Below are 342,635 nucleotides of genomic sequence, written 5' to 3'. Positions count from 1 at the left end.
TCTACAAGGTAGATTGTATACGCGTTACGCACCCGTGCGCCGGTCGTCGGCGGTGCAAGCACCCCGTTACCCCTCGACTTGCATGTGTTAAGCCTGCCGCTAGCGTTCATCCTGAGCCAGGATCAAACTCTTCATCGTTAATTTTTAAATATTGTAACAATTACAAGGTCTGTTTCAAGTATCAAATCTTACGATCCAATACCTACTCAAAATATTCTTCTAGTCTTAATTCTTATCTTTTGGTTTCTTCTGCCGTTCTTGCGAACAACATTGAAACGCGCTGTCAATTCAATATATCAATGAACATATCCCATCTGCTCTTTCGAGCCGTCTTCCCAAAGGGAAGAATTAAATGGACTTATTGTGGAAATAAAAGGAGTTGAACCTCTTTCTTAACTACCCAACCTCGGGATCTCTTTTCAATAACTAATCGTGAACTTTACTACCGCTCAAAGCGGCTGCAAATATACAATGCTTTTTCTTTATCTTCCAAAACTATTTGAAGTTTTTTTTAGATAAATTTTTTAAGAACTTCGTCTCTTAAAACGTACATCATATTCTCACTAATCAAGGAACTTTTTGTGCCGCTAAACGCGGCTGCAAATATACCAACTTTAAATTCATTCCGGCAAACTTATTCTAAACTTTTTTTAAGTTAATTTCTAACCCTAAAAACGCTTGAATCTACCAGTATACAATGAACTTAGCCTCCAAATCAACTACTCGCTGATCGCTTAGCGGGTGCAAATATACAGTTCTTTTATGTTCCCCCGCAAGTTTTAAAAATAAAATATCAATTTATTTTCAACCTCTTCTCAAAAAAGCGGGGAACTAAAATACAATAATTTTCTAATCAATTCCAAATCAGATCGATATAAATTTTTAGTCATTTTAAATAAAGAAAAGTTTTTTAAATGTTAACTTAAAAATATTGAAAGTGATCCCACTTTCCTATAGTTACCACTATTCCGTTTTAACTTAACCTCTCCTCCTATTATAATAAAATAGCGAAAAACACTCATTATGCTCTCTCTATATAATAGAGCAATAAAACAATCCTTACCTCTTATAATATATAATGACAAACTCTTCTCCAAACTCTTGTATTGTGTTAGGGATAGCAACAACATCCTTTTGGCGGTATGGAATATATGTTTCTCTATATAATAGTAGATGATCTATTAGTCTAAATATAAATAAGACATTAGTGAATAGACAAAAGATAGCGTGAATAGCCCGACCCCGATTTTTTAAATCGGGGGAACACCCAAATAATATTCATGAATATATAGACCTTGTATATTGTGCAACCACATTTAACCTATTATCTTTGCCCACTTAAGATAGGAATATGATAAAAATAAGTTTGCCTGATGGCACTATTAAGGAATTTGAAAGTGGTGCTACCCCAATGGATGTAGCTAAAAGTATAAGTGAGGGATTTGCACGGAATGTGGTTTCTGCAAAATTTAATGATACTGTGGTAGAAGCTTCCACTCCACTTAATACAGATGGTAGTCTTATATTATATACGTGGAAAGATAAGGAAGGGAAAAAAGCATTTTGGCATTCTACTTCTCACGTTATGGCGCAGGCCATTGAGCAGTTATATCCAGGATCCAAATTAACCATTGGACCAGCTATTGAAAATGGCTTTTATTATGATGTAGATTTTGGGGAACAAAAGATTTCTGAAAACGATTTTAAGGAGATAGAGGATAAAATGCTAGAAATAGCTCGTGAAAAACATGAATTTAGCATGAGGTCTTCTACCAAGGCTGAAGCCTTATCTTATTATAAAGAACAAAACAATCTTTTTAAAGTTGAGCTTATTGAAAATCTGGAAGATGGAACTATCACTTTTTGCGACCATGACACCTTTACAGATCTATGCCGTGGCGGACATATTCCGAATACCGGAATTATTAAAGCCGTAAAATTAATGAGTGTTGCCGGAGCTTACTGGAGAGGAGACGAAAAAAACCCTCAACTTACAAGAGTTTATGGAGTTTCATTTCCAAAACAAAAAGACCTTAAGGAATATTTAGAATTATTAGAGGAAGCAAAAAAACGTGATCATAGAAAACTAGGAAAAGAATTGCAACTTTTCACGTTTTCTCAAAAAGTGGGACAAGGTTTGCCATTATGGCTTCCTAAAGGTGCAGCCTTAAGAGAGCGTTTGGAGAATTTTTTGAAAGCAGCTCAGAAAAAAGCTGGTTACGAAATGGTGATCACTCCACATATTGGTCAAAAAGAACTTTATGTGACCTCTGGTCATTATGAAAAATATGGTGCAGATAGTTTTCAGCCTATCCTGACTCCTAATGAAGGAGAAGAATTTTTATTGAAACCTATGAACTGCCCACATCACTGTGAAATTTATAATTCGGCTCCATGGAGTTACAAAGACCTTCCGAAACGATTTGCTGAATTTGGAACGGTTTATAGATATGAACAAAGTGGTGAATTACATGGTTTAACTCGTGTTAGAGGTTTTACTCAAGATGATGCACATATCTTTTGTACTCCAAATCAATTAGATTCTGAATTTAAAAAAGTAATAGACCTTACCTTATATGTTTTCGAATCTTTAGGTTTCGACGAATTTACAGCTCAGGTTTCTTTAAGAGATCCTGAAAACAAGGAAAAATATATTGGGAATGATGATGTATGGGAAAAGGCTGAAAATGCTATTCTTTCAGCAGCAAAAGAAAAGGGTCTTAATTATGTAGTTGAAACTGGAGAAGCAGCATTTTATGGTCCAAAATTAGACTTTATGGTGAAGGACGCTTTAGGCAGAAGCTGGCAACTTGGCACAATTCAAGTAGATTATAATCTGCCAGAACGTTTTGAACTGACATACAAAGGAAGCGACAATGAAATGCATAGACCAGTAATGATCCATAGAGCGCCATTTGGTAGCATGGAACGCTTTGTTGCTGTGCTTTTAGAAAACACTGGAGGAAATTTCCCTCTTTGGTTAACACCGGAACAAGCTATTGTACTCTCTCTCAGCGAGAAATATGAAAAATACTCACAAAAAGTTTTAGATTTGCTTGAAAATGACGAAATTCGCGCAGTGTCCGACGACCGAAGCGAGACCATTGGCAAGAAAATAAGGGATGCTGAAATGAGTAAAGTACCTTATATGCTGATTATTGGAGAGCAAGAAGAGAAGGATGGTACAGTTTCTGTACGTAGACATGGGGAAGGCGATATTGGCACAATGCTAATTGAAGACTTTACCAAATTAGTAAATAACGAAATCAAAAAAACGCATAAAGCGTTTGAAGTATAATTAAAATTAGACAGCCATAGCAATACGTAGAAAAAGATCGAAGCGACCGCTAAGAGAAATTAAAGAAGACCAACACCGCATTAACGGAAAAATCCGGGCAGAAGAGTTACGACTTGTTGGCGACAACATCGAAATGGGAGTATATCCCACTACAAAAGCAATGGAATTTGCTGAAGAGCAAGGTCTAGATCTTGTGGAAATTTCTCCTAATGCGAAACCACCAGTTGCAAAGGTGATGGACTATAAGAAGTTTCTTTATGAGCAAAAGAAACGAGAAAAAGTCTTAAAGGCGAAAGCAAGTAAAGTAGTGGTTAAAGAAATTCGATTTGGTCCACAAACCGATGACCATGATTATGAATTCAAAAAGCGTAATGCTGAGAAATTCCTAAAAGATGGAGCCAAGCTTAAGGCTTTTGTATTCTTTAAAGGAAGGTCTATTGTTTTTAAAGATCAGGGTCAGATATTACTTCTTCGTCTTGCAACAGATTTAGAAGAAGTAGGTAAAGTGGAACAAATGCCTAAACTGGAAGGAAAACGTATGACAATGTTTCTCTCTCCTAGAAAAACGAAATAAGAACGTTAATTATAAAATTACACGAGCATGCCTAAAATGAAAACTAAATCCAGTGCCAAAAAGCGTTTTAAGCTTACAGGTACAGGTAAAATTAAAAGAAAGCACGCGTTTAAAAGTCACATCTTAACAAAGAAGTCTAAAAAACGTAAGCTTGCTCTAACGCACAGTACTTTAGTACATAGTGCAGATGAGAAAAATATCAAAACTCAACTACGTTTAAAGTAGATTGAAGTTTTTGATGGTTTAAACTATTTAAAAACCCTGGAGTAGTGCAATGAAAGTATTCAGAATTAATAATTTATGAATCGCCTTCTTCAAAAACAATTAAAATTATGCCAAGATCAGTAAATTCAGTTGCCAAGAGAGCCAGAAGAAAAAAGGTTCTTAAGCAAGCAAAAGGTTACTTTGGACGTCGTAAAAACGTTTGGACAGTAGCAAAAAACGCGGTTGACAAAGCAATGTTATATGCTTATAGAGACCGTAAAAACAACAAAAGAAATTTCCGTTCTCTTTGGATTGTGCGTATTAACGCGGGAGCTAGAATACACGGGATGTCTTATTCTCAGTTTATGGGAGGTTTAAAATCTGCAAAAATCGATTTAAACCGTAAGGTTTTAGCCGATCTAGCAATGAACCATCCAGAAGCGTTTGGAGCTATAGTTAACAAAGTAAAATAATATTTTTCACGATTAACGTTCTTATATTTAAAAACCCACTCTAGTAGAGTGGGTTTTTTTGTTTGTAGTATTTTTAGAGCTTCGGAAAATTCATGTTGTCTGGTTTTAGAACCTGAAACAATTTTGAAAGTTATAGAAGGAGAGAGAGAGAGAGAGAGTGACATCTAACTTTATTTTTAAGTCAAAAAGAGGATTTGACAAGCTACCTTGACGTATTTTCAAAGTTACTCCCAATAAGAGACCCTGAAACTAGTTCAGGGTGACGATACTGTTTTAACTGCCGTCATGCTGAACTCGTTTCAGCATCTTTCATACGTCAATTTCCTACGCTAGATAAATTTTATTATCACAGGTCTCAGCCTGACATTCGGATTATTTTAAGTTTTCATTCGAATGAAATGAGGAATCTCTGCTAAGATGTATTTAGATACTTTCAGATCGTAGCTATGTTAAGAATCACATCGGTTTAAGTTTTTTGTTTCTTTTTCTTTGCGGCTGGAAACAATACATTATTTAAAATTAATCTATAACCTGGAGAAGTTGGATGTAATTCCAATTCGGTTTTAGGATCTCCTACCCTGTGTTGATAATCTTCTGGATCATGGCCCCCATAAAAAGTAAAAAAACCACGACCTTTTATACCGTGAATATAGCGAGCTTCTTCATTCAATTTACTTTCAGCTAGAACCAGTATATTAGATTTTAGCGTCGCTCTATTAAATGCAGTTGTCTGCCCCATAAAGCCCTTAACTAACATAGTATGATTTTGGTTTAACATGGTAGGAATAGGATCCCATTTTGCAGAAAACTCCATTAAAGTGAAATAATCTGTATTTGTAGCTATTTGTCTCTTATCTGTCATGTCTATAGAGGAGAATTCGTAGATCATCGGGTTTCGTTCTAAAATGAAATCTTTAAATGCAAAAGTATTTTCAAAATCTATTTTACCTTGATAGCCTGGATCGCTAGGATCTCCATCGAACATAGGCTCAGCTATGTCTATTCCTGCAGCGGCAAGCGCAATATCAAAACTATCGGTAGCGCTGCACATTGCAAACATAAACCCACCACCTATAACATAATCTCTAATCTTTAAGGCTACAGCCAATTTTTCTTCAGAAACTTTTGAATATCCTAATTTAGTAGCTAATGCTTCAGCATCTGCTTTTTCTTTTATATACCAAGGAGTGGTTCTATAATTTCTATAAAACTTACCATACTGTCCTGTAAAATCTTCATGATGCAAATGAAGCCAATCATATAATAAAAGAGCATCTCCCAGTACCGCTTCATCATAAATAGTTTCGTAGGGAATTTCGGCATAAGTTAACACCATCGTTACGGCATCGTCCCAAGGTTTATTCCCTGTTGGGGCATAAACTGCTATTTTAGGAGCTTTTTCTAAAATAACTGCTTCCATATTTCTGGAAGGACTCTGAATTTCTTCCAGTATTGATTGTGACTTTTCATCACTCAAAACTTCAAAAGAAACACCTCGAATTTTACATTCCCTTCTTAAAGCTTCAGTATCTGAAATAAGAAAAGAACCTCCTCTATAGTTAAGCAACCACTGTACATTTAAATTATTCTGAAGAGCAAAATATGTAATCCCGTATGCTTTTAAATGATTCTCTTGGGTTTGAGCATCCATAGGAATCAATATCTGAGAGGCTTGTATTTGAAAAGAAATAAAAAATAAACCCAGTACAAAAATTAAATTTTTTATACCGGGTGGTAATTGGCAACTATATTGGTTGGAATAGAATACACTATCAACACAACATGTAGGTTTGTTTTCACTATAAGATTTGGGAACTACTTTAAAGTAGTTATAAAATAAATTTTTAAAACGGCACGTCGTTATCATCATCATTAAAATCATCGTTCATCGAGCTTCCGAAGGCTTCATCTGCCGAAGGACTAGGCAATTTACTACCACCAAAAGGATCTTCGCTTTCACCCTCATTCATTTTAGAATGAAACTCTCCAAATGGAGAATCAAAGTCATCTAAGTTATCAAATTTACCAAGATGCCCAACAAATTTCAAGCGGACACTCTCCAGACCACCATTACGGTGTTTAGCAACAATGAATTCACCCTGCCCAGCTGTTGGAGAGCGTTCTTCATCATCCCATTCATCAATTTTATAATACTCTGGGCGGTAAATAAATGAAACAATATCGGCATCCTGCTCTATCGCTCCAGATTCCCTCAAATCACTTAATAAAGGTCTTTTACTTCCTCCACGAGTTTCTACAGCACGAGATAGTTGAGAGAGCGCAATAACAGGTATTGCTAATTCCTTAGCTAAGGCTTTTAAGTTTCTAGAGATTGTAGATATTTCCTGTTCCCTATTCCCTCCTTTAACTGAGCTCCCAGCCGTCATTAACTGCAAGTAATCTACCATTATCATTTTTATACCATGCTGTGATGCCAATCTCCTAGCTTTTGCTCTAAGATCAAAAATGGATAATGATGGAGTATCATCTATAAATAACGGAGCCTTCTCCAGATCTTTTACCTTAACATTTAATTGCTCCCACTCATGGGTTTCTAAATTCCCAGTTCTAAGTTTTTCTGAAGATAATCCTGTTTCCGAAGATATTAGTCGAGTGATCAATTGTACCGCAGACATCTCCAAGGAGAAGAATGCAACAGGAATATTATGTCCCACGGCAATATTTCGAGCCATGGATAATGTTAATGCCGTTTTACCCATACCCGGACGAGCAGCGATAATAATTAAATCACTAGGCTGCCAACCAGAAGTAAGCTTATCTAATTTATCAAAGCCTGATGGCACTCCACTTAATCCATCTTTATTGGAAATTTCCTGAATTCTGTTTTTTGCCTGAATAACCAAACTATGTGCCGTCTCTGAAGAACGTTTAATGTTCCCCTGAGTAACTTCATACAATTTGGATTCCGCAGTATCTAAAAGATCAAAAACGTCGGTTGCTTCATCGTAAGACTGTTCAATAATTTCGTTAGAAATTTTAATTAGACTTCGCTGAATATATTTTTGAAGAATGATCCGGGCATGAAATTCAATATGCGCAGAAGAGGATACTTTTTGGGTTAGTTGGATCAAATACCATTCGCCACCTACTTTATCTAAATTTCCATCCTTACGCAATTGATTAGAAACGGTTAATAAGTCAATCGCCTCTGTGTTCTCAAAGAGTTTATAGATAGCCTCATAGATCAATTTATGCCCAGTTTTATAAAACACATCGGAGTGTAAAATATCTATAATTTCATCTACTCCTTTTTTATCGATCATCATGGCTCCAAGCACAACCTCTTCTAAATCAACAGCTTGTGGGGGGATTTTGCCTTTCTCAAGACTTACAACATTGCCTTGGCCATAGTTTAGTTTTTGTGGGATTGTAACTTTTTCCATATTACGAATGTAAATAATTTGTTAAGATATCCTTAATTAAAAGGATACAACTTAGTTCACAGGTAATAAACAATTTCCCTGTTGATAACTTAATATTTTTGTTGATAAGGCCAAAAAAATCCGAAGAAAATCTTCGGATTTTTTTGAATGTATGACTAAGAAAGAACTAATCTTTAAAGACACCCATATTAGAATACTTATCCATTCTTTTATTTACCAATTCCTTTGGTGATAAGTTTCGGAACTCATTATAAGAAGACAAAATTGAATTTTTTACCGTATCAAAAGTTTCCTCTCTATTAGTATGAGCACCTCCAAGTGGTTCTTTTACGATTTCGTCTATTAACTTTTGCTTTTTCATGTCTATAGCAGTAAGTTTTAAGGCATCTGCTGCTATTTCTTTATATTCCCAACTTCTCCATAAAATAGAAGAACAAGATTCCGGAGAAATCACAGAGTACCAAGTGTTTTCCAACATAAGAACTTTATCTCCTACTCCAATTCCTAAGGCACCACCACTAGCTCCTTCCCCTATAATCACCACTATAATTGGCACTTTTAGGCGAGTCATTTCTAATATGTTTCTAGCAATAGCCTCTCCCTGTCCTCTTTCTTCTGCTTCCAATCCTGGATATGCTCCTGGAGTATCTACAAAGGTCACAACCGGAACTCCAAACTTCTCTGCAGATTTCATTAAGCGTAATGCTTTACGATATCCTTCGGGGTTTGCCATTCCAAAATTACGATACTGTCTTGTTTTGGTATTAAATCCTTTTTGTTGACCCACAAACATAAAGCTCTGGTCTCCAATTTTCCCAAGACCACCAATCATTGCTTTATCATCTTTTACATTTCTATCCCCATGAAGTTCAAGAAAAGTATCACCGCAAATTGCTTTTATATAATCTAGGGTGTAAGGTCTATTAGGATGTCTTGAAAGTTGAACACGTTGCCAAGCTGTAAGATTCTTATAGATCCCTTTTTTGGTCTCTATTAATTTCTTCTCGATCTGTTTACAGGTAGCAGTAACATCTACTTCACTTTCTGCCCCTATATTACAAGCCTTTTGGTATTGTTCCTCTAACTCTTTAATGGGTAATTCAAAATCTAAATATTCCATGTTAAGTTATTGTGTTTTTTAATTAGCCTACAAATATAACAAACTTTGAAAGGAAGAATTCCTAAGATATCTTATTAATTTTTCGTTTTGTTTTAAGAAAGCCATTCAGGATAACAGTAGACAGAATTAGCAAGGCTCCATAATAGAATTGGGGATTCATTTGCTCTTTACTACCAAATATTAAAAATGCCAAAAATATTCCATATATAGGCTCCAAGTTGATTGTGAGCATTATAGTATACGGGCTTAGATGTTTCATTACAGCAACTGCTGCAATAAAGGCGTAAGCTGTACATATAGAGGAGAGAATTAATAAATACCACCAATCTTCAGAAGAAATAGTAAAAAAAGAAAGATTAAATCCCTCATCTCCACCACTACTGAAGGACATTATAGCTAAATAAATACTTATTGCGACTACCCCAGTTAAAAGCTCATAGAATGAAATCACTGAAGGAGCAGTGTCTCTTATCAATTTACCATTCATTAAAGTGAAAATAGCAGACAAGAAAGCTGAAATTAATCCTAAAATTATCCCCAGAGTATATTTTGTTTCTACCTGAAAAATAATATACAAGCCTATAATTACTAACAACCCAAACAGGATTTAAGACCGTTGCAAGGAATAAATTGTTGAAAATCGGAGTATAAAAACAATTTAATCAATTGATATTTAATTGGTTAAGTCTTATTTTTAATGTATGAAATTACAGAAACAACCCACATTGGCAGACACAGTTTGCGATTTGAGAGCAAGAAAGATAAAAACAACATTTTTTAATCAAATAAATGCGCTGATCGATTGGGACACAATCGAAAAACTAATAGATGCCGATTATTCCAAAGGAAAAAGTGCTGTAGGCAAACCTTCCTATAACGGCCTGTTGTTATTTAAAATGTGTCTTTTGCAAAGTTGGTACGGATTGAGCGATTATGAAGTAGAAGATCGATTGAACGATAGTATCTCATTCAGTTATTTTTGTGGAATGCACATAGATGAAGTTGCACCCGACCATAGTACCTTAAGCAGATTTAGAACCGCACTAACCAAAACCAAGACCTTTGAGAAGCTCTTCGGTTCGATCAATGACCAGCTTGAGGCTCACAAGATCATTGTCAAAAAAGGAATTATAGTGGATGCCAGTGTCATAGACACGCCACTTCGACCAAAAGGAAAGACCAATCACAAGGTAACCGAAGATCGCTCGGACCAAGAGGTAGCAGTACAAAAAGAGTATGCCGAGAGTGTAGATAAAGATGGTACCTGGCTAAAGAAAAGAGGGAAATATCATTTTGGGTTTAAAAAACATCACGTTACAGATCAAGAAGGACTTGTCTTGGGAGTATTGACCACCACGGCAAGTAAAAACGAGATAGCCAATTTAGAAGAAGTGCTGGAAACAGTGAACGTAGATTTGCCAAAAGATATTCCATTAAAAGCCGACAAAGGCTATCAATCGAAGAAAAACATGGAGCTGTTGAAAAAAAGGAATCTGAAAAATCATATTCTAAAAAAGGCAAAAAAGAATAAACCATTGACCTATTGGGAGAAGAAGTTCAATAAATTGATCGGTAAAACAAGGTTCAAGGTAGAGCGGACATTTGGCGGGATAAAAAGATGGTTCAGCGGAGGATTGGCAAGATACCGGGGAATGGAAAAAATGCATACCCAAAACCTGATGGAGGCCATGTGCTATAATTTGTATCGAAGTCCAGGGATAATTGCGTCCAATTGTAAAAACTAAGAGAAAAACAGTAAGAAAATGAATTCTAAAGACAAAAAAACGAAGTAAAAACCACAGTTCTTGATAAAAAACAATCGGAAATCCATCTAAAAAATGGATTGCAGTAATTTATTGAATTTTGCAACAGTCTTGATTTCATAACCCACAAACTTTCGTTTATAAAAAATAGGCTCTAGGATAGAAGTAAAAAAAGCTCCTGTAGAAAGTAAAGCTAATGTAATAGAGACATTAGATACTTTTATTGCAGCAAAAAATGTTAGCCAATGCAACGCGATCACAATGCCGGCAATTATTAGAACCCCTAATTTTCTTTTTGTAAGCTTTAGATTTCGTTTTCTCAATTTGATGTACAAGAAAACAAAACCACTAGCAAGCAACATTCTGTACCAAACTAAGGGAACTGCATCTAAAGATATTAATGCCCCTAAAACTGCGGTAAATCCCCAAATAAAAACAATTACGTGAAAATGGAGGTAGCTTCTAAGTTTATCGTTTGGCATTGAACAAAAGATAGATAGCTAAAATCCCAAAAGACACATTAGGAAACCACACTGCAATTAGCGGTGAAAAAGTAGATTGCTCTGCCAATGTCCCAAAAACCTTGTCGAAGAATATAAAAATAAAAGCCAAGGAGATCCCTAAAGCTAAATTTACTCCCATTCCTCCTCTTCGTTTTATTGAAGAAACGGCAACGGCAATAATAGTAAGTATAAAAGCTGAAACAGGTAAACTCCATCTTTTGTAAGCTACCACCAGATACCTATTCATATTTCCAGAACCTCGCCTAGCTTCTTGATCTATAAAATCATTAAGTTCATTATAATTGAGGGTTTCGGCGATATAGGTAACAGGTGTTAATTCGTCAAATTCAAATGGTAGGATAGTATCTAAAGTTCGTTCATGAAAAATTTGATCCCCTTCTTCCCCTATAATTCTCTTATCAAAATTGCTTAAAGTGTAGGTGCTGTCTGCTTCGTTATACTGTAATCTTGAAGCGCTTAATTTGAATGTCAATTTATTCCCTTCAAAATGTTCTAAAGTAAAATTTCTAGCAGATTTCGATTTCGGCTGAAAGTTACTTGCGTAGATATATTCATCGTCATTTATCTGCCTATAAACATCACTGGTTTCCTTGACCTCTGCCCCCTTTTTGAGATATTGGTATTTAAACTCATTAAAACCTTTACTAGCATTTGGAGCCAAATACATACTCATTACCAAGGCGCCGATACAAACTATGGTTGCCCCAATCATGTAAGGTCTTAAAAATCGCCAAAACGAGACCCCACTACTTAAAAAAGCAATGATCTCTGTATTATTTGCAAGTTTTGAAGTGAACCAAATAACCGATAGAAATAAGAATAAAGGAAAAAGCAGATTTGCAAAGTAAATAGTAAAATCTAAATAATAAGCAGCAACTTCTATAAAAGGAACCTCATTTTCCAAGATCTTATCGATCTTTTCAGCAAGATTTACAATAATACCAATAGGAACAAACAGCAGTAGCATTAGGATAAAAGTCCCCAAATAGCGTTTTAATATGTACCAATCTAATATCTTCAATTTACAGGCGCTTATTCATTTGTTGTACCATTCTATTTTTCCAGCTGGCAAAATCTCCCGCTAAGATATGTTTTCTAGCCTCACGCGTTAACCAAAGGTAGAAACCTAGATTATGAATTGTAGCAATTTGCTTGCCCAATAATTCATTTACTGTAAAAAGATGTCTTAGATATGCTTTAGAGTAATCGGTATCAACAAATGTTATGGCCATATCATCTATTGGAGAGAAATCGTCATGCCATTTTTTATTCTTTATATTAATGGTTCCATGTGCCGTAAATAACATCCCATTTCTTGCATTTCTGGTAGGCATCACACAATCAAACATATCTATTCCCAGTGCAATGTTTTCCAAAATATTAATTGGAGTTCCTACTCCCATCAGGTACCTTGGTTTATCTTCAGGCAATACTTCTGTAACAACTTCCGTCATCGCATACATTTCTTCTGCAGGTTCCCCTACAGATAATCCCCCAATTGCATTTCCCTCTGCTCCTACAGATGCGATATATTCTGCAGATTGTTTTCTAAGATCTTTATAAGTACTTCCTTGAACAATTGGAAAAAATGCTTGACTGTAATCATACTCAAATGGAGTTTTCTCCAAATGGCTAATGCATCTATCCAACCATCTATGCGTCATGTGCATTGAACGTTTTGCATATTTATAATCGCAAGGATATGGTGTACATTCATCAAAAGCCATAATAATGTCGGCTCCAATGACACGCTGAATTTCCATTACATTTTCTGGAGTGAAAACATGATAAGAACCATCTATATGAGATTTGAATTTTACTCCATTCTCTTTAATTTTTCTTCTTTCTGAAAGCGAGTAAACCTGGTACCCACCACTATCTGTAAGTATACTTCTATCCCAATTCATAAATTTATGAAGCCCACCAGCTTTTTTTAAGATCTCGGTTTGAGGCCTTAGGTACAAGTGGTAAGTATTCCCTAAAATTATATCTGGATTAATATCTTCTTTTAATTCTCGTTGATGCACTCCTTTTACTGAACCAACGGTTCCTACGGGCATAAAAATCGGGGTTTCAATAACGCCGTGATCTGTTGTGATTTCTCCCGCACGTGCGTTGCTCTGGGGATCTTTAGCTAAAAGGTCAAACTTCATAGTATATTTTAAATAGCTGCAAAGATACTTAAGTAAAACTCATATAAAAGACCCATGATTTTAAAAATTGTTAGCTATTACACACAAATCGTTGATAACTGGCAACTTCTAACTTTGTGATACGTATTTAAAAACTTATTTTTGCAGCATTCATAAAAAACAACACAACACACAATGCCACACACTAAAGAATTAGAAAATTTTGTTACCCAGGTTCGCCGGGACATTTTAAGGCAAGTTCATAAAGTAAATTCAGGTCACCCTGGAGGATCTTTAGGCTGCGCCGAGTTTTTCACAGCTCTATATCAAGAGGTGATGGATTATAAAAGTGATTTTGATATGAACGGAATAGGAGAAGATCTTTTCTTTTTATCTAACGGTCATATATCTCCAGTTTTTTATAGCGTTTTAGCTAGAAGCGGTTTTTTCCCAGTGGAAGAACTAAATACTTTCAGATTAATAAATTCAAGATTGCAAGGACATCCTACAACGCATGAAGGATTACCTGGAATTCGGATTGCATCTGGTTCTTTAGGTCAAGGTTTATCTGTAGCAATTGGTACTGCGGAAGCAAAAAAACTGAATAAAGATTCTCATATAGTGTATACTTTACATGGAGATGGAGAATTACAAGAAGGCCAGAATTGGGAAGCTATTATGTATGCTGCTGGTAATAAAATAGACAACCTAATTTCTACTGTAGATGTTAACGGACAGCAGATCGATGGAGCTACAGAGCAGGTTTTACCAATGGGGAATCTTAAAGCTAAATTTGAAGCTTTTGGGTGGGATGTTCTAGAGGTGAAAGAAGGAAATGATATTTCTAAAGTTATTGAAGGATTAAATGAAGCGAAAAGCAGAACCGGAAAAGGAAAACCGGTATGTATTCTATTGACTACGGTAATGGGTCATGGGGTAGACTTTATGATGCATACTCATAAGTGGCATGGAGTAGCTCCTAATGATGAACAATTAGAGAATGCATTGGCTCAAAACCCTGAAACTCTTGGAGACTATTAATTTTAATTGCTATTTCTTTTAGAAATATTATTCAGACAAAATGAAAAAATACACAAATACAGGAAATAAAGATACAAGATCTGGTTTTGGTGCAGGTTTAGCTGAGCTTGGTAAAAACAACGAAAATGTTGTTGCCCTTTGCGCAGATCTAACTGGTTCATTAAAAATGGATGAGTTTAAAAAGAATCATCCAGAACGATTCTTTCAAATAGGAATTGCTGAAGCCAATATGATTGGTATTGCAGCTGGTATGACCATTGGAGGAAAAATACCGTTTACAGGTACATTTGCTAATTTTTCTACAGGAAGAGTTTACGACCAGATAAGACAAAGTGTAGCTTATTCTAATAAGAATGTGAAGATATGTGCATCTCACGCCGGTGTAACTCTAGGTGAAGATGGAGCTACCCATCAAATTTTGGAAGATATTGGCTTAATGAAAATGCTTCCTGGAATGACGGTTATTAATACATGTGATTTTAACCAGACCAAAGCTGCTACTTTAGCAATTGCAGAATTTGAAGGCCCGGTATATTTAAGGTTCGGACGTCCGAAAGTAGCAAACTTCACTCCTGAAAACGGAAAATTCGAGATTGGGAAAGCGGTGAATTTAATTGAAGGAACCGATGTAACGATTATCGCAACCGGACACTTAGTTTGGGAAGCTTTACAAGCTGCTGAACAATTGATCGAAAAAGGAATAAGTGCTGAAGTAATAAACATTCATACTATTAAACCTTTAGATGAGGAAGCTATTTTAGCTTCAGTAAAAAAGACTGGATGTGTTGTTACTGCTGAAGAACATAACTTCTTAGGAGGTTTAGGAGAAAGTGTTTCCAGAACATTGGTAGAAAATTTCCCTGCGCCACAAGAATTTGTTGCAACTAAAGATACCTTTGGTGAAAGTGGAACTCCAGAACAGTTAATGGAAAAATACGGATTGAATGCCGAAGCAATTGTAAAAGCTTCAGAAAAAGTATTAAAACGTAAATAGAAATTGATTACTTTATAGTTTAAACCCTTCAAACCTAGCGTTTGAGGGGTTTAATCTTTTTAGTAGAAAATAAACGGCATATTTTCTGCGTTATCTATAATCAAATTATAAAACTCAACTTATGAAAAAATTAATGGTACTTACGCTTATTTTAATTGGCGGGACTGCTATGGCTCAGGCCACTTATGGCCTTAAAGGAGGACTTAATTATGGTGCAACAGGAGATTACGAAAATTATTCTCAGGTGATTGAAGATGCCTCCACTGTAGTAGAAGGAAAAGAAAAAACAGGATATCATTTAGGAGGTTTTGCAAAATTCGAATTCCTTGGAATATTCCTACAGCCAGAATTGGTATATACCAGGCTAAATACTGAATATGATGAATTCGATTATAATATTGACAAGATTGACGCTCCTGTCTTAGTAGGTATAAACGTCTTAGGTCCCTTGAACATAAAAGCTGGACCTTCTTTTCAATATATTTTGAATAATGAGTTAGACAACGCCAATATTAAAATTTCTGATGTAGAAAATGAGATTAGTGTTGGTTATCAAATTGGAGTGGGAGTAACATTAGGAAACTTAGGTTTCGATGCTCGCTATGAAGGTGCTTTTGAAGAAAACAATGCCTATGGTGAAGCCGCTTTGGATCAAAATTTTAAAATAGACTCCAGACCTTCCCAGTGGATCTTAAGTGTTTCTTACACTCTAAATTAAGCGTAAAATTTAATACAATAAAAAAAGCCGCGAAGTGATTCGCGGCTTTTTTTGTTAAATCTCATTTACGTTTTCAAACTCTTCCGGATCAAGGTAGTTTGGAATTCCGTTCCCATTCTTATCAGGAAACACTATTGATCCATCTGCATTAATAATTATTTCATCCTTTGTTAAAGTTCCATCACCATCATCGTCTGCATCCAAATAGTTTGGTAATCTATTTTCATCGGAATCATCATTAGCAACGATCCTGTCATTATCCAAATCTTCTAAATAAGAAGGAATTCCATCTTGATCGTGATCTGCCTGGTTAACTTTGTATAATTGAAAGCTAAAGATCAATGGACTATAAGCAGGGATACTACCTTGCGAACCACTAAAATATCCCAAACCAGATGGCAAGAAGACTGCTCCTACTCCAAAGTCATCGGTAAACTGAACTGTATTATCATCATTAACACTAAAATTTGAAGCTCCTCCAAATTCCACAAGTGTTTCTGTTAAAGCCACAACTGCGATTCCAGGATTCCCTTGTGTTCTTGTTCCAGGATGATCGAACCAAACAGGGTTTGCTGTATTATCAAAAGAAATTTGATTCAATAACTCTCCCTTATAATTTTGAAAAGTGGAATCTGCAAAAGTAGGATGCTCTCCAAATCCTTCTCTAATTTTTAGAATATAGATATTATAATCTACCTCATTACGAGTTACAACCTTTGTTGCTAATAAATCTGAATCTATAAGCGGTGTTTTATCTATATTTGATCCAGCAATAGAATCAAATTTTATTCTATAATCGAACCCTTCCGCAGGGTTCTGAAAATCTTCTTCATTATAAAAATGTGTTTGCAAATAGGATATTAATGCTTCATCATCTTCTATGGCTTGTTCTCCCAGATCTCTAATAGGAACTGGTTCTGGCTCATTATCATCGTCTTTTTTACAGGATATTATAGAAATGCTTGTAAGCACCATTAGAATAAACAACTTTGTCAATCTCATCATTAGGTAAATTTAAGGCGGCAAGATACAATAATCTTGTATTTTTGCTTAAGAATTAGACAGTTTTAAGAAGCTAATATGAGAGTTGATAAGTTTTTATGGTGCGTGCGATATTTCAAAACAAGAAGTTTAGCTACTAACGCATGCAAAACGGGGAAAGTAAAAATTAAAGGAGCTAATGTTAAACCGTCCAGAGAGGTGTTTCCGCAAGATAAAATTACCATAAGAAAGAATCAGATTAACTATGAAATAGAGATTCTCGATGTTCCTACAAGTAGACTAGGGGCAAAATTAATAGGGCTTTATATTAATGATGTTACTCCTAAGGAAGCTTTTGAAAAAATGGAACTGCTAAAATACTCCAAAGACTATTATAGAAAAAAAGGGCTTGGAAGACCAACTAAAAAAGACAGAAGAGATATAGATGATTGGTTTGAAGAGAAAGGGGAGGAAAAGGATACAAAAGTAGAGAATAAAGAGGAAGATCTAAAAGAATGATTCTAGACGAGAATTACTGGGCGAAACGCTACAAGGAAAATAAAATAAAATGGGATATTGGAAAGGTCTCCACCCCTATCAAGGAATATATAAATCAGTTGGAAGATAAATCCCTGAAAATATTAATTCCCGGTTCAGGAAATTCTTATGAAGCGGAATATTTATATCACCAAGGTTTTAAAAATGTCTTTGTTGTAGACATTTTTAAAGAGCCTCTGGAGAACTTAAAAAATAGAATACATAGCTTTCCAGAAGAACATTTGTTACAAAAAGATTTTTTCGATTTAAATCTGCAATTCGATCTAATTTTAGAGCAAACTTTCTTTTGCGCTTTAAATATTGATCTTCGGCCGAAATATGCAGAAAAAATGAAAGAGCTATTAAAAACCAATGGCAAATTGGTAGGCTTATTTTTCAATTTTGAGCTTACTAAATCTGGTCCTCCATTTGGAGGTAGTCAAGAAGAATATAAAGATTTATTTCAGCCATATTTTGAAATACTAAAACTAGAAAATTGTTATAATTCCATTACTCCAAGATCTGGGAATGAATTGTTTTTTATCTTTAAAAAAAATAAATAATCTATGCCAACCTCAAACAAGATTCTCAACAACGAGCAAATTCAGCATAAAATTAAACGCATCGCCTATCAGATATACGAGAGTAATTTAGACGAAACAGAGCTTATTTTAGCTGGAATTGCAAATAGCGGATTCGTTTTTGCAAAAAGGCTTAAAACTGTTTTGGAGGGAATTTCAGACTTAAATGTCATCTTATGTGAGGTGAAATTAGATAAGAAAAATCCTTTAAGTGGCGTAAAAACCTCCTTAGCTTCAACTGAGTACCAAAATAAATCCATCGTCTTAATAGATGATGTACTTAACTCCGGAACTACATTGATCTATGGAATCAAGCATTTCCTAGAAGTGCCCTTAAAGCAGTTTAAAACAGCTGTCCTTGTAGATAGAAGCCATAAAAAATATCCTGTAAAAGCAGATTTCAAAGGAATTTCTCTTTCTACTTCATTGAATGAAACCGTAAAAGTGACTTTTTCCGAAGGAAGAGATAAAGTAGAATTATTTTAGCTTATCAGCTATTTCATTAGCTATTTCATTAGGAGTTCGGTTTTCTACATTAACCACTAGATCTGATTGGTTATAGTAATAACCACGCTCAAATAAATGCTTTCTAACAAAATCTTCAAGATCGTCTTCTGTCTCCAAATGACTAATCATTGGTCTTTGTGCTTTTTCTTTATACAATCGTTTTACCAAAAATTCTACCGAAGCTTTTAGATATACCATTTTAGACTCTGGGAAGTTCTTAATAAGATCTAAGTTGGTACCATAACAAGGTGTTCCGCCACCTAAAGCCACTGTAAGGTTATTGGGGTCTTCTAGTACATCTTCCAGTATCCTGGTCTCCATTTTTCTAAAATATAATTCCCCTTTTAATTTAAAAATTTCGGGAATCGTCAATTCTTCAATTAAAGAAATTTGGTCGTCTATATCTATTAGAGGATAAGCTAATTTTGTGGACAATTTTTGTGAAACAACAGATTTACCGGAACCCATATATCCTGAAAGAAATATTTTCATACTGAAAAAGAGGTGTTTAGAAATTAATTTAAAACATTTACAAATTTATATTAAATTCCTCTTGAAAAATAAATTAATGATAGTATATTTGCACCCGCAATTGCAAAACAACGCATACAATGATTTGGTAGCTCAGTTGGTAGAGCATCTCCCTTTTAAGGAGAGGGTCCTGGGTTCGAGCCCCAGCCAGATCACTTAATTTTTTGGATTAATTTCCACAATGTTCTTTACAATTTAGATTTGGTAGCTCAGTTGGTAGAGCATCTCCCTTTTAAGGAGAGGGTCCTGGGTTCGAGCCCCAGCCAGATCACTAGATTTTAGTTCTAACTAAAATTATTTCCACGGCCCTTTAGAAATTTAATTTCGAAGTGCGTATTTTGCCCGGGTGCTGGAATTGGTAGACAGGCATGGTTGAGGGCCATGTGTCCATTAGGGCGTGCGGGTTCAAGTCCCGCTCCGGGTACTATTTAAATTCCATTCCCAGTTATCACCAACTTTTAATTTTTCCTATTCTTTTTCTTCAATATGATTTTCTACAACAAAGGTTTCTGTAACTTTATCATATAGATTCTGATTCTCTTTATCCCACAACAACCACACCACAGGAATTATTAAAAATCCACCTAAGTATTTTAATAATTCACGAATAGCCCCATCTGAAGCATAATTATAATCTTTACCAGACTTAGAAGAAATAACTTTTAGCCCCAACAATTTATGTCCTAAGTTTCCAGAAAATATTGGATAAAAAATAAATCCGGTAACAATTGAAGCTAATGCTGAATAAAGCATGTTTGCCACCGAAACTTCCCTGTTCAAGTAATCATCTACCGAATTTCCAAGTATATTATAATATATTAAGGCAATTATGAGATATATAATTCCTTCTAACAAATGTGCTAAAAGTCGCTTTCCTTTAGATGCTATTTTATATTGATATTCGGGAGTTTGCTCCATGATTGCTAAATTATAATTTAAGCTAAATTGAGTGCGAAAATATCATTTATAAACCAATACCCCTATTTAAATTTAAACAGCTGTTAAATTCAATATTCTGATCCCAAAAAAACAGTCTTAATATCTCATTAATTCTTTTGTTTAATTATTTAACGCAATAGTTAAACATTTTAACATTACTTCAAAATTATCACTCAAAATTTTATGTAGATTTGCTATTATTATTTCAAGCTACCCCATGGAACAGGTTAAACAGAATTTCAGCATAAAAGATTTAGAACACCTTAGTGGTATTAAAGCCCATACTATTAGGATTTGGGAAAAGAGATACAACATTCTTACTCCCAATAGAACTGAAACTAATATTAGAACTTACGATCTGGAAGGTCTACAGAAGATTTTAAATGTGACTTTCCTGAATGACCATGGTTACAAAATTTCCCGAATCGCAAAATTAACTGATCCCGAAATTGGAAAGATGGTAAAGGAAGTGGCCTCTACTGCAAGCGAAGAAAATAGAGCCATTAATTCTTTTAAGATCTCTATGGTTAATTTTGATTCTAATTTATTCCATAAAACTTATCTCAATCTCCTAGAATCTAAGAGTTTTAGAGAAATATTTTTACAGATCTTTATACCTCTATTAAATGAAATAGGTCTTTTATGGCAAACAGATACTATTAATCCTGTTCATGAACACTTTTTAGTGGGTTTAATAAAGCAAAAACTATATTTAAATATCGCTCAACTAGAAACATCTGGAGACTATAATGGCGAGGAACTTTATGTTCTTTTTTTACCAGAAAATGAGATTCATGATCTAGGAATATTATATTTAAATTATGAGCTTAATTTTCATCATAAAAAGACCATTTATCTTGGACCAAGTATGCCTTTAAAAGATATGAGATATCTTTTAGAAATTCATCCAAACCCAACTTTTATAAGTTATCTTACCACTGAGCCTCGAGAACTTTCTGATTTCATAAAGGAGTTTGATGTTTTTTTAGGTAAAGACAAAAAAATGGAACTCAATCTTTTTGGAAGTAAGATACAATCTGTAGATCCCAATAGTCTATCACCAAATATCAAAATATACAAATCTATTCCTGAGTTTGCTAATCAATTTTCAAGTTAATGAGTAAAACGGTAAGTATAATAGGTTCTGGTTTCGCATCTCTTGCTGCGGCTTCTTACTTAGCAAAAGATGGATACGATGTCTCTATTTACGAGAAAAATACGGACTTAGGAGGACGAGCAAGACAATTCGAAAAGGATGGATTTACTTTTGATATGGGACCTTCTTGGTATTGGATGCCAGATGTGTTCGAGCGTTTTTTTGCCGATTTCGGTAAAACGCCATCAGATTATTACACATTAAACAAATTGGATCCAGCTTATAAAGTTTTTTTTGAAGGTGGAAAGAGCATCACTATAGAAGATACTCTAGAAAAAATTTATGTGGCTTTTGAAAAAGAGGAAAAAGGAAGTTCTAAAAAACTTAAAAAATTTATAAATCAGGCGCAGAGCAATTATAATATTGCCATTAAAGATCTTGTCTATAGACCAGGCGTATCACCATTAGAGCTTATTACTCCAGCCACAATTAAAAAGCTTGGACAATTTTTTGGAACTATTGCTGCAGATGTACGTAGTGAGTTTAAAAATAAGAACCTTATTCAGATATTAGAATTTCCAGTCTTATTTCTAGGCGCTAAACCTAGCGATACCCCATCTTTCTATAGCTTTATGAATTATGCCGACTTTGGTCTAGGTACATGGCATCCTAAAGGAGGAATGAATTTAGTAATCCAAGGCATGATCTCTTTAGCAGAATCTTTAGGAGTTAAGTTCCACACTAATGCTTCAGCAGAAAAAATAAATGTTTCTGAAGGAAAAGCAAAAAGTATTACTATAGATGGAAAAGAAATAGCATCAGATATTATTTTAACAGGTGCAGATTATCATCACAGTGAAACTTTATTGGAATCTAAATACCGTCAATATTCTGAAAAGTACTGGGAGAAAAAGACCTTCGCTCCTTCCTCTTTACTTTTCTATGTTGGTTTCAGTAAAAAACTAAAAAATATCGAGCATCATAACTTGTTCTTCGATGTAGATTTTGAAGCTCACGCGAAAGACATTTACGATGTTCCTAAATGGCCGAAAGATCCACTTTTTTATGCAAATTTCACCTCTGTAACAGATGCTAACACTGCGCCAGAAAATTGTGAAAATGGCTTTTTTCTTATTCCATTAGCTCCAGGCATAGAAGATACTGCAGAATTGAGAGAAGAATATTTTGAAAAGATTATTACTAGATTCGAAAAACTCTCAAACCAAAAGGTAAAAAAATTCGTTATATTTAAAGAATCGTTTTGCGTAAATGACTTTATTAAAGAGTACAATAGTTATAAGGGAAATGCATACGGAATGGCAAATACCCTTTTACAAACTGCCTTTTTGAGACCCAAATTAATGAGCAGCAAAGTAAAAGGTTTGTTTTTTACCGGACAACTTACCGTTCCTGGTCCAGGAGTTCCTCCTGCACTTATTTCAGGAAAATTAGTATCTGGTCTCATTCAAAAAGAATTTACAATATGAAATCGATTTTCGACACAGTTTCTCGCGCTTGTAGCCAGACAGTAACTAATTCGTATAGCACTTCGTTCTCGATGGCTACAAAAATGCTAGCTCCTTCAATTAGGCAGGATATTTACAATATTTATGGATTTGTAAGGTTTGCAGATGAAATTGTAGATTCCTTCCATGACTACAATAAAGAACAATTACTAGAAGATTTCACTCAGGATCTTTATAAAGCAATAGACCGTAAAATAAGTCTGAACCCTATTTTAAATTCTTTCCAGGAAACGGTACACAAGTATAAAATAGAACCTGAGCTTTATAATGCATTTTTAAAAAGCATGAAATTAGATTTACATAAATCTACCTATCTAACTCAAGAAGATTACAAAGAATATATTTATGGTAGTGCAGATGTTGTTGGCTTAATGTGTTTAAAAATTTTTGTGAAGGGGGATAATAAAAAGTATGAAGAATTAAAAGATTCTGCAATGAGTTTGGGATCGGCCTTTCAAAAAGTTAATTTTCTGAGAGATCTAAAAGCAGATTTTGAAGATCTAAGCAGAAGTTATTTTCCAGGCACAAATTTGGCCGCACTAGACGAAGTTAGCAAACAAAAGATTATTTTTGAAATTGAAGAAGATTTTAGCGCAGGATTAAAAGGCATTGTTAAATTACCTGTAGAAGCAAAATTTGGAGTTTATACGGCCTATATTTATTACAGCAAACTACTACATAAATTAAAAAAAGTACCATCTCTGGAAATTAAGAATAAACGCATAAGCGTTCCTAATTACCAGAAAGCTGGATTGCTTGCAAAATCTTATATCTCATATAGGTTAAATTTAATATAATGGAACTCATACTTTGGATCGTAATTTTTATCGCTACCTTTTTAATGATGGAAGGTATGGCATGGTTCACTCATAAATATATAATGCATGGTTTTTTGTGGAAATTGCATCAAGATCATCATAAAAAAGACCACAGCCACTGGTGGGAAAGAAACGATCTCTTTTTCGTTTTCTACGCCATAGTTAGTATCACATTTATTCTTTTATGGAGACTCGAAGGTCTCTGGATAGGTTTACCAATTGGATTAGGGATCCTCGCCTACGGAATTGCATATTTTATGGTGCATGATATTTTCATACACCAACGATTTAAAATATTTAGAAACGCTAATAATAAATATGCAAAGGGAGTTAGGAGAGCACACAAAATGCATCATAAACATCTAGGTAAAGATGAAGGAGAGTGTTTTGGAATGCTTTGGGTACCTTTCAAATATTTCAATAAATAAATTCGTATACAAACACCCATTAATTAGTGCCACAAAAATTCGATTATATTATTATTGGAAGTGGCTTAGCAGGACTTCAGTTAGCGTATGCATTTGGTCAAGATCCTTTCTTCAAGAAATCAAAAATTGCGATCATAGACCCTTCTAAAAAAGAAACCAACGATAAAACATGGTGTTATTGGGAAAAGGGTGCTGGGAAATGGGATGAAATTATTACAAGGTCCTGGAAACAAGGTAAATTTATTTCTAAAGAAGCTAATTTAAACCTAAATCTAGATCCCTATTCTTATAAAATGCTGAGATCTTTAGATTTCTATAAATTTGTAAAAGCGGCATTAAAAGACAAATACAACTTTCATTTTATTTTAGACGAGATCGAGGTGATCGATGAAAAAAATACTATCGCATTAGGCAAAAAAGAAAACTATACTGCAACCCACTTTTTTGATAGTCGAATTAATTCGGGCTATTTAGAGGATTCAAGTAGCACCAAAATTTTTCAGCATTTTAAAGGCTTGCACATCAAAACAAATACTCCTGTTTTTGATACATCAACTTTTACAATGATGGATTTCAGATTAAAATTCCCGGATAGTACGAGTTTTACATACGTTTTACCTTTAAATGATTGTGAAGCACTATTAGAATATACGTTTTTTACCCCTTTCCTTACCGAGGAATCTATTTATGACACCTACCTAAAAACCTATATTAAGGATATTCTTAATGTTGAAGAATATGAAATTATTGGAACCGAAAAAGGAGTAATTCCTATGACCGATTATGATTTTCATGAAGCTAGTAGTCCAAAAGTGACCAAAATAGGAACTGCTGGATCTTGGGTAAAAGGATCTACTGGCTATTCATTTAAACATACCGAAAAAAAAATAGCTCTATTAATTCAAAACATCAAAACTGGGAAAGATCCTAAGAACGGCCTAACGAATGCTCGGTCTAGATGGTATGATGCTATTTTTCTAGATGTTTTAAACAGAAATAATGAGCTTGGGGAACAACTTTTCACTAAATTCTATTCAAAAAATACTCCTCAAGAAATATTCAAATACCTAGATGAAGAAACAAATATAGTAGAAGAGCTAAAAATAATGTTTAGTCTTTATGATTCTCAGTTTGTTCGTTCATTTTTCAGAAAACTATTCTAGTAGAAGTTTATCTATTGTTTTTCTAAGACTTTCACTGTTCCAATCTGCTGCGCCAATCTTTTTAATAACAATAGCGCCATCTTTATTTATTAAAAATGTTGTTGGCAGTGTATTCCCATTTAAAGGATCTGGAGCCTCACTTAAGGGTCTATAAGCCGGGAATGAATAGTTCTTTCGGTTTAAAAAACCTCTAACGGTTTCATGATCTTCAGAAGAAACAAATAAGAATTCCACTTTATCCTTATAATCTCGATATAGCAACTCAAAACTTGGCATTTCGGCGATACAAGGAGGACACCAGGTAGCCCAAAAATTAACAAGAACAACTTTGTTCTTTAAATCTACAAACTCTAATCTATCCTTATTGTTTTTTTCCAGAACCCACTTATAGTCTACAAGAGACTCTCTTTCCTCCTCTGACGTTACAGAAGGACTAAAAGCCAATAATTTATTTACAAAGATTTGTATGGGTTTACGGGTACCGGGAATGATCATCGCAAGAATTATTACAGCAATAATTATGTTAGACCATTGATTTTTAAAAAGCTTCATCTTCAAATATTCTTGTAACTATTGGACTCAAAAATTAGTCCCAAAGTTACTATCTATTTATCTAGATTGATTAATTTTTTGTTCAATTTACACAATTCCTTTTTCAAAAAATCTATTGCTTCCTCCATATTCTGAATCTTCCCCTTAGAAGCTATCTGGTGGTGAGGTAGCATTACGCTGCTAATTTTACCTCGCACAACCATTGCTTGGTATATCTCAGATTTACGTATTTTCTTTAGTTGTTCTGTTTCGAGTTCGTTATCGCTTTCTAAAAGAAGATAATCTGTGTTGTTATCAAGTCTAATACGTTTAATTAAAATACCGCTTTCGGTTACTAATAAAATCAAAGACCCATCTAAAATATTATCTATTTTAGGTTGATCTTGACAAATTAAAACGTCTCCGGAAAGAAGGGTGGGTGTCATGCTATCACCAGATACTTCAAATAATTTTTGTTCAAAAGCTGGATTAAACCCAGGAATTCGATACCAATCTGCAACTTCAAAACTATTCTCTTCATGAAAATTTTTAATAAAACCTGCATGCGCGGATGCTTTTATAAGCGGTATAAATCCGTTTGTTGGATCTATCCTAATCAAAAACTTTTCTCCTTTTAAAATAAAATCTGTCGTTACTTTATAGAGTTTGCTTAAATTAATAATATGGTCTACTGCTATCCCGTTTTGAGAGTTTTCAATTAAAGAATATGCAGCTTGGGAAATGTATAATTTTTCAGCCACTAGAGATTGAGAAAAACCATTTTGCCTACGTAAAGTTTTGAGTCTTTCACCAATAGATAATCTCTTATTCATCATAAATTTTCTTTTCTAATAAGTGAGGTTAATTGTTGGTGGTTTAGGACGAAGGTCGACTAATAAAACGTAGGGGATTATGTTTATAATGAATAATAATATAATGCTCTGAGAGTAGGACTTGCCGCGTTAATTTTTTGTTAAAAAATGTCTCAAATAAGAAAGATTATCGATTTATTTTAAATTTAAATCAACACTATTTAATGATTTGTTATTTAAATACCCGTAAATAATTACATATCAGTCAATTAAGTTGTACATTAGAATAATGCTAAAATATACTTAGATTCTTAATGAACTGTTAATTTTATTTTAGAATTTAATGCTTTAATTTACAATATTTTTTAAAGCTGATTTTTAAAAACTGTAGAATTCATTTAAGAAAATTGATTGAGCGATTGTAGGGTGTTGCTCGATTAGTATAAGAAGCTCGGAGAAATTTTTCCGAGTTTTTTATTTGTTTGATTATCAATATGATATCCAAATATATAATTAGTTGTGATTACTTTAAATATTTACCGATTATTGTAGCTTGCACTACCTATATGTTAATTGTTTGTTAAAGCCCAGCATGGCTCTTTGATAGCTTATTAAATCCCTAAATTTATTTTTTATTTGCACAGCGATTTTAACGGATTTTTCAACCCCTACCTTCTAAAATCGGTTTATTTCGAATTAAACACTATTCGAGATTAAACATAATTATATTATTTTATATATTGGTGTATACAAAGTAATTCGTGTATACAATTTTTTGTGTGTTTAATATAATTGATACGCAGCTTTTCTGACATTGATAATTGGTTGGTTAGTTAATAGTAGGGTATTGACTTTCATAACTAAAGAACCCCGGAAAATTAATTTTCCGGGGTTCGCTTTTTATAAAATGTAAGAGTATTACTTACTATTTATGCATTGTTCTGGATCTTTATCAAGTTCAATGCAGAACCTCGTTTAAACCACTCTATTTGAGAGTCGTTATACGTATGGTTTGCTTTAAAAGTATCCTTACTCCCATCTGCATGAACAACCTCTATAGACAAAGGTTTATCTGGTGCAAATTGAGCTAGATCTACTAAGTTGAAAGTATCATCTTCTTGAATAAGATCGTAATCCTTTTCATTTACAAAAGTGATTCCTAACATTCCTTGCTTTTTAAGGTTCGTCTCGTGAATTCTGGCAAAAGACTTCACTAATACAACCATAACCCCAAGATGTCTAGGCTCCATGGCTGCATGCTCTCTAGAAGACCCTTCTCCATAGTTGTGATCTCCCACTACTATAGTTGAAATTCCGGCAGCTTTGTATTTTCTAGCCACTGCAGGTACCCCATCGTACTCACCAGTAATCTGGCTTTTTACGAAGTTTGTCTTTTTATTAAAAGCGTTTATTGCTCCAATAAGCATGTTATTAGAAATATTATCTAAATGCCCTCTAAATCTTAACCATGGTCCAGCCATAGAAATATGATCTGTAGTACATTTTCCAAAGGCTTTAATAAGTAATTTTACTCCTGTAAGATTCTTACCATCCCAAGCTTCAAAAGGCTCCAATAATTGCAAGCGCTCACTATCTTCAGCAATCTTAATCACTACAGCACTTCCATCATCTGATGGCGCAACATATCCAGGATCTTTAACATCAAATCCTTTTGGAGGAAGTTCTATTCCAGTTGGTTCATCCAACATCACTTCTTCCCCATCTTCATTTAATAATTTATCTCTGGTTGGATCAAAATCCAATCTTCCAGAAATTGCTATCGCAGCAACCATTTCTGGAGAACCCACAAATGCATGGGTATTTGGATTCCCATCTGCTCTCTTAGAAAAGTTTCGGTTAAAAGAATGAACAATGGTATTTCTTTCATCTCCTTTTCTATCACTTCTATCCCATTGTCCTATACAAGGACCACAAGCATTCGTGAAAATGGTAGCATCCAAATCCTCAAAGATCTGAAGCAATCCATCTCTCTCTGCCGTAAATCGAATAGTTTCTGAACCTGGGTTGATACCGAAATCTGATTTTGCTTTTATTTTTTTATCTACGGCTTGCTTGGCTATTGATGCTGCTCTTGTAAGATCTTCATAAGATGAATTTGTACAAGAACCAATAAGACCCCAATCCACCTTTAAAGGCCAGTCATTCTCTTTAGCTTTCGCTCTCATTTCAGAAATAGGAGTTGCAAGATCTGGTGTAAATGGACCGTTCAAGTGAGGTTTTAATTCAGATAAATTAATTTCGATCACTTCATCAAAATATTGTTCTGGATTTGCATAAACCTCATCATCCCCAGTTAAATGCTCTCTAATTTCATTAGCTGCAGCAGCAACATCTTCTCTATTCGTAGCATTTAAATAACGTTCCATAGAATCGTCATAGCCAAATGTAGAAGTTGTAGCTCCTACTTCAGCACCCATGTTACAAATAGTTCCTTTTCCTGTACAAGACATAGATCGAGCACCTTCACCAAAATATTCAATAATTGCACCAGTACCACCTTTAACCGTTAGAATACCAGCTACTTTCAAAATAACATCTTTAGCAGAGGTCCATCCAGAAAGCTTACCAGTTAACTTAACTCCAATCAATTTTGGGAATTTTAGCTCCCATGCCATACCTGCCATAACATCTACAGCATCTGCACCACCAACTCCAATGGCAACCATTCCTAATCCACCTGCATTTACTGTATGTGAATCTGTTCCAATCATCATTCCTCCAGGAAAAGCATAATTTTCTAGCACTACTTGATGTATGATTCCCGCACCAGGTTTCCAAAATCCAATTCCATATTTGTTGGAAACAGATTCTAAAAATTCAAAAACTTCATGACTCGATTTATTTGCTGAAACTAAATCTATTGCTGCCCCCATTTTCGCTTGGATCAAGTGATCACAGTGAACAGTTGTAGGTACTGCAACATTCTTTTTTCCAGCTTGCATAAACTGAAGCAAAGCCATTTGTGCAGTAGCATCCTGACAGGCAATTCTATCTGGAGCAAAATCTACATAATCTTTACCACGTTTGAACGCTTGGTTAGAATCTGCATCCCATAAATGAGAATAAAGTATTTTTTCTGAAAGTGTTAAAGGTTTTCCAACAACTTCTCGCGCTTTATTTACACGATCTGCCATTTGGCTATAAACCTTTTTGATCATATCTATATCGTATGCCATATTTTATTTGATTTTATGTTCTAAAAAGTCTTGCAAATTTACGAAATCCAATCGAATTTTAAAAATTAGAACTAAATTTGAAGTATTATTGCGCATTACATAATTAACCAACCATTTAAGAATAGAAATTTATTAAATTGGCAATTTTGAATGATTAAATTGTTAAATCAACAATTAACGATTGCTGTTTAATTCGAAAATGATGGTTTTAACATTCTCTTGAATAAATAAACAGTAGGTGCAAAAGCGATGAGAAAAAACATAGACAAGATCCAAAATGTTTTATCCAAAATTGGTTTTTGAATCATGTCTGCCAATATAACGGCCCAAAAGAAAACCAAGAGAAATAATCCAAGCCAAAATAAAGACTCAGCATTTGTAGCATGTTGGTAATAGTAAATTGCGCAGAAAAAATATATCACATAAAAAAACTATGCTTACAACAATTCTATTTTTTTATTAAAAACTGAATCAAGTTAAAATAAAGATTTAATAATTTGATCTTCTGTGATCCCTTCTGCTTCAGCTTTATAATTTCTTATAATTCTATGCCTAAGAATTCCAGATGCAACTGCTTGTATATTTTCTATATCGGGAGAGAATTTTCCATTCAAAATAGCATGTGCTTTTGCTGCAAGCACCAAATTTTGTGATGCTCTAGGTCCGGCTCCCCAATCTACATAATTCTTTATAATCTCTGGGGTAGCTTCGCCATTTGGTCTACTCTTACCTACCATTCTTACCGCATATTCAATTACATTATCTGGCACCGGCACTCTTCTAACCAATTGCTGAATCTCTGTAATTTCTGAAGCTGAAAATAAAGGATTTACAACCTGCTCTATATTAGAAGTAGTTGCTTTTACTACATCTACTTCTTCTTGAAAAGAGGGGTAATCTAAATTAATAGCAAACATAAATCTATCCAATTGAGCTTCTGGTAATGGATAGGTTCCCTCCTGCTCTATTGGGTTTTGTGTTGCCAGAACAAAATAAGGGAAACTAAGTTTGTAATGATTCCCTGCAACAGTCACAGAACGTTCCTGCATAGCCTCCAACAAAGCTGCCTGAGTTTTAGGCGGTGTTCTATTTATCTCATCGGCAAGAATAATGTTAGAAAAAATAGGACCCTTAATAAATTTAAAATGCCTGTTCTCATCTAAGATTTCCGAGCCTAAAATATCACTTGGCATAAGATCTGGAGTAAACTGGATTCTTTTAAAATCCAGCCCCAAAGCCTTAGCTATGGTATTTACCATAAGAGTTTTTGCCAAGCCGGGAACTCCTATTAATAATGCATGACCTCCGGAAAAAATTGATAAGAGGATTTGATCTATAACTTCCTCTTGACCAACGATTACCTTCGCTATTTCTTTTTTAAGAAGTTGATGTTTATCAACTAAATTTTCTACAGCGGTGACATCAGACATTTTTGTGTTTTATTTTTTTAACCAATCACGATCAAAAGTACAATTACGGAATTCACCATTAATCTTAATATAGGTATTAGCTATTTTTTCGTTTTGCCATTCCCCTATTGCATCAAGTTGTTTATCTTGAAGCGCCAATCCCTTGATCTTCATATAATCTTGCACAAAATCTGCATCATGCGCCTTATACCTTTTGTTAACGGTGATAATTTTATAGAAAATCTTTCCTGTACGTTCTTGGTCTCTCAAAACTAATGAAACATCACCTTCATTTAAATTCACGACTTGCTCGTAAAGTTCTGGATCTATTTTGGTAAGTTCAAATCTAGTATCCCCGTTTGTCGGGTTTATTAACTTCCCGTTATTTGCCGCGGTTTGCTCTTCATCTGAAAATTGTTTTGCAGCAGCTCCAAAGGTGATCTCTTTATTTAAGATTTTAGCTCTTAAACTATCTACTTCAGCCTTCGCACTTTCTACAGTTGCGTTGGTAACATCTGGAATCAACAATATATGTCTGATCTCAAGATTTTGTCCAATCACTTTTTCAACTTTAATAATATGGTATCCAAATTGTGAAGCAAATGGCTCACTAACTTCCCCTTCTTGTAAACTAAAAGCAGTGTCTTTAAAATCTTTATCAAGACCATCCTTTCGAGTAATCACCATTCTACCACCATCGCTACTAGAACCTGGATCCTGTGAGTAAAGCACAGCTTTAGTTCCAAAACTTGCTCCATTATCTACGATATCCTCTCTAAATTGCTTCAGTCTATCTATTACCTTTTGCTTTTCAGTTTCAGGAACTTCAGGCTTAATAATAATTTGAGCGATTTCTACTTCATCCCCGAAATATGGTCTTTCTTCCGCTGCCATATTATCAAAAAATGAGCGAATTTCTTCAGGAGTAATTTCCACTTTCTCTATAATACTCTGTTGCATTCTTTTAGAAAGTTCCTGCTGCTTGTTAAGCTCAAATAATTCATTTCTAAAATCATCTTCAGAATCTCTTTTGTAGAAATTCAACACCTTTTGCATAGAACCAACTTGTCCCACCATTTGGGTAATTTGTTGATCTACATAATTTCTAACTTCAGCATCAGAAACCAAAATACTATCCTGAATTGCGTGGTGAGCATATAATTTATTTTCTAATAAACTCCCTGCTAACTGGCAATCTGTAATATCTTCAGTAGAAACACCTTGACTTTTAAGGTCTTTGTACATTAGGTCTACATCGCTCTCTAAAACCACATAGGCTCCAACAACCGCTGCAATACCATCAACTTTATATCGCTGAAATTCTGCCGACACCTCCTCAACTTCTACTACTTCTGTTGCAGGTTGAATCGCGGTGCTATCTGTTACAATTACTTCCTGTGCTTTAACGTTGCTATTAAACCCTATTAAGAGGGTTCCTATAGCTATACCTTTAATTATAAATTTCAAATTGTTTGTTTTCAATCGCATCTCTTGTTATATCTTTTTCTAATTCTTTTACCAAATTGGCTTTCCGCTTATTAAGCAGAATCTGTTTTATTGTGGAAACCGCATATTCTAGCGGGGCTTGGTCGTTCCTTAATAACACGTCATTTACATACACCAAATATACCTCTAATGAATCTTCAAGCTGAAGAAAATTTGACTTTTTTAAAAGTTGAGACTTATTGCCATCATTTAAAGGAACTATTCTATTATATACAGATTTAGTACTTACCCAAACCGAATCATTAAAGGAGTAGGATTTAAACTGAAGGGAAATCTTATCCAGCTCAGCTCTGTCCTCTTCATTAAACCTAATGAACTTCCTTTTCACATCATCGAAATCTAGATTAGTATTCAGATTAATAAATCTCAATTTCACAAGATCTTCATTCAGTCTAAAATTCTCCAGATGCTCATTGTAATATTCTTCAATTTCGTTCTGATTGAAAGTGGTGTCCAGTCTCTTGGAAACCATAGCATCTGCATAGGCTTTACTGTAAAGTTCGTTTTTATAGTTACTTACCAATTCATCAAATTCCTTTTGTTGCTCAATACTTAAATTAAATTTTGCCTTATCTATTAGTAATTGCTGAGTGGCCCATCTTTTAATAAAATCATTGACCATCAAAGTACTGTCTTCTTTAGAAACCCCTTCCCCAACCAAGGATTGAATGTCTTCTATATACAAATAGTTCTCATTAACCCGAGCCACTACTTCTTGTTCTTCTGCAGTTTGAAAATAATTACAACTTTGCAATAGGATTACGCAACCAAGGGATACTATAAATTTCGAAATATGATTCTCCATTGTAGGCAAATAACTTTAATAATAAAATGCATTTTCAATTAAAGCAGTATGACCTGAGTATTATAAAAATACAGCCGCAAAAATAATAATTCCTTAAGCTTATACAAGCTATAATGTGTAAACGATTCAAAATACGGGAAATTATGCCCTTCAAAATTAATTTTTCTGAAGTATCTTAGAAACTAAGCTAAAATGATACCAATATGAAATATTCAAAAGAAATTATCATCGATCTACCTAGGGAAGAAGTAATTGCCAAAATGGAAAATCCTGAAAATTTTAAGCATTGGCAAAAAGGCTTTATTTCCTACAAACATCTTAGCGGAAATCCAGGCCATGTAGATGCCCGTTCTAAATTGAAATATAAGATGGGAAAACGTGATATAGAAATGGTAGAGACTATAGAAAAAAATAACCTGCCTAAAAAGCTGTTTATGTCTTACGATGCAAAGGGAGTATGTAACAAACAGAAGAATTATTTTGAAGAAGTTGGAAACAATTCGACCAAATGGATATCAGATAATGAGTTTGAATGTTCGGGTTTCATGAAAATAATTGCAATTTTGACGCCGGGGTCTTTCAAAAAACAAACCTATATGTATATGAAAGATTTTAAAGCCTTTGCCGAAAATGGTAAAAGTGTCCTAAATCAATAAAAATAATGGAGAGACAAATTAAACTTATCTGGGATTTTAGAGGTCCCGAAGCACTACATATAGCTAAACACCATGAGATCCATTTAAAGGATTTTATTAAAGCTGAAAAAATTACTGATCGAGATCTAACAGGATATGAAGAAGTAAATGATTTACATGCTATTGCATATTGGGTTATTATGGAGTCTGAGATCAAAAAATATCGGGATGTATTAAAACCCAATAGAGCAACAGTTTATGAAAAGTGATCTTTTTAGGATTAAACTTATAATTATTTGATTGTCTCTATTATATTTGAAAAAATAAAAAAATCATGAAAAACGTTTTACTGGCCCTAGCCATTTTTATTACAAGCATTAGTCTTCAAGCGCAAACTAAAGTAGGAACTATAGATGCAGAATATATTCTTTCACAAATGCCTGAGGTTGCAGCGGTTGATGAAGGCTTAAAAGCCTATAACACCAAACTTCAGGAAGACGTGCAGGCAAACATTGTGAAATACGAAGAATTAGTAGCAAGTTATCAAACTAATAATTCCACATTTACTGAGGAAGAAAAGTCAACCAAAGAGTCTGAAATTATTTCAATTGAAAATGATATCAAAAATTTTAGACAGAAAGCTACCGTCCTTATGCAAGTAAGACGCAACGAATTAACACAACCTCTTTATTTGAAAATTGACGAGGCTATGAAAGTTATTATTACAAATGAAAAATACACTCAAATCTTCAATACAAGTGTGAATGGCTTGGCCTATTCAGACGAAAAGTATGATATTACCGATGCGGTGATGAGAAAGTTAGGTATAGAAGCTCCAAAAGAATAGTTTTAATTGGATTCAATAAAAAAGAGTGCTCCAAATAGAGCACTCTTTTTTATTGAAATAGTCTCAGTTTGAACGTATAGAAACCAAATTTATATTTCGACAAGCTCAATATGACAAAAATCTATCTACTGTAATTTGGAGATTCATTAGTGATTGCAACATCATGAGGATGACTTTCATTAATTCCAGAAGAAGTGATCTTTACAAACCTACCGGTCTCTTTTAAAGTTTCAATATCTTTTGCTCCGCAGTAACCCATTCCTGCTCTTATACCTCCAACAAATTGATGGATGCTTTCCTCCAGCTCTCCTTTGTAAGGCACTCTACCAACAATTCCTTCAGGAACTAATTTCTTAATATCGTCTTCTACATCTTGGAAATACCGGTCTTTGGAACCTTGTTTCATAGCTTCAACAGAACCCATTCCTCTGTAAGACTTAAATTTTCTACCTTCATAAATAATAGTCTCTCCAGGAGATTCCTTAGTTCCTGCAAGTAAAGATCCTAACATTACACAATCTGCTCCAGCTGCAATTGCTTTAGGAATATCTCCCGTATAGCGTATTCCACCATCTGCAATAACAGGAATTCCAGTTCCTTTAAGTGCGGCTGCAACTTCCAATACTGCAGAGAATTGAGGGAATCCTACTCCCGCTACAACTCTTGTGGTACAAATGGATCCAGGTCCAATTCCAACTTTTACAGCATCGGCACCAGCATCAACTAAATATTTAGCAGCTTCAGCAGTTGCAATATTTCCCACAACTACCTCTAAATCAGGAAATTTTGCCTTTATATTTTTTAATACCTCTACTACTCCTTTGGTATGTCCATGAGCAGTATCTATTATAATTGCATCTACCCCTGCTTTTACCAACGCGCTAGCACGTTCTACAGAATCTGCAGTAACACCAATAGCTGCTGCAACGCGAAGTCTTCCGTAGCTATCTTTATTTGCATTTGGTTTTAGGGTAAGTTTTGTAATATCACGAAAAGTAATAAGTCCAATCAATTTATCCTGATCGTTTACAACTGGTAACTTTTCAATTTTATTTTTTTGTAAGATCACCTCAGCTTCTTCTAGCGAAGTCCCTTCAGAAACAGTTACTAAATTTTCTGAAGTCATTACCTCAGCAATTGGCCTGTTATTGTTTTTTTCGAATCTTAGATCTCTGTTAGTTACAATACCTAGCAACTTTCCGTCTTTATCAATAATTGGAATTCCTCCAATACTGTGCTCCCTCATGTTGTTCTTGGCATCGATAACCTTAGCAGATAGAGGTAAGGTAACCGGATCTATGATCATTCCACTCTCCGCACGCTTCACCTTACGAACCTTCAAAGCTTGCTCCTCTATGCTCATGTTCTTATGTAAAACACCTATACCGCCTTCTCGAGCCATGGCAATAGCCATTTTACTCTCTGTAACCGTATCCATGGCAGCGGATATTATTGGCACATTAATAGTGATGTTTTTTGTGAATTTTGAGCGAATACTTACGTCTCTTGGTAGGATTTCGGAATATGCAGGAACCAATAATACGTCATCGTATGTAAGGCCTTCCCCAATGATTTTGGAATTGTGTGCAGTCATAGCAATTAAAGATTTAATTGCGTGCAAATGTACAATTTTTAATGTAAATATGAAAGTTACTTTTTAATTAATCTAATTAGCTATTAAACTCCAAAACATCCTTTGAATTAAAACCTATCTTAATTAAATCGGCTACATGCCTGTCCTTTGTAAGTACTGAAATTTTTTGCCCGCTGTCCAACCGCAACAATAATTGAGTGTCATGGCCTAAAAATGTTCTCCTTATTACCTGGGCATGGGTAACATGTTCACATTCTTCATTAATGGCAAAATTCTCGTTTCGTATGGCATGAGAACATTCAGGATTAAGCGGACATTGAAATGCTGACTGAAGTTCATTACTCAACTGAATTGTATTTCCGAACAACGAAGCCACATAGATCGATTTTGGTTTTGTATATAAATTTGCCGCCTCATCCTTCTGAATTAATTGACCATGCTGGAGGATTAAAATCTCATCTGCAACTGCCAATGCATCCTGGGTGTCATGAGTGACAAAAATAGCAGTAACCCCCGTTGCTTTAACAATCTCAAAGATCTCATTCCGAAGCTGCATCCTTAACATCGCATCCAAATTACTAAAAGGTTCGTCCAATATAAGTAAAGAGGGATTTGGGGCCAGCGCTCTTGCCAATGCAACTCTTTGCTGTTGCCCTCCGGAAAGCTGATGCGGATAGCGATCCTCCATTCCTCCCAAACCGACAAGATTTAAGACTTCGGTGGCCCTTTGGTTTTTATTTTTATCTTTTGAAATCCCGTAAAGGACATTTTTAAACAACGTCATATGAGGAAAGAGCGCATAATCCTGAAATACAAGACCTACTTTGCGCTTTTCTGGAGACACGAAGTTATTCAGGGAAGAGACCACTTTCCCATTAAGCCAAATACCTCCCTCATCTGGTGTCTCCAAACCTGCAATAAGCCGAACCAAGGTGGTTTTACCGCTACCGCTTTCTCCAACCAAAGCACAAACGTCTCCTTTCTTAAGATGAAAAGAAACATTCTTCAGGGCGAAACTTTTTCCTTTGTCAAAGCTTTTTGAAAGCGATTCGATCTCAAGCATAACCAATTATTATTTTATAAGTAATCTGTTCAAAAATATTACAGGAAGCATCACGGTAACTATAATGAATAAGGATGGGATAGCAGCTTCCATAACCATTTCGTCGCTGGCGTACTCATATGCTTTCACCGCAAGCGTATTCACATGAAAAGGTTTAAGTATTAATGTTAAAGGTAATTCTTTTAAAACATCGATAAAAACTAAAATAAAAGCACTTGCAATTCCCGTTCTTATAAGCGGAAATTCTATTCTAAAAAAAGTGCGAAGATTTCCTACTCCCAACATATTGGAGGAATCGGGAATGGCATTGCTCACCTTAAGCGCTGTGGATTCTATTGGGTTGTAAGCCACCGCAAGAAACCGCACAACATACGCGTAGATCAAGGTAACAAGCGTACCAGTAAGGATGAGCCCCAAATCTACATTAAATAGATAATCCATTACATCAATAAGCCATCTATCTAAAAAAATAGTTGGGATCATTATTCCAATTGCAACCACAGCTCCTGGAATGGCATATCCCAGAACCCCCAGTTTGGCTATATTTTTAATGAAACCTAATCGGCTCCATTTGGAGAAAAATATCAAAATCACAGCAATTATAACAGATACAATTGCGGTTATAAGGGCAATCCCAAAACTTTGAACCGATATCCTGAGAAAAGAAAGATTAAACACATTTTCATAGGTAAGGGTTGTCCAGTAGATCAATTGGGCAACGGGAAGTAAAAATCCCAGTACAACTGGCAGAAGAACCACAAAAAAAATGATAACTTGATTTTTTGGACTTATCTTTTTCCTGTTAATACGCATATTGTTATTCCCATTGCTGTTAAAGCGCAATTTTCTGCGCTGAAATTTTTCCAGAAGGATCAAACTAAAAACTATCACTATTAAAAGCGCTGAGAGATAAACGGCGGCTTCTGGTTCTTCGAGTGAAAACCAAGATCTAAAAATCCCAGTGGTGAAAGTATTTACCCCAAAATATTTTGCAGCACCATAATCATTCAAAACTTCCATCAATACTAAAATGAGCCCTGCTACAATTGCGGGTCTAGCCATTGGGAGCATTAATTTGAAGAATGTTTTTATCGGCCCAACGCCAAGCATTTCTGATGCTTCCATAAGACTGTTGGCTTGGTTTAAAAAGAAAGCTCTAGAACTAACATATACATAAGGAAAAAGGGATATCCCAAGGACAAAGGCCAAACCGCTTTTATTCATAATGTCAAACCGCACAAATTCCAATCCCGCAGCTTCCAGAATCAACTGAAGTGTCCCACCATAATCAAAGATACCGGCATAAGCATAGGCCACAATATATCCAGGAATAGCAAGCGGCAAAATAAGCAACCACTCCATTTGTTTTCTTAAAGGAAACTCATATCTAGCCACAAGCCAAGCTGTGGAAACTCCAAATAGCAAGACAATTGCCCCACAGGCAAAAATAAGAAACAGAGTATTTCCCAGATAATCCAGAAGTAGGTTGTCCACGATATGGTTCCAGGTCTCTCCAGGACCCGAGAAAAGTTTAACGCCTATGGAAACTATAGGCAAAACAATTAAAAACAGAATAAGTAAAGTGAAGATTGCCCACTTATTACTATCCCGTTTTAATCGTTTTAATCTATATTTAAAAGAAAAAATATTTTTACTTCCAGCCTGCTTCATCAAAAATCAATACCGCTTTTTTGTTGAACTCCCCAAGCTTGGAAAGCGTTAAAGAATCTGCTTTAAAATCACCCCATTGCTGCAAAAGCGGTGCAGGTTGAACACTAGAATTTATAGAATATTCATAATTTGAATTGGCAAACACCTCTTGTGCTTCCTTGGAAATAAGAAATTCTATAAATTTAACAGCATTTTCTTTATGCGGTGCATAACGTGCAACTCCCGCTCCGCTCACATTGATATGGGCCCCTCGACCGTCCTGATTTGGGAAAAATATTCCAACAGCTTCTGCGGCTTTAACTTCTTCGGGATTATCTGAATTTAGCATATTGCCTATATAGTAAGTATTTACTATGGCAATATCTCCTTCCCCTCCCACTAAGGCTTTTATCTGATCACGATCGTTTCCTTTTGGTCTTCGAGCCATATTTTTAACCATCGCCTCTGTCCATTTCCTAGCCTTATCCTCACCGTTATGAACGATAAGCGAAGCCAGTAGAGATTGATTGTAAATATTTTCTGAAGAACGAATAAGTATCTTTCCTTTCCATTTATCGTTTGCAAGATCCTCATAGGTTGTAAGATCGGTACTGTCTACCCTATCCTTTGAATATGCTATTACTCGCGCTCTTTTCGTTAAGCCAAACCAATAATTTTCGGAATCTTTTAGGTGCGGTGCAATTGTTCGGTTTAAAACATCGGACTCAATAGGTTGCAATAAATCTTGATCCTTTGCCCGGGTCAACCTGCCTGCGTCAACAGTTATTAATACATCTGCAGGGGATTGAGGTCCTTCAATAGACATTTTTTGAATCAACTCATCTGCACTTGCATTAATCACATTAACCTTTATACCTGTTGTTTCCTCAAATTGCTTGAATAAAAGCTGATCTGCAGCATAATGCCTGTGGGTATATACATTCACAACGTTTTCTGAAGATGATCCGTCTTTATTTGTGTCATTTTTACATGCACTAAATGTTACAAGTGCAATTAAAAATATAAACTTCTTCATTTTCTTGATATTTTAGGAAGGCAAATGTAACTATTTAGAATCGGTTTAAATAAAAAACACCAAATAATGAGGGATAAACTTTAATATATACCGGGCTTATTTAAATGTGAGATATAAAAGGAATAGGATACCTTAATTCAAATAACACTCAATTAGACGTAAATTCCAGCTGTAAAAAAATCAAAAACCTCGGGGTCAGTCCAAAAGATATTGCCTGAGATTTCGAGAGGAAAATACTTTCAAAAATTCAAAGCATCCCGAATCTATCAGGACGGGGAATTAAACCTTCAATTAATGATTAAATGAAGCCCAATACAAATATAACTCACTAATCTCTGTCAAGTCTCAAGAAGCAGCTACGGGAATTTTATACAATCAATGGGCTCAGCAAATTTCAGCCTAAACTATAACTTTATTTGTAATGTGGCATAGCAAGTTATAGGCTGAGCCGGAATAATTCCAGGACCAGGATAACCTGTAGCTCTTCGAGCAAAATAAGAATTATCCAATAGGTTGTTTATTCCTGTCTCCAATTTAAATTTACCTAAACTATAAGATGCTGAAAGATCCATTATTCCATAAGCAGGTACTGCTCCTTCTATCCCTCGATTATTTTCTGATTTTACCTGCGGAGCATTCGTAGCATCTGTAAACTGACTAGATAAATAGGTGTACTGTAAACCTGCAAGGAAATTTTTATACCCAAAGTTTAAACCTGTTTTCAAATTAACTTTTGGAATGAATTCAACTTCATTGCCTTTCACGTTGATCTCCTCAGAACTGCTATACTCAGAATTTGTAAATGCTGCATTTACAAAAGCACTCAACTGATAATTTTCTGCCGATTGAAAAAAGCTATTTCTTATATTCCATTCGGCAAATGTTTCAAGACCATAAATAAATGCGTCCCCTATATTTCCTCTAAACCTAACAAGTCTGCCGGTCTCCGCAAGTTCCCCTTGGGCGTTAACTCGCTCTTCAGGTCTGAGTACTTCCCCAATCCTGCCATTATATTTCAATGCGAAAACACTCGCATCATAGGATAAGAAGTCTTTTAACTGCCCGCGAATTCCAATATCTGAAGTAAATCCTTCTTCATCATTAATGTTTTCATCTACCTGTAAGCTTGGATTTACAACTCTAATATCACTAAATGTAACCGACCTGTAGTTTTGTGAAAAATTAGCGTAAAGCTCATTTGAAGCATTTAAATTATAGCTGCTTCCAACTCCAAGCAGAATAAAATTTCGTTCAAATTTTCGATCATCTTCAATAGTCTCATTCAACAAAGTATTTTCTGCGTTATCCTTTATTATGTTTTTATAAAAACCATCGGACTCGGTATTGATATACTCAAATCTGAAACCTGGAGTTACTGAAAAATTATTTGTGATATTAAAAATATTCTCACCAAAAAACGCAAGGTTTCTATTTGGAAATTCAAATACTGATTGTCTTTCGTAGTCTGGATATTCTGCTGTTGCAAAATCAAAATCTGGCCCTGCTGTAGCACTACCTGCTCCTTGCTGCTGTTGGTTGGAAGCCTGATAATATTTACTTCCCAATAAGAGGACTGATTCATCTTCAAACAAATCATATCTGGTCAACACTCTGGCTTCAGCTCCCCAGTTGGAAAAATCATCTACCAACAACTCCCTCGGCTCTTCAGGATCATCAGCCTGTGCTACTCTGTTTTGTCTAAATCCTAAAGCCTTACGTGTGGCATCGAGACCAAAAACGTTCAAACTAAAATCTGTCTTCTCAGAAAATTTGTGTTCCAGCTTCAGTGCAAAAAGATTCCAGTTTACATCAAACCAATTGCGGGAACGATTGCTGAAATCAGGATCATTATAAAATTGAGAGTCTGTTAATCCTCCTGGTTGCTGAGCTAAATAGTCTAAGTAGGTATATTCAAAGCTAATGTTGGTATTTTCATTAAATTTCCAGCCTAAATGTGCGAAGGCATTATGAGATTCATATTCTGAATTTGGCCTGAAACCTTTACCGCCCTTATAATTATAATAAGTATAATAGCTAAACTTTCCTACCGTTCCGCTAAGGCTGTTAAAGCTGGTTAAAAGATCATAAGAGCCTACAGATTGACGGGAAATGAGCTCTATCTCTTTATCTGGCACAGGGTCTTTAAATCTGAAATTTATTAGACCCCCAAACTGAGTACCATATTGTAAAGAGGCTGCACCACGTACCACCTGTATTTCTTTCAAAGCTTCTGGCGGCGGAGTATAATAACTTTCAGGATACCCCAACACATCAGCAGAAATGTCATAGCCATTTTGACGGGTATTAAAATTCTGCGTTCTATTGGGATCCAATCCCCTACCACCAATATTCAATTGTAAACCGGCATCTCCGTTATCGTAAATATTCAATCCCACAACCTGGCTATAGATCTGTCTTGCATTATTTGCCGCCAGATTTGCAGATACTTTATCCATTACCACCACCTCACTTTTCTTTCCCGCATAGATAGCAGTACCCTCTACTTTTCGCAATTTTCTTAAAGCGAATATCTGCTCTCTTCTATTGGTGATCATTACTTCATTAAGACTTTCTGCCAGTGGAGAAAGTTCAAAATTGATTTTAGTATTCCCAGTTATAGATAACTCCCGTTCTATGATCTCATATTCGTAACTAAATACCGCAAATACATAAGTTCCCTCTTTTATGGAATTAAATTCAAATTCTCCATTTTCATTAGCTACAGTTGGTTTTCCGGTGGTCTTATTCCAAATTTCGGCATTTGGAACAGGCTGACCGGTTTCTGAAGAAGTCACTTTTCCACTTAATGAATATTGAGCATTCATAAACAGGCTAAAAAAGAAAAATATACTAAAGACCTTTAATTTCATCATAAAATGGTAAAATGAATGTTTTGTGTTTAAAAGAGTCGGCAAAATTAAGCAAATTAACATCGGCACCTATAAAGGGCTTACTTTTTCTACCGTTAAGACCTACATAACTTTCTACATAGACTTCAATATTGCTATGACCCTCTTTTCTGAAATGATCTGCAAGAAAATGAGCGTATTGTAAAATAAAATCGGGTTGAAAAGACATCTGCTTTTCTTGAAATGGAGTTAGAAAATCTGAATTATTCACATAGAATCTTTTGCCGGAATCTGCATCTACAACTTTAAATTCGGCATATCCCGCTTTCTCCATTAGCATTACTCGCCATGAGAATCTAAAGCCTTCTTCTGTCCAGAATAGTTCGTTGGGATACAGTAAATATCGCCAAGGAAATAATAATTGAACAAGGAAAAATATAGCAACAACCGAAATTTTAAATTTTCTATTTCCTGGTTTACTAAAGAGTAACTTATTATTATCAAATTTCACTTTACTTATATTCAACCATGAAGAAATTTTATTCAAAATTTGGTGATGTACCTGTGGGCTGAAGAATATTAGTGCACTAATTATCATGATGTAAGGAAACATCCCAATAGGAAATAAAACCCGTGTGATTACGTGAAAAACGATCACTGCCAAAAATGCAACAAATCGCGTTCTTTTGTATAATAGTAAAAAAGGTATTAAAAGATCATAGAGCATACCGCTCCAACTGAATACATAAGGAACCCATTCCTGTTGCATAAGATCTCCAAAAAAAGGCAGATCATATTTTGAAGGGAGCCAGATCTTTAATGGCATAGCATTAATTAACCAATCTGAATTAAGTTTAGCGAGACCGGCATAAAAATAGACCATTGCAAGCAAAAGCTTAATTGAATCTATGCACCAGCGTGGAATTTTTTGAAAAGCTTTTCCTGAATTCTTCCACGCATCTAAAGAGAAGTAGGAACTCGCCGGTAAAAAAATTAGTAAGAAGCTAAGAATACTTATAAAATAATAATGGTTTAAATAAGTGGTCTTGTCCATTAGTTCGATATAGGTGAAACTAAGGAAAAAAGTGATGATAGCAATTCTATATTTATAACCTATCGCAACAAAAAAGGCTGCGGCTCCACATACTATAAAAAGCAAATAGGTGAAATCGCCAAGCGGTTTCACCCATTCAAATCCATAATAACTAAAATGAAATTTTGGAGTTATATAAAGTTTTTCAATCCATCCATTCAGATAAAAACGTATAATACTGGCCAACATCATTATTCCAAAACCTATGCGAAAAACTGCTAATGGAGCGGCATCGGTATAAGAATTAAGATATTTTGTTATGGACCGCCTCATCTGCTACCTACTAATCTCCGTCTGAGTCTACGTAGTTTATGCTGATTGAAAGCGCCTGAACCATATCTAATTTTAATAGAACCACCCCTTTCTGAAGTTCATCAAACGCAACCAGCATCAATGTATTATTTGTTTGTACCTGACTTTTAAAACTAGTATCGAGATTATTAGCCTGAGAATTGATTGTGCCAAACTGGCTAAGAATATCATTTGCGAGATCACCTCTGTCCAGAAATTCTAAATACTGCTTATAGCTCTTACCGGTCTGACTGGCATTGTAATGTTTTCCGTTGAAAAAATTCTGAGTAGTTTTTAAAGCTTGCAGATAAAGTTTTTTAGAAAGATCTGCTGAATAGTATGCCTCCACATTAATTGGAGAAGGTGTTCCAGTAAATGCACCCGCTGGATAACCTATCTTCCCTGATCGAAGAAAAGTCTCATAATACATGATGAATTTATTGGTAAACTTATCTACAGAACCAGTACTTGAAGAACTTGTACTACTAACAAATGTATCTCTATAATCACCTTGCCAAGAAGAATTCACTTCTGTAGTTAGTGAGTTTATTCTTTTAGATACATCTAAAAGATAGTTTCTATAGTTTTCAGAAGAATATTTGGCAACTATTTCTGCATCTACCGCACCTATCCCATTCAAAAGATAATCCAGTGCAGGAAAACCCTGCTTTGTAAAGCTGGAAGGCAATTCTAAATTATGCGAACCACTAGCTATCTTACTTTCAACTTCTGAAGTCGACAGTGGATAAGTATTTAGAAACCTTCTGTAACTTAGCTCCTCTGCTCTACCAATATCAAACATTGCAACTGTTTGAAAATCGAGGTAAGAACTTTCGAATTGACTTCTTAAGGCAACTAGGTTTTCTTCAGAAGGGTTTGAAGTAAAAGCAATTGTAAGATCTTCTAATTGCTGAGTTGAACTTTTGAAATTATCAAAAGACGGAACAATTATATTATCGGCCCAATTCTCCAACATCGCTCCGCGATCAAAAGTATTGACCTCATTGTTTCCACTACCTTCATCTTCTGAAGAGCATGCAGTAAAAATCAAAGACGCAAAAATTAAAATTCTAGAAAATTTTTTCATAATTAAAAATATTAAAAACTGGAGCTTATAAAAATAATGCTCCGGCTAATTGTTTTATTCTGCTGCATCAGCAACACTAAATCCAAAGGCCCCTGCGATCTCTTCAGAGATGCTATCCAATGTTTCTGGAGTTACATCCCAAAAACCATTTCCTTCTAATAATTGCTCCTTGTACATAGCTACCTTTTCCTTTGATATGTATGGCATGTCAGTACCTGGATTATTAGTAAATCTAAGACTGTATATGAAACCGAAGCCTTCTGAAAGCTCATGAAAAGCAGCTCCTTTATTATCCTCAGCTAAAGCAGATTTACCTCCTTGAAGATAATGTACCGCTCTTACTGCGATCACCGTTGAAATATTCTCTTGAATAATAGCAACTTGCTCATCACGGGTTTGATAATCTCCTGCTACAATTGCCGCTCGACCTGTTTTAAAAGCTTCAAAAGTACTTTCCGCTAATCCGGCAAAGTTCTCATTAGCATCAACCTGACCTAAATAATTGAAAAGTAAACGATCGTCACTTTCATTTAATTTCGAATTAGGATTAGCAGTTGGGATAGAAGGGTCACCATAAAGGTATCCATAAGCCTCATCCCATTTATGCTCCATGGTAGTATAAAGCTCTCCTTCTTCTAGAACCTTTGCATCGTTATTTGAACGGTTATCTGCTTCATCCAATACAAGTTTAGACAGATAATTATTAAGGATCTGATCTGCAAGGAATCCACCTATTAAACCTTTAGCAAATGCCTGATTCAACTCAAGTCCTTTCTCATTAACGTAACGTACACTTGAACCCTGAGCAATTTGCCCGGAAACACCGGCTTCCGCCAAAACATCTTTATTTTCCTTTACAGTAGTGAACTGCCCAGAAATATAAGAATCAAAATCATTTTTAATCTCTGAACTTTCTACAGTATTTGCAGAAAAATATAGACTTGAAGCAGCTACTTTAGATTTTACACTTTTTGAAGATTCATTTAGGCTAGCATTTTCAAACGGAGAGTTTTCATTGGAAAACATGTTCAATAATAATTCTTCTGAAGCATTATCAAAGTCTGTAAAGTTAGAGAATAACTCCGCGGACATTTGTAATCTTGTAGTCTGACCATTATAGTCTACTGTAGAACTATTATCTCTTTCGAAGGTGTAATTTACAGGAGTTTCAATATTATTATCTCCGGGCTTAGGGGTATCATCAGATGTACATGAAAGCAATGTTAGGCTTCCTATGATTGCTGATAAAAATATTTTTCTCATCTTCTTTTATTTAGACTGATTTAAAATAGTGATTAATTTCGAGTGCAAATATATACACGAAATCCAATTTCACAAAACTTATTTAGATTAATTTTAAATAATATTTAGCAATAATAGTCAGGAGAAGTATCGATAATATTAATGGTAAGCAGAGAATATTTTAGTTGCCTCATTATATGAAGATTCGAAGCTGGTCATTTTAATATTGGAATCTGCTTTCTTAGCATTGAAGTAGGAAAGCATTTTTTCTGTAGGCATATTCCCTGTTAAATCGTCTTTTGCCATAGGACAGCCGCCAAAACCTTGGATGGCCCCATCAAACCTTCTGCAACCAGCAGTATAAGCTGCATCTATCTTTTCGTGCCACTTACTTGGAGTAGTATGTAAATGTGCACCAAATTCAATATGTGGATATCTTGGAATTAAATTAGAAAACAAATAAGAAATTATTTCTGGGGTGCTACTTCCAATAGTATCCGATAATGAAAGTATACTTACTCCCATCTTAGATAATTTTTCTGTCCACTCTCCCACTATTTCCAAATTCCATGGATCACCATAAGGATTTCCAAATCCCATAGATAAATAAGCAACCACTTCCTTATCTGAAGCATTCGCAATTTCCAAGATCTGTTTTAATGTCTCTACAGACTCATCGATGGTCTTATGGGTATTACGCATCTGAAAGTTTTCAGAAATAGAGAACGGGTAACCAAGATATTTGATCTCGGGATGTTTAGAGGCATCTTGAGCGCCTCGGACATTTGCGATAATCGCAAGTAATTTACTTTGAGTTGCGGAGAGATCTAATTTAGATAAGACCTCAGCAGTATCTATCATCTGTGGAATAGCCTTTGGCGAAACAAAACTGCCAAAATCTATAGTATCAAAACCACACCGAAGAAGCGACTGGATATATTGAACTTTCTCTTTTGTAGGGATAAAAGATTTAATGCCTTGCATTGCATCCCTGGGACATTCAATGAGTTTAATTTTATCCATGCTCAAAGATACTATTTTAGCAATTATATAAAAATAAAGAAGAAATATGTCAATAATGGAAATCCAAAGGGAATTAAGTCCTGAAAATTAAGATATTGCAATTAATTTGAGATCTATAACAGGATTAATATTCCAATTCCAACAAAAACCACCACCTGGATCCATTTCAAAAACACACCCGATCTTCTGTGCTGCATTAAATATTCAGAAATTTTACCGGCAAGCAATGCTACTGCTCCAAAAATCAATAAAGCCTGCAAAAGGAATAGGAAACCTAGTATATAAAATTGAAGAATAGTATTACCCTCAGGTTCCCATAGAAATCCTGGAAAAAAGGCTAGAAAGAAAATAGTAACCTTAGGATTTAAGACATTCATTATAAATCCTTGACTAAATAAATTTTTAGAGCTTTTTTGAGGCACCCCATCAATCGCAATAGAACTATCACTCTTAAGCACCTTATAGGCTAGATAAAACAAGTACAAAGCACCAAATATCTTTATTAAGCTAAATAAAATTGGACTAGCTTTTATAACTGCAGAAGCTCCGAATGCTACAAGACTGGTATGGATAAGAATTCCAGAAACAAGACCTAATGTGGTTGCAATCCCAGCCTTTTTCCCATTAGAAATACTTTGTACCAATACATAAATTATATCTGGCCCCGGAGATAAGGTTAGCAAAATGGAAGCTATTAAAAATGGAATAAGTTGTAGTAGCACTAAAAAATGGGTTTGCTAGGTTTTGTTAGAAGCCGATAATATAGCTTTATTGATCTCTTTAATTAATCCCGGACCTTCATAAATAAACCCTGTATAAAGCTGAATTAAACTAGCTCCAGCTTCTAGTTTTTCCAGCGCATCTTCGGCAGAATGAATTCCTCCAACTCCTATAATAGGGAATGCTTTATTGCTTTTCTCTGAAAGAAATCGGATCACTTCTGTAGATCTATGTTTTAATGGTTTCCCACTTAAACCACCCATTTCAATTTTATTCTTAGACTGAAGCTTATCTCTGGAAATAGTAGTGTTAGTAGCAATTACTCCTTCAATCCCGGTAACTGAAACAATTTCTATAATATCCAGAAGCTGATCATCTGTAAGGTCTGGAGCAATCTTTAAAAGAATAGGTTTTGGTTTGGGTTTCGCTAAATTTAATTGCTGAAGTGTATTTAATAACGCTGTTAAAGGTTCTTTATCCTGAAGAGCTCTTAGATTTGGTGTGTTAGGAGAACTTACATTTACCACAAAATAATCTACGTAGTCAAATAAAGCTTCAAAACAAATGGTATAATCTGTTACAGCCTCTTCATTTGGAGTGATCTTGTTCTTCCCTATATTGCCACCAATTAGAACATTCTTATTGGTTTTCAATCGTTTCACTGCTGCCTCTACTCCTTCATTGTTAAATCCCATTCTATTAATAATAGCCGAATCTTCCTTGAGCCTGAACAATCTTGTCTTATCATTTCCCGGTTGTCTTTTTGGAGTAACAGTTCCTATCTCCACAAATCCAAAACCTAACTGTTCTAATTCCTTGTATAGAACTGCATTTTTATCGAAACCTGCAGCCAATCCAACCGGATTTTTAAAGGTTAATCCAAACACCTTTCTCTCCAATCTTGGATCATTCATCTGAAACTTGTTTTTCAACAACATTGAAACCCCTGGTACCTTAAAAAGGAACTTAAGTGCATCAAAGGTGAAATAATGAACCTTTTCAGGGTCAAAATTGAATAAAAGAGGCCTTATCAGGGATTTATACATAGCTGGACAGTTTGTGCAAAAATAGCTTATTTGGTAAAATTGAAGCTATTATATTGAAGGACTTTGAAATACTTGCCAAATGAACTTCTAAAAAATATGAATAAAAAAAGCAGCCCGAAGACTGCTTTACTAATTTAAACATTTGTTTTTATTTCAGTGTAAAGGCTACTCTGGCAAATAAAAATCTACCACCAATCCCAAATTGTTGAGCTCTCCTAGACCAGTCGAAACGTCCATCACTTCGGTTATTAAACTCGGCTTTTGCTCTATCTGGATACACATCTAATAAATTATTTGCTCCAATTGTTAGAGTCAATGCTTCAGAAGCTTTATAACCAAGAGATAGATCTGTCACTATCTTGGAACTAAACACTTGTTGGTTAGCTACGGTTGTAGATGCTTCTGTAACCTCCCCAAAGAAAACATTCCTTAAGAATACATTAAATTTTCCAGCAGTTAAGCTATTGGTAAGGTTCACTTTTGTTCTTGGAACTGCTTCTTCTAAATATACTCTACTATCTTCCGGGAAATATGTTCCTACAAGACCAGCTCTTTCCAATTGTGGAGAGGCATTAATATCTCCAACTTGCTTTGTTTTGGAAAGTGTCGCAGCAAGATCAGATTTTAGTTTAAATCCATTATTAAAAGTTGCATCATGGGTTAATACTAGATCCACACCTTTAGATTCGGTATCTATTGCATTTGCAAAGAAAGACGCAGCAGTTGCATTTGCTTGAGCAAGTAAATTATCTAATTCGGTTCCAGTTCCCGGTCCAGCAAACTGCCCCGTATAAACCACTCGATCATCTATTGCTACAAAATAACCATCTACAGTTAAAGATAAATTAGCATCTGGAATTTGTGCGGTAAATCCAACACTTAAACTTTGTGAAGTTTCTTCTTTTAGCTGAGGGATCCCTAATAATTTGGCTGCGCGACTATCGTTTGTAAATGTTCCTACTTCTTGTGGGTTTCCGTCATTATCAAAAATTGTGGAAGTCGAATTAAAATTTAACTGATGTAAAGAGGGGGCTCTAAAACCAGTATTTACAGCACCTCTCATATTAATGTTATCTGTTAATTTATATCTTGACGATACTTTAAAATTAATAGTTGAACCAAAATCTGAATAGTCTTCAAATCGGGTTGCAAAGGTTAACAAGAATTGTTCTGTAAGATCTGCTTCAATATCAAAATATCCCGCAATACTGCTTCGCTCACGAGACAATTCATTTTTGGGACTGAATCCTGGAAAAACTTGAGATCCGCCCGGTCTTGGATTTCCAAAAAAATCTGTGCCAGGAGATTGTGAGGCTAGCGTTATAGGAGCCCCATTCTCGGTATACTGTTCATAAGATCCTCTTTCCCCTGAAACTATCTCATAATTCTCCAATCTATACTCTGCTCCAAAGGCCACATTCACACCTGAAAAGAAATCTTCATAAAAATTGGAAATATCTAAGTTGGTTGTGTTTTGAGCAAAAGAGAATCCTCCAGCATCGAAAGTAGTTGGACTCGATTGCTTTAAAGATGCATTAGAAGTGTTAGATATCAAATATAAAAACTCATTTCTACCCCAAGTGTTACTGAAATCTACTTCCCAATCTCCAATTTTTCCACGAATTCCGGCAGCAATAGATTTATCATTGATCTTAGAGTTAATCTCTGGTAAGAATCCATTGATATATATGGGTGTATAAGTTCTACTCTGGTTTGGCAATCTATAGAAACCGGCAGAATTCCCTCTTCGAGAACTTATTCCAGCAAAGGAATATAATTCGGTTCCTTCATCATCTAATGGCAAAGAGAAGTTGGCAAAAAATCTACCACCTCTAAGAGCAGATTGTCCTACTCTCATGTTATAATCACTTCTTTCTTGTCCACGACTATTCAATTCGTCTTCAGTAACATCAAAATCTAATAGGTCTTGAAGAGTTTCTCTATCTGGAGCTGCATTAATATCGTCTTTCAATTGCTGGCTGAAATAGGAGACTCCTTGTGCAAATTGCTGGATTTGCCCATTAGTTAAATTGGTAATATCTGCTCCAGAACTAAATGCAACATTCTCTATAGCATTGTATCCCTTAAAGATTTTGCCTTCCCATTCTTTCATTCTGCTGTAGTCCTCACGATAGTCGAAATCTCCAGAGAATGTTATGTAACCGCCATTCTCCCCTAAACCTATTCCATAACTAGCAGCAACATTAACTGTTTCACCATCTACGCCACCGGTTTGATCGTTTGCATTTTCAGTAAAATTAGCACCTGTAGTTACAGAAAGATCCAGTTCGTTTATGCTTTTATTCAATACAATATTTATCACTCCTGCAATAGCATCAGATCCATATTGAGCTGAAGCACCATCCCTTAAAACCTCTATTCTTTGGATAGCTACAGCTGGAATTGCATTTAGATCTGTTCCCACACTTCCTCTACCAAAGGTTCCGTTTACGTTTATTAAAGATGAGTTATGTCTTCGTTTCCCGTTTATTAACACCAAGACCTGGTCTGGTCCTAAACCTCTCAGAGAGGCAGGATCTATATGATCTGTTCCATCTGATATTGTTTGGGTATTGGAAGTAAATGAAGGTGCTACATAATTAAGCATCTGATTTAAATTAACCTGTGGCACTGCTGAAGATAATTCTTTGATGTTCAAAACATCTATTGGTACTGTTGATTCAACAACAGTTCTATTTGGATTACGAGACCCTACCAGCATTACTTCGCCTAGAGCAAGTCCCGATACCATGGTTACATTTATTACATCAGATTGGATTTCTACTTTTTTAGTATCAAAACCCACAAAAGAAAAAACCAAAGTTTCTCCCATGGCTGCTTCAATATTATATTTTCCGTCAAAATCTGTGATAGTACCTCTATTAGTACCTTCTATCGCGACCGAAACCCCACCTAATGGCTGTTTCTGATCGTCTACTATTGTTCCTGAAATTTCCTGTGCTTGAGCTTGAGCTACCCAACCGACAAAAAACAAACAAAACATTACGTAAAAATTCTTCATAAGTTTATATTTTTGGTTTAATTAAAGATAGATAAAATTTAGCTTCATATTTATGATACTATCATTATCAGGTGCTAACTTATCACATGTTTATTAACATTACTACATATAAATTATCAAACATTTAAAATGATTTCAAAAAATAATATTATCAATAGGTTCATCAGCTATGTAACTATAGACACCCAAAGTGATTCGGACAGCAATAAAACTCCGAGCACAGAAAAGCAATGGGATCTCGCTAATAAACTTGCCGTAGAGCTTAAAAAAATTGGAATGGAAGAAGTTGAAATTGATGAAAACGCCTATATCATGGCAACTTTATCAGCAAATGTTTCACATGAGGTTCCTGTAATTGGCTTTGTCTCTCATTTTGATACTTCTCCAGATTTCACTGGAACAAATGTAAAACCTCAAATAATAGAAAACTATGATGGGAAAGACATCATATTAAATAAGGAGCAGGATATCATTCTATCTCCAGATTATTTTGATGATCTTTTACAGTATAAAGGTCAAACTTTGATCACAACAGATGGAACCACGCTATTAGGCGCAGATGATAAAGCAGGAATTACCGAAATAGTAACTGCTATGGAATATTTAATTAATAACCCTCAAATTCTTCATGGGAAGATCCGGGTAGGATTTACTCCAGATGAAGAAATTGGGAGAGGTGCTCATAAATTTGATGTTAAGAAATTTGGCGCGGCTTGGGCCTATACTATGGATGGTAGCCAAATTGGCGAATTAGAATATGAGAATTTTAACGCTGCAGAAGCTGTTGTTAAAATTAAAGGGAAGATCGTGCATCCTGGATATGCCAAGGATAAGCTTATAAATAGTATGTATATCGCTCAGGATTTTATTAATTCATTACCAAGATTAGAAACTCCAGAACATACCGAAGACAGACAAGGTTTTTTCCATTTAACTGATATAAAAGGAGATGTAGAAGAAACCATTTTAAAATATATAATTCGGGATCATGATAAGAATCATTTTGAAGCTAGGAAAGAAATGATAAGCAATCTCGCGCAGGAAATAAATTCTCAGCATGAAAGAGAAGTTATTAATATCGAAATCAAAGATCAATATTTCAATATGCGGGAAAAAATAGAGCCTGTAATGCATATTGTAGATATTGCCGAGGAAGCTATGAAACAGCTTAATATCACTCCGCATATAAAACCAATTAGAGGAGGAACAGATGGGTCGCAGTTAAGTTTCATGGGCTTACCTTGCCCAAATATCTTCGCCGGAGGGCACAATTTTCATGGAAGATATGAATATGTCCCTGTAGAAAGTATGCAAAGAGCAACAGAAGTAATCATTAAAATCGCAGAATTGACTTCAGAAAAACATAAATAATTTCTGGAATGGCTAAGCTGAAATTTAAACAGAGTCAAAACAAAAATTGAAAAATAACTCAGAGCTAAACAAAGCATTCAATTTACTTAGCCCAAGGAAACAGAAAGAATACTCATTCTACATTACTGAAGTAAAAGTGAAGCAGCAAAGTAGAGAAGAACTAAAAAATAGTGACAATGATCTTAGTTGGAGTTGGCTTAAATATTAAATGGAAAATTATCAAACAATATAAAAAGGAGCAAATTTAATTTGCTCCTTTTTATATTGTTTGATAATTTTATCCTTAGAAATAGCAGCTTCCACCTTTTCTGCGTCTACTTTTATTTTCTGAATCCCATAGTTTTAAAGTAAGGCTAACTATAATTTGATTTAAGCGAAGATCATTTAATATGGCTCTATTTACTGTAGGAATAACAAAATCTGCATTGTCTGATTGAAAATCAACATCATAAGGATCAGCAGAGGACAAAGAATAATCATATCTAACATCTAATCCAAAACTACCGAATTCAACCTTCACACCTATTTGAGCAGAAAATGGAGTGTTCTGTATTACCACTTGAGGCGGATCATTGGTAGGTTCGATTCTCTCTATAGTTGATGAAATTATATTTTTGTAAGCTACTCCAGCATAAATATCTAATGGACCATAAATATTATACCCAATTAAAAGAGGAACGCTGAATTCTTCTACTTCAAATAAGGTAGGCCCCTGAGGAAAATCAAATCTCGATTCTAATTTAGAATATACAACTTCGGGACGTATGAAAAATTTACCAAAATTAACCTGCACCCAACCACCACCATGATAACCAATCTCTCCATCGGCTTCAAAAGTATCACTTGTATAATCTGCAGGTACACCAGAATTTATACCTGTAATTTCTCCACCATATGTTTTATTGATTCCTCCTTTCAATCCTACCTTAAATTGTTGAGCATTCATTTGTGAAAAAGAAAAGCTAGTTAAGCTTATTAGGAGGGCGATAACTAATTTATTCATAGGAAAGAGGTTAGTCTAAAAGGTGTCTATTGTTGGTAAATATATTGCTTTAATAGCTATTACAAAGTTGTTTCTTTTGATTAACGTTTCAAAAATAAAAAAATTATATAAATCTTAAAGTTATGTAAAAATAAAAAGGTTGTTTCAAATATCGAAAACTATTTTCAATATTTAAAACAACCTTTTTAAAAGAACTATTTTTTTTCTAGTGAACTATAATTGCATCTGGATTTCCATCAGGATCATTTGCAACTGTGCCATCTGTACTTGCAGCACCTAAAAGAAGTACTCCTGCAGCGTGAGGAGAAGCCATAGAGGTTCCACTTATTGTATTATATCCACCATCTTTCCAAGTAGATTTAACAGCTACACCTGGTGCAGCAAAATCTACTGGAGGGTTTCCGAAGTTAGAAAAACTAGCCCATCTATCGTTTACATCCATGGCAGAAATAGTTACAATATTTGCTCCATTAACTCTAGCCGGTGAGCTATTATTAGCATCACTACTTTCATTACCTGCAGCCAAAGCGAATTTGATTCCGTTTTGAGAGGCAGCCAAAATTGCATCATCTAAAGCTTGTGAAACTGGCCCACCTAAACTTAGGTTTGCAACATCTCCGCTCTGTCCATTTGCGCCTACATAGTCTACACCTGCAATAACACCAGAGTAAGATCCACTACCACGACTATCTAAAACTTTCACTGGAATTATGGTAGCTCCAGGAGCTACACCTACAACTCCAAAACCATTGTTTAAAGCTGCAATAGTTCCAGCTACGTGTGTTCCATGACCATTCCCATCATCTGCAGATTTACCATCTTTTCCAGAAGTAAAAGCATTAAATGCTCGAGAAGCATCAACGTTTAGATCTGGGTGATCTAAGTCTACTCCAGAATCCACTACAAAAGCAACATTAGTTCCTGTATAGCCGGTAACTCCATTTACTCTTAAGATACCATAAGGCGTTTCTTGTGTACCTCCTCCAGTTCCTGGATCTGGTTCTCCACAAGGACCTCCGTTTGGTGATCCACATGGTGGTGCAAATGTTACGATTCTATCTTGTTCTATATATTTAACACCTTTTTTATTTTTTAAAACTTCTAATTGAGCTTTGTCTAATTTTAAAGTTGCTCCGCTAATCGCGTTACTATAAACATTTACAATTTCTGCAGAAACAGAAGCTTCAGATAAGAATTTTTTAGTTTCTGAAAACATAGCTTCCTGTGCTTTCTTGTAGTTGTTTGGATATTTTGAACTAACATTCTCTACAGCTCCATTCTGAAAAACAACAATATACTGTCCTTCAATATTTAGAGCGTCGAAATCAGCATCTATCTCAGTAAAAGCTTCAGAGTCGGTTGAGGTGTTTTGATCCTGAGTACAGGAATAAAAAAGAGCAGAAGCAGCTAATACAGCTACCCCTATTTTAAGTTTAGATTTTAACATTTTTTAATTATTTTTGGTTAAAAATTAGTTAATAATTGATTCAAATCTAGACTTTTAAATCGTTAAACAAAAAAAATCTCTAGCTGATACTAGAGATTCATATTGTTATTTAAAGAAATAAAATCAAAAACTTAGGATTAATAGTACGCGTCGGAAATATGTTAAATTTTATTTTTTCCTAATTAGACATTCCATTTTTAGACTTCCACTTTGTAATTCCACCATCTAAAATATAAATTTGTTGAAATCCAAAGTTTTCTAGAATTAAGGCAGCTTCATCAGATTTATCTTCAGAAGTATAATATATGGCAATAGGAGAATTCTTATCCAGCTTATTTAAATCTTCTCTTAAGCCCTCATTATCAATAATATTCTCTGCATTTACCAAATGTGATTTTTTGAAATCTTCTTTGGATTGAATCTCACTTTCCTCCACAGGATTATACCGGATATGAGTATTTACTTCGTCCCCGGTAACTACTTGTATTTCCTTCCCTTTAGACTTTACACAGCCTTGCGAAAAAATAACAATAATCAATAAGCTAAAAAAAACTTTGATCATAAGTAGAATATTATTTTTCTATCTCGCCATCCCAATCGGTAATACCACCCATCAAGTTGTAAGCACTATCAAAACCTTGTTGTTTCATTAAAGCACAAGCCTGCGCACTTCTAGCTCCAGATCTGCAATACACATAATAATTCTTAGATTTATCCAATTTCTCGATCTCATCTAAAAATCCTTGTCCTTTGTAAATATCTATATTAGTTGCAGTTGGAATGTAGCCTTCAATAAATTCTTCTTCCGTACGCACATCTAGAATTACGGCATTTTCATCTTCGCCAACTTCTTTGGACCACTGATCTTGTGTAAGGTTTTTCATATTTATGGTTTTTATGCTTATCTAAAAGTAAATTGAAATGTAAATATAATGTAAAGGAAATTATTTAGTATTTCAGAATTGAAAAAATAAAAAAAACTGTATGTCCGTAAACATTCCTAATTAGTGGAAATATTCCTATATTTGATTGAATTTAAATTGATTGGATATGGATATATTTTCTTTCGGAGTTCATTTTACCGATGAGGAGTGCTGCCGCCTACATTTCAAAGAGCAACGTGATAAGGAAGGAGTTGTCTGTCATAGCTGTGGATCAATAGATCATTATTGGCTCAAAAACAAATGGAGTTACCAGTGCAAATCCTGTAAGGCGAGGATGTCCTTGCGAAGTGGAACAATTATGGAAAGCTCCAAATTATCTTTTATGAGTTGGTATAAGACCATCTTTCTTTTGAGCACGACAAAGAAAGGTTTTTCCAGCAAGGAAATACAGCGGCAGCTGGGCCTAAAGCGCTATGAGCCGGTTTGGGCAATGGTGCACAAACTACGCAAAGCCATGGGGCAGCGAGATGACCGCTATACGTTGGAGGGAATGATCGAGATGGATGAAGGTTATTTCACCATTGAGGCGAGCCAAAACGATCACCAAACCCAAAAGGCCGGTCGTGGCAGCAAGACCAAATCCAACGTTATGGTTCTGGCCGAGAGCACTGTCTTGGAAGATATAAAAACAGGGAAAGTGGAGCGTCATTGCAGGTATTTTAAGGCAAAAGTCCTTGTTAACCACGAGGCCGATGAAATCAACAATACTCTAAAAAGCGCAATTGGTGATGAACACATTATCATCTTTTCCGACCAAAGCACATCCTACGTTGATATAGCAGATTACGTAGAGCTACATATTACTGAAAAATCAAGTGAAAAGACCACCAAAGAAACCCTAAAATGGGTACATATAGCTATAAGCAATGCCAAAAGGAATTTTGTGGGCACCTATCATAAGATTAAGAAAAAATATCTGCAATTATACCTCAATGAGTTTGTATACAAGCTTAATCGGAGGTATTTTGGAGATAAGTTGTTCGATAGGTTAGTAATAGCAAGCATTACAGCGAGTGGACATTAAACGGATATACAGTTAAAAAAATATCATCTCTTATTTAAACGTGCAGTTTTAAAGTTTATTGGTTTAAATAATTCATAGCCTGTTTTAGAGAAATAAATTTTTAACAAAAGTTACAGTAGGCAGTAAGATATGATTTACATTTGTACATACAAATATTGTATAGACAAATGAAAATAGAAGATCTTCTTAAAACAGAACAGGCACTTCCACCATCCCGGAAGCTACTTCTTAGCGTTTTATATACTACCAATTTGATAAATGATAAGATTTCTGAGGCCTTAAAACCTTTTGATATTAGCATTTCACAATTTAATGTTCTTAGAATTTTAAGAGGACAGAAAGGGACACCTGCTAATTTATCTACCATACAGGAGAGAATGATAAGTAAAATGAGCAATACAACGAGAATAGTAGATAAGCTTATTGTGAAAGAATATGTAGAAAGAGTTACTTGTGAGAAAAACAGAAGAAAAGTAGAGATCTCAATAACGCCAGAAGGCCTTCAATTTCTAAAAACTATAGACCCAATAATAGATTCTACTGAAGCAAAGATTACAGAAAATCTAAGCGCGTCAGAAATAGAAACGCTCACACATAATTTACAAAAATTATTAAAATAAAAACTATGAGTACTTATATAGATGATTTAAACTGGCGATATGCCACCAAGAAATTTGATGCGAACAGAGAAGTTTCTTCAAAAGATATTGAAACTTTATTAGAAGCTATTCAGCTTACGGCATCTTCTTACGGATTGCAACCTTATGAGATAATCGTTCTAAAAGACGCAGCTTTAAGAGAAAAATTAAAGGCACATTCTTGGAATCAAACCCAGATCACAGATTCTTCTGAAGTGATTGTTTTTGCTAACAAGACCAATATCACAAGTAGTTATGTAGATTCTTATTTACAAGATATTGCACAAACTAGAGGCCTTAAGATTGAAGATTTACAAGGTTTAAAAGGAATGGTGGAATCTACCATCATGAAACTTAATACAGAAGACCAGAGCACTTGGGCAGCAAAACAAGCTTATATCGCGTTAGGTAATTTGTTATCTGCTGCAGCAAATTTGAGAATAGACACTTGCCCAATGGAAGGCTTTGATGTTGCTAAATATGATGAACTTTTAAACTTAAAAGAAAAGGGTCTTACTACTGCTGTAATTGTTACTGTTGGATACAGAAGTGAAGACGATCAAACACAATTTGCAGCTAAGGTTAGAAAAAGTAAAGAAGACTTAATAAATAAATTATAAACCAATAAAGAGAATTGTTATGAAAAAGAACTTATTAAAAGGAGCTGCGGCTACAGTAATTGTTTTAACAACATTAGCATTTACAACTTTAAAAAAAGAGATAAATATAAAAGAAAGCAGCGTAACCTGGATAGGTAAAAAAGTTACAGGATCGCATACAGGAACTATCCAATTAAAAAGTGGATTCTTCAATATGGAAGATGAGAAATTGGTTGGTGGTGAATTTGTAATGGATATGACGAGTATTTCTACTACAGATCTTTCCGGAGAGAATAAGCAAAAACTGGAAGGGCATTTAAAATCTGAAGATTTCTTTGGTGTAGAAAAGCATCCAACCGCAAAATTAGTGATCACAAGTGTTGCTTCAAAAGGAAATGGTTCTTATGGAGTTGTTGGTAACTTAACTATCAAAAACATCACAAAACCTGTAACTTTCGATCTTGAGATTAATGATAAAGTTGCCAACGCAAAATTATCTATAGATAGAACTAAGTATGATGTAAGATATGGTTCAGGTAGCTTTTTTGACAATTTAGGAGACAAAACTATCTACGATAATTTTGATCTTGAAGTAAATTTAAAGTTCTAAGCATTAATTAATTTCAACTGAAGCATCATTTTAGAAAAAACCTTTGTTAATTCAACTATGATACTTATATTTGAACAATGAAAAATAATACAGTACATACTTGGTGGTGGAGTAGCTTACGTCAAAACGTCGTGAAGTAACACTGCTATAGTATTTTTATATACAAGGCTTGTCTCACGACAAGCCTTTTTTTGTTTAATTTTTTTTGAAACAATAATATGTATAAATTAAAGACCACTTTTAAAAAACTTCTTGCAGATACCCTTACTCCGGTGAGTGTGTATCTCAAAATTCGGGATAAATACCCCAACAGCTTACTTTTGGAGAGTAGTGATTATCATGCAAACGATAATAGTTTTTCATATATATGTTGCAATCCAATAGCTTCCATAAGGGTAAAAAACGGACAGATCCAAGAACTCTATCCAGATGGCTCTAAAAAACTAACGGAGATAACTCCTGAAATTAAGGTTTCAGAGGCAATACAAAATTTCTCCTCTTTATTTCAAACAGAAAATTCAAATTTCAAGTTCATCAATAACGGACTGTTTGGATATACTGGATATGATGGGGTACAATATTTTGAAAATATTAAGATCGAGAAAAAGAAAGGAGATCTTGAAATTCCTGAAGTTTATTATGCCGTTTATCAGAACATCATTGCCATCAACCATTTCAACAATGAGGCTTACATTTTCGATCATAACTTTAACTCAGAAAGCAAATTAGAGGAAATTGCTCAACTCATAAAAGTGAAGAATTTTGCGAGTTATAATTTCCGAAGAGACCTTGCTCCTATCTCGAATCTTACCGATGCAGAGTTTAAAGAAAATGTGAAATTAGGAAAGAAACACTGCCAAAGAGGAGATGTTTTTCAGTTGGTGCTTTCACGTAGATTTACTCAAAACTTTAAGGGAGATGAATTCAATGTATACAGAGCCTTAAGAAGTATTAACCCTTCTCCTTATTTATTCTACTTCGATTATGGTGATTTTAAGATCTTCGGAAGTTCTCCAGAAGCCCAATTAGTTGTTTCTAATGGAAAAGCGGAGATACATCCTATCGCCGGAACTTTTAAAAGGACTGGAAATGATGAGCAGGATGCCGCTTTAGCTAAAGAATTGTCTGAAGATGATAAAGAAAATGCTGAGCATGTGATGTTAGTAGATCTCGCCAGAAATGACCTTAGCCGACATAGCACTAATGTAAAAGTGGAGAAATATAGAGAGGTTCAATTCTTCTCCCATGTTATTCATTTAGTAAGTAAAGTAACTGGAACAAAAAACAAAGATGTTAGTACCATGCAAATTGTGGCCGATACTTTTCCTGCAGGAACGCTTAGTGGAGCACCAAAACATAGCGCGATGACCTTAATTGAAAAATATGAGAATGTAAATAGAAGTGCTTATGGCGGTGCAATTGGTTTCATGGATTTCAATGGAAATTATAATCAAGCCATTATCATTAGGTCCTTTGTAAGTAAGAATCATCAATTACATTATCAGGCAGGAGCCGGAATTGTTTCTGAATCTAATGAAGAAAATGAATTGCAAGAAGTGTTTAACAAGCTAGGCGCATTAACTCAGGCAATGGAAATTGCTGAAGAAATTTAAAATGAAAGTGAACGAAAATAAGAAAATAGACGCAAAGATCGAGTTTCAAACTAGCAAGAGAACCTCTGTTTTAGTTATAGATAACTACGATTCTTTTGTATACAATTTGGTGCATTATCTGGAAGAACTGGATTGTGATGTAACTGTAATTAGAAACAATGAAGTTGATCTGGACATGATCGCTAAATACGATAAGATCTTGCTTTCTCCCGGCCCCGGTATACCAGATGAAGCTGGTTTACTAAAGGAGGTCCTCATTAAATATGCTCCAACAAAAAGCATTTTAGGAGTTTGTTTAGGTCAACAAGCAATTGGAGAAGTTTTCGGAGGAAAATTGATCAATTTAGATTCGGTTTTTCACGGTGTTTCTTCAAAGATTAATATTACAGTAGATGACGAAAGCTTATTTTATCATTTAGACAAAGAACTTATAGTAGGGCGCTATCATTCCTGGGTAGTAGATCCAAATTTACCCGGATCATTGGAAGCAACATCTTTCGATGAGAATGGGCAGGTAATGTCCCTGCGTCATAGAGAATATGATGTTAAAGGGGTTCAGTTTCACCCGGAATCGGTTTTAACTCCTATGGGAAAACAAATTATGAAGAATTGGATAATAGAAAGCGGAAAATAGACAGATGAAACATATACTCAACAGATTAATAAATCACGAAACCATTTCGAAACAAGAAGCCAGAGAAGTTCTGGTGAATATTTCGAAAGGAGAATATAATGAGAGTCAGATCGCTGCATTTCTTACGGTGTACATGATGCGAAGCATTACCATTGATGAGTTGGAAGGATTTCGAGACGGGCTTTTGGAACTGTGCCTTTCTGTAGACCTCAGTGCTTATAATGCAATTGACCTTTGTGGAACCGGAGGAGATGGAAAAGACACTTTTAATATTTCTACGCTATCCTCTTTTGTAACAGCCGGAGCAGGAATAAAAGTTTCCAAGCATGGTAATTATGGAGTTTCTTCCGTAAGTGGAAGTTCAAATGTAATGGAAGCTTTGGGTGTTAAATTCACCAATAAAGTCGATTTTTTAGAACGTTGTATAGATAAGGCTGGGATATGTGTACTGCATGCGCCTCTTTTTCATCCAGCTATGAAACATGTTGCTCCTATAAGAAAATCACTTGCTGTAAAAACCTTTTTCAATATGTTGGGACCTATGGTAAATCCTGCATTTCCAAAAAACCAGTTGGTTGGCGTTTTTAGTTTGGAATTGGCCAGAATGTATGGTTATCTTTATCAGAACACCGATAAGAATTTCACTATTTTACATGCTTTAGATGGTTATGATGAGATCTCTTTAACTGGAGCTACAAAAACAATTTCCAATGCTACCGAAGGAATTTTAGAACCCTCAGATTTTGGAGTAGAAACTTTAAATGCTTCTGAAATTTCTGGTGGAGATTCAATTGAGAGTTCAGCCGAAATATTTTTAAGCATCTTGAACGGAAAGGGATCTACAGCCCAAAACAATGTAGTTTGCGCAAATGCCGGAATGGCAATTGCCACTTCCACAGGATGTTCTCCTAAGCAAGGATTTACCAAAGCTCAAGAATCGTTGAATTCTGGAATGGCGCTGAAATCCTTGAAGAAATTACAAGAACTTAGTGCTGTATAATTATATTGAAATTTATAAAATGAATATTCTAGATAAAATTATTGCCGATAAAAGAAATGAGGTTGCTCTTAAAAAACAGTTGATATCTGCTGAAAACTTAGAACATTATCCGCTTTTCGTTCATATAACCAATTCGCTGGCAACAGCATTAAAAAACAGTTCTAGCGGAATTATTGCGGAACATAAACGTAGATCGCCATCTAAATCTGTGATCAATCAGGATTTAAATGTGCAAGATGTGGCCTTAGGATACGAAAATGCAGGTGTTTGCGGCATGTCGGTACTAACAGACGGAAAATACTTTGGTGGCGCCTTAGACGATCTTATTTTAGCCAGAGCATCGGTAAAAATGCCGTTATTAAGAAAAGAATTTATTATAGATGAATATCAGATTATTGAAGCTAAGGCTCACGGAGCCGATGTAATTCTACTAATTGCTGCGGTATTGACCAGAGATGAAATAAAAACATTTTCTAAGTTAGCTAAAAGTTTAAACTTAGAGGTGCTTCTGGAGGTTCATAACTTGGAGGAATTAGAGAAATCTATCATGCCTAGCTTGGATATGTTAGGTGTGAACAATAGGAATTTAAAGACCTTTGAAGTCAGCACAGATATTAGTAAGCAACTTTCAGAAAAGATCCCAAGTGATTTTGTAAAAGTTTCTGAAAGTGGGATTAGCAGTGTGGAAGCTATCAAGGATCTAAAAAATTACGGATATCAAGGATTTTTAATTGGTGAGAATTTTATGAAAACCGATGATCCTGGAAAAAGTGCATCACAATTTATTCAAGAATTAACAAGCAATTAAAATGAGCGCTCTCAAATTGAAAATTTGCGGAATGAAGCAATCAGAAAATATTCTGGATGTTGCTGCTTTAAAACCTGATTATCTTGGATTCATCTTTTATGAAAGATCTCCTAGAAATTTTTCAGGAGAAATCCCTGATATAGATCCAACCATCAAAAAAACTGGCGTTTTTGTAGATGAAGAGATCGATTTTGTTTTAGAGAAAGTTATAAAACACAAGTTCAGAGCTATTCAACTTCACGGAAAGGAATCAGCTGAATACTGTAAAAAATTAAGATCAGAATTGAGCAACAAGAGTTCAGTAGAATTAATAAAAGTGTTTTCTGTAAAGGAAACCTTCAATTTTGAAGAATTTAAAGCTTATGAAGGCATTGTAGATTTTTTCTTATTCGATACTCAAGGGAAAAATAAAGGTGGAAATGGAATTACATTCAATTGGGATCTATTAAAAGCTTATCCCTCGGCTACTCCATTCTTTCTTAGTGGAGGAATTGGGGAAGATGAACTTCAAAAAATAGCGGAACTTTATACTTATTTCGAAAAAAGCAACAAGTCGCATTTGCTTTATGGAGTAGATGTGAATAGTAAATTTGAATTGGAAGCAGGCTTAAAAGACGCGAATACATTAAAAATATTTAAAGATAAATTAGGTTTAGAAACCCATATATAAAATATAAATTATGACCTATCAGGCAGACGAAAAAGGCTATTATGGCGAATTTGGCGGAGCTTATATCCCGGAAATGCTATACCCTAATGTAGAAGAATTAAGGCAGCAATATATACAGATCATGCAGGAGGAATCTTTTCAGAAAGAGTTTAAAGATCTTCTGAAAGATTATGTAGGTAGACCTACTCCATTGTATTTTGCTTCCAGATTAAGTGAGAAGTACAATACCAAGATCTATTTAAAACGTGAAGATCTTTGCCATACAGGAGCTCATAAAGTGAACAATACAATTGGGCAGATCTTAATGGCTAAACGCTTAGGCAAGAACAGAATCATTGCAGAGACCGGTGCAGGACAACATGGAGTTGCTACAGCTACGGTTTGTGCCTTGATGGGAATTGAGTGTATTGTGTATATGGGCGAAATAGACATTGACCGCCAAGCTCCAAATGTTGCCAGAATGAAACTGTTGGGTGCTACTGTAATTCCAGCAAAATCTGGAAGTAGAACCTTAAAAGACGCAACCAACGAGGCCATTCGAGATTGGATTAACCATCCGGTAGATACACATTATATTATTGGATCTGTAGTAGGACCTCATCCTTATCCAGATATGGTAGCACGCTTTCAGAGTGTAATTTCCGAGGAAATTAAATCTCAACTTCTTGAAAAGGAAGGCAGAGAAGATCCAGACTATGTGGTTGCCTGCGTGGGCGGTGGAAGCAATGCTGCTGGAATTTATTATCATTATTTAGACAATCCTAAAGTAGGAATCATCGCGGTAGAAGCTGCAGGAAAAGGAGTTCTTTCTGGGGAAAGTGCTGCAACTTCCGCATTAGGAAAAGAAGGAATAATTCACGGAAGCAAAACCCTGCTAATGCAAACTCCAGATGGACAGATCACCGAGCCATATTCAATTTCGGCAGGTTTAGATTATCCAGGGATCGGGCCGATGCACGCCAATCTTTATAGAACTGGAAGAGCTGAATTTATATCAATTACAGATGAAGATGCAATGAAAGCCGGACAAGAATTAGCCAGATTAGAAGGTATTATTCCGGCTATTGAAACGTCCCATGCTTTAGCGATTTTTGAAGACCGAAAATTTAAAAAAGATGATATTGTTGTGCTTAATCTTTCTGGACGTGGTGATAAAGATCTTAGTACATATATCGATTATTTTAATTTATAATTTAATAAACTAGATCATTTTGTTGGCATAGTAATAAGGACATTTCAGAAACTATTTTACTAGATACTGAAATAATTCCGATAGCTATCGGAACAGCGTGAAGATAGAAAAATATAAAAATTGAAAAATGAATAGAATTCAAGAAAAATTACAAGAAGACAAAAAGCTTCTTTCTATATATTTTACAGCGGGTTATCCCAAATTTAATGATACCGTCACTATTATTGAAGATCTTGAAAAGAACGGTGTGGATATGATAGAAATCGGATTGCCCTTTAGTGATCCTTTAGCAGATGGCCCGACTATTCAAGAAAGCAGCACCCTGGCTTTAAGAAATGGAATGACTTCAGAAAAATTATTTCAACAATTAAAAGATATTAGAAAAACAGTGAATATTCCCTTGATTATTATGGGATATTTTAATCCGATGCTTCAGTACGGGGTTGAAGAATTCTGTAAAAAATGTGAAGAAATCGGGATAGATGGTTTGATAATTCCAGATCTTCCTGTGGATGTATATTCAGAAAAATATCAAGCTGTTTTTGAAAAGTATAACCTCATCAATGTTTTTCTAATAACTCCGCAAACTTCAGCACAGCGAATTGGTTTTATAGATTCGGTTTCTAATGGATTTATTTATATGGTTAGTAGCGCTAGCGTAACTGGAACAACATCTAGTTTCGGGAATGACACTAAGGATTATTTCAAAAGAATTTCAGGAATGAATTTAAAGAATCCACAGATTGTAGGTTTTGGAATTAGTGATAAGCAAAGTTTTAAGGAAGCTACCGAATATTCGAGCGGAGCAATCATTGGAAGTGCTTTTATTAAGCATCTTACAAAATATGGGGTTGGTACAATTTCAGAATTTGTTAAAACCATTAAATAGCTTTAACCTTACTGTAACATGGCATTAATACTTTTTGTGATTGATTAGCTTTATATTTAAATAAATTTAAGAACAAATATCATGGAAAAAAAGTTTGAAAGAAAAACCGAACAAACAACTCCTACCAATCCTACTGGTGATAGAAATCAAAAAACCAATAAGGTTGACATAGATGAAAAGACAATTAAAAAACAGCAAAATAAAAAATAACTATGGGGAGAGGAGATAAGAAAACTAAACGTGGAAAAATAGCTCTGGGAACAAGAGGACGATTGAGACCTATAAGAGGAAAGTTTAAAATTAAACCAACCATTCTTGCAGATCAAGATAAAAAAGAGCTAAAATAACCTCTGTTAAAACCTATCTAGAAATACCCATTATATTGAAGGATCCTAAAATCAATAGTATTGAATTTAGGATCTTTTGTTTTTAGACTTTTATATAAGTCCGTACTCCCAATCGCCCTGTTGGCAGAACCTGAGGGCGCGGTTAAGGATACTGTATTAATTAATCTTCCATCCAGTAAAAATTGATGAACTCTGGGTACTTCATTGGAAATAACTTTAAGTTTAATCCCTTCTCCAAGTTCTCTCAAATGTCTTCTAAAAAAATACTCCGGGCCATTCTTAGAATTTCCTCCAGTGAAAAGCAAGGTTTTAATAAGTGGATTATTTCTAAGTATACTAATAAGATTCCTCAATTCTACATCTTTCATTCCCAGATCTGAAGCATCAATCTTACTTCTTCTGCTACTCTCCACCACATCACAAATACCAATTCCCCTCTTTAGTAAAAACTCTTTTCGCTGATCTATTGCAGCTTCGGTGTTCTCATACTTTAAATTGAGATCGAATAATCTATCTAGTATTGGCCATAAAAATCCATCCCTGCTTCCGTAGCAAAAATTCACATCATCGGGCTTTAGATCACCATGGGTGAATCTAGGTGGTGGCAGCGTACCAACTATAAGTTTGGTTGCATTTTCTGGGATAAAGGGTTTATATGGATGCGTATGATGAAACATTGTTGTTAAAGATTTACTTCATAATCACTACCAGATCATCGGCAAAAACCATTCTGCCTTCTGGCAAGATCACTTTATCTATTTCTCCATCGGAATTCGCAGTGATGGTTGTTTCCATTTTCATAGCTTCAATAATGAATAAAGGCTCGTTCTTTTTTACTTTTTGACCCGCCTTCACCAATACAGATGCAAGGGATCCTTGAAGTGGAGCTCCAATTTCATGGTCGTCGCCTTTATCTTTTTTCTGATGAACAACCTTTTCTACTTTAATAGATTTATCCAGAATTTGAACTGCTCTGGTTTGTCCATTTACTTTAAAGAATATTTGAACCATTCCATCGCTATCTGCTTCACCTATAGATAAGAGTTGAATTAAAAGAGTTTTTCCTTTATCCATCTCTACTATAATCTCTTCGTAAATTTCCATTCCGTAAAAGAAGTTCTTGGTAGGTATGTCTATTACATTTCCATGATCTTTGTGATGATTATATGCATCTGTAAAGACTTTTGGATATAATTTATAAGATAAGAAATCTGTCATGTTAAGCTCTCGGCCCATCCCATCCTTGAAGGTTTCTTTAAATTCTGCCAATTCCTTATCAAAATCTATAGGTTCCAAATGAGCATTTGGCCTTTCTGTAAAAGCCTCTTCATCTTTTAAAACGATCTTCTGAATTTTATCAGGAAAGCCACCCACAGGCTGACCGAGACTTCCTCTGAAGAAACTCTTTACAGACTCTGGAAAAGATATATTTTCTCCGTTCTCCAACACATCATCTATAGTAAGATTATTGCTTACGAGATACTGAGCCATGTCTCCAACAACCTTGGAGCTAGGAGTTACTTTCACGATATCACCAAAAAGCTCATTAACTTCAGCATACATTTGAGTGATCTCATGAAATCTATTGCTAAGTCCTAAAGATTCTGCTTGTGGTTTTAGATTGGAATATTGCCCGCCAGGAATTTCGTGCTTATAAACAGCTGCCGAACCAGATTTTAGTCCGCTTTCAAATGGATAATAATAACTGCGAACTGCTTCCCAATAATTTGAGTATTCGTTCAGTTTATCCATATCAAAATCGTTCGCCCGATTTTGAAATTTCATCATCTCTACTATAGAGTTGAAATTAGGTTGTGAAGTTAAACCTGATAATCCACCTAAGGCTACATCCACAACATCTACCCCTGCTTCTATCGCTTTTAAATAGGTTGCTGCCTGAATAGAAGAAGTGTCATGCGTATGCAAATGAATAGGAATATTAATCCTAGATTTTAATGCCGAAATTAGTTCCTCTGCAGCATAAGGCTTTAAAAGTCCTGCCATATCTTTAATTCCTAAGATATGTGCTCCGGCATCTTCCATTTGCTTTGCCAATTGCACATAATACTCCAAGGTGTATTTGGTTCTGTTAGGATCTAGAATATCTCCTGTATAACAAATAGAGGCTTCTGCAAGTCCACCGGTATTCTTTCTAACATATTTTATACAAGGTTCAATAGATTTCATCCAGTTTAAAGAATCGAATATTCTAAAAACATCTACACCATTTTCCCAAGATTCTGTAACGAATTTTTCGATTAGATTGTCAGGATAAGCCGTATATCCAACTCCATTGGAACCTCTCAATAACATTTGCAACAAAACATTTGGCATTGCTTTTCTAAGCAATTGTAAACGTTCCCAAGGATTTTCTTTTAAATACCGAAGACAAACATCGAAGGTTGCGCCTCCCCATACTTCCATTGAAAAAACATTGGAATGGTTTTTTGCAAAACCTTCGGCAACCTTCATCATGTCATAGGTTCGCATTCTGGTTGCAAGTAAACTTTGATGCGCATCGCGCATTGTAGTATCTGTAAACTGAACCTTTCCTTGATGTCTTAGCCAACGCGAGAATTTATCAGGGCCCAGTTCTGTAAGTATATCTTTAGTTCCTTTTGGATACTCTCCAAATTCATCAAACTTAGGCACTTTAGGAATTAAGAACTTAGCTGAAGGATCCTTCACTTTTACATCGGGATTCCCATTAAGGGTCATATCTCCTAAAAAGCTAACAATTTTATTCGCTCTGTTTCGTGGCTCCTTTATTATGAACAGATCTGGATTCTTATTGATGAAATTAACCGTAACATTCCCTTCTCTAAAAGTAGAATGTGCAAGGATATTATCTAAAAACGCCATGTTTGTCTTCACCCCACGAATCCTAAACTCTGCCAAAGCACGTCTCATTTTTCTACAAGCACCATCTAAGGTTCTACTACTGGCAGAAACTTTCACTAACATAGAATCGAAAAATGGAGAAATAGTAACCCCTTGATAAACACTTCCAGCATCTAAGCGTATTCCAAAACCTGCGGCACTTCTGTAAGTAGTGATCGTACCATAATCTGGCTTAAAATCGTTTTCTGGATCCTCGGTAGTAATTCTACATTGCAGAGCAAAGCCATTGATTTTCAAACTTTCCTGATTCTCAATTTTAATTTGTTCATCAGATAATTTATAATCGCCAGCAATAAATATTTGGGCTTTTACTAGATCTATACCTGTAATAATTTCGGTTACAGTATGCTCTACCTGAATTCTTGGATTTACTTCTATAAAATAGATCTCTCCATCTTCCACCAGAAACTCTACGGTTCCAATATTATTATAGTTTACCGCCTTACAAATTGCGATGGCATAGTCATATAATTTATTTTTTGTTTCTGAATTTAAACCCAAGGAGGGAGCAAATTCAATCACTTTTTGATACCTACGCTGTACAGAACAATCTCTCTCAAACAGGTGCACCATATTTCCATGGTTATCTGCTACAATCTGAATCTCGATATGCTTTGGATTCTCAACGAATTTTTCTATAAAAACCGTATCATCTCCAAATGCATTACCCGCCTCTCGCTTAGATTCTGGAAATGCCTTTTTTAATTCATCTTCTTCTCTAATTACACGCATTCCACGTCCTCCACCTCCAGAAGCAGCCTTCAGCATAATAGGATAACCAATTATTTTTGCTTCTTCCAATGCAATTTCTACAGAATTAAGTTCCTTTTCGTTACTTTTTATAATAGGCACATTATTAGCAACGGCAACTTCTTTTGCCCTTACTTTATCTCCCAAAGATTTTAATACTGAAACCTTGGGCCCTATAAAAATGATATCGTTCTCTTCGCATTGTTTTGCGAATTCAGCATTTTCAGAAAGGAATCCGTAGCCGGGATGGATAGCATCTACATTATTTTTTTTAGCAACCTGAATGATCTTCTGAATATCCAAATAAGGCTTTAATGGATCGTTATCTTCTCCTATTTGGTAAGATTCATCGGCTTTGTAACGATGTAATGAGTATCTATCCTCAAAAGTGTATATTCCCACCGTTTTTAATCCTATTTCCGTACATGCACGAAAAATACGAATGGCTATCTCTCCTCTATTCGCTACTAAAACCTTTTTGATCTTCATTTTATAATTCTGGATTAAAAATTAAATAATATCTCAGTTCTGAAAGTTATTAAATAATATAGGTTCGCTGCAAACAGATTACAGAATTACAAGGAATTCTTAACAAAAAAAGCTACCCAGGTGGTAGCTTTTTAAATATTCTGAAAAATATAGCTGTTTAACAACTCGACTTCGCTCGATCTGAAACAAATTGTCATCCTGAGACCCATGATAAAAAAAATTATCTAGCGTAGGAAATTGATGTATGAAAGATGCTGAAACGAGTTCAGCATGACGGCAGTTAAAACAGTATCGTCACCCTGTCCCGAAACTTCGGGAGTTCAGGGTCTCTTATTCGGAGTAACTTTGAAAATAAGTCAATGGTAGCATAGCGAAGGATCTCAGCTAAGCAAGATTGCTCTATAATAGGGATACCTCATTGTATTCGGGATGACATTTTAGGGTTTTCTTAGATCTGAAAAGAGAAGTAGATAGACTGTTTATGATTCACATGGATAACTAGAGAGTTCTTACCTTGTAAATACCAATTCTGTATCGTTCTTTGTTTCCGCTTCGCTGAATTTATAGCCATCATAGTCAAATCCTTTCAATTCTTCTACTGAAGCTACTTCTTTATCCACAATATATCGCACCATAGAACCTCTAGCCTTTTTAGCAAAGAAGCTTACAATTTTAAGTTTCCCCTTGCTGAAATCTTTAAACACTGGAGTGATCAATTTGCCTTTTAATTTTTTACTGTCTACCGCTTTATAATATTCGTTGCTTGCTAAATTGATGAAAAGTTCTTCTTTTTCCATCTCCTTATTTAACGAATCTGTCACTTTCTTTTGCCAAACTTCATAAAGGTTCTTTTTGGAATAAAGGCCAAGATCGGTTCCCATTTCCAGTCTGTAAGGCTGGATAAGATCTAATGGTTTTAAAACTCCATACATCCCAGAAAGTATCCTTAATCTATCCTGAATAAAATCTATTTTCTCAACAGGTAAAGAATACGCGTCTAAACCTGTGTAGACATCACCATTAAAAGCATACATGGCGGGTCTTGAATTTTCTTTAGTATGTACCTCCTGAAAATCTTTGTATCTCCCGTAATTGAGCTCTGCCAGCTTGTCGCTAATATCCATGAGTTTAGAAACTTCATCTTTAGACATGCGAGACATTTTGCGGTTGATCTTGATTGCGGTATCTAAAAACTGAGGCTGTGTACCTCTTGTGGTAGGTAATTTGGTTTCAAAATCTAGACTTTTAGCCGGGGATAGAACAATTTTCATAAAGAGTTGATTTTTTTATTTCAAAGATAATTAATTCTAAATAACACTTTTATATTTTTAACCCTAGAAGGGTTTGGAACCCTTCTAGGGTTAAAGAAGTCACTCCAACAAAAAACTGTTTATTTCCTCTAAATTTTGTTTTCTGTTATGATAATGCTTAAAATTATCACGTCCATCAAAAAGATCCAAAACCTCATCCCTGCAAATCCTGGTATTATTCAAAGAAAGTATGCTTTTATAGGAACTCCAAGGATAATCTCGGAAATCTTCCTGTACTTTATGATGTTCCGAATTGTTGTGAATATAAAAAATCAACTTCCTAAAATATTCTTCAGATTCAATCTTTTTTCTTTTCAGGTTTTTTTTCAAAAAGACTTCCTGAATGTGTATACCGTTTGTTGATAGCCTGGGCATAAGCATTAAGAAAATGTGAAAACTATAGGGAAGCAGACAATTTTTTTGATTTTTCAACTGTTTGATAACTCAAATCGGAAATATTTATTTCCCCCGGTTCTTTTAAATAAATAAGGAAATGGAAATGGTTTTGAATAAACATCAGGCATAGGTTTTAGCTATGGGATGTATATACTTATAATATAAACTTAAAAAGTAACGATAATTTTCAGGCTCATAAAATATTGCATCCCTGTTATTGCCTCGATTAAAAATATGGTAGTAAGACCCTGGCAATAACAATTTCTTTTCCATAAGTATATGTTTAATACTTTAGCCCTATCGTTTAATGGTTATTGGCGCTACATAATAAATATAGGGATATAAATCATCATTGTTGATTTTAACCCTTTAAGGGTTCTTTGAAGGGTTAAATGAAGGGTTTTTTTGCTTGAGGGATTGAGGCGTTGTTGGAGCTCTCCCGATTTTTATCGGGAAGCGACCGCCGAAAGCCCGACCCCATTTTTATGGGGGCACGCCCTAAGAATCCATATAATCCTTCTGATTTATAGAATATTTACGCCATTTCTCGATACATTCCTGTATGTCTTGTGGAACTTCTGAATCGAAACTCATCCATTCCTTAGTCTCGGGGTGAGTAAACCCAAGAGTTTTAGCATGTAATGCCTGTCGTGGAAGCACTTTAAAACAATTGTCTACAAATTGTTTGTATTTAGTAAAAGTGGTCCCTTTTAGGATCTTTTCTCCGCCATAACGCTCATCGTTGAACAAGGTGTGTCCAATATGTTTCATATGTACTCTTATCTGGTGAGTTCTTCCGGTTTCCAACTTACAGGAAACTAAAGTTACATATCCAAAACGCTCCAAAACCTTAAAGTGAGTTACCGCAGGTTTCCCTTGCTCCTCATCATCGTTCATATATACGGTATTCTGCAATCTATTTTTTGGATGTCTTCCTATATTTCCTTCAATTTTTCCTTCATCTTCCTCAACATTTCCCCAAACTAAAGCGATATATTCCCGAGAACTGGTCTTTTTAAAAAACTGTTTGGAAAGGTGGGTCATAGCAGTTTCGGTCTTAGCAATCACTAACAATCCACTGGTGTCCTTATCTATCCTATGCACCAAACCCGGCCGTTCGCTGCTGTTATTTAGTAAATTATCTATATGAAAAATAAGGGCGTTAATAAGTGTACCACTATAATTTCCATGCCCAGGATGCACTACCATTCCTGCCGGTTTATTGATCACCATTAGAGAATCATCCTCATAAACTATGTTTAGCGGAATATCCTCTGGAGTAAGTAAAAACTCATAAGGTGGATGTTCGAACATTACCTGCACCACATCTCCAGGTTTCACCTTGTAATTAGATTTTACTGGTGTAGTATTTACATATATATTACCATCTTTGGCTGCTTTCTGAATTTTACTCCTAGTAGCATTTTCAATATAGTTCATAAGGTACTTATCTACCCTAAGTGGCTGCTGCCCTTTATCTGCAGTGAATTTATGGTGTTCGTAAAGATCGTCGTCTTGAGTATCTTCCAGTTCTGGACCTATTAATTTAGAATTCGTCATTGTTTTCATTATCATTATCGATACCATCTTCATCGATGCTATCATCTTCATTTAAGTCTCCATTGTATCTACCAGAACCATCTCCTAAAACCAAATCTATTTTGGCAGTTTTCATAAGTTCGTCCCCTGCTTCCACTAGTTTTCCTTTGTGTCTCAATTCCAAAACCGCATCTGGGGCGATATCTGGTTTGTAAGTTATAGAACCAATCTCGAAGCCTAGAGATCTCAAAGTAGGCTCTACTTGCCTTCTTGTTCTTCGTATAAGATCTGGAACCATAACTTTTCCATAGCCAGAAGGGTTTAAGGTTAGGTATATTTTCCTGTTTTCTTTCACGAATCTTCCAGGTTGTGGCACTTGGTCTATCACAGAGTATTTAGGATACTCTGGATTAAAATTGGCTGAATCTAAAATTTCATATCGAAGATCCAACTCATCCAAAGTGATCTCTACCCTACCCAAAGACAGTTTTGCCAAATCTGGAACTTTAATACGTTCATCCTGATTTGTGGAATGATCTAACCATTGCATGGTTAGAAAAGCTAGCACTACAAGTGCTACAATTGCTAAACCTATTTGAATTAAAAAGGTTTTGCTGAAGATAAATTTAAGTAGGCTCATAAATTATTTATAATAGGCAAAGATATAAAAACGTAGGGGTTTTGGTAGCACCCACTATTAGTCATATTTTTGTTAACGTAAATTAAAGCTGTTTATTTAATATGAAGAAAAGAATTGCCATCGCCATGGGAGGGTATTCCAGTGAATACAGGATTTCCATTAATAGCGGAAACGTAGTTTATAAAAACTTAGACCGTTCTATTTATGAGCCTTATAGAGTTCATATCATGCAAAATGAGTGGTTTGTAGTGGCAGATGATGATACTCCATACCCAATAAACAAAAGCGATTTTACGGTAAAGATTAAAGACAAGAAAATCCAATTCGATTGTGTTTTTAACACCATTCATGGAACGCCAGGTGAAAACGGACTCTTGCAAGCTTATCTGGATCTCGTAGGAATTCCACAAACCTCCTGCGGATTTTATCAGGCAGCGCTTACATTTAATAAAAGAGATCTTATAAGTGTTTTAAAACCTTACGGAATTAAAACTGCATTGAATTATTTCCTGAATCAGGGAGACGAAGTTGAAGTTGAAGAGATCATAAACAAAGTTGGATTACCATGCTTTGTAAAAGCTAATAAGGCAGGTAGTAGTTTTGGAATCACGAAGGTAAAAGCTGCTGAAGACCTCGAACAAGCCGTTAAAATTGCGCTTAAGGAGGATGACGAAGTGATTATTGAATCGTTTTTAGATGGAACTGAAGTTTCTGTGGGTGTAATCATGTATAAAGGAAAGATTTTAGCATTGCCAGTCACCGAGATTGTTTCTGAAAATGAATTTTTCGATTATGAAGCTAAATATTTAGGTAAGTCTGAAGAGATAACCCCTGCTAGGATTTCTAAAGAACAAACTAAAAAAGTGCAAAATCTGGCTAAATTGATATACTCTAAATTAAAAATGAAAGGATTTACGCGTTCAGAATTTATCTTTCATAACGACGAACCTCATTTTATAGAGATGAATACTACACCGGGGCTCAGCGAAGCTAGTATTTTACCTCAACAAGCCGAAAAAGCGGAGATCAGTTTACCACAGCTTTTTGGAAGCGCTATAGAAGCTGCCTTAAAGGTTCATTAATTCTGAACTTAGCGTAATTAGCTATATTTGTTCTACATCACAAACAAAACTTCATGAAAAGAGCAGTTTTCCCAGGGTCTTTTGATCCCATAACTTTAGGTCATGTAGATATCTTGGAACGGTCACTACCACTTTTTGATGAAATTATTCTTGCAATTGGAACCAATTCCGATAAAAAATATATGTTCTCTTTAGAAGATAGAGTTCGGTTTTTAGAAGAAACTTTTAAAAATGAACCTAAAATAAAAGTGATGACCTATAAAGGTCTTACTGTGGATTTCTGTAAAAAGGAAAATGCGGCGTTTATTCTTAGAGGATTAAGAAACTCTATTGACCTAGAATTCGAAAAAACCATAGGTCAAACCAATTATAAAATGTCTGGGATAGAAACCGTTTTCTTGATCTCTTCTTCCGGGAAAGGGCATATTTCTTCTAGTGTAGTACGAGATGTTCGAAAGAACGGTGGTGATTTTTCTTTTATGGTGCCTGAGGTGGTTAAATAGAAAAGTCTCTAGGGTAGAACATTGTCATTCTGAAAGAAGGGAAACGGATTGAAGAGTCTATTCTATGTGATATTATTAGGTCAACATCGAAGAATCTCATTATCACGAAGACTTCTATTCTGGGTAGTTATGATAATGAGAATAGTCGCTCCCTTCCCTTAGGGAAGGGCTGGGGATGGGATGAGTTTATATGAGATTCCTCCTGCCGTCGGAATGACAAAACAGAAACCATTCATGAATTCGTGGCAATTGAGAATTCTTAAACAGAGATTCCTCCTGTCGTCGGAATGACAAATCAGAAACCATTCGTGAATTCGTGGCAATTGAGAATTCTTAAACAGAGATTCCTCCTGTCGTCGGAATGACAAATTACTGTCATCCTGAGCCTGTCGAAGGATCTCAGTTATACAATATTCATTAGAACACATAGTTCAATCCAACACCTACAAAGTAATTCCTTGGATTTCCCGGATAATAATATCGCGGAGCTGAATTTCCAAACCCGACTGCATTTGGCAATACACTAGAAGCATATTTTTCATCTAATACATTATTGATCCCAGCAGAAATATTTGATTCTAAATTTTTAAATATTTTAAAATCATACCTAGCTTTTATATCCAATACCTGATAATTTTCTGTGCTTAATGAATTTGCATCATTCAATAGTATTTCTCCGACAGCTAAAAGATTGGTGTAAAACGAAAAGTTCCTTCCATAATTTAATTCAAAGCCTGTATTTAAAGTGCTTTTTGGAACTCCAGGCAAAGTGTTTCCGCTAAAATCTATATCTCGATTCGTAAATTCTTCAAATTCAAAATAATTTAAAGCAGTATTGAAGTAAGATTGAATTCCAATTTTAGAGGACAAATCAAAATTATATCTAATAGTAGTTTCAATTCCGTTATGATTTGTCTTCCCTGCATTGATCCCTACATATTGATCTTCCGAGATTCTTTGAGCCACCAACAAATTTTCTATCTGAATAGAATACAAAGCAACTTCTGTATATAATTTATTATTAAACCAATTGCCTTTAAAACCTACTTCATAGTTTATTCCAGTCTCCGGTTTTAAATCGGTATTTATTTGTCCTTCTGGGGTTAAGGTTTCTTCAACTGTTGGAGTTGAAAACCCATGACTAATAGAAGTATATAAATTTTTTCCTTTTTCAATTTCATAAGACAAGCCTATTCTTGGTGAGAATACCGTTTTAAATCTATAATCTCCCGACTGATCTATTTCATCTTGAACAAAAAGATCTTTTAAGCTATAAATAGTAGTATTCACATTGAAACCCGTTTCCAGATTTAACTTCTTAGAAAGTTCCAAATTTAGCTGGCCAAAGAAATTAGCATAACTCCTGTCTTGCTCATTATTACTCAAAATATTTCCTAACACGCTGCCACGATCTTCAAAATCCTGATATAAATTCTCAAAGGTTTGCATATTATACCACTCTTTGTAATACTCGGCACCAAAGCTTAATTCTGAAGCTAGCTCAAAAATATCCACTTTTAGATTAAATCTGGTTCTAGCTCCGGTGGCCACTCGTTCTTCTTTTAAAATATTGAAAGGTCTCGGCTCATATGCATCTCGAAAATTCACAAAGAGGTTGGTTAGATTTGTAAGACTGTTAGATAAGTGGTGCAAATAGGAGATCCCAAGCAATCCTCTCTCATAAGACTCAAATCCTTTTGAACTTCCCCATGTAAAAGCAGCTTTTTCAGGGTCATTCAAATAATCATTTTCATTTATGGAACTCGGTATAAATGCTTTTAGTTTTGTAAAATTCCCGAGAAAGGAAAGCTTGTTTCCATTTTCAGTAAAAACGTTGGCATTAATTAATCCTGATTGTCTTTTATAAGAGCCATTTTCCCTGTAACCATCACTTTCCAGATCACTGAAACTGGCAAATAAGGAAGTATTCTCTGTTCCATGAGATGCGGAGATCGTTTTTTTATTAGTATCAAAACTACCTACTTGTGAAGAAATTCCAATTTGGGTTTTATTTATTTCAGCATTACCAGCATACATATTAATTACTCCGCCCAATCCAGCTCCATATATACTCGAGGTAGGACCTTTAATAATTTCAATCTTAGAAATAGCTTCAGCATCAAAATCATCTATTGTTAACGCTCCTTCTCCAGTAGTTAAAGGAATCCCATTAAAATAAGCCTGAATTCTATTGGTGCTATATTGCGAGCGTGCACCAATTCCCCGAATATTTAATTTGGTTGTATTCAATGCTCCTTGATTTACATAAACTCCGGGAACGGTATTGAAGACTTGAGCGAAGTTGAAATCATCTTTTTTCTGAAGATCCCCACTAGTTAAAATACTTATTGCAGCTGGCGTACTCTGTAATGTTTTTGAAATAAGAGCTCCATTTACAATTACTTCGGAAAGATTTTCTCTTGCCGGAATTAATGAAATTGTCAATACCGAATCAGACACTCCTTCATATTTAGCAGAAAGATATCCCAACGCTGAAATCTTCAACGAGATACTAATATTTTGAATTTCTATTTCAAAGTTCCCATTCGAATCAGAAAAAACAGCAACTTCAGAAACACTTTCAAAAATCTTTGCGTTTTCGATTGGTTCTGACGTTGTGGCGTCAACTATTTTACCTTTTACCACTTGTGCTGAAGCATCAGCAATACTAAATAGTAAGATTACAACAAAAATAAATTTCTTCAATAGTAGGTGTTTTATTCTGCAGAAACTTTCCAGATCACATTAGAGTCATCATCATTTACCAATAAAGAACCATCAGGCAGCGTAGTTACGCCAACAGGTCTTCCATGTACTTCTCCCGTTTCTTCATTCGCTATAAATCCTGTTAAGAAATCCTCTGGTGCTTGTGGCTGCCCGTCTACAAATGGTACAAAAACAACTTTATATCCAGATAAGGGATCGCGGTTCCATGAACCATGTTGACCTACAAAAGCTCCATTCTTAAATTTTTCAGGAAAAGCATCCTGCGTATAGAATGTAAACCCTAGAGATGCAGTATGTGGACCTACAGAAACATCTGGCATAATAGATTTTTCTACTAAATCATTATGCGGATTATCTTCCCATCGAGGATCTTTAATTTGTCCATAATAAGAATATGGCCATCCATACCATCCTCCTTTTTTTACACTTGTAATATAATCTGGCACTAAGTTGTTACCTAATTTATCTCTTTCATTAACCGCAGTCCACAGTTCTCCGGTAACTGGATTCCAATCCATCCCTACTGGATTTCTAATTCCGCTGGCATAAACCTGCTCTCCAGAACCGTCAGGATTAATTTCTAATATCCCTGCTCTTCGTAATTCTTTATCCATTCCATATTCTCCAACATTACTCGCAGAACCTACAGAGATATAAATTTTACTGCCATCTTCATTTGCTAGCAAGTTTCTTGTCCAGTGATTATTATACCCTCCAGCCGGAAGATCTACAATTTTCTCACCTTCAGATTCTAGCTTTAGATCTCCTTCTTTGTAGGGAAATCGATATAGCCCATCGGTATTGGCAATATAAAAATAGTCACCTAAAGCCAACATCCCAAAAGGCTGATTTAATCCCTCTTTAAAAGCACCGCGATGTTCAAAAATGCCATCTTCATCTTGATCTCTTAAAATAGTAACCCTATTAGCACTATTTCTTGTATTAGACTCTACAACAAAAACATCCTTATTTGGTGCTACATAAGTCCAACGTGGATGTTCAAATCCATCTGCAAATATTTCTACTTTAAAACCTTCTGGCGCTTTTGGCATTTCTCCTTCTTTCCATCCAACAACTTTACTTACTTTTTGGATAGACTTAGAATGAAATGGTGCCGGGATCTCTAACTTCCCAACGGCAGTTTCAACTATATTTGCAGGACGCTGTGACAACTCCTGTTTCTCTTCCTCATTAAATTCCTTTACTCCTACTCCTTTCGTTTGTGCACAGGAAGTTAAAGCAACCCCAGTAAGTAGCAAACTAAACGTAATATTTCTCATAGCTTTTTAATTAAAAATTAAAAATAGGCTATAATTTAAATGCATTAAAATATTATGTGAGCATTAGGTTTACTTTAACTACTTTCAAAAAAATAAGCTCCAATATATTAGTTTTGGCTACCGTTGCAGTTTTAACTAAGTTTATAGCGTAAAATGGATTATTTCTTATGAAGAAAATTTTTATAGCCTCTCTATTAGCATGTGTTTTTATTTCGTGTGATCTTTCTAAATATAAGCTAGTCAAGGAGTATGATTTTGAAACAGTTTTCGAAAAATCAGATGGAACACAAACCCCTACTTATCCAGAAATTATAAACTATTATAAGGAATTAGATGATGCCTATATATCTATCCAGTTGATGGAATTCGGAAAAACCGATAGTGGTGAACCTTTGCACTTAGCAATTTTTAACCCTTCTGAAAATTTCAATCTAGATGAAGTTAGAGAAAAATATACCATAATTCTTATCAATAATGGAATCCATCCCGGGGAGAGCGACGGCATAGATGCCACTATGATGCTATTTAGAGACCTGGCACAAGATTCTATTCCGGTACCTAAAAACACCATAATTGCAACTATTCCTGTTTATAATATTGGCGGTGCACTCAATAGAAATTCCAAAACGAGAGTAAATCAAAATGGACCTGAAGAATATGGCTTTAGAGGGAATGCCCGTAATTTCGATCTTAATCGTGACTTTATAAAAGCCGACACAAAAAATACCAGAAGTTTTTCTGAGATCTTTCATAATGTGAAACCAGATGTTTTTGTAGATACTCATGTAAGTAATGGTGCAGATTATCAATATACCCTCTCCCATCTTTTTACACAACATAATAAACTTGGCGGAGAATTAGGAGATTATCTTAATGACAAAATGATGCCTTCTTTGCAGGCCGCCTTATGGGAAAATGAATGGGATATTACGCCTTATGTAAATGTTCATAACGATGTGCCGGAAAAAGGATTTGTGCAGTTTATGGATACTCCAAGATATTCTACTGGCTACGCAGCCTTATGGAACACTCTAGGACTAATGATAGAAACTCACATGCTTAAGCCATACAAAAAGAGAGTTATGGGTACTTATAGAACCTTAAGATCTATTATAGATATTGCTGAAAGAGATAGGGAAAAAATCAAAGATCTTAGAGCCAGAGCACAGAGAAAATATTTAACAGAGCGTTTCTATCCTGTAAACTTTAAAGTTGATAGCACAAATATTAGCAAGCTTCAATTTAAAGGATACGAAGGAGAAGAAATTACCAGTGAGGTTACCGGAAGTCCTAGGTTGAAATATGATAGAACAAAGCCTTTCAAAAAAGAAATAGACTATTATAATAATTTCGTTTCTCAAGACCAGATTGAAATTCCAAGGGCATATGTTATTCCCCAAGGCTGGTGGAATGTTATAGATATTTTGAAAACCAATAATGTGGAAATGACCGCATTTAAAAAAGACACTACTATCTTGGTGGAGGTCTATAATATTGAAGATTATAAAACATCTTCAAATCCTTATGAAGGACATTATCCTCATTATGATACTAAGATAACATCCACAAAAGACAGTATTAATTTCAGAAAAGGGGATTTCTATATAAAAAGCTTTCAGCCCTCTGTTCGCTATTTACTGGAAACACTGGAGCCAACTACTCCAGATTCGTTTTTTAATTGGAACTTTTTCGATACCATTCTTGAGCAAAAAGAAGGATTTTCACCATATGTTTTCGAAGATCTCGCGAAAGAACTACTAGATAAAGACCCTGCTTTAAATGATCAATTTCAGAAAAAAAAGAGATCTGACTCGAAGTTTTCAAAAGATTCTTATGCCCAATTGGACTGGTTGCACGAAAAATCAGAGCATAAGGAAAAAGCCTATTTACGCTACCCTGTCTTTAGGGTGAGTCGTTAAATATTCTTTAGGGAATAATAATTTAATGTTTGCATAAGATTTTGTCAGTGCTTTTTGAGTCTTAGCAAAATTCTTCCATTTTGCTTTTTTGATCCCTTCAGAATGCTGGGGGACTAATACGCCAGTAAATGAAGTTTTCATCTCATACCAATGGGTCACCTTTAACCTATATTTTTCTTTACGTTTGAAAATATGATAGGTTTTTCTAATGAATCTCACAATTTCAAGATCCTGAACACCGGTTTCCTCCTCCACTTCTCTTATAGCAGATTCTTCTAAACTTTCAGATTTTTCGGTCTTCCCTTTTGGTAAGTCCCATCGCTTATTACGGTAAATAAATAAGATCTCTCTATTTTCATTAAAAACCATTCCGCCAGCAGCAGTAACAACAGGAAGTTTTTTTAGAAGATGCTTAAAAAGCTTTTCTTCATTTTTATGATAAAGATTTACATATAATAATTCTCCATCATTTATTTTCTGAATAATTTGCTTCAGCTTAACCGTTTTAATAGGAAAGGCACTGTACTTTTCACCTATTTCTTTCTTAGTTGAAAGAATAATAGGGATATCATTTACAAAAACTTTATACATTTGCATTATGATTTTAAATAAAGAGACAGCAATTAAAACAGCTGAATTGCTGTTGCAAATTAAAGCAATTAAATTAGAACCGCAACAACCTTTCACTTGGGCCAGTGGTTGGAAATCGCCAATCTATTGCGATAATAGAATAATCCTTTCCTACCCTACTATAAGGAATTACATAAGAGAACAATTTGCTAAACAGATTGAGGATCTTTATGGGAAGCCAGATGTGATAGCCGGAGTTGCTACCGGAGCCATAGGTATTGGTATGTTGGTGGCAGAGTATATGAGCCTTCCTTTTGTTTATGTAAGACCAGAAGCTAAAGGACATGGAAGAAAAAACCAAATAGAAGGACATTTGGAGAGCGGACAAAATGTAGTGGTAATTGAAGACCTAATTAGTACCGGCGGAAGCAGTATTAATGCGGTAAAAGCCTTAAAAGAAGCCAATGTGAACATAAAAGGTTTACTTGCCATCTTTACTTATGGTTTTGATATTGCTGAAGAAAATTTTAAAGAAGCAAAGGTCGATTTACATACCTTGGGGAATTACGAGCATTTAATAGAAACTGCTTTAAAAACAAATTATATCAATGCCGAAGAGGCAGAAACATTAAAAACCTGGAGACAAGATCCCAGTAAATGGAACCAATAATATGAACTTAGAAAGTCCAAAAGTTACCACAAAAAAAAGTCAGCAAGAATTATATAATTTTCTTACTGAAGTAGACAATTACAAACAATTAATGCCAGAAAGTATAGAAAAATTTGAAGTTACCAAGCCAAACACCTTCCTTTTTGGTTTGAAAGGAATGCCTGAAATAGAATTGGCCATAAAAGAAACTGTAGAACCAGAATTAGTTGTTTTAGGATCTACATCAGATAAATTCAATTTTTCATTAAATATTATTATAGAACAAAATGGAGACAATAGTGATGCACAATTATTGTTCGACGGGAAATTCAATGCAATGGTGGCAATGATGGCAAAGAGCCCACTAAAGAAATTTATCACTACACTTAGCGAAAACATATCTACTCTTTAGAAGAGCAATTTAAGCTCCTTAAGATCGAAAATACGAATTTCTTCATCTTCAACCTTTAATCTAAGAAGACCAGATGGGGTGACCCCTAAGATGATACCAACAATAAAGCTTCCATCTTTTAATTGAAAGGTGGAAGCTTTATTATTTCGGAATAAATTGACTTCATAATCTTCATGAACATTTTCAAAAAACGATTTATCGTTGGAGAGTATCATTTTTTCAAGCTGCTCTAAAATAATAGAAAGAACTTCCTCCGTAGAATAAATGGTTCCAGTAAGATTCTTTAAAGAAGCTGCTTTAGGAAGATCTGGGAAGTGAACTTGATTGATATTAAGCCCAATCCCAATAATACTAGCACCTATAACATTGTTTTGCAAAATATTCTCAATGAGTACTCCACCTATTTTGTAACTGTCTGCCATAATGTCGTTAGGCCATTTCAACTTTAAATTGTTAATTTTTAATTGCTTTAGTGCCTTAATTATTTGCAATCCAACTGCAGCACTAATCAAGAATTGGTCGTTAATCTCTACACATGGTTTTGGGTAAATAACACTAAATGTGAGGTTTTCTCCCGCATTAGAAACCCATGTTGCTCCACGCTGTCCTCGCCCAGAAGTTTGATTGTTAGCAACAATACAAATTGGGGAATTATTTTTATTGGTATTAAACCATTCTCTTGCCAAGGAATTAGTAGACTCGGTGGCATTAACTTTGATAATATGCATATATAAATGTAGTTAAGAATGGTGTTAAATGTTTATTGTAACAGACCACTTAAAAGACTAAAAAGTAATAACTTTGCGTAAAGAAATAAATTTAATGGCAAAAAAAGAAACGAACAACGATCAACTTATTGCTCATATCATAAAAGGAATAGAAGAAGTTAAAGGAAATGATATTGATATTCTTGACTTAAGGGAAATTGAAAATACTGTTTGTGATTATTTCATTATCTGTAATGGTACTTCAAATACACAGGTAAATGCCATTGTAAGCTCCGTACAAAAAACCGTAAGCAAATCTCTAAAAGATAAACCTTGGCATATAGAAGGAAGTGATAATGCCGAGTGGATCTTAATGGATTATGTGAATGTAGTAGTTCATGTATTCCAGAAACATATCAGGGAATATTATGATATTGAGAGTTTATGGGGAGATGCAAAAGTGACCTCGATCGAAACAAAGTATTAAAATCTAATTAAAGAAGAATGTCGAAGAAACAACCAAATAAAAAAATAGAACCTAAAAAACCAAAATTCAGTGCTTACTGGATTTACGGGGCTATTATCATTATATTCATTGGTATCAATATTTTTGGTGGATCAGGGTTCAATGAACCAACAAAGACCAATCCTGCAGAGTTCGAATCTTATTTGAAGGATGGGGATGTTAAAAAAATTGTAATAGTAAATAGAAATCAGGCAAAGGTTTATTTAACGGAAGATGCAAAAGCTAAGGCTATACATAAAAAATCAGAGGAAGGCGAATTATTTGCTACTGGTGATTCCCCAGATTATAGCTTTGAATTTGGAGATTTACAAAATTTCGAAAATCAAATTCAAGAAGTAAAGTCTGAGAACAACTTAAATACTTTTGTTACTTATAACACAGAATCTAATGTGTTTGGTGAGATCATTCTAACTTTGTTACCATTCGTTCTAATCATCGGGATTTGGATATTCATAATGAAAAAAATGAGCTCTGGTGGTGGAGGTGGTCCAGGAGGACAAATCTTCAACATTGGAAAATCCAAAGCAAAATTATTTGATCAGAATACCGATGTTAAAACTTCATTTAAGGATGTTGCAGGATTAGAAGGTGCAAAAGAAGAAATTCAAGAAATAGTAGACTTTTTAAAGACTCCTGAAAAATACACCTCTCTAGGTGGTAAGATTCCAAAAGGTGCTATTTTAGTAGGCCCTCCGGGAACCGGTAAAACTTTATTAGCAAAGGCGGTAGCCGGTGAGGCAAAAGTGCCGTTTTTCTCTCTATCTGGATCAGATTTTGTAGAAATGTTTGTAGGTGTAGGTGCTTCTAGAGTACGTGATCTTTTTAAACAAGCAAAGGAAAAATCTCCTTCTATTATATTTATAGATGAGATTGATGCAATTGGTAGAGCCAGAGGAAAGAGCAATATGTCTGGATCTAATGACGAACGTGAAAACACTTTAAATCAGTTACTAACTGAGATGGATGGTTTTGGAACCAATACTAATGTTATTGTTATTGCTGCAACCAACCGTGCAGATGTATTAGACAAGGCATTAATGAGAGCTGGACGTTTTGACCGCCAAATCTATGTTGATCTACCAGATGTAAGAGAACGAAGAGAAATATTTGAAGTTCACCTTCGCCCTATCAAAAAAGTAGCAGACGAGCTAGATATAGAATTTCTTGCTAAGCAAACTCCAGGATTCTCTGGGGCAGACATAGCAAACGTTTGTAACGAAGCGGCTTTAATTGCTGCTAGAAAAGGAAATAAAGCAGTAGGAAAACAAGATTTTCTTGATGCTGTAGATAGAATTGTTGGTGGTCTTGAAAAGAAAAATAAGATTATTACTCCAGATGAGAAAAAAGCAATCGCTTATCACGAAGCTGGACACGCCACTGCAAGTTGGATGTTAGAACATGCCGCACCTTTAGTAAAAGTAACCATAGTTCCAAGAGGGCAATCCTTAGGGGCAGCATGGTACTTACCAGAGGAAAGGTTAATCGTACACCCAGAGCAAATGTTAGATGAAATGTGTGCTGCTCTAGGTGGTAGAGCTGCTGAAAAAGTGATCTTCAATAGAATTTCTACAGGTGCATTAAGTGATTTAGAAAAAGTTACTAAGCAAGCTAGAGCAATGGTTACCATTTATGGATTAAATGATAAGGTAGGAAACCTTACTTTTTATGATTCTTCAGGCCAAAGTGAATATAACTTCACTAAACCTTATAGTGAGAAAACTGCTGAACTTATTGATAGAGAAGTCTCAAATTTAATTGAAACTCAGTATCAAAGAGCAATTGCATTATTAGAGGCTAATAAAGATAAACTGTCTCAATTAGCAGATATTTTGCTGGAAAAAGAAGTGATCTTTAAAGACGATCTTCAAAAGATATTTGGAAATAGACCATTCCCTGAAAAGGAAGAAATTCCATTGATCGCTAAAAAATCTGACCCCAAAGATGAAACTTCTGAAGACAGTGAAATAGAAGAAGAATCTCCAATAAATAAATAATTATATAATCCTTCGTAAAAAATCTTAATTTACCTTAGTGTTAAATTAAGATTTTTTACCTTTGGTTTAAAGGTGATATAAAACCCCGAATTCTCAATATGAGTCTATTTAGAAAATTTTTTAATCCTAAATCTAAATCAGACAAAGGTCAGGACAAGCCAGAAAATTCTGACCGTGGCAAATATATGCCAGATGTTAAATTACCAACCGATGAGCGATTCATGCTCAACTTCAAAAATAACGGTGGTAAATTCCTTTATTGTGAAAATGAAGAAGAAGTTACAGCTGCCTTTGACAATATTCTGTTGGAAAATGATTGGTACGAACAACCAACTTGCTGTTTTGACTCTAACCTAAAAAAGAGGTTCGATAAATTCAATTTAGAATTCAACAAATCAGGAGATTCAGCATTTTTTCTCTCCACTTGCGAATATTTAATCGCAAATGATGGTTCTATTTTGATTTCATCCAATCAAATAAAAGAGAAGAGATTTAATGAACTACCCCAGAATTTTATAATATTAGCCTCTACAAGTCAGTTAGTTGACAACATAGGAGAAGGCTTAAGAGGAATTAAATTTAATAACAAAGAAAGGATCCCTTCCAACATTACCACCATAAAAAGTTTTGAAACTCAAAAAGAAGGTAATTTTATGAGTTATGGAAGTAGCACAAAAAACCTATATTTGATGCTTCTGGAAGATTTATAAAATATGAGGGAAACTATTATTAGGGCAATTTCTGGATTACTATACGTATCCATTTTAGTAGCATCAATTCTATCTTCAGAATTAATCTTTATTGGCCTTTTCTTTCTTATTGGATTTGTTTGCTTATTGGAACTAGAGAAACTTTTAAGGTTAAAAAGTTATGCTTTATATGGAGTACATATCATTTTATTTTTCCTTTTCAGTTACCTGAAATTCAATTCAAACGCAACCTTACTCTTACTAGTCATCACCATCTTCGTAAATTTATTTTTAGTTAAAGATTTACTTTTTATTAGAACAATACCTGTATTTGAAAAGAAAAAATACATTATTCTCATATTCTATTTAATCTCTTCTATCATATTTCTCACCTTGATACCTACCTATTCAGGTAAATTTAACCCGGACTTAATAGTTGGCGTCTTTGTACTTATTTGGACAAATGATACTTTTGCATACCTGGTTGGTAAGAATTTTGGAAAGAATAAATTATATGAAAAGATCTCTCCTAACAAAACCATTGAAGGTTTTTTGGGTGGAATGGTATTTAATTGTGTTGCCGGATACTTCTTATTCTATTTCACCCGTTATCTCAATATTGAATTCTGGTTGGGATTAGCCATTTTATTGAGTATTTTTGGTACGCTAGGAGATCTTATTCAGTCTAAATTTAAACGTCAGGCTGGAGTAAAAGATAGTGGAAAATTAATGCCGGGTCACGGTGGATTATTTGACAGATTGGATAGTATCATATTTTCCAGTCCTTTTGTTTATGCTTATTTATTGATAATAAACTATGTTTCATAAAGAAGGTTATAAGATCATGATTTTTACTGCAATTTTATTAATTGTAGTAAACGTAATATCCTATTTAAACGTCAACGTTTACTGGGTAAAATTCTCTATACTGGCGGTTAGCATATTACTCTTTTTATTAATTTTACAGTTCTTTAGAAACCCTAAAAGACCTACTCAGTTGAATAATGCTACTGTGGTTTCACCTGTAGATGGGAAAGTTGTTGTGATAGAGGAAGTAATGGAGAATGAATATTTCAAAGAAAAACGTTTACAGGTTTCTATATTTATGTCTCCAATAAATGTTCACGTAACTAGGCACCCAATTGGTGGCTTAGTGAAATTCAGCAAATATCATCCAGGAAAATTCTTGGTTGCATGGCATCCAAAATCTAGTGAAGAAAATGAGCGAACTACGGTAGTTGTAGAAAATAACGTTGCCGGAGAAGTGCTTTACAGGCAAATTGCAGGAGCTTTAGCAAAGCGAATAGTGAATTATGCTGTGGAAGGTCAAGAAGTGATTCAAGGAAGCGACAGTGGATTTATAAAGTTTGGATCTCGCGTAGATGTATTTTTACCTATTGGAACTAAGATCAATGTAAAATTGAACGAGAAACTTAAGGGTGGAGTAAGCGTAATTGCCAATCTAGATTAATTATATTAAAATGTTAAGTTCTTCAGATCCAAAATTTTTAAAAGCTTATGAAATGGCGAGCAATACCAGTTTGAAATTTCCGCCAGATATCATGCTTCATTTTTATGCTTACTATAAGCGAGCAACAACCTTGAATGGATTTTACACTACTAAAGATGACGAGGATATAAGAAATGGCTTTAAAGCGAATGCCCTTATACAAGTAAAACAACTCTCACAATTGGAAGCCAAACAGAAATACATAGAAATGGTAGAAAAACATATTGGGCAAATATAACTACTTGCCCAATGATTATTTTTCTTTAATCCCTCATTGAGGGTTCAATTCCCCGAGGCCTGCCCGAAACATTCAGGCGGGCTTGTCTCGAATTTTTAAAAGTATTTTCCAAATCATACCTCGTAGGCTTGCCCGGAGGTTCTTAATTTCTTTCTGCCACTATTCTAATCCAGCCAAACTAGCCTTTAACATTTGGATTTTCGCTTCAGCATCTGCCTGCTTGGCTTTTTCAACCGCAACAACAGCTTCTGGAGCATTCCCTACAAAACGTTCATTTGACAGCTTCTTTTGAACAGATTTCAAAAATCCTTCAGTATATTTCAATTCTTCCTGAATTTTCCCCTTTTCAGCTTCCACATCTATAGCACCTTCAATTGGGATAAAATATTCGTTGGACTTCACTCTATAAGAAAGAGAACCTTCCACTTGCTGATCTACATATTCCAGATTAGATACATTTCCAAGCTTCGTGATCACCTCATTAAAAGTAGTAGAGGTGTTCTCATTGTTCAATATCTGAAGCGATATTTGATCCTTAAAAGATATGTTTTTAGATTTTCTGATATTTCTTATTCCCGAGATCACTTCCGAAGCAAAAGCAAATTCCGAAATAATAGTAGTATCAACTGTTAAGGCTTCAGGCCATTTAGATATAATTAATGCTTCTTCTTTAGTTCGAGTGTCTAATTGTTGCCAAATTTCTTCTGAAATAAATGGTACAAAAGGATGCAATATCTTTAAATTATCTTCCAAAATTGCAATCACTTCTTTATAGGTTTTCTCATCTATAGCCTCTCCAAAATTTGGTTTAACCATTTCCAGGAACCAAGAACAGTAATCGTCCCAAATAAGCTTATAAGTAGACATTAGGGCATCACTCATTCTATATTTAGAGAAATGATCTTCTATTTCTAATAAAGTCTGTTGAAACTTAGCCTTATACCACTCTATTGCAATCGCCGAAGATTTAGGTTGCTCTATGGCGCTATCGATCTCCCAACTTTTTAGTAATTTAAAAGAGTTCCAGATCTTATTTATAAATCCGCTTCCTTGCTTACAAAGATCTATTTCAAACATTAAATCGTTCCCAGCAGGAGAACTAAGCAACATTCCAACTCGAACTCCATCTGCACCATATTCATTTATAAGCTTTATAGGGTCTGGAGAATTACCAAGAGATTTAGACATTTTTCGTCTTTGTTTATCTCTAACGATCCCTGTTAAATAGACATTTGTAAAGGGTTTTTCACCTCTATATTCATAACCAGCTATCATCATTCTGGCAACCCAAAAGAATAAAATTTCTGGGGCAGTAACTAAATCATTTGTTGGATAATAATAATTTATTTCTTTGTTGTCTGGTTCTAGAACCCCATTAAACACACTCATTGGCCATAACCAGGAAGAGAACCAAGTATCTAAAGCATCAGAATCTTGTTTGAGATCTAGAAGTTTAAGCTCAGCATTATTTGTTTGTACTTTTGCTTTCTCTAGAGCCTCTTCAACAGTTTCTGCAATTACAAAATCATTTTTACCGCTTCCGTAATAATATGCTGGGATTTGTTGCCCCCACCATAATTGTCTTGAAATGTTCCAATCCCGCACGTTTTCCATCCAATGTCTGTATGTATTTACAAACTTATCTGGAACAAGATTGACCTCTTTATTAAGCACAGCATCTAAAGCAGGCTGTGCCAGTTCTTTCATCTTCAAAAACCACTGATCGCTTAACTTTGGCTCTATAACTGCACCAGTACGTTCGCTAGTTCCTACTTTATTGATATGAGTTTCGGTCTTGATTAAAACTCCTAAACTCTCTAATTCTTTAACAATCTCTTTTCTAGCCTCGAACCTGTCTTTCCCTTGGTAGTGTAATCCAAATTCATTTAAGGTTGCATCGTCATTAAAGATATCTATCACTTCCAGATTGTGGCGCTCTCCTATTTCTTTATCATTGATGTCATGAGCTGGAGTAACTTTTAGACATCCTGTACCAAATTCTACATCTACATAATCGTCTTCTATAATTGGAATAGCTCTATTGGCTAATGGAACTATCGCTTTTTTACCCTTAAGATGACTAAAACGATCATCGTTTGTGTTTATACAAATAGCAGTATCTCCCAAGATTGTCTCTGGGCGGGTTGTAGCTATAGTTACTGTCTCCTCACTATTTTCTATTTTATATGTTAGATAGTAAAGGTTTCCTTGCTTTTCCTGATAAACAACTTCTTCGTCGGAAAGAGTTGTTTTCGCTTCTGGATCCCAATTCACCATCCTGTAGCCTCTATAAATTAGGCCTTTTTCATACAGATCTACAAATACTTTTATAACTGAAGCAGACATATTCTCGTCCATGGTAAACTTTGTGCGTTCCCAATCGCAAGAAGCTCCTAATTTTTTTAGCTGTTCAAGGATAATTCCACCGTGTTTGTGGGTCCAATCCCAAGCATGCTCCAAAAACTCTTCTCTAGAAAGATCGTTTTTGTTTATACCCTCTTCCTTTAATTTAGCTACAACTTTTGCTTCTGTAGCGATAGATGCATGATCTGTTCCAGGCACCCAACATGCGTTAAAGCCTTTTAGTCTTGCTCGTCTTATAAGAACATCTTGGATAGTATTATTCAGCATATGGCCCATGTGCAACACCCCCGTAACATTAGGGGGAGGAATAACAATGGTATATGGAGTCCTGTCATCTACCTCAGAATGAAAATAACCTTGCTCCATCCAGTAGTTATACCATTTATCTTCTACCTTTTGGGAATCGTATTTTTGGGATGTTGACATAATTGGTCTAGTTTTTGAAAATATCTGCAAAAGTACTTATAAGTTGAAGACTATAAAAGAAGTAGTTTTGCTTATATGTTTTTAAGTTTATTCAAAACAAGTTACCTTTACTTAATTGAAAATTAGAAATTATGAAAAAAATCATTTCAATATTAATACTGATAGTAACTGGTTTTTCTACTATCAATGCCCAAAATACTGCTAAATTTGAATTCAAGTCTGAACTTATAGACTACGGAGATATAGAAAAAGGGAGTGATGGCATAAAAGTTTTTCATTTTAAAAATATAGGCTCCGAGCCCTTAATTATTGAAAACGTTTATTCCAGTTGTGGTTGTACCGTACCTACATGGACTAAGGCTGCAATTGCAGCAGGGAAATCTGGAGAAATTCAGGTAAAATATGACACTAATCGAGTTGGACCAATTAGAAGAACAATAACAATTTATTCTAATGCAGATGAGCCAACAAAAGCGGTAAAAATAAAAGGAAGAGTTCTAGATCCTGACGAAAAATCTTAATTTCAAAAAAACTCTCGAGAAATCGGGAGTTTTTTTTATAATACTCGTTTCAGTTCGAAACGGATATCTAACGACACGCCATTCCTTGTTATCTTCAATTTGATAGTTTTCCCCTCGCCAGAACTAAACATTTTACTTATTTGGGAGAGTTTATAATTGTAAGCAGCTTTCTTATTGATGGTTTCAACTAAATCTCCAACCTTTAATCCTGCCAGAGCTGCAGGCGAATTAGGCCTTACTTCAGCAATAATATATTGTGGGTCCAACTTAAATTTAACCTTAGAATAACTCTTATAAACAACCACCCCTTTAAATGCATCTTCAGATTCACTAAATACTGGAGAGTTGTTATTTTCAAAATCCTTCACAATAGTATATCCTTCATGAGCAAGCACAATACCACTCATACAGGGCAAACGCATTAAAAAAAGTTTAAGTTAATTGGGTAAAAAAGAGTGCCAATCACTTAAAAAACCAGCAGAATATTTGCTGTTTTCAGTTTAAAATATTGTATATTATACTGATAATAAATATTTTACACATTTGAAAACCGCCCAAAAACTAAAGACCATATTTGGTCAAATACCCGACTTTAGACGTTCCCACAAGCAACTTTATGATTTGGAAAGCATCCTTCTCATCGGGATCATTTCAGTAATCTGTGGGGCAGATTCATGGAACGAAATGGAAAACTATGCCAACTCAAAAGAAGAATTCCTTAGCAGCTTCCTTGATCTGCCCAATGGCATCCCTTCGCACGACACATTTAATCGCGTTTTTTCCAATATTGACAGTGATCAATTTGAAAAGTGCTTTATACAATGGGTCAGTGATCTTGCACAACTCCAGCCCAGGGAAATCATTGCCATAGATGGCAAAACAATCAGGGGTGCCAAAGCTGGCGGTAAAAAATCCCCGGTGCACATGGTCAGTGCTTGGGCAAACGACAATAATTTGGTCTTGGGACAAGTCAAGGTTTCTGAGAAGTCAAATGAGATTACTGCCATTCCAGAATTATTAAAGGCCTTGTCCATAGAAAACACCATTGTAACCATTGATGCCATGGGATGTCAGACAGAAATAGCCAAGGCCATCGTCAATAAAAATGCAGACTATATCTTGGCCGTAAAAGACAATCAACCTCAGTTGCTGGAGCATATTGAAGATGAATTTAGATTTGGGAAAACCATGGAATCAAACCTTGTCCAAGAACTGGACCATGGCAGGATAGAAACCAGGACATGCAGTGTGATCGACAACTTTCAGTTTATTGAAAAGACCAATAACTGGGAAAACCTGACAAGTGTTATAAAAATAGAAAGCAAACGTGAGTTTAAAAACTCAGAAAAGCCTGCACAACATGCAATAAGATATTATATTTCAAGTATAAAGGCCAGCTCCCAAGATTTCCAAAAGGCCATTCGTTCCCATTGGTCCATAGAAAACAAGTTGCACTGGACTTTAGATGTTGCTTTTTCAGAAGATGCTTCTAGAAAAAGAACAGGCAACTCCACTCAAAATTTCTCGATACTCAATAAAATCGCATTGAATTTGTTGAAAAATGAAAAATCATCCAAAATAGGCGTTAAAAGCAGAAGGCTCAAAGCGGGATGGGACAACCACTATCTGATAGAAGTGCTGAATCTAATGAAAGTTTAATGCGTTTGCCCTGACCACTCATATCATATTCAAACGGCTCTCTAAAATTTTTGTTAGATTTTAACCTTAATCGCTTATTCTTATAATCGAAAGTAGAAGTGAATCGTTTTAAAACCTGAGAGCCCAAGCTTCCATTACGGGACTTATATTTTGAAACCCCTCAAAATAAAAAGTGTCTGGAAAACTTGCAGTCACCCCGTCTAATTGGAATTTCCCTAGTTTTAAGTTATCAACCCTAGCTCGTTTTCCATAGACACTACCCCCCCATTCCAAATCCCAGAAAATCTTCAAAATTTTCATCAGGGATCTCAATCCCTAAATCGGGGGCTTCAAAGATCCAAAGAGCATCCCCAGATCCACTATCTATCAAAAGATCCATCGGAAGGAAACCTTTATTCTCTATACTCACCAATGCCTTTATATAGGGTTTGTTTTTATGAAACACCAAATCAAAATCATCACAACGCCTACATCTCTTATAAACATAAGAATCTATATTATAAGCTATAAGTCGTTCTTTTGTGTAAATGAATTCAACGACAAAATCCTTAAAAAATCATATCCAATAATTCCATTAATAGGCAAGCCTAGCCTATTGGAGAGGCTGATGTCATGATCATAAACTATATAAACGGTGAAATCAGAATGTGATGCACTCCCTATACGCACAGTGTTTCCCGTAGATTTAATAGCAGTGATCGCCTCTCCTTCTCCTCAGCCCCGAAGTAAAATATCGGTTGCATTTTTTACGTTCAAAGAATCTTTTTCTTCTAAGCTAAATATGATAGAAGATTCTACACCAGTATCGAGTAAAAATGTAAGTTCCACCCCATTTATTTCTAAGGGAATAACAACAAGATCGTTTACAGATTGAAATGAAAGATCAAATTTATTTTTCCCTTCATCTATTTTAAAAACACCTTGAGCTGTAGAAATATTGAAAAAACATAGAAAAACTAACAATATGTAAATAGGGCATAACATGTTTTTATTTAATTTACGAAAATATGAGCGTAAATGACAATCCCAAAAAATTGAATTCTGCATTATATTTCGCATTTTTGCAATGAAAAAATAAAAAAGTTATGCCTAAAATTTCAGTTAAAGGTAATTCTATGCCAGAATCACCAATTAGAAAATTAGTTCCCTTTGCAGAAGCAGCCATTAGAAAAGGCCGAAAGATATATCAACTAAACATTGGACAACCAGACATAAAAACCCCATCGGTAGCACTAGATGCTGTTAGAAATCACAATATAGAAGTTCTTTCTTATAGCCACTCAGCCGGTTTTGAAGGATACAGAAATAAATTAGCCAATTATTATAAGAATCATGACATTCCTGTTAATGGTGAACAAATAATAATTACCACAGGCGGTTCTGAAGCATTGCTTTTTGCAATGGGTAGTATTGCCGATATTGGGGATGAAATTATTATTCCAGAACCATTTTACGCAAATTATAATGGTTTTGCTACTGCTTCAGGAATAAATATTGTTCCTGTTGAGTCTAAAATTGAAACAAATTTTGCCCTCCCTCCTATTGCTGATTTCGAAAAATTGATCACTGCTAAGACCAAGGCGATATTAATATGTAATCCGGGGAATCCTACAGGATACTTATATACTAAAGAGGAAATAGATCAATTAGCCGAAATGGCAATTAAACACGATATCTTTTTAGTAGCAGATGAGGTTTACAGAGAATTTGCTTATGATGGTGCAAAACATCACTCAGTAATGAGTATTGACAAATTGAAAGATCACGCGATCATGATCGATTCAGTCTCTAAAAGATATAGTATGTGTGGCGCTAGAATTGGATGCTTAGTTTCTAAGAATAAAGAAGTTATTCATACTGCAATGAAGTTTGCACAAGCCAGATTAAGTCCTCCAACATTTGAGCAAATTGCTAGTGAAGCAGCATTAGAAACTCCTCAGAGCTACTTTGATGATGTTATAAAAGAATATACTTCCAGAAGAAATTTACTTATTGCAGGACTAAAATCGATTGATGGAGTAAAAGTTGCCACTCCAAAAGGAGCCTTTTATTGTATTGCAGAATTGCCAATTAAAAATGCCGATAATTTTGCGAAATGGTTATTGGAGGAATATCAATTAGATAATGAAACAATAATGGTTGCACCTGCAGCCGGGTTTTACTCTACTCCAAATACAGGTTTAAATCAAGTTAGGATTGCTTATGTTCTTAAAAAAGAAAATCTTGAAAGAGCAATTGAAATATTGAAAAATGCTTTAACAGTTTACAAAGACTAATGAGGGTTTCCCAAAATGCTTCTTTAAAATCTTATAACACTTTCGGAATAGATGTTAAGGCAAAAACCCTAATCTCTGTTGAAAGTGTAGATGAGTTGATCTCTGTACTTAAAAAAAACGATACTGAGGATCTTTTTATATTAGGAGGAGGCAGCAACATGTTGCTTACCCAAAATATAGATACCACGGTAATTCATATAGATATTAAGGGTTTTGAAGTTGTTAGGGAAACTGAAGAATTTGTTTTTGTGAAATCTTATGCTGGTGAAAACTGGCACGAATTTGTTTTGTATACTCTTGAAAATAATTGGGGCGGACTAGAAAATCTATCACTTATCCCAGGAAATGTAGGCACCTCCCCTATCCAGAATATTGGGGCTTATGGCGTAGAGCTAAAAGATCACTTTGTATCCTGTGACGCCCTTGACATTCAAACTTTAGAAGTTATAAATTTCACCGCAGAAGAATGTGAATTTGATTATAGAAATTCTATTTTCAAAAATAAGGTTAAGGGGAAATATATTATCACCAACGTGGTTTTCAAATTAACGAAAGCCAATCATAAACTGCTCACTAGCTATGGTGCAATTAATGAAGCATTAGTAGAAATGGGGGTAAATAATGTAGGAATTCGGGATATTTCTAATGCTGTAATTAAAATTAGGCAACAAAAATTACCAGATCCTAAGGAATTAGGAAACAGTGGAAGTTTTTTCAAAAATCCAGTGATAAGCAATAAAGAGTTTGAAGTATTAAAGGAACAATTCCCAGAAATACCAAGTTATAATGTGGGAGAAGACAGTATTAAAATACCTGCAGGATGGCTAATAGATAAAGCTGGGTTAAAAGGATACCGGGAAGGAAATACTGGTGTACATAAAAACCAGGCTTTAGTATTGGTCAATTACGGAGAAGCGACAGGGGAAGAAATACTGAAGTTATCACGTAAAGTTCAAGAAGAGATACTTACCAAATTCAACATTTATCTAGAACCGGAAGTAAATATTATTTAAAATAAAAAAGTCCCGCACTTGCGGGACTTTTTCTAAACTAGATTTTCTTACTAGTTATGATTTCTTCATCACAACAGCGTCAATAACATGTACAACTCCGTTAGAAGCATCAACATCTGCTTGAATTACTGTAGCGGTTTTACCGTTACCATCCTTTAGCATGATCTTATCTCCGCTCATCATTGCATTTAATTCAGCACCTTCAACAGTTTTAAATGTGTAAGTACCGTTATTGTCCTTAATAGCTTGAGCTAAATCTGCAGATGTAATTTCACCTGAAACTACATGATACTTCAAAACAGTTTGCAAATCAGACTGATTTTCTTTCATCATTAAATTATCCAAAGTAGCTTTTGGCACTTTAGCAAATGCATCGTTCGAAGGAGCAAAAACAGTAAATGGTCCTTCATCCTCGTTCATCATTGTTGCAAGTTCTGCAGATTGTAGAGCACTTACTAGAGTGCTTAAACCTGGCGTAGCCATAGCTTTTGCGGCAATACTATTAGATTGCATTTCCATTTTTTCTTGTTCCATTTTCATGTCAGCTTCTCTTGTAGCCCCTTCTTCAGCTTCCATTCTTTCCATTTCCATCTTCTCTTCCTGCTCTTTTTTCTTATTATCTTCACAAGATGTAAAAGCAAATGCCGATAAAATGGCAACTATTAATAAATGTTTAATTTTCATAATTTAGTTTTTGTGTTAATTAATTGATGCAATTTAGCTCGGATTCCACAATTATTGCACATTTAGCAATTAAAGTTTAGTTAAAATTTGCAAAGGTTATACTAATGTATTGATTGGATTTTTTTTGACCTTTTTTTATCCGTATTTTTGTATCATTAATAAACATTATGGAATTACTTCTAATTACAATAGTATTATTAGGCCTTGCTTTTGCTGGAATAGCAATAAAAATCTGGGCGAAAAAAGATGGGGAGTTTGCAGGAACTTGTGCTAGCCAAAGCCCATTTTTAAATAAAGATGGAGAAGCATGTAGTTTTTGCGGAAAACTACCAGACGAAATAAAAGATTGCTCAGATTCCAAAAATTAGGAATTTTAAGATATGGCAATATTTTTATTCGGATTATTTCTTCTGATTACCCTTATTAATATCCTATTCTTTATAGGATATTTTAGTTTTGCCTCCGCAAAAGAATCAACTTCCAATGCTACCCCTCCAGTCTCAGTAATTGTATGTGCAAAGAATGAAGCAGAAAATTTAAAAGACTTCATTCCCCTTATCCTTGAACAAAACTACCTTAATTTCGAAGTTATTCTGGTGAATGACGCCTCTGTTGATGACACTTTGGAAGTGATGGAATATTTTGAAGAATTGGATCCTCGTGTTCATTTGGTAAATGTTCAAAACAATGAAGCTTTTTGGGGTAAAAAGAAATATGCCTTAACCTTAGGGATCAAAAAAGCAAAAAACTCAACTTTATTATTTACAGATGCAGATTGTAGACCGGAATCCAATATGTGGATCTCTGAAATGGCCTCAAATTTTCAACAAAACAAAACAATTGTTCTTGGTTACGGAGGATATTTAAAAAATAAAGGGTCTTTTCTGAATAAACTTATTCGATATGAAACTTTATTAACAGCAATCCAATATTTTTCATTTGCCAAATGGGGTATTCCCTATATGGGAGTAGGAAGAAATCTCGCATATACCTCTCAGGAATTTTATGCTCAGAATGGTTTTGCAACACATTTGCACATTAGATCTGGGGACGATGATCTATTTGTAAATCAAGCAGGAACAAAAGAAAATACTGTTATTACTTTTAACAGAGCTTCTATAACTAGAAGTATTCCCAAAACAGACTTCTCTACATGGATACTTCAGAAAAGAAGACATATCTCCACAGCACAATTTTATAAAAAGAAGCATAAATTCTTATTGGTCTCTTTTTTTGTATCTCAAATTGGATTTTGGATCTTGCTAATATCCTTGTTATTATTAAAAATACATTGGCCTATTGTGCTAGGGATTCTCATATTAAGACTGCTCATACAATATATCGTTTATTACAAGTCTGCTAAAAAATTGGATGAGATGGACCTTTTATGGTTAATACCATTTTTGGAAGTATTTTTAATCTTCACACAATTAAGTATCTTTAGCATGAATGTTTTTTCAAAACCAACCAATTGGAAATAAATAGCGAAGTTCTTTTAGAAATTGAAAAAGCTAAAAAAGGAGATCAGGCAGCTTATAAATATTTGCTGGATAAATTTTGGGGGGAAGTTTATAGTTTTCAGTTAAAAAGAATAAGAAACGAAGCAGATGCAGAGGATATTACCATCCAAACCTTTTCTAAGGCTTTTGACAAACTAAATAGTTTTAATGACAATTATGTTTTTAAAACCTGGCTTATCACTATTTCCAAGAATATCCATATAGATCTTTTAAGAAAAGAGAAGGCTTCTATTAGAGCTAATACTTCAGACACCAATATGGAATATGTTCATGAAATTATGGACGAAACACCATCCATGGAAGACATTTTAATAAACGAACAACATTTAGCTCAACTATTAAGTGATATAAAAAAGTTAAAACCAACGTATCAAGAAGTTATCAACCTTAGATATTTTCAGGAAAAATCTTATAAAGAGATCGCGTCCCACCTTGAAGAACCTATGAGTAATATAAAAGTAAAACTCTTACGTGCTAAAAAATTGCTCGCTCAAATAATAGAATCGCATAAAGCTTAATTCTACTTTTAAGACTATTCTATTCAAGTTACCCAATTCATCATATTATTGTATCTTTGAACCATAGATTTTTGATATGATAACAGAAACTTTAGCTACCCCAAAACGCACTCCTAAACCAAAATGGTTACGCGTAAAACTTCCAACCGGAAAAAAATACACAGAACTTAGAGGGCTTGTAGAAAAATACGACCTGCATACTATTTGTACTTCTGGTAGTTGTCCCAATATGGGTGAATGTTGGAGTGAAGGAACTGCTACATTTATGATCTTAGGAAATGTATGTACAAGATCATGCGGATTTTGTGGAGTAAAAACAGGGAGACCAGATACTATAGACTGGGATGAACCTGAAAAAGTTGCAAGATCTATAAAGCTTATGAAAATTAAGCATGCTGTAATTACAAGTGTAGATAGAGACGATATTAAAGATATGGGGTCTATTGTTTGGGCAGAAACTGTTAAAGCAATAAGACGAATGAATCCTGAAACAACTTTGGAAACCCTTATTCCAGATTTTCAAGGAAATGAGAGAAATATAGATAGGATTATTGCTGTGAAACCTGAAGTGGTTTCCCATAACATGGAAACGGTAAAGAGACTTTCAAGAGAAGTTAGAATTCAGGCAAAATATGAACGCAGCTTACAGGTTTTAAAATATTTAAAAGATCAAGGTATTGCCAGAACCAAATCTGGGATTATGTTAGGATTAGGGGAACAAGAAGATGAAGTAATACAGACACTTAAAGATCTTAGAAGTGTAAATTTAGATATCGTAACCATCGGTCAATATTTACAGCCTAGCAAAAAACACTTACCTGTTAAGCAATTTATTACTCCAGATCAATTTAAGAAATATGAAACTATAGGTTTGGAATTAGGTTTCCGCCATGTTGAAAGTGGAGCATTAGTGAGATCTTCTTACAAAGCTCAAAAACACTTAACTTAATCTCATTTCTTAAAATAGAATGTCAGAAAAAATTAAAATTGGAATTAATGGCTTTGGCCGTATAGGTCGTAATTTATTTAGACTTTTAATTGATCACCCCAGAATTGAAGTTGTTGCAATTAATGATATTGCAGATGCTGCCACTCTAGCCCATTTACTAAAATACGATAGTATTCATGGCCGGATCAAGGCTGAAATTGAGCACGAAGATTCCAAAATTTTAATAAATAATAAGGAAATTCCTGTACTGAAGCATCTTCATCCAAAAGATATTAACTGGAGCAAATACCAAGTAAATATTGTAATTGAAGCATCAGGGAAATTCAAAAAGCAGGAAGATTTACAATTTCATTTACAAAAAGGTGTAGAAAAAGTAATTCTTTCGGTTCCGCCAGATGACGATACTATTAAGATGGTGGTATTAGGAGTAAATGAGGATATTTTAGACGGAACTGAGCAAATAATTTCCAACGCCTCATGCACTACTAATAATGCTGCTCCTATGTTAGATGTTATTCGGAAGAATTTCGGGATAGAACAAGCATATATTTCAACCATACACTCCTACACTTCAGATCAAAATTTACATGATAAGCCTCATCGCGATCTAAGAAGAGCTAGAGCTGCTACTCAGTCTATTATTCCCACAACCACTGGTGCTGCCAAAGCACTTACTAAGATATTTCCAGAACTTAAAGATGTGATTGGTGGATGCGGTATAAGAGTACCAGTACCAAATGGTTCATTAACAGACATGACCATTAATATTTCCACAAATACAACTATAGAAGAAATAAATTCTGTCTTCAAAAAAGCATCAGAAACCTATTTAAAAGGAATACTGAGCTATACTGATGAGCCTATAGTTTCTATAGATATAATTGGCGATTCACATTCATGTGTTTTTGATTCAGGAATGACCTCTGTAATTGGAGGGGGATTAATTAAATTAATTGGTTGGTACGACAATGAAATTGGGTACTCTAGCCGGTTGAAAGATTTAATTTCATTCGTCGCAAAGAAATAACTATATTTAACATCATTATGCACCAGCCATTGCCCCAATGAGGAAATTATTATTTTTAATTGTTAGCCTTTTTTGTTTTAATTCAACGTTTGCTTTTCAAGAAAAAAGTGAGTTAGAAATAGCTGAAATAAATACCAAAATTGTTGAATTATTAGGTGAAGCTGAAATCTCTGTTAATGTTCTAAATTTTGAGAAAGCTCATCAGCAATTAGACACTGCCTTAGAACTTTCTAACCAAATAGACAATAAGAAATCTATTGCACTATCCAGTAGCATACTTTCCCAACTACTATATATTCGCCATGATATTCCAAAAGCGATTACAGAACTAGAAAGAGCAATTTCTATACAATTAGAAATGGACGATAAAGAAGGCCTTGCTTATAGTTACTTAACCTATGCTAAACTTTTTAATTCTGCGAACGCACCAGAAAGAGCAATAAAATATTTGAACTTGGCTCAGGAATATTATGAGGAAAAGAATCAAATTGAATTTCTAGGTATCGTTGAACTCAATCGAGCTATGATTACTCTAGGAATTAGCCAATCCAAAGAAAACTTAAACCTAGCATTAACCTATTTGAATAATGCAAAAGTATATTTAAAGGATAGTGACAATAATTATGAACTTTCCAGATTGTACTATTATAGGGCAAGAAATTATTTATCATTAGAGGAAATCACCCAAGCTGAACTGGAAGCTTTAAAATCTATCAAAATTGCAAAGGAGAACAATTTAGGAGGAATGGTGATGTATTCTTATGATTTGTTGAGCCAGATAAAGGAAGAGCAAAGAAAATACAGCCAATCCTTAAGTTATCTTAAGCTGAGTAATAATGTAAGGGATTCTATTTTCAATATTAGCAAAGAAGCATTGGCAGTAGAGGCCAATACCAGATATGGGGTAGATGCCATGCGAACCAATATGGCAGAACTGACCGAACAAAATGCAGAGCAAGAAAAATCTTTAAAGGTAAATAAGCTAACCACTATTCTAAGTGTTGCTCTTATAACCATATTATCTTTACTCACCTTATCTCTATATAAAAACAATAACTTAAGAGCTAGAGCTAACGATCTTTTACAAAATAAAAATGATGAACTAACTCTAGCAAAGGAAAATGCAGAAAAAGCATCATTAGCAAAGGCACAATTCCTTTCAACTATTACTCACGAGTTAAGGACTCCTTTATATGCAGTTACTGGACTTACCCACTTATTATTGGAAGAAAGCCCAACCGAAAATCAGAAGGAGCATTTAAATTCTCTGAAATTTTCAGGGGAATACTTACTTTCTCTTATTAATAATATTCTCGATCTTAACAAGCTTGAAGCTAAAAAAGTAGAAGTTTTAGATACTTCTTTCAATTTAGAAAAACGAATTTCGGATGTATTGGTAGCTCTTAAAAATTCTGCTGATGAAAAGAAAACAAAACTTCACTATTATTTTGATCCTGACATTCCTAAAAAGCTAAAAGGAGACCCACTTAAAATCTCTCAGATCCTTATTAATCTAGTTGGTAACTCCATAAAGTTTACAGAGGAAGGCGATATCTGGATAAATGTAAATAGGGTAAACCAAGTAGGCCAATCAGTATTTCTACATTTTGAAATAAAGGATACTGGAGAAGGAATATCTAAGGAAAAACAATCCTCTATTTTTGAAAACTTCACGCAAGGTTCACTTCAAATAAACAGAAAATTTGGAGGAACAGGATTAGGTTTGTCTATTGTAAAGAACTTACTAAACTTAATGAATAGTGAGATCTATTTAGATAGCGAATTTGGAAAGGGTTCTACATTTAGCTTCGACTTAAAATTTGAAGCATTCGAGCAAGCAGAAGGTGTAGCGGTATCTCAATTAGCGAAAATAGCACCCTTGACCAACGATATAATGCACAATAAAAAGATCTTGATTGTTGAGGACAATAAGATCAACCAAATGATTACACGAAAAATATTAGAAAAACATAACGTTATTTGCGATTTAGCAGATAATGGTACTATTGCTGTAGAAAAAGCCTCGAACAACTATTTTGATCTTATTCTTATGGACATTCATATGCCTGGAATTAGTGGAATAGAAGCGACTGTTTTAATTCGTAAATTCGATGATAAAATTCCAATTGTAGCTTTAACAGCGGTAACCTTAGATGAAAATTTAGATGAATTTTATTTAAATGGATTTACAGATATTATTCCGAAACCTTATAAAATAGAGGAGTTTTTCTCTAAAATCAATTTTCACTTGTCCAAAAGAAATGTTACTGTATAAATCTTGGCATGTAGTTTGAATATATAGGTTTAGTAGAGGTATATAAAAGATATATAGTTTGAATTTTAGCCAAATAGAAAAAATGAGATGCATCGTGCATCTCATTTTTCATTTAGGCATTTAAAATAAAGCTTTTTATCGCTTTATTAAAGCTATCAGTATTCTGAATAAATTTCATTTTAATAGGTAAATAGAACAGTCGCTCTAACTCTACGTCCCCCTTTAATCTCATAAAATCCTTTTCTGTAGTAATAATTAGCTTGGATTGAGCAATTTTTTTTATTTCTTCTGAAGAAAAATTATGATGATCGGGAAAGTTTAAATGCTGAAAAGAAATCTCAGAAGCATTTAAATATTCACATAAAGAATCTGGATTCGCAATTCCCGTTACCAAGGTTATTTCCTTATCAATTAATTCTTGAAGCCCTATTTTCTTAGTTCCATTAAAAACATAATCATTATAACTTATAAAACTAAAAAATAACTGCTGATAGTTTCTCAGTTTTAATTGGCTTCTAATGCTCTCTTGCTTCGCTATGCTTATATTATATGGGCATTTTGTGACTATTATAATTTTTGCTCTTCCTGCACCTACAACAGGCTCTCTTAAATTACCCGTTGGTAACATAAAATCGTCTTGGTATAGATCGTCATATTTGTTAAGCAAAATATTTAAACCTGCTTTAACTTTTCTATGCTGGAATGCATCATCTAATAATATAAGATCTGGATTGTGTCCCTCCCGGAGCTTAGCAATCCCCCTTCTTCTATTCTCATCTACAGCAACAATTGCATCCCTAAATTTGTTTTTAAACTGAAGAGGCTCATCTCCAACATTAGTAGCACTGTCAGCTATAGAAACCAATTTAAAACCTTTGGTTTTTCTTCCATAGCCTCTACTTAATGTAGCCACCTCATTATCTGGAAGTAAAAGCTCTAATAAATATTCTATCATAGGAGTTTTTCCTGTTCCACCAACACTTAAATTACCCACACAAACAACAGGAAAAGAATAAGACTCAGCTTCAACTACCTTTAGATCATACAGCAAATTCCTAATCAACATGATTAGACCGTATATTAAGGCGAAGGGAAAAAGGAATTTTCTTAGGATACTCATCTTAGCGAAAGTATAATATTTATATTTGAATTAAAATAGTAGAAGATGATTATTGCAGAGGTTATAAAACACTTAGAAGATTTTGCTCCCATTGCCACCGCCGAGGATTTTGATAATGTAGGCTTATTAGTGGGAGATGCAACAACAGCTCTAAAAGGTGTATTGGTAACTCATGACACTCTAGAAGAAGTGGTAGAAGAAGCAATATCTAAGAATTGTAACTTAATAGTAAGTTTTCATCCTATAATTTTTTCCGGACTTAAAAAGCTGAATGGGAAAAACTATGTAGAACGCGCAGTTATTAAAGCAATAAAGAATGACATTGCTATCTATGCCATACATACTGCACTAGATAATCATCATTTAGGAGTAAATAAGATCATGTGCGACAAGCTTGGGCTTCAAAATACCAAAATATTAATCCCCAAAAACGGAGTTATTAAAAAACTTACCACCTATGTTCCAAAAGAGCAAGCAGATGAGTTAAGAAAGAAATTATTTGAAGCTGGTGCTGGAGCTATTGGGAATTATGACGAATGTAGCTTCAATATTTCTGGCACAGGAAGTTTTAAACCTAATTTGGACTCTAAACCCACTATTGGAAAGAAGAATGAAATTCATTTTGAAGAAGAAATCCAGATAGGAGTAATTTTTCCGAAGCATTTAGAAAGCAGGATCTTAAAAGCACTTTTCAAAAACCATCCTTATGAAGAGGTAGCTTATGAACTTATCACTTTAGATAATTCACATCAGCAAATGGGAATGGGAATGATTGGGGAACTCCCTGAGGCAATTGAAGAAGTTGAATTCCTTTCTTTAGTGAAGAAAACATTTAAAGCAGATGGGATAAGACATTCCAAATTATTAGAAAAGAAGGTAAAGAAAATAGCAGTTCTTGGCGGAAGTGGAAGTTCTGCGATAGATGCTGCAAAAAGTGCAGGTGTAGACTTCTTTATAACGGCAGATCTTAAGTATCACGACTATTACAGAGCCGAACAAAAACTAGTGGTTGCAGACATTGGTCACTATGAAAGTGAACGATACACAAAAAACCTATTACATTCGTATCTTAGTAAAAAAATTAGTAATTTTGCGATTATTTTAGCGAATACAAAAACGAATCCCATCAAGTATTATTAAATATGGCAAAGAAAACCGAGGTTACTGTAGAAGAGAAGTTAAGAGCATTGTATGATCTTCAGTTAATTGACTCTAGAATAGATGAAATTAGAAATGTACGTGGTGAACTTCCTTTAGAGGTAGAAGATTTAGAAGATGAAGTAGCCGGATTAAATACACGTATACAAAAGCATGATACAGATCTAGAGGTTATTGAGAACGATATCAAAACTAAAAAGATCCTTATTGAAGACGCAAAAGCATCTATTAAAAAATATGCTGAGCAACAGAAAAACGTTCGTAATAACCGTGAATTTAATGCACTTAGTAAGGAAGTAGAATTTCAAGAACTTGAAATAGAACTTGCAGAAAAGCACATCAAAGAATATAGAGCTTCTATAGAGCATAAAAAGGAAGTTATTGGTCAAACCAAAGAGAAGTTGGAAGATCGCGAGAAGCACCTAGTGCATAAAAAAGGAGAATTAGAGGAAATTTTAGCCGAAACTCAGAAAGAGGAAGATATGCTAACAAAAAAATCTAATGATTTCGAAACTCAAATTGAAGACAGACTTATTACTGCTTACAAACGAATTAGAAATAATGTAAAAAATGGTTTAGCTGTAGTTCCTGTAGAAAGAGGAGCTTCTGGTGGATCTTATTTTACTATTCCTCCACAAGTTATTGTTGAGATTGCAAGTAGAAGAAAGATCATTACAGATGAGCATAGTGGTAGAATCCTTGTAGACGAGGAATTGGCCAAAGAAGAACAAGAAAAAATGGTGAAAATGTTTTCTAAGTTTTAAGATAACTTTTTCTAAATAATTCTAGGGTTTAAAATAATTGCAGATTATGCGATTATTTTAAACCCATTTTTTTTGGAGTAAATTGATTAACACCAATTTCACACAAACTCCTAAATAAATAGATAACTTTATTAATAATATCAATATCCCCTATATATGAAAGTCTCCGTTATTGTCCTTTTAGGAATTACTCTATTAGTTGCTTCATGTAAAGACTCCAATACAGAATCTGTTTCTGAAGACAAAGAGAAAACAAATTCTGAAATGAAAACGGAGAAAAAGGAAAACTCTAACACGTATTCTCAAACTGAAGAAATATCTAAAGATACCGAAGCTTCAAATTCAAATAACAATTCTGAAACTTCCAAAACAACTACAAGCGAAGACAAAACTAAGCAGAATATTCAAAATTCTAATCTAAGCGGGACTTATATAAAAACGGGAGAAGAAATAGATAATTCTTGCACCTGCTACTGTGTAAATATTAATTATACGGCCAATTCTGAAATGTGTTTAACCCCATCTAAAATTTTTATTAATACAAGAATGGTAAAAGCGAGCAATAATCTAACTAACATCTTCTTAGTGGCACCTTCTTCTAAAAATACTGAAGGAAAAGATATTCCTTGGCCTAAATTCGACACAAACACACCCATAGCAAACATTACTTCTAAAGGAAATGGGGAAATAGAGTTAGATTGGTTAGGTTTCACGATGAATGGAGACTTAGCTATAGATTATGCTATTCTTGGCAAAAAAACATTAGAAGGAAACTATAAAAAGAAATAATATGAAATCTATTTTATTACTTACATTTTCACTGATTATATCATCTTGCGGAAATGGAAACACTAAATCTGCAACAACGAATTCTGAAATTGCAAATGCTGAACCTGTAGAAGTAACCACTCAAGACAATATGGCTAAAGCCTATTTCGCAAGTGGATGTTTCTGGTGTGTAGAAGCTATTTATGAAAGTGTCAAAGGGGTGAAGGAAGTAATTTCAGGATATTCGGGGGGACATACAGAAAATCCTACTTATGAAGCTAGCAATACTGGGAATACAGGTCATGCTGAAGCCGTAGAAGTTATCTATGATCCAGAAGTAGTGACTTTTGAAACACTTGTAACAGTGTATTATGGATCACAAAATGCAACTCAGGCAAATGGACAAGGCCCAGATATGGGATCTCAATATAGATCTATTCTCTTTTTCCAAAATGATGAACAAAAGGAAATAATCAATTCTGTTTCTTCTGAAGTTGCTAAAAATTACGATAAACCATTAGCTGCTGAAATTCTACCTTTTCAAAAATTTTGGATAGCAGAGGATTATCATCAAAATTATGAAAGATTGAATCCTGAAAGTTCATATATTCAGAATGTCTCTATCCCAAGATATAAAAGGTTTAAAAAGAAATTTCCTGAATTATTAAAGCCTAATGCTCATTAATATTTCAAAAAAAACTTAACCAAGAAAAAGAGGCACTAAGCCTCTTTTTCTTGGTTAAGTTTTTCATATCGTAGAATAAATATATAATAGCAGGATTAATAAACGCTTATTCTCTGTAAATCAAGAATACAAGTCTTTTATTTTTGGTCCATAAATCTTAAAACCATTATCTTTTTTTATCTGCCCTACATTTCTTTTGCTCGTCCAAAAGAAACGAAGCAAAGAAAAAGACGCCTTTTTTATAAGGATTTTTTTGGCGAAATAGCCAAAAACCATGCTGAAATTCCAGAAAGCTATCGAGACGGGCATTAAACCCTCAATGAGGCTATAAAATCAATGCTTTGTTTTTTCTAAAAGAGATTCGATAAGATTCAAGATCATTTTTTCAACTTCAGGAGATTCCCATTTTTCCTCAATATTTTCAATTTGCATCACCTCATCCATGATCTCCCTTTGCTCGTCCCCAATTGCTAGTGCATCGGCATATGGTTTGTTTGAAAAAGTAACTCTGGAATACAAAGGAATCCATTTTTCAGGATGTTTTTCAGCAAAGTACTTTTCTATTTTCTTCCTAAGTATAAATTGTGGGTTTGCAGTTTTACTGCTCATCTCCACAAAATTCCTATAACTTAATTCTGCAATAGCATCTGCATTTGGTTTTCTGCTTTTTTGATATTCTTCGAAGATCGTTTCCCAATCGTCGCCATGCTTTTCAATAAGATCATCTAAGACAGAAATATCTTCAAATCCCGCATTCATACCTTGTCCATAAAAGGGGACGATAGCATGAGCAGAATCGCCCACTAATGCAACTTTATCCCAATAAGTCCAAGGATAACATTTCATGGTTACCATTGCACTCGTTGGATTTTTAAAGAAATCTCTTGTTAAATTGGAAATATCCGATTTAATATCAGGAAAATATTTACTGAAGAATTTTTCTGCGTCTGTTTCGGTCTCAATTTTCTCAAAAGAAACTTCCCCCTCAAAAGGCATAAATAGCGTACACGTAAAACTACCGTCCAAATTAGGCATTGCTATAAGCATAAACTCGCCTCTGGGCCAAATATGAAAGGAAGCATTATCTAGCTTATGAGATCCATCTTCATTAGCAGGAATTGTTAATTCCTTATAACCAACATCTATAAAATTTTGAGAGTAGTTAAACCTACTGCTCCGCTGCATTTTATGGCGAACTCTAGAAAAAGCACCATCGGCACCAAAAACCATATCAAATTGATATTCCTGCCATTCTGCTTTTTCAGACTCTCCCGTATAAATTTTGGCTTCAACAAGGTTTACATCCCAAACTTTTTCTTCAAATCTAAATTTAGCACCTGTTTCTTCAGCAAGATCAATCATCTTCCTATTGAGAACTCCTCGGGAAATAGAAAAAATTGCTTCTCCTTCTTTTCCATATTTTTGAAAATATACCGGTTTGTCATTTACATGTAATGCCCGCTTATCTAAGGGCAAGGCGATTTCGCGTATCTCCTCTTCTATTCCCACTTTTCGCAAAGCGCTCCAACCCCTATTGGACATAGCAAGATTTATAGATCTACCAGAAAATTCTACTTTCCTAACGTCTTTCCTACGATCAAACACCGTAACCTCATGGCCTCTTTTTCTTAAATAAATGGCAAGTAAAGAACCTACTAATCCGGAGCCAATAATGGCAATATCTTTAGTTTTCTGCATTAATTCTTATAGATAGATAACCTCTATTTTTCAAAAAGTCATCTAATTTGAGATTAGAAAATTCATGATTCAAAAATACAGATTAATTCTCAATTGATTTTTTTAATACATGTTTCATTTAATATTCTTGCCAATCAAAATATTCGGACATTCACTACCTAAAACCACATTCTAGATCGAGAGTCATTAAAATAAAGTTAAAAATCACTTCAATTATAATTTGTTTAACACCTGTTAGGGAATGCAACAAGTAACTTTAATTTTTAAACATTAAACAATGAAAGAAAGTCAACCCATATTAGAAACGTATCAATTGGAAGATCTCACTCTCAAAAATAGAGTGATCATGGCACCAATGACAAGAAATAGAGCAGATAATAAAGATCATGCTCCAACAGATCTTCATGTTGAATATTACAAGCAGCGCAGTGGGGCAGGTCTTATTATCACAGAAGGTTCTCAAATTTCTGAAAGAGCTGTAGGATACATTAATACCCCAGGAATTTATACAGAAGCTCAAACTGAAGGGTGGAAAAAAGTTACAAAAGCTGTGCATGAAGAAGGTGGAAAGATCTTTATACAGTTGTGGCATTGTGGTAGCATGTCCCATCCAAAATTTCATGATGGCGATAAACCTCTAGCGCCCAGCGCTGTAAATCCGAACGAAAAATCTTACACTCCAGATGGTTTTGAAGATACAGTAGAACCAAAAGCCATGACAATTGTTGAAATCAAGGAAACGGTTCAAGAATTTAAAAAAGCAGCACAAAAAGCAAAGGAAGCAGGATTTGATGGAGTAGAGATACATTCTTCCAATGGGTATTTAATTCACCAGTTTTTCAATAAAAATTCAAATACGAGAACCGATGAATATGGAGGAAGCATTCAAAATAGAGCTAGGTTCTTTTTTGAGGTGCTAGATGCCATTAATGAGGTTTGGGATGAAACAAAAATCGGGTTAAGATTAAATCCTTCTTTACATGGAGCATTTGGAATTACTGCCACAGAGGAAACGATTCCTACATTCGATTATATTGTAGAAAAATTGAATGCCTATAAATTAGCTTATCTGCATTTATCGGAACCATTTACCGACGTTAGCGAAGTAGATTTCTTGGTTTCTGAAATCGCTAAGCACTATCGTCCAATTTATAAAGGAACTTTAATGATAAATGGAGGTTTTGACCACTATAAAGGAAACAATGTGATTAAAGATGGCCATGCCGATCTTGTTGCGTATGCCAAATTATTTATCTCTAATCCAGACTTACCAAACCGATTTAAAAAAAATGCCGAATTAGCTAAATGGAATGAAGATACTTTCTACACACCGGGAGCCAAAGGTTATACAGATTATCCAAAATTAAAAGAAGAACCCGTGAATAAATAATTAGTAACTATTAATAATCTAAAACTTCAACAATGAAACAAGAAAAAATAGATCAATTAAAAAGCATCTTAAATAAATTAGAAGACATTAAACACAGTCAGGAAAGTGTTATAGATAAAATTAACCACGTAATCACGGACCTTTTCCAACACCCCGACAAAAAATTGGAAAAGGCTATGGAGGATGCTCATCAAAAATCCTCAGATAACGTAGAGTCTGTAAATGAAGTTCTAGAAGAACTTGAGATGAGAATTAATAAAGCTGAAAACGAAAACTAAGATTTTGTATGTTTAAACCCAGTGAAACAACAATACTGGAAAAGTTAGCCTAAACTCTACTAACATTCTTTTTAATAAATCATTAAAGATTGTTTGACAGGTATTTCTCGATTATAAAAGATGAAGAAAATTTATTTTAAATTCAGAATATTTTAAGAGGTTAGTTAAACACTCGTTAAAATAGCTTAGATTAGTTAGTGCTTTTCATAAATTCGTATTGAAATCTAATCCGATTATTAATTAAGGAATGTGTTTTTTTAGATTTATCTAATTGTATTGTATTCCTTAACCATTTAATCTATAACCATTAATAAGCAGCAATTGTGTTGCACTAAAACAACTAACAATATGAGAGATTTAATTTGGCTAATCGTAGTACTACTAATAATTGGATGGTTAATAGGATATTTTGCCTTTCCAGATTTAGGTAGTATCATCCACATTTTAATCGTGATCGCAGTAATACTTATACTGTACAAACTTTTAACTGGAAGAAGTTTGTAATAAATATATACATCTTAGAAAGCCCTTTGAAATTCAAAGGGCTTTTTTTTATGGTTTATTTTTAAATACCTCAATAATACCTACTTTTAATTAAAATTTTGAATTATGAAAAAAATATTTACCCTATGTCTTCTTGCTATCTTTTTGGTTAGCTGTAAAAACGATTCTCAAAAAAAAGAGAAACTAGATGAATCCAGTTTTGAAATATCTTCTGAAGAACTTCCTATTGTCGAAAAAATTGTAAATGCCAATGGTATGGAGAAATTTAAAGAACTAGAGGAATTAAACTTCACATTCAACGTAAAAGTAAATGACACATTACGTGCTGAAAGATCTTGGAAATGGTTTCCAAAAACAAAAAAAGTGGAGCTCACAGAAAAAGGTGAAACAATTGCTTACACCCAAGGAGATAGTTTAACCGAAAAAGCATTGGCTGCAGATCAAAAATTCGTCAATGATTCTTACTGGTTACTCTTTCCATATCAATTAATGTGGAGTGATTATGAATCTACTTATAATGAAAAAGGCGTAGCACCAATAAGTAATAAGGAAATGCAAATGCTTACCGTTAATTATAAAGGTAAAGGCGGATATTCTCCAGACGATTCTTACCACCTCTTTTTTGGAGAAGATAATATGATCAAGGAATGGACCTATGTTTCTTCAACGGGTAGAGAATTAACTACTACTTGGGAAGACTACGAAACTTTTAAAGGCATTCCTATTGCAAAAATGCACAAATCTGCAGATAGAAGCTTTCAGCTGTATTTTACAGATATAAATTTGAAATAACTCAGGATTTATTAATTTTTAAGAATACCCTTCTTTAAGATCTGTCCAAAATTGTACATATCTTGAAAAGAACAGTAAAATGGTGCAGGAGCCAAACGGATAACGTTTGGCTCTCGCCAATCTGTGATCACCCCATTCTCCATTAAGAAATTAAAAAGCTCTTTTCCTTCACCGTGAAGAAAAACCGATAATTGAGTTCCTCTCTCCTCTTGCTTAGAAGGTGTTATAATTTCGAAACTTGCATCCACTTCCTTATCAATTTCATGTAAGATAAATTCAAGGTAAGCAACAATTCTGTTTCTTTTTTCAATAAGTGCAGGCATCCCTACCTCATCAAACATTTCCAGAGAGGCTAAATATGGAGCCATTGCCAAAATAGGAGCATTGCTAATTTGCCAAGCATGGGCATTAGGTTCTGGCTGAAATTCCGGTTCCATTAAAAAACGACGTTTCTTATTATGTCCCCACCAACCTTCTAATCTGGTTATATCCTTTTTATCGTGATATTTTTCATTGATAAAACAACCAGACGCATTCCCTGGACCAGAATTCATGTATTTATAACTACACCAGGCCGCAAAATCCACTCCCCAATCGTGTAATTTTAATTCAATATTTCCAGCGGCATGAGCAAGGTCCCAACCTACTTTTGCGCCAATGGAGTGTCCAGCCTTCGTTATAGTCTCCATGTCCAAGACTTGCCCAGAGTAATAATTAACCCCTCCTATAAGTACTAAAGCGCACTCGTCTCCTACTTCTTCAATTTTCGCAAGTATATCTTCCGTTCTAAAATGATGTTCATTCTCACGCTTCTCTACTTTTACTACGGCTTCATCTTCTGTATACCCATGAAATTTAACCTGAGATGCTATCATATATTGATCGCTCGGGAAGGCTTTTTCTTCACAAATGATTTTGAATCTTTTTCCTTCGGGTTTATAAAAAGTAGCCATCAATAAATGAAGATTTACCGTAAGAGTATTCATCACTGTAATTTCACTTGGCTTTCCTCCTACCACTTTTCCTAGTTTAGCTGAAAAAAGTTCATGATAATCCCACCAAGGTTTTTCCGCATAGAAGTGACCCTCAACAGCCAAACTTGCCCAATCTTCCATCACCTCATCTACATATTTTTTAGCAGATCTCGGCTGAAGTCCTAAAGAATTTCCAGTGAAATAAATCACTTCTTTTCCGTTTACTTTCGGGAAAATGAACTCATTCTTATAAGAAGCTAATTTATCTTCATTATCTAATTTCTTAGCAAAGTCTAGGGTGTTTTCAAATCTCATGGTACTAATTTAATGTAAAAATACCATTAATATTCAGCTACTAAAATTAACAATTCTTAATTCTTGAGGTTTTACGAAAGGAGATATGTTTAAATTTGCTGTAAAATATACAACCATGCATTTTCTTCCTGAAGCAATAGATGATTATACCGTTTCTCACACCCAGGCAGAGCCTGATATTTTAGCGCAATTAACCAGAGAAACGTATCAGAAAATCTTGCAGCCTCGAATGCTTAGCGGACATTACCAAGGGCGATTACTTAGCATTCTCTCTAAAATAATTAATCCAACAACCATATTGGAATTAGGAACTTATACAGGATATTCGGCAATTTGTTTAGCTGAAGGTTTAAAGGAGAATGGAGAAATTCACACTTTAGATGTCAATGAAGAGTTGCAATCTATTCAGAATAAATATTTTGAGCTTTCTGGTTATAGAGATAAAATTCATCAACATTTAGGCAAAGCTTTAGAAATTCTACCAAATTTAGATATGAAATTTGATCTTGTATTTATGGATGCAGACAAGCCTAATTATCCTGCTTATTTCGACCTTATAATAGATAAATTAAATCCTGGGGGTATTTTACTTACAGATAATGTATTGTGGAGTGGCAAGGTGGTAGAAACCTTAAAGAAAGATGACGTGTCTACGAAAGCGCTTTTAGAGTACAATAATCTGGTAGCAACAGATGCCAGATTAGAAACCGTGCTATTACCTATAAGGGATGGATTGAGCTTAAGCCGAAAGAAAGCTTAATAGAATCTTTTTCCTGCTAAAAGATATAATTCATAGAATATATAGCCAAAGATCAAACCTACCATCCCACCTACTAAAAGATCTAAAGGATAATGAACACCCACATAGACTCGGCTTAAAACAAATATAATTGGCCAGATATAAACTACATATATCCACTTATATTTTTCTCTTAGACTTAGCACCACAAAAGTAGTAACCACGAAAGAAGAGGAAGCGTGTCCTGAAAAGAAGCTATAATTAGTTGGGGTTTGTAAAATTCTAATAATATCCAATAATTTGGGATCATTATTAGGCCTGAGTCTTGCTGCAAAACCTTTCACGAAATTAGTGAACGCCAAGGTGGTAAGAAATGAGGATAATAAGAACGCAGAATTGAAAAGTGCTTTCTTCTTGTGAAAAGCAATAAAAAATAGAATAAAAAAAAGTATATATAGTGGTATCCAATGTTTGATATTGGTCGCGAAGATCCAAAAACTATCGTATTCTTCAATTCCAATACTATTTAAATAAATAAACAGTTCCCTGTCCCATTTATTTAACTGGTCTAACATTAAAACCTACGTTTTATAGATCCTGTTATTTCGTCTAAGTCCTCTTTTACTTTGCTAATTTCATTTTTAACATCGTTGGAGACATCTTTATTAATACCTTGTTTATCGGCACTTTTAGTGATTTCACTTTTAATGTCGTTAGAAGCATTTTTTAAAGTACGCATACCTTTACCTAGACCTCTAGCGATGTCTGGTATTTTATCGGCACCAAAAACCATGATTAATATAAATATTATAAAACCAATTTCGGCACCACTTATAAATAATGGAATTGTTATCATAGGAACAAAGATAATCACAATATCTATTAAAAAAAGAAGCCGACTCGTTAAAGTCGGCTTAATTTATTTTTCTGAAGAATTACTCTCCATCTTCTTTCTTAAACTGCTCAAATTTACTGTCTTTAGCTTCTTGAGGCCAGCTGTTATTATCTAGATTCACATCGGCAGTTTCCATGTTAGGATCTATTACTACTTTAGTAATCTCCTTATCACTTGCAATTGCCTTACTGACTTCAGAGTCATTCTTTCTCCAAACTTGCACTGGATAGGTTATATTTTTAGTAGTTCCATCTGCATAGGTGTATTCAACTATCAAAGGCATTACCAATCCACCCGGCTTATCGAAAGTGATCTCGTAAAAATATTTAGGAGATTTCATTTTCGCACGCTCTTCAGCAGTAAAATTATCCATTAAATATTCCTGTAATTTTGGAGCATTTTCTAGAAGGCTCTTAGATTTCATATCTGCAGAATATTCATCACTTCCTTCTTCTACTACATATACAAAATCCATACTTTCTGGATCTGTAACTCCATAACTTTCTAACATCGCTAAGCCTTCTTTGGTCGCTTTGTCTGTAACGAAATATTTCTTCACATTTTTAACTCCTATATCTACATAGTCTGTACCATAGAACCAACCTCTCCAAAACCAATCTAGATCTACGCCAGAAGCGTCTTCCATAGTTCTAAAGAAATCTTCTGGGGTTGGATGTTTAAACTTCCAACGTTGTGCATAGGTTTTAAAAGAAAAGTCAAAAAGCTCATGCCCCATTACTGTTTCTCTTAAAATATTTAATGCTGTTGCAGGCTTTCCATAAGCGTTGTTTCCTAATTGGAATACATTCTCTGGATTAGACATGATAGGTGCAATATACTTTTGATCTCCCTTCATATAAGGAACAATTTTAGCAGGCATCCCTCTTCTTGATGGATAGGCAGTTTCTGGTGAAATTGCTGCAGGATATTCTTTCGCAAAATCCTGTTCAGCTAAATATTGCATAAAAGTATCTAAACCTTCATCCATCCAACCCCACTGGCGTTCATCAGAATTTACGATCATTGGAAAAAAGTTGTGTCCAACTTCATGGATAATCACACTTATCATCCCAAATTTCACACGGTCACTATAAGTACCATCTTCTTCAGGACGCCCATAATTCCAACAGATCATTGGATATTCCATCCCTTGATTCTTTGCATGTACAGAAATTGCTTTATGATATGGATATTGAAAAGTATGCTTAGAGTAAGAAGTTAAGGTCGTAGCTACTGCTCTAGTAGAATATTCTTCCCATAAAGGATTCCCTTCTTTTGGATACATAGAAACAGCCATTACATCTTTCCCCATAACATCTACATTCATCATGTCTACCACAAATCTTCTTGAAGTAGAGAATGCAAAATCTCTCACCATAGTAGCCTTAAGCTTCCATGTTTTCTTTTTGTCTGAAAATTGTTTCTCAGCAGCTTCTGCTTCAGCCTGAGTAACAATAATTACAGGCTTGTCGTAAGATTTTTTAGCTTGCTCATACCTTTTCATCATGTCTTTGGTATAAACATCTTTTCTATTCTGAATTTCACCAGTTCCATCTAAGATATGATCTGCAGGAACAGTAATATTCACTTCATAATTACCAAATGGAAGCGCAAACTCTCCATTACCCCAAAACTGCATATTCTGCCATCCTTCTACATCATTATAAACTGCCATTCTTGGAAAGAATTGAGCGATTACATATACATTGTTCCCGTCTTCACGAAAATGTTCGTATCCAGATCTAGCTCTATCGGTAACATGATTATTTACATTGTACCACCATTTAATAGAAAATGAAGTGCTCTCACCAGCCTTTAAAGGTTGTGGCAAGTCTACACGCATCATTGTAAAATTAATACTGTGAGCAAGAGCTTTTCCATCTTTAGTAACAGACTCTATATTGAAACCACCATCGAAAGGCTCGTCCAAAAATTGATTTGCAAAAGTCCCTGGTTCATTAACTGCAGCTATACCACTACCGTTCTTCTCTAATGCAACAGAGTTTTTGGTACGGATATTCTGATCTAACTGAACCCATAAATATTCTAAATCATCTGGGGAATTATTATGATAGGTAATTGTTTCTACCCCGGTAAGCTTTTGAGTTTTATCATCTAACTCAATGTCCATTTTATAATCGGCTTGATTCTGGTAGTATGCAGAACCAGGAGCGCCAGAAGCTGCTCTGTATTGATTTGGAGTTGAAAACTCCTCATAAAGTTGTTTGAATTTGTTTTGATTGGTGTGGCCCATTTCCTTAACTTCTTCCTTTGGAGCTTCAGTTTCCTGAGCATACATTCCAGTAGAAAGAACTAAGAAAAATACCAACATGGCAGATTTAAATTTTCTCATTTGTTCTTTGTTGATTTTTTAATGTTGCTAAAAATAAGTATTAATTATAGCCTTACAATTCAATTGTTAAAATTTAACACATCTTCCTGCTTGGCTTTATTAAGGATCAAACTTTTAGTTGAACCTTTATAGTTAACGTGCACCAGATTTTTTTGCTCGCTAAACATATCTGTTAAAATTGCATTTTTAATTATTATTTTTTTGAAGGAAGTGATTTTTGGAATTTCAAGATAAACCAAAAGCATATCGTCCTCATATTCCTTTCCTAAATAATTGACTTCGGTTAACCTTCCATCTATCTTAACTTCAATTTTTTCGTTGAGATATTTTTTTAAATGGTTTGGAACAGAAGAACTTTCGTTGGTTTTCCCTAATCTGATGTTTTTGTCATATCTTGTTTGAAGCAAATCTTCCATATCATCTATAAAAACTCGGGAAATTATCTGAAGGCTTTCAGCTTTTTCGTTGTATTCAATTTCTGTAACGCTTACGTAGAATTTATGCGCTACTGAGAAAGACATTAACATTAAAACACAAATAATGGGTAAGAAAAATTTGATTTTCATAAAATATTAAAAAATTAAGGAAATATAATAAAGACACCTTATAAGTCTATAAGTAAACTAAAAGCAAAAAATGTTCCAAAAAGAGAGAATAAATTTTTAATAATTATTCAAGAAAGAATATAAGGGGTTGTAAATAAATAATTTAGCTATAAATAAAAACTAAATTTGAAGGAATCTTCAAGAACTATAAAAACTAATTAAGCCCCAATTTGCTCTTGTTATAAATTTCACTTTGCTCTATCAAAAATTCGATCAATGCAAACTGATTTTTCGGTTTCACCAAAATTACTCCCAATCCATTATCATTTGCATAATATATAAAATCATCTATAAAATCCTTTTTAATCGTCAAGGTTTCAGTAAAGAATTTCTCGTCGAAAATTTCACGTAAATGCGCTATTATATCACTATTTTTTTTGTATTTATTAAAATTCAGTTTTATCTCAGGTGGTTTCGGATCTGGAAGTATTGGGCTAAGTATTAATTCAATAATTCCTATAACATCAGCACCGGGAAGACCCGGCCGCTGGCCTAACGCTAGATTTAAAGGAGCCTTTTGAGGATCGTTTATATCCGATTCAAATCTCATGTTGTTTATATCCCCAATAGAGAAATTTACCGGCAAATCCCGAACAATTGGTATCTGAGCGATATCTGTATTAATATTTCCGGTAAGATTTATGTTACTAATATTTACTTCATCAAGCACATTTAGATCTTCTTCTAAGGAAACATCTAAAATTCTCTTTTTAATTATTTCTGAAGTAATGAGTATTGTAACATTTTTATATTGAACGGAAGAAAACAAAAGTTCATCATTTTCTCTCACCAAGATCTGGAACGATCCTGAATCTGAATTTACAGTTCCTGTTTTTTGTGTAGAATTTATAATATGAACGGAAGCTCCGTCAAGATTAGGTGCAAAGACGCTTCCGCTAAGTTGGGTGTTTTCTTGAGCTATTAGAGGAGAAATAGTTAATAATAGTAGGGCAATTACTTTTAGATAAATTTCATTTCGCATACTATTTTTTAAGATGAAGGTTAATTTTTATTTAGCTGCTTTTTATATTTTTTGCTCTGCTCCATTAAAAAATCAATAAGATCTAATTCATTTCCTTTTCTCAACATTTCTTCATCCAAACCATTTCCATCTGCATATAAGATAAAATCTGAGATGTTTTCTAAATCAATATTAAAATTATCTTTAAAGAACTGGTCGTTATATAATTGTCTTAATTCAACATCTATTTCTTCATAAGAATTAGAATATGGATTAGAAATATCATTTTTCTTGTTAGTTATTAACAAAAGTTTAAACAGATTAACAAAATTGATACCATTTACTAATCTGGTCTGATTAAAAGCCAAAGCTTGATTTTTTGGTGCTTTCCCAAAATTCGCTACATTCTCTACATTGGCAAATTCACCTTGTGGGATACCAACATCAATATTAACAGGTAACTGGATCACTTCTAATTTTTCTATGTCAACATTCAATTCTCCAGTGAGATCATATGGAGAAACCAGCACTTCGGGAAGTCTATTTACCAGCTCACTAACATAGATATTCAATTTTTTGCTTTCCAGAACACGTTTATCTATTACCACCAAAAATTCCTGAAACTGAACAGCAAAAAACTTAATACTGTCATTTTCTGCAACATTAATAACAAATTTACCTTCAGAATTAGAAATTGTTCCTTCCTTAGAATTGATATTAAAAACACTTATTCCTTGGGGGTCTTCCCCTGCAGGAACTTCAATAGAGCCACTTATATTAATTCTATCATTAGATTGTGCATAGGCAAACTGCACAAAAAAGAAGACAACAAATAGGAGGGTAAGTTTTTTCATAGAAATGATTTGTTTAAAGAAACAATTTAAGACGAAATAAATATAACAAGGTTTACTTAAACTTTGGTTAAAGCGTCACAATACTTAAATTTACAAAAATTAGTGAATGAAAAATGCCATACTAGCAAGTACTTCCACTTTGCACGGACAACAATATTTATCTTACTTATTGCCAGAAATTGCTAAGCTCTTTACGAATTGTAGCGAAATACTTTTTATTCCCTTCGCCAGACCTGGAGGAATTACACATGAGGAATATACATCTATAGCAAAAAAAGCTTTTGAAACTATTTCTATAAATGTAAAAGGCTTACACGAATTTGAAGATAAAGAGCAAGCTCTAAAAGAAGCTAAAGGCATATTTACAGGTGGAGGAAACACTTTTTTGTTGGTGGATAAATTACATCGGAATAATTTAATGATGCCTTTGCGAGAAAAAATTTTAGCGGGAACTCCTTATCTTGGCAGCAGTGCAGGAACCAATATTGGAGGTCTTACAATGCAAACCACCAATGACATGCCTATAATATACCCGCCAAGTTTTAAAACATTGGGAATTGTTCCTTTTAATATAAACCCACATTATTTAGATCCAGATCTTAATTCGAAACACAAGGGTGAAACTCGTGAAACCAGAATCAAAGAATTTCACACTATAAATACTCAACCAGTTGTTGGTATTAGAGAAGGAAGTTGGTTAGAAATTAAAGGTGAAAATATTACTCTAAGAGGCAGTCTTTCTGCAAGGATCTTTACAGTTGGCAAAGAACCATCAGAATTAGTCTCCAATAGCAATCTCTCTGAAATTATATAAAATGGATTATCAAAAGATTCTCAATACTATTCATGAAGATACAAGCTATCACAATGCTATTGGTAAAGTTGCATCATTTATTCCTGAACTGGCAAAAGTAGATCCTAAAAAATTTGGGATGCATCTCTATTGCAGAAATTCTGGTCACTATTCTTTTGGGGATAGCCAAGAAAAATTTTCTATACAGAGTATTTCCAAGGTTTTTACTTTAACTATGGCAATGCAGATCCTGGGAGAATCATTGTGGGAACGTGTAGATGTAGAACCATCTGGTGACCCTTTTAATTCCTTGACCCAATTAGAGTATGAACAAGGTGTGCCTAGAAATCCTTTTATAAATGCCGGAGCATTAGTAATAGCCGATATTTTGGTGTCTAATTTAGATGACCCCAAAAACGATCTTTTGGAATTTGTAAGGAAACTTTCGGGTAACAATGAGATAAATTATAACCTTAAGGTTGCTGAATCTGAAAAATCCACCGGTTATAGAAATTATGGTTTGGTAAATTATATGAAGGCTTTAGGAAATATTAAAAACGATGTAGAACCCATATTAGATTTCTATTTTCATCAATGCTCTTTAACAATGTCCTGTGAGGAACTGGCAAAGGCTTTTATGTTATTTGCGAACGAAGGAAAATTATTAGGGACCGAAGAAAAAATTATTTCAAAAAAAAGGGTTAAACGTATAAATGCTCTGATGCAAACCTGCGGATTTTATGATGAAGCAGGCGAGTTTAGTTTTGAAGTCGGCTTACCCGGAAAAAGTGGTGTTGGTGGTGGTATTGTCGCTATTCATCCTTCCCAGTTTTCTGTCGCTGTCTGGAGCCCGATTTTAAACCCGAAAGGCAATTCTGAATTGGGAATGGCAGCCTTAGAAAAGTTGACCACACTCACAGGTTTCTCTATTTTTTAAAATAGTTAAAAGGAGTAAAGTTAAAAGTCTTACCTCATCCCAACCCCATCCCTTCCCTAGGGGAAGGGAGCAATTTTTTTTTATAAATAGCAGAATTATTCAAGCAAAAACAAAAACCTTAGGGCAAAGTTCAAAGAAGTAAGTTGAAAGTCCTCCCTCATCCCAACCCCAGCCCTTCCCAAAGGGAAGGGAGCAAATGAGATTTAGATATTAGAATCACTCAACGTGAAATAATAGCATTTAGGGAAAAGTATAAAGGACTAGGGTTAAAAGTCCTCCCTCATCCCAACACCGACCTTTCCCAAAGGGAAGGGAGCCAAGGAATTCCAGATATCAAATCACTCAACGCGAAATAATAACTTTCAGGGAGAAGTTCAAAAAAGCAAAGTTGAAAGTCCTCACTCATCCCAACACCGGCTTTTCCCAAAGGGAAGGGAGCCAAGGAATTCCAGATATCAAATCACTCAACGCGAAATAATAACTTTTAGGGAGAAGTTCAAAAAAGCAAAGTTGAAAGTCCTTCCCTTCGGGAGGATTTAGGAGGGGATGATCACGAAAGGTTAGAGCGAAAGACCGGGTTCCCTTCGACTGCCCTCAGGACAGGCTTCTCACCCTATATATCTACTCTAAATTTAATATAGTTTTAAATAAAAAAAACCTCCCTGAATCAGGAAGGTTTTAGAGCGAAAGACCGGGTTCGAACCGGCGACATTCAGCTTGGAAGGCTGACGCTCTACCAACTGAGCTACTTTCGCAAGACAGTGCAAATATAATCCTTAAACTTTTCAACTTCCAAAAAAAATTACAGCTTTTTTAAAAAATGATAGCCCTTAATTACGTAGCCCAAATTCATATAAAATTTATGAGACTTAAAGTTCTGGACATAAGCGTTTAACTCTTGCATTTCACATCCTTTCCCTTTTGCGTAATCAAAAATATATTCAAATATTTCTTTTCCAAAACCTCTGTTTTGGAATTCCGACTTAATAAAAACGTGATCAGCTTCACAAGATTTCCCGGCATAATGGCGAGTCATGAGCCAAAGACCAAAAGTTCCTATAACTTCTCCATTTAAATAAATGGCAAAGCACTCATAATTTTGCTCGAACATTTCTTCCATTCTGGATTTCAATAATGATTCTTCTGTTTGATATTCAGACAATTCCATAATTAGTGGAACAACCAAATCCATATCTTTCTTTAAAATCTTGTTAATTGATAATTCCATCCTACCGTTTTCTGCGAAATTAGTCATAATTTTAGCTTTAATTAAAAATTAGAATCAATTACTCATGAAAAATAAACCTGGAAAAATCCAAGACCTTATAGACGAAAAATTCATAGAGCAACGAAAGGTATTTATGTGGGGGCAAGTAGATGGTAAATCTGCTAAGCACGTGATAGATAGGTTACTTTACTTAGATGCCATTTCAGATAAAGAAATACAATTTTTTATAAATAGTCCTGGAGGTTTTGTAACCGATGGATTTGCTGTTTATGATACTATGAAATCGCTTAGGAGTCCAATTTCTACAATTTGTAGTGGATTAGCAGCATCTATGGGATCTATTTTACTTTCTGGAGGAACCAAAGGAAAAAGATTCATTCAGCCATTAGCTAAAGTAATGATCCATCAACCAAGCGGAGGAGCCCGTGGACAGGCTTCTAATATCGAAATTCAGGCTGCTGAAATATTAAAAATAAAAGACATCAGTGCGAAAATCCTTTCTGAAAATTGCGGTCAGAAGATCGAAAAAGTACTTAAGGATTTCAACCGTGATTATTGGATGGATGCAGATGAATCTATTGCATACGGAATTGTAGACGGTGTCTTTAAAAATTAAATTATGAAACAGGAAATAAAACACAAAGAGAATGATACCCGTGGTATGTTCTATTTCGAAGATGATAAAGGAATAACTTCTGAACTCACCTACACAAAGCAAGAAAATGGTATTTTAGTTATAGATCATACTGAAACTAGATCTGAATTGGAAGGAAAAGGATTGGCATCTATGCTTTTAAAAAGAAGCGTAGAATATGCTAGAGAGAACAACTATAAAATTAATCCTCTTTGTCCTTTTGCTGAAGTTAAATTCGATGAACATAAAGAATACAGAGACGTCTTAGCAAGTTAATTCTTTAACATGAGCGCTACTTACACTATCCGATTAATTTCTGCTAGCGCTACCTATACAGTGAGAAATGACGTTTTGAGACCGGGAAGACCTGTTACAGAATGCTATTTCGCTGGAGATGATTCCAAAGGAACATTTCACTTAGGCCTATATAAGGATGAAAATTTAATTGGGGTTGCTAGTTTTATGAAAAACAGCAACCCTTTTTTTGATCCCATTGCCCAGTTTCAACTTAGAGGAATGGCAATTTTACCCAAGTATAAAGGACAAGGTTTAGGCAGCTTACTTTTAAAAGAAGGAGAATCTAAAATAAAACAGGAAGATCATGATCCATTTTTATGGTTCAATGCCCGAGTTAATGCCAAAGATTTCTATAAAAAACATGGCTACGAAAGTTTTGGACAAAAGTTTGAAGTACCTGGTGTTTGCGAACATGTTGTAATGTTCAAACATTTTGAAAGCAAGAATAAATAGAAGTATGAGATCACTAAAAACCCTAGATCTGGTTACTAAAAAAGTATTCCTTATAGGCGTACTACTTATGCTTGGAATCTTTAGTTGTAAAAATAAGTACGAAGACGCCAATGATCTGAACCAATCCGAAGAGCCTTCTGAGAAAACTACTCTTGGGACTAAAAATTCTATTTCAAAAATTCTATCTAGTCCTAAATCAGATGAATTATTTTTAAGTGACTCTGTAAAGAAATTCTATGAGGAAAAAGAATATCTACCCACATGGAGTAATAATGAATTACGGGAAGGTTTTATTGAAACACTAAAAAAGGCTGAAGCTGAAGGTCTTTATTTTAAAGATTATCATGGTAACGAAATTGAAGCGATAGAAGGTAGTCTGAACTCCCAGAACAATAATGAAAAGAGCAGGTATGACATTTTACTTACTGACGCTTTTTTTAAATTTAGTAGTCACTTGCTAAATGGTAAAACAAATCCACAAAAAATTCATGAGATCTTTGATCTTCCAAAAAATCAAGCGAATCTTAGCGTTCTTCTTAATGATGCGCTTGCTAAAAATGATCTAGAAATTGCGTTTAATAAGCTAAGGCCAAATAATCCTGTTTATAGTCAGCTCATAGTCTCTTTAAAAGAGTATAAAGAGAAGCTGAAAGACTCCGTTGAATTTAAGGAGATTGATGGTGGAGAAATGATAAAGCCTGGAATGCAAGATGCCCGATTACAAAAGATCAAATTCAGATTAATGTTTTTGGGTTATTTAAAAGATATAGACCCATTTACTAATGATTATTCACAACCAGTGCAAGATGCTATTAAGCAAATTCAGCTTGAAAATGGTTTGTTATCTGATGGGATCGTGGGGAACAGCACCATAAAATTACTGAATATAGATTATAAAGCCCGTTACAATCAGGTTTTGGCAAATCTGGAACGTTGGCGCTGGTATCCTAGGGATTTAGGAGAACAGTATATCCTTGTGAATATTGCCAATTATCATTTAGAGGTGTTAAAGGATAATAAGATTATAAGTAGTCATAAAATAATGGTGGGTACCGACCTTAGAAAAACACCGATTTTTTCAGATGAGATAGAATATATAGTTTTTAATCCCAATTGGACGATCCCTCCTACTATAAAAAATAAAGACGTAATTCCGGGAGTGAGAAAAGACTCGAGTTATCTTAAACGAAAAAATATTGACGTTTATAGTTCCAATGAAGAATTATTGAATCTTAATGATGTGGATTGGAATAGCAACAAAGTAAGATCCTATACATATAGGCAAAAACCGGGAAGTTCTAATCCACTAGGGAAAGTAAAAATTATATATCCCAACAAACATTTGATCTATTTACACGACACGCCTTCAAAATCACTTTTTGCACGTAACTCCAGAGCGCAAAGTTCTGGCTGTATTAGAGTAGAGAATGTAATGGAACTTGTTGAATATCTTTTAAGCGATCAGTCAAATTATAATTCAGAAAAAATTAATGAGATCCTCGAAAAAGGTAAGCTAAAACAGGTTCAGATGGATCAAAGAGTGACAGTTCATCATTTATATTGGACTGCTTGGATAGAAAATGCTAAGCCTAGATTTACAGAAGACATCTACAATTACGACGAAAAGATCATAGAAGAATTAAATAAGGTTTCTAAGCCTTGATCATTCTAGAATTCTTTAAATAAGTCTTGTCTGCGGAGTGAATATAGATAACCGACTTGTTTTTTATAACATCTATAATGTCATTATTTAGAGCGGTTGGCAAAGCAGGACAGCCATAACTTCTTCCTAGTCTTCCTAATTTACTTGCAAAAGAAGGATTTGCATAACTGGCACCGTGAACAACAACGTAGCGCTCACGAGCTTTAGAATTAAATTCCTTTTCCATTCCATCTATAAACATGGAATATCCATTTTTACCGTAATAAGTTTCTGCTGTAACGTAAAAACCTAAAGAACTCTGTAAAGAATTTACCTTATTAGAAAACTTGGTTGCAAACTCGTTACCCGTATTTTTACCATGCGCAACAACCGTGTTAAATAACACTTTATTATTAGTCATATCTAAAACCCACATTCTTTTTTTAGTAGATGAAAGTGTGAAGTCTATAATTGTAAGAATATTTTTTTCAATTGCATTTTGATCAGATAATTTATAATATCCCATCACTCCGTTCTTAAAACTATCTAAGTCTGGTACACTGCTGTTATTTTCAACAAAATCTGTGTATGCCTTATTTATTTCTTCTTCTATAGTTAAATTAACTTCGATAGGTTCCACAAATGCAATCGGCTCTTCTGCGATGTTGGTCGCCTCAAGGTTCTCGGTAGTTGTAAAAGCAAAGGAAAAAGTAAGGAAAGTAATTACGGTTAGGATTTTGTACGTCATAAAAAGATTTAGATTTAAAAGAATGTTAATTATTTTCCAAATATTATGCCAACTTACAAAAATTAAATCATACAATACCTTACATCAGATTTAATTCACCTTTTGGCGATAAAATTTTATAATATGCTTATATTCAAATAATTAAATTTTACTTTATAGAACACAACAGATATGATAACGAAATCATTTCATTTTTATTTTATAAAACTTGAAATAAAAATTAAGGAAACTTAAAGACTATACCACTAGGGGTTTTAACATTTTTAAAAATATAAGATATACTCAAGCCTCAAACAAAACCAGTACTTATTCATTAAATTGATATAGAGTTATTAGTTTTTTAGGGAGTTAAAAAAAAGCTGAGTTTTAATAAAATATTAATAAGACTATTTTAACAAGCCTAGATATAGTTTATATCTTTACTCTCTTATAGAAAATAATGAACAAAAAAGTAATTCTTATGATTTTGGATGGTTGGGGAATAACTCAAGATCCAAAAGTCTCTGCTATTTCAAAAGCAAACACTCCATTTATAGACAGTCTCTTTAAAGACTATCCTAATGCGCAACTGTTTACCCACGGAATGAATGTAGGTCTACCAGAAGGGCAAATGGGGAATAGCGAGGTTGGCCATATGAACTTAGGTGCAGGTAGAATCGTGTATCAGGATCTGGCAAAGATCAATCTGGCCGTTAAAAACAATAGCCTTATTAGTGAACCCGTTTTAGAGCAGGCCTTTGATTATGCTGTAAAGCATAATAAGCCTATTCATTTTATGGGCTTATTAAGTGATGGTGGAGTTCATTCTCATATCAATCATTTAAAAGGATTGCTAAGCGCTGCGGAAGAATTTGGGGTGAAAGAAAAATACGTCCATGCATTTACAGATGGTCGGGATGTAGACCCTAAATCTGGAGTGAATTTTATAGCTGAAATTGAGGAACATTTAGAAAAAACAAATAGCAAATTAGCTTCAGTAATTGGAAGATACTTCGCAATGGATAGAGATAAGCGCTGGGAACGGGTCAAGAAAGCGTATGATCTTATTGTATCTGGAAAAGGACACAAAACCACCAATGCAGTTGAAACAATTTCAGAAAGTTATAAAAACGGAGTTACAGACGAATTTATTGAGCCAATTGTGCTCACAAATGAATCTGGACAACCAGTTGCTACCTTAAAAAGTGACGAAGTTGTAATTTTCTTCAACTTTAGAACAGACAGAGGTCGCCAATTAACTAAGGTTTTGTCTCAAGAAGATATGCCTGAGTTTTCTATGAAAAAAATGCCTTTTTATTATGTAACTCTTACTAAATACGATGATCAATTCACCAATATAAATATTGTCTTTAAAAAAGAGAATATTAAAACCACATTAGGTGAAGTATTAGAATACATGGGAAAAACTCAAATTAGAATAGCCGAAACAGAGAAATATCCTCATGTTACTTTTTTCTTTTCTGGCGGAAGAGAAAAACCATTTAAGGGAGAAACACGCATCATGTGTAATTCTCCAAGGGTTGCTACCTACGATCTACAGCCAGAAATGAGTGCTTATGAAATTCGGGATAAAATAATTCCTGAATTAAAATCTAAAAAAACAGATTTTATATGTCTAAATTTTGCTAATCCAGATATGGTAGGTCATACCGGGATTATGGAAGCGGCAATAAAAGCTTGTGAGGTTGTAGATGAATGTGCACAAAAGGTAGTAGAAACCGCTATTGAAAATGAGTACAGTATTTTGTTAATTGCAGATCACGGGAATTGTGAAGTAATGATGAATGCAGATGGGTCGCCAAATACATCTCATACTATTAGTCCAGTGCCAGTAATATTGGTAGACGATGATATAAAATCCATAAAAAATGGTAATTTAGGTGATATAGCACCGACTATCCTAAAGTTAATGGGAATCACCAAGCCAGAGCTAATGACCCAAGAACCTTTAATTTAAAACAAACACAAGAATATGAAAATTAGTTTATACCTTTTAGCATTCGCATTTTTAGCAAGTTGTGGAAACAGTAATAAAACAACAAATACTGCTGCCACAAATACAACATCGTCATCCATAAGCAGTTCTTCGGAAATGGCTGTAGAAACTAAAACTAAATCTAATATGCAACAAGGAATGTTAGTAGGAGAATTTGATAAAGCAGATCTTGAACAAGAAGCATTTTCTAAATGGTTCAATGAAGGATATAATGAATTCAATCCATCTGCTGAAGCAATGGCTACCATTAAAAAGAACATTTCAGATTATGAAATAATTGCTTTTATGGGAACTTGGTGTCCAGATAGCAGAAGAGAAACCCCAAAAGTATTCAAGATCTTAGATGAAGCTGGTTACGATATGTCTAATCTTACTTTTTATGGAGTGAATAGACAAAAGACTACAACAGATAATATTGAAAAAGAATTTGATTTAAACAGAGTTCCAACCGTGATCTTTTTGAAAGATGGAAAAGAGGTAAATCGTTTTGTAGAATATCCAAGAGAATCTATAGAAGAAGATTTTGCTAAAATCGTTTCTGGAGAAGATTACAAGAACTCTTATGTTGACTAATAATTAAGACGAATATCCCTACAATATTGTGAATTTTATTAACGTATTTTTCTTAGTAATTTTACAGCATGCATAATAACAAAACCATTGCTGTAGATTTTGATGGAACTATAGTAGAAAACAGGTATCCTAAAATAGGCAAACCTATACTTTTTGCTTTAGAAACCTTACTCCATTTGCAGAAAGATGGGCATTTATTGATCCTTTGGACCTACAGGTCTGGTAGAGAATTACAAGAAGCCGTAGAATTCTGTAAGCAAAAAAGAATTGTTTTTTATGCTGTAAATAAAAGTTACCCCGAAGAGTTATACGATGAATCCCTGAGCAGAAAAATTCAGGCAGATATTTTTATAGACGATAGGAATATTGGTGGACTTCGTGGTTGGGGTGAAATTTATCATGATTTATCCTCCTCCCCAGAGAAAGCAAAGTTTACAAATAAAAAGAAAAAAGAAAAATCAGGGAAGCGTATCCTGAATTATATTAAATCGAAATTATGATTATATCCAAATCCAAAGAAGAAATTGAATTAATGCGAGAGAGTGCTTTGGTAGTTTCAAGGACTTTGGGAATGTTAGCTTCAGAAATAAAACCAGGGGTAACCACTTTGAAACTAGACAAACTAGCGGAAGAGTATATTAGAGAGCAAAATGCAGTTCCGGGTTTTTTAGGCTTGTATGACTTTCCAAATACATTATGTATGAGTCCAAATGCACAAGTAGTTCACGGGATCCCAAATAACAATCCATTAGTTGAAGGTGATATTATCTCTATAGATTGTGGAGCTGTAAAAAATGGATTTTATGGAGACCATGCCTACACATTTCCAATTGGAGAAGTGGCAGAGGAAACCAAAAAATTATTACAAGTAACCAAGGAATCACTTTACGTGGGCATCAATGAATTTAGAGCTGGCAAGAGAGTGGGAGATGTTGGTTATGCTATTCAAAAATATTGCGAAGATCATGGCTATGGAGTTGTTAGAGAGCTAGTAGGTCATGGTTTGGGTAAAACCATGCATGAAGATCCCGAAATGCCAAATTATGGCAAGAGAGGGCGTGGTAAAAAATTTATTGAAGGAATGGTTGTAGCTATTGAGCCTATGATCAATCTGGGAACAAAAAATATAAATCAGCTTAACGATGGCTGGACAATTCTCACTGCAGATAATAAACCTAGCGCACATTTTGAGCATAATGTAGCTTTGGTAGATGGAAAGCCAGAGTTGCTTTCTACTTTTAATTATATCTACGAGGCATTAGGAATAAGAAGTAACGAAGAAGACAAATTTAGATCTAAAGTTTATGGTTAAAAATTTCCGACAAGAGCAATGGGTAACCTATCATGATGAATCATGGCAGGAAAGGTTTGTGTATAAAATTTCCAATTATGGAAGAGTAATAAGTTTCGTTAAAAACCCAGAAGGAGAACTTATTAAAGGTGGTAGAACTGCAGGATATCTATCTTTTGTAGTGAACTTGAAAAATGGAAAAAAGAAGAATCACTATTTCCATAGAATTATCGCTGCTTGTTTTCTTGAAAAGAAAGATGACGATCTGTTTGTAATCCATAAAAATTACATAAAACAGGAAAATCATGTTTCCAATTTAGCCTGGACCAATAAAGAAGAATGGACGAAACATCAATTTGGCAATCCTAACGTTAAGGAGAACAAAATGAAGCGTAAGCTAAGACAAGTAACATCCTATTCTAAATTGAGCTATGCACAAGCAGTAGTTTTGAAAAAGAAATTATTAGATCCAAATAGAAAAACCAGAATACGAATACTAGCTAAGCAATTCGGTGTTTCAGAAATGCAGTTATACAGAATAAAATCTGGCGAAAATTGGGGTGATATTGAAGTATGATCCAAAAGGCATTTAAATTTTTTCTGAATAAAATTCCTCGTCCCCTATTAATTAGAGCTAGTTATTTAATTAGACCGGTAATAGCTTTCGGTTTAAGAGGCTCAAAATACACAGATCCAATAGACGGTAAATCCTTTCGCAAGTTTTTACCCTATGGTTATGAGCAACAACGAGAAAATGTACTTTCTCCTTCTACCCTCTCCCTAGAGCGTCATCGGTTATTATGGCTGTATTTAAAAAATGAAACCGGGCTGTTTACTGAAAAAATAAAATTGTTGCATTTTGCCCCGGAACAAGCTTTTCATAAGCGGTTTAGGAAAATGGAAAATCTGGAGTACATTACTACAGACCTAAATTCTCCTTTAGCAGATGTAAAAGCCGATATTTGCAATCTCCCTTTTAAAGATAATTCTTTCAATTTTATTCTTTGTAATCACGTTTTGGAGCATATTCCTGATGATACGAAGGCGATGCAAGAACTTTACAGAGTTTTGGCACCTGGTGGAACCGCGATTTTACAGATCCCTCAAGATCTAAACAGAGCTATTACTTTTGAAGATAATTCTATTACCTCTAGAAAAGAAAGAGCTAAGATCTTTGGGCAATATGATCACGTTCGGGTTTATGGGCGGGATTATTTTGATAAGCTAAGAAGCATTGGTTTTAAAGTCCAAGAAGTAGCTTACACTGATTCTTTAGATCCTTCAGAAATAGATAAATATCGTTTAGCAAAAGGAGAAATTATCCCTGTTTGTATTAAATAAGATTATTACTCTGGCCTCAAAACGTCCTTAAATCCAGAAGTACTAAAAACTTTCACTTCTTCATTTTCTTCCGAATAAATAAAATACACATCCACATCCTCAATTCTGGATAGCATTTCTTGAGAGCGTTCAAGCCCTAAAGCCATAAATGCAGTTGCATAACCATCAGCCAAAGTGCAGTTCTTAGCAAGAACGGACGCGCTTAATAAATTGCTTTTTTCAGACTTTCCCGTTTTAGGATTGATGGTGTGAACATACCGCTGACCGGTTAAGGAATCCAATCTGAATTTTCTGTAATTTCCTGAAGTTGCCATGCCTCTATTTTTTAAGAACAGTGTAGCTTCAAAAACACGATTCCCTTCAGTTTGTAATGGATCATCAATAGCCACTATCCATGGCTCCTCAGATTTTATATTAGTCCCTTTTGCCACAAGCTCTCCTCCTACTTCCACCAAATAGTTTTGTACTTTTTTAGAATTTAAATATTCAGCGATCACATCAACTGTATATCCTTTAGCAATAGCATTAAAATCCAAATAGATTCCCGGGATATCCTTGATAATCCTATTCTCTGCGGAAAGTTTGATCTTGTTTAAGCCCACATACTGCAACATAGAATCTATTACGCGGCTATTTAAGCTGTTATTCCTTTTTTCTGGACCAAACCCATAGGCGTTCACTAAATTTCCAACAGTTGGATCGAAAAAGCCTCTGCTCTCAGAATATATTTTTTTTGAAGCTTTTAATACTTCCCTGAAATTATCATCTACTACAATTGAAGTATCTCCGGCGTTTATTTTAGATATATCCGAGTCTGGTTGATAGGTACTCATAGATCTATTAATCACCTCAAAAATAGAGTCTAATCCCTTTTGGATTGGCAATTCGGTTTTATGAAAGAATTTCACCTGATAGGTTGTTCCCAGAGCTTGCCCAACGAATATTTGAGCCTCCTGATTTTTGGAACAGCCAGAAAGCAGGATAGCACTTATAACTGTGAGTAGTATTGTCTTCAATTTAAATCTCTTGTAATCCTTCATAATTAACGGTGTAAGCATCATCTTTTAAAACTGGTTTATCATAATCCTCGGAATTTGCAATACCGACTCCTGCATAAAAAGTTTTAGCATTGAACTTTAACGCGTGATCCTTGATGCCCTTCATAAATTGAGTATCATAATATTTAGGGTCTACAGGATATGGAATAGCCTTAACGATCACGAAATTTAATTTTTGATCTTTCAACGCAACAAATTGAGGATTTCGTTTCAATTGGCTGTTCACTCCAAGAAACTCATATCCCTCATCTTCCAATTCCTTGCCTACAATATTCATTGCAAGGTTATGAAGTTCTTGATCTGTTAATTTATCTTTCATAGTATTCAAAAATACGATATATGCGATATCTAAATAAAAATAGCTCGAAAAATTCGAGCTATTTTTATTTAGATATAATCAGAATTATTTTTTTATCAATTTCTTAATTATTGTGCCTTTGGATGTTTTTATTTCAGCAAAATACATTCCAGAATTGAAACTAGAGAGATCCATCATTGGTAATTCTTGTTCTTCACTGAATTTAAATTCTTTTATTTTTTTTCCAGTAAAATCATATACTTGAATTAAATCAACTTTTATCTCACTCAATTTTTTTACCTCAAACACTCCATAACTAGGATTTGGAAAAATGGCAACCTCTTTATTGTCCGCAAATTTCGTAACACAATTCTCAATGTCTATATAAATAAAAGAATAATCTGTAGGACATAATCCAGAAGTACTTTCAACAATATATCGATATTGACCTGCTTTATCTATAGCCGGATCAAAAACCGTAGTACCACTTACCAAGGCTGGTGAAAAAACACCTCCTGAATCTGGCGGACCTAGAATAGAAGGTTTATACAATGTTAGTAGATCTACAGGAGCAGAATTAGAACATAAAGAAGCAAAGGTAGTAGCTCCGGCGTTAGGTGCATCATTAATAGTTACGCTTAGAGCTATTCTTGAACCACATGATCCCGATGCATTATCTGCATAATATTGTTTTCCTGACTCTAACAGATGACTATTTTCTAAAGGAATTAGAGAAGAAGAGGATTCAAACCAAGCAATACCCGCACCACCATCTGAGGCAACTAGATCGGAAATCCTAGGTTTATGAAAATTATTACCCGTTCCTTCAGAGGAGCACAATGATTGTGAACTGTTTGCAACAATTGGACATGTAGCTGGAAGTGGATCCGAAACCATACTAATAGTGACCACTGCGGAGTCATTACAGGTGTTTGTAGAAAAAACTGTATAAGTATAATCACCAAATTTATCTTGTGCTGGATCGAATATTCCACTACCACTTAATAACGACGGACTCCATGTTCCACCTGAATCGAGACTACCTCCTAAAATAGTAAAAAGATCCACTTGAGAATCTGATATTGAAATTGCTGTACTAGCATCTTCACCTGCATTAGCTGCAGGTTTTATAGATACATAAATAAAAGAATAATCTGTAGGACATAGTCCAGAAGTGCTTTCAACAATATAACGATATTGACCTGCTTTATCTATAGCCGGATCAAAAACCGTAGTACCACTTACCAAGGCTGGTGAAAAAACACCTCCTGAATCTGGCGGACCTAGAATAGAAGGTTTATACAATGTTAGTAGATCTACAGGAGCAGAATTAGAACATAAAGAAGCAAAGGTAGTAGCTCCGGCGTTAGGTGCATCATTAATAGTTACGCTTAGAGCTATTCTTGAACCACATGATCCCGATGCATTATCTGCATAATATTGTTTTCCTGACTCTAACAGATGACTATTTTCTAAAGGAATTAGAGAAGAAGAGGATTCAAACCAAGCAATACCCGCACCACCATCTGAGGCAACTAGATCGGAAATCCTAGGTTTATGAAAATTATTACCCGTTCCTTCAGAGGAGCACAATGATTGTGAACTGTTTGCAACAATTGGACATGTAGCTGGAAGTGGATCCGAAACCATACTAATAGTGACCACTGCGGAGTCATTACAGGTGTTTGTAGAAAAAACTGTATAAGTATAATCACCAAAATTATCTTGTGCTGGATCGAATATTCCACTACCACTTAATAACGACGGACTCCATGTTCCGCCTGAATCGGGACTGCCTCCTAAAATAGTAAAAAGATCCACTTGAGAATCTGATATTGAAATTGCTGTACTAGCATCTTCACCTGCATTAGCTGCGGGTTTTATAGATACATAAATAAAAGAATAATCTGTAGGACATAATCCAGAAGTACTTTCAACAATATATCGATATTGACCTGCTTTATCTATAGCCGGATCAAAAACCGTAGTACCACTTACCAAGGCTGGAGAAAGAACACCACCTGAATCTGGCGGACCTAGAATAGAAGGTTTATACAATGTTAGTAGATCTACAGGAGCAGAATTAGAACATAAAGAGGCAAAGGTAGTAGATCCGGCGTTAGGTGCATCATTGATAGTTACGCTTACAGCTATTCTCGAACCACATGATCCCGATGCATTATCTGCATAATATTGTTTTCCTGACTCTAACAGATGACTATTTTCTAAAGGAATTAGAGAAGAAGAGGATTCAAACCAAGCAATACCCGCACCACCATCTGAGGCAATTAGATCGGAAATCCTAGGTTTATGAAAATTATTACCCGTTCCTTCAGAGGAGCACAATGATTGTGAACTGTTTGCAACAATTGGACAATTAAGATCAAATGAAAATGTATTAAAGGATAATACAAATAAAAAAATCGTTGAAAGTAAAGTTCTTTCCATAATGATAGATTTAGAAATTAAACATCACATTAAGTTATAAGAAAGAAATATGAGAAATCCTGCGTTCAGCAAGCTAGTGACAAAAAAGTAGGGAAATCACCTATAACATTTTAGTTAAAATTTGAATTTATACTAAGTTCCAACGAAAAAATTTTAAGGATGCAAAGTAAATTTTTAAAAAACTAGACTAGAGACTGTAAGAATTTGACCACAAAAAAATAGCCATCCGATTAAGATGACTATTTTCAATTATTGAAATTTCAGATTATGGCTTATCCACCAAAATCATCAAATCTTACATTTTCTGGAGGAACTCCAAGATCTTCGGTCATTTTTTCCACCGCCTTGTTCATTAAAGGTGGTCCACAGAAATAATACTCGACATCTTCAGGAGTTTCGTGATATTGTAAATAGTTATCTATTACCACTTGGTGAATAAATCCTATAAACCCATCTCCTTCACCATCAATTCCATCTTTTACTTTCCAGTTATCTTCTTCCATAGGTTCAGATAAAGCTAAGTAAAATTTAAAGTTTGGAAAATCTCTTTCTAAAGCTCTAAAGTGTTCTGAATAGAATAATTCTCTTTTAGAACGTCCACCATACCAGTAACTTACTTTTCTTCCTGTTTGAAGGGTTCTGAATAGATGATATAAGTGAGAACGCATTGGTGCCATACCAGCTCCACCACCTACATAAAGCATTTCTGATTCACTTTCATTTATGAAGAATTCTCCGTAAGGACCAGAAATTACTACTTTATCTCCTTCTTTTCTTGAAAAGATATAAGAAGAGGCTACTCCTGGATTTACATCCATCCAACCGTTCTTAGCTCTATCGAATGGCGGTGCTGCAACACGTACATTCAACATGATCTCACGACCTTCTGCAGGATAAGAAGCCATAGAATATGCACGCTCTACCGTTTCAGGATTTTTCATCACTAAAGGCCAAAGCTTAAACTTATCCCATTCTTCTTTAAATTTATCTGGTTCTCCAGGGTGTTCATCTGGATGGGCAGTAATATCCATATCTTCAAATTTCACCTCACATTTAGGAATCTCTATCTGAATATATCCACCTGCTTTATAACCCATATCCTCAGGGATCTCTACTACGAATTCCTTGATAAAGGATGCTACGTTATAGTTACGCATTACCGTTGCTTCCCATTTCTTAATACCAAAAATTTCTTCCGGTATCTGTATCTTCATGTCTTCTTTAACTTTTACCTGGCAACCAAGTCTCCATCCTAGAGCGATCTCTTTTCTTGTAAAATGAGGTTCTTCTGTTGGTAGAATAGATCCACCACCTTCAGTAACTATACATTTACATTGAATACATGTTCCACCTCCACCACATGCGGACGGTAAGAATAATTTTTGCTCACCAAGAGTGGATAAAAGAGTTCCACCAGATCCTACTTCTATGTCTTTCTCACCATTTACTTTAATAGTAACGGGACCAGAAGGTACTAATTTTGCTTTAGCGCCCAGTAATATGGAAACTAATAAGAGTATAAGTACTAAAAATACAATTACACTTGCTATAATAACTGTCATTGTTGTGTCTTTTTATTATAATTCAATTCCCATAAAACTCATAAACCCAATTGCCATTAACCCTGTAATAATAAAGGTAATCCCTAGTCCTTTTAAAGGAGCAGGAACATTTGAATAAGCAATTTTTTCTCTAATAGCTGCAATAGCAATGATTGCTAAGAACCATCCAATACCACTTCCTAAACCATAGGTTATAGCCTCAGATACCGCAGTAAAGCTTTTTTGCTGCATAAATAAGGATCCACCCAAAATAGCACAGTTTACTGCGATAAGTGGTAAAAAGATCCCTAAAGCACCATATAAAGCTGGAGCAAATTTTTCTACTATCATTTCCACTAATTGTACCATTGAAGCTATTACTGCAATGAACATTATGAAACTTAAGAAACTAAGATCTACACTTGCATATTCTGGATTTATCCATCTTAAAGCCCCTGGCGCAAGCAAATATTGATCCAGCAAAAAGTTAATTGGTACCGTGATGGCAAGTACAAAAATAACCGCTGTACCTAGACCAACTGCTGTTTTTACTGTTTTTGATACTGCTAAATAGGAACACATTCCTAAAAAGTAGGCAAAAATCATATTTTCTATGAAAATACTTCTAACAAATAAATTTATATAATCCATTTTATAGTGCTTTAACGCTGTTAGTTTTGTTCTATTAATTTACGGTTTCTTGCACGTTGTACCCAAATAATGATTCCCACCACGATAAGTGCCATTGGAGACAATAACATTAATCCGTTATCCTCATATCCATAAGCGTATAATCCTGTAGCTTCCGAGGCTACAGCTGCATTGTTTCCAAGAACTTCGAATCCGAATAATTTTCCAGATCCTAGAAGCTCTCTAAAAAAAGCAACAATAATCAAGATAATTCCGTATCCTGCTGCGTTACCTATGCCATCAAGAAAAGATTTATAAACTCCGTTCCCTAAAGCAAATGCTTCTAAACGTCCCATTACAATACAGTTGGTAATAATAAGCCCAACGAATACAGAAAGTTGTTTACTTACATCGTAGGCATAAGCCTTTAATATTTGATCTACCAAGATCACCAAAGAAGCAACAATTACCAATTGAACGATAATTCTAATTCTATTTGGGATCAGGTTTCTAATTAAAGAAACTATCATGTTAGAGAATGCCATTACTGCAGTAACTGCTAATGCCATTACAATTGCAGGTTCTAACTGAACCGTAATTGCCAATGCCGAACAAATACCTAAAACTTGTACAGTAATCGGGTTGTTATCATTTAAGGGGTCGCTTAATAACTTACGATTGTTCTTCGATAAGAAATGTTCTCTTTCTTCAGTATTAGAAAGAAATAAGATCATTTCTTGTTTCTTTGCCTCCTTTGCTTCAGAAGCTATTTTAGTATCTATAGACATAATTACTGAATTGCTACTTTAATATCCGTTTGCTTTTTAAAATATGGGAGATAACGTAGTAATCTTTCAGAAATCATATCTGAAACTCCATCCCCGGTAATTGTAGCTCCAGAAATAGCATCTACTTTATTATCATCTTTATTAGATGGATCAATGTTTCCTTTAACTACAGAAACTCCAATTAAATTTCCACTACCATCAAAGATCTTTTCATCCGCAAAACTCTGTTTGAACCACATTTGAGTAATTTCTCCTCCTAATCCAGGTGTTTCTCCTTTATGATCGAAAACAGCACCTTTAATAGTATTCACATCATCTTTTAGAGCTATATATCCAAAGATAGCATCCCAAAGTCCTTTTCCTCTTAACGGAATTATATAATATTTAGCTCCTTCAACATTTGCTATATATAAAGGATATACTTGCTTTGCACCTGGCTTTTTCAATTCTTTTGCAAGATCCACTGTAAAAGCATCTGTTCCTTCGGCAACGCTACCGTCTTCGTTTAAAGCAATAGTTTCAGTAATATATTCATTATATAATCCTTCTGCTTCGCTTCTTTCGGTTTCAATTCCAACCGTTGCCAGGATATTTTGCATTTTTTCCTGACGCACATTTTCATTCTGAATTGGCTGAAGTGTTGTAGCTGTAAAAGCTAACACACTTGCTACCACTACCACCATTATAATGGCAAACATAAATGTGTAGCCGTTGGTGTTCGTTTTATTTACTGGTTTTTCTTCCATAACTAAGCTGCTGTTTTAATTTGTCTTGAAACGCTTACCGCTCTTTTCTTTCGTCTATTAATGTTCGCTTCAATTACATAATGATCTATTACCGGAGCAAAAACATTCATCAATAATATGGCCAACATTATTCCTTCTGGGTACGCTGGATTGAACACACGAATCATTACCCCGAATAATCCAATTAAAAACCCGTAGATCCATTTTCCTCTTAAGGTCTGTGCTGCAGAAACAGGGTCTGTTGCCATAAACACAATTCCAAAAGATAATCCACCAATTATTAAATGCTGATACCAGGGAAAGTTTGTTAAGGCATTTCCTTCTATCCCCATATTTGGAAGTGCATTAAAGATTAAGGCCATTACAGCTGCACCTACAAATCCACTTAAAATAATTCTCCAACTTCCTACCTTGGTAAGTACCAAAATTAAAGCACCAGCAAGCACACATATTGTAGAAGTCTCTGCGATAGATCCGGGAATAACACCCGAGAACATATCCATTACACTATAAGGCACATCTGCCACTCCTTTTCCTGCTGAGGCTAGTGTTCCTAAAATAGTTTCTCCAGAAACACCGTCTACAGTTGTGGCTTCACTTACCCATACCTGATTTCCAGACATATACGTTGGATAAGCAAAAAAAGCAAAAGCACGAGCCGTTAGCGCAGGATTCAGAATATTCATTCCTGTACCTCCAAAAGCTTCTTTTCCTATTACTACTGCAAATATTACAGAAAGAGCAACCATCCATAATGGAATATCTATCGGCATAATCATAGGGATCAAAAGTCCCGTAACCAAATATCCTTCATTTACCTCGTGTCCTCTAAAGATCGCGAAAGCGAATTCTATTCCTAAACCAACTCCGTAAGAAACAGCGATCATTGGAAGAATTTTCCATGCTCCATGCATAAAAGCTTCCAAGAAAGGCACACCGTCAGCATATTCAGGTAGTTGATGTAGATATTGATATCCTCCATTCCACATGCCAAATATAAGCGCAGGAACTAAAGCGAGCACCACAGTTATCATGGTTCTCTTCAAATCTACAGCATCCCTAACATGGGCTCCTTTTTGAGTAGTATGATTTGGAGTGTATAAAAAAGTATCCAAGGCATTAATTGCGGGAGCATACTTTTCTAACTTATTACCTCTATTAAAAGGCTCTCTAAATTTATCTAATTTTTGTCTAATCCATTCCATAGTTCAACTTTTAGCCTACTTCTGTAATCATTAAATCCAAGCCAAGACGAATAATATCTTGAGCCTCTATTTTTGAGGTGTTTACATAATCTATCAATGCGAAATCTTCTGGAACTACTTCGTAAATTCCAAGATTTTCCATCTTCTCAATATCTCCTGCGATACAAGCTTTTAGCAATTGCATAGGATAAACATCCATAGGCAACACATCTTCCATTTCTCCCGTAACAACCAATGCACGTTCTTCCCCATTTAAATTGGTATTTAGATCGTACTTCTTTTTTGGAAATAACCAAGAAAGTGAAGTTCTAGAAGTGGAATGAATATTATTATACGTGAATGGCAACCATCCTAACATTCTAAATTTATTTCCTTCTGGAATTAATGTAAGGCTAGTGTTATAAAATCCGATATATTGATTGTTAGAAAGCTTAGTCCCGGTTAAAACATCTCCAGAAATAATTCTAACATCATCTGATACCTGACCAATTAGATCTGAAACATTAGCTCCAATCTTGATCTTGTAATATTTATTCTCTTTAGCTTCACTACCAGATAAAGCAATAGTTCTATCTGGATGGTATTGCCCTGTTAAGAACACATTCCCAATAATAGAAACATCCTCTGCCCCAACAGCCCAAACTCTTTCACCAATATTAATAGGATCAATTTTATGGATCTGAACACCAACATTTCCTGCTGGATGAGGCCCGGTAACTTTATGAAGCTCTACTCCTGTAATTCCTTTTAAAATTGCTTCGGAAGAAGCATCTACTGAAAGATGTACTTTTCCTGAAGTTAATTTCTGAAGTGCATTGACTCCTTCTTGAAAAGCTGCAACTTTATCTTTCAGCAAAAAACCAATATCTGCTGACAAAGGAGCTGTACTTACTGCTGAAATAAAGATCGCTTTTGGAGTGTCCTCTGGAGAAGCAACAATATCGTAAGGACGTTGATTTAAAAACGCACCACAACCGCTCTCAAACAATCGGCTTTTCACAGCTTCCGCAGTAGAACTTGTAGCATCCATTTTTCCGAAATCCTTAAAACTATCGGTAGGATCTGCATCCACGATAACTTCAATTATTCGGCGCTTCTCTGCACGTTTAATTTCTTTTAGAGTTCCACTAACTGGAGATGTAAATGTTAATTTCTCGTCGTACTTAGAAAAGAAAAGCACATCACCTGCTAAAACTGTTGCTCCTTCTTTAAGAGTTACTTTTGGTACTACAGAGTGGAAATCTGGGGGCTTAATAGCGTAAGTCTTAGACCTAGGAGCCTCAAGAACTTGTTTTTCCGCTTCCCCTTTTAAACGTAGGGTAAGCCCTCTTTTTATTCGAATGTCTTTTGACATAGGATGAAGTGTATATTAAATTTGTTTTTTAAAGTGTGCAAATTTACTAATTTTAACCCTATAATTCCCAAAGAAATTGGATAATTTTCAATGGAACACTTGTTAAAGTAATACTGCAAAATAATGGGAATAAAATTTGTATTTGCCTCTATTCTAATAACTAATCAAATGAATAATATTCTTAGCTTATTTTGTTTTCTGTGGGTAACACTTTCCATTGCCCAAGTGCAAGTAGAAGTTTTACCTCCCAATTATATAAAAAGCATTATTCTAAAAGGAAATTCAGACATATCTGGCAATCCCGTAATTCAATTAGGACAATCCTTAACTTTAGAATTCGATGATATAATTGGTGACGAAGCCGATTATTATTACACTTTGGAACATTTTAATTACGATTGGACGCCATCAGACTTAATAAAAACTGAATATTTAACTGGCTTTGACAACCTTAGGATTATCAACTATATGAATTCCTACAATACGCTTCAAGGATTTACCCATTACAATCTCACAATTCCAAATAAAGATACCAAATCTTTGAAGGTTAGCGGGAATTATATGCTTAAAATTCTTAATGTGAATGACGAGTTAGTTTTTTCTAGAAAATTTATGGTATATAGGCCAATTGCTCAAGTAAAAGTTGCTATAAAAAGATCACGTGATCTAAAGTATATTAATTCAAGGCAGGTAGTTAATTTCAGTATTATTTCTCCAGACTTTTTAATTAGGAATCCAGAGTCCACTGTAAAAGTACTCATCACTAAAAACCATAATTTAAAGTCTAGTATAGAAGTTTTAAAACCACAATATACTATTGGAAATGAGCTGATCTATAAATACGATCAGGAAACTTCTTTTCAAGCAAGCAACGAATATTTACAATTTGACAGTAAAGATATTCGCTCAACCACTTTGGATATTGGAAGAATCGAATTGAACGAACTCTATAGCCACTTTCTTTTTACCGACAGATCTAGAGCTACTGAACCATATACATACAACCCGGACATCAACGGTCAATTTGTGATTCGCACCTTACAGGGTGAAAATTCCTCTATTGAAGCTGAGTATGTTTGGACACATTTTAAACTTCAGAATTACGACCCGTTGGAAGGAGGAGAGCTACATTTATATGGAGCATTCAATAATTTTGAACTGGATGATTCTACTTTGATGAAATACAACAAGGAATCTGGATTATACGAAAATACGCTCCTTTTTAAACAAGGGTTTTATAATTACAAATATGTGCTTTTAAATAAGGACGGATTTTTAGATGAGGGATTTATTAGCGGAGATTTTGAAGTGACCGAGAATGAATATCAAGTTTTAGTGTACTTTAGAGATCTGGGAGCGAGATTCGATCAAATTATTGGTTATGGAAATGCGAGTTCCCTAAATATTTCGAACTAATCAACTCTTAATATATTTAGCTGATGAAGGGCGAACGCTCCTTAACTAAATACCGTGGTTTATGTTGCTTAAATTGCGGCCATCCACTAGACATAAGCGATAAATTTTGCTCAAACTGTGGGCAAACAAACAACACCAAAAAATTATCTTTCAAAGATTTTTTTTTAGAATTCTTCGGCGGGATCTTTTCTTATGATTCCAGAATGAACAGAACTTTAGCTACTCTGATTTTTTATCCCGGTAAGATCTCGAGAGATTATATAAATGGAATAAGAACAAAATATGCCAATCCGTTTCGATTCTTCTTAAGTATTTCAATTATATTTTTTATTATTTGGAGCTTTACTTTTCAGTCTAATAACTTCGGCGGGGTTTCAGATAACCAAACAGTTGCAGAACTAGATCAATTTTCGGAAAAGGAAAAAGAAGAATTAAAAGAAGAGCTTCAGAAAGTTCCTTTTGGAAAGGAGATAGATCTAGACACTATCTTGGGCATTAAACCCGTAGAAATAATTAAAAATTATAAGGATCGTCATCTTACACAAAGGCAACTGGACACTTTAAATTTAATAGAATCATCTTTTAAGCAAATTAGCCTTTATTCAGAGTTTTACAATCAAACAAGTATTCTAAATCCAGAAGAAGCAATAGATAGTTTAGATCATTCCAATAAATTCTGGAATAGATATTTATATAGAAAAGCAGTAGATACTGAGATCATATGGAACAACCCGAAAGTGTTTTTTGACTATCTAATTAGTAAATCACCCTTTATTATATTCTTCTTTTTACCGGTTTTTGCGCTAATTATTTGGCTTTTTTATTTCTATAAGCCAATTAATTATATGGAGCATCTAGTTTTTACTTTTCATGTACAAAGCACTTTTTTCGTGTTTGTATTAATTGGTTTAATCGTAGACCTTATTTTTAAATCGGAGGTGTTCACCACAATTGCTCTTTTAATTTTTCTGTTCTACCTTTATAAAGCCCTTCGGAATTTTTATAATGAAAGAAGATTTGTAACAATTGTTAAATTTCTGGCTCTAAATTTTATATTTCTTACATTAGCTATAATAGCGGCATTTATTTCAGCTCTTACATTTTTCGCAATTAGATAAATATGGTTCAAAAAGTTACATGTGGAATTAAAATTTCCGTAGAGACCAATTTCGAAGGCACATTTTATAAAAATTATAAGATCCACTTTGCTTTTGGATACAGAGTAACTATTGAGAACCAGAGTAAAGATTCTGTACAATTAACATCCAGATTCTGGAACATCAAAGATGCTCTCAAGGATACCGAAATTGTACAGGGAGAAGGGGTAATAGGTAAAAAACCTGTTTTAATGCCTGGTGAAACTCATACTTATAGCAGTGGATGTCTACTTTCTGCTCCATTTGGATCTATGAGTGGCTATTACAATATGGTCAATTTTACGACCTCAAAAAAATTCAAAGTTGCGATCCCCGGTTTTAAACTAAGCGCCCCCTTTGCTTTAAATTAAAGATTTAATTAGCAGTCCAGATTGCCATCGGGACACCTCTTATTTTTAAAATATTTACCTCCAGAACCAACGTTACTTAGCTCTCGGGTTTGTCGAGGAATTCTTGATTTAGAATTCTATTTCGATTATATCTCGATCCTTTAAATCCATAAATTTCATTTTTATCTCTTCTGAAGTCTTCTCAATTTGAGAGATATTTTGAGTTTTCACAAATCCTCTATCCATAATTACATCAATATTAGCATCTCCAATTCCGGCTGAAGTATGAAACTCCCATAAAGCTTCGGCACTTAAGGATTTATCATTTTGAAATTCTAGAAACCATTGCTCTCTAATTGTTTTCATTTCAGAAGAATACAAAGGAGAAGAAGACCAAATATGAGACTTCAGTTCCAGATCTTTAAAGTGCTTTATTTTACCATCCCAAACAAGTTCCAAAAAACGCAAACCGGAATTCCAATCTACTGCAACAATAGTAAAAGGTTCAATATTTTTAAAATTGTAGTTCTCTACAGCTTCATCAATAGATACTGCCGCTAAAAGATCTTTCACCACCACCCCTCTACTTAATCTATAACTAGTTTCTCTAACATGTGGCTTAAACTCTCCATTAAGTAAACAGATCAATCTTTTTTGCTCACTTAAACCAATCCAGGTTCCACCAGCCAGTTTATCTTTTGGATAAAGCATTTTTATACCATTTTCAGAATAGAAATCTGGAGGAAGCGCTTCCCTTTCTGCAGCTTCATCCCTGTTGGATGTAAGTATAAAACCGTTTTTTTTAGCTGAAATAGGAAGTAATGTAACCGTACACATAGATTAATGATATAAATGCTAATTTACAACATCTCCTCCAAATCTTCAGTTGAACTTCTCTAGTTGAAACTCAAGGTATCTCGGTTAATTTTTTTTATATTTACGACCATAAAACCGAATAAAAACATCAAAAAAATAATTATGGGAAAAGGATTTTTTCAAGTTCCAACAGCTATAAATGAGTCTATTAAGACTTATGCTCCGGGAACACCTGAAAGAGAGGAAGTGTTACTTACTTATAAAGACATGTACAACAAAAAAATGGACGTTCCATTGTATATAGGCTCTGAAGAGATACGCACTGGAGATACTATGAGTATGCATCCTCCACATAATCACAAACATGATCTTGGTAAATTTCATTTAGCTAAGAAAAAACATATAGAACAAGCAATTGAATCTTGTCTTGAAGCAAGAACTGCTTGGGCAGATTTGCCTTGGGAACAAAGAGCTGCAGTATTTTTAAAAGCTGCCGACTTAATTGCTGGACCATACAGATCAAGAATAAATGCAGCAACAATGATCGGACAATCTAAAACGATCTTTCAAGCTGAAATTGATTCTGCATGCGAATTGATAGATTTCTTGACATTCAATGTAGAATATATGGCTCAGATTTATGAAGATCAACCAGAATCTTCTCCGGGAGTTTGGAATAGATTGGAATACCGTCCATTAGAAGGATTCGTATATGCAATTACACCTTTTAACTTTACAGCTATTGCCGGAAATCTTCCTGCAAGTGCCGCTTTAATGGGGAATACAGTAGTATGGAAACCAAGTGATAGTCAGGTTTTTTCTGCACAGGTAATCATGGAAGTTTTTAAAGAAGCTGGAGTGCCAGATGGTGTTATAAATATGGTAATGGGAGACCCTGTTATGATTACAGACACTGTATTGGCTAGTCCAGATTTCGCCGGAATTCACTTTACTGGAAGTACAAGTGTTTTTAAAGGAATCTGGGGAAAAATTGGTGCTAATATAGATAAGTATAAGACCTATCCACGTATTGTTGGAGAAACTGGTGGTAAAGATTTTATCTTGGCGCACAAAACAGCAAATGCAAAACAAGTTGCAACCGCTATTGCAAGAGGAGCTTTCGAATTCCAAGGTCAGAAATGTAGTGCAGCATCCAGAGCTTATATTCCAAAAAGCCTATGGGCAGAGGTAAAAGAATTTTTAGTTGAAGATGTGAATTCATTTAAAATGGGCTCTCCGGAAGACATGAGCAATTTTATTACTGCAGTGATCCACGAAGGTTCTTTTGACAAGTTAGCGAAGTATATAGACCAAGCTAAAAAGGATAAAAATGCTGAAATAGTTGTTGGAGGAAATTATGATAAATCTGAAGGATGGTTTATTGAACCAACTGTTATCCTTACAACAGACCCTAAATACACAACTATGGAAACAGAATTGTTCGGACCGGTAGTTACTATTTATGTATATGATGATAATAAATGGGAAGAAACCTTAAAGTTGGTTGATGAAACCAGTATTTATGCATTAACTGGCGCTGTTCTTTCTGGAGATAGATATGCCGCTACGCAAGCAACACAAGCCTTGCAAAATGCAGCTGGTAACTTCTATATTAACGACAAATGTACTGGAGCCGTAGTTGGGCAACAACCATTTGGTGGAGCAAGAGCCAGTGGAACCAACGATAAAGCCGGTTCTAAACTTAATTTGTTAAGATGGATCTCTCCAAGATTGATCAAGGAAACTTTTGTTCCTGCAACAGATTACAGGTATCCGTTTATGGGAGAATAATTGATTCTCAAATAAATTTAGATAAGCCGCAAATTTTAAAATTTGCGGCTTTTTTATGCCTAAAAACCAACCACTTACATCATAATGTTTTGAGTTTTGTAGGTTAAAAGCTTCTTTTAAAACTTATTGTAAACGATAAATTGACATTTTAACGATTTAAACGTCCTTTCACCGAATAGTTATCAAAAGTTAGATGTAATAACGTAATTTAGATTGTTAACTCACTAAAGACCAAACTAATACCCACAAAACTTCCCCAAAGTTTTGTTCACTATAAAAATAATTACTCGATTACCCCCTACGTAATTTACGTTAGTTTTAAAAGTATACTACTATGGGAAAAAAATTACTCTTTCTAGTTTTTTTAACAATTGCCTACCTGTTACCTACATCAGTTTTGGCCCAATGCCCTACGTCTGTTTCTATTTCTGCAAGCCCGGGTACAACAATTTGTTCCGGAACTTCTGTAACATTTGCCGCAGCACCAGCGGGTGGAACCAATTTAAGTTATGAATGGTTTATAGGCAGTACGAGTAGTCAATCTGGTACATCATCTACATTCACTTCCACAACCTTAAACAATTCAGATAAAATAAAAGTTAAAGTAACCTCTTCTAATGAAGCTAGTTGTAGCATTACTAGCAGTGTTATTACAATGACTGTGAATCCTATTTTGACTCCATCGGTGTCAATTTCTGCATCAAAAACAACTATTTGTCCCGGAGAAAATACAACTTTTAACGCCACTCCAGTAAATGGAGGGAATAACCCATCTTATATATGGAAAGTCGATGGGACCAATTCCGGAACGGGAAATTCATTTTCAAGTACAAATCTTACCAATGGACAATCTGTAACCGTAGAATTATCTTCTAATGCCACATGCGCCTCTACAGCTCCGGTTTCTAGTACACCAATTAATATTACTGTAAAACCCGACGCACCGATAAAACCTGGATCTATTACTGGTCCAACAGATGTTTGTCCAGGAATTTCATCTCTATCCTATTCAGTAGCTGTTGTAACTAATGCAACTTCTTATGAATGGTCTTTACCTAATGGCTGGTCTGGAACGAGTACTTCCAATACGATATCTGCAACTTCAGGAGCTACAGGAAGCGGAACTATAAGCGTAAAAGCAAAAAATGATTGTGGTACAAGTACTGCAGAAACTTTTGCTGTTACTGTATTAAATGGAACTCCAAATACGCCGGGAATAATTACTGGAGATTCGCAAGTATGTCCAGTAATATCTAAAACTTATAGTATTACTGCAGTTTCTGGTGCAACAGATTATGAATGGACTCTACCTAGTGGGTGGAATGGTTCAAGCACAACCAATTCTATAGATATTACTACAGGTGCATCAGGAAGTGGAAATATAAGTGTTAGGGCGAAAAATAGTTGTGGTACAAGTGCGGCTAAAACTCTAGCCGTTACTGTAAAAGCTGGTACACCAGCAGTACCAGTTACAATATCTGGAACTACAAATATATGTCCCGGAACAACCAATACCTACTCTATTGCCGCAGTTGTAAATGCAACAAGCTATGAATGGATTTTACCTTCTGGCTGGACAGGAACAAGTACGTCTACATCTATCAATGCTACAAGCACCTCTTCTGGTGGTAATATCACCGTAAAGGCAATTAATGATTGCGGAACAAGCACAGAACAAACTTTAGCCGTTGCCATTAAATCCGGCACACCCGCAGCACCTGTTAATTTATCTGGTTCTAATACTGTGTGCCCAAATACTTCTGAAACATATACTCTTACAAATGATGCAACAGCCACAGAATATATTTGGACATTGCCAAATGGATGGACAGGGACAAGTTCCACCTCTTCTATAACAGTGAACACAGGTACTTCAGGATCGGGGAACATTACAGTAAAAGCTAAAAATGATTGCGGGACTAGCCCTGCAGCGACTATCGCAGTAAGTGTAAAAGCACCAGCTCCAGTTATGAGTGGGATTATTTCGGGTCCTGCAACGGTTTGTTCTGGTAATACAGGCCTAACATATACAATACCTGCAATAGCAAATGCAACTTCATACCAATGGAGTTTGCCAAATGGATGGAATACTCCCAGTTTAACCACAACAACTAATTCAATAATAGCAACAGCCGGGTCTAGTGGTAATATTACAGTAGTTGCTATAAATAGTTGTGAAGATAGTAGTACTTCGGCAAACTTTGCAGTTTCTGCAACTTCCGGAGCTCCTGTAACACCAGGTGTTATTACCACAAACCTTACTGCAAATGCAATATGTCCACCTGCAACGGGAATAACATTTAATATTCCTACAATAGCCGGTGCAACAAATTATATTTGGACTTTACCTTCTGGATGGGAGATAACTTCTGGAGCAGGTACAAGTGCTATAGTGATTCGAGTAAACGCCTCTGCAGCCACAACTAATAATGCTTCAGTAAGTGTGAAAGCTGAAAATATATGCGGACAAAGCGCTAACGCTAATATAAGTGGAATCGCAGTAGCCAGTCATGTTGCTGTGAATGCAGGTCCAGATCAATTAGTCTGTAAAATTTCGGGTGCCATTAATATTGCTGGAACATATTCATTTGGTTCAAGTAATGCCAATCTAAAACCAAAATGGTCGAGTAGTGGATCAGGTTCTTTCGGAAGTGATTCAAAAGAGACTACCACCTATTTACCAAGCTCGGCAGATTTGAGCTTAGGTCAAGTTACTCTTACTCTTACTACGGATGCTCCAAGTGGAGCCTGCGGCCCTGGAAAAGACGAATTAATAATAACTTTTAGACCAGATCCAACTGCCAGTATTTCAGGAACTTCGACAATATGTACAGGTAATGCCCCCGATATTACTTTTACTGCCACCCCGAATACAGTTGTTACTTATAAAAAAAATGGGGGAACAAATCAAACCATTGCAGTTGGCGCTAATGGAACTGCAATATTAAACACCGGTGCTTTAACTGCTAATACCACTTATTCTTTAGTAAGTGTAAAAAATGCGTCTGCTCCAGATTGTCCTAAAACAGCTACAGGAAGTGCCGTGGTTACTATTACCGCTAAACCCACGGCTTCTATAAGTTATGGTGCATCACCTTATAATAAATGTCTTACTGCTGGACAACCAGTAACGCTTTCTGGTACAGGCGCATATACCAATGGAGTTTATTCTGCACCCGCAGGATTAAGTATAAATTCTACTGGTGAGATTACTCCTTCCAATAGTACTGCCGGGACTTATACTGTGACATACAAAACCTTAGCTTCAGGTGGATGCGAGAAGGTTTCAACCACTACCCAAGTAGTTATTGAAGATATTCCAACAATTACTCTGAGTTATTCAGACACTCCTTTTTGTTCAGACAATACGTCTTCTCCACTTCCAACTTTAGGAGGTACAGGAGGATACCAAGGAGGAAGCTATTCTTCAGATAAATCTGGTTTGTCAATAGATGCTTCTTCAGGAGCAATAAATTTTGCCGGTAGTACTCCCGGATCTTATAATGTAACTTATTCGGTAACTCCAGCAGGTGGATGTTCTACAGTTACTCAACTTACCTCGGTAGTAATTACCGAAAAACCTCAGCCAAGCATTAGTTATTCTGCAGCAGAATTTTGTAAATCTTTAAGCACTACACAATCTGTTAGTTTAACACAAATTGGTACAGCGGTAATAACCGGAGGCACCTATTCCTCTTTACCTTCAGGCTTAAATATAAATACTACATCGGGTGCAATTAATCCGAGTTTGAGTGCTGTTGGAGATTATACCATAAAATATACTTTAGCTGCTGCAAATGGTTGTGAAGCTGTTTTTACAGAAACACCCGTAAGTATTACAGAAACTCCAAGTGCAGAGATTAGTTATGCGGGGCCATTTTGCCAATCAAATACAGATTTACAAAATGTAACTTTTATTAATACAATTGGGGCTTATGAGGATGGAGAATTTTCTGGAACTGCAGGATTATCAATAAATCCCTCCACTGGGGCAATTACACCAAGCACTAGTCAATCTGGAGAGCATACTATAACCTATTCTTTTGAAGCATCGGGAGGTTGCGAATCTTCAGATATAACTACAATGGTTGTAATTACACCTGCTCCTGATGCAATAATTAGCTATTCTGGTCCATTCTGTACTTCGGAATCATCGCCACAGGCTGTTACTTTTACCAATACTGCCGGAGATTATCAAAATGGAATCTTTTCGGCTACAAACGGACTTTCAATAGATGCAGATGGAAATATAGATCCTTCATCAAGTACTTCCGGAGAACATATAGTAACCTATAAAATTGAAGCAGCAGAAGGTTGTGAAGAAATTATAATTACAGCTGATGTTGAAATTTTTGATCAAGTACTCATAACAACACAACCTATTAATATAGGAATATGTTCTACTCAAGCAGCTTCCTTTGAAGTGATAGCTTCAGGTGATAATTTATCATACCAATGGAAGAGAACAGATGGAGCGGCAATTACCAACGCTAACGGATTAAATACTGCACAATTATCTTTTAACAACGCAACTTCAACTAACGCTGGAGAATATTTCGTAGAAGTTTCTGGAAATGCTGCATGTCCTTCTATAGCGACTTCAGAAACTGTTACCTTAAATGTGGATGAAGATATTGTAATTATCAAGCCTGCAGAAGATATAACTATTTGTGAAAATGATGTAACAGAGATTACTTTTGAATATATAGCACATGCTAATGGAGCTGATTTAACATTTGAGTGGATCAAGGATAACGTCGCTATCTCCGAGGGAGCGAAATATACCATTGTCAGAACAGGTCCTACAGGAACAACTGGAGAATATATAGGAACTATAACAATTAATAATTTAGTAGTTTCAGATAATGGGGATTATGCGGTTAAAATTAAAGGACCAGATAGCTTCACTTGTTCTGAAGCAACTTCAAAGATATTTACACTTAGCATCAATGACCAACCAGAAGCACCCGTAATTACAAATGTCACTTATTGTCAGGAAGATGTTGCTTCAGCATTAACAGCTACAGGAACAAATCTAAGATGGTATGAAACTGAAACCGGAGATGATTTAATCACAGGAACACCAACACCTCTTACAGATGCTGTAGGATTTACATCATATTGGGTGAGCCAGACTCCAAGTGAATGCGAAAGTCCTAGAGCAGAGTTAGTAGTTGAAGTGAAGACAAAACCAGCCGTACCAACTACAACGGAGACATTAAGTTTTTGCTTAAATGAGGTCGCTGCACAATTAGAAGCAGTTGGAGATTCTGGTAACACTATTAACTGGTATAACGCAGTAGATAGCACTTCTCCATTAAACGAGGCTCCAACACCAGTTACTAGTGCAGATGTAGTTACTAATTTCTGGGTAAGTCAAACTCAAGGTACATGCGAAAGTGAGCGGGTACAAATTACAATAACTATAAATCCTTTACCAATTATAACTGCAGAAGCAAGTGTTGCAACTATTTGTTCAGGATCTTCCACAACTCTTACTGCCACAGGAGCAACCACATATCTTTGGACAATAGATGGTACTGCAATAGAACCTGCTACAGAATCTACTAAATCTTCACTAACAGTGAGTCCAACAGCTACAACTACATATTTGGTTACCGGAACTAGCGATAAAGGTTGTAAAAGCACCGCAGAGGTAACAGTTAATGTAGATGAACAAAGTCTTGCAGGTCTTATCGATGCTCCGGAAAGAATCTGTATTTCAAGTGGATCAGCCACAGTTGTCCTTGAAAGTAGAACAGGAGTAATTACCAAATGGGAATATAAAAACTCAAATACCGAGGATGTTTGGACAGCAACAGCAAATGTTGATCTTAGTGATTCTCGCACATTTACAGGTTTAAACGAAACAACTTCTTACAGGGTTACTGTTAAGAATGGCGTTTGTGATGAAGTTACTTCAGAAGCTACCGTGATAGTGGATCAAATACCCGTTGGCGGTAATATGTCCTGGTCAAATAATGAGAGGGTTTACCTTACCTGCGAAGTGCAATCGAATAATTTGAACGAGATTCTAAAATTAGAAGATCAAATTGGTGAAATCATTGAATGGGAGTATCGTACCGCATCAACTCTAACCTGGTCTACCTATACTAGTCAAAACTCAACACTAACATCTTCAGATTTTGCTAGCTTATTAGGCAGTAATGTAGAAAGTACTGTTTTTAGGGCAAAAATAGCGAATGGAGCTTGTAATAATGGAATCTATTCCCGAACCGCAATCTTAAGTGTAATCCCTTCAGATATTAAACCCGCGCCGGTAGAAGTTAGTCCAGATGTACTTTGTTATGGGACTGAAATTTCTTTGAGCTCCAGCGCAGGTTATGGAGAAAGTTTTGGTCAATTTGAGGGTGGAGATTTTGACAATGCTGGTATAAAAAATCAGAATTGGCGATTCACCAATCCAAGCGGAGGATCTAATGATTTTAGCACCAAAGCTAGTAATGGTAGAGCCGATCACTGGTTGAGGATGGTTGAAAGTGGAGGAGATGATGGAAAAGTTTACACGGCTAATATTCCTAACCCAAGCTCTGGTAACACCATACCATGGGCATCAAAAACTATTAGTGAAGGAAACAAAGGATTTGCTTTAGTTACCGGCAACAATGATTCTTTCATGGAAACTCCACCATTTTCAATGGGAAGCCTAGATGAAGCTATTCTTACCTTCGATCAAGCTTATAATCTTACTGCAGGTGCAACCATTATTGTAGAAATTTCCACAAATGGTGGTTCAACCTATGAAAAGGTATTATTCTCTGTTACCGGTGACGGAACCACAAAAGTAGGAAGTAGTGGCAACTACACCAGCTTTGGGGATGGAACTCCTTTAACGAGACCAAAAAATAAAATGGTTATAGATCTTGGAGATTATTTAGGACAAACTAACCTTCGAGTTCGATTTAATTATAATGGCGCAATAGATGGGGACGTCTGGGCGGTAGATAATATCAAAGTGCCGGAAGGACCCCAGGATGTTTTATTGCAATGGTTTTATGATGAAGATGCTACTGATTCAGATAATACCTTAGAACAAATAGGCATTGATAATAAAGAGAAAGTTACTTTTATCCCAAGAAAAATTGGCTGGAACAATTTCGAGGTTAAAACTGCTTTATTATTAGATAGTAATGGAGATCCTTGCGAAGACATTAATAATTCTGAAACTATTAGGGTTTTTGTATTCGATCAATACACAACAGATGTTATAGCAGAAACTGGAGAATGTGGGAATACAAGAGTTACGCTAAGCGCGAGTACTACTGGAGCTTTCCAGGGACTTATAAGTGATTATCCAACCATTGATGGATATACAGGTTCGTGGGTGATTACCGGTACAAATGATAATTTCACTTTGACCAATCAGGATGCTTCAAGCTCCTTAGATCCTGTAAATAATCCAAATGCTATATTTGAAGGAACAGAATTAGGAGATTATTCTTTTTCATGGAAACTGACTTCAGATGCAGTTTATCCTAATGATTTTTATAATGAAAGTTTAAGAGGGCAGCCTGTTGAAAATACAAATTGTCCTCCAATTATTAACATTAACGAGGTTGAACTTCCTCAATGTACTACTTTGGATTTTGATGGTGATAATGATGTGGCAGTTATGGATAACAGTTTTTCAGGAGTCAAAGCTATTGAAGCATGGATACGCCCAGAAGTAGTAGGAGGAACTATAATATCGGGTCCTTCATTTGAAATAAACACTCCAACAGGACTAACGTACAACGATAGATGGTATCATTTAGCAGTAATATTTGAAGGTGATGATAATGGCCTTTATATTGATGGAATTCGAATTGACAATGCACCAACCGGAAACGGCGGAGGCACCAGAACATCTATAGGAGCGAAATGGACATCTGCAGATGATGAAGCTTCAAATCATTTTTCAGGCTGGATAGAAGAAGTGAGGATCTGGAAGAATTCACCTACCCTCAAAGAAATTAGATTTATGATGAACCAGAGGCTGAAGTTAGATGGAATAGTCAGTGGTTCAAAGGTTGTAAATCCATTGGAAGGTGAAATTGTACCTAACAAACCAATAGCAGGCAGTTATTATAGTGCAGATGGTTATAATTTGGACAAAGATGGTGATGCTTTTTATAATCAAACCGCCAATGATCTTTTTGCTTACTACAGGTTGATTTCTGAAGTTCCGGATCCTGATTTGGGAATTATTACCAGTACATATAAGCCTGTTAATGGAAATACACCTGATCTTTCTTTAAATAATATTCCGGGAAGATTACATAATATGACAACTCATCAGGAAAATACTTCGCCTACTCCATATTTTTCGAATGATAATAAAAACGGTCAGAACTGGGAAACCGATGATACTTGGGCGCGTATAACTGTATGGGATCCACCGAACAGCGATAATATAGAATGGAACATCGCCAGGATTAACTCTGATATTCAATCCGGCAGTAAAGATATTATAATGCTAGGACTTCTTTCAGAGACTCTAGATAAAAAGTTAAATATAGAGGCCGACCATCCTATTAGAATCTCGCATTATCTATTACTGGACGGAAATATCGACCTAATTGAGGAATCCCAATTATTACAAGACCAAGGAAGTATTTTAGCAGAAGCAAGTAAAGGCTGGTTAGAGCGTGATCAGCAAGGTAAAAAAATGAGCTTTAATTATAACTATTGGTCATCACCTGTTAGTGCGCAGGGAAGTACCCCAAATAATGCAGCTTATCTCCCAGGAGATGTAATGAGTTACAACACTGGTTCTGTAATTGAAAAATTGAAATTTACTGCAGACTCCAACCCTTATGGTGCAGATAATACAAGTATAAATACTTGTCCTTATTGGTTGTGGAAATTCCATGGAACAGCAGATAATTATGATTCTTGGGCATTTATTGGTAGAACAGGTACGTTAAAAACGGGAGAAGGACATACCATGAAAGGTACTTACTATAACGGAAATTTAGATTACACTAATACTCAAAACTACATTTACAAAGGAAAACCGCATAATGGTGATTTTACGCTACGGATAAATATTAATGAAAATTATTTAATAGGTAATCCTTACCCGTCTGCATTAGACGCTAATGAATTTCTTATGGACAATTTAGATAAAAATGTAGTCAGAGGAGCTCGAAATTCACAAAACGTATTCAATGGAGCTCTATATTTTTGGGACCATTTTAGCGGAGGAACTCATATACTAAGAGAATATGTTGGAGGGTATGGAGTATTTAACTTAATAGGTGGAGTTAGAGCTGCTTCTATAGATGAAAGAATAGACAATTCCAACCCTAATTTGACTGGAGGACAGCCGGGAGATTTTATACCTGTAGGTCAAGGGTTTTTCGTGAGTACTGTGGTAGATGTTTCCAGTTCACAATTTCCGGGTACAATTCAAGGGGATATAGTGTTTAAAAATAGCCAACGTGTATTTTCTAGAGAATCTTCTGGAAACTCTGTGTTTTTAAAACCCGAAACTGTTATTAAAACTGGAAAAGATGAAGCAAAAAGCACTACCTCTAGGATCAGAATTTCATTAAAATCACCGAAAGGTTATATAAGGCAATTGTTAGTTGGTGCAAATCCTAATACTACAAATGGCTTCGATTTGGGATATGATGCCCCTATGATAGAATATAATGTGGAGGACATGTTTTGGTTACAAGGTTCCAACTATTTGGTAATTCAAGGAGTGCCAGATTTTGGAAAAGACCAAGTTCTACCTATTGGTGTTAGGATTGAAAAAGAAGGCGAATTTAAAATTAAAATTGACGAGCTCGAAAATATGAGCGATGATCATACGATTTATTTAAAAGATAAAGTTTTAGATACCATTCATGATCTACGGTCTGGGCCTTATACTTCCACTTCAGAACCAGGTGAAATTACAGATAGATTCCAGTTGATATTTTATAAAGCACAAGCCACTCCAGATCCTATTGTGGTGGAAGAACCTATCATAGACGATTTTTCAGAGATAAGTCTTCTTCACTCTTATTCAGCTAATGAGATGATGGTATTAAATCCTAAAGAACTTGAGATTTCTGTGATTCATTTGTTCGACCTGAATGGGAAATTGATAGAAATATTTGATGAAGTACCTTCAGAAACAGAGATTAGACTTAAGGTTTCTAATTATAGTGAAGGGATTTATATTTTAAAAATGCATACTGATGAAGAGATCATAACTAGAAAAATAATTATAAAAAAATAAAAATCACATCATCATATTTAAATATATCTCATTGGTTATAGATCATTTGATAATTTAACTGAAAGCTGTTTAAAATAAAATATGAGAACTCCTTAAATAAGTAGGCCTTTAATAAAACTAATAATTTTATTAAAGGCCTACTTATAAATACAAGACTACTTCCCTATTTAAATTTAAGAAATAGAAGTTGCTGGTTTACAGAAAACATATTGCTTCTTGGATTACCTTCTGCTAAAAACAAACTTAAAATTGCCAATCGAAATTTTGTTTAGGGTTTGAAAAATCCTGAAGCATGCTTTAACGTACTCTATTTATTAGAATTTAATGGAAATAAAACTTGCAATGGGTTTAAAACTTTTCAGTCTTGGAAAAGTTTTAAAGAAAACACCAGTTCTGTTTATTTAGAGAAAGTTAAATCAGGCACTCAAAGTAAAAAACTCAAAATGAATAAAAATGTTTCTAAATAATTATAATTCAGCACTATACATTATTAAAATATTAGTTGGTTAAGCATATATATAATTGACTGAAAATTCTTAGGTTTTTTCCTACACATGAGATAAAATTATTCGTACAAAGTTAAATTTTAATGTATTACATCGATTAATAAGGTATTTCAACCCGCTTCTTCAATTATTTTAATGTAGTTTTACAAAACTTCTGTTAAAACAATTGACTTATGGGAAAAATTACTTTAATGGGAAGAACTCCATTATTTATTTTACTCTTTCTTGGTTCTTCCCTTTTTATAAATTCGAACGCATTCACTACTAGTGAGGCTATTACTATTACTGGAACTATTTCAGAATTAAATTGTAATAGTGTTAACAATGCAGCCATATCAATATCTGTAGATGGTGGAACTGCTCCCTATTCTTATTTGTGGAGTGATTCTAATACCTCTAAAAACAGAACTAATCTATCAGCTGGAACCTATACTATTAATGTTACCGATGCTCTTTCCGTAACTGCGTCTAAAACATTTGTAATAAATAGTCCTACTCCAATTACCATGAATCCTGCTTCTAAAACTAATGTCTCTTGCTTTAGCGGAAATGATGGCGTAATTACAGCAGGTTCGGTTTCGGGTGGAAATAATGTTTATGAATATTCTATTGATGGGACAAATTTTCAGAGTAGTAATATATTTTCAAATCTAGCAGCAGGGAATTACACCATTACAGTTAAAGATGGTAATAACTGTAGGACTTCTAATAGCATTTCCTTACCACAACCTACCCAATTAACAATGCAGAATTCTAGCTTTACATCTGTTAGCTGCAATGGAGAGAGTGATGGATCTATAACTGTTGGAATTGCAGCTGGTGGAAGTGGCACACACTTATATTCTATAGATGGAATTAATTTTAAATCTACAAGAACATTTAATAATCTCCCTGCAGCTAGTTATACTATAACTGTAAAAGATTCAAAGGACTGTAAAATAACAGGCAATATCACAATTTCTGAACCCTCACCATTAATAATGAATGGTTCTTCCACAACTACAGTTTCTTGTAATGGTGGAGCAGACGGAACAATTACGGCAGGAACTGTTTCTGGAGGTAATTCTGGATATGAATATTCCATTAATGGCGCTAACTTTCAAACCAACACTTCTTTCTCAGGCCAAAGTGCTGGCACGTATACTATTAGTGTTAGAGACTCCAAAGGGTGTACGGCCACAGAAACTATTACAGTCACCGAACCTTCTGCTTTAAATATGACTTCTGCTTCCCTTACTCCAACAAGTTGTAATGGAACATCGGATGGAACAATTACAGCGGGAACTGTTTCTGGAGGTAATTCTGGATATGAATATTCTATAGATGGGAGTAACTTTCAAACCAGTAAAAACTTCACTGGTTTGGCTGCTGGTAATTACATAATAACTGCTAAAGATTCAAAAGCTTGTTTAATAATAGAAAGTGTTACAATTACCCAACCTTCAGTATTGAGTATGCAAGCTGCCACCCTAACAGCTGTAACTTGTTTTGGTGAAACAGATGGAGCAATAGTAGCTGGAGCTGTTTCTGGAGGGAATAATGGATATGAATATTCTATTAATGGAACCGACTTTCAATCAAATAAAAACTTTACAGATCTAGCTGCTGGGATTTATACAATAACTGCAAGAGATTCTAAAGCTTGTACTATTACTGAAGCTGTTGAAGTAATTGAACCTATTGCACTCAGCATGCAGGCAGCGACATTTGAGGTTGTAGGTTGTGCTGGAGCAGCTGATGGTAGCATTACCGCCGGAACAGTTTCTGGAGGAAATGCTAATTATGAGTATTCTATTAATGGAACCACATTTCAAAGCAATGGCACTTTCACAGGATTAAGCGGAGGAAATTATACGCTTACAGTGAAAGATTCTAAAGGTTGTTCAATTTCTGAAGATATTGAAATAACTGAACCTTCTACCCTAATAATGGAACCTGCAGAGCTTTTCAATGTGAAATGTTACGATTCTGGAGACGGAGAAATTATTGCAGGACTTGTTAATGGTGGAAATGGTGAATATGAATATTCTCTGGACGGGATAAACTTCATTTCTAGCAATACGTTTAATGAACTTAATGTAGGTGATCATACTATTACAGTAAGAGATGCTAAAGGTTGTACTGCAACAGAAACTGTTACATTAACTGGACCTCAGATATTAGAAATGGATCCAGCAACGAAAACGGATATTAGCTGTCATGGAGCGTCTGATGCTACCGTAACCGCAGGAGCGGTTAGAGGAGGTACAACAGGTTATCAATATTCTATAGATGGTGTGAATTTTGGTTCAGAAGCTACTTTTCATGTACTATATGCAGGAACATACACACTAATGGTACGAGATCTAAACGGCTGTAAAATAGAAAGAGTCGTAGAAATATATGAACCAGACCCACTAACTTACACCCCCGCTAATTCTACTGAAGCTTCTTGTGTTGGAAATAATGATGGAACCATCACTGCAGGTACAGTATCTGGTGGAAATGGTGGATATTTATACTCAATAGACAATACTAATTTTAATGATACAGGGATTTTTACGGATGTTGCTGAAGGCTCTTATACCATTTTCATAAAAGACAGCAAAGGGTGCGCAACCCAGTCTGATGTTATAGTAGCTGCTCCTGAAGCATTAGATGCTACTATAGTTATCACCAATGTAAATTGTTTTAATGGATCTGACGGGACTTTGTCCATAAATAATGCAACTGGAGGACACGGAGCTTTTGAATATAGTATAGATGGATCCACCTGGCAAACTGATTCGATATTTACCTCCCTAATTGCAGGAACATATACTGTTAGAATTAGAGATCTTGATTATCCAACTTGTGAGGTTACTCTTAGTACAAATACAATTATTTCTCAACCAACTGCTGCAATAAGCATTCAGGTTGCAAAAACTAGAACTACTTCTTATGGTACCTCAACAGGAACGGCAACTGCAAACGCTTCCGGAGGGACTCCAGGTTTCACATATGCTTGGAGAAAACAAAATGAAACAAATGTTCTGCAAACTACAAAGACTGCTAACGGATTAGCTTCCGGTAATTATGTGGTTACTGTAACAGATCAGAAAGGATGTTCTCAAACCGCAGAACTAACTATAATAGAAGCTATAAAAGCTCCAATTATCCCAACATCTATTTGCCCAGAGGACATAGACGTGATTAGGACTTCGTATTTTGAAGTTGAAGATCGCACTGCTATTGGCGGAGTTGGACCTTATACTTATTTATGGAATTTTGGTGATGGAGCAACTCCCGCAACCTCAACTGGTCCGGGTTCTCATACTGTAAATTATTCTTCTACAGGAAACAGAACTATAACGGTAACGGTAACAGACGCTACTGGTATAAGCAAAACAGAATCTATAGTTCAATATGTTGGGGAGTGTTTCAAAGATGATTGTGGATCGAACGATTTTGGAATCAACACGTTTTACATGGCAGATGCCAATGGAAATAAAGTGACTGCGGAAACCTGTGGAGATGGGCAACCAAAATTCCTATACTTTGATTTACCTACTCAATCTGATAGATACTCCATGTACATCGAGTATATATTTTCTGTAGAACATGCCGACGGTACTTCTACTCATATAAACAAAGGTTTATGTTTCTATGAAAATCAAGCAATTCCCCAAAAAGTGCAAACAATTCAATTGGATTGGGAGTGTGGAGATCTATTAACAATTGAGAATGTATATATGACCTTCTCTAACAATATTAAATGGAAATGTGGACAAGGGCCTAACCCTAAATGTTATTCCACAAATAATAATGAGGTTGTAATTACACCACTTTATGCCAGAGCAACTCCAAATGAATTATTATGTAATGGATCTAACACTGGAATTGTTACCGTAAAAGCAAATGGTGGTTACGGCCCATATCAATACAGTATAACTAATGCTACCTCTGGATATCAAAGTAGCAATGAATTTCATAATTTAACCGCGGGAAGTCATACAGTTTGGGTTAAGGATAATGAGGGAACTGTGTTTCAAGCAGCACCTGTAACTATCAATCAGCCACTTTCACCAATTACTCTTTCAGTTAATTCAACTAATCCTATTTGTTTTGGTCAAACTGGAGAAGCTACTGTTACACCAACTGGTGGAACTCCTTTTGTTTCTGAAACAGGAGATAGTTATTATACTTACTTATGGAATGATGCAAGTGAGCAAATAACCGCTACCGCGAATAATTTAACAGCTGGTGAATATACCATTACAATTATCGATAAAAATGGATGTCAGGCTATTGAAACTGTGACCATAGTAGAACCAGCTCAAATTACACTAGCAACTGCCGGTGAAGATCAAAATTTTAGTTGCGGATTTAATGGAACCAATCTTGCAGGAAATGTTCCTTTGGAAGGAACTGGAACATGGACCATTGTTTCCGGAACTGGAGGACAAATTAATGAACCAAATAATGCTCAATCTTATTTTACAGGAACGGCTGGAATCTATACGCTAAAATGGACTATTGCGAATGAAACCAATACCTGTACAACTGGTGATGAGATGATTATTTCCTTTACTGCTGATTGTAGTACGTTAGATTTTGATGGAATAGATGATCATATTAGCATGGGAGATAATTATAACTTGGACTCAGGTAATTTTACTGTTGAAGCTTGGGTTAAATTAAATTCAGTGAATGGACAACGTACAATAGTTTCTAAAAGAGATTCTCAAAATATTTCTGCTGGAGGCTATGATCTTTCAATAAATAGTGGATCTCCAACATTTAAATGGGGAAATTCAACAGTAACATCTTCCTATAAATTAACCACTTCAAGATGGTATCATGTTGCGGTCATATTTACTGATGGCCAAGCTAAATTATATGTAGACGGAATTAAAGTAGGAAATGGAAGTGCCAGCAATCCTACAGCAACCTCTAGTCCCTTTCTTATTGGAGCTATTTTTAGAGGAAATAAACCGGAAAATCCGGTGAATTATTTTCACGGTTGGATAGAAGAAGTTAGAATATGGCAAAATGCATTACAAGAAGAACAATTAAGATTCATGATGAATCAACGTTTAGAAGTGAATGTAAGCCCAGTTAAAGGAACTGTACTTCCATTGGTTGTTCCTGGGGATCTAGCTTATGCAAATCTATCAGGTTATTATCAACTTATAGGAAATGAACTAGTGAATGGATTTACTCCAGATAAAGCTACTGCAAAAGCAGATGGACAATTAAAGAATATTGAAACTACTCAAGAAAATTCAGCTCCCCTTCCTTACATTTCTAGAGCAACTGGTCAATGGAGAAATAAAAACACTTGGAAACGCCCAGATGTATGGGATGCTCCTAATAGTTTAGGAATTAATGGAGAACCTATTAATTGGAATATTGCGCAAATAGCACATGATATTACGTCAGGAGGAAAAGATATCTACATGCTTGGCCTACTTTCTCAAATTGGTGAGCTTAATATGGCAAATCCAAATCAAAGCTTAGACGAAAAAAATTCTGGACAAGGTATTACCATCACACATTATTTAGATCTAAATGGAAGCATAAATCTTACAGGTGAATCTCAGTTGGTTCAAACGGAAGGAAGCATCTTAGAAACTACCAGTTCAGGTTTTGTTAAACGCGATCAACAAGGAACAGCGAGTAGCTACAACTATAATTATTGGTCATCACCCGTGGTAGATCAAGGCACCTTAGATACCAACTATATGATCTCCAAGGTTATGTTGGATGGAACCGATACTGATAACACTAAAAATATATTATTTGGAAATGGCGTAACCTTTGCCGACGGAAACTATTCTAATCCAAGAAAAATAAGCAATTATTGGATCTGGAAATTTAGAGGAACCGCAGATGAATACTCTGAATGGAAACATATTGGAAGCAATGGAGTTTTAAAGCAAGGAGAAGGCTATACTATGAAAGGCACCTCTGGAGATGCTGCTATTGCAGATAGACAAAATTATGTTTACAAGGGAAGGCCTAACAACGGAACTATCAAGCTTACTATTGGAAAAGATCAAAACTATCTAATTGGAAATCCTTACCCTTCTGCAATTGATGCTAAAAAATTCATTTTAGATAATATTAAGGATAGCGGAGGTTTAAACAGTAAAAATGTATTTACCGGAGCCGTATATTTCTGGGATCATTTTGCAGGAAAGACTCATATTCTAAGAGAATATGTTGGAGGTTATGCAACCTATAATCTTATTGATGGTGTTAAAGCCATCGCAATGGACGATAGAATTAACAGTAACACAGATGCTGTTGCCAGCAAAACACCAGGGCAATATATTCCTGTGGGGCAAGGCTTCTTTGTGAATTCTATGCCCGATCCATCTCTTTCTGGAGTTGAAACGATTGTAGGCGGAGATGTGGTATTTAAAAATAGCCAGAGAGTTTTTGCAAGGGAAGCGGTTGGCAGCTCTCAATTTTTAGCGCAAGAGAAAACCGAAGAAACTTCTAAGGAGGCTGCGCCACTAGGAAAAATCAGAATAAATTTCCATTCTCCTAAAGGTTATCGAAGAGAGCTTCTGGTTGGAATAAGCCCATATGCAACTAATGGTTTTGATCTTGGTTATGATGCTCCTCTTAATGAATATAACGTGGAAGATATGTTCTGGCTAATAAAAGAACATGAATTTGTAATTCAAGGAGTATCTAATTTTGATAAAGAACAAGTTCTTCCAATTGGAATGATGATAGATAAAGAAGGACCTATAACTATTAGTTTAAAATCCTGGGAGAATCTACCTGAAGATAAAGAAGTTTATATTCATGATAAATTGAATGATAGTATACATGATATAAAAGAAGTTGCTTATGAAACTACTACGAAGCCAGGTTATATAGTAGATAGATTTGCATTGATCTTCTTTAAAGAGCAAGAGACTCCAACAGATACAGTTCAAATAGTTACGGAAGAACCTAAAGATTTCCTTTTAAGTTTAAAACATAATTATAGAGATAATGAAATACAGATCTTAAATAAGGATGAAATTTTGATTTCCCATCTTTATTTGTATGATCTAAACGGAAAATTGTTAGAAGATCATTCCTCTATCCCGAATGTGAAAGAAGCTCGGATTAGCATTAAAAACTATCCATCTGGAGTATACATTGTTAAATTAAAAACTGCCAATGAGATAATCACTCAAAAGATCATTATGAAAAATTAGTATTAAAATTCGTACATATATTAGATTTCCGACAATATAAACTAGCTAATTCACAGTATTTATGCGTTTTACCTAATTTTTTTGCCCTTTATCAAAACTATTTTCGTGTAAACTACGTACATTTGGAAACAATTGTAACAAATTTTGCATGGTTAAAATTACCCCAAAGGTTCGAACCATCCTATTAAGTTTATTGTTAATAGGTTCGTATTTTACTACTTACGCCAACATCCCTCCATCCTTTCTCATTGAGTTAGAGAATGAGTCTGCGGGGAAAAACAAGTATTATTTAACATTCTCAGTACAATTTTCTTTATTCGCTAAGGAGAAACAATTCTTTGAATTTTCGAAACAGGTTAGCTCTAAGTTAAAATCACCTTCTGTCACTCACCGGTTAAAGTCAAGTTTAAACGAGAAAATACAAAACCACGTAGATCAATCCACCAATTTCCATTATTTCATTTCTTTTGAAAAAATTTTCAATTTAGATTCTTGTGATAATGATAATGTAGCTCCAACAGCACTGACTAAAAACATCACAGTACAATTAGATACAAGCGGAAATACAACTATCACTGCCGCTGATGTTGATAATGGGTCTAATGATGCCTGTGGAATAAAGTCTTTTAGTGTGAGCCAGAGCTCATTTACATGTTCAAATATCGGGGCAAATACTATAACGCTTACTGTTATAGATAACAATGATAATGTTTCAACTGAAACAGCTATAGTTACAGTAAAAGATAATGTAGCTCCAACAGCACTGACTAAAAACATCACAGCACAATTGGATGCAAGCGGAAATACAACTATCACTGCCGCTGATGTTGATAATGGGTCTAATGATGCCTGTGGAATAAAGTCTTTTAGTGGGAGCCAGAGCTCATTTACATGTTCAAATATCGGGGCAAATACTGTAACGCTTACTGTTACAGATAACAATGATAATGTTTCAACTGAAACAGCTATAGTTACAGTAAAAGATAATGTAGCTCCAACAGCACTGACTAAAAACATCACAGTACACTTAGATGCAAGCGGAAATACAACTATCACTGCCGCTGATGTTGATAATGGGTCTAATGATGCCTGTGGAATAAAGTCTTTTAGTGTGAGCCAGAGCTCATTTACATGTTCAAATATCGGGGCAAATACTGTAACTCTTACTGTTACAGATAACAATGATAATGTTTCAACTGAAACAGCTATAGTTACAGTTGAAGACGTGACTCCTCCAAATATACCGGTATTACAGGATATAATTTGGGGTTGTGAATACATAGTTATTCCTCCTACAACAAATGATATCTGCGATTCTAATGTTACGGTAACACCAAATAGGTCTACAACATTTACCACATCTGGAACTATATTTTGGACTTTTACAGATGATTCTGGTAACTCATCTCAAAGCCTAGAACAAACCATTACCATTAATCAAATTTCAGTTTTTATTGACAAAACAGATATTTTATGTAGTGGAGCTTCCACAGGGGAAGTAGAGGGAATAGTGACTGGAGGAGTAGCACCTTTCACATACGACTGGGGCTCTCAAGGAGCGGGACCAAAAAAAACAGGCTTAGGTCCTGAAAATTATAGTGTTATTGTTACCGACTCAAATGGATGTACAGCAACAGATAACATTACCATTATTGAACCGGAATCCTTCGTGAAAATAAATAATGTTTCTATCAATACAGGATGTAATGGAGTTAATAATGCAAGTATTACAATTAATGCTGAAGGAGGAACGGGTACTCTGAATTATTATTTAGATGGAAATGTTTTAGCCGATAACACTGCGGAGGCGTTAACTCAAAAAAAATATCTAGTAGAAGTTATAGATGAAAATGGGTGTTCTGCCACACAAAACATTTCCATTACTGAACCAGTAGCTTTAGCGATTACCGAAGTGAAAACTACAGAAACAACCAGCTTTGGTAGTGCAACAGGAACTGCAACCGCTATAGTAGAAGGGGGCACTAAACCATACACTTACGCTTGGTTCAATGAGAATGGTGAACTATTAGGCGAACAAATAGGACAGACAGCAAAAGACTTAATAGCAGGAAAATATACAGTTAGCGTTACTGATGCTAATGAGTGTCCCATTAATCCTATTCCTACTCCCTTTACAATTTATGATGCTTTATTTGTAGAAATTAGTGCTTCATCCAGATGTATAGGCAATGGTGGAACTGAAGAACTTAGAACTTCTTTTTTTAACACTGAAAATTTAAGAGGAGGAACAGGCGATTATACTATCGTCTGGGATTTTGAAAACCCATCATCAAAAATTGGTCCTGATGCCAATGGAGAGTATATAATAGAATATAATTCACCTGGTCAAAGAACTATAAACTTAACTATTACAGATGAAGTTCCAAGAATTGATTCTAATGGCAATGACATTACTTATAGTACATCCCTAACTATTTTCGTTGGTGAATGTTACGGAAAATGTACCGCTAATGATTTGAACGTAAGTGATTTTTATTTAGGTGACCCTGATGGTGTGCCATATGACACTACTAAGTGCGGTGATATTACTGGAGAAGGGGTTTGGGTAGATGTTTTTGAACCAGGACAATCTAGAAGATATAACTTCTATACTGAATATGTGATCATAGTAAGTCATCCAAACGGAACAATTACTGAATACATCGAAACATCAGATTGTAGGCTAGGAGAAATAGATAGAAATAAACCTCAGAAAATTACCGATATAGATTACAATTGTGGAGATATAATCACTTTAGAAAAGCTATTTATTAGCGCTGGCACACAATCAAATAAAACAGAATGTAATTCTTATACAGATTCCCCTAAATGTATTGGATTAGAGGAACCTCAAGTCGTACCTTCCCCATTATCAGCGTCTGCTAAAGGAAGTCAGGTACTTTGTATAAATAACCCCAATGGCCAGATAACTGCAAGAGCCGCAGGAAGCCAGGGAACAATTCAATTCATTTTAACTCAAACATATCCAGTAACAGATCCACCAAAAATATTTGAAAGTCCTATTCAGACTTCTAACAAATATACTTTCAACAGTTTAGCAGTAGGTGAGTATAGTCTTACAGTAACTGATAATAAAGGTGGTAATACAAATTTACGCGATAGCAAATCATATAATGTTCAAAATATTGAGGTTACTCCGCCTAGCAATCCTTTGAATCTTACCGAAATATCTAGAGTAGGTTTGTCTTGTTATAACGGAAATAATGCAAAGATAACAGTTAATGCTACAGGCGGAAAAGCTCCTTATATTTATACCTGGGAAAATGGACAAACTACGGCAACAGGCTCTAACCTTACTTCAGGACCAACTTGGGTTAAGGTAATAGATGATAATGGTTGTGATAAAACTTTACCAATAGTCATTGTGGCGCCTACCGAAGTTATTGCAAATGCAGGCAATGATGTAACTCTTAGTTGTGGAGTAAATAAAGTAGTATTAGATGCCATTTTCCCTACCTACATTAACCCCGTCACCGGAGATGAAGAATTTGGCGCGTGGTCTGTAATAAATGGGAATTCAGAAGCAACATTTTCTGATAAGAATAGTCCGAAGTGTGTATTTACCATTCAAACTTCTGGCACTTATACTTTACAATGGACCGTGCCTTGCGGTGGTGCTGATGAAGTAAAAATTACTTTCAGTAATTGCAGCACCCTAGATTTTGATGGAGGAGATGACCATATCGATTTAGGCAATAACTATAACCCAACTTCTACCTATACAATGGAAGCATGGATAAGACCATTGGATCTTACGGGGACGAAAACTATCTTATCTAAGAGAGATAATAATGATTTGAGCAAAGGTGGGTTTGATCTTATTATTGAGAATTCATATCCTAAATTCAGATGGAATACATCTTCCTCAATTGCTTCAGATTATATTATTAGAGCTGATAGATGGTATCATATTGCCATAGTAATAGGTGGTAATGATACTGGGCTATATGTGGATGGTATTAAAGTTAGTTCTACCGCACCAGGATCTCCTGATATTTTAGATGATCGTTTTTTAATTGGCGCAGTAAATACTAGTACCGATTTAATTAATCCTGAGAATTTCTTTAAAGGATGGATTGAAGAAGTTAGAATTTGGGATACCGCATTGACCCAAAAACAACTTCAGTTCTTAATGAATCAGAGAGTTCAAGAAGGAGTAAGTCCTGTTCAAGGTACAATCATTCCAAATCAGGATGCGTATGGATTACCCTGGACGAATTTGACAGGATATTACCGGTTAATTGCAACAGATGTAGCTTCCGGGTTTACAAAAGATTTAGCTCAAAATAAAATTAATGGACGTTTAATAAACATTTTAAGCACTCAAAAAAATACTGCCCCCCTACCATATGTAACTGCTAAAAGTGGAGATTGGAAAACTCTATCTACTTGGGCACAACCAAATGATTGGGATATTCCAAATAGTAAAGGAATCAATACTAATACAAATGATTCTATAAATTGGAATATTGTGAAAATAAGATCTAATGATGATATAACACATGTTAGCAATAATAAAGAACTGAAATTATTAGGCCTTTTGGTAGAAGGTAGCTTAACTATGGATGGGACCAACCCGGGACCAACCCTTCTATCTAATAATGGTGAGGGATCAGGATTAAATATCTCTAGATACCTACTTTTAAATGGTAATATAGATTTCAATGGAGAATCCCAATTAGTACAAACCGAAGGAAGTATCTTAGATAATTCCAGTTCTGGTTATATTGAAAGAGATCAACAAGGGACTGCGAGGAGTTATAATTACAATTATTGGAGTTCACCAGTCGTGGAGCAGAATACATCTAATACTGCAAAAAAAGATACAACTTATACAGTTGCATCTGTTTTAATGGATGGTACAAATCCCGAATCACCAAAAATCATAAATTTTGGAGATGGAGTTACTTTTGCTGATGGAGCTGCTGCAAATCCAAGAAAAATAAGCAATCGCTGGATCTATAAATTTAAAGGGAACGCAGATGAATATAGTGATTACGAACATATAGGGAGTACAGGGATACTTAATGTGGGAGAAGGATATACTATGAAAGGAACTTCTGGAAATGCTGAAATTTCAGATAAACAGAACTATGTATTTAGAGGAAAACCAAACAATGGAGATATAACTCTAAAAGTAGGTGAAAATCAAAATTACATGTTAGGTAATCCTTATTCTTCTGCAATAGATGCAAAAAAATTCATCTTGGATAATTTAAAAGATAGCGGAGGAACAAATACTAAAAACATATTCAACGGTGCATTATACTTTTGGGATCATTTTGGTGGTAAAAATGATAATCATGTTTTAAGGGAATATGTAGGTGGGTATGCTACATACAACTTAGTAGGAGGAGTCAAAGCTATTGCAACAGACGACAGGATAAACAGCAACACTGGTGAAGTTACTTCTGACGATAATAAACCTGGACGATACATTCCTGTAGGTCAAGGTTTTTTTATTAATACAGTATTAGACGAAGAGCTACCAGAAAATTATGAGGCTTTTGGTGGAAATGTAGTTTTCAAGAATAGTCAGAGAGTTTTTAAAACTGAAGCTACTGATTCCTCGCAGTTCTTGAGACCAGAATATATTGCTAAGAAAGGAAAAGAAGAAATGTCAGAATCTAAAATCAGATTAAATTTTAGATCTCCTATGGGTTATCATAGACAAATTTTGGTTGGTACCAGTGAATATGCAACTAATGGCTTCGACCTAGGATATGACGCAGCTTTAAATGATTATAGTGAAGAAGATTTCTTTTGGTTAATTAATAATTATGAATATGTTATCCAAGGGGTTAAAAATTTTAATCCCGACCAAGTATTACCGATAGGGGTTTATATTTCTAAAGCAGGAGAAACAACTATAGAAATTAACGAATTGGAGAATATCCCTGACAATACCACAATCTATTTAAAGGATCTTGAAACTAAATTATATCATGATTTAAGAGAATCTGAATTCAAAATAGAATTGGAACCTGGAGCTTACTATGAGCGTTTTCAAATAGTATTCGAAAAAATAGGTGACGAATCTGAAGAGGCCGAAGAAGAAGAAACTGAAGAAGAATCAAATCCTGATGGTGAAGAAGAAGGCTCTGTAGACCCACAAGATGGGGAAGACCTCGATACAAGTCTGGATATTGTTTATATGACTACAAACCGAGAATTGGCAATTATAAATCCTGACAATCTAGCTATACAAAAGGTTGTTATTTATAATCTCTTAGGACAAAAAATTCAGGAATATGAGAATATAGAAAATAAAAAAATGATGACATTAGGAGTTAAAGAATTTCCTATGGCCGTTTACTTAGTAAAAATGTATTCAGAAAAAGGGGAAATGTCTAAAAACATTATTTTAATGAAGTAATAGTGAAGGGCGGTTTTATACAAAAAAAAGGGTTGATTTATTTAACAATCAACCCTTTTCATATTGCACCATTTTTCAATTCCATTATTGTATATCTGTTTAGAGTCCAGTGACCAAATTATCCTATCTGAAATGGTCGCGTCACCCTGTCCAGAACCATCGGGAGTTTCAGGGTCTTATACCACATATTTGAGATGCTGAAACAAGTTCAGCATGACGGTAACAACCTGTAATTAATTAATAAAAAACTATTTACTGGAGCAAAAGCGGACATACAGTTCCATTATTTATATTTTAATGGAAGATGAACCACTTTTTTAGTTTCAAAAAATTCCTCTTCAAAATAATCTGTTAAATCATAAATACTTGCTGTTTTATAGGTTTTTAGTTCTTCAGACAGATCTCCACCTTTCAAATATAAAATTCCATTCTTTAAATCATGGTTGCTGTTCTTAGCTGTTTTACCCTTTACCCAAGAAACAAACGAAGGCATAACAGCTACTGCCCTACTAATTATAAAATCGTACTCTCCTTCAATTTCTTCAACTCGAGAATTAGTGGTTTTCACATTCTTTAATTGCAAGCCTTCCACGACTTCATCAACCACTTTTATTTTTTTTCCAATAGAGTCTACTAAATGAAATTGAGATTCAGGAAAAAGAATTGCTAAAGGAATACCTGGAAACCCTCCACCGGTGCCCACATCTAAAATTTTAGCGCCCGGATTAAATTTTTGAACTTTGGCAATTCCAAGAGAATGAAGTACATGTCTAAGGTACAATTCTTCTATATCCTTTCTTGAAACAACATTTATTTTAAGGTTCCAATCCTTATATAATGCCTGCATCGCTTGGAATTGGTCTAATTGATGAGGTGTTAGATCTGGAAAGTATTTTTTTATTAAATCCAAGGTTTTATATTTTAGGATGCTAAAGTAATTAAAATTATCACGTTAATTTTCCCCAATTAAGGCATGCTCATTGTAGAATGTTTTACCTTTGGAATTAGAGATATATAAAATGGCAGTAGATAAAAATCAAATTAAATTTTCTCGAGTAGATTCAGTAAAATTTTTCAAAACCCTAAATAAACGTGTAAACGCCTATTTTAAGGATAATAATATTTCTAAAACTGGAAATTGGAAACTACATTTAAAAACAATTGTAATGTTTTCTTTATTCCTTGCGCCTTACTTTTTAATTTTAAGTTTAGATATCTCACAATGGTGGATGTTAGTTCTTACAATTATAATGGGAGCAGGAATGGCAGGTGTAGGAATGAATGTTATGCATGATGGAAACCATGGGTCTTATTCTTCTAAAAAATGGATAAATAATTTTATGGGAGGAACAATCTATGTTCTAGCGGGAAACGTTTATAACTGGCAGGTACAGCACAATGTTTTGCACCATACGTATACAAATATTCATGGGCATGATGAAGATCTAGATGCTGGAAGGGTTATACGTTTTTCTAAACACTCCAAATGGCATAAAATCCATAAGTTTCAGCATTATTATTCAGTATTCCTTTATGGCTTACTAACATTTAATTGGGCTCTCACTACAGATTTTAAACAAACTAAGAATTATTTGGCAAGAAAACTTTCCTATGGAAAAATGCCTTCACCAACAAAACAGTGGAGCATAATTGCTATCACAAAATTAATATACGTATCTGTTTGGATTGTAATTCCTATGCTTTTTGTTTCTATTGCTTGGTGGAAGATCTTGATTGGCTTTTTTGTAATGCATTATACAGCAGGGCTAATCTTAAGTATTGTATTTCAACTTGCACATGTTGTAAACGAAACCCAAATGCCCTTACCAGACGAAACTGGCTCTATGAAAAATACATGGGCGATCCATCAATTATTCACTACGGTAAATTTTGCTACTAAGAATAGATTGGTCAATTGGTTTACAGGCGGACTTAATCATCAGGTAGAACATCATATCTTCCCTAATATAAGCCATATCCATTATACAAAAATTGCTGAAATCGTAAAACAAACTGCAAGGGAATGTAATTTACCTTATAATGAATTCAAGACTACTAGAGGAGCGATCGCTGCTCACTTTAAATACTTAAAAGAAATGGGCGCTAAACCTATTTCCGCTTAAAAAATTTAATCTTCTGTTTTATGCAAAAACATTTATCTGACCGTATTAATAATTTGGCGACATCTCAAACCTTGGCTATGGCGGCTAAAACCAGAGAACTGAGAGAAGAAGGGAAGGATATAATTGGATTGAGTCTCGGTGAGCCCGACTTTAACACACCCGATTTCATTAAAGATGCCGCAATTCAGGCAATCAATGATAATTATAATAGCTACACTCCTGTAGATGGTTATGTAGAGTTAAAGGACGCCATTATCACTAAATTTAAAAGAGATAACAATCTCACTTATAATAGAGCACAGATTGTAGTATCTACCGGTGCCAAACAATCCTTAGCAAATGCTGCGATGGTATTGCTGAATCCAGGAGATGAAGTCCTTTTACCATGCCCTTACTGGGTAAGCTATGCTGAAATAGTGAAACTTGCAGAAGGTGTCCCTGTAGAAGTTCCAACTACTGTAGAGAGTAATTTTAAAATTACACCTCAGCAACTGAGAGATTCAATCACTCCTAAAACTAAAATGATCTGGTACAGTTCTCCTTGTAATCCAAGCGGAATGGTATATAGCAAGCAAGAGTTAAGAGCCTTGGCAGATGTACTTGTAGATTATCCAAATATTATTATTTTAAGTGATGAAATCTATGAACATATAAATTTTGTAGGTGAGCATGCGTCTATGGCAGATTTTGGTGATATGTATGATCGTACCGTCACTGTGAATGGAGTTTCTAAAGCCTTCGCCATGACAGGATGGAGAATTGGTTACATTGGAGCACCAGAATGGATTGCAAGAGCTTGCAATAAAATGCAAGGACAAATTACAAGTGGTGCGAACTGTATTGCTCAACGAGCTGTAATTACAGCATTACTTGCTCCTGTGAGTGAAATTAAATTTATGGTAGACACCTTCAAGGAACGTCGTAAATTAATTATATCACTAATGGACACTATTAAAGGTTTTAAAACACCAGAACCTGAAGGTGCTTTTTATGTATTTCCAAACATTTCTTATTTCTTCGGAAAAACATTAAAAGGTCATAAGATAAATAACGCAACAGATTTCTCTATGTTTCTGCTAGAAGAAGCATTAGTAGCAACGGTTACAGGAGATGCTTTTGGAAATCCAAATTGTATTCGAATATCCTATGCCGCAAGTGAAGATCAGATAACAGAAGCTTTAAAAAGAATTAAAGAAGCTGTTTCTTAAAGCTAAAAGTATATTAATCAAAAAATCTCCATAGAAATATGGAGATTTTTTTATGTTTTATTTTTGTTGTTTTTATCTATTTCTCCAGAAAAATGGAGTTAATAATATTAAGACTGTAAACAATTCCAGTCTACCAATAAGCATCAAAAAAGCCGACCACCACTTTCCCGCAGCTGGTAAAATGTCATAATTATTAACAGGTCCAAGTCCTCCAAGTGCAGGGCCAATATTACCCAAAGAAGATGCCGCACCTCCAATTGCCGTCATAAAATCTATTCCCATAAAAGCAAATACTAAAGCTCCAATTATAAAGGATAACATATATAGAATAAAAAATCCAAGGATATTGAATACAATTTCTTGTTTTATAGATCTCTTATTATAACGAACCGGTAATATAGCATTTGGGTGCAGACTACGCTTAAATTCTGTGACTCCATTCCTTATTAAAATCAAGTGACGCATTACCTTTACCCCACCAGCAGTAGATCCAGCTGAGCCACCTAAAAACATTAACCCAAAGAACATTACAGTTAAAAATGGAGTCCATAATGTATAATCTGCACTAATAAATCCTGTAGTAGTAATAATCGTAAGTACTTGAAACAAGGAATGTCTAAAAGCACTTTCTCCCTCACCCCAAACCATTGGATGAGCTATAGAAGATAGAGAAACATCTGCCTGATAATAAATAATCAATGAAGCAACAAGAGTACATGAAGCGATAAAGATGCAATACCATTTAAACTCATCGTCATGCAACACTTTCTGAAATTTCCCTTTGAAACTGAAATAACTCAAAACGAAATTAGAACCCGCCAAGAACATAAAAACTATAATTATATATTGAATAATGGGCTGATTATTCCAATACGCAAGGCTAGCATTTTTAGTTGAAAAACCTCCGGTAGAAAGCGTGCTTAAAGAATGATTAATTGCATCGAAGAAGCTCATTCCTGCTACCTTAAGTAATATTGTTTCGGCTACTGTATATAAGAAATAAATAAGCCATAATCTCTTTGCTGTATCGGTAATACGCGGCTTTAACTTATCGGCACTAGGACCTGGTGCTTCCGCAGAAAAAAGCTGCATCCCTCCTATTCCTAATAATGGCAGGATCGCAATGGCTAACACAATAATCCCCATTCCCCCTATCCAATGCGTAAGGCTTCTCCAAAATAAAATTCCTTTTGGAATAGATTCAATATCATTGATAATGGTCGCACCTGTAGTAGTATACCCCGACATTGTTTCGAAAAAAGCATTGGTAAAATCTGGGATTGCTTCAGAAAAAATATATGGTAGTGAGCCACTTAAAGCCATAAAAATCCACCCAAAAGTAACAACAATATATCCTTCTCTTTTTTTGATTTCTTTTCTATGCCCTCTCGTAAAAAACATGAGAACAGTTCCTACAAACATAGTGAGTAATGCAGCCGATGAAATTTGCAAGGCCACTCCATCTTCATAATACCAACTTACAACTACAGCCAATAGCATAAAACCACCATTACATAAAAGGAGTAACCCCATAATGTGTGAGATGATTTTATAATTCAATTTAGGCATTATAGGAAAAGTTTTTCGACTTTATTTATAGATCTTGGTAAGCAGCATACTACAATTCTATCGCCAGCGCGAATCATAAAATCTCCTAAAGCAATTATTCCTTCTCCATCACGGATAATTCCTCCGATGATTGCTGATCTAGGAAAATCTAGATCTTTTATTTTTTTGTCGCAAACTTCAGAAGTTTGCTTCACAATAAATTCTAATAATTCAGCATTCATGTTATTGAGCTTGGTCATAGCTACCACTTCTCCTTTTCTTATAAATCTGAAAATATTATTTGCTGCTAAAAGTTTTTTATTAATAAGTGTATCTATCCCAATAGAATGGCTTAATTGAAAATAATCCATATTTTCTACCAAAGCAATAGTCTTTTTAACACTTTTCGATTTGGCTACAAGACAAGACATAATGTTAGTTTCAGAATTACCTGTTACCGCTATAAATGCATCCATATCATGAATATTTTCTTCCTCTAAAAGCTCTACATTTCTACCATCGCTGTTTATAACTAAGGTATTAGGTAGCTCATCTGCAAGATCAAAGGCTTTTTCACGATTATTTTCTATCAATTTCACATTGAAATTGTTTAGGGATAGATCTAAAGCTGTTTTCTTTCCGATTTTGCTTCCACCAAGAATCATTACATTTTTAATTGTTTGCTTTACCTTCCCTGTAAGCTTATAAAGCTCATCTACACCACTAGCAACAGTAATAAAATAAACTTGATCGCCTTCTTTAAACTGGGTGTCTCCCCTAGGTATAAGGGTATATTGAGTACCAAACCGCTGAATTGCTATTGGTACAAAATGTAATTCTGGAAAAATTTTAGCTGCTTGCTTTACGGTTTTGCCTACAAAAGTTGCCGTTCTAGAAAGACTTACCCCAATCATAGTTAAAGCGCCATTTTCAAATTCGTAACTATCATTAAAAGCAGATTGGTTAAGTAGGAGTTCTATTTCCGTAGCTGCAAGAGCTTCTGGGGAAATAAGCTCATCTATTCCAAATTTATCAAATCCAATTTCCTCTTTATAATCTAAAAACTCGGTATTAGAAATACGGGCAATTGTGCGTTTAGCACCAAGTTGTTTTGCCAAAACGCAAACCGTGATATTAGTAGCTTCACTAGAAGTTACGCCAATCACAAGATCTACATTTTTTACTTGAGCTTCTTTAAGAATCTGAATTGAAGTAGCATCTCCTTTTAAGGTACGTATATCCAGGTGAGTATCTGCATATACTAAATTATCCCTATTATTATCTATAAGAGTAATATCTTGAGATTCGTAGGATAGGAGTTTTGCCAGATGAAATCCAACTTCTCCAGCTCCGGCAATAATAATCTTCATACTTGTATTCCAGTTATACTAAAAATCAAAGATAAGTTATTTTATACAACTGCTTTTAGGTAGTTTCTTAATAATTATACAATCTTATCAACTCTTTTATTGGATATCCCCTATCTTTGAATCAAATTTTTCTGATGGATAAAAAAGTAACGCCCTACAAAGATTCTTCGCTTAACAAAAAAGAGCAGGTAACTCAAATGTTTGATAATATTTCTGAAAATTACGACGGACTTAATCGTGTTATTTCATTTGGAATAGATATTAAATGGCGTAAAAAAGTTGTTGATTTAGTAAAGGAAAGAAATCCAGAAAATATTCTGGACATTGCTACTGGAACAGGGGATTTGGCTATTAACTTAGTAGAAACCGGCGCTAAAGATATAATTGGATTAGATATTTCTGAAGGAATGCTGGAAGTAGGAAGAAAAAAGATTGGAGCTAAGCATCTCTCAGAAAAAATAAAAATGGTTCAAGCAGATTCTGAAGCCCTTCCTTTCGAAGATGGAACTTTTGATGCGATTACTGTAGCATTTGGGGTTAGAAATTTTGAAAATTTAGAAAAAGGACTTTCAGAGATTTATCGCGTTTTAAAACCTAATGGAATTTTTGTAGTTTTGGAAACCTCTGTTCCTACCAAATTCCCCTACAAACAAGGTTATAAATTTTATTCCTCGAAACTGTTACCAGTGATTGGAAAATTATTTTCGAAGGACAAAGCAGCCTACTCCTATTTGAGTGAAAGTGCAGCAGTTTTTCCATATGGAGCAAAGTTCAACAATATTTTAAGTAAAATTGGGTTTATAGATATAGATGATAAGCCTCAAACATTTGGTGTCGCAACCATATACACAGCTTCTAAATAACTATATGAAAAAAATTGTTGCCATTTTAGGGCTTTGTTTGTTCTGTTCTCAAGCAAATGCTCAGATATTTTCAGGAGAAAGCATTATTAATCAAGAAAACATAGATAACAAAAGATGGTCTTGGGGATATTACTTGGGCTTTAATACCTATGATTTTGATTTTGATTATAAACAGTATAGTCCGAGTCCTCTCCTTGGAAAGGATTTTAATATTGAAAGATCGATAGGCTTCAATGTGGGTTTAGTTGGAAGCTTAAAACTAAACCATAATTTCGATCTACGTTTAGAACCTGGTGTCACCTTTAATACCCGAAATTTTCAAGTCACAAAAGCAGATCAAAATACTATCCGGGAGATTAATTCTACTTATGTACATATCCCTTTATTGATTAAATTTTCTGCAGACAGGCTCAACAATTTTAGGCCATTTGTATTAGCAGGGGCTTCTACTTCAATAAATTTATCTAGTAACGAAAATAATCCAGATGATAATAGTGTTGGCCAGTTTAGAATGAAAACCAATACATTTTATTACGAGGTTGGTGTCGGGTTAGATCTATATTTGCCATATTTCAAATTCTCACCTTCATTAAGAGGAATATTCGCTATAAATGATGAATTAGTTAGAGATGCAAATCCAAATAGTATATATACAGGCAATGTGGAACAAATGAGAACTAGGGGTATATTTTTAAATTTTACTTTTCAATAATTTTCCTTCCGTCTAAATTCACTTAATAAAATAGCAGTTGCTGTTGCAACATTTAAACTCTCTGTGTTTTTTGCATTGCTGAATTGAGGAATGTTAATTTTCTTTTCCACTAACTTTTTGATATCTTCAGAAATACCATTGGCCTCATTTCCTAAAATAAGTATAGAGTCTTTAGGCATTTCTGAAACAAATAAATTTTTACCTTCAAGAAAAGTTCCTGCTTTAAGATGAGAATTATTTTCCTTCAGAAATAATGGCAAGTCTACATAATCAATCTTTACTCTTGTAATACTTCCCATGCTAGCCTGAACCACTTTAGAATTGTAACAATCTACCGTATCTAAAGAACACAACAAGGTTTGCACCCCAAACCAATCACAAAGTCTAATTATAGTTCCCAAATTTCCAGGATCCCTTACCCCGTCTAAAGCAATAACCAATCCGTCTAATTTTATTTCAGTTTGAACTGGAATTTTAAAAATAGCCAAAACTATTTGCGGAGTGCTTAAGCTGCTTATTTTTTTTAGTTCAACTTCAGATATTAGATGAGTTTTATCCTGAGCGGCGTTAAAAATATCTTTGGTGGTAAAGAGAGAATACAATTCAAAATTTGATTCTAAAACCTCCTCAATTCCCTTTTTTCCCTCAACAACAAACAGACCCATTTTGGTTCGATGTTTTTTTTGCTCAAGACTTGTTATTAACTTAATTTGGCTTTTGCTAACCATGCAATTAATGTATTTTTGAATCCTTAATTCAGCTTTATTGAAACGCTATCCCGCAAAAATATCGTTATTATTTTTAACCTTGGCATTTTTCATTTCTTGTGATGCTGTAAAAAGAGTCAATAACGACGAATTACTACTTACGGAAAACACCATTTTTCTTAATGGTGAAAAAATTAAGGAATCTAGAATTTACAACCAAGTATACCAGGAGCCTAATGCAAAGCTATTAGGCTCTCCAATTAGACTTCATTTTTATAATCTAGCAAAACAAAATCCAGATTCAGTTTTCCAAAATTGGCTTCAGAAAAAACCAAATAGAATTAAGCGATTAGAGAATATTTATTCTCAAAAACAGGTGGATAAAATTGAAGAATCTTACATAGATCTAAATAAGTGGATCAAAAAAACAGGAGAAGCACCTGTAATTATAAAAGAAGAATTAACCAAAAAATCTAAAAACAGACTTCAAGCCTGGTACTTTAATAATGGTTGGTTTGATGCTGAAATAGATTATGAGATAAAACCTAAAGAAAATAAAAGAGGTGAAATAGATTATTTTGTCACTTCCTATGAGCCCTATATTGTAGATACCATAAACCAAAGAATCGGTTCGGTAGTAATAGATTCCATATACAATGCATATTCTGCCAGTTCCTTAATTACTTCGGGCGTGCAATACAAAACTTTAGATTTTAATGCCGAAAGGGATCGATTGTCCAGATTATTCAGAAATAATGGTGTTTACTATTTCGATCAAGAATATATAAGTTTTGAAGCTGATACTGTAGGAACTAAATATAAGGTAAATGCCACAGTTATAATTAATAACAGACAAGTTACCCAAGGGGATACTACAGCAAGAGTCCCTTTTAAAATACACACCATAAGTAAAGTGAATGTGTTTACAGATTACACTTTTAATAATCGTTATAAACCAGTAACCGATAGCGCTAACTATAAAGGATATAATATTTATAGTTTCGATGAGCTTAAGTATAAACCTCGCGCTATTACAGATGCCATTTTTATAAAACCGGGAGAGATCTTTAAAGATACAGACAGAACCCGAACTTACAACAGAATGAGTTCTTTGCGAGTGTTTAAATACCCCAATATTGAGTACTCATTGGATCCTACTGATAGTACAAACACCGATTTGATAGCAAATATTTTTTTAAGTCCGCAGCCTAAATATTCATTAGGATTCGATTTTGATATTTCTCAAAGTAATATCCAAGATTTTGGGGTTGGCTTTGGGGGCTCGCTTTTAATTCGAAATGTTTTTAAGGGTGCCGAAAATTTTGAGGTTTCAGCTAGAGGAAGTGTTGGTTCCTCTTCAGATGCTGCAAGAGGAAGCTCGCAAGATCAATTCTTCAATATTTCTGAAATTGGTGCAGATATCAAGCTTATTTTCCCTCGGATTTTCATGCCTTTTGATACACAGAAATTTATTCCGAAATACATGTCTCCGTTTACAACCTTAAGTTTAGGGATTAGCACGCAGAACAATATAGGATTAGATAAACGGAACTTGAACGGTATTCTAAATTACAAATGGAATCCTTCAAAAATACTTTCCCATAGACTAGATCTTTTAAATATTCAATATGTCCGAAATTTAAATACAGACAATTATTTTAATGTATATCAAAACTCTTATAAAAACCTAAATGAAATTGTTCAATCTGGAGATGTAGTCACAAACCCGAGCTATATTAATGAAAACGGAGAATTAATTATTCCTACTGGTGCAGAAAATTTCATTAGTGATGTAATTCAAAACGATCCTAATACCTCTGGGGTTTCAACAGATCAAAGACAATTAGTTAATAATATAAGCGAGCGCAAAAATAGACTAACAGAAAATAATTTGATTTTTGGATCAAGTTTTACTTATTTGAGCAATAATAAAGATAATTTATATGATGATGATTTTTCCCGATTTCGGTTTAAGATTGAAACTGCAGGAAATTTTCTAGCTGCTTTTTCGAGTCTGACAGGGGCGAAAAAAGATAATCAGGGGAGATACGATCTTTTAGGAGTAAATTATTCTCAATACGTTAAAACCGAAATAGACTATATAAAACATTGGGATTGGGGAAATAAAAACATTTTTGCCATAAGAGCATTTTCAGGTATTGCCATTCCTTATGGAAATGCTAATAGCATACCATTTATTAGAAGTTTTTTTGCAGGAGGACCTAATGACAACAGAGCTTGGCAAGCCTATGACCTGGGTCCAGGTAGTACTGGAGGAAAAAACGAATTTAATGAAGCCAATTTGAAATTGGCGTTTAATGCAGAGTATAGATATAATCTTTTTGGAGCCTTAAATAGTGCGTTTTTTATTGATGTTGGAAACATTTGGAATGTGCTGGATATCGTGGAAGATCCTGCCGCTACTTTCACTTCACTATCAGATCTTAAAGATATTGCTATTGGTTCTGGAGCTGGCTTGAGATACGATTTTAATTTTTTCGTGTTGCGATTCGATGTTGGTCTTAAAACTTATGATCCGTCAAGAGCTCTGGGTGCTAGATGGTTTAAAGATTACAATCTATCCCATGCTGTTTATAACGTAGGCATCAATTATCCGTTCTAAACAAACTAATTTTCTTATTTTTGTAAATCTTAATTTAAACTAACTAATATGAGTCATAATATAAAACCAGGGGTTGCTACTGGAAAAGAAGTACAAGAAATTTTTAAGTACGCAAAAGAAAAAGGATTTGCTCTTCCCGCAGTAAATGTGGTTGGTTCTAGCACTGTAAACGCCGTTATGGAAACTGCAGCAGATCTAAACTCTCCGGTTATTATTCAGTTCTCAAATGGAGGTTCACAGTTTAATGCAGGGAAAGGACTTTCTAATGAAAATCAAAAAGCAGCTATTGCTGGTGGGGTTGCAGGAGCTTTACACATCCACGAGCTTGCAAAGGCTTATGGAGCAACCGTGATCTTACATACAGATCATTGCGCTAAAAAATTATTGCCTTGGATAGATGGACTTTTGGATGCAGGAGAAAAGTTCTACAAAGAACATGGCAAACCATTGTACAGTTCTCATATGATAGATCTTTCTGAAGAATCTATTGAAGAGAATATTGAGATATGTAAAAAATATCTTGAAAGAATGAGCAAGATGGGAATGACCTTAGAGATCGAACTAGGAATAACTGGAGGTGAAGAAGATGGAGTAGACAACACCGATGTAGATGATTCTAAATTATACACACAACCCGAAGAGGTAGCTTATGCTTTTGAAGAGCTGAGCAAAGTGAGTGATCAATTTACTATTGCTGCAGCCTTTGGAAATGTGCATGGAGTTTACAAACCAGGGAATGTAAAACTAACTCCAAAAATTCTTAAGAATTCTCAAGAATATTTAAGTAAGAAGCATGGATTAGGAGATAATCATATAGATTTTGTTTTTCACGGTGGAAGTGGATCTTCCGTAGAAGAAATTAGAGAAGCTATTGGTTATGGAGTTATAAAAATGAATATAGATACCGATCTTCAATATGCCTTTGCTGAAGGAATTCGTGATTATATGGGAGACAAAAAAGAATATTTAAAAGCCCAAATCGGAAATCCTGACGGAGCAGAAGTGCCTAATAAGAAATATTACGACCCAAGAGTTTGGTTACGTGCTGGTGAAGTCACTTTTAAGAATAGACTTAAACAAGCATTTGAAGACCTTAATAACGTAAATACACTTTAATAAAACGAAAACTGAAATAATTATTAATTATTTCAGTTTTTTCATTAGAATATAAATTATGGCTTGGTTTAAAAGAACACAAAAAGGAATTCAAACTGCCACTGAAGATAAGAAAGATGTACCAAAAGGATTATGGTATAAATCACCTACAGGGAAGATAGTAGATGCGGACCAATTAGAGAAGAATTTCTATGTAAGCCCAGAAGATGGATATCATGTTAGAATTGGAAGCAAAGAATATTTTAAAATTCTTTTTGACGACAACAAATTCAAAGAGCTTGATAAAAATATAGAATCTAAAGATCCATTAAAATTTACGGACACTAAAAAATATACCGAGAGATTAAAAGCTGCACAAGAAAAAACTGGACTTACAGATGCTGTGAGAACCGCAGTTGGAAAGTCTAAAGGTAATGAACTAGTAATTGCCTGTATGGACTTTAGTTTCATAGGAGGATCTATGGGTTCTGTTGTAGGTGAAAAAATTGCCCGAGCAGCAAATCACGCCTTAATAAATAATATCCCATTCATGATCATCTCGAAATCTGGAGGTGCAAGAATGATGGAAGCTGCATTATCTTTAATGCAAATGGCCAAAACATCTGTGAAATTAGCACAATTGGCAGATGCCAATATTCCTTATATTTCATTATGTACAGATCCAACTACAGGAGGAACTACAGCCTCTTTCGCAATGTTAGGAGATATTAATATTTCTGAACCTGGAGCGCTTATTGGATTTGCAGGACCAAGGATTGTAAAAGATACCACAGGGCAAGATTTACCAAAGGATTTTCAGACTGCAGAGTATTTAAAAGATCATGGGTTTTTGGACTTTATAACCCCAAGATCTGAATTAAAAGATAACGTGAATTTATATTTGGACTTAATTTTAAATCAGCCAGTTAGAAGTTAAATTAGGATGTTTTAGTAATTCCTTTTACTTGATCAATAAAAGATTTCACTTCTATAAGGTTTAATAAAAATATAGTATATTTGCGCCTTGACAGAAATACTGTCTGTACATAAAAATCATTAAAATTAATATTGGAATGTATTTAACTAAGGAAGAAAAGCAAGAGCTTTTTAAAAAACACGGAAATAGTGCCAAAAACACTGGATCCGCAGAAGGTCAAATCGCATTGTTCACACAACGTATTTCACACCTTTCTGGACATTTAAAAACAAATCGTAAAGATTATAATACTGAGCGATCTCTTGTAAGATTAGTAGGTAAAAGAAGAAATCTACTTGATTATTTAATGAAGAAAGATGTCTTAAGATACCGTGCTATCGTAAAAGAATTAGGATTAAGAAAATAATTTTCAGGGGAGCTATATGCTCCCTTTTTTTTATTCGTATTAATATAACTTCTCACTGTCTTTAGAATTATTTTAAAATTTTACTCTTAGCAAAGTCAAAGAGTAGTTTTTCATTGGTCACACAACAACCACACAACAACACAACTTGTTCGTCCAGAAAGACGAAGACCATTGTATAACACACGATTTGCATTCATGCAAATTGGAATTGAAAAAAAACAATATGATACCAAAAGTTTTTAAAGAGGTTATCGATCTTGGGGATGGTAGAGAAATTTCTATCGAAACCGGAAAATTAGCAAAACAGGCACACGGATCCGTAGTGGTTCAGTCTGGAAAATGCATGATGCTTTGTACTGTAGTTTCTAACTACGAACAAAAGGATTTGCCATTCTTACCTTTAACGGTAGATTACCGTGAAAAATTTGCAGCAGCAGGACGTTACCCAGGTGGTTTCTTTAAAAGAGAAGCACGCCCTAGTGATGGTGAAGTTTTAACAATGCGTTTAGTGGATCGTGTACTACGCCCATTATTCCCGAAAGATTACAGTGCTGAAACACAAGTAATGATTCAGTTAATGTCTCATGATGAAGATGTGATGCCAGATGCTATGGCAGGTCTTGCCGCTTCTGCAGCAATTCAATTATCAGATTTCCCTTTTGAATGTGCTATCTCTGAAGCCAGAGTAGGACGTGTAAATGGTGAGTTTGTAATCAACCCAACTAGAGCACAGTTATTAGAATCTGACATAGATATGATGATTGGAGCTTCTGCAGATTCTGTAATGATGGTGGAAGGTGAAATGGATGAAATTTCTGAAGAAGAAATGACAGAAGCCATTAAGTTCGCTCATGAAGCTATTAAACTTCAGATTGATGCACAACACCGTTTAGCTGATGCTTTCGGGAGAAAAGAAGTACGTGAGTATGACCGCGCTGTTGAAAATGAAAGTTTAGCGAAGAAAGTTCATGATATGGCTTATGATAAAGTCTATGCTGTTGCAAAAGCTGGTTCTTCTAAGCAAGAACGTACAACCGCATTCGCTAACATCAAAGAAGAGGTGAAAGCATCTTTCTCTGAAGAAGAATTAGAAGAATATGGTGGCTTAGTCTCAGACTACTATCGCAAAGCTGAAAAAGCTGCAGTTCGTGACCTTACACTTAACGAAGGTCTACGTTTAGACGGTCGTAGGACTGACGAAGTACGTGACATCTGGTGTGAGATTGATTATTTACCTTCTGTACACGGATCTGCAATCTTTACACGTGGAGAAACTCAGGCATTAGCTACAGTAACTTTAGGTACTTCTAGAGACTCAAATAAAATAGATATGCCATCTTATGAAGGAGAAGAAAATTTCTACCTTCACTATAACTTCCCTCCTTTCTGTACTGGTGAAGCAAGACCTATTCGTGGAACATCTCGTAGAGAAGTTGGTCACGGTAACTTGGCTCAACGTGGATTAAAAGGAATGGTACCAGATGATTGTCCTTACACAGTACGTGTAGTTTCTGAAGTTTTAGAATCTAACGGTTCTTCTTCTATGGCAACTGTTTGTGCTGGAACAATGGCAATGATGGATGCAGGGATACAGATGAAGAAGCCAGTTTCTGGGATTGCAATGGGATTAATTTCTGATGCTGAATCTGGAAAATATGCAGTATTATCTGATATTCTTGGTGATGAAGATCACTTGGGAGATATGGATTTTAAAGTAACTGGAACGGCAGATGGTATTACCGCTTGCCAGATGGATATTAAGGTTAAAGGATTAGGTTACGAGATTCTTGTGAGTGCATTAAAACAAGCAAGAGAAGGTCGTTTACACATTCTTGAGAAAATAACTGACACTATTGCTGCTCCTAGAGCAGATGTGAAAGAATATGCTCCAAAAATGGTTTCCGTTCGTATTAAAAATGAATTTATTGGTGCATTAATTGGACCAGGAGGAAAAGTTATTCAAGAACTTCAAAAAGAAACTGGATGTACGATCGTTATTAACGAAGATCCAGTAACCGAAGAAGGTATTGTTGAAATTTTGGGAACAGGACGAGAAGGAATCGACGCGGTATTAGCGAAGATTGATTCTATCACCTTTAAGCCAGAAGTGGGATCTGTATATGAAGTAAAAGTAATCAAGATGTTAGATTTTGGTGCTGTTGTAGAATATTTGGATGCACCAGGAAACGAAGTATTATTACACGTATCTGAGTTAGCTTGGGAACGTACAGAAAATGTAAGCGATGTTGTAAACATGGGCGATGTGTTTGATGTAAAATACTTTGGCCTAGACAAACGTACACGTAAAGATAAAGTTTCTCGTAAGGCCTTGATGGACAAGCCAGAAGGTTATGTTGCACCTAAGCCAAGAGAAAATAACGACAGAGGTCGTGATAACAGAGGATCTAGAGATTCTAGAGGACGTGATGATAGAGATCGCAAGCCTAGAGAAAATAGAGACTAAGCTATTAAAATTAGTTTAAAGAGGTCGATTGAAAAATCGGCCTCTTTTTTTTGTGCGAGTTTTTAAATAAATTTATTTGCGTTAGGGATTGCAGCAAAAAGCCCGAAGCGACCACAGGGAGTGAGGACTTGAAGCGAAAAGCCCGACCGTGAAATCCATTTTTATGGATTGAGGGGGAGCGCCCAAAAAGAATTAGTAGGACTTTTGTAACATTTTCGTGAATTCTTACGTATAACTTAATACAAGAGCTATTCACAATTAAAAATCCAGGGAGAAGATAGATGAGACAACTTAAAATTACGAAGCAGGTAACTAACAGAGAAACCGCTTCGCTAGATAAGTATTTGCAAGAAATTGGTAAAGTAGACCTAATTACTGCTGAAGAAGAGGTAGAATTAGCACAAAAAATTAAAGCGGGTGATGACCGTGCACTAGAGAAATTAACAAAAGCGAACTTGCGTTTTGTCGTTTCGGTAGCAAAGCAATATCAAAATCAGGGATTAACTCTTCCCGATCTTATTAACGAAGGAAATTTAGGATTAATTAAAGCTGCGAAACGTTTTGATGAAACTCGTGGTTTTAAATTTATATCCTACGCAGTATGGTGGATTAGACAATCTATCCTGCAAGCATTGGCAGAGCAATCTCGTATTGTACGTTTGCCATTGAATAAAATTGGTTCTATAAACAAGATCAATAAAACATTCGCTTTTCTTGAACAATCTCATGAGCGCCCACCAAGTGCTGAAGAAATTGCAAAAGAACTGGATATGACTATTAATGACGTAAAGGAATCTATGAAGAATTCTGGCCGTCACGTATCTATGGATGCTCCTTTGGTAGAAGGTGAAGACTCTAACTTGTATGACGTTTTACGTTCTGGGGAGTCTCCTAATCCGGATAGAGAATTATTACATGAATCTCTTAGAACAGAAATAGAACGCGCTTTAGAAACGCTTACTCCACGTGAAGCAGATGTTATTAGATTGTATTTTGGTCTTGGTGACCAACACCCTATGACATTAGAAGAAATAGGCGAAACTTTTGATCTTACTCGTGAGAGAGTTAGACAGATCAAAGAAAAAGCGATTAGAAGATTGAAACATACTTCTAGAAGCAAAATCTTAAAAACATACTTGGGATAAATTTCCCATAACGATGACAACAGTATATTCCCGATATCTATTGGGATAACTGTTCGTTTTTTGATTGATGAATGACCTCGGAGTGATGACCGGGGTTTTTTCATGTCTAAATTTTATTTGATAACATTGAAAATACCATTAAACAGTTTATAATTATTGTTATTTTAGTAAAATGTAACCTATAATCTTATCTCCATGCGTTATGCAATTAGCTACGTAAGTTCTGTAAATTCCAATCTTACTGAAGATGATATTCTTAAAGTACTGAAATACACGAGAAACTGGAATAATGACAATGGTATCACCGGGATACTTCTCTATTCTGACGGAAATTTTTTTCAAGTACTCGAAGGTGAAAAAGACCTACTGAAATCCCTATTGTCAAGAATCGAAAAAGATGAAAGACATTATAATGTGATGGTGATTTTCGAAAAAGAAGTATCTGAAACAAAATTTGATGACTATCAATCGGATTTTATTTCCTTGGATTCTCGCTTTCAGTCTAGAAATTTAGCGCTCTACTTCTCTCAAATTGAGAAATTAAATCCTAAAATTCAGAGTTCTGTGCGTTATATTTTAAACAATTTTGCTGAGGGCATCTAATCCTTATAGCTTTTTTTTTAAAATAATTCAGAGGATAATTATAAATTACACATATTGTCCGCCACAGTTTTGTCTGCTGATTTATCGGTTTTCAATCTGAGCAAAAATGATCTATATAATAGAAGCAGATCAATTGTAAATCGATATTAAGTATTAAGTACAAAAATAGTTCTACGTATTTTTAGTGTATCCGCTTTGCCGCTTATTAAATATTCTAAACATTAATAATGCAATACTTTTGTTTACCCTCATCCTATATACATCAAAAAAATTTAGTGTTATTCCAAATTATGAGAATAAGACCTCCCTTGAGGACTGGGTTAAAGGAATATTTGGCTTAGATATATTGAAATTAACTTTTAGGACTGTTTACGGATAAAATTATCGTTTTATTGGTAGTAATATATTTGAAGTTTGAAACACACTAAAAAGTAAAATCTCAATTCCATAACTGGAATAAAATTCCAGTAAAGTCACAACAGTTTAGTCCACCCTAAAATTGAGATCTCTGTTTGATTCTTGATTGGTGAGTGTAAAATCGGAATAATTCTGGGGTTGTTTCATTTTATGATTTTTAGTGATATTAAATAAATTACAACAAATAATTTCAAATTGGTTTATTTAAATAACTAGCTTGCGGGTTAACCTATTAACCCCATAATCATGCATTACGCCATTAGTTATGTAAGTTCTGCCAACGAAAACCTTACAGAAACAGAAATTAAAAAAATTCTGGATTCTAGTAAAAAAAGAAACATTGACCGTGGCATAACTGGGATCCTTCTTTTTTTAGAAGGCAATTTTTTTCAGGTATTAGAAGGTGAAATGGAGACCTTAAAGGCTCTTTTTCAAAAGATAAAATATGATTTCCGCCATTACAATGTAATGGCAATTTTTGAAAAGGAAATTGACGAAGCAAATTTTGAGGGGTATTCCGCAGACTTTATAACCCTTAATTCTCAAATTCAGGAAGAGGATTTTGGCAGATATTTATCTCAGGTTGAAACTTTAAATCCTTCCATACAAACTTCTGTTAAAAAGATCATGAATAATTTCTCCGAAGGAATATATTAGCGCTACAAATCTTAATATTTTATACTTAAAGTCCAAATTTGTTCTATTGAGTAGTATACAAACAATTATATTGCTTGTTTCCGCCATACCATAATTTTTTCAACAACACATTTTAGCTGGTTTTAGACCCTGAAACTCCCGAGGCTTCGGTACAGGTGAAGTGACCATTTTTAAGTGAATAATTGATCAATTCACATAATACGGATATTCAATATTCAGATTTGAATAATTTCATATCATCATTTAAAATTGTGTTAATCAATCGAAAATATTTTCATGTTTTGGCCCTTTTAACTAAATTCAACTAAGTATATAGGGAAAATTATGGAAAGTGATAAAGTATTTGTTGCAGGGGCATCGGGAGTCCTAGGACTCGAAATAGTTAAGCTTCTTTCAGAAAAAAAAATTCCTATTAGAGTAATTACGAGTTCTGAAGAAGGAGAGAAAAAATTATCTCCCTACCCTAACGGTATCTGGCAAGCAGATGTTTCTTTTCAAAGTGCAGAACTAAAAAATATTAACAAGGATATTTCATTTGTGATTTCTGCAATGGGTAAGAATCTCAGTTTTTTTTCCTCTTCCTATAATTCTTTTTATGAAACTGATTTTAAAGCAAATAAGAATATTCTTGAGGATGCAGTAAAAAACAAGGTGAAAAAATTTATTTATATTTCAATCAAGGGAGCTGATATTTCAGAAGACTATACCATCCCGAAAGCACTTAAACTTTTTGAAGAAGAATTAATAGCTTCAGGCTTGAATTATACATTTTTTAGACCTGTTGGTTTATATTCATGTTTAGACGATCCCGCAATAATGGAAAAACGAAAGGTAATTCCTATTGTGGGTTCTGGGAATGCACGAACTAATAGTATACATCAAACCGATCTTGCAGAAGTAGTAGTAAAACATTTGCACGAAGAACCAAATATAATTGAAGTTGGTGGTCCCCTAATCCATACGAGAATGGAAATGGCAGAAATGATTAAAGAAAAAATTGGAGCTCAGATCATTAAAGTACCAAAAAATGTTCCTGAAATAGGATTTGCTATTCCAAAATTTTTTAGTAATAATTTGGGCGATAAACTTGATTCTTTTAATTTTATTACTACCCATGATATGATAGCAGAAAACATGGGGCAATTACATTTAAGGAATATCTGGAAAGCTTAGATTTAAAGAAATTACCATAATGACTGAAAACTATGATGCGATTATTACTGGTAGTGGATCAAATGGATTGGCTGCCGCTATTTATCTTCAGCAAAACGGATTAAAAACCGCGATTTTTGAACAAGCCTCCACTCCAGGAGGAGCCACCAGAACAGAGGAGTTAACGCTCGAGGGTTTTAAACACGATGTGGGTTCTGCTATTCTTCCACTTGGATACGCATCTCCTTTCTTCCGTAATTTGCCATTAGAGGATTTTGGTTTAGAATGGATATTTCCAGAAATACCTTACTCCCACCCTTTTACAGATGGAACTGCTCTCTCGTGTTATCAAGACCTTAATAAAACCGCAGATCAGCTTGGAGAGGACAGGCAAGCCTATCTAAATATTTTTGAATCGATTGTGAAAAACTGGAATAACCTGGATAAAGACCTGTTAGCACCTTTAGGGATTCCAGAACATCCAGTTGATTTTTTAAAATTTGGTTTAAAAGCCCTTCCCTCAGCCAAGCTATTGGCAGATCATTATTTTAAAAATGAAAAAACCAAAGCTTTTTTTTATGGCTCTGCAGCTCATTCCACTTTGCCTCTTACCAATATCGCTTCTGCCTCATTTGGACTTGTATTAACCACAATAGCTCATAAATTTGGCTGGCCATTTCCTAAGGGCGGAGCTCAGAATTTCACGAATTCGCTTCTGGCATACTACCGTTCCCTTGGGGGAGAGTTGTTTCTCAACAATAAAATTGAGCACTTGGAACAATTACCAAATGCTAAAGCTTATTTGTTTGATCTTACTCCAAAACAGCTTCTGAATATAAAAGGATTTGATTTCAATAACCTATACAAATCTAGAATGGCAGCTTACAATTACGGCGCTGGAATATTTAAAATAGATTGGGCCTTGAGCGAACCTATTCCGTTTACTAATGAAAATTGCCGAAAATCCGGAACTGTACATATTGGATTTTCTACCCAAGAAATAGAGGAATCGGAAAAAGGAATACATAAAAAAAAGATGACAGATACACCTTACGTCCTGATCGCCCAACATAGTAATTTTGATAAAACTAGAGCCCCGGAGGGAAAATATACAGCCTGGGGCTATGTTCATGTTCCAAATGGAAGTATAAAAGATTATTCAGAAATAATTGAAAATCAGATTGAACGTGCAGCACCGGGTTTTAAAGATATAATCCTGCAGCGTTCAAAGATGAACACCGTTCAATTACAACACTGGAATCCCAATTTAATAGGGGGAGATATCAACGGAGGAAAACAGGATATAACGCAACTATTCACTAGACCAATTATCACTTTATCCCCTTATTCAACACCCGATCCAAGGGTTTATATTTGTTCCTCCTCTACACCACCAGGTGGTGGAGTTCATGGAATGTGCGGTTTTAATGCGGCTAAAAAGGTTATAGAAGATCATTTTAAAAATTAACAATTAAAATTAATACTATGAGATATGCTATAGTATATGTAAGTACAGCTTCCGATGAATTGGAAAAAAAAGAAATTGAAAATATTTTGAATTCAAGTAAAACATGGAATAACCAAAATGACATAACCGGACTTTTACTTTTTTCTGATGGGAATTTTTTTCAAATTATAGAAGGTGAAAAAAAGAAAATTTCTGAACTATTCGATACTATAAAATCAGATAAGCGCCATCATGATATTATTCAGATATTTGGGAAAGATATCCATAAAGAGGCTTATGATGGATTTGCTTGTGATTTTGTTTTAGATTCTGCCGATTATGACCAAGAGAAATTTCAACATTATTTAAATCAGACAAAGGTTTTAGAGAAGAGTGCTCAAATAGCTGTGGAAAATATATTGAAGGTTTTTTTACCTATTTAGAAAGAAGGAACCTATTTTTCTTGCTATTTTTGTGCGCACTATAACGACACACAATACTTATGAGCACAAAATTAATTGCCCCTTCTGTATTAGCAGCCGACTTTGGGAATTTACAAAGAGACCTGGAAATGATAAATAATAGTGAAGCCGACTGGTTTCATATTGATATTATGGATGGTGTTTTTGTTCCAAATATTTCTTACGGAATGCCGGTTTTAAAGGCTATTGCAAAACACGCAAAAAAGACTATTGATGTTCACTTAATGATCGTAGATCCGGATAGATACATCAAAGAATTTGCTGAGCTTGGATCTGATATTCTAACGGTACATTACGAAGCATGTACGCATCTTCATAGAACCATTCAGGCTATTAAAGCTGAAGGCATGAAAGCGGGTGTTGCTCTAAATCCTCATACTAATGTAGATTTATTGAAAGATACCATCAAAGATATCGACCTAGTTCTTATAATGAGCGTTAATCCAGGATTTGGTGGTCAGAGTTTTATTGAAAACACTTATAATAAAGTGAAACAATTAAAAACGATTATTGAAAATGCTGGTGCCAAAACACTAATTGAAGTTGATGGTGGAGTAACCGATAAAAATGCAGCAGCGTTAGCTAAAGCAGGAGCAGATGTTCTGGTTGCCGGAAGTTATGTGTTTAAAGCTTCCAATCAAATAGAAACTATTAAAGGACTTAAGGAAATTGCAAATTCATAAAACATTAGACATCGTTATTATTGGGGGAGGTCCAATTGGGATTGCCTGCGGACTGGAAGCTAAAAAACATGGATTAAGCTATGTTATTTTAGAAAAAGGATGCTTGGTAAATTCTATTTACCACTACCCTACTAATATGACATTCTTTTCTACTTCTGAAAAATTAGAATTAGACAACATACCTTTTATAAGCACCAATCCGAAGCCGCATAAAGCTGAAGCTTTAGAGTATTATAGAAGGATCACGACTTCCAATGAATTGAATATTCATTTATTTGAAAAAGTGAATTCTGTAGAAACCCTGGAAAATAAGCTTCATAAAGTAACAACCACAAAAGCTTCTTACACTTCCAAAAACATAATTGTTGCCACAGGCTTTTATGACATTCCAAACTATTTGAATATTCCCGGAGAAGATCTTCCAAAAGTGAGTCATTATTATAACGATCCGCATTACTATGCAACTCAAAAAACTATTGTAGTAGGTGCAAGTAATTCTGCTGTAGATGCCGCATTGGAGATCTACCGTAAAGGTGGAGATGTTACTATGGTAGTGCGAGAAAAAGCTATAGGAGAGCGAGTAAAATATTGGGTGAGACCAGATATAATTAATCGTGTAGAAGAAGGTAGTATCAAGGCATATTTTTCCTCCTCAATAAAAGAAATCACGGAAAAGGATATTCTTATTGATACTCCAGACGGACAAATAAGAATAGAAAATGATTTTGTAGTGTTGCTCACAGGATATCGTCCAAATTTTGAATTTTTGAAATCTATCGGGATATCCCTTTCTCCAGATGAAAAGAGAATTCCAACCTATAATGAAAACACAATGGAAACCAATATTCCAGGAATTTATCTGGCGGGAGTAATTTGTGGAGGAATGGAAACTCACAAGTGGTTTATAGAGAATTCCAGAATTCATGCAAAAATGATTCTTGACGACATTGCGAAAACAAATCAAGAACCTCGGGACAATGAGGTATATTCCGATGGTTCGGGAGTAAAATAACTTCAAAATTTCAATGCATCCCGATAACTCTCAATACGGGAAATTTGACCCTCCTTGAGGCATTAAAAAAAGAGAGGAACTTAAATTTAAGTTCCTCTCTTTTTTTAATATTTAATTTTGTTATTTACAATACCACAACTTCGGCATCCCTATAATTATATTTTCTTCTATTCAGCAATCGTCCATAAAAAGCAAAATCATCATTTTCATATTTAAAAGAATTATCTAACCATTTATTCGATTTCTTAATTGGAAAAGAGAAAATCTCTATTACTGGATAATGAGAATCGGTTGCAGTTGTATCTTCCACCCCAATTTCTATTGCTTTCTCTTCCTTATTAAAAGATACATATTTTGCTAGAAAATTATATTTAATTAGATCTATAAAGTCTTCAGATAATTCTTCACATTCAATGCAATTTTTCAAATAATCTTTAACAATTACCCTCATAGCAGTTTCAATTTCGAACTTATTGTAGTAGGTTATCATAAATATTGTTTGTCGTTTGGAAGATAAATTTACTTTAATCCACTTAGTATCAACTCATTTTATAGAAGGTTTAACGAGGCTTCCTAATATTATCAAAAAATCAAATGCCTCAGTTTTTTGGCTGAAGCATTTGTCCATGATTAATTGATTGGTTAATTATTCTACTATAATTCGCTTGTCATAGGAGTGTCCAGTAGCTGTTGTAAGCTTTAAAATATAGATTCCGCTCATTAAATTTTTACGTTCAAAAATCACGTCTTTATTTTCCAAAGCTTTTAAAGATCCAGTAAACAAGGTTTCAATTAGTCTTCCAGAGTAATCATAGACTCTAAGAATGACATTAGAATCTTCATTAACACTAAACCTAACTGTAGAAACGGAAACTACTGGATTAGGAGTCATCGTTAAGCTCTCCAAAACTTCCGGCTGCAGGTCTTGCATAATAATAGGAGTACCTTTAGTCACAACTTCCTGGCCTTTTCCTTTAGGTTTGTGGATCACGATGGAGCCACCGCCAATTACGGTTGAAGCATCAGCATTTTCTGCAACACCTAACTCGTTGTCATAAATAACCTGACTAGAAGAACCGCTCGCAAAAACTTTGATCCTGAATTTGTCAAGGCCATCACCACCTAGTCCATTTCCATCGATTACGGTGACGATAAACTTATGACTGCCAGATCCGTTCACGGTACCATTACCTCGATAAGTGGCTTTTTTATCGCCAGATATAACCAAGGACATATTATCATAAGAACTGCTCTTAAAGTGGAAATCTCCTTCTTTAAATTGGAAGTTGGTGTTACCATCAACTTCCGTTGTATTGGTTTTGCCAGTTTTATATTTGGCCACAAATCCGAAGTTTGCTTTACCTTCAATTAATGGGCTATTAACCAATGCTCCAGGTTTAGAATAAATCCATCCACCACCGGTAACAAAGCCGCCAGCAGGATCGTAGATCACTAAATAGTCCGGATAAGTCACCGTTGTATTGTTTTCGCAAGCATCTGTTACTGATAAAGTCACCGTATAAACTCCCGTGGGCAATAAGGTCGACAAACTAATTGTTCTATCAGAAACCACCGCATCCACATAAATAAAATTCACACCATCACTTGAAAAACTAAAGACTGGAGTTTTTAGTGAACTACAATCAGAATAATTGGCTGATATATTGAAAGCGGTTCCAACTTGTACAGGAGCAGTTGGCGAAGTAAGGTTTGTTACTTCTGGTTCTTTGGTATCCTGAACAGTGATAGTTTGTGAACAACTAGATGAATTTCCATTAATGTCGGTAGCAGTAAAAGTCCTTTTGATTGTATAATTATTAGGACAGCTACCTGGAATGATTTCATCTGATGAATTGATTGAAGCTACTCCACAATTATCAGTGGCTGTTGCATTTCCTGTATTAGCGGTCGAGGTATCATCTCCACATTCTAAGGATTTATCAATAGGGCACGTAATCACTGGCGCTTCATCGTCGATAACCGTAACAGTGAACGAGCAGCTTGTTGCATTACCACTTGCATCGGTTACAGTAAAAGTATTGGTCGTGGTTCCTACAGGGAACGTAGATCCGCTCGCAAGACCTGATGTCTGAGTGGTGGTTGAACCGGAACAGTTATCAGTTCCTACAGGTGCAGTATAAGTTACCACAGCACCGCAAACACCAGCATCATTGCTTTGTGTGATCGGAGCAGGACAAGTGATGGCAGGCGCTTCTGTATCATTGACCGTAACACTGAATGAGCAGCTTGTTGCATTACCACTTGCATCGGTTACCGTAAAGGTATTGGTCGTGGTTCCTACAGGGAACGTAGATCCACTCGCAAGACCTGCTGTCTGAGTGGTTGTAGAACCAGAACAGTTATCAGTTCCTACAGGTGCAGTATAAGTTACCACAGCACCGCAAACACCAGCATCATTGCTTTGTGTGATCGGAGCAGGACAAGTGATGGCAGGCGCTTCTGTATCATTGACCGTAACACTGAATGAGCAGCTTGTTGCATTACCACTTGCATCGGTTACAGTAAAGGTATTGGTCGTGGTTCCTACAGGGAATGTAGATCCGCTCGCAAGACCTGCTGTCTGAGTGGTGGTTGAACCAAAACAGTTATCAGTTCCTACAGGTGCAGTATATGTTACCACAGCACCGCAAACACCAGCGTCATTGCTTTGTGTGATCGGACTAGGACAAGTGAGGACAGGCGCTTCTGTATCATTGACTGTAACAGTGAACGAGCAGCTTGTAGAGTTACCACTTGCATCGGTTACAGTAAAGGTATTGGTCGTTGTTCCTACAGGGAACGTAGATCCGCTCGCAAGACCTGCTGTCTGAGTGGTGGTTGAACCAGAACAGTTATCAGTTCCTACAGGTGCAGTATAAGTTACCACAGCACCGCAAACACCAGCATCATTGCTTTGTGTGATCGGAGCAGGACAAGTGATGGCAGGCGCTTCTGTATCATTGACCGTAACAGTGAATGAGCAACTTGTTGCATTACCACTTGCATCGGTTACAGTAAAGGTATTGGTCGTGGTTCCTACAGGGAACGTAGATCCGCTAGCAAGACCTGCTGTCTGAGTGGTTGTAGAACCAGAACAGTTATCAGTTCCTACTGGTGCAGTATATGTTACCACAGCACCGCAAACACCAGCATCATTGCTTTGTGTGAGCGGTGCAGGACAAGTGATGACAGGCGCTTCTGTAACATTGACCGTAACACTGAATGAGCAGCTTGTTGCATTACCACTTGCATCGGTTATAGTAAAGGTATTGGTCGTGGTTCCTAAAGGGAACGTAGATCCGCTCGCAAGACCTGCTGTCTGAGTGGTTGTAGAACCAGAACAGTTATCAGTTCCTACAGGTGCAGTATATGTTACCACAGCACCGCAAACACCAGCATCATTGCTTTGTGTGATCGGAGCAGGACAAGTGATGGCAGGATTTTGATTGTCATTGACTGTAACAGTAAAGCTACAGATACTAGACCCACAAGAATTAGTCGCTTTTACAGACACGTTTGTGGTGCCTTTATTAAAAGTTAATCCACTCCCCGTTCCAGAACCTGAACCAGTAGTTGATCCACTAAATGTATATGAAAAAGTTGGTGTGGGCGATCCAGTTGATGTTACAGAATAGGTAACATTAGCCGTGCAAAGACCAGATGAAGTATTTGCGGTATGATTACCAGGACAATTTATTTTCGGTGCTGTACAAACAATGTAATTAGCAGTATAGGTAACTGCACCATTACTTACGTCACCACGAACACAAATTACTCTTGGATTAGAGATATCTGGAAAACTAAAACTCGTGTTGGATGTCCATTTATCAAAAACCTCACCAAGTGAGTTTGTAGCTGGAGCAGTTAGTTGTACTGAATGCATACTCGTAACAGCAATAGAATAAGTATTTCCTGTGTCTGCAGAACCACTTGAGTTTGTTCCGGATCCAGTACAATTTAAAGAATTAGTCAATCTAGCAGATACAGTTATGGCGCCAGAAGAAGTCTTAACTCTTACATTTGCATCAGTAAATTCCGTAACAGCAGTTCTGCCTGAAATCTGGCCTGTTGCCGTCAACACAAAAGATACTCCCAAGTGATTTTCCTTAATCAAAAATTGATCATTATAAATATTCCCAATGGCATCAGCAATTGCAAAAATATCATGGGAATTTACACAGGTCTCAGGCTTGGGTGTTTCTTCAAAAGTGAAGTCTACCAATTCTCCGGGCTCCCAACCAGTCCCTGTAATGATCACGTACTCACCCGGAGCGTAATCAAGCTTATCGGTTGTAACCGTCTGCGCCCATCCGGAAAAAGCTAGTAAAAATCCAATAAAAAAGAGGGGAATTCTCGTGAATATCCCTTTACAGCGAAGTAGAAATTTATCCATAACAATGATTATTTAAAAATTAATTAAATATTCTGAACAAAAAACAAATAGAAATATAACTGCGGGGAATTAACTTAACTTGAAATAACACGTTCAGAAATATTTAGGGATAATTCTGATTTGGAGATGAGTACCCAAAAATTCAATAAGCTAATTTGAAAACGAATTAACAACTTATTAAAAAATGTTTAGGATATTAATTTTTCTTTTCGAGGAAAATAGCATTTATGCCGCCCAATAACACAGATATTTGATTTTTAGAAAGTAACGAGATTGTATGTTGTAAAATTTTAATACAAAACTTCTATCGAAACAGAAATCTAGAGCTCTCGCTACGGATTTTTTTGAAACCCCGGCAGGAGGATTACCTGCGGTGATCACTCAAAGCTCCACTTTAATAATATTTCAAACAAAAAAAACGCTTAAGCGAACTTGGAATTTTTCCTTATTAAACTATTCATTAGTGACCTCGGCTGGAATAGCGTGGGCTTTTCCATTAACCTCCCGCCTGAAAATAGAAAGTCACCACGCCATTTAGGTGTTGAGAATTTTTATTTCCTCCAAAATCTTGAGCAAGCTCGGTTTTTCGGAAATAAAAAAAGCCCCCACTATTGTGGAGACTTTCTGCTTTAAGTGACCTCGGCTGGATTCAAACCTTCCGCGCAAACCATTGATTTTATTGGGTCTAAAGGATCATATACGCTTATAACTTATCAAATAACTACCATTCATATAAATAGCAACTGATATTAATTGACCTTCATTCTAAGGTAAAGATAGAGTTTAAACTTTAAAAAAGAGCTTGAACTTTTATTTAAAAGGTACATTTATCTCTTTAATTAAGGGAAAATTTTTAAATGGCCCATAGTCTTTGTTCTGTTTCTTACGAAGATTTTCTACACAAGCAAAAATTGATCTAGCACGACCTTGTTCTAATTGCATTTTGCTGAATGAAAACCGTCTAATTTGTCACTAATTTCTCATTTATTATTTGATAATAGATCGTGAGATGAGTATCACAACATTCTACCAATTAAACCTATCTTTTTCATATTCATTAATTATTTAGATTGTTGACAACACAGTATTGGTTAACGCAAAAAGCTAGAGTAGATATGAGTTCTTGTCGGCTTCTGGTTACTAATGCTGGACAAATCGCCCTATTTGCTATACAATTTCTTTTATCCGATGTCTTTTTACTTTTGTGAATGAACCCCAAACATATTACCTTCTGTGTCAGATGCCAAAATCATAAACCCATATTCGCCAAGTGACTGTTTTGACTTAAATATTTTCCCTCCCGCATTTGGAATTTTACTTTCTTCAATAGCACAATCATCACTTCTAAAATAGATTATCGTTGAATTTCGTCCGGCGTCAAATCCATTCGTTTTCACCAATGCACCGCTTGCACCGCCTTCTTCCATTTTCATAGGAAAGGCCAACATTTTCATTTCATCCTTGATGGAGTGTCTACCTTTATTGCTACAAATTTATAGAGTCCATAAAAACTATATTTGAATTATGGCAAAGAAATATGACAATGAGTTCAAGGTTATGAAGACTCGCATACATCTGTTTAAGTCTACCGTTCTCCTCTTTGAGTTGCTTTAGGCGTTTCAGCTCTTTACCACTCATCCCGCCATAGCGCTCTCGCCACTTATAAAAAGCAGCGGTACTAAAACCATGTTCACGGCTAATCTCTGCAGCAGTTTTGCCATTATCAAACTCCTTAAGAATCTTGGCGATCTGTTGTGGGGAAAATTTACTTTTTTTCATACTGTTTAAAATTAAGAATTATTCTACTTTTAAGCAGTTCGGTTTTAAGGGAAGCTTACACAGAGGCACCCGTTATAATGATGTTCTCTTTTCGTTTTATAAAATCAAGACATCCCAAGCGCAGGAACATATCCTTTATTTTCTGTTTTTCAAATGTGTTATTTATCTTTTAGTTGCGTTTAAATTGTTGCTAACATCCGGTACTGTATAGTGTTCTTGCTATTACTTTGGTATCAATGCACTATACAGATTAGGGTAGAGCGTTTTTATATTCTGTTAATCTTGTTTTACATTCATTAATTCTCGGTATTAATTGAGATTGCATAATATTGTTTGACAATACTTTTTCATTCATATCAATATTTGCTATACCACTTTCGATAGCTTCTAAAAAACTTAATTCGTCAGTTAACCTTTCACTAAAGCCTGTGTCCAGGTATCTAATTTTCAACAGTGAAGTAAAGTCCATTATACCTTTTGCATCCCATTTAGGAATTGAGTCTTTTACTAATTCAGCATTAAATTCATGAAAAATAGGTTTATCCGGTGTTCTTATATCAGTATGTTGCGGAAGAAATTCTTTTACTAATGATTCAATATCATTTTCAAATAACTTCTCTAATCTTTCAGCTTCTTTTTTGTCATTCTCCTTTTCTATTTCTTTGATTTTCTCTGATATGAATGCAATAACATTTTGTAAATTCTCTTCTTTAAATTGACCTGAAACCATATTAAGCTGGCTTTTCATCAAGTAACTCAACTGTACTTTATTAAAAAATACAGAAAGACCTTCTTTTAACTTAATTACAATTTCCTCCTTTGTAAATTCAAATAAGTCCACAAACCCTAGTAAATATACTCCCGCATTTAAATAGGATACTAGGTCACCTAACTCTCCTTTTTCAGAATAATTTAAAAGTTTTTCTAATTTCTCTTTGAATTCTTCATTTGTAAATGTCCAATAACCATGCATGAATCGAGCTAAAAGTTCATGTGAAGGGTTTATTTTACCTTCAACTACATTAAAACTGAGTTCTAAATGTTTTAAATATTTTTCAGTATTTATGCTTTTTCCAGCAGTAATTAGATTATATACTTCGGGATAGAATATGTAAGATTCAGATAACCTATTGTAGTATAATTTTTTAAAATTATTTGAATAGCTCCATTCGTCTTCTTTTACCTCTTTTTTATCAGAAGTGCCTGAAAAGTCAAATTGACTAAAATCAATATCTGAAATAGAGGTAGTTTGTTTGTCGAGGTTTTTCCTTTCAATAAAGGAAATATTTTTAGGTTTTCTGAACTCGATAGAAATAGCAAGAATAAATATCCAAATACTTTTTAATTGTTTTTTAGTAAGTTCATCATTAAGCTCTTTTTTATTCTTAACAATTAAAAAAGCATAGTAAAAATGTTCTATTGCGAATTTAAGAGTCCTAATGTTCGAAAAAGATTTCCTTAATTCCACTTTTTCTTTATCATTATCAATTTCAGCCTTTAATGTGCCAAGTAAGAAATCTTTGTTTTTGGCTATATAATCCTTGAAGGAATCTTCATAATTATCCAATATATCATCAAGTATTTCTGAAATATTTGGTGTAAAATGAATGGTCTTTTCAATTGTTTTTTCTTTGAAGGAGATTCCTTCATCTATTTGTTCTTCATTTGCTATAAGTAACACTTTACAACCATTGTTTTCTACTAAATCATTTATGATTCCAAGAAAATCATTTATGTCAATTTTCTTACTCATTCTCTCAATATCATCAAAACATATTAAAAGTTGATTGTGAGGTAAAAGTTTAAAAATATTGTCTCCTGTTCCTGTTATAAGCTTGTCAACGTCTATATATTTTTTTATAATGGGAATTGCATCTGTGAAACTTTTAATATTTTTTGCTATTGTACCAGTAGAGAGGTTTGCATTTTCCCCCTTTTTATCGAAATAGGAAAACAATACCTTTTGAGCAATGTTATTTTTATCAGTTTCACCATACAGAGAGACAATAATTGGTATGAAGTCAGTTTTTTCTTCAATTACTGGGAAAACAGTATTTTTCACATGGTACGTTTTTCCACTTCCCCAGTCACCAGTTAATAGCAACGCTCCAGAAGTTTTCATTTTTAAATGACTTAATATTGCTTCACTAATACTGCTCATTTTTACTTTAATTTTTCTACTGTTTTCTTTACTCTTCTTTCTATTAAAGAGACTTTTTAACCAATTCATTTAAGTCTAAATTTGATTTTTTGCAATGCCTTACAACAATCTTGGTTCACAAGAAACGGGGAATAGGGACGCCTCGTTGTCAGTTTTGATACTTAGTATCTAAATATTAATTTTTCCTCAAATGCTCTTCATTTGTGATAGGCTATATTGTACACTAACGTTTTCTCTACTCAATCTTGCTAGAGTTGGGAAAACATACTCTTAGGCAATTTTTGGCGTATCGTTGGCTGATGCAAATTGCAAATGTGTACAGCTCTTAGCGTTTGATATTTCCGCTAACATCAAGCATAAGATGATAAATTTTAAATCCATAATTATCAATATCCTCGTGTGTCGAAGAATAATGATATTCAAAATCGTCAAAATACTTTTCGTTAGTTAAAAGTTTCGTTGTCTTAATTTGTCCGAACGAAGACTTCAAAAGCGAATTAATATCAATGATATTTTGGTGGATGTCCATTTGTTCTACAATAAAACCAATTATTCCATTCACCCTGAAATGAGAGGTGTACTCTTTATCGGTAAATCTTCTAATACCGTTTTTAATGTATTTAGCATTTAATCCACTAGTCCCTGTTACATATTTGTTATCCAAAACTTTACATTCTATAGAATAGTAAGCTTCTGTTTTGTATACGTCATTAGGCGATTGAATTTTAATGTCTGGTCTTTTTATATTCTTTTCCGGAACTTCTGGGTTGAAGAAATAGTTAAGATTTAAATTCTCTTTAATTAGATTATTATTGAGATAATCGTTTACTAGAACGTCACGTATTAAATTTTCATCTTTTGGTAATGGAATTTTTGAGTCAACTATCATTGAATAGCATACACTAATCTTATGCATAATATATTCAAAATTCGCATCGTAAAATGGAACTGAACCTTTGAAGTTGGATGCATCAAGACTATTAAACATTGATTGTAGTATGTTTTCCGGCAATTATTATTGCATCCCTAAATTCATTTACATCCAAATGTGCTATCGCTTTGTGCCATAGTCTTTTTTCATTAGGCTTTACTATATAAAATCCGTCATTTTCAAAACCTCTAACATCTTTTTGAATGAATAGTTTATCCGTAATTTTTTCAACACCTAATGCAGATAGTAGTTCTAGAATAGTTGAATTTTCTTGTGTTGATTGAGATTTGTTATTTACATCTGAATTGATAGGTACTAATTTGAAGAACAAACCAATTAATTGTTTAGTGTACTTTATTTCGACCACTAATTGTTGGTTGATTCTCTTATATATTTCGTTAAAGCTATTAAAGAATAATTCTATATATGAGGATAAAGTTTTACTATCAATATCTATCGGTTTAAGATTGTTTTCAAAACCATTATGTTTCATAATTGAAGGAATTGAAACATTAGTTGCATAATCTAAAAGGTCTTTCTCCTGTTTAGAGAATGAAAATGCTGATAAAACTGTTCTATCAAGTTTGTTTTTTTCGGATTCCAGTTGATTGGATAAATTTAAATCCAATAAAATTTCATTGGAATGTATTTTATTCATTATTAATGATAATTCCGTAACCACATTGGAAATTTCTTTTTTGTCAACGAATGGAATATTGAATTTCTCAACATCGTGTGATTCTTCTCGCTCGATACCTAAAGAACTAAATGTTTGAAGTCCAAAATAGGAAAAGAATGAAGAGTTGAGAATACCACAAATTGATTTTAATTGTTTGACATTATCCTTGAGGCTTTTTATAGCTGTTAAAGAACTTTTAAATACAGCGTCTGTCTCGCTTAATGCCGAAACTGAACGAAACAATGTGTCTGTTCCTCCTGTTATAAGTAAAAATGGTGCTTGATACAATTTTTCGTTTCGAGGTCTATGTATGGTTTCATAATCCCAGGTATTTTGGATATTTGGATTCAGCCAAAAGGGTTCAATGTCTTTTCGAGTATCAATAAATGGTTTGCCGATTAGGTGTTTAGAATCGTTTTTGTCTCCACCACCAATCATAGCACCTTGACCAATAAGAAATTCATCTTCGTCACTTATCAAATCTTTAAGTAATGGAAAATTGTCTTTATTGGATAACCTTTTAATTAAATTAAAATCTAAATAAGTTCCATAAACGAGTACTTTCCATAAATAGTCATATTCTTTAAGTTGTTTTTGCGAAACTTTTTTGTAATCCGCTCTTTGTATGGTAAAAACTTTAAATAAGGTAAAGAAGCGACTTGGTTTAAGAGTTATGTGTTCAACAATATTTTCATCATTATTGCTTTGACTCGTATAATCATAGAATAGGACAGAAGCAGGTGCTATCGCTTTGTCATTAGAGTTATTAAATACTTCTCTGCGAACAGGTGCTAATTCAAACACTTTTCTTAAAGTAAAGCATTCTAAAAAGTATTTTCTAAAGTCTTTTGCGTTTTGATTATATAGAATTTTACTTGTTACAATTAATCCAATGTTGGTATTTGTAGATGCAAAATCGCTTGTACGTAGAACAAAAGCTTGTGCTATTTCCTTATTACTTATCTTTATTTCGTTTTCGAAAAGTCCTTTTTCTCTTTTTTGTCTATTCTCAATGTATTTTACGTAAAGTGGTTTTTTCTCTTCTCCTTTTCCTCTCTTCCAAGGTGGATTTCCTAGAATAAATGAAAATTCTTTTTTCTTTAAAACTTGATTAAATTCTGATTCTGTATCAAAAAAGTCAGACACAAAAAAGTTTCGCTTTTCTAACTGTGGAAATTTAAAATTTTCAATATCAGAAGGATTTTGGTAATCAAGTAAAGTCAAATAAATTGAGAATATAGCAACATTTATAGCACTTTTATCTTTATCAACTCCAAAGATATTATCTGAAGCTAATTTCTTTAAATCCTCTTTATATTGGTCTATGTTAGTTGTATAGTCAGGATTTTTTGCCTGATACTTTTCGATAATTTTTCTTAAAGTTTCAACTAAAAAAATACCTGAACCACAAGCTGGGTCTAAAACTTTACAATCATAACCTTTGTAATTGGCGAATTTTTTTTCTACAGTTTCTGCTAAAATATAATCTACTAAAAATAAAGGTGTATAATATGCACCTTGTTTTTCTTGTTCATCGACTCCAATAAATAGTTCATAAACATTACTTATAAATTCTACTGGAATAATTGAAAAATCATAAAGATTAAATAACGATTTTTGCCCTGTCCTTACATTACCGCCAGAAAGTAGTTCGATTAATGTTGTAAGGCACTCGCTAGGAATTGATTCAATATCAGTTTTAGATAAAGGAAATAAGTCTCCGTTAAATTTATCTTTCAGGTATTTGAAGAATTTTTGTACTTGATTTTTGTCTGATAATATTGAGCAAAATTCTGAATTAGTCCAAATTCGTGATTTACCTTTCTTTTCAAAATCTAGTTTAATTTTTCTGTCAATGATATATCTTACAAAGATAATCTTCCCGATTAATGAGTTTGCGTGTTCAGAAGATAAAGATTGAGATATGAGAATATCTCTGACGGATTTTATGTTATTTAATAAATGAAAATCAATTCTGTGTTTCGAATCAAAATCAGATTGATATTTTTCCCAAGTCTTACCAGTTACTAATTCGAAATACTTGAAGTCATTTAACTTATCTTCATTACCAAATAGTTTAAGAGTTTCTTTATTTGATAGGTATTCAAATCCATTGTAAATTTCAATTGCATTTTCCTCTAAAATAATAACAATAGGTGTCTCATTAAAATTCCAAATTTCTTTAAGCTTTGTTTTTTTTTGAATTCCTAAATTTTCGAAAAACAGAATAAATGGTTTATTGTCAAGACAGAATACTGCATCCGGTTGAATGACATTTTTTAGAAGTCTTTCTACTCTATTAGAGAATAGTTGGCTCCTATCTTCATTAGCGAGATATAAACCTTTTTCTTTGGTTAAATTTAACTTGTCGAATATTTGATTTAGATGTCTCAACTCGCTTTTTCAGATTTTGTGCTATATATTAAATTGCGAGCGTCAACTTTTAGAACTTCCGCAGTTTCTTTTAAAGTTTCAAGTGATGATTGTCGTGAATTCTTGCACCACAAGGAAATTGTAGAATGATTTTTATTTAATTTTTCAGCTAACCATTTGTTTTTCAAATTTAGTTTAGCCAAGACAACACGAATTCTATTAAGCTCCTCATTTGCCCAAAAATTAGGATTTCAGACAAATATATTCAGATTTTAGTTCATTTTCAATCTTTCGGTTCAGTTTAATTTGAGCATCAAACTAATACCGTCTTTTATTTTTGGTGTTGGATATTTAGCCTAGGCAAAAACCAATAGTCCTAAAATACTTGGTTGTAAAAGTATATTGGTATTATTTACAAACCCATATTAGTTTAAGCTTTTTTCAGATCAAGATCATTACGATTTGAATTTCACTAAAAGACAGTTATTAACATTCAGGTTAAAGGTAAAAAACAGATTTGGTCTTTGAGCCTTAAATAAGTTTTTTGTAGAGATTAAATATGATGTTAAAAACAATAAAATTCAAAATATGGTGAATTTTATTCCTGGGGAAAAACTGGATTTGTATAAAGATTTATCGAAAGTAAATAATTAAAGAGTATCTTGATTATTAATTGAAATATTTCGAAATCAATTAAAAGCAGTTAATATTGAACCTCTTATTTATTAAATTAAAAATCAAATAATTCTTTTGGCATTATATCCAATCCTTTAGAAAGCTCTAAGACTGTAGTTAATTGAATATTGTGTTGACCCTTTTCAATTTTACTAATATAGCTATAGTCTAAATCACATCTCTGCGCCATCTGTCTATAGGATAAGTTTTTGAATACGCGTAATTTTTTAAGCTTTCCACCAAATCTAATTAGGAATTCCTCATTCGATAATTCAGTATTCATATAAAGTTGCTTTCATAAGCAATCTCAAAAATTTTAACATAATTATTGTGGTATAATGTTACCACAATAGAAAAAATTTTATATATTTGATTCATAATTAATATATTGCGATTCTTTTAATACAATATTAGAAGCATTCGCTTTCAGTCTCGCATCAGAAAACTGGTAATTTTAAGGAACGAGATGATAAGCAAGATGTTCACGACCCGGGGCGTGAGCTCTCTTATTTGTTCCAAGGTATACCAGTACCGCTGATGCAATAAGTTGAGTTTCATGCCCTTTTTGTATTCTGGCAATTTCTCTTCTTATACATTCTAAAGCGGTTATTTCTTCCATATAATTTAAGTCTTGCATTTAATTAACTATCCCTACATCCTAATTTTAGGTCAAAGTGGCCGCCATTTCTTTGTGGAGTGTATTTTAATAAGCTTGTTTAACGGGAACAAGAAAAATTTAATAATCCCGTGGGTTACTGTTGCATTCCCTAAAAAATACAACCGTAGTTGGGTGGGATAAGCCTATATCTTATAACGAGACCTAAAGGCTTGGGTTAATAGTTAGGGGTAGCTAAAAATAGTCAGAATTTGTTTTAGCCTAATTAATTAAAAATGAAAATCTATGAAGAAAGAAAAATGAAAAATCCGTTTTAGCGGGTAAAAGCAAAAAGCCTTCCCTTAAGTAAGATTGGCGTCGAACAGGGAAGGCTATAGCTTAAATAAAACCAATGTTTCATTTAACACATTACAATATTATGGAAAATAAGTACACGCGCCTTAAGTGGTTGGCGTTAATTATTATTGCTGGATTTTTCTTTTTTCTAGCACAAGCTGCCTTTGCAGGCAATAAATCTTTATTAATCACATCGCTTCCTCAACAGCAAATTACAGGGAAAGTGACAGATAAAGATGGGATCCCACTAATTGGAGTTACTGTTATGGTAAAGGGATCCAATACTGGTACCATTACTAATCTGGAAGGAATCTATAATCTTCCTGTTGCAGAGAAAAGCACCTTGGTATTTTCTTATATAGGCTATAAAACTTTGGAAGTGCCTTTCAATGGAGATATGGAGATCGATGTACAACTTGAGGAAAATATAACATCTCTAGGAGAAGTAGAAATAAATGCAGGGTATTATACTACAACCGAGCGAGAAAGCACGGGAAATATCTCTAGGGTAACGGCGGAAGAAATAGAATTACAACCTGTAATAAGTCCATTACAAGCTTTACAGGGTAGAATGGCGGGAGTGGAGATTGTTCCCGGCGGTAATCAACCCGGAATGGCTCCCACCATACGAATAAGAGGTAGGAACAGTTTGCGTGAGGACGGGAACTTCCCCCTTTACATAATTAATGGCGTACCCATTAACTCCACTCCAATAGAAAGCAATAGTTTATTGGGGAACACAGGTATAGATCCGTTAAATACCTTAAACCTATCAAACATTGAAAGTATTGAAGTATTGAAGGATGCCGATGCTACTGCTATTTATGGATCCCGTGGAGCCAATGGCGTAGTATTAATTACAACCAAAAAAGGTGAAAATCAAAAAACTGGTCTGGAAGCACGAGTATATACTGGTGTCGCTACAGTTCCCAATCGGCTTGAACTGTTAAATACTGAGCAGTACTTACAACTTCGCAAGCAAGCTTTTATAAATGATGGTGTAGAGCCAGACCAGTACAATGCTTATGATTTGGTTCTATGGGATCAAAATAAATATACAGACTGGCAAGATTTCTTTTTTGGTGGTACTTCTTCTATAACAGATGTAAACTTGACCACTACTCAGGGTGATGAAAATACTTCATATCGTCTTAGTGGTTCTTATCATAAACAAGGTTCTGTATTTCCGGGGGATTTCAATTATCAAAAAGCAACCGCAAGTATTTCTATTAACCATACCTCTAAGGATAAAAAATGGAACTTAAATTTTTCAACTAATTATGGGGTAGATATCAGCAATATAGTAGGAAATGTTGATTTAACTTTTAGTGCATTGCGGTTACCACCAAACGCTCCCTCAATTTTTAACGAGGATGGAAGTCTAAACTGGACGGATTGGTCAGAAGCAGGCTTAGATAATCCTTTGCAGGGATTTTTTAATACTAGTAAGACCCAAGCGAATAACCTAATTTCTAGTCTTGGGGTATCTTACGAAATTTTGCCGGGACTCGATTTTAAAACCAATCTCGGATATACCTATTTTAATAGCGAAGAACTTGTAAAAAGGCCTAAAAGATCTTATAACCCTGCAATTTCGGAAAGTATAAACCATGGGTCTTCACATCTTGATATCGACAGAAGCTCCTGGATTTTAGAACCACAACTAAATTATTCTGGAAGTTTCGGGAAAGCCGAGGTAAATACACTGGTGGGTGGCACAATTCAGGAAAGTAAGTATTCTCAACTTGGATTACAAGGTCAAGGATATGTTTCAGAAACTCTTATTGGAAATTTAAGTGCAGCCGAATCTATACTTAATGCTTCCCATCAAAACACAGAATATAGATATGCTGCCATTTTTGCAAGGTTGGGATTTAACTGGGATAAAAAATATTTTCTAAATCTCACAGTTAGGAGAGATGGTTCCTCACGTTTTGGTCCTGGTAAGCAATTCGCCAATTTTGGAGCTATAGGTGCTGCCTGGATATTTACAGAAGAAACATTTCTAAAAAAAGAGAATTCTTTCTTAAGTTTTGGAAAGCTACGGGGAAGTTACGGCACTACCGGTAATGATCAAATTGGAGATTATGGTTTTCTAGATGCCTATGAAGCAACTCCTGGTCCCGGTGGCTTATATCCCACTCAGCTTGCTAACGCTAACTATTCCTGGGAAGTAAATAAAAAGCTGGAAGCTGGAATAGATTTAAGCTTTTTAAAAGACCGTATTGATTTAGGGGCGAGTTGGTATCTTAATCGATCGTCTAATCAACTGGTTGGTTTTGTTCTTCCTTCCATCACTGGATTTACCACTATTCAGGCCAACTTGCCGGCCACGGTAGAGAATACAGGTTTGGAGCTGGAATTGTCTACTGTTAATATTCGCTCTAAAAATATTAACTGGCAAACCTTCCTCAATATTACGATACCTAAAAATAAGTTGGTGAGTTATCCTGGGATAGAACAATCTTCCTACGCGAACATTTATAAGGTAGGCCAACCGTTAAATATTTCATTACTGTACCAATATGAAGGGATAGATCCTGAAACTGGATATTACAGTGTAGCAGATATTAATGAAGATGAAAGATTTGATTTTGAAGATCGGGTAGTTATACAAGATTTAGGCAGGGATTTTTACGGCGGCATAACTAATAATATCAGCTACAAGAATTTCTCATTACAGTTTTTATTTGATTTTGTAAAGCAAGAGGGCACTTTCGCTCTTTTTAATGCAGGAGATTTGAGTAATCAACGGGCAGAGACTTTTCAGGCCTTAGATAACAATAGTAGATTTCAGCAAATTTCAGCATCCAGCGAGGCATTCAATGCTTACTCTAGGGTTTTGACAAGCACTTTCCCTGTTGTAGATGCTTCTTTCCTTCGTTTAAGAACTCTTTCTCTTGCCTACTCATTGCCTTCTAAAGTACTAGGACGATTACCATTTAATAATGGAAAAATTTTTCTTAACGGGCAAAATTTATACACGCTCACAAAGTATAAAGGCTTAGATCCGGAGATCCCTTTTGATGGGACTTCTTTTGCCGGACTAAGAACAATAACTGCAGGCTTGGAAATTCAATTTTAAATCAAAACAAATGAAAACATTATATAAAATAAAACAAGTATTAGTGTTGTTACTCTTCGGTTTTTTAACATCCTGTGAGGATTTTTTAGAGATCGAAACACCGGATAACAAAATAACCAGTGAAGTTGTTTTTGACAATGACGAAACGGCCATAAGTGCCATGACCGGTATCTATAACCAACTGTTCAATTCTCCCTTTAGCAGTGGAGGACACACTAGTGTAACGGTTCTTGCAGGTTTGTCTGCTGATGCTCTTGAGCCAATTCGTACGACAAATCTTTCCTATATGGAATTTGAACAACATGAAATTTTACCTGATAATAATAGGAATTTAAATTTATGGTCAAGCGCTTATAATATAATTTATCTCACCAATTCTCTTATAGAAGGGCTTTCAGATTCCGAGAATATTTCCGAGAATCTTCGCTTTAAACTTGAAGGAGAAGCCAAGTTTGTTCGGGCATTTACATATTTCTATCTGGTTAATTTGTATGGTGATGTACCATTAATTTTGAGCACAGATTATCAGGATAATTCTTTGGCTTCTCGTAATTCAGAATCGGAAATATATATGCAAATTATCGGCGATCTTCAAGCAGCAGTTGAAATTCTAAGTAGCGGCTATGATCAAGGAGAGCGAACTCAGGTAAATCAAACTGCTGCTATAGCACTACTGGCTAGGGTAAACCTTTATCTTAAAAATTGGGAGCAGGCAGAAAGTTTAAGCAGTCAGGTTATCTCCCAAAGTAATACCTATGAAATTTTAGAGAATTTAGACAAGGTTTTTTTAGCAAATAGTATGGAAGCTATTTGGCAACTTTCTCCAAAAGGATCAGGAAGTGTTTTAACTAACACCAATGATGGTGCAAGTTTTCTAATCCATCCATTTTTTTCTTTTCTGGCAAATTTAAAAATAGAACACGCTTTTGTTTTCTCTATTAACGAAAATGATTTAAGGGTTCAAAATTGGATAGGATTTCATCTGGGTTTAGAGGTTTATTATGCAAATAAATATAAAATTCAAAATAGTACAGAGCCTATAACAGAGTATTCTATGGTGCTGCGTCTTGCGGAACAATACCTTATTAGGGCAGAGGCCAGAGCGATGCAGGAAAATTTACAAGGAGCAATAGCTGACCTCGATGTGATAAGAAAAAGGGCAGGACTAGATCTTTTATCCGAAATCAACCCTACAATTACTAAAGAAAATTTGTTAGATAAAATCCTAGAAGAGCGAAGAAAGGAATTATTTACAGAATGGGGGCATCGCTGGCTTGATTTAAAACGTACAGGAAAGGCTGGCGAAATCTTAGGAGCCGGTGACCCACTATGGCAGGAAACAGATGTTTTGTATCCAATTCCTGCAGCTGAGTTAATGACAAATCCAAATCTTACCCAAAATAATGGTTATTAAAATGAAAAAACATATATATATCTCAACCTTTTGCGTCATAGCCATTTTAATTATTCTGTTTACCAGTAGTTGTAAATTTCGGGCATCAGCTAATTATGATAGAATTAATGAAAGTACACCCCCCGTTGAATTGGATAGTACTATTAGATATGGACGTCTCGCAAATGGTTTCACCTATTTCATAAAGGCCCTTCCCGAGCCCCAAACCAAATTGTATATGAGATTTTACCATAGAGCAGGATCTAATCAGGAGGATTCGGATCAGTTTGATGTCGCACACGGTTTGGAGCATTTGGCATTTAAGGCCACCAAACATTTTCCAAATGGAATAGGTCAAAGTGAATCGATAAATAAATTAGGAATCAATGTATACGACATGCTAGCATTTAGCGGACAGACTACAGAATATTATTTTGACGCACCCCCCAAAAGTAAAGAAGCTTTGGGAACAGCCTTTTTATTTTTTAAAGATATCGCCAATGGCCTTAATTTGAATAATGAAGCTATAAATAGCGTAAAAGGAGAATTAAAACAGGAATTTCTTATGAGAGAAGGGGATAATCTTAATAAACACAATGCCAATAGTAAGTTAGAGGCTAGTTATTTTCCTTGCCAGCAGGATGAATCAAATTATTTGGAAAGTATAGGAACTCAAACTCCAGAAGGATTTAGACGCTTTTATAGAGATTGGTATCGTCCAGATTTATTAGCCTTAAGTATCGTTGGGAATATTGAAGATATGGATAGACTGGAAAAACAAATAAAAAGTACATTCTCAGACCTCGAATCACCAGAGAATTCAAAAAAAATAATGAATTGTGATTCATTGTTTGCCAGTCGTGCTCCTCAGTTCTCAATTATAAAACGAACTCCAGTTGAATCGAAGATATTCCCTGATACAAAAGTGAGTTTAGATATTATTTTTCGAGACCCCATTACGATGAAAAACCTTAATAATATAAATGGAATTAAGAGATTAATTCTTTTGAAAATGTTGAGAGGAATTACGAGTGAGCGTTTGAGCGAAATTTCAACTACCTATAGTTCTTTCTCTGCAGGGATTCGAGACACTTACGAATTAGATAACCTGCCATCAACGATGAAAATTAGAGCAACCTTGGAGAGATCCATTGGAGAGAAACAAGCCATTCAAAAAATTATACGTGTAATATTAGAACTCCAAAAGTACGGAATTTCTGGCGCTGAATGGGACATTTTGAAGCAGAAGCACATACAATACTTGCAAAACAAAGATGAAAATAATGCTGACTATTGGATAAAAGAAATTAAAAATTTCTATATAAAAGGCGAAGCGCTTCCAGATGATAAAAACGCAGTACTTAAGGAATGGCTATCACGCTTATCATTGTCAGAATTTAATGATTTTGGGAGCGAATTTTTTTCCAAAAAACCAGAAGACATAGGAATTATTGCTCCTAGCGGCCATCAAGCTTTATCATTAACAGAAAAAGAAGTGCGTTCTTGGGTTAAAGAAGCATATCAAAAAGACGTGAAACCATATGAGAAGCCTATAATTCCTGAAGCTCTAATGAGTTCGAAGGACGTAAAGAAATTTGAGGAACCAGAAATTACAAAAGATAGTTTTTCCAAAACAGGAGTGCGAGAAATTATATTAAATAATGGAGTTAAACTAGTTTTTAAGCAAATTAATGAAGCAGTTGGATTAGATAAGGATAATATTAGAATTCATGGGTATGCTTTAAAAGGAACTAATTGCTTTCCCGAAGAACAATTCTTTTCTGCGGCAAATGCTCCTAGTATTATTAGCTATTCAGGACTAAATGAAATGAAAAGGTTTGAGATAGACAGGTTTCTCGAGAAAAACAATATGCTATCGGGAGTTGTTTCAACTTATATAGATATGGATGAAGTGGGAATTCAGGGTAGTACAAACTTATACAATCTAGAAATTATTCTGCAATTAATTTATCTCCATTTTACAAGCGCAAATATAGATAAAGAAGCTTTTGAAGATTGGAAGCTAATGAAATACAAAACTCACAAGCATCAATCCAATCGTGAGTTTCAAAATGCTATTCGAAAAAGTACTGGAGATTTCTCTTTTGTGGGTGATTTGCTCGGTAAGAAAAGTTTGAAAGAGGGAGATGAATTTTTTAAAGGTATTGAGAAAACAAATTTAGATCAAGCCCATGAGATATTTAAAAAACTTTTTGGCAATGCCAAAGATTTCACCTTCGTAATTAGTGGTGATTTTCAAATAGAAACTGTATTGCCATTGGCAAGTAAATATTTAGGTAATTTAACCAATTCGTCCTCTCCACTATTCTGCTCTTCTTCTTTTTCTTCTTCTTCTAAGAAAGAAAAATTGTTTCTATATGAAGCCCCTAAATATCAGGAAATCGTTGCTCCGAGAAATGAAAAATTAAATTATATGAAGTACCATATAATCTTCATTCAAACAGCGCCAATTCTTTTAGACTGGAAGGAGCAATTAAGAGTGGAGGCATTAGGCTGGATCACCACTGAAAAAGCCTGGAGATTAAGATTCGAAATGGGACTTGAGCTATATGATGTGAGAGTATCGGGAGCGTTCAATAAAAAATTGAACCGTTATGAAATAAGCAGCACATTTGAATGTGTTCCAGAAGAATTTAATATAATAAGAGAGGAATTAAGTAAGGTGATATCAGAAATGAAATCAGGGCAAATCACAGAGGGAATTTTTCAAAAGGGAATGTTTGCTATGCATCTTTTTTACGATTTAAATAAACGAGGAGGTAAACACCTTCCACAACATCAAAACTTATATGCACATTATAGATATGGTCAGCCTTTAACGGATCCTGTAGAAGTTGAAGAGTTTGTAAATTCACTTACTGTAGAAGATATCGTTAAAACAGCAAATAAATATTTCAAGGACGATAACTTGTATGAATTTGTGATGAGGGATAAGGATTTTAAATAATAAAGAAAATCACACCGGATTTCTCCGGTGTGATTCCCTTTATTATAATTTAACTAATAAATTATAACTTCTCCATTACCTCTCTTTAAAGAGTTAGGATCAGCGGCATCATAAACATCATAGACATTTCCATTTTGTAATTTCACTTTACAGGTTTTAACTCCAGTGCCACAGTTTAACTCCGTTCCAAGAGGCATGAAATCACCATTTTGGAGAATGTAATCCTGACTGGGATCACTTTCATTTTCTATGGTTGTAAAGGACATTCCAATGGCAAAAATCGCTGCCAATACTGGTATTAAAAATTTAGTTTTCATAATATTAATTTTAATAGTTAAACAAAATCGCCTACTCTAATTCAGGTTTTCGGCTTCCCCTGCTTTTGTTGCAACAAAATCTTTTATTTCTTATTGAAGCTTAAGCCTTTAGTGCTTCCGACTATTTCATTATTTATTGTTGGATTGAGAAAAATTCCGAATAGGGCTAATACTATAAATCCTATATTAAAAATTAAATGCTGGGTCCAAGAAAAAGAGGATATTACACCTCCACAGGAACAGGGGATTGAATCTGAAAAATTTAAGACGATAATGATATAAGTGGTAAAAATCACCATTAGAATAAACGAGCTCCATAATCCCTCTAATTTCACTTTAGGCCAGAAAAGGAGTGTGGCAATTAGCAACTCAGTTGCAGGGACTCCCCAAACCAAAAAATCTGCAAAAGAACTTAAAAAAGGGGATTGCTCTAATTGAGCTTTAAATTGCTCATAAGTTAATAACTTACTTACTGCAGCATAAACAAATAAGAGAATGAATAAGAATGTTATTCCTTCTAAAATCCAATGCTTCTGATTTGATGTAAAAAACATAATCCCGATTTTATATTATCAAAATTCGGTGTTTTTAATTGCTCTTATGTGAACTAGATTTTACTTTAAAGAAGAGTTATCGGCTTTTGGAGGGATTTATGCCGAAATGTTTTTTGAAAGCCCTAGAAAAATGTGAAATGCTTTTAAATCCGCATTGGTCAGCAATAACAATAAGTGGTGTGTCATTATCCAGTAGGAGATCTTTTGCCCTTTCCAATCTTTTATCACGATGGAATTTTGCGATAGTGGAACTGTGAATAATCTTAAATCCTCTTTTTAATAAAGTAGCGTTGGTATTTAGATCATCTGCAATTTCAGGAATTGGCTTAAGTGGCGAGTCAAGGTTGTCCATCAGGTAGTGATACAGCCTATCAATTAATTGTTTGTTTTTAGAAATATTAAATTGAGATCTTGGAAGTATTGAGTTCTGAAGAAGTTCTTCCCTTGACCATTCATTTTTGGAAATAGTTTTAACTGCAGAGAGTATGTAGTGATTTATATTTTGGTTTTTAAACCTTGTTAACCTGCTATTCATGGTTAAAAATAAATCATCTTTCAATCGAAAATTAAGAGAAACCGAATTTTCAATTGCATTCGAGATAATCATTTCTTTTAATTTTTGAATAGAAGAGTTATCTAAAATATAGTTTAAATGTTTGAGATGCTCTTCACGAAACAATTCGAGGGCACCGTAATTATACTCATAGATATTAAGATCTTTTCCAATGAGAAGAATAATATGATTAAGATAACTAAGATTGTTCTCCGGATAGAGACCAGGTACTGCTTCCTTTAGAACTCCAGCAAGCATATTGAGTAGGACACTAATGGTTGAAAATTTATTATCCAGCTTAGTTACTTTTATCCTTTTATCGTATTGCCCATTTGCCAATGCAGTAATTAGACGTGTAATTTGATCAAACTGTTTGTCGTCCGGATAGTACATGGTTAGTGTGTTTTAGGATAACGCGATAGAAATTCCAGAGCTTTTAATTTATCTTCAAAAATTTGTGATGGAACTTTTGGAAGGCTAGTAGTGAGATAGAATTGAGCAGTCACCTTTGAATGTGGGTAGTTAACCAATAAAGCTACTGCAGTAGTTTGAATAGAACCTTCCTTGGCTAGATAATCCATGGCGCCTTTTTCTGCCTGAATAATTTGGCGCAGGTCACAAAGGACGGGATAATTTTTATTGTTCTGAATAGAAAGCCTAAGTTTAAGAAGTTGTTTGGCGGTAGATAAAGTAAGATTCTCTACTGGCCCATATACGAAGTGCAGGATATCTTTTTCTATCCAAACTTCTGCATTCTTATCGTTGGCCCGAGTTTTCAAAATATTGATATTTATATTAATTGAATTTAATCAATTACCGTTGATGATTTTAAAAATAAATTTACTCAAAAGATCATTTTAAAGCAAATGCCGTCAAATTTTATAGGAAATCTTATCTTTAAGGGTCAATATTTTAATTAAAAGTTCATTTTCCACACTATCTAAGTTTGTATTTATTGAAGCTATAAAAATATTTTTTAGCTTCAATAAATCGAAATTAAAAGATAGAGAAATGGCAAAGATTAAACATAATAATTTCCTCGATACAGTAGATGCTGTTATTTCTAATGCAAAAAAAGAAGGGGTAATACATTTATATGCTGAAGGAGAAAGTTTTTCAGGGAGAGAGATAAGAATCAATGGTAAAGATCATTTTCATTTTGGTACAACCGGGTATTTAGGGTTAGAACAGGATGAACGATTAAAACAGGCTGCGATTGATGCTATCCGAAATTATGGTACACAATTCCCACTATCTAAAACATATATCTCACATCCCCTTTACCGGGGACTGGAGGAACGTATTTCAAAAATGTATAATAATCCTGTTATAATCACAAAAAATAGTACTCTGGGACATATGGCAGTTATTCCATGCATCATAAGGGATGAGGATGGTGTTATTCTTGACCATCAGGTCCATTGGAGTGTCCAAAGTGCATCACAAATTTTAAGAACCCGGGGAATTCCGGTTGAAATGATTAGGCACAATAATATGGATATGTTGGAAGATAAAATAAAAAGTCTATCCACGAAATGTAATAAAATTGGGTATATGGCTGACGGAGTGTATTCCATGTACGGTGATTTTGCACCAATTTTAGAACTTATGGAGCTGTGCAAGAAATATCCTCAACTTCATTTGTATTTTGATGATGTTCATGGAATGAGCTGGAAGGGAAAAAATGGTACGGGATACGTAATGGAAGTTTTAAAGGAGCTGCAGGACAATGTAATATTGATTGGTACTTTAAGCAAAACTTTTGGGGCAAGTGGGGCAGTAATGGTAACTTCAAATCAAGAAATACACACTAAAATTAAAAATTTTGGTGGGCCGTTAACTTTTTCTGCTCAATTAGAACCAGCTTCGGTTGCTGCCGCTACAGCTTCTGCCGCAATTCATCTCTCTCCCGAAATTTATGATCTGCAAAAAATACTCTCTCATAAGATTAACTATTTCAATTCATTGCTGGACGATACAGATCTACCTTTGGTTGAAAGAAATGATTCCCCGGTATTTTTTATTGGCACAGGCATGCCAGTTACCGGATACAAATTTGTCCAACGCTTAATGAAAGAAGGATATTATATTAACCTAGGGCTATTCCCGGCAGTTCCTGTAAAGAATACAGGAGTAAGAATTACAATTTCCAAACATAATTTTAAGAGTGACATTAAAGGATTGGTGGAGGCAATGGTTTATCATTATCCATTAGCTCTCCAAGAAACAAATACGGATAATAATCGTGTAAGAGGTGCATTTTATCTTCCGGAGTTAAAATTTAAAAATCTGGAAAACAATGAAGGTTTAAATATTGAATATTCTACAACCATTAAAAATATCGAGAAAAAGGAATGGAACAAATTATTAGGTCGACGAAGTACATTTGATTGGGAAGGCCTTGAATTTATAGAAGGAGTTTTCAGGAACCAGGAGAAATTGGAGAACAACTGGTCATTTCACTATTTTATAATAAGAGACAAAAATTCAATTCCAATACTGGCCACATTTTTTACTTATTCTTTATGGAAGGATGATATGCTGTCTCCTGCATCTGTTTCTCAACTATTGGAGGAGAAACGAATTAAGGATCCCTACCATATGACATCCTACGTTTTGAGTATGGGGTCTTTGTTTACAGAAGGAGAACATTTATATTTAGATACTTCTCACCCTAGATCTAAACTAGCTCTAAGTATTCTTCATAGAGAGGTGGAAGTTTTACAAAAGGAGTTGAATGCGAATATGTTAGTCTTAAGGGATTTTAATAGGTCCAATGACCTAAATGAAACCTTTCATGAACAGGGATTTATTAAAGTGAATATGCCCGACTCCTGCATTTTTACAAATTTTTCTTGGACTTCAATAGAAGAGTATGTAGGCAAATTATCTTCCCGGTCCCGAAGGCATTTTGGAAAAGATATCGCCCCATTTGAAAAAATGTTTGATATAACCATTGTGGGAACTATTACTGAAGGCCAACTTGATAAGCTATATGAATTATATATTAATGTAAAAAATAATAATATTGGCTTAAATACATTTTTGTATCCTAAAAATCTGTTCACTAAAATGGCTAGAGATAACAACTGGGAATTTATTATTCTCCACCTTAAAAAAGACTTTAATTCTTATTCTAAAGACCCTGTAGGCGTAATGTTTTGCTATAAAAATTTAAATCATACCTATGTGCCTAATTATATAGGAATGGATTATAAATATTCAGAAAAATATCAAATTTACAGACAACTTTTATTTCAGACCATAAAAAGAGCCAAGGACTTGAATTTTAAAAAAATCGATTTTGGAATGACAGCATCTTTTGAAAAGAGAAAAGTAGGCGCTACAGTTATACCAAAATTTTCCTATGTACAAGCCAAGGACAATTATTCTTTAGAATCAATAGGTCTTTTACAAAAAAGAAGTTAACTAATACTGGATTTTATTAATGATACTTTTCAATTCTACAATGATTTTATAACTCCCTACAAACGTTAAGCTATAATTAATTGAAGAACATATTGCCTTGGTATTATTTATTAACTCAAGATGTGAATGTCATGTTTAACGATGTTATAGAAAATTTTAGCGATGCTATTAATTCCATTTCTCAAACGGAAACATACAACCAGTTGAAAAAAGCAGATTTGGCCATTCCAACTTGTAATAAAGCAATTTCAATTCTTCAGGATATTGTTGAAAAAGCAGATTTTGAAACAACTCAACTGGAAATCAGCTTTTTTAAAAACGTAAAGGTAATACCCATGAGCTATTTGATATACTATTCTGAAATAAGGGCTTGCGAATTACAGATTCCTAAAGCAGGAAAAGCCTATCAACTTAGATTTTTAGAGAAAGAAATACGAAAAATCAATAAATTCTTTTCAAAGAATAGTGATTTTGTTCATTATATGGAGCAAGGGCATAGCTATTTAGATCATCAGTTTTTCACTAGAAACCATCGTAATAATTTCCCCTTCACGCCAATGATCAATTATTATCAATATCCAGAATTTTCTACATCCCATGATATGCTGTGGGCTAAAGTCCAGGCGATGTATAGATATATCCATTATATACGAGAAACTATACAAATTGTAAAACCTGGGAGCAATCAATTTCATAATGAAAAGAAGCATAAATTATTATTGTGGACTACTTCAAAAACTGCATTAATCGAATTGATTTATGCATTGTCCTCGGTTAGTGCTCTAAACCATGGAACTGCAGATTTAAGTACAATAACAGCCTCCTTTGAGGATTTCTTCAATGTGAAGCTTGACAATGTATATAAAACATATTCAGAAATAAAAGCAAGGAAGGGTAGTAAAACAAAATTTTTAGAAGAGTTAATTATAAAACTTCAGCATAAAATTAATCAAGATGATTCCGTTTAATCAAGTATGTTCTTCTCGTAACTACGAAATGCAATAATTCTCTATTTCCAAATTAATTTTCTTATATATTATTCATTAGTTAGGGGTTCAAGATACCATTTCATCCCAATTAAGATCAATTTAAATGTATGTTAAAATTTATCGTAACTACGAGAGGTCTAGGGAAATAACTCCGTTAATCTAACACAAATTTGTAAAACGAAAGTCAAATTAACCTAATCCCGCTGCTTTAAAACTTATAACCTGCGGTGGGATTTTTAAAACCGTTTTACAATGCCAACAAGTATAATCACCACAGACGATCTGCGAGACTTCAAAATTGAACTGCTCGAAGACATTAAAAACCTTTTAGCAAAACAAGCAAAAGGAAAACTAAAAAGATACCTCAAATCCTCTGAGGTAATGGATTTGCTGCAAGTAAGTCCAGGCACATTACAAAATCTACGCATCAACGGTACGCTACCCTATACTAAGGTTGGAGGAATTATTTATTACGATACCGAGGAAATTCAAAATATAATGACCGCAAACCGTGTACAGCACGGTCTAAATTCTTAAGGGATGAACTACATAAAGCTACTCAATGCGGCTTTTGAAAAGTTCTTTTTTGATGACCGCCTTAACCCTACCCATATCAGTCTGTATATGGCGCTGTTCCAGGAATGGAACAGTAGCCGTTTTGCGGATGAATTTTACGTGAATCGCAGAGACTTAATGCGTTGTGCAAAAATAGGCTCAAAATCCACCTACCATCGATGCGTTACTGATCTTGATTCCTGGGAATATCTTTTCTATTTTCCTTCCAATAATCCATATAAAGGGAGTAAAATTAAGATGGCCGTTATCGGGACAAGTGATGAACCGGATATGGGACAGTACAATCCCGAATTGGAACAGCTTGCGGAACAGTACCGTCCCAGAAATGAACCAGTAGTGAACCAGTACCATCCCACCAACGGACTAGCTGTGTACTCGCACCGTCCCACCAGTGGACAAGCATTGGTATCTACTATAAACAATACCAAACAAGTAAACAATATAAAACAACCAAAGGGCTGGCAGGCCGTAATTAATTTTTTTATTGAAAAAGGTTTTAATGCTGATGAAGCAAAAAAATTCTTCGAGCATTACGAAACTCGGAACTGGCAAACTAGCGATGGAAAAGAAATTCGAGATTGGCGAGCCTTAGCCACAAACTGGATGGACAGAACCGAACTATTTGACGAAGAAAACAAACCGAACAAAAAACAAGAGTCCCAAATCAAGGACAACTTGCGAACCACTAAAAACAAGGACTATGGACAACCCCTTTAAAATAACCGAAGGAGGCGTGGAATATTCGCTCGGAAAATTTATTGACAAAAGTTTTCTATACGATTTTGACAAAATCCTGATTTACCTGGATGCCAAAGGCAAGCTGCTGTTTGGAAAAAAATTTAAAATTTATGACGAGGATAAGGATATTCTGCTCAAGCTTTGCAATTACTTTATCTGCGATAAAGAGAATTGCAAAAAGAATGGAATTGATCCCAATAAGGGAATCTTACTTTCCGGGCCTGTAGGGTGCGGAAAAACCACTTTGATGAAACTACTTCGACATATTGTACCTATGCAACGATCGTACGAGATGATTCCGTGCAGGAATGTAATTTTCAGCTTTAATCATCTCGGATTTAAAACAATTGAAGACTATGGAAATACAAAATTCTTCTGTTTTGATGACCTAGGCATTGAACCTGCCGGAAGATTTTATGGCAAAGATCTTAATGTAATGGGCGAGGTGCTTTTATCTCGATATGAGCTTTACCTTCAATCAAAACATAGAATAAAAACGCATGCCACTACAAATCTGAATGCCGAGGAACTAGAAGAACGCTATGGAAACCGAGTTCGTAGTAGAATGCGAGAATTGTTTAATCTGATTGCTTTTGATAAACGGGCTGGGGATAAGAGGAAGTAATTTAACTTCGGAAAGATTTATAAAATAAAATCACTTCTGAAATAACCTGCCTAATGATTTCTTTCAAATTCTTCGTTAATTCTAAAAAAATATCATTCATAATTTCTATGTTTTTGTATGGATAGTAAAATCGCTAAAGCTGCCAATCGAATATTTTCAGGACTCGAAAAATATCGGTTTTCATCCCAATTACTCAGAAACCCCAATTCCAAAAGCACAGATGGAAAATGATTGGCAGAGTCTACTAGCAACTGAAAATTTTTAAACTTCACACCTCTACTCTCAAATCCTAATTTCTTTTTCAATGCAGCTTGCAATTGAAATGCAATCCAGGTCGAACTATTTAAATACTGAGAAATGTTCTTTGCCACATAAATTTCAACCCCTCTTGTATTAGAACTATTTGAATGATTGCAGTGCACGGAAATAAATACGTCTGCATTCAATGCCTTGGCTAGTTTCGTCCTTTTCGATAAGGAAATAAGCGTATCGCTATATCTAGTCAAGTAAATATCCAATGGTGTTTTGGATTGTTTGTTTAAGCTCAAAATATCCAGCGCAATATCAAGTACAATATTCTTTTCCTGAATGCCATTTATCCCGACAGCACCGGAATCTTTTCCGCCGTGTCCGGGATCAATAATAATTATTTTCTGACTGTCTATTTCCTGCCCAAAAATGAAACACATTTTTAGAAGCAAAAAGATAAAACTGACGTTTTTGAGCACTTTTTTCATTTTCAATTTTCAAGTTATTAACATTGGCCCTTCCAAAATTCATAGAATTTGATGTCAAATAATAGCAACGGAATTTAATTGAATTCAAATAATATTTTATTCACAATTATTTGATTATCAGTTATTTATAATCAAATATATGTAAATTTCCATTAACGAAAATGAATCAAAAATCTAAACTTTTCCGTTATGAAAAAATCATTCTATTTGGCAACATTTCTTTCACTGTTATCCACTTCGCTTTTTGCACAAATTGGTGGCATTGAGAATTCGGTTGATGATATATCAAACACAATCCGAACCATCTTCCCAATAGTTTTAGCAATTATATTTCTTGTAGGCTTCCTTTTTAATGCCGGGCATTTCTTTGGGGAGAACTCCGATATCAAGAAGGGGATTACCCGAATTCTCGTTTTCGTGCTTATTGCAGGTGCTGTCGTGGGAATATTTACATATCTAATCACGATTGTAGTATAAGATGAAAAAATTCCAGATCTATAAAAATATCAGAAAACAGGCGGTCATATTTGGTTTGTCCATATCCCTTTTTGCTCTAATGATGGTGACAATACTATTTTCCCTATTAGTCATTATTTTTTCTTTCAGTTTCGGGATGATTATAGGAGTATTTATAATAAATGCCGCACTATACATCGTTTTGACCCGAATACATAACAACCCACAAATCTTTCATATGGCGAAGGTTTTCCCAAGAATAATTAGTAACAAAAGAAATACAGGCTTTGATTATGAACAAGATTAACCTTTCAGCATACAGGCCCATTGCAGATATTCAAGACAATATCGTATTTGCCAATAATGGCAATGTGGTCTTATGCTATGAAGGGAACCTACCAGAAATCTATTCCCTTTCCGAAAAGGATTTTGAAGACATTCACGGTGCCTGGTTTCAAGCTTTAAAATCCTTACCCGTTGGGACTGTGGTTCACAAGCAGGATATCTATTTAAAGAAGTTTTATTCTTCAGAAAAGCTTCCGAATTCAACATTTTTGGAAAAAGCCACACACGAGCATTTTAAAGGTCGCGAGTATATTGAGCACAAATGTTATTTGTTCTTTATCCTGACCAAGAATAAAGCGCTCAACAATACAAAATACGTCAATCCCTTTAAAAAGGTTTCCAAGGGAATTGTTCAGGAACTGGATGACAACATTAAGAGTTTCGCCAACTCGATAAGCGATTCCGTTTCTTTTATAAACAATAGCAGGAAAGTCTCTCTCAGAACATTAAATGAAAAAGAAATTATTGGTCTCACACAGACCTATTTCAATGGATTTAATGAGGGCTTTGATACCGATATTTTGCTGGATAATAAAAGCGTCAATATTGGCGAGAACCATTTTGATGCCCTTGCCATCAATAGCGAACTGTGCTTTGGCGAAAGTGTACAAAGTAGCAAAACCAATGAGAAATTCACTTCTGACGATTTTGTGTTTCATCAGGGTTTTATTGATGGTCTAGGGCTTACGCTCAATGAAAACCATATTGTAAATCAGATTCTTTATTTGGATGACAAGCATAAGTGGCGCAAGCTGCTCGATAAGAAAATAGAGGAACTTAACAAAAGTTCCAATTTCGGATCACAGAACAAATTGGTACTTGGAAAGATTCAGCATATTCTGGATCAAATTAATGCTGATGACAATGCACGGATCATCCGTGGTCATCTCAATATTGTTTACTGGTCTAAGGATTCTAACGAGTTAGCTAAAATTACCTCTAAGATAAAGACTGAATTCAAGGAACTAGATATCATCCCATATTATCCGAGAGGGGAAGAGCGGAAAAATTACATATTGAATAGTTTCTTTTGCTACTCTTCCAACTTCTCGAACGACGACTTATACGTAACAGATCTCAAGCACGCGATATGCCTATTCATCAATAACACTAATTACAAATCGGATACTACGGGAATCATCTTCAATGATCGTGAACATAGTATTCCAGTTCTCAAAGATGTCTGGGATGAGCGTAAAAAACGAATTAAGGCACGCAATTTTGCCATCTTCGCCCCCACAGGTGAAGGCAAATCTTTTTTAGCCAATAATATTCTACGTCAATATTTTGAAAGTGGTGTTCGCCTGGTTATTATAGATCTTGGAGGATCCTACACAAAATTTGCTAAACTCTATCCTGAACAATACACAGTATTGCGGTACGAAAGTGGAAAGAATTTGGGTATCAATCCATTTTACATCAGCAATCAAAATGATTTGACGCCGGAACGATTGGAAGATCTGTCCGTGTTCTTATTTGAGCTGTTCGCCTCCGAACTGAAAGTGACCAAGGCACAATCTGTTTCCATCAAGAAAATACTACGCCATTATTACGATAGCACTTCTGAAAATCACTCTTTAGAAGGTTTTTACAACTTCATCGAAAAGAATCAGGAAGATCTTCTAAACACTCTTAAAATCCATCCTGACTACTTCAATGTTACGAGTTTCTTACACGTAATGTCCGAATATGTCGGCCATGGTCTTTATAGCTTTCTGTTTGAGGTGAGCGAAGATCAGACCTACAAAATCGAGGACAAACGATTAATTGTTTTTGAACTGGATGAAGTAAAAGATAATAAGGAAATTCTATCCGTAATGTTAAAGCTGATTAAATCAGCTATTCAACGGACTATATGGAAAAACCGTGCAGAGAAAGGCATCATCCTATTTGATGAGTTTGCCAAGCAATTGAAGTTTGAAAACGTATTGGAAAGTGTAGAATTTTATTACCAGGCAATCCGGAAACAAAACGGAGCGATTGGGATTATTCTACAATCTATCAATCAGCTTCCGAATAATTCTACTGCAGCTAGCATCTTAGAAAACACACAAGTCATCTATAGCTTGAATAATGAAAAAGGATATACCGAACTGGTTAGAAGACTCAACCTATCAAGCCACGACTTGAATCAATTAAAGTCTATCAAAAACAATCTTTCCGGTTCACGGAAGTACACCGAAATGTTCATCAAGATTGGAAAGGAAAGCAACATTTTCAGGCTCGAAGTGCCGAAAGAAGTATATGCAGCTTACCTGACCGATGGACAGGAAAACGAAGCCATAATGGCGATTTATAATAAGACTGGCTCAATGGAAGAGGCCATCAAAATCTTCATCAATTCTTAAATATAAGCACTATGAAATTTTCAAAGAAAATTCACGAACACTTAAGCAATAGACAAGCTGTGAGTAAAACAAAAATTAAAACATTAATAGCGGTAATGGCCATCGCCTTATTATTGCCTGCATGCGTTAAGGCCCAAGGAATGCCCACTTATGACAACACCAACTTTATCAGCTTGGTAAAACAACTGATTGAATCAGGTAAGCAGACGGCAAACATTATCAAGACCGTACAGTTCTTAAAGACACAACAAGAAAACATTGAAAAGGTCAACGATGTAGTTAGACAATTAAAAGCTGTCCGAGAAGTTGGACGAAACAACCAACGTCTTATTGATGTGATGCAGGATGATTTAAGAGACATCCTTAACAGCCCATACATCAAACCTGATGAAGTCGCAAGGGTATCGGAATCATTCACTGCTATCGTAGAAAACTCTCTAGACGCAATGGATTTTATCGATGAGATTCTCTCTAGCGATTACCTCAAAATGAGCGATGCCGAACGTGCGGAAATTCTAAAGGAAAAAGAATTGGAATCGAAGGAAATGGTTTCCAATATCAAAACTAAAACCAGAAGATACAAGGATATTATTTCCTTCAGAAAGATGCAGGATAAAATCAATAACCGCGAAACCGAATATTAGAGATGACCGCAATAATCATTTTAGGAATAGGACTGGAATATATCGATACCGTTTTCCAGACCATACAGAATAGCAGTTTCTCGCAATATACTATTGCTGGAATGAAAACGCTTGCTGTTCTATTTTTTCTTATAAATATCCTAAAAAAATACAATGAAGGAATTGCGGATAAAGACGGTTACACCTGGGGACTGAGTCCTGGCGAATTGGCCAAAAATTTTGCAGTAGTACTATTGGTCATTTTTTCAACACAAGTACTAGGGTTCTTTGATAGTATTCTAGTTTCTATAGAGAGTCAATATCGCGGAACAGCACCTGCGCTATTACCATTGCAGATGCAGGATATTCCCATAGAGGAGGATATCAACTTTATTGAAGCTGCACAAGCTGCCATGGCGTTACTCTATGAGGCTCTAATAACACCGCTATATGGATTCAAAATTTTCGCTTTTATTATAAGCCTCTTCCTTTGGATCTTAGATTTGTTTATTTACCCGCTATTTCTTGCAGAACGTTACTTTCTACTGGGATTAATGCAGGCCTTTTTCCCATTGGTCATTAGCTTAGCGGTATTTGAAAAATTCCGCTCCCTTGCTTACTCATTTTTCAAATTATACGCTGCGGTTTATATGCTAGTGCCTGCCTTCTTTTTGGTCAATATATTTATTAATGCAATCTACACCGAGCTTAATACAAGTTTTTGGTCAAATCTTTTCGGAACAGATGTAGGTCAAGGCTTTTTTGCTCCTGTGGTACAGCTTGGTTCTGTTGGTTTTATAGTTTTTCTAAAATTTAAATTATATAGCCGTGCCACATCATTCACGCTCAGATTGTTTACAAGCTAATCTAAAACAACATGAAAACACCGTACAAGAATATATATAGCGTTCTAAAGTTAAACCGATTTATCGTTTTAGCAGTTGTGGTTTGTGCATTGCTAACCAGTACCTTTTCGGTTTGGATAGCTTATACTACTCATAAAAATGCGCTTAATAGTGCCTTTGCCATCAATACGGATGGCAGCATCATACCAGTAAAGCTCGTTACCCAAAAAGAGAATTTCAAAGTCGAAGCTTTGGCACATTTAGAACTGTTTCACAACTACTTCTATAATATCGATGCTAGTAACTATGAACGTAATTTAAAAAAAGCACTTTGGCTAGGTAATAGTTCTGTGGACAACCTGTATCGGCAGAAAAAAGCTGATGGTGTTTACAATCGATTATTGCAATATTCCTTGGTTCAAAAAGTACTTAGTGTCGATTCAAAAATCATTGAAAATAAAGGCTCTCACAGTTTTACTACAACAACCATTTTTGAAATCAATAGAGGGTCGATAATCGACATCTATGAATTGATTTCTACGGGAAATCTGATTATTGTTGATCGAAACTTTCCCAATAATCCGCACGGTTTGTTGATTACAGACTACTTCGAAAACACTTTAAGAAAACTGAACAATGAAAATTGAGCCGACCCGCCTGACCATATTCGGGCAGGCAAACGGCATTTAAAAAATCACTCTTATGAAATGAGCCATAAAAATTTGGGATATTAACCGGAATGTTGATTGGCGAATTACATCTGAAAAACGATAAATAAATAAACTGCAACAGATGAAAATAGAAAAGAACAAAATTGTATTTGCAGCGATAGTTGCTGTGATTTTAATATTTATAATTTCCTATTCCCTGATGGTAATTGGCGATGATGAAAGTGAAAACGATAACCTTGAGCAGACCTTGGTACCCGATTTAGAAGAAAATCAGAAAGAATACGATTCTAAACTGGATGCCATCAATGATTTGAAGGAAGTTCGCGAAACAAACGCTCCTAGTATCTATGATGAAAAGTTGATTGATTCCATGGGCTTTTATGATCCAGATCTACCCGAACGTGAAAAAGAACGTATCGTAGATAGTATTTATAATTCAGGTAGGATCCAATATACCGAAAAGCGGTATCAAAACATCCAAGAAAAGAGAGCTCCCCGAAAAGATAAGCAGCAAATGGATTCAGCTGAAATAAAAAGAGAAGAAAAAATTCAAGCCAAAGAACTGGGTCTAGAACATCAATTGTTTTTTGCTTCTTCGCCAAAGCCGAACGAGATTTCAATAATCAGTAATACAGACGAAACTATTTATGTGGTGGTCGATGGCGATCAGATTGTAAAAGCGAATACCAGACTAAGAATGCGCCTTACCAAAGCTGCAACAATCAATAACAGAAAGATGCCTAAGAATACCCTAGTATTTGGATTTATCAGCTTTCAGCCTAATCGTGCTTTAATTGACATTGAGAATATCAATCATCATCCCACAATTCTAAAAGCATTCGATTTGCAGGATGGTAGTGAAGGCATCTATGTGGAAAACAACTTTCGCGCTGAGGCAACTAGTGAAGTATTGGACGATATAATTGGCGATATCAACATCCCGAGTGTTCCGCAAGTAAGCGGAATTACCAAGATACTTAAACGTAACAATCGGAACGTTCAGATAACCGTGCTGAACAACTACAAACTTATTCTAAAACCAAAATTATGAGCCCATAATGGGTCTTTAAAATTCACTCTTATGAAAAGATATATAATAACTTCAATTTTTTTAGCCACTTGTATTTTTGCAACTCATCTTTGCTCAGCACAAGGTACAGCGCAAACATCTAACATTCTGGATACTATTTACGCCAATGATACCAAAAATGTTGCTCTCTTTTTTCCTGAACCCATTCGACAAGGAATAACAGGTTCAGAGAATTTTGTGTTTACTTACAACCGTGAAAAAGAACAGTATTTTGGGCTGCTTCAGGCAAAGCCTGGAGAAGAAAGTAATCTTCTGATTGTCAATAGAGATGGTTCCATTTTTTCGTATATTGTAAGGTATAAAGAGAAGCTTGTAAGGCTCAATTATTTCATTCCAACGTCCAATAGTATTGGGAATGAGAAGCCCAAGGGAAAAGATTCGATTCAGACTGAAACTTCTGAAAAAAGTGTTGATAAAAGGAAGTATTATTATGAAAAATTCAGTACTTATCTTCTTGACAGAAAACAGAGTATTGGCCGGATCAAAAAGCGGAATGAAGGTATTATTTTAAGTGTTGAAAATATTGTCTTTGATAGAGAAGAGCTCTACTTCGTTATCCAGATTCAGAATAATTCTACTTTGGATTACGATTTGAATTTCTTGAAACTCTCTATTGAAACAAGACAAAAAGGAAAAAGGATATCGCTGCAACGTCTATATCAAGAACCGATTTTCAAAAAGAATTTGCCTTCTAAAATCGCAGAAAATGAAACGGTACGATTCGTTTATGTGTTGCCCAAGTTTTCATTATCTAATGATCGTAAGACAGTTTTGGAATTGAACGAAAAAGATGGCGAACGTAATATTGAACTAAAAATATCACATAGATATATTAATAATCCAAATTAGTACAGTTATGAGAGCATTAATCACTTCCGTATTAGCATTGTTTATTTTCTCTTGCGCAGAAAAACAAAATCTAACCCATACCGAGACAACTGAAATAGTTCTCGAAAGTTTCTACGCAAAGGATAATTCCACCTTAAATAAGTACACAACTTCCGACGGTTATAGTGGATTAATAATGATTCAGGATATGATACCCGATCAAGACAAAGATGCCAATGTAAAAATCTTGGACGAAACCATTGATGGCGATTTGGCTTGGGTCAAATATACCACGGCTTATGACAGTAAGCCTGGTGTTTTTAAGCTGGTCAAAGATAATGGTCAATGGATGGTCACAAGTAAAGGACCTAGAGAAAGAGGACCTTTTTAAAATAATTTCATGATACGGGCTAAATAAAAATATCAGTATTTTAAGGGTATTGAAAAGCCATACTTATGGAAATTAAATTCATCATTGCTTTTCTACTTTGATCTAACCTTTTTAAATTTCTTAATTATTCTCTAAATAGTATCAACAGCATATTCTAACCAATCTTTAATGGAATTATAAACATCTGGTTGAACATCAATTTAGAAAATAGGGGTGTCTCTATATTTCTACTCACTCCTCCTTAGGAAGATGCTAGTTGATTACCTAGGTATGGTTGCGAAGATGGAGGAACTAGCCCCTTCAGCCCCATATAAACAATTAAATTACCATAATGTTGTAGGGAATGAAAAACTGAAAAATCAAGAATATTTCATGCTGATTGATGCCTTCCCATAAATTTGACAAACGTTTCTTTCGCTGGTTAGTCATATTTTTCCTAACCACACCCGTCAACAGTCTAAGGTTTGAAGTGTGGGGATTTAATTTCATTCTTGTCTTGCTTTTTTTCCTTCCTGGGTTAGTCTATACTTTTGTTTGCTGCTTCTAGGTTTGTCTGGTATTGTTAATTCTATAAATCCCTCATCTAGGGCAGGTATTAAATAATTAATTCTAAAATTTTTTCTATCCAAAAGCCTTAAAGAGGCTTGTAATTCGGTTCTACTAACTTCGCCGTTAATAAGGTTTATAAGTTCCTGTACTTGGGGGGTGACTTGGGGGGTGACTTGGGGGGTGACTTGCGGGCTGTCCGAATAAACCGCTACTGCAGAAGGCAGCACCATCCTTAGAAAATTATCCGAAAAATTAAAACATGATTTATCATAATATTCCATTATTCTGGGTATTCCAGAACCTAATTGTTCCACCAGGTCCAAATCTTTATACACACGCATTAATTCTTTATTCCTTGGGATAGAATACCCTTCAAAAAATTCACTTTTACTTAGTCCCTCTGGTAAAGAACCTGCGGATGTAATTTCTAATCGATCCCTGAAAATTTCAAATTTCGGTGCGATTTCACGAGTGTAATCATTATGTACAAAAGCATTTATAACCGCCTCTCGTAGTGCAATAGCATTCCAAAGACGATGTTCTTTTCTTTCTTTAGCTGTGATTTGAGTAATCGTACGGTTTTCTAAATTCATTTTATCCAATACACTCTTGGATGCCTTCACCAAAGAGCAGTAGCCGTATTCATTACTTTCCACTAAATCTACACGCGTTTTACCTTTATACTTAGCTACTTTTACAGAAATGTTATTTTCATCGGCCAACAAATAAGCCGCGTAGTTTAAATCACCGTTTGTGGTGGTAAGCTCTAAATTTTTCCTGAACTGCTTATTGAGCGGCTTTTGTCTTTCTTGATAATAAATTTGCAACTGCTCAAATCCTAAGTCTTGGCGATGCGCCTTTATTATTCCAATAGAATTACGGGTACGAGAAGCAAAAAGCTCATCAATCATTTTTTGCGACATTGGTTCTGCAGCAGAACCCAAACGAATAAAACAACCTTTTTCACTCATCCCATATTTTTTAAGATGATACGGTTTTTCTGGGCCACTTGCGACTATGACTTTTAGAATGTCCATTCCATCCCTAACTTCACTAACAATATCAAATAGACCCATTGCAGAGGGACGAATGTTATTTTTTAATTTATCTTTTATTTTTAATTGGTCTCCATCAGAATCTGCCAATCCATAAGTGTTTCCTTTTATATCGATGCCAATATATAGAATGCCACCTTCACGATAGTTCAAAAAAGCAATAACCTCTTTTTCAAGTCCTTCGGAAAGTTCCCTTTTGTATTCTATGCGGTTTGTCTCGGTCATTATTTAAATAAATTGGCAATAAAGATAATGATATTAAATTGTGTAAATTGATTTAACTACCGTATAACAGGACACCAAGCATTTTAAAAATTAGGAAAAACAAGATGGCGAATGGCAGGACTGTTAGAAATTCTAAAGAAAAAGTGCCATTTTAAACATTTTTGCACGGCACTAAACTGTAGAATTTTGGGATTCAGACTATGGGTATTCTACCATTTCATTATTTAAAATAGTTTTCTTTTGGTATCATTTTACTGTTTGCTCCAAAGACCGAACATACAGATAGGAAGATTTAATGTGAATTTATCATGTTTGATCTGTATCGTTAATTCTAGAATAAACTTTATTGAGCATTAACTCCTTTACCAAATTTCCGAAAGATTTATTCTCAATTATTTTGTCAAATATGTCCTGATTCTGGTCCATACGTTCAATCAGTTTATTTAGGAACATATCCTCAAAAGCATATTTAAACGTATCTATTTTATTGGCTTTCGCTTGTGCCTGCAACTTTTCGTCTTGCACTAATTCTGCTTCTATTTGCTCAAAAAATAGTCGGTCAGCTTCTTCAAATTCAGTTCCAAATCGGTCATTTAGAACATTGATTATTTCCGAAAGCAATGCCTTTTCTTCTTTTGCTCTTTTAATTCCTGCTTCGGTTAATCCGTCCAATTCTCCATCTTCTCCTTTTACTAAATCAATTGAGCCTTCCTTAACTTTCTGCAAGCGATAATACTCCATTGCAATTTCATCTGAAAGTTGCAAACTCTCGGCTAATTCCTTTTTCGGTAATTTGGTCTGCAATAATTTAGAATACGCATAGAATTTTTCAAATTCAGGCTCTTTAAATGGCATAATTTGAGCAAGAAAAGAATACAGATTTGTCCAAGTTCTCAAACTCTTTTTAAACTCATCTTTTTCAGGTTCTGTTTCTATTGCTTTATACCTATCAATTGCTGGGTCGATAAATGAATATAAACGAGATTGGTCTTTTATATCTAGTTTTCCTGTCGGTTTAAAATAAACATTTGCAAAGGCGTTAACTTCTGATTCTTGAATGATTTGTTTTTCGTCAATCTTTAATTTCAAATCAAAAAGGTGATTGATTTCAGGCTCTTCTGCAACCAATGTCTTTTCATAATATGGTTGAAAGGATTCAAAAATCGTTTGTCGGTCGTTTGCAAAATCCAATACGAAAGTATCTTCTTTTCCTGCTGTCATTCTGTTTAAACGTGACAAAGTTTGAACAGCTTTTACTCCAGAAAGTTTTTTATCTACATACATAGTATGCAAAAGAGGTTGGTCAAATCCTGTTTGGTATTTATCTGCAACAATTAGAATTCTGTAGCCTTCTTCATTAAATGCCTTTGGAAGTTCTTTTTCGCCATAACCTGTTAATTGCGGTTCTGAAACACCATCAGGATAATTATCATCTATTACTTTTCCTGAAAATGCAACCAAAACTTTGAGTTCGTTGGTGTATTCGTTTTCATTTATGTATTTATTAAACTCTTCAAAATACCTTTTGGCTAGTTTTCTTGAAGATGTTACAAACATTGCTTTTGCTCGTCCACCAATTTTTGTTGCGACTACTTGACGGAAATGTTCGATAACAATTTCTGTTTTTTGAGCTAAATTATGTGGATGAAAATTAACAAATGCACCAATTGCTCTTGATGCTTTTTTCTTATTTAAATCTGGGTCATCCTCAATTGCTTTTGAAAGCTTAAAGAATAATTCGTAATTGGTATAGTTCTGTAAAACATCTAAAATAAATCCTTCTTCTATTGCTTGACGCATTGAATATAAATGATAAGGTTCAGGTTTACCATCACTTCCCGTTTTTCCGAAAATAGCGAGTGTTTTAAATTTAGGTGTTGCTGTAAATGCAAAAAATGAAATATTATTTTGTTTGCCTCTTGCAGAAGCAGATTTCTCTACTTGTTCACTAATAAAATCTTCGGCAGAATATTCGTTGTCTTCCTCATCTTCAGTTTCAGGTGCTCCTAAAACTTCTTTCATTTTTTTATGAGCTTCGCCTCCTTGTGAACTATGTGCTTCATCAATTACTACTGCAAATTTTCGTCCTGAAAATTCTTCCACTTTTTCTATTACGAATGGGAATTTTTGCAAAGTTGTAATAATTATATGCAAGCCAGAATTTAAAGCATCTGCTAATTGAGAACTGTCTTTATCTATTTTCTGTACAACACCAGTTTTGTGTTCAAATTGGTAAATGGTGTTTTGTAATTGTTGGTCTAAAACTCTTCTGTCTGTAACTACTATTACGCTATCAAAAATTCGTTCGTCTTGTGCATTATGTAAACTTGACAAACGATAGGATAACCAAGCAATGGAATTACTTTTTCCTGAACCTGCCGAATGTTGAACTAAATAATTTTTACCTGCTCCATTTACTTTTACATCTTTTATAATATCTCTAACTACATCCAATTGATGGTATCGAGGGAAAATCATTTTTTCTTTCTTAAATGTTTTTCCTTCAATTTCAATTTCTTCTGTTTGAAGATGAACAAAACGGTGAACAATATCTAGCCAACTATCTTTGGCTAATATTTTTTTCCATAAATAGTCAGTTTTGTAACCATCTTTATTTGGTGGATTTCCTTTTCCTCTGTTATATCCTTTATTGAATGGAAGCCAAAAAGTTTTTGTGCCATCTAATTTTGTGGCCATAAAAACCTCTTCATCATCTACCGCAAAATGCACTAATGCTCTTTTTTTGAAAGCAAAAAGTAATTCTCTATTATCTCTTGAGCTTGCATATTGCTTTTTAGCATTGTCCGTATTTTGACCTGTAAAATGATTTTTTAATTCTATAGTTGCTAATGGTATTCCATTTAAAGACAAAACAATATCAACTGAATTTTTATTCTTATGTGTGTAATACACTTGACGAATTACTTTCAATTGATTTTTATCGTATAACTCTTTTGTTTCAGGATTTAAACTTGTTTCAGGTTTAAAAAATGCTAATTTGAAACGTACGCCATAATCTGTAAATCCATTACGAACTACATCTAAAGCACCCCTTAAATCCATTTCTTTGTAGATGCGTTGAATAATACGGTTATCTACTTGCTCTCCGTGAATTGATGCGATTTTCTTCCAATTTTTGGGTTGCGTTTCTTGTAGAAAGTTTAAAACTTCATATTTAAACATTCCCAGTTCAGGACTGTAATCTGCTGAATTACCTTGTGTGTAACCTCCATTTGCGATTAAAGAATCAACTATGGCAGTTTCAAATGTGTTTTCTGTTGTAATTTTTGCCATAATTATTCAGTTTCTTGTTCTAGTTGTTCGCCTTCTATAAATCTAGCATAAGCAATATCTCTAAAAATAAGTTTCAACCTTGATTTTTGCCTTTTGGTTAATTCAGCTTTTAAAATTCTTTTTGCTGTGTCTTCATCTAAAGGATAACAATCTTCTACAAACTTTGTATTTATCCCGTAAATATCTGAATCAATTTCTATCAACTTTTCTGGTAGTTCTTCTCCAACAATTGTTGCTGTATCTGGGTCGATAAAATTTACATTGGGATTGTTGTCAATACTAACATCTTTACCTAAAAAGGTTTTGTTTCCTTTTATTGAAGGCCAATAGACACCTAAAAATTCAGTTGTTCCTGGTGGATGTATTTTTGCTATTTGTATTGCACCATCTATAGTTGAATATTCCTTTTCCCTAATCATTTTTAATAAAACCTTAAAAGGTTCCATATCAAAATTATTTGAAAAACGCTTGCCATTACTCTTTTGCTCTTCTTCTAGCAGTTCTTCTGCTTTTTCAATTTCATCTCCAATAAATCCAAAAAACATTGTAGATTCATCTATTTCATTATGAATAAAGGCAGAAGTGTCTGTTATATATTTTATTTCCCAAAGTTTAAATTTACTTTCTTTCCAAGAATAACCACCAAACAAGAATTTAAAATCTTCAATTTCTTCACTTTGTGTACCACCATAATCTATTGAGTTGTATAAGGTGGTAAATAGATTGCTTAAGTAATCTAAAACTTCATTTATGTCAGTATGTGAGTCAGATAAATGCTCGTCAAATTTTATAGATGAAATTAAATTAAGAATTAAAGGATAGGTGCGACTTGTAGCACCTGCAAAACTGATTAAACAATCTTTTCTAGGCAATTCAAACAGCTTAACTCCGCTGTTCCATCTTTCGCCACCTGAAAGGCAACTATCTGTTGCGAAGATTAATTCTTCGGTATTATTTACTTTTCTTATCCAAGAGACGCAGAGTGTCATAATTATATGTGCTTGATAATAAATTCCTTATTATTTAATTCTACCGAAAGTTCTTCTATTGTTTCATCCCAACTAAACATATGATATGCACTCCAAACAGGCTGATAATATCCTTCTGTTTTGAAAGCGTCAGAATGTAGAACAAAAGATAGGTTTTCAATGAACTCTTTGCTTTCTGTTTCTAAAGTATGCTGATATGAATGGTTTGGGTTTTTAAAGAAGAATTCACATTTAAGAGTATTACTATTTCTAGTACTATATTGTTTTAATTGTAAAAAAGATTGGACTGCAAAGAATGATTCCGAAATCTGTTGATGTGTATAACTCATATCTTAATTCACTTTTAATTTACCTGTTACTACTTCGCTTATTAATGCTGTTTTGTATTCTTTAAGTAGGGCAATTAGCTTTTTTGTTTTTGCAGATTTGGAATCAACTTCTAAAAGATATCTATCTAAGTATTTAGCTATTTCTTTTTGCTCCTCAATTAACGGTAGAGCAACAGGCAATTTTTTTAAAAGTTCTTGACTTAATGACGCACGAGTAACCAAATTCATCTCTTTCACAAAAAATCTTCTATGGATTTGTGCACTGAAATAATATTTAGAAAACCCATCATACAAAACTTCATCAAAGGGTCTAAATCGTATTAAAAAACCTGCAAACACAGCGTCTTTAATTGTTTGAATACAGGTTGAAGCTATTCCAATTTCTTCAACTGTTTCAGAGGTTCGTGTAAAAAGAACATCCCCTTTTATTATAGAATAACTAATTTTATCGGTATCAGATGAATTGACTAAGCCATCAACAAAATCAGGAAGTGTAAGGTTCTTGTACACATCACTATAACTTACAAAAGGAAACCCAAATCCAAATTGGTCACCACTTTTACTAATCCCATTTGAGCAGACACCTAAATATCTTAATTTCTTAATACTCCAATGCTCAGGTATTTGCCCAATATATTCAACACCACTATCTTTTAAAGTAACATCAGGATTAATACCTTTAGTAACTATTTCATTGATTACAACTTCTTTTTCTTTTTTATAGAATTTCAGTAAGTTCTCTTTTTGATAAACCAATTCGTCAATTTCACTTAATTTTTCATCAAGGAAATTGGCTATTTCTAATTGTTCTTTTTTTGGTGGATATCTTAAAGGAATACTCTTTATTTTATCAATTTTAAGATTTAATCGAGTGAAACCATTAGCTTCTATTTGCACTAAACTTCTGTAAGGTTTACTCAATAAAAGATAATTTATAAAAACTGAATTAAAATTATCATTTGTAAAATGAAAGCCTTTACAGAAACTATTTAAATATGTATTTTCTAAATCATCTAACAATACTGTAGATTTTCCTACATCATCAAAGTTTTCTGAACTCATCATAAAAAACAAATCACCTTTACTTACTTCATTTTGTTTTTCAGTATCTTCAATCACGACATATTGAAGTTTTTCAATATCAATTACTGTATTATTAGCAATGTTAACAAATGGTATGAAGGGCTTATTTTTTTCGTTTATATCTTGGTTAAAATCTTTTCCAGATTTACCTGACAATCCTCCGTATAAATCACCAATGTATTTTAACCGAATAGATTTCCAATGCTCTGGGATATCTCCAACCCATTCAACACCACTATTTTTGTATGTTTCATACTTCTCCATTAATCAAGTACTTTTTTTTCTAATTCCAGCGAACTTGTTTCTAAAGCAAAAATCTCAGCCTTAATATCGTCTAGTGATCGTAAAGGCTTAAATTCATAGAAATATTTGGTAAAGTTTATTTCGTAGCCAATTTTAGTTTTACTATCATCAACCCAAGCTTCTGCTAAATGTGGACTTACTTCACGTTTAAAATATTCTTCAATGGTTTCTGGTACTAATTTTTTATCTGCATCCAATTTTAGGAAAGGTATGTTTTCGTAATCTCTTAATTTAGAATCTGGTTTTGGTTCTTTTTTGCTATTGGTTTCAATTTTTCCTTTTTCATCTTTTATAGGTTGTTCAATCGTAGCTCGCCAATACCCAAAATAATCGTTAGGGTAAATTTTAGAAAATTCATTTTCTTCAAAATCTCCGTATAATTTGGTAATAAAACCAATACCTTTTTCTTCTCCGTTTTCTATGATTTTCTTTCGTTTATTACCTAAACTCTTGGTCATCCTTTCATAAAAACGATTGACCTCTAATTTCCCTTCTACAATTAATTCATCATCTTTTGTGCCTGTGGCATTAATCAGTTGAATTTTTCCTTTTCGTTGTTTTTCTTTCTTGTTATTTACAATCCACACATACGTTGAAATTCCAGTGTTATAAAATAATTGGTCTGGCATTGCAATAATTGCTTCTAACCAATCATTCTCTATAATCCATTGTCTAATGTTACTTTCGCCACTTCCAGCACTTCCCGAAAATAAAGGCGAGCCGTTAAATACAACTGCTATTCTTGTTCCGTCCGATTTCATTTTTGAAATCATATGTTGTAAGAATAGAAATGAACCATCATTAATTCTTGGTAATCCAGCACCAAAACGCCCTGAATGTCCTTTGTTTTCGTGTTCCGCTTTTATGATTTTTTGAGCTTTTTTCCAATCTACTCCAAACGGTGGATTTGAAAGCATATAATCGAATTTTTCATCTTCCAATCCATCAACCGTAAAAGTGTTTCCAAATTTTATATTAGAAACCGTTTGACCTTTAATCAACATATCCGATTTGCAAATAGCGTAGGATTCAGGATTTATTTCTTGACCGAAAACTTCTAGTTTAGCTTTTTTATTAAAGCTTCTTAAGTGTTGTTCGCCAATAGAAAGCATTCCACCAGTTCCACAAGCTGGGTCATATAGCGTTTTTACAATTCCTTCTTTTGTTAAAGTTTCACTGTCAGAAATGAACAAGAGATTTACCATTAGTTTAATGACTTCTCTTGGTGTAAAGTGTTCTCCCGCTGTTTCGTTGGATTGTTCTGCGAATCTTCTAATCAATTCCTCAAAGGTGTAACCCATATCCATACTATCCATATCAGACAGGTCGATTTCAGAGAACTTTTTCACCACTTGAAAAAGAATGTCCGCTTTTGGGTCGTCCATTCGTTCAATTTGGTCATCAAAATTGAAGTATTCTATAATCTCTCTGGCACTCGAAGAGAATCCATTTATATAGTTACGGAGGTTCGCAGCAATTTTGTCTGGTTCGGCTACCAGTTTTGCGAAATCGTATTGACTTCTATTATGGAAATTATGACCTGCAATTTTATTAAGGATTAAATCTTTTGTCTTGTCAGGTTTATCGGCAACTTTTGGCAATAAAGCCAAAACTTCTGCTTTTGTTGGTTGTAGCACACAATCTAGTCTTCTTAAAACTGTGAGTGGTAATATTACTTTTCCATAGTCAGATTGTTTGTAATCACCTCTTAATAAGTCTGCTACTTCCCAAATGAGATTGGCTTTTTCTTTAAAGTCTATCATTTATTGATCTAGAATTTTGTTTTGCGCTTACAATATATTTAGGTTTAAGCAGAAAACCACGGTTTAAGTAATTAAAACATAAAAAACCTATTAAATGAAATTCTGATTTTTAGATTGTATTGAAGGCTAAATTAATTTCTTTTTATTCTCAGTGTTGGTAGCAAATCCATTACAAATGACTCTGTTTAAATCTGCAAAGGCCCAAGCAGTATGAAATTTCTTTTGAAAAAGAATTGTAGAGGATTGTCGAAGCGATCAACTCAAAATTCTGACGTATAAAAATTCAAAGCAAAGGAAATGGGGCGTGGTGTTTGGGTTTGGGTTTGGGAAGGTTAAATTTTTTCTGGCACCCATGTAATCCAAGATGATAAATCTATACACCCCATATTGTGAGCTGCATACAATGCAAACAATACCAATAGAAAGGTAAGTACTCCATATAGGACACCAATTACAACACGTAATAGGATAATTTTGGTTTCTATCTTGTCAAAATCTGTTTTAAAATCTGCATAAATTTTACCATAGGCATTCTTTATTGCTTTCTTTTCTGATTGAACATCTTTTCTTAAGCATCTTACATTGTATGCCGTCATACTTAAAATCAAATATGCAACAGTGGTATAAAGTAGGTATGCAACCAATATTAAAAGTAATACACCAGGTTTATCTTGAACTTTATAACTTGCAAATACACTGGCAGCAAATGTGAGCGGAAAAGCCACAACTTGTTTTTCGATGGATGAAATACTTCTGTCTATACTTTCAAAATATGATTCTCTTTCTTGTTTGAAATCTGACTTTATCTTATCTATAGCAAAATTTGAAACATACGCTTCGTAGTCTTTGGTAGTAAGATCAATTATTGAATCCAACTGATTGACAATTACATTGAATCTATTCTTTTCATCTGTGCTGTGTACACTGGTTACGATGATTTCTTTAAAGAATTGGATAAACTCCTTTTTCTCGAACTCTTTTTTTAATCGTTCCGATTTTCCTGCAATATTAATAGTGTAGAAATATGAATATTCTGGAAGTGAATAACCAACGTGAAATACCCCATATTCTTTGCTAACAATGGTAAAGGTTTTTGAAGTTTCGTTTTTAAATTGTGAAAGTTCTTTTGTTTCTATAAATAATTTGCGAAGCGATTTATAGGTAAGAAAATTAACAACGAATTTGTAAGTGTCTGTCGCTGTTACTACTTTAATATTTGTTTTACCTAATGGACTTAGAAAAACTATAGACTTATCTTGGTACTTTTCAAAATCCAGTCTGCATCTATTGATGAAATCATTTTCGTCATAATAATACAGAATTTCGAGCCATTTACTATCCGTTAATAAAAATGAAATCTTATTGCCTGGTAATTCTTCTGGATTATTGAAAGCAGATTTAATTTGTTCAATTAATGAAGGGTGTTTGGAAGCATCTACAATGCATTCAATTCCATTAAATTGACTGATCCCATCAAAATTTATTTTGTTGAGTTCATCAATAAATTCTTCAATTATATCGTTTTTATTGCTCATCTAAAGCGGTTGCATTGTTATATCGCCTTGTTAAAAGTGCTGCAAGTTCAGGTGACCTTATAATAATTTGATCTTCTTGCACGTCCACATCGTTTTCATTGATTTTATCAAAATCTACATTTAGAATTATTCCTGGTACTGAAACTTTTATTGTTATCAAATTTTTCCATTTCCCGCCAACCCTAAATTCTGGATCTAACACAATATCGTTGGCATCAGCAAAGTCTTTGATTGCAGTTTTAGCATCAGAACCAAAAAAATGCTCACTCATATTGTAAATATTCACACGTCTGCGGTTATTAGTTCTTGCGTACTCGTAAACAGCACGTTGAAAATCGCTTCTAGAAATTTCATTTCCCTCTTCATCATTCGGTAGGTCAATTGTTTTGATAATTTTCATAAGTCTGTCAGTATTGACAGTGTTTTTAATCATACCCGCTGCTAATACCCATTCTTTAAAATATTCAGATACTTCACCATCAGACTGCGTTGTTATGATTGCCAAGTATTTGCGGTCGTCACCAATGGCATTAAAAATATCATAATTTAATCTTGCTGCCATTGCAATTTTATCAATATTTATGTTTTCTGCTCCATCGAGTTTATATTCACTACCTTCTTTAATAATATTAATACCCGATTTTTTTCTCAACAACACAACAGCTACGTAGCGACTATCATTGATGGTGTAGTCAGAAAAAAGATAATAACCACCTTTTGCCAATGATTGTTTCTCAACCTTTGTTTTTAATAGATCTAATGATTTACTAAATAAAACAAATTTATCATCTGTGGCATCTTCCAAATAATCATTGAGCCGTATTGTAAAAGAGTTGGTTTCATCTTCTTTGAATGCGGCGTTCTTAATACTTGAATTTGCACTTATTGAATTATGAAGTTCATCAGTTAATTTAGTAGCGAAATCATCAATGGTCAACATCTCGCTTGAGTAGTCAATATCTGCATCAGTAGTTCTTTCTTGTTTATCGAGATAATGAACAATAATTCTGTGTATAGTTAATGGCATAAAGTCAACAATTAAATTTAGCCTCTAAAATTAGCGGAAATTAATAGAATTTGTTGCCATTAGTTTTACTTTCTCTTAACTACATTATATTCTTATTCTTTAATTGAAAAGTTAAAAATTCCAACTCAATAATGTAAGAAATGTATAAGACTTTTTTAAGTGATTAGCGGAATATCGACCTAGCCTCCTCATAAATTCTTTCAAAATTAGATTCCAAATCTTTCTTGGAAAACTGCAATGATTCTTCGGGAAACTGCCGCTTAATCTTCTGTAATTTGAACTGTACCTTCTTATCCTTGCCATCCGCATAAGTAATAAACTCTCCCTGCTTTAAACGAAAGAAAACATCGGCCCTAATTTTTGGAATTTCCTTCTCTCCTGTTGTTACGCGGGTATCAAAATCTAGATTATAACCTCGACTTACACTTTTGGTTGGATCTTTAACGATCTCAAAGAATCGTTCGTAATATTTCGCGGTGTCCGGATCGTTGACCTTTCCGAAAAACTGATAAGAAAGATTGCTTAATATTGCCTTGCTTGCTTTATCCCCGTACATCATATCATTCTGAATTTTGTCTTGCATCACATAAATCGTTGCGATGTCATAGCTCCGCAACGTTGCAGGAATACGGTGCATATTCAGTAAACGTATAGTAGGTGCCTCTTCCATCAGCAGGAAAGATGTTTTGCAATCCCGAACACTCATTTGTTTGATAATTGTATGGATAATCATAGCGATAACAGGCGAATAAGAAGTATCAAATTTTGGGTTGTTCACAATGGAAATGATTGCTGGATTATCGACGCTGTTGATATTCAGTGGCACTTCATCTGCGGACAACGCCATAAATATTCGTTGTGTGCTAATTCGCTTTAAAGCATTAGCCAAGGTGCTTTTTACTCCAGCTGTTTGTCTTTCAGAATCCTTGCCACTAATAAATGCGTCTGCCATTGCCCTGGATGTGGTATTGGTTTCCAAAAATTGGATAAGGCTATCTGTATCGAGATATTGGTATATAGCAATCAAATGGGGAAGCGTACAAAATTGGGGATATGTAGTTTTCAATTTCCAAATCAATCCACCTATTAATCCTTCAGCAGCGTCATTGAAAAATTTGGTCGTTCCACTTGTTCCAGATTCTCGCTGTTCCAATAGGTTTTCAATTAAAACCCTTGACACCTCATTTACGCTTTCCTCATTCTCTAAATAGCGTGGAGCTATAGGATTTACCCTATGGATGATTTTATCAAAGGAAATGACCTTAAACGGAATGTCGCTATCCTTGAAAAGAGGATATGCCATTTCTGTGAGTTCAAAATCTTTGTAGTCGTGAATGATCCCGCAAAATTTATACTTTAGAAAATGCTTTAGAAAACCGAAAACTACGCTTTCAGTCTTTCCGCTTCCAGCAGAACCAATAACCGATGCACCACGTTTGATGTTTTCTAGTTTAAAATTTCCTTTGCTGGTGGGAAAGTTAACCCGATATTTTATGTCCCCTTTTTTGGGCCTATCAGTTTTATGCAAAAATACATACATCGTTACATTAATTAATGTCAGAGGGCAGACCAAATAAAGTGCTAATAATAACAATGATATTTCTTCATTTAAATAAAACACAAGAACACCAAGCATTATAAAATTGACAAGGAAGGCATATCTGCTTACCCGATACATTCCATAGAAAACAGTACTGGCAAAACCAATAATTAGAAATACTGTTAAGAGATTGTCCAACTGCATAATTTTAAATTAGATTCCGATAGAACTTGATTTGATGGCCACTTCCACACCACGTCGAAGCCCTTTGAATATTTTCATTGCCAACTGAGCATGTGTAACAGGAATACTGGGCATTATTGGAATGCCAGCTTTGCCCATTATTTTAAACGCCAATGCTTTTTCATTGGTGGGGAGTTTCATCAGGGAAGTAAAATAGATCTTTGGGTTTTTGATAAAATCTTTCCGAGCCTTATAGGTTTCTGCAAAGTTTCTTTGGTAATCAAAAGTCTTATCGAAAGTCTTCTCAGCTTTCTCAAAAAATCCATCCCGATCAAAACCACGCTTTACCGTCTTTCCATTTAATTCAACATCCGAAGCTTTGTATTTACTTCCTGGGGAGAGGCTGAATTTATTAGAAGCATCTTTTCGACTCATAATAATATGGATATGACTTTGGCTGCCCACCTTTTGCATTCCCTGTACGATACGTTTTCCATTCTGTTGATAGGGTGCTGTCATTTCCAATTTTGTGATTTCCCGTTCCATCGTTTTGATATCTCCTGAAAGTTCACCACGCTCCACCCTTCTGATATCGGTTTTCAACTGAAGTATTTTTGTGGCAAAAGGTTGATTTTCCTGTACCTGTTTATCCGTTCCCTTAAAAGAACGTTGATGCTCAATTTTCGCGTAATACTTTATGTCATCAATATTCACTGGTCGCCCCTTGATTTCTCGATTAAAACAAGCCACATAATCTTTCATCAGCTCACGGGTATATTTTTTCAGATCTTCGCTGTGGTTCTGCAACCGGTTCAATTCATATTTTGAAGGGCTGATGGTTATGGAATAAAACCTTGGTTCGGTCTTTTCCAATTTTGCGGTATTGCCATCGATTTCCCTGACCACTTCTTCAGCCGAAATCTCATCGTCGTATTGGTTGAAAAAATGTTCCATTTCCTCTAGATCCATGCCTTCGTTTTCTTTCTCCAGATAGCCTACAAAATCAGCCGAACTTTTGGAAAAATTTCCTCCCATTTTTTGAGGTGTGATTGTGATATACATAGCTCAAAATTTTACAGTTCGTTGTTTGGATTCTGTTTTTCAGCAAAGCGAACTTCACTCTTTTCTTCTATAAATTTCTTTTCCAAAATGAGTGGTTTCTTTTTGGGTTCTTCGGTCTGAAAAAGTGATTCCATCATCGCCACAGTCGGTTTGGTTTGGGTCTTTTCCATATCGCGCATAATGGCGATAACCGCATTAATTCGTTTCTTTAAATTGGCTTCAATTGTTCTTCCGGTCGGTCCCAATCTTTCCCTTGGGGAGATTTCGTTGTAGAAGAAAAAATCGAGCATTGTGTCCATTGTCTCGGTGTGCGATTTGCAATGTGTTTTGGAAAATTCCTGAAAACGTTTCGCTGTTGTCCGCTTAAACCTGATTGTGATGAAGGAGTCCATTTTCTTTCGCTTATTTGTGAATTTGACGTAAATCCATCCCTGTTTACAGGCTGTTTCAGGGCATTTGACGCAAATCGAAGAAACCTATATAATTCATTAATTTTCAATCTATTGAAAATCAAAGGATTACGCGATAAAAGGAATATGTAACGTGGCTCTGCCCGTTACCCTCTTGCTATTCCTTTTCGTCACGCCATAGCGTGACAAAAATTTCATACAATCTGGCTAAACGCTAATTGCCTTTTTCGGAATTTAAAAATTCCTATATGTAAAATAAAGATGGATACAGCTACCAGCGAAAGTCAAAAATAGGATAGCTATATAATTTTAAGTGCTGAATTTCAGCGAAATAAAGATAAGGGTTTTTATTGATTATGAAACCTGTTAAACAAAAAAAGGACCTTTGAAGTTCAAAGGTCCTTAAATAATAATCTGTCGATTTTATGGATTGAAAACATAGGTGTAATAATACAGATTTCTTAATGCTTCTTCCTCTATCATCGTTTCAAAACAAGTATAATTTTCTCTTACGTATTTGCGAATACTATCGCCAAATTTTCGTTCCACATCTTTTTTAGAATTTTCTAAAAGTCTGTTCTGAGCTTCTTCATTCAGGTCTGTAAAATTTAGATATACCATAGCTTTAGATTTTAGTATTCACTAGGTAACATTAGTGTATCATTTACAAAAAATAACCGCAATTCATCGAGTGGAAAATCGGTTGCCCTATACTCTTGTTTTTCTAAAATAGTATCATTCCCATCGGTGTAAATAATTTCAGCTTCATAACCTTTAGACTCTTGTATTTCCTGCGACAATCTTTTAAAATCTATGGTAATGAATTCGCTTCGATCCATCAGGCTTTTTGCAACAACGGAAGTGTCTGTTATGAGCCAAAAACAATCCGCAACGTTAGCCAGATATTTAAGTCCATCCGTAAAACGGGTTCTCAATAATGGAATTGAATAGAACATTTCCGTTCCGTGAAAATGTTGCAATCCTTCTTTGATTTCGTTAACTTGTGCTTTCATTTTGTTTTTTGTTAAGGAGTTGATAAAAAAAGAGGGCGCTACTTCTCATGGGAACGCCCTCTTAAATTTTAGTGATTAGCTATCGCTTTTACTTCCAAGTAAAAGGATCTCGTTGGCTTCTATTTCGGTAACGTATCTTTTTATGCCATCGTTATCCTCATAGCTCCGAGATTTAAGTTTACCTGTAACTCCTACCTCTTTACCCTTACCTACATATTTTTCGATAATTTCAGCAGTCTTTCCCCAAGCTACAACCGTATGCCAATCTGTAATTTGTGTTTTTTCGCCTTTGGCATTTTTATACAACTCGTTCGTGGCGAGTGAAAAACGGGCTACTTTCTTACCGCTTTCAAGGTTTGTAATGCTTGGCTCTTGTCCAACATTTCCGATTAACTGTACGTGATTTTTTAAAGTACTCATAATAAAATATTTAAAGATTAATTAAAATCTATCTGAACTATTCAGACAGTTTGCGTTTATATTTTTTTGAAGTGATTTACTTATTATATCTGGAGCGTTTTCCTTTTTTGTTTTTTTTGGTGCCGCTTTCTTTTTGATGTTTTTGTAAGATTTCATAAGATTCATTTTAGATTTACTTTCCATAGCGCCCTCGCTGTTACCTTTTTTTGTTGCTGATACAGTTGAAATATTTGGAATTGATAAGGACTTATAAAAAGAGAAGCAAAGCGAAACGGTTTATGCAGTCCGTTCAACTTCTAAATGTTGGTATTTTGCTGTCAAAAAAAGGGTATAACAACGAGGGTGCGGATGTAGGTCTAAAAGCTTATGTAAAGTATGAAAACATAGGAAGCGGTACCAAATGATAAAATGGAATTCAAATAAAGCGGACGCTATTCACAATTTAGGATTGGAGTGGAGCGCGCTTCCCAGCCCGAAGTTTCGGGACGGGAAGGGCAAGCGGAATAAAAAGTAGAAATTGGGGATGGTGTCCAAGACCTTATGTAGGGAAGCTCTTTTCCCGGAATATAGCTTTTCGCGAAATGCAGGGGAATGTGCTGACGGGCTTATGAAAATGGATTACTCTTCTAAAGTTGGTTTTAAAGCGGACTAAACTTCAAAGATGTAGATTGAGAATGGAGTGTTCCTGCCGTTTTTCAGGCAGGGTTAACGCAATGGAAATCGGAAGCTTTGAAGTTGTGTCCAAGACCCTTGTAGGGAAGCTCTTTTCCAGGAATGAAGCTTTTTGCGGAATGGAGTGGCAATGTGCTGACCGGGTTTTGAAAATGAATTATTCTTGTTAAGTAGGAACTAAAGCGGACTTGACTTCAAAGGGGTAGATGGGAAAGAAGTTTGACCGCTTCCCGACTTTTCTCGGGAACAAGCGGACAAGTGGAATGGAAATCGGAAGCTTTGGAGTTGTGTCCAAGACTTATGTAATAAAGCGCTTTTTGCGAAATGTAGCTTTTCGCGGAATGCAGGGGAATGTGCTGACAGGGTTTTGAAAATGAATTATTCTTGTTAAGTAGGAACTAAAGCGGACTTGACTTCAAGGATGTAGATGGGAATGGAGTTTGGCCGCTTCCCGACTTTTCTCGGGAATGGGGGGACAAGTGGAATGGACAGCGGAAGCTTTTAAGTTGTGTCCAAGACCTTTGTAGGGAAGCTCTTTTTCCGGAATGTAGCTTTTTGCGAAATGTAGGGCAATGTGCTGAACGGTTGTTGAAAACGAATTATCCTTTTGAAGTTGAATCTAAAGCGGACTTGACTTCAAGGATGTAGATGGGAATGAAGTTTGGCCGCTTCCCGACTTTCTCGGGAACAAGCGGACAAGTGGAATGGAAATCGGAAGATTTGGAGTTGTGTCCAAGACTTATGCCATGTAGCGAATTTCTCGGAATGGAGCATTTTCTGTGGAATGTAGGGGAATGGGCTGTATATCGTTAAAGTTTATCTTCTTGCGGTGTTTTTCATGCGTTTTGGGCCATACCAAAGCCAAAAACCGGTCACTGAGAACAGAAGGAGCGCCACGCCCATAATGCTGGTATAACTTACTTTTATGATCCCGTTTGGAGTATTAAAATAATCGTCCAGAATAGAGCCATCGTGAACCTGCTCTATAAAGTCGGCCCGTCTGATTCCTATCTGCAACAAATCTCCGGTGGTACCATCCAGTTGAATGCTGTTGAGATGCTCTGCAAAGATGAATTTTACGATGCCTTTTTCTTTGCGTACGTCTATGCGGTCCAGTTCTAGGGAAAGCGTTTTTCCTACAGAATCATGAAGCACTTTAAATGCTTTCTGCTCTAAATCTGCCAGAGGCAGCCATTCTACCAAGTTCGAAGAGGTTCCTTTAGTAGTCGCCGGCAACAACACCCCGCCGCTGTGCTTCTTCCATCCCAATAACACCCCAGATACCGAAATAAAAATAAAAAACACGAATAGGAAAATCCCCATGACGCGATGTACTTTTCGTTTATTGCGCAGCAATTTGGCTTGTTTTTTTCGGGGATTTTTTTCTGTCATTTCAATTTATTTATATTTGTCGCACTATTGACTTCATTTGAATAGCATTTGTTGCGAACTACCAATTGAACACACAAGGAATTACAACCAAATTCAAAACGTAGCGGAAAACAAACCACCTAAAATAACCACAACCATTGGGCTTTGTAATTCAAAATTAAGCTCTCTATACTTATATCTTTTAAAACCTGTTTGTTTCAAAACGGAAAGAATACAAAGTAAAATAGTGATTTAGATAAATTATTATAAAATCTTTACTTATAATATATCTAAATTTCAATGTGGAATCTGTTATGATTCTACATAAACATAATTTGTGCCTACTAATGGAAGGCTATTTCAATTGAGCGTAGAAATTGACCTTCCATTGCAGGACTTAATATTATAATGCATACTGACCTTTCAGTCTTAAATTTACTACAACGTCTTCATCACTTGTATTTCTAAAAAACCATCCATGTTTTCCTTCGTAAGGAGCAAAAAAAGTACCTACCATATTGTTGGAGTTGGCAATCGTGTAACTTTCAAAGTAAACTTCCTTTACCTCTTTTTCTTGCTTTACTTCACCGTGAAAATCGAAATAGAGTATCTCCCCATTCGTGGTAGTCCATTCGTATTTCATTTTCCCATGCTTAAGCATGTTTATTTTAAATTCAATTCCTTTTCCTGCCGGCACAATGACTTCGGTTTCATCTTCCCGCGAACTTAATTGTGTAGTTGGAGCAGGATTATCGGCCTCTACAGGTCTTTCTACATTTGGACCTGAACCTGCCTTTTCTAGTTTGATTATTTTAGTAGAAGTATTTGTAGCCATAACGCCTAAACTATTTGTATCGGCTTCTTCGGGAACATAAAGTTTGCTAAACCCCAACAGTTCTCCTGCACCTGTAGGATCCATTCCGAATTCTGCTGGTAATACCGCTACAACTAGTAATAGTGCACCAACAAGAAGTGAAATGAGGGTCGCTTTAATAATTTTACTTTTTTCCAATATTGGATGCTTCATTTCTGACATAATTATTTTTTTAAGATGTAAAGTAGCCTGTTAATTGAAAGCCGAGCAGTAAAAACCCAGCGGCCATAAGTGCTGTATTTGTAATTGTTGAAAATTTCATGAAACTTGGTTGTCTTCTCCATACCGTGATAAGAAGTAATACTACTGCTAAAGCAATAAATTGTCCTATTTCTACACCTATATTGAAACCAATTAAGTTCGTAAAGAGACCTTCTCGGTCGAATTTGAATTCTTGCAATTTACTTGCAAGGCCAAAACCGTGAAATAATCCGAAGATCAAAACTGCTGCTTTGGTGTTGGGCTGTTTTCCGAAGAACTGCTTAAAACCGCCTAAATTATCGAAACCTTTATAAACGATAGATAGCGCTATAATCGCATCGATTAAGTATGCATTAATGTTGATATCGGCTAAAACACCTAAAAGTAAGGTGGTACTGTGACCAATTGTAAAAAAGCTTACATATAAAAGCACTTCTTTCGGTTTGTATAGAAAGAAAATAACACCAACCAAGAATAGAAGGTGATCATAACCTGTAATCATATGTTTAGCTCCTATATATAAAAAGGGTCCAAAGGCAACACCATTGTTCCCCAACAAAAAGGTTTGGGTATTTTCATCGACACCGTGCGCAAATGCGGTAGTGCAAAGTGCGCAAACGACAGTCAATACCAGAAAGGATATTATCTTTTTTAATTTCATAGTAAATTTGATTAAATCCCATTGCAGAATGCATAGCAATGGGATTTTAATTATTAATGTGCGTGCCCATGGGATTTAACCTGCTCTAAACTATCCATTGACATTTTGCGGGCCATTTGAATGCTATCCTGCGTACTCATCATTTCCGCATTGTTGTCTCTATTAACATTTTCCTGAACATTTGGAGTAGCTTCCTCCTTTTTTGTTTCCTTGCAAGATGCGAATAGGGTTGTCAATGCAACTGCTGTAATAAAAAATACTCTTTTCATAATTTATTGATTTTGATATTAGTGTTTAAAATTTATTAATTTATGTTCCTTAATTTAATTACCTGAAAATCTAATTGGATTTTTTATTTAAAATATATCTTTTAAAAATTGTTCCTAAATCTTTCTCCGAAAACCATATATCGCTTGGATGAAGATGGAGTACAGGAGCCTGTTGGCATTTTTCGTTGCAATCCATTTTGTCAACTTCAATTTTATCTTTCAGGTTATATTTCTTTATATAGTATTCTAAACGCTTTCCTTTTTTCTTTCGACAGTTTGCACCAGTACACTGGTAAATGACGGGTTTATTATTTTCTGAATCTTCCATAATACTAATGTTTATAGTGAATGCTCAATTTTTGGCTTCTACATTTTTCATAGCAAATATTAATGTATAATAGCTTTTGATTTCATTGGATCTGAATTTCTTAAATTCTCCTTTGGCCTTAAAAAAATAAAAACGATCAATAGCAACGTCAAAGTAATAATGCCGCCGTAGAGAAAATTTGACTCTGGGAACGCAGTTCCCAAAAAGCCGGCTATAGGATAAGAGAGCGCCCACCACAAATGTGAAAATGCAAAATGGGAGCCATAGACTTTCCCCTGTTCACTATCTGGTATATTTTCGCCGATAAGCGTTTCCGAAGGTATTTCTGCAAGACTCTGTCCCAAACCAGCGAAGATCCAAAAGACAAAGAGCAGGGAAAAATTCAAGTAATTAGCGGCACTAATTGCTAGACCTAATACTAACGCCCCCAATAAAAGGGAGACCTGTCTAGATTTAGATTTATCTACAGCGCCTGAAACGAAAGCAGCAACGGTGGCACCAATTCCAAAGGCAGCCATAATTAAACCATAATCCTTATCGGTAAGATCTAATCCGCTTTTTACGAGAATTATTGTATTTACCAATATAAAAGCTCCGGCCATCGCCGACACCAGTTCTATAAAAAGGGCAAAACGTATGTATTTGTTTTTAAACAAAAGTCTAACCCCTTTAGTAACATCTTCCCATGTTGTGGGCTGGTCTTTTGGAACATCTTCTTTCGGTGCACTCAAAAAACTTTTTGGTAGTGTTAAGAGCAAAATTCCTGCGATGATAAATGTAGCTGCATCAACCAGAAATATTTCCCTTGCACCCAGCCAAACTGCAAGTATACCTGCCAATCCTGGCCCTAGAACACCCAATAATTGATAAGTGGCAGCCGATAAGCCAATAGCTTGCCTATATAATTTTTTATCAACTATCTGTGGAATAATAGACCTGTAAGTAGGGCTGAAAAAGGCATTGAAAACATTCATAAGAAACACCAGGACATAAATTTGCCATTCGGCAGTAATGAAAGGTAATAAGGCAACCAGCCCCATTCTAATAAAATGGGTAGTGTATAATATCTTTTTTCTATCTATCCGGTCTGCAAGCACACCGGCAAAAGGCGAAAAGATAATAAATGCGGTTACCCTCAAAGTGAGTGCTGTGGCCAAAATTATTGCAGCCCTGCCTTCCCCAAATTGATAGGCAAGCAATGCCAAACCAACCCACGTGAAGGCATCCCCCAATAAACTAATGGTCTGCGCGAAATACAATTTTGCAAACAACTTATTTTGTAGAGCCTGAAAGGGTTCTGTTATTTTGGATATCACCTTACCAATTTTCATCTTGATCTCATAAAGTTGTCCTACTCTTCTTCTTCAGAATTTCTCAAAGCAGACAAGATGGAATAAGCATTTTTGACAACAGGTTTAAAATTTTTAACCTCAGCATTTTCTGCAAAAGTTATGGACGTGTAGCCTTCCTGCTCAATTCCTTTTTTAACCTGTTCTAACTTAAATTTATAACCTCCTTCAGTTTCTTCAGTTTGAAGGATTAAAAAATCTTTTCCTTCGTATTGAACAATAGCTTCTGAAGGGATTGCATTTTGTTTGTTGGTGCCAGTTTCCAACCAGGCTTTTACATACATCCCTGGTAAAAGCCCTTTATCGTCCTCTTCATTTATGTGGCAATGAACCGGAGTCATACGATCTTTCCCAGTCGCTTTTCCTATTAAGAAAACCTCAGCAGTACGATTGAAAGTATTGTCATTAGAAAGGGAAAATTTAACTGTTTGACCAATCTCTATCTTTCCTAAATCTTTTTCAAAGGCATTCAATGCCAAATGAACATCGTTTAAATTGACTATTTCAAATAGAACATCCTGTGGTGATACATAATCCCCAATATTTACATTGCTCGCTTTTACAAAACCTGTAATAGGGGCGTAGAGGTTCGCAGTTCGTGATATATTGCCATTTTGAACAGCACTTCTACTTATTCCTGCTAGCGCAAGTTGTTGTTCATATGCCTTAACCCGTCCTTGTGTTATTTTATAATCAGAAGATACCTGTTGAAAGGTTTTTGCTGAATTGATGTCTTCCTCTCTTAATTGTTTTTGTCGTTTATATTCTTCTTCAAGAAATTGAAGTTTACTTAAACTTTCTAAATAGTCCTGTTGAATTTGGATAAATTCAGGATTTTCAATCGTTGCTAAGACTTGCCCTTTTTTGATCTCTTCACCAGGCAGTCTTCCAGCAGTTTTTAAATAACCTCCTAAAGGTGCAGATACAGAAGCCATACTTTCAGGCTCTACGTCAATGACTCCATTCAGTTTAATAATATTACTAAGATTTCTCATTACAATCTCTCCGGTTTCAATTCCGGCAAGATTATATTGGTCTTTGGTAAAAGTGATTTGTTTGGATCCGCTTGCAACTGGTTGTTCTTCATTTATCGAAGATTCTTTGGAAGATTCCATTTTTTCGGAATCCTTGTTGCCACAAGCCACTATGAATAGGGTAGATAAAATGAGCAGCGAACGTTTAATTATAAATTGAATTTTCATTTTTTTATATTTTAATTTGAAATCACTTTTTTACAAGCCCAATAAGGCTTCGATTACTATGATGGACTGGTTATATTGATAAAGTGTGTTTAAATAATCTGTTTGAATACTATTCGCCAAAGTAAGGTTTTGCAGGTATTGCGTATAGGAAACATCTCCGCTTTTAAAGCTCTTTTCTGAATTGTTGATGATAAGTTCCGCCTGTGGCAGCGCTTCATTTTGATAATAGCTCAAAGTTCCCTGAAGTTTGTAGTATTCTTGAAGCAAATTTTGAAGTTCTCCTTGTAATTGGTTCTGGTTCAACTCAATTCGAGATTGGGCGATATCCTCTTTAATTTTTGCTGCCTTGATCTTGGAACGATGCCCTCCAGGAAAAATGGGAATTGCAATCCCTACCTGAAAGGATGAAAACAATTCATCATCACTAAAATTTTGGTTTGCTAACCCGCTGTTTTGAGCACCATTAAAGGTTTGGCTGTTATAACCGAACATAATATCTGGTAAAACTTTGTTCCTTTCCACATTTGTCTCCCGTTTTCTTACCTCTAATTGTTGTTTTAGATAGGCGTAAAATGGGCTTTGTTCTACTGATTGACTTTCAATATCAAAATTTATCTCACGAGGGATTAATTCAGTGGATTTAACACTAATATTCTCCTTAGTGTTCAAGACTACCTGTAGTCGATTTTGTGCGATTCTCAAATCGGCTTCGTTCTGTTGAAGCTTGTTTTTAATTTGCATCGATTGAGCTGCTGAGGTCACACTTTCCAGTTTTGTGGATTCTCCTGTTTTATAACGCATCAAACTTGACCTATCAAGATTGCCATACAGGCTATCTTGACGCTGTAATAATCGTTTATTCTCCATCAAAAACACATAACTTAAATAGGCAACTTTTACATCAGCAATCAGTTCATTTTCTTCTATAACTTTAAGTTGTTCACTACTATTGACCTTAGCTTTTGCCAGCTTAAACTGACTGGTGTAAACTGTAGGGAAATTAATTCGTTGCGTAACTTCATACAGATTATCCTTTACTGCAGGCGTATTAAATTCGCCATTAGAATAGGAAAATTCTGTTTTAGGAATGCTTATCGCGCCATACTTTCCTGTTTCTTCAACATCTATTTCATATTGTGCAATCTTAATTCGGTTATTGTTCTTAAGTGCAATTTCAATAGCCTCAGGTAATGTAAGTTCGCGCTCTTGCAGCTGACTAGTTTCTTGTGCTTGAAGTTGCATCGCCGGAAAGAATAAACCACCAATCACGATTAAAGTGGTAGCTATTTTCTTTCTTCTAAAATTGAATTTGACTTTACCTTCAGTAAAATAGATATATAAGACAGGTAGGACAATCAGAGTTAATGCTGTAGCCGTAATTAAACCACCTATAACTACGGTAGCCAATGGTCGTTGTACTTCTGCTCCTGAGGAACTTGATATCGCCATAGGCAAAAATCCTAATGCAGCTACGGTAGCAGTCATCAACACCGGTCTTAGTCTCAAGCGCGTTCCTTGGAGAACACGTTCATATATGTCTTTAACACCTTCTTTTTCCAGCCTGTTGAATTCTGCAACCAATACGATTCCATTTAAAACAGCCACACCAAATAAGGCAATAAATCCGATTCCAGCCGAAATACTGAATGGTAAGTCTCTTATGATTAGTGCAAAAACACCTCCAATGGCAGATAAAGGGATAGCCGTAAAAATGAGCAAGCTTTGTTTTATTGAGCCAAAAGCAAAATAGAGCAAAATTAAAATCAGCAACAAGGCTACTGGCAAAGCGATCATTAATCTTTGATTCGCCTCTTGCAGGTTTTGAAATTGGCCGCCATAGGTTACATAATAACCTGCTGGCATATCAACATTCGAAGCCATAATTTGCTTGATATCCTCGATGATACTTTGAACATCCCTGTCACGTACATTGAAGCCAACCATAATTCGACGTTTAGCATTATCACGCTGAATTTGTACAGGTCCGGGTTCAAATGAAACGCTGGCTACCTCATTAAGTGGAATTTGACTGCCCTCTGGGGTGCTCACATATAAATTCTGCACATCGGTAATATCGGTTCGGTAATCCTTGTCCATTCGCACAACAAGATCAAAACGACGCTCACCTTCATAAACCAATCCGGCAGATCTCCCTGCAAATGCCGTTTCTATAGCGTTATTGATATCTTCTACGTTCATACCATATTGTGCAATTTTATCGCGGTTCATTTTAATATTGATCTGTGGTAATCCAGTCACTTCCTCAACATACAAATCTGCAACTCCTTCTACAGATTTTATTTTGCTTCCAACATTACTAGCCAGATCAGAAAGAATATCAAGGTCTTCGCCATAAATTTTAATTACAACATCCTGTTTTGCACCGGTCAAAAGTTCATTAAAGCGCATTTGTATGGGCTGTTGAAAGCTAAAAGTAGCATTAGGGATTATTGACAGGGATTCTTTCATCTCTGCCGCCAGTTCTTCTCTTCCTTCGGCACTTGTCCAGTCGTCTTTAGGACTCAGGATCACCATCATATCTCCTGCTTCAATAGGCATAGGATCCGTTGGTATTTCTCCTGAACCGATTTTGTTCACAACTTGCAATACTTCATCTGGATATTCATTTAATAAAATGGTCTGCGCTTTTTGAGAAACATCAATCATCTGGTCGATGGAACTTCCAACAGGAACTCGTGTCTCTACGGCAAAATCCCCTTCGTCCAATTGGGGAATAAACTCGCCCCCCATATTGGCAAATACTACTAGTGTAATAACAAATAACCCTATTGCCAAACCAAGTACCAAAAGCTTTGCGTGAAGGGCGGCTTCTATAATAGGTTGATATATGCGCTGAAAGAAATCCATCATTTTATCGGAAATATTTCGTTTATGTTCGGTCTTACGGCCCAATGCAAGGGCAGACATCATCGGCACATAAGTAAGCGATAAGATCAATGCCCCCAAAATGGCGAAAGAAACCGTTTGAGCCATTGGATGGAACATTTTTCCTGCTACCCCGCTCAAAGCCATAATTGGGAGGTAAACAATAAGTATAATTATTTGTCCGAAGGCCGCAGAATTCATCATTTTCCCGGCAGATAATTTTACCTCGGTATCCATTTGTGTTGAAGATAGCTTTTCAACCCCCGCATATTTCTTTTTACTGTTATGGATCCCGAACATTATAGATTCAACAATGATCACCGCCCCATCTACAATAAGGCCAAAATCTATTGCTCCCAAACTCATAAGGTTCCCCGAGACCCCAAAGAGGTTCATCAATGAGATTGCAAAAAGCATTGAAAGTGGTATGACCGAAGCCACTATCAATCCACCTCTTAAATTTCCAAGAAAGAGTATTAATACAAAAATCACTATTAATGCCCCTTCTGCTAAATTGGTGGTTACCGTTCCAATGGCGCGATCCACCAGCTTTTTTCTATCCAAATAAGGCTCTATAGTTACTCCCTCGGGTAAGGTTTCCTTAATCTGTTCAATTTTATCCTTTACATCATTTATAACTTCAGAAGAATTTGCTCCTTTCAGCATCATTACAATCCCTGTAACCACTTCGCCTTCTCCATTTCGGGTTGCAGCTCCATATCGCACCCCGTGACCAAACTGTACTTCGGCAACATCCCTTACAAGGACTGGTGTACCGTTACTTACTTTAACAACTATCTTCTCCAGCTCTTGAAGATTATTTACGAGACCTTCACTACGTATGAAATAGGCATTTGGCCCTTTGTCGATATAAGCCCCACCAGTGTTTTGATTGTTTTTTTCTAGCGCTGTAAAAATCTCTTCAAGAGTGACATCCATACTTTGAAGTTTATTAGGGTCTAAAGCAATTTCATACTGCTTTACGAGGCCTCCAAAACCACTAACTTCTGCGACGCCAGGGGTTCCCAACAGCTGCCTTTTAATAATCCAGTCCTGTATGGTACGTAACTCTGTAGCATCGTATTGATCTTCATAACCCTCCTCGGGATGTATTACATATTGATATATTTCGCCCAATCCTGTAGTTACAGGTGCCATTTCAGGTTTCCCCACACCTTCGGGTATATTACTTGCTGCCGAAGAAAGACGTTCCTGTATCTGCTGCCTTGCCCAATAAAGATCAGTATCCTCCTCAAAAACTATGGTTACAATGGAAAGTCCAAAGCGGGAAAAAGATCGCATTTCCTTTATTTCCGGTATACTTACCATTGTTTGCTCAACTGGAAATGTAACTAGCTGTTCCACCTCTTGGGCGGCAAGAGTTGGGGAAACGGTTATAACCATTACCTGATTATCTGTAATATCTGGTACGGCATCTATGGGCAATTGTGTTAGGGAATAGGTTCCCCAGCCAATTAAGAACAAGGTTAATATTCCGACAACAAGCTTATTGTTGATCGAAAATTGAATGATTTTATCTAACATTATAGTAGAAGAATTTTAAGATGGAAAACGAAAATGTGAAACATCAAGAGCTGATCTTTTAAGTCCTTTAAAAAAGTGCCTATAGTTTTTAATGCTGACGATGAGTAATGGGAATAGCTATGACAAAAGATTATTGCATAACTAGATAGTGATATAAGTATCATCAAGCTCAATTGAAGCTCAACTAATAAATATCACTTTAAAAAATTAACAAGAAGGAGGTCCCCGAGGGGTCTGTGAGGATAATAATGAATAATAGGGAATTATAGGATAATCCCGAAAGCGTTGTTTTTCAAAATTTGCGTGCCAAATGAATTGATTATCAATATCAACTATTAAAGCTGAATTCTGGAGAATTTTTGTCTTAACATTCAAGTTTTTGAATGCTCCAGTTACATATTTTGAAGTTCTTTCATTTGAAGAATGCTGAAAGTGTTCAAAAATATGACCAAGTTCTAGATGTTCATGAGCAACTTGCTGGGTAACTATTTTAGATGTACTGGAAACGTCCCCAGCATCAATATGAGGCACGATGTCGTGACCTATCATAATGAAGGCTGCAGCAAAAAACAGTAAATTTCTAAATAATTTCAAAAATTAATAATTTGTTGCGAAAATAGTTATTTTCATTTAAAGAACAAAATTTTTAATGAGTATGATTAGTAATAAACATATTACTGTACATTACTAAAATAAATAATAGAAGCACGAATATGATAACTGCGACAATAAAGAAAAGCTTTAATGCTTTATATTTTTTTGTAATTTCTATCTCATTGTTACTTTTATTTCTCTCTATTTTTCTTTTGTCTCTTCGATTTTGTGACATTACCTTAAACAATATTATTCTAGGTTCATAGTAGTTGTTAAAAGAAAGTTTAACGGAAATAGCTATAACAAAGGATTATTGCATAACTAAATTGTGTTATAAACAGTATCAAGCTCAGTTGAAGCTTGAATAGTAAATATCACTTAAGTAATTAACAAGAAGGAGGTCCCCGAGGGGTCTGTGAGGATAATAATAAATAATAGGGAATTATAGGATAATCCCGAAAGCGTTGTTTTTCAAAATTTGCGTGCCAAATGAATTGATTATCAATATCAACTATTAAAGCGGAATTTTGGAGACTTTTTGTCTTAACATTTAGGTTTTTGAATGCTCCAGTTACATATTTTGAAGTTCTTTCATTTGAAGAATGCTGAAAGTGTTCAAAAATATGACCAAGTTCTAGATGTTCATGAGCAACTTGCTGGGTAACTATTTTAGATGTACTGGAAACGTCCCCAGCATCAATATGAGGCACGATGTCGTGACCTATCATAATGAAGGCTGCAGCAAAAAACAGTAAATTTCTAAATAATTTCAAAGCAATTGTTTAATAAAGCAGCGAATTTATGAATTTTTTTTCACTTTAAGTAAATAGAGTGTGTGCAAATTTTAACTATTCGCAATCCCCTCTGACCTTAATACACAGCGGGGATTACAAATTAGTTATCTGCTATTAAAGCTCAATACTTAAATAGCCCCTTTTCTGAAGTTGAAAATCATGTAATAAGCCATTGTCCACAACTTCTAACTCATGCGGTATCTCTTCTTTATTAACTTTGAATTTTTTCAAAGATAAACCACATACTACAATCTTTACGTGCGCTTTTTTTGCTTTTTCTATAAAGCTCTTCATCATTTCCTTATCTCTAAGATCTTCAACAGTTTTTCCGCAAATGATCGCTTGAAAATCGCCAAAACTTTCTCCATCTTCTTTCGCAAGAGCCTCCGCTGTTAAAATAATGGGCTGAAGTTGAGGGATCTTTTTTGTAAGCACTACATAATTATGTGAATGCTGTTCTTGTTTAGTAGTTTGTGCATTTAAAGTATTAGTAAATGTTATTGCTAGGATAATTAAACCTAAAATTAGCTTTTTCATAGTTATTGTTTTTGAAATGTTTGAATGTCGTTTAATATAAAAAATAGCAATCCTCCTAAAATTGCGATATTCTTAAAAAGAGGGCCTAAAGTATGTATTTGTCCAACCTGCACGGTTAAGGTTATTGGAACTAAAACCGCCGCTAGTGCCATTGCAGCCCATTTGGTTTTATAACCAACTAAAAGAAAAAATCCCGCAATCATCATTATAATTCCAGAGATGATTATCAAATACTCGGGATTACCAAAAAAATAGGCAATCCCTTTAAACCTGGCTTGGTCAATTCGGTTTATAGTCTTTTCGAGATTTAGAATATGATTAAAACTCGCCACCAAAAATATGCCGCTTAATAAAATACGAAACAGCTGAACCGATCTATAGGAAACTGAAATAGTTGTTTTCATTTAATTTAATAGGATTCGTGAATAATTGAGTCTAGAAAAGGTGTGCTTTCTAAACCATTGATAAATCAAGTCGCTATTAAATTTTTAGGAGGAGGATATAATTTTCTGAAATGGATATCAATAATCAAGTCTGTTGTATACAAAAAACCCTTATAGTTCGAATGGCGGACATCAGGAATTTCTTTTTCAACAATAAAATGATAATTATTGGAACATGTTCTGGCCAGTTTCAGTATTTGAACTGGAGAGGAAGTTTTAACATTTATACCTGTTTCCTTAAAATTGCTTTTTTTCTTTTCACAAACAGGATTTAGAAGCACTACTTGATTAGCATCCACAATAAAACTGAAGAAATCGGCGTCGACAGTGATTAGTTTCCCTGAAAAAACCATCACCAGAATTATTGCTATGTATTGTTTTTCCAGCATAAAAGTTTTCAAATATATATGATTTTACCTCTACTCCATGTAACCATTGTTACATAAAGGCAATACATTGAGCTTGTGTAACAATCGTTACCGAATGTTTATTCAAATAACCTTATATTTAAAAGTAATAACCGAAAAGAAAGAAAATTATGGAATATTATTTTGCTAAAACGATAACTGGAGAATTTGAAGAAGTTATTAAAAAAGTTACAGATGAATTGGAAAAGGAGGGCTTTGGGGTATTAACGGAAATAGATATTTCAGCAACCTTGAAGAAGAAACTAGATGTCGATTTTAAGAAATATCGAATTTTGGGTGCCTGCAACGCTCCTTATGCGCATAAAGCTTTAAAAGCGGAAGATAAGATAGGTACCATGTTGCCTTGCAATGTGATTGTCCAAGAATTGGAAAATGGAAAAATAGAAGTTGCAGCAGTAAATCCAATGGCCTCCATGCAGGCAGTGAAAAATAAAGATTTAGAGGACATCGCCTTAGAAATTGGAAATAAGTTAAAAAAAGTAGTAAACCAGGTTTAAACTTTAAGGTGTAGGAATATGAAAAGGGAAAATCCAGCCAAAAAAGAAATCAGTATTCAGAATTATACTGAAAGCCGTAGAACGACCTACTGTATTAGTCAGCGGTACGTTTCCCAGACTTTTTCTGAAATTCTAAAAATATAAAGAAGCATTGACCAAAAGGGATTTTGAGGTCCTTTTGGAATTAGCACTGGATGAATATTTAAAAGAGGATATAAAGGATATGCTACCACATGTCATTCTATCCGTATGTAATTCTGGAACCGCAGCCAAAGCACTAACTGCGATTTTCAAAGCGGAGTTTTTTTACCCTGCAACATAACGGTAAAAGAAGTAGATCAGGGAAACATTGAAGTTTCTATTGAGGACATTACCGTTACTTGGGCTTTGTCAAATACAAATGAATTAGGCGAACTAGCTAAAAAAACTACAAAAACACTTAAACAAATTTTATCAGAAATTGATCAGTAGAGAATGGAATTGTAAACACCAATAAGATATGAGTATCCAAAAGCATGATAGAAGAAATTTCATAAAACTTGGATGCGCTGGCGCATCTATACTTATCGCTTGGCCATTATTTCAGTCCTGTGCCAATGAAAATAAAAATAGTGATCCATTACGACTGAATCCTGATTTTAAACCCGACCTGGATATTAAACTGACTGCGGTAGAACGGGAAATTTCTATACTTGAGGGAAGAAAAACAATGTGCTGGACTTTTAAAAGTGAATTGATACTAGGAGACTCCAGCAGTCTTCAGCAAATTCCTGATAGTTATCTGGGGCCCATAATTAAAGTGAACAAAGGCCAAAAAATACGAATACGCTTTCAAAATGAACTGCCACAAGAAAGTATTGTGCATTGGCATGGAATGCATGTACCGGAGCAGTACGACGGCCATCCAACAGACATTATATCTAATGGCCAAACTTATGTGTACGAATATGAAGTAATGAACCGTGCCGGAACCTATTGGTTTCATCCCCATCCGCATGGTAATACTGGTGAGCAGGTTTATAATGGTCTTGCAGGTTTGCTACTAGTTTCAGATAAGGAAGAGGAAAATTTAAACCTCCCCACTGGAGAATTTGATCTTCCGGTGGTAATTCAGGATCGCACTTTAGATGATAATAATCAACTGGTTTATCTTGATGGTGGAAGAATGGACAGGATGATGGGGTTTTTAGGTGATAAAATCTTTCTGAACGGTAGGCCAGAGCAAGAATTATCTCTAAAAGCAGGATGCAATTACAGGCTAAGGTTTCTTAATGGTTCGAATTCGCGAATTTATAAACTTGCTTGGGATAATGGGGAGCCGCTTAAAGTAATTGGAATTGATGGCAGTATTTTGGAACAACCCAAAGTAATGCCTTATGTAATGCTGGCTCCCGCAAAAAGAATAGACATATGGCTGGATTTAAAAAATAAAAAGCAAGGAGATGAAATTGAATTAAAAAGTCTGGCATTTGAAAGCGGTATGATGGGAGGAATGATGAATGGAGGGATGATGAATGGTAACAATACCCGTTTACCTTTAGGTTCTGAATACAGTCTTTTTAAAATTAAAATGAACGAAAGTGGGTCGAATGATTTTCTACTTCCTGAAAACCTTGTGCCTTATAATAAATTAGATCCAACCACCGCAGTTAACCGAAATAACCCTAGAGAATTTAATTTTTTTATGCAAGGAATGCAATGGACAATCAATGGTAGAACCTGGGAGCCTACTGAAGTAGCTAAAGAAGAAACAGTAAAATTAGATACCACCGAAATATGGCAGCTTTCCAATAAAGGAGGTAAAATGATGGGTGACGGCGGCATGATGGGACGAGGAAATGAAGGTGGCGGTATGGGGAATATGATGCAGATGCCACACCCAATTCATATACATCAGGTACAATTTAATATTTTGGAATATGATACCTCCGAAATGGATGCCATGTTTTGGAATTCTATCAAGGATGGCTTTATTGATGAAGGCTGGCAGGATACAGTGCTTTTAATGCCCGGCATGAAAATCAAAATCATAATGCGCTTTTCAGATTTCAAAGGTCTTTTCGTTTACCACTGTCATAACCTGGAACACGAAGATATGGGGATGATGAGAAACTTTAAAATCGAATAAATTAATCGATTCCAAAAAAATGAACAAATCAGTTTAACCGAATATTTAATAATCTAAAAATGAACATCATGAAAACAACAGTAAAAATTTTAATGACAGTTGGATTAGTTGGAACAATGCTTAGTTGCAAATCATCCTTCAATGCTACCGAGACAATGCGGGTAGAAGAAAATAGAAATGCCATTTATCAAGAAATCATTGCAAACCCTGTCCAGTTGAACAATTTCATTAGCGAGGCACAAAAAAATGAAGAGGCCAAAAAGATGTTGATGAAGGCTCATATGGAACAGATGGAATCTGGGAATATGAAAATGATGATGGACAAAAATCCCGAAATGAAAGAAAAAATGGAATCCCATATGCAGAAGATGATGGGAAAAAATCCCGAAATGATGCAAAAGATGCAGTCCAAAATGCTCGATAAAATGATGGAGAGCGAAAAGGGCCGTAAAATGCTGATGGATGAAATCCATAGCAACAAAATGATGAAAAAAGAGATGAAGGTTAGGATGATGCAAAAAATGGAAGAAAATCCAGAGATGATGGAAGAGATGATGGAAAAAATGATGAACAATCCTGAAATGAAGGAAAAAATGATGTCCAAGATGAAAGAGAAAAAATCTAATTCAGAAGATCATAAACACTAATAATTATAGTGATGATATGGTGGTGGATAATAGGTTTTGGCCTTCTTTCTTTAGTGTTATTCTTTTATACCGGAAAAAATAAAAAACAGGTCGTTTGAAAAAAGATGTGAAAGCCCTAGGAATATATTAAAAGAAAAGTATGCAAAAGGTGAAATAACCACAGAAGAATTTGAAAATCAAAAAAAACTCTTAATGATTAAGAATAAAGAGGTTTTTTAGAGTTTACTATAATTTCAGATACCAGAAGGCTTAGGTCTTTTTGAAGATCTAAGCCTTTTTAGAAATTATAGTTCAAAATTAAATCCACATGAAATAAATCTTTTTTGTGATATTTTAATTGTACTCCTTGAACTAAGATATTGTACCGCTTATAATGTTATTTTTAGATACTCGGCATTTGTTCTGGTTACTATTTTTATACGCATCTCCTTTAGCTTGGATGTATTAGAAGTATTGCTGTGGTTCTTTCAGGAGCTGTTTTTGTCTTATTGCTTACATTAGGTTATAACTATTTTTCAAAAGAATCTCTAGACTATAAAAATAACAATCTGTCTAAATAAAAAAGGTCCTGGAGCTTCCAACCTTATTTAGTGTCCAGCAAAACTTTTGCTGAATGTAGTTAACACAATATTTATAATAGTTCTGCCTTAATATTTGTTTCTGACCCCTGATGCAGAAAATTTATAGATTAAATAAGTTGTCGATAAAATATTGCTGAAAATTTATACTGTTAATCAGTTAAAGACCGTTGCAAAATTCAATAAATTACTGCAATCCATTTTTTAGATGGATTTCCGATTGTTTTTTATCAAGAACTGTAGTTTTTACTTCGTTTTTTTGTCTTTAGAGTTCATTTTCTTACTGTTTTTCTCTTAGTTTTTACAATTAGACGCAATTATCCCTGGACTTCGATACAAATTATAGCACATGGCCTCCATCAGATTTTGAGTATGCATTTTTTCCATTCCCCGGTATCTTGCCAATCCTCCGCTGAACCATCTTTTTATCCCGCCAAATGTCCGCTCTACCTTGAACCTTGTTTTACCGATCAATTTATTGAACTTCTTCTCCCAATAGGTCAATGGTTTATTCTTTTTTGCCTTTTTTAGAATATGGTTTTTCAAATTTCTTTTTTTCAACAGCTCCGTGTTTTTCTTAGATTGATAGCCTTTGTCGGCTTTTAATGGAATATCTTTTGGCAAATCTACGTTCACTGTTTCCAGCACTTCTTCTAAATTGGCTATCTCGTTTTTACTTGCCGTGGTGGTCAATACTCCCAAGACAAGTCCTTCTTGATCTGTAACGTGATGTTTTTTGAACCCAAAATGATATTTCCCGCCTTTCTTTAGCCAGGTACCATCTTTGTCCACACTCTCGGCATACTCTTTTTTTACTGCTACCTCTTGGTCCGAGCGATCTTCAGTTACCTTGTGATTGGTCTTTCCTTTTGGTCGAAGTGGCGTGTCTATGACACTGGCATCCACTATGATTCCTTTTTTGACAATGATCTTGTGAGCCTCAAGCTGGTCATTGATGGAACCGAAGAGCTTCTCAAAGGTCTTGGTTTTCGTTAGTGCGGTTCTAAATCTGCTCAATGTACTATGGTCGGGTGCAACTTCATCTATGTGCATTCCACAAAAATAACTGAATGAGATACTATCGTTCAATCGGTCTTCTACTTCATAATCGCTCAATCCGTACCAACTTTGCAAAAGACACATTTTAAATAACAACAGACCGTTATAGGAAGGTTTGCCTACAGCACTTTTTCCTTTGGAATAATCGGCATCTATTAGTTTTTCGATTGTGTCCCAATCGATCAGCGCATTTATTTGATTAAAAAATGTTGTTTTTATCTTTCTTGATCGCAAATCACAAATTGTGTCTGCTAATGTGGGTTGTTTCTGTAATTTCATACATTAAAAATAAGACTTAATCAATTAAATATCAAGTGATTAAATTATTTTTATACTCCGATTTTGAACAATTTATCCCATGCAACGGTCTTAGTTAGTTAATATAATGTCTCATGTTTAGTTTCTTCATTCGGAGTGCTCTTCAATCTTAACCGAACAATACTTATTCCCAGATATATTCTACAAAAATTATAGTCTAGTTAATTTCAGATGCTTTCTGAAATTTAGCTAATAAGGCTGTAAGAACTTAAGGAGTTTATCTTGAAAAAATTACTTGAGTAAAACCCGAGCATTCACCAGTAGCTCGGCAGGAAAATAATTTTAAAATATCGAAGCTCGCTTAGGAAATGGAATTCTGTTGAGGAAATAAATTCCATATAATCTATTCTTCTTTTAATTTTTGAAACCCTTAACTTATAATGGTTAAAAAAAGTTAAAGGAATTTATAGAGCTATGGTTCTTGACTTAATTTGCAGTAAATCAAATTTTTATGAAAAATTCTATTATACTTTTTAGCTTATTACTGGGTTTAAATTCTTGCTCTCAAAATGAAATAGATTCTTCTAAAGATAATATTTCTGAAACTAATTTTATGGCATCACAAAATTTAAACAATGAAGATTTTCCAGTAGGAACCATTTATTCCAATAGTGCAATTGCAATTCAAGGCGCATATAATCAGTTTATTCAAAAACTAAGAAAGAACAATGCTATTAGTATTGTAGCACAAGTAGATCATTCGAAAAATGCTAAATCTGTAGGACTGGAATTAGATTATACTAGAATAATATTTTTTGGAAATCCAACTTTAGGTACTCCTTTAATGCAAGAGAACCAATTGGCAGGACTAGATCTTCCTCAAAAAGTTCTTTTTTACAGAACTGACAGCAAAAGTGATATTTTGCTATATAATAGTGTATCCTATTTAAGATCGAGACACAATTTAGATGGAGTAGCAACCTTAGATAAACTCTCAAATGCACTAGAAAATTTAGTTTCTGATGTTTCCAAGAGTCCCGTAATGGAATCTGCTATTCAAAATGTAGAATTTATGGAGGGTATTATCACAAAGGAAAGCAAACAGGACTTTGAAACTTCTTATGCTACTCTTAAAAATGCTATTGTCAACAATCCTAATCTTTCAATTGTGGCAGAATTAGACCACCAAGCTAATGCTGAGAGCGTTGGATTGGACTTGAGGCCAACGAGACTTATAATCTTTGGGAATCCAAACCTTGGTACTCCTTTGATGCAGAACGAACGGACTACAGGCTTAGATCTTCCTCAAAAAATGTTGGTTTGGAAAGATGGGGAAGGAAATGTGAAAGTGTCCTATAACGATATTTATTTTCTTGCAGAAAGACATGGAATTGAAGGAAATAAAGAAATTTTATCTAAAATTTCTACTGCTTTAGAAAATTTAAGTAATGCTGCTGCCGGAAAATAAAAAGTAATATATTTTTACATTAATTTCCATTAAACTTTTTAAACGCGTGAATTCCTATACGGATTTCCCGCGTTTGTTTATATCTTGTTTTTACCACAAAACTCAATATATGAACAAAAGTAAAATTTTAGCGGACAACCTATTATCAACAAGTCTTTATCTTCATTGATATCAAGGATGTTTACCGGACAGCCAAAAGGTTCGTGACAGCGATAGATATATCAAAAATTTCACTACCTATGAACGTTAATGAAAGGGGTTAATGAGGATGAAATTACAGATCTCATTAAACTTTTAGAAATACAGCTTATTTATATTCAATTTGTAGAAATTATGCTTTTAAATGGCAATTAATGTTATATGTCTATGTTACTTTAATGCCAAGAGGTTTTAAATTATTTTGAGGCTACTTTCGAAGAAACGAATGTTCAAAGAATAACTGATCGACCTACCCATAGTTTAACAAACTATCAAATAAAAGACTATAAAGACACTTTTGCCATGATAAGGATAGTAATAAATAAATCCTTTTTGTAATACTTGTAATCGCATACGTCTTACGGCGAATGGTCAGATCAAGAACTGTATATTCTCTTCAACCGAAACAGATCTACCACCTCCACTACGAGCAAGGCAACTTATTCATCACTTATTGAAAAACAGTCCACGCAAAGCTTAAAACTATTGGAGGAATGGATACTTTAGGAAAATGCAAAAACCCATTTCAATTCTAAAAAAACAGAAGAATGTTTGGTTTGGGTTTCTAATTAATCTTGCCCTTTTTTAAACCCATAAGTATTTTGACGAATAAAATCTTTAGGGAATTTTTCATCTCCTGGAAAACCTAATTCAACATTTCCACTGTCTTCAGGAATGTAGTTGGTTTTGAATATATAATCCCACAGACTTAAACTAATCCCGAAATTCACTCCATATTTACCATCTGGTAAATCATATGCATGATGGTATAAATGCATTACTGGATTATTTATAATATATTTTAGAGGTCCCCAAGTAATCTTGACATTTGAGTGATTAAAGTGACCAATCGTAATTGCTATAAAATGTACAATATAAGCTTGCTCTGGCTCGAATCCGAATAATATCATTACCGCAAATGTTTTAAGCGGTTTATATAAGATGTTTTCCATCCAATGGTAACGTAAATGTGCTGCAAATCCCATTTCCTTTACACTGTGATGTACTTTATGATACTTCCAAAAGAATGGATATTTATGTAACAATGTATGCGTAAACCATTGTACAAAATCGAGAATAATAAAAAACACGAATAACTGCAACAACATTGGCCATCCCGAAGGATCAAACAAGGCTAATGATTTGTCTGAAATACCTAAGTCCTCAAAGCCAAGCTGTAGTAATTTATAAAATCCACTTATGGCAATTGAGAAAACAAAGAAGTTAAAAAACATATAGAAACCGTCTAACCAAAAATCCTTCCTAAAAATGGATTGTTCCTTACGCCATGGAAAGATCATTTCCAAACTCCATACTATAAGGGAAATAGCAATTAACCCCCAAAAGTAATTATTATACCAAGGGACTTCAAATAATATAGATTTCCATGTCCAATCTACCGTTCCGGTAAAAGCATTAATAAAAGCATCTAAATATTTATTCATATTATTCTATTATTGTTGTTATACTATCTTGGTCAAATGATAAGTCGTCAAACTGGCTCCATTCTGTCCAAGATCCATCATAATTTTTCACATTTTTATAACCTAATAATTGCGTGAGTACAAATGTTGTGTGTGCTGAACGTACTCCACTATGGCAATAAGCAATAATTGTATCATTTTTTGAAGCTCCAAGTTCACTATATATTTGAACTAAATCTTCTGTAGATTTCATTTTGTTATCACCATTATAATTAACAGATTTCGCCCAATCTATCGATTTACTATTTGGTATTCTCCCTCCTTTTGCCGCACCTTCTTTATGCCTTTTTCCTGAAAATTCATCGTCTGTTCGAGCATCTATTATTAATGCATTATTATTTACTGCTTGTTTCATTTCTTCTTTAGAAATATAATACTTCATCGAAGATGTATTAGTTAACTTAAAGTTTGTCTTATTTACTATAGGTAATTTTGTAGATAAATTACCATTTTGCGCTTTCCAAGCTGTTATTCCGCCATGAAGTAATCTCACATTTGTAAAATCATAATTTTGCAATATCCACCATAATCTTGTAGAATCAACCAAACCATTATCATCATAAATAATTACGGTATCATTTGTATTAATTCCTAAACTACTAAACAAGGACTCCATTTGTTGTTTTCCAGCTATCATTCCTTTATATGGATAGGAGGCATCTTCAATATCTGTGCGCCAAATATTCAATGCACCTTCAATATGTTCGTTTGCATAAAATTCAGATTTTCTGAAGTCCAAAATTTTAATATTTGGTTTTTGCGAAATTTTTAATAACTCATCTACTTCAATCAAATAGTTAATTTTACTATCATCTTTATCGTTTATATTTAGATTAACTTCTTTATTTTTAGTAATCTCTACTTTATTTTTTTTCTCTTCCTTACAAGATGAAAATGTGAGCAAACAACATAAAAAACTAATTCTCCAGATCATACCATTCTATATTTGTTAAATTTTCACGTCTCCCTTTTTCCGTAACTGGATAATTAGCAACAAGATAATTCACGATTATCTCTTGGTTATCACCTAAATCCCACAGGTTTTGAGTTTCTTGCATCCATTTAATCGTCTCATTCCAACGTTCTGCACTCATTCTATTTTGTGTGACCAATTTGGCCGAATGGCAATTGGTGCAATTATTAACAACCGTCATTAAACCTTCAGCATCAACCAGTCCTGTAGGAACATGGATTCCATTCTCTATTAGGTTCTCGTCTACTTCTTCTGTATTTATAACTAAGGCTTCTGGATTATTTTTAAAGGCCGAAAAATTAGGGTCGTTAATATAATATATGGTTGCCCCACCAACTATTATAAATAAGCTGAAGACTAACACCATTAAATGGTATAGCTTCTTAACGAATTTTTTAAAATCTTTTTCTTGTTTAGTCATTTAAGTTACTTTGATAGCAATTCTATGACAGGCATTATTTAAATAACCTTTTGGATTCCATCCAGGTAATAGCATTGGTTGGGCTAAACCTCGAGTATCTGTAGCTCTAGCCCAAACTTCGTAGTAGCCTTTTGTAGGAAAATCTATAGACGCTGAAAAATGCTGCCAGGCCAAGCGATTTGCCGGTTTCTCTAACGGGCATTCTTTCCAAGTTGCTCCAAAATCTATAGAATATTCCATTTTTGAAACCTCTAATTCTCCTGCCCAAGCATGGCCTCTTAGCTTTAGGGATGATCCATCTTTTAAAATCGCGCCAGTTTTAGGATATGTGATCAATGATTTTACAGGCATAGATTCTATTATGCACATTTCATCATCCTTAACTTCTTCTCCCGGTGCTACGGGTTCACAAGGCACACGGTACGCTGTGCCTGTCATCTTAGTGCCATCGTGTATAATATTTCTAATACTTATGCGATTAATCCATTTCCCCGAAACAGATGCAGGCCAACCACCTGCTACTAATCTTAATGGGTAACCGTGCGCAAGAGGGATTTCCTTTCCATTCATTTTGAATGCTAATAATGTCTCGTCTTGAAGTGACTTCACCATTGGTGCTCCTCTTGAAATTGGCTCTTTTTTTGGGTCTCTACTTAAGTGTTCATCTACTGCATGATATCCTGTATAAACAGCATTATTTTTAATTCCGGCATCTTCTAATACATCGCGTAGTCTAATACCAGTCCAAGTTGCACAATGCACTGCTCCAATTGTCCATTGATTTCCTTTTGCTGGAGGATTAAATTCACTTCTTCCATTTCCACCACATTCCAATGTTAACTGATAAGTGTGATGCTCGAATTTTGTTTTTAATTCTTCTAGAGTAAAAGTTTTTTGTTGTACTACAGATTCTCCATCAATCGTAAGAGTCCATTTTTTTGCATCAATTGCTTCCGGAATTAACCCATTATTTCTTATGAACATCGCAGAATTTGGCGTGATCTTATCGTCCAGTAAATGGGCTTGCGCTTCAATATTCCATGGCTTATCGTTAAGCACGATCATTTCCTTGTTCTTATTGAACATCTTAAACGGGTCTGGATCTTGCAGTGCTAATAGATTATATCCTTCTAGCATATTGGATCCAAAAACGATTTCAGCACCAATTAGAGTAGCCAAAGAACTTAAGGTTGTTTTTTTTACAAAATCTCTTCTCTTCAAAACAATAAAAATTATAATGTTCCTAATATAAAAATCACAATATACAATGTGCCATATTTATCTACTGTAACAAATGTTACATTTAAACTTCTCTGAGAAGGTTAATTTTAAAATTTAAACACCTAACTTATAATGACGTATACCAAATTCTTTATTCCAGTTTTAGGAATAACTTCAATTTTGATCCTAAGCTGTAATTCAATAAAAAAGTCAGCTACTATGGACAAACCAAATCCACAAAAAGTTGCTTCAATATCTATACTTCATACTAATGATATGCATGGTTCTTATATGCAATTCGAAACCAATTTAGGCAACGCTACAGCGCAAACTGGAGATTCCATAGACAATTACATGAAATTTGAGCGTAAAGCAAAAATTGGGGGATTCGAATATCTGGCAAGTGCTATAAAGTCTGTAAGAAAAAACAAAGGTGATGACAGCGTACTATTATTGGATGGTGGAGATACCTTTAGTGACGACCAGTTAGGTAACCTAACAAAAGGGGAAGCTATGATTAAAATGATGAATGAAATGCATTATGATCTTATGGCGCTGGGAAATCATGATTTTGATTATGGTCTCGAAAGAACAAATGAACTGCAGATACTTGCTAATTTTCCAATGCGAGCAGCAAATATTATAGTTAAAGAAACAGGCAATCCAATTTTTGGGAAGCCATATGTGATCATAAATAAGCAAGGGATTAACATTGCTATTCTTGCATTAAGCTATAGAAACACCCCTCTTACTGGAAATTCTAAAAACATTGAAGGCTTGGAATTTGGAATAGGTGCTGAAGCTGTTAAAGAATACCTTCCTATTCTTACTGAAAAGGCAGACATCATAGTTTTACTATCACATGAAGGAATGTCGGTAGATAAAATTATTGCAGAAGAGATAGAAGGGATTGATCTTATTGTAGGTGCGCATAGTCATGATGTAATTTCCCCGCCTATAAAAATTAAAGACACTTATATAGTGCAAGCGTTATCAGATGTAGCAATACTAGGAGAAACAGAAATACAAATAAGTAATAATAAAATTATAAATATTAATGCAAATTATCATTACTTATGGCACGATGAAATGTCTCCCGATGTGCAAATGCAGGAAATGATAAATCAACTAAGAAAACCATATTTATCTAAATTAGAGGAAAAAATTACGGAAACAAATACCATAATTGGAAGGCAATATAAATCTGAAAGTCCTTTTGATAAGATGGTTACTAGCATGATGGTTGAGAAATTGAACGTAGATGCTACATTTTTACCAGGAGTTGGTTACGGCATTTCATTACACGGAGATATTACTTCTGAAGATATTTATAAATTATTGCCACACCCCGCCAAAATTGTTACTCTTGAAATGACAGGAGAACAAATAAGAAGAACGCTGGAGCAAACAGCCACCAATTTAAGACCGAAGAACACAATGGATATAGTGGGAGGTCTTATTCAATCCTCAGGCATACACTACCGTTTAGATCTTTCAAAACCAATTGGCCAACGGATATCGAATATTAAGATAAACAATCATGCTCTAGTTGATACTGAAATATATAAAGTAGCCACCCATTCCGGGATGTTAAACGGAATCCATAATTATGAGGAATTTTCCAGAGGAATTAATATTCAGACAACTGAAATAGTCCTTACCGAATTTGTATTGCAAAACCTTAGAGAAATAAAAGAGCTTTCCTTTCCAAAAAGAATGGGAGAGGTCACTCTTATTAAATAGTTACTTTTAAAAAAAACCTACGATTAGTAGGATAAGATGAAGATTAATCTCAATTTAAATACATGAAAAATTCAATAAGTTTAGTTTTAATATTAGTACTTACTTTCCAAATAAATGCACAAGAATGGCAAACTCCTGCAATAGATGGCTACGGAAAGATTAAATATTATGAAGATGCGGCTGAACAACCCGATACCTCACTCACTTATAAAATGGTTTTTGATATCAAGGATGAGAAGGAAAAGGATGGAGTGAATATGGGCTTATGGAAAATTGCACGTTCTCTTAATTTATTGAAAGCTGGAAATATTTCAGCTAAAAAAATTGATATAGTTGCGGTTATTCGTGGGGAGGCTACCTATTTAGTGCTTTCCAATATAAAGTATCAAGAAAAGTTTAAAAAGCCTAATCCAAATTTAGAACTACTAAGATTATTAAAGGAAAATGGGGTAACGATTTTTGTTTGTGGACAAGCTACAGCCGCTAGGGGCATTGAGAAGGAAGATATGAATGAATATATTCAATTGGCTCTCTCCGCCTTAACGGTTTTACCAAACTATCAGCTTAGAGGTTATGCCTTGATTCCTTAATATTCGAATTTAATTAGTGAGATAAGCATAATAATTATAAAATTTTAAAGTAGTTAGCTCAAATTATTAATCTGTTTATCGTTACGAATCACTCTAACCCCACTAATTAAACCAACCTGTAGCTTCCTATTTTGTTTGGCTTGAAATTTGGGAATTTCTTTAAATAGTCCTTCATCGCCTGCACAGCATTTTTATCGTGGTTCTTTCGGTTTTTACCATATTTAGTAGCTACACCTTGAGTGGTAACAAAACCCACTTTGTAAGTTTTATTAAAATCAATATGTGACCCTTTATAGTATATTTCCTGAATGCGATGACCTTTAGGATTTTCAATTCGCATATTCACTTGCAATCCTAAACATCGTTTTACATAGCCTCCCATTTGACCGAATGGATTACAACAAAAGGTGCGCTCCAGATTTTCCTCCAGCATTTCTTTGATTTCGGTTCCCGTAAGTTCTACGGTTGAGACGGGTGGATTCATGGGGGCAATGTTATATAAGTCATTCTCACTTATCTTTCCTTTTGGAATGGGTGCACCATAACGCCACCCGTTTGAAAAAGCAATTTCAGTTTTTGTACTGTGGGCAATTGCGCTAAGTAGCAGTTCGTCTAAGTTGGAATTTATCGTGTTATAACGATGTAAAATCTCGCTTGTGCTGCCTAAAGATGTTGTCCTAATTTCTTGATATGGCTTTAAAATGTTTTGAACCATAGAATCTACTTCACTGCTTTTTGGTAAGGAAGCATCAACTTTAATAAGTTCGTATTCGTAACTTTTAATTTTTTTATCTTCCACCTCAATGGCAAATTTACCTACAAATGCACCGTGACAAGCACATTGTATTATACGTGCACCATTCACTTCAATTGGTTTATAAATTCTGTTATGCGTATGTGCACTCAGGCAAATATCAATACCTTCAACTTTTTTCAAGAGTTCAACATCCTGCGGAAATCCATTGTGGGAAAGTAAGATTATCATATCAGACCCAGCGTCTTTTAGTTTTTTTATGTGTTCTGGTATCTCATCCAAACCCGATGTGAACTTTAAGCCCTCGCTCATTTTTTTGGGCATCACTTTATCAACAATCATTGCACAAATACCAATCACACCAATTTTAAGCCCTGCTTTTTCAAACATAGCAGTGGGTTGTAAAAAATTTGACCCATCTTCTGAAAATACGTTACAGCCCAATACAGGAAAATCCAACTGACTGTCGGTTTCTTTTAATCGGTCAGGTCCATACGCGAAGTCCCAATGGCCTACTAGTGCATCAAGTTTTAAAGCATTTAAAATGGGAACCACGGCTTTGCCACGCGAATCTACCAACGGCTTAGTACCGTGCAGAGTATCTCCCCCATCGAAGAACAATGTATTGGGATTTTCTTTACGAATATCCTCCACGAATCCTGCAATATGTGCATAGCCGCCAGCAGTTTCTACCACTTCTCCAGTTTCATTATAAAAAAGCTCGGGATGTGGGGCAATGTAACCGTGCACATCGTTTATAAATAAAATATTTAGTTTCATATTTTATAAATTTTATTTTTGTATATCCGTTTAATGTCCACTCGCTGTAATGCTTGCTATCACCAATCTATCGAAGATTCTGTCACCAAAATACCTTCGATTTAGCTTATATATAAACTCGTTGAGATATAATTGCAGATATTTTTTCTTTATTTTATGATAGGTTCCCACAAAATTTCTTTTGGCATTACTTATAGCTATATGTACCCATTTTAGGGTTTCTTTGGTGGTCTTTTCACTTGATTTTTCAGTGATATGCAATTCTACATAGTCAGCGATGTCAACGTAGGATGTGCTCTGATCAGTAAAGACAATAGTCTGTTCCCCATCAATTGCATTTTTAAAGTATTGTTGATTTCATCGGCCTCGTGGTTAACAAGGACTTTTGCCTTAAAATACCTACAATGCCGCTCCACTTTCCCTGTTTTTATATCTTCCAATACAGTACTCTCGGCCATAACCATAACGTTCGATTTGGTCTTGCTGCCACGACCGGCTTTTTGGGTTTGGTGATCGTGTTGGCTCGCCTCGATCGTGAAATATCCTTCGTCCATTTCGAGCATTCCCTCCAATGTATAGCGGTCATCTCGCTGCCCCATTGCTTTCCGTAGTTTGTGCACCATTGCCCAAACCGGTTCATAGCGTTTTAGACCCAGCTGCCGCTGTATTTCCTTGCTGGAAAAACCTTTTTTTGTAGTGCTCATAAGAAAGATAGTCTTGTACCAGGTCATAAAAGATAACTTGGAACTTTCCATAATTGTGCCACTACGCAAAGATATCCTCGCTTTACAGGTCTTACACTGGTAGCTCCATTTGTTTTTGAGCCAATAATGATCTAGTGATCCACAGCGGTTACAGATAATTCCCTCTTTATCACGCTGCTCCTTGAAATGGAGGCGGCAGCACTCCTCATCGGTAAAGTGAACTCCAAAAGAAAATATATCCATGTTAAATTGGTTTAAATTCTATCAAATATAGGAATAATTCCACTAATTAGGAATGTTTACGGACATACAGATTTTATTTTTTAAATGGACATTATGTGCGTCAATATTCAATAATTAAGCTCCTCAATTTATTGTATTTTTCATTTCTATTCTTACTTAATTATATCAATCAGAGCAATATTTTCTTCATTTCTTGCCTCGAATTCTAGTACTCCATTGTCTAAAAATTCAACAAAATTTTCAACATTTAAATCATAACCTATGGGGGCGCTTAATAACGAGCCATCGTTATCTACCAGCGTATAATACGGTTGGGCATTGGCATTGAGCTTTTGAATCATAAAATCCAAATTCTGTTTCCCAATGGTTTTCTTTATTTTTCCATCATAATCGGAAATATACCATTCAGACTCAGGTAATTCTGTTTTTTCATCTACATACAGCGCTACTACCACATAATCATTTTTAAGTCGTTTTAGGACCTCGGGATCACTCCAAACTGTAGCTTCCATTTCTCTACAATTCACGCAACCATGTCCCGTAAAATCAATAAATAATGGCTTATTTTGCTTTTGGGCACACTCTAAAGCTTGATCATAGTCAAAATATCCTTGAATATTATGAGGCAACTCCAATAAATCATCATACTTAGGAGTACTGCAAGTTGTTAAATTATCACTATTATCTTTCGGTTCAGAATAAGATTCCTGCATGTTAAAATCCTGACTACTCATTGGAGGTAAGTAACCTGCCAAGGATTTTAAAGGAGCACCAAACAAACCTGGTATTAAATAAACGACAAAGCTAAAAACTAATATGGCTGATATTACCCTATATACTGAAGTGTTTTCAGTTTTCTTCTCATGAGGGAATTGAATTTTACCCAATAAGTAGAATCCTAAAAATGCAAAAATCACAATCCAAAGAGCCAAATAGATATCGCGATCTAAAAAGTTCCAGTGATAAACTTGATCTACAATACTCAAAAATTTTAGAGCTAAGGCTAATTCCACAAAACCAAGAACAACCTTAATTGTATTAAGCCAACTGCCACTTTTTGGCAAAGATTTTAACCAGTGCGGAAAGATGGCTAATAATGTAAAAGGCAGAGCAAAGGCTAAAGAGAAGCCCAGCATCCCAATTAAAGGTTTTGTAGTCTCTCCGTTTGCTGCTTGTAAAAGAATTGTTCCGGCGATAGGACCAGTGCAACTAAAACCAACCAATACCAAAGTGAAAGCCATAAAAAATATTCCTAAAATGCCACCTTTATTGGATTGAGCATCTATTTTATTTACAAAAGAATTTGGTAAACGAATTTCAAATAAACCAAAAAAGGATAATGCAAATAACAGAAAAACGGCAAAGAAGAATAAATTAGGAATCCAATGTGTGCTAAGGAAATTGGCGAAATCTGCTCCAAAAAACAAAGAAAAAACCACACCAATAAGGGTGTAAATTAGAATAATAGAAAAACCATATAATAGCGCCTGTCTAATTCCATTCGCACGGCTACCACTGGATTTAGTAAAATATGTGACCGTCATGGGAATCATTGGAAAAACACAGGGAGTTAATAAAGCTGCCAGTCCAGCTCCAAAGGAGAGTAGAAAAAAGGTTAGAAGAAATGCTCCACCTTCCTCCTTCTCTTCAACTTTAAAATCATTTTTAAAGGATTTTAAATCTTTGGTTGGGGTACCGCCAACTATTTTTTCTGATTCTGTATTTACGTCAACCTTAGAACCTTCATTTTCGTTCCACACCAAATCTGTTTCAAAAGGAATACATTGTCCCGTTACATCTGAGCAGATCTGGTAAATCGCTACAGCTTTGATTACCGGACTGTTTTTTAGAAGCTTTACATGTTGTTGAAATTCAGCTTTCCCAATAAAATAGGTGTATTTACCTTCCCATAATTCATCATATTTTTCTTTAGAACCTATTGGAATAAGATCCCCTATAATTTCATAGTCAGAATTTTTACTGAAATTAATTTCAGTAATCATTGGTCCCAGATCTGGATCGAAGTCACTGGAATATAAGTACCAATCTTCGGGTATTTCAGCCTTGAAGCTAATTACTACAGTATCTCCGATTTTTGGATTTTCTTTAGCAACTGAAACCTCCCAGTTAGGAGGTTCCATTACCTGTCCAAAAGTTGAAAGCGAAGTGATAAAAACTATAAAAAAGAGGATAAAAGATGTTACAAGTCTCATATAAGCATTTTATTAAAACATTAAACTAATTAATGAGTAACAGGATGTTACTTATTTGAGATTGGTTAAAAATTCTTTAAACTCTTCACTGTCATAATCCCCCATTCCTTTATGAGTTAAAGCCAAATTTCCCTTTGCATCTATTACATAGGTGGTTGGGATTGCTTGTGATGCATACATGGGTGGCAAACTGCCTGCTAGTTTATACACTTCAAAATCATAGCCTTTTTTTTTATTATAATCAATTGCTTTTTGAAAATCATTATCTACAGAAAGCATAATAAAGGCAACATCATCGCCTTTCATATCATTGTACATATTATTTATACCAGGCATTTCGGCCACACAAGGGGGACACCAGGTTGCCCAAATATTAAAGAAAATCACTTTGCCACGAAGTGCTTCCATTTCAACACGTTCCCCTTTAGAGTTGATAAGACTCATGTTGAAATCTGCTTTGGGGTTCTTTGATTGTTCAGTAGATGTTGCATTCACTTCCACATCAGGATCCATTAATCCCGTTTTTAAAATACCCCTTTGTACAAACCCGAAAACTTCGGTATGCAACCCGGTTAAAAATAATGTGAGGATAATAGTTCCTGTAACACCATATTCTATGAGATTCTTTTTTACTTTTTTATTCATCTTAAAATTATTGAAAGCAAGACCATACGAGCATTAAATATTTTAAAAACACAACGTAAAGGATCTTTTGCCTGATTATTAAAATTGGGTTTGAAGCAGGTCATGCCCGCTTCATAGAAAGAATTAAAAGTTCAATTAGAAGTAGAACTTTATAATAAATCAGGAAAATTTAGGAGGAGGAATAAACTTGTAATTAAACTCTTTTGTTTCGGTAAAAATATATATAAAGTTATTTTTGAAACTCAATTGAATAAGTGCTTTTTCGTCAAGGCTTTTTTCAAGTTGAAATACCGAATTACAAAAAGAATGAAAGGTAATTTGAATTCCTTCTTGGGTCTGATTGAATTTTTCATCGCCAGATTTTTTATGGGAATTAAAATCACATTTTTTCTTTACATAACTAATTTGGTCAGAATTTATGATCTCCCCTAGGATGTTAGAATCTAGGGTAACTAGTTTGCCCAATATAATTATGGCAAGAAATATAGCTATGTATGATCTTAAATTCATGAAATCCAAAATTAAAGAAATAAAATAGTTCTCACCGTAACATTTGTTACACGTCTTTTCAGACCTTCAAATATTTGTAGAAAGTTTTGTTTTGTCTAAAGAACTAATAAAAATTTCAGCTTAATTTTCAGATAGATATTTAACAAAAATGAAATTGAAATTTAGTTCAAAGAACATCCCACATGATATAAAAGTTGAAAATAAAATCTTTAAACTACCCTCAAGATTAAAAGATCCCTAAGCATCAGGATTTATATTTGAAGATCTATTCTTCCATTTCGGTAATGCCCCTTATTTCGCTCTTCGTTCTATTAAAACAACAAGTTATGTCGACTGCTCAGTATCTCCACGTTCTCAGAACGAAAAAAGTAATCTCTACGCAGTATTTTAATTGCGCCTTGCAGCAATAACGGAATGGTGTTAACATATTCATCGGTAAAGAGGGCAATTTCACCCTTCGTAGTGTTTTTTAGGTTGCCAAAACCTCTGGTACTTCGTTTAGGAGCTAACTCGTCTAAAAAATAAGAGTATAGAAAACTTTCAGGGCTGCTATCACTACAATGTCATTAATGCGGCAATTTATGCCTCAATAGACCATATACAAAGGTGCCAAATAAAGCGGCAGCGATAACCACCAATATCGAAATGTAACCGGAACCGGCAAGTACATACATTGGCCCTGGACAAGCACCGGCAAGAGCCCATCCCAAACCAAAGATAATACCACCAATCAAATAACGCGGGATACTCATTTCCTTCGGTTTTAATTTCATTTCCTGCCCTCCCATTGCTTTTATATTTTTTCTTTTAATTATTTGTACGCCCAAAACACCGATTAGCAGAGCCGAACTGATTATACCGTACATATGAAAAGAACCAAATTCGAACATCTCGTAAATTCTAAACCAGGAAGCTGCTTCCGATTTGTACATGATAATTCCAAAAAAGAAACCGATAAAGACGTAAGTAATATATTTCATCATTTAAAATATTAATGGGTAAAGCAAATGGATCATTATGAGTCCACCAATAAAAAAGCCTATCACAGCAATTAGTGAAGGGAGTTGCAGGTTGCTCAATCCAGAAATCGCATGTCCTGAAGTACACCCACCAGCATATCGAGCACCAAACCCCACCATAAAACCTCCTGCGATTAGCACAAAAAGAACCAACGGGTTACCAAGATTTTCCAAGGCAAATATTTCCGTAGGCATATAAGCTTCCCCAGCACTATTTATTCCATATTCAGTGCTTAATTTATTGGCTACTTGCTCATTTATTTCCACAGTGTTATTAGATAGATAAGTTGATGCAAAAAAACCGCCCAAAACAGCACCTAGTACGACCATAAGGTTCCAACGCTCTTTTTTCCAATCAAATTTGAAGAAGTCAGCTGCTTTGCCAGCACCTCCAATACTGCACATGGTGCGCAGGTTTGATGACATTCCAAATTGCTTTCCTGTATAAAGCAGTACAAACATAGTTACTGCTATGAGCGGGCCAGATATATACCAAGGCCAAGGTTCATAAATCCATTCCATTTTATATAATTTTATGCGAATATATTGAATAGTCAGTGTTATCTCGGTAACCTTTGTTACAAACCAAATAGAAGCTCATCTAAGTTTAAATTCATCAGTATTTTAAAATGAAAAAACAGCAATTTTTTCAGGTTAGACCTTGGCAAAAATCTTTTCAACAGGCATTCGCAGTTTAATGATTACAGCTGAAGACAACGTTATAAACCCGATTATAATAATTGCAGCCGATACGCCAAGCGAATCTGCTATTATTCCAGACATTATCGCACCAATAGCATAACCCGAATCACGCCAAAATCTAAAAGCTCCAATACTTTCTGCGCGTTGGACTGGATTTGTTGATGCTGCGATAACAGATAAGAATGTAGGATAAACTAATGCTGTGCCCATTCCTAATGTAAACGCAATGGTAACTAAGAAAACAAAATTATCTGAAAAGGGAAATAATAAAATAGCAATTCCCTGCAATAACATTCCCCAAAAAAGTAAAGCCTTTTTCGAATAAACATCAGCCATTCTACCGGTGAACAACTGACCTATTCCCCATACTGTTGGGTAAACTGCCGCAATTATACCAATTTCCTGAGCATCATAATTTATATCTAATAGCATAACAGGCAACAATCCCCATATCATCCCGTCGTTTAAATTATTAACCAAACCAGCCTGGGTAACCGAACTTAAAGTTTTATTTTTAAATGTAGTGTCCAGAAATATATTTTGTAATAAAGAAGTATCATTGACTTCTTTCTCTATTGTTACAAAACTTCGGGTATCTTTTATAAAAAGATAACTCATTATTAATCCCACCACAGAAATCCCAATACCAATGTAAAAAGGATAGGGTGTAATACCATAGATATTAGCTATGTATCCAGACAGAAATGCCACTACGCCTACTGCGAGGTAACCTGAAAATTCATTTAGACCCATAGCCAAGCCACGATTCTTTACTCCTACCAGATCAATTTTCATAATCACCGTACTGCTCCATGTTAAACCCTGGTTAATACCCAGTAAAACATTAGCAAAGATCACCCAGTTCCAACTGGTCGCGTTCATTAAAATAAAAGGAATGGGAATGGCGAAAAGCCATCCAACAATCAACAATCTTTTTCTCCCAAACCTATTGGCAAACCTGCCTGCCAATAAATTAGTAACGGCCTTGGTAATACCAAAGGCCGTTATGAATGAAAGAATTGCAATGTTGGATTCTATGCCAAAAATCTCTTTAGCATATTGGGGGAAAATACTCCTCTCCAACCCCACCATTCCGCCAACAAAAGCATTAATTAAAACCAGCAAGGAAAACTGTTTCCAGTTTTCCTTTAAACCTAGTTTTAGGTCCATTAGGACTTATACTTTTTTATATCCTCACTTAAATCATAAACGGGCACTTTAGCTATTTCACTTTCTAAAATACTACTTCCCGCAGCACTACGATAACCACCTGCACAGTGCACTACCATGGGCTTATCTTTTGGAAGCTCATCTAACCTTTTTCGTAACTCATTAAGTGGAATATTATGAGCCTTTTCAAAGATTTTACCCTCTGAAACTTCACTGGCATTACGAATGTCTATGATCGTATATTTTTCTTTGTTCTTATCAAAACTTAGTAAATCAAATGCTTCTGAAGAATTGGAAATCTTTTCAGATAAGGTGAAAATTCCTTTCAATTGTTTTTCATAACCAATTTTAGCGACCCTTTCAAGAATTTCATCAAAATTGTCGATCCCCTCAAGTACTAAGTTAAATTGTTCATCTGGTTCAATAATAGCCCCAAGCCAAGTTTCAAATTTATCATTCTCTCCTCGTGCCATGATATTAATGCTATTGGGCAGATGGTCTTTTTTAAAAAGCTGCTCATCCCTTGTATCCACTACAAGCAATTCATTATCAATATTATCCACATTTAATTTGAATGGTATACTATATTTGGCAGATTGAATATTATCTGCACCTTCACGGTTTAAATCCACATCAAAACCAAAATAAGATGGGATAAAGGGTTGGTCCTTTAAGATTTCTGAAACAAATTCTTCTTCAGTTTGATCTTTAAATGCCCAGTTGCCTATACGTTCATTACCCAAGGTACTGCTATCCGCATCACTCATACTTTTTCCGCATAAAGAACCTGCACCGTGGGCTGGATAAACTTTAGCGTCGTCAGGAAGATCTTTAAATTTATTTTGAATAGAATGGTACATCATTTTGGCAAGCTCTTTCCTTTTCGCCTTCATATTCCCTGCCTTTTCCCTTAAATCTGGACGACCTACATCTCCAATAAATAACGTGTCCCCGGTAAATAAGACATGTTCATCATTTTCAAAAGCATGAAAAGTTAAGCTATCTGGGGAATGGCCTGGGGTAAATATAGGTTTAATGGTTACATTTCCTACTTTGACACTATCTCCTTCATCAAAACTTTGATGCGGATAATTCACCCCTACTTTTTCACTAATATAAATGGTTGCACCAGTTTCCTTGCTTATTTGAAGGTGACCACTCACAAAATCTGCATGCGGGTGAGTTTCAAAAACTGCTGTTATTTTAGCATTTTCCTCTTCGGCATATTTATAATATGGGACAGGGTTCCTACTGGGATCTACAAGTGCCATCTCTCCGTTACTTACCAAAGCGTAAGAAAAATGGGATAATGGAGCATCTTTAAACTGTTTTATCTTCATAATTCGTAATTTTATATTTTCTTATTTTCTTATTTTCTTATTTTCTTTTGTAAAATTGATCAATATTATTGATTCCTACAGTAACAATTGTTACGTACTTAGTACAGAAGGCATTAGTTTTTTCTTCCCAGCATTCGCAGCACACTACTTTCCCCCTGATGGTATTTCCCCTCCCGCTGTTCTATTTTTAGCTCTTCCAAATATTCTATATTAAGTCCCTTAAATTCACTCCTGATTTCTTCGTTGGAAAAAAGCATCTTTACATCTTTAGGCCCACCTGAACTATAATCAAGTTGATTTTTAGAGAAAGCTTCAAAAATTAAAATTCCACCAGGCTTTAAAAATTGTAATAAGCGCTTATGAATAGCAGGCCTTTCTTCAGCATTAAAATGAGCATAGATCAGTGCGATTGCTTCAAATTTCTTATGGCTCTCAAATTCTTTTGCCGTAGAAACTTGATAATCTATTTCTACCTCATTCTTATGTGCAAGCTTTAAAGCTTTATTCTTTCCGGCTTTACTGCTATCAAATGCAGTGACCTGCCAACCCTTTTTTGCTGCAAATACAGCATTTCGACCCTCACCTTCGGCTGGAAGCAGGATAGATGCAGGATCTATTTTTTCTAACTGGTTTTGAAAGAAAATATTTGGATTTTCACCATATATGTAATCCTTATCACTATATCTTTCTTCCCAAAATTCCTTTGAGTTACCTTTCATTATTATAGAATAAAATTAATAGCTCGGTTCAGATAGTTTTTCCTTCCATTGCAAAATACCACCTTCAAGATTATAGGTATTGAGACCTTTGGAATCCATTAACTGGCAAGCCTGACCGCTCCGGTTCCCACTACGACAATATATGTAATAATTTTTAGCCTTATTTAGTTTCGCAATTTCCTGTTGAAAAATAATTGGTTCAAATAGATTGATCAATAAAGCATTTGGTATTATACCCTCTTTCCATTCCTCAGGAGTTCGCACATCAATGACAATTGCATCTTTATCCTTTTTGATTTTTTGTGCAAAATCTTTATTGTTTAAGTTTTCCATTTTCTTTAAAATTTAAATTATTTCTTAATTTTTGACAAAAAATTCCATGTAAAAAATAAATCCGGCCATAAGAAATATAAAGTAACCGAAACCTTTTTTTAGGCGTTCGCTGTTGATGTAATTACTTAAGTAGGATCCTAGGAAAATACCTATAAAAGAAAGGCTTACAATAACTCCAAGGAAGGCCCAGTCAACCTCCATAGTCAATGCGTCTCCTAGGAAGAACCCTAATAAAGATTTAAAGGCTATAATAATTAGCGAAGTTCCCACCGCAGTCTTCATTTCAATATTAGCCAAAATTACCAGCGCCGGGATGATTAGAAATCCGCCTCCCGCTCCAATCATTCCAGTTATTGCACCAACTATGAGACCTTCAGCCAAAATGAGCGGATAATTATACTTAACCTGTTTCTCTGAATTGTTTTGATCATCAGTACTTTTTTTTCGTAACATGGAAAAAGCCGCTGGTATCATTAGCACCGCAAATAACCCAAACATAGCCATCCTTCTGGTAAATTCAAAGTCCTGAATATAAAATAAGGTTTCCGGTAATGCCGGAACTACATAATGCCTCACCACAGTTACACCTATTATAGCAGGTATCCCGAAAATTATCGCAGTTTTCCAGTCCACATAACCTTTATAATGTTGTTGAATACCACCTACTAGGGCACTAGCTCCTACTATAAACAATGAATAAGCCGTAGCTACCCTCTCACCCATGGAGAATAAATATGCCAGTACCGGCACGGCAAGAATAGACCCTCCCCCTCCTATTAAGCCAAGTGATATCCCAATTATGACCGCACTTATATAACCAAATATTTCAAGTAATTCCATCTACTGGTTTTTTAAATTCCAGACAAAATTAGAATTATGTAATGGGATCTACAGTAACAATTGTAACAGAGGAAATTTTGGATGGAGTTAATTCAATTTTAAAAATTATACTTGAAATTACCGCAGTAGATCGATTGAGTGTTTGGGTCTCAGAATACAATAAGTAAACTTTTAAATGATTTATCTCAAAAGTTGTGGAGTAACTAAAATGGCACATTGCTAAAACAAAGTCGAAAACTCTGAATTTAATTCATTCAATACCATTGCGAAGTATGTACAAATGCATTATAAGTCAATACTAAACTATTTTATAACAGAAACACCTACGCTTCAGCAGAATCTTTTTAATGGCAAAAAGCAAATTCATAAAATTTAATACCAAACAAGTTCAAAGGAGATTAAACAATATTACCCAACGAAAATGAACTTATTCTGTACCCATTAGAAACAAGAAAGGCCCCACATTTCTGTGAAGCCTTGTCTTTCCTAGTAGCGGGAACTGGACTCGAACCAGTGACCTTCGGGTTATGAGCTGCATTCTTTCATTTCTTAGTCTACTAAAGCAAAATATTAAAAGCACGTTCAAAAGTATAAATGTTAAGGATACCCGTCACCTCTTTATAATATCTTCGCTATAATAAAGATATGTTTAACTCTACACAGCAAGAAAAAAGTTTGTATCCAAATTTTGAAAATATAATATCTTGACTGAATACGAATTCAAATAAATATTGTTCCCTAAACCATCTCTATTTTGATTTATCACAAGATGCAGTTTTAAAACTTCTGTTTCCAAACTCAAAATTTTCTAAAAACCTTAGCTGAAATTCAAAAATCTACTCTTTGGCAGAAAGTACTTTCTGTAACGTGTTCATGTCATTGCTCAATTTCTCCTCCAGAACTCTCGCATAAATTTGTGTAGTAGCTATTTTTGTGTGCCCTAACAATTTTGAAACCGTCTCTATGGGGACTCCATTGCTCAAAGTTACTGTAGTGGCAAATGTATGTCGCGCCATATGGAAAGTAAGATTCTTATTAATCCCTACAGCTGATGCTATCTCTTTAAGATAAAGATTGACCTTCTCGTTGGTTATAACAGGAAATAGGGTTTCCGAAATTACTGCCATTGGATGACCATTATATTTCTCTAGGAGCAGTTTTGCTTTTGTAAGTAACGGAATTTTTATCTTCGTTTTGGTTTTTTGGCGGTGTGTAACCACCCAATTATTTCCATCCATTCCTGCTAGTATTTTGTCTTCTTTCAAGTTTCGAATATCCGCATAGCACATACCAGTGTAGCAACTAAATAAAAATAGGTCTCTTACTCTTTCCAAGCGTACAATAGGAAATTCGTAAGTTTCTATATTAGAAAGCTCATTGGCTGTTAAAAAATCTCGTTCCTTCTTTTCAAATGTCATTTTCCAACGTCTAAAAGGGTCTTTGTCCAACCATTCAAGATGATAGGCAAGCGTAACCATCTTACGAAGTCGCTGGATGTGCTTCATAACTGTATTATGGCTCATTTCCCTATCATGACCTTTGGGGTAATAAGCATGTAGAAAACGCTCAAAATCGCACAGAAACTTGTAATCTAATTCTTTTAGATAAACGTCAGTGGTTTTCTTATCCTTTAGGAGATATTTTTTGATATACCCTTCGGTAACAGCAAAATTTCTAATAGAACCAGCAGCGTGGGTATTTTTAATTTTTTTGGAATGATATTCTATAAGCTCGGATAAAGTTCTTGAGGTTTGATTGTCCCCACAATATAACGATTTGATTTTTTGGACAGTAATCAGCTCATCATTATATTTTAAATCTTGATAAATTTGGAAAAGTCGGGTACGAACTTCTTCAAGGTATTGATTGATTTGTTTTGCCTCGTTGGAATTTCCTCGAAGTTGCTGACTTTTTGCAACCCATAAATCGATGGATACTTTTCTTTTTAAACTCAAACTTAACCGCTTTTGATTCACGGTTAATCTTAGATATATTAAAGCTTGATCGTTTTGTGCATTTTGGGTGTCTGCCCAAAAGCGGATAGAAAATGTTTTTGTACTACGCATAATATCGTCGTTAAATGAAACAATGTTTAAGACGAAAGTCAATCAATGCAAAACTAAGATAATACTTAAATGGTAGCTTAGCTACCATTTAAAAAAAAGCTACCATTTAGCTACCATTTAAATACAAATCATATCATTTTAAATGAACGTATAAAAAACTAAAAACCAAGCAAATACTAAGATTTGCTTGGTTTTAATACTACTTATTAGTAGTAGAAGTGACCTCGGCTGGATTCAAACCAGCAACCTCTTGAGCCGTAATCAAGTGCGCTATTCAGTTGCGCCACGAGGCCTTTTTGCGGGTGCAAATATATGTTTTATTTTAAAACAAGAGAAACATTCGCGATCTTTTTTAAATAAAAAAAGTGAGCGTTGGGGACGCTCACTTAAGATTTTGAAACACCTTATTGGCTTAATTAAATTTTAATATAAATATTCGAAAGCTGTAATATCATTTCCATTAAATTCCCCATCTTCATTAGCTCCAAAACAAGCTAACATGATAGAAGTTGAATCGAAACCTGTTGGAGTCCCTGGAATATGCACAGCACCATCAGATCCTGCAGCTTCTCCAGATTGTCCACAACTCTGGCGACTAAACCAATCTGTATGGCGCATTCCTAAGGTATGTCCAATCTCATGCGTCATTACATGCTCGTTGGTGTCAACACTATATTGCTCCATTCCATCATAAATTTGTACGAATTTGTAAGGGTTTCCATCACTTGGGAATCCGGCTACACCTCCCGCTTCACCATTAATGGTTTGATAAACAACTATATCATAAGGAGAGTAATCAGTACCAAAGGTCAATGTGAAAGACAATCCAATGTTTAATCTATTATAATTATTTATAGCATATTGAAGTGCCGTTCTTTGCTTCGATGTTAAAGCTTGAGATCCACCGGTATATCCAATAACGTCGATAGTTTTATTATTGCTTACCAAATTAAAGGTACGGTATTGCTTATCTTGGATATTGCTAGAACTCATGTTGTTAAGCTGGTCAGCATTTAATGCAATATCTCCTTCTACAATATATGTTTTCTCGAAACCACCACCTGGAAGCATAATTTTTCCAACTTCTGCACCTTTTGGATTAAAATGTAGGGCTGCAATTTTTTGAAGTACAGATTCTGGTACTTCAGAGGTAACACTTAATGTTTCTTCTTGTGCTGATGTGTTTAGCTCATCCTTTTCACATGAAGTGAATAATAAGCCTGCTCCTGCAAGGAATAAAAATAATTTGTTAATTTTCATAAGTAGGTTTTAGTTGTAAGTAAAAAATCAAGGTGTTTCGAAATCCTTAATTATTATACCATAAACTTATGAAAAATATAATACATGTAGGATAAATACTGCATAAAATATCACTTATATCCAGAATATCTGACTTTTAATCAGTTATTTCTGCACTTAATCCTGCTTCTAATAATTTCGAGCATCTTGGCTTTAGATCATTATAAGGACCGGTTTTCACCGTACATTTCCCTTTGTAATGCACCAAAAGTGAACATTGCTCTGCTTGCTCTGGAGTATGGTCGCAAGCATACATAAGGGTTTCTATAACATGATCGAAAGTATTATACTCATCGTTAAACAACACGATCTCATGGTTTTTATTTTTTTTAGTTGCAGTTTCCCTTTCCTCTAATACTTCTTCTTTCGTGCTCATCTCCAAATGCTTATATATTTATATTCAGTTGTAAAGATACGAATTCTTACAAATTATTCTTTTATAAAACTTGCTGCAGTCCAATTATCTTCAACTAATTTATTTTTAAATTTCAGTCCGTTTTTATTACAAACTTCCTCTATAACTGAAACATCTTCAGTATAAAATCCGCTTAAAAAAAGTTTGCCTCCACTAGACAAACCTTTACTATAGGTAGGGATATCTTCCAAAAGTATATTTTTGTTGATATTCGCAATTACCACATCATATTGTTTGCCTTCTAACAATTCTGCCGTTCCTTCATAAACGCTAATATTCTTACAATTATTTCGCTCTACATTCTCTAGCGTATTTAAATAACACCAGTTATCTATATCTATTGCATCCAAAGTTTTTGCTCCTTTCATTTCAGCAAGAATCGCCAAAACTCCAGTCCCACAACCCATATCTAGTACAGATTTTCCTTTCCATTCATTATTCAAAATATGCTGAAGCATCATATGCGTTGTCGCGTGATGCCCGGTCCCAAAAGACATTTTTGGTTCTATAACAATATCATATTCGGTATCTGGTTTTTCATGAAAGGGTGCTCTTACAGAGCATTTGTCTGCCACTACAATTGGATTAAAGTTCTTCTCCCATTCACTGTTCCAATTCACTTGCTCGATCTCTTTAGAAGTAAAACTGATCTCAAATTCATCTGACTTTAAGATTTGAATGTCCTCCAATATTCCATCTTTATACTCTTCAGACTGAATATAAGCAGTGATTCCATCTTCGTTTTCAACAAAACTCTCAAAACCTGCATAACCCAATTCTGCAATCAAAATCTCTGAACCTGGCTGTAAAGGGCTTATTTTGAATTGAAACTCTAAGTAATTAGACATTAACTAAATGAGTTTACAATGTTCAAAAAATCTATTGCTTTTAAACTGGCTCCACCAATAAGACCGCCATCTACATCTTCTTTCTCAAAGATTTCTGCTGCATTACTAGGTTTCACACTCCCACCATATAAAATAGAAACCTCTTGAGCTACATCCTTCCCAAACTTATCTGTCACCAAGCCTCTTACATATTTATGCATTTCCTGTGCTTGTTCTGGAGATGCAGTTTCCCCTGTTCCAATTGCCCAGACTGGCTCGTAAGCAAGAATAATATTCTTCCACGCATCTTTTTCTACATGAAATAAGCCATTTTCTAACTGCTCTTTTACAACCTCAAAATGCTTATCGGATTTTCTGTCTTTTAGTTCTTCTCCAAAACAAAAAATGATCTCCATATCATTTTCTAGTGCTGCATTTACTTTTTTAGCAAGCAATTCATCTGTTTCGTTAAATAGAGCTCTACGCTCACTATGCCCTAAGATCACTGTATTCACACCAATACTCTTTAGCATCTTTGCTGAAACCTCCCCTGTGTAGGCCCCATTCTCTGCATAATGCATATTTTGAGCTGCTACATTTACCACAGTTCCTTTAAGTGACTGAAATGTATTATATAAATTCACAAAAGAAGGTGCCACATAAACCTTAGCCGTTGGCTCTTTCACCATCTGAAGCTTTAAATGTGAAATTAATTCCTGTGTTTCTGCTAGATCATTATTCATCTTCCAGTTTCCTGCAACTATATTTTTTCTCATAATTTTCTTTTTAATTTTTTATAATTCTATTTCTGAAGCGTCTGCCCAATGTTTTTTCTGAGTTACTGTAGCATTTTTCAATGTAAGAATCCCTGGGTTTGCTCTAACAATTGTTTTCAATACTGTTTCGTCACTCTGATAAAAATCAAAGTTCAAAATAAATTTAGAAATAATATCGTCTTTAAGATCATCTCCAGAGGCTGTTAAGCCAACTACGGTATATCCTTGTTTTAAAGCTTCTTCACTTAATTCCTTTATAGCGCTAAATCCATCTCTCTCAGTGCCTCTTAGATCATAAGCCACAATTAGCAATAATTTATCTTTATTCAAGATCTCCTGAGTTATATTTTCTCCATTCTTTAAGATAGAAAAATCAGGGATTCGAGGCTTAAATCCTTCAGAAACTAAAGACGTTTCTACACTTAAATACTCACCTTCAACATTAGGATAAGTTCCGGAATTTTTTATAATTACCTCTTCTCCATTCTGATTAAACTTCCAACTATATTCATAAACCGCTTTTTCAGCATTCTCCGGAATTTCCATTTCTTCAAGTAAATTATTCCCCACCTTATAGGCTCTAAAATCTATAAGTGGCAAATGCATAAGCACATAATATGCGAAAATAAAGCTGAGCATAAACGAAAGAAAAATGATCCATCTATGAGAAGCTACTGCCAATATTGGAGTAATCAACTTCCTGTTAAAGAACAGAAGCAAAATAAGCCCCAGCAATACTGCATCCTTATAAAAAGATTGCCATGGTGTAAGCGGCAAAGCATCTCCAAAGCATCCGCAATCTTTAACTTTGTCGAAATATGCCGAATAGAATGTTAGAAATGTGAAAAACACGATCATTACCAAGAGACTCCAAAGTGTAAATTTTGGCAAGTACCCTATAATTAGCATGATCCCTAGCACCAATTCGAAAACAACTAGAAATATAGCGATCACTAAGGCAAATGGCACCAAGATCTCCATATCTAGAACTTGTGCACTAAAATATTCCTGAAGTTTAAATGAAAAACCAATTGGGTCATTCAGTTTTATAAATCCGGAGATCATAAACAAAATCCCCACAAAAATCCTGGCAACCCCAACTAATATCTTCATGTTATCTTTGTTTTTAAGCAGTGGCTTCTTCCATTAAAATCATGGCAAAAACCGCATAATTTATCATGTCTTGATAATTCGCATCTATACCTTCACTTACAAGTGTTTTGCCTTTATTATCCTCAATTTGTTTGACTCTAAGCAATTTCTGAATGATAAGATCTGTCAAAGAACTCACACGCATATCACGCCATACCTCTCCATAATCGTGATTTTTGTTTTCCATTAATTCCTTGGCCCGATCGATCTTTTCATCATAAAGTCTCATCGCCTCTTCTACCGAAAGATCTGGTTGGGTTGCAATTCCCATTTCTAACTGAATTAATGCCATTATAGAATAATTGATGATCCCAATAAATTCTGGTTTTTCATCTTCATCTACTTTTCTAACCTCATTTTCCTGAAGCCCTCTTATACGCTGTGCTTTTATGAATATTTGATCTGTTAAAGACGGAAGTCTTAAAATGCGCCATGCACAACCGTAATCTTTCATTTTATTTACAAATAACTCACGACAAGTATTAATTATCGCATCGTATTGTTTTGAGGTATCCTTCATAGAACTATTCTAATTTGCGTAAATTTCGGGCAAATAATTTAGATAGTCAAAGTTAATTTAGTCCCCTCTTTTCAGAAGAAATAATATAAATTCAATCATGACCATTAATTGTAAAGGTAATTTAATAGACTTAACAACCCCAAAAGTTATGGGGATACTCAACACGACCCCTGATTCTTTTTATTCTGAAAGTCGAAAAACATCTTTAACGGCATTGCTTAAAACTGCTGAAGAAATGCTAGAACAGGGAGCAACATTTCTTGATATCGGAGGATACAGCACTAGACCTGGCGCCGATGACATCTCTGAAACCGAAGAATTAGATCGTGTAGTTCCAGCTATTGAAGCAATAATCGAGAATTTTCCAGAAAGTATTATCTCTATAGATACTTTTAGAAGTAAAATTGCTGCTGAAGCTCTGGAAGCAGGTGCCGCAATGGTAAATGATATTTCTGCCGGAAATCTGGATGAAAAAATGATGCAGGTAGTAGCCGATTTTCAAGTGCCTTATATTATGATGCATATGAGAGGTACACCGCAAACCATGAAAAACCTCAACGAATATAATGAGCTTACTCAAGAGATTCTATTTTACTTTTCAGAAAAGATAAAAGCTGCAAGAGCATTAGGAATTAACGACATTATTGTAGATCCTGGGTTTGGTTTTTCTAAAAATATTACACAGAATTTTGAGTTGCTTTCTAATCTCAAAAAACTTAAAAGCCTAGGTCTCCCAATTCTTGCCGGTCTCTCCAGAAAATCGACTATTTATAAAACCCTAAACTGCACGCCACAAGAAGCCCTCAATGGAACCACAGTTTTAAATACTATGGCAATTGCAAATGGAGCCAGTATTTTACGTGTGCATGACGTGAAGGAAGCGGTGGAATCGATTAAATTAATGAGTCAGCTTACATTCTAATTTTCTATTTTTACACAAAGCCTTAAAATTTGGATTTCTTAAACCTTCGTATTCTGGATATTGTAGATATTGTATTTGTTGCAATACTACTTTACTATTTATATAAACTTGTAAAAGGAACGGTTGCCGTAAACATCTTTATTGGTATCGTGATCGTGTACCTTATGTGGAAGCTTACAGAATTGCTTCAAATGGAACTTTTAAGCAGTGTCTTAGGAGAATTTATTGGTGTAGGAATGTTTGCACTAATTGTGGTTTTTCAACAGGAGATAAGGAAATTCTTATTAATGATTGGTTCTACCAATTTCACGCAGAGAAGGAAATTTTTTAGGCAGTTTAAGTTCGTTAAGGATGACACTCAAATTAAAACAAATCTTAACGCCATCGTGAAAGCCTGTGAAGCCATGGCAAGATCCTATACGGGAGCGCTCATAGTAATTCAAAAAAGCACAAAACTAGATTTTATTAAAATTTCTGGAGACGCCATGAATATAGAATTGAATCAGCCGATCATTGAGTCGGTGTTTTTTAAAAATTCCCCACTTCACGATGGCGCAATGATCATAGAGGACAATAAGATTACTGCAACCAGAGTGATATTACCAGTTTCTAACGATAGATCTATCCCTTTAAGATTTGGATTAAGACATCGCGCCGCCGTTGGGATTACTGAAAAAACTGACGCTTTAGCATTGGTGGTAAGTGAGGAAAACGGACAGATCTCCTACCTGAAAGATGGTGAATTTGTGATCTTTGAAGACACAAACGAGTTGGTAAATAAATTAAGAGAAGATCTTACCTAAACTTCTATTCAAGATTTATTACGTGACATTTTCCAAAGACTGGAAATATGTGCTCAACACCTTCCTTTCAAAGAGCACTTAAATAGACTTCTCTTCAGCCATAAACTGAACTTCATATAAGTTCTTATAGAAACCATTTTCAACCGTCAATAGTTGTTTGTGCGTACCCATTTCCACAATCCTACCGGCATCCATCACAATAATTCTATCTGCTTTTTTAATGGTTGCCAATCTATGAGCGATTACAATAGAGGTTCTGTTCGCTGTAATTTTATCGGTTGCATCTTGTATTAACTGTTCGCTATAAGAATCTACGGAAGATGTTGCTTCATCCAACACCAAAATACTTGGATTAGAAACATAGGCTCTCAAAAACGAGATTAGTTGGCGTTGCCCAGATGATAGCATCACTCCACGCTCTTTCACATTGTAGTAATACCCATTTGGTAATGAATTTATAAAATCGTGAATCCCTATTTCCTTTGCCGCTTTTATCACATCTTCCTCGGTAACATTCGGATTTTGTAGTGTAATATTATTCAGAATAGTATCTGCAAATAAGAAAACATTTTGCAAGACTACTGCAATTTCCGCTCGCAGAGTTTTAAGTGTGATGTCCGTAATATCCATTCCGTCTACCAAGATCCTCCCAGAATCTATTTCGTAGAATCGATTCAACAGATTGATCACTGTAGATTTTCCTGCTCCCGTAGCTCCAACAATTGCGATGGTTTCCCCTGGCTCTGCTTTAAAAGAAACTCCTTTTAAAACTTTCTCCCCTTCATTGTAACTAAAATGAACATTTTCAAATTCGATCTCTCCTTTTAGATTAGAAATTTCTTTGCTTCCGGTATCCTGAATCACAGAATCTGTATCCAAAATCGCAAAGATCCTATTGGCAGCAACCATTCCCATTTGAAGGGTATTAAACTTATCGGCTATTTGACGTAAGGGTCTAAACAGCATTTGAGCCAATTCTATAAACATGATAATGATACCCAAACTCAGCGCATCATCCTCTACTACTCGCAAACCACCATACCAAACTATTAAACCGATGGTGATAGAAGTAGACATTTCTGCAATAGGAAAGAAAATGGAGTTATACCAAACGGTCTTTATCCATGCACTTTTATGCTTATTATTTATATCCTTAAATTTCTGATATTCTACATTCTCTCTGGTAAATATCTGAACGATCTTCATACCTGTTATTCGCTCTTGGACAAAAGTGTTCAGGTTTGCTACCTGATTTCGAACATCTTCGAAAGCTATTTTCATTTTCTTCTGAAAAACTCGCGTAGCATACAAAATAAAAGGTAATACTGTTAACACCAACAAGGTAAGTTGCCAGCTATTAAAGAACATGAATCCTAAAACCACCATCATCTTTAGCAAATCACTAGCAATCATAAAAAGTCCTTCACTAAAGATACTAGCAATGGTCTCAATATCACTTACCGCACGTGTAACCAATCTTCCTACGGCAGATTTATCGTAATACTTCATTTTAAACTGAAGCATGTGTTTAAACAGATTTACTCTTAAATCACGAACTACCTCCTGTCCTAACCAGTTAGCAAAATAAATAAAGCAAAATTGAAAGATCACTTCTAAAAATAGCACCACCAACATCATACTGATGTAGAATACCAGATTATCATTATCCTTTGGTATAATAGAATCGTCTATAGTTACCTGAAGTAGATAAGGTCTTAATACCGCGAAAAAGGACAAAAGTATTGCAGCCAAAGCCACAAAATAAAATGTCCACTTATACGGATTAGTATATTTTATAAGTCTTTTAAAAAGACTAAAATCAAATGCGTTACCTGTAGCTGATGCCATTTATTTATTTAAAATAGATGTTGGATATTCAATTTTTGCTAAGAACAGTGCTTTTGCCGGAACAGATGTTCCCGCTTCCTGCCTGTCTCTGCTTTCTAATATTTCATGCAATCTGGAAACTGGGATTTTATCTAAGCCTATTTCCAATAATGTTCCTACAATTGCTCTTACCATATTTCGCAAGAATCTATCTGCCGTGATCTTAAATACTAAAACGTCCTTTTCCTTTACCCATTGTGCTGAAACGATCTTACAATTATAGGTGTGTACGTCGGTTTTAGATTTCGAAAAACATTTAAAATCTGTATATTCCAATAAAGTGGATGCTGCAAGATTCATTTTATCTACATCCAATTCATTTTTCACATAATGAGCGGTTTCAAATCTAAATGGATCCTTTTGCTGAACCACATAATATTCATAATTTCTGCCCGAAGCATTAAAACGAGCATGTGCTTCGTTGCTAACTTCAATAAGATTATACACCGCAATATCTTCTGGCAGTAAAGAATTTAGCTTATAAATAAACTTATCTACATGCTCAATCTCTTTAGTATCAAAATGTGCAAAATATTCACTGGCATGCACCCCGGCATCTGTTCTTCCAGCCCCTACTAAAGCGATTTCCGCTTGTAATGCTATAAAAAGAACTTTTTCCAGAGTTTCTTGTACAGAAATAGCGTTTGGCTGATATTGCCAACCATGATACGCCTTTCCATTATAAGCCAGTTTTATAAAATATCTCAATCTAAATTGATACTTTTACGTGATTGCCTGCAAAGATACGGCAAACTTCGCAACCCGCTAAAGGTTGATCAATTCAGTTTTCAGAAAAACAAAAAATTAGAATTTTAGATTTGAAAAAGATTTTATTATTAAGTGATACCCACAGCCATATAGACGAGCGCATTCTTCATTATGTAAAAGAAGCAGATGAGGTATGGCACGCTGGAGATATTGGAGATCCAAAAGTAACCGACCAGATAAAGGCTTTAAAACCTTTAAGAGCTGTCTTTGGAAATATAGACGATCATATAATACGCAAGGAATTCCCCTTAAATCAACGATTTTTATGCGAAGACTTGGATGTCTGGATCACGCATATTGGTGGTTATCCCGGGAGATATTCCCCGGCTATAAAAGAAGAGATTAAAAAGAAGCCGCCAAAATTATTTATAAGCGGACATTCACATATTTTAAAGGTGATGAATGACAAATCACTTCAATTACTTCATATGAATCCGGGTGCTGCAGGAAAATATGGATTTCATAAAAAGCGAACTATGCTTCGGTTTAAAGTGGAAGCTACTACTATTTTTGATCTGGAGGTTATTGAATTGGAAAGCTAAAGTTCCTGATAAGAGAGCTCAGGAATAAAAAAAAACATTCGAAATGGGTTGAGAAACACTTTTAAGATTGAAGATGTTTTTAAATAATTAAATCCACTTGTGGGTATAAAAAAACCCGAAGCTTTCACTTCGGGTTTTCTTCGCACTAATAACACTAAGATAATAGGTTTTATCGTAACCGGTCTGCAGATTTTACGAGATCCTCATCTTTTTTTATGGCTTTATTGGCCAAAACTAAAAAAACGATAGAAAGAACAGGAACAAACATCCCAATACCCTTCTCCGAGATTTCCATCTCTCCAGGTACAGTTAGAGACCAATACACAAAAACTCCTAGCAAAAAAAAGTTTAATAATATATTGATTCGCCCCAATACAAATTGAAGCTTTCTGTTTTTAAATAAAAATATGCTAATAAAAGAAAGAACTGAAGAGGCTAAAAATAATCCTAAAGCAATTAAAACCTTTTCAACAAAAACAGGGTTCCCCGCTTCTGTATACCACAAAGAAACAAAAAAAATTAAAACACCACTTATTAAAGCAGCAAGAAATAAATAAATAGTTTGAATGCGTTGTAACATGGTAAATCTTCTATTTTGACGGCAAAAATAAGTGTTTCTTTTTAGATACTGTATTCAAAAATTTAAAATAAAGTTGTATTATTGCAGTAAGAATATGTAACCAATTCAAAATAGGTTACTTAAGACTCCAAAAATTTTTTTCGATTCTTCCTCGAGAAGTTTACAATAAACAAACACAATCTTATTCATGTTTGAAATTTCAGATTTAAAAGCTAAGAAGCTTCCTGAGCTTCAGGATATAGCCAAATCATTAAATGTCCCTAAATACAAAACGGTTAAAAAGCTCGATTTGGTGTACCAGATTCTGGACTACCAAGCGGCAAACCCAAATAAAGTGAAAGAGGTATTGAAAGATGAAAGCCCAGCTAAACCGGAAAGCGCAGCTAGTCCGGAAAGCAAAAGTCCTGCAAAGCCCAGAACCGATAGCAAACCAGCCAGAAAGGTGAGTCCGAATCCGCGCAAAAAGGAAACTGAAGCGAAACCTTCAGCTACTTCTGATAAGACTGATGAAGCTGAAACAGTTTCAAAAGAAATTTCTCAGGATCGAACTACAGAAAGAAAGCCTAGACAGGAAAAATCAAGCGATGCTCCAAAGCGTCCTGTTCATAAAAATCAGCCCGTAAAAAAGGACGATAAACAAAATACTCCTAGAGATAACACTAGAACTCCTAGAGAACCAAGAAAAGATTCTAAGGACAGTAGAGGAAATAGATCTGACGGAAACAGATCGGATGGAAATAATTCCGGAACCTCTAAGAACAACGGAAACAGAGATAGTAGAAACAGGTATCGTGAACCAGATTACGAATTTGATGCGATCATAGAAAGTGAAGGAGTTCTAGATATCATGCAGGATAACTATGGTTTCTTAAGATCCTCAGATTATAATTACCTTTCTTCTCCGGATGATATTTATGTATCTCAATCTCAAATTAGATTATTCGGATTGAAAACCGGAGATACTGTTTTAGGACAAATTAGACCTCCAAAAGAAGGTGAAAAATATTTTCCTCTTATAAAAATCAGCAAAATTAATGGGTTAGATCCGCAAGTGGTTCGTGACCGTATTTCTTTTGAACATTTAACTCCTTTATTCCCTAAGGAAAAATTCAACATTGCAGATAGACAGAGTACTATCTCTACACGAATTATGGACTTGTTCTCTCCAATTGGAAAAGGACAACGAGGAATGATCGTTTCCCAGCCAAAAACTGGTAAAACAATGTTGCTTAAGGATATTGCAAATGCAATCGCAGCAAATCATCCAGAAGTATATCAGATAATTTTATTGATAGACGAGCGTCCGGAAGAAGTTACAGACATGCAACGTAATGTAAAAGGTGAGGTTGTTGCTTCTACTTTTGACAGGGAAGCGCATGAGCATGTAAGAGTTGCCAACATCGTTCTGGAAAAAGCAAAGAGAATGGTAGAATGTGGACATGATGTAGTAATCTTACTAGATTCTATCACACGTTTAGCCAGAGCATATAACACCGTTCAACCTGCCAGTGGTAAGGTATTAAGTGGTGGTGTAGATGCAAATGCTTTACACAAACCAAAACGTTTCTTTGGTGCTGCCAGAAATATCGAAAATGGGGGTTCTCTTTCTATTATAGCAACTGCTTTAACAGATACTGGTTCTAAAATGGATGAAGTTATTTTTGAAGAATTCAAAGGTACTGGAAACATGGAATTACAATTAGATAGAAAAATTGCAAACAGAAGAATTTTCCCAGCTATAGATCTTACTTCTTCAAGTACACGTCGTGACGACTTACTTCTTGACGAAACGACCTTACAACGTATGTGGGTAATGAGAAAGTATCTTGCAGATATGAACCCTGTGGAAGCAATGGAATTTATTAATGAACGTTTCAAGAAAACTAAGAATAACGAAGAGTTTTTGATCTCTATGAATGGATAGATAATATTCTAAATAAAAATAATTAAAAGTCCCTGCTAACAATTTAGTAGGGACTTTTTTTATTTCTATTATTCATTGAATAATCCCAATTAAATAAACAATAAACTCTTGAAAATAAATTTAATTGATATTTATTTAAACTATCCACGCAACCTTTCTAATATTCTTAGGTCATATAAATAGATGGTATTGTTAAATAGTAATTATAATTAAAAACCTTGATATGAGAAATCTTTTTCTAATCTTCAGTATTTGCATATTAGCTTCATGTTCTAATGATGATTCATTTATACACAGTATAGATAACATTTATGGGTCTTGGGAGAAAACAGAAAACGTATCTGCCGAACAATTTGACTTAGATAGTAATTACAATTATTCAGTAAAACAAGTGCTTAATTTAAATAGGGATAATAGCTTTGAATGGTTCATATCAATTATAAAAAAAGATAGCGGCGATTTAATGGGTTATAGACAGAAAGAAATTGGTTCATTTTCCCAAAACGTAGATAAGCTGGTTTTCAACTTCGATAGATTTGAACCAGAACAGAATTCCGAATCAAACCCTTACACTCTTTCAACTTTAGAAAATTTGATGCTGACTGATCAAAACATAATAAAGAATTATAGTTTTAAAGTATTCAATAACGACAAAACACTTTTATTTGATTTTCCAAGTTGCGGTCCTAATAGTACTTGTCTCGCAGATATAGAACTAAATAAGGTTGAATAAAAAACTTAAATAATTATGAGAAATTTTATGATATTAATTTTAATTGCAATTACACAATTGGCATTAAGTTGTTCTAATAATGGAAATGATACTGAAATAATTGAACTAAGAATTAATCATTTTCAGCAGACGGCTATTGGAGTTGGACAACAATTAGTTATCCAAATCCAAGGGGGTAAGGAGATAGGAACTGAGAATTGGAGTTATTTTTATTCTAATATTGAAGGCTTTGAGTATGAACCTGGATTTATATATATGCTTTCTGTTGAAAAGCAAAAAATAAGCAATCCTCCAGAAGACAGTAGCTCAATAAAATATATTTTAAGAAAAGTAATTTCAAAAGAAAAAGTCGCTAATAAAACAACTTTTGAAATTCAGTTGAAATCTACAAAAACAAGTAATCCACCTAGCTTTGTAACCGGTGACTTAGCCTCGAATTATAAAATACTAGGTGAAATTGAAATTGACTGTAGTGATTTTTGTGAAAATTTATCTGAACAACTTCAAACCAAAGATGAAGTGTCGGGAATTTTTAAGCATATAGATAACAACAGCATAAGCTTAATCAGGATCATTTCAGAATAGGACATTTGAGTCAAATATTTAATTTTCAACTAAACACAAATGAAAAAGATAATTATAATTTTAGTAGTCCTTGCCTCAATTTACTCTTGTACAAAAGAAACTGATGATATGGCCGGTAATATGGAGTACACTGGAAAGTGGGAACTTGTTAAAATGACTGGTAGCTTGGAAGGCTCAGAATATACTGGTTTAGATATGGATTGGCAGGAGACGTATATTATAAATGAAGATGAAACATTCACCAAAACAAGAGTGCGTGGAGATAGCACAATAGTTGCTTTAGGAACTTATACTTTTACTGAAGAAGGATTAATGGGAGAATCGGAACTCGATCTAATAACTTATATCGAATTTTCACATAATACAGATAATGCAATAATTGGCTCTTGTGGTTTCCAGAGCTTGACAGAATATTTATATTTCAACTCTAACAACAAACTTATAAGCACATGGAATGCATGCGATGGGCCAGGACTAGAGTATATTAAAAAATAGGAGTTACTAATTAAAATTCAATGTGCCAGAATTACAATAAAAAAAACACCTAGAACTCTTTTCTCTTGCCTAATAATGTTTCAAAATTATTATATGGATAAAATTTACTGTCTTTGAACATTGAAAATTTAATTTTAAAATGCAAGAAACAGGATAAAAAAGCTCAGGAAATTTTATATCGGAGGTTCTCCCCTAAGTTTTTCGTCTTGTGTCTTAAATATTCTAGCAGCTATGATCAGGCAAAGGATAGCCTGCATGATGGTTTTATTAAAATATTTCAGAACATATCAAAGTATAATGAAAGAGGATCCTTTGAAGGTTGGATGACGAGAGTTATAATTAATAATGCTTTAAGAGAGTACCAGAATAAAGCAGTTTTTATAACAATTGAAGAGGAATATTTTGAAGAAGCAGAAATTGAGATTGAAGTAGAGGAATTATCGTTTGACTTTTTAATGAATTTGATACAAGAATTACCTAATCAATATCGTGTTGTTTTTAACTTATACGCAATGGATTGTTACTCCCATAAGGAAATTTCGAAATTATTAAACATCTCTATAGGTACTTCAAAATCTAATTTAGCCAGAGCACGTAAAAAATTGAAAGAAAATATTGAGTCCTATAAACGAAGTAAAATGAAGCTAGGATTATGAAAAAAAATATAGATGATATCTTTAATGAAAAATTTGAGCAAGCAGAGATAACTCCGCCTGAAGAAATTTGGGGTAATATTTCATCTCAGCTTCCTTTTAAAAAGCAACATAAAAGAATTATTCCTATATGGTATTTAATTGCAGGAACGGCCGCCGTTTTAGCAATAATGATATTACTTTTTAAAAATAATAATTCTCCCATATCAAATCAAAAGATAACTAATTCTCCCGAAAAACCTGTAGACAAAAATAATGGTGATAATCCAGATGTTTCAAAATTTCAAAAGTCTGAACCAAGTTCTTTGTTTGAACTAAGGAATCATGTAGTACAAACAAAAATTGAGAAATCTGAATCTCAAAATACTAAAGAAAATGAAGTTAAAAATATCACAGGTAAGAAATCTGTAATTAGTATAAACAACAAAAAGAACACTTCTAGTTACGCAAAAGGAAATGAATTAAAGAATCTTGAAAAAGAATCCAGAACAGAGGAAAGCATTAATTCTAATTATAAATTGTCAAAGCTTATACAAGATAAAATAGAAATAGTAGCTAACGATTCTATAACCCAACTGGAAGATAATACTATTGCTAATGTTGACGATATTGAAGAACCATTCAATAAAAAAGAGCTGGAAGAATCTTTGAAAACACCAATGTCCAAACGCCTGAGTGTTACGACAACTGCAGGAGCTCTTTATTTTGATAATTTAAGCACAGGAAGTGGCATAGATGAGCAATTAGCAAATAATAATGTGAATAGTGAAATCACTACTTCCTATGGTATAAATTTCGGTTATCAGATATCAAAAAAATTAAAAATTAGAACTGGAATTAGCCAAATAAAATTGGTTACTAATACTCAAAATGTTGCTTATTCTTCCATATTAAATTCGGAAGCTATCGAAGTTTCAGAATTTAGTAGCAACCCTTCAGAAGAAAATGGAGCACCTATTTTTGGCAAACTAAATCAAAATATTGGTTTTATTGAAATTCCTTCAGAAGTTGAGTATTTAATTTTAAATAAAAAGTTTGAAATAAATCTTATTGTTGGGTTTAGTACTCTATTCTTAAATGAAAATAAGATTTCTATAAATACGGAAAATTCTAACGACGATCTAGGGAAAGTAAATAACCTAAGCGACATTAGTTTTACAGCAAATGCAGGATTAGGCTTAAGCTATAAGATATCACCACGGTTTCATTTTAATCTAGAACCAATTTTTAAGTATCAATTAAATACATTTAAAGATACTAAAGACTTTAGGCCATATTATATTGGAATGTATTCTGGATTCAGCTTCAAATTTTAAAATTGACAAATAACCATACATTTGAAGCAAGAAAATATTATCCACGTCAATTTAAAACATTACTCCTTCAGCTCCATTTTTTCAGCAAAATAATCGCAGAAATCCTTCATAGTAGCGGTCATTTTCTCATCTTGTGTTGCTCTATTAAAAGTGTCACTCATTGCTACAAGTGTCTGGTGAAAAAACTTCTTCATTTCATCTACGGGCATATCTTTGGTCCACAGGTCTATGCGTAAAGTTTCTTGTTGCTTCCCATCCCACATAGATAACATCATAGCCTTAGCTTCCTCTTTATAGATAGCACCATCGTCTGCACTCCAATATAATTCCTCTGGAACCTTATTCTCATCTAATATAACTTCTATATTGATCTCAGATTTTTTGAATTCTGCCATTATTTCTTTGGTTTGTAATTTGCTTTATTAAAAATTGTTTCTGCATTCGTAGCAAGCATTTCCTGAACACTCACTTCATTTTTATCCATATATTGACGTATCATTTGCCATCCTATAAACTGTCCCAACCTTGAAGGAGACTCTGCGTCTAACTCAAGATAGAATTTAGAAAATGGCGCAGGATATAAGAATCTAGAATTTAAGTCGGTATCTGTATTAAATATTACTTCTCGTTCCACAAAATATCTCCATACTTCTTCTTCATTAGCTATAGCCCACTTTAATTCTTCTTCAGTGTATCCAATTTTGTCATGATCTGCCACCTTTGACAAAAGAAGATCTTTTAAATAAAGGATCTTTCCATAGTATAACATATTCGCGATAAAAGTTTTAGATTCTGACTGAGGCACGTAAACTTCTGCGATCTCATTAGCAACATCTGGAAGAATCTGCTCTTTCTCAAAATTCTTTTTTAAATATTCTTGCAATCCTATATAAAACGGATGCTTTTTCCCTAAATACGTGTCTAAAGAAATGAATAAATAATCTGGAGTTAATAAGACTTTATTTCTATAGTCTACTTCAGAAGTTATGGTAATTACATGTGGAATTTCGAAGGAAGGAAAATAATATTTGGTATGCTGAAAAAGCTCATATATACCATCTTCTTCAGTAGAAAAATCAGGAAAAGCTTTTTCTACTTCTTCATTTAATTCCTTCTGAATGCTATCATTAGCCTTAGCGATCCACATACTGTCTGTAAACCTTTCAGGAAATAAATAGGGATATTCACTCTTTAATTGAGGTAAATTATCTCCTGTAACCTCCGCGAATTTCTTGTCGAAACGAGTAACCTTTAGATCTATAGCAATCTTCTCAATCTCCTTTTCTTCATTTGACTGCGAGTTACAAGCAACCATAATTAGAACTAAAAAAAGCATACTTATTAATCTAACCATCTAATATAATTATGAAGCCTTTAACGCAGGCTGTTTTTGATACTAATTTAAACTTCCTAAATTTGCTTGCAAAGGTATTACTTAGAATTCTAAACACCCAAAATTATGCAAACTGAAAAGGTAGTAAATCACATTGTAGATTGGTTAAAAGATTATGCAACTTCATCCAATATGAATGGTTTTATTGTAGGGATAAGTGGCGGGATAGACTCGGCTGTTACCTCAGCGCTTTGTGCAAAAACAGGATTGCGTACGTTGTGTGTAGAAATGCCAATACATCAAGCCATAACTCAGGTGAGCAGAGGACAAAATCATATATCTTATTTAAAAAGTCATTTTGCAAATGTTACCAATGTAGAAGTAGACCTAACACCTGTTTTCGAACAATTTAAGGCGACGGTGCCTTTTGAAAATGAAAATCCAAATTTACATATTTCCCTAGCCAATACCAGAGCAAGATTAAGAATGTCTACTTTATATTATTTTGCTGGCTTGCATAAGTATTTGGTAGCTGGAACAGGAAATAAGGTAGAAGATTTTGGTGTAGGATTTTACACCAAGTATGGAGATGGTGGAGTTGACTTAAGTCCTATTGCAGATTTAATGAAAAGCGAAGTTTACGAGATTGGAAGATATTTAAATATTGGCGAAGAGATTTTAAATGCAGCACCTACCGATGGATTATTTGGTGACAGTAGAAGCGATGAAGACCAAATTGGAGCGAGTTACGACGAATTGGAATGGGCAATGGAAAGAGATCAACTGGGAATGAATGCGGAAGATTATTCTGGTAGAGAACAAGAAGTTTTTAATATTTATAAAAGTCGAAATAAAGCAAATAAGCACAAAATGGAGCCAATCCCAGTTTGTGAAATTCCCTTTAATCTTAAAAATTAGGCTTTTCATCGAGTAATTAAAATGTGTGGTTATATTAAAAAAATAAACTCTTAGCTTTAACTTAATATACTAAAGAGCAAACCCTGCAGCTTTAATTTTAGTACTAACAATATCTTATGAGTACAATCTTAATTGCAGACCACCATCCTATAACACGCGAAGGAATTAAATCCTTACTTGCAGATCAAAATGAACTAAATGTTATTGGAAACGTTACCAACGGGAAGGATTTAATAAAATCTCTTAGAGCTCATTCTCCCGAAGTTCTAGTAATAGAAATAGATTTGCCAGAGATAAATGGAATTACGGCTCTCCGAACCATTAAAACCGAATTTCCGAGAATTAGGATACTAGTATTTAGTTGTCACCCTGAGGAAATGTATGCCTTAAGTGCAATAAAAGCCGGTGCATCTGGTTATTTATCTAAAACAGCTTCTACACAGAGTTTGTACAATGCAATCCAACAAGTTGCCCGAGGAGGAATTTATTTGAATAAAAACATTACCGATAAGATAAATTCTGGAGCTACCAACGGAAATGGATTGATCGCAAAATTTAAAAAGTTATCTACCCGAGAAATGGAAGTGCTTAATTTACTTTCTAATGGTAAGCGTAATAAAGATATTGCTGAAGCATTAGACATCAATGAAAAAACGGTAAGCACCTATAAAACAAGGCTTTTAAAGAAACTTAAAGTAGATAACCTAGCAGATCTTATCAACCAATCTAGATTACTGCAACTTCGAATTACATAACTCGATTCAGTTTATTGGAAAGGATCTTTTTCAAAGAAAGATAATCTACTATATCTTCTAAAGAACTGGAAGCACCATCAACAGAAGGTTCTGCTTCTTTAATTTCTTTAGATAATTCATCTATCTTTCTGGTAATTAAAAAACGTCTTAGAGCAAGGATGGTCTCATTCACTAATCTGGCAATGCTGGCATCTTTTTGCTTTACCATGATATCCATACGTTCCCAGTCATGTAAGGTATATTGTTCCTCCTCCATCAAGATGGTAGTTACTTCCCCGGATAATTTAGAGTCTAGTTCATTCACAAAAGTCTCTAGAGTTAGCTTGCCTTCTTCGTTCAATTTATTGATCACCAAACTATACAATTCCTTAAAAAGTTCGTTGGTAAAGGCTACTTCATCTTCCTGAAGATCTAAGAATATCTTTTCAAAAACTTTAGCCTTCTGTAACTCTGGTTCCAATACTAATTCTCCCTGAGCATTTTCTTTCCAAACAAGATCTTCAAACTCCTCCTCTACTGTACCATAAAGCAATAATAGGCTAATTATCTTTCTTTCAAGTTCGAATAACTCATCCACCTTAGTTTGCGGGGATGTAGATTCTTTTACTACTTCAAGAGTCTTAGTCTTCCCCTTAGTTTGAGGAGCTGTTTTACCCTCTTTAGCCATCATCTGTGTCAGGGTAGAAAACAAGACTACTTCAGAAATATCCATGATTCTGGAACATTCCTGAATATATACTTCTTGCTGGATTTGATTTGGGATCTTAGCAATGCTCGATACCATATCATGAATTAAATTGGCTCGTTTTACCGGATCATTTTTAGCATCCTGATATAATAATGAAGCTTTAAATTCAATAAAATCCTTTGAATTTTCTTCAAGGTATTCCTCTAATTCTGTTTGAGAATTCTTCTTTGCAAAACTGTCTGGATCTTCCCCTTCTGGAAAGACCACCACTCTCACATTCATACCTTGTTCCAAGATAAGGTCTATTCCGCGAATAGCTGCTCGCATTCCCGCCGCATCCCCATCAAACAGCACTGTTATATTTTTTGTGAGTCTATTTATGAGCCTGATTTGTTCTGAAGTAAGCGAAGTCCCAGAAGAAGACACCACGTTCTGAATTCCGGTTTGATGAAATTGGATTACATCTGTATACCCTTCTACTAAATAACAGTTGTCCTCTTTAGCGATGTGTTGCTTTGCGTGATAAATACCGTAAAGCACTTTACTCTTATGGTAAATATCACTTTCTGGAGAATTTAAATATTTCGCTGCTTTTTTATCGTTAGTTAGAATTCGGCCTCCAAATCCTAAAACTCTTCCAGACATGGATTGAATCGGGAACATTACCCTTCCCTTAAATCTATCGAATTGCTTTTCACCTTTTACGATGGTTAGTCCGGTTTTTTCCAGATAATCCATTTTGTAAGCTTTGCGAATTGCTTCAGACGTAAAAGCATCCCATTCATCTAAACAATATCCTAGACCAAATTCTTTGATGGTTTCATCTGTAAAACCACGTTCCTTAAAATAGCTAAGACCAATGGCTTTACCTTGTTCGGTTTTGAGCATGGTGTTCTGAAAATAGGTGCTGGCAAATTCAGAAACCAGATACATACTTTCACGTTCGTCTAAAAGTTGTTTCTGCTCGTCTGTCTGCTCGGTTTCTTCTATTTCTATGTTGTACTTTTTAGCGAGATACTTTATAGCTTCAGGATAGGTAAAATGCTCGTGTTCCATTAAAAAAGCCACTACATTACCTCCCTTTCCACTGGAGAAATCTTTCCAGATCTGCTTCACTGGAGAAACCATAAAACTTGGAGAACGCTCGTCTGTAAACGGACTCAACCCCTTGAAATTACTTCCAGACTTTTTTAGTTGGACGAAATCGCCTAAAACTTCCTCTACACGGGCAGTTTCAAATACAAGGTCTATGGAGTTTTTTGAGATCAAAGGCTATTCAGAATATGTGATTTGTAAAATGACCCAAATATAACAATAAATAAAAAAAGAGGATGGCTTTCCAACAATAGAAAACCATCCTCTTTCACAACTGAGCAAATTGTACTTAATCTATATCAAATCTTAGTCCAAACGAGATGTTTCTTAATTCAATATTCGGATCTTTAAAGATCGGATTAAGATCATATTTAGCATATAATGCCACACTTCCTAGACTAATATAGCTACTTAAACCATAAACGAAATTATTAGTGTTAAAATCACCTCTGTCTAACTGCGCTGTATTTTGCTCACTATACTTTAATTTTTGACTTCTAGATAAGGCTACGCCAGCATAACCCCCTAAACCTATTTTAAATTTTCTATTAGTACTATATCTAAAATAATCTGATTTTTCAATTTTTTTAGATGGACCAAATTCAAAATGCAATGGAAACACTAAATTGTTCATTTTAAACTTAGACTTTTCAAGACCGCTATTAGAATCTACAAATTCCAATAATCCTCCTTCATCAATATTAATAATCCGATCTTCAGTTGGCTTTAATCCATTAAATTGAAGAGAAACACCATACTTCAATCTTAACCAATTTGAATCATCAAATACTCGGGTTTTCCAAGCCCATCCTAATTCAAAAAACCTACTTCCCGCAACTTTAAAATCTGAATTGTTTAAGGATTGGTCTTTAGAAATGGCATTATTTAAACCTACCGCCAGAACTAGACCACTGCTAGTTCGCTTATCAAAAGTCTGAGATTTATCATTACCAAAATTTAAATCTATCCTTTTATCTTCCTCAAAAAAACCGAGATAGTTTACATCCTCCCCATTTCTTTCTTCTAATGCTATCCTATTTTCTAAAATAATTATTCTATTTTCTATATTTAGAGCCCTTTTTTTAGCTGCATTCTCTTTTAAAACATTTGCCTGATCAATAGCTATAATGTTTTTATTTAACCTATTTGCTATTTCTTCTAGATCAAGTTTTAGTCCTTCTTTTTCTTCGTCAATTATTTTTTGCTTTTGTTTTTCAAAGAATTCTTTCTTAATTATTAAAGAATCTTTATTACTGGTAGAAATACTATCATTTTGTGCTTGCATCTCCTGCATGACAAAACTGAATAAAATAAGTGTGAGAGTTACAATAATTGTTTTCATGATGATGTTGGTTTTTAAATGTCCTCTGCCTACCTCCTCTTTTGAAGAGGCGGCTTATTGGACTTGATTGATGAATTATTTAATTTGACTTTATAGAATTTGTGATAATATCATGGCTAATTCTATTATTATAGATAATTCTTATTTGCAACTGCTGTTTTTGCTTTAGAGTACCCTTCTTTTAAAATCTCTAAAACCTTATCACGAAAGGAATTGTCCATTTCAAACTCTACATCTTGCAAAAGGTCTTGAGGATTTATTCTACCTTCTGTAAAGCCTGCTTTGTAATGCTCCTTGCTTATTTTTGCTGCTGCTTCAGCAAGTAACTTATTTGCTTCTGAACCTGTGAATATTTGTCCCTTTTCAGTTTGAGCAAGTATATTTTCTAGGGCGTCATTTAATTCAAAATCTAATATTTTATCGTTAGAAAGCACTGAATGAATTATTAAATCTGGTTCTTTTTGCAAACCCTTATTACCTATCAAGGCTATTTCTTTCTGATTTCTTTGACTCCTTTGTTTATTGGTAGGGATAGTAGCATTTGAATTTGGACTAATCGGTTCTTTTTTAATTTCCTCAACTTCTGTAGTTGCCAATTGTTCTACCTCATCTTGAGTCTGAGTAAAAATTTCTTCTGAAGTTTCCTCTGGATTTTCTTCAAGCTTAACTTCTTCTTTAGGCACATCTACCATTTCTGGGGAATCTGAAGGAGTTGAATTATTGAAAACTAAACTTAAGATCAAGATCCCACCAATAATACTCGCCGCAATTCCCATCCACAATATAAAAGGTTTTTTCTTTTGTTGGGTCTCATCCAATCTAGCGCTTAGTTTGTCCCAACTGCCTGCAGATGGCGTGATCTCCCGATCCCGTAACTGCCTTTTTATTTTATCTTCAAATCTCTCAGTTCCCATAGCTTGAAGTATTTTTTAATTCTAATTGTTCTTGTAACATTTTTTTCGCTTTGAACAATTGAGATTTTGAGGTCCCAACCGTTATTTTAAGTAATTCAGCAATTTCTGCGTGTTTATAGCCTTCTACTGCATAGAGTACAAAAACCGTTTTATAACCCTCAGGCAATGCATCTATTAACCGCTGAATATGATCTACATCTATTTCAGCCTGTATAGTATCGAATCCTTCACTTTTCACAGATTCCATTTCTTCCTGAAACTCCAGTTCATTTTTCTTCCGAAGAAAAGAAATAGACTCTCGTATCATGATCCTTCTCACCCAACCTTCAAAACTGCCTTCATGTTTAAAACCTTTTAAATATGTAAACACCTTAAAAAATCCGGTTAACATGACATCTTCCGCATGCTGAAGATCTTTAACATACATTCTGCAAACGCTTAACATTTTACCAGAATGTTTTTCATAGAGATGCTGTTGGGCATCACGATGGTTTTTCGCTGCTCTCGCAATTAATTGCTTTTCGTTTTTAAAAAGAGGAATTACTTTCACTAAGCTTATTTCAGTTACTTGAGAGTATCCTCACAAGTCATTTGTTTTGAAAACTAATTTTAAAATCGAGACGAACTCGAAGAATCAAACTCTAATTGAGAGTTAAACCCATCTATTTATATAGACGTAAGAAAATTACAAAAGGTTGCCTAGGTATTGATTTATTTTTAGAGAAAGTTTAAGAATTGTATTTAGAGTAGGAAATAAGTTGTTAAAATACAATTTTTATTGCCGCGAATAGTGAGATCTCGACTCCGCTCGATGTGACAGTAAAGTCCTTTTTGTCATCCTGACGAAGGAAGGATCTCTTTTCTAATAAAATATCTATTACTTCATTGAGATTCTTCACTGCATTTCATTGCGTTCAGAATGACAATTTTCACAATTGTTAATTGATTATTGTTCACTGTTCACTGTTAACTGTTAACTGTTAACTGTTAACTGAAGAAATTATTTCTTACGCTCTATCACGTAATTCACCATTAAGATAAGTGAATCTTTATAAGTTGAAGGTGAGTAATCGTTTAAAATGGAAAGTGCCTCTTTTTGATATTCTTTCATTTTGGTAACCGCATAATCCAAGCCACCGTTAGATTTTACCAGAGCGATGACTTCCTTAACACGTTTTTTATCCTTGTTATGATTTTTGATGGAATTGATGATCCATTTTTTCTCCTTTGGAGTAGAATTATTAAGCACATAGATCAATGGCAAAGTCATTTTCTGCTCCTTGATATCTATTCCGGTAGGCTTCCCTATCTGATCTTCTCCATAATCGAAAAGATCATCTTTTATCTGAAAAGCCATCCCAATAAGCTCTCCAAATCGGCGCATTTTAGCAATTTCAGAAGATTCTGGCTTTACTGAAGCTGCACCCAGACCACAACAGGCTGCGATTAAGGTTGCTGTTTTTTGTCGAATAATATCATAATAAACAGCTTCGGTAATATCTAAACTTCTGGCTTTTTCAATTTGTAATAACTCGCCTTCACTCATCTCTTTCACTGCGATAGAGATGATCTTCAGTAAATCAAAGTCGTTATTATCTATAGAAAGCAATAAACCTTTAGAAAGTAAATAATCGCCAACCAAAACAGCAATCTTATTTTTCCAAAGTGCATTTATACTGAAAAACCCTCTCCTTCTATTAGATTCGTCCACCACATCATCATGAACCAAAGTGGCAGTATGTATAAGTTCTATTACCGCTGCACCACGGTATGTACGCTCGTTCACCTGCCCTTCAGAAACCATTTTGGCAACCAGGAACACGAACATAGGACGCATTTGCTTCCCTTTTCTATTAACTATATAATGAGTGATCTTATTTAAGAGCGCCACTTTAGAGGACATGGACTCGAAGAACTTCTTTTCAAAAAGCTCCATTTCTTTTTCAATCGGTAATTTTATTTGAGAGATTACCTTCATAAGGAATCAAATATAGCTAAAGATTATGGTTTAAATATTTCAGGCTATCCTTTATGAAGATTTGTTAGCTAACTGTCCACAAGCTGCATCTATATCTTTCCCTCTGGACCTTCTTACAGTAACTGTAATTCCATTTCGCTCCAACATAGACTCGTACATATTTGTTGCTTCTGACGAAGCCTGTTGAAAGACGCCATCGTCTATTGGATTGTATTCTATTAAATTCACCTTACAAGGCACATATTTACAGAACTGCACTAAAGCTTCAGCATCTTTACGAGTATCGTTGATCCCTTCCCAAACAATATACTCATAGGTAATTCTGCTTTTGGTTTTTTCATACCAGTATTCCAAAGCTTCTTGAAGATCTGCTAATGTAAATGTAGCATTAAAAGGCATTATGGTAGTTCTTATCTCATCTATAGCTGAGTGGAGCGAAACTGCGAGTTTCACTTTAGTTTCATCATCGGCTAATTTCTTGATCATTTTTGGAACACCTGAGGTAGAAATTGTGATCCGCTTAGAAGACATCCCTAAGCCCTCTTTGGAAGTAATCTTCTCTATAGCCTTCATTACATTATTGTAATTCATAAGCGGCTCGCCCATCCCCATAAAAACGATGTTGGACAATGGCTTATCAAAATACAATCTGCTTTCGTTATCTATAGCCACTACCTGATCGTAAATTTCATCTGGATTTAGATTACGCATACGTTTTAAGGTAGCCGTTGCGCAAAATTTACAATCTAAACTACATCCAACTTGAGAAGACACACAGGCAGTAGTCCTTTTTTTAGTTGGAATAAGCACAGATTCCACTGTTAGATCATCATGTAATCTTACTGCATTTTTAATGGTCCCATCACTACTCCTTTGCATTTGGTCTACACGAATATGATTGATCACAAAGTTATCCTCCATCATCTGTCTTGTCGCCTTGGAAATATTAGTCATATCCTCAAAACTATGGGCACTTTTATTCCAAAGCCACTCATAAACCTGAGAGCCTCGAAAGGACTTATCTCCCTGAGCAACAAAGAATTCCTGTAATTGTTCCTTAGTTAAAGCACGTATATCTTTCTTCTTATCTTTCACGCTGCAAAAGTATGAAGATTATTAGGATTTACAGTATTATCAAATCAAGAACCTCGGGACAAGCTCAAGAGATATGTCCAGACTGTTCGGGAGAAAAATACTTTTGAAAACTCGAGGCAAGCCTTGGAGGAATTAAGCCCTCAATGGGGGATTAAATTCTAACCTGTTTTAAAAAAAGAAAACCACGAATACTTCTCATTAAATGAGTGCATTCGTGGTTTTAAAATATTTGAAAGGTGAATGTTAGATAATCAACATTGCATCTCCATAAGTGTAGAACTTATATTTTTCCTTGATCGCTTCGTCATAAGCTCTTTTCATGAAGTCGTGTCCTGCAAATGCAGAAACCATCATCATCAAAGTAGACTTAGGTGTATGGAAATTCGTGATCATACAGTTAGCAATACTAAAATCGTATGGAGGGAAAATAAATTTGTTGGTCCAACCACTAAATTCATTTAAAGTATGGTTAGAAGAAACCGCACTCTCCAACACTCGCATACTAGTTGTACCAACCGCACATATTCTTCGTTTTTCACTAAGTGCCTTATTGATAATTACAGTAGCTTTCTCTTCAATAAAAGCTTCTTCACTATCCATTTTATGTTTAGAAAGATCTTCTACTTCAACTGGGCTAAAAGTTCCCAATCCTACGTGAAGTGTAACTTCAGCAAAATCTATTCCTTTAATCTCAAGACGTTTTAATAAATGCTTAGAAAAATGCAGTCCTGCAGTTGGAGCAGCAACAGCACCTTCATTCTTAGCATAAATAGTTTGGTATCGCTCCGCATCTTCAGGCTGCACGTCTCTTTTAATATATTTAGGAAGTGGAGTTTCCCCTAGTTCCTGTAATTTTTTTCTGAATTCTTGGTAAGAACCATCATATAAGAAACGAAGCGTTCTACCTCTAGAAGTGGTATTATCTATAACTTCAGCAACAAGACTTTCATCATCACCAAAATACAACTTGTTCCCAATTCTTATTTTTCTTGCCGGATCTACTAACACATCCCAAAGCTTAGTTTCTGGATTTAATTCTCTTAACAAGAATACTTCAATACGAGCTCCGGTTTTTTCTTTGTTTCCGAATAAACGTGCGGGAAATACTTTTGTATTATTAAGAACCATAACATCTTTTGGTTCAAAATATTCCATTATATCCTTAAATAATTTATGCTCAATTGTTTGGTCTTTTCTGTTTAGAACCATCAAACGTGCCTCATCCCTGTTTTCTGCAGGATATTCAGCTAGAAGTTCTTCCGGAAGTTCAAAACCAAATTGTGAAAGTTTCATTCCCATATTTAAATTTTTTTAAGGATGCAAATATACAACCACAACATAGGCGTTGTCAAGTAAATAGAAGTTTATTTGAGAAATGAATTAGCTGGAGACTTTCTCTATGGAAAATCCGATGGATTCTAAGTCTTCCCAAAACTCTGGATAAGATTTTGAAACAACTTCCGCATCCTTAATTCTAAGCGGAACTTTTAATGCCAAAGGAGCAAAAGCCATTGCCATTCTATGATCGTTATAAGTTTCTACTTCTATATTCTCTCTTAAAGTAGAGCATGGAGCCAGAGATAAACTATTGCCAGTGATCTCTACAGTAGCACCAAATTTCTCCAATTCGTTTTTCAAAGCCACTAATCGGTCCGTTTCTTTGATCTTTAAAGTATGAAGCCCTTTTAATTCGCAACCTATCCCTAAACCTAAACAAGTAACTGCAATGGTTTGAGCCAGATCCGGCATATTTCGAAGGTCCAAATGTAAATTATTTGGTTTTTGAAAGGTGTTTTTTAAAAGCAGAATTTCATTATCTGCAAAAGACGTTTCAATTCCAAATTCATGATAAATTGGAATAATCTTCGAATCACCTTGTAAACTTTCCTTTTTATAGTTCTTTAAATTCAGTTGCCCTTGCTTCCCTAAAGCGGCAATCGAGAAATAATAAGAAGCAGAGCTCCAATCTGATTCTATCTCAAAAGTTCTTGACTCAAGTTTACTTTTAGGCTGAATAGTTATCAACTGTCCTTCAAATTTTGCTTCAATATCAAAATAGTGAAGCAACTTCAGAGTCATATTAATATAAGGAGCCGAAGTGACTTGTCCTTCAAGATTTATAATCAATCCATTTGGAAGGGAAGCGCCTATTAACATTAAAGCAGAAATATACTGGCTGCTGATATTTGCTTGAACATTTACCGATGATTTCAGAAGCTTTTTACCCGTGATCTTTAGAGGAGGAAAACCCTCTTTTTCTAAATAACTGATATCTGCTCCCAGATCTTTTAGCGCATTCACTAAAAGTTCTATTGGGCGGTCTTGCATCCTGGAACTTCCGGTAAGAACAACTTCTAAGCCTTCTTTGGAAGCAAAATAAGCTGTAAGAAAACGCATTGCGGTACCAGCATGATGAATATCGACCAAACCACCACTAGTTTTCAAAGCTTTTTGTAAAACTAAAGTATCATCACTATTAGATAAGTTGTCCAAAGAAATTGAAGGATATAATGCCTTCAAGATCAAAGCTCGGTTAGATTCACTCTTGGAACCTGTAATTTGAATTTTTCCAAGGAGATTAGTACCTGGATGACTTAACTGGATATTCATACAACTTGAGATGAAAATAGATTAATGAGGAAAGAATACAAAGTATTTAATTCTCTCTTTCTTCCTTTTTTTGTTTTATAGAAAATTGTCCGAAGGTGATGATAAAACCATAGATAAATCCTGTAAAAAGTGACCCCAATACAAATCGCATCCACCTTTCTTCAGATAAATTCAATCCGAAATAACCACTAAAATCAAAGCCTCCAAAAGTGAAAAGCATAGTAATAATATGATAGACCACGATAAATGATATTCCCATTCCGGCAACAGAAATCCAAAAACCTTTTGTTTGAATAGTTTTTTTAAAGATCATTTATTTCAATTTATCATTGTTATGATGTCTATCATGGTCACGCTTAGTTTTGAGATCTAATTTCTTATCGAAAGCTTCCTGAAGGTTGATCCCTGTTTGATTTGCTAAACACAAAACTACAAATAGTACATCTGCCAGTTCTTCTCCCAGATCTTTATTTTTATCGCTCTCCTTCTCGCTTTGCTCCCCATAACGTCGAGCTATAATACGAGCAACTTCTCCCACTTCCTCTGTAAGCTGAGCCATATTGGTGAGTTCATTGAAATAGCGAACCCCATGTTCTTGGATCCAAGTGTCTACAGCTTTTTGTGAATTTTCAATATTCATTATTCCTTGCTTTTTGAATCTATTATAATGGTAACAGGACCATCATTTATGAGTGCAACTTTCATATTTGCACCAAAAATTCCGCGCTCCACTTTTTTATCTAACTGATCTTCAGTCTCTAAGATAAAATTCTCATAGAGCGGAATAGCTATATCCGGCTTGGCAGCCTTTATATAACTTGGTCTGTTTCCTTTTTTTGTACTTGCATGCAAGGTAAACTGACTTATAACTAAAACCTCAGCATTTATATCTTGTAAAGAGCAATTCATAACCCCGGCTTCATCATTAAAAATTCGCATTTTCAAGATCTTATTAACCAGCCAGGAAATATCTTCTTTAGAATCATCATCCTCTATACCAACAAGTAATAAAACACCCTTGCCAATTTTACCATTAACTTTTCCGTCAATGCTAACCGATGCTTCCGAAACTCTTTGTACAACTATTCTCATTGTTCTTCCGGAAAATCATCCATTCTATATTGTTGCTCATCTTCCCCTTCAATTATCTGCAAATAACTCTTATATCTGGACCAGGCGATTTCTCCATCTTCCAAACCATCTTTAACTGCACAATGTGGTTCGTTTTTATGCAAACAATTATTGAATTTACATTCTTGTTTTACCGCAAAGAATTCTGGGAAATAGTTCCCCAGTTCCTCTTTTTCCATCTCTACGACCCCAAAACCCTTAATTCCAGGAGTATCTATTATTCTGGCATCAAAATTAAGATCGTACATTTCTGCAAAAGTGGTAGTATGTTGGCCTTGCTTATGCTGGGCACTTATTTTAGAAGTCTTTAGATCTAAGCTTGGTTCCAGAGCATTGATAAGTGTAGATTTTCCGGTACCGCTATGCCCGGAGAACATGCTGGTCTTCCCAATCATCATCTCCTTTACCTTATCTAAATTCTTTCCAGTCTTTGCTGAAATCCCTAAACATTCATATCCCACTTCTCTATATAAGGCTGCTAGGTATTTAATTTCCCCGAGCTCTTCTTCATTATACACATCTATCTTATTGAACAATAACACTGTTTTTATATGATAGGCTTCTGCAGTTACCAGAAATCTATCTATAAAAGTGGTGAATGTGGGAGGATTATTTAATGTAACCAACAAAAAAGCCACGTCAATATTGGAGGCAATAATATGGGTTTGCTTAGAGAGGTTTACAGATTTCCTGATAATATAATTATCCCGTTCTTCTATAGTGTTTATAACTCCAAAAGTGTCGTCTCCAGTTTCTTCCAATTCAAATTGCACTTTATCTCCTACCGCTACAGGATTGGTACTTTTAATTCCTTGCATCCGGAATTTTCCCTTTATCCTGCAGCGGTAAAAAACACCGCTTTCAGCCTTAACGTGGTACCAACTTCCAGTAGATTTATATACAATTCCTGTCATTCTACAAAGGTGCAAAATCCCAAGCTTATTCGCTAATTACTTTTTTCTGATGATTTATAGATTCCTGATGAATAGCCTTGAACATTTTCAAAACGAATTCTTCACTTAAACCTTGTTGTTCTCCTTCTAAAATCATTTTACCCAGAATTTCGTTCCATCTCGAGGTTTGAAGGATCGCAACGTTTTGAGACTTTTTAATTTTCCCTATCTCATCGGCTATTTTCATCCTTTTTGATAGCACCTCTAATAATTGGTGATCTGCAATATCAATTTTTGCTCGCAAATTCTTTAAACTGTTCACAAATTCTTTGCTTTCTGAAATTTCCTTTCTGATTTTAAGATCCTCCATAATTTGAATTAAAGTAGCAGGAGTGATCTGTTGTGCTGCATCACTCCATGCATTATCTGGATCATGATGAGTTTCAACCATCAATCCGTCATAATTCAAATCTAAGGCTGTTTGGCAAAGATCAAATATAATATCGCGTCTTCCTGCTATGTGAGAAGGATCTAAGATAAGCGGCAGATCAGGAAATCTATTCTGTAAATCTATCGGAATTTGCCATTCTGGATTGTTTCTATATTTGGTCTTTTCATAAGCAGAAAATCCTCTGTGTATCACTCCCAAATTCTTCACATCTGCAGTGTAAAAACGCTCTACGGCACCTAACCAAAGAGAAAGATCTGGATTTACAGGATTTTTGATCAAAACTGTTTTATCTGTTCCCTGCAATGCATCTGCAATGTCCTGAACTATAAATGGAGAAACAGTTGTTCTGGCCCCTATCCATAAAATATCTATATCGTGCTTTAAAGCTAGTTCCACATGATTTGCATTTGCTACCTCTGTGGTTGTAAGCAATCCTGTTTCTTCTTTTGCTGTTTGCATCCATTTTAAACCTAATGCTCCCACACCTTCAAAATTCCCCGGGCGGGTTCTTGGTTTCCATAATCCGGCACGCAACACACTAACATCGCTATCTTTTAATTGTTTAGCGATCTTTACTAACTGTTCTTCCGTTTCAGCACTACAAGGTCCTGCTATTACCAAAGGATGATCGAGGTTAAATTTATCTAACCAGTTTCTAAGTTCTTTTTTATTTTCCATTGTTAACTATTATTTAATTAATTCTTTTAATTGATTCCGTTTAATATAGATTTGATATGATTTGTTTTTTCCATTTCATTAAAGATCCCTTCAAAATCGTTCTTCTCCAATAAATCTTTGAACATGTTGAGATTTTGAATATATTCCTCTAAAATCTCCACAACATTTTCCTTGTTTTGCTCAAAAATAGGAGTCCACATGGCAGGAGAACTTTTGGCTAGTCTAACGGTAGAAGCAAAACCGCTGCCTGCAAGATCAAAAATATTGCGTTCGTCCTTTTCTTTTTCCAATACTGTTTTGCCAAGCATAAAAGAACTTATATGCGATAAATGTGAGACATATGCAATATGCCTGTCATGAGATTTTGGATCCATGTAACATATTCTCATTCCTAATTTTCGGAAAAGCTCTAATGCTCTTTCCTGAAGTTTGAATGCGGTTTTTTCTATTTCACATATAATATTTGTTTTATTCCTGTAGAGATCCTTTACTGCTGCTTGTGGTCCAGAAAACTCTGTTCCCGAGATTGGATGCGCTGCCAAGAAATTCCGACGATTTGGATGAGCGTTCAAAGCCTCGCACAGCTTACCTTTAGTAGAACCGGTATCTATTACCAAAGTATGGTCTTCTACGATATCCAACACCTGTTTAATAAGTGCAATACTTACATCTACCGGCACTGCCACAATTACCATATCTGAGGATTTAACATCGTTTGTTTCTTTAATCTCATCAATGATCCCCAAGGATACTGCTTGTTTAAGATGATCTGGATTATTATCTATACCAACTAACTGCACCTCAGAAAATGCATTTCTAATATCCACAGCGAAGGATCCGCCTATGAGACCTACACCTATAATATGTACTCTCATATTTTAATTCTATTAATTGCTTCCTCAATTTTCTCTTCTGGTGTACAAAGGGAGAATCTTATATAACCTTCTCCTTGATCGCCAAAAATAAACCCAGGAGTTGCAAATAGATCATAAGTATGTAATAAATGATCCACAAATAATTCCGATGTGGTATCTAAGGGCACCTTTGCCCATACAAACATCCCGGTTTGATCCTTTTCAGGTACACAGTTTAATTTTGAAGCTAATTCCAATACCAGTTTTTTACGTTTTCTATAAACAGAGTTCAATTCATTAAACCATTCTTTGGGTAATCGCAGTGCTATCGCTGCTCCTGCTTGTAAGGGGAAGAACATTCCGCTATCCATATTGGACTTCACTTTTAAAATGGAATTTAAATTATCCTCATTTCCACACACCATTCCAATTCGCCATCCCGCCATATTAAAACTTTTACTAAGCGAATTTAATTCCAGTGCTACATCCTTAGCTCCTTCTGCTTCCAAAATACTAATAGGATGATCGTTGAGAATGAAGCTGTACGGATTGTCATTTATAATAAGGATATGATACTTCTTTGCAAATGCAACGAGATCTTGAAAGACCTTTTTTGTTGCTGAAGCCCCGGTTGGCATATGAGGATAATTCACCCACATCAATTTTACTTTACTAAGATCGGTCTTCTTTAAACTCTCTAAATCGGGTAACCAATGGCCCTTTTCATACAGATCATAATACACCGGTTCTGCACCAACTAGTTTGGTAACCGAAGAATAGGTGGGGTACCCTGGATTTGGTATTAAAACCTGGTCTCCTTCATTAAGAAAAGCCATAGAAATATGTAAGATCCCTTCTTTACTCCCCATTAGAGGAAGAATTTCTTTTTCTGCATCCAGAGAAACAGCGTAGTGAGTACTATAAAATTCTTTTATTGCATTTCTAAAATCTGCCGTTCCCTTATATGGCTGGTATTGATGTGCTGCTGGATTTGCTAAGGCATTATGTAAACCTTTTATCACTTCTACAGGTGGAGGAAGATCCGGGCTTCCAATTCCCAAGTTAATAATGGGTTTCCCAGAGGTCTCTAATGCTCTTACTTCCCTCAATTTTGAAGAAAAATAGTATTCCTGCACCTCGTTCAATCGTTCTGCTTGGATCATTATAAATTATTTTTGTAGGTGCCTAAAATTTTTAAATGCTCTGTCATCACTTCTATGATTTCCATAGCCTTTTGGAATTCTGAATAATCCTCGAAGATCACATCCACGAAAAATGAATACTTCCAAGGAGTTTCAATTATTGGCATAGACTGTATTTTAGTCATATCTAAATTGTAATCCCGTATAATATTTAAAACAGATACTAGACTTCCTCTTCGGCTTTCTAATTCAAATTTTAAGGAAGCCTTATCTATCTTTATTCCGTTAGTCTCTTTTTTTATATTGCTTACAATTAAGAATCTGGTAGCGTTACTTTTTTTAGTGTGAATGGCTTCGGCAAGAATTTCTAATCCAAATAATTCGGCTGCCATTTTACTAGCTACGGCTCCAATTCCCTTGGATTGTTTTTCTGAAATTCTTCTAGCTACCTCAGCGGTATCTGTATCCTCTATCAGTTTTATATGCGGATGTTTTTTAAAGAATTCTTTACACTGAAGTAAAGCCATAGGATGCGAAGCCACCTTTTTAATGCTAGAGATATCTTGACCCGGCATTGCCATTAAATTCATACTAATAGGAATATAATGTTCACCCACTACCTTAAGGTCATGCTCATCTATAAGTGCATAATTCGGTAAAATGGACCCTACAATAGAATTCTCTATAGCCATCACGATTTCTTGAGAATCCCCGGCAACAAGGGAATGTACCAAATCATGAAACGACATACATTCTAACACCTTCACATTTGTCCCAAAATATTCCTGGGCAACCAAATGATGAAAAGAGCCTTGCACCCCTTGAATCCCTATTATTTTTTCCATTTTAAAATTTTCCAAAAAAAAAGAGGTCCTGATTTAGATTAAATCAGGACCTCTTTATATAATTTATAATTTTAATTACATGACGCTCCCGATTTTATCTCCGTAATAGAAATAAAAATAATAGAATGCAGTCCAAGTAATTATATTCTTCATTGTTCTTTTAACTATTGCTAATGTAGTATTTAATTTAATATCACCTACTCTTTTTTATATTTTTTCACGATAACGTTTTAGTGAGATCCTTTTTAAAATAAATTTATCCATACTTTTGAAAAAAGCTTTACTATGTCCATTTCTGTTAAAGAAATATCTAAATATTACGGAGAGCAAAAAGCCTTAGACAAGGTTTCCTTCCAAATCGAAAAAGGTGAAATCGTAGGATTTCTAGGGCCTAACGGCGCGGGAAAATCTACACTTATGAAGATTCTAACGGGTTATTTAAGCGCTTCTGAAGGAATAGCGAGTGTAAACAACATCTTGCTTTCAGAAGATCTAAAAGCTGTGCAACGTTCTATTGGTTATTTACCTGAACATAATCCTTTATATACCGAAATGTATGTACGGGAATATTTGGCCTTCAATGCCTCTATTTATAAATCTGATAAATCCAGAATTGAAGAAGTAATTGAAATGACGGGGCTTTTACCAGAAGCGAACAAGAAAATAGAACAACTTTCTAAGGGATATCGCCAACGAGTTGGGCTGGCTTCAGCACTTTTACATGATCCGGAAGTTCTTATTTTAGATGAACCTACAACAGGTCTGGACCCAAATCAGCTTACAGAGATCCGAAATCTGATATTAAAAGTGGGAAAAGAAAAAACTATATTTCTCTCTACACACATTATGCAGGAAGTAGAAGCCATTTGCGACCGTGTGATCATTATTGATAAAGGCGTTATTGTTGCCGATAAGAAAATGAAGGAGCTTCGAGAGGAAAAGGAGCAACTAATTCAAGTAGAATTCGATTATAGAATAGAGGAAGTTGCTTTAAATGCATTACCAAATCTAAAATCTGTCAAGAATATCGGAGGATTTAATTACGAACTCAAATTCGATACAGATAAAGACATGCGCCCGGCAGTTTTCGATTTCGCTCATGATAACGGACTAAAAACCCTTCAGCTAAATAGAAAATCTAAAAATTTAGAAACTTTGTTTTCAGAATTAACTACTCAAAAATAAGTCGACCGGTATAATATTCGTCTACCTCAACAATCGCAGGTCTGTTTTTAGCGATCACATTTCCGCTGCTACGCAATTCTCCTTTTAGAGATTGCACTGGGAATAATATCATCTTATTAGTTCCTCTATGAAAGATATCATAATTCTGCACTATTAATTCCGGAGCATCCAATCTACTATCTCCCGCAGCAAAGAACACATTGAAATTCTCCACTTTTCCTGTTAGGAAATAGTTGGACACATTATCGTTAGTGATCCTTAAATTTTCCACATCCAGATCTAAAATAAAATCCCCATCGGTATGAATCGTTAAATCATTTTCCTGGTTTACAGAACGAAGCCAAAGATTATTAAGCTTAAGAGTTCCAATAGTTTCTATAGTGCTTCCACTACTATTTTGAAGCCAAGTAAGATTTGGAATTGTTACATATACCTTGGTAATCTCATATTCGCGAACCAAATTGCAAGAGTTCTCATTCCGAATACTTAACCTATTATCTATAACTAAAACAGAAACATCCTTTCTTAGATTCTCACCGGTTTCTATCTCCACTTTTTGAACTGGCCCTTGCTGAATGAAGAGCTTTACTCTTTCGTAAACAATTATTTCATTAAAGGCATCTACTGAAACTTCATCTTGCACGATCTCTCCTGCTTTTTTGAAACATCCTGGAGCATCTTCGGCATCACAACTACTTAGTAAAAAAGTAGAAAGTATTAAAAAAACTAACTTTTTCATATTCTACAATCTATATCCTATTGAAAATTCTACTGCTTCAGCATTTGCAGCATGAGACCTTACAGTTGCTGAAGCCCACCAATGATCATTAATCTCTCTACGCAAACCCAATCTGTTATACAGTCGCTCTACATAATTATCATACGGATAATAGGCATAATAACCCACTTGTGTAACTAGGGACATTTCATTGAAGGTTAACTGATGACCTATAAAAACTCCTACCCTTTTAGCATCTTCATCTCCTTCGGTTATTCCCTGAGGAAAAGCAACGGACTGGAAATATATAAATTCCTCTAAAGCTTTAGAAAAGAACACCTCTGCTCCTGCTTGTAAAGTACTTTTCTTATTGATCACTTTATCTGCAAACCCTGTCAGTGTTAAAAATGGATATTGTTTAGAGCCTATCACTCCTGTGGTATTTATACCGCTTCTAATAACAAAATTATAATGAATAGGTTCTGTATATCTTTTCTCCTTCGAATCTTTTTCTACATATTCGGGAATATTCTCATAATCTAAATGATAATTCAATCCAAAATTAAACGTAAAGGTGTTGGTACTATTGTTAGGAGATTTGAAGTCCGCATTGGAATAGTGAATTATAGAAACACCTGCCTGTACTCCCAAACCTTTATAAATATTTTGCTTATGATAGTTCGCCATTAAATAAGTAGAACTCAATAATCGGGAACCGTAAGCATTATTAATATAGTTAGATTCTGAATTGTAAGGTTTTGTAGCATAAGCCAACCCTTGCCCTACTCTGAACATTAAATTCCTCTTGAGAAAGTAAAAATTAAAATGGGCATATAAGCCATAGTTCTCACCCAAATAAGGGTTTTTCATGTCTTGATAAGAAAATGAATAACCAAAATCTGGGTAATTATACCTGCGCTCCCAAGCTTCTAATCCATAGGTTTTCCTGTTGAAACTCAAAATCACTCCAGTGGGATGACCGGTAATTAAATGTGCTATATCAGGATTGTGTTCCATGATGGAGCCATAAAAATAATTGGCATCAAAGGCATAATACTTTTTTATCTCTTCTTGAGCATAGGAAACTGTAGAAAAAATTAAAAGCAGGGCGAGTAAACTTTTTTTCATAAGGGGCAAATCTAATCTATTATTTTAAAAAACCGAAGCTGCAATTTTATGAATATTAGTGCTTTTTCCCATAGAATAATAATGCAGCACTTCTACACCCGAACTTATAAGTTCTTTACTTTGATCGATACACCACTCTACACCAACTTCCCGAACTTCCAGATCTGTCTTGCAATTATTAACTGAACTAATTAATTCTTCTGGTAGATTTAAATGAAATCTATGCGGAATATTGGTGAGTTGCCTTTTTGTAGCAAGGGGTTTAAGTCCTGGAATTATTGGGACTGTTATTCCGCTTTTTCGGCATTTTTCTACAAACTCAAAGAATTTTGAATTATCGAAAAACATTTGGGTAACTACATATTCTGCCCCGGCAGCAACTTTTACTTTCAATTTTTCTATGTCATTATCTAAACTTGGTGCTTCCATGTGCTTTTCCGGGTATCCTGCTACACCTACGCAAAAATCTGTGGTATGGTTTTTCTCTAGAGGGTTATCCAAGTATTGCCCACGATTTATTTCCGAGATCTGATTTACGAGGTCTGAAGCGAAATTATTGCCCTTAGGCTCTGGTTTAAAATATGTTTCGCTCTTAACTGCATCACCTCTTAAGGCCATTACATTGTGGATCCCTAAAAAATCGAGATCTATTAAAAAGTTCTCGGTGTCCTCTTTTGTAAATCCTCCACAAAGGATATGTGGAACGGCATCTATGCCATATTTATTCTGGATAGCAGCACAAATCCCTACCGTCCCAGGTCGTTTTCTCACAACTTTTTTCTCTAGAAATCCGTTGGCTTGTTCTATGTACACGTATTCTTCCCTATGATAAGTAACATCTATAAACGGAGGTTTAAACTCCATTAAGGGGTCTATTCCATCAAAAATAGATTGAATGTTCTGACCTTTTAATGGAGGTAATATTTCAAAAGAAAAAAGTGTTTTACCTTTTGCGGCAGCTAAATGTTCTGTTATTTTCATCTATTTTTTATTGATCTGAAATTGAAGGATTTAACCATTTTTCTGCTTTTTCCACAGAAATATTTTTTCTTTTTGCAAAATCATGCACCTGATCTAATTTGATCTTTCCAAGGCCAAAGTATTTTGCTTCAGGATTTCCGAAGTAATAACCACTTACACTAGAAGCAGGCCACATAGCTAGACTATCTGTGAGTTTAACTCCGATATTTTCTTCCACTTTTAAGACTTCCCAAATGGTGATTTTTTCTAAATGATCTGGACAGGCTGGATATCCAGGAGCAGGACGAATTCCTTTATAACTTTCTTTTATTAAATCTTCATTAGTAAGCTCTTCGTTTGAAGCATAGCCCCAATCTTCAATCCTCACCTTTTTATGAAGATATTCTGCAAAAGCTTCAGCTAATCTATCCGATAAGGCCTTAATCATGATTGAATTATAATCATCTAGGTCGGCTTCAAATTTTGTAGCCAACTCTTGTGTTCCAAACCCGGTACTTACACAAAAACAACCCATATAATCCTGAATTCCTGACTCTTTCGGTGCAATAAAATCGGCTAGAGCAAAATTGGGTTTGCCTTCATATTTTTTGAGCTGTTGTCTTAACGTTCTAAAATCTGTTTGTTTTTCTTTATTTCCTTCGGAATAAGTTATCTCGATATCATCTACTTTAACTGAATTTGCAGGGAATAAACCAAAGACCGCTTTTGCTTTTAGTAATTTATCTCTTAGGATCTTCTTTAAAAGTTGCTGTGCTTCTTTAAACAAAATGGTGGCTTGTTCTCCAACTACCTCATCGGTTAAAATTGCAGGATATTTTCCGTGAAGTTCCCAACTTCTGAAGAACGGCGTCCAGTCTATAAAAGGAACTAACTTTTCGAGATCCAGATCTTCAATTACCTGAACTCCCAATTTATTAGGTTTTACAATTTCTGAATTCTTCCAATTTATCTTGAATTTATTTTCTCGTGCAAGGTCAATCGGAAGAAAATCTTTCACTTTACTTCGCTTTAAAAAATTGGTTCTGAATAAGTCATAATCTTCTTTAATGTTTTTGAAATATTGTGCTGAAGTTTCTTTTTTCAGAAGGTCATTCACCACATTTACTGCACGAGAAGCATCATTTACGTGGATCACTGCATTGGTATAGTGAGGATCTATTTTTACTGCGGTATGTGCTTTTGAAGTAGTTGCGCCTCCAATTAATAAGGGAACCGAAAAATCCTGTCGTTGCATCTCTTTAGCTAAAAATACCATTTCATCTAAAGACGGAGTTATAAGTCCGCTTAAGCCAATAGCATCTACATTTTCAGTCTTTGCAATCTCTATAATTTTTTCTGGAGCTACCATGACGCCAAGATCTATAATCTCGTAATTATTACAGCCCAGCACCACACCTACAATATTCTTCCCAATATCGTGAACATCTCCCTTTACTGTTGCCATTAAGATCTTACCTTTTGCTCCTTTTCCAGTGGAGCCATCTTTTGCTGCTTCTATAAAAGGAAGTAAATAGGCCACCGCTTTTTTCATAACCCTCGCCGATTTCACCACTTGAGGCAAGAACATTTTACCGCTTCCAAAGAGATCTCCTACTACATTCATCCCTGTCATTAAATAAATTTCAATCACCTCAATTGGTCTGGCCGCAATTAATCTGGCTGATTCTACATCCTCGATAATAAAGGCATCAATCCCTCTAACCAAGGCATGGGTAATTCTCTCTTGTAAGGTCTTTTCTCTCCAAGAAAGATCTATTTTATTCTCCTTAATAGTACCGGTCACGGTTTCAGCAAATATTAAAAGCCGGTCGGTGGCATCATCCCTTCTATCCAGAATAACATCTTCTACATGTTCCAAAAGATCCTTTGGAATATTATCGTAGACCTCCAGCATTGCCGGATTCACAATTCCAATATTCATCCCGGCTTTAATGGCGTGATATAAGAAAACCGAATGCATGGCTTCCCTCACCGGAATATTCCCTCTAAAGGAAAACGAAACATTGCTTACTCCACCGCTTATACTACAATGTGGTAAATTAGATTTCACCCAACGTGTTGCTTCAATAAAATCTATTGCATTTCTTCGATGTTCGTCCATCCCGGTTGCTACCGGAAATATATTAAGGTCGAAGATGATATCTTCTGGAGGAAAACCCACTTTTTGCGTAAGTATGTTGTAGGAACGCTCTGCTATTTCTATTCTGCGCTCATAGGAATCGGCTTGTCCAGACTCATCAAAAGCCATAATAATTACGGCTGCACCATATCGCTTAACTTTTTTTGCATGTTTGATGAATTCCTCTTCCCCTTCCTTTAGGCTGATAGAATTTACCACACATTTCCCTTGTACTACCTGAAGTCCCGCTTCTATGATCTCCCATTTGGAACTATCTATCATAATAGGAACTCTTGCAATATCAGGTTCTGCGACTATGAGATTAAGGAACTTTACCATTGCTGCTTTCCCATCTACCAAACCATCATCCATATTTATATCTATGATCTGGGCACCTTCATCTACTTGTTCCCTTGCAATGCTAATGGCTTCTTCATATTTTTCCTCCTTTATTAATCGGAGGAATTTTTTGGAACCTGACATGTTGGTTCGCTCTCCCACATTCACGAAATTACTTTCTGGTGTTATTATTAGTGGCTCTAAACCCGAAAGCTTTAATGCTCTAAATTCAGTCATGATTATAGGATTGTTTCAGGGTTCAATGATTTTTTAAGAGATCTTGGTTTATATTCTTTGGCAATTTCAGCTATCGCTTTAATATGCGCCGGAGTTGTACCACAACATCCGCCCAGGATATTCACCAAACCTTTTTCTAAATATTCTCGAATTTGCTCTGCCATTATCTCTGGAGTTTCATCGTATTCTCCAAAGGCATTCGGTAATCCTGCGTTTGGATAAGCAGAGATCCCAAAATCGCTTTTTCGAGCCAAAACTTCTAAATGGGGAGTAAGTTGATTTGCACCAAGCGCACAGTTAAAACCTACACTCAGCAAATTCATATGTGAAATTGAAATCAGAAAAGCTTCCGCAGTTTGCCCGGAGAGGGTTCTCCCGGAAGCATCTGTAATTGTCCCGCTTATCATTACAGGAATTTCGGAATTTAACTCCTCTTTTAATTCATCTATAGCGAATAAAGCCGCTTTTGCATTAAGCGTATCAAAAACAGTTTCAATTAAAAGAACATCTACTCCCCCATCAATCAAGGCACGAGCTTGAAGTTTGTAGGCAACTAAAAGTTGTTCAAATGAGATAGCTCTATAACCAGGATCATTTACATCTGGAGACATGCTAGCAGTTTTATTAGTTGGCCCAATTGCACCAGCTACAAATCTAGGTTTTGATGGATCTTCCAAAGTGAGCTCTACAGCAACTTTTTTAGCAATCCTTGCCGATTCATAATTTAACTCATAGACCAATTCCTCCATGCCGTAATCTGCCATAGCGATGGTGGTTCCGGAAAAAGTATTGGTCTCTACGATATCTGCTCCCGCCAGAAAATACTTTCTGTGGATATCCTCGATTGCATGAGGCTGTGTAAGCGATAAAAGATCATTATTCCCTTTTAGGGATCTTGGCCAACCGGCAAAACGAACCCCACGAAAATCTTCTTCAGAGAATTTATATTCTTGAAGCATGGTGCCCATTGCACCATCGAGGATTAATATTTTTTTGGAAAGTGTCTCTTCTAATTTTGACATATTATAAAGTATATATGTATCAAAAAAGAAGGAAGAAAAGAATTCTTTTTGTTATCTATCCACGCATGAGCGTGGTAGAACGTAGCACCTTCTCCAAAAGGAGGGTTGCCAAGGTCTCATAGGGTCTTATCCCTCCACCTTTCTTGATAACGTTTTTAAATAAAAACAAGAACTTAAGTTTTGTAAATATACGCTTAGTTTTGCGCATTTCAAAGGTTAACTTATTAATTAACCTCAGCTAATTTCTTCGCCATTTAATTTAATTCCATAGGTAATTGTTGCTGCTTTTTCTAACATTTTTGAAACTGAACAATATTTTTCCATGGATAACTGTACGGCCCTTTTAACCTTAGCTGCAGGTACATCTCCTTTCAAAATAAAGTCTAACTGAATTTTTTTGAAAACATTTGGAATAGCACCCTCTTCACGGAAACCTTCCACTTCTACCTGCAAATCTTCAAGCTCATGCTGTTGCTTCTTCAAGATCATTACAACATCTATACTACTACAACCAGCAATTCCTCTCAGAATTAGATCCATTGGGCTAGAGCCTTTTGGTTCTTCTTCAGATTTGTTATCTAAAAGCACAATATCTCCTCGTTCGTTTTTAGTTTCGAAAAGATAGTTGTTGTTCAGTCGTTTTAAATTGATCTTCATCTTATTCCAGAATTTTGTCAAATTTAATGAATCCTGAATGAATATAGGTCACGAATTGTACTGTAAATTAGATATTTAAAGAATCTATAAAACCTACTCCTGCAGTTGTATTAGTTGCTGGGTCTATTAAAATGAATCTACCATTTTCAGGATTACTCTTATAAACATCTGCATAGATATTCTTACTCAACTTTAAAGATACTTGCCCTATTTGATTTAACTGTAAATTCGAATTTACCTCACCTAACTTATAATTTCCAATCTTCATATTTTCAATTAGATCTACCTTAGTAAGGATCCTGTTGGTATTATGTTGAAATATATACTTGCCACCTGGAACTAAAGGTTTTGAATCCATCCAGCAAATTGTAGAACTTAAAGTTTTGGATGACTGTGGTAACTCTTCAGATTTCACCAAAGTATCTCCTCGGGTAATGTTTATATCATCCTCCAAAGTAATAGTTACTGAACTCCCTTGTTTAGCCGATTCATATTTCTTGTCAAAAAAGAATATCTCCTTGATCTTACTGCTGGTTAAACTAGGCAAAACAGTGACAGATTCCCCCACTTTTAGATTTCCGCCGCTTAACTTTCCTGCATAACCTCTAAAATCTCTATGCTCCTCTGTTTTGGGTCTAATTACTGTTTGAATTGGAAATCTGGCTTGAGTACTATTCTGAAAATCTTCAACCTTAATATTTTCCAGATGATCTAGTACAGTATCCCCTTTATACCACTCCATATTCGTAGAAGCTTTAGCTATATTTTCACCCCATAAGGCACTCACAGGGATAAAAGTTACTTTTTGATCTTGAAATTCACTTTCCCCTTGGATCTTTTTAAAATCTAATACTATCTCGTTAAAGACATCTTCAGAATAATTTACCAGATCCATTTTATTCACGGCCACTACAACTTCTTTTAATCTCAAAAGATTATTGATAAAAAAGTGACGCTGAGTTTGCTCAATCACCCCTTTTCTAGCATCGATCAAAATAATTGAAACCTGTGAAGTAGAAGCTCCTGTCACCATATTTCTAGTGTATTCCACATGACCGGGAGTATCCGCAATTATATAGCTTTTCTTTTTGGTCGAGAAATAGATATGTGCAACATCTATCGTAATTCCTTGCTCCCGTTCTGCCACTAAACCATCTGTGGCCAAAGAAAAATCAAGATAATCCAGACCTTTCTTTCGGCTACTTTTCTCAATAGCTTCTAACTTATCTGTAGTTAGGGATTTGGTATCGTACAATAGTCTTCCAATTAATGTACTCTTACCATCATCTACACTTCCTGCAGTTGCTATTTTTAAAACTTCCATATTGTTTTTATTATTTAAAAGTAACCTTGTTGTTTTCTAGTTTCCATGGCCGCTTCAGATCGTTTGTCATCTATTCTGGCACCACGTTCAGAAATAGGGGAATTGGTGATTTCATGGACAATTTCTTCAATAGTTCTGGCATGAGATTCTACTGCAGCAGTACAGGTAACATCTCCCACCGTTCTAAACCTCACATTTCTGGTTTCTATCTCTTCTGAATCGTCTTTAAAAACATGTTCTGAAGCAGTCCAGATTAGCCCGTCCCTTTCAAATATCTCACGTTCATGTGAGAAATAGATCGATGGAATTTCAATTTTTTCCTGATCAATATACTTCCAAACATCCAATTCTGTCCAGTTAGAAATAGGAAAAACACGAACATTCTGTCCTATTTCTATCCGTCCATTAAGCATATCGAATACTTCTGGCCGTTGGTTTTTTTCATCCCACTCTCCAAAGTCGTTTCTCACAGAAAATATGCGCTCCTTGGCTCTGGCTTTTTCCTCATCTCTTCGTGCACCACCAATACAGGCATCAAACTTAAATTCCTCGATCGCCTCTAAAAGAGTGTTTGTCTGCAAACTATTTCTACTGGAATATTTCCCGGTTTCTTCAATAGATTTCCCTTTATCTATATCATCTTGCACATTTCTTACAATGAGCTGAAGTCCCATTTCTTCAACAAGCTTATCTCTAAACTCGATGGTTTCTGGGAAGTTATGCCCCGTATCTATATGCAATAAAGGGAACGGGATCTTAGATGGATAAAAGGCCTTTTCGGCCAGCCTTACCAGAGTAATAGAATCTTTACCTCCAGAAAAAAGCAACACAGGATTTTCAAACTGAGTTACCACTTCTCTAAAAATATAGATAGCTTCACTTTCTAGTGGATTTTGATTTAAAATGCTGTTCATTTTCTTCTATTTATGAATGTAATCCGCACTCTCTATTAGAAAGCACTTTTGTAGGATCGAAATAATTAAATTCATTCGGCAATTGATGTTCTTCTAGGTAGGTACCCAATTCCCCATCACTCCAATAATAAAATGGGCTCACTTTTAAAATACCGTCTTTGCTATAACTCAGAATATCAATACTGTCTCTAAAAGCGGTCTGCCCTTTTCTCAAATTGGTAAACCAAACATCCGGTTTTAACTCTCCCATCGCTCTCAAAAATGGTTCTAATTTTACCTGTTTTGTGAATTCCTGATGGCTGTTATCCTCCACCTCAGGAATTCCCCCAAATAACACATCTCGATGGGCGGCAGTTTTTAGTGGTGTATACAATTGCACGTTCAATTGAAGTTGAGCGATCAACTCTTCTGCATGCCTGTAAGTTTGCGGAGTATTGTATCCGGTATCACACCAAACGATCTTGATCTCTGGAGCAACAGCTACACTAGCTTGTAAAATAGCCGCCTCGTAGGGTCTAAAGTTGGTAGTAACTACCGGTCTTTCTGCATCTAGAATTGCCCAGCTTATTATTTCTGAAGGTGTTACTCCTTTTAATCTTTTATTAATGACTAGTATTTCTTCTTCTGAATATTGTTTCATAATTATTCTTTTCTAAAGTTGATGTTATTCCAACTGTGTTCATATCCAAAATAGAGGATCATTTTTAATAATTATTCTTTTAACCTATAGGATTAATAGGTTGACAAAAATAGAATTCCTTTTAGAACTGGGCAATTAAAGTTCCTCGATGCAAGCATACGAGGTAATTAGTAGAAGAAAGGTTTCTCGATGAAAACCTTAGGTTTTCAAACTTTCCTCTTCGTACGATGCAAGCATCGGGGAATTAAACCTTAAGAGATTAAAGAATCTTAAATTAAGATTTGTTGCCTTATTCAAAATGAAATATAAGGCAGACTTAATTTTAAGCAATTTACACTCCTATGCTTTGCACCACTTCTCTCTTAGCTTCTTTTTTAGTGCCATCAAATCCTTCAACACCTCCCACTGTAGTATATTTCAACACATACTTCTTACCGGGATTTATTCTTTGGTAGGCACTTTGGCACATAATTGCCGCTTCATGAAATCCTGAAAGAATCAGCTTTAATTTTCCTTTATAGGTATTTACATCTCCAATGGCGTAAATCCCAGAAATGTTGGTTTGATAATCGTATGAGTTATCCACCTTAATAGCATTCTTCTCGATCTCCAACCCCCAATTTGCCATAGGCCCTAATTTTGGTGAAAGTCCAAATAAAGGAATAAAAGCGTCTACATCTTTGAATTCTTCACCTCTAGCTTCGTCTCTGTGTCGAATCACTACTTTTTCAAGTTGATCTTCCCCAGTAAGACCAACAATTTCAGCATTAGTTATTAGATTGATTTTTCCAAGAGCTGCCAATTCTGATACTTTTTCCACAGAATCTAAAGCCCCTCTAAAATCATTTCTTCGATGCACCAGTGAAACCTCAGATGCCACGTCGGCAAGAAATATCACCCAGTCTAAAGCAGAGTCGCCTCCTCCGGCAATGATCACTTTTTTATCTCGGTAAACCTCCGGATCCTTGATAAAATAATTGACCCCTTTATCCTCATAATCCGCAATATTGGCAATTGGTGGCTTTCTTGGTTCAAAAGAACCCAAACCACCTGCTATTACCACCACCGGAGCATGATGCTTAGTGCCTTTGTTAGTAGTTACAATAAAGGTGTCATCCTCCAATTTCTTAATGGTCTCAGCACGTTCACCCAAAGTAAAACCAGGTTCAAAAGGTTTGATTTGTTCCATTAAATTTTTAACTAGATCTCCAGCCAGAATCTCCGGAAAAGCCGGAATATCATAGATCGGTTTTTTAGGATAGATCTCGGAGCATTGCCCACCAGGCTGAGGTAGCGCGTCTATCAAATGAGTCTTCAACTTTAGCAATCCTGCTTCAAAAACAGTAAAAAGACCTGTGGGCCCTGCGCCTATTATTAAAATATCTGTTTTAATCATTCTTCAATTTCTTTTCAATTAATGTTTCTGTTATCTTATTCATTTGAGCTACTTTACTTTCAAAATCTCCTTTGATATTTTTTCTGAATTCATTTAAATTCTCAACCATCAAATTAATATCATCGGGTATAACCTCTTCAAATAACTGACGTAATCTTTTCGCAGTTGTAGGAGATTTTCCGTTCGTAGAAATAGCGATTTTAACGTGTCCTTTATTTACAATACCTCCCATATAAAAATCACATAATTCTGGGGTGTCTGCTATATTTGCCAGTAGAAACCTCTTTCGAGCCTGTAGGTATATCTTTTTGTTCAACTTAGGGCTATCGGTAGTAGCAATTACCAGATGTCTTCCTTTTAAATATTTGCGTTTGTAGCTTCTCTTAGTGAGTTTTATTTGATGTTTTTCTGCTAATGCTATTGTCTCCGGCTTAAAGTATTTTGCCAACATTTCCACATTTGCCCTCGGACTTGATTTCAACAGAAAATGCAATTTTTCAAGACCCACATTACCACCTCCTACTATTAGAATATTAAGTTGATTCACTTTCAGAAAAATTGGATATAGTTCATTTCTTTCTTCCATAACTAAGCAGTATCTATTTGAGATAATTTCACTTCGGAAGTATTTGGAAAAGCTTGAAAATTTTGAGCTATGTCTTGCAAATGATGACTTTCCTTTACAACCTCACCAATTACAATAATAGCTGGGGCGATTAATTGTTTGTCTGCCACTACTTTTTCAATATCCTTAATACTGCCAAAACCGAATCTTTCGTTTAAAGTTGTGCCATTTTGAATGATCCCAACCGAAACATCTTGTTTCCCAAGCCCAGAAAAAATCTCCACAATTTCTGCCAGTTTTGCCATTCCCATCAAGATCACTACTGTGGCCGTAGATTGTGCTGCAAGTTTTACGTCTGCAGAGAGTTTACGCTGGGAAGTTGTTCCCGTAATCACCCAAAAGCTTTCGGAAACACCACGTTTGGTCAATGGAATTCCCACATTTGCAGGAACGGCTATAGAAGAAGTAATTCCTGAAACTACCGCAGTTTCCAGACCTTTACTTCTAGCATAGTCAATTTCTTCAGAGCCTCTTCCAAAAACGAAAGGATCTCCCCCTTTTAATCTTACCACGTGACCTTCTTCTAAAGCATACTTTACGATCAATTCATTGATTTCATCCTGACTGTATCTATGGTTATCTTTACGTTTTCCAACATAAATATGCTTGGCTTGTGGTGCATATTCCAGCAGCTCTCGATTTATAAGTGCGTCGTATAATACAACCTGAGCAGATTGTAAGGTTTTTACCGCTTTGATA

Annotated in this window: 305 protein-coding genes, 5 tRNA genes, 3 pseudogenes and 1 riboswitch (1 of these 314 only partly in view); of the genes and pseudogenes, 141 read left to right on the top strand and 172 right to left on the bottom strand. The window is 34.9% G+C overall.

Features of this window, described 5'->3' with window-relative positions; genetic code table 11:
* The first annotated feature begins 1,351 nt into the window (after window positions 1–1,351).
* From thrS to rplT, 4 genes are all read left to right on the top strand, one after another.
* Window positions 1,352–3,298, top strand: a complete 1,947-nt coding sequence (thrS, locus tag H033_RS0108345; RefSeq protein WP_026837899.1) for a threonine--tRNA ligase — start codon at window positions 1,352–1,354, stop codon at window positions 3,296–3,298.
* 58 nt (window positions 3,299–3,356) lie between these two features.
* Window positions 3,357–3,872 carry a translation initiation factor IF-3 gene (infC, locus tag H033_RS0108340; RefSeq protein ID WP_262489315.1) on the top strand — a complete coding sequence of 172 codons (516 nt, stop codon included), beginning with the start codon at window positions 3,357–3,359 and terminating at the stop codon, window positions 3,870–3,872.
* Between the two features lie 27 nt (window positions 3,873–3,899).
* Complete coding sequence (rpmI, locus tag H033_RS0108335; RefSeq protein ID WP_026837897.1) at window positions 3,900–4,097, top strand: 50S ribosomal protein L35; 198 nt, start codon at window positions 3,900–3,902, stop codon at window positions 4,095–4,097.
* Between the two features lie 107 nt (window positions 4,098–4,204).
* Complete coding sequence (gene rplT, locus H033_RS0108330) at window positions 4,205–4,549, top strand: 50S ribosomal protein L20 (RefSeq protein WP_026837896.1); 345 nt, start codon at window positions 4,205–4,207, stop codon at window positions 4,547–4,549.
* A 466-nt stretch (window positions 4,550–5,015) separates the two neighbouring features.
* Here the strand turns inward: rplT and H033_RS0108325 are convergent, their stop codons facing one another.
* The 4 genes from H033_RS0108325 to H033_RS19835 all read right to left on the bottom strand — a co-directional run bounded on the left by H033_RS0108325 (window position 5,016) and on the right by H033_RS19835 (window position 9,668).
* Complete coding sequence (locus H033_RS0108325; protein WP_051227942.1) at window positions 5,016–6,275, bottom strand: hypothetical protein; 1,260 nt, start codon at window positions 6,273–6,275, stop codon at window positions 5,016–5,018.
* Between the two features lie 118 nt (window positions 6,276–6,393).
* Entirely contained in the window at window positions 6,394–7,953 is a 1,560-nt protein-coding gene (dnaB, locus tag H033_RS0108320) for a replicative DNA helicase (protein ID WP_026837894.1), read from the bottom strand.
* 166 nt (window positions 7,954–8,119) lie between these two features.
* Window positions 8,120–9,073 (bottom strand): acetyl-CoA carboxylase carboxyltransferase subunit alpha, encoded by a 954-nt coding sequence (locus H033_RS0108315; protein ID WP_026837893.1) that lies wholly within the window; start codon window positions 9,071–9,073, stop codon window positions 8,120–8,122.
* 61 nt (window positions 9,074–9,134) lie between these two features.
* Entirely contained in the window at window positions 9,135–9,668 is a 534-nt protein-coding gene (locus H033_RS19835; RefSeq protein WP_316928631.1) for a DMT family transporter, read from the bottom strand.
* Between the two features lie 106 nt (window positions 9,669–9,774).
* Here H033_RS19835 and H033_RS0108305 point away from each other — a divergent pair, with 106 nt between their 5' ends.
* The gene (locus H033_RS0108305; protein WP_026837892.1) at window positions 9,775–10,818 is read left to right on the top strand and encodes an IS5 family transposase; all 1,044 of its coding nucleotides are present in this window, start codon (window positions 9,775–9,777) and stop codon (window positions 10,816–10,818) included.
* A 131-nt stretch (window positions 10,819–10,949) separates the two neighbouring features.
* Here the strand turns inward: H033_RS0108305 and H033_RS19830 are convergent.
* The 3 genes and pseudogenes from H033_RS19830 to tgt all read right to left on the bottom strand — a co-directional run.
* Window positions 10,950–11,318: pseudogene (locus H033_RS19830) on the bottom strand (EamA family transporter); the annotation flags it as partial.
* Window positions 11,305–12,381, bottom strand: coding sequence for an LptF/LptG family permease (locus tag H033_RS0108295; RefSeq protein WP_026837891.1), 1,077 nt, complete (start codon window positions 12,379–12,381; stop codon window positions 11,305–11,307). The pseudogene H033_RS19830 and the gene H033_RS0108295, both read right to left, overlap by 14 nt.
* Before the next feature lies 1 nt (window position 12,382).
* Entirely contained in the window at window positions 12,383–13,513 is a 1,131-nt protein-coding gene (gene tgt / locus H033_RS0108290; RefSeq protein WP_026837890.1) for a tRNA guanosine(34) transglycosylase Tgt, read from the bottom strand.
* A 174-nt stretch (window positions 13,514–13,687) separates the two neighbouring features.
* On the opposite strand from tgt, the gene H033_RS0108285 reads away from it, so the two are divergent.
* The 3 genes from H033_RS0108285 (at window position 13,688) to H033_RS0108275 (ending at window position 16,245) form a co-directional block, all read left to right on the top strand.
* Window positions 13,688–14,533 (top strand): transketolase, encoded by an 846-nt coding sequence (locus tag H033_RS0108285; protein ID WP_026837889.1) that lies wholly within the window; start codon window positions 13,688–13,690, stop codon window positions 14,531–14,533.
* Window positions 14,534–14,573: 40 nt separating this feature from the next.
* A complete protein-coding gene (locus H033_RS0108280) occupies window positions 14,574–15,527 on the top strand; it encodes a transketolase family protein (protein WP_026837888.1) in 954 nt (317 codons plus the stop codon).
* A gap of 121 nt (window positions 15,528–15,648) precedes the next feature.
* Window positions 15,649–16,245, top strand: coding sequence for an outer membrane beta-barrel protein (locus tag H033_RS0108275; RefSeq protein ID WP_026837887.1), 597 nt, complete (start codon window positions 15,649–15,651; stop codon window positions 16,243–16,245).
* A gap of 54 nt (window positions 16,246–16,299) precedes the next feature.
* Here H033_RS0108275 and H033_RS0108270 read toward each other — a convergent pair whose 3' ends face one another.
* Window positions 16,300–17,250, bottom strand: a complete 951-nt coding sequence (locus H033_RS0108270) for an FKBP-type peptidyl-prolyl cis-trans isomerase (protein ID WP_231367578.1) — start codon at window positions 17,248–17,250, stop codon at window positions 16,300–16,302.
* A gap of 75 nt (window positions 17,251–17,325) precedes the next feature.
* Here H033_RS0108270 and H033_RS0108265 point away from each other — a divergent pair, with 75 nt between their 5' ends.
* From H033_RS0108265 to H033_RS0108255, 3 genes are read left to right on the top strand one after another with little or no spacing between them, the layout of a single operon-like run.
* Window positions 17,326–17,745 carry an RNA-binding S4 domain-containing protein gene (locus H033_RS0108265; RefSeq protein ID WP_026837885.1) on the top strand — a complete coding sequence of 140 codons (420 nt, stop codon included), beginning with the start codon at window positions 17,326–17,328 and terminating at the stop codon, window positions 17,743–17,745.
* On the top strand, window positions 17,742–18,326 hold the full coding sequence (locus H033_RS0108260) for a methyltransferase domain-containing protein (RefSeq protein WP_026837884.1): 585 nt from the start codon (window positions 17,742–17,744) through the stop codon (window positions 18,324–18,326). The genes H033_RS0108265 and H033_RS0108260 overlap by 4 nt, the downstream gene beginning before the upstream one ends.
* 3 nt (window positions 18,327–18,329) lie before the next feature.
* Window positions 18,330–18,830 (top strand): phosphoribosyltransferase family protein, encoded by a 501-nt coding sequence (locus tag H033_RS0108255; protein WP_026837883.1) that lies wholly within the window; start codon window positions 18,330–18,332, stop codon window positions 18,828–18,830.
* On the opposite strand, the gene H033_RS0108250 is transcribed toward H033_RS0108255, so the two are convergent.
* Complete coding sequence (locus H033_RS0108250; protein WP_026837882.1) at window positions 18,822–19,343, bottom strand: shikimate kinase; 522 nt, start codon at window positions 19,341–19,343, stop codon at window positions 18,822–18,824. The two genes, H033_RS0108255 and H033_RS0108250, sit on opposite strands and share 9 nt — an antisense overlap.
* A gap of 121 nt (window positions 19,344–19,464) precedes the next feature.
* Between H033_RS0108250 and H033_RS0108245 the strand changes: the two genes are divergently transcribed.
* The 3 genes from H033_RS0108245 (at window position 19,465) to H033_RS0108235 (ending at window position 19,806) form a co-directional block, all read left to right on the top strand.
* Window positions 19,465–19,537 (top strand) — tRNA-Lys (locus H033_RS0108245).
* Between the two features lie 43 nt (window positions 19,538–19,580).
* Window positions 19,581–19,653, top strand: a tRNA-Lys gene (locus tag H033_RS0108240).
* 69 nt (window positions 19,654–19,722) lie between these two features.
* Window positions 19,723–19,806, top strand: a tRNA-Leu gene (locus H033_RS0108235).
* A gap of 44 nt (window positions 19,807–19,850) precedes the next feature.
* On the opposite strand, the gene H033_RS0108230 is transcribed toward H033_RS0108235, so the two are convergent.
* Entirely contained in the window at window positions 19,851–20,300 is a 450-nt protein-coding gene (locus H033_RS0108230; RefSeq protein WP_026837881.1) for an RDD family protein, read from the bottom strand.
* 238 nt (window positions 20,301–20,538) lie between these two features.
* On the opposite strand from H033_RS0108230, the gene H033_RS0108225 reads away from it, so the two are divergent.
* From H033_RS0108225 to H033_RS0108205, 5 genes are read left to right on the top strand one after another with little or no spacing between them, the layout of a single operon-like run.
* On the top strand, window positions 20,539–21,438 hold the full coding sequence (locus H033_RS0108225) for a MerR family transcriptional regulator (RefSeq protein WP_026837880.1): 900 nt from the start codon (window positions 20,539–20,541) through the stop codon (window positions 21,436–21,438).
* The gene (locus H033_RS0108220) at window positions 21,438–22,904 is read left to right on the top strand and encodes a phytoene desaturase family protein (protein WP_026837879.1); all 1,467 of its coding nucleotides are present in this window, start codon (window positions 21,438–21,440) and stop codon (window positions 22,902–22,904) included. Before H033_RS0108225 ends, H033_RS0108220 begins: the two co-directional genes overlap by 1 nt.
* Window positions 22,901–23,740, top strand: a complete 840-nt coding sequence (locus tag H033_RS0108215; RefSeq protein ID WP_026837878.1) for a phytoene/squalene synthase family protein — start codon at window positions 22,901–22,903, stop codon at window positions 23,738–23,740. The genes H033_RS0108220 and H033_RS0108215 overlap by 4 nt, the downstream gene beginning before the upstream one ends.
* A complete protein-coding gene (locus H033_RS0108210) occupies window positions 23,740–24,189 on the top strand; it encodes a sterol desaturase family protein (protein WP_026837877.1) in 450 nt (149 codons plus the stop codon). Before H033_RS0108215 ends, H033_RS0108210 begins: the two co-directional genes overlap by 1 nt.
* Before the next feature lie 26 nt (window positions 24,190–24,215).
* On the top strand, window positions 24,216–25,352 hold the full coding sequence (locus tag H033_RS0108205) for a lycopene cyclase family protein (protein WP_026837876.1): 1,137 nt from the start codon (window positions 24,216–24,218) through the stop codon (window positions 25,350–25,352).
* Here H033_RS0108205 and H033_RS0108200 read toward each other — a convergent pair.
* The 6 genes from H033_RS0108200 to H033_RS0108175 all read right to left on the bottom strand — a co-directional run bounded on the left by H033_RS0108200 (window position 25,344) and on the right by H033_RS0108175 (window position 33,612).
* Window positions 25,344–25,904, bottom strand: a complete 561-nt coding sequence (locus H033_RS0108200; RefSeq protein WP_026837875.1) for a TlpA family protein disulfide reductase — start codon at window positions 25,902–25,904, stop codon at window positions 25,344–25,346. The genes H033_RS0108205 and H033_RS0108200 overlap by 9 nt on opposite strands.
* Window positions 25,905–25,957: 53 nt before the next feature.
* Window positions 25,958–26,719 carry an XRE family transcriptional regulator gene (locus H033_RS0108195; RefSeq protein ID WP_231367577.1) on the bottom strand — a complete coding sequence of 254 codons (762 nt, stop codon included), beginning with the start codon at window positions 26,717–26,719 and terminating at the stop codon, window positions 25,958–25,960.
* A 905-nt stretch (window positions 26,720–27,624) separates the two neighbouring features.
* Window positions 27,625–29,892 (bottom strand): aconitate hydratase, encoded by a 2,268-nt coding sequence (locus H033_RS0108190; protein WP_026837873.1) that lies wholly within the window; start codon window positions 29,890–29,892, stop codon window positions 27,625–27,627.
* Window positions 29,893–30,368: 476 nt separating this feature from the next.
* The gene (locus H033_RS0108185) at window positions 30,369–31,322 is read right to left on the bottom strand and encodes an AAA family ATPase (protein ID WP_026837872.1); all 954 of its coding nucleotides are present in this window, start codon (window positions 31,320–31,322) and stop codon (window positions 30,369–30,371) included.
* A gap of 9 nt (window positions 31,323–31,331) precedes the next feature.
* Window positions 31,332–32,789: a peptidylprolyl isomerase gene (locus H033_RS0108180; RefSeq protein ID WP_026837871.1), complete on the bottom strand. Its 1,458-nt coding sequence runs from the start codon at window positions 32,787–32,789 to the stop codon at window positions 31,332–31,334.
* Window positions 32,752–33,612: a hypothetical protein gene (locus H033_RS0108175; protein WP_034886171.1), complete on the bottom strand. Its 861-nt coding sequence runs from the start codon at window positions 33,610–33,612 to the stop codon at window positions 32,752–32,754. The genes H033_RS0108180 and H033_RS0108175 overlap by 38 nt, the downstream gene beginning before the upstream one ends.
* 203 nt (window positions 33,613–33,815) lie before the next feature.
* On the opposite strand from H033_RS0108175, the gene H033_RS0108170 reads away from it, so the two are divergent.
* The 3 genes from H033_RS0108170 (at window position 33,816) to H033_RS0108160 (ending at window position 35,094) form a co-directional block, all read left to right on the top strand.
* A complete protein-coding gene (locus H033_RS0108170) occupies window positions 33,816–34,268 on the top strand; it encodes an SRPBCC family protein (RefSeq protein ID WP_026837869.1) in 453 nt (150 codons plus the stop codon).
* A gap of 5 nt (window positions 34,269–34,273) precedes the next feature.
* The gene (locus H033_RS0108165) at window positions 34,274–34,516 is read left to right on the top strand and encodes a hypothetical protein (protein ID WP_026837868.1); all 243 of its coding nucleotides are present in this window, start codon (window positions 34,274–34,276) and stop codon (window positions 34,514–34,516) included.
* A 65-nt stretch (window positions 34,517–34,581) separates the two neighbouring features.
* Window positions 34,582–35,094 carry an OmpH family outer membrane protein gene (locus H033_RS0108160; RefSeq protein ID WP_026837867.1) on the top strand — a complete coding sequence of 171 codons (513 nt, stop codon included), beginning with the start codon at window positions 34,582–34,584 and terminating at the stop codon, window positions 35,092–35,094.
* A 121-nt stretch (window positions 35,095–35,215) separates the two neighbouring features.
* On the opposite strand, the gene guaB is transcribed toward H033_RS0108160, so the two are convergent.
* The 12 genes from guaB to H033_RS0108100 all read right to left on the bottom strand — a co-directional run bounded on the left by guaB (window position 35,216) and on the right by H033_RS0108100 (window position 52,810).
* Complete coding sequence (gene guaB, locus H033_RS0108155) at window positions 35,216–36,688, bottom strand: IMP dehydrogenase (RefSeq protein ID WP_026837866.1); 1,473 nt, start codon at window positions 36,686–36,688, stop codon at window positions 35,216–35,218.
* Window positions 36,689–36,764: 76 nt separating this feature from the next.
* A complete protein-coding gene (locus H033_RS0108150) occupies window positions 36,765–37,751 on the bottom strand; it encodes an ABC transporter ATP-binding protein (protein ID WP_026837865.1) in 987 nt (328 codons plus the stop codon).
* 9 nt (window positions 37,752–37,760) lie between these two features.
* Window positions 37,761–39,422, bottom strand: coding sequence for an ABC transporter permease (locus H033_RS0108145; RefSeq protein WP_026837864.1), 1,662 nt, complete (start codon window positions 39,420–39,422; stop codon window positions 37,761–37,763).
* Entirely contained in the window at window positions 39,403–40,437 is a 1,035-nt protein-coding gene (locus tag H033_RS0108140; RefSeq protein ID WP_026837863.1) for a Fe(3+) ABC transporter substrate-binding protein, read from the bottom strand. Before H033_RS0108140 ends, H033_RS0108145 begins: the two co-directional genes overlap by 20 nt.
* Window positions 40,438–40,841: 404 nt before the next feature.
* Window positions 40,842–43,307, bottom strand: a complete 2,466-nt coding sequence (locus tag H033_RS0108135; protein ID WP_026837862.1) for a TonB-dependent receptor — start codon at window positions 43,305–43,307, stop codon at window positions 40,842–40,844.
* Window positions 43,288–44,652, bottom strand: a complete 1,365-nt coding sequence (locus H033_RS0108130) for an HTTM domain-containing protein (protein ID WP_026837861.1) — start codon at window positions 44,650–44,652, stop codon at window positions 43,288–43,290. The genes H033_RS0108135 and H033_RS0108130 overlap by 20 nt, the downstream gene beginning before the upstream one ends.
* A gap of 10 nt (window positions 44,653–44,662) precedes the next feature.
* Window positions 44,663–45,757, bottom strand: a complete 1,095-nt coding sequence (locus tag H033_RS0108125; protein ID WP_026837860.1) for an imelysin family protein — start codon at window positions 45,755–45,757, stop codon at window positions 44,663–44,665.
* Between the two features lie 54 nt (window positions 45,758–45,811).
* A complete protein-coding gene (locus tag H033_RS0108120; protein ID WP_026837859.1) occupies window positions 45,812–47,020 on the bottom strand; it encodes a DUF4856 domain-containing protein in 1,209 nt (402 codons plus the stop codon).
* Between the two features lie 138 nt (window positions 47,021–47,158).
* Window positions 47,159–48,022: a hydroxymethylglutaryl-CoA lyase gene (locus H033_RS0108115; protein WP_026837858.1), complete on the bottom strand. Its 864-nt coding sequence runs from the start codon at window positions 48,020–48,022 to the stop codon at window positions 47,159–47,161.
* A gap of 113 nt (window positions 48,023–48,135) precedes the next feature.
* Window positions 48,136–48,744 carry a LysE family translocator gene (locus tag H033_RS0108110; protein ID WP_026837857.1) on the bottom strand — a complete coding sequence of 203 codons (609 nt, stop codon included), beginning with the start codon at window positions 48,742–48,744 and terminating at the stop codon, window positions 48,136–48,138.
* A 15-nt stretch (window positions 48,745–48,759) separates the two neighbouring features.
* Window positions 48,760–49,788, bottom strand: coding sequence for a quinone-dependent dihydroorotate dehydrogenase (locus H033_RS0108105; RefSeq protein ID WP_026837856.1), 1,029 nt, complete (start codon window positions 49,786–49,788; stop codon window positions 48,760–48,762).
* A gap of 148 nt (window positions 49,789–49,936) precedes the next feature.
* Window positions 49,937–52,810, bottom strand: a complete 2,874-nt coding sequence (locus H033_RS0108100) for a TonB-dependent receptor (RefSeq protein ID WP_026837855.1) — start codon at window positions 52,808–52,810, stop codon at window positions 49,937–49,939.
* Between the two features lie 129 nt (window positions 52,811–52,939).
* Between H033_RS0108100 and pepT the strand changes: the two genes are divergently transcribed.
* Window positions 52,940–54,181, top strand: a complete 1,242-nt coding sequence (gene pepT / locus H033_RS0108095; protein WP_026837854.1) for a peptidase T — start codon at window positions 52,940–52,942, stop codon at window positions 54,179–54,181.
* A gap of 283 nt (window positions 54,182–54,464) precedes the next feature.
* On the opposite strand, the gene H033_RS0108090 is transcribed toward pepT, so the two are convergent.
* The 4 genes from H033_RS0108090 to H033_RS0108075 form a co-directional block, all read right to left on the bottom strand.
* Window positions 54,465–55,184 (bottom strand): outer membrane beta-barrel protein, encoded by a 720-nt coding sequence (locus H033_RS0108090; RefSeq protein WP_026837853.1) that lies wholly within the window; start codon window positions 55,182–55,184, stop codon window positions 54,465–54,467.
* A 205-nt stretch (window positions 55,185–55,389) separates the two neighbouring features.
* Window positions 55,390–56,631 carry a S8 family peptidase gene (locus tag H033_RS0108085; RefSeq protein WP_026837852.1) on the bottom strand — a complete coding sequence of 414 codons (1,242 nt, stop codon included), beginning with the start codon at window positions 56,629–56,631 and terminating at the stop codon, window positions 55,390–55,392.
* Between the two features lie 178 nt (window positions 56,632–56,809).
* Window positions 56,810–57,193 carry a rhodanese-like domain-containing protein gene (locus H033_RS0108080; RefSeq protein WP_026837851.1) on the bottom strand — a complete coding sequence of 128 codons (384 nt, stop codon included), beginning with the start codon at window positions 57,191–57,193 and terminating at the stop codon, window positions 56,810–56,812.
* Between the two features lie 10 nt (window positions 57,194–57,203).
* On the bottom strand, window positions 57,204–57,515 hold the full coding sequence (locus tag H033_RS0108075; RefSeq protein ID WP_026837850.1) for a rhodanese-like domain-containing protein: 312 nt from the start codon (window positions 57,513–57,515) through the stop codon (window positions 57,204–57,206).
* A 166-nt stretch (window positions 57,516–57,681) separates the two neighbouring features.
* Here H033_RS0108075 and H033_RS0108070 point away from each other — a divergent pair, with 166 nt between their 5' ends.
* From H033_RS0108070 to H033_RS21290, 13 genes are all read left to right on the top strand, one after another.
* A complete protein-coding gene (locus tag H033_RS0108070) occupies window positions 57,682–58,599 on the top strand; it encodes an IS1595 family transposase (RefSeq protein WP_026837256.1) in 918 nt (305 codons plus the stop codon).
* A 167-nt stretch (window positions 58,600–58,766) separates the two neighbouring features.
* Complete coding sequence (locus H033_RS0108065; protein WP_026837849.1) at window positions 58,767–59,219, top strand: MarR family winged helix-turn-helix transcriptional regulator; 453 nt, start codon at window positions 58,767–58,769, stop codon at window positions 59,217–59,219.
* 5 nt (window positions 59,220–59,224) lie between these two features.
* Window positions 59,225–59,857, top strand: a complete 633-nt coding sequence (locus H033_RS0108060) for an NAD(P)H-dependent oxidoreductase (RefSeq protein WP_026837848.1) — start codon at window positions 59,225–59,227, stop codon at window positions 59,855–59,857.
* 19 nt (window positions 59,858–59,876) lie between these two features.
* Entirely contained in the window at window positions 59,877–60,446 is a 570-nt protein-coding gene (locus tag H033_RS0108055) for a YceI family protein (protein ID WP_026837847.1), read from the top strand.
* A 218-nt stretch (window positions 60,447–60,664) separates the two neighbouring features.
* A complete protein-coding gene (locus tag H033_RS0108050) occupies window positions 60,665–62,059 on the top strand; it encodes an anthranilate synthase component I family protein (RefSeq protein WP_026837846.1) in 1,395 nt (464 codons plus the stop codon).
* Between the two features lies 1 nt (window position 62,060).
* Window positions 62,061–62,693 carry an anthranilate synthase component II gene (locus tag H033_RS0108045; RefSeq protein ID WP_081661822.1) on the top strand — a complete coding sequence of 211 codons (633 nt, stop codon included), beginning with the start codon at window positions 62,061–62,063 and terminating at the stop codon, window positions 62,691–62,693.
* A gap of 4 nt (window positions 62,694–62,697) precedes the next feature.
* Window positions 62,698–63,693, top strand: coding sequence for an anthranilate phosphoribosyltransferase (gene trpD, locus H033_RS0108040; RefSeq protein ID WP_026837844.1), 996 nt, complete (start codon window positions 62,698–62,700; stop codon window positions 63,691–63,693).
* A 19-nt stretch (window positions 63,694–63,712) separates the two neighbouring features.
* Entirely contained in the window at window positions 63,713–64,501 is a 789-nt protein-coding gene (trpC, locus tag H033_RS0108035) for an indole-3-glycerol phosphate synthase TrpC (RefSeq protein ID WP_026837843.1), read from the top strand.
* A 31-nt stretch (window positions 64,502–64,532) separates the two neighbouring features.
* Window positions 64,533–65,171 carry a phosphoribosylanthranilate isomerase gene (locus tag H033_RS0108030; protein WP_034886324.1) on the top strand — a complete coding sequence of 213 codons (639 nt, stop codon included), beginning with the start codon at window positions 64,533–64,535 and terminating at the stop codon, window positions 65,169–65,171.
* Between the two features lie 10 nt (window positions 65,172–65,181).
* Window positions 65,182–66,363, top strand: a complete 1,182-nt coding sequence (gene trpB, locus H033_RS0108025; RefSeq protein ID WP_026837841.1) for a tryptophan synthase subunit beta — start codon at window positions 65,182–65,184, stop codon at window positions 66,361–66,363.
* 127 nt (window positions 66,364–66,490) lie between these two features.
* Window positions 66,491–67,252, top strand: coding sequence for a tryptophan synthase subunit alpha (gene trpA, locus H033_RS0108020; RefSeq protein WP_026837840.1), 762 nt, complete (start codon window positions 66,491–66,493; stop codon window positions 67,250–67,252).
* An 81-nt stretch (window positions 67,253–67,333) separates the two neighbouring features.
* Complete coding sequence (locus tag H033_RS22280) at window positions 67,334–67,462, top strand: hypothetical protein (RefSeq protein ID WP_262489305.1); 129 nt, start codon at window positions 67,334–67,336, stop codon at window positions 67,460–67,462.
* Window positions 67,463–67,464: 2 nt separating this feature from the next.
* A complete protein-coding gene (locus H033_RS21290) occupies window positions 67,465–67,599 on the top strand; it encodes a 30S ribosomal protein THX (protein ID WP_081661821.1) in 135 nt (44 codons plus the stop codon).
* 17 nt (window positions 67,600–67,616) lie between these two features.
* Here the strand turns inward: H033_RS21290 and H033_RS0108005 are convergent, their stop codons facing one another.
* The 5 genes from H033_RS0108005 to H033_RS0107980 form a co-directional block, all read right to left on the bottom strand.
* Window positions 67,617–68,276 (bottom strand): uracil-DNA glycosylase family protein, encoded by a 660-nt coding sequence (locus H033_RS0108005; RefSeq protein ID WP_026837839.1) that lies wholly within the window; start codon window positions 68,274–68,276, stop codon window positions 67,617–67,619.
* A 13-nt stretch (window positions 68,277–68,289) separates the two neighbouring features.
* Window positions 68,290–71,739 carry a pyruvate carboxylase gene (locus H033_RS0108000; protein ID WP_026837838.1) on the bottom strand — a complete coding sequence of 1,150 codons (3,450 nt, stop codon included), beginning with the start codon at window positions 71,737–71,739 and terminating at the stop codon, window positions 68,290–68,292.
* A 509-nt stretch (window positions 71,740–72,248) separates the two neighbouring features.
* Entirely contained in the window at window positions 72,249–73,010 is a 762-nt protein-coding gene (gene yaaA, locus H033_RS0107995; RefSeq protein ID WP_026837837.1) for a peroxide stress protein YaaA, read from the bottom strand.
* Window positions 73,011–73,943: 933 nt separating this feature from the next.
* Window positions 73,944–75,005 (bottom strand): RluA family pseudouridine synthase, encoded by a 1,062-nt coding sequence (locus H033_RS0107985; RefSeq protein WP_026837836.1) that lies wholly within the window; start codon window positions 75,003–75,005, stop codon window positions 73,944–73,946.
* Complete coding sequence (locus H033_RS0107980; RefSeq protein ID WP_026837835.1) at window positions 74,992–75,624, bottom strand: PASTA domain-containing protein; 633 nt, start codon at window positions 75,622–75,624, stop codon at window positions 74,992–74,994. Before H033_RS0107980 ends, H033_RS0107985 begins: the two co-directional genes overlap by 14 nt.
* Before the next feature lie 101 nt (window positions 75,625–75,725).
* Here H033_RS0107980 and H033_RS0107975 point away from each other — a divergent pair, with 101 nt between their 5' ends.
* Entirely contained in the window at window positions 75,726–76,706 is a 981-nt protein-coding gene (locus H033_RS0107975; RefSeq protein ID WP_026837834.1) for a D-alanine--D-alanine ligase, read from the top strand.
* Between the two features lie 53 nt (window positions 76,707–76,759).
* Entirely contained in the window at window positions 76,760–77,209 is a 450-nt protein-coding gene (gene coaD / locus H033_RS0107970; RefSeq protein WP_026837833.1) for a pantetheine-phosphate adenylyltransferase, read from the top strand.
* A gap of 417 nt (window positions 77,210–77,626) precedes the next feature.
* Here coaD and H033_RS0107965 read toward each other — a convergent pair whose 3' ends face one another.
* On the bottom strand, window positions 77,627–79,915 hold the full coding sequence (locus tag H033_RS0107965; protein ID WP_026837832.1) for a TonB-dependent receptor: 2,289 nt from the start codon (window positions 79,913–79,915) through the stop codon (window positions 77,627–77,629).
* An 11-nt stretch (window positions 79,916–79,926) separates the two neighbouring features.
* On the bottom strand, window positions 79,927–81,216 hold the full coding sequence (locus H033_RS0107960; protein ID WP_026837831.1) for a PQQ-dependent sugar dehydrogenase: 1,290 nt from the start codon (window positions 81,214–81,216) through the stop codon (window positions 79,927–79,929).
* A gap of 167 nt (window positions 81,217–81,383) precedes the next feature.
* On the opposite strand from H033_RS0107960, the gene H033_RS0107955 reads away from it, so the two are divergent.
* Window positions 81,384–83,135: a M14 family metallopeptidase gene (locus H033_RS0107955; protein ID WP_026837830.1), complete on the top strand. Its 1,752-nt coding sequence runs from the start codon at window positions 81,384–81,386 to the stop codon at window positions 83,133–83,135.
* Here H033_RS0107955 and H033_RS0107950 read toward each other — a convergent pair.
* The gene (locus H033_RS0107950) at window positions 83,103–83,726 is read right to left on the bottom strand and encodes an NUDIX hydrolase (RefSeq protein WP_026837829.1); all 624 of its coding nucleotides are present in this window, start codon (window positions 83,724–83,726) and stop codon (window positions 83,103–83,105) included. The two genes, H033_RS0107955 and H033_RS0107950, sit on opposite strands and share 33 nt — an antisense overlap.
* 7 nt (window positions 83,727–83,733) lie before the next feature.
* On the opposite strand from H033_RS0107950, the gene pyrE reads away from it, so the two are divergent.
* Both pyrE and H033_RS0107940 read left to right on the top strand, forming a co-directional pair.
* Window positions 83,734–84,375 (top strand): orotate phosphoribosyltransferase, encoded by a 642-nt coding sequence (gene pyrE / locus H033_RS0107945; protein WP_026837828.1) that lies wholly within the window; start codon window positions 83,734–83,736, stop codon window positions 84,373–84,375.
* A gap of 1 nt (window position 84,376) precedes the next feature.
* The gene (locus H033_RS0107940; RefSeq protein ID WP_026837827.1) at window positions 84,377–84,766 is read left to right on the top strand and encodes a hypothetical protein; all 390 of its coding nucleotides are present in this window, start codon (window positions 84,377–84,379) and stop codon (window positions 84,764–84,766) included.
* Here the strand turns inward: H033_RS0107940 and H033_RS0107935 are convergent.
* Window positions 84,763–85,494, bottom strand: coding sequence for a biotin--[acetyl-CoA-carboxylase] ligase (locus H033_RS0107935; protein WP_026837826.1), 732 nt, complete (start codon window positions 85,492–85,494; stop codon window positions 84,763–84,765). The genes H033_RS0107940 and H033_RS0107935 overlap by 4 nt on opposite strands.
* 94 nt (window positions 85,495–85,588) lie before the next feature.
* Between H033_RS0107935 and rsfS the strand changes: the two genes are divergently transcribed.
* The 6 genes from rsfS (at window position 85,589) to H033_RS0107905 (ending at window position 90,430) form a co-directional block, all read left to right on the top strand.
* Window positions 85,589–85,960: a ribosome silencing factor gene (rsfS, locus tag H033_RS0107930; RefSeq protein WP_026837825.1), complete on the top strand. Its 372-nt coding sequence runs from the start codon at window positions 85,589–85,591 to the stop codon at window positions 85,958–85,960.
* Between the two features lie 17 nt (window positions 85,961–85,977).
* Window positions 85,978–87,993, top strand: coding sequence for an ATP-dependent zinc metalloprotease FtsH (ftsH, locus tag H033_RS0107925; RefSeq protein WP_026837824.1), 2,016 nt, complete (start codon window positions 85,978–85,980; stop codon window positions 87,991–87,993).
* A gap of 98 nt (window positions 87,994–88,091) precedes the next feature.
* Window positions 88,092–88,703, top strand: a complete 612-nt coding sequence (locus tag H033_RS0107920) for an LUD domain-containing protein (protein WP_026837823.1) — start codon at window positions 88,092–88,094, stop codon at window positions 88,701–88,703.
* Window positions 88,704–88,706: 3 nt separating this feature from the next.
* The gene (locus H033_RS0107915; RefSeq protein WP_026837822.1) at window positions 88,707–89,510 is read left to right on the top strand and encodes a phosphatidate cytidylyltransferase; all 804 of its coding nucleotides are present in this window, start codon (window positions 88,707–88,709) and stop codon (window positions 89,508–89,510) included.
* Window positions 89,500–90,153: a phosphatidylserine decarboxylase family protein gene (locus H033_RS0107910; protein ID WP_026837821.1), complete on the top strand. Its 654-nt coding sequence runs from the start codon at window positions 89,500–89,502 to the stop codon at window positions 90,151–90,153. Before H033_RS0107915 ends, H033_RS0107910 begins: the two co-directional genes overlap by 11 nt.
* A 10-nt stretch (window positions 90,154–90,163) precedes the next feature.
* The gene (locus H033_RS0107905) at window positions 90,164–90,430 is read left to right on the top strand and encodes an acyl-CoA-binding protein (RefSeq protein ID WP_026837820.1); all 267 of its coding nucleotides are present in this window, start codon (window positions 90,164–90,166) and stop codon (window positions 90,428–90,430) included.
* Between the two features lie 159 nt (window positions 90,431–90,589).
* On the opposite strand, the gene H033_RS0107900 is transcribed toward H033_RS0107905, so the two are convergent.
* Complete coding sequence (locus tag H033_RS0107900) at window positions 90,590–93,220, bottom strand: valine--tRNA ligase (RefSeq protein WP_026837819.1); 2,631 nt, start codon at window positions 93,218–93,220, stop codon at window positions 90,590–90,592.
* A 131-nt stretch (window positions 93,221–93,351) separates the two neighbouring features.
* On the opposite strand from H033_RS0107900, the gene H033_RS0107895 reads away from it, so the two are divergent.
* A complete protein-coding gene (locus H033_RS0107895; RefSeq protein WP_026837818.1) occupies window positions 93,352–93,741 on the top strand; it encodes a DUF1573 domain-containing protein in 390 nt (129 codons plus the stop codon).
* 35 nt (window positions 93,742–93,776) lie between these two features.
* Here H033_RS0107895 and H033_RS0107890 read toward each other — a convergent pair whose 3' ends face one another.
* Window positions 93,777–94,163 (bottom strand): PDZ domain-containing protein, encoded by a 387-nt coding sequence (locus H033_RS0107890; RefSeq protein ID WP_081661820.1) that lies wholly within the window; start codon window positions 94,161–94,163, stop codon window positions 93,777–93,779.
* 121 nt (window positions 94,164–94,284) lie between these two features.
* Between H033_RS0107890 and H033_RS0107885 the strand changes: the two genes are divergently transcribed.
* Window positions 94,285–95,400 carry an ISAs1 family transposase gene (locus H033_RS0107885; RefSeq protein WP_026837816.1) on the top strand — a complete coding sequence of 372 codons (1,116 nt, stop codon included), beginning with the start codon at window positions 94,285–94,287 and terminating at the stop codon, window positions 95,398–95,400.
* A 256-nt stretch (window positions 95,401–95,656) separates the two neighbouring features.
* Here the strand turns inward: H033_RS0107885 and H033_RS21825 are convergent, their stop codons facing one another.
* Both H033_RS21825 and H033_RS21820 read right to left on the bottom strand, forming a co-directional pair.
* Window positions 95,657–95,845, bottom strand: a complete 189-nt coding sequence (locus H033_RS21825; RefSeq protein ID WP_026837815.1) for a hypothetical protein — start codon at window positions 95,843–95,845, stop codon at window positions 95,657–95,659.
* A gap of 269 nt (window positions 95,846–96,114) precedes the next feature.
* Window positions 96,115–96,447 (bottom strand): hypothetical protein, encoded by a 333-nt coding sequence (locus H033_RS21820; protein WP_196809429.1) that lies wholly within the window; start codon window positions 96,445–96,447, stop codon window positions 96,115–96,117.
* A 38-nt stretch (window positions 96,448–96,485) separates the two neighbouring features.
* Between H033_RS21820 and H033_RS0107865 the strand changes: the two genes are divergently transcribed.
* Together H033_RS0107865 and murB are read left to right on the top strand one after the other, a co-directional pair.
* A complete protein-coding gene (locus H033_RS0107865; RefSeq protein WP_026837813.1) occupies window positions 96,486–97,676 on the top strand; it encodes a pyridoxal phosphate-dependent aminotransferase in 1,191 nt (396 codons plus the stop codon).
* Window positions 97,676–98,689 (top strand): UDP-N-acetylmuramate dehydrogenase, encoded by a 1,014-nt coding sequence (murB, locus tag H033_RS0107860; RefSeq protein WP_026837812.1) that lies wholly within the window; start codon window positions 97,676–97,678, stop codon window positions 98,687–98,689. Before H033_RS0107865 ends, murB begins: the two co-directional genes overlap by 1 nt.
* A 54-nt stretch (window positions 98,690–98,743) precedes the next feature.
* Here murB and H033_RS0107855 read toward each other — a convergent pair whose 3' ends face one another.
* Window positions 98,744–99,373: a fasciclin domain-containing protein gene (locus H033_RS0107855; protein WP_026837811.1), complete on the bottom strand. Its 630-nt coding sequence runs from the start codon at window positions 99,371–99,373 to the stop codon at window positions 98,744–98,746.
* Window positions 99,374–99,540: 167 nt separating this feature from the next.
* On the opposite strand from H033_RS0107855, the gene H033_RS0107850 reads away from it, so the two are divergent.
* From H033_RS0107850 to H033_RS0107825, 6 genes are all read left to right on the top strand, one after another.
* Complete coding sequence (locus H033_RS0107850; protein ID WP_026837810.1) at window positions 99,541–99,741, top strand: hypothetical protein; 201 nt, start codon at window positions 99,541–99,543, stop codon at window positions 99,739–99,741.
* A gap of 12 nt (window positions 99,742–99,753) precedes the next feature.
* Window positions 99,754–100,854: a glycosyltransferase gene (locus H033_RS0107845; RefSeq protein ID WP_026837809.1), complete on the top strand. Its 1,101-nt coding sequence runs from the start codon at window positions 99,754–99,756 to the stop codon at window positions 100,852–100,854.
* Window positions 100,845–101,411: an RNA polymerase sigma factor gene (locus tag H033_RS0107840; protein WP_026837808.1), complete on the top strand. Its 567-nt coding sequence runs from the start codon at window positions 100,845–100,847 to the stop codon at window positions 101,409–101,411. The genes H033_RS0107845 and H033_RS0107840 overlap by 10 nt, the downstream gene beginning before the upstream one ends.
* A gap of 76 nt (window positions 101,412–101,487) precedes the next feature.
* Window positions 101,488–102,360 carry a lipoyl synthase gene (gene lipA / locus H033_RS0107835; RefSeq protein WP_026837807.1) on the top strand — a complete coding sequence of 291 codons (873 nt, stop codon included), beginning with the start codon at window positions 101,488–101,490 and terminating at the stop codon, window positions 102,358–102,360.
* A gap of 19 nt (window positions 102,361–102,379) precedes the next feature.
* Entirely contained in the window at window positions 102,380–103,387 is a 1,008-nt protein-coding gene (gene gap / locus H033_RS0107830) for a type I glyceraldehyde-3-phosphate dehydrogenase (protein ID WP_026837806.1), read from the top strand.
* A gap of 37 nt (window positions 103,388–103,424) precedes the next feature.
* On the top strand, window positions 103,425–105,662 hold the full coding sequence (locus H033_RS0107825) for an ATP-binding protein (protein WP_026837805.1): 2,238 nt from the start codon (window positions 103,425–103,427) through the stop codon (window positions 105,660–105,662).
* A 112-nt stretch (window positions 105,663–105,774) separates the two neighbouring features.
* On the opposite strand, the gene lpxK is transcribed toward H033_RS0107825, so the two are convergent.
* Window positions 105,775–106,782: a tetraacyldisaccharide 4'-kinase gene (lpxK, locus tag H033_RS0107815; RefSeq protein WP_026837804.1), complete on the bottom strand. Its 1,008-nt coding sequence runs from the start codon at window positions 106,780–106,782 to the stop codon at window positions 105,775–105,777.
* 45 nt (window positions 106,783–106,827) lie between these two features.
* On the opposite strand from lpxK, the gene H033_RS0107810 reads away from it, so the two are divergent.
* From H033_RS0107810 to msrA, 4 genes are all read left to right on the top strand, one after another.
* Complete coding sequence (locus H033_RS0107810) at window positions 106,828–107,922, top strand: Nif3-like dinuclear metal center hexameric protein (RefSeq protein ID WP_026837803.1); 1,095 nt, start codon at window positions 106,828–106,830, stop codon at window positions 107,920–107,922.
* 2 nt (window positions 107,923–107,924) lie between these two features.
* The gene (locus H033_RS0107805; RefSeq protein ID WP_026837802.1) at window positions 107,925–108,704 is read left to right on the top strand and encodes a zinc ribbon domain-containing protein; all 780 of its coding nucleotides are present in this window, start codon (window positions 107,925–107,927) and stop codon (window positions 108,702–108,704) included.
* Between the two features lie 156 nt (window positions 108,705–108,860).
* Window positions 108,861–109,493, top strand: a complete 633-nt coding sequence (locus H033_RS0107800) for a hypothetical protein (RefSeq protein ID WP_026837801.1) — start codon at window positions 108,861–108,863, stop codon at window positions 109,491–109,493.
* Window position 109,494: 1 nt separating this feature from the next.
* On the top strand, window positions 109,495–110,157 hold the full coding sequence (gene msrA, locus H033_RS0107795; protein ID WP_026837800.1) for a peptide-methionine (S)-S-oxide reductase MsrA: 663 nt from the start codon (window positions 109,495–109,497) through the stop codon (window positions 110,155–110,157).
* 333 nt (window positions 110,158–110,490) lie between these two features.
* Here the strand turns inward: msrA and H033_RS0107785 are convergent, their stop codons facing one another.
* Window positions 110,491–111,855 (bottom strand): FAD-dependent oxidoreductase, encoded by a 1,365-nt coding sequence (locus tag H033_RS0107785; protein ID WP_026837799.1) that lies wholly within the window; start codon window positions 111,853–111,855, stop codon window positions 110,491–110,493.
* A 277-nt stretch (window positions 111,856–112,132) separates the two neighbouring features.
* Here H033_RS0107785 and H033_RS0107780 point away from each other — a divergent pair, with 277 nt between their 5' ends.
* From H033_RS0107780 to H033_RS0107770, 4 genes are all read left to right on the top strand, one after another.
* Window positions 112,133–113,245: an alkene reductase gene (locus H033_RS0107780; RefSeq protein ID WP_026837798.1), complete on the top strand. Its 1,113-nt coding sequence runs from the start codon at window positions 112,133–112,135 to the stop codon at window positions 113,243–113,245.
* Between the two features lie 32 nt (window positions 113,246–113,277).
* Window positions 113,278–113,523, top strand: a complete 246-nt coding sequence (locus tag H033_RS0107775; protein ID WP_026837797.1) for a hypothetical protein — start codon at window positions 113,278–113,280, stop codon at window positions 113,521–113,523.
* 348 nt (window positions 113,524–113,871) lie between these two features.
* Entirely contained in the window at window positions 113,872–114,027 is a 156-nt protein-coding gene (locus H033_RS21580) for a lmo0937 family membrane protein (protein ID WP_155827753.1), read from the top strand.
* Between the two features lie 105 nt (window positions 114,028–114,132).
* The gene (locus H033_RS0107770) at window positions 114,133–114,819 is read left to right on the top strand and encodes a hypothetical protein (protein WP_026837796.1); all 687 of its coding nucleotides are present in this window, start codon (window positions 114,133–114,135) and stop codon (window positions 114,817–114,819) included.
* An 11-nt stretch (window positions 114,820–114,830) separates the two neighbouring features.
* Here the strand turns inward: H033_RS0107770 and kynU are convergent, their stop codons facing one another.
* Window positions 114,831–116,108, bottom strand: a complete 1,278-nt coding sequence (gene kynU / locus H033_RS0107765) for a kynureninase (protein ID WP_026837795.1) — start codon at window positions 116,106–116,108, stop codon at window positions 114,831–114,833.
* 115 nt (window positions 116,109–116,223) lie between these two features.
* On the opposite strand from kynU, the gene H033_RS0107760 reads away from it, so the two are divergent.
* A complete protein-coding gene (locus H033_RS0107760) occupies window positions 116,224–116,868 on the top strand; it encodes an O-methyltransferase (protein WP_026837794.1) in 645 nt (214 codons plus the stop codon).
* Here H033_RS0107760 and H033_RS0107755 read toward each other — a convergent pair.
* The 6 genes from H033_RS0107755 to H033_RS0107730 all read right to left on the bottom strand — a co-directional run bounded on the left by H033_RS0107755 (window position 116,865) and on the right by H033_RS0107730 (window position 122,515).
* Window positions 116,865–117,422 (bottom strand): phosphatase PAP2 family protein, encoded by a 558-nt coding sequence (locus H033_RS0107755; RefSeq protein ID WP_026837793.1) that lies wholly within the window; start codon window positions 117,420–117,422, stop codon window positions 116,865–116,867. The two genes, H033_RS0107760 and H033_RS0107755, sit on opposite strands and share 4 nt — an antisense overlap.
* Window positions 117,422–117,703, bottom strand: coding sequence for a twin-arginine translocase TatA/TatE family subunit (locus H033_RS0107750; protein WP_026837792.1), 282 nt, complete (start codon window positions 117,701–117,703; stop codon window positions 117,422–117,424). The genes H033_RS0107755 and H033_RS0107750 overlap by 1 nt, the downstream gene beginning before the upstream one ends.
* A gap of 79 nt (window positions 117,704–117,782) precedes the next feature.
* Window positions 117,783–120,095 carry a M1 family metallopeptidase gene (locus H033_RS0107745; RefSeq protein WP_026837791.1) on the bottom strand — a complete coding sequence of 771 codons (2,313 nt, stop codon included), beginning with the start codon at window positions 120,093–120,095 and terminating at the stop codon, window positions 117,783–117,785.
* 59 nt (window positions 120,096–120,154) lie between these two features.
* Entirely contained in the window at window positions 120,155–120,661 is a 507-nt protein-coding gene (locus H033_RS0107740) for a DUF6702 family protein (protein ID WP_026837790.1), read from the bottom strand.
* 193 nt (window positions 120,662–120,854) lie between these two features.
* Complete coding sequence (locus tag H033_RS0107735; protein ID WP_026837789.1) at window positions 120,855–121,682, bottom strand: hypothetical protein; 828 nt, start codon at window positions 121,680–121,682, stop codon at window positions 120,855–120,857.
* A gap of 20 nt (window positions 121,683–121,702) precedes the next feature.
* Window positions 121,703–122,515 (bottom strand): hypothetical protein, encoded by an 813-nt coding sequence (locus H033_RS0107730; protein ID WP_026837788.1) that lies wholly within the window; start codon window positions 122,513–122,515, stop codon window positions 121,703–121,705.
* A gap of 106 nt (window positions 122,516–122,621) precedes the next feature.
* Here H033_RS0107730 and pepE point away from each other — a divergent pair, with 106 nt between their 5' ends.
* Entirely contained in the window at window positions 122,622–123,329 is a 708-nt protein-coding gene (pepE, locus tag H033_RS0107725) for a dipeptidase PepE (RefSeq protein ID WP_026837787.1), read from the top strand.
* A gap of 1 nt (window position 123,330) precedes the next feature.
* A complete protein-coding gene (locus H033_RS0107720) occupies window positions 123,331–124,245 on the top strand; it encodes a glutaminase (RefSeq protein ID WP_026837786.1) in 915 nt (304 codons plus the stop codon).
* A 682-nt stretch (window positions 124,246–124,927) separates the two neighbouring features.
* On the opposite strand, the gene H033_RS0107710 is transcribed toward H033_RS0107720, so the two are convergent.
* Both H033_RS0107710 and H033_RS0107705 read right to left on the bottom strand, forming a co-directional pair.
* Window positions 124,928–125,000 (bottom strand) — tRNA-Gly (locus H033_RS0107710).
* 47 nt (window positions 125,001–125,047) lie between these two features.
* Window positions 125,048–125,473, bottom strand: coding sequence for a GNAT family N-acetyltransferase (locus H033_RS0107705; RefSeq protein ID WP_026837785.1), 426 nt, complete (start codon window positions 125,471–125,473; stop codon window positions 125,048–125,050).
* Between the two features lie 64 nt (window positions 125,474–125,537).
* Between H033_RS0107705 and H033_RS0107700 the strand changes: the two genes are divergently transcribed.
* Genes H033_RS0107700 through H033_RS0107685 form a run of 4 tightly spaced genes read left to right on the top strand, consistent with a single transcriptional unit; the run spans window position 125,538 to window position 128,520 of the window.
* Window positions 125,538–126,089 carry a ClpP family protease gene (locus H033_RS0107700; protein ID WP_026837784.1) on the top strand — a complete coding sequence of 184 codons (552 nt, stop codon included), beginning with the start codon at window positions 125,538–125,540 and terminating at the stop codon, window positions 126,087–126,089.
* A 3-nt stretch (window positions 126,090–126,092) separates the two neighbouring features.
* On the top strand, window positions 126,093–126,383 hold the full coding sequence (locus H033_RS0107695) for a GNAT family N-acetyltransferase (protein ID WP_026837783.1): 291 nt from the start codon (window positions 126,093–126,095) through the stop codon (window positions 126,381–126,383).
* A 9-nt stretch (window positions 126,384–126,392) separates the two neighbouring features.
* On the top strand, window positions 126,393–126,857 hold the full coding sequence (locus H033_RS0107690) for a GNAT family N-acetyltransferase (RefSeq protein ID WP_026837782.1): 465 nt from the start codon (window positions 126,393–126,395) through the stop codon (window positions 126,855–126,857).
* 4 nt (window positions 126,858–126,861) lie between these two features.
* Window positions 126,862–128,520 carry a murein L,D-transpeptidase gene (locus H033_RS0107685; protein ID WP_231367576.1) on the top strand — a complete coding sequence of 553 codons (1,659 nt, stop codon included), beginning with the start codon at window positions 126,862–126,864 and terminating at the stop codon, window positions 128,518–128,520.
* Here H033_RS0107685 and H033_RS0107680 read toward each other — a convergent pair.
* Window positions 128,510–129,247 (bottom strand): murein L,D-transpeptidase catalytic domain family protein, encoded by a 738-nt coding sequence (locus tag H033_RS0107680; RefSeq protein ID WP_026837780.1) that lies wholly within the window; start codon window positions 129,245–129,247, stop codon window positions 128,510–128,512. The two genes, H033_RS0107685 and H033_RS0107680, sit on opposite strands and share 11 nt — an antisense overlap.
* A gap of 439 nt (window positions 129,248–129,686) precedes the next feature.
* Here H033_RS0107680 and gpmI point away from each other — a divergent pair, with 439 nt between their 5' ends.
* The 6 genes from gpmI to H033_RS0107650 all read left to right on the top strand — a co-directional run bounded on the left by gpmI (window position 129,687) and on the right by H033_RS0107650 (window position 134,448).
* On the top strand, window positions 129,687–131,204 hold the full coding sequence (gpmI, locus tag H033_RS0107675; RefSeq protein WP_026837779.1) for a 2,3-bisphosphoglycerate-independent phosphoglycerate mutase: 1,518 nt from the start codon (window positions 129,687–129,689) through the stop codon (window positions 131,202–131,204).
* A 15-nt stretch (window positions 131,205–131,219) separates the two neighbouring features.
* The gene (locus tag H033_RS0107670) at window positions 131,220–131,816 is read left to right on the top strand and encodes a thioredoxin family protein (protein ID WP_026837778.1); all 597 of its coding nucleotides are present in this window, start codon (window positions 131,220–131,222) and stop codon (window positions 131,814–131,816) included.
* Window positions 131,817–131,884: 68 nt separating this feature from the next.
* Window positions 131,885–132,316, top strand: coding sequence for a BT0820 family HAD-type phosphatase (locus H033_RS0107665; protein WP_026837777.1), 432 nt, complete (start codon window positions 131,885–131,887; stop codon window positions 132,314–132,316).
* Window positions 132,313–133,128, top strand: a complete 816-nt coding sequence (map, locus tag H033_RS0107660) for a type I methionyl aminopeptidase (RefSeq protein ID WP_026837776.1) — start codon at window positions 132,313–132,315, stop codon at window positions 133,126–133,128. Before H033_RS0107665 ends, map begins: the two co-directional genes overlap by 4 nt.
* A complete protein-coding gene (locus tag H033_RS0107655) occupies window positions 133,121–133,684 on the top strand; it encodes an NUMOD4 domain-containing protein (protein WP_026837775.1) in 564 nt (187 codons plus the stop codon). The genes map and H033_RS0107655 overlap by 8 nt, the downstream gene beginning before the upstream one ends.
* The gene (locus H033_RS0107650) at window positions 133,681–134,448 is read left to right on the top strand and encodes a class I SAM-dependent methyltransferase (RefSeq protein ID WP_196809428.1); all 768 of its coding nucleotides are present in this window, start codon (window positions 133,681–133,683) and stop codon (window positions 134,446–134,448) included. The genes H033_RS0107655 and H033_RS0107650 overlap by 4 nt, the downstream gene beginning before the upstream one ends.
* Window positions 134,449–134,453: 5 nt before the next feature.
* Here the strand turns inward: H033_RS0107650 and H033_RS0107645 are convergent, their stop codons facing one another.
* The 9 genes from H033_RS0107645 to H033_RS0107605 all read right to left on the bottom strand — a co-directional run bounded on the left by H033_RS0107645 (window position 134,454) and on the right by H033_RS0107605 (window position 144,516).
* Complete coding sequence (locus tag H033_RS0107645; RefSeq protein WP_026837773.1) at window positions 134,454–135,488, bottom strand: FAD:protein FMN transferase; 1,035 nt, start codon at window positions 135,486–135,488, stop codon at window positions 134,454–134,456.
* Entirely contained in the window at window positions 135,466–135,825 is a 360-nt protein-coding gene (locus tag H033_RS0107640) for a hypothetical protein (protein WP_026837772.1), read from the bottom strand. The genes H033_RS0107645 and H033_RS0107640 overlap by 23 nt, the downstream gene beginning before the upstream one ends.
* 84 nt (window positions 135,826–135,909) lie before the next feature.
* Window positions 135,910–138,252 carry a T9SS type A sorting domain-containing protein gene (locus tag H033_RS0107635; protein WP_026837771.1) on the bottom strand — a complete coding sequence of 781 codons (2,343 nt, stop codon included), beginning with the start codon at window positions 138,250–138,252 and terminating at the stop codon, window positions 135,910–135,912.
* Between the two features lie 272 nt (window positions 138,253–138,524).
* Window positions 138,525–139,814: an NADH:ubiquinone reductase (Na(+)-transporting) subunit F gene (nqrF, locus tag H033_RS0107630; RefSeq protein ID WP_026837770.1), complete on the bottom strand. Its 1,290-nt coding sequence runs from the start codon at window positions 139,812–139,814 to the stop codon at window positions 138,525–138,527.
* A 15-nt stretch (window positions 139,815–139,829) separates the two neighbouring features.
* Window positions 139,830–140,444 carry an NADH:ubiquinone reductase (Na(+)-transporting) subunit E gene (nqrE, locus tag H033_RS0107625; protein WP_026837769.1) on the bottom strand — a complete coding sequence of 205 codons (615 nt, stop codon included), beginning with the start codon at window positions 140,442–140,444 and terminating at the stop codon, window positions 139,830–139,832.
* Between the two features lie 20 nt (window positions 140,445–140,464).
* The gene (locus tag H033_RS0107620; RefSeq protein WP_026837768.1) at window positions 140,465–141,211 is read right to left on the bottom strand and encodes an NADH:ubiquinone reductase (Na(+)-transporting) subunit D; all 747 of its coding nucleotides are present in this window, start codon (window positions 141,209–141,211) and stop codon (window positions 140,465–140,467) included.
* 2 nt (window positions 141,212–141,213) lie between these two features.
* Window positions 141,214–141,957 carry a Na(+)-translocating NADH-quinone reductase subunit C gene (locus H033_RS0107615; protein WP_026837767.1) on the bottom strand — a complete coding sequence of 248 codons (744 nt, stop codon included), beginning with the start codon at window positions 141,955–141,957 and terminating at the stop codon, window positions 141,214–141,216.
* A 2-nt stretch (window positions 141,958–141,959) separates the two neighbouring features.
* Window positions 141,960–143,162: an NADH:ubiquinone reductase (Na(+)-transporting) subunit B gene (locus H033_RS0107610; protein ID WP_026837766.1), complete on the bottom strand. Its 1,203-nt coding sequence runs from the start codon at window positions 143,160–143,162 to the stop codon at window positions 141,960–141,962.
* Between the two features lie 10 nt (window positions 143,163–143,172).
* Entirely contained in the window at window positions 143,173–144,516 is a 1,344-nt protein-coding gene (locus H033_RS0107605; RefSeq protein WP_026837765.1) for a Na(+)-translocating NADH-quinone reductase subunit A, read from the bottom strand.
* A 168-nt stretch (window positions 144,517–144,684) separates the two neighbouring features.
* On the opposite strand from H033_RS0107605, the gene H033_RS0107600 reads away from it, so the two are divergent.
* The 3 genes from H033_RS0107600 (at window position 144,685) to apaG (ending at window position 147,439) form a co-directional block, all read left to right on the top strand.
* Complete coding sequence (locus H033_RS0107600; protein WP_034886323.1) at window positions 144,685–145,932, top strand: DUF5103 domain-containing protein; 1,248 nt, start codon at window positions 144,685–144,687, stop codon at window positions 145,930–145,932.
* A gap of 203 nt (window positions 145,933–146,135) precedes the next feature.
* Complete coding sequence (locus tag H033_RS0107595) at window positions 146,136–147,050, top strand: DUF3667 domain-containing protein (protein ID WP_231367575.1); 915 nt, start codon at window positions 146,136–146,138, stop codon at window positions 147,048–147,050.
* 2 nt (window positions 147,051–147,052) lie between these two features.
* Window positions 147,053–147,439 (top strand): Co2+/Mg2+ efflux protein ApaG, encoded by a 387-nt coding sequence (gene apaG / locus H033_RS0107590; protein WP_026837762.1) that lies wholly within the window; start codon window positions 147,053–147,055, stop codon window positions 147,437–147,439.
* A 108-nt stretch (window positions 147,440–147,547) separates the two neighbouring features.
* Here the strand turns inward: apaG and H033_RS0107585 are convergent, their stop codons facing one another.
* Complete coding sequence (locus tag H033_RS0107585; RefSeq protein ID WP_026837761.1) at window positions 147,548–148,255, bottom strand: NRDE family protein; 708 nt, start codon at window positions 148,253–148,255, stop codon at window positions 147,548–147,550.
* A gap of 141 nt (window positions 148,256–148,396) precedes the next feature.
* Here H033_RS0107585 and pruA point away from each other — a divergent pair, with 141 nt between their 5' ends.
* From pruA to H033_RS0107560, 4 genes are all read left to right on the top strand, one after another.
* Window positions 148,397–150,025, top strand: a complete 1,629-nt coding sequence (gene pruA / locus H033_RS0107580) for an L-glutamate gamma-semialdehyde dehydrogenase (protein ID WP_026837760.1) — start codon at window positions 148,397–148,399, stop codon at window positions 150,023–150,025.
* Between the two features lie 334 nt (window positions 150,026–150,359).
* On the top strand, window positions 150,360–160,256 hold the full coding sequence (locus H033_RS0107575; RefSeq protein ID WP_026837759.1) for a T9SS type A sorting domain-containing protein: 9,897 nt from the start codon (window positions 150,360–150,362) through the stop codon (window positions 160,254–160,256).
* Between the two features lie 679 nt (window positions 160,257–160,935).
* The gene (locus H033_RS21575; protein WP_026837757.1) at window positions 160,936–167,940 is read left to right on the top strand and encodes a LamG-like jellyroll fold domain-containing protein; all 7,005 of its coding nucleotides are present in this window, start codon (window positions 160,936–160,938) and stop codon (window positions 167,938–167,940) included.
* Between the two features lie 148 nt (window positions 167,941–168,088).
* On the top strand, window positions 168,089–174,337 hold the full coding sequence (locus tag H033_RS0107560) for a LamG-like jellyroll fold domain-containing protein (RefSeq protein ID WP_026837756.1): 6,249 nt from the start codon (window positions 168,089–168,091) through the stop codon (window positions 174,335–174,337).
* Window positions 174,338–174,620: 283 nt separating this feature from the next.
* Here H033_RS0107560 and rsmG read toward each other — a convergent pair whose 3' ends face one another.
* Entirely contained in the window at window positions 174,621–175,247 is a 627-nt protein-coding gene (rsmG, locus tag H033_RS0107555) for a 16S rRNA (guanine(527)-N(7))-methyltransferase RsmG (RefSeq protein ID WP_026837755.1), read from the bottom strand.
* A 109-nt stretch (window positions 175,248–175,356) separates the two neighbouring features.
* Between rsmG and H033_RS0107550 the strand changes: the two genes are divergently transcribed.
* Together H033_RS0107550 and H033_RS0107545 are read left to right on the top strand one after the other, a co-directional pair.
* On the top strand, window positions 175,357–176,460 hold the full coding sequence (locus H033_RS0107550) for a fatty acid desaturase family protein (RefSeq protein ID WP_026837754.1): 1,104 nt from the start codon (window positions 175,357–175,359) through the stop codon (window positions 176,458–176,460).
* A gap of 20 nt (window positions 176,461–176,480) precedes the next feature.
* Complete coding sequence (locus H033_RS0107545; protein ID WP_026837753.1) at window positions 176,481–177,668, top strand: pyridoxal phosphate-dependent aminotransferase; 1,188 nt, start codon at window positions 176,481–176,483, stop codon at window positions 177,666–177,668.
* 72 nt (window positions 177,669–177,740) lie between these two features.
* On the opposite strand, the gene H033_RS0107540 is transcribed toward H033_RS0107545, so the two are convergent.
* Both H033_RS0107540 and trkA read right to left on the bottom strand, forming a co-directional pair.
* Complete coding sequence (locus H033_RS0107540) at window positions 177,741–179,237, bottom strand: TrkH family potassium uptake protein (protein ID WP_026837752.1); 1,497 nt, start codon at window positions 179,235–179,237, stop codon at window positions 177,741–177,743.
* Window positions 179,237–180,586: a Trk system potassium transporter TrkA gene (gene trkA, locus H033_RS0107535; protein ID WP_026837751.1), complete on the bottom strand. Its 1,350-nt coding sequence runs from the start codon at window positions 180,584–180,586 to the stop codon at window positions 179,237–179,239. Before trkA ends, H033_RS0107540 begins: the two co-directional genes overlap by 1 nt.
* Window positions 180,587–180,720: 134 nt before the next feature.
* Between trkA and ubiE the strand changes: the two genes are divergently transcribed.
* Window positions 180,721–181,449: a bifunctional demethylmenaquinone methyltransferase/2-methoxy-6-polyprenyl-1,4-benzoquinol methylase UbiE gene (ubiE, locus tag H033_RS0107530; RefSeq protein WP_026837750.1), complete on the top strand. Its 729-nt coding sequence runs from the start codon at window positions 180,721–180,723 to the stop codon at window positions 181,447–181,449.
* Window positions 181,450–181,453: 4 nt separating this feature from the next.
* Window positions 181,454–182,161, top strand: coding sequence for a porin family protein (locus H033_RS0107525; protein WP_026837749.1), 708 nt, complete (start codon window positions 181,454–181,456; stop codon window positions 182,159–182,161).
* Here H033_RS0107525 and H033_RS0107520 read toward each other — a convergent pair.
* On the bottom strand, window positions 182,155–182,889 hold the full coding sequence (locus H033_RS0107520) for a TrmH family RNA methyltransferase (RefSeq protein ID WP_026837748.1): 735 nt from the start codon (window positions 182,887–182,889) through the stop codon (window positions 182,155–182,157). The genes H033_RS0107525 and H033_RS0107520 overlap by 7 nt on opposite strands.
* A 37-nt stretch (window positions 182,890–182,926) precedes the next feature.
* Between H033_RS0107520 and H033_RS0107515 the strand changes: the two genes are divergently transcribed.
* From H033_RS0107515 to H033_RS19810, 13 genes are all read left to right on the top strand, one after another.
* Complete coding sequence (locus tag H033_RS0107515; protein ID WP_026837747.1) at window positions 182,927–185,491, top strand: BamA/TamA family outer membrane protein; 2,565 nt, start codon at window positions 182,927–182,929, stop codon at window positions 185,489–185,491.
* A gap of 48 nt (window positions 185,492–185,539) precedes the next feature.
* Complete coding sequence (fbaA, locus tag H033_RS0107510) at window positions 185,540–186,607, top strand: class II fructose-bisphosphate aldolase (RefSeq protein ID WP_026837746.1); 1,068 nt, start codon at window positions 185,540–185,542, stop codon at window positions 186,605–186,607.
* A 58-nt stretch (window positions 186,608–186,665) separates the two neighbouring features.
* Window positions 186,666–187,523 carry an acetyl-CoA carboxylase, carboxyltransferase subunit beta gene (gene accD / locus H033_RS0107505; RefSeq protein WP_026837745.1) on the top strand — a complete coding sequence of 286 codons (858 nt, stop codon included), beginning with the start codon at window positions 186,666–186,668 and terminating at the stop codon, window positions 187,521–187,523.
* Between the two features lie 136 nt (window positions 187,524–187,659).
* Window positions 187,660–187,929 carry a 30S ribosomal protein S15 gene (gene rpsO / locus H033_RS0107500; protein WP_026837744.1) on the top strand — a complete coding sequence of 90 codons (270 nt, stop codon included), beginning with the start codon at window positions 187,660–187,662 and terminating at the stop codon, window positions 187,927–187,929.
* Window positions 187,930–188,152: 223 nt separating this feature from the next.
* Window positions 188,153–190,393: a polyribonucleotide nucleotidyltransferase gene (locus H033_RS0107495; protein ID WP_026837743.1), complete on the top strand. Its 2,241-nt coding sequence runs from the start codon at window positions 188,153–188,155 to the stop codon at window positions 190,391–190,393.
* 281 nt (window positions 190,394–190,674) lie between these two features.
* Window positions 190,675–191,538 (top strand): RNA polymerase sigma factor RpoD/SigA, encoded by an 864-nt coding sequence (locus H033_RS0107490; RefSeq protein WP_010230640.1) that lies wholly within the window; start codon window positions 190,675–190,677, stop codon window positions 191,536–191,538.
* Between the two features lie 195 nt (window positions 191,539–191,733).
* Window positions 191,734–192,141 carry a BLUF domain-containing protein gene (locus tag H033_RS0107485; RefSeq protein ID WP_026837742.1) on the top strand — a complete coding sequence of 136 codons (408 nt, stop codon included), beginning with the start codon at window positions 191,734–191,736 and terminating at the stop codon, window positions 192,139–192,141.
* Between the two features lie 663 nt (window positions 192,142–192,804).
* Window positions 192,805–193,215 (top strand): BLUF domain-containing protein, encoded by a 411-nt coding sequence (locus H033_RS0107480; RefSeq protein WP_026837741.1) that lies wholly within the window; start codon window positions 192,805–192,807, stop codon window positions 193,213–193,215.
* Window positions 193,216–193,539: 324 nt separating this feature from the next.
* Window positions 193,540–194,388: an NAD(P)H-binding protein gene (locus tag H033_RS0107475; RefSeq protein ID WP_026837740.1), complete on the top strand. Its 849-nt coding sequence runs from the start codon at window positions 193,540–193,542 to the stop codon at window positions 194,386–194,388.
* A gap of 19 nt (window positions 194,389–194,407) precedes the next feature.
* Complete coding sequence (locus H033_RS0107470) at window positions 194,408–195,835, top strand: phytoene desaturase family protein (protein ID WP_026837739.1); 1,428 nt, start codon at window positions 194,408–194,410, stop codon at window positions 195,833–195,835.
* Between the two features lie 17 nt (window positions 195,836–195,852).
* Window positions 195,853–196,257, top strand: a complete 405-nt coding sequence (locus H033_RS0107465; RefSeq protein ID WP_026837738.1) for a BLUF domain-containing protein — start codon at window positions 195,853–195,855, stop codon at window positions 196,255–196,257.
* Between the two features lie 59 nt (window positions 196,258–196,316).
* Window positions 196,317–196,979: a ribulose-phosphate 3-epimerase gene (rpe, locus tag H033_RS0107460; protein WP_026837737.1), complete on the top strand. Its 663-nt coding sequence runs from the start codon at window positions 196,317–196,319 to the stop codon at window positions 196,977–196,979.
* Window positions 196,966–197,991, top strand: coding sequence for a YpdA family putative bacillithiol disulfide reductase (locus tag H033_RS19810; RefSeq protein ID WP_051227836.1), 1,026 nt, complete (start codon window positions 196,966–196,968; stop codon window positions 197,989–197,991). The genes rpe and H033_RS19810 overlap by 14 nt, the downstream gene beginning before the upstream one ends.
* Before the next feature lie 124 nt (window positions 197,992–198,115).
* On the opposite strand, the gene H033_RS0107450 is transcribed toward H033_RS19810, so the two are convergent.
* From H033_RS0107450 to H033_RS0107400, 10 genes and pseudogenes are all read right to left on the bottom strand, one after another.
* Window positions 198,116–198,481, bottom strand: a complete 366-nt coding sequence (locus H033_RS0107450) for a hypothetical protein (protein ID WP_026837736.1) — start codon at window positions 198,479–198,481, stop codon at window positions 198,116–198,118.
* Between the two features lie 156 nt (window positions 198,482–198,637).
* Window positions 198,638–202,384 carry an HYR domain-containing protein gene (locus H033_RS22045; RefSeq protein ID WP_026837735.1) on the bottom strand — a complete coding sequence of 1,249 codons (3,747 nt, stop codon included), beginning with the start codon at window positions 202,382–202,384 and terminating at the stop codon, window positions 198,638–198,640.
* A gap of 1,196 nt (window positions 202,385–203,580) precedes the next feature.
* Window positions 203,581–203,817 carry a VOC family protein gene (locus H033_RS19800; protein WP_196809427.1) on the bottom strand — a complete coding sequence of 79 codons (237 nt, stop codon included), beginning with the start codon at window positions 203,815–203,817 and terminating at the stop codon, window positions 203,581–203,583.
* Window positions 203,818–203,944: 127 nt separating this feature from the next.
* Window positions 203,945–204,163, bottom strand: a pseudogene (locus H033_RS19795) (transposase); the annotation flags it as partial.
* A 250-nt stretch (window positions 204,164–204,413) separates the two neighbouring features.
* The gene (locus tag H033_RS0107425) at window positions 204,414–206,393 is read right to left on the bottom strand and encodes a P-loop NTPase fold protein (protein WP_026837734.1); all 1,980 of its coding nucleotides are present in this window, start codon (window positions 206,391–206,393) and stop codon (window positions 204,414–204,416) included.
* Window positions 206,394–206,649: 256 nt separating this feature from the next.
* Complete coding sequence (locus H033_RS20915; RefSeq protein ID WP_155827751.1) at window positions 206,650–207,213, bottom strand: hypothetical protein; 564 nt, start codon at window positions 207,211–207,213, stop codon at window positions 206,650–206,652.
* A 91-nt stretch (window positions 207,214–207,304) separates the two neighbouring features.
* Complete coding sequence (locus tag H033_RS19785) at window positions 207,305–210,328, bottom strand: Eco57I restriction-modification methylase domain-containing protein (protein ID WP_051227834.1); 3,024 nt, start codon at window positions 210,326–210,328, stop codon at window positions 207,305–207,307.
* A complete protein-coding gene (locus H033_RS0107410) occupies window positions 210,325–210,510 on the bottom strand; it encodes a helix-turn-helix domain-containing protein (RefSeq protein ID WP_262489304.1) in 186 nt (61 codons plus the stop codon). The genes H033_RS19785 and H033_RS0107410 overlap by 4 nt, the downstream gene beginning before the upstream one ends.
* Window positions 210,511–211,037: 527 nt before the next feature.
* The gene (locus H033_RS0107405; RefSeq protein WP_026837731.1) at window positions 211,038–211,265 is read right to left on the bottom strand and encodes a helix-turn-helix domain-containing protein; all 228 of its coding nucleotides are present in this window, start codon (window positions 211,263–211,265) and stop codon (window positions 211,038–211,040) included.
* Window positions 211,266–211,436: 171 nt separating this feature from the next.
* A complete protein-coding gene (locus H033_RS0107400; RefSeq protein ID WP_155827749.1) occupies window positions 211,437–211,601 on the bottom strand; it encodes a hypothetical protein in 165 nt (54 codons plus the stop codon).
* A 388-nt stretch (window positions 211,602–211,989) separates the two neighbouring features.
* Between H033_RS0107400 and H033_RS0107395 the strand changes: the two genes are divergently transcribed.
* The 3 genes from H033_RS0107395 to H033_RS0107385 all read left to right on the top strand — a co-directional run bounded on the left by H033_RS0107395 (window position 211,990) and on the right by H033_RS0107385 (window position 219,380).
* Entirely contained in the window at window positions 211,990–215,019 is a 3,030-nt protein-coding gene (locus tag H033_RS0107395) for a SusC/RagA family TonB-linked outer membrane protein (RefSeq protein WP_231367573.1), read from the top strand.
* A 10-nt stretch (window positions 215,020–215,029) separates the two neighbouring features.
* The gene (locus H033_RS0107390) at window positions 215,030–216,433 is read left to right on the top strand and encodes a RagB/SusD family nutrient uptake outer membrane protein (protein WP_026837728.1); all 1,404 of its coding nucleotides are present in this window, start codon (window positions 215,030–215,032) and stop codon (window positions 216,431–216,433) included.
* A gap of 217 nt (window positions 216,434–216,650) precedes the next feature.
* On the top strand, window positions 216,651–219,380 hold the full coding sequence (locus H033_RS0107385; protein WP_196809426.1) for a M16 family metallopeptidase: 2,730 nt from the start codon (window positions 216,651–216,653) through the stop codon (window positions 219,378–219,380).
* A gap of 53 nt (window positions 219,381–219,433) precedes the next feature.
* On the opposite strand, the gene H033_RS0107380 is transcribed toward H033_RS0107385, so the two are convergent.
* The 4 genes from H033_RS0107380 to H033_RS0107365 all read right to left on the bottom strand — a co-directional run bounded on the left by H033_RS0107380 (window position 219,434) and on the right by H033_RS0107365 (window position 221,583).
* The gene (locus H033_RS0107380; protein WP_026837726.1) at window positions 219,434–219,697 is read right to left on the bottom strand and encodes a DUF6520 family protein; all 264 of its coding nucleotides are present in this window, start codon (window positions 219,695–219,697) and stop codon (window positions 219,434–219,436) included.
* An 83-nt stretch (window positions 219,698–219,780) separates the two neighbouring features.
* Entirely contained in the window at window positions 219,781–220,251 is a 471-nt protein-coding gene (locus H033_RS19780) for a MauE/DoxX family redox-associated membrane protein (protein ID WP_051227830.1), read from the bottom strand.
* Between the two features lie 76 nt (window positions 220,252–220,327).
* Window positions 220,328–221,197 (bottom strand): helix-turn-helix domain-containing protein, encoded by an 870-nt coding sequence (locus H033_RS20910; protein ID WP_026837725.1) that lies wholly within the window; start codon window positions 221,195–221,197, stop codon window positions 220,328–220,330.
* A 2-nt stretch (window positions 221,198–221,199) separates the two neighbouring features.
* Window positions 221,200–221,583, bottom strand: a complete 384-nt coding sequence (locus H033_RS0107365; RefSeq protein ID WP_034886167.1) for a hypothetical protein — start codon at window positions 221,581–221,583, stop codon at window positions 221,200–221,202.
* A gap of 232 nt (window positions 221,584–221,815) precedes the next feature.
* On the opposite strand from H033_RS0107365, the gene H033_RS0107355 reads away from it, so the two are divergent.
* The 5 genes from H033_RS0107355 to H033_RS0107335 all read left to right on the top strand — a co-directional run bounded on the left by H033_RS0107355 (window position 221,816) and on the right by H033_RS0107335 (window position 227,161).
* Window positions 221,816–224,233: an aminotransferase class I/II-fold pyridoxal phosphate-dependent enzyme gene (locus H033_RS0107355; protein WP_026837723.1), complete on the top strand. Its 2,418-nt coding sequence runs from the start codon at window positions 221,816–221,818 to the stop codon at window positions 224,231–224,233.
* A gap of 80 nt (window positions 224,234–224,313) precedes the next feature.
* Window positions 224,314–225,201 carry an RteC domain-containing protein gene (locus tag H033_RS0107350; RefSeq protein WP_155827747.1) on the top strand — a complete coding sequence of 296 codons (888 nt, stop codon included), beginning with the start codon at window positions 224,314–224,316 and terminating at the stop codon, window positions 225,199–225,201.
* A gap of 273 nt (window positions 225,202–225,474) precedes the next feature.
* Window positions 225,475–225,759, top strand: coding sequence for a helix-turn-helix domain-containing protein (locus H033_RS0107345; RefSeq protein ID WP_026837721.1), 285 nt, complete (start codon window positions 225,475–225,477; stop codon window positions 225,757–225,759).
* Between the two features lie 3 nt (window positions 225,760–225,762).
* A complete protein-coding gene (locus tag H033_RS0107340; protein WP_026837720.1) occupies window positions 225,763–226,515 on the top strand; it encodes a hypothetical protein in 753 nt (250 codons plus the stop codon).
* Entirely contained in the window at window positions 226,499–227,161 is a 663-nt protein-coding gene (locus H033_RS0107335; protein ID WP_026837719.1) for an ATPase, read from the top strand. Before H033_RS0107340 ends, H033_RS0107335 begins: the two co-directional genes overlap by 17 nt.
* A gap of 92 nt (window positions 227,162–227,253) precedes the next feature.
* Here the strand turns inward: H033_RS0107335 and H033_RS0107325 are convergent, their stop codons facing one another.
* Complete coding sequence (locus H033_RS0107325) at window positions 227,254–227,850, bottom strand: N-acetylmuramoyl-L-alanine amidase (RefSeq protein ID WP_316928627.1); 597 nt, start codon at window positions 227,848–227,850, stop codon at window positions 227,254–227,256.
* 237 nt (window positions 227,851–228,087) lie between these two features.
* Here H033_RS0107325 and H033_RS0107320 point away from each other — a divergent pair, with 237 nt between their 5' ends.
* The 8 genes from H033_RS0107320 to H033_RS0107280 all read left to right on the top strand — a co-directional run bounded on the left by H033_RS0107320 (window position 228,088) and on the right by H033_RS0107280 (window position 235,495).
* Window positions 228,088–228,375: a hypothetical protein gene (locus tag H033_RS0107320; RefSeq protein ID WP_026837717.1), complete on the top strand. Its 288-nt coding sequence runs from the start codon at window positions 228,088–228,090 to the stop codon at window positions 228,373–228,375.
* 272 nt (window positions 228,376–228,647) lie between these two features.
* Complete coding sequence (locus H033_RS0107310) at window positions 228,648–231,047, top strand: TraG family conjugative transposon ATPase (protein ID WP_026837715.1); 2,400 nt, start codon at window positions 228,648–228,650, stop codon at window positions 231,045–231,047.
* Between the two features lie 11 nt (window positions 231,048–231,058).
* Window positions 231,059–231,691: a conjugal transfer protein gene (locus H033_RS0107305; RefSeq protein WP_231367572.1), complete on the top strand. Its 633-nt coding sequence runs from the start codon at window positions 231,059–231,061 to the stop codon at window positions 231,689–231,691.
* A gap of 2 nt (window positions 231,692–231,693) precedes the next feature.
* Window positions 231,694–232,536 (top strand): hypothetical protein, encoded by an 843-nt coding sequence (locus tag H033_RS0107300; RefSeq protein ID WP_026837713.1) that lies wholly within the window; start codon window positions 231,694–231,696, stop codon window positions 232,534–232,536.
* Between the two features lie 11 nt (window positions 232,537–232,547).
* Window positions 232,548–233,162, top strand: a complete 615-nt coding sequence (locus tag H033_RS0107295) for a conjugal transfer protein TraK (protein ID WP_026837712.1) — start codon at window positions 232,548–232,550, stop codon at window positions 233,160–233,162.
* A 145-nt stretch (window positions 233,163–233,307) separates the two neighbouring features.
* Window positions 233,308–234,237 carry a conjugative transposon protein TraM gene (gene traM, locus H033_RS0107290; protein ID WP_026837711.1) on the top strand — a complete coding sequence of 310 codons (930 nt, stop codon included), beginning with the start codon at window positions 233,308–233,310 and terminating at the stop codon, window positions 234,235–234,237.
* 30 nt (window positions 234,238–234,267) lie between these two features.
* Window positions 234,268–235,125 (top strand): DUF4138 domain-containing protein, encoded by an 858-nt coding sequence (locus H033_RS0107285; protein ID WP_026837710.1) that lies wholly within the window; start codon window positions 234,268–234,270, stop codon window positions 235,123–235,125.
* Between the two features lie 7 nt (window positions 235,126–235,132).
* The gene (locus H033_RS0107280) at window positions 235,133–235,495 is read left to right on the top strand and encodes a hypothetical protein (protein ID WP_026837709.1); all 363 of its coding nucleotides are present in this window, start codon (window positions 235,133–235,135) and stop codon (window positions 235,493–235,495) included.
* Window positions 235,496–235,980: 485 nt separating this feature from the next.
* Here the strand turns inward: H033_RS0107280 and H033_RS0107270 are convergent, their stop codons facing one another.
* From H033_RS0107270 to H033_RS0107115, 27 genes are all read right to left on the bottom strand, one after another.
* Window positions 235,981–237,324 (bottom strand): Fic family protein, encoded by a 1,344-nt coding sequence (locus H033_RS0107270; protein ID WP_034886166.1) that lies wholly within the window; start codon window positions 237,322–237,324, stop codon window positions 235,981–235,983.
* Window positions 237,325–237,630: 306 nt separating this feature from the next.
* Window positions 237,631–240,618, bottom strand: coding sequence for a UvrB domain 3-containing protein (locus tag H033_RS0107265; protein ID WP_034886165.1), 2,988 nt, complete (start codon window positions 240,616–240,618; stop codon window positions 237,631–237,633).
* 2 nt (window positions 240,619–240,620) lie between these two features.
* Window positions 240,621–241,607, bottom strand: coding sequence for a hypothetical protein (locus H033_RS0107260; protein ID WP_026837706.1), 987 nt, complete (start codon window positions 241,605–241,607; stop codon window positions 240,621–240,623).
* A gap of 2 nt (window positions 241,608–241,609) precedes the next feature.
* Window positions 241,610–241,936, bottom strand: coding sequence for a hypothetical protein (locus tag H033_RS0107255; RefSeq protein WP_026837705.1), 327 nt, complete (start codon window positions 241,934–241,936; stop codon window positions 241,610–241,612).
* A 3-nt stretch (window positions 241,937–241,939) separates the two neighbouring features.
* Window positions 241,940–243,283, bottom strand: a complete 1,344-nt coding sequence (locus tag H033_RS0107250) for a restriction endonuclease subunit S (protein WP_026837704.1) — start codon at window positions 243,281–243,283, stop codon at window positions 241,940–241,942.
* The gene (locus tag H033_RS0107245) at window positions 243,283–245,085 is read right to left on the bottom strand and encodes a class I SAM-dependent DNA methyltransferase (protein WP_026837703.1); all 1,803 of its coding nucleotides are present in this window, start codon (window positions 245,083–245,085) and stop codon (window positions 243,283–243,285) included. The genes H033_RS0107250 and H033_RS0107245 overlap by 1 nt, the downstream gene beginning before the upstream one ends.
* A 332-nt stretch (window positions 245,086–245,417) precedes the next feature.
* The gene (locus H033_RS0107240) at window positions 245,418–246,620 is read right to left on the bottom strand and encodes a hypothetical protein (RefSeq protein ID WP_026837702.1); all 1,203 of its coding nucleotides are present in this window, start codon (window positions 246,618–246,620) and stop codon (window positions 245,418–245,420) included.
* The gene (locus tag H033_RS0107235; protein WP_026837701.1) at window positions 246,610–247,647 is read right to left on the bottom strand and encodes a nucleoid-associated protein; all 1,038 of its coding nucleotides are present in this window, start codon (window positions 247,645–247,647) and stop codon (window positions 246,610–246,612) included. The genes H033_RS0107240 and H033_RS0107235 overlap by 11 nt, the downstream gene beginning before the upstream one ends.
* Before the next feature lie 163 nt (window positions 247,648–247,810).
* On the bottom strand, window positions 247,811–249,391 hold the full coding sequence (locus H033_RS0107230) for a type IV secretory system conjugative DNA transfer family protein (protein WP_026837700.1): 1,581 nt from the start codon (window positions 249,389–249,391) through the stop codon (window positions 247,811–247,813).
* Between the two features lie 9 nt (window positions 249,392–249,400).
* The gene (gene mobB / locus H033_RS0107225) at window positions 249,401–250,432 is read right to left on the bottom strand and encodes a MobB family relaxase (RefSeq protein ID WP_026837699.1); all 1,032 of its coding nucleotides are present in this window, start codon (window positions 250,430–250,432) and stop codon (window positions 249,401–249,403) included.
* Between the two features lie 11 nt (window positions 250,433–250,443).
* Window positions 250,444–250,824: a BfmA/BtgA family mobilization protein gene (locus tag H033_RS0107220; RefSeq protein ID WP_026837698.1), complete on the bottom strand. Its 381-nt coding sequence runs from the start codon at window positions 250,822–250,824 to the stop codon at window positions 250,444–250,446.
* A gap of 441 nt (window positions 250,825–251,265) precedes the next feature.
* Window positions 251,266–251,463, bottom strand: a complete 198-nt coding sequence (locus H033_RS0107215; RefSeq protein ID WP_026837697.1) for a hypothetical protein — start codon at window positions 251,461–251,463, stop codon at window positions 251,266–251,268.
* A gap of 11 nt (window positions 251,464–251,474) precedes the next feature.
* Window positions 251,475–251,855, bottom strand: a complete 381-nt coding sequence (locus tag H033_RS0107210; protein WP_026837696.1) for a DUF6876 family protein — start codon at window positions 251,853–251,855, stop codon at window positions 251,475–251,477.
* Between the two features lie 75 nt (window positions 251,856–251,930).
* The gene (locus H033_RS0107205) at window positions 251,931–252,275 is read right to left on the bottom strand and encodes a single-stranded DNA-binding protein (protein ID WP_026837695.1); all 345 of its coding nucleotides are present in this window, start codon (window positions 252,273–252,275) and stop codon (window positions 251,931–251,933) included.
* Window positions 252,276–253,763: 1,488 nt separating this feature from the next.
* Window positions 253,764–254,339 carry a PepSY domain-containing protein gene (locus tag H033_RS0107180; RefSeq protein ID WP_026837693.1) on the bottom strand — a complete coding sequence of 192 codons (576 nt, stop codon included), beginning with the start codon at window positions 254,337–254,339 and terminating at the stop codon, window positions 253,764–253,766.
* Window positions 254,340–254,721: 382 nt separating this feature from the next.
* On the bottom strand, window positions 254,722–255,354 hold the full coding sequence (locus H033_RS0107175) for a hypothetical protein (protein ID WP_026837692.1): 633 nt from the start codon (window positions 255,352–255,354) through the stop codon (window positions 254,722–254,724).
* 10 nt (window positions 255,355–255,364) lie between these two features.
* Window positions 255,365–256,054 carry a HupE/UreJ family protein gene (locus tag H033_RS0107170; RefSeq protein WP_026837691.1) on the bottom strand — a complete coding sequence of 230 codons (690 nt, stop codon included), beginning with the start codon at window positions 256,052–256,054 and terminating at the stop codon, window positions 255,365–255,367.
* A gap of 53 nt (window positions 256,055–256,107) precedes the next feature.
* Window positions 256,108–256,323, bottom strand: coding sequence for a hypothetical protein (locus tag H033_RS0107165; protein WP_026837690.1), 216 nt, complete (start codon window positions 256,321–256,323; stop codon window positions 256,108–256,110).
* A gap of 70 nt (window positions 256,324–256,393) precedes the next feature.
* Complete coding sequence (locus tag H033_RS0107160) at window positions 256,394–256,651, bottom strand: (2Fe-2S) ferredoxin domain-containing protein (protein ID WP_034886164.1); 258 nt, start codon at window positions 256,649–256,651, stop codon at window positions 256,394–256,396.
* A 59-nt stretch (window positions 256,652–256,710) separates the two neighbouring features.
* Complete coding sequence (locus H033_RS0107155; protein ID WP_231367570.1) at window positions 256,711–257,967, bottom strand: MFS transporter; 1,257 nt, start codon at window positions 257,965–257,967, stop codon at window positions 256,711–256,713.
* 35 nt (window positions 257,968–258,002) lie between these two features.
* Window positions 258,003–259,202: an efflux RND transporter periplasmic adaptor subunit gene (locus H033_RS0107150; protein WP_026837687.1), complete on the bottom strand. Its 1,200-nt coding sequence runs from the start codon at window positions 259,200–259,202 to the stop codon at window positions 258,003–258,005.
* A 30-nt stretch (window positions 259,203–259,232) separates the two neighbouring features.
* Window positions 259,233–263,633, bottom strand: coding sequence for a CusA/CzcA family heavy metal efflux RND transporter (locus tag H033_RS0107145; RefSeq protein WP_026837686.1), 4,401 nt, complete (start codon window positions 263,631–263,633; stop codon window positions 259,233–259,235).
* Between the two features lie 207 nt (window positions 263,634–263,840).
* The gene (locus H033_RS0107140) at window positions 263,841–264,227 is read right to left on the bottom strand and encodes a hypothetical protein (RefSeq protein WP_231367569.1); all 387 of its coding nucleotides are present in this window, start codon (window positions 264,225–264,227) and stop codon (window positions 263,841–263,843) included.
* Window positions 264,228–264,613: 386 nt separating this feature from the next.
* On the bottom strand, window positions 264,614–265,000 hold the full coding sequence (locus H033_RS0107130) for a hypothetical protein (protein WP_231367568.1): 387 nt from the start codon (window positions 264,998–265,000) through the stop codon (window positions 264,614–264,616).
* Between the two features lie 135 nt (window positions 265,001–265,135).
* On the bottom strand, window positions 265,136–265,558 hold the full coding sequence (locus H033_RS0107125; protein ID WP_026837682.1) for a DsrE family protein: 423 nt from the start codon (window positions 265,556–265,558) through the stop codon (window positions 265,136–265,138).
* A 2-nt stretch (window positions 265,559–265,560) separates the two neighbouring features.
* Entirely contained in the window at window positions 265,561–265,962 is a 402-nt protein-coding gene (locus H033_RS0107120) for a DoxX family membrane protein (protein ID WP_026837681.1), read from the bottom strand.
* 65 nt (window positions 265,963–266,027) lie between these two features.
* A complete protein-coding gene (locus H033_RS0107115) occupies window positions 266,028–266,402 on the bottom strand; it encodes a hypothetical protein (protein WP_155827745.1) in 375 nt (124 codons plus the stop codon).
* A 137-nt stretch (window positions 266,403–266,539) separates the two neighbouring features.
* On the opposite strand from H033_RS0107115, the gene H033_RS0107110 reads away from it, so the two are divergent.
* From H033_RS0107110 to H033_RS22475, 6 genes are all read left to right on the top strand, one after another.
* Complete coding sequence (locus H033_RS0107110) at window positions 266,540–266,926, top strand: DUF302 domain-containing protein (protein WP_026837679.1); 387 nt, start codon at window positions 266,540–266,542, stop codon at window positions 266,924–266,926.
* 151 nt (window positions 266,927–267,077) lie between these two features.
* Window positions 267,078–267,248, top strand: a complete 171-nt coding sequence (locus tag H033_RS21570; RefSeq protein WP_155827743.1) for a hypothetical protein — start codon at window positions 267,078–267,080, stop codon at window positions 267,246–267,248.
* A complete protein-coding gene (locus tag H033_RS22480; RefSeq protein ID WP_410503524.1) occupies window positions 267,245–267,397 on the top strand; it encodes a hypothetical protein in 153 nt (50 codons plus the stop codon). Before H033_RS21570 ends, H033_RS22480 begins: the two co-directional genes overlap by 4 nt.
* Before the next feature lie 28 nt (window positions 267,398–267,425).
* Window positions 267,426–269,054 carry a multicopper oxidase family protein gene (locus H033_RS0107100; protein WP_026837678.1) on the top strand — a complete coding sequence of 543 codons (1,629 nt, stop codon included), beginning with the start codon at window positions 267,426–267,428 and terminating at the stop codon, window positions 269,052–269,054.
* Window positions 269,055–269,122: 68 nt separating this feature from the next.
* The gene (locus H033_RS0107095) at window positions 269,123–269,701 is read left to right on the top strand and encodes a hypothetical protein (RefSeq protein WP_026837677.1); all 579 of its coding nucleotides are present in this window, start codon (window positions 269,123–269,125) and stop codon (window positions 269,699–269,701) included.
* Window positions 269,702–269,767: 66 nt separating this feature from the next.
* A complete protein-coding gene (locus tag H033_RS22475) occupies window positions 269,768–269,920 on the top strand; it encodes an SHOCT domain-containing protein (protein ID WP_081661865.1) in 153 nt (50 codons plus the stop codon).
* Between the two features lie 653 nt (window positions 269,921–270,573).
* Here H033_RS22475 and H033_RS0107090 read toward each other — a convergent pair.
* Window positions 270,574–271,617, bottom strand: coding sequence for an IS5 family transposase (locus tag H033_RS0107090; protein WP_026837676.1), 1,044 nt, complete (start codon window positions 271,615–271,617; stop codon window positions 270,574–270,576).
* Window positions 271,618–272,107: 490 nt separating this feature from the next.
* Between H033_RS0107090 and H033_RS0107085 the strand changes: the two genes are divergently transcribed.
* Window positions 272,108–273,064, top strand: a complete 957-nt coding sequence (locus H033_RS0107085; RefSeq protein WP_026837675.1) for a DUF302 domain-containing protein — start codon at window positions 272,108–272,110, stop codon at window positions 273,062–273,064.
* 520 nt (window positions 273,065–273,584) lie between these two features.
* Entirely contained in the window at window positions 273,585–273,743 is a 159-nt protein-coding gene (locus H033_RS22470) for a hypothetical protein (protein ID WP_081661864.1), read from the top strand.
* Window positions 273,744–273,831: 88 nt separating this feature from the next.
* On the opposite strand, the gene H033_RS0107075 is transcribed toward H033_RS22470, so the two are convergent.
* The 4 genes from H033_RS0107075 to H033_RS0107060 are packed head-to-tail and all read right to left on the bottom strand — an operon-like array spanning window position 273,832 to window position 277,361.
* Complete coding sequence (locus tag H033_RS0107075) at window positions 273,832–274,707, bottom strand: sterol desaturase family protein (RefSeq protein WP_026837674.1); 876 nt, start codon at window positions 274,705–274,707, stop codon at window positions 273,832–273,834.
* Between the two features lies 1 nt (window position 274,708).
* The gene (locus tag H033_RS19770; protein ID WP_081661819.1) at window positions 274,709–275,680 is read right to left on the bottom strand and encodes a sulfurtransferase; all 972 of its coding nucleotides are present in this window, start codon (window positions 275,678–275,680) and stop codon (window positions 274,709–274,711) included.
* Window positions 275,664–276,140, bottom strand: a complete 477-nt coding sequence (locus tag H033_RS0107065) for a hypothetical protein (RefSeq protein WP_026837673.1) — start codon at window positions 276,138–276,140, stop codon at window positions 275,664–275,666. Before H033_RS0107065 ends, H033_RS19770 begins: the two co-directional genes overlap by 17 nt.
* On the bottom strand, window positions 276,141–277,361 hold the full coding sequence (locus H033_RS0107060; RefSeq protein ID WP_026837672.1) for a sulfite oxidase: 1,221 nt from the start codon (window positions 277,359–277,361) through the stop codon (window positions 276,141–276,143).
* A gap of 132 nt (window positions 277,362–277,493) precedes the next feature.
* Between H033_RS0107060 and H033_RS0107055 the strand changes: the two genes are divergently transcribed.
* Window positions 277,494–279,104 carry a bifunctional metallophosphatase/5'-nucleotidase gene (locus H033_RS0107055; protein ID WP_051227827.1) on the top strand — a complete coding sequence of 537 codons (1,611 nt, stop codon included), beginning with the start codon at window positions 277,494–277,496 and terminating at the stop codon, window positions 279,102–279,104.
* Window positions 279,105–279,166: 62 nt separating this feature from the next.
* Window positions 279,167–279,694: a DsrE family protein gene (locus tag H033_RS0107050; protein WP_034886159.1), complete on the top strand. Its 528-nt coding sequence runs from the start codon at window positions 279,167–279,169 to the stop codon at window positions 279,692–279,694.
* Between the two features lie 106 nt (window positions 279,695–279,800).
* On the opposite strand, the gene H033_RS0107045 is transcribed toward H033_RS0107050, so the two are convergent.
* From H033_RS0107045 to H033_RS0106990, 12 genes and pseudogenes are all read right to left on the bottom strand, one after another.
* Window positions 279,801–281,228 (bottom strand): bifunctional metallophosphatase/5'-nucleotidase, encoded by a 1,428-nt coding sequence (locus tag H033_RS0107045; protein ID WP_026837669.1) that lies wholly within the window; start codon window positions 281,226–281,228, stop codon window positions 279,801–279,803.
* Window positions 281,229–281,258: 30 nt separating this feature from the next.
* Window positions 281,259–282,175, bottom strand: a pseudogene (locus H033_RS19765) (IS1595 family transposase).
* 152 nt (window positions 282,176–282,327) lie between these two features.
* A complete protein-coding gene (locus H033_RS19760) occupies window positions 282,328–284,388 on the bottom strand; it encodes a protein-disulfide reductase DsbD family protein (protein ID WP_034886157.1) in 2,061 nt (686 codons plus the stop codon).
* Between the two features lie 51 nt (window positions 284,389–284,439).
* The gene (locus H033_RS0107030; protein ID WP_026837668.1) at window positions 284,440–285,033 is read right to left on the bottom strand and encodes a TlpA family protein disulfide reductase; all 594 of its coding nucleotides are present in this window, start codon (window positions 285,031–285,033) and stop codon (window positions 284,440–284,442) included.
* Between the two features lie 159 nt (window positions 285,034–285,192).
* Window positions 285,193–285,543, bottom strand: coding sequence for a hypothetical protein (locus tag H033_RS0107025; protein ID WP_026837667.1), 351 nt, complete (start codon window positions 285,541–285,543; stop codon window positions 285,193–285,195).
* Window positions 285,544–286,109: 566 nt separating this feature from the next.
* The gene (locus tag H033_RS0107020; protein WP_026837666.1) at window positions 286,110–286,523 is read right to left on the bottom strand and encodes a DUF6691 family protein; all 414 of its coding nucleotides are present in this window, start codon (window positions 286,521–286,523) and stop codon (window positions 286,110–286,112) included.
* Window positions 286,524–286,526: 3 nt separating this feature from the next.
* Complete coding sequence (locus tag H033_RS0107015) at window positions 286,527–287,084, bottom strand: YeeE/YedE family protein (protein ID WP_026837665.1); 558 nt, start codon at window positions 287,082–287,084, stop codon at window positions 286,527–286,529.
* Window positions 287,085–287,216: 132 nt separating this feature from the next.
* Window positions 287,217–288,434: an MFS transporter gene (locus H033_RS0107010; protein ID WP_026837664.1), complete on the bottom strand. Its 1,218-nt coding sequence runs from the start codon at window positions 288,432–288,434 to the stop codon at window positions 287,217–287,219.
* Window positions 288,434–289,774 (bottom strand): rhodanese-like domain-containing protein, encoded by a 1,341-nt coding sequence (locus H033_RS0107005; protein WP_026837663.1) that lies wholly within the window; start codon window positions 289,772–289,774, stop codon window positions 288,434–288,436. The genes H033_RS0107010 and H033_RS0107005 overlap by 1 nt, the downstream gene beginning before the upstream one ends.
* Before the next feature lie 113 nt (window positions 289,775–289,887).
* The gene (locus H033_RS0107000) at window positions 289,888–290,493 is read right to left on the bottom strand and encodes a class I SAM-dependent methyltransferase (RefSeq protein ID WP_026837662.1); all 606 of its coding nucleotides are present in this window, start codon (window positions 290,491–290,493) and stop codon (window positions 289,888–289,890) included.
* 15 nt (window positions 290,494–290,508) lie between these two features.
* The gene (locus tag H033_RS0106995) at window positions 290,509–290,826 is read right to left on the bottom strand and encodes a rhodanese-like domain-containing protein (RefSeq protein WP_026837661.1); all 318 of its coding nucleotides are present in this window, start codon (window positions 290,824–290,826) and stop codon (window positions 290,509–290,511) included.
* 24 nt (window positions 290,827–290,850) lie between these two features.
* On the bottom strand, window positions 290,851–291,666 hold the full coding sequence (locus H033_RS0106990) for a sulfite exporter TauE/SafE family protein (RefSeq protein ID WP_026837660.1): 816 nt from the start codon (window positions 291,664–291,666) through the stop codon (window positions 290,851–290,853).
* 41 nt (window positions 291,667–291,707) lie between these two features.
* Between H033_RS0106990 and H033_RS22275 the strand changes: the two genes are divergently transcribed.
* Complete coding sequence (locus tag H033_RS22275; protein WP_262489303.1) at window positions 291,708–291,833, top strand: hypothetical protein; 126 nt, start codon at window positions 291,708–291,710, stop codon at window positions 291,831–291,833.
* Window positions 291,834–292,502: 669 nt separating this feature from the next.
* Here the strand turns inward: H033_RS22275 and H033_RS0106975 are convergent.
* The 8 genes from H033_RS0106975 to H033_RS0106940 form a co-directional block, all read right to left on the bottom strand.
* Entirely contained in the window at window positions 292,503–293,732 is a 1,230-nt protein-coding gene (locus tag H033_RS0106975; RefSeq protein WP_026837659.1) for a site-specific integrase, read from the bottom strand.
* A gap of 219 nt (window positions 293,733–293,951) precedes the next feature.
* Window positions 293,952–294,025 (bottom strand) — tRNA-Arg (locus H033_RS0106970).
* Between the two features lie 130 nt (window positions 294,026–294,155).
* A complete protein-coding gene (locus H033_RS0106965) occupies window positions 294,156–294,992 on the bottom strand; it encodes a M57 family metalloprotease (RefSeq protein ID WP_026837658.1) in 837 nt (278 codons plus the stop codon).
* A 136-nt stretch (window positions 294,993–295,128) separates the two neighbouring features.
* Window positions 295,129–295,407 carry an ATP-dependent Clp protease adaptor ClpS gene (locus H033_RS0106960; protein ID WP_026837657.1) on the bottom strand — a complete coding sequence of 93 codons (279 nt, stop codon included), beginning with the start codon at window positions 295,405–295,407 and terminating at the stop codon, window positions 295,129–295,131.
* 53 nt (window positions 295,408–295,460) lie between these two features.
* Window positions 295,461–296,294, bottom strand: a complete 834-nt coding sequence (gene prmA, locus H033_RS0106955; protein WP_026837656.1) for a 50S ribosomal protein L11 methyltransferase — start codon at window positions 296,292–296,294, stop codon at window positions 295,461–295,463.
* Window positions 296,294–297,049 carry a triose-phosphate isomerase gene (gene tpiA / locus H033_RS0106950; RefSeq protein WP_026837655.1) on the bottom strand — a complete coding sequence of 252 codons (756 nt, stop codon included), beginning with the start codon at window positions 297,047–297,049 and terminating at the stop codon, window positions 296,294–296,296. Before tpiA ends, prmA begins: the two co-directional genes overlap by 1 nt.
* Window positions 297,050–297,067: 18 nt before the next feature.
* Entirely contained in the window at window positions 297,068–298,162 is a 1,095-nt protein-coding gene (locus H033_RS0106945; RefSeq protein WP_026837654.1) for a BT_3928 family protein, read from the bottom strand.
* Window positions 298,163–298,175: 13 nt separating this feature from the next.
* The gene (locus tag H033_RS0106940; RefSeq protein WP_026837653.1) at window positions 298,176–298,721 is read right to left on the bottom strand and encodes a DUF1599 domain-containing protein; all 546 of its coding nucleotides are present in this window, start codon (window positions 298,719–298,721) and stop codon (window positions 298,176–298,178) included.
* Between the two features lie 97 nt (window positions 298,722–298,818).
* On the opposite strand from H033_RS0106940, the gene folP reads away from it, so the two are divergent.
* Together folP and H033_RS0106930 are read left to right on the top strand one after the other, a co-directional pair.
* Window positions 298,819–299,643, top strand: a complete 825-nt coding sequence (folP, locus tag H033_RS0106935) for a dihydropteroate synthase (RefSeq protein WP_026837652.1) — start codon at window positions 298,819–298,821, stop codon at window positions 299,641–299,643.
* A 29-nt stretch (window positions 299,644–299,672) separates the two neighbouring features.
* Window positions 299,673–300,446: a diadenylate cyclase gene (locus tag H033_RS0106930; RefSeq protein WP_026837651.1), complete on the top strand. Its 774-nt coding sequence runs from the start codon at window positions 299,673–299,675 to the stop codon at window positions 300,444–300,446.
* A gap of 78 nt (window positions 300,447–300,524) precedes the next feature.
* Here the strand turns inward: H033_RS0106930 and H033_RS0106925 are convergent, their stop codons facing one another.
* On the bottom strand, window positions 300,525–302,294 hold the full coding sequence (locus H033_RS0106925; RefSeq protein WP_026837650.1) for an ABC transporter ATP-binding protein: 1,770 nt from the start codon (window positions 302,292–302,294) through the stop codon (window positions 300,525–300,527).
* Entirely contained in the window at window positions 302,295–303,041 is a 747-nt protein-coding gene (gene truA, locus H033_RS0106920) for a tRNA pseudouridine(38-40) synthase TruA (RefSeq protein WP_026837649.1), read from the bottom strand.
* A gap of 110 nt (window positions 303,042–303,151) precedes the next feature.
* On the opposite strand from truA, the gene H033_RS0106915 reads away from it, so the two are divergent.
* Complete coding sequence (locus H033_RS0106915) at window positions 303,152–303,643, top strand: metallophosphoesterase family protein (RefSeq protein WP_026837648.1); 492 nt, start codon at window positions 303,152–303,154, stop codon at window positions 303,641–303,643.
* A gap of 169 nt (window positions 303,644–303,812) precedes the next feature.
* On the opposite strand, the gene H033_RS0106910 is transcribed toward H033_RS0106915, so the two are convergent.
* Window positions 303,813–304,223, bottom strand: a complete 411-nt coding sequence (locus H033_RS0106910; protein WP_026837647.1) for a DUF4293 domain-containing protein — start codon at window positions 304,221–304,223, stop codon at window positions 303,813–303,815.
* Window positions 304,224–304,410: 187 nt separating this feature from the next.
* Between H033_RS0106910 and rho the strand changes: the two genes are divergently transcribed.
* The 6 genes from rho to H033_RS0106880 all read left to right on the top strand — a co-directional run bounded on the left by rho (window position 304,411) and on the right by H033_RS0106880 (window position 309,929).
* The gene (rho, locus tag H033_RS0106905; RefSeq protein WP_026837646.1) at window positions 304,411–306,147 is read left to right on the top strand and encodes a transcription termination factor Rho; all 1,737 of its coding nucleotides are present in this window, start codon (window positions 304,411–304,413) and stop codon (window positions 306,145–306,147) included.
* A 223-nt stretch (window positions 306,148–306,370) separates the two neighbouring features.
* Window positions 306,371–306,880: a hypothetical protein gene (locus H033_RS0106900; RefSeq protein ID WP_026837645.1), complete on the top strand. Its 510-nt coding sequence runs from the start codon at window positions 306,371–306,373 to the stop codon at window positions 306,878–306,880.
* A 15-nt stretch (window positions 306,881–306,895) separates the two neighbouring features.
* Window positions 306,896–307,465, top strand: coding sequence for a DUF4377 domain-containing protein (locus H033_RS0106895; protein WP_034886156.1), 570 nt, complete (start codon window positions 306,896–306,898; stop codon window positions 307,463–307,465).
* 39 nt (window positions 307,466–307,504) lie between these two features.
* Window positions 307,505–307,960: a hypothetical protein gene (locus H033_RS0106890; RefSeq protein ID WP_026837643.1), complete on the top strand. Its 456-nt coding sequence runs from the start codon at window positions 307,505–307,507 to the stop codon at window positions 307,958–307,960.
* Between the two features lie 113 nt (window positions 307,961–308,073).
* Entirely contained in the window at window positions 308,074–308,616 is a 543-nt protein-coding gene (locus H033_RS0106885; protein WP_026837642.1) for an RNA polymerase sigma factor, read from the top strand.
* Window positions 308,613–309,929: an outer membrane beta-barrel protein gene (locus tag H033_RS0106880; protein ID WP_026837641.1), complete on the top strand. Its 1,317-nt coding sequence runs from the start codon at window positions 308,613–308,615 to the stop codon at window positions 309,927–309,929. The genes H033_RS0106885 and H033_RS0106880 overlap by 4 nt, the downstream gene beginning before the upstream one ends.
* Window positions 309,930–309,988: 59 nt before the next feature.
* Here the strand turns inward: H033_RS0106880 and gldC are convergent, their stop codons facing one another.
* Window positions 309,989–310,324 carry a gliding motility protein GldC gene (gene gldC / locus H033_RS0106875; RefSeq protein WP_026837640.1) on the bottom strand — a complete coding sequence of 112 codons (336 nt, stop codon included), beginning with the start codon at window positions 310,322–310,324 and terminating at the stop codon, window positions 309,989–309,991.
* Window positions 310,324–311,283 (bottom strand): gliding motility lipoprotein GldB, encoded by a 960-nt coding sequence (gene gldB, locus H033_RS0106870; RefSeq protein ID WP_026837639.1) that lies wholly within the window; start codon window positions 311,281–311,283, stop codon window positions 310,324–310,326. Before gldB ends, gldC begins: the two co-directional genes overlap by 1 nt.
* Window positions 311,284–311,388: 105 nt before the next feature.
* Here gldB and nadE point away from each other — a divergent pair, with 105 nt between their 5' ends.
* Window positions 311,389–312,180 (top strand): NAD(+) synthase, encoded by a 792-nt coding sequence (nadE, locus tag H033_RS0106865; RefSeq protein ID WP_026837638.1) that lies wholly within the window; start codon window positions 311,389–311,391, stop codon window positions 312,178–312,180.
* 116 nt (window positions 312,181–312,296) lie between these two features.
* Entirely contained in the window at window positions 312,297–312,935 is a 639-nt protein-coding gene (locus H033_RS0106860; protein WP_026837637.1) for a response regulator, read from the top strand.
* Here H033_RS0106860 and dnaG read toward each other — a convergent pair.
* The 16 genes from dnaG to H033_RS0106780 form a co-directional block, all read right to left on the bottom strand.
* Complete coding sequence (gene dnaG / locus H033_RS0106855) at window positions 312,928–314,892, bottom strand: DNA primase (RefSeq protein WP_026837636.1); 1,965 nt, start codon at window positions 314,890–314,892, stop codon at window positions 312,928–312,930. The two genes, H033_RS0106860 and dnaG, sit on opposite strands and share 8 nt — an antisense overlap.
* 115 nt (window positions 314,893–315,007) lie before the next feature.
* A complete protein-coding gene (locus H033_RS0106850; protein WP_026837635.1) occupies window positions 315,008–316,060 on the bottom strand; it encodes a hypothetical protein in 1,053 nt (350 codons plus the stop codon).
* A gap of 128 nt (window positions 316,061–316,188) precedes the next feature.
* On the bottom strand, window positions 316,189–316,974 hold the full coding sequence (locus tag H033_RS20905) for a hypothetical protein (RefSeq protein ID WP_026837634.1): 786 nt from the start codon (window positions 316,972–316,974) through the stop codon (window positions 316,189–316,191).
* A complete protein-coding gene (locus H033_RS0106840; RefSeq protein WP_026837633.1) occupies window positions 316,964–317,524 on the bottom strand; it encodes an RNA polymerase sigma factor in 561 nt (186 codons plus the stop codon). The genes H033_RS20905 and H033_RS0106840 overlap by 11 nt, the downstream gene beginning before the upstream one ends.
* 450 nt (window positions 317,525–317,974) lie before the next feature.
* A complete protein-coding gene (locus H033_RS0106835) occupies window positions 317,975–318,952 on the bottom strand; it encodes a polyprenyl synthetase family protein (RefSeq protein WP_026837632.1) in 978 nt (325 codons plus the stop codon).
* Between the two features lie 51 nt (window positions 318,953–319,003).
* On the bottom strand, window positions 319,004–320,047 hold the full coding sequence (rlmN, locus tag H033_RS0106830) for a 23S rRNA (adenine(2503)-C(2))-methyltransferase RlmN (RefSeq protein WP_026837631.1): 1,044 nt from the start codon (window positions 320,045–320,047) through the stop codon (window positions 319,004–319,006).
* Window positions 320,048–320,290: 243 nt separating this feature from the next.
* Window positions 320,291–321,340 carry a tRNA preQ1(34) S-adenosylmethionine ribosyltransferase-isomerase QueA gene (gene queA / locus H033_RS0106825; protein WP_026837630.1) on the bottom strand — a complete coding sequence of 350 codons (1,050 nt, stop codon included), beginning with the start codon at window positions 321,338–321,340 and terminating at the stop codon, window positions 320,291–320,293.
* Between the two features lie 87 nt (window positions 321,341–321,427).
* Complete coding sequence (locus H033_RS0106820; protein WP_026837629.1) at window positions 321,428–322,657, bottom strand: 3-phosphoshikimate 1-carboxyvinyltransferase; 1,230 nt, start codon at window positions 322,655–322,657, stop codon at window positions 321,428–321,430.
* Window positions 322,658–322,703: 46 nt separating this feature from the next.
* Entirely contained in the window at window positions 322,704–322,970 is a 267-nt protein-coding gene (locus H033_RS0106815) for a hypothetical protein (RefSeq protein ID WP_026837628.1), read from the bottom strand.
* A complete protein-coding gene (locus tag H033_RS0106810; RefSeq protein ID WP_026837627.1) occupies window positions 322,971–323,297 on the bottom strand; it encodes a nucleotide pyrophosphohydrolase in 327 nt (108 codons plus the stop codon).
* Window positions 323,297–323,749 (bottom strand): D-aminoacyl-tRNA deacylase, encoded by a 453-nt coding sequence (gene dtd / locus H033_RS0106805; RefSeq protein WP_026837626.1) that lies wholly within the window; start codon window positions 323,747–323,749, stop codon window positions 323,297–323,299. The genes H033_RS0106810 and dtd overlap by 1 nt, the downstream gene beginning before the upstream one ends.
* Complete coding sequence (rsgA, locus tag H033_RS0106800) at window positions 323,746–324,702, bottom strand: ribosome small subunit-dependent GTPase A (RefSeq protein WP_026837625.1); 957 nt, start codon at window positions 324,700–324,702, stop codon at window positions 323,746–323,748. Before rsgA ends, dtd begins: the two co-directional genes overlap by 4 nt.
* A gap of 25 nt (window positions 324,703–324,727) precedes the next feature.
* The gene (locus H033_RS0106795; protein WP_026837624.1) at window positions 324,728–325,810 is read right to left on the bottom strand and encodes a bifunctional 3-deoxy-7-phosphoheptulonate synthase/chorismate mutase type II; all 1,083 of its coding nucleotides are present in this window, start codon (window positions 325,808–325,810) and stop codon (window positions 324,728–324,730) included.
* A gap of 26 nt (window positions 325,811–325,836) precedes the next feature.
* Complete coding sequence (locus H033_RS0106790) at window positions 325,837–326,685, bottom strand: prephenate dehydrogenase (RefSeq protein WP_026837623.1); 849 nt, start codon at window positions 326,683–326,685, stop codon at window positions 325,837–325,839.
* Window positions 326,682–327,827 carry a pyridoxal phosphate-dependent aminotransferase gene (locus H033_RS0106785; protein ID WP_026837622.1) on the bottom strand — a complete coding sequence of 382 codons (1,146 nt, stop codon included), beginning with the start codon at window positions 327,825–327,827 and terminating at the stop codon, window positions 326,682–326,684. Before H033_RS0106785 ends, H033_RS0106790 begins: the two co-directional genes overlap by 4 nt.
* Complete coding sequence (locus H033_RS0106780; RefSeq protein WP_026837621.1) at window positions 327,827–328,651, bottom strand: prephenate dehydratase; 825 nt, start codon at window positions 328,649–328,651, stop codon at window positions 327,827–327,829. The genes H033_RS0106785 and H033_RS0106780 overlap by 1 nt, the downstream gene beginning before the upstream one ends.
* A 285-nt stretch (window positions 328,652–328,936) precedes the next feature.
* Here H033_RS0106780 and gldA point away from each other — a divergent pair, with 285 nt between their 5' ends.
* Complete coding sequence (gene gldA, locus H033_RS0106775; RefSeq protein WP_026837620.1) at window positions 328,937–329,836, top strand: gliding motility-associated ABC transporter ATP-binding subunit GldA; 900 nt, start codon at window positions 328,937–328,939, stop codon at window positions 329,834–329,836.
* Here gldA and H033_RS0106770 read toward each other — a convergent pair.
* The 12 genes from H033_RS0106770 to cobA form a co-directional block, all read right to left on the bottom strand.
* Window positions 329,823–330,575: a head GIN domain-containing protein gene (locus tag H033_RS0106770; RefSeq protein ID WP_026837619.1), complete on the bottom strand. Its 753-nt coding sequence runs from the start codon at window positions 330,573–330,575 to the stop codon at window positions 329,823–329,825. The two genes, gldA and H033_RS0106770, sit on opposite strands and share 14 nt — an antisense overlap.
* Window positions 330,576–330,578: 3 nt before the next feature.
* A complete protein-coding gene (locus tag H033_RS0106765; protein WP_026837618.1) occupies window positions 330,579–331,682 on the bottom strand; it encodes an acyloxyacyl hydrolase in 1,104 nt (367 codons plus the stop codon).
* Window positions 331,683–331,706: 24 nt separating this feature from the next.
* Window positions 331,707–332,663, bottom strand: a complete 957-nt coding sequence (metF, locus tag H033_RS0106760) for a methylenetetrahydrofolate reductase [NAD(P)H] (RefSeq protein WP_026837617.1) — start codon at window positions 332,661–332,663, stop codon at window positions 331,707–331,709.
* 7 nt (window positions 332,664–332,670) lie between these two features.
* Complete coding sequence (gene metH, locus H033_RS0106755; RefSeq protein WP_026837616.1) at window positions 332,671–335,358, bottom strand: methionine synthase; 2,688 nt, start codon at window positions 335,356–335,358, stop codon at window positions 332,671–332,673.
* 2 nt (window positions 335,359–335,360) lie between these two features.
* Window positions 335,361–336,380, bottom strand: a complete 1,020-nt coding sequence (locus H033_RS0106750) for a homocysteine S-methyltransferase family protein (protein WP_026837615.1) — start codon at window positions 336,378–336,380, stop codon at window positions 335,361–335,363.
* Window positions 336,381–336,428: 48 nt separating this feature from the next.
* Window positions 336,429–336,533: riboswitch (SAM riboswitch) on the bottom strand.
* An 81-nt stretch (window positions 336,534–336,614) separates the two neighbouring features.
* The gene (locus tag H033_RS0106745; RefSeq protein WP_026837614.1) at window positions 336,615–337,037 is read right to left on the bottom strand and encodes an OsmC family protein; all 423 of its coding nucleotides are present in this window, start codon (window positions 337,035–337,037) and stop codon (window positions 336,615–336,617) included.
* A gap of 67 nt (window positions 337,038–337,104) precedes the next feature.
* Entirely contained in the window at window positions 337,105–338,361 is a 1,257-nt protein-coding gene (locus H033_RS0106740; protein WP_026837613.1) for a sulfate adenylyltransferase subunit 1, read from the bottom strand.
* A gap of 14 nt (window positions 338,362–338,375) precedes the next feature.
* Window positions 338,376–339,275: a sulfate adenylyltransferase subunit CysD gene (gene cysD / locus H033_RS0106735; protein ID WP_026837612.1), complete on the bottom strand. Its 900-nt coding sequence runs from the start codon at window positions 339,273–339,275 to the stop codon at window positions 338,376–338,378.
* Window positions 339,276–339,285: 10 nt separating this feature from the next.
* Window positions 339,286–339,915, bottom strand: a complete 630-nt coding sequence (locus H033_RS0106730) for a phosphoadenosine phosphosulfate reductase family protein (protein ID WP_026837611.1) — start codon at window positions 339,913–339,915, stop codon at window positions 339,286–339,288.
* A 331-nt stretch (window positions 339,916–340,246) separates the two neighbouring features.
* Window positions 340,247–341,311 (bottom strand): NAD(P)/FAD-dependent oxidoreductase, encoded by a 1,065-nt coding sequence (locus H033_RS0106725; RefSeq protein WP_026837610.1) that lies wholly within the window; start codon window positions 341,309–341,311, stop codon window positions 340,247–340,249.
* Complete coding sequence (locus H033_RS0106720) at window positions 341,304–341,897, bottom strand: bifunctional precorrin-2 dehydrogenase/sirohydrochlorin ferrochelatase (RefSeq protein WP_026837609.1); 594 nt, start codon at window positions 341,895–341,897, stop codon at window positions 341,304–341,306. Before H033_RS0106720 ends, H033_RS0106725 begins: the two co-directional genes overlap by 8 nt.
* Window positions 341,898–341,899: 2 nt before the next feature.
* Window positions 341,900–342,635: the 3' portion of a uroporphyrinogen-III C-methyltransferase gene (gene cobA, locus H033_RS19750; protein WP_034886155.1), read on the bottom strand. Its footprint extends 62 nt past the window's final position; the window shows 736 of its 798 coding nt (coding positions 63–798); its start codon lies off the right edge, out of view — the gene reads right to left on this strand; it ends in the stop codon at window positions 341,900–341,902.

The organism is Gillisia sp. JM1, from assembly GCF_000424645.1.
GTDB lineage: Bacteria > Bacteroidota > Bacteroidia > Flavobacteriales > Flavobacteriaceae > Gillisia.
Note: the sequence above shows the minus strand (reverse complement) of the source record. Positions and strands in the feature narration are given on the sequence as shown.

Coding starts and splice junctions, on each gene's coding strand:
- H033_RS21580 (WP_155827753.1), top strand. CDS start 113,872: ATGAGAGATTTAATTTGGCTAATCGTAGTACTACTAATAATTGGATGG.
- H033_RS0107125 (WP_026837682.1), bottom strand. CDS start 265,558: ATGAAAAAGCTAATTTTAGGTTTAATTATCCTAGCAATAACATTTACT.
- H033_RS20910 (WP_026837725.1), bottom strand. CDS start 221,197: ATGTACTATCCGGACGACAAACAGTTTGATCAAATTACACGTCTAATT.
- H033_RS0107735 (WP_026837789.1), bottom strand. CDS start 121,682: ATGCGAAATGAAATTTATCTAAAAGTAATTGCCCTACTATTATTAACT.
- H033_RS0107205 (WP_026837695.1), bottom strand. CDS start 252,275: ATGAGTACTTTAAAAAATCACGTACAGTTAATCGGAAATGTTGGACAA.
- H033_RS0107015 (WP_026837665.1), bottom strand. CDS start 287,084: ATGGAATGGATTTATGAACCTTGGCCTTGGTATATATCTGGCCCGCTC.
- H033_RS19760 (WP_034886157.1), bottom strand. CDS start 284,388: ATGAGACTTGTAACATCTTTTATCCTCTTTTTTATAGTTTTTATCACT.
- H033_RS0107730 (WP_026837788.1), bottom strand. CDS start 122,515: ATGAAAAAACTTACCCTCCTATTTGTTGTCTTCTTTTTTGTGCAGTTT.
- H033_RS0106765 (WP_026837618.1), bottom strand. CDS start 331,682: ATGAAAAAAAGTTTACTCGCCCTGCTTTTAATTTTTTCTACAGTTTCC.
- pruA (WP_026837760.1), top strand. CDS start 148,397: ATGGGAAAAGGATTTTTTCAAGTTCCAACAGCTATAAATGAGTCTATT.
- H033_RS0107895 (WP_026837818.1), top strand. CDS start 93,352: ATGAAAAAAATCATTTCAATATTAATACTGATAGTAACTGGTTTTTCT.
- H033_RS0107485 (WP_026837742.1), top strand. CDS start 191,734: ATGCGTTATGCAATTAGCTACGTAAGTTCTGTAAATTCCAATCTTACT.
- H033_RS0107640 (WP_026837772.1), bottom strand. CDS start 135,825: ATGAAAGATAAATTAACAGATCAAGAACTTCATAACCTTGCAATGAAT.
- H033_RS0107985 (WP_026837836.1), bottom strand. CDS start 75,005: ATGACGAATTCTAAATTAATAGGTCCAGAACTGGAAGATACTCAAGAC.
- pyrE (WP_026837828.1), top strand. CDS start 83,734: ATGATTTTAAATAAAGAGACAGCAATTAAAACAGCTGAATTGCTGTTG.
- H033_RS0107620 (WP_026837768.1), bottom strand. CDS start 141,211: ATGTCTATAGATACTAAAATAGCTTCTGAAGCAAAGGAGGCAAAGAAA.
- H033_RS0107665 (WP_026837777.1), top strand. CDS start 131,885: ATGCATAATAACAAAACCATTGCTGTAGATTTTGATGGAACTATAGTA.
- H033_RS0107600 (WP_034886323.1), top strand. CDS start 144,685: ATGAATAATATTCTTAGCTTATTTTGTTTTCTGTGGGTAACACTTTCC.
- H033_RS0107920 (WP_026837823.1), top strand. CDS start 88,092: ATGAGTCTATTTAGAAAATTTTTTAATCCTAAATCTAAATCAGACAAA.
- rsgA (WP_026837625.1), bottom strand. CDS start 324,702: ATGACAGGAATTGTATATAAATCTACTGGAAGTTGGTACCACGTTAAG.
- map (WP_026837776.1), top strand. CDS start 132,313: ATGATTATATCCAAATCCAAAGAAGAAATTGAATTAATGCGAGAGAGT.
- H033_RS0107325 (WP_316928627.1), bottom strand. CDS start 227,850: ATGTGTTTCATTTTTGGGCAGGAAATAGACAGTCAGAAAATAATTATT.
- H033_RS0107655 (WP_026837775.1), top strand. CDS start 133,121: ATGGTTAAAAATTTCCGACAAGAGCAATGGGTAACCTATCATGATGAA.
- H033_RS0107650 (WP_196809428.1), top strand. CDS start 133,681: ATGATCCAAAAGGCATTTAAATTTTTTCTGAATAAAATTCCTCGTCCC.
- H033_RS0107085 (WP_026837675.1), top strand. CDS start 272,108: ATGAAAAATTCTATTATACTTTTTAGCTTATTACTGGGTTTAAATTCT.
- H033_RS21575 (WP_026837757.1), top strand. CDS start 160,936: ATGGGAAAAATTACTTTAATGGGAAGAACTCCATTATTTATTTTACTC.
- H033_RS0107165 (WP_026837690.1), bottom strand. CDS start 256,323: ATGAAAAGAGTATTTTTTATTACAGCAGTTGCATTGACAACCCTATTC.
- H033_RS0107935 (WP_026837826.1), bottom strand. CDS start 85,494: ATGCATATTATCAAAGTTAATGCCACCGAGTCTACTAATTCCTTGGCA.
- H033_RS0108280 (WP_026837888.1), top strand. CDS start 14,574: ATGAAAAAATACACAAATACAGGAAATAAAGATACAAGATCTGGTTTT.
- H033_RS0107585 (WP_026837761.1), bottom strand. CDS start 148,255: ATGTGTACGGTTACATTACTTCCTATTTCAGCTAAAAAAAACGGTTTT.
- H033_RS0107475 (WP_026837740.1), top strand. CDS start 193,540: ATGGAAAGTGATAAAGTATTTGTTGCAGGGGCATCGGGAGTCCTAGGA.
- H033_RS0106835 (WP_026837632.1), bottom strand. CDS start 318,952: ATGAAGGTAATCTCTCAAATAAAATTACCGATTGAAAAAGAAATGGAG.
- H033_RS0106895 (WP_034886156.1), top strand. CDS start 306,896: ATGAGAAATTTTATGATATTAATTTTAATTGCAATTACACAATTGGCA.
- msrA (WP_026837800.1), top strand. CDS start 109,495: ATGAAATCTATTTTATTACTTACATTTTCACTGATTATATCATCTTGC.
- H033_RS0106925 (WP_026837650.1), bottom strand. CDS start 302,294: ATGGCATCAGCTACAGGTAACGCATTTGATTTTAGTCTTTTTAAAAGA.
- H033_RS0107490 (WP_010230640.1), top strand. CDS start 190,675: ATGAGACAACTTAAAATTACGAAGCAGGTAACTAACAGAGAAACCGCT.
- H033_RS0107550 (WP_026837754.1), top strand. CDS start 175,357: ATGGCAGTAGATAAAAATCAAATTAAATTTTCTCGAGTAGATTCAGTA.
- H033_RS0107745 (WP_026837791.1), bottom strand. CDS start 120,095: ATGAGAAAATTTAAATCTGCCATGTTGGTATTTTTCTTAGTTCTTTCT.
- H033_RS0107805 (WP_026837802.1), top strand. CDS start 107,925: ATGGCAAAGAAAACCGAGGTTACTGTAGAAGAGAAGTTAAGAGCATTG.
- trpA (WP_026837840.1), top strand. CDS start 66,491: ATGAATAGAATTCAAGAAAAATTACAAGAAGACAAAAAGCTTCTTTCT.
- H033_RS0106945 (WP_026837654.1), bottom strand. CDS start 298,162: ATGAAGATATTAGTTGGGGTTGCCAGGATTTTTGTGGGGATTTTGTTT.
- H033_RS0107160 (WP_034886164.1), bottom strand. CDS start 256,651: ATGGAAGATTCAGAAAATAATAAACCCGTCATTTACCAGTGTACTGGT.
- H033_RS0108115 (WP_026837858.1), bottom strand. CDS start 48,022: ATGGATAAAATTAAACTCATTGAATGTCCCAGGGATGCAATGCAAGGC.
- H033_RS0107760 (WP_026837794.1), top strand. CDS start 116,224: ATGCATTTTCTTCCTGAAGCAATAGATGATTATACCGTTTCTCACACC.
- H033_RS0108210 (WP_026837877.1), top strand. CDS start 23,740: ATGGAACTCATACTTTGGATCGTAATTTTTATCGCTACCTTTTTAATG.
- H033_RS0108315 (WP_026837893.1), bottom strand. CDS start 9,073: ATGGAATATTTAGATTTTGAATTACCCATTAAAGAGTTAGAGGAACAA.
- metH (WP_026837616.1), bottom strand. CDS start 335,358: ATGACTGAATTTAGAGCATTAAAGCTTTCGGGTTTAGAGCCACTAATA.
- H033_RS0107645 (WP_026837773.1), bottom strand. CDS start 135,488: ATGAAGGATTACAAGAGATTTAAATTGAAGACAATACTACTCACAGTT.
- H033_RS0106785 (WP_026837622.1), bottom strand. CDS start 327,827: ATGATCCAAGCAGAACGATTGAACGAGGTGCAGGAATACTATTTTTCT.
- prmA (WP_026837656.1), bottom strand. CDS start 296,294: ATGTCTAATTACTTAGAGTTTCAATTCAAAATAAGCCCTTTACAGCCA.
- apaG (WP_026837762.1), top strand. CDS start 147,053: ATGGTTCAAAAAGTTACATGTGGAATTAAAATTTCCGTAGAGACCAAT.
- gldA (WP_026837620.1), top strand. CDS start 328,937: ATGTCCATTTCTGTTAAAGAAATATCTAAATATTACGGAGAGCAAAAA.
- folP (WP_026837652.1), top strand. CDS start 298,819: ATGACCATTAATTGTAAAGGTAATTTAATAGACTTAACAACCCCAAAA.
- H033_RS0107905 (WP_026837820.1), top strand. CDS start 90,164: ATGTTAAGTTCTTCAGATCCAAAATTTTTAAAAGCTTATGAAATGGCG.
- H033_RS22275 (WP_262489303.1), top strand. CDS start 291,708: ATGGGATCTACAGTAACAATTGTAACAGAGGAAATTTTGGATGGAGTT.
- H033_RS0108160 (WP_026837867.1), top strand. CDS start 34,582: ATGAAAAACGTTTTACTGGCCCTAGCCATTTTTATTACAAGCATTAGT.
- H033_RS0107265 (WP_034886165.1), bottom strand. CDS start 240,618: ATGGCAAAAATTACAACAGAAAACACATTTGAAACTGCCATAGTTGAT.
- H033_RS0107230 (WP_026837700.1), bottom strand. CDS start 249,391: ATGCAGTTGGACAATCTCTTAACAGTATTTCTAATTATTGGTTTTGCC.
- H033_RS0107850 (WP_026837810.1), top strand. CDS start 99,541: ATGGAATTACTTCTAATTACAATAGTATTATTAGGCCTTGCTTTTGCT.
- H033_RS0107495 (WP_026837743.1), top strand. CDS start 188,153: ATGATACCAAAAGTTTTTAAAGAGGTTATCGATCTTGGGGATGGTAGA.
- pepE (WP_026837787.1), top strand. CDS start 122,622: ATGAAAAATGCCATACTAGCAAGTACTTCCACTTTGCACGGACAACAA.
- H033_RS0107695 (WP_026837783.1), top strand. CDS start 126,093: ATGAAACAGGAAATAAAACACAAAGAGAATGATACCCGTGGTATGTTC.
- H033_RS0107890 (WP_081661820.1), bottom strand. CDS start 94,163: ATGCGTTTGCCCTGTATGAGTGGTATTGTGCTTGCTCATGAAGGATAT.
- H033_RS0107915 (WP_026837822.1), top strand. CDS start 88,707: ATGAGGGAAACTATTATTAGGGCAATTTCTGGATTACTATACGTATCC.
- H033_RS0108080 (WP_026837851.1), bottom strand. CDS start 57,193: ATGATCAAAGTTTTTTTTAGCTTATTGATTATTGTTATTTTTTCGCAA.
- H033_RS0107770 (WP_026837796.1), top strand. CDS start 114,133: ATGAAAAAAATATTTACCCTATGTCTTCTTGCTATCTTTTTGGTTAGC.
- queA (WP_026837630.1), bottom strand. CDS start 321,340: ATGAAACTTTCACAATTTGGTTTTGAACTTCCGGAAGAACTTCTAGCT.
- H033_RS22280 (WP_262489305.1), top strand. CDS start 67,334: ATGGAAAAAAAGTTTGAAAGAAAAACCGAACAAACAACTCCTACCAAT.
- H033_RS0107545 (WP_026837753.1), top strand. CDS start 176,481: ATGCAAAAACATTTATCTGACCGTATTAATAATTTGGCGACATCTCAA.
- H033_RS0106890 (WP_026837643.1), top strand. CDS start 307,505: ATGAAAAAGATAATTATAATTTTAGTAGTCCTTGCCTCAATTTACTCT.
- H033_RS0108175 (WP_034886171.1), bottom strand. CDS start 33,612: ATGGAGAATCATATTTCGAAATTTATAGTATCCCTTGGTTGCGTAATC.
- H033_RS0107335 (WP_026837719.1), top strand. CDS start 226,499: ATGGACAACCCCTTTAAAATAACCGAAGGAGGCGTGGAATATTCGCTC.
- H033_RS0106745 (WP_026837614.1), bottom strand. CDS start 337,037: ATGAAGATCAATTTAAAACGACTGAACAACAACTATCTTTTCGAAACT.
- nqrF (WP_026837770.1), bottom strand. CDS start 139,814: ATGACAGTTATTATAGCAAGTGTAATTGTATTTTTAGTACTTATACTC.
- H033_RS0107005 (WP_026837663.1), bottom strand. CDS start 289,774: ATGAAGATAAAACAGTTTAAAGATGCTCCATTATCCCATTTTTCTTAC.
- H033_RS0106900 (WP_026837645.1), top strand. CDS start 306,371: ATGAGAAATCTTTTTCTAATCTTCAGTATTTGCATATTAGCTTCATGT.
- H033_RS0108260 (WP_026837884.1), top strand. CDS start 17,742: ATGATTCTAGACGAGAATTACTGGGCGAAACGCTACAAGGAAAATAAA.
- H033_RS0108275 (WP_026837887.1), top strand. CDS start 15,649: ATGAAAAAATTAATGGTACTTACGCTTATTTTAATTGGCGGGACTGCT.
- H033_RS0106995 (WP_026837661.1), bottom strand. CDS start 290,826: ATGGAAAACTTAAACAATAAAGATTTTGCACAAAAAATCAAAAAGGAT.
- H033_RS0107000 (WP_026837662.1), bottom strand. CDS start 290,493: ATGAAAGGTAACTCAAAGGAATTTTGGGAAGAAAGATATAGTGATAAG.
- mobB (WP_026837699.1), bottom strand. CDS start 250,432: ATGTATATCACAATCACACCTCAAAAAATGGGAGGAAATTTTTCCAAA.
- H033_RS0108130 (WP_026837861.1), bottom strand. CDS start 44,652: ATGAGGCGGTCCATAACAAAATATCTTAATTCTTATACCGATGCCGCT.
- H033_RS0107955 (WP_026837830.1), top strand. CDS start 81,384: ATGAAGAAAATTTTTATAGCCTCTCTATTAGCATGTGTTTTTATTTCG.
- H033_RS0107845 (WP_026837809.1), top strand. CDS start 99,754: ATGGCAATATTTTTATTCGGATTATTTCTTCTGATTACCCTTATTAAT.
- H033_RS0107100 (WP_026837678.1), top strand. CDS start 267,426: ATGAGTATCCAAAAGCATGATAGAAGAAATTTCATAAAACTTGGATGC.
- H033_RS0108230 (WP_026837881.1), bottom strand. CDS start 20,300: ATGGAGCAAACTCCCGAATATCAATATAAAATAGCATCTAAAGGAAAG.
- H033_RS0108105 (WP_026837856.1), bottom strand. CDS start 49,788: ATGTATAAATCCCTGATAAGGCCTCTTTTATTCAATTTTGACCCTGAA.
- H033_RS0107425 (WP_026837734.1), bottom strand. CDS start 206,393: ATGAATTGGTTAAAAAGTCTCTTTAATAGAAAGAAGAGTAAAGAAAAC.
- H033_RS0107405 (WP_026837731.1), bottom strand. CDS start 211,265: ATGAATACTGAATTATCGAATGAGGAATTCCTAATTAGATTTGGTGGA.
- gpmI (WP_026837779.1), top strand. CDS start 129,687: ATGAACAAAAAAGTAATTCTTATGATTTTGGATGGTTGGGGAATAACT.
- H033_RS0108170 (WP_026837869.1), top strand. CDS start 33,816: ATGAAATATTCAAAAGAAATTATCATCGATCTACCTAGGGAAGAAGTA.
- gldB (WP_026837639.1), bottom strand. CDS start 311,283: ATGGTTAGATTAATAAGTATGCTTTTTTTAGTTCTAATTATGGTTGCT.
- H033_RS0108250 (WP_026837882.1), bottom strand. CDS start 19,343: ATGAAAATATTTCTTTCAGGATATATGGGTTCCGGTAAATCTGTTGTT.
- H033_RS19770 (WP_081661819.1), bottom strand. CDS start 275,680: ATGATCTGGAGAATTAGTTTTTTATGTTGTTTGCTCACATTTTCATCT.
- traM (WP_026837711.1), top strand. CDS start 233,308: ATGAAAATAGAAAAGAACAAAATTGTATTTGCAGCGATAGTTGCTGTG.
- H033_RS0106975 (WP_026837659.1), bottom strand. CDS start 293,732: ATGCGTAGTACAAAAACATTTTCTATCCGCTTTTGGGCAGACACCCAA.
- H033_RS0107145 (WP_026837686.1), bottom strand. CDS start 263,633: ATGTTAGATAAAATCATTCAATTTTCGATCAACAATAAGCTTGTTGTC.
- tgt (WP_026837890.1), bottom strand. CDS start 13,513: ATGAAGTTTGACCTTTTAGCTAAAGATCCCCAGAGCAACGCACGTGCG.
- H033_RS0107865 (WP_026837813.1), top strand. CDS start 96,486: ATGCCTAAAATTTCAGTTAAAGGTAATTCTATGCCAGAATCACCAATT.
- H033_RS0107300 (WP_026837713.1), top strand. CDS start 231,694: ATGACCGCAATAATCATTTTAGGAATAGGACTGGAATATATCGATACC.
- H033_RS0107170 (WP_026837691.1), bottom strand. CDS start 256,054: ATGAAATTAAAAAAGATAATATCCTTTCTGGTATTGACTGTCGTTTGC.
- H033_RS0107340 (WP_026837720.1), top strand. CDS start 225,763: ATGAACTACATAAAGCTACTCAATGCGGCTTTTGAAAAGTTCTTTTTT.
- H033_RS0107320 (WP_026837717.1), top strand. CDS start 228,088: ATGAAAAAATCATTCTATTTGGCAACATTTCTTTCACTGTTATCCACT.
- pepT (WP_026837854.1), top strand. CDS start 52,940: ATGATTTCAAAAAATAATATTATCAATAGGTTCATCAGCTATGTAACT.
- H033_RS0107285 (WP_026837710.1), top strand. CDS start 234,268: ATGAAAAGATATATAATAACTTCAATTTTTTTAGCCACTTGTATTTTT.
- H033_RS21820 (WP_196809429.1), bottom strand. CDS start 96,447: ATGCAGAATTCAATTTTTTGGGATTGTCATTTACGCTCATATTTTCGT.
- H033_RS20915 (WP_155827751.1), bottom strand. CDS start 207,213: ATGATAGTTGACTCAAAAATTCCATTACCAAAAGATGAAAATTTAATA.
- H033_RS0107680 (WP_026837780.1), bottom strand. CDS start 129,247: ATGACGTACAAAATCCTAACCGTAATTACTTTCCTTACTTTTTCCTTT.
- H033_RS0108045 (WP_081661822.1), top strand. CDS start 62,061: ATGAAAGTGAACGAAAATAAGAAAATAGACGCAAAGATCGAGTTTCAA.
- H033_RS0106860 (WP_026837637.1), top strand. CDS start 312,297: ATGAGTACAATCTTAATTGCAGACCACCATCCTATAACACGCGAAGGA.
- H033_RS0107295 (WP_026837712.1), top strand. CDS start 232,548: ATGAAAACACCGTACAAGAATATATATAGCGTTCTAAAGTTAAACCGA.
- cysD (WP_026837612.1), bottom strand. CDS start 339,275: ATGAACAGCATTTTAAATCAAAATCCACTAGAAAGTGAAGCTATCTAT.
- H033_RS0107775 (WP_026837797.1), top strand. CDS start 113,278: ATGAAACAAGAAAAAATAGATCAATTAAAAAGCATCTTAAATAAATTA.
- murB (WP_026837812.1), top strand. CDS start 97,676: ATGAGGGTTTCCCAAAATGCTTCTTTAAAATCTTATAACACTTTCGGA.
- H033_RS0108120 (WP_026837859.1), bottom strand. CDS start 47,020: ATGAGAAAAATATTTTTATCAGCAATCATAGGAAGCCTAACATTGCTT.
- H033_RS0107355 (WP_026837723.1), top strand. CDS start 221,816: ATGGCAAAGATTAAACATAATAATTTCCTCGATACAGTAGATGCTGTT.
- H033_RS0106740 (WP_026837613.1), bottom strand. CDS start 338,361: ATGGAAGTTTTAAAAATAGCAACTGCAGGAAGTGTAGATGATGGTAAG.
- H033_RS0107095 (WP_026837677.1), top strand. CDS start 269,123: ATGAAAACAACAGTAAAAATTTTAATGACAGTTGGATTAGTTGGAACA.
- H033_RS0107025 (WP_026837667.1), bottom strand. CDS start 285,543: ATGAATTTAAGATCATACATAGCTATATTTCTTGCCATAATTATATTG.
- H033_RS0107215 (WP_026837697.1), bottom strand. CDS start 251,463: ATGGTATATCTAAATTTTACAGACCTGAATGAAGAAGCTCAGAACAGA.
- H033_RS0107560 (WP_026837756.1), top strand. CDS start 168,089: ATGGTTAAAATTACCCCAAAGGTTCGAACCATCCTATTAAGTTTATTG.
- H033_RS19780 (WP_051227830.1), bottom strand. CDS start 220,251: ATGTTTTTTACATCAAATCAGAAGCATTGGATTTTAGAAGGAATAACA.
- H033_RS0107960 (WP_026837831.1), bottom strand. CDS start 81,216: ATGAGAAATATTACGTTTAGTTTGCTACTTACTGGGGTTGCTTTAACT.
- H033_RS0108270 (WP_231367578.1), bottom strand. CDS start 17,250: ATGATGAGATTGACAAAGTTGTTTATTCTAATGGTGCTTACAAGCATT.
- H033_RS0108195 (WP_231367577.1), bottom strand. CDS start 26,719: ATGATGAATAAGAGATTATCTATTGGTGAAAGACTCAAAACTTTACGT.
- H033_RS0107260 (WP_026837706.1), bottom strand. CDS start 241,607: ATGACACTCTGCGTCTCTTGGATAAGAAAAGTAAATAATACCGAAGAA.
- ubiE (WP_026837750.1), top strand. CDS start 180,721: ATGGATAAAAAAGTAACGCCCTACAAAGATTCTTCGCTTAACAAAAAA.
- H033_RS0108220 (WP_026837879.1), top strand. CDS start 21,438: ATGAGTAAAACGGTAAGTATAATAGGTTCTGGTTTCGCATCTCTTGCT.
- rplT (WP_026837896.1), top strand. CDS start 4,205: ATGCCAAGATCAGTAAATTCAGTTGCCAAGAGAGCCAGAAGAAAAAAG.
- trpD (WP_026837844.1), top strand. CDS start 62,698: ATGAAACATATACTCAACAGATTAATAAATCACGAAACCATTTCGAAA.
- H033_RS0107075 (WP_026837674.1), bottom strand. CDS start 274,707: ATGAATAAATATTTAGATGCTTTTATTAATGCTTTTACCGGAACGGTA.
- H033_RS0108265 (WP_026837885.1), top strand. CDS start 17,326: ATGAGAGTTGATAAGTTTTTATGGTGCGTGCGATATTTCAAAACAAGA.
- H033_RS0106815 (WP_026837628.1), bottom strand. CDS start 322,970: ATGATCTTTAAAAAAACTATTCAAACAAAAGGTTTTTGGATTTCTGTT.
- thrS (WP_026837899.1), top strand. CDS start 1,352: ATGATAAAAATAAGTTTGCCTGATGGCACTATTAAGGAATTTGAAAGT.
- H033_RS0108145 (WP_026837864.1), bottom strand. CDS start 39,422: ATGAAGCAGGCTGGAAGTAAAAATATTTTTTCTTTTAAATATAGATTA.
- H033_RS0106780 (WP_026837621.1), bottom strand. CDS start 328,651: ATGGAAAAAATAATAGGGATTCAAGGGGTGCAAGGCTCTTTTCATCAT.
- gap (WP_026837806.1), top strand. CDS start 102,380: ATGTCAGAAAAAATTAAAATTGGAATTAATGGCTTTGGCCGTATAGGT.
- H033_RS0107825 (WP_026837805.1), top strand. CDS start 103,425: ATGAGGAAATTATTATTTTTAATTGTTAGCCTTTTTTGTTTTAATTCA.
- H033_RS0107900 (WP_026837819.1), bottom strand. CDS start 93,220: ATGTCAACATCCCAAAAATACGATTCCCAAAAGGTAGAAGATAAATGG.
- H033_RS0107700 (WP_026837784.1), top strand. CDS start 125,538: ATGAAAAATAAACCTGGAAAAATCCAAGACCTTATAGACGAAAAATTC.
- H033_RS0107980 (WP_026837835.1), bottom strand. CDS start 75,624: ATGAGCCTACTTAAATTTATCTTCAGCAAAACCTTTTTAATTCAAATA.
- H033_RS0108055 (WP_026837847.1), top strand. CDS start 59,877: ATGAAAAAGAACTTATTAAAAGGAGCTGCGGCTACAGTAATTGTTTTA.
- H033_RS0107615 (WP_026837767.1), bottom strand. CDS start 141,957: ATGGAAGAAAAACCAGTAAATAAAACGAACACCAACGGCTACACATTT.
- H033_RS0107280 (WP_026837709.1), top strand. CDS start 235,133: ATGAGAGCATTAATCACTTCCGTATTAGCATTGTTTATTTTCTCTTGC.
- trpC (WP_026837843.1), top strand. CDS start 63,713: ATGAATATTCTAGATAAAATTATTGCCGATAAAAGAAATGAGGTTGCT.
- H033_RS0107220 (WP_026837698.1), bottom strand. CDS start 250,824: ATGGACTCCTTCATCACAATCAGGTTTAAGCGGACAACAGCGAAACGT.
- H033_RS0106725 (WP_026837610.1), bottom strand. CDS start 341,311: ATGATTAAAACAGATATTTTAATAATAGGCGCAGGGCCCACAGGTCTT.
- H033_RS0107470 (WP_026837739.1), top strand. CDS start 194,408: ATGACTGAAAACTATGATGCGATTATTACTGGTAGTGGATCAAATGGA.
- lpxK (WP_026837804.1), bottom strand. CDS start 106,782: ATGAGTATCCTAAGAAAATTCCTTTTTCCCTTCGCCTTAATATACGGT.
- H033_RS0106750 (WP_026837615.1), bottom strand. CDS start 336,380: ATGTCAAAATTAGAAGAGACACTTTCCAAAAAAATATTAATCCTCGAT.
- H033_RS21290 (WP_081661821.1), top strand. CDS start 67,465: ATGGGGAGAGGAGATAAGAAAACTAAACGTGGAAAAATAGCTCTGGGA.
- H033_RS0108100 (WP_026837855.1), bottom strand. CDS start 52,810: ATGAAGAATTTTTACGTAATGTTTTGTTTGTTTTTTGTCGGTTGGGTA.
- H033_RS0107175 (WP_026837692.1), bottom strand. CDS start 255,354: ATGTCAGAAATGAAGCATCCAATATTGGAAAAAAGTAAAATTATTAAA.
- rpsO (WP_026837744.1), top strand. CDS start 187,660: ATGTATTTAACTAAGGAAGAAAAGCAAGAGCTTTTTAAAAAACACGGA.
- fbaA (WP_026837746.1), top strand. CDS start 185,540: ATGAGTCATAATATAAAACCAGGGGTTGCTACTGGAAAAGAAGTACAA.
- H033_RS0107395 (WP_231367573.1), top strand. CDS start 211,990: ATGTTTCATTTAACACATTACAATATTATGGAAAATAAGTACACGCGC.
- H033_RS0107975 (WP_026837834.1), top strand. CDS start 75,726: ATGAAGAAAAGAATTGCCATCGCCATGGGAGGGTATTCCAGTGAATAC.
- H033_RS0106990 (WP_026837660.1), bottom strand. CDS start 291,666: ATGGAATTACTTGAAATATTTGGTTATATAAGTGCGGTCATAATTGGG.
- H033_RS0107385 (WP_196809426.1), top strand. CDS start 216,651: ATGAGATTTTACCATAGAGCAGGATCTAATCAGGAGGATTCGGATCAG.
- H033_RS0108185 (WP_026837872.1), bottom strand. CDS start 31,322: ATGTCTGATGTCACCGCTGTAGAAAATTTAGTTGATAAACATCAACTT.
- H033_RS0108255 (WP_026837883.1), top strand. CDS start 18,330: ATGCCAACCTCAAACAAGATTCTCAACAACGAGCAAATTCAGCATAAA.
- H033_RS22045 (WP_026837735.1), bottom strand. CDS start 202,384: ATGGATAAATTTCTACTTCGCTGTAAAGGGATATTCACGAGAATTCCC.
- H033_RS0107010 (WP_026837664.1), bottom strand. CDS start 288,434: ATGGACCTAAAACTAGGTTTAAAGGAAAACTGGAAACAGTTTTCCTTG.
- H033_RS0106965 (WP_026837658.1), bottom strand. CDS start 294,992: ATGAAAATTAACAAATTATTTTTATTCCTTGCAGGAGCAGGCTTATTA.
- H033_RS19800 (WP_196809427.1), bottom strand. CDS start 203,817: ATGAAAATGGAAGAAGGCGGTGCAAGCGGTGCATTGGTGAAAACGAAT.
- H033_RS0107030 (WP_026837668.1), bottom strand. CDS start 285,033: ATGAATAAAAAAGTAAAAAAGAATCTCATAGAATATGGTGTTACAGGA.
- nadE (WP_026837638.1), top strand. CDS start 311,389: ATGCAAACTGAAAAGGTAGTAAATCACATTGTAGATTGGTTAAAAGAT.
- dtd (WP_026837626.1), bottom strand. CDS start 323,749: ATGAGAATAGTTGTACAAAGAGTTTCGGAAGCATCGGTTAGCATTGAC.
- H033_RS0107450 (WP_026837736.1), bottom strand. CDS start 198,481: ATGATAACCTACTACAATAAGTTCGAAATTGAAACTGCTATGAGGGTA.
- H033_RS0106810 (WP_026837627.1), bottom strand. CDS start 323,297: ATGAATATTGAAAATTCACAAAAAGCTGTAGACACTTGGATCCAAGAA.
- nqrE (WP_026837769.1), bottom strand. CDS start 140,444: ATGGATTATATAAATTTATTTGTTAGAAGTATTTTCATAGAAAATATG.
- rsfS (WP_026837825.1), top strand. CDS start 85,589: ATGGCAAAAAAAGAAACGAACAACGATCAACTTATTGCTCATATCATA.
- H033_RS0107310 (WP_026837715.1), top strand. CDS start 228,648: ATGAACAAGATTAACCTTTCAGCATACAGGCCCATTGCAGATATTCAA.
- H033_RS0108305 (WP_026837892.1), top strand. CDS start 9,775: ATGAAATTACAGAAACAACCCACATTGGCAGACACAGTTTGCGATTTG.
- H033_RS0107780 (WP_026837798.1), top strand. CDS start 112,133: ATGAAAGAAAGTCAACCCATATTAGAAACGTATCAATTGGAAGATCTC.
- H033_RS0108135 (WP_026837862.1), bottom strand. CDS start 43,307: ATGAAATTAAAGGTCTTTAGTATATTTTTCTTTTTTAGCCTGTTTATG.
- H033_RS0108165 (WP_026837868.1), top strand. CDS start 34,274: ATGGAGAGACAAATTAAACTTATCTGGGATTTTAGAGGTCCCGAAGCA.
- ftsH (WP_026837824.1), top strand. CDS start 85,978: ATGTCGAAGAAACAACCAAATAAAAAAATAGAACCTAAAAAACCAAAA.
- H033_RS0108075 (WP_026837850.1), bottom strand. CDS start 57,515: ATGAAAAACCTTACACAAGATCAGTGGTCCAAAGAAGTTGGCGAAGAT.
- H033_RS0107180 (WP_026837693.1), bottom strand. CDS start 254,339: ATGACAGAAAAAAATCCCCGAAAAAAACAAGCCAAATTGCTGCGCAAT.
- H033_RS0108085 (WP_026837852.1), bottom strand. CDS start 56,631: ATGTTAAAATCTAAACTTAAAATAGGGGTAGCTGTATTAGCTGCTTCT.
- H033_RS0106960 (WP_026837657.1), bottom strand. CDS start 295,407: ATGAGCACGAAAGAAGAAGTATTAGAGGAAAGGGAAACTGCAACTAAA.
- yaaA (WP_026837837.1), bottom strand. CDS start 73,010: ATGAAAATTGTTCTATCCCCGGCTAAAAGTCTAGATTTTGAAACCAAA.
- H033_RS0107480 (WP_026837741.1), top strand. CDS start 192,805: ATGCATTACGCCATTAGTTATGTAAGTTCTGCCAACGAAAACCTTACA.
- H033_RS0107465 (WP_026837738.1), top strand. CDS start 195,853: ATGAGATATGCTATAGTATATGTAAGTACAGCTTCCGATGAATTGGAA.
- H033_RS0107020 (WP_026837666.1), bottom strand. CDS start 286,523: ATGAAATATATTACTTACGTCTTTATCGGTTTCTTTTTTGGAATTATC.
- H033_RS0107755 (WP_026837793.1), bottom strand. CDS start 117,422: ATGTTAGACCAGTTAAATAAATGGGACAGGGAACTGTTTATTTATTTA.
- H033_RS0106820 (WP_026837629.1), bottom strand. CDS start 322,657: ATGAATATCCAGTTAAGTCATCCAGGTACTAATCTCCTTGGAAAAATT.
- H033_RS0106720 (WP_026837609.1), bottom strand. CDS start 341,897: ATGGAAGAAAGAAATGAACTATATCCAATTTTTCTGAAAGTGAATCAA.
- H033_RS0107685 (WP_231367576.1), top strand. CDS start 126,862: ATGAGATCACTAAAAACCCTAGATCTGGTTACTAAAAAAGTATTCCTT.
- H033_RS0106940 (WP_026837653.1), bottom strand. CDS start 298,721: ATGAAGGATACCTCAAAACAATACGATGCGATAATTAATACTTGTCGT.
- H033_RS0107595 (WP_231367575.1), top strand. CDS start 146,136: ATGAACAGAACTTTAGCTACTCTGATTTTTTATCCCGGTAAGATCTCG.
- H033_RS0108000 (WP_026837838.1), bottom strand. CDS start 71,739: ATGAAGATCAAAAAGGTTTTAGTAGCGAATAGAGGAGAGATAGCCATT.
- H033_RS0107605 (WP_026837765.1), bottom strand. CDS start 144,516: ATGTCAAAAGACATTCGAATAAAAAGAGGGCTTACCCTACGTTTAAAA.
- rpe (WP_026837737.1), top strand. CDS start 196,317: ATGAGCACAAAATTAATTGCCCCTTCTGTATTAGCAGCCGACTTTGGG.
- accD (WP_026837745.1), top strand. CDS start 186,666: ATGGCTTGGTTTAAAAGAACACAAAAAGGAATTCAAACTGCCACTGAA.
- H033_RS0107050 (WP_034886159.1), top strand. CDS start 279,167: ATGAAAAATTCAATAAGTTTAGTTTTAATATTAGTACTTACTTTCCAA.
- H033_RS0107635 (WP_026837771.1), bottom strand. CDS start 138,252: ATGGAAAGAACTTTACTTTCAACGATTTTTTTATTTGTATTATCCTTT.
- H033_RS0107810 (WP_026837803.1), top strand. CDS start 106,828: ATGATTATTGCAGAGGTTATAAAACACTTAGAAGATTTTGCTCCCATT.
- H033_RS0107150 (WP_026837687.1), bottom strand. CDS start 259,202: ATGAAAATTCAATTTATAATTAAACGTTCGCTGCTCATTTTATCTACC.
- H033_RS0107740 (WP_026837790.1), bottom strand. CDS start 120,661: ATGAAAATCAAATTTTTCTTACCCATTATTTGTGTTTTAATGTTAATG.
- H033_RS0106880 (WP_026837641.1), top strand. CDS start 308,613: ATGAAAAAAAATATAGATGATATCTTTAATGAAAAATTTGAGCAAGCA.
- H033_RS0107210 (WP_026837696.1), bottom strand. CDS start 251,855: ATGAAAGCACAAGTTAACGAAATCAAAGAAGGATTGCAACATTTTCAC.
- H033_RS0107720 (WP_026837786.1), top strand. CDS start 123,331: ATGGATTATCAAAAGATTCTCAATACTATTCATGAAGATACAAGCTAT.
- H033_RS0106910 (WP_026837647.1), bottom strand. CDS start 304,223: ATGTTACAACGCATTCAAACTATTTATTTATTTCTTGCTGCTTTAATA.
- rho (WP_026837646.1), top strand. CDS start 304,411: ATGTTTGAAATTTCAGATTTAAAAGCTAAGAAGCTTCCTGAGCTTCAG.
- H033_RS0108150 (WP_026837865.1), bottom strand. CDS start 37,751: ATGCTTGAGATCGAATCGCTTTCAAAAAGCTTTGACAAAGGAAAAAGT.
- H033_RS0107345 (WP_026837721.1), top strand. CDS start 225,475: ATGCCAACAAGTATAATCACCACAGACGATCTGCGAGACTTCAAAATT.
- H033_RS0107855 (WP_026837811.1), bottom strand. CDS start 99,373: ATGAAAATTAAACATTTATTAATAGTTGCCATTTTATCGGCATTTGCT.
- H033_RS0107090 (WP_026837676.1), bottom strand. CDS start 271,617: ATGAAATTACAGAAACAACCCACATTAGCAGACACAATTTGTGATTTG.
- H033_RS0107750 (WP_026837792.1), bottom strand. CDS start 117,703: ATGATAACAATTCCATTATTTATAAGTGGTGCCGAAATTGGTTTTATA.
- H033_RS0107270 (WP_034886166.1), bottom strand. CDS start 237,324: ATGACCGAGACAAACCGCATAGAATACAAAAGGGAACTTTCCGAAGGA.
- H033_RS0107055 (WP_051227827.1), top strand. CDS start 277,494: ATGACGTATACCAAATTCTTTATTCCAGTTTTAGGAATAACTTCAATT.
- metF (WP_026837617.1), bottom strand. CDS start 332,663: ATGAAAATAACAGAACATTTAGCTGCCGCAAAAGGTAAAACACTTTTT.
- coaD (WP_026837833.1), top strand. CDS start 76,760: ATGAAAAGAGCAGTTTTCCCAGGGTCTTTTGATCCCATAACTTTAGGT.
- H033_RS0108285 (WP_026837889.1), top strand. CDS start 13,688: ATGCCACACACTAAAGAATTAGAAAATTTTGTTACCCAGGTTCGCCGG.
- H033_RS0107950 (WP_026837829.1), bottom strand. CDS start 83,726: ATGTATAAAGTTTTTGTAAATGATATCCCTATTATTCTTTCAACTAAG.
- H033_RS0107120 (WP_026837681.1), bottom strand. CDS start 265,962: ATGAAAACAACTATTTCAGTTTCCTATAGATCGGTTCAGCTGTTTCGT.
- H033_RS0107705 (WP_026837785.1), bottom strand. CDS start 125,473: ATGGAATTATCAATTAACAAGATTTTAAAGAAAGATATGGATTTGGTT.
- H033_RS0106790 (WP_026837623.1), bottom strand. CDS start 326,685: ATGAGAGTACATATTATAGGTGTAGGTCTCATAGGCGGATCCTTCGCT.
- H033_RS0108090 (WP_026837853.1), bottom strand. CDS start 55,184: ATGAATAAATTAGTTATCGCCCTCCTAATAAGCTTAACTAGCTTTTCT.
- H033_RS0108140 (WP_026837863.1), bottom strand. CDS start 40,437: ATGAAGAAGTTTATATTTTTAATTGCACTTGTAACATTTAGTGCATGT.
- H033_RS0107045 (WP_026837669.1), bottom strand. CDS start 281,228: ATGAAACTAAATATTTTATTTATAAACGATGTGCACGGTTACATTGCC.
- H033_RS0108070 (WP_026837256.1), top strand. CDS start 57,682: ATGGATATATTTTCTTTCGGAGTTCATTTTACCGATGAGGAGTGCTGC.
- H033_RS0108200 (WP_026837875.1), bottom strand. CDS start 25,904: ATGAAGCTTTTTAAAAATCAATGGTCTAACATAATTATTGCTGTAATA.
- trkA (WP_026837751.1), bottom strand. CDS start 180,586: ATGAAGATTATTATTGCCGGAGCTGGAGAAGTTGGATTTCATCTGGCA.
- H033_RS0107305 (WP_231367572.1), top strand. CDS start 231,059: ATGAAATTTTCAAAGAAAATTCACGAACACTTAAGCAATAGACAAGCT.
- H033_RS0108050 (WP_026837846.1), top strand. CDS start 60,665: ATGTATAAATTAAAGACCACTTTTAAAAAACTTCTTGCAGATACCCTT.
- H033_RS0107240 (WP_026837702.1), bottom strand. CDS start 246,620: ATGAGCAATAAAAACGATATAATTGAAGAATTTATTGATGAACTCAAC.
- H033_RS0107235 (WP_026837701.1), bottom strand. CDS start 247,647: ATGCCATTAACTATACACAGAATTATTGTTCATTATCTCGATAAACAA.
- H033_RS0107940 (WP_026837827.1), top strand. CDS start 84,377: ATGAACTTAGAAAGTCCAAAAGTTACCACAAAAAAAAGTCAGCAAGAA.
- H033_RS0107110 (WP_026837679.1), top strand. CDS start 266,540: ATGGAATATTATTTTGCTAAAACGATAACTGGAGAATTTGAAGAAGTT.
- H033_RS0106770 (WP_026837619.1), bottom strand. CDS start 330,575: ATGAAAAAGTTAGTTTTTTTAATACTTTCTACTTTTTTACTAAGTAGT.
- H033_RS0108225 (WP_026837880.1), top strand. CDS start 20,539: ATGGAACAGGTTAAACAGAATTTCAGCATAAAAGATTTAGAACACCTT.
- H033_RS0107785 (WP_026837799.1), bottom strand. CDS start 111,855: ATGCAGAAAACTAAAGATATTGCCATTATTGGCTCCGGATTAGTAGGT.
- H033_RS0108215 (WP_026837878.1), top strand. CDS start 22,901: ATGAAATCGATTTTCGACACAGTTTCTCGCGCTTGTAGCCAGACAGTA.
- H033_RS0106730 (WP_026837611.1), bottom strand. CDS start 339,915: ATGAAACAATATTCAGAAGAAGAAATACTAGTCATTAATAAAAGATTA.
- H033_RS0106795 (WP_026837624.1), bottom strand. CDS start 325,810: ATGGAAAATAAAAAAGAACTTAGAAACTGGTTAGATAAATTTAACCTC.
- dnaB (WP_026837894.1), bottom strand. CDS start 7,953: ATGGAAAAAGTTACAATCCCACAAAAACTAAACTATGGCCAAGGCAAT.
- H033_RS0108005 (WP_026837839.1), bottom strand. CDS start 68,276: ATGTTTCATCATACGCATCCATATAAACCCTTTATCCCAGAAAATGCA.
- H033_RS0108060 (WP_026837848.1), top strand. CDS start 59,225: ATGAGTACTTATATAGATGATTTAAACTGGCGATATGCCACCAAGAAA.
- H033_RS0108125 (WP_026837860.1), bottom strand. CDS start 45,757: ATGAAAAAATTTTCTAGAATTTTAATTTTTGCGTCTTTGATTTTTACT.
- H033_RS0107250 (WP_026837704.1), bottom strand. CDS start 243,283: ATGGAGAAGTATGAAACATACAAAAATAGTGGTGTTGAATGGGTTGGA.
- H033_RS0107670 (WP_026837778.1), top strand. CDS start 131,220: ATGAAAATTAGTTTATACCTTTTAGCATTCGCATTTTTAGCAAGTTGT.
- H033_RS0106850 (WP_026837635.1), bottom strand. CDS start 316,060: ATGAAAACAATTATTGTAACTCTCACACTTATTTTATTCAGTTTTGTC.
- H033_RS0107525 (WP_026837749.1), top strand. CDS start 181,454: ATGAAAAAAATTGTTGCCATTTTAGGGCTTTGTTTGTTCTGTTCTCAA.
- kynU (WP_026837795.1), bottom strand. CDS start 116,108: ATGAGATTTGAAAACACCCTAGACTTTGCTAAGAAATTAGATAATGAA.
- H033_RS0107390 (WP_026837728.1), top strand. CDS start 215,030: ATGAAAACATTATATAAAATAAAACAAGTATTAGTGTTGTTACTCTTC.
- H033_RS0108065 (WP_026837849.1), top strand. CDS start 58,767: ATGAAAATAGAAGATCTTCTTAAAACAGAACAGGCACTTCCACCATCC.
- H033_RS0107540 (WP_026837752.1), bottom strand. CDS start 179,237: ATGCCTAAATTGAATTATAAAATCATCTCACACATTATGGGGTTACTC.
- lipA (WP_026837807.1), top strand. CDS start 101,488: ATGATAACAGAAACTTTAGCTACCCCAAAACGCACTCCTAAACCAAAA.
- guaB (WP_026837866.1), bottom strand. CDS start 36,688: ATGACTGCACACAATTCCAAAATCATTGGGGAAGGCCTTACATACGAT.
- H033_RS0108180 (WP_026837871.1), bottom strand. CDS start 32,789: ATGCGATTGAAAACAAACAATTTGAAATTTATAATTAAAGGTATAGCT.
- H033_RS0107690 (WP_026837782.1), top strand. CDS start 126,393: ATGAGCGCTACTTACACTATCCGATTAATTTCTGCTAGCGCTACCTAT.
- H033_RS0107575 (WP_026837759.1), top strand. CDS start 150,360: ATGGGAAAAAAATTACTCTTTCTAGTTTTTTTAACAATTGCCTACCTG.
- H033_RS0107065 (WP_026837673.1), bottom strand. CDS start 276,140: ATGACTAAACAAGAAAAAGATTTTAAAAAATTCGTTAAGAAGCTATAC.
- H033_RS0107610 (WP_026837766.1), bottom strand. CDS start 143,162: ATGGAATGGATTAGACAAAAATTAGATAAATTTAGAGAGCCTTTTAAT.
- H033_RS0108190 (WP_026837873.1), bottom strand. CDS start 29,892: ATGGCATACGATATAGATATGATCAAAAAGGTTTATAGCCAAATGGCA.
- rpmI (WP_026837897.1), top strand. CDS start 3,900: ATGCCTAAAATGAAAACTAAATCCAGTGCCAAAAAGCGTTTTAAGCTT.
- H033_RS0107255 (WP_026837705.1), bottom strand. CDS start 241,936: ATGAGTTATACACATCAACAGATTTCGGAATCATTCTTTGCAGTCCAA.
- tpiA (WP_026837655.1), bottom strand. CDS start 297,049: ATGAGAAAAAATATAGTTGCAGGAAACTGGAAGATGAATAATGATCTA.
- H033_RS0107400 (WP_155827749.1), bottom strand. CDS start 211,601: ATGGAAGAAATAACCGCTTTAGAATGTATAAGAAGAGAAATTGCCAGA.
- H033_RS0107380 (WP_026837726.1), bottom strand. CDS start 219,697: ATGAAAACTAAATTTTTAATACCAGTATTGGCAGCGATTTTTGCCATT.
- H033_RS0108030 (WP_034886324.1), top strand. CDS start 64,533: ATGAAGCAATCAGAAAATATTCTGGATGTTGCTGCTTTAAAACCTGAT.
- H033_RS20905 (WP_026837634.1), bottom strand. CDS start 316,974: ATGGGAACTGAGAGATTTGAAGATAAAATAAAAAGGCAGTTACGGGAT.
- H033_RS0107800 (WP_026837801.1), top strand. CDS start 108,861: ATGAAAGTCTCCGTTATTGTCCTTTTAGGAATTACTCTATTAGTTGCT.
- H033_RS0107520 (WP_026837748.1), bottom strand. CDS start 182,889: ATGGTTAGCAAAAGCCAAATTAAGTTAATAACAAGTCTTGAGCAAAAA.
- trpB (WP_026837841.1), top strand. CDS start 65,182: ATGACCTATCAGGCAGACGAAAAAGGCTATTATGGCGAATTTGGCGGA.
- H033_RS0107245 (WP_026837703.1), bottom strand. CDS start 245,085: ATGATAGACTTTAAAGAAAAAGCCAATCTCATTTGGGAAGTAGCAGAC.
- gldC (WP_026837640.1), bottom strand. CDS start 310,324: ATGGCAGAATTCAAAAAATCTGAGATCAATATAGAAGTTATATTAGAT.
- H033_RS0107910 (WP_026837821.1), top strand. CDS start 89,500: ATGTTTCATAAAGAAGGTTATAAGATCATGATTTTTACTGCAATTTTA.